General features: G+C 43.6%; 369 protein-coding genes, 9 tRNA genes, 1 other RNA gene and 5 pseudogenes (1 of these 384 running past the window's edge). 169 read left to right on the forward strand and 215 right to left on the reverse strand.

What is annotated here, in order from left to right:
• The 15 genes from IR173_RS00795 to IR173_RS00865 form a co-directional block, all read right to left on the reverse strand.
• Positions 1-765: the 5' portion of a DUF1015 domain-containing protein gene (locus IR173_RS00795; protein WP_237037801.1), read on the reverse strand. Its footprint begins 483 nt before the window's first position; the window shows 765 of its 1,248 coding nt (coding positions 1-765); the start codon lies at positions 763-765; its stop codon lies beyond the left edge, outside the window.
• Between the two features lie 30 nt (positions 766-795).
• Positions 796-1,716: an NAD(P)-dependent oxidoreductase gene (locus IR173_RS00800; RefSeq protein ID WP_237037802.1), complete on the reverse strand. Its 921-nt coding sequence runs from the start codon at positions 1,714-1,716 to the stop codon at positions 796-798.
• A gap of 62 nt (positions 1,717-1,778) precedes the next feature.
• Entirely contained in the window at positions 1,779-2,849 is a 1,071-nt protein-coding gene (serC, locus tag IR173_RS00805; RefSeq protein WP_237037803.1) for a 3-phosphoserine/phosphohydroxythreonine transaminase, read from the reverse strand.
• Positions 2,850-3,101: 252 nt separating this feature from the next.
• The gene (locus tag IR173_RS00810; protein WP_237037804.1) at positions 3,102-4,415 is read right to left on the reverse strand and encodes a DEAD/DEAH box helicase; all 1,314 of its coding nucleotides are present in this window, start codon (positions 4,413-4,415) and stop codon (positions 3,102-3,104) included.
• A 2-nt stretch (positions 4,416-4,417) separates the two neighbouring features.
• Positions 4,418-5,521 carry a BF3164 family lipoprotein gene (locus IR173_RS00815; RefSeq protein ID WP_237037805.1) on the reverse strand — a complete coding sequence of 368 codons (1,104 nt, stop codon included), beginning with the start codon at positions 5,519-5,521 and terminating at the stop codon, positions 4,418-4,420.
• A gap of 145 nt (positions 5,522-5,666) precedes the next feature.
• A complete protein-coding gene (locus IR173_RS00820) occupies positions 5,667-5,909 on the reverse strand; it encodes a hypothetical protein (RefSeq protein ID WP_237037806.1) in 243 nt (80 codons plus the stop codon).
• A gap of 253 nt (positions 5,910-6,162) precedes the next feature.
• The gene (nqrF, locus tag IR173_RS00825) at positions 6,163-7,437 is read right to left on the reverse strand and encodes an NADH:ubiquinone reductase (Na(+)-transporting) subunit F (protein WP_237037807.1); all 1,275 of its coding nucleotides are present in this window, start codon (positions 7,435-7,437) and stop codon (positions 6,163-6,165) included.
• Between the two features lie 18 nt (positions 7,438-7,455).
• Positions 7,456-8,052, reverse strand: a complete 597-nt coding sequence (gene nqrE, locus IR173_RS00830) for an NADH:ubiquinone reductase (Na(+)-transporting) subunit E (RefSeq protein WP_237037808.1) — start codon at positions 8,050-8,052, stop codon at positions 7,456-7,458.
• Between the two features lie 24 nt (positions 8,053-8,076).
• Entirely contained in the window at positions 8,077-8,715 is a 639-nt protein-coding gene (locus IR173_RS00835) for an NADH:ubiquinone reductase (Na(+)-transporting) subunit D (protein WP_237037809.1), read from the reverse strand.
• 18 nt (positions 8,716-8,733) lie between these two features.
• The gene (locus IR173_RS00840) at positions 8,734-9,408 is read right to left on the reverse strand and encodes a Na(+)-translocating NADH-quinone reductase subunit C (protein WP_237037810.1); all 675 of its coding nucleotides are present in this window, start codon (positions 9,406-9,408) and stop codon (positions 8,734-8,736) included.
• A 13-nt stretch (positions 9,409-9,421) separates the two neighbouring features.
• Positions 9,422-10,630 (reverse strand): NADH:ubiquinone reductase (Na(+)-transporting) subunit B, encoded by a 1,209-nt coding sequence (locus IR173_RS00845; protein ID WP_237037811.1) that lies wholly within the window; start codon positions 10,628-10,630, stop codon positions 9,422-9,424.
• Positions 10,631-10,658: 28 nt separating this feature from the next.
• On the reverse strand, positions 10,659-12,008 hold the full coding sequence (locus IR173_RS00850; protein WP_237037812.1) for a Na(+)-translocating NADH-quinone reductase subunit A: 1,350 nt from the start codon (positions 12,006-12,008) through the stop codon (positions 10,659-10,661).
• A gap of 598 nt (positions 12,009-12,606) precedes the next feature.
• On the reverse strand, positions 12,607-13,983 hold the full coding sequence (locus IR173_RS00855; RefSeq protein ID WP_237037813.1) for a C1 family peptidase: 1,377 nt from the start codon (positions 13,981-13,983) through the stop codon (positions 12,607-12,609).
• A gap of 245 nt (positions 13,984-14,228) precedes the next feature.
• Positions 14,229-15,158 (reverse strand): Abi family protein, encoded by a 930-nt coding sequence (locus IR173_RS00860; protein ID WP_237037814.1) that lies wholly within the window; start codon positions 15,156-15,158, stop codon positions 14,229-14,231.
• 263 nt (positions 15,159-15,421) lie between these two features.
• The gene (locus tag IR173_RS00865) at positions 15,422-16,861 is read right to left on the reverse strand and encodes a Na+/H+ antiporter NhaC family protein (RefSeq protein WP_237037815.1); all 1,440 of its coding nucleotides are present in this window, start codon (positions 16,859-16,861) and stop codon (positions 15,422-15,424) included.
• A gap of 194 nt (positions 16,862-17,055) precedes the next feature.
• On the opposite strand from IR173_RS00865, the gene IR173_RS00870 reads away from it, so the two are divergent.
• The 5 genes from IR173_RS00870 to IR173_RS00890 all read left to right on the forward strand — a co-directional run bounded on the left by IR173_RS00870 (position 17,056) and on the right by IR173_RS00890 (position 24,861).
• Positions 17,056-17,619, forward strand: coding sequence for an HdeD family acid-resistance protein (locus IR173_RS00870; RefSeq protein WP_237037816.1), 564 nt, complete (start codon positions 17,056-17,058; stop codon positions 17,617-17,619).
• 64 nt (positions 17,620-17,683) lie between these two features.
• Positions 17,684-22,186, forward strand: coding sequence for a translocation/assembly module TamB domain-containing protein (locus IR173_RS00875; RefSeq protein WP_237037817.1), 4,503 nt, complete (start codon positions 17,684-17,686; stop codon positions 22,184-22,186).
• 14 nt (positions 22,187-22,200) lie between these two features.
• Positions 22,201-23,232 carry an agmatine deiminase family protein gene (locus IR173_RS00880; RefSeq protein WP_237037818.1) on the forward strand — a complete coding sequence of 344 codons (1,032 nt, stop codon included), beginning with the start codon at positions 22,201-22,203 and terminating at the stop codon, positions 23,230-23,232.
• Between the two features lie 15 nt (positions 23,233-23,247).
• Entirely contained in the window at positions 23,248-24,135 is an 888-nt protein-coding gene (locus IR173_RS00885; protein ID WP_237037819.1) for a carbon-nitrogen hydrolase, read from the forward strand.
• Positions 24,136-24,270: 135 nt separating this feature from the next.
• On the forward strand, positions 24,271-24,861 hold the full coding sequence (locus tag IR173_RS00890; protein ID WP_237037820.1) for a DUF4251 domain-containing protein: 591 nt from the start codon (positions 24,271-24,273) through the stop codon (positions 24,859-24,861).
• Positions 24,862-24,933: 72 nt separating this feature from the next.
• Here the strand turns inward: IR173_RS00890 and aspS are convergent, their stop codons facing one another.
• The 3 genes from aspS to IR173_RS00905 form a co-directional block, all read right to left on the reverse strand.
• Positions 24,934-26,691: an aspartate--tRNA ligase gene (gene aspS, locus IR173_RS00895; RefSeq protein ID WP_237037821.1), complete on the reverse strand. Its 1,758-nt coding sequence runs from the start codon at positions 26,689-26,691 to the stop codon at positions 24,934-24,936.
• Positions 26,692-26,861: 170 nt separating this feature from the next.
• Positions 26,862-27,158: a thioredoxin family protein gene (locus IR173_RS00900; protein ID WP_237037822.1), complete on the reverse strand. Its 297-nt coding sequence runs from the start codon at positions 27,156-27,158 to the stop codon at positions 26,862-26,864.
• 35 nt (positions 27,159-27,193) lie between these two features.
• Positions 27,194-27,376, reverse strand: a complete 183-nt coding sequence (locus tag IR173_RS00905; RefSeq protein WP_237037823.1) for a hypothetical protein — start codon at positions 27,374-27,376, stop codon at positions 27,194-27,196.
• A gap of 324 nt (positions 27,377-27,700) precedes the next feature.
• Between IR173_RS00905 and IR173_RS00910 the strand changes: the two genes are divergently transcribed.
• From IR173_RS00910 to IR173_RS00945, 8 genes are all read left to right on the forward strand, one after another.
• Positions 27,701-27,775, forward strand: a tRNA-Pro gene (locus IR173_RS00910).
• 114 nt (positions 27,776-27,889) lie between these two features.
• Entirely contained in the window at positions 27,890-29,104 is a 1,215-nt protein-coding gene (locus IR173_RS00915) for a site-specific integrase (protein WP_237037824.1), read from the forward strand.
• Between the two features lie 562 nt (positions 29,105-29,666).
• Entirely contained in the window at positions 29,667-31,586 is a 1,920-nt protein-coding gene (locus IR173_RS00920) for a hypothetical protein (RefSeq protein ID WP_237037825.1), read from the forward strand.
• Positions 31,587-31,927: 341 nt separating this feature from the next.
• The gene (locus IR173_RS00925) at positions 31,928-32,947 is read left to right on the forward strand and encodes a DUF3871 family protein (RefSeq protein WP_237037826.1); all 1,020 of its coding nucleotides are present in this window, start codon (positions 31,928-31,930) and stop codon (positions 32,945-32,947) included.
• A gap of 87 nt (positions 32,948-33,034) precedes the next feature.
• A complete protein-coding gene (locus IR173_RS00930; RefSeq protein ID WP_237037827.1) occupies positions 33,035-33,307 on the forward strand; it encodes a hypothetical protein in 273 nt (90 codons plus the stop codon).
• 165 nt (positions 33,308-33,472) lie between these two features.
• Complete coding sequence (locus IR173_RS00935) at positions 33,473-34,060, forward strand: tyrosine-type recombinase/integrase (RefSeq protein ID WP_237037828.1); 588 nt, start codon at positions 33,473-33,475, stop codon at positions 34,058-34,060.
• Between the two features lie 599 nt (positions 34,061-34,659).
• On the forward strand, positions 34,660-35,316 hold the full coding sequence (locus IR173_RS00940; protein WP_237037829.1) for a hypothetical protein: 657 nt from the start codon (positions 34,660-34,662) through the stop codon (positions 35,314-35,316).
• Positions 35,317-35,327: 11 nt separating this feature from the next.
• A complete protein-coding gene (locus tag IR173_RS00945) occupies positions 35,328-36,545 on the forward strand; it encodes a hypothetical protein (RefSeq protein WP_237037830.1) in 1,218 nt (405 codons plus the stop codon).
• Positions 36,546-37,000: 455 nt separating this feature from the next.
• Here the strand turns inward: IR173_RS00945 and IR173_RS00950 are convergent, their stop codons facing one another.
• Positions 37,001-38,326, reverse strand: a complete 1,326-nt coding sequence (locus tag IR173_RS00950) for a sensor histidine kinase (RefSeq protein ID WP_237037831.1) — start codon at positions 38,324-38,326, stop codon at positions 37,001-37,003.
• Complete coding sequence (locus tag IR173_RS00955) at positions 38,323-39,690, reverse strand: sigma-54-dependent transcriptional regulator (RefSeq protein ID WP_237037832.1); 1,368 nt, start codon at positions 39,688-39,690, stop codon at positions 38,323-38,325. Before IR173_RS00955 ends, IR173_RS00950 begins: the two co-directional genes overlap by 4 nt.
• A gap of 208 nt (positions 39,691-39,898) precedes the next feature.
• Between IR173_RS00955 and IR173_RS00960 the strand changes: the two genes are divergently transcribed.
• The 10 genes from IR173_RS00960 (at position 39,899) to IR173_RS01005 (ending at position 58,751) form a co-directional block, all read left to right on the forward strand.
• Complete coding sequence (locus tag IR173_RS00960) at positions 39,899-41,374, forward strand: TolC family protein (protein WP_237037833.1); 1,476 nt, start codon at positions 39,899-39,901, stop codon at positions 41,372-41,374.
• Between the two features lie 5 nt (positions 41,375-41,379).
• Positions 41,380-42,630, forward strand: coding sequence for an efflux RND transporter periplasmic adaptor subunit (locus tag IR173_RS00965; protein WP_237037834.1), 1,251 nt, complete (start codon positions 41,380-41,382; stop codon positions 42,628-42,630).
• Positions 42,631-42,641: 11 nt separating this feature from the next.
• On the forward strand, positions 42,642-45,035 hold the full coding sequence (locus tag IR173_RS00970) for an ABC transporter permease (RefSeq protein WP_237037835.1): 2,394 nt from the start codon (positions 42,642-42,644) through the stop codon (positions 45,033-45,035).
• Between the two features lie 12 nt (positions 45,036-45,047).
• Positions 45,048-47,417, forward strand: coding sequence for an ABC transporter permease (locus IR173_RS00975; RefSeq protein WP_237037836.1), 2,370 nt, complete (start codon positions 45,048-45,050; stop codon positions 47,415-47,417).
• 19 nt (positions 47,418-47,436) lie between these two features.
• Complete coding sequence (locus IR173_RS00980) at positions 47,437-49,836, forward strand: ABC transporter permease (protein ID WP_237037837.1); 2,400 nt, start codon at positions 47,437-47,439, stop codon at positions 49,834-49,836.
• 15 nt (positions 49,837-49,851) lie between these two features.
• Positions 49,852-52,140 carry an ABC transporter permease gene (locus IR173_RS00985; protein ID WP_237037838.1) on the forward strand — a complete coding sequence of 763 codons (2,289 nt, stop codon included), beginning with the start codon at positions 49,852-49,854 and terminating at the stop codon, positions 52,138-52,140.
• A 158-nt stretch (positions 52,141-52,298) separates the two neighbouring features.
• On the forward strand, positions 52,299-54,509 hold the full coding sequence (locus IR173_RS00990; RefSeq protein ID WP_237037839.1) for an ABC transporter permease: 2,211 nt from the start codon (positions 52,299-52,301) through the stop codon (positions 54,507-54,509).
• Positions 54,510-54,537: 28 nt separating this feature from the next.
• Positions 54,538-55,212: an ABC transporter ATP-binding protein gene (locus tag IR173_RS00995; RefSeq protein ID WP_237037840.1), complete on the forward strand. Its 675-nt coding sequence runs from the start codon at positions 54,538-54,540 to the stop codon at positions 55,210-55,212.
• A 111-nt stretch (positions 55,213-55,323) separates the two neighbouring features.
• Positions 55,324-56,412, forward strand: coding sequence for a hypothetical protein (locus IR173_RS01000; RefSeq protein ID WP_237037841.1), 1,089 nt, complete (start codon positions 55,324-55,326; stop codon positions 56,410-56,412).
• Positions 56,409-58,751, forward strand: a complete 2,343-nt coding sequence (locus tag IR173_RS01005) for an ABC transporter permease (RefSeq protein WP_237037842.1) — start codon at positions 56,409-56,411, stop codon at positions 58,749-58,751. The genes IR173_RS01000 and IR173_RS01005 overlap by 4 nt, the downstream gene beginning before the upstream one ends.
• Positions 58,752-58,770: 19 nt before the next feature.
• Here the strand turns inward: IR173_RS01005 and IR173_RS01010 are convergent, their stop codons facing one another.
• Both IR173_RS01010 and spt read right to left on the reverse strand, forming a co-directional pair.
• Positions 58,771-59,658 carry a DMT family transporter gene (locus IR173_RS01010; protein ID WP_237037843.1) on the reverse strand — a complete coding sequence of 296 codons (888 nt, stop codon included), beginning with the start codon at positions 59,656-59,658 and terminating at the stop codon, positions 58,771-58,773.
• A gap of 314 nt (positions 59,659-59,972) precedes the next feature.
• Positions 59,973-61,160: a serine palmitoyltransferase gene (gene spt / locus IR173_RS01015; RefSeq protein ID WP_237037844.1), complete on the reverse strand. Its 1,188-nt coding sequence runs from the start codon at positions 61,158-61,160 to the stop codon at positions 59,973-59,975.
• 247 nt (positions 61,161-61,407) lie between these two features.
• On the opposite strand from spt, the gene IR173_RS01020 reads away from it, so the two are divergent.
• On the forward strand, positions 61,408-62,442 hold the full coding sequence (locus IR173_RS01020) for a diacylglycerol/lipid kinase family protein (RefSeq protein WP_237037845.1): 1,035 nt from the start codon (positions 61,408-61,410) through the stop codon (positions 62,440-62,442).
• A gap of 1 nt (position 62,443) precedes the next feature.
• Here IR173_RS01020 and IR173_RS01025 read toward each other — a convergent pair whose 3' ends face one another.
• The gene (locus IR173_RS01025; protein ID WP_237038405.1) at positions 62,444-63,148 is read right to left on the reverse strand and encodes a tRNA1(Val) (adenine(37)-N6)-methyltransferase; all 705 of its coding nucleotides are present in this window, start codon (positions 63,146-63,148) and stop codon (positions 62,444-62,446) included.
• Between the two features lie 187 nt (positions 63,149-63,335).
• On the opposite strand from IR173_RS01025, the gene lon reads away from it, so the two are divergent.
• From lon to IR173_RS01040, 3 genes are read left to right on the forward strand one after another with little or no spacing between them, the layout of a single operon-like run.
• On the forward strand, positions 63,336-65,816 hold the full coding sequence (gene lon, locus IR173_RS01030; protein ID WP_237037846.1) for an endopeptidase La: 2,481 nt from the start codon (positions 63,336-63,338) through the stop codon (positions 65,814-65,816).
• A gap of 2 nt (positions 65,817-65,818) precedes the next feature.
• Entirely contained in the window at positions 65,819-66,949 is a 1,131-nt protein-coding gene (tgt, locus tag IR173_RS01035; RefSeq protein ID WP_237037847.1) for a tRNA guanosine(34) transglycosylase Tgt, read from the forward strand.
• 10 nt (positions 66,950-66,959) lie between these two features.
• The gene (locus IR173_RS01040; RefSeq protein ID WP_237037848.1) at positions 66,960-68,129 is read left to right on the forward strand and encodes an LptF/LptG family permease; all 1,170 of its coding nucleotides are present in this window, start codon (positions 66,960-66,962) and stop codon (positions 68,127-68,129) included.
• On the opposite strand, the gene IR173_RS01045 is transcribed toward IR173_RS01040, so the two are convergent.
• On the reverse strand, positions 68,130-68,753 hold the full coding sequence (locus tag IR173_RS01045; RefSeq protein WP_237037849.1) for an HAD family hydrolase: 624 nt from the start codon (positions 68,751-68,753) through the stop codon (positions 68,130-68,132).
• A gap of 121 nt (positions 68,754-68,874) precedes the next feature.
• Between IR173_RS01045 and IR173_RS01050 the strand changes: the two genes are divergently transcribed.
• Positions 68,875-69,639, forward strand: coding sequence for a M15 family metallopeptidase (locus tag IR173_RS01050; RefSeq protein WP_237037850.1), 765 nt, complete (start codon positions 68,875-68,877; stop codon positions 69,637-69,639).
• 137 nt (positions 69,640-69,776) lie between these two features.
• Here IR173_RS01050 and IR173_RS01055 read toward each other — a convergent pair whose 3' ends face one another.
• Positions 69,777-70,271, reverse strand: coding sequence for a TlpA family protein disulfide reductase (locus IR173_RS01055; RefSeq protein WP_237037851.1), 495 nt, complete (start codon positions 70,269-70,271; stop codon positions 69,777-69,779).
• A gap of 273 nt (positions 70,272-70,544) precedes the next feature.
• Here IR173_RS01055 and serB point away from each other — a divergent pair, with 273 nt between their 5' ends.
• Together serB and IR173_RS01065 are read left to right on the forward strand one after the other, a co-directional pair.
• Positions 70,545-71,777 carry a phosphoserine phosphatase SerB gene (serB, locus tag IR173_RS01060; RefSeq protein ID WP_237037852.1) on the forward strand — a complete coding sequence of 411 codons (1,233 nt, stop codon included), beginning with the start codon at positions 70,545-70,547 and terminating at the stop codon, positions 71,775-71,777.
• A 23-nt stretch (positions 71,778-71,800) separates the two neighbouring features.
• Positions 71,801-73,063, forward strand: coding sequence for a DEAD/DEAH box helicase (locus IR173_RS01065; protein WP_237037853.1), 1,263 nt, complete (start codon positions 71,801-71,803; stop codon positions 73,061-73,063).
• 144 nt (positions 73,064-73,207) lie between these two features.
• Here the strand turns inward: IR173_RS01065 and IR173_RS01070 are convergent, their stop codons facing one another.
• Positions 73,208-73,996, reverse strand: coding sequence for a DUF4738 domain-containing protein (locus tag IR173_RS01070; protein ID WP_237037854.1), 789 nt, complete (start codon positions 73,994-73,996; stop codon positions 73,208-73,210).
• A gap of 11 nt (positions 73,997-74,007) precedes the next feature.
• On the reverse strand, positions 74,008-75,321 hold the full coding sequence (locus IR173_RS01075; RefSeq protein ID WP_237037855.1) for a UDP-glucose dehydrogenase family protein: 1,314 nt from the start codon (positions 75,319-75,321) through the stop codon (positions 74,008-74,010).
• Positions 75,322-75,440: 119 nt separating this feature from the next.
• On the opposite strand from IR173_RS01075, the gene IR173_RS01080 reads away from it, so the two are divergent.
• Genes IR173_RS01080 through cobC form a run of 6 tightly spaced genes read left to right on the forward strand, consistent with a single transcriptional unit; the run spans position 75,441 to position 79,967 of the window.
• On the forward strand, positions 75,441-76,595 hold the full coding sequence (locus IR173_RS01080) for an HU domain-containing protein (protein WP_237037856.1): 1,155 nt from the start codon (positions 75,441-75,443) through the stop codon (positions 76,593-76,595).
• A gap of 14 nt (positions 76,596-76,609) precedes the next feature.
• On the forward strand, positions 76,610-77,134 hold the full coding sequence (locus IR173_RS01085; RefSeq protein ID WP_237037857.1) for an FHA domain-containing protein: 525 nt from the start codon (positions 76,610-76,612) through the stop codon (positions 77,132-77,134).
• 5 nt (positions 77,135-77,139) lie between these two features.
• Positions 77,140-77,652, forward strand: coding sequence for a bifunctional adenosylcobinamide kinase/adenosylcobinamide-phosphate guanylyltransferase (cobU, locus tag IR173_RS01090; protein ID WP_237037858.1), 513 nt, complete (start codon positions 77,140-77,142; stop codon positions 77,650-77,652).
• A gap of 4 nt (positions 77,653-77,656) precedes the next feature.
• The gene (cobT, locus tag IR173_RS01095; RefSeq protein WP_237037859.1) at positions 77,657-78,694 is read left to right on the forward strand and encodes a nicotinate-nucleotide--dimethylbenzimidazole phosphoribosyltransferase; all 1,038 of its coding nucleotides are present in this window, start codon (positions 77,657-77,659) and stop codon (positions 78,692-78,694) included.
• 2 nt (positions 78,695-78,696) lie between these two features.
• Positions 78,697-79,446 (forward strand): adenosylcobinamide-GDP ribazoletransferase, encoded by a 750-nt coding sequence (cobS, locus tag IR173_RS01100; RefSeq protein WP_237037860.1) that lies wholly within the window; start codon positions 78,697-78,699, stop codon positions 79,444-79,446.
• On the forward strand, positions 79,440-79,967 hold the full coding sequence (cobC, locus tag IR173_RS01105; RefSeq protein ID WP_237037861.1) for an alpha-ribazole phosphatase: 528 nt from the start codon (positions 79,440-79,442) through the stop codon (positions 79,965-79,967). Before cobS ends, cobC begins: the two co-directional genes overlap by 7 nt.
• A gap of 20 nt (positions 79,968-79,987) precedes the next feature.
• Here cobC and cbiB read toward each other — a convergent pair whose 3' ends face one another.
• From cbiB to IR173_RS01125, 4 genes are read right to left on the reverse strand one after another with little or no spacing between them, the layout of a single operon-like run.
• A complete protein-coding gene (gene cbiB, locus IR173_RS01110; protein ID WP_237037862.1) occupies positions 79,988-80,935 on the reverse strand; it encodes an adenosylcobinamide-phosphate synthase CbiB in 948 nt (315 codons plus the stop codon).
• Positions 80,917-81,936 carry a threonine-phosphate decarboxylase gene (locus IR173_RS01115; RefSeq protein ID WP_237037863.1) on the reverse strand — a complete coding sequence of 340 codons (1,020 nt, stop codon included), beginning with the start codon at positions 81,934-81,936 and terminating at the stop codon, positions 80,917-80,919. Before IR173_RS01115 ends, cbiB begins: the two co-directional genes overlap by 19 nt.
• Positions 81,929-83,416 (reverse strand): cobyric acid synthase, encoded by a 1,488-nt coding sequence (locus tag IR173_RS01120; RefSeq protein WP_237037864.1) that lies wholly within the window; start codon positions 83,414-83,416, stop codon positions 81,929-81,931. Before IR173_RS01120 ends, IR173_RS01115 begins: the two co-directional genes overlap by 8 nt.
• Positions 83,413-84,741 (reverse strand): cobyrinate a,c-diamide synthase, encoded by a 1,329-nt coding sequence (locus tag IR173_RS01125; RefSeq protein ID WP_237037865.1) that lies wholly within the window; start codon positions 84,739-84,741, stop codon positions 83,413-83,415. The genes IR173_RS01120 and IR173_RS01125 overlap by 4 nt, the downstream gene beginning before the upstream one ends.
• A gap of 169 nt (positions 84,742-84,910) precedes the next feature.
• Here IR173_RS01125 and IR173_RS01130 point away from each other — a divergent pair, with 169 nt between their 5' ends.
• Positions 84,911-86,599 carry a putative transporter gene (locus tag IR173_RS01130; RefSeq protein ID WP_237037866.1) on the forward strand — a complete coding sequence of 563 codons (1,689 nt, stop codon included), beginning with the start codon at positions 84,911-84,913 and terminating at the stop codon, positions 86,597-86,599.
• A gap of 132 nt (positions 86,600-86,731) precedes the next feature.
• On the opposite strand, the gene IR173_RS01135 is transcribed toward IR173_RS01130, so the two are convergent.
• Positions 86,732-88,603 carry a heavy metal translocating P-type ATPase gene (locus IR173_RS01135; RefSeq protein ID WP_237037867.1) on the reverse strand — a complete coding sequence of 624 codons (1,872 nt, stop codon included), beginning with the start codon at positions 88,601-88,603 and terminating at the stop codon, positions 86,732-86,734.
• A 157-nt stretch (positions 88,604-88,760) separates the two neighbouring features.
• Between IR173_RS01135 and IR173_RS01140 the strand changes: the two genes are divergently transcribed.
• The 7 genes from IR173_RS01140 (at position 88,761) to IR173_RS01170 (ending at position 100,745) form a co-directional block, all read left to right on the forward strand.
• Positions 88,761-89,333, forward strand: coding sequence for a Crp/Fnr family transcriptional regulator (locus IR173_RS01140; RefSeq protein ID WP_237037868.1), 573 nt, complete (start codon positions 88,761-88,763; stop codon positions 89,331-89,333).
• A gap of 531 nt (positions 89,334-89,864) precedes the next feature.
• Positions 89,865-91,190 (forward strand): hypothetical protein, encoded by a 1,326-nt coding sequence (locus IR173_RS01145; RefSeq protein ID WP_237037869.1) that lies wholly within the window; start codon positions 89,865-89,867, stop codon positions 91,188-91,190.
• Between the two features lie 29 nt (positions 91,191-91,219).
• Positions 91,220-92,401 (forward strand): imelysin family protein, encoded by a 1,182-nt coding sequence (locus IR173_RS01150; protein ID WP_237037870.1) that lies wholly within the window; start codon positions 91,220-91,222, stop codon positions 92,399-92,401.
• 41 nt (positions 92,402-92,442) lie between these two features.
• On the forward strand, positions 92,443-94,029 hold the full coding sequence (locus IR173_RS01155; protein ID WP_237037871.1) for a di-heme oxidoredictase family protein: 1,587 nt from the start codon (positions 92,443-92,445) through the stop codon (positions 94,027-94,029).
• 98 nt (positions 94,030-94,127) lie between these two features.
• Positions 94,128-96,401 (forward strand): cytochrome c biogenesis protein CcsA, encoded by a 2,274-nt coding sequence (gene ccsA / locus IR173_RS01160; protein ID WP_237037872.1) that lies wholly within the window; start codon positions 94,128-94,130, stop codon positions 96,399-96,401.
• Positions 96,402-96,469: 68 nt separating this feature from the next.
• Positions 96,470-97,621, forward strand: coding sequence for a Rid family hydrolase (locus IR173_RS01165; RefSeq protein WP_394800627.1), 1,152 nt, complete (start codon positions 96,470-96,472; stop codon positions 97,619-97,621).
• A gap of 91 nt (positions 97,622-97,712) precedes the next feature.
• Positions 97,713-100,745 carry a glycoside hydrolase domain-containing protein gene (locus IR173_RS01170; protein ID WP_237037873.1) on the forward strand — a complete coding sequence of 1,011 codons (3,033 nt, stop codon included), beginning with the start codon at positions 97,713-97,715 and terminating at the stop codon, positions 100,743-100,745.
• Positions 100,746-100,857: 112 nt separating this feature from the next.
• Here IR173_RS01170 and pgl read toward each other — a convergent pair whose 3' ends face one another.
• Genes pgl through gnd form a run of 3 tightly spaced genes read right to left on the reverse strand, consistent with a single transcriptional unit; the run spans position 100,858 to position 104,528 of the window.
• On the reverse strand, positions 100,858-101,559 hold the full coding sequence (gene pgl, locus IR173_RS01175; RefSeq protein WP_237037874.1) for a 6-phosphogluconolactonase: 702 nt from the start codon (positions 101,557-101,559) through the stop codon (positions 100,858-100,860).
• Complete coding sequence (gene zwf / locus IR173_RS01180) at positions 101,556-103,064, reverse strand: glucose-6-phosphate dehydrogenase (protein ID WP_237037875.1); 1,509 nt, start codon at positions 103,062-103,064, stop codon at positions 101,556-101,558. Before zwf ends, pgl begins: the two co-directional genes overlap by 4 nt.
• Before the next feature lie 27 nt (positions 103,065-103,091).
• Positions 103,092-104,528, reverse strand: a complete 1,437-nt coding sequence (gene gnd / locus IR173_RS01185) for a decarboxylating NADP(+)-dependent phosphogluconate dehydrogenase (protein ID WP_237037876.1) — start codon at positions 104,526-104,528, stop codon at positions 103,092-103,094.
• Between the two features lie 84 nt (positions 104,529-104,612).
• Here gnd and IR173_RS01190 point away from each other — a divergent pair, with 84 nt between their 5' ends.
• The gene (locus IR173_RS01190; protein ID WP_237037877.1) at positions 104,613-105,773 is read left to right on the forward strand and encodes a dicarboxylate/amino acid:cation symporter; all 1,161 of its coding nucleotides are present in this window, start codon (positions 104,613-104,615) and stop codon (positions 105,771-105,773) included.
• 88 nt (positions 105,774-105,861) lie between these two features.
• Here IR173_RS01190 and IR173_RS01195 read toward each other — a convergent pair whose 3' ends face one another.
• From IR173_RS01195 to IR173_RS01205, 3 genes are all read right to left on the reverse strand, one after another.
• A complete protein-coding gene (locus IR173_RS01195; RefSeq protein ID WP_237037878.1) occupies positions 105,862-107,028 on the reverse strand; it encodes a porin in 1,167 nt (388 codons plus the stop codon).
• 111 nt (positions 107,029-107,139) lie between these two features.
• A complete protein-coding gene (ansB, locus tag IR173_RS01200; protein WP_237037879.1) occupies positions 107,140-108,198 on the reverse strand; it encodes an L-asparaginase 2 in 1,059 nt (352 codons plus the stop codon).
• Between the two features lie 35 nt (positions 108,199-108,233).
• Positions 108,234-109,532 (reverse strand): anaerobic C4-dicarboxylate transporter family protein, encoded by a 1,299-nt coding sequence (locus IR173_RS01205; protein WP_237037880.1) that lies wholly within the window; start codon positions 109,530-109,532, stop codon positions 108,234-108,236.
• A gap of 201 nt (positions 109,533-109,733) precedes the next feature.
• On the opposite strand from IR173_RS01205, the gene IR173_RS01210 reads away from it, so the two are divergent.
• On the forward strand, positions 109,734-110,687 hold the full coding sequence (locus IR173_RS01210) for an NAD(P)H-dependent flavin oxidoreductase (protein WP_237037881.1): 954 nt from the start codon (positions 109,734-109,736) through the stop codon (positions 110,685-110,687).
• 38 nt (positions 110,688-110,725) lie between these two features.
• On the opposite strand, the gene IR173_RS01215 is transcribed toward IR173_RS01210, so the two are convergent.
• A complete protein-coding gene (locus IR173_RS01215; protein ID WP_237037882.1) occupies positions 110,726-112,177 on the reverse strand; it encodes an ATP-binding cassette domain-containing protein in 1,452 nt (483 codons plus the stop codon).
• 157 nt (positions 112,178-112,334) lie between these two features.
• On the opposite strand from IR173_RS01215, the gene IR173_RS01220 reads away from it, so the two are divergent.
• The 3 genes from IR173_RS01220 to IR173_RS01230 are packed head-to-tail and all read left to right on the forward strand — an operon-like array spanning position 112,335 to position 117,774.
• On the forward strand, positions 112,335-113,558 hold the full coding sequence (locus IR173_RS01220) for a hypothetical protein (protein WP_237037883.1): 1,224 nt from the start codon (positions 112,335-112,337) through the stop codon (positions 113,556-113,558).
• Between the two features lie 3 nt (positions 113,559-113,561).
• Positions 113,562-114,143 (forward strand): condensin complex protein MksE, encoded by a 582-nt coding sequence (locus IR173_RS01225; protein ID WP_237037884.1) that lies wholly within the window; start codon positions 113,562-113,564, stop codon positions 114,141-114,143.
• Positions 114,127-117,774: an ATP-binding protein gene (locus IR173_RS01230; protein ID WP_237037885.1), complete on the forward strand. Its 3,648-nt coding sequence runs from the start codon at positions 114,127-114,129 to the stop codon at positions 117,772-117,774. The genes IR173_RS01225 and IR173_RS01230 overlap by 17 nt, the downstream gene beginning before the upstream one ends.
• A gap of 77 nt (positions 117,775-117,851) precedes the next feature.
• Here IR173_RS01230 and IR173_RS01235 read toward each other — a convergent pair whose 3' ends face one another.
• From IR173_RS01235 to IR173_RS01260, 6 genes and pseudogenes are all read right to left on the reverse strand, one after another.
• The gene (locus tag IR173_RS01235) at positions 117,852-118,907 is read right to left on the reverse strand and encodes a BF3164 family lipoprotein (RefSeq protein WP_237037886.1); all 1,056 of its coding nucleotides are present in this window, start codon (positions 118,905-118,907) and stop codon (positions 117,852-117,854) included.
• Positions 118,908-118,912: 5 nt separating this feature from the next.
• A complete protein-coding gene (locus IR173_RS01240; RefSeq protein WP_237037887.1) occupies positions 118,913-119,764 on the reverse strand; it encodes a GLPGLI family protein in 852 nt (283 codons plus the stop codon).
• An 18-nt stretch (positions 119,765-119,782) separates the two neighbouring features.
• Positions 119,783-122,428 carry a TonB-dependent receptor gene (locus IR173_RS01245; RefSeq protein WP_237037888.1) on the reverse strand — a complete coding sequence of 882 codons (2,646 nt, stop codon included), beginning with the start codon at positions 122,426-122,428 and terminating at the stop codon, positions 119,783-119,785.
• A gap of 85 nt (positions 122,429-122,513) precedes the next feature.
• Positions 122,514-122,690: pseudogene (locus IR173_RS01250) on the reverse strand (lipoprotein signal peptidase); the annotation flags it as partial.
• 32 nt (positions 122,691-122,722) lie between these two features.
• A complete protein-coding gene (corA, locus tag IR173_RS01255) occupies positions 122,723-123,760 on the reverse strand; it encodes a magnesium/cobalt transporter CorA (protein ID WP_237037889.1) in 1,038 nt (345 codons plus the stop codon).
• 141 nt (positions 123,761-123,901) lie between these two features.
• Positions 123,902-124,780, reverse strand: coding sequence for a hypothetical protein (locus IR173_RS01260; protein WP_237037890.1), 879 nt, complete (start codon positions 124,778-124,780; stop codon positions 123,902-123,904).
• A gap of 243 nt (positions 124,781-125,023) precedes the next feature.
• On the opposite strand from IR173_RS01260, the gene IR173_RS01265 reads away from it, so the two are divergent.
• The 3 genes from IR173_RS01265 to IR173_RS01275 are packed head-to-tail and all read left to right on the forward strand — an operon-like array spanning position 125,024 to position 128,281.
• Positions 125,024-126,376, forward strand: a complete 1,353-nt coding sequence (locus IR173_RS01265) for a DUF5690 family protein (protein WP_237037891.1) — start codon at positions 125,024-125,026, stop codon at positions 126,374-126,376.
• A gap of 21 nt (positions 126,377-126,397) precedes the next feature.
• Positions 126,398-127,186 carry a phosphonoacetaldehyde hydrolase gene (gene phnX, locus IR173_RS01270; RefSeq protein ID WP_237037892.1) on the forward strand — a complete coding sequence of 263 codons (789 nt, stop codon included), beginning with the start codon at positions 126,398-126,400 and terminating at the stop codon, positions 127,184-127,186.
• Between the two features lie 3 nt (positions 127,187-127,189).
• Positions 127,190-128,281, forward strand: coding sequence for a 2-aminoethylphosphonate--pyruvate transaminase (locus IR173_RS01275; RefSeq protein ID WP_237037893.1), 1,092 nt, complete (start codon positions 127,190-127,192; stop codon positions 128,279-128,281).
• 683 nt (positions 128,282-128,964) lie between these two features.
• Here IR173_RS01275 and IR173_RS01280 read toward each other — a convergent pair.
• The 19 genes from IR173_RS01280 to IR173_RS01370 all read right to left on the reverse strand — a co-directional run bounded on the left by IR173_RS01280 (position 128,965) and on the right by IR173_RS01370 (position 149,098).
• The gene (locus IR173_RS01280; protein WP_237038407.1) at positions 128,965-130,278 is read right to left on the reverse strand and encodes a vWA domain-containing protein; all 1,314 of its coding nucleotides are present in this window, start codon (positions 130,276-130,278) and stop codon (positions 128,965-128,967) included.
• On the reverse strand, positions 130,256-131,872 hold the full coding sequence (locus tag IR173_RS01285; protein WP_237037894.1) for an AAA family ATPase: 1,617 nt from the start codon (positions 131,870-131,872) through the stop codon (positions 130,256-130,258). Before IR173_RS01285 ends, IR173_RS01280 begins: the two co-directional genes overlap by 23 nt.
• Positions 131,873-131,943: 71 nt before the next feature.
• Positions 131,944-132,810: a F0F1 ATP synthase subunit gamma gene (locus IR173_RS01290; protein WP_237037895.1), complete on the reverse strand. Its 867-nt coding sequence runs from the start codon at positions 132,808-132,810 to the stop codon at positions 131,944-131,946.
• A gap of 5 nt (positions 132,811-132,815) precedes the next feature.
• Positions 132,816-134,405 carry a F0F1 ATP synthase subunit alpha gene (atpA, locus tag IR173_RS01295; protein WP_237037896.1) on the reverse strand — a complete coding sequence of 530 codons (1,590 nt, stop codon included), beginning with the start codon at positions 134,403-134,405 and terminating at the stop codon, positions 132,816-132,818.
• Between the two features lie 19 nt (positions 134,406-134,424).
• Positions 134,425-134,979: a F0F1 ATP synthase subunit delta gene (locus tag IR173_RS01300; protein ID WP_237037897.1), complete on the reverse strand. Its 555-nt coding sequence runs from the start codon at positions 134,977-134,979 to the stop codon at positions 134,425-134,427.
• 6 nt (positions 134,980-134,985) lie between these two features.
• Positions 134,986-135,486, reverse strand: coding sequence for a F0F1 ATP synthase subunit B (atpF, locus tag IR173_RS01305; RefSeq protein ID WP_237037898.1), 501 nt, complete (start codon positions 135,484-135,486; stop codon positions 134,986-134,988).
• 15 nt (positions 135,487-135,501) lie between these two features.
• Complete coding sequence (atpE, locus tag IR173_RS01310; protein WP_005937691.1) at positions 135,502-135,753, reverse strand: ATP synthase F0 subunit C; 252 nt, start codon at positions 135,751-135,753, stop codon at positions 135,502-135,504.
• 27 nt (positions 135,754-135,780) lie between these two features.
• Positions 135,781-136,869 carry a F0F1 ATP synthase subunit A gene (gene atpB, locus IR173_RS01315; protein WP_371315859.1) on the reverse strand — a complete coding sequence of 363 codons (1,089 nt, stop codon included), beginning with the start codon at positions 136,867-136,869 and terminating at the stop codon, positions 135,781-135,783.
• The gene (locus IR173_RS01320; protein ID WP_237037899.1) at positions 136,862-137,287 is read right to left on the reverse strand and encodes a hypothetical protein; all 426 of its coding nucleotides are present in this window, start codon (positions 137,285-137,287) and stop codon (positions 136,862-136,864) included. Before IR173_RS01320 ends, atpB begins: the two co-directional genes overlap by 8 nt.
• Before the next feature lie 19 nt (positions 137,288-137,306).
• On the reverse strand, positions 137,307-137,555 hold the full coding sequence (locus tag IR173_RS01325) for a F0F1 ATP synthase subunit epsilon (RefSeq protein WP_237037900.1): 249 nt from the start codon (positions 137,553-137,555) through the stop codon (positions 137,307-137,309).
• Between the two features lie 6 nt (positions 137,556-137,561).
• Positions 137,562-139,097, reverse strand: a complete 1,536-nt coding sequence (gene atpD, locus IR173_RS01330) for a F0F1 ATP synthase subunit beta (protein WP_237037901.1) — start codon at positions 139,095-139,097, stop codon at positions 137,562-137,564.
• Between the two features lie 378 nt (positions 139,098-139,475).
• Positions 139,476-141,023 carry a M28 family peptidase gene (locus IR173_RS01335; RefSeq protein ID WP_237038409.1) on the reverse strand — a complete coding sequence of 516 codons (1,548 nt, stop codon included), beginning with the start codon at positions 141,021-141,023 and terminating at the stop codon, positions 139,476-139,478.
• A gap of 406 nt (positions 141,024-141,429) precedes the next feature.
• Positions 141,430-141,867 carry a PepSY-like domain-containing protein gene (locus IR173_RS01340; RefSeq protein WP_237037902.1) on the reverse strand — a complete coding sequence of 146 codons (438 nt, stop codon included), beginning with the start codon at positions 141,865-141,867 and terminating at the stop codon, positions 141,430-141,432.
• A gap of 158 nt (positions 141,868-142,025) precedes the next feature.
• Positions 142,026-143,612 carry an ATP-binding protein gene (locus IR173_RS01345; RefSeq protein ID WP_237038410.1) on the reverse strand — a complete coding sequence of 529 codons (1,587 nt, stop codon included), beginning with the start codon at positions 143,610-143,612 and terminating at the stop codon, positions 142,026-142,028.
• Between the two features lie 88 nt (positions 143,613-143,700).
• Positions 143,701-144,972, reverse strand: a complete 1,272-nt coding sequence (locus IR173_RS01350) for a sensor histidine kinase (RefSeq protein WP_237037903.1) — start codon at positions 144,970-144,972, stop codon at positions 143,701-143,703.
• On the reverse strand, positions 144,972-145,649 hold the full coding sequence (locus IR173_RS01355) for a response regulator transcription factor (protein WP_237037904.1): 678 nt from the start codon (positions 145,647-145,649) through the stop codon (positions 144,972-144,974). The genes IR173_RS01350 and IR173_RS01355 overlap by 1 nt, the downstream gene beginning before the upstream one ends.
• A 189-nt stretch (positions 145,650-145,838) precedes the next feature.
• Positions 145,839-146,570, reverse strand: a complete 732-nt coding sequence (locus tag IR173_RS01360; RefSeq protein WP_237037905.1) for a NigD1/NigD2 family lipoprotein — start codon at positions 146,568-146,570, stop codon at positions 145,839-145,841.
• A 475-nt stretch (positions 146,571-147,045) separates the two neighbouring features.
• Entirely contained in the window at positions 147,046-147,648 is a 603-nt protein-coding gene (gene yihA, locus IR173_RS01365) for a ribosome biogenesis GTP-binding protein YihA/YsxC (protein ID WP_237037906.1), read from the reverse strand.
• Positions 147,614-149,098, reverse strand: coding sequence for a sodium:solute symporter (locus IR173_RS01370; protein ID WP_237037907.1), 1,485 nt, complete (start codon positions 149,096-149,098; stop codon positions 147,614-147,616). Before IR173_RS01370 ends, yihA begins: the two co-directional genes overlap by 35 nt.
• A 78-nt stretch (positions 149,099-149,176) precedes the next feature.
• Between IR173_RS01370 and recR the strand changes: the two genes are divergently transcribed.
• Genes recR through IR173_RS01385 form a run of 3 tightly spaced genes read left to right on the forward strand, consistent with a single transcriptional unit; the run spans position 149,177 to position 150,805 of the window.
• Positions 149,177-149,794: a recombination mediator RecR gene (gene recR / locus IR173_RS01375; RefSeq protein WP_237037908.1), complete on the forward strand. Its 618-nt coding sequence runs from the start codon at positions 149,177-149,179 to the stop codon at positions 149,792-149,794.
• Positions 149,795-149,816: 22 nt separating this feature from the next.
• Positions 149,817-150,281, forward strand: a complete 465-nt coding sequence (locus tag IR173_RS01380; RefSeq protein WP_237037909.1) for a hypothetical protein — start codon at positions 149,817-149,819, stop codon at positions 150,279-150,281.
• The gene (locus tag IR173_RS01385) at positions 150,281-150,805 is read left to right on the forward strand and encodes a GNAT family N-acetyltransferase (RefSeq protein WP_262914260.1); all 525 of its coding nucleotides are present in this window, start codon (positions 150,281-150,283) and stop codon (positions 150,803-150,805) included. The genes IR173_RS01380 and IR173_RS01385 overlap by 1 nt, the downstream gene beginning before the upstream one ends.
• Here IR173_RS01385 and IR173_RS01390 read toward each other — a convergent pair.
• The gene (locus tag IR173_RS01390) at positions 150,802-151,392 is read right to left on the reverse strand and encodes a YqgE/AlgH family protein (RefSeq protein ID WP_237037910.1); all 591 of its coding nucleotides are present in this window, start codon (positions 151,390-151,392) and stop codon (positions 150,802-150,804) included. The two genes, IR173_RS01385 and IR173_RS01390, sit on opposite strands and share 4 nt — an antisense overlap.
• Positions 151,393-151,636: 244 nt before the next feature.
• Between IR173_RS01390 and IR173_RS01395 the strand changes: the two genes are divergently transcribed.
• The 4 genes from IR173_RS01395 to IR173_RS01410 all read left to right on the forward strand — a co-directional run bounded on the left by IR173_RS01395 (position 151,637) and on the right by IR173_RS01410 (position 152,010).
• Positions 151,637-151,710, forward strand: a tRNA-Asp gene (locus IR173_RS01395).
• A 26-nt stretch (positions 151,711-151,736) separates the two neighbouring features.
• Positions 151,737-151,810, forward strand: a tRNA-Asp gene (locus tag IR173_RS01400).
• Between the two features lie 26 nt (positions 151,811-151,836).
• Positions 151,837-151,910, forward strand: a tRNA-Asp gene (locus tag IR173_RS01405).
• Between the two features lie 26 nt (positions 151,911-151,936).
• Positions 151,937-152,010 (forward strand) — tRNA-Asp (locus IR173_RS01410).
• Positions 152,011-152,480: 470 nt separating this feature from the next.
• Here the strand turns inward: IR173_RS01410 and IR173_RS01415 are convergent.
• Positions 152,481-152,672 carry a hypothetical protein gene (locus IR173_RS01415; RefSeq protein WP_237037911.1) on the reverse strand — a complete coding sequence of 64 codons (192 nt, stop codon included), beginning with the start codon at positions 152,670-152,672 and terminating at the stop codon, positions 152,481-152,483.
• 31 nt (positions 152,673-152,703) lie between these two features.
• On the opposite strand from IR173_RS01415, the gene IR173_RS01420 reads away from it, so the two are divergent.
• Positions 152,704-152,949: a hypothetical protein gene (locus IR173_RS01420; protein WP_237037912.1), complete on the forward strand. Its 246-nt coding sequence runs from the start codon at positions 152,704-152,706 to the stop codon at positions 152,947-152,949.
• Between the two features lie 181 nt (positions 152,950-153,130).
• Here the strand turns inward: IR173_RS01420 and IR173_RS01425 are convergent, their stop codons facing one another.
• Genes IR173_RS01425 through IR173_RS01435 form a run of 3 tightly spaced genes read right to left on the reverse strand, consistent with a single transcriptional unit; the run spans position 153,131 to position 156,055 of the window.
• Positions 153,131-154,033, reverse strand: coding sequence for an energy transducer TonB (locus tag IR173_RS01425; protein ID WP_237037913.1), 903 nt, complete (start codon positions 154,031-154,033; stop codon positions 153,131-153,133).
• A 10-nt stretch (positions 154,034-154,043) separates the two neighbouring features.
• A complete protein-coding gene (locus tag IR173_RS01430; protein ID WP_237037914.1) occupies positions 154,044-155,210 on the reverse strand; it encodes an immunoglobulin-like domain-containing protein in 1,167 nt (388 codons plus the stop codon).
• Positions 155,211-155,218: 8 nt separating this feature from the next.
• Positions 155,219-156,055 (reverse strand): energy transducer TonB, encoded by an 837-nt coding sequence (locus IR173_RS01435; RefSeq protein WP_237037915.1) that lies wholly within the window; start codon positions 156,053-156,055, stop codon positions 155,219-155,221.
• Between the two features lie 1,151 nt (positions 156,056-157,206).
• Here IR173_RS01435 and IR173_RS01440 point away from each other — a divergent pair.
• Positions 157,207-161,172, forward strand: a complete 3,966-nt coding sequence (locus IR173_RS01440) for a hybrid sensor histidine kinase/response regulator transcription factor (protein ID WP_237037916.1) — start codon at positions 157,207-157,209, stop codon at positions 161,170-161,172.
• 315 nt (positions 161,173-161,487) lie between these two features.
• Here the strand turns inward: IR173_RS01440 and IR173_RS01445 are convergent, their stop codons facing one another.
• The 6 genes from IR173_RS01445 to IR173_RS01470 form a co-directional block, all read right to left on the reverse strand.
• Positions 161,488-163,356: an ABC-F family ATP-binding cassette domain-containing protein gene (locus tag IR173_RS01445; RefSeq protein WP_237037917.1), complete on the reverse strand. Its 1,869-nt coding sequence runs from the start codon at positions 163,354-163,356 to the stop codon at positions 161,488-161,490.
• A gap of 6 nt (positions 163,357-163,362) precedes the next feature.
• The gene (locus IR173_RS01450) at positions 163,363-164,193 is read right to left on the reverse strand and encodes a DUF3805 domain-containing protein (RefSeq protein WP_237037918.1); all 831 of its coding nucleotides are present in this window, start codon (positions 164,191-164,193) and stop codon (positions 163,363-163,365) included.
• A 23-nt stretch (positions 164,194-164,216) separates the two neighbouring features.
• Entirely contained in the window at positions 164,217-164,594 is a 378-nt protein-coding gene (locus tag IR173_RS01455) for a VOC family protein (protein ID WP_237037919.1), read from the reverse strand.
• A 6-nt stretch (positions 164,595-164,600) separates the two neighbouring features.
• A complete protein-coding gene (locus IR173_RS01460; RefSeq protein WP_237037920.1) occupies positions 164,601-165,383 on the reverse strand; it encodes an MBL fold metallo-hydrolase in 783 nt (260 codons plus the stop codon).
• A 16-nt stretch (positions 165,384-165,399) separates the two neighbouring features.
• Positions 165,400-166,590: a hypothetical protein gene (locus tag IR173_RS01465; protein WP_237038412.1), complete on the reverse strand. Its 1,191-nt coding sequence runs from the start codon at positions 166,588-166,590 to the stop codon at positions 165,400-165,402.
• A gap of 181 nt (positions 166,591-166,771) precedes the next feature.
• On the reverse strand, positions 166,772-167,149 hold the full coding sequence (locus IR173_RS01470) for a RidA family protein (protein WP_237037921.1): 378 nt from the start codon (positions 167,147-167,149) through the stop codon (positions 166,772-166,774).
• A 414-nt stretch (positions 167,150-167,563) separates the two neighbouring features.
• On the opposite strand from IR173_RS01470, the gene rho reads away from it, so the two are divergent.
• Positions 167,564-169,564, forward strand: coding sequence for a transcription termination factor Rho (gene rho / locus IR173_RS01475; RefSeq protein WP_237037922.1), 2,001 nt, complete (start codon positions 167,564-167,566; stop codon positions 169,562-169,564).
• Positions 169,565-169,846: 282 nt separating this feature from the next.
• Here rho and IR173_RS01480 read toward each other — a convergent pair whose 3' ends face one another.
• The 3 genes and pseudogenes from IR173_RS01480 to IR173_RS01490 form a co-directional block, all read right to left on the reverse strand.
• Positions 169,847-170,134 carry an RpnC/YadD family protein gene (locus IR173_RS01480; protein ID WP_237037923.1) on the reverse strand — a complete coding sequence of 96 codons (288 nt, stop codon included), beginning with the start codon at positions 170,132-170,134 and terminating at the stop codon, positions 169,847-169,849.
• Positions 170,135-170,141: 7 nt separating this feature from the next.
• Positions 170,142-170,879 (reverse strand): annotated as a pseudogene (locus IR173_RS01485) (Rpn family recombination-promoting nuclease/putative transposase); the annotation flags it as partial.
• A gap of 2,095 nt (positions 170,880-172,974) precedes the next feature.
• Positions 172,975-173,352, reverse strand: coding sequence for a DUF3127 domain-containing protein (locus tag IR173_RS01490; RefSeq protein WP_237037924.1), 378 nt, complete (start codon positions 173,350-173,352; stop codon positions 172,975-172,977).
• 154 nt (positions 173,353-173,506) lie between these two features.
• Here IR173_RS01490 and dnaN point away from each other — a divergent pair, with 154 nt between their 5' ends.
• The 7 genes from dnaN (at position 173,507) to IR173_RS01525 (ending at position 183,432) form a co-directional block, all read left to right on the forward strand.
• Positions 173,507-174,631 carry a DNA polymerase III subunit beta gene (gene dnaN, locus IR173_RS01495; protein ID WP_237037925.1) on the forward strand — a complete coding sequence of 375 codons (1,125 nt, stop codon included), beginning with the start codon at positions 173,507-173,509 and terminating at the stop codon, positions 174,629-174,631.
• Positions 174,632-174,657: 26 nt separating this feature from the next.
• Positions 174,658-175,434: a 3'-5' exonuclease gene (locus IR173_RS01500; RefSeq protein WP_237037926.1), complete on the forward strand. Its 777-nt coding sequence runs from the start codon at positions 174,658-174,660 to the stop codon at positions 175,432-175,434.
• Positions 175,431-176,624, forward strand: a complete 1,194-nt coding sequence (gene coaBC / locus IR173_RS01505) for a bifunctional phosphopantothenoylcysteine decarboxylase/phosphopantothenate--cysteine ligase CoaBC (RefSeq protein ID WP_237037927.1) — start codon at positions 175,431-175,433, stop codon at positions 176,622-176,624. Before IR173_RS01500 ends, coaBC begins: the two co-directional genes overlap by 4 nt.
• Positions 176,625-176,631: 7 nt before the next feature.
• Positions 176,632-178,296, forward strand: a complete 1,665-nt coding sequence (gene recN / locus IR173_RS01510; RefSeq protein ID WP_237037928.1) for a DNA repair protein RecN — start codon at positions 176,632-176,634, stop codon at positions 178,294-178,296.
• Between the two features lie 5 nt (positions 178,297-178,301).
• Entirely contained in the window at positions 178,302-179,054 is a 753-nt protein-coding gene (gene rlmB, locus IR173_RS01515) for a 23S rRNA (guanosine(2251)-2'-O)-methyltransferase RlmB (protein WP_237037929.1), read from the forward strand.
• Positions 179,055-179,070: 16 nt separating this feature from the next.
• Complete coding sequence (locus tag IR173_RS01520; RefSeq protein WP_237037930.1) at positions 179,071-180,774, forward strand: serine protease; 1,704 nt, start codon at positions 179,071-179,073, stop codon at positions 180,772-180,774.
• Positions 180,775-181,110: 336 nt separating this feature from the next.
• Entirely contained in the window at positions 181,111-183,432 is a 2,322-nt protein-coding gene (locus IR173_RS01525) for a hypothetical protein (RefSeq protein WP_237037931.1), read from the forward strand.
• Between the two features lie 169 nt (positions 183,433-183,601).
• Here the strand turns inward: IR173_RS01525 and IR173_RS01530 are convergent, their stop codons facing one another.
• The 4 genes from IR173_RS01530 to feoB all read right to left on the reverse strand — a co-directional run bounded on the left by IR173_RS01530 (position 183,602) and on the right by feoB (position 187,803).
• Positions 183,602-183,913, reverse strand: a complete 312-nt coding sequence (locus IR173_RS01530; RefSeq protein ID WP_237037932.1) for a helix-turn-helix domain-containing protein — start codon at positions 183,911-183,913, stop codon at positions 183,602-183,604.
• Complete coding sequence (locus IR173_RS01535; protein ID WP_237037933.1) at positions 183,910-184,275, reverse strand: type II toxin-antitoxin system RelE/ParE family toxin; 366 nt, start codon at positions 184,273-184,275, stop codon at positions 183,910-183,912. The genes IR173_RS01530 and IR173_RS01535 overlap by 4 nt, the downstream gene beginning before the upstream one ends.
• Positions 184,276-184,947: 672 nt before the next feature.
• Positions 184,948-185,019, reverse strand: a tRNA-Cys gene (locus IR173_RS01540).
• 312 nt (positions 185,020-185,331) lie between these two features.
• A complete protein-coding gene (gene feoB, locus IR173_RS01545; RefSeq protein WP_237037934.1) occupies positions 185,332-187,803 on the reverse strand; it encodes a ferrous iron transport protein B in 2,472 nt (823 codons plus the stop codon).
• A gap of 173 nt (positions 187,804-187,976) precedes the next feature.
• Between feoB and tilS the strand changes: the two genes are divergently transcribed.
• Positions 187,977-189,284, forward strand: coding sequence for a tRNA lysidine(34) synthetase TilS (tilS, locus tag IR173_RS01550; protein ID WP_237038414.1), 1,308 nt, complete (start codon positions 187,977-187,979; stop codon positions 189,282-189,284).
• A gap of 136 nt (positions 189,285-189,420) precedes the next feature.
• On the opposite strand, the gene IR173_RS01555 is transcribed toward tilS, so the two are convergent.
• Complete coding sequence (locus IR173_RS01555) at positions 189,421-189,969, reverse strand: lipocalin-like domain-containing protein (RefSeq protein ID WP_237037935.1); 549 nt, start codon at positions 189,967-189,969, stop codon at positions 189,421-189,423.
• Between the two features lie 218 nt (positions 189,970-190,187).
• On the opposite strand from IR173_RS01555, the gene IR173_RS01560 reads away from it, so the two are divergent.
• The 3 genes from IR173_RS01560 (at position 190,188) to IR173_RS01570 (ending at position 191,876) form a co-directional block, all read left to right on the forward strand.
• Positions 190,188-191,282, forward strand: a complete 1,095-nt coding sequence (locus tag IR173_RS01560) for a glycosyltransferase family protein (protein ID WP_237037936.1) — start codon at positions 190,188-190,190, stop codon at positions 191,280-191,282.
• 143 nt (positions 191,283-191,425) lie between these two features.
• Positions 191,426-191,512 (forward strand) — tRNA-Ser (locus IR173_RS01565).
• A 291-nt stretch (positions 191,513-191,803) separates the two neighbouring features.
• Positions 191,804-191,876, forward strand: a tRNA-Glu gene (locus IR173_RS01570).
• A 535-nt stretch (positions 191,877-192,411) separates the two neighbouring features.
• Here the strand turns inward: IR173_RS01570 and IR173_RS01575 are convergent.
• Positions 192,412-193,128 carry a DUF3845 domain-containing protein gene (locus IR173_RS01575; RefSeq protein WP_237037937.1) on the reverse strand — a complete coding sequence of 239 codons (717 nt, stop codon included), beginning with the start codon at positions 193,126-193,128 and terminating at the stop codon, positions 192,412-192,414.
• A gap of 153 nt (positions 193,129-193,281) precedes the next feature.
• Between IR173_RS01575 and pflB the strand changes: the two genes are divergently transcribed.
• The 3 genes from pflB (at position 193,282) to IR173_RS01590 (ending at position 197,191) form a co-directional block, all read left to right on the forward strand.
• Positions 193,282-195,510, forward strand: a complete 2,229-nt coding sequence (pflB, locus tag IR173_RS01580) for a formate C-acetyltransferase (protein WP_237037938.1) — start codon at positions 193,282-193,284, stop codon at positions 195,508-195,510.
• A 73-nt stretch (positions 195,511-195,583) separates the two neighbouring features.
• Positions 195,584-196,312: a pyruvate formate-lyase-activating protein gene (gene pflA, locus IR173_RS01585; protein ID WP_237037939.1), complete on the forward strand. Its 729-nt coding sequence runs from the start codon at positions 195,584-195,586 to the stop codon at positions 196,310-196,312.
• A gap of 120 nt (positions 196,313-196,432) precedes the next feature.
• Positions 196,433-197,191 carry a hypothetical protein gene (locus IR173_RS01590; protein ID WP_237037940.1) on the forward strand — a complete coding sequence of 253 codons (759 nt, stop codon included), beginning with the start codon at positions 196,433-196,435 and terminating at the stop codon, positions 197,189-197,191.
• A gap of 116 nt (positions 197,192-197,307) precedes the next feature.
• Here the strand turns inward: IR173_RS01590 and IR173_RS01595 are convergent, their stop codons facing one another.
• From IR173_RS01595 to IR173_RS01665, 15 genes and pseudogenes are all read right to left on the reverse strand, one after another.
• Positions 197,308-197,895: a LutC/YkgG family protein gene (locus IR173_RS01595; RefSeq protein ID WP_237037941.1), complete on the reverse strand. Its 588-nt coding sequence runs from the start codon at positions 197,893-197,895 to the stop codon at positions 197,308-197,310.
• 6 nt (positions 197,896-197,901) lie between these two features.
• A complete protein-coding gene (locus IR173_RS01600; RefSeq protein WP_237037942.1) occupies positions 197,902-199,257 on the reverse strand; it encodes a lactate utilization protein B in 1,356 nt (451 codons plus the stop codon).
• On the reverse strand, positions 199,254-199,994 hold the full coding sequence (locus IR173_RS01605) for a (Fe-S)-binding protein (protein WP_237037943.1): 741 nt from the start codon (positions 199,992-199,994) through the stop codon (positions 199,254-199,256). The genes IR173_RS01600 and IR173_RS01605 overlap by 4 nt, the downstream gene beginning before the upstream one ends.
• A 254-nt stretch (positions 199,995-200,248) precedes the next feature.
• Entirely contained in the window at positions 200,249-201,238 is a 990-nt protein-coding gene (locus IR173_RS01610; protein WP_237037944.1) for a metallophosphoesterase family protein, read from the reverse strand.
• Positions 201,239-201,255: 17 nt separating this feature from the next.
• Positions 201,256-202,326 (reverse strand): metallophosphoesterase, encoded by a 1,071-nt coding sequence (locus tag IR173_RS01615; RefSeq protein WP_237037945.1) that lies wholly within the window; start codon positions 202,324-202,326, stop codon positions 201,256-201,258.
• A 12-nt stretch (positions 202,327-202,338) separates the two neighbouring features.
• Positions 202,339-203,856: a SusD/RagB family nutrient-binding outer membrane lipoprotein gene (locus IR173_RS01620; protein ID WP_237037946.1), complete on the reverse strand. Its 1,518-nt coding sequence runs from the start codon at positions 203,854-203,856 to the stop codon at positions 202,339-202,341.
• A 14-nt stretch (positions 203,857-203,870) separates the two neighbouring features.
• Positions 203,871-207,245, reverse strand: coding sequence for a SusC/RagA family TonB-linked outer membrane protein (locus tag IR173_RS01625; RefSeq protein WP_237037947.1), 3,375 nt, complete (start codon positions 207,243-207,245; stop codon positions 203,871-203,873).
• Between the two features lie 150 nt (positions 207,246-207,395).
• The gene (locus IR173_RS01630; RefSeq protein ID WP_237037948.1) at positions 207,396-208,364 is read right to left on the reverse strand and encodes a FecR family protein; all 969 of its coding nucleotides are present in this window, start codon (positions 208,362-208,364) and stop codon (positions 207,396-207,398) included.
• A 92-nt stretch (positions 208,365-208,456) separates the two neighbouring features.
• Positions 208,457-209,005, reverse strand: a complete 549-nt coding sequence (locus tag IR173_RS01635) for an RNA polymerase sigma-70 factor (RefSeq protein ID WP_237037949.1) — start codon at positions 209,003-209,005, stop codon at positions 208,457-208,459.
• Positions 209,006-209,324: 319 nt separating this feature from the next.
• On the reverse strand, positions 209,325-209,933 hold the full coding sequence (locus tag IR173_RS01640; RefSeq protein WP_237037950.1) for a response regulator transcription factor: 609 nt from the start codon (positions 209,931-209,933) through the stop codon (positions 209,325-209,327).
• Positions 209,930-210,625 carry a hemerythrin domain-containing protein gene (locus tag IR173_RS01645; RefSeq protein ID WP_237037951.1) on the reverse strand — a complete coding sequence of 232 codons (696 nt, stop codon included), beginning with the start codon at positions 210,623-210,625 and terminating at the stop codon, positions 209,930-209,932. Before IR173_RS01645 ends, IR173_RS01640 begins: the two co-directional genes overlap by 4 nt.
• A 584-nt stretch (positions 210,626-211,209) precedes the next feature.
• Positions 211,210-212,379 carry a formate-dependent phosphoribosylglycinamide formyltransferase gene (gene purT / locus IR173_RS01650; RefSeq protein WP_237037952.1) on the reverse strand — a complete coding sequence of 390 codons (1,170 nt, stop codon included), beginning with the start codon at positions 212,377-212,379 and terminating at the stop codon, positions 211,210-211,212.
• 311 nt (positions 212,380-212,690) lie between these two features.
• Positions 212,691-213,746: a PspC domain-containing protein gene (locus tag IR173_RS01655; protein WP_237037953.1), complete on the reverse strand. Its 1,056-nt coding sequence runs from the start codon at positions 213,744-213,746 to the stop codon at positions 212,691-212,693.
• 12 nt (positions 213,747-213,758) lie between these two features.
• Positions 213,759-213,986: pseudogene (locus IR173_RS01660) on the reverse strand (PadR family transcriptional regulator); the annotation flags it as partial.
• Positions 213,987-214,001: 15 nt separating this feature from the next.
• Positions 214,002-214,226 (reverse strand): annotated as a pseudogene (locus tag IR173_RS01665) (PadR family transcriptional regulator); the annotation flags it as partial.
• Positions 214,227-214,403: 177 nt separating this feature from the next.
• On the opposite strand from IR173_RS01665, the gene IR173_RS01670 reads away from it, so the two are divergent.
• A complete protein-coding gene (locus tag IR173_RS01670; RefSeq protein ID WP_237037954.1) occupies positions 214,404-214,901 on the forward strand; it encodes a GNAT family N-acetyltransferase in 498 nt (165 codons plus the stop codon).
• 5 nt (positions 214,902-214,906) lie between these two features.
• On the opposite strand, the gene IR173_RS01675 is transcribed toward IR173_RS01670, so the two are convergent.
• The 3 genes from IR173_RS01675 to IR173_RS01685 all read right to left on the reverse strand — a co-directional run bounded on the left by IR173_RS01675 (position 214,907) and on the right by IR173_RS01685 (position 218,588).
• Entirely contained in the window at positions 214,907-215,626 is a 720-nt protein-coding gene (locus IR173_RS01675) for a DNA alkylation repair protein (RefSeq protein WP_237037955.1), read from the reverse strand.
• A gap of 60 nt (positions 215,627-215,686) precedes the next feature.
• Positions 215,687-216,946, reverse strand: coding sequence for a PNGase F N-terminal domain-containing protein (locus IR173_RS01680; protein WP_394800630.1), 1,260 nt, complete (start codon positions 216,944-216,946; stop codon positions 215,687-215,689).
• A gap of 124 nt (positions 216,947-217,070) precedes the next feature.
• Entirely contained in the window at positions 217,071-218,588 is a 1,518-nt protein-coding gene (locus tag IR173_RS01685; RefSeq protein ID WP_237037956.1) for a DUF4301 family protein, read from the reverse strand.
• Positions 218,589-218,734: 146 nt separating this feature from the next.
• Here IR173_RS01685 and IR173_RS01690 point away from each other — a divergent pair, with 146 nt between their 5' ends.
• The 7 genes from IR173_RS01690 to IR173_RS01720 all read left to right on the forward strand — a co-directional run bounded on the left by IR173_RS01690 (position 218,735) and on the right by IR173_RS01720 (position 226,755).
• Positions 218,735-220,948 carry a RelA/SpoT family protein gene (locus IR173_RS01690; protein WP_237037957.1) on the forward strand — a complete coding sequence of 738 codons (2,214 nt, stop codon included), beginning with the start codon at positions 218,735-218,737 and terminating at the stop codon, positions 220,946-220,948.
• 29 nt (positions 220,949-220,977) lie between these two features.
• A complete protein-coding gene (locus IR173_RS01695; protein ID WP_237037958.1) occupies positions 220,978-221,331 on the forward strand; it encodes a diacylglycerol kinase family protein in 354 nt (117 codons plus the stop codon).
• Positions 221,332-221,421: 90 nt separating this feature from the next.
• Positions 221,422-221,823 carry a DUF1573 domain-containing protein gene (locus IR173_RS01700; protein ID WP_237037959.1) on the forward strand — a complete coding sequence of 134 codons (402 nt, stop codon included), beginning with the start codon at positions 221,422-221,424 and terminating at the stop codon, positions 221,821-221,823.
• Positions 221,824-221,990: 167 nt separating this feature from the next.
• Positions 221,991-222,800, forward strand: a complete 810-nt coding sequence (locus tag IR173_RS01705; protein WP_237037960.1) for a metallophosphoesterase family protein — start codon at positions 221,991-221,993, stop codon at positions 222,798-222,800.
• Positions 222,769-223,533, forward strand: a complete 765-nt coding sequence (locus tag IR173_RS01710; protein ID WP_237037961.1) for a hypothetical protein — start codon at positions 222,769-222,771, stop codon at positions 223,531-223,533. The genes IR173_RS01705 and IR173_RS01710 overlap by 32 nt, the downstream gene beginning before the upstream one ends.
• An 85-nt stretch (positions 223,534-223,618) precedes the next feature.
• Positions 223,619-225,607 carry an OPT family oligopeptide transporter gene (locus tag IR173_RS01715; protein WP_237037962.1) on the forward strand — a complete coding sequence of 663 codons (1,989 nt, stop codon included), beginning with the start codon at positions 223,619-223,621 and terminating at the stop codon, positions 225,605-225,607.
• Between the two features lie 299 nt (positions 225,608-225,906).
• The gene (locus IR173_RS01720; RefSeq protein ID WP_237037963.1) at positions 225,907-226,755 is read left to right on the forward strand and encodes an alpha/beta hydrolase; all 849 of its coding nucleotides are present in this window, start codon (positions 225,907-225,909) and stop codon (positions 226,753-226,755) included.
• 171 nt (positions 226,756-226,926) lie between these two features.
• Here IR173_RS01720 and IR173_RS01725 read toward each other — a convergent pair whose 3' ends face one another.
• Complete coding sequence (locus IR173_RS01725) at positions 226,927-227,409, reverse strand: ferritin (RefSeq protein ID WP_237037964.1); 483 nt, start codon at positions 227,407-227,409, stop codon at positions 226,927-226,929.
• Positions 227,410-227,628: 219 nt separating this feature from the next.
• Here IR173_RS01725 and IR173_RS01730 point away from each other — a divergent pair, with 219 nt between their 5' ends.
• Positions 227,629-228,174, forward strand: a complete 546-nt coding sequence (locus IR173_RS01730) for a 30S ribosomal protein S16 (protein ID WP_237037965.1) — start codon at positions 227,629-227,631, stop codon at positions 228,172-228,174.
• Positions 228,175-228,575: 401 nt separating this feature from the next.
• Positions 228,576-228,716 (forward strand): hypothetical protein, encoded by a 141-nt coding sequence (locus IR173_RS01735; RefSeq protein ID WP_237037966.1) that lies wholly within the window; start codon positions 228,576-228,578, stop codon positions 228,714-228,716.
• Positions 228,717-229,095: 379 nt separating this feature from the next.
• Here the strand turns inward: IR173_RS01735 and IR173_RS01740 are convergent, their stop codons facing one another.
• From IR173_RS01740 to IR173_RS01775, 8 genes are all read right to left on the reverse strand, one after another.
• A complete protein-coding gene (locus IR173_RS01740) occupies positions 229,096-230,487 on the reverse strand; it encodes an ExeM/NucH family extracellular endonuclease (protein ID WP_237037967.1) in 1,392 nt (463 codons plus the stop codon).
• Positions 230,488-230,631: 144 nt separating this feature from the next.
• Positions 230,632-232,515, reverse strand: a complete 1,884-nt coding sequence (locus IR173_RS01745; protein WP_237037968.1) for a choice-of-anchor J domain-containing protein — start codon at positions 232,513-232,515, stop codon at positions 230,632-230,634.
• Positions 232,516-232,534: 19 nt separating this feature from the next.
• A complete protein-coding gene (locus tag IR173_RS01750; RefSeq protein ID WP_237037969.1) occupies positions 232,535-235,264 on the reverse strand; it encodes a TonB-dependent receptor in 2,730 nt (909 codons plus the stop codon).
• Positions 235,265-235,725: 461 nt separating this feature from the next.
• The gene (locus IR173_RS01755) at positions 235,726-239,076 is read right to left on the reverse strand and encodes a TonB-dependent receptor (protein WP_237037970.1); all 3,351 of its coding nucleotides are present in this window, start codon (positions 239,074-239,076) and stop codon (positions 235,726-235,728) included.
• A 187-nt stretch (positions 239,077-239,263) separates the two neighbouring features.
• Complete coding sequence (ettA, locus tag IR173_RS01760) at positions 239,264-240,952, reverse strand: energy-dependent translational throttle protein EttA (protein ID WP_237037971.1); 1,689 nt, start codon at positions 240,950-240,952, stop codon at positions 239,264-239,266.
• Positions 240,953-240,970: 18 nt separating this feature from the next.
• Positions 240,971-242,140, reverse strand: coding sequence for an MFS transporter (locus IR173_RS01765; RefSeq protein ID WP_237037972.1), 1,170 nt, complete (start codon positions 242,138-242,140; stop codon positions 240,971-240,973).
• Between the two features lie 11 nt (positions 242,141-242,151).
• Complete coding sequence (gene panB / locus IR173_RS01770) at positions 242,152-242,973, reverse strand: 3-methyl-2-oxobutanoate hydroxymethyltransferase (protein WP_237037973.1); 822 nt, start codon at positions 242,971-242,973, stop codon at positions 242,152-242,154.
• Positions 242,974-243,025: 52 nt separating this feature from the next.
• Complete coding sequence (locus IR173_RS01775) at positions 243,026-243,676, reverse strand: HAD family hydrolase (protein WP_237037974.1); 651 nt, start codon at positions 243,674-243,676, stop codon at positions 243,026-243,028.
• A 143-nt stretch (positions 243,677-243,819) separates the two neighbouring features.
• Here IR173_RS01775 and IR173_RS01780 point away from each other — a divergent pair, with 143 nt between their 5' ends.
• Entirely contained in the window at positions 243,820-245,286 is a 1,467-nt protein-coding gene (locus IR173_RS01780; protein WP_237037975.1) for a potassium/proton antiporter, read from the forward strand.
• Positions 245,287-245,344: 58 nt separating this feature from the next.
• Here the strand turns inward: IR173_RS01780 and IR173_RS01785 are convergent, their stop codons facing one another.
• Positions 245,345-246,598 carry an Nramp family divalent metal transporter gene (locus IR173_RS01785; protein WP_237037976.1) on the reverse strand — a complete coding sequence of 418 codons (1,254 nt, stop codon included), beginning with the start codon at positions 246,596-246,598 and terminating at the stop codon, positions 245,345-245,347.
• Positions 246,599-246,700: 102 nt separating this feature from the next.
• On the opposite strand from IR173_RS01785, the gene IR173_RS01790 reads away from it, so the two are divergent.
• A complete protein-coding gene (locus IR173_RS01790; RefSeq protein ID WP_237037977.1) occupies positions 246,701-247,078 on the forward strand; it encodes a hypothetical protein in 378 nt (125 codons plus the stop codon).
• Between the two features lie 124 nt (positions 247,079-247,202).
• On the opposite strand, the gene IR173_RS01795 is transcribed toward IR173_RS01790, so the two are convergent.
• The 3 genes from IR173_RS01795 to IR173_RS01805 form a co-directional block, all read right to left on the reverse strand.
• A complete protein-coding gene (locus IR173_RS01795) occupies positions 247,203-247,607 on the reverse strand; it encodes a hypothetical protein (RefSeq protein WP_237037978.1) in 405 nt (134 codons plus the stop codon).
• Positions 247,608-247,780: 173 nt separating this feature from the next.
• Entirely contained in the window at positions 247,781-248,641 is an 861-nt protein-coding gene (locus IR173_RS01800; RefSeq protein ID WP_005937471.1) for a sigma-70 family RNA polymerase sigma factor, read from the reverse strand.
• A gap of 279 nt (positions 248,642-248,920) precedes the next feature.
• Positions 248,921-250,444 carry a trypsin-like peptidase domain-containing protein gene (locus IR173_RS01805; RefSeq protein WP_237037979.1) on the reverse strand — a complete coding sequence of 508 codons (1,524 nt, stop codon included), beginning with the start codon at positions 250,442-250,444 and terminating at the stop codon, positions 248,921-248,923.
• 295 nt (positions 250,445-250,739) lie between these two features.
• On the opposite strand from IR173_RS01805, the gene rnpB reads away from it, so the two are divergent.
• Positions 250,740-251,107, forward strand: an RNA gene (rnpB, locus tag IR173_RS01810) — RNase P RNA component class A.
• A 21-nt stretch (positions 251,108-251,128) separates the two neighbouring features.
• Positions 251,129-252,457, forward strand: a complete 1,329-nt coding sequence (locus IR173_RS01815) for a YihY/virulence factor BrkB family protein (protein ID WP_371315873.1) — start codon at positions 251,129-251,131, stop codon at positions 252,455-252,457.
• Here the strand turns inward: IR173_RS01815 and IR173_RS01820 are convergent.
• The gene (locus tag IR173_RS01820; protein ID WP_237037980.1) at positions 252,454-253,059 is read right to left on the reverse strand and encodes a riboflavin synthase; all 606 of its coding nucleotides are present in this window, start codon (positions 253,057-253,059) and stop codon (positions 252,454-252,456) included. The two genes, IR173_RS01815 and IR173_RS01820, sit on opposite strands and share 4 nt — an antisense overlap.
• A 114-nt stretch (positions 253,060-253,173) precedes the next feature.
• On the opposite strand from IR173_RS01820, the gene IR173_RS01825 reads away from it, so the two are divergent.
• A complete protein-coding gene (locus IR173_RS01825; RefSeq protein ID WP_237037981.1) occupies positions 253,174-253,749 on the forward strand; it encodes a helix-turn-helix domain-containing protein in 576 nt (191 codons plus the stop codon).
• A 12-nt stretch (positions 253,750-253,761) separates the two neighbouring features.
• Positions 253,762-255,414 (forward strand): AMP-binding protein, encoded by a 1,653-nt coding sequence (locus IR173_RS01830; RefSeq protein WP_237037982.1) that lies wholly within the window; start codon positions 253,762-253,764, stop codon positions 255,412-255,414.
• A 170-nt stretch (positions 255,415-255,584) separates the two neighbouring features.
• Here the strand turns inward: IR173_RS01830 and lacZ4 are convergent, their stop codons facing one another.
• The 4 genes from lacZ4 to IR173_RS01850 form a co-directional block, all read right to left on the reverse strand.
• Positions 255,585-257,621: a beta-glucuronidase LacZ4 gene (gene lacZ4 / locus IR173_RS01835; RefSeq protein ID WP_237037983.1), complete on the reverse strand. Its 2,037-nt coding sequence runs from the start codon at positions 257,619-257,621 to the stop codon at positions 255,585-255,587.
• A 375-nt stretch (positions 257,622-257,996) separates the two neighbouring features.
• Positions 257,997-259,142 carry a cytochrome d ubiquinol oxidase subunit II gene (cydB, locus tag IR173_RS01840; RefSeq protein WP_237037984.1) on the reverse strand — a complete coding sequence of 382 codons (1,146 nt, stop codon included), beginning with the start codon at positions 259,140-259,142 and terminating at the stop codon, positions 257,997-257,999.
• Between the two features lie 45 nt (positions 259,143-259,187).
• A complete protein-coding gene (locus IR173_RS01845; protein ID WP_237037985.1) occupies positions 259,188-260,693 on the reverse strand; it encodes a cytochrome ubiquinol oxidase subunit I in 1,506 nt (501 codons plus the stop codon).
• A 21-nt stretch (positions 260,694-260,714) separates the two neighbouring features.
• On the reverse strand, positions 260,715-260,933 hold the full coding sequence (locus IR173_RS01850) for a DUF4492 domain-containing protein (RefSeq protein ID WP_237037986.1): 219 nt from the start codon (positions 260,931-260,933) through the stop codon (positions 260,715-260,717).
• A 155-nt stretch (positions 260,934-261,088) separates the two neighbouring features.
• On the opposite strand from IR173_RS01850, the gene IR173_RS01855 reads away from it, so the two are divergent.
• From IR173_RS01855 to IR173_RS01880, 6 genes are all read left to right on the forward strand, one after another.
• Positions 261,089-262,432, forward strand: a complete 1,344-nt coding sequence (locus tag IR173_RS01855) for a TolC family protein (protein WP_237037987.1) — start codon at positions 261,089-261,091, stop codon at positions 262,430-262,432.
• Positions 262,433-262,466: 34 nt separating this feature from the next.
• The gene (locus IR173_RS01860) at positions 262,467-263,684 is read left to right on the forward strand and encodes an efflux RND transporter periplasmic adaptor subunit (RefSeq protein WP_237037988.1); all 1,218 of its coding nucleotides are present in this window, start codon (positions 262,467-262,469) and stop codon (positions 263,682-263,684) included.
• Positions 263,685-263,720: 36 nt separating this feature from the next.
• Positions 263,721-264,464 carry an ABC transporter ATP-binding protein gene (locus IR173_RS01865; protein ID WP_237037989.1) on the forward strand — a complete coding sequence of 248 codons (744 nt, stop codon included), beginning with the start codon at positions 263,721-263,723 and terminating at the stop codon, positions 264,462-264,464.
• Positions 264,465-264,505: 41 nt separating this feature from the next.
• Positions 264,506-265,726: an ABC transporter permease gene (locus IR173_RS01870; RefSeq protein WP_237037990.1), complete on the forward strand. Its 1,221-nt coding sequence runs from the start codon at positions 264,506-264,508 to the stop codon at positions 265,724-265,726.
• Between the two features lie 148 nt (positions 265,727-265,874).
• Positions 265,875-266,930 (forward strand): sensor histidine kinase, encoded by a 1,056-nt coding sequence (locus tag IR173_RS01875; protein ID WP_237037991.1) that lies wholly within the window; start codon positions 265,875-265,877, stop codon positions 266,928-266,930.
• On the forward strand, positions 266,927-267,652 hold the full coding sequence (locus tag IR173_RS01880) for a LytR/AlgR family response regulator transcription factor (protein WP_237037992.1): 726 nt from the start codon (positions 266,927-266,929) through the stop codon (positions 267,650-267,652). Before IR173_RS01875 ends, IR173_RS01880 begins: the two co-directional genes overlap by 4 nt.
• Positions 267,653-268,389: 737 nt before the next feature.
• Here IR173_RS01880 and IR173_RS01885 read toward each other — a convergent pair.
• From IR173_RS01885 to dnaB, 4 genes are all read right to left on the reverse strand, one after another.
• Positions 268,390-268,632, reverse strand: a complete 243-nt coding sequence (locus IR173_RS01885) for a TIGR03905 family TSCPD domain-containing protein (protein ID WP_237037993.1) — start codon at positions 268,630-268,632, stop codon at positions 268,390-268,392.
• 1 nt (position 268,633) lies between these two features.
• Positions 268,634-269,368, reverse strand: coding sequence for a YebC/PmpR family DNA-binding transcriptional regulator (locus IR173_RS01890; protein ID WP_237037994.1), 735 nt, complete (start codon positions 269,366-269,368; stop codon positions 268,634-268,636).
• Positions 269,369-269,590: 222 nt separating this feature from the next.
• Complete coding sequence (gene pheT / locus IR173_RS01895; RefSeq protein WP_237037995.1) at positions 269,591-272,053, reverse strand: phenylalanine--tRNA ligase subunit beta; 2,463 nt, start codon at positions 272,051-272,053, stop codon at positions 269,591-269,593.
• Positions 272,054-272,135: 82 nt separating this feature from the next.
• Positions 272,136-273,695 carry a replicative DNA helicase gene (gene dnaB, locus IR173_RS01900; RefSeq protein ID WP_237037996.1) on the reverse strand — a complete coding sequence of 520 codons (1,560 nt, stop codon included), beginning with the start codon at positions 273,693-273,695 and terminating at the stop codon, positions 272,136-272,138.
• Positions 273,696-273,927: 232 nt separating this feature from the next.
• On the opposite strand from dnaB, the gene ispE reads away from it, so the two are divergent.
• Positions 273,928-274,755 carry a 4-(cytidine 5'-diphospho)-2-C-methyl-D-erythritol kinase gene (ispE, locus tag IR173_RS01905; protein WP_237037997.1) on the forward strand — a complete coding sequence of 276 codons (828 nt, stop codon included), beginning with the start codon at positions 273,928-273,930 and terminating at the stop codon, positions 274,753-274,755.
• Between the two features lie 516 nt (positions 274,756-275,271).
• Here ispE and galE read toward each other — a convergent pair.
• From galE to IR173_RS01965, 12 genes and pseudogenes are all read right to left on the reverse strand, one after another.
• A complete protein-coding gene (gene galE / locus IR173_RS01910) occupies positions 275,272-276,306 on the reverse strand; it encodes a UDP-glucose 4-epimerase GalE (protein ID WP_237037998.1) in 1,035 nt (344 codons plus the stop codon).
• A gap of 33 nt (positions 276,307-276,339) precedes the next feature.
• Positions 276,340-277,236: a hypothetical protein gene (locus IR173_RS01915; protein WP_237037999.1), complete on the reverse strand. Its 897-nt coding sequence runs from the start codon at positions 277,234-277,236 to the stop codon at positions 276,340-276,342.
• Between the two features lie 139 nt (positions 277,237-277,375).
• A complete protein-coding gene (rsxA, locus tag IR173_RS01920) occupies positions 277,376-277,978 on the reverse strand; it encodes an electron transport complex subunit RsxA (protein ID WP_005841506.1) in 603 nt (200 codons plus the stop codon).
• An 18-nt stretch (positions 277,979-277,996) separates the two neighbouring features.
• Positions 277,997-278,581 (reverse strand): RnfABCDGE type electron transport complex subunit E, encoded by a 585-nt coding sequence (locus tag IR173_RS01925; protein WP_005841504.1) that lies wholly within the window; start codon positions 278,579-278,581, stop codon positions 277,997-277,999.
• Positions 278,582-278,595: 14 nt separating this feature from the next.
• Positions 278,596-279,447 carry an RnfABCDGE type electron transport complex subunit G gene (locus IR173_RS01930; RefSeq protein ID WP_237038000.1) on the reverse strand — a complete coding sequence of 284 codons (852 nt, stop codon included), beginning with the start codon at positions 279,445-279,447 and terminating at the stop codon, positions 278,596-278,598.
• On the reverse strand, positions 279,444-280,433 hold the full coding sequence (locus IR173_RS01935) for an RnfABCDGE type electron transport complex subunit D (protein WP_237038001.1): 990 nt from the start codon (positions 280,431-280,433) through the stop codon (positions 279,444-279,446). The genes IR173_RS01930 and IR173_RS01935 overlap by 4 nt, the downstream gene beginning before the upstream one ends.
• Before the next feature lie 14 nt (positions 280,434-280,447).
• Positions 280,448-281,785, reverse strand: coding sequence for an electron transport complex subunit RsxC (gene rsxC / locus IR173_RS01940; protein ID WP_237038002.1), 1,338 nt, complete (start codon positions 281,783-281,785; stop codon positions 280,448-280,450).
• A gap of 38 nt (positions 281,786-281,823) precedes the next feature.
• Positions 281,824-282,753, reverse strand: coding sequence for a Fe-S cluster domain-containing protein (locus tag IR173_RS01945; protein WP_237038003.1), 930 nt, complete (start codon positions 282,751-282,753; stop codon positions 281,824-281,826).
• 20 nt (positions 282,754-282,773) lie between these two features.
• The gene (locus IR173_RS01950; protein ID WP_237038004.1) at positions 282,774-283,202 is read right to left on the reverse strand and encodes a SoxR reducing system RseC family protein; all 429 of its coding nucleotides are present in this window, start codon (positions 283,200-283,202) and stop codon (positions 282,774-282,776) included.
• Positions 283,203-283,380: 178 nt separating this feature from the next.
• A complete protein-coding gene (locus IR173_RS01955) occupies positions 283,381-284,280 on the reverse strand; it encodes a DMT family transporter (RefSeq protein WP_237038005.1) in 900 nt (299 codons plus the stop codon).
• A 195-nt stretch (positions 284,281-284,475) separates the two neighbouring features.
• Positions 284,476-285,666: an MFS transporter gene (locus IR173_RS01960; protein WP_237038006.1), complete on the reverse strand. Its 1,191-nt coding sequence runs from the start codon at positions 285,664-285,666 to the stop codon at positions 284,476-284,478.
• 193 nt (positions 285,667-285,859) lie between these two features.
• Positions 285,860-285,994, reverse strand: a pseudogene (locus tag IR173_RS01965) (AAA family ATPase); the annotation flags it as partial.
• 241 nt (positions 285,995-286,235) lie between these two features.
• On the opposite strand from IR173_RS01965, the gene IR173_RS01970 reads away from it, so the two are divergent.
• The 4 genes from IR173_RS01970 to IR173_RS01985 all read left to right on the forward strand — a co-directional run bounded on the left by IR173_RS01970 (position 286,236) and on the right by IR173_RS01985 (position 291,049).
• Positions 286,236-287,684 (forward strand): glutamate decarboxylase, encoded by a 1,449-nt coding sequence (locus IR173_RS01970; protein ID WP_237038007.1) that lies wholly within the window; start codon positions 286,236-286,238, stop codon positions 287,682-287,684.
• A gap of 65 nt (positions 287,685-287,749) precedes the next feature.
• Complete coding sequence (gene glsA / locus IR173_RS01975; RefSeq protein WP_237038008.1) at positions 287,750-288,712, forward strand: glutaminase A; 963 nt, start codon at positions 287,750-287,752, stop codon at positions 288,710-288,712.
• 143 nt (positions 288,713-288,855) lie between these two features.
• Positions 288,856-290,178, forward strand: coding sequence for an alpha-L-fucosidase (locus IR173_RS01980; protein WP_237038009.1), 1,323 nt, complete (start codon positions 288,856-288,858; stop codon positions 290,176-290,178).
• 4 nt (positions 290,179-290,182) lie between these two features.
• Positions 290,183-291,049, forward strand: coding sequence for a copper homeostasis protein CutC (locus tag IR173_RS01985; RefSeq protein WP_237038010.1), 867 nt, complete (start codon positions 290,183-290,185; stop codon positions 291,047-291,049).
• A gap of 97 nt (positions 291,050-291,146) precedes the next feature.
• Here the strand turns inward: IR173_RS01985 and IR173_RS01990 are convergent, their stop codons facing one another.
• Both IR173_RS01990 and IR173_RS01995 read right to left on the reverse strand, forming a co-directional pair.
• Positions 291,147-293,813, reverse strand: a complete 2,667-nt coding sequence (locus IR173_RS01990; protein ID WP_237038011.1) for a transglutaminase domain-containing protein — start codon at positions 293,811-293,813, stop codon at positions 291,147-291,149.
• A gap of 95 nt (positions 293,814-293,908) precedes the next feature.
• Positions 293,909-294,664 carry a potassium channel family protein gene (locus IR173_RS01995; RefSeq protein WP_237038012.1) on the reverse strand — a complete coding sequence of 252 codons (756 nt, stop codon included), beginning with the start codon at positions 294,662-294,664 and terminating at the stop codon, positions 293,909-293,911.
• A 163-nt stretch (positions 294,665-294,827) separates the two neighbouring features.
• Here IR173_RS01995 and gadC point away from each other — a divergent pair, with 163 nt between their 5' ends.
• Together gadC and IR173_RS02005 are read left to right on the forward strand one after the other, a co-directional pair.
• A complete protein-coding gene (gene gadC / locus IR173_RS02000) occupies positions 294,828-296,321 on the forward strand; it encodes a putative glutamine/gamma-aminobutyrate antiporter GadC (protein WP_237038013.1) in 1,494 nt (497 codons plus the stop codon).
• 261 nt (positions 296,322-296,582) lie between these two features.
• Positions 296,583-298,829: a sensor histidine kinase gene (locus IR173_RS02005; RefSeq protein ID WP_237038417.1), complete on the forward strand. Its 2,247-nt coding sequence runs from the start codon at positions 296,583-296,585 to the stop codon at positions 298,827-298,829.
• Positions 298,830-298,856: 27 nt separating this feature from the next.
• On the opposite strand, the gene nhaA is transcribed toward IR173_RS02005, so the two are convergent.
• The 12 genes from nhaA to pstC all read right to left on the reverse strand — a co-directional run bounded on the left by nhaA (position 298,857) and on the right by pstC (position 313,300).
• Entirely contained in the window at positions 298,857-300,194 is a 1,338-nt protein-coding gene (nhaA, locus tag IR173_RS02010) for a Na+/H+ antiporter NhaA (RefSeq protein WP_237038014.1), read from the reverse strand.
• A 132-nt stretch (positions 300,195-300,326) separates the two neighbouring features.
• Complete coding sequence (locus IR173_RS02015; protein WP_237038015.1) at positions 300,327-301,505, reverse strand: cation:proton antiporter; 1,179 nt, start codon at positions 301,503-301,505, stop codon at positions 300,327-300,329.
• Between the two features lie 90 nt (positions 301,506-301,595).
• Positions 301,596-303,377: a translation elongation factor 4 gene (lepA, locus tag IR173_RS02020; protein WP_237038016.1), complete on the reverse strand. Its 1,782-nt coding sequence runs from the start codon at positions 303,375-303,377 to the stop codon at positions 301,596-301,598.
• A 99-nt stretch (positions 303,378-303,476) separates the two neighbouring features.
• Positions 303,477-303,680 carry a winged helix-turn-helix domain-containing protein gene (locus IR173_RS02025; protein WP_005937362.1) on the reverse strand — a complete coding sequence of 68 codons (204 nt, stop codon included), beginning with the start codon at positions 303,678-303,680 and terminating at the stop codon, positions 303,477-303,479.
• Positions 303,681-303,838: 158 nt separating this feature from the next.
• Positions 303,839-304,300: a C-GCAxxG-C-C family protein gene (locus IR173_RS02030; RefSeq protein ID WP_237038017.1), complete on the reverse strand. Its 462-nt coding sequence runs from the start codon at positions 304,298-304,300 to the stop codon at positions 303,839-303,841.
• Positions 304,297-305,253, reverse strand: a complete 957-nt coding sequence (locus IR173_RS02035; RefSeq protein ID WP_237038018.1) for a D-2-hydroxyacid dehydrogenase — start codon at positions 305,251-305,253, stop codon at positions 304,297-304,299. The genes IR173_RS02030 and IR173_RS02035 overlap by 4 nt, the downstream gene beginning before the upstream one ends.
• A 15-nt stretch (positions 305,254-305,268) precedes the next feature.
• The gene (locus IR173_RS02040; RefSeq protein ID WP_237038019.1) at positions 305,269-306,546 is read right to left on the reverse strand and encodes a replication-associated recombination protein A; all 1,278 of its coding nucleotides are present in this window, start codon (positions 306,544-306,546) and stop codon (positions 305,269-305,271) included.
• A 158-nt stretch (positions 306,547-306,704) separates the two neighbouring features.
• The gene (locus IR173_RS02045) at positions 306,705-309,281 is read right to left on the reverse strand and encodes a DUF5686 and carboxypeptidase-like regulatory domain-containing protein (protein WP_237038020.1); all 2,577 of its coding nucleotides are present in this window, start codon (positions 309,279-309,281) and stop codon (positions 306,705-306,707) included.
• Between the two features lie 405 nt (positions 309,282-309,686).
• Positions 309,687-310,388, reverse strand: coding sequence for a phosphate signaling complex protein PhoU (gene phoU / locus IR173_RS02050; RefSeq protein WP_237038021.1), 702 nt, complete (start codon positions 310,386-310,388; stop codon positions 309,687-309,689).
• Positions 310,389-310,431: 43 nt separating this feature from the next.
• Positions 310,432-311,184, reverse strand: coding sequence for a phosphate ABC transporter ATP-binding protein PstB (gene pstB / locus IR173_RS02055; RefSeq protein WP_237038022.1), 753 nt, complete (start codon positions 311,182-311,184; stop codon positions 310,432-310,434).
• Between the two features lie 10 nt (positions 311,185-311,194).
• Positions 311,195-312,082 carry a phosphate ABC transporter permease PstA gene (pstA, locus tag IR173_RS02060; RefSeq protein WP_237038023.1) on the reverse strand — a complete coding sequence of 296 codons (888 nt, stop codon included), beginning with the start codon at positions 312,080-312,082 and terminating at the stop codon, positions 311,195-311,197.
• A 12-nt stretch (positions 312,083-312,094) separates the two neighbouring features.
• Positions 312,095-313,300 carry a phosphate ABC transporter permease subunit PstC gene (pstC, locus tag IR173_RS02065; RefSeq protein ID WP_237038024.1) on the reverse strand — a complete coding sequence of 402 codons (1,206 nt, stop codon included), beginning with the start codon at positions 313,298-313,300 and terminating at the stop codon, positions 312,095-312,097.
• Between the two features lie 229 nt (positions 313,301-313,529).
• Between pstC and IR173_RS02070 the strand changes: the two genes are divergently transcribed.
• The 5 genes from IR173_RS02070 (at position 313,530) to tpx (ending at position 318,870) form a co-directional block, all read left to right on the forward strand.
• Complete coding sequence (locus IR173_RS02070; RefSeq protein ID WP_237038025.1) at positions 313,530-314,348, forward strand: PstS family phosphate ABC transporter substrate-binding protein; 819 nt, start codon at positions 313,530-313,532, stop codon at positions 314,346-314,348.
• Between the two features lie 58 nt (positions 314,349-314,406).
• Complete coding sequence (locus IR173_RS02075; RefSeq protein ID WP_237038026.1) at positions 314,407-316,146, forward strand: glutamine--tRNA ligase/YqeY domain fusion protein; 1,740 nt, start codon at positions 314,407-314,409, stop codon at positions 316,144-316,146.
• A gap of 10 nt (positions 316,147-316,156) precedes the next feature.
• On the forward strand, positions 316,157-317,668 hold the full coding sequence (locus IR173_RS02080; protein WP_237038027.1) for a tetratricopeptide repeat protein: 1,512 nt from the start codon (positions 316,157-316,159) through the stop codon (positions 317,666-317,668).
• 10 nt (positions 317,669-317,678) lie between these two features.
• Complete coding sequence (locus IR173_RS02085) at positions 317,679-318,305, forward strand: DedA family protein (RefSeq protein ID WP_237038028.1); 627 nt, start codon at positions 317,679-317,681, stop codon at positions 318,303-318,305.
• A gap of 61 nt (positions 318,306-318,366) precedes the next feature.
• Positions 318,367-318,870, forward strand: coding sequence for a thiol peroxidase (gene tpx, locus IR173_RS02090; protein ID WP_237038029.1), 504 nt, complete (start codon positions 318,367-318,369; stop codon positions 318,868-318,870).
• A 60-nt stretch (positions 318,871-318,930) separates the two neighbouring features.
• On the opposite strand, the gene IR173_RS02095 is transcribed toward tpx, so the two are convergent.
• Positions 318,931-319,548, reverse strand: a complete 618-nt coding sequence (locus IR173_RS02095) for an HU family DNA-binding protein (protein ID WP_237038030.1) — start codon at positions 319,546-319,548, stop codon at positions 318,931-318,933.
• Positions 319,549-319,841: 293 nt separating this feature from the next.
• Here IR173_RS02095 and IR173_RS02100 point away from each other — a divergent pair, with 293 nt between their 5' ends.
• On the forward strand, positions 319,842-321,059 hold the full coding sequence (locus IR173_RS02100) for a VapE domain-containing protein (protein WP_237038031.1): 1,218 nt from the start codon (positions 319,842-319,844) through the stop codon (positions 321,057-321,059).
• A gap of 101 nt (positions 321,060-321,160) precedes the next feature.
• On the opposite strand, the gene IR173_RS02105 is transcribed toward IR173_RS02100, so the two are convergent.
• The 14 genes from IR173_RS02105 to IR173_RS02170 form a co-directional block, all read right to left on the reverse strand.
• Positions 321,161-321,601 (reverse strand): hypothetical protein, encoded by a 441-nt coding sequence (locus IR173_RS02105; RefSeq protein WP_237038032.1) that lies wholly within the window; start codon positions 321,599-321,601, stop codon positions 321,161-321,163.
• Between the two features lie 75 nt (positions 321,602-321,676).
• A complete protein-coding gene (locus IR173_RS02110; RefSeq protein WP_237038033.1) occupies positions 321,677-322,447 on the reverse strand; it encodes a glycosyltransferase family 2 protein in 771 nt (256 codons plus the stop codon).
• A gap of 4 nt (positions 322,448-322,451) precedes the next feature.
• Entirely contained in the window at positions 322,452-323,159 is a 708-nt protein-coding gene (locus tag IR173_RS02115) for a glycosyltransferase family 2 protein (RefSeq protein WP_237038034.1), read from the reverse strand.
• A 7-nt stretch (positions 323,160-323,166) separates the two neighbouring features.
• A complete protein-coding gene (locus IR173_RS02120; protein WP_237038035.1) occupies positions 323,167-324,213 on the reverse strand; it encodes an EpsG family protein in 1,047 nt (348 codons plus the stop codon).
• A 29-nt stretch (positions 324,214-324,242) separates the two neighbouring features.
• Positions 324,243-325,334, reverse strand: a complete 1,092-nt coding sequence (locus IR173_RS02125) for a glycosyltransferase family 4 protein (protein ID WP_237038036.1) — start codon at positions 325,332-325,334, stop codon at positions 324,243-324,245.
• The gene (locus IR173_RS02130; RefSeq protein WP_237038037.1) at positions 325,325-326,023 is read right to left on the reverse strand and encodes a glycosyltransferase family 32 protein; all 699 of its coding nucleotides are present in this window, start codon (positions 326,021-326,023) and stop codon (positions 325,325-325,327) included. Before IR173_RS02130 ends, IR173_RS02125 begins: the two co-directional genes overlap by 10 nt.
• On the reverse strand, positions 326,020-326,931 hold the full coding sequence (locus tag IR173_RS02135; protein WP_237038038.1) for a glycosyltransferase family 8 protein: 912 nt from the start codon (positions 326,929-326,931) through the stop codon (positions 326,020-326,022). The genes IR173_RS02130 and IR173_RS02135 overlap by 4 nt, the downstream gene beginning before the upstream one ends.
• A gap of 38 nt (positions 326,932-326,969) precedes the next feature.
• Positions 326,970-327,917: a glycosyltransferase gene (locus tag IR173_RS02140; RefSeq protein WP_237038039.1), complete on the reverse strand. Its 948-nt coding sequence runs from the start codon at positions 327,915-327,917 to the stop codon at positions 326,970-326,972.
• A gap of 1 nt (position 327,918) precedes the next feature.
• Positions 327,919-329,349 carry a flippase gene (locus tag IR173_RS02145; protein WP_237038040.1) on the reverse strand — a complete coding sequence of 477 codons (1,431 nt, stop codon included), beginning with the start codon at positions 329,347-329,349 and terminating at the stop codon, positions 327,919-327,921.
• Between the two features lie 48 nt (positions 329,350-329,397).
• The gene (locus IR173_RS02150) at positions 329,398-330,513 is read right to left on the reverse strand and encodes an MraY family glycosyltransferase (RefSeq protein ID WP_237038418.1); all 1,116 of its coding nucleotides are present in this window, start codon (positions 330,511-330,513) and stop codon (positions 329,398-329,400) included.
• Between the two features lie 163 nt (positions 330,514-330,676).
• The gene (locus IR173_RS02155) at positions 330,677-331,243 is read right to left on the reverse strand and encodes a UpxY family transcription antiterminator (protein ID WP_237038041.1); all 567 of its coding nucleotides are present in this window, start codon (positions 331,241-331,243) and stop codon (positions 330,677-330,679) included.
• A 337-nt stretch (positions 331,244-331,580) separates the two neighbouring features.
• Positions 331,581-332,651: a GDP-L-fucose synthase family protein gene (locus IR173_RS02160; RefSeq protein ID WP_237038419.1), complete on the reverse strand. Its 1,071-nt coding sequence runs from the start codon at positions 332,649-332,651 to the stop codon at positions 331,581-331,583.
• Positions 332,651-333,733 carry a GDP-mannose 4,6-dehydratase gene (gmd, locus tag IR173_RS02165; protein WP_237038042.1) on the reverse strand — a complete coding sequence of 361 codons (1,083 nt, stop codon included), beginning with the start codon at positions 333,731-333,733 and terminating at the stop codon, positions 332,651-332,653. Before gmd ends, IR173_RS02160 begins: the two co-directional genes overlap by 1 nt.
• Positions 333,734-333,781: 48 nt before the next feature.
• On the reverse strand, positions 333,782-334,846 hold the full coding sequence (locus IR173_RS02170; RefSeq protein ID WP_237038043.1) for a mannose-1-phosphate guanylyltransferase: 1,065 nt from the start codon (positions 334,844-334,846) through the stop codon (positions 333,782-333,784).
• Between the two features lie 137 nt (positions 334,847-334,983).
• On the opposite strand from IR173_RS02170, the gene rfbA reads away from it, so the two are divergent.
• The gene (rfbA, locus tag IR173_RS02175; RefSeq protein ID WP_237038044.1) at positions 334,984-335,874 is read left to right on the forward strand and encodes a glucose-1-phosphate thymidylyltransferase RfbA; all 891 of its coding nucleotides are present in this window, start codon (positions 334,984-334,986) and stop codon (positions 335,872-335,874) included.
• Entirely contained in the window at positions 335,874-336,443 is a 570-nt protein-coding gene (gene rfbC, locus IR173_RS02180) for a dTDP-4-dehydrorhamnose 3,5-epimerase (protein ID WP_237038045.1), read from the forward strand. Before rfbA ends, rfbC begins: the two co-directional genes overlap by 1 nt.
• A gap of 222 nt (positions 336,444-336,665) precedes the next feature.
• On the opposite strand, the gene IR173_RS02185 is transcribed toward rfbC, so the two are convergent.
• Together IR173_RS02185 and IR173_RS02190 are read right to left on the reverse strand one after the other, a co-directional pair.
• Positions 336,666-337,766: a Wzz/FepE/Etk N-terminal domain-containing protein gene (locus IR173_RS02185; protein ID WP_237038046.1), complete on the reverse strand. Its 1,101-nt coding sequence runs from the start codon at positions 337,764-337,766 to the stop codon at positions 336,666-336,668.
• Between the two features lies 1 nt (position 337,767).
• On the reverse strand, positions 337,768-340,266 hold the full coding sequence (locus IR173_RS02190) for an SLBB domain-containing protein (protein ID WP_394800636.1): 2,499 nt from the start codon (positions 340,264-340,266) through the stop codon (positions 337,768-337,770).
• A 530-nt stretch (positions 340,267-340,796) separates the two neighbouring features.
• Here IR173_RS02190 and IR173_RS02195 point away from each other — a divergent pair.
• Genes IR173_RS02195 through IR173_RS02245 form a run of 11 tightly spaced genes read left to right on the forward strand, consistent with a single transcriptional unit; the run spans position 340,797 to position 352,403 of the window.
• The gene (locus IR173_RS02195) at positions 340,797-341,162 is read left to right on the forward strand and encodes a response regulator transcription factor (RefSeq protein WP_237038048.1); all 366 of its coding nucleotides are present in this window, start codon (positions 340,797-340,799) and stop codon (positions 341,160-341,162) included.
• A 3-nt stretch (positions 341,163-341,165) separates the two neighbouring features.
• Positions 341,166-342,332, forward strand: a complete 1,167-nt coding sequence (locus IR173_RS02200; protein ID WP_237038049.1) for a sugar transferase — start codon at positions 341,166-341,168, stop codon at positions 342,330-342,332.
• Positions 342,333-342,372: 40 nt separating this feature from the next.
• Positions 342,373-343,197, forward strand: coding sequence for a TolC family protein (locus IR173_RS02205; protein ID WP_237038050.1), 825 nt, complete (start codon positions 342,373-342,375; stop codon positions 343,195-343,197).
• Between the two features lies 1 nt (position 343,198).
• Positions 343,199-345,346 (forward strand): GumC family protein, encoded by a 2,148-nt coding sequence (locus IR173_RS02210; protein ID WP_237038051.1) that lies wholly within the window; start codon positions 343,199-343,201, stop codon positions 345,344-345,346.
• Positions 345,343-346,806, forward strand: a complete 1,464-nt coding sequence (locus tag IR173_RS02215; RefSeq protein WP_237038052.1) for an O-antigen ligase family protein — start codon at positions 345,343-345,345, stop codon at positions 346,804-346,806. The genes IR173_RS02210 and IR173_RS02215 overlap by 4 nt, the downstream gene beginning before the upstream one ends.
• Entirely contained in the window at positions 346,787-347,692 is a 906-nt protein-coding gene (locus IR173_RS02220; RefSeq protein WP_237038053.1) for a glycosyltransferase family 2 protein, read from the forward strand. Before IR173_RS02215 ends, IR173_RS02220 begins: the two co-directional genes overlap by 20 nt.
• Complete coding sequence (locus IR173_RS02225) at positions 347,689-348,816, forward strand: glycosyltransferase family 2 protein (protein WP_237038054.1); 1,128 nt, start codon at positions 347,689-347,691, stop codon at positions 348,814-348,816. Before IR173_RS02220 ends, IR173_RS02225 begins: the two co-directional genes overlap by 4 nt.
• Before the next feature lie 6 nt (positions 348,817-348,822).
• The gene (locus tag IR173_RS02230; protein ID WP_237038055.1) at positions 348,823-349,986 is read left to right on the forward strand and encodes a glycosyltransferase; all 1,164 of its coding nucleotides are present in this window, start codon (positions 348,823-348,825) and stop codon (positions 349,984-349,986) included.
• 2 nt (positions 349,987-349,988) lie between these two features.
• On the forward strand, positions 349,989-350,603 hold the full coding sequence (locus tag IR173_RS02235; RefSeq protein WP_237038056.1) for an acyltransferase: 615 nt from the start codon (positions 349,989-349,991) through the stop codon (positions 350,601-350,603).
• Positions 350,604-350,609: 6 nt separating this feature from the next.
• Positions 350,610-351,434, forward strand: a complete 825-nt coding sequence (locus IR173_RS02240) for a DUF4422 domain-containing protein (protein ID WP_237038057.1) — start codon at positions 350,610-350,612, stop codon at positions 351,432-351,434.
• Between the two features lie 3 nt (positions 351,435-351,437).
• Positions 351,438-352,403, forward strand: a complete 966-nt coding sequence (locus IR173_RS02245; protein ID WP_237038058.1) for a glycosyltransferase family 2 protein — start codon at positions 351,438-351,440, stop codon at positions 352,401-352,403.
• Here IR173_RS02245 and IR173_RS02250 read toward each other — a convergent pair.
• Genes IR173_RS02250 through IR173_RS02275 form a run of 6 tightly spaced genes read right to left on the reverse strand, consistent with a single transcriptional unit; the run spans position 352,385 to position 358,253 of the window.
• The gene (locus tag IR173_RS02250; protein WP_237038059.1) at positions 352,385-353,188 is read right to left on the reverse strand and encodes a glycosyltransferase family 2 protein; all 804 of its coding nucleotides are present in this window, start codon (positions 353,186-353,188) and stop codon (positions 352,385-352,387) included. The genes IR173_RS02245 and IR173_RS02250 overlap by 19 nt on opposite strands.
• Positions 353,185-354,018, reverse strand: coding sequence for a hypothetical protein (locus IR173_RS02255; RefSeq protein WP_237038060.1), 834 nt, complete (start codon positions 354,016-354,018; stop codon positions 353,185-353,187). The genes IR173_RS02250 and IR173_RS02255 overlap by 4 nt, the downstream gene beginning before the upstream one ends.
• A 4-nt stretch (positions 354,019-354,022) precedes the next feature.
• On the reverse strand, positions 354,023-355,300 hold the full coding sequence (locus IR173_RS02260; RefSeq protein ID WP_237038061.1) for an ABC transporter ATP-binding protein: 1,278 nt from the start codon (positions 355,298-355,300) through the stop codon (positions 354,023-354,025).
• A gap of 11 nt (positions 355,301-355,311) precedes the next feature.
• Positions 355,312-356,205, reverse strand: a complete 894-nt coding sequence (locus tag IR173_RS02265) for an ABC transporter permease (protein WP_394800631.1) — start codon at positions 356,203-356,205, stop codon at positions 355,312-355,314.
• Complete coding sequence (locus IR173_RS02270; RefSeq protein ID WP_237038062.1) at positions 356,181-357,350, reverse strand: glycosyltransferase; 1,170 nt, start codon at positions 357,348-357,350, stop codon at positions 356,181-356,183. The genes IR173_RS02265 and IR173_RS02270 overlap by 25 nt, the downstream gene beginning before the upstream one ends.
• 15 nt (positions 357,351-357,365) lie before the next feature.
• Positions 357,366-358,253, reverse strand: coding sequence for a DUF4422 domain-containing protein (locus IR173_RS02275; RefSeq protein WP_237038063.1), 888 nt, complete (start codon positions 358,251-358,253; stop codon positions 357,366-357,368).
• A gap of 132 nt (positions 358,254-358,385) precedes the next feature.
• Between IR173_RS02275 and IR173_RS02280 the strand changes: the two genes are divergently transcribed.
• The gene (locus IR173_RS02280) at positions 358,386-359,348 is read left to right on the forward strand and encodes an acyltransferase family protein (protein ID WP_237038064.1); all 963 of its coding nucleotides are present in this window, start codon (positions 358,386-358,388) and stop codon (positions 359,346-359,348) included.
• 293 nt (positions 359,349-359,641) lie between these two features.
• Here IR173_RS02280 and IR173_RS02285 read toward each other — a convergent pair whose 3' ends face one another.
• From IR173_RS02285 to IR173_RS02300, 4 genes are all read right to left on the reverse strand, one after another.
• A complete protein-coding gene (locus IR173_RS02285; protein ID WP_237038065.1) occupies positions 359,642-360,022 on the reverse strand; it encodes an HU family DNA-binding protein in 381 nt (126 codons plus the stop codon).
• A 34-nt stretch (positions 360,023-360,056) separates the two neighbouring features.
• The gene (locus tag IR173_RS02290) at positions 360,057-360,509 is read right to left on the reverse strand and encodes an N-acetylmuramoyl-L-alanine amidase (protein WP_237038066.1); all 453 of its coding nucleotides are present in this window, start codon (positions 360,507-360,509) and stop codon (positions 360,057-360,059) included.
• A 4-nt stretch (positions 360,510-360,513) separates the two neighbouring features.
• Positions 360,514-360,621 carry a smalltalk protein gene (locus IR173_RS02295; protein ID WP_237038067.1) on the reverse strand — a complete coding sequence of 36 codons (108 nt, stop codon included), beginning with the start codon at positions 360,619-360,621 and terminating at the stop codon, positions 360,514-360,516.
• A gap of 237 nt (positions 360,622-360,858) precedes the next feature.
• Positions 360,859-361,281: an HU family DNA-binding protein gene (locus tag IR173_RS02300; protein ID WP_237038068.1), complete on the reverse strand. Its 423-nt coding sequence runs from the start codon at positions 361,279-361,281 to the stop codon at positions 360,859-360,861.
• A gap of 278 nt (positions 361,282-361,559) precedes the next feature.
• On the opposite strand from IR173_RS02300, the gene IR173_RS02305 reads away from it, so the two are divergent.
• The gene (locus IR173_RS02305; protein WP_237038069.1) at positions 361,560-361,790 is read left to right on the forward strand and encodes a DUF4248 domain-containing protein; all 231 of its coding nucleotides are present in this window, start codon (positions 361,560-361,562) and stop codon (positions 361,788-361,790) included.
• Between the two features lie 28 nt (positions 361,791-361,818).
• Here IR173_RS02305 and IR173_RS02310 read toward each other — a convergent pair whose 3' ends face one another.
• A complete protein-coding gene (locus IR173_RS02310) occupies positions 361,819-362,253 on the reverse strand; it encodes a hypothetical protein (protein WP_237038070.1) in 435 nt (144 codons plus the stop codon).
• Between the two features lie 379 nt (positions 362,254-362,632).
• Between IR173_RS02310 and IR173_RS02315 the strand changes: the two genes are divergently transcribed.
• The 11 genes from IR173_RS02315 (at position 362,633) to IR173_RS02365 (ending at position 375,165) form a co-directional block, all read left to right on the forward strand.
• Positions 362,633-363,262 carry a helix-turn-helix domain-containing protein gene (locus IR173_RS02315; RefSeq protein ID WP_237038071.1) on the forward strand — a complete coding sequence of 210 codons (630 nt, stop codon included), beginning with the start codon at positions 362,633-362,635 and terminating at the stop codon, positions 363,260-363,262.
• 10 nt (positions 363,263-363,272) lie between these two features.
• A complete protein-coding gene (locus tag IR173_RS02320) occupies positions 363,273-364,973 on the forward strand; it encodes a replicative DNA helicase (RefSeq protein WP_237038072.1) in 1,701 nt (566 codons plus the stop codon).
• A 73-nt stretch (positions 364,974-365,046) separates the two neighbouring features.
• Positions 365,047-366,219, forward strand: coding sequence for a glycosyltransferase (locus IR173_RS02325; RefSeq protein ID WP_237038073.1), 1,173 nt, complete (start codon positions 365,047-365,049; stop codon positions 366,217-366,219).
• The gene (locus IR173_RS02330; protein WP_237038074.1) at positions 366,216-367,364 is read left to right on the forward strand and encodes a glycosyltransferase family 4 protein; all 1,149 of its coding nucleotides are present in this window, start codon (positions 366,216-366,218) and stop codon (positions 367,362-367,364) included. Before IR173_RS02325 ends, IR173_RS02330 begins: the two co-directional genes overlap by 4 nt.
• Positions 367,361-368,506 carry a glycosyltransferase family 4 protein gene (locus IR173_RS02335; protein WP_237038075.1) on the forward strand — a complete coding sequence of 382 codons (1,146 nt, stop codon included), beginning with the start codon at positions 367,361-367,363 and terminating at the stop codon, positions 368,504-368,506. Before IR173_RS02330 ends, IR173_RS02335 begins: the two co-directional genes overlap by 4 nt.
• A complete protein-coding gene (locus IR173_RS02340) occupies positions 368,503-369,654 on the forward strand; it encodes a glycosyltransferase family 4 protein (RefSeq protein WP_237038076.1) in 1,152 nt (383 codons plus the stop codon). The genes IR173_RS02335 and IR173_RS02340 overlap by 4 nt, the downstream gene beginning before the upstream one ends.
• Entirely contained in the window at positions 369,651-370,787 is a 1,137-nt protein-coding gene (locus IR173_RS02345) for a glycosyltransferase family protein (RefSeq protein ID WP_237038077.1), read from the forward strand. The genes IR173_RS02340 and IR173_RS02345 overlap by 4 nt, the downstream gene beginning before the upstream one ends.
• A 61-nt stretch (positions 370,788-370,848) precedes the next feature.
• Positions 370,849-372,000 (forward strand): glycosyltransferase family 4 protein, encoded by a 1,152-nt coding sequence (locus tag IR173_RS02350; protein ID WP_237038078.1) that lies wholly within the window; start codon positions 370,849-370,851, stop codon positions 371,998-372,000.
• A gap of 6 nt (positions 372,001-372,006) precedes the next feature.
• Positions 372,007-372,855: a glycosyltransferase family 2 protein gene (locus tag IR173_RS02355; protein ID WP_237038079.1), complete on the forward strand. Its 849-nt coding sequence runs from the start codon at positions 372,007-372,009 to the stop codon at positions 372,853-372,855.
• A gap of 7 nt (positions 372,856-372,862) precedes the next feature.
• Positions 372,863-373,984: a glycosyltransferase family 4 protein gene (locus IR173_RS02360; protein ID WP_237038080.1), complete on the forward strand. Its 1,122-nt coding sequence runs from the start codon at positions 372,863-372,865 to the stop codon at positions 373,982-373,984.
• A complete protein-coding gene (locus IR173_RS02365; protein WP_237038081.1) occupies positions 373,981-375,165 on the forward strand; it encodes a glycosyltransferase family 2 protein in 1,185 nt (394 codons plus the stop codon). The genes IR173_RS02360 and IR173_RS02365 overlap by 4 nt, the downstream gene beginning before the upstream one ends.
• Here the strand turns inward: IR173_RS02365 and IR173_RS02370 are convergent, their stop codons facing one another.
• Entirely contained in the window at positions 375,166-375,519 is a 354-nt protein-coding gene (locus tag IR173_RS02370; protein ID WP_237038082.1) for a response regulator, read from the reverse strand.
• Between the two features lie 131 nt (positions 375,520-375,650).
• On the opposite strand from IR173_RS02370, the gene IR173_RS02375 reads away from it, so the two are divergent.
• On the forward strand, positions 375,651-377,501 hold the full coding sequence (locus IR173_RS02375; RefSeq protein WP_237038083.1) for a PAS domain-containing hybrid sensor histidine kinase/response regulator: 1,851 nt from the start codon (positions 375,651-375,653) through the stop codon (positions 377,499-377,501).
• A gap of 3 nt (positions 377,502-377,504) precedes the next feature.
• The gene (locus IR173_RS02380; protein ID WP_237038084.1) at positions 377,505-378,566 is read left to right on the forward strand and encodes an endonuclease/exonuclease/phosphatase family protein; all 1,062 of its coding nucleotides are present in this window, start codon (positions 377,505-377,507) and stop codon (positions 378,564-378,566) included.
• A gap of 112 nt (positions 378,567-378,678) precedes the next feature.
• Here IR173_RS02380 and IR173_RS02385 read toward each other — a convergent pair whose 3' ends face one another.
• Both IR173_RS02385 and IR173_RS02390 read right to left on the reverse strand, forming a co-directional pair.
• Positions 378,679-379,818 (reverse strand): ATP-binding response regulator, encoded by a 1,140-nt coding sequence (locus IR173_RS02385; protein WP_237038085.1) that lies wholly within the window; start codon positions 379,816-379,818, stop codon positions 378,679-378,681.
• Positions 379,819-379,826: 8 nt separating this feature from the next.
• A complete protein-coding gene (locus IR173_RS02390) occupies positions 379,827-380,765 on the reverse strand; it encodes a UDP-glucuronic acid decarboxylase family protein (protein WP_237038086.1) in 939 nt (312 codons plus the stop codon).
• A 126-nt stretch (positions 380,766-380,891) separates the two neighbouring features.
• Here IR173_RS02390 and thiD point away from each other — a divergent pair, with 126 nt between their 5' ends.
• From thiD to IR173_RS02410, 4 genes are all read left to right on the forward strand, one after another.
• A complete protein-coding gene (gene thiD / locus IR173_RS02395; protein WP_237038087.1) occupies positions 380,892-381,719 on the forward strand; it encodes a bifunctional hydroxymethylpyrimidine kinase/phosphomethylpyrimidine kinase in 828 nt (275 codons plus the stop codon).
• Positions 381,720-381,780: 61 nt separating this feature from the next.
• Complete coding sequence (gene fabD / locus IR173_RS02400; RefSeq protein ID WP_237038088.1) at positions 381,781-382,668, forward strand: ACP S-malonyltransferase; 888 nt, start codon at positions 381,781-381,783, stop codon at positions 382,666-382,668.
• A gap of 268 nt (positions 382,669-382,936) precedes the next feature.
• Positions 382,937-383,722: a patatin-like phospholipase family protein gene (locus tag IR173_RS02405; protein ID WP_237038089.1), complete on the forward strand. Its 786-nt coding sequence runs from the start codon at positions 382,937-382,939 to the stop codon at positions 383,720-383,722.
• Positions 383,723-383,738: 16 nt separating this feature from the next.
• Entirely contained in the window at positions 383,739-385,436 is a 1,698-nt protein-coding gene (locus IR173_RS02410; RefSeq protein ID WP_237038090.1) for an alpha-amylase family protein, read from the forward strand.
• A gap of 321 nt (positions 385,437-385,757) precedes the next feature.
• On the opposite strand, the gene IR173_RS02415 is transcribed toward IR173_RS02410, so the two are convergent.
• Both IR173_RS02415 and IR173_RS02420 read right to left on the reverse strand, forming a co-directional pair.
• Positions 385,758-386,846, reverse strand: a complete 1,089-nt coding sequence (locus IR173_RS02415) for an HpaII family restriction endonuclease (protein ID WP_237038091.1) — start codon at positions 386,844-386,846, stop codon at positions 385,758-385,760.
• Between the two features lie 313 nt (positions 386,847-387,159).
• Positions 387,160-388,221 carry an MBL fold metallo-hydrolase gene (locus IR173_RS02420; protein ID WP_237038092.1) on the reverse strand — a complete coding sequence of 354 codons (1,062 nt, stop codon included), beginning with the start codon at positions 388,219-388,221 and terminating at the stop codon, positions 387,160-387,162.
• Between the two features lie 191 nt (positions 388,222-388,412).
• Here IR173_RS02420 and IR173_RS02425 point away from each other — a divergent pair, with 191 nt between their 5' ends.
• The 5 genes from IR173_RS02425 to IR173_RS02445 all read left to right on the forward strand — a co-directional run bounded on the left by IR173_RS02425 (position 388,413) and on the right by IR173_RS02445 (position 395,628).
• Complete coding sequence (locus IR173_RS02425) at positions 388,413-389,465, forward strand: linear amide C-N hydrolase (RefSeq protein ID WP_237038093.1); 1,053 nt, start codon at positions 388,413-388,415, stop codon at positions 389,463-389,465.
• Positions 389,466-389,633: 168 nt separating this feature from the next.
• Positions 389,634-390,182, forward strand: a complete 549-nt coding sequence (locus tag IR173_RS02430) for a GNAT family N-acetyltransferase (protein WP_237038094.1) — start codon at positions 389,634-389,636, stop codon at positions 390,180-390,182.
• A 77-nt stretch (positions 390,183-390,259) separates the two neighbouring features.
• Positions 390,260-390,763 carry an alanyl-tRNA editing protein gene (locus IR173_RS02435; RefSeq protein ID WP_237038095.1) on the forward strand — a complete coding sequence of 168 codons (504 nt, stop codon included), beginning with the start codon at positions 390,260-390,262 and terminating at the stop codon, positions 390,761-390,763.
• Positions 390,764-390,989: 226 nt separating this feature from the next.
• Entirely contained in the window at positions 390,990-391,433 is a 444-nt protein-coding gene (locus tag IR173_RS02440; protein WP_237038096.1) for an Hsp20/alpha crystallin family protein, read from the forward strand.
• 322 nt (positions 391,434-391,755) lie between these two features.
• Complete coding sequence (locus tag IR173_RS02445) at positions 391,756-395,628, forward strand: TIM-barrel domain-containing protein (RefSeq protein WP_237038097.1); 3,873 nt, start codon at positions 391,756-391,758, stop codon at positions 395,626-395,628.
• 718 nt (positions 395,629-396,346) lie between these two features.
• Here the strand turns inward: IR173_RS02445 and IR173_RS02450 are convergent.
• The 4 genes from IR173_RS02450 to IR173_RS02465 all read right to left on the reverse strand — a co-directional run bounded on the left by IR173_RS02450 (position 396,347) and on the right by IR173_RS02465 (position 405,331).
• Complete coding sequence (locus tag IR173_RS02450) at positions 396,347-398,692, reverse strand: PAS domain-containing protein (protein ID WP_237038098.1); 2,346 nt, start codon at positions 398,690-398,692, stop codon at positions 396,347-396,349.
• Positions 398,693-398,861: 169 nt separating this feature from the next.
• Positions 398,862-402,089 (reverse strand): carbamoyl-phosphate synthase (glutamine-hydrolyzing) large subunit, encoded by a 3,228-nt coding sequence (gene carB, locus IR173_RS02455; RefSeq protein WP_237038099.1) that lies wholly within the window; start codon positions 402,087-402,089, stop codon positions 398,862-398,864.
• 256 nt (positions 402,090-402,345) lie between these two features.
• On the reverse strand, positions 402,346-403,422 hold the full coding sequence (carA, locus tag IR173_RS02460) for a glutamine-hydrolyzing carbamoyl-phosphate synthase small subunit (RefSeq protein WP_237038100.1): 1,077 nt from the start codon (positions 403,420-403,422) through the stop codon (positions 402,346-402,348).
• 25 nt (positions 403,423-403,447) lie between these two features.
• Complete coding sequence (locus tag IR173_RS02465) at positions 403,448-405,331, reverse strand: amidophosphoribosyltransferase (RefSeq protein ID WP_237038101.1); 1,884 nt, start codon at positions 405,329-405,331, stop codon at positions 403,448-403,450.
• 1,009 nt (positions 405,332-406,340) lie between these two features.
• On the opposite strand from IR173_RS02465, the gene gltB reads away from it, so the two are divergent.
• The 4 genes from gltB to IR173_RS02485 all read left to right on the forward strand — a co-directional run bounded on the left by gltB (position 406,341) and on the right by IR173_RS02485 (position 414,226).
• Positions 406,341-410,819: a glutamate synthase large subunit gene (gltB, locus tag IR173_RS02470; RefSeq protein WP_237038102.1), complete on the forward strand. Its 4,479-nt coding sequence runs from the start codon at positions 406,341-406,343 to the stop codon at positions 410,817-410,819.
• A gap of 40 nt (positions 410,820-410,859) precedes the next feature.
• Entirely contained in the window at positions 410,860-412,200 is a 1,341-nt protein-coding gene (locus IR173_RS02475) for a glutamate synthase subunit beta (RefSeq protein ID WP_237038421.1), read from the forward strand.
• Between the two features lie 150 nt (positions 412,201-412,350).
• Positions 412,351-414,018, forward strand: coding sequence for an asparagine synthase B (gene asnB / locus IR173_RS02480; protein WP_237038103.1), 1,668 nt, complete (start codon positions 412,351-412,353; stop codon positions 414,016-414,018).
• Between the two features lie 135 nt (positions 414,019-414,153).
• Positions 414,154-414,226, forward strand: a tRNA-Thr gene (locus IR173_RS02485).
• A gap of 950 nt (positions 414,227-415,176) precedes the next feature.
• On the opposite strand, the gene IR173_RS02490 is transcribed toward IR173_RS02485, so the two are convergent.
• The 3 genes from IR173_RS02490 to IR173_RS02500 form a co-directional block, all read right to left on the reverse strand.
• A complete protein-coding gene (locus tag IR173_RS02490; RefSeq protein WP_177798027.1) occupies positions 415,177-415,419 on the reverse strand; it encodes a hypothetical protein in 243 nt (80 codons plus the stop codon).
• 136 nt (positions 415,420-415,555) lie between these two features.
• Positions 415,556-417,604 (reverse strand): sugar-binding protein, encoded by a 2,049-nt coding sequence (locus tag IR173_RS02495; protein WP_237038104.1) that lies wholly within the window; start codon positions 417,602-417,604, stop codon positions 415,556-415,558.
• Positions 417,605-417,624: 20 nt separating this feature from the next.
• Positions 417,625-418,974 carry an alpha-L-fucosidase gene (locus IR173_RS02500; RefSeq protein ID WP_237038105.1) on the reverse strand — a complete coding sequence of 450 codons (1,350 nt, stop codon included), beginning with the start codon at positions 418,972-418,974 and terminating at the stop codon, positions 417,625-417,627.
• Between the two features lie 153 nt (positions 418,975-419,127).
• Between IR173_RS02500 and IR173_RS02505 the strand changes: the two genes are divergently transcribed.
• Together IR173_RS02505 and mltG are read left to right on the forward strand one after the other, a co-directional pair.
• A complete protein-coding gene (locus IR173_RS02505) occupies positions 419,128-419,985 on the forward strand; it encodes a DNA/RNA non-specific endonuclease (protein WP_237038106.1) in 858 nt (285 codons plus the stop codon).
• 379 nt (positions 419,986-420,364) lie between these two features.
• Positions 420,365-421,399, forward strand: a complete 1,035-nt coding sequence (mltG, locus tag IR173_RS02510; RefSeq protein WP_237038107.1) for an endolytic transglycosylase MltG — start codon at positions 420,365-420,367, stop codon at positions 421,397-421,399.
• Positions 421,400-421,421: 22 nt separating this feature from the next.
• On the opposite strand, the gene IR173_RS02515 is transcribed toward mltG, so the two are convergent.
• From IR173_RS02515 to IR173_RS02590, 16 genes are all read right to left on the reverse strand, one after another.
• A complete protein-coding gene (locus IR173_RS02515) occupies positions 421,422-421,694 on the reverse strand; it encodes a hypothetical protein (RefSeq protein WP_237038108.1) in 273 nt (90 codons plus the stop codon).
• A 16-nt stretch (positions 421,695-421,710) separates the two neighbouring features.
• Complete coding sequence (locus IR173_RS02520; RefSeq protein ID WP_237038109.1) at positions 421,711-423,363, reverse strand: ABC transporter ATP-binding protein; 1,653 nt, start codon at positions 423,361-423,363, stop codon at positions 421,711-421,713.
• Position 423,364: 1 nt separating this feature from the next.
• Entirely contained in the window at positions 423,365-424,489 is a 1,125-nt protein-coding gene (locus IR173_RS02525) for a nucleotidyltransferase family protein (RefSeq protein WP_237038110.1), read from the reverse strand.
• Complete coding sequence (locus IR173_RS02530) at positions 424,486-424,752, reverse strand: PqqD family protein (protein WP_237038111.1); 267 nt, start codon at positions 424,750-424,752, stop codon at positions 424,486-424,488. Before IR173_RS02530 ends, IR173_RS02525 begins: the two co-directional genes overlap by 4 nt.
• The gene (locus IR173_RS02535; RefSeq protein ID WP_237038112.1) at positions 424,752-425,201 is read right to left on the reverse strand and encodes a S24/S26 family peptidase; all 450 of its coding nucleotides are present in this window, start codon (positions 425,199-425,201) and stop codon (positions 424,752-424,754) included. The genes IR173_RS02530 and IR173_RS02535 overlap by 1 nt, the downstream gene beginning before the upstream one ends.
• Positions 425,186-426,097, reverse strand: a complete 912-nt coding sequence (locus IR173_RS02540; RefSeq protein ID WP_237038113.1) for a hypothetical protein — start codon at positions 426,095-426,097, stop codon at positions 425,186-425,188. Before IR173_RS02540 ends, IR173_RS02535 begins: the two co-directional genes overlap by 16 nt.
• 137 nt (positions 426,098-426,234) lie before the next feature.
• Positions 426,235-427,002 carry an EFR1 family ferrodoxin gene (locus tag IR173_RS02545; RefSeq protein WP_237038114.1) on the reverse strand — a complete coding sequence of 256 codons (768 nt, stop codon included), beginning with the start codon at positions 427,000-427,002 and terminating at the stop codon, positions 426,235-426,237.
• Between the two features lie 514 nt (positions 427,003-427,516).
• Positions 427,517-427,867 (reverse strand): 50S ribosomal protein L20, encoded by a 351-nt coding sequence (rplT, locus tag IR173_RS02550; RefSeq protein WP_005937092.1) that lies wholly within the window; start codon positions 427,865-427,867, stop codon positions 427,517-427,519.
• Between the two features lie 108 nt (positions 427,868-427,975).
• Positions 427,976-428,173 (reverse strand): 50S ribosomal protein L35, encoded by a 198-nt coding sequence (rpmI, locus tag IR173_RS02555; protein ID WP_237038115.1) that lies wholly within the window; start codon positions 428,171-428,173, stop codon positions 427,976-427,978.
• Between the two features lie 73 nt (positions 428,174-428,246).
• Positions 428,247-428,822 carry a translation initiation factor IF-3 gene (infC, locus tag IR173_RS02560; RefSeq protein WP_237038116.1) on the reverse strand — a complete coding sequence of 192 codons (576 nt, stop codon included), beginning with the start codon at positions 428,820-428,822 and terminating at the stop codon, positions 428,247-428,249.
• A 116-nt stretch (positions 428,823-428,938) separates the two neighbouring features.
• Complete coding sequence (thrS, locus tag IR173_RS02565; RefSeq protein WP_237038117.1) at positions 428,939-430,879, reverse strand: threonine--tRNA ligase; 1,941 nt, start codon at positions 430,877-430,879, stop codon at positions 428,939-428,941.
• Positions 430,880-430,959: 80 nt separating this feature from the next.
• Entirely contained in the window at positions 430,960-432,969 is a 2,010-nt protein-coding gene (locus IR173_RS02570; RefSeq protein WP_237038118.1) for a tetratricopeptide repeat protein, read from the reverse strand.
• Position 432,970: 1 nt separating this feature from the next.
• Positions 432,971-433,525, reverse strand: a complete 555-nt coding sequence (def, locus tag IR173_RS02575; protein ID WP_237038119.1) for a peptide deformylase — start codon at positions 433,523-433,525, stop codon at positions 432,971-432,973.
• Positions 433,526-433,532: 7 nt separating this feature from the next.
• A complete protein-coding gene (gene ruvX / locus IR173_RS02580; RefSeq protein ID WP_237038120.1) occupies positions 433,533-433,955 on the reverse strand; it encodes a Holliday junction resolvase RuvX in 423 nt (140 codons plus the stop codon).
• Between the two features lie 71 nt (positions 433,956-434,026).
• Positions 434,027-434,986 carry a PCMD domain-containing protein gene (locus IR173_RS02585; RefSeq protein ID WP_237038121.1) on the reverse strand — a complete coding sequence of 320 codons (960 nt, stop codon included), beginning with the start codon at positions 434,984-434,986 and terminating at the stop codon, positions 434,027-434,029.
• A gap of 128 nt (positions 434,987-435,114) precedes the next feature.
• Positions 435,115-435,609, reverse strand: coding sequence for an SPOR domain-containing protein (locus IR173_RS02590; RefSeq protein WP_237038122.1), 495 nt, complete (start codon positions 435,607-435,609; stop codon positions 435,115-435,117).
• A gap of 212 nt (positions 435,610-435,821) precedes the next feature.
• On the opposite strand from IR173_RS02590, the gene IR173_RS02595 reads away from it, so the two are divergent.
• From IR173_RS02595 to IR173_RS02610, 4 genes are all read left to right on the forward strand, one after another.
• Entirely contained in the window at positions 435,822-436,019 is a 198-nt protein-coding gene (locus IR173_RS02595) for a YtxH domain-containing protein (protein ID WP_237038123.1), read from the forward strand.
• A 154-nt stretch (positions 436,020-436,173) separates the two neighbouring features.
• On the forward strand, positions 436,174-436,530 hold the full coding sequence (locus IR173_RS02600; RefSeq protein ID WP_237038124.1) for a phage holin family protein: 357 nt from the start codon (positions 436,174-436,176) through the stop codon (positions 436,528-436,530).
• 1 nt (position 436,531) lies between these two features.
• Positions 436,532-436,798 carry a hypothetical protein gene (locus tag IR173_RS02605; protein WP_237038125.1) on the forward strand — a complete coding sequence of 89 codons (267 nt, stop codon included), beginning with the start codon at positions 436,532-436,534 and terminating at the stop codon, positions 436,796-436,798.
• 37 nt (positions 436,799-436,835) lie between these two features.
• On the forward strand, positions 436,836-440,099 hold the full coding sequence (locus IR173_RS02610; protein WP_237038126.1) for a S41 family peptidase: 3,264 nt from the start codon (positions 436,836-436,838) through the stop codon (positions 440,097-440,099).
• A gap of 134 nt (positions 440,100-440,233) precedes the next feature.
• Here IR173_RS02610 and IR173_RS02615 read toward each other — a convergent pair whose 3' ends face one another.
• Complete coding sequence (locus IR173_RS02615) at positions 440,234-440,695, reverse strand: Lrp/AsnC family transcriptional regulator (protein ID WP_237038127.1); 462 nt, start codon at positions 440,693-440,695, stop codon at positions 440,234-440,236.
• A 176-nt stretch (positions 440,696-440,871) separates the two neighbouring features.
• Here IR173_RS02615 and IR173_RS02620 point away from each other — a divergent pair, with 176 nt between their 5' ends.
• The gene (locus tag IR173_RS02620; RefSeq protein ID WP_237038128.1) at positions 440,872-442,158 is read left to right on the forward strand and encodes an O-acetylhomoserine aminocarboxypropyltransferase/cysteine synthase family protein; all 1,287 of its coding nucleotides are present in this window, start codon (positions 440,872-440,874) and stop codon (positions 442,156-442,158) included.
• Positions 442,159-442,265: 107 nt separating this feature from the next.
• On the opposite strand, the gene IR173_RS02625 is transcribed toward IR173_RS02620, so the two are convergent.
• The 5 genes from IR173_RS02625 to IR173_RS02645 all read right to left on the reverse strand — a co-directional run bounded on the left by IR173_RS02625 (position 442,266) and on the right by IR173_RS02645 (position 450,656).
• Positions 442,266-443,969 (reverse strand): phosphoethanolamine transferase, encoded by a 1,704-nt coding sequence (locus IR173_RS02625; protein WP_237038129.1) that lies wholly within the window; start codon positions 443,967-443,969, stop codon positions 442,266-442,268.
• Complete coding sequence (locus tag IR173_RS02630) at positions 443,956-445,140, reverse strand: BamA/TamA family outer membrane protein (RefSeq protein ID WP_237038130.1); 1,185 nt, start codon at positions 445,138-445,140, stop codon at positions 443,956-443,958. Before IR173_RS02630 ends, IR173_RS02625 begins: the two co-directional genes overlap by 14 nt.
• A 102-nt stretch (positions 445,141-445,242) precedes the next feature.
• On the reverse strand, positions 445,243-446,535 hold the full coding sequence (locus IR173_RS02635) for a TolC family protein (protein WP_237038131.1): 1,293 nt from the start codon (positions 446,533-446,535) through the stop codon (positions 445,243-445,245).
• The gene (locus IR173_RS02640; RefSeq protein WP_237038132.1) at positions 446,535-449,582 is read right to left on the reverse strand and encodes an efflux RND transporter permease subunit; all 3,048 of its coding nucleotides are present in this window, start codon (positions 449,580-449,582) and stop codon (positions 446,535-446,537) included. The genes IR173_RS02635 and IR173_RS02640 overlap by 1 nt, the downstream gene beginning before the upstream one ends.
• An 18-nt stretch (positions 449,583-449,600) precedes the next feature.
• Positions 449,601-450,656, reverse strand: a complete 1,056-nt coding sequence (locus IR173_RS02645) for an efflux RND transporter periplasmic adaptor subunit (RefSeq protein WP_237038133.1) — start codon at positions 450,654-450,656, stop codon at positions 449,601-449,603.
• Between the two features lie 164 nt (positions 450,657-450,820).
• Between IR173_RS02645 and IR173_RS02650 the strand changes: the two genes are divergently transcribed.
• On the forward strand, positions 450,821-451,669 hold the full coding sequence (locus IR173_RS02650) for an AraC family transcriptional regulator (RefSeq protein WP_237038134.1): 849 nt from the start codon (positions 450,821-450,823) through the stop codon (positions 451,667-451,669).
• A gap of 200 nt (positions 451,670-451,869) precedes the next feature.
• Here the strand turns inward: IR173_RS02650 and IR173_RS02655 are convergent, their stop codons facing one another.
• From IR173_RS02655 to IR173_RS02665, 3 genes are all read right to left on the reverse strand, one after another.
• Positions 451,870-452,265, reverse strand: a complete 396-nt coding sequence (locus IR173_RS02655) for a DUF4891 domain-containing protein (protein ID WP_237038135.1) — start codon at positions 452,263-452,265, stop codon at positions 451,870-451,872.
• A 13-nt stretch (positions 452,266-452,278) separates the two neighbouring features.
• On the reverse strand, positions 452,279-452,839 hold the full coding sequence (locus IR173_RS02660) for an HdeD family acid-resistance protein (protein ID WP_237038136.1): 561 nt from the start codon (positions 452,837-452,839) through the stop codon (positions 452,279-452,281).
• A gap of 92 nt (positions 452,840-452,931) precedes the next feature.
• Positions 452,932-453,075 carry a hypothetical protein gene (locus IR173_RS02665; RefSeq protein WP_237038137.1) on the reverse strand — a complete coding sequence of 48 codons (144 nt, stop codon included), beginning with the start codon at positions 453,073-453,075 and terminating at the stop codon, positions 452,932-452,934.
• 95 nt (positions 453,076-453,170) lie between these two features.
• Here IR173_RS02665 and IR173_RS02670 point away from each other — a divergent pair, with 95 nt between their 5' ends.
• The 9 genes from IR173_RS02670 (at position 453,171) to IR173_RS02710 (ending at position 461,300) form a co-directional block, all read left to right on the forward strand.
• Entirely contained in the window at positions 453,171-453,431 is a 261-nt protein-coding gene (locus IR173_RS02670) for a YtxH domain-containing protein (RefSeq protein WP_289307892.1), read from the forward strand.
• A 255-nt stretch (positions 453,432-453,686) separates the two neighbouring features.
• The gene (gene trpB / locus IR173_RS02675) at positions 453,687-454,880 is read left to right on the forward strand and encodes a tryptophan synthase subunit beta (RefSeq protein ID WP_237038139.1); all 1,194 of its coding nucleotides are present in this window, start codon (positions 453,687-453,689) and stop codon (positions 454,878-454,880) included.
• The gene (locus IR173_RS02680) at positions 454,880-456,280 is read left to right on the forward strand and encodes an anthranilate synthase component I family protein (RefSeq protein ID WP_237038422.1); all 1,401 of its coding nucleotides are present in this window, start codon (positions 454,880-454,882) and stop codon (positions 456,278-456,280) included. Before trpB ends, IR173_RS02680 begins: the two co-directional genes overlap by 1 nt.
• 14 nt (positions 456,281-456,294) lie before the next feature.
• The gene (locus IR173_RS02685; RefSeq protein WP_237038140.1) at positions 456,295-456,858 is read left to right on the forward strand and encodes an anthranilate synthase component II; all 564 of its coding nucleotides are present in this window, start codon (positions 456,295-456,297) and stop codon (positions 456,856-456,858) included.
• A gap of 19 nt (positions 456,859-456,877) precedes the next feature.
• Positions 456,878-457,873, forward strand: coding sequence for an anthranilate phosphoribosyltransferase (gene trpD / locus IR173_RS02690; RefSeq protein ID WP_237038141.1), 996 nt, complete (start codon positions 456,878-456,880; stop codon positions 457,871-457,873).
• Between the two features lie 65 nt (positions 457,874-457,938).
• On the forward strand, positions 457,939-458,718 hold the full coding sequence (gene trpC / locus IR173_RS02695) for an indole-3-glycerol phosphate synthase TrpC (protein WP_237038142.1): 780 nt from the start codon (positions 457,939-457,941) through the stop codon (positions 458,716-458,718).
• A 14-nt stretch (positions 458,719-458,732) separates the two neighbouring features.
• The gene (locus IR173_RS02700; protein WP_237038143.1) at positions 458,733-459,350 is read left to right on the forward strand and encodes a phosphoribosylanthranilate isomerase; all 618 of its coding nucleotides are present in this window, start codon (positions 458,733-458,735) and stop codon (positions 459,348-459,350) included.
• The gene (gene trpA / locus IR173_RS02705) at positions 459,347-460,126 is read left to right on the forward strand and encodes a tryptophan synthase subunit alpha (protein ID WP_237038144.1); all 780 of its coding nucleotides are present in this window, start codon (positions 459,347-459,349) and stop codon (positions 460,124-460,126) included. The genes IR173_RS02700 and trpA overlap by 4 nt, the downstream gene beginning before the upstream one ends.
• Positions 460,127-460,250: 124 nt before the next feature.
• Positions 460,251-461,300 carry an asparaginase gene (locus tag IR173_RS02710; protein ID WP_237038145.1) on the forward strand — a complete coding sequence of 350 codons (1,050 nt, stop codon included), beginning with the start codon at positions 460,251-460,253 and terminating at the stop codon, positions 461,298-461,300.
• Positions 461,301-461,373 lie beyond the last annotated feature (73 nt).

Here is a 461,373-nt window from a genome sequence, read left to right on the forward strand (position 1 = left end):
ATCGATGATAGTCAACTGATTGGCCGGGAAACAAACAGCCATGAAATAATTATATTCTTCGTCACCCTTATGATTTGGATTCTGCTTCGCCTTTTCCGCTCCTACCAATGCCGCGGCAGCCGAGCGGTGATGTCCGTCAGCAATATATAGTGCAGGCATGGCAGCAAAAGCTTTAGTAATGGCTTCAATGTCACTATCTTGGTCTATCACCCAAAACGAATGGCCGAAGCCGTCACCCGGAGCGATGAAATCATATTCCGGTGCTTGAGAGGTATATTTCTTGACGATAGCATCCAGTTCTGCATGGTCGGGATAAGCAAAGAATACCGGTTCAATGTTGGCATTATTCACACGGACATGTTTCATCCGGTCTTCTTCCTTGTCACGGCGGGTCAATTCATGCTTCTTGATAATGCCGTTCATATAATCGGGAACGTATGCGCCTACTACCAGACCATACTGAGTCTTACCGTTCATGGTCTGTGCATACACATAATAGTTTTCTTTTTCGTCCTGCACCAACCAACCTTTATCCTGGAACATCCGGAAATTCTCAGCAGCTTTATCATACACCTTCGCATCATGCTCGTCTGTACCTGCCGGAAAATCTATTTCCGGTTTGATGATATGATAGAGTGACTTCTCATTCCCCTTTGCTTCTTCACGGGCTTCTTCCGAATTAAGCACATCATAAGGGCGGGAAGCAACTTGCTCCACTAATTCTTTCGGAGGGCGAATGCCTTTGAAGGGTTTTATTATAGCCATAAGAATATTAGATTTATGAGTTATAAATGCTTATTTGTTTACGCGGAACTTTTCGCAGCCATCTTTCAGGAAGCCCACAATCTGCTTGGCAGCCGCAATACCGGCATTTATATTGGCTTCGGCAGTTTGAGCACCCATTTTCTTCGGTGTAGAGAAGTAACGGCCCGGGAAATGGTCGGCAAACTCGGCATGATGTACAGGCATAATGTCAGTAACATACTCCAAATCGGGACGGTCATTCATCAGACGCAGCAAGTCGGCTTCATTAATAACCTCTTTACGTGCGGTATTGACCAACAGACCGTTTTTAGGCATTCTGTCTACCAAGTCATAATTGATAGAATTTTTTGTTTCAGGAGTAGCCGGAATATGTAAAGACACGATATTGCAAGTAGCATACAGTTCCTCGGTAGATGCAACCGCCTTCACTCCGTCTGCTTCAATGACCTCTTTCGGGCAATAGGCATCGTATGCATAGATATCCATTCCAAAGCCTTTGGCAATACGAGCCACATTCCGTCCCACGTTACCGTATGCATGGATACCCAGTTTCTTGCCTTTCAATTCAGTACCCGAAGCACCATTATACATATTGCGGATAGCCATTACCATCAGTCCGAAAGCCAGTTCAGCCACAGCATTGGAATTCTGTCCCGGAGTATTCATGACACATACATTGTGGGCCGTAGCAGCTTCCAAATCCACGTTGTCATAACCTGCACCGGCACGCACCACAATCTTCAGTTCTTTGGCAGCGTCCAATACTTCAGCATCGATTATATCACTACGGATAATAATGGCATCGGCATCTTTCACGGCTTCCAGCAAATTTGCCTTCTCGCCATATTTTTCCAATAATGCCAGTTCATAACCTGCTGCTTCTATCTCTTTGCGAATACCGTCTACTGCAATTTTAGCAAACGGTTTATCTGTTGCTACTAATACTTTCATGGTCTTATGTGTATTAATAAATAAGGACGTACTCACAGCACGCCCTTATTCTTATAAATCAATTAATGAAGTTTCTCGAATTCCTGCATGCAATCTATCAAAGCCTGAACACTTTCTTTCGGCATAGCATTATAACAAGATGCACGGAAACCGCCCACAGAACGGTGACCTTTAATACCTACCATACCTTTTTCGGTTGCAAACTTCAGGAAGTCTGCTTCCAAATCCTTGTATTCGTCGTTCATAACAAAGCAAATGTTCATGTAAGAGCGGTCTGCCTTATCCGTCACTGTACCACGGAACAACTTGTTACGGTCAATTTCCGCATAGAGCATTTCTGCTTTCTCTTTGGCGCGTTTCTGCATTTCCGCCACTCCACCGTTAGCCTTAATCCAGCGCAAAGTCTGCAATGCTGCATAAATAGGAAGAACAGGAGGTGTATTGAACATAGAACCTCCATCCACATGAGTCTGATAGTTCAGCATGGTAGGAATATAGCGTGACACCTTGCCCAAAGCATCATTCTTCACAATAACGAAAGTAACACCGGCAGGAGCCAGATTCTTTTGTGCACCACCGTAAATACAAATATATTTAGAAACATCAATCGGACGAGAGAAAATATCAGATGACATATCGGCAATCATAGGAACCGGAGAATCCAAATCTTCATGAAGCTCCGTACCATAAATTGTATTATTGGTTGTGATATGGAAGTAATCCGCATCAGCGGGAACAGTATAATCTTTCGGAATATATGTATAGGTTGCTTCGGCAGAAGAAGCCACTTCTACCACTTCACCAAACGCTTTCGCTTCCTTCATTGCTTTCTTTGCCCAAACACCGGTATTCAGATAAGCAGCTTTCTTTTCGAGGAAATTGAAAGGCACCATACAAAATTCCAAGCTGGCTCCACCACCCAAGAACAGTACCGAATACCCTTCAGGAATGTTTAACAGTTCCTTGAACAAAGCGACTGCTTCGTCCACCACAGGCTGAAAATCTTTAGCGCGATGGCTGATTTCCATTAAAGAAAGCCCGGAGCCATTAAAATCCAAAATAGCTTGAGCTGTTTTCTCTATAACCTCGCGAGGCAAGATAGATGGTCCCGCATTGAAATTATGCTTTTTCATTTGAAGTTTGTTTTGGTTATACAATTTGTTATGTCTTACATTTGCGAATTTACACATTATTTTCAGCTTTCCAAAAAAAACGCTAATAAAATTACGATTTTCCACATAATTTTCTTTCAAATTAGCTGAATCTATTTTTCAATGCTTTCATTTTGTAACCTATACCTCCACAAACAATGATTTAAAGCATATAAAAATAATCTTTTGGAATTATCCGTCCAGTATTAGAAGGAGTAAAATGACAGAATGACACTATTTAGCTTCTTCTATCAGTGTTTTCACACCCTTTATTTTCTCATTCTGTATCAAATTAAGTGTTTGTTTTATCTTTTTGCGAGATACAGCGGCAAATGAATAATGGTCTTTCACATCAATGCGCCCGATTTCATCTTTATTCAGATTACCTTTTTTAAAGAGAAACCCTACAATATCTATCTTATTGATTTTATCTTTTTTGCCTTTTCCTATATAGATAGTCACAAATTCGGGCAACGACGGTTTGGGGGTGACTTCGGGCAAGACAAACTCTTCCGGGGCTCCCTTCAGGTATTCAGGGAGCGTTTCTTCCTGATGAAGTATGATATAAGAATTTCCCTCCGCTTCCCAGCGGGCTGTTCGGCCGTTGCGATGAATGTATCCGTCTTCATTGGCCGGGAGATGATAATGAACCACATTTTCTATCTCGGGAATGTCCAGTCCGCGAGCGGCAAGATCGGTGGAAATCAAGACATGGCAACTGCCGTTACGGAATTTATACAATGAGCGTTCACGGTCGTCCTGTTCCATACCGCCATGAAAAATACCGCATTGGAACTTCTTGGATTGAAGATACTTCCCTACCCGCTCCACGCTTTCACGATGATTGCAAAACACTAATGTAGAGCGGCTGCCCAATGTGCACAGCAATTTATACAATGTTTCCAGTTTATCTTTTCCGGGAGACAGCACTTTATACAGATGCAGGCGCTGCACTGTTTGTTCTTCGGCATTCAAGAAATTCAGCTTAATCGTTTTATTCAGGCCCGTAAATTGAGGAATCTCCTCTGCATCGGTAGCCGAAAGCAAGAAACGTCGCTCCAAATGGGGCAACTGCCCGATAACGGTAGCCATTTCCTCTTGAAAGCCAAATTCCAGACATTTATCAAATTCATCAATGACTAATGTAGTTACTGTTTCCGCATCAATATTTTGCTTCGAAAGGTGGTCGTTCATACGTCCCGGAGTACCGATAATGACGGAAGGCTGTACTCCCTTGATAGTGCGGTGCTCTTCCATGGCAGGGCGTCCGCCATAGCAGCTCACAGCCTTAAAAGGGGTATTCATGGATTTGAACACCTGGTCTATCTGCAAAGCCAGTTCGCGGGAAGGGACAAGCACTATGGCCTGTACGCCTTTCACGTCAGGCTTCAAGCTCTGCAACAAGGGCAACAGATAGGCCAAAGTCTTGCCGGAGCCTGTAGGCGACAAGAGAATTAAATCTTTTCCTTCTTTCCAAGTATCTATAGCTGCCACCTGCATTGCATTAAGCTGCTCAATCTTTAAATTTGTCAGTATATTCTTAATCATAATTAATCCAATTGATAAACCACCAGCGGGTCGTCATTATAATAAGTAGACAGCACCAAACGGTTCGTTTTTTCATCAAGAACCGTATATACGCTAAAGTCATTCAACTTATACTTTTTGACAGGATTCCCATTCCAGTCGTATTTCTCAATGTACATATAATGCTTTCCTTTGTTGTTTTCTGCCGCCACTACATAAGGGGTTCTTCCCGAATATGTGATATATACATAGTCGCGAGTGGGAAGTACCTGCATATAATATGTTACATTAGCATCCAAACCATCAGTAATGTGCAGCGTTCCTTCGTCAAAACCGGATTGCTCAAAGTTGAGGGTACGCTCCGCATTACTGTCCAAGTCCATGAACTTTATAATCTTGGCATATTTATATGCATAAACCATTCGGTTACGCACCGGGTTAATGCCGAGGCAACCGGTGGCCGGCATCTTTTTTGCTTGTTTCAAGGTTATGTTCCTTATTTCTTCCGTTCTGACGGAATCGTCCTCTAAAGTAACCCGATATATTTTTCGTCCTTTAGGATAGACGAAGCTATTCTTGCCGGCAGCATAGATATGCTCAATATAGTCCCACATAGACTTTGAGTTATGTATCTTTTGTATCGGATGTATTTCCAACTTTTCGTCAAGTCCGTAAAGCATTCCTTTAGGCCGTTCGAACAAATAGCACAAATAGTCAGGATTGAGTGAAGCTATCACATAAGGTGCAATAAACTCATCCGGTCCGTTACCACTCCTTCCGACGGTTTTTATGTAAGTAAACTCAGGGTAACGGAATATATAGAACGGTGCATTCCGGCTTTGCATAATCATCAGACTGTCCTTTATCACCATATTTGGAGAAGTAGGTTTAAAAATAAACGTATCCGGTTCCACTATATGGGTTCCCTGCAGTTCCACCACTTCACCGAAAGGTTCCTTGTCTTTCAGAAAGACTTCGCCTTCTTCCAACGGAGGAAGTGCTACTATCTTTTCTTCCACAATACTGTCGGCAGCAGGTGTTTCCTGAGGTTCTGCCGCATTGTTCTTTTTTCCGCCGCAAGCTGCCAGGCTTAAACAAAGAATAGAACAGATAAATACTTGTTTCATAATATAATAGATATAGGGCTTGGAATGGGACTTACAGATTCTCCAGCCACTTCTTACCGGACTTAGTATAAAGCCATAGCAAAAAAACGACTCCAATAACACTCCCTATTATATAGGTCATAGCAAGCATATCCATAAAGACCTCCTATTTTAAAATTTTATTTCCAATCATGACAAATACTATAGTAAAAGCTACACCTCCGACAAAAACAGACCACGCTACATTATTGTTCACATTAGCCGATAAAGGTGTAATCCAACTGACAAAGAGACCTGCAAACGCCAGTTTTGCCAAATCAAAGAAAAACTTTCCGAGCGTTTCACGCCTTATTTTATCTTTTTCCTTGAATTCTCTCTTTATTTCTTGTTGTTCATTCCAATTGCCCATATTGTATTTTCCCTTCGTAAGGCAAAGATAAATATTTTATTTGTAATCACGGATATAATGCCGGATTTTATTCTTTCCCCTTCATCAGGCTCGTGATGATGATGCTCCGATGGATAAGAGTGACAGCGGAAGGATTCCGTATTGCATCCTGTAAGTGAACATTCATTATAAAAAAAATAGCAAGTCGCTATATATTAAGCAACTTGCTATCTCTTTTTAGATTATCTTTTTACTCCTTTACGGAGTCTGAACATTATCCTCCGAAATTGTCATACATGATGGAAGCAGGCTCAACACCCAGACTATCCAGCATCTTAACGACTGCGTTAGACATCGGGCCGGGACCACACATGTAGTATTCGATATCTTCAGGAGCTTCATGGTCCTTCAGGTAAGTTTCATACATCACATTGTGAACGAATCCCGGAGTATACTTCACGCCTGCTGCATCGGCTGCGGGATCCGGACGGTCCAAAGCCAGATGGAAGTGGAAGTTCGGGAAGTCTTTTTCCAACTGCTGGAAGTCCGGCAGATAGAACACTTCGTTCAGCGCACGTGCACCATAGAAATAGTGCAGTTCGCGGTCTGTAGTATGCAGTGTCTTGGTCATGTGCATAATCTGTGCACGCAACGGAGCCATACCTGCACCACCGCCGACCCAAATCATTTCCTTCTTCGAGTCGAAAATCGGATGGAAGTCTCCGTAAGGACCACTCATGATTACCTTGTCACCCGGTTTCAGCGTGAAAATGTAAGATGAAGCGATACCCGGATTTACATCCATGAAGCCGGGACCTTGATCTTTCGGCTTGAACGGAGGAGTAGCGATACGCACTGTCAGCATGATACGGTCACCCTCAGCAGGATAGTTGGCCATAGAGTAAGCACGGATAGTGTCTTCCGTATTCTTACATTTCAAGCCGAACAGACCGAATTTTTCCCACGCGGGCAGATATTCCGGACCGATAAGGTCTTTGTCGATATCCTTGTTATAGTCCATTTCAAATTTAGGAATCTTAATCTGAGCGTATGAACCCGGAACGAAGTCCATGTGTTCGCCCTTCGGCAGAGCTACGATGAACTCTTTGATGAAAGTAGCCACGTTCTTGTTGCTGATTACTTCACATTCCCATTCCTTCACACCCATTACAGACTCATCAATCTTGATGCCCAAGTCACCTTTCACTTTCACCTGGCAACCCAGACGCCAGTGGTCCTGTTGTTGTTTACGGCTGAAATGTCCCTTTTCAGAAGGAAGGATTTCGCCACCTCCTTCTACAACCTGACATTTACATTGACCGCAAGAACCCTTACCACCACAAGCCGATGACAGGTAAATGCCGTTAACAGACAGCGTGTTCAGCAAGGTCGAACCTTGTTCCACTTCCAGTTCTTTCTCTCCATTGATAGTCAGTTTCACCTTGCCGCTCGGAGTCAAATATCCTTTGGCAACAAGCAAAATCACAACAAGCAGAATAATAATTCCAAGGAATACTCCAATACTTGCTAATATTAAATTCATATCCATTGTCTTATTCCTTTCCTTTTAGATTTTCAAACCAGAGAAACACATAAATGCCATTGCCATCAAACCTACCGTGATAAAAGTGATACCCAAACCTTTCAGAGGAGCGGGAACATCAGAGTAAGCCATCTTTTCGCGAATAGCAGCCAGGCCGATGATAGCCAACGCCCAACCGATACCTGAGCCTAAAGCGTAAGTCGTAGCTTCACCCACATTGATGAAGTGACGTTGCTGCATAAACAAAGAGGCACCCATGATGGCACAGTTTACAGCAATCAACGGAAGGAAGATACCTAATGATGCATAAAGTGAGGGGCTGAAACGTTCTACAATCATTTCCACCAACTGTACGATAGCGGCAATAACGGCGATAAACAGGATAAAGCTCAAGAAACCGAGGTCTACTCCATCAATCAACGCATTGGGCGCCAATACATAGTTTTCCAGCAGATAGTTCACCGGCAAAGTTACAATCAACACGAAAGTAACGGCTGCACCCAGACCTACGGCTGTCTTTACGTTCTTCGATACTGCCAGGTAAGAACACATCCCCAGGAAGTATGCGAAAATCATATTGTCCACAAAGATGGACTTTACAAACAAACTTAAATATTCCATATTCTTTTCGTTTTATAACGGGGATTAATTATTACTTTCCTGCAATTCTTTGTGTTTTGCACGTTGGTACCAAATGATACAAGCACAGATAATCAACGCCATAGGAGGCATCAACATCAGACCGTTGTTCAAATAGCCCAAGTCATAAACAGCCTGCGGGATAACCTGGAAACCGAACAGTGTGCCTGCGCCCAGCAGTTCGCGGAAGAATGCCACGATAATCAGGATTTTGGCATAGCCCAATCCGTTACCGATACCATCCAGGAATGACTCCCAAGGACCGTTCATCATTGCAAATGCTTCCAAACGTCCCATCAGGATACAGTTTGTAATAATCAAACCTACATATACAGAAAGCTGTACACTTACATCGTATGCGAATGCTTTCAAAACTTCACTAACGATAGTTACCAATGCGGCAACCACTACCAACTGCACGATGATACGGATACGGTTAGGAATGGTGTTACGCAGCAAAGAGATAACAAAGTTTGAGAAGGCTGTAATAATGGTTACAGAAAGACCCATCACGATAGCCGGTTCCAACTGAGCCGTTACAGCCAGTGCAGAACAGATACCGAGCACCTGTACGGTTACAGGGTTGTTCAAACCCAGCGGAGTGAAAAGAACTTCTCTATTCTTTTTAGAAAATAATGCGCTCATATTCTATTTTTCCTCCTCTTATTTATTAGTTAAAAATGAATTGTACATGCTCAGGCAATCCTTAATCATCGCATCTACACCCTTAGAAGTGATAGTACCACCTGAGATACCGTCTACCTGATAGTCGGGTTTTGCCACCTTGCCGTGTTTTTCAACACCCAAAGCCACAGCACCGTTTTCCATTACGTGCTTGCCCAGGAACTGGTCCTGAAATTTAGTAGTGGTGATTTCTGCACCCAGACCCGGAGTTTCACCGGCATGTGAGAAGTAAACACCATACACAGTATCTTTATCTTGGTCTAATGCAATATATCCCCAGATAGGGCCCCAAAGTCCGGCACCGTAAATAGGAAGCACATATTTGGTCTGACCATCCACATCGCAAACAAACACATGAAGGCGTCCGTTAGCGATTTCACCTTTATAAGAAGTTTGAAAAGCAGCATCGTTCTTTACTAAAGAACCGTCGGCCTGCATCAAATCGTCTTCTTTCACATATTTATCATATTCCGCATTCACGTCTTTTACGTCATAAACGTTCAGAGCAGCCAGAATTTGTTTCTTTGTGTCCTGTTCTACATTCTGGTACTGTTTTTCCTTCAGCGAAGAAGAAACGAATGCCAGCAGGAATGCTACGACAACAACCATTATCGAAGCATAGATGATAGTATAACTATTACTATTGGTATTCATAATGTCCGATATTTTAGTTGTTAGTTGATTTTAATCTGTTTTCGCGGGCTGTAATGTTCTTCTGTACGATACAGTAGTCAATCAGCGGAGCGAAGATGTTCATCAGCAGGATGGCAAGCATCATACCTTCGGGGTAACCCGGATTCAATACACGGATAACGATAGCCATCACACCGATTAAGAAACCATAGATGAACTTACCTTTTTCCGTACGTGCAGAGGTTACAGGGTCGGTAGCCATAAACACAGCACCGAAGCAGAAACCGCCCAATACGATGTGTTCGTACCATGGCAACTGAGCCATCATGTTATCGGTAGAACCGAATACATTGAAAATCAGTCCCATCACGATACCACCGGCGAAGACTGAAAACATGGTCTTCCAACTTGCCACACCTGTCCACAACAGGATGATAGCACCCAGTGCGATAGCGATAACGCTGGTCTCGCCGATAGAACCCGGAATCAAACCTACAACCATATCCCACAGTGTAGCAGGACTGCCGTTTACATTAATCAGTTCGCTTGCACCCGGAGCGGCTGTAGCAGCCTGTCCCAGCATAGTGGCACCGGTAAAGCCGTCCACCACCTGTCCGCCGCCGATACCGAAAATGCTATTGGTGCTTACCCAAACGGCATCACCCGACATTTTGGCAGGATAAGCGAAGAACAAGAAAGCACGGGTAATCAATGCAGGATTGAAGATATTCATACCTGTACCGCCGAATACTTCTTTAGCGAAAACTACAGAAAATGCAGTGGCAACGGCCAGAATCCACAATGGACATTCCACCGGAACAATCATCGGAATCAAAAGACCTGAAACCAGGAAACCTTCCTGAATTTCTTCGTTCTTCCACTGTGCTATCATAAATTCGATACCCAGACCGACTACGTATGATACGATAATCTTTGGCAATACAGCCAAGAAACCATAAATGAATTTTTCAAAGAGACCTGCCTCCTGGCCCACTGCCAAGAAGTGCTGGTAACCTACGTTGTACATACCGAACAACAATGCCGGTATCAACGCAATAACCACAATCGACATGATACGCTTGCTGTCAATCGCATCATGGATGTGAACTCCTGTTTTCGAGGTGCTGTTGGGAACGAACAAGAATGTTTCGAAACCGTCGAACACCGAACGAAATGCGTGGAGTTTGCCGCCCTCTTCAAAGTTTGGCTTTATCTTGTCGAGATAATTTCTTAACGCTTTCATTAACTTTTTATTCTTAGTTTTTAATTACTTAGCACATTTCCTTGCGAAGCATGTCCAGACCTTGGCGCACAATACGTTGCAGCTCCAGTTTAGAAGAGTCTACAAACTCGCATACAGCAAAGTCTTCGGGAGCCACTTCGTAAATACCGAGTGCTTCCATACGGTCAATATCGCCGGCAATGATAGCCTTAATTAAATATTCGGGGAAAATACTCATCGGGAATACTTTGTCATACTCGCCAGACATAATCATGTGGCGTTCGCCGCCTTTGATACGGGCATCCAGCGTGTATTCCTTGTTGCCGCACAACCAGCTGAAATAACTGCGGTTTGCACTGAACTGGTTGGTACGAGGCATGATGAATCCCAGGAATTCATGCTGGTCATCACCTTCGGGAATTACAGTAAGACTTGTAGCACGTGCGCTCAAGTATCCGTTCGGTTTAACGAGTGTACCGGTCAGCACGTTTCCGTTAATGTAGCGTAAATTTGCACCTTCGGTTACGCGTCCTGCAAATATATCTGTCAGCAACGCTCCTACTTTCAACTTGCAGTAGGCCGGTTTCTTCACTTCCGAGCCGGTCAATGCAATGGTGCGGGTCAAGTCTACACGACCTGTATTGAACAAGCGTCCGATGAAGATAACCTCTTCTGCACGAAGCGTCCAAACGGTTTCGCCCTTGTTGATAGGGCTGATGTGGTTAATCTGAACGCCAACGTTTCCGGCAGGGTTAGGGCCGTCGAAAGCGGTTACAGTCACATTCTTTGCGTTTGTCAGTGCAGGGCTTTTCTGTTCTACGCTGATATTCAGATACGTCTTCGCCATTTTAGCCAAAGCATCGAGTCCTGTCTGGAAGTCTTTTTCCTGACCTTTCAGAACGAATTCGAAGTCGGCAGCCAACGGGTTAGTATCAAATGCAGAAACGAAGATACCTTTTGGCTTGGCATTCGGGTCAGCAACCACGACATACGGACGCTGAATGATGAATGAAAAGAGTCCGGCTTCGAGCAGGGCAGCCTTTACCTGTTCGCCTGTCATCGTCGAGACATCTTTTTTTCCAAACTCTTCGTAGTCCTGCTCCTTTGCTGCTGCAACGGAGATGCTAAGGACTTTACGGCGTTCGCCTCTCTCAATGCATGTCACGACACCGCTAACAGGAGAAACGAACTTTACTTCGGGGTGGTTCTTGTCTACAAACAATGTTCCCCCGGCCATCACATATTCCTGTTCTTTCACCACAACTTTAGGAGTCACGCCATGAAAATCATCGGGCACCAATGCATAGATGTCCGGCTGCTTCACGTCGAAAATCTCCTGAGCAGGTTTACCTTTCAGGTTGATGTTCAAGCCTTTGTGTAATTTAATCACATTTGCCATATTGGGTTATAAAAAATGGTTTTTAAATTTGAGCGCAAAAGTACAGAAAAAAAATGTGAAAAAAGAAAGAATTGGCGGTTATTATGGAAAAAAATCCGTAATAATATAAACCTGTGTAATTATTGGCGGCAAAGATGCAAAACACGAAGGCAGGCAGCATCGAAACACACGTACGTACGTGTAGCCTCATGCGTACGTACGTGTGGGCTTATGCGTATATACGTGTGAGCGCATGCATACGTACGTATCGGCCTTCACGTATATACGTGTTTCCACGTGCCTGCCCACGCTGCAAAAAAATCCCCCACCGTTTCCTTGCACAGTTTCTCCGGCGGTTTCTCTCACAGTTTCTCCGGCGGTTTCTCTCACAGTTTCTCCGGCGGTTTCTCCCGCAGAATCCTGCGCAGAATTTTCGCAGAATTCTGCTTTATATATTATATTAATTTATTATATATAATATATATTCTCCGAAGGAGATTCCCCCCGGAAGGGGGAAACCATCCGGATGGGTATACATTCGCGTTGCAAAATTTGCAACTGGAATTGCTGATTCAGCAACTGAATTTGCTGAATCGGCAACTGAATTTGCAGCTGTTTTTTATTCTTCGTTCGCAAACATCGGGTCCCATGCCGGCAGACGAATCGGTTTTTGCTTGAGAATATCCAGCACTTTGGCAGGGACATATTTCTTTTCCGCCACCACACGGAACATATATTCATCAAACCATTTATCCGTCATGATGAGATGGCCTTTGTATCCGTTGGTGCTCCCCCAACTGTTTTCCACCATCCATTTTTTCGGTTTCCCGGCTTTGTCCAAGTCCACTGCCATCAGCGTCATGGCATGGCTGCTGCCACTGGCAAATGTCTGGATACGTTGTTTCTTATCCATGCCGAAAGTCGTCCCCATCAATGACTCGTAATCATAATTGTCGGGGTCCAACAGTCCGCGTTTACTGTCCAAAAACTTACCCACATCGCAAGAGAAATACATCATCGTGCTGTCTTTGATGGAAGCGACAGCTATCTCTTTGATATCTTCTATGGGCAGATTGACATAGGTCCAGTTCTTTCCGTCATAGCGGTGGCGGTCATAGTCTATCTCGTAGCATTTGTAAAACTCACGGCTGGGGTCATTCATCAGCATCACGTAGTTGTCGGTCAGGTCATTGCCCAGAAATTCCTTGTAGAACGACAGCGGAGTATATTCTTTCGCTTCGCCTCCCTTCAAGCTCCAAGTGAATGTAGACACCGGTTCGCCGAGTGTCAGCACCAGCATGCGATAGACAGTAGCGAGCATTTCAGTTTTCTTCTTTTCCAGTTCGGCAGGCTTGGCTCCGGCAGCGGCAGCCTCACGGAGTTGTAAGCCGAATTCTTTCAGTTTCAGTCCTATCAGATTACTCATTTTCCCAGTGTTGTCACTGCTGAAAGTCTCTGTCATCACGCTCTTCGGCACAAGTCCATACTTACCTATAATATCCGATACACCAGTAAATTGTCCTCCATCGCTCAAGGGATTCTTGAAGAGCCATTCCACCATCTTGTCGCTCATCGGTTTTTCACGCGTATCAATGATTCCCTGTAAGAAAAGATTCGATTTTTCCAACTGGTCATAGAAGAAGCAGTAATTCTGCGAGAATTCCATTTCATCCAGTCCGTATTTGGCTATCATCTGACTGCGAAGTACATTCAGCCCCGTAAACAGCCAGCAACGTCCTGACGAGCGTTGATTGGTAATGCCTTTCGATAAGACTTTATGAGAGAAATGAGTGTCAAATCCTGCCTGGTTTTCCTGATTGAGCGCCAAGGTATTGATACTTGTTCCGCCTAAGGCATTGCGGATTGCCTTGTCTGCGGGAGTGGCCTGATAACTCTGTCTGATTTGATTCAGCATCTCGCTTGAAATGCCTCCTTGTTGTGCCTGCGCGGTCAATGCTGCCGCAAAAAGCAAGGCAAAAGTGATGTGTTTCTTCATATAGAACAATATGTTTTAATGTAATTCTCTGAATATAAAGTGAATATATAGAGCTTATAAGATGCAGGTAACGATTTGGCTATGGAAGTCCTGCTTCGGGTTACACTGCTTTGCATAGTCTCCAATAACTCATGTACAAAGGTAGGCAATATTGGGAATATAGCAAATATTTTCCCCAGTTTGTCAGGATTCAATCCAAGTTCGCAGGAATAAACTATTTTATAGCGTAAAAAACGCAAAGTTTGCTATTTTTCCCGCCAAATGGGAATCGATTGCCAATATTGGGGAAATCCCATATCTTTGAGTTCGAGCAAGCGGCAATCAGATTTGAGTAATTTCTTGATATTCTTTTTGAAGTCGCTTCCGGGACTAATAATGTCAAGAATATATGCAATACAAGAAAGTATGGCAAACAATTTGTTCGTGCGTATTTGTCCTATTGTAGTTCTATCCATAAATGGGTAAAGGGTATTGTACGGTAAGGTTACACTAACCATAAAACGGCGATTCCACACTCGGCTATGGTGGGCACAACAGTTGCGAAGGTTGGAAATAGCGTGTAGCCAATTTTCCAATATTGCCACTTTTTTCAACCCAAATTGTTCGGTAATGTATTCTTTATGGTTATCTAACTTTAAGGCTTGGAATAAACGGCTCAATGTAGCAAACGACACAACTTCGAGTGCCATCCAACTTGGCGGCATCAAAGGATTGTCGTATTTTGAATTGTAATGCTTGATAAAATCTTCGTTGCTACGTTTGACATCAGCATTAATATGTTCCATTAAGTCAGCATATCCGAAACGATATAAAGCTTCGTCATCGTACCAATGGCTGTTACCTGTGCTTTCGGCATAGACTTGTACAATCTTCGTGCGTACTGCAACTTCAATCTTTTCAATGGCATTGAAAACGAGAGAACGCAATCTGCGGTCGAAACAATAAAGGTCGATGATGTCTTTGAAGTGAATATCTTTACGAGTGAAGTTGTGATTGGAATCCTCACCGTTCTCTTGAAACGGATAAGTGTAAGCACGAAGTCGGTAGTAGCTGACATTAAACAAATAAGCGGTTGCTTCGCTTTCATCATCAAAAACAAGCCCCCGTTGTTTTAGCCGTGCAACTTGCTCGGCGAGGTTCAACGGCTTCTTTGTATAATCAATTTTATCAGTCAATTCTATTAGAAGCTACTATATAAAAACTCGAAGACCTCCCCGGGTGCGCTGTTCTACGGGAAGCGTGGGAGGTCATATCAATTGCAAAAGTAATACTTTTATTTGGTCCTGCAATGGCTGTGCAAAGAAAATATTTGTAGCGTTACATTTTTTCTCTAATAGACAACAACAATATACGCTTAAAAACACATGTGACGAACATAAAAATCCGTCTGAAACGGATTGAAATACATCTGTCGTTTCAATGCTGACGCAATGAGGTTTTAGCCGGCTATTTTCTTCTTTATCTTATAACCGGCAACTGCCACCGTGATGCTCATCAGCGGACTAATCAGATTGAAGAATGAATACGGAAGGTAGGTAAGTGTGGGCACACTCAGGATAGTTGCCTGAGTCATGCCACAAGTATTCCAAGGAATAAGTGGCGATGTGACTGTAACGGCATCTTCGGTGGTACGGCTCAGCAACCGGCTTTCGTACCCGTTTGCCGCATAAATATCCTTAAACATATTTCCGGTCAGAATAATGGAGATGTATTGGTCGGCAGTTGCCAAATTGAGGAACAATCCCGACGCAACGGTAGAAGATACCATTCCTACACGTCTCTTGGTGAAGCGGACAAATACAGAAGTGATACTGCCCAGCATGCCTCCTGCCGTCATAGCTCCTCCAAAGCACATGGCACAGACAATCAGCCAAATGGTGTTCATCATCCCCGACATTCCGCGGGTGGCTACCAGTTCGTTTATCTCCGCACTGCCTGTCTCCAGTTGGGTGCCGCCGAAGAGCATGCCCATGCCTCCTTTGAAAAGTGCAGTAAGTCCGGCCTGCCCCTGCCCTGCTATCTCGCGCAGCAAGTCCGGTTGGAAGATAAGTGCAAAGATGGCAGCCAATGTGGTGGAGATGAACAAAGTTATGACTGAAGGAACCTTGCGGGCAATCAGGACTCCCGTTACGATGGGGACAATCATCAGCCACCAGGAAATATTGAATTTGGAGTCGAGTGCCTGCATATATTCGGCAATATGGCCTGTGTCTGTCGCCTCATGGGACAGCCCGGCAACAGTGAAAATTATCAATGTGATGACCAATGACGGAATAGTGGTTATCATCAAATAGCGTATGTGTGTAAACAGCGGTGTGTCTGTCACGGAAGACGCCAAGATAGTGGTATCCGACAGCGGGGATACCTTGTCGCCGAAATAGGCACCCGAAATGATGGCGCCCGCTATCCAGCCTTCGCTGAAACCTTGTGCTTTGCCGATTCCCATCAGTGCAATGCCGATTGTGGCTATTGTGGTCCACGAGCTGCCGGTCATGACTGAGACAATGGCACAAATCACACAGGTAGACACGAGAAAAAAGTGGGGGTGTATCACCTGAATGCCATAGTAAATCAATGTGGGAACCACACCGCTAATCATCCATGCCCCCGACAAGGCACCGATAATCAGCAAAATAATCAGTGCCGTACTTACTCCGGCTATATTGTTTGTAATAGCCAGTTCAAAGTCTTTCCACGCCCTTCGATATCCGGCCATCCCGACCAATACGCAAACAGCCGTGGCCGTAAGGAGGCAAACCTGACTTCCGCCTGCCAATGCATCGCTGCCAAAGACACGGATGGTGGCAAACAATAATAGAATAAGCACAAATACAGGTAACAAAGAAATAAACGGAGAAGGAATTCTGTTATCTTTCATTCTTTTTTTATTCAGTTTTTATTCAAAAATGCTAATAAAGCAAACCTTTTTGCTTTCACCGTGCAAAGTTCGGAATATTTTTTGAGTTCTAAAAGTCAGGTGCAGCTATTTAAATACTTTTTTTGTATTTATGGGCAAACATTTTCGTATAGGGGGCGTTATTAGTTGAAATTATAACCTAAAACTTAACAAATATGAATGAATTAGTTGGTGGCTTGGGCTACGCCGTAAAGAACTGGTGGATGTCCCTATTGCTGGGACTGCTTTACATTGCAGTAGCATTATGCCTTTTGTTCGCTCCCGTGAGCAGTTATGTGGCACTGAGTGTCATTTTCAGTATTTCAATTCTGGTCAGCGGTATCCTCGAAATCTTCTTTGCCGTCGGCAACAAGAAGATTATCAACAGTTGGGGATGGTATCTGGCAGGCGGTATCATTGACTTGCTGATAGGTATCTACCTGGTATTCTATCCATTGGTAAGCATGGAACTGATTCCGTTTATCGTCGCATTTTGGCTCATGTTCAGAGGATTCACCCTTTGCGGTTACTCCACCGACCTGAAACGCTATGGCACCAAAGACTGGGGCTGGTATCTGGTCTTCGGCATTCTGGCCATTTTGTGTTCCATGGCTATCATTTGGCAACCGGGCCTCGGAGCTGTCACTGTGCTCTATATGCTGTCCATTACTTTCCTCATTATCGGTTGTTTCCGTGTCATTTTCTCGTTTGAGTTGAAAAGATTGCATAAAAACAAGTAAAAATCCAAGTTTATTTTGGGCTACTTCGGACGTATTTCGTACCTTTGTTAGCCCAAAATAAGCAATGATATCAAGTAAAAGTCTTAAATACACAGTCCGCATATTGCTAGGTATTCTCTTTGGGGTTTATCTGGGGATAATTGTGCTTCTGAACATTCCATACGTTCAGGGCAAACTGTCATTTATAGTGGGGAGAGAGTTGCGTAAGGTGCTCAATACGGAAGTTTCTGTGGGAAGAATCGACATGGGGCTGCTGAACCGTATCATTGTAGAAGATGTATTGCTGGAAGACCGCCAAGGCACGGAAATGCTGAAAGTGGCGCGTCTGTCCGCCAAATTTGAAATACTCCCCCTGCTGAAAGGGAAAATCACCATTACCAGCGTCCAGCTTTTCGGCTTCTCGGCCCACATGAAGCGGGAAACACCTCAGTCCCCCCCTAACTACCAATTTGTACTGGATGCCTTTGCTTCCAAAGACACGGTGAAGACACAGACGAATCTGGACTTGCGCATCAACTCTTTATTGATAAGGCGCGGACGTATCACGTATGATGTCTTGTCCGAACCCGAGACACCCGGACAGTTCAACACCAGTCACCTTGCCGTGAAGAATTTCGCAGCTACCGTTTCACTGAAAGCGCTTCGCAATGACTCGTTGAACGCCTCTATCCGTCGTCTGAGCTTTGAAGAACAATGCGGTTTCGCTCTACAGAAGTTCTCAATGAGAGTCACTGCCAACAATAAGCGACTGAATATAAAGGATTTCTCCCTCGAACTTTCGAATTCTGCTTTAAGCATTGACAGCCTTTCCATGCGTTACGACAGTTTGCCGAATCTTCCCAGACTGACAGCCAACGTGCAATATCAAGGGCGGGTCAACGCCTCTGTCGTGCTAAAAGATGTAGCCCCTTTTGTTCCGGCTTTGGCCAAATTCGAGACTCCGTTACATTTCAACATGGATTTCTCCGGCAAAGGGAAAAATATAGACTGCCCTACCCTGCGGCTGACCGACAACCACAGCCTGATGATTAACGGAGAAGCATCCGTAGCCGACTGGGATGCGGGAAGAAATATGTATATCATGGGCAAGCTGACAAACGTAAATCTGAATAAAGAAGGCATCAGCACCGTGATGAGCAATGTGGCAGGAAAAGTGCCCCCTCTGTTTCAGCAGTTGGAGTATGTACGTTTTAGCGGTGACGCCACCGGATACCTTCATGATTTGATTGTAACGGGACTTCTGCGTACAGGTGTAGGTACAGTGAAAGCCGATGTAATGATGAGCATCGACGAACAGCAAAACCGTACCTATTCGGGAAGCATCGCCAGCGCCGACCTGAATGTGGGTAAACTGCTTGACAACGAAAAGAAATTCGGTACAGCGGACTTCAACGTGGAACTGAAAGGATTCAATTACAAAAACCACTATCCCGAATCTTATATCAAAGGAACTATTTCTTCGTTCGAATACAGCCAATATAAATATGAGAATATAGCCCTGGACGGCGTGTATAAAGACGGAGGGTTCAATGGTAAGTTGGCAATGGATGATGACAACGGCTCCGTTCAGATAGACGGTAGCTTCAATGTGGCATGTGCCATTCCCGAATTCAACTTGAAGGCCGCCCTCAGAAACTTCAGGCCGAACAACCTTCATTTATCCGATAAATATAAAGATACGGACATTTCCCTGAACCTGACAGCAGACTTTACCGGAAAGTCCATCGACGATATGAACGGAAGAATCCGTTTGGACAGCTTGCTAATGAATGCTCCCGAAGGGAATAACTACTTCCTTGACAACCTTACCATTACAGCAGGACAGGTAGAAGGACAAAAGGAATTGCAAGTACTTTCCTCGTTCATGACGGCCGTCATACGCGGAGATTATTCTTATAACACAATTCCGGCCAGTATATTACAAACCGTTCAACGCTACATCCCTTCCCTGCTCACGCTGAACGAAAATATGCCGGTTCCTCACAATAACTTCAATTTCGACATCAGAGTAGACAATACGGAATTCTTTCAAAAGCTCTTTCAGATACCGTTGGAACTAGAATTCCCCGCCTCCGTCAGAGGATATTTCAACGACCGTGAAGAAAAGCTGCGCGTCGAAGGGCATTTCCCGGCTTTCAAATATAACGGCACCCATTATGACTCGGGGGTACTCATCTGCGAAAATCCGTCAGACTGGTTCAAATGTTCCCTCAGAACCGGTATGCTGATGAACAGTGGTGCAATGGTGAACCTTACCGTCGACACCCAAGCCAAAAACGACCGGCTGGAGACAACCGTCAATTGGGGAAATAACACAAACGTCACTTATGGAGGTAAATTCGCTGCAGTGACCCAATTCTATAAGACAGAAGGAAAACACCCCATCTTACAGGCTGACATCAATATCAAGCCCACAAAGGTAGTGTTGAACGATACGATTTGGAATATACATCCTTCGCATATCGCCGTAGACTCCGGACGTGTCTATATCGACAACTTTTTGTTTGAGCATAAAGACCAACATTTACGTATTGACGGCAAATTGACAAAGAGCAAGGAAGACTCCTGCCGTATCGATTTAAAGAATATCAATTTGGAATATGTACTGGATATAGTGCATTTTGACGATGTAGCATTCAACGGCCTGGTCACCGGAACGGTCAACCTGAAGGGGGTGATGAAAGAACCTGCCATGCACACCAGGCTCAATGTACATAATTTCTGCCTGAACAGCGCACTATTGGGTGAAGCCGATATCACAGGTGTATGGGATGCGGAGCTGGGCGGAGTGCGTCTTGATGCAAAGATTGCGGAAGAAGGCATCTCGGCTACCCATGTCACAGGATATGTATCTCCGAAAATGAAAGGGCTGGACTTGATGATTAAAGCGGACAGTACCAACATCGGACTCATCCAACCCTTTGTAGAAGGGATATTCAGCGATTTAACCGGACGTGTCAACGGTCATATCAGACTCTATGGAGACTTCAAGCATCTGGATTTGGAAGGAGAGGCACGTGCCAATATAGATACCAAGATTGATGTACTGAATACCTATTTCCAAATACGCAATGATTCGGTGCATATCTCCTCCGGGCAACTACTGTTTACCGACGTACACGTGTACGACCGTGAAGGAAACAGTGGAATAGTCAATGGCTATCTGCATCACACCAAACTAAAGAACCTGATGTATCATTTTAATATCAGCGGCAATAATCTGTTGATGTATGACACCCACGAAGCCGGCGATATGCCCTTCTACGGCAGAGTGTACGGTTCGGGAAGCGTCATATTGGACGGAGGAAACAACGCCATGACCGTAGATGCCTCACTGACAACAGGACGCAACACCTCTTTTACTTATATCACAGGTATCACGACAGAGGCTACCAATACCCAGTTCATCACCTTTGTGGACAAGACCCCCAAACGTATCCATGATAATGTGGAAACCAATCTGTATCATCACTCGAACGTGCAGAAAGAAAAAGAGGAAGAAGGCCCTCCCATGGATTTGCGCATCAATATGCTGATTAACGCTACTCCCAATGCTACCATGAAAATCGTGATGGACCCGGTGGCAGGAGACAATATTACAGCGACAGGCAACGGAAATCTGCAGGTGAACTACTTTAATAAAGGAGACTTTAAGATGTTCGGCAACTACATTATCGACCAGGGAATGTATAAGCTCAGCATGCAGGAAGTGATTCGCAAAGATTTTACATTGAAGTCTGGCGGCACAGTCACTTTCACGGGTGACCCCTATCAGGCCAATCTGGACCTCCAGGCAATCTATACAGTAAACTCCGCCTCATTGAGTGATTTAGGTATCGACACTTCTCTTTCACAGGGACAAAGCACCGTGAAAGTCAATTGCCTGATGAACCTGACCGGAAACTTATCCAGTCCCGATATTAAATTTGACTTGGACTTACCGACTGTCAAGGAAGAGGACCGTGATGTGGTGCGCAGCATCACCAGCACAGAAGAGCAAATGAATACACAAATCATTTATCTGTTGGGTATCGGTAAGTTCTACACCTACGATTATGCCAACAACGACCAGTCCTCCAATGCCACCAGTTCATTAGCTTTCAGCACATTATCCGGTCAGCTCAATAATATGCTCTCCCAATGGATGGACAATAAGAACTGGAATATCGGCGCCAACCTGAGCACAGGAGACAAAGGATGGACAGACGTAGAAGCTGAAGCTGTCCTTTCCGGCAGATTATTGAATAACCGACTGATTATCAACGGCAATTTTGGTTATAAGGACAATGCAATGGCAAACACCAACTTCGTGGGTGATTTTGAAGCCATTTGGCTGCTGACCAAAAACGGCGACTTCCGTTTACGAGGATACAATCAGACCAACGACCGCTATTTCACTAAATCAACCCTGACCACACAAGGTATCGGTATCATGTATAAAAAAGATTTCGATAAGTGGAATGACCTGTTCCGTTGGTTCTTGTGGAAAAGAGCCCATAAAAAAGAGGAAAAAGAAGACACCTCCTCTTCCTCCCCTGCTTCGCAAACAAAGCGAAACGACCACTAATTAAATTAAAGAATATGAAGAAAACTTATTTGCCGGCAGAATGGCACAAACAAAGCTTGATACAATTGACATGGCCCCATATAGACACTGATTGGGCCTATATGTTGGAAGAAGTAGATACTTGCTTCCTTAATATAGCTTACGAAATTTTGGAACGTCAGCCTTTGCTGGTAGTAGCCCCGGAGCCTCATCGAATCGGGGACAGAATCTATGAACACGGATGCAATGTGAAGAATCTCACCGTTTCGGCCGTGAAGACTAACGATACATGGGCACGCGACCACGCCTTTATTACCATGCTGAAAGAAAACGGAGAACCGCTCTTGTTGGATTTCTGCTTTAACGGTTGGGGAATGAAGTTTGCCGCCAATTATGATAATATGATAAACTCCAATCTATATTATCGCTGCAAGACATTGACCGGAGAATATGTCTACCAAAGAAATTTCATTTTAGAGGGAGGCTCGATAGAAAGTGATGGAAAGGGAACGCTCCTCACCACAGAGAAATGCTTGCTGTCTCCCAACCGAAACGAGAAAACAAAAGAAGAAACGGAACAATATCTGAAAGAAATATTCAACTTGAAACAGGTGTTATGGCTGAAGCACGGTTATCTGGCCGGAGACGATACAGACAGTCATATCGACACGCTGGCACGTTTCTGTCCCGACGATACCATCGTATATGTGCAATGCACAGACAAAAAAGACGAGCATTATGAAGAGCTGGCGGCAATGGAGGAAGAACTGAAAGCTTTCCGGACACCGGAGGGAAATCCCTACCGCTTACTCCCCCTCCCTATGGCCGATGCCATTTATGATATAAATGAAGAACGGCTGCCGGCAACCTATGCCAATTTCCTGATTATGAATGAAGCCGTTCTGCTTCCCACATACAATCAGCCCAAGAACGATACTCGTGCTAAAAAAGTGTTGGAAAAAGCTTTTCCCGGAAGAGAGATTGTCTGTGTGAATTGCACGGCACTGATTAAACAACATGGCTCACTTCATTGTGTCACCATGCAATATCCTGAAGGTGTATATTAATAAGATGTTTACAATATGAGAAGAACAATTAAAGTAGGACTCATTCAGCAGTGTTGTACAGGCAGCTCGGCTGAAAACATGAATAAACTGAGATGCAGTATAGAGGATGTAGCATCCAAGGGCGCAGAACTAGTGGTGTTGCAGGAATTGCACAACACGCTTTATTTCTGTCAGACAGAAGACACCTCCCTGTTTAATCTGGCAGAAACGATTCCCGGCCCTTCCACCGAATTCTACAGTGGGATTGCATCCGCCAACGGCATCGTACTAGTCACTTCTTTATTTGAGAAACGTGCTCCGGGAGTCTATCATAACACAGCCGTTGTATTTGATAAAGACGGCAGCATGGCCGGAAAGTACAGAAAAATGCATATCCCGGACGATCCTGCATATTATGAGAAATTCTATTTCACTCCGGGAGACTTGGGGTTCGAGCCTATCCAAACCTCAATAGGAAAATTGGGCGTACAAGTTTGTTGGGACCAATGGTATCCTGAAGGAGCACGTCTGATGGCTCTGAAAGGTGCTGAAATTCTAATCTATCCCACTGCCATCGGTTGGGAAAGTACAGATACCCCGGAAGAAAAGGCCCGCCAACTGGAGGCATGGGTCATTTCCCAACGAGGACATGCCATAGCCAACGGATTACCCGTAATAGCAGTCAATCGCGTAGGACATGAACCCGACCCCTCGAAACAGACAAATGGAATTCAGTTTTGGGGAAATAGCTTTGCAGCAGGCCCTCAAGGTGAAATTCTGGCACAGGCCGGCAACATGGAAGAGCAAAACATAGTAGTGGAAGTAGACATCACGCGAAGCGAAGAAGTTCGCCGTTGGTGGCCATTCTTCAGAGACCGCAGGATAGACGAATTTGACAAATTGACCAAACGATTTATTGACTAAAAGACGAATAAGTAGAAGAACGGTAGAAACGTTATCGTTATATAAATTCACATATTCGTTAAACAAATTGCGATTGAAGCTGTTTTGTTATCAGATTATCTAAAAGATATATTGATTAACAAAACAGCTTTAATTATGAAAAAAGTATTATTCTTAGCAGCATTGTTACTTGTTTGCTTCAGCGGAGTAACGAATGCACAAACCAGAAAACAAAGAGAAGATGCCAAACGCGAAGCATGGAAAAAAGAACGTCAGGAAAAGAAGGCTTTGGAAGCGCAACAGGATTCCGTGTCTTTCATGAAAGCTATCGATGCCTTGAAAAACGGTTCTTTTGTTTTGGAAGCCGACAACGTAGTATTCCGTAATGGTATCATGCGTTTCGTGTCCTCAAACACCAACTATGTGGAAGTAAACGACGGACAAGGAATTATTCAGACTGCCTTCACTAACTTTGTGTATAACTGGAGTCCGAACGGTCTGGGCGGTGTCACAGTACAGGGTAGCGTAAACGGTATAAGTATGCGCCAAGATAAGGATGGTAATGTGTATTACAACTACGGCATCAACGGCATTGCTGTATCAGCCACCGTCTCCATTGTATTGACCGGCGGTACTAATCAGGCCAGTGTAACCGTCAACCCGAATTTCTCCGGAAATACGTTGACCATGAACGGTTATTTGGTTCCTTACAATGAAAGCGACGTGTTCCAGGGAACAACCTGGTAATGCTTATCGAAAGACAATATAAAAAAACTCCTGAGAGCTATCTTTCAGGAGTTTTTTATGTATCTGTTACTTTTATTCTTTAATATCGACAACCAGATTCAACTCATCCAACTGTTTTTGGTCCAAAGCAGCAGGAGCATCCAACATCACATCACGTCCACTGTTATTCTTCGGGAATGCAATGCAGTCACGGATACTGTCAAGACCGGCAAACAACGATACCCAACGGTCGAGGCCGTATGCCAAACCACCATGAGGAGGAGCACCATATTTAAATGCATTCATCAGGAAGCCAAACTGCTCTTGTGCCTTTTCAGGAGTAAAGCCCAGAATCTCGAACATCTTGGCCTGCAGCTGAGAGTCATGGATACGGATAGATCCCCCTCCTACTTCTACACCATTTACAACCATATCGTATGCATCGGCACGAACAGCCGCCGGGTCTGTATCCAACAAGGGAATGTCTTCATCTTTCGGATGAGTAAACGGATGGTGCATTGCCATCAAGCGGTTTTCTTCTTCGCTCCACTCAAACATCGGGAAGTCAACAACCCACAGGCAAGCAAACTTATTCTTGTCACGCAAGCCCAATTGACGGCCCATCTCCAGACGAAGTTCACACAACTGCTTGCGAGTCTTCATGGCATCGTCACCACTCAGAATCAGAATCAAATCACCCGGTTTAGCACCAAAAGCTTCTTTCATCTGTTGCAGCACCTCTTGTGAGTAGAATTTATCTACGCTTGATTTTACATTTCCATCAGCTTCTACGCGAGCATACACCATACCCTTTGCACCAATCTGCGGTCTCTTAACGAAATCAGTCAACTGGTCAAGCTGCTTGCGGGTATAAACGGCAGCACCCTCTGCACAAATACCGCCAATATATGCAGCATCATCAAACACAGAGAAGCCGTGACCTTTCAGAATATCCATCAGTTCAACAAACTTCATTCCGAAACGCAAATCAGGTTTGTCGCTACCATAATATTTCATAGCATCCGCCCACGGCATACGAATGAACGGCTCAGTGAGTTCAACGCCACGCAATTCCTTGAACAAATGTTTGGCCATTCCTTCAAAGGTAGAAATGATATCTTCCTGCTCCACAAAGCTCATCTCACAGTCTATCTGAGTAAACTCAGGCTGGCGGTCAGCACGAAGGTCTTCATCACGAAAACATTTCACGATTTGGAAATAGCGATCCATGCCCGACACCATCAATAACTGTTTCAATGTTTGCGGTGACTGAGGCAATGCATAGAACTGTCCCGGATTCATGCGTGAAGGAACCACAAAGTCGCGGGCCCCTTCAGGAGTAGAACCGACCAACATAGGTGTTTCTATCTCGAGGAACCCTTTGCTGTCCAGATAACGACGTACTTCCATCGTCATTCTATGGCGTAATTCCAAATTCTGACGGACACAACCGCGTCGCAAATCCAAATAACGGTATTTCATGCGGATATCGTCACCGCCGTCACTATTGTCTTCAATAGTGAAAGGAGGAGTAAGTGCGCTGTTGAGGACATTCAGTTCCGATACGATAATTTCTATTTCACCGGTAGGAATATTCGTATTTTTATTTGAACGCTCATTCACTTCACCGGTCACCTGAATCACAAATTCACGTCCCAAATGATTAGCGCGTTCACAAAGTTCGGCATTCACTTCTGTATTGAATACCAGCTGAGTAATACCATAACGGTCGCGAAGGTCGACGAAGGTCATTCCTCCCATTTTACGTGCACGCTGTACCCAGCCGGCCAACGTTACACTTTTGCCTGCATCGGAGAGTCGCAACTCTCCGCAAGTATGACTTCTGAACATATATTCTTTAATTTTAATCAATTATCGTGCAAAGGTACGACATGTTTTTCATTTATGCAATTTTATTGATTGGCTTCTAATGTCAATAATTACATATTATTATTCATAAAAAAAGTCCCGTTACACGAATGGTTACGGAACTTCTTTCCTGATAAGCAAATTACCGGTTATCAACCTTTAAACATTTCTATTATCTCTTTCAACTCTCCGGGAAACACCTCCCCTGTCTTTTGCCAAAGAATGGAATTATTCTTCATGAGAATAAAACTTGGAACAGTATCGACGTCGAATTCCTTAGCTACCTTCTCGTCTCCTTCGGTATTAACACGAATGATATTTATAGGATTTTCAAATTCATGTATCACAGGGTCTATCCATTCATAATGTGGCGACCAGTCGGCATAAAAAATCAGCAATGTCAAGTTTCCCGATTGCCCGGCATCTTCTATTTGTTTTGCAAGATTCATATTTATTCAGCTTTTAAGTTTTTATACAATCATTGTTATCCCCTGCTCCCCAAACTATCCGTATCCGGATTCAGTTCTTTTACGGCAGCTTTCACTTGCTTTTTGGTAGGTTTACCGGTATTGGCCACTTGTTCCACCGGATATCTCTTTTCCTCTTTGAGCAAATTTACTTTTTGCTCTTCTTCTTGCTTTTTATTCTCTGTGATATGCATACTCATTATCTTTTTAGGATTCATGCTAATGGAACAATACAAATTAATAGATGGTTCATTATTCCCTTTAAAATTTGCTTCCACCTCCCCCCCTCCATTATTCTTTTTTCGGATAACACTGCAATGCGAAGTCTGTCGCCTCCACATTGTGGGCAGTAATATGGGAAAAGGAAGAAAAAAAGTTTTGCTTTTAACAATCTAATATTCAACCATATAAAAAGAAACAATGAAAATACAAGATAAAAAAGATGCGCAAAAGTTTGCAGATATAAAAATAACTCGTACCTTTGCATCGCTTTTGAAAAACAAAGCAACACTAAAATAAAGATTCGGGGTGTAGCGCAGTCCGGTTAGCGCACCTGCTTTGGGAGCAGGGGGTCGTGGGTTCGAATCCCGCTACCCCGACGACAGAGAATCAAGGAGTTACGATAAAGGTAGCTCCTTTTTTTATTGCTTGAATAGGGCGGTTTACCTTTGGTTTAACCGAGTGAGTTAAACCGAGAGTTAAACCAAAAAACGATGAATGCAACTGTAAATGTCGTATGCTACACATCTAAAATTTTATCTAATGGCGAACATCCGTTGATGCTTCGCATCTGTAAGGACGGTAAGAAGAAATACCAAAGCTTGGGAATATCGGTCAATCCGAAATATTGGGATTTTAAGAAGAACGTACCAAAGTCCAAATGTCCTAACTTGGAATATATCCAAAAGATTATTCTTGATAAGAAGCTGGAACTTCAAGAACGAGTGCTTGAAATGAAAGCCGACCAAAAGAACTATTCGGCTGAAACGCTTGTCGCGATGCAAGAGCAAACGACAAATCTAAAAACAGTCGGGTGCTTCTATCAAGAAATCATTGCCCAATGCAAAGCAGATAATAAATGTGGGAACAGGTTAGTTTATCTCAATTCTTACAATTCGCTGATGAGGTTTACAAAAGGGAAGCTGGAAATACCGTTTAACGTAATTAATGTGGCATGGCTTGAAAAATACGAGAAATGGCTTCGGACAAATGGAAATAAGGAAACTACAATCAGCTTGATGTTTCGCACTTTGCGGAGTACATATAATAAGGCTATCAATGCCAAGTGTGCCCGAAAGTCCGATTATCCATTTAATGAATATAAAATATCCAAGTTCGATGTCACCACTCAAAAACGAGCCATAGCTAAAACAGAAATGTTGAAATTCACGGAAACTTCTCAACCGATAGGACAGAAAAAATATGTGGAGTTAAGTAAGGACATCTTTATATTCAGCTATCTGTGTGGCGGCATCAATTTTACCGACATAGCTAATTTGACACGGGCGAACATAATAAATGGCAGATTACACTATATTCGTCAAAAAACGGGAAAGCCAATAAAGATTGGAATACCGAAGGAAGCTATGCTGATAATTGAGAAATACTCAAAAGAGAATAATGGGTACTTGTTCCCGATTTTGGATAACAAAGTACATAAAACAGCTTTGCAGAAACAGAATCGGATTCATAAAATACGTGGCAAGGTGAATGAAGTTCTAAAAATACTCGGTAAGCGATTGGGAATTGAAGCCAACATTACGACCTATGTTGCCCGCCATTCGTTCGCGAGTGTCCTTAAAAAGTCGGGAGTGAACATAGCATTGATAAGCGAAGCATTAGGACATTCAGATTTAGCGACCACTCAAATATATTTGGATAGCTTCGACAATGAACAAGTAGATGAAGCGATGAAGAATTTACTTTGAAACCATTGCAATATGAATGAAAAGTTATATCTTTGCATCAATTCTACAACAGTGGTAGAAGATACGGGCTAAGACTTAAATAAGCCCTGTTTTTACTAATGGTTCACGTGACAGTGCAGTTATCAAGTGAGATAATCAAGAAAGGTAACCATATAAGAAGCTTGTCAGCAATTAAATTCTACTGCATAAGTAGCGGCTTCTGTAACTAAGTTCTCGGAGCAATGACTTCCGAAATTTATTATTGGATGAATATTCATTCACGCTTTGTAAGGGTGAATTGTGTCCAATCGTAAGGCGAACTTGGTTGCAGGAGCTTTTTATTTACCCTTAGTCCAATTGTTAAATTTCTAAATTCATCAAATTATGCCAATGAATTTAAGAATCCGAACAATTGGATTGAGCCGCCAATCGGTGCTTGTCACTCCGACAAGTCTTTATCGGCTCACGAGTTTTACAACTTTATATGGGTCTGAACTCCATTTTTCGGATGGGGTAACAAAATCATCATGCCCATATAATAACAGGTTTTTCCAAGTTTCTTACCTCCTAAATACGATGCGTCATGAGTAACACTAAGCACAAGACATTGGAAGTGGAGGTACTGAACATCCACAAGGGAGAGTATCTGTCCGAAGCCTTAAAAAGACAAGGCTACCCCATGCTGCCGAGCAATGCCATTATTAATAAGGTAATGACAGGCACGGGGGCTACTTACATGGAACTGAATCCGAAATTAAGTCCGAGAAACTCTATCGTGATTGAGCCGTTCAAATCTGCGGTAGAGGACAAGGTGCAGGTGTTTAACAAAGCCCAGGGGGTGTTCAAGGAAGTAACTGTCAGACAACTGACCACCTACCTCAAGAACCCCAATATCAAGCACAAGAAAATCATCACCACCCCCGAAGGGTTTCAGAGCAAAGTCTTAACAGCAGCAAAGCAACTTGGGATGAACATTTATAAGGAATACTTCTGCCTGTTCGATGAATCCGAGCACATTACGGAAGATACAGGCTATCGCAGAAGCATATCCGCCCCAATGAGGGAGTTCTTCAAATTTGAGAGAAAGGCTCTCGTATCTGCCACTCCGTTAAAGCCGAGCAAGTACACCTTAACCTTGTTCCTACGCCACCAATTCAAGTGGGTAGAAATTAAGCCCGACTATGACTATCGGGAAGATATGACTTTAATAACGACCCGTAGCTTTTACAGGCGAGTGAAACAGGAGATGAAAAGACTGTTGGATAACGGCTCTCCCCATGTGTGCATCTTCTACAAGACAACAGAGGGAATCAATAACATCGTGGAATCATTGTTGCATGACGGAATAATAACAAAGGACGATTACAAGGTGTTCTGTTCAAAGAAAAGTGCCGATGAGCTAAAGAGCCGTTTCTTGGAACACAGCACGGACAAGTTGGAGCTTCCTCTAAAAAAGGTGAACCTGTTTACATCAAGATTCTTCCCGTCAATAGACATCAATCTGAAAGAACTTTGCGATGTGCTGATACTGTCGAACTACGACCATGTAAAGCACACCCTAATCAATCCGTTCACCGAAGCTATCCAATGTCAAGGCAGATTCAGACGCGTCTTCCCAAACGGTAAGAGATATAACTCGCTTACGGTTATAGCTTCAATTCCGAACGAGCTTGAAGTTAAATCCGATGCAGAAATACAGGCGGACATTAAAGCGAGGATTAAATGCTACCGCGCCATTCAAAAAGAAAGACTGAAAGCTGATGACTCCACATATTATGATAAGGAGCTAAAACGGTTACGACTGAATGAAGTCTTAAATCCCGAACGGAACGGATTTGACAGGTTCGCCATAGAGCAACTGTTACTTGACGAGCAGGTTAAGAGATACTACATCTCACCCAATGCACTTAGACGGGCATACGAGGACACGGGATATTTTAATGTGGACTTCCAGCCCGAAGATGAAGCAGTCGGTGAGGATGACATTTACAGAATCAAAGCCGCCAAGACCAAAGAAAAATGGCAATCCATTGTATCCGTTCTAAGCAATGTCAAGGAGGATGAAACTGCCGTGCAATTTCTCAAAGCCAAGTGTTTGGAGGAAGAATGGCTTATAAATGCTTTCTTCAAATTGGGGCAGGAAGTTATCGAACAACAGAAGTACAGCAAAACTGCAATCAAGAAGCTATTGCTACGAGCAGAACAAGTGGAAGCTGAACAGAAATTGAAAAGTCGGGAATTTCTCTTGGACATGAAAAGTGAATTTGAAACCGACACGGGTAACGATTCATATCTTCCCCTAAATGACGTGCTTGGCAGAATTTCATACCTTTTGGAGTGTCACGGGATAACTTACTCCCGATATGGGGATGGCAAAAAAGACACAATGTGCAAGTTGTCCGAAGCTCTTATCAAAGATTATTTCGATGTGAAGCGCAGTAATCGAGACGGTGCAAAAGTTAAATTAAATAGATTCAAAAATGAACTGTTAGACCAAGAGTAAACGAAGTGCGGAGGGCGCAGCCCTCCGGCACTTCGTGCCGTCAGACTGCACCCCTATTTTAGCCCCCTCTCACCAAATAAAAAGAAAATGAGAATTGGCAGACACCAGCCCCCCCCCCTCAACTATTATAAATTTTACTATTCACCTCACATCATTCATAGACTTCTTAAAGCGATACACAATATAGACATAATGGTAATATAGTCTAATTGCAATATCACTTAAAAGTAATTCAGCGAATTGTAGTAAAGTCAAAATCGTTATGGAGCAATCCAAAGCGATAGGAACTTTACCAATTCCAGAGTTAAATCAATCAATAATCATTTAAACAATTTATCATTATGAGAAATTTAGTTATCATGCCAGTTATGGCACAGAATCGTGAGAGAATGAATTTGGGTGAATATGCAGAGGAAGCAACAATCATCGTGGATGAACCTGTAAAACCTGCCAACCATTTTATTGAAGCCAACACACAGGAAGTAACTTTGCATCATTTAAAGCATGACTGCATTACCCCTGTGTTCTCTAAGGACAACGAACTGACCATTAACCATGCTGCATTTGTGAAAACCATACAGGATGCAGCCCAATCATTCTTTAGTGGTGAGAAAGTGGAACAGGCAGACATTCGTGTGAGCCATATTATCAAAGGCAGAATCCCAGCAGCCATTCACAAGCCAGCCAACCAATTGTTAGAATCTGACAAGACCATCTATTATGAGAGAGCAGCTTTCAGCATTGATGTTCCTACCATCTATGAAACGGTTGGTGGAAACAAGCTCAATCTTTCCATTGTAGGTGTGAGGGCTTATAATCAGATGAACTTATACAGCAAGAAAGTACCAGAGTTGTTTAGATTGGCTATTGGCTTCAAAAACCAAGTCTGTTGCAATATGTGTGTCTTTACAGATGGCTACAAGGATGATTTGAGAGTGAGCAATACAAGTGAACTCTATCGTGCAGCTTTGGAACTGTTCAACAACTACAATCCAGCCAAACATCTTTATCTGATGCAGCAGTTGGGCAACACTTCCATGAGTGAACATCAATTCGCACAGATTATAGGCAGGATGCGACTTTGCCAATGTTTGCCAACAGGCTATCAAAAGGCACTGCCAAGAATGTTGCTTACAGATACACAGATTAACTCTGTAGCCAAAGCATACATTCACGACAATAATTTTGGCGGCTTTGGAAGTGAACTTAGTATGTGGAAGTTCTACAACTTGCTTACAGGAGCGAATAAGAGTTCATATATTGACAGCTTCTTAGACCGTTCCTTAAATGCTACTGAAATGGCAACAGGAATCAATGCGGCTTTACATGGTGACGAGAAATATAAATGGTTCATTGATTAAATGGGCTTATTGATTGAGAGAGGAAAGGGCAGCTATTCAGTTAGTTGTCCTTTCTTTATATCTACCAACCTATTAAAAATTAGAATTATGAATAAACAATTAGATAGACTTATAGAACATATCAGAGAATTGGAAGCCCGTTTGGGAGAAGTGGATAACAACCTTAGATATATAAAGGTGGTACAAGCATTGAAACACTCTTTAGAGAATTTGGATAATATGCTGAAAGATAATGCTACATTACAAAGGGAATATCAAGCAATATATCTAAGCTACTTCTATACAGGTTGTGGATTTTCCTTTTATGACAGGGTGTGCAACTCTATTTTGGATTACCAATATGGGAACAGACCATTTTAAGGAATGCCATATATAATAAGGTGTGGAATGTCCTTGTAAGGCGTTCCCACCCTAAATACTTTCACTTTGGATAAAAATAAATGTTTCCTTAGTAATCAATGAGTTAGTAAATCCAACTCAGAATTAATATTCACTTATATTCATTTACTTATATAACAGAACATTATGTCACTTAAATATTCAAGCACAACCGCAGACTATCTTGTTTGGTCTGATGCAATGAACCTCATAAGAAAATTGACAAAGGACGAGAATTATAAAATCTCGCTCCTTATAGCTTTGGGATGCTTCACAGGATTAAGAATATCTGATATTCTATCTCTAAGGTGGAAGCAGATATTAGGTACTGACGAGTTTACAGTAATTGAGAAAAAGACAGGCAAGGTAAGGACTATCAGACTGAACCTTGGGTTACAACAACATATTAAGGAGTGCTACGAGCATATAAATCCAATTGGAATTAATGCACCTATCTTGGTAAGTCAGAAAGGCACTATCTTCACAGTCCAGAGAATTAACATCATTCTTAAAGAAGTGAAGAAGAACTACAGGTTAAAGATTAAGAACTTTAGTTGCCATTCTCTTAGAAAGACTTTTGGTAGGCAGGTCTATAACATGAACAGTGATAACGCAGAGTTGGCATTAGTAAAGCTGATGGAACTGTTCAACCATAGTTCTGTTGCCATTACTAAAAGATACTTGGGATTAAGTCAGGAGGAAATCTTACAGACTTATGACTGTTTGAGCTTCTAATGACAGGCAGGACAAATTTAGAGCAAGGTCAGTCTTGTACACCCCAATCTGAATTTGTCCTACCTTCAAATTTAGACGGAGAAATTAACTTTAGCTTTATAAATCCATGTGGGTAGCAATTTCTAAAATTCACTTCTTATAAGGGGAATTTTCATTTTGATACCCACATGGATTTAAAGAGCTTAGATGCAAATCTTATTAAATATCCCGTTCAGACTATGTTTGAGAGCAGGATATTTACTATTTATCCTCACTTCATGCTCATTAATTTAGAACCTTTCGTTATCTTTGCACCAATTCCAATGAACTAATGCGTTAGGGAGTTGGAAGGACATATTTAACGAAAGGTGTTATTGAAATTATCTTCCGTGGTAAATTCTCGCAAAATTTAACGGTACGAAGATGATAGCAGTAGCACCACATCATGGATATATACCTACCCAATCTTGGGTTTAGATATTGTCTTATGGTGTGGGCTATTGCTTTATCCGTACCGAGGCAATGCGAGAAGCCCACCACGAGATAAGGCAGTATGTTCCCACACCTCTTTTATTTTAACGGCTTATCCATAGGGAACAGGTAGGCATAATACCATTATCATGGAATTAGTCAATAGTTTAAGTGCCAAAAGTCCCCTATGCTATGATACAGGGTGTAGATTATATATGCCCTCATCATTCTTAGAGAAATCTTTTAAGTTGCCATATATCGAATACACTACTAAAGGCAGAATAAGTAAAAAAGAGCGAGACGAGCAATATATTCTGAAAGAATGGGATAAGCTAAGATTCTTATACAACTGCATGAATCAATGTACAGACTTTTACATATCTCAAAATGAAGTAGATTATTTATTATCTAATTCTTTCAAGTCTTTATGTAGCATATTTCAAAAAGCATACCCACCTGTTATTGATGACGATGGATGCTTGCTCATAAAATCTTTTGATGAGCCACCAAGAACCTATGTTCCTATAGCTAATCACATGGGAGAATATTGCAGATATAAAATAGAATATCTGCCAGAAGAGGGTGCATTATATGTTCAAACTACTAAGAAAGGAGACACTAAAAGTGAAATTAGAAATCTTAAAGTTGAATGCCCATTCGAGTTTTACAAATATCTACAAATATATTGGGGCATAGCATATATTGAGTACCTGTCTGATGGGTGTGAATATAATTGTTGCCCAAAATATGAGACACGCAGAATCCATGATGCTATAGATAGAGGAATGATTAGAGTAATGAAATAAATATAATAACAATGAAAACATTTAGATTATTAGCAACCTCATTATTAGTTGCATTAAGCATGGGATTTACGTCCTGTGGAGATGATGAATTAGAGGTAACTCCTCCTGAATATAATGTAAGTAGTCCTTTAATTGAGAGTTGTCTGGAATATGGAATTACAGACTATGAGAATATTGAACTATTAAACCTGTTTATACATGGAGATAACACTTTTATCAATTTAGGACAGGCTAACTTCTCTGGATTAAAGGATGATAAGCTATGGCTTGCATCATTCAATGTAGAGGACAAATCACCAATCATTAATTGGACTGACGAGTTGCCATTTAATAGAAATCGTAGAATTTACAAAGGTTATGGAGAATATGAAGATGTCACTATTCAACAAATAACCATGTTGCAGACCATGTACTTTAATCCAAGTGAATTTGTAGCATCATTAAGCTACTATTTTGGTAAAGATTATGATTACCGCGCCTTACTCTTTAGACATGATACACAAACTAAAGAAGTCCAAGTTAAGAATAGTGGAATATTTGCTGGATTTCAATATTCTATAATAAACAATGATTGTTGTTACTCATTGTCTGGCGATACTCTCTATATAGCAGAGAAAGGCTTTGGATATTCTAATGTAGGAACTCTCTATACTTCTGAATTTATATCTCATGAAGAAGCTATCTATAGCCACAAAGATAATAAAGGCTTCTTCGTTGGGAGAAGAAATTTTAAATTGGGAGAAGACTTGTGGCATATCCAAATTCCAGAACTTAGCAATGAACCTACTGATGCAAAGATTGAAGTCAGTGTAGAAGATAAGTCCAAGCAAGTTTGGAAGTACAATGTCAATATTATACATTACGATGGAACTAAGAAGAATGTAACATTTGAAGTAGATATTGATAATGGTACAATCAATGGACAGGATGATTATGCTTCTCTAATTATAGGCAAATGGAAAATGACAAGCGGTGATGCAGTTGCTACCCATGTTACTTACAAGAGTGATGGTACATTTGAATGCACAAGTACAGAAGATAACTCCTACAAAGAAGTAGGTAGGTACAAAATAGATGGCAACAAACTCTATGAAATGTACAGTGACGAAGATGAATGGGCTATTAGTGATATTCTGTTACTTAATTCTATGACCTTATCTGTGCAGGAATTGGAAGCAGACGGAGTAACGCCCAGTGGCAAGAAGTTTGCTTATCAAAGAGTGGAGTAAAGGACTTATTCCAACTTTACTAAGACAGAATAGAAGCAGCATTTGAGGGAACTCTTATGCTGTTTTTTATATGGGTACGAATATTGAAATTTTCTTCTTTATATGGAGAATTGGCAAATTCATACCCGAAGCATGAAAACAGCTATAATGTTGTTCACTTAGAGTGGAATTATTAAATTTGCAATGTGGTTCAAGCCACAAAGAGATTATTAATTTATTGTCAAACACTTCTTGTTCTACCTCTAAGTTAAACCAAGAGTTAAACCGACTTATTCTGATAAGAAAGCAGATGCAAGCTAATTGCTTTATGGATAACCTATTTAGCAATGGAAATAATAGCAATAGCGCACCTGCTTTGGGAGCAGGGGGTCGTGGGTTCGAATCCCGCTACCCCGACAGCAAGAAATCAAGGAGTTACGATAAAAAGTAGCTCCTTTTTTTGTTGCAAGAATCTATCATCGGCATAAAAACTTCAAAGAGAAACAACTACCCTTCCCTATTTCACTCGAAACAGAGATACTTCCTCCATGCAGATTCATTATTTGTTTGCATAAACTAAGCCCGATGCCGGAACCTGTCGGTTTGGTGGTAAAGAACGGAACAAATATCTTATCCAGTACATCGGGAAGAATACCACTGCCATTATCACTGACCGTAAGCATAAACACTTGCTTTTCTTTCTCATAATGAGTGGTAATTACCACCTCAGGGGCTTCCTGCTCCGCACAGGCTTCACCTGCATTTTTCAATAGGTTGATAAGCACTTGCTCTATTTGAGAACGATCCAACATCAATATCTTGTCTGCATCCTCTGTCTTATATATATAATGTATATCCCGACTGGGGAATAGTTTCTTTAAATCACCCAACAATTCTTCCATTCTGACCGGGGCAAGAACAGGCATCGACAGGCGGGACAATTTCCGATAGTTCTCTACAAAGCCGAGCAGCCCCTTACTTCTCCGATGAATAGTCTGCATCCCCTGCAGCATAATGCCGTAATCTTTCGCATTCATTCCATTCTGCACAGCCCGCTCACTCAATGTTTCACTCAATGAGATGATGGGGGCAATGGAGTTCATTATCTCGTGAGTCAAGACACGAATCAATTTCTGCCAAGCCTCTATCTCGTTTTCTTCGAGTACGGAATGAATGTTCTTCAGATTTATCAGACGTAAATCCACTCCTTGAGAAGAGTACCCGGTGACCGTCACTGCCAATTCCTGCATGACATCTCCACGGCAGATGCGAACCGCCTTTACTTCACCCGGTTGAAGCGATGTGACAATCACAGGAAAACTAGCGTTGAGGGAAGACAGTTCACTTAACGAATGAATGGGATAACCGCATAAATCATGAACTGCCGCACTGTTCATCCAATGCACAATTCCACTGCTGTCTGCTACCAACAAACTACTGTCTACCGTATTGAGCAGCGTTTCATAATATTGATAACGTTCTTCTTTTTCTGATAGCTTCGTCCTGAACTCGGACACCACCTTATTTATTTCTTCGGCAAGCAACTGCTCGGAACGCGACTTATGCCGGACTGAAAAACTTAAAGAAAAATCAGAATACCGAATTCCCTCTATCATGCGGGCTACCATAAGGGTGGTTTTCTGTTGCCATTGGCATAAATAAAAGATGATGCCTACCACAACCAATGATGAAAACAACAAACAAAAATAGAGTTCATGCCGGAAAAACAGATAAGCGGCAATGGACGCTACCGCCAATAACAGCATGAGCAACACGATGCGGAGTGTTTGAAATCGATTCATAACCCTAATTTTTCTAATTTACGATAAAGAGCATATCTCGTTATACCCAAATACTCGGCAGCACGGCTCAAATTGCCTTCACTGCGCTTCATGGCACGCTCTACGGCATGACGCTCCAATTGTTCCAGGTTCAGGATTTCATCAGTATCCACCTTCTTTTCGGGCTGTGGCTGCAGCATAAAATTAGACGGCTTCAACAATGGGGAATCCGACAAAATCACCGCACGTTCAATGGCATGCTGCAATTCGCGTACATTACCCGGCCAATGATAGCGCATCAGCTTTTGCTTCGCCTCACGGCTGAGTCCGTTTATCTCTTTCTTATACTTATGGATATAGCGTTGTAAAAAATAGTCTGCCAAAAGAAGGACATCCTCACCCCTGTCACGCAAAGGAGGAATATGGATTTCGATTGTATTGATACGATAGAGCAAGTCCTGGCGGAAATTTCCCTCTTCCACCATCCGGTGAATATTTACGTTGGTGGCACTAATCAGACGGACATCAATGGGAATCGTATTCGTTGCGCCCAAACGCGAAATCTGCCTCTTTTCTATCGCCGTCAACAGCTTGGACTGCATAGGCAGCGAAAGGTTTCCGATTTCATCCAAAAAGAGTGTTCCTCCCGAGGCTACTTCCATACGTCCGGCTTTTGCCTTGCGAGCATCTGTAAATGCCCCTTTCTCATAGCCGAAGAGTTCACTTTCAAAAAGGGTTTCGGGAATGCTCCCCAAGTCAATCGTAATAAACGGAGATTCCCTGCGGGGAGAATAATGGCGGAGCGAACGCGCCACCAAATCTTTTCCGGTTCCATTCTCTCCCAATATTAATATATTGGCGTCTGTATCCGACAGCTTTTGGATGGTATCAAACACACTTTGCATTGCTTCCGAACGACCAATCATGTTGGGAATCATTTCATCTTGCCCACTCAATGCCACCACCTGCTCCTTCAATTGCTTTATCTCTTTACGGGAATCCCGCAACTTGATGGCCGACGACAAAGTAGCCAGTAACTTTTCTTTCTCCCAGGGCTTGGGAATAAAATCAATCGCCCCCGCCTTAATAGCCCTCACTGCTTTGTCTGTATCTGCATAGGCCGTCATAAAGAGTACGACCGCTTGCGAATCCAACTTCAAAATCTGCTCCAGACAATCAAATCCCTCCTGTCCGCTGATGGCGTCACGGCGGAAGTTCATATCCAGAAGAATGACATCCGGCTGAAAAGTGGTCATGAAATATTCTATGCGCCCCGGTTGGGTAGTGACTTTCACCTTCTCCACATAAGGCTCCAACAAAAGATTTAGTGCGAAAAGCACATCTTCGTTATCGTCTATAATGAGTATTTTTCCTCTGTTTTCCATTATCTTAATTTTAGTATGCAGGAAATATCTTTTCCTGTGAGAGCAAAGATACGTTTTTTTAAGATGCGCTGTATGTGCGTATCCGCACTATTTTTGTGCGAATGCGCACGCAGTCTTCAGCGTTCGTCCATCGGCAAATTACTGAAACACAACACGATATAATTATGGCACGCATTTTGATAATTATGAAAGCATAAAACAAACAGTTATGAAACGATATTATATTTTAGCTTTTTATATTCTACTCGGTGTAGGAACAGCCACAGCACAAGAAGAAACAATCAGCCTCACGTTACAGCAGGCCATTGAAATTGCACAAGAACATTCGCCACAAGCCCAAGCTGCACGACACACTTATCGTGCAGCTTACTGGAACTACCGCTTCTTCCGTGCAAACTATTTGCCGTCTGTCACTTTGAGTTCATCTCCCAACCTCAACCGAGAAATCAATAAGATTACCCAGCCGGACGGCACAAACCTATTTATCAAACAAAACCAGCTAAGTACAGACCTGAGCTTGAAAATTAATCAGAATGTGTGGTTCACCGGCGGTAGTTTCTTTGTCAAGACCACCACCCAGCGCATTGATGAATTCGAGAATGATATCACGGCATACAATACCCAACCGGTGGTTGTCGGTTATGAGCAGTCTCTCTTCGGTTACAACTCCCTGAAATGGGACCGCCGCATAGAGCCTATCCGCTATCGTGAGGCACGCAAAGCATATTCCGAAGCCTTAGAACTGGTCGCCTCGCAAACCAGTAGCCTATTCTTCAACTTGGCAACAGCACAAACCAATCTGGATATAGCCACTTCCAACCATGCCTCGGCCGACACCCTGTATAGATACGCCGAAGGAAGATATAATATAGGTACTATCAATGAAAACGAAATGCTCCAACTCGAAATAAACAAACTTACGGAGGAAACCAATGTAATGAACGCCCGCATCGAGGTGGAAGATCAAACACAGACTTTACGCTCCTTTCTAGGGATAAACCGGGAAGTCAACTTGCGGGTCATCGCCGATGATGAAATTCCCAATTTCGAAATTCCCATGCAGGAAGCACTGCATCTGGCGTTCGAGAACAGCCCCGAACCTGATACCTACGAACGCCTGAGACTGGAAAGTCGCAGTGCACTGGCCTCAGCCAGAGCCAATGCCGGACTGAAAGCGGATTTATACGTTCAGTTCGGTTTGTCACAGACTGGCAATAAGCTTGCCGATTCTTACCGTGATCCGCTAAACCAACAATACGCCAGCATCGGTATCTCGCTCCCTATCTTGGACTGGGGACGAGGCAAAGGACGGGTACGGGTGGCACGCTCCAATGTAGACTTGGTAAACACACAAACAGAACAGAGAATGAAGGATTTCGAATTGAATGTTTGTAAAATGGTACGCCAATTCAATCTGCAAGCCTATCGGGTGGCCGTTGCTTTCAAAACAGACAAGACAGCCGAAAAACGGCATGAAGTGGCAAAGCGGTTGTATATTCTCGGAAAGTCTACCATATTGGACCTCAATGCTTCCATTACTGAAAAAGACAGGGCCAGGCGTGATTATATCACTGCCCTGAAAACATATTGGGGATTGTACTACGGAATAAGAAGTATGACCGGATATGATTTTCAGAACCGTTGCCCAATAGAGGAAAGAATCGGATACGAACAAAATAAATAAAAACTATGGATATTAAAATTGAAAAGAAACCGTGGTATATACGCCATCGTTATTACCTGCTGGGAGGTATCGTCTTTGTTATCTTCCTGATTTATGTTATCAGCCTTTCATTCGGTCCCCGTAAATTACGGATAGAAACCGATAACATACAGATTGCGGAAGTGAAGGATGACAAGTTTATGGAATATGTCGATGTGGAAGGATTAATTCAGCCTATTCTGACCATTAAGATAAATACCCGCGAAGCCGGAAGTGTAGAGCGCATCATCGGTGAGGAAGGAACGATGATGAAGAAAGGAGATTCTATCCTTGTGCTCAGTAATCCTGACCTGCTTCGCTCTATCGAAGACCAACGCGATGAATGGGAGAAACAGCGGATTACTTATAAAGAAAAGGAAATCGAGATGGAGCAAAAAAGCCTTACGCTGAAACAACAGACCCTGCAGACCCAATATGAAATGGACCGCTTGGCCAAAAGCTTCGGCCTGGATAAAGAGGAATATAAGATGGGGATTAAAAGTAAAGCCCAACTGGAAGTTTCGGAAGACGAATATAATTATAAGTTGCAGAACAGCGCCCTCCAGATGGAAAGCCTTCGCCATGATTCGGCTGTGACGATTATCCGGAAAGATTTATTGAAGAATGACCTCGAACGTGAACAAAAGAAATTTACGCGTTCACTGGAACGAATGAATAATCTGGTAGTCACGGCACCGGTTTCCGGCCAGCTCAGTTTCGTAAAAGTGACTCCGGGACAACAGGTAGCATCGGGTGAAAGCATAGCCGAAATCAAAGTCCTCGATCAATATAAGATTCATACCTCCCTCAGCGAATATTATATTGACCGAATCACGACCGGCTTGCCTGCCACCATAAACTACCAAGGGAAGCGTTATCCATTAAAGATTACAAAAGTAGTGCCCGAAGTTAAAGACCGCATGTTTGACGTCGACCTTGTCTTCACTGGAGATATGCCTGACAATGTGCGCGTTGGAAAGAGTTTCAGAGTACAGATTGAGCTGGGACAACCTGAACAGGCGATTGTCATTCCACGTGGAAATTTCTACCAATCCACCGGCGGACAATGGATTTATAAAGTCAATGCCTCAAAAACCAAAGCTATAAAAGTCCCCTTGACAATAGGACGCCAAAACCCGCAGCAGTACGAGATAACAGAAGGATTACAGCCCGGAGAATTGGTAGTTGTCACAGGATATGATACCTTTGGCGACGCGGAAGAACTGATATTAAAATAAAAGCGCACAGAATGAAAACACTGAAATACGCCGGACGCTTCCTGATGCGTTCAAAATCATATACAATTATCAATCTCTTGGGACTGGCGTTCAGCCTGGCCTGCTGCATCATCCTGATGCGGTATATTCATCGGGAACTGACCGTGGACTCGCATTGCATCGACCCGCAACACATCATCATCCCGTTGCGGGATATAGAAGGAAACATTCATCCCGGAAATCTGGAGCAAGGCTGGTCGGACACGGATTCAACCTACATTCCGGAAAGTCAAGTCGTGGAGCGATGCCGCCTGCAAATTCAGCAAAGGGACAATGTAAAGTATGAGAACAGCAATTATGCAATGAACATAATGGCTGTCGACTCTACATTCTTTCACTTTTTCCATTACCCCATATTGACGGGAGAGGCACGACTGACGGCTCCCGACGATGCTATTATCACCCGACAGTATGCCCACCGGCTATTTGGGAACGAGAATCCGGTAGGGAAAGTCGTGGAGTATTATGGAAAAGACGTTATTATACGAGGAATGATAGATGAACCGAGATGTAAGACCTTACTTCGGTTTGACATGCTCGTGTCACACAACCTGATAAAGCGGTGGCAGCAAATGGACATATCATTAGAGCGTGTGCTTCCCGGAGTAGACCTGGACGAGATAAACAAACTCAGCAATGTATTTAAGAAAGATAAAAGAGGAAACAGCATACGCTGGAAATTCATTCCTTGGAAAGACTTCTATTGGGAGAATGCCGTCGGACATAATGACGATTACGATTCTATGATGCAATTCGGAAACCGTATCCACCTGTATATTCTTTCGGGCGTAGCCATCTTATTACTGATGGTGGGAATATTGAACTTCATCAATATATATATGGTGTTCATGATGAAACGTTCCAAAGAATACGGAGTAAAAAAAGTATTCGGCCTGCAACGCTTGCCGCTATTTATGCAAATCTGGCTGGAAAACCAAATCTTGACCGTCGTCGCACTGCTGACGGCATGGCTGTTGGTGGAAGCCAGCCAAATTCCTGTCAGCCAACTGATGGGTGAGCGAATCGGTTACTCTGCATTCGACTGGCAGATATCATTGGGCTTCTTGGTTTTACTGCCTTTGGTTACGTCCGTCTACCCGTATATCAAATACAATTACCTGTCTCCCATTGCGTCTATCCGCTCGATTGCATCGAATCGCCACTCCATCACCATCCGCATGGCATTCCTGTTCTTGCAGTATAGCATCACCGTATTGCTGCTTGTCCTGTCGCTCTACTTTGGCAAACAGTTGAACTTTTTACTGTCTACTCCTCCCGGATACCGGACAGAAGGAATCCTCAGAGCCGAATTGTTCCATGAAAACAATAATTATCTGGTACACGATAAGGAGGAGGATCAGAACAAGCGTTCTGCCCGATATAGTTATATCAAACAGCAACTGAATGAATGTCCCTACATTGAAAGGTGGATGATTTCGCACCCTTCCATATTAAGAGGAAATGCTTTCAGCACTTTGCTGAATGATAAAGATACACACCTTAATATGCTCACTCTGTTTCCTTCGCCCAACTTTTTCCATATATATGGTTTGAAGGTGCTGGAGGGAGAAATTCCGCAAAAGTTCGAAAGCTGGAGTGACTATAAAATCATTCTGAATAAAGCGGCGATGAAAGCGATGGGGTATACCCGAATGGAGGATGCTTTTGTGCGGAGCGAATCGCCGCTCTGGGTAACAGTCAGAAATGGGAAAATGGAAGAGGGAGGAACCAAACTGATGCCCGTAGTAGCTGTGATAGACGACTATTATCCTGCACATATAACCCAAGGAGTAAAGCCGATGGCATTTGTTGTCGGAGAAGAAGGCGGTGACGGTGATTTCATAATAGCCACCAAGCCCGGTAAGGAGAAAGAAGTAATGGAGCTCCTTAAAAAGATAGAAAAAGAAATATACAATACGGAGGAGTTCAACCATTCCTGGCTTACGGATGAAGTTCACAACTTATATTCCGAAGATAGAGAAACGGCACATATTTACTCTGTTTTTGCCTTGATAGCCATAGCAATCTCTTGTCTCGGCCTGTTCGGATTATCCCTGTTCGACATCCGGCAGCGTTATCGCGAAATAGCCATCCGCAAAGTAAACGGTGCCGGCATAAAAGAGCTTTACTTGTTGCTTTTCCGTAAATACATCAAGGTGATAGGCGGTGCGTTTATAGTGGCAGTGCCTCTCTCCTATTATCTCATACATATTTATACGCGAGCATTCATCATGAAAGCCCCTATCGGCATCGGCATCTATTTCATTGCTTTATTGGTGATTCTCATCATTTCGTTGGGAACTCTGATATGGCAAATACACAAAGCCGCCAACATAGACCCTGCCCTAATTATAAAATCAGAATAAACTCATAAAAAAATGAAAACACTGAAATACGCCGGACGCTTCCTGATGCGTTCAAAATCATATACAATTATCAATCTCTTGGGACTGGCGTTCAGCCTGGCCTGCTGCATCATCCTGATGCGGTATATTTACCGGGAGCTGACTGTAGACACACACTGCATCGACCGTGAAAACATATATGGGGTACATGTCAATATGGAAGGCAGTGAATCATTGACCGGCATCAGGCAAATCAACTATGATACCGTCAACATAGACAAACAGTCCATTGGAGCGATAGCCACCTACATACCGCTGGAACAGGATTACATTCAATTGGAAACCAACCGCTATACAGCAAGATGCCTTGTAACGGACAGTGTGTTTTTCCAATTCTTCCACTATCCCGTGATACATGGAAACACATCGCTGAGAACTCCTCAGTCGGCATTATTGACAGAAGCTTTTGCACGCAAGATTTTTGGAAATGAAAACCCGATAGGTAAAGTTTTCCGCTACTCCAATGGCAAAAACATAACCGTGGAAGGCGTTATCGGAGAACCGAAGTGCAAAAGCAGTATCCGGTTTGACGTAGTGCTCTCATCCACTTTGTCCAACGATTGGGAACGTATGAATATCGAACTTTATCATTTCCTGCCCGGCACGGATATGGAAGCGATGAACAGACTGGGCAGCAAACCCAGATACTTAAATAATCCTCAATACGACTCACGGATGTACACGTTCTCGTTCATTCCCCTAAAGGATATTTACTGGAATGGTTCACTGACTGACGACCTCCCATCCATGTTTCTTTCGGGAAGCCGCCAACATATCACCATCCTATGCGGTGTATGTATATTACTGCTGCTCACGGGTATACTCAATTTTATTAATATCTATTTGGTAGCCATGCTCCGACGCGGAAAGGAATATGGTCTGAAAAAAGTATTCGGCGCACGCGGCAAAACCCTGTTCGCCCAAATATGGACAGAAAACTTTATGCTGGTGCTTGCTTCCCTTTTGGTGGCATGGTTCATCATTGAACTGACTTCGTTGCCTATAGAACACCTGTTCGGTTATCACAGTTCATATACACTGTTTGACGGTATTCTATCGGCAGGCATTCTACTGGTACTTCCGTTATTCACATCTATTTATCCTTACATAAAGTATAACTACGGTTCTCCCATTCAGTCTATTCGCTCCATCGGTTGGGGAAACCGTTCCGTACGCTCGCGGATGTTTTTCCTTTTCGTACAATACATTGTCACCTTCCTATTGGTGATACTCTCCCTTTATTTCAACCGCCAATTGGATGTACTGCTACATACCGAACCGGGATTCCGTACCAAGGATATTATGATAGCCAATTTAGTTTATGAATCGAAAGATTTCAGAAGTTATACTCCCGAAAGTATCATGCAACGACGTCAGCGTATCATGCAACTGGATAATGAACTGGCTTCCTGTCCATTCATCGAGCTCTTTGAACCTAGTCGCGAGGATATTCTCGCTCCCGCCTACAAGACGCATTTTATCAATAACAAAGGAGAAAAAAAACTGATTGCCGTCCGCTATGCCACTCCCACTTTCTTTAAGCTCTATGGCATAAAGATAATAGAAGGCGGACTGCCCGAAGCTGATTCTCAAGACCGGAGAACCTTTCTGGTAGCCAACCGCGCCGCCATGAAAGCATTGGGCTACACTTCATTGGAAGAAACCGGTGTGGTAGAAGAAAATCAAAAAAGAGCTAACGCCAATGCATCTTTGCGACCGATTGACGCCATTGTGGAAGATTATTTTGACGGACATCTCACATTAGGCACTCAACCGATTCTATACACTGTCAGTACGAGAAGCAACGGCGACCTTTACCAAATAGCATATACGCCGGGCAAAAAGAAAGAGCTGGTAGAATTTCTGCACCAGCTGGAGAACAAAGTATATGGCAGTGAAGACTTTACCTATACTTTACTGGAAGATGACGTGAAAGCCATGTATGCCGAAGATTACCAGACCGCAATGATTTATTCTATCTTCGCATCCATTGCCATCATTGTATCGGCACTCGGTTTGTTCGGCATTTCACTATTTGACATTCGCCAACGCTATCGTGAAATTGCCATCCGAAAAGTAAACGGTGCAAGTACGCGTGAACTTTATCTGCTGCTATTCCGTAAATATGCCTTATCATTGATGAGTGCTTTTGCCATAGCTATCCCCCTGTCCTGCTTCCTCATCTATAAGTACACACAGGATTTTGCCGTAAAAGCCCCTGTCAGTATCAGTATCTTTATAACCGCTTTATTGCTAGTGACAGTCATTTCGTTGGGAACCTTGATATGGCAGATACACAAAGCCGCAAATATCAGCCCTGCAAAAATTATGAAATCAGAATAATCAATCAAAAATTAAAACCATGCTTCAACACTATATAAAAACGGCCTTTCGCCATCTGCTAAAATATAAGACACAAAACCTGATATCCATTCTCGGATTGTCTGTAGGCATTTTATGCTTCAGTATCTGCCTCTATTGCAGCCGGTTCATCTACTCTGTCGACCAATGCTTCATCAACAAAGAACGCATTACCAATATAAATCTCTATACCCCGGACGGCGTCATATATTCGGGTATTCCTGCCAGGTTAATAGAGAGCCTGCGCCAAACACCGGTTGACGAAGCAGAAGATTACACTTTCGTCGCCTACCCCAATCAACGCAGTTACAATGTAGAAACAACCGAAGGGAAAGAAGTGCCCTATGAAGACTTATACACTATGGAAGTAGATTCTTCCTACTGCAACATATTCACGCCCCAAATAGTGCAAGGCTCATGGAAGACGGCTTCGCATACGCCCAACTCCGTGATACTGACCCGCTCACTGGCACGGAAAATATTCGGTGCGGACGAGAGCTCAATCGGAAAACGGATGATACTGGCACAACGATTATCCACCTCACCCGCCACCACCCCACGAACGGGAGGTATCGCCTATACCATACAAGCCGTGATAGAAGATATTCCACTCAATACCAGCTTGAGCTTTCTACAACAAGTTGATATGCTTGTCCTGAACGATAGTGAAGGTATATTACAGTTTGAACATAATAATAACATGACAGGCGGCTGGGGTTTCGCCCTTCTCCGTCCGGGTAAAACACCCACCCAACTGGAGGCACGTTTTCGGGCAATGAACCTGAAACATACAATGTTCAAACAAGAGAACGATGTGACAGCTTCACCTTTCGGGAAAGATTTCCGGGAAAAATCCATCGCCCCTTATTTTGCAGGAATCACATTCGTCATCGGTCTGCTGATTTTACTGACCGGCTTGCTCAACTTCTTCCAATTCCTGACAGGCAGTTACCTGAACCGTTCACATGAGTTCGGCATACGCAAAGCGACAGGAAGCGGGAACCGGCAATTATTCGGGTTGCTCTTTACTCAAGCTGTTCTAGTCTCATTGATTGCTTTCCTATTCACTTTCAGTCTGATAGAAATACTCAGTCCGTTTCTGTCTTTTTCGCTTTTCGACTTCACCTTGCTGGTGGAACGAAACTTGCTACTGACACAGACCACAGAATATATGGCAGGTATTCTTCTGCTATGTCTATTACTGTGTCTGATAACCGTATGGCGGATTAAATATATTTCCATACAGACAGGCATTCGCGGCAGCAACCCCAAACGAAGTCGCCACAGTGTACGTAATGTCCTTCTGGGTATTCAATTTTTTATCTGTTGGCTATTCGTCGTGTTTACGGCAGCTCTGTATCTGCAAGCCGACAAGACCGGAAGTACCCTATTCCATACGCTGACGGAAAAAGAAAAATCCGAAATCATCAGTATCCCATTGGATTGCCGTTTTATGAAGAACGACGAAAAACTTGCTTTGATAGAACATATCAGCCGCCATCCCTCCATTACAGACAAGTTGCCGGCAGACATAAATTATCTGAATGGTCTTTCGGGTACAGGCATGTATACAGAGAAAGGGAATCGAGACAGCTATATAGAAGTCAACATTATGAACATATCAAGCAACTTCTTCGAATTTATGAACATCCCCATCCTTAGCGGACATACTTTAAAAACAGATGAACAGATGGTGGCAGACCATAAACTGGTAGAACACATGGGAAAAGACCTATTAGGAATGACACTATACAACTATGAAGACGGATATACCGTATGCGGTATTTGTTCCGACTTCATTGCAGATACCTACAACCAGAGTCAGGGCTTCATCTTTTTGCCCTGCAAATTCAACGACTATGTAGGCCATTGCTATATGAAATGCAAACCGGGCCGTGTGGAAGAAGTAAAAAGCTTCATAGAAGCAACATTGAAAGAAAGTTTTCCTCCGAGCATACAACCCCGGATTTCTACTTTACTAGAGGATATACATCAGGCACAAGCCATTGAAAACAAAATGAAAGGCATTATTCTGTTCTTCTCCTTTGTCAGCCTGATTATCACTTTATTGGGTGTTTACTCGGCTATTACCCTGGACACGGAACGCAGACAAAAGGAAGTGGCTATCCGCAAAGTGAACGGTGCCGGACTAAAACAGATTATCTTGTTGTTTGCCCGCATGTACATTTACCTACTGGCATTTTCTGCCATCGTAGCCTTCCCTCTCTGCTATATCATATTGCAACTATGGAAAAAGATGTATATTGTGTTTTTCAATGACGGACCATTGTTTTGGATTGCAATTTTTATGGGAGTAGCCGCCATTACTATACTAACCATTATTTTCCGTATTCTGAAGATTGCAAAGAGCAATCCTGCTGAAGTAATTAAAAACGAATAAAAAACAAGCACAACAATGACAATACATTATTTAAAGGTAGCATTAAGAAATCTGCTGAAATATAAAGTTCACAGCTTTATATCGGTTATCTGTCTGGCAATAGGCATTACCTGTTTCTGCCTGATGAATTATTTTATTGACGGTGTGACCGCGCAGGCAGATCTGCCGGATTACGAGCATCGCATCAGGCTGGTCTGCTGTTCGGAAGATACCGCAGCCGATTTCTATTGGAAATTGGATGACATCCGTTATTTGGATGAACAATCCATAACAGGCATGGACAGCCTTGTAACAGCTTCCTACCCTCACGATACCGAAATCACAGTCATCGACAAAAACCAGCAGGAACTGCCTTTCCTCATCAAGTACCGATGTGTCTCATCCTCCTTATTCCCCTATAATGCCATTCGTCCGGTCAGTGGAAAAAGTAGACTCGATGCCCCCGATGAAGTCATTATCTCTCAGGAATTCGCCCACAAAGCGTTTGGAAAAGAAGACCCGACAGGCATGATTATCCACCTTGTACCGACCTATAAAGAATATCCCGAACAGATAAGGGATTACAAGATTGTCGGTGTAGTAACCAGCCAAGACACCGATTGCTACTTTCCCTTATCCATGGATCCGTATGCTTCATTCAGTGTCGGCACTTTCCTTACAGGAGAAACCACGCTGGAAACCTTGAACAAGCAACTGGAAAAAATAACCTGGCGACATGGGGAGTGGAATGTACATGCATACGCCAGCCTGACATCGGCACGCAACGATGATTTGCAAAGAAGCATCGCCATGCTGCTTTTCCGCTTTGTCGGTTCACTTATCCTGCTGTCGGGACTTATCAATTTCCTGAAATTCATTATCCAGATGTTTTATAACCGGCAACGTGAACTGGCTCTACGCAAATGCCTCGGATCAGACATCAAGGGACTATTCTCCCTGCTCTTTGCCGAAATATTCTGGATGATGTCCACTGCTTTCCTCCTCTCATTGGTCGTAACAGAGGTAGTGGTGTCTCTAGCGTATACTTATATCCCCCAAGAAGACATGATTCCCTTGTCTATGCCAAAGATATACGGCATGCAACTGGGCCTGTACATCGTATTGCTGCTGGTATGTATGTCCGTCATAATGTACCCCATTTACCGGTTGCGACAATTGAGCATCATTCACTATATCGTGCAAAAGCGGGAACGGCACGTATTCCGCAACATCATGATAAGTGTACAGCTGGCTATCTCCATTTTCTTTGTAGGCGGCGTGTTCGGAATCACACTCATCTTCAACCAAATGTTCGATAAAATGTACAGCCCGTTATCTTCCGAGGAAGAACAACAGATTGTATCCCTGTCGGTGAACAGTATCCGTATGCGGCAGAACATGGACGCCATCCTTTCAGACATCAGCCGTCTGCCTGATATCACAGACCGGATATCCCTTTCACGCTCCTTCGACATCCAATCATTCACCTATATGAATTACATCAAAAACGGGCGTCCTCAGGGACAAGTACTCATGACTACCGGAGATCCGCACTATTTCGAGTTCTTCAAGATTCCGATGGAAGGAAAGTTAGTGGACAGGAATGAGCAGGGAACAGTATACGTCAGCGAACAGTTTAAGGAACAATTACAAAAGGACAGCATAGAAGGCAGCGTCACACTGAGCGGCAATGACTATCGCATAGCCGGTACTTTTCGTGCATTATATAAGGAAGGCGGGCAAAGAAATCTGTCCGGTTCCGTGTTTTTAGTAAACCCCTATCCTTCCTCTTATTACTTCAAGACCTCCGGCTCCGACGCTACCTCAAACGTAATCAAAGCGATAACGGAAGTCTGCCGCCGCTATGTTCCTGCTACATTACCACTGGATATCCGCGATTTCAGTGACTCCAAACAAACCGTTATGGGCACTGTGAATCTGATGCGAAGTGTGTTCATGTTATTGGCTGTCGTCAGTCTGCTGCTGGTGGTGCTCAGTATTTATTCCGCCATCTCTATGGATACGGTCAGCCGACAGAAAGAAGTCGCCATCCGGAAAATAAACGGAGCTACCCCTAACGTCATCGCCCTGTTGTTTGCCAAGACTTACTTAATTATTTATATTCTCACCTTCTGTAGTGTCTATCCCATACTTAGACTGACTCTGATGGAGTTGACATCAGAAACTACTTTCGGGGATATTTACAGTTGGGATAAAGGAGCATTGCTATTCCTTGCCATCGCCCTGCTGATATTCTTAGTAACGGTTTACAAAATATATGAGATAATGCATCTGAACCCGGCCAATATCGTAAAAAAGGAATAATAGAAGCGTCCATCGTGCGCTATCGCACGCGAATAGTGCAAAAACGCACGATGGACATATACAGACAGGCCTATTATATCATTCATTATCAAGCAAATAACTCTCAGGCATAGTTATTGTATATTATCATAAAAGAACAAACACTTAAAAACCGCTTTATGATTAAACATCTCTTGACTGTTACCTTCCGTAACATGACAAAACAGAAAGGACGGAGCATCATATCTGTGCTTTGCATCACAGCAGGGCTGTTGTGTTTCAGCATCTGCCATTATTATAGCACCATTATGAGCCGAGGTAATAAACTCTTGGACACCTACGAACGTATGGCAGTCATTCGGGGCAAAAACAATCCCAACATGTACATGAGATTTAGTCTTGACAAAATAAAAGAATTGGGGAACGAAGAGATACTAGGCATAGCATTTTTCACTAATGGAACCACAAACTTTAAAACACAATCGGATGCTGTCTACCGTATATCTGCCACTTTCTGTAACCATGACTATTTTCTGGTTTTCCCTCCAAAACTCATTGAAGGAAGTCTGGAAGAGTTCGATAAACGACCGGAAATCATTGTCGTAACCAAAAACTTCATCCGGAAATACGCCGATGCCGGTACTACCATCGGTTCCTCCGTCACACTCAATAAAACAACTTATACCATAGGAGCCATCATAGAATCTTATCCGGCAGGAATGAACAACTATACCACTTCCTATGATTTGTTCATCCCATCCTCCGAATCATACGGCGATAAAGTCCTGCTACTTGGGAAGCCTTCGGATATAGAAATCATAAACAAACGTCTGGCATTACTTGATTGGGAGGGATACCAGACCACCCCCCAATGCTATTTGATGAGCCAGCTGCCTCAAACGTCAGGCCTGGAACTGTATATCAGTATCATCGGACTGATTATCCTGATTGTTGCATTGACTAATTATTTCTCATTCAGCATCAGCTCTTTTGTCAACCGCTCACGCGAATTGGCTCTCAGACAATGCCTGGGAGGAAAAAGCAGCAACATCTTTGGCTTGTTATTCATTGAGCAATTCATCATCCTGACGTTAAGTTGCATACTTACACTTGCCTTGTCTGAAAGCCTGCTGCCTGCTTTCATCGACAGTCTGAGCTATAATATCCGCCGGGAACTGGAAATCGACATTCCTTTCCTGTTAATAAGCGAAATAAAATATACCGTTCTCATTTGGGGAGCCTCATTCCTTTTATGCTATATCTCTGTCACCAGAATCATCCGCCACATGCACCGCAAAGGACTAAGCGGAAGAGCCGGAAAAGGAAAACATCTATTACGTAATATCTCGTTAGGATTGCAGTTTTTCTTTTCGTTCCTTTTCCTTTTCGGGATTGCAGGAATATATTTCCAAATGCAAAGTTACTCCAACAGCACTACCCCCCTACTGACAGATGAAGAAAAACAGAACCTTATTATCATTCCCACCTATTCGTATGATAATAAGTTAAATAAAGAATTAACAGAAGTCTGTGACTATTTCCGCTCTAAAAGTTGGTGCGAATCACTATCTTTATTCTGCTTTAACACTATGAATATAAAGAAAGAGTATGTCATAGTCAATCAAGTGACAGAAGAATTCCTAGACCAAATGAAAATAGAGAAATACCATAAACCGGGAGAAAAGTTCGCTTATATCACACCCACTATTGATACTGAAATAAGAAGTGACAGTAGCTTTCAAACCATCCGGTTCAGAAAGGAATTGGAATACCCCATCAAGGGACAATGCCATATATTCCCTCAACCCAAATATGGAACTTCTTATTTAACAGTGCTGCCGTTTGAGAATAAACACGAACCCGACAAAATCATCCTGCAACTGAAGCAAGGGGCAAACCGCAAGCAAGCCCTGCAGGAGATAAAGAAAAAAATAAATACTTATTACCCGGCAAATGCCACGTATGAAGCAACAACGCTTTACGATGAACAAGTAGGAGAATTGAATGTCTTGCGAAATCTTTTCATCGTCTGCGCCATCATATCACTACTCATTACCATTCTGGGAATCTATCACTCTATACAGATAGATACGGAGCGCCGACAAAAAGAAGTAGCTATCCGAAAAGTGAATGGAGCCCACATCAGCGATATCTATTGGTTGTTTGGCAAAAGCTATGTGACACTTTATCTGATAGCAATGATATTGGCCATACCAATCTGTCTCTTTCTGATGATTATGGCAGACAGTATGATAAAGTTCGACTATGGACATCCGATGTTATGGAGTATCCCAATGTTTGTTGCCGCTATGGTAATCATACTGACCATCAGTTGGCGCATTTATAGGATAGCCCGCATCAATCCGGCAGAGATTATCAAAAACGAATGATATAATAACATTTAAAAATAGAACAATTATGATTAAGACAGTAAACTTACAAAAAATCTTCAAGACAGAAGAAGTTGAAACATGGGCACTGAATAATGTCAGTCTGGAAATTAAAGAAGGTGAATTCGTAGCCATTATGGGCCCTTCAGGTTGTGGCAAATCTACCTTATTGAATATTCTCGGATTATTGGACAACCCCTCGGGAGGCGAATATTACCTGAACGGCACAGATGTGTCTAAATTTACCGAAGCACAACGTACCAACCTCCGCAAAGGTGTCATCGGTTTCGTTTTTCAAAGTTTCAACCTGATAGACGAATTAAACGTTTACGAAAATATTGAGCTACCCCTGCTTTACATGGGTATTCCGGCTTCCGAACGCAAACAAAGAGTAGAAGAAGCCATGAACCGTATGGCTATCGCCCACCGTGTAAAACATTTCCCACAACAACTCTCCGGAGGTCAGCAACAGCGTGTAGCCATTGCCCGCGCAGTAGTGGCAAATCCTAAATTGATTCTTGCCGATGAGCCTACCGGTAACTTGGATTCAAAAAACGGTAAAGAGGTTATGGAGCTTCTGACAGAACTGAACAAGGAAGGAACAACCATCGTCATGGTAACCCACTCCCAGCATGATTCAGGTTATGCGGGAAGAACAATCAACCTGTTTGACGGACAGGTGGTCAATGAAGTAAAAATCTAAGTTGTGTCTTTAAGGTACAGATAGCACGGAAATCACGGAATAAAAGAGTATTCATATTTCCGTGTAATTCTGTATCTAAAAAGAAACTCCTGACAGTTAAATTATCAGCCTATGAAAAAATATTATCTATTAATATTGCTCGGAATCTGTTTTATCAGTTGTAAAAATCAGAATCCATTGCCCGATATGCAATTAGGCGCTCTGACAGATTATGATATAGAGGCATTTGATACATCCCCAAGGTATTTTAAAGATTATCAGACTTACTATCTGGAAGGTACTGCAAATTTATCTTCTCGTGAGGCTGTCCGAGAATTAACTCGTCATCATGACCGTATCTATAGCCTGGCAGACGGACGACTATATGTCCATCACCATAAAACCGGAAAAAGACTGCATATATTCGACTCTGTCCCCACCTCTTTCCGTTCATTTGATATAGACACTATCCGGCAACGAATCTATGCTTTAGACCATAAACAGATTGTTTGCTATGACACTATTGGCAACAGACTTTCCACATTCTCCTTGAAAAACCATTCAAAGAACGAACGGCTGGCCGTCATCGGCAACGGTGGTCATCTTTTGCTCACCACCATGACATACCCACAGCCTGAAATATACCACATAGACTACGAGAACCGGAAACAAATTCCGCTACGCAGCCCCAATAAGAAAACAGAGATTTACACCGACACACTGGATGCTCCCCTCTCCATCATCGGACACAGCAAAAGAGGCACCTATTATAAATACATAAATAATGACACTTTGTTCCTCGTCACTCCTCAAGGGCTGATTCCCATGTATGACTGCCACATGAAGAAAGCATCAAAAAGCGATTTTAAAATGCGCTTGCTTTCTTTAGATGAAACAGATGAATACTGGATTCCCCGATATCGTACCTCAGTAATTGTGAAAGGAAAACATTATAGATGCACTGAGGCCGGATTTATCACCAAAAGCTTTCAACCTATAGAAATTCCTTATAACTTCGGTCATATCAATCCCGAGAAACGAGGTGCCACCTGCTGGATAGGCAAATATCCTTTCTTCATGAGCAAAGATTGCCGTGACATTCTGCAAATCAACTCTACTGAATTGGACAGCATCTACTTTTTGCCGGAGGAACTACAGACAAGAAAAGCCTCCAATGATTTAATCTTAAATGTTCTGAACCTAAAAGATAAAAAGAAATGAACACCATTGCCACATTTAAAATCATCTTCCGCAGTTGGTGGAGAAATAAACTGTTTATTCTCATCTCTCTCATCAGCCTGACAGTGGGGCTCGGATGTACCAACCTGCTTGTCACTTTCTTTATTCACGAGTATAACATCGAACAGCAGACACCCGACCGGCAGCTCATCTTCGCACTGCGGCAAGACTCTCCGATGGAAGAAGGTGTAAAGGTATCCTACGTCGATGCGAACACTGCCGAACAGATAAAGGAAAAGTATGCAGAAATAACAGATATACTCCGTCTGAACGGAATGAATGCGAATGTCTGTAAATACAATGAAATAAAATATGAACACCCGTTATTTATATGTGCAGACTCTACATTAAATAAGTTTTTTCATTACACCGCTTTGGAAGGCAATCTTAGCACAGTATTGACAACCCCGGACAAAATAGCCATCAGCGAGACCTTTGCCCATAAACTATTTCACGGTCATAGCGGCATAGGAGAAATGATTGAGATTATTGACGCGAATGGTGAGATACAGAAATATGAAGTAGGTGCTATTCTGAAAGAACGCCCACAATCATTCCTGCATTTCGACTTGTTAACCGGCATAACAGGAGAGTTTTGGGGAGGCCCAACTCTTCTAAAGCTACACCCCGGTGCTTCCGCATCGCTCTTACAAGAGAAAATAAGAGAGGATAAAATACCGACTCTCACTTCCGGAAACACACAGTATTACGTAGATGCTCTCAAAAGCCTGTATTTTAATACCAACAAAAACAGCAGGCAACAAGAGCTGTCCTATTTCCAGCAAAGCGATGTACCTTTACTCTACATCGGCCTGATATCAGCTCTGCTGGTACTTGCCATCGCCTGTTTCAACTATACCAACCTGAGCCTGTCACGCACCCTGCAACAGATAAAAATGATACATATCGAGAAACTGATGGGAGCTCAACTGAAAGAAATCCGCAAACAGTTATTCTACGATGCAACGCTCACCGTATTATTGGCATTTCTGTTTTCCTTGTTACTTATCAATGACTTACTACCGTGGTTCAATGAATTACTGTCGGCGCATCTGTCCCTTTCCTTCTTCTTCAGCTGGCAGGTCTTGCCATTGCTTTTAGCATTTGTTTCTGCCATGGCAGTGATACCCGGATTATATATCAGCCGGAAACTTTCCCGCCAAACCTTGAGTGAGTACAGCCACAATTACACCGGAAGAAAAAAGCAACAACAGATATGGATACTAGTCACCTTGCAGTTCATCTTTTCCATCGGATTAGTTTACGCCACAACAATGGCACAAGCCCAAATGGATTTGTTGAAGTCTCGTGCCCACCTCTATGAAAATACCATCGAACTAAATGGGAAAAGCCCCTTCTATAAGGAACTGAAAAAAATCAACGGAATAGAATCAATATCTTTATCCAGAAGCTCTTTACTGAATGCGTGGATGCGCGAACTTCCCATACAACAGCCGGATGGCAGCGTGAAACATTATTATATAATACAAATTCCAACGGACACAACATTCCTTTCAACCATGCACATACGCCAACTGGCGGGTGTGTCACCGGCTAAAGCATATCAGGAATACTCCCATCCGGTATTTATCAACGAGAGCTATGCCCGCATATTGAACATTGATGCTTCCAAAATAGGACATAACCTCCGTGAATTTGACGCATTTGCCGATAGCCTGAGCGTATTGGCCGGTATCATAGAAAGTTTCCCCTTCAATTCGCTGGAAGAAGAAATTGCAGGACAAGAAATATCTTTTGTACCCGAAAGCAGCCTGACCAGATACGGCATGTTTATACAGGCCAGACTACATCCTGAAACACGCCGGGAAACGCTGGCACAAATAAATAAGCTATGGGAGAAAATGTGCGACGGAAGAGAGTTTCAGTATATAGACATGCACCAAAAGTTCATGCAACGGAACAAGATGATTACAACGCTGTCCAAAATCCTGATAAGCTACTCACTCATAGCACTGGTGCTTACCTGCTTCGGGCTGTTCGGCATCTCATGGTATGCAGTCCGTCACCGCACCCGTGAAATAGCCATCCGCAAAGTGCATGGTGCCTTGAACCGACAGATAGTGTGGGCATTGAACCGTTCTTTTCTATGGCAGATTCTGATAGCATACGCCATCTCCATTCCCCTCGTGTGGTGGCTTATGGAGCATTGGTTGGAACAGTTTGCCTACCGGACTTCCGCTACGTGGTGGAGTTTTATCTTCCCGCTTATTCTGGTTATGGTTATCACAGGCATTACGGTGACCATACACAGTTATCGCGCTGCCCGCAGCAATCCTGTCGAAAGCCTCAAAACCGAATGATGCATCTATGGGTGTTGCATCAGGCCTGCTTCCGTTTCTCCTGAAAGACCACAAGAGACACGGAAGCAACCACCAGTGTAACACCCATCGCACTATAAACGGTAAATAATTCTTTAAATACAAACACACCTATCAGTACTGCCGTCAGCGGTTCCAATGCTCCCAAAAGAGAAGTAAGCGTAGGGCCGGCCAGTTTTATGGCCTTCACTAGTGTGATATTTGATATGGCTGTCGCCGGAAGTGCCAATCCTAGTATATAAAGCCAGGCAATCCCATCGGTTTCCAAGCGAATACCACCTTCCCGACAAAGACCTCCCAGAAAGAAAAACAAAGCCCCCAGTCCCATCACATAGCAAGTTAAGGCTGTGGAATCAATATGTACCGCACGGCTTTTCCTTACTCCTATGATATAGCCCGCATACGAAAATACAGAGACACAAGCGGCTATCAACCCTACCCCGGTATCTCCTCCACTAAACTCAATATCACCCGATGACAATAATGAGGCTCCTATCAATGAAAGCAATATGGCAGTAAATGTAACGACGGACTTCTTTTCTCCATAAAAAGTAATCATGACAATAGCCACGGCCAAGGGATACATGAAGTGGATAATAGATGCCACTCCGCTTGCTATATTCTGATAAGCAATGACCAGACTGAATGAGGTTATCGCCCTAAACAGACTCAATACGAAAACGGTCATAAAGTCCTTAGTGCCCAACCGGAAGTTACATCCCGAAAGCAATCCGAACAATACCAATACTACTGTAGCTACTCCCCAACGGTAAGTCAGCACCTCAAAAGAAGAAAAGCCGATAGCTAATAAACTAATAGAAAAAAAAGGCGCCAGCCCGAAAGTAGCCGACGACACTGCTGCATATATAATTCCTTTTAACTGATTCATTCTGTCACTGTCCATCTAAAAAACAGGCACAAAGATACGAAAAACAGTTCATGCACAAAACTCCGTGAGCGTAAATATTCACTCAGATGAACCCTGACACAATGACATATATACGTGTGGGCCTATGCGGACGTACGTGTGGACCTATGCGGACGTACGTGTGAGCCTACGCGGACGTACGTATCGGCTCATGCGTATATACGTGTGAACTGCCCCGGCCGATGCCCTTTAGAGATAACCGAACCGGCCATCTTCTAAAAAACAGATGCGGCTCAACAAAAGATTGTCAAGCCGCACCGTTGAAACAAATTCTTTTATTTCAATATGCCTAATTTCTTAAAGCATTGAGTCAGTTTGTCTACTGCATAGTCAACCTGCTCTTTGGTATGGGTAGCCATCAAAGCAACACGAACCAATGTATCTTGAGGTGCACATGCAGGAGGGATAACCGGATTGATAAAGATACCTTCATCAAACGCCAATTTGGTCACCTCGAATGTCTTATCGGTATCGCGCACATAAAGCGGGATGATAGGACTCTCTGTATCACCGATTTCAAAACCAGCCTGACGGAAACGGTCTAATGCATAATTGGTAATCGTCCACAAGTTTGCCTTGCGTTCGGGTTCTGTCTTCAAGATGTGAAGTGCTTCACGTGCGGCAGCGGTTGCAGCCGGAGTGTTACTTGCAGAGAAAATATAAGAACGCGAATTATGACGCAACCAATTGATAGTATCTTTGTCTGCTGCCACAAAACCACCGATGGAAGCAAGTGACTTAGAGAAAGTACCCATAATTACATCTACCTGGTCGGTCAAGCCGAAGTGGTCGCATACCCCGCGTCCCTGATGTCCGAATACTCCCAAACCGTGAGCTTCGTCTACCATGATGCTGGCATTGTATTTTTCTTTCAGGCGGACAATTTCGGGCAAATTTGCCAAGTCTCCTTCCATAGAGAATACTCCGTCAACCACAATCAGTTTCACTGATTCGGGCTTGCACTTCTGAAGTTCTTTTTCAAGAGCTTCCATATCATTGTGCTTGTACTTTAACTGAGTAGAAAAAGAAAGACGACGTCCGTCTACGATAGAAGCATGGTCGCGGTCATCGCAGATGATATAGTCATTACGGTCTGTCAGGCATGAAACCACACCTTCGTTTACCGTAAAACCGGTGGAATAAACCAACGCATCATCCTTACCTACGAATTCTGCCAATTCTTTTTCTAACTGAACATGAAGGTCGAGTGTACCATTCAAGAAGCGTGAACCTGCACAACCTGTACCATATTTACGGGTTGCAGCAATTGCTGCTTCAATAATTCTTTCATCGTAAGTCAGCCCCATATAAGAGTTAGAGCCAAACATCAGGACTTTTTTTCCGTCCATGATAACTTCCGTATCCTGATGGCTGTCTATCTCACGGAAATAAGGATAAACACCCTGCTCCATGTATAACTGAGGCAATCTGAATTTACTTAACTTGTCTTGTAATAATCCCATATTTTATTATATGTGGCGTAAACCTCATCGGTTTACATTAAAATAAATGTATATAAACTCACTAATACATTCTGCTTTTAGGGAGTTCCCGTCAAAACAGGCTGCAAAGATAGTAATTTCTGCAAAGCGTTGTTCTCTTTTTCAAAAAAAATATTTAGTAACATCAAAACTTTTATGATTTTCGATGGTTATAACTAAAATGTATTACTTTTGCATCTTGTTTGAAAGCTAAACGACCTAAAGAAGTATGACCGCAAAAAAAAGAATTGTATTTGTTGTAAATCCCATCTCAGGGACGCAGGGGAAGAAGGCCATATTGAAATGGATTGACGAGCGCATAGACCGTGCGCTTTTTGATTATTCTATTGTAAAAACGCAATACGCCGGTCATGCCGTCGAAATTGCGGCGACGGCTGCCAAAGAGAATGTAGACATCGTAGTGGCCATAGGCGGCGATGGTACGATTAACGAAATCGGTCGTTCGCTGGTACACACAAACACGGCACTAGGTATCATTCCTTGCGGTTCGGGCAATGGATTGGCACGCCATTTACGTATTCCGATGGACGCCAAAGCAGCTATTGACTTGCTGAATACCGGCGAATGTACTTGTGTGGACTACGGAAAGATAAACAATATGCCGTTTTTCTGCACATGCGGTGTAGGGTTTGATGCTTTTGTGAGTCTGAAATTTGCCGATTCAGGTAAAAGAGGCTTATTGACCTATCTGGAAAATACCTTACACGAAAGTCTGACGTACGAACCCGAAACCTATGAAATAGAGAATGAAGAGGGAACAATCAAATATAAAGCATTCCTGATTGCTTGCGCCAATGCATCGCAGTATGGCAACAATGCCTATATTGCTCCCCAGGCTTCCTTGACCGACGGACTGATGGATGTCACCATCCTGGAACCTTTCACCGTGCTTGATGTGCCGTCCTTGTCCTTCCAGTTATTCAATAAAACGATTGACCAAAACAGCCGCATTAAAACCATGCGTGCCAAAAAGATAAAGATACACCGCACCAAAGAAGGGGTAATGCACTATGACGGTGACCCGGTGATGGGAGGTAAAGATATCGAAGTGGAACTTATTCCTCATGGGCTGAATGTGATAATCTCCAATAAAAAAAAAGAGGAGGAACCTTTTAGCCTCCTGCAACAGATAGCAGAGTATTTTAGCGGTTTGAAGCCTAAACATGAAGAGATGATTAAACAGAAGTACAATCACCTTTTTGTATTGAACCGCCATTTACTCAGACGGTTATCCAAAAAATAGGTTACATTTTCAAATAGAATTCTTTGGTCAGCGCTATATATTCCTCACTATATATATGGCGGGAGAGCTCCACAACCAAACAACCCTCCACACATGCCACCGGTTGCTTCTTAAATTCCATCAATACCCGCTTGGGGGTGGCATCCGGCTTGGTTTTTATCCATGTACGGCGAGACAAATGCAACCCTTCCTCTGAGGCGATTTTCATAAACTCATCCATACCGTCTGTCGGAATAATGACAGAGAAACGCCCTGATGAAGAAAGTAATCTTCCACAACTATTTATCAGCGATTCAAAATTTAAACCGACTGTGTGACGGGCCATGTTTCTTTGTCCGTCAGGACATTTCAGCGAATTGACAAAATAAGGAGGATTTGACACGATTACATCATATCGGATATCTGAATCAAAATGGCAAATATCATGGTGCTCCACCTCTATCCTATCGGGCCACGGCGAGTTCTTTACATTCTCTTCGGCCTGCTTCACAGCATCTTCATCTATGTCGACAGCCATAATATGCGCTTCACTGCGCTGGGCAAGCATCAGGGATATCAGCCCTGTCCCGGTGCCGACATCCAAAATATCGCGTGCATCAGACACCTCTGTCCATGCTCCCAACAACACCCCATCCGTGCCTACTTTCATGGCACAACGGTCATGATAAACGGTAAATTGTTTGAATGAAAAATAAGGATTCGGCATAGTAGTCATATTATTTTTCGCCAAAAATAGTCAATTCAGTCCGAATACGCCAAATATTAGGAATTATTTGATTTTAAAAACTCATTTAGTACTCACGAATTTTCCTTATTCGCCAAGGAATGATTAACTTTGTCCCCGTTTTGGGCAATAGTCCAACATTAAAAAACAGAACTAGGAAGATAGAATTATGGTTAAAAGAAAAAAGACAGAGGATATTTTGATGAATACAGATGCTGATGACATCTCTATGCTGGCTGAAATCCAAACCGATTTGGAAGACATATCTGCAATCGAATTTGAAAAAGAGATTCCCATAATGCCTTTGCGCAATATGGTCATGTTTCCATCGGTAGTCATGCCTGTAACTATCGGACGTCCCAGTACGTTGAGACTGGTCAACGCTGCCTATAAGAAAAAACAACCCATAGCCGTTGTCTGCCAAATACAAGGAGATTTGGATGACCCGGGATTTGCCGACCTATACCATGTGGGAGTCATTGCAAAGATTCTCCGTGTTTTTGAAATGCCGGGCGGCAATACCACCGTTATCATGCAGTCCAATGGTCCCAAAATCCATCTGGACAACATAACCAGAGCTGTTCCTTATTTAAAAGGAACGGTTACAGCTATCCACGAGAATTATGAAGAGCAGGACAGCGACGAATTCAAAGCCCTGATAGATACCTGCAAAGACTTGACAGCCAAATTTATTGACGTTTCGGAAAAGCTCAGTCCTGATACGGTATTTGCTATAAAGAATCTGGACAACCCGGAAATTCTAGTTAACTTTATCAGTTCAAACTTCCCTTTTGCTGTTGAAGAAAAAATAGAATTGCTGAAATATGACGTATTGAAAGAGCGTATGTATCGCCTTATTCAGATATTGAACCGCGAAGTGCAGTTGGCCAATATCAAACAAAACATCCAGATACGTACCCGCGAGGATATCGACCGCCAACAACGCGAATACTTCCTGCAACAGCAAATAAAGAATATTCAGGATGAATTGGGAGGTGGACAAGAAGACGAGATTGATGAATTGCGTCAGAAAGGCCAGTCCAAGAGATGGGGAAAGGAAGTGGCAGAACTCTTTGAGAAAGAACTGTCCAAGCTGGAGCGTATCAACTCGCAATCTCCTGATTTTAATGTGCAGCTCACTTATTTGCAAACATTGCTGGCCTTGCCTTGGGAGTCATACACTACAGACAACCTGAATATCAATAATGCAGAAAAGACTTTGAACAAAGACCATTATGGATTGGAAAAGGTGAAAGAACGTATCTTGGAACATTTGGCTGTGCTGAAGTTGAGAGGCAATATGAAATCACCTATCATTTGTCTTTATGGCCCTCCGGGAGTAGGTAAAACATCTTTAGGACGTTCTATCGCATCTGCCTTGAAACGTAAATATGTGCGTATGTCATTAGGCGGCGTACATGATGAGGCTGAAATCAGAGGACACCGCAAAACTTACATCGGCGCTATGCCCGGCCGTATCATCAAAAGTTTGATTAAAGCCGAATCGTCCAATCCGGTGATTATTCTGGATGAGATAGACAAACTGGGCAGCGACCATCGCGGAGATCCCAGTTCGGCTATGCTGGAAGTACTTGACCCTGAACAAAACAACACGTTCCATGATAATTATCTGGACGTGGACTATGATTTATCCAAAGTCATGTTTATTGCCACTGCCAACAACCTCGGCACAATCCCTTCTCCATTGCTCGACCGTATGGAGTTGATTGAGGTGAGCGGATACATCACAGAGGAAAAAGTGGAAATCGCCCGCCGTCACCTCGTACCGAAAGAGCTGGAAGCCAACGGCATAAAGAAAGGATATGTAAAGTTCAGCAAACAGGCTTTGGAATATATCATCGAAAATTACACACGTGAAAGCGGTGTGCGCGAGCTCGAAAAAAAGATAAACAAAATCATGCGCAAGATTGCCTTGCAGTTTGCACGTGACGGCTTCGAGCTGGTGCATGAAATCAAGCCTGATGACGTAAGAGAATACTTAGGTACTCCCGAATACAGTCGCGACAAATATCAAGGCAATGACTATGCAGGTGTAGTAACCGGACTGGCATGGACAGCCGTAGGCGGAGAAATTTTATTCGTAGAGACCAGTTTGAGCAAAGGGAAAGGCGGAAAACTCACCTTGACCGGAAACTTAGGTGACGTGATGAAGGAGTCCGCTATGCTGGCCTTGGAATATATCAAGGCACACACACAGCTACTCAACCTGAGGGAAGATATCTTCGACAATTGGAACATACACGTCCACGTGCCCGAAGGAGCAATTCCCAAAGACGGGCCTTCTGCCGGCATTACCATGGTCACTTCATTAGCTTCCGCCCTTACCCAGCGCAAGGTGAAAGCCAATCTTGCCATGACAGGAGAAATCACGCTACGCGGAAAGGTATTGCCCGTAGGCGGTATCAAGGAAAAGATATTGGCAGCCAAGCGTGCCGGCATCAAGGATATCATTTTATGTGAAGAGAACCGCAAGAATATCGAAGAAATACAGGCGATATACTTGGAAGGAGTAACTTTCCATTATGTAAATGACATTAAAGAAGTATTGGAACTAGCTTTGACTGACGAGAAAGTAAACGGTGCCATAGACTTTAATACTACTCATCAAACAAACGAAGAAAAGAAATAAATATGACTTTTGACTTACAATATACAGACCCCAAATCTAATGCCCGTGCCGGGATTATCACCACAGACCACGGACAGATAGAAACTCCTATTTTCATGCCGGTAGGCACGTTGGGAACAGTTAAGGGCGTGCATTTACATGAGTTGAAAGACGATATTAAGGCACAGATTATATTAGGAAACACGTACCATTTATATCTGCGGCCGGGACTGGATATCATCGAACGTGCCGGTGGCCTGCATAAGTTTAACGGTTTCGACCGCCCTATGCTGACCGACAGTGGCGGCTTTCAGGTGTTCTCTTTGTCGGGCATCCGCAAGATGCGCGAGGAAGGTGTGGAATTTCGTTCACACATCGATGGTTCCAAGCACATGTTCACCCCTGAAAAGGTAATGGATATCGAACGTACCATCGGAGCGGATATTATGATGGCTTTTGACGAATGTACTCCGGGCACCGCCGATTACGAGTATGCAAAGAAATCGATGCAACTCACCCATCGCTGGCTGGACCGCTGCTTGAAACGTTTCAACGAAACAGAACCCAAATACGGATATAAGCAGTCATTGTTCCCTATCGTACAGGGTTGTGTATATCCCGACCTCCGCAAGCAATCGGCGGAATTTATAGCATCAAAAGGTGCTGACGGCAATGCTATCGGAGGATTGGCAGTGGGTGAACCGACCGAAAAGATGTACGAGATGATTGAGGTAGTCAACGAAATTCTGCCTAAAGACAAGCCTCGCTATCTGATGGGAGTCGGTACTCCAATAAATATATTGGAAGGAATAGAACGCGGTGTGGATATGTTTGACTGCGTGATGCCTACCCGTAACGGACGAAACGGAATGCTTTTTACCAAAGACGGAATCATGAATATGCGTAATAAGAAATGGGAAGATGATTATTCGCCCATCGAGGCCGACGGCGCATCGTATGTAGATACCATGTATAGCCGTGCTTATCTGCGCCACTTATTCCATGCACAAGAGTTGCTGGCCATGCAAATTGCTTCCATCCACAATTTGGCATTCTATCTGTGGCTGGCAGGTGAAGCACGCAAGCATATCATTGCCGGTGACTTCTCTACATGGAAACCAATGATGGTAAAGCGCTTATCCACAAGATTATAATTTATAGAAAATGAAGAATTGGTTCAAGAAGAGCACAGGTAAATTCACGAAAGATGAAGAGCAGTCGCAGACTGGCAACAAACACTTGCAAAGCAGATGGCTCAAGAGGCTGGATGTATATATCATCAAGAAGTTTCTCGGGACCTACTTCTTTGCCATTGCATTGATTATTTCCATTGCAGTAGTGTTTGACGTGAACGAGAATATCGACAGGTTTATCAATAATAAGGCACCGCTGAAAGCTATCGTCTTTGATTATTACATGAACTTTATTCCTTATTTCTCCAATCTGCTCAGCCCGCTTTTTGTCTTTATTGCCGTTATCTTCTTTACTTCCAAACTGGCGGAGAATTCAGAAATCATTGCCATGTTCTCTACAGGAATGAGTTTCAAGCGAATGATGCGGCCGTATATGATTTCAGCAGCCATTATCTCTGTAGTAGCTTATGGACTGGGTGCATACGTCATCCCCAAAGGAAATGTGACACGACTCGACTTTGAAGACCGCTATAAAAAGAAAAAGAAGGTGGAGTATGTACGCAATGTGCAGATGGAAGTCGACAGTGGTGTAATTGCTTACATTGAACGCTATGAAAATTATAACAAGACAGGCTACCGTTTCTCTTTGGACAAATTTAAGGATAAAAAATTGGTATCCCATCTCACCGCACGGAGCATTACCTATGATACAGCCAGTGTACACAAATGGATTATCAAGAACTACATGATTCGGGAAATGGACGGTATGCGTGAAAAAATCAGTAAAGGCGACCGGATGGACAGTATCATAAAAATGGAGCCGCAAGACTTCCTTATTATGAAAAATCAGCAGCAGACAATGACCAGTCCTGCCCTGAAGAGCTATATTGACAAGCAAAAGAAACGTGGTTTTGCCAATATCAAAGAGTTTGAAATTGAATACTACCAACGTATCGCCATGTCTTTTGCCGCCTTTATTCTGACTACCATCGGTGTTTCACTGTCATCCCGTAAGGTTAAAGGAGGAATGGGACTGAATTTGGGTGTAGGTTTGGCCTTAAGCTTCTCTTACATTCTATTCCAAACGGTTTCCGCAACTTTTGCCATCAATGGAAATACTCCCCCGATTGTGGCAGTATGGATACCTAATATACTCTATACATTAATAGCAATCTACTTATACAGAAAAGCTCCTAAATAATTATAGGAGCTTTTCCAGTTTTTCACGCCAGTCTTCACCATTCGCGGGTTGCAACGTGACAAAGCCAAGTTCTTTGCCTACGGCTATATTCGAAGCACCGTCATCCACAAAAACAGTTTCAGAAGGATTCAGCGCAGCATCCCTTACCATATATTCAAAGATTCCCCGATTGGGCTTTACACATTTCACTTCATAAGAAGCATATATCTTATCCACATAATCGTCCAGCGGACGGCCTGCAGGTGTAAATTCCTTGCTACGCGCCCATCCCATAATATATGGATTGGTATTGCTTAATATATAAACATTGTATTTACGTTGGCGAAGGGTATTCAAATAGTCCAATTTATACTGTTCCACAGCAGTAATAAATCCTCTCCATCCTAATTCCACCTCTTTGTATGTCAGTTCCTTGCCACAACTCTCACTCAGTTTCAGTCGAAAAGACTCAGCATCGATACGTCCGTCCTCCACTTCCAAAAAGATACCTTTCTGATGATACTTGTCAAGCAGATTATCCGCATCCCTCACTCCTATTTCAATAAACTTCTTCACTGCACGGTCACGGTCAATATCAATAATAACCCCGCCAAAATCAAACACAATATTCTTTATCTGTCTCATACATTTTTAATTAATTATTGCAAAGATAAGCATTTGAAAAAGAATAGAGAATGATGTAAATCAATAAAAAAGCAGTATTTTTACCTGCCAAACAGAATATCCATCCTTAAAGCAAAAACAAATGAAAATAAGAAACCTACTCACCCGAAGCCTGTTTTGCCTCTTAACCTTTATATCCAGCCCTTCCTCATCCGTCTGCCTATTCTCTCAAGGAGAGCAAAACGATAAGGAACAAACGATATTAAGAATATGGAAAGCCGGAGAAACGGTCAGTCAGAAGAGTATAGCACAGTTTGGAACAGCCAATTGTTTTAAGATACAGAAGATTGACGACGCCCTCTTCAAAAGAATCTATGGAAAGTCCTATAAAACAAACTGCACCATACCGAAGGAAGAATTACGTTATCTGAAGGTGCTCCATTATAACCTGAAAGGAGAAATATGCCTTGGTGAATTAGTCTGCAATAAAGCCATAAGCGATGATTTAATCGAAATATTCCGAGCCTTGTATAAAGCCCGATACCCCATTGAACGAATGGTATTAATTGATGAATATGACGCAGAAGACAATCGGTCCATGCAAGCCAACAATTCCTCTTGCTTCAATTTCCGTGTTGTGCCGGGCACCCGGAAACTGTCCAATCACAGCAAAGGGCTGGCAATAGATATCAACCCGCTTTATAATCCTTATGTCAGAACCAACAAGAACGGAAAGGTCATCATATCTCCCGAGAACGGGAAGAAATATGCAGACAGAGGCCTGTCCTTTCCCTACAAAATAGACAAGAACGATTTATGCTATAAGGAATTCATTAAACACGGTTTCATTTGGGGAGGTGCTTGGAAGAGCCTGAAAGACTACCAGCACTTCGAAAAAGTACGTTAGTAATCCTTTTCGGACCGGGCCACTAACAGACATAAGAATAGAAGGAAAAAAGCATAAAAAAAGCCATGTCCTCTGTAACAGAAGTCATGGCTATTATTTTTGTTGTATTTTTGTTTTTCCTTACGGAAACTCTCTTCTTAATTTAAATAAGAAGAAAGTTGGGATGGAGTGATGTCTTTCGCTACAATGACACCGTTTTCGTCCAAAAGAAAATTCTTAAACCCTTTATTCAAACGATAAGTTTTGAATAAATCGGAAGAATTACCTGCCAGTTCAACAAAACAATTAGATGTTGAAATCCGGTCTTTTTTAATGGTTTCGTTAAATATTGATTTAAATTCATCAAACGAAACAGAAACCATTTCCACGTTATCAGCCTGCTCTATTGCATGATTCAAGGTAGCATTCTGCACTCTTGAAGGAGCATCATAGCTGGCCCAAAAACTAAGCAACACGTATTTACCTCTCAAATCTTTTAAGTCAATCAGTTGCTTCTCGCCGCAGATGGTAAAAGTCGGAGCTTTATCTCCTATCGTCAGCCCTTCTGTCGGCGTGTCTTTCCCTACAAATGAGAACGAAATCAAGGAACTAATGATTAATACAACAAAAATCCACTTTACATTTTTAATCATGTAATTCGGTTTTGGTTAATACTATCCGGGACTGCCCTTAAACAGTGATTCCTCCCCGGAACATTGTCTTTTGGCCTGATAATCAAAGCCATTATATTTGGAAATCTGCGGCAAAGGTAAGGAGTTTTTATGCGAACTCCAAGAGTTTATATCAAAAAATATGTTATATAGCATAAAATCATCCATTCCATCGAGAAAAAAGAATCTCAAAAAGATAGCTTGAAAGGATTAAATTGCGTACTTTTGCAATCTGTAAATAGCAACATTTTATGTATGGATACAAGTACTGAACTTATTTTAATTCGTATCACCGGTTTGGACAGGCCGGGACTGACGGCTTCCATTACGGAAATACTTTCAAAATATGATGTTACCATTTTGGATATAGGACAAGCCGATATTCATAGCACTCTTTCATTGGGTATTTTATTCAAAAGCCGGGAAAAAGATTCGGGTAATATCATGAAAGATTTGCTATTTAATGCATCCGCTTTAGGAATTACCATCCGCTTCTACCCCATTACGGTGGAAGAATACGAGGAGTGGGTAGGAATGCAGGGAAAGAACCGCTATATCCTGACCTTGCTGGGACGTAAACTTTCTGCCAAACAGATTGCAGCCGTCACGCGCATCATTGCGGAACAAGGTTTGAACATAGATGCCATCAAACGTTTGACAGGTCGTGTTCCTTTGGACGAGCAAAAGGCAAATGTGCGTGCCTGCATTGAGTTCTCCGTTCGCGGCACTCCCCGAGACCGGGAAGAAATGCAGCGGGAACTGATGAAACTCAGCAGCGATTTGGAAATGGATTTCTCTCTCCAATTAGACAATATGTACCGACGTATGCGTCGCCTGATTTGTTTTGATATGGATTCTACACTTATCCAGACAGAATGTATCGACGAACTGGCGGAACGTGCCGGTGTGGGTGACAAAGTAAGAGAAATAACCGAACGGGCCATGCGTGGTGAAATAGACTTTATCGAAAGTTTCACCGAACGCGTAGCTTTGTTGAAAGGTCTGGATGAGAGTGTAATGCGTGAAATTGCCGAAACCCTGCCCATTACAGAAGGGGTGGAAAGACTCATGTTCGTATTAAAACGATATGGCTATAAAATAGCTATACTTTCGGGTGGATTCACCTATTTCGGCAACTACCTGAAACAAAAATACGGCATTGATTATGTTTACGCCAATGAACTGGAAATAGTAGACGGTAAATTAACCGGCCGCTATTTGGGGGACGTAGTAGACGGAAAGCGTAAAGCGGAATTATTAAAACTGATTGCACAAGTAGAAAAAGTAGATATCGCACAAACCATAGCCGTAGGTGACGGTGCCAATGATTTGCCCATGCTGTCTACTGCCGGGCTAGGCATTGCATTCCATGCAAAACCCAAAGTAGTGGCGAATGCCAAACAGTCCATTAATACCATCGGACTGGATGGAGTGCTTTATTTCCTTGGCTTTAAAGATTCTTATCTGGAAGAGCGCGGCAAACTGTAAGAAAGATAGTATAAAATATATATATGAAATTTTCAGAACTAAATTTAGAAGAGAGTGTGCTCCAGGCATTGGAAGCCATGAGATTTGAAGAGTGTACTCCCGTACAAGAACATACTATTCCTATCATCCTTGAAGGAAAGGACTTGATAGGAGTCGCACAAACAGGTACCGGTAAAACAGCAGCGTATCTCCTCCCCATCTTAAATCAATTAAGCAAGGGAGGTTATCCCGAAGATGCCATCAATTGTATCATCATGGCACCGACCCGCGAACTGGCACAGCAGATAGACCAGCAAATGGAAGGTTTCTCCTATTTTATGCCGGCATCCAGCGTAGCTGTATACGGTGGAAACGACGGAGTGCGTTTTGAACAAGAGAAAAAGGGACTGACCTTGGGAGCAGAAGTAGTCATTGCCACCCCCGGCCGCTTAATCAGCCATCTTAGTTTAGGATATGTAGACCTTTCCAAAGTGTCTTTTTTCATCTTGGATGAGGCAGATCGTATGTTGGATATGGGGTTTGCAGACGACATCATGCAAATAGTAAAATATCTCCCTAAGGAACGCCAAACAATCATGTTCTCTGCCACAATGCCTGCCAAGATACAGCAGTTGGCCAAAACTATCCTGAGAAATCCGGAAGAGATTAAATTGGCAGTATCCAAACCGGCTGAAAAGATTATCCAAACAGCCTATATCTGTTATGAAAATCAAAAGCTGGGCATTATACAGTCATTATTTCAAGACCAGACGCCTGAACGCGTGATTATCTTCGCATCATCCAAAATGAAAGTAAAAGAGGTTACTCAAGCTTTCCGTCGCATGAAACTTAACGTCGGCGAAATGCACTCTGACTTGGAACAGGCACAGCGCGACCAGATTATGCATGACTTCAAGAGTGGAAAGATAAATATCCTGATTGCAACCGATATTGTTTCACGAGGCATTGACATTGATGACATACGCCTGGTTATTAATTATGATGTGCCGCACGACAGTGAGGATTATGTGCACCGCATCGGCCGTACAGCCCGCGCAAACAACGATGGGTGCGCTATAACCTTTGTCAGCGAAAAAGAACAGACACAATTTAAGTCCATCGAAAACTTTATAGGTAAGGACATTTACAAAATACCTGTACCGGAGGAATTAGGCACAGCGCCCGAATACAATCCACGCAGTAATAATAATGGTGGAAAAAGAAAAGGAAACTTTAAAGGGAAAAGAAACAGTGCCACACGCAAACCCGGAAACGGCAATAACGGTAAAAAGCAGCAGAAATCATAAAACCTGTGAGTTTACAGCCTCTCCATATTATAGGAGATGTGTCAAAACTCCCCTTTTATCAAAATCACCCTCGCCACAGGTAGCTGTAGCGAGGGTGACTTTTAGTTTATGAGAGTTTCGACACACCCTCACTCTTTTCTTTATTCAACGAGCCAATTCATAGGATAGTTTACCATTCGTATCTATCGCAATATTGACCACATAACAAGAAGCACCGTCCGGTATGCAAACAGTGGCCTGATAATGATAGCCTTTTGCATCAACTCCCATAAAATCCATATCCGAAAGAATGGCCCACTGCAAGAAATCATCGGGTATGACATCCTTGAACATCTGCCTCGTAATATCCTTCGCAAACAGACTTCGTTTACCTTCGTATACACAAATATGGATGATATTGTCATAATATACATTATCCACACTCAAGCCCTCTTCCGAGACTCCCGGACGCATCACTTTTATTTTAGACGGATTGATATAGACATAACCACGATAACGCGTATTGTTATACATCACCACCGAATCTTTCTTGATAACTTCCGTATACACAGGAACTTCTTGCTCATGAACAAAAGATAAAGAATCAGCATCGTTCTCTGCCCTGTGCAAGCGAATGACATCCCCTACCAGTGAATGAAACCAAAAAATATATTCTCCCTGTTTCTCTATCTTATAATTATTGACCTGTGCTCCATAAGTAGTCAACGTATCGCCTGTAATTTTAAAGGCGACTGGAGCAACAGCAGCATCAGCATAATAAATAGTATCGCCTGCAACCTTTAGCACAGCGGTTTCCGTATTGTCGTCCAGCCAAATGCCTTGCAACTTTTCTTTCGCCTCTCTATCCTCTTCTTGCAAAGCCTCCTTTTTCAGATTAGCTCCGCAAGAAGAAAATATCGCAGCCAAAACGACAATCAAATATGATTTATACATCTTTAATGTGATTATTTGCCTATGCAGTGATAAACAAACCCTAAATCCTGAAGTTCTTTTGCGTCATAAATGTTACGCCCATCCAAGACTACAGCCTGTTTCATTGTTTTCTTAACAACTCCCCATGCCGGTAAACGGAATTCTTTCCATTCTGTCACCAACATCAATGCGTCAGCATCCAAAAGAGCATCATACATATCGCGAGCATAAAATATTGTATCTCCTATTCTTCTCTCTGATTCCTCCATCGCCGCAGGATCATAGGCACGGACTACACAACCGGCCTTTCTCAATTTCTCAATCAATACCAATGCAGGAGCTTCACGCATATCGTCCGTGCCGGGCTTGAATGCCAATCCCCACAGGGCTATGGTCTTACCTTCCAAATCACCATTGAACACCTTTTCCAATTTCTCAAAAAGAAGACTCTTCTGGGTTTCGTTCACGTCTTCCACAGCTTTCAAGACCCGCATCGGATATCCATTCTGTTCTGCCGTCTTGATTAACGCCTTTACGTCTTTTGGAAAACAGGAACCGCCATAGCCGCATCCCGGATAAAGAAACTTACGACCAATGCGACTGTCAGAACCGATACCGTCGCGTACCATATTTACATCAGCTCCTACCAACTCACAAAGATTGGCTATGTCATTCATAAAACTGATACGAGTAGCAAGCATTGAATTGGCAGCATACTTAGTCATCTCGGCAGAAGGAATATCCATAAAAATAACACGTGAATTCAGCATCATAAAAGGCTTGTATAATTTGGTCATCAGTTTCTTTGCCCGTTCAGACTCAACACCGACCACCACACGGTCGGGACTCATAAAGTCGTCAATGGCATTGCCCTCTTTCAGAAATTCAGGGTTCGAAGCCACATCAAACTCTATGGCCACCCCTCTCTTATCCAATTCTGCCTGAATAGTGTCTTTCACTTTATGTGCAGTTCCCACCGGCACGGTACTCTTTGTCACCACCAACGTGTATTTTTTCATATGCGCGCCAATGGTTTTGGCAACCGCCAATACGTAACTCAAATCGGCACTTCCGTCTTCATCAGGCGGTGTACCTACGGCACTGAACACGATATCTACATTATCAAGGCAATTCTCCAGTGAAGTCGTAAAATGAAGACGGCCGGCATTGACATTGCGTTGCACCATGCCCTCCAGTCCCGGTTCATAAATGGGAATAATACCTTTCTGCAGACTCTCTATCTTCTCGGCATTTACATCCACACAAGTTACATTCACGCCGGTTTCGGCAAAACATGTACCGGTTACTAGTCCAACGTATCCGGTTCCTACAATTGCTATATTCATTTTATTATTAGTTACTCTAACTTTTTATACGCTGCAAAATTACAATAAAAATATGTGGCAAGGACATTTTCCTTCATAAAAGTTGCGCTGAAATGGAATAAAAATGCTATTTTTGCAGTATGATTGAATTGGCTAGACATATAGAAATTCTGTTACTGGAAAATGATTGCGTCATTGTTCCTGAACTAGGTGGGTTTATAGCTCATTATCAACCAGCGTATTACGCTGAATCCGATAACCTCTATTTCCCTCCTATGCGTACCATTGGCTTCAATCCTCAGTTGACAATGAATGACGGACTGTTGGTACAGTCATACATGCAAGTCCATCATACAGACTTTCCGGATGCAACACGGATGATTGAAAAAGAGGTGGAAGAACTAAAAGATACTTTATATAAAGACGGATATGTCCAATTATATGGCATAGGTGATTTGCATTACACTATTCATAATTCTTACGAATTCCGCCCCAATGAAGAGGGTATCCTTTCTCCCCATTTATATGGTTTCAGTTCTTTATCTATCAGTCCCTTAGCCGAAAAAAGTTCAATTACTTCTTCAACCAAGGAGTTGGTATTAAAGCCCCAAAAGGAAAGAGCCGCCATCCGTTTCAACCGTCGCTGGTTGGGCAACGCAGTGGCAATTGCCGCAGCTGTTATCCTGTTCTTTTTCCTTTCGGTACCTGTAGAAAACACCTATGTGGATAAAGGCAATTACGCCTCTTTGGGAACAGACGGATTATTTGAGGCTATCCGTTCACAGTCGCTGGCAACCACTTTGGTTGTACCGCAGCAGCCACAGACAGTTCAGGCCAAGAAGACATCGGGTACTCCGCAACAGCAAGTGGGGCACAAAAGTCTAAAACCTGTAGTCGTCAAAGTGGAAAAGGTCGGTTCGCCAAAAACAGAGACTCCCAAACAAGATACAGGTAAAGAAGCCCCGAAAACGGAAAAGCCTGTTGCCGGCAAGACAACTCCTGCAACGGTAACTGCATCCCCCGCTTCTGCTCCGGCACAAAATAAAGCCGAAGCCGCTACAGCAAAACCAAAATACTTTATTATAGTATCCAGTCTGGCGACAGCCGCCGATGCACAGCAAACATTAAAGGAATATAAGCAAAAAGGCTTTAAGGAAGCGAACATCATCGAAGGAAGCGGACGTTACCGCCTTGCCCTCTGCGGGTTTGCCGACAAAAATACTGCTTATAAGAAAATGAATGAGTTAAAAAAAGACGAAGCATTCAAGAATGCATGGTTACTGAACTCTAAATAAACAGATTATCTCCCATGAAAAGAGTCTTGTGTCCTAAATGTGACAACTATATAACTTTTGACGAAACAAAATATACGGAAGGACAGTCTTTGGTCTTTATATGTGAACACTGCAAAAAGCAATTCAGTATCCGTATCGGAAAGTCAAAATTAAAAGCGACCCGCAAAGAAGAAGTTCTTGACGAACAAGCCAACAACGAAGACTTCGGAAGCATTGTGGTGGTGGAAAATGTATTTGGCTATAAACAGGTATTGCCTTTAAAAGAAGGAGACAACCTGATTGGACGTCGCAGTAAAGGTACCGATGTAGATATTTCCATTGAAACATCCGACCCAAGTATGGATCGTCGCCATTGCATAGTCAATGTAAAACGAAACAAACAGGGAGACCTCATATATACCCTGCGGGACAATCAGAGCATCACCGGAACATTTCTATTAAATGATATATTGGGAGACAAAGACCGGGTCAGAATAGAAGAAGGCGCCATCATCACTATAGGTGCCACCACTCTTATTCTGCGAGCAGCAGAAAAATAAAAGTTATGAAACGTGTTATACTCATCACAGGCGGCCAACGGTCGGGCAAAAGTTCTTATGCAGAAAAATTAGCCCTCAGTTTGTCGCCCAATCCTATTTATATGGCAACTTCCCGCATTTGGGATGAAGAGTTCCGCCAACGGGTCATCAAGCATCAGGAACGCCGGGGGCCGGAATGGACAAACATAGAAGAAGAAAAGAAATTGAGTCGTCATCAGGTAAACGGACGAGTGGTACTGATAGACTGCGTGACTTTATGGGCCACAAATTACTTTTTCGACCTGGATTCTGACGTGAATCTGTCATTGCAAGCTCTGAAACAAGAGTTCAATGCCTTCACTGCACAAGATGCCACTTTTATTTTTGTAACAAACGAAATAGGTTCAGGGGCTGTTTCCGACAATCCCATCCAACGCCGTTTTACGGATTTGCAAGGTTGGATGAATCAATATATTGCCTCCCAAGCCCATCAAGTATACTTAATGGTATCGGGTATTCCTGTATTAATAAAACAATAAGACCATGAAAACTTTCCATATCGAACTTCCTGACCGGCAAATACAGGAAGCACTGATAGACAAAATCAATAACCTGACCAAACCAAAAGGTTCTTTAGGCGTACTGGAAGAGCTGGCATTACAAATCGGGCTCATCCAACAGACGCTCTCTCCCACTCTATGCCATCCCCACAACATCCTGTTCGCTGCCGACCACGGCATCGTGGAAGAAGGAGTCAGCAAATCACCCAAAGAGATTACCTGGCAACAATTGAGTAACTTCCTCCATGGTGGTGCCGGAGTTAATTTTCTCTGCCGGCAACATGGGTTCAAACTTGTACTGGTAGATGCCGGGGTCGACTATAATCTTCCTTACGAAAAGGGAATTATCAACTGCAGTGTAGGCCGCGGTACCCGAAGTTTTCTCCATGGTCCGGCCATGAGTCATGAGGAGATGGAGCTATGCTTGGAACGTGGTGCACAGATGGTAGACAGCGTATATGCCGACGGTTGTAACGTAATCAGTTTCGGAGAAATGGGAATAGGCAATACATCTCCCTCTTCCATTTGGATGCATTTATTTACAGGCATCGCTTTAGAGCAATGCGTGGGAGCCGGTAGCGGTTTGGATTCGGAAGGTATCCGTCATAAATACAATGTATTGAAACAGGCAGTCGACAACTACCAAGGCGACGGATCGGCAAGAGACAAGATTGCCTGGTTTGGAGGTTACGAGATGGTAATGGCTATCGGCGGTATGCTGCGGGCTGCCGAACTGAAGATGCTGATATTGGTCGACGGCTTTATCATGACCAACTGCATCCTTGCCGCTTCCCGGCTCTACCCGGAAGTCTTGCCATACGCCATCTTCGGTCATCAAGGAGACGAAATAGGACACAAACTGGTACTTGACGCTCTAAACGCACGCCCCTTATTGAATTTGGGACTCCGGCTAGGCGAAGGAACCGGTGCTATCTGTGCCTATCCCATCATTGTCTCTGCCGTAACCATGATGAATGAGATGGATAACTTTGCCCATGCATCCATCACAAAATACTTTTAATAATGAAACTGCTTGCCGCACTCATATTCTTCACCCGGCTACCTTTTTGGAGAATAGCCGAAGTTCCCGCCGCTTATTTTAAGCGTGTAGTCGATTATTGGCCTTTTGTCGGTTGGCTCACCGGAGGAATAATGGCAGGTACACTATGGCTCTCCGCCCAATTTCTTCCCATGTCCATAGCCGTTATCCTTGCTTTACTGACACGGTTGCTCATCACTGGCGCACTGCACGAAGACGGTCTGGCAGACTTTTGCGACGGCTTTGGCGGCGGAACTTCACGCGAGAAGATTCTCTCGATTATGAAAGATTCCCATATAGGAACATACGGAGTGTTAGGACTTCTATTCTACTTCGGATTACTATGGAATCTGCTCTCCACTTTATCGCTCTCTTTGGCGTGTATGGCTGTAGCAAGCGGAGATGCATGGAGTAAGTTCTGTTCCGCACAGATAATCAACGTCTTGCCATACGCACGCAAAGAAGAAGAATCAAAAGCAAAAGTCATTTATGACCGCATGGACATCCCGACATGGATAGTGGCCTTTGTAGCCGGTGGACTTCCCATGTGTCTTTTCCTGAATATGTCCTATTGGTGGGCAGCCCTTGCACCCATTACCGTCGTTTTCCTGTTATTGCAATTGTTGCGCAAACGCTTGCAAGGATACACAGGAGACTGCTGCGGAGCCACCTTTCTGCTGTGTGAACTCTCTTTCTATTTAATAATAAACCTAATTTATACCAACTTATGGTAGTATATCTCATTCGCCACACTTCTGTAGACGTCCCTCAGGGAGTGTGCTACGGACAGACAGATGTCCCTTTGAAACCGACCTTTGAAGAAGAGGCTGCACAAACTTCCGCGCAACTCAAAGGTCTTCAGTTTGACAAAGTATATATGAGTCCGTTAACCCGCTGTGTACGCCTGGCCACGTTCTGCGGTTACCCGGATGCCGAGCGGGATGACCGCATCAAAGAAATCAACTTCGGTGATTGGGAGATGCAACGTTTTGAGGATATAACCGATAGCAACCTTCAGAAATGGTATGCCGATTATCGGAATGTGAGAGCTACCAATGGAGAGTCGTTTCAAGACCAATACCAACGTGTAGCCGACTTCCTGAATGAGCTTCGCCAAAAGCCATACAAACAAGTTGCCATATTTGCTCATGGAGGCGTATTGATTAATGCCCAGATTTATGCCGGAACAGTAAAGCCCGAAGAAGCATTCAGCGCATTGACCCCCTATGGAGGAATCATTAAGATTGAGATATAAATCTTCCCTGCAACTTATCTTTATAACGGAAGAAAAGGGTATGCTCCTATCAGACAGAGAATAACCCATATCACCATTATCCCCTCGGCAACCCGGTTTACTCGGACAGCGATACGCATATCAGACGAGTGAACCGGCCTTTCATTATTGCCTATAAATGGTTTGTAAACCATCTCACCGAAATAATGATGAGGACCACCGAAACGGCAATTCAAGATTCCGGCCAAAGCCGCCTCGGGATAACCGGAGTTAGGGCTTGCATGCTGATTGCCGTATTTTTTCACAAACTTCAATAAAGAAAGACGCCCGGTGGAAAGTATCATCAAAACAGCCGTCAAACGAGCCGGAACATAGTTGGCAATATCATCGATGCGGGCTGCCCACCTGCCAAACTGCAGATATCTTTCGTTCCTATATCCCACCATAGAATCCAATGTATTTATCATTTTATATGTCAACATACCGGGAACACCCAATAACAGATACCAGAACAAAGGAGCAATCACCCCATCACTCAGATTCTCTGCCAGCGTCTCTAACGCTGCCAACCTCACTTCCTGATTCGTCAGCTCGGAAGTATCCCGTCCCACAATGCGGGAAACCTGTTTTCTACCCTCTTCCAACGAACGGTCGGCAGCCATAAAAACCATGCGCACTTCATTGACCAGCGTAGTTCCTGCCAAGCAATAAAAGATAAGAACTGCCGAGGCCGCTACCCCTATCCAAAGATTCATGACATATAGTCCGTGTATCAATAATGCAGAAACTCCATAAATGAATACAATAAGCAGAATAGCCGTCCATGCCCCTTTCTCCACCCGGTGCTCTCCTTTGTTCCACCGCTTTTCACAAAAAGAGATGAGCTTGCCAAAACCTACTATGGGATGGGGAAGGCAGGAAGGGTCACCTATCAACTTATCCAACAGCCACCCTGCCAACAGCGGTAGCATCAATATAAGTATGTCCATTTCTTTATACCTTCTATCAGTTCATTGTTTTCTTCCGGAGTTTGTGTAGCAATGCGGAAGAAATGCTCGCTCAGGCCTTCAAAGTTGGACGCATCACGAATAAGGATGCCACACTCCTCTGCCAAGTATTCTTTTAAAGCTGCAGCCCGCCCCATCCGTAACTGTGCCAACATATAGTGTGTATCCGAAGGCCATACCTCCATTCCTCCTATTGCAAGCAACGCTTTAGCCAACCTGTCTTTTTCCTTTAGTAACAAGGACATATCTATATGATACTCCTCAGTATGCTGAAGTAAATAGTGCCCCGCTTCTATAGCAAGCTGATTGACAGACCAAGGCATGCGCTGCAAACGGATTTCGTGCAGCAAGACTTGATTGGCCGTCATAAATCCCAAGCGGAGTCCGGGAACAGCAAAGCGTTTGGTCATGGAATGAAGCAGAATTACATTAGGATATCCGGCAGCTTCCTTGGCTGTCAGCAACGGCTTCAGCGTAAAGAATTCATACGATTGGTCTATCACAAAATAACATTCCGTATGTTTCACTATGAGTGCTTTCAAAGCCTCTTTATCCAGTACATTTCCTGTAGGATTATTTGGATTGCATATCCATATCAGGTTTGTTCCCGACGGTATCGTATCCAATGTATAAATTGCCTGTATCTTGTGGTGATGCAGACGGCAGGCATCAGCATATTCACTGAAAGTAGGCACCAAAATGGCGGAGCTTTTTCCTTTAAAGGTCTGGGCTATCAAATAAATGGCCTCCGTAGCGCCATTAGTCACACAAACCTCTTTCTCTTCCGACAGATGGAGAGAATGTGCCAATGCCCGTTCCAAAGAGTAAGGCTCAGGTTCGGGATAACTTCGGATGCTTTCCATCCGATGATATAGATACTCATGCAAACCATTATGATTTACATGATTATATACATTTGAGCTAAAGTTTATCCTTATCTTTTGCCCATACTTATAGGCATCATCTCCGTGTCCGTCAATCATTGTCACGCATTATTTGATATAATAGCGGCAGATTCAAGTGCTTACGCACGTGTGCCGCCAACTTATCATATTGTTCTTCTTTATAAGCTTTATAATCCAGCGTCTGCCGGTTCAGCCTGCCGGCATAAGGCTCCAGCAGAAAGTCGATGAAGACCTGATTGTCAAGGATACCGTGAATATAGCTTCCCATACATTTCCTGTCGACAAAATAGCCGTCCGCCCTACCGTCCTCCAACCGATTCAATGGAGAAGCGGGGAAACCGGGCACAGGCTCCGTCTCTCCCATGTGAATCTCATATCCCCGGCAGGCTGTTTCATTACCTAGAAAATGGAAAGTCACCTGGCGAGTGACCTTCTCACCTTGCATGGTGGTTATCATGGGAAGCAATCCCAGCCCCGGCAACTGACGGATATCTCCCTCCACCCCATCAGGATCGCGGACTTCCAATCCCATCATCTGGTAACCGCCACAAATCCCCATGACCGAAGCCCCCTGGCGATGCGCACGCAGGATAGCCTGCGCCACACCGTTGCGGCGAAGTTCATACAGGTCATCCAATGTGCTTTTACTTCCGGGAAGCAATATAATATCCGCTTTTGCCAGTTCCTCTGTGTTATTCGTATAGTAAAGATGCACACGTTCATCACGTTCAAGCATATTGAAATCTGTGAAATTAGACAGATGACGAAGTAACACCACCGCCACATTTACCTTTCCTTCTATCGCCTGCATACGTTTATAATCCAGCACAACCGAATCTTCCTCCTCGATATGAATATCCTTATAATAAGGAATCACCCCCAAGACAGGAATACCACACAACTCTTCCATCATTTTTATACCCGATTCAAAGAGGCGTATGTCTCCCCTGAACTTATTGACAATGATGCCTTTTATACGCTGCCGGTCTTCGGGCGTTTGCAGCATGACCGAACCGTAAGCACTGGCAAACACCCCTCCACGGTCAATATCCGCCACCAGTATCACATCAGCATCAGCATAACAAGCCATCGGCATATTTACCAAGTCCGTATCCCGCAGATTTATTTCCGAAATGCTGCCGGCTCCCTCCATAACAATGGGATTATAACGGGCAGCCAAGCGGTCGAAAGCAGCATTGACTTCTTTTCTCAGTTCCTCGCGCCCCTCCTTGCGGAAGTATTCATACGCATCACGGTTGCCAATCGGCCTGCCGTTTAATACCACCTGCGAGGTGCAGTCCGAACTGGGTTTCAGCAAGAGTGGATTCATGTCTGTGTGACAAGGAACTCCGGCAGCCTCGGCTTGCACCGCCTGCGCCCGTCCTATCTCCAGTCCTTCGGGAGTGGCATAGGAATTCAATGCCATATTCTGCGCCTTGAAGGGAGCAGGCCGATAGCCGTCTTGTCTAAATATGCGGCACAGAGCGGCTGCAATGATACTTTTCCCGACATCACTGCCTGTTCCTGCCAACATGATAGGGTGTAAGTTCTTATTCATTCTTCCCAAAGCTTTAATATATCGGTTTCTCCCCAATAGAGATGGGTATATCCGGCTATTACATTCTTATATCTGTATAAAGGAGTATTTACTTCCACTCCTTTGACGGTGAACTGTTTTGCCACCGAAGGAAGTGTGTCGGGCTCTATGACACCGGAGTAATGGAACTCATGTCCCTTCAGTTCAAGTCCGCGATACTCCAACCGGCGATAACCCAAATGCAACTTTGCTCCCACCATCGTACAGTCCAACGGCAAGACACCTGCCATGGCATAGGCCGTTCCCCCCTGACGTGCCGTGAGCGAACGAGTCAGAAACATCATCCCGCCACATTCGGCCAATATCTTCCCTCCTTCCTCGGCAAAAGCCTTTATCGCTTCCATCAGTTTCTTGCGGCGGTGCAGTTGGCGGGCAAAGAGCTCCGGATACCCTCCGGGAAGATACAATAAATCCGCTTCCGGCAAATCGCTGCCATACACCGGACTGAAATAAGTAATGTTTCCAACTTCTTCCAACCGGGCGATGTTCTCGCGATAAATGAAATTGAATGCCGGATCGCGCGCCACTGCAATCTTCAGTTTCTTTGCGCGGGGAGTAAAACTCTCCACTCCCGCTTCGGAGCTATATGGCAACATATACCGACATGGGAAACCACGATGGCAAATATTCAGGAGTTTATCAATATCCACGTACTTCTCCACCAATGCCGCCGCCTGCTCTATCACTACGTCCATCGCACGTTTGGCCGTCAGCGTCAGCCCCAAATGGCGGGATGGAATCTTGAGCCCCTCGGTGAAAGGAAGATAACCCAAACACTCTACGCCGGCATCGACACACGCATCTTTCAGATAATTATAGTGGGGTAATGAAGATACCTGATTGAACACCACTCCGGCAATCTTCACACCCGGATGAAAATGCTTGAATCCATAAATCAGAGGAGCAACCGAATAGGCAGTCGCACGTGCACTGACAACCAATATTACCGGGATGCCCAGCAGTTGCCCTATCTCGGCACTGCTTCCTTCCATTTTGCTGTAACCGTCAAACAGTCCCATCACCCCTTCGGCAACACACGCATCGGCCCCCTCTCCATACTTATTATAAATATGCTGCACATGTGTCTTCGATGCCATCCAAGTATCCAGATTCACCGACTCGCGGTCTGCCGCCAAGGTGTGAAACTGAGTATCAATATAGTCAGGGCCACATTTGAAAGGCTGCACCTGCATGCCTCGTTTCTTCAACGCACGCAACAGTCCCATCGTGAAAGTCGTCTTCCCGCTTCCCGAAGTAGCGGCCCCTATAAGCAATTGTGGCTTCATACTTTTAATCTATATTTTAAATCGGGTGCAAATATAAAATAAATATCTAACTTTGTGCCCGATTTAAGCGATACAATCTCTTTCACAACTTTGTTTACCTTCCCGATACATGAAAAGCTCCGATAAGTATAAGTAATGATAGCATAATCATTTAATTAATTATAGAAGAATGGAACTTTTTAGAAATCTATTTGAAGGATACCCTAACCTGTGGGGTGGCGGAGTGGCACACTCCGTGTTGATTCTTTCGCTTGTCATCGCCTTCGGCATCATGCTGGGGAAGATAAAAGTGGCAGGCATTTCATTAGGTGTGACATGGATACTTTTTGTAGGAATCGTATTCGGACATTTCAATCTGAACCTGGATGAGCATCTGCTCCATTTCCTGAAGGAGTTCGGACTGATTCTGTTCGTCTATTCTGTCGGCCTGCAAGTAGGGCCGGGCTTCTTCTCGGCTTTCAAAAAGGGAGGGTTCACGCTGAATATGCTTGCCATGATGGTCGTATTCCTGGGAGTTATCATCACGGTGGCACTGCACTTCATCACCGGAGTGCCTATTACCACGATGGTGGGCATCCTCTCGGGAGCTGTCACCAATACACCCGGACTGGGAGCCGCACAGCAGGCCAACAGCGACCTGAACGGCATCGATGCGCCCGAAATCGCACTCGGTTATGCCGTTTCATACCCACTGGGTGTAGTAGGCTGCATCCTTTCGCTGCTCGCACTGAAATATTTATTGCAGATTAAGCCGAAGCAGGAAGAGGCGGAAGCAGAACGCGGCTTGGGACATTTACAGGAACTGACCGTGCGCCCCATCTCACTGGAAATCAGGAATGAGGCGGTAGACGGAAAAACGATTAAGGATATCAAGCCGCTGGTGAACCGTGACTTCGTTATCTCGCGCATCCGCCACTGCGACGGAGACAAGCAGATGGAACTTGTCAACTCGAATACAGTCTTTCATCTGAACGACGAAATTCTTATCATCGCCAATCCGATAGACGTAGAGGCAATCACCGTTTTCTTCGGCAAGCAGGTGAATGTGGAATGGGATTTCAAGAACAAGAACTTGATTTCACGAAAGATTCTGATTACCAAACCTGAGCTGAACGGAAAGACCTTGTCGCAACTCAAAATCCGCAATGATTTCGGGGTCAGCATTACGCGCGTAAACCGTTCGGGAGTAGACCTTGTCGCCACTCCCCACCTGCAACTGCAGATGGGTGACCGTGTAAAGATTGTCGGTCATGAGCTGGGAGTGGCACAAGCCGAAAAGATATTGGGCAACTCGATGAAACGGTTGAACCATCCCAATCTGATTCCTATCTTTCTGGGTATCGCACTGGGATGTATATTGGGCAGCACTCCGTTCATGTTCCCCGGCATCCCCCAGCCGGTCAAGTTGGGACTGGCAGGAGGACCGCTTATTGTCTCCATCCTGATAAGCCGTTTCGGACCGCAATACAAACTCATTACTTACACCACCATCAGTGCGAATCTGATGGTCCGCGAGATAGGCATCTCTCTGTTTCTTGCCTGTGTGGGCCTCGGTGCAGGTAAAGGATTTATTGAAACGATTATCAATGAAGGCGGGTATGTATGGATAGGCTATGGTGCCATCATTACCGTACTGCCACTGCTGATAGTAGGATTTATCGGGCGCTATGCCTTCAAGTTGAACTACTACACCCTTATCGGAGTGTTGTCGGGAGCCACCACCAACCCGCCCGCTCTGGCTTATTCCAATGACCTCACCTCATGTGACGCACCCGCGGTGGGTTATGCCACTGTGTATCCGCTCACGATGTTTCTTCGGGTACTCACGGCTCAATTACTGATTCTGTCACTCGGATAAGCCGATACAGCAACAGTCTATTCTTTCTGAGACACGGATTCCGCAGATTGGCTTCGGCTTCATTTATCTGCGAAATCCGTGTCGTTTTCTTCCCTTTCCTTTCCAGAGCCGAAATAAATGATTGAATCCGCCCTAAGGTAGTCTGTTAATGCGCATTGCATTGAAAATAGCCAGCAGAGCCACCCCCGAATCTGCAAAAACGGCTTCCCACAGTGTCGCCACTCCCGCGGTTCCCAATGCAAGGATGGCAAATTTCACCACAAAAGCCAATGTGACATTCTGCCAAATGATGCGGCGCGTGTATTTGCCTATCCTGACAGCCGTTACCAGCTTCGACAAGCTGTCGTCCTGGATAATCACATCTGCTGTCTCAATCGCGACATCACTTCCCAAGCCTCCCATCGCAATTCCCACATCGCTCAATGCCAACACCGGCGCATCATTGATTCCGTCTCCCACAAAAGCGACACTATGTTTCCCATCCTTCAGCTTCTGGAGCCGGGCCACCTTGTCGGCCGGCAATAAATCGCCGTAAGCATGGCGGATGTCCAGACGGCGTGCCATGTCTTGCACCAGTGCGGTCTTGTCACCCGACAGGATTTCAAAATGCCTGATACCTTGTTCCTTCAATCCTCGAACGGCTTCTACCGCATCCTCCTTCAGCTCATCCGCCAAAACAACCACACCTGCATAAACACCGTCGCACGCACACAGAATCAGACTTTCGGGCATTTCACGCAATCCTTCCGGATACGTCATTCCATACTTGTCCATCAGCCTGTAGCTGCCTGCCAGTATCTGCTTGCCGTCGATGCGTGCCTCCAGTCCGTAGCCGGCAATCTCCGTCACTGCCCCCACCGGATAAAGAGTTTCCTGTCGCTGCCTTGCATACTCCATCACGGCTTTTGCCATCGGGTGGCTGCTCTTGCTTTCTGCCGATGCGACATATTTCAGGACTTCCGCCTCCGGATATATTCCCGCAGTCTCTATCCGGCAAACACGGAAGTTGCCTGTAGTCAGCGTGCCTGTCTTGTCAAAGACAAACGTGTCTGCCTTCGTGATGGCGTCCAGGTAATTGCCGCCCTTGAAGAGAATGCCCTTGTGTGATGCCGCACCGATACCTCCGAAGTAACCCAGCGGGATACTCACCACCAAGGCACACGGACAAGATATCACGAGGAACACCAGAGAACGATACAGCCAGTCGCCAAACAGATAGGTAAAGGACGGCTGCACCAATGAATAAAGAAACGGAAGCGCCAGAATGAGGAACGCGACCCCGATGACTGCCGGAGTATAGTAGCGGGCAACCCTACGCATGAACAGTTCTGTCGGCGCCTTGCGTCCGGCAGCCTCCTCCACCATCTCCAGCATACGCGCCAGGGTGCTTTGGCTGTAAGGTTTCGTGACGGTCAGCCGAATGGTCTCATTTACCGGAATCATGCCTGCCAACACTTCACCGGACTGCCTCACCGAGCGCGGAAGGCTTTCGCCGGTCAATGCCGCCGTGTTGAACACTCCCGCCTCATTTTGCAACACACCGTCCAAAGGGACCTTCTCGCCCACCTTTACCTCGATGGTCTCTCCTATCTCCACCGCTTCGGGCGGAACAATCGAATATTGACCCTTGCGAAGGACGGAAGCTGTGCGCGGACGCATATCAAGCAGGGCGCGAATATTGTCGCGTGCCTTGTCTACGGCACTATCCTGCAACTGCTCGCCTACTGCATAAAACAACATCACTGCCACCCCTTCCGGGTATTCGCCAATGCAAAAGGCACCTATTGTAGCAATCGTCATCAGCATAAACTCATTAAAATACTCTTTCTTCATAAAATGCTCCCATGCTTCCGCCATGACAGGAAAGCCAACCGGAGCGACTGCCGCCAGATACCAGGCAAGACTGACATAAGGCAGTGCAAACCATGCCGTCTGTGCATATCCCAACAGAATTCCCGCCATCAACATCAGGAACGAAAAGATTTCATTACGATACTGTTTCATATTTATTTTCTTATTTTCTTCTGACGCAAAGGTAAACGAAAAGGCATGCAAGTAAGTTGCAAAAAAAGAAAAACAAAAAATATGTCCCGCCCTTTGCCGCTTTGTAATGGGAAATACATAACTTTGAACACTGAATATCAAACATAACGATACAATAATGGAAAATATAATAAAAAAGATAAAGCAGGACTATCCGGTCTCCGACCAAAGCATAGACTTGCTGGTCTCGTGCCTGAAGCCTCATCGCTTCCCCAAGAAGTACCAATTGATAAAAGAAGGCATCTATTGCAAGGTGGCCTACTTTATAGAAAAAGGGATGACGCGTTCCTATTGGCTGGTAGACGGAGAAGAAATCACGACGTCTTTTTCGTGCGAAGGCAATATCGTATTCAGCATGGACGAACTATATTACAACAAGCTGAGCGAAGAGTTTGTAGAGTCGCTGGAGGATATGGAGGTTTATGAAATTTCACTCAGCCATCTCACCCATCTGTTCCAGACCAATATCGAATGGGCAAACTGGGGCAGGGTTATCCATCAGGATGAATACAGACGCCTGCACCGCACTCACAAGGAACGGCTCACCCTGCCTGCCAAAGAACGGTATGAACAGATGAAAATACAATTTCCTGCCGTATGCGAACGTGCTAATTTAGGATATATCGCTTCTTATCTGGGCATCACTCTTCCCACGCTCAGCCGCATCAGAAGTAATGAAAAAGAGTTCTGAAAAGAGAAAAGCTCTAAAGTTACTGTTACATTATTACTGTAGAGGCAGATTCAATCCATCTAAAAACGACTTACAGTCTGTATTCAGGAAGATTGGATTCGCCTCTATAAGACCGGTTTTCAACCTCTGCATACGTTATGAGCTCCCTAAGTCGTTTCATTAGCCGGAGCAAGCGTTTTCGTCCTTTCGATTATGCCTTTCTGTCCGTCAGATTACTACAGTCTTCGGCAATGGACTGTATAGTCCGCTACCGAAGACCGTACAGTCCATTACAGTGGACTGTACAGTCCGCCGTCGGAGACTGTAATAATCTTCCGCTAAAAAAGGCTTGGCTGACCCTAAGAAACGGCTTACCCTTCCCTTCGTTGGTGATATGATATCTTAATCCCCAAGAAAACAAGGTGACCCATTATTACAATAATACCTACTTATTACCAGTCCTCCACTAAACATTACCCATTTTTAGGTATTGCCATACCCTTTAACTCCCTCTAACTTTGCGGCATCTTAAAATTATAAAACTTAAAGTAAATGAAAAGAAAGGTATTATTGTTTTCTATAGCCTTTGCAAGCTGTATGACAGGTACTTATGCTGAAAACAACATCAGAAGTGACAAGGAAAACAACCACACAGAAAAAACGACGGAAAAGGATGCTCCCAAGAAATCAAGGCTTACGTTGGGAGGCTATGGTGAAGCTGTAATGACGCGCAACTTCTACAGTGACAATATCAACCGCTACTCTAAAGCGGAGGATTATAAAGATGCCAAAAGTCATGGACAGTTCGATCTTCCTCATGTAGTTATCATGATAGGATATGATTTCGGCAAAGGCTGGACAATGGGAAGCGAAATTGAGTTCGAACACGGTGGAACAGAGTCTGCTGTAGAAATGGAACAGGAAGAAGTGGGCGAATGGGAAAAAGAGATAGAACGTGGCGGTGAAGTTGCCTTGGAACAGTTCTGGATACAGAAATCATTCTGTCCTGAGTTCAATATCCGTGCCGGACATATCATAGTTCCTGTGGGATATACCAATGCCCATCACCTTCCTAACGAGTTCTTTACTGTATACCGTCCTGAAGGAGAGAACACAATCATGCCATGCACATGGCACGAAACCGGTATAAGTCTTTGGGGACGCGCCGGTGACTGGAGATATGAAGCCATGCTGATTCCTGCCCTCAATTCAATGCATTTTTCAAAAGACCAATGGATAAAGAATGGTTCAGGTTCCGCATTTGAGTTCACTCCGGCCAATAATTATGCAGTGGCCATGCGTATAGACAACTATTCCGTTCCCGGCCTGCGCATGGGGCTAAGTGCCTATTATGGCCATAGTTTCAATAATACTCTTCAGGCAGACCAAGGCAAATACAAAGATACCAAAGGAGCTGTAAGCATTGCTGCATTCGACTTTGATTATAAGGGACATAACTGGATAGTACGCGGAAACATAGATTACGGGCACTTGGGAGATGCAGCGACCATATCAAAATATAACCGCGAACAGTCCAGCACATCACCCTATAAGCGCACTCATGTGGGAAAGAATGCAGTGGCAGGCGGCATTGAAGCCGGATATAACGTATTCTCCCAAATCAGAAAGTTACGCGAATCGGGAGACAAACTCTATGTGTTCGGACGCTATGAATATTATGATTCTTATGTACCGGTCAAAGGAGCGACGAAATATTCGTGGACAGACCGCCAACGTATGGCAATAGGTGTTAACTATTATCCGATAAAAGAAATAGTCGTGAAAGCAGAGTATTCACAACGCTTCCTGAAAAGTCAATATAATAATGAACCGTCCATTTCTTTAGGTATTGCTTATGCAGGCTATTTCATAAAATAACAATAATTTAATATTTAATTAAAAGAGGTATGAAAAAGTTTTTAAGATTTCCCCTGTATGCTGCCATGGCAGCGATGATGACATTCAATTTCAGTGCATGTAGCGATGACGACAAACCGGATGGCGGTGATACCGAATTATCTGAAAAAGATAAAAGATATCAGGCTATTGCAGACCAGTTTACCAAGAATACAGTAATTGTTACATACACTGGTCTGGCTGACCAAACAGAAGCTCTGGTTGAAAAGCTAAAGGCACTGAAAGCCGATAAAACAGATGATAATGTGAAATCCGTATGTGAGACATTCCTCAGCGCACGTGCATGGTGGGAAAAGAGTGAAGCGTTCCTGTTTGGAGCAGCTTCCGACTTTGGTATAGATCCGCACATCGATTCATGGCCGCTTGACTTGGATGGCCTGTTGGATGAAATGAAAAACACGTCTCACATTACAGCCATGGAAGCTGAAGATGCCGATGTATGGGCAGGTGTGAAACTCGGCCCGGAGTTGCTTGGATTCCACGGTATCGAATATATTATCTTTGAAGCCGGCAACCCTAAAGCTGTCTCGAAAATTGAAGATAAAGAGTTGACTTACGCCATTGCCGTGGCGGGCGACCTGCGCAACAAATGTTATCAATTGCAGATATCATGGGCCGGTGCAGACAATGTGGACGCAAGCCGTGTAACCAAAGTGGTAGACGAACTGGAATGGAATACGACTGTGGCAGGCGGTGAAAACTCGTATACACAGAACATGATGCTGGCCGGACAAGTGGGCAGTACTTATACCAGTTGGACAGGAGCTATGCAGGCCATCATCGACGGTTGCAAAACCATTGCCGACGAAGTAGGCACCTCTAAAATCGGAAAGCCTCACACCGGTGAAGACAAAAACTACATCGAATCTCCTTACAGCTACAACTCTATCACCGACTTTTATGACAACATCATCAGCATACAGAATGCCTATATGGGTGGTATAGAAGGACAGCGTGATGAAAGTAAATCATTGCACAACTATATGGCATCGGTAAACGCCGACCTGGATGCCAAAACGACCAATGCCATCACCAATGCATTGACCAAAATAAAGGCAATGAAAGCACCGTTTGTATTAAACTATACGGATGCCTCTTGCCAAGAGGCAATGGATGCCTGCAAAGCCTTGGACGATGTCTTAACGGAAGTAAAGGCTGAACTTGCCAAATAAAATGGCAGCAGCAATATATCTGAGAACAAACAAAGAAGAACATGAAAGGATTTTTTTATTCAAAATGTTTCCTAATGGGACTGGCGGTACTCTCGTTCGCCGCTTGCAGCGATGAAGATGATCCGCAGCAAACTAATCCGCCGGTAGAACCGGTTACGGATGAAGAATGGTATGCCGGAGGATTGCTGGGTACTACCTTCAACAGTTCGGCTTCGGCTTACGAAGACCCTACCCCTGCCGTCGAGAATGCCGGTATGACTGACAAGTTCAAGTATGGAGAATATTTCTTCGAGCGTACCTATACACAAAACACGAAGCCGTTCAACGGCCTCGGCCCGCTTTATGTACGCAACTCCTGTATGTCCTGTCATCCGGGATATGGGCATGGAAAACGCATGGAAAGGTATCGTGCCGATGATTGGGGAAACGGTTATCTGCTGGTAGTGACAGACAATACCGATACTTATCTTTCCTCACTGACCGGTATGCCGCAAACCAAAGCGATAGCTCCATTCAAGGCTCCCATTGATGAAGACAAAATCAATATAGAATGGCTCAATTACACGGATGAATGGGGTAATAAATTCCCTGACGGAGAGACCTACAGCCTGATTTATCCGGAAGTCACCATCCCTGAAGATGCCTATTATGTTCCATTGGAAGTGAATGGTAAAACGGTGGATTATGCCAATGTCAAGGTTCGTCTGGAGTCCACTATCGGCATTTATGGTACCGGATTGATAGATGCAATTCCCGACGATTCACTGAAAGCCGAGTATATCCGTCAGGAAAAAGCAGGTGTTTCACTGAATCCCAGCTTCTTTGCCAATGGCGAATGGGTGAAAACCTATGGTAGCACCACTCACCCGTTCCGTTATACTTATGCACTGAGCCGTGGTCCGCTGCAAGATGCGGCAGGAGCCAATGCCATTTGGAATATTACCAATGTAACACGCAGCAACCGCCGTTATCATTATATGACACAGACTTATGCCAATACAGCGGCAAATGATCCTGAAGTGCAAGACAAATTCTATGAATATTTTCCGGATTGGAACAAAACCGGAAATGTAAAGGAAGACATCGTAAACTATCTGATGAATCAAGAATTGCCGATTGAAATGACAGATGATGATTATGTGGATTTTATGATCTGGCACAGAGGGCTTGCAGTGCCTGCGGCACGTAATCTGGATAATCCCGACGTGCAAAAGGGGCGTTCGCTCTTCCGCGAAATCGGTTGTGCCAGCTGTCACCGCCCATCATGGAAAACCGGCAAGGATAACTTTACAGATCCAAGCGGATTCTTCAGTGACGGAGATGCACGCTTGCCCCGATATCCCGATCAGACCATTTGGCCGTATAGCGATTTAGTACAGCATCGTCTGTATATGGAGAACGATATCCGCACCGGCTGGTGCCGAACCACCCCGCTGTGGGGACGTGGCTTATCCACCATTTGCACCGGAGCCAGTGACCGTCTGCACGACTGTCGCGCACGCAATGTAATCGAAGCTATCATGTGGCATGGAAATGCACAAAGTGATGCCCGGTGGACAATTGAGAAGTTCCGTACGTTAAGCAAAGAAGACCGTGAAGCTGTCGTGAAATTCATTGAAGCGATCTAATTTTTTATCACAACAAGAGGCTGTTCCACAATCCGGTATGTAAGTAGACCGAATCGTAAGACAGCCTTTTATGATACATCATCAAAAACTGAAGCTACATGAAACTATTGAAAAGAATTGCTTTCTGCTTATTGGGTATCCTGCTTTTTGTTCTCACCATGGCTACAATATTGGAAAAAGTAAACGGTACGGAGTTTGTAAACAATCATATTTACAGTTCCGTACTCTTTGTCATACTGTGGGGAGGTACAGCCCTCGCTTCCTTACTCTATATGATAAAAAGAAAACTCTACCGTCAATGGACAACGTTCCTGCTCCACCTTTCTTTTATTTTTATATTGGTGGGAGCATTTGTCACATGGATAGATGGCGAACAAGGAACCTTACAGCTGAAACTTGGAGAGAAAACAATGTTCTTTATAAATAAAGGAGGAGAAAAACGAACTCTCCCTTTCAGCATCTCACTGGAAGATTTTGAAATAACTTATTATAAAGGAACGCGGGCACCTATGGATTATGTCAGCCGGATTACTGTTTCTGTCGAAAATAACAGTGAAAGTATAGAAGGAGAAATATCTATGAACAAAATATTTTCATTCATGAATTATCGCTTTTATCAATCCGGATATGATGCAAACGGACAAGGGACCGTTCTCAGCGTCTCTCATGACCCTTATGGGATAGGGATTACTTACACCGGATATGGCATACTGCTGGTTTCCATCATTCTATTCTTTTTTAATCCCCAAAGCACATTCCGCCAATTAATGAAAAGCTACCGCAACAATAGTCAGGGTATAAAAAGGGGATGCGGCATCTTCTTCCTGTTGTTTGTCTCAACCTTTCTGATGGTGAGCCGGACAATGGCTGCCGACCATCCCTTGCCGAAAACCCTCCCGCGCGAAACAGCCGAACGCTTCGGTGACCTTTATATCTTGTACAACGACCGTATCTGCCCCCTGCAAACCTTCGCAAGAGATTTTACAATCAAGTTATATGGTAAACCGACATATCGCGGGCTTACCTCGGAACAAGTTCTGACCGGTTGGCTATTCTATTATGACAGTTGGAAGAATGAACCTGTCATCCGCATCAAAAGCAATGAAGCCCGACGCTTATTAGGCATAAAGGGACAATATGCCTCAGTGAAAGATTTTGCCAGTAGCACTAATGAGTATAAATTGGAAGATGCAATGCGGCAAATCCATTTAGGCCGACAAATGGCAGACAAGAAAGGCATAGAAGAAGCCAATGAGAAATTCAATATCATCAGCATGGTATGTACCGGAGCGCTTATGAAAATATTTCCCTATCGGGATGCAAAAGGAAACACCCTGCAATGGTATGCGCAAAGTGACCAGCTTCCCCATGAAATGGAAAATGAACAATGGACTTTCACCCGTAAGGCAATGAATTATGTCAATGAGCAAATTGTCATGAAAAGATTTGATGAAGTAAACCGTTTACTAAATAAAATCAAACAATACCAACAGAAAGAATGTGGAGAAGCACTTCCTGCAGCAAGCAAGTTTAAAGCAGAAAAACTATATAACCAATTCGATTACAGTAAACCTATTGCCATACTCTGCCTTTGTATCGGTTTATTTGCTTTTATTTACTATTGCCGTTGCACGGTAACAGAGAAAAACATCTGTTGCGGTTTAGCATTTATCTTTAATCTGCTGCTCTGCTTCATCTTTATCTATTTATCCATGGCTATTGTTCTGCGCGGTTATGTAAGTAACCATCTTCCTCTGTCCAACGGTTTTGAAACAATGCAGTTCATGGCTTGGTGCACAGTCTTGCTCACTTTCTTTCTACAGCGTAAATTCACCCTGTCAGTACCATTTGGGTTCCTGTTGTGCGGACTTACATTATTAGTCTCCATGTTTGGCGAACAGAATCCTCAAATCACCCAATTAATGCCAGTCCTCCAATCTCCTCTACTCAGCATTCATGTAGTAGCAATTATGACAGCCTATTCATTACTGGCTTTTGTCATGCTGAACGGAATAACGGCAGTCATTCTACATTACTCAACAGGAAATTGTGCGACAGCAATAGAGTTTTTGCAAACAATCAGCCGGCTGATTCTCTACCCGGCTGTATTCCTACTCACCATAGGCATCTTTATCGGAGCTGTCTGGGCCAATGTATCATGGGGACGCTACTGGGGTTGGGACCCGAAAGAAGTGTGGGCACTTATCACCATGCTGGTTTACGCACTCGCACTGCACCCGGCTTCTCTAAAATGGTTCCGCTATCCGATGTTCTTCCATATATTTGGCATTGTGGCATTCCTCACAGTGTTAATCACCTACTTTGGAGTAAATTTTCTGCTCGGAGGCATGCACAGTTATGCCAATGGATAAAAAGAATGAAAAGAAGCATTGCCACAATGCCATAAAATTATAAATTTGCAACATTTAAAGCATCAACTATGATAAACTATAAAACCATAAATAAGAATGAGAACGTAATGGTCTGCTATTCTGAATTCACTCCCTCAAAAGGTGTTGTCGAATATCAGGTCATGATTCAACTGACGAAACCCAGGCAATCTTATGAAGAGCAACTGAAATTGCTGTTGGATACCTATTCAGATTTAAAAGAGAATGAATTAAAAAAGGGTACTACTATTTTCAAACGATACTTTCTGAGCGATGCTGTCAATCAGGCCGACCTGCTTTTAGCTGCGGAAACGGAACACTCGGATTGTGCCTTGTCTATCATAGAACAGCCACCCTGCAATGGTACCAAGATTGCACTATGGGCTTTTCTGCAAACGGAAGTAAGTACCAAGGTGCTTCCCGAAGGACTCTTCGAGGTGACACACAACGGCTACCGTCACCTTTGGAAAGGAAGAGACTTCAACCGTGCCTCTACTTCGGAGTACCAGACACGGCTGTTGCTGAATAACTATGTGATGCAACTCAATGAGCAGAATTGCAAGCTGGCGGATAACTGTATCCGCACATGGTTCTTCGTACAGAATATAGACGTCAATTATTCAGGTATGGTGAAAGCACGGAATGAAGTATTCCTCACACAAGACCTTACGGAAAAGACACACTACATAGCCAGCACCGGCATCGGCGGACGGCATCCCGACCCGCAAGTGACAGTACAGATGGATGCGTATGCCATCAACGGAATACAACCTGCCCAGATACAATTCCTGTATGCCACTACCCATCTGAATCCCACGTATGAATACGGAGTGAGTTTTGAACGCGGGACGTGTGTGAAATATGGCGACCGCAGACAGGTATTCATTTCGGGAACCGCCAGTATAAATAATAAAGGTGAAGTGGTGCACCCGGGTGATGTGCGCAAACAGACTCACCGCATGTGGGAAAATGTGGAAGCACTGCTTAAAGAAGCCGAATGCAGTTTCGACGATATATCACAGGCGATTGTCTATCTGCGCGACTCTTCGGATTATGCTATCGTCAAGGAACTGTTCGACAGCAAATTTCCTCATCTTCCCCACGTAATAGTGAATGCTCCCGTGTGCCGCCCCAAATGGCTGGTAGAGATGGAATGTATTGCTGTAAAATCCGATGAGAATGATGAATTTAAGGACTTCTGATGTATTAAAAGGAAACTTTTGTATGATACGGCAACTGTGTTAGAAAAAGATTTGAGCTATTTAGAAACAGGCTTTTAATAAAAAAACAAAAATGAAAAGACTCTTTTTATGGGCATTATCCGCCCTGTTATTAACCTTTCCGGCAACGGCTCAGGACTTTATTCCTGATGCTTCGTTCTACGGTGAAAACTACTGGACACCCGATACATTGGGCAATCACCGAGTGGTTATCTCAGTAAAAACTCCCGCCACCGTGACGGAAGCCTACATCCCCTGGCGCAGACGCGACAAAGACCCTCATCAGAAAGGGATTATCGTCATGAATGCCACAACTGGGAAAATAGTCGATAATGTGCTTCCAATGGAAATCAACCGCGAATACGGAATCATCCGCTTCGATGCCGAAGAAAATGCCGGAGAATATTATGTCTACTATCTTCCCTATCACACCTCAGGAGGCCCCTATCCCAAAGTTAACTATCCACAGCAGCCCGATAAAGCCGACCCGCAATGGAAAGCCGCGTGCAGCGCCATACCCGAAGGTAAAGCTCCCCGCGCCACACTGGTCCGCTTCGAATCATTAGGCAGTTTCAACAGTTTCTATCCGATGGAAATCATCGCCACGGAAAAGGAGAAGCAAGCATTGATGGATGCCAACAGCGATGCACCTTTCCTGTTGTTGCCCGAAGACCGTAAATATCCCATCCGAATGTTTGACGAACTCTCTTATCACCAGGTTGCAAAAGGTGCGACAGGGGAATTCTTCGGTGAAGCAGACCTGAACGAATACTATGTTCTGCAACTCGGCTTGTGGGCTTTCAAGCGTGCCGTAAACGGAGCCAAAGTCACCTTCACTGATTTGAAAGGAAAGGACGGAAGCATTATCCCCGCCTCTGCCATGACTTGCTTCAATACGGAAGGGGTGGACTGGCTGGGACGCCCCATGCATCCTATTGTAGACGTGAATAAAGGACGCATCCAGCCTCTCTGGATTGGCATTCAGATGCCCGAACATGCCGCTAAGGGACTTTACACCGGAACCATCACCGTCAGTGACCCGGTAGGCACTCAACAAGTGAAAATATCCATAAACCTCTCCGACAATGTTCTTGTGGATAAAGGTGACAGTGATTTATGGCGCTTGTCCCGCCTGCGCTGGTTGAACTCACAGTATGGCGTCAACGATGACTTGGTGAAGCCTTTCACCCCCATGACTGTCACCGGCCACACTATCGGAGTACTGGGCAGAAGTATAACGACCGACAATTTGGGTCTTCCCGCCTCCATCCGCAGCTATTTTACCGAAGAGATGACCTCATTGGGTAAAGATGCCAAAGAGATATTGGCACAGCCCATGCGCTTCGTTATCCGCCAGAATGGTAAGGAACTCCCCATTGTCATCACTTCTCCTTTCCGGTTCACCCGTCAAGAGAAAGGCATCGTCAGTTGGACTGCGTCCGGCAAAGCCGGCAACCTCAACGTTCTGGTAGATGCACACATGGAGTTTGACGGATTCATGAGCTATCAGATAACAGTGAAAGCCGAAGAAAATACCCAAGTGGACGATATCGCCCTGCTGACCCCAATGAATGCATCAACCGCCAAATATCGTCTGGGAATGGGATACGAAGGGTCGTTGCGCCCCAAAAGTGACAAGTGGAAATGGGACGTAGACCGAAATCAGGAAGGTTTCTGGTTCGGCGATGTAAACGCAGGGATGCAGTGCCTCTTCCGCGCAAAGAACTACCGCCGTCCGCTAAATACAAACTTCTACAAACAGCAACCGCTGAATATGCCATACTCGTGGTATAATGAAGGCAAAGGAGGCATTAACTACAAGGAGAGCGGGAAACAAGTGAATATTGAAACGTATAGCGGCAAGCGCAACATTCTGAAAGGCGAGGAACTGCATTTCAACTTCCTCGTGCTGGTGACTCCTTTCAAGCCCATCGACACGATGAAACAATGGACAGACCGCTACTACCACGGTTACCAGCCTGCCGAGAAATTGAAAGACAGCGATGCACACGCCTATCAAGCAGTCGATGTAGTGGGAGAAACAGGAGCCAATGTCATCAACCTGCATCACGGCAACGCCATCAACCCTCACATCAATTATCCGTTCTTCCGACCGGCTTTCATGAAAGAATATGTAGACCAGTCGCACGCCAAAGGATATAAAGTAAAGATTTACTATACAGTGCGCGAACTCACTAACCATGCTCCCGAACTCTTTGCCCTGAAGAGCCTCGGACACGAAATCTTCTCTCCGGGCAAAGGAGGAGGCTACACTTGGCTGCAGGAACATCTGGATGACGATTATATCGGCGCCTGGTTTGTAGACGCTTATAAAGACGCTGCCATCGTGAACACCGGCATTTCACGTTGGCACAACTTCTATGTGGAAGGGCTGAACTGGCTGACCAAGAATGTAGGCATCGACGGAGTATATATTGACGACCTTGCTTTTGACCGCAACACCATGAAACGCATCCGCAGGGTATTGGAAAACAATCGCCCCGACCCGCGTATTGACGTGCACTCTGCCAATCAGTTCAATCCCGCAGACGGGTTCATCAACAGTGCCTTCCTCTACATGGAACACATGCCTTATCTGGACCGTCTTTGGTTTGGCGAATACTTCAAATATGAAAAATCTCCCGCCTACTGGCTGACCGATGTCTCGGGTATTCCGTTCGGCATGATGAGCGAGATGCTGCAAGATGGAGGAAATCCGTATCGCGGCATGCTTTATGGCATGACAGCGCGTGAACCGATGGAATCTGTTCCCTCACAATTGTGGAAGGTATGGGATATGTTTGGCATAAAAGACAGCCGTATGATGGGATACTGGGTGTCTTACAATCCCATAAAGACCGGCCGAAACGACATCCTTGCCACCACCTTTGTCAAAGAAGGAAAAGTAATGATAGCCATTGCAAGTTGGGCTGACAAAGACAGTGACGTAACCCTGCAAATAGACTGGAGCAAATTAGGTATCGACCCCAGCCGCGCCAAACTGACCGCGCCTGCCATCAAAGGCTTCCAAGAGGGCTTTGTCCTCTCACCCAAAGACAAAATCAGAGTGCCTAAAGACAAAGGCTATCTCTTTATTTTGGAATAAAAACCTTTGATAGTTTGCTTTCTACGACGAAAAAAGAAAGCTTTATATAAAATTGAAATCACCCTCGCTACAACTATCTGTGGCGAGGGTGACTTATAGAAAAATACTTCTATCACAAGGAGGCATAAAGTTCCGGCATCCGGGCGTGATGCCATATATAAGAAGCGGGATAAATATCTTCTTGTTCTTTATTGAGTATTTTCTTCAGAATGTTACACTTACTCTCGCCCGTCACCAGGAAACAAGTATGTTTTGCCTCTATCATCGGCTTTCCGGTCATACAGATACGAACCGTTTTATTATAAGGATTGACTGACACTGCATAAGGTTCAGCCGCTGTCAACAAATCCTTCCGGTCAGGAAAAACAGAAGAAGTATGACCGTCCTCTCCCACTCCTAACAATACAAAGTCAAAGACCGGTACTTCATCTACAGTCGGCACGGTAGCCTTCACCAAAGAAGAATACAATATAGCTTCTTCAGCGGGAGCTCCCTCGCCCACTATCCGATAGTAATGCGAAGGAGGTAGTTTTATTTTACTAAACAAAAGACGATTGGCAAGACCAAAGTTGCTTTGCGCATGGGCAGGCGGCACGCAACGCTCGTCCACCCAGTAAAAATAAAGACGTGTCCACGGCGTGTATGCCGCAAACTCACTCTCCCACACCTCAAACAATACCGCCGGAGTCGTTCCACCGGAAAGGGCAATGGTAAAAGGACGCTCAGAATCCTTCTCCATAGCCTCCAATATACGAGTAATGAGGGTTTGTGATGCCTGCCGGGGCGATATATATAAATATTTATCGGGTATCATAACAAACAATATAGTTTAGAATGTGTCAGATTCTTACAAGGATTAGTCCATTCGGCATGGCTGCGCTCTATGAGTACGTCCGCCTCTTTCGGTCCCCATGTTCCGGCAGGATAACCATAAAGAGGAGTTTCCGGATATTTCTTCCAATATTCCAGAATCTTATCAAAATACGTCCAACTCTCTTCTACAGCATCCGAACGGGTAAACAAGGTAGGGTCGCCTGCCAAACTGTCTTCCAACAGACGGACATAGGCATCACCTGTCTCCTGTGCGTTTTGGTCATAACTATAATCCATCTCCATTGTTCCCATGTAGAATCCCGAGCCCGGCGCTTTCATGGCAATACGCTGCAAGATACCCTCATCAGGCTGGATGCGGAGAATCAGCTCTTCACCGCGATAGAGCCCCTCCTTCATCTGAAACATCTGCATGGGAGCAGGTTTGAAGTGGACAACAATCTCGGTCACTTTTGTCGGCATCTGCTTGCCGGTACGAATATAAAAAGGTACACCCTGCCAACGCCAATTGTCTATTTTAAGACACATGGCAACATAAGTATCCGTGCGCGAGTCGGGATTGACATTCTTTTCTTCCCGATAACCCACTTGTGTCTCACCGGCCATGTATTGTCCACGAACAACATTCTCGCGAATGTACTCATCAGTCAACGGATGAAGCGATTGATAAACCTTGATAACCTCATTTCGGAATCCGTTCTTATCAAACTTGGCAGGCGGTTCCATCGCAGTAATGGCAAGTAACTGCATCAGATGGTTCTGCACCATGTCGCGCAGTGCACCCGATCCGTCATAATACCCTCCACGAGTCCCGATACCCATATTCTCGACAGCGGTTATCTCAACATAATCAATATAGTTACGATTCCAAATAGGCTCGTAGATTGTACTTCCGAAACGTGTCACCATGATATTCTGCACCGTCTCTTTCCCAAGGAAATGATCGATGCGGTAGATATCCTCCTCCTTGAAGTAAGTGGAATAAATCTTATTCAGCTTACGTGCCGATGCAAGATCATAACCAAAAGGCTTCTCGACAATGATACGTTTCAGTCCGGGCTTTTTAAGGATACCGGCATCGTGAAGATATTTCGGAATCAGTTCGTAAAGCAACGGCGGAGTGGCCAGATAGAACAGATAATTCCCGTCATTCCCATATTGGGGAGACAGGGCTTTCAGCCGTTCGTTCAACAAGGAATAAGTCAAAGCATCGGCAGGATCCATCGACTGATAATAAACAGTGGCAAGAAAATCATCCACAGACGCTTTCTCCTTCTCGTCCAAAGAAGAAGATTTCATCAACTCCTCTTTCAGATAAGTACGATAGGTTTCATCCGAATAGGCAGTGCGGGCACACCCCACAATGGCAAAGTGTTCAGGGAAACGTCCCTCATTGTGAATCTTCACCAGGGCAGGCATCAGCTTACGCCGGGTGAGGTCACCCGACGCGCCGAATATAACTAAAAACAAACTATGTGGTAAACTCATAAATCAGTTCTTTTTTATCGGTTTATTTTATTTATCTTCTTGCCATTGTTCATGGAAGAACTCGCCTCTCGGACTATCCACTCTCTCGAATGTATGCGCTCCGAAATAATCACGCATCGCCTGAATCATATTGGCTTGCGAATGATTGGTGGTCAGCCCTAGAAAATAATTCAATGCTGCAGAGAGCACAGGTACAGCCAATCCTTCTTTCAGCATAACACCCACCGACTTCTTCCATATAGGAAGAGCTTCCGCCACTTCCATACCGAAATGTTCGTCAAGCAACAGGTGCGACAATCCCGGTACACGACGGTAAGCCTCGGCAATATCATTCAGAAAGGCAGAACGAATAATGCAGCCGGCACGCCACAGCAAGGCAATGGAGGAAAGGTTCAAATTCCATTTATAAGTGTCACTCGCCGTGCGCATCAATGCAAACCCTTGTGCATATCCTACCAGACGAGCCGCATAGAGAGTGCCCTCCAGTCCGGAAACAGTATCTTGATAATTATACACCGGATGATTCTCAATATGCATATAATGTTTGGCCATCAACACACGCAAACTCTTTTCAGCGGATAGGTTACGTGCAAAAACAGCCTCGGCAATTACATCAAGAGGAGTATTAAGTTGTAGCGAATTGATAACACTCCAACGCCCTGTCCCTTTCTGTCCGGCAGCATCCAGTATACTGTCTATCAGATAACCGCCTCCACATTCCTTATGACGGAGGATGGCTGCCGTTATCTCAATCAGATAACTCTTCAAACGACCCTGGTTCCAACGTTCGAAGATATCCGCCATCTGCTCATTTTTCAGTGCCAACAGATGCTTCAGTGCATAATAAGTTTCTGCTATCAATTCCATATCACCATATTCGATACCGTTGTGCACCATCTTCACATAGTGCCCGGCACCGCCCGGGCCTACCCATTCACAACATGGAGTACCATCCTCAGCACGAGCTGCAATACTCTTCAACATCGGTTGTATCACCGGCCATGCCTCCTGAGCTCCGCCCGGCATAACGGACGCACCATGCAATGCCCCCTCTTCGCCTCCTGAAATACCACAACCGACAAAATACATTCCTTTTTCATACAGTTCCTTCACCCGGCGCTCCGTATCCTCAAAATTAGAATTTCCGCCATCAATTATAATATCACCTTCATGTAACAAGGGAAGCAGATTGCCTGTCAGTTCATCTACCGCAGGGCCTGCCTGCACCATGAGAAAAACGACTTTCGGAGTCTTCAGTGCATCCACAAACTCTTCTAAAGTCTGAGTACCTACAATGTTTTTGCCTTGCGCACGCTTAGCTATGAAATTATCAACTATATGTTCTTCTTTACCGGGAACCGTGCGATTCCACACTGCTACTTTCCATCCTTTACCAGCCAGGTTCAGAGCCAGATTCTGCCCCATTACTCCCAGTCCAATCAATCCAATATCTGCCTTTTCCATAATTTAATCTTTTTATATTTAACAAATGGCAGATTTATTTGTTCAATAATTCTATCTTTGCGAACATATCAATCTTACACTATAATGAAAAAGATTAAAATAGGGTTGTTGCCCCGTATTATCCTTGCCATTGCACTAGGTATCGCATTCGGCAATATCCTCCCCGGAGGATTGGTAAGAATCTTTGTGACCTTCAACGGAATCTTCAGCGAGTTCCTGGGTTTTATCATCCCGCTGATTATCCTCGGACTGGTAACACCCGCCATTGCCGACATCGGCAAAGAAGCAGGGAAAATGCTGGTAGTTACCACGCTTGTAGCATACGGAGCAACGCTATTCTCAGGTTTCCTATCTTACTTTACAGGCATCACCTTCTTTCCGTCAATGATTACTCCCGGAGCTTCCATCGAACAAATAAGCGAAGCCCATGACATCGTTCCTTTTTTCACGGTAGCCATTCCGCCTGCCATGAATGTCATGACCTCACTCATCCTTGCTTTTACGCTGGGACTGGGCATCGCCCACTTGGACACCACAGCACTCAAGAATGTATGTAATGACTTTAAGGATATTATCATCAAAACCATTCAGGTCATCATCCTACCATTACTGCCTATCTATATCTTCGGCATCTTCTTGAATATGACACATTCAGGACAAGTCATGAGTGTATTGTCGGTCTTCATAAAGATTATCGGGGTTATCTTCCTATTGCATATTTTCCTTTTGGTATTTCAATATTCTATTGCAGCATTATTTGTCCGTCGTAACCCGTTCCGGCTGTTGGGCAGAATGCTTCCGGCATATTTTACGGCATTGGGTACACAATCATCGGCTGCCACTATTCCAGTGACTCTAAGGCAAAGCATCAAGAACGGTGTGAGCGAAGACATTGCCGGTTTTGTAATTCCGCTTTGTGCCACGATTCATTTATCGGGCAGCACCCTGAAGATAGTTGCATGCGCATTGGCGCTGATGATGATGCAGGGAATGCCTTTCGATTTTCCCATGTTTGCCGGATTTATCTTTATGCTCGGCATTACAATGGTAGCCGCACCGGGCGTTCCGGGTGGTGCGATTATGGCTGCACTGGGCATCCTCTCTTCTATGCTGGGTTTCGGTGAAAGCGAACAGGCGTTGATGATTGCGCTTTATATTGCAATGGATAGTTTCGGAACAGCTTGTAATGTGACGGGCGACGGAGCGATAGCACTGATTATCGATAAGTTCTTTGGGAAAAAATAACAAATGAAAGAGAGCATGCCAAAAGCAACGCAATGTAACAGTTACATCGGACTTCTGGCATGCTTTCTCCCTTTTGCAGCACAATGCTTTAGAATACCGGCATCTGCCAAATAAAGCCTACAGAAACCCGGTTAGTGGAATAATTGTCTTCTCCCAACGCTTTAGCCCGGTCAGTAAATCGATAAGAGCGACCGGTATAAGCCAGGAAGAAATGCAAATTGGTTTCCATCGGATAATATTCAATGCCACCGACGTACCCCCATGCCGTACGGTACTTCCCTTTTTCCACCTCATCACTGCTTTTGTAAACGGAAGCAGTCTCATACATACCCTTGGCAAACAGATTCCATTTCGGAGCAAAACGATAGTTGACATGGAGCACGTATGACATATATTCGGCATTAAACACGTTGTGGTTGAGGTCACCGCCCATCATTCTCGTAATAATACCTTTGCGGTCTACTCCTTCACGAGAATACATCCAGTCAAAATAAGCATGCCATTGAGGATTGAAATTGAACTCATTACCCAAAGCATAATAATACATTTTCTCGCCTTTTGTTTCGTTCATAATAGATGCAGACCACCGGGTTTTAAATACATCCATGAAATTACCATTCCAGTTCAAGGTGTAAACCAACGGAAGTTTTGTCCGTTCCAAGTCGCCATACATCTCTTTGGAAGGCCCGTTCAAACTGTTCAATACCTGAAACTGTATCTGCTGGTAAGGATTATAATTATAAGCTATATTCAAACCGGTCATGAAATTATTCATGTTCTCTATCATATCACTGTATTCGTAGATTTCAATGGGGTTTACATCAAACTCGATTCCTCCGTAAGCAGCGCATTGCTTGCCGGCAAAGAATGAAAACTTATCCAGTTTGACACCGATGCCTGCATAGTCGATACTGGTCGGAACATTGTCGATGTTTCCCGAACCGTCGTTGCCTCGGTTGAGTCGCTGGCGATAGCGATAACTGAGCCAGTCATTAATGTTGCCTTTCATTTCAATACGGAGTTGTTTCATCTCGAATGCACCTTGGTCAAAGCCGGATTCATTCCATTTCATGTTGAAATCACCATGCATATTGAGATACAGATTGAACTTGTCGGTCTTCTTTTTGATACCGGTCACCTCCTCAAAGAGGCTTTTATTATCCGACATGAAATCGCTTTTTGAAGATTGTGCATATAGCGAGTGTGGGCCTGACATGGCAATGGCCGTCAGGCATAATAACATTATCCTTTTCATAATTAAGTATGGTTTGGGGTTTGAAAATAAATGAGAACATCCACTGTAGGAGCAGAAGCATCCTGCCTCTACAGTGGAAAAAATATCGGGCATCTGCCCTATGTAAACCGATTAATACTCGTTGAAGTATTGCTGAATCTTCTTCCAGTCATTTGTCTTTGTCAATGCAAGCATCAACAATACACGTGCCTTCTGCGGATTTAGTTCTTGAGAAGCCACAAACTGATATTTATTGTCATCCACTTCTGCATCAAGAGTGGTAGGCCCTGTCGGAACACGGCTTGAACGAACGACTAAGATTCCTTGTTTACGCGCTTTTTCCAACATCGGGAACAGATTCTGATGAATGTTACCATTGCCTACACCGGCATGAACGATTCCCTGATAGCCATTATTGAGGAACGGAGTCATCACATCGGCATCCACATTAGAGTAACTATAAACAATACCCACTTTAGGCAATTTATCAAGATTTGTCACATCAAACTCCGACTTGGTAGTATGACGTTTCAAAGACTCCATATTATACGACACCTTTCCATTGAGAATGTATCCCAATGCACCCGAATTAGGAGACTGGAAAGTCTGCACATCTACCGTATTCATCTTAGTTGCTCCCTGAGCACCCAATATCAAGCCGTTCATTGCAATCACCACTCCTTTCCCTTTCGATTCTTTGGCTGCAGCAGCAACTACCGCATTATAGAGGTTCAAAGGACCGTCAGCACTCATTGCCGTAGAAGGACGCATAGCCCCGACCAATACCACCGGTTTATCGCTCTTCACAGTCAGATTCAGGAAAAATGCTGTTTCTTCCATTGTATCTGTCCCATGAGTAATCACGATACCATCCACATCGCCACGGCCGAGCAACTCATTGATACGTTTTGCCAATGTCAACCAAACGGCGTCATTCATATCCTGAGAACCAATTTTCACAATCTGCTCACCGGTCACATTGGCAATCTTATTCACTTCGGGCACAGCATCCAGCAGTGTACTGATAGCCACTTGTCCGGCTGTATAATTCGTATTAGTAGCCGAAGCACCGGTTCCGGCAATTGTTCCTCCTGTTGCCAAAATATGAATATTAGGCTTTTGGGCAACTGCTGCAAAGGCGCCGAACAACAACGTCACAGCCAGCAAACTGAGTTTTCTTAATCCATTCATAATCTTTTCTAGTTTAGGTAATTAATATATTGAGACTAAAATATTTGTATCAGTAACAGTCCGACAACAATCGATACAATCGTGGCTATAAGCCCCGGCATCATAAAAGAGTGGTTTAACACCCATTTACCGATTCCGGTAGTTCCTGTACGGTCAAAATTAATGGCGGCAATCACAGTCGGATAGTTGGGAATAAAGAAATAACCGTTTACTGCCGGAAACAGAGCTATCAGCATCATTGGCGAAATGCCCAAAGCAATTCCCAAAGGCACAATAGCACGTACAGTGGCCGCCTGACTGTAAAGCAAAATAGACATTACAAACAATGCCACACCGAAAAGCCACGGCATCTGGCGGACAATACCTTCAATAGAACCTGTCAGTTCTGTTATGTTACCATTAATAAAGGTATCTCCCATCCATGCGATACCGAAGATAGCAATCACTGCCTGCATCCCTGCCGGAAATACACTTCCCTGAGTTGCCTTGATACCGTCAGTACGCGAGATAATCAAAATTAGTGCGGCAGCCGACAACATCAAAATCTCAATCAGTGAAGGCATATCCAATACTTTTCCGTCAAACGAAGGCCGAAGGCTGGGAATAGAGCCGAACAATACAATCAACAAAGTGGCCACAATGAAGATAATCACAGAAAGGCGTGCCTGAAACATATTCTTCACGTCATTCAACTCCACGTGCTTATCCTCCAACAGTCCCTCCTCCACACGACGCAGATATTCAGGATCTTCCATCAACTCCTTACCTACCCTCATCGAAGCGAAAGCGCCTACCAGTACTCCTATCAAGGTAGCGGGAATGGTTATTTTCAATATATCGAACAAAGTGATATCAAAACCGGTAAGCAACCCAAGGAGTGCCACGGTAGCAGCGGAAATAGGACTCGCTGTAATAGCCTGTTGAGATGCGATTACCGCAATGCCCAAAGGACGTTCGGGACGGATTTTCGTCTCGGCAGCAACTTCGGCAATCACGGGAAGTACGGAATAAGCCACATGTCCTGTTCCCGCAACAAAAGTAAACAAGTAAGTTACCAATGGGCTCAGTATAGTAACATGTGCCGGATTACGACGCAGCAGACGTTCCGCCAATTTCACCATAAAGTCCAGTCCGCCCGCCGCCTGCATACAGGATGCGGCAGAGATAACGGCAGCAATCATCAACATCACATCAATAGGAGGCGCAGTAGGCTGAAGTCCGAAGACAAAAGTCAAAATAGCGAGGCCCACACCCCCCATCACTCCAAGTCCGATACCTCCTAAACGGGCACCCACAATAATAGCGGCAAGTACAAATAGTAGTTGTAATAACATGATTCGTTTTTATTGTTATAAAAATACAATTTTAATTCTCATAACAAAGATAGACCAATTCTGTTCTATAAACCGTAAAAAAGCGGAGAATTTTCTTTTTTTTCACTACCACACGAAGAAAAGGCGTGGTTTTACAAATAGTCACCCAAACATTTTTCCGATTCAATTGTTCAATATAAATAGTTATATAATGACAAGACAATGAACAAAATCTGTAACCTTTTTGGAATCAAATATCCTATTATCCAAGGTGGTATGGTGTGGTGTAGCGGATGGCGGTTGGCCTCTGCCGTAAGCAATGCAGGAGGACTCGGATTGATTGGTGCCGGCTCTATGCATCCTGAGACGCTCCGCGAACATATTCGGAAATGTAAAGCAGCCACCGAAAAACCTTTTGGGGTTAATATCCCGCTGATGTATCCCGAGATAGATGCAATCATCCAAATCGTAATCGATGAAGGCGTAAAGATTGTCTTTACTTCTGCCGGAAATCCGAAGACTTGGACCGAGCATCTTCATCAGCACGACATAGTGGTAGCACATGTCGTGGCAAGCAGTAAGTTTGCTGCCAAATGCGAAGAAGCAGGTGTAGATGCGATTGTTGCCGAAGGCTTTGAAGCTGGCGGTCACAACGGTCGCGAAGAGACCACGACCCTGTGTCTCCTTCCTGCTATAAAAAAGATTACAACCGTTCCGCTAATGGCAGCAGGAGGCATTGGCTCCGGTGAAAGTATTTTGGCCGCCATGACACTGGGAGCCGACGGAGTCCAAATAGGTACACGCTTTGCATTGACAGAAGAAAGTTCGGCACACTTCACATTCAAGGACCGTTGCCTCAGACTGAATGAAGGTGACACCCAGCTCACATTAAAACAGCTCTCACCGGTAAGACTCGTCAAGAATGAGTTCTTCAAGCAGGTGGAGAAAGCAGAGACACGCGGTGCATCTGTAGAAGAATTGAGGGAATTATTGGGCAGGGGGCGTGCCAAGAAAGGTATTTTTGAAGGAGATATTTACGAAGGTGAAGTAGAAATAGGACAAATAGCCTCTTCTGTACATAGTCTCCAAACAGCCGAAGAAGTAATCAAAGAACTGATAAATGACTTTAATACAGCATTAAAGCGGACAAAAGAGTTTTCCTCTTTTGTCCTATAAATCAATAGCTTGTATCGGTTAATCTTTTTCTTCAATAGTTATTCATTTCTTGTCAGATGCAATGAATTGGTAATACACATCGGCAACTCTTCCTGATAGTGTGTCACCATTATCATTGTTTTATCTTTTCGTTGGCAGAAAGTCTCAATAATATCTTTTACCAAACGACGGTTTATCAAATCGAGCCCATGCAACGGTTCATCCAGTATCAGTAATTCCGGGTCTTTAACAAATGCACGCGCCAATAACACCAGACGTTGTTCTCCACTAGAGAGCTGCAAGAAACTACGCTCTTTCAGATTGGCAATACCAAAAATATCCATCCACCACTCACAAACCTCCATCTGTTCAGGACGCGGACGCTTATAGAGTCCCACCGAGTCATGCAGTCCGCTTGCCACAATATCAATGGCCGGCAGATTCTTTAAATAAGCACGATGCATCTCCGGGCTGACATACCCGATGTGCTTCTTTATTTCCCAAATGCTCTCTCCCGATCCGCGCTTACGCCCGAACAATGTTATATCGCAGGCATAACTCTGCGGATTATCGGCACAGACCAAACTAAGCAATGTCGATTTTCCGGATCCATTGTCTCCGCTGAGCGCCCACTTCTCACCACATTTCACACTCCAATCCAACTCTTTCAGGATAGTCCGTTCACCATAACGAATACTTACCTTATTCAAGTCCACCACATGGTCGGTATGATAAAGGTCATCACTATAAGGAAGTGCCAAAATACGTTCTTCTTTTTCTTTCGAGAGCACACGCTCAGGTGCAGGCCTACAACCGGCAAGGTAAGTCTCCAACGTAATTTTATCACCGCATAAACGATCTTCCACCGGAATCACATGCGTAATAAAAGAAGGTATATCATCTGTTTTTGAAAGTATCAGAATCACTTGCAGAGCGGTCACGCGTGTGAGTTCACGAAGCAATGCATGGAGTTGGTCACGCGTCTTGGCATCGAGACCGATGAAAGGATTATCCATTATCAGCACACGCGGATTACTCAACAAGGTCTTAGTCAACTGAAATTTACGTAGTTCTCCACTCGACAGCAGAATAATGTGTTTGTCCAGCATCGTTTCCATACCGAACAAATCATACAAGGCTGTTTTCAGTTTGGCATTAGTAGCTTCCGGCAAAAGGTCGCGAACAATAGGAGTTTCATCCAAATCATGCGCATTCCAACGCTGCTGATAATAATAGTTCCCATCTGCATCACCATAAGAATCACGGAAGGCAATGTATTTTATATTGTCATACGCCATCTTTGAGGGCGAAGGCGAGAAATCATATTTCACTTCATTCATCAATAGTGGCCAACGTCCGGTCAGCGTATCTACCAATATACTTTTTCCCGCCCCATTCGGACCTACAATAGCAATGTGCTCACCTTCTGCAAGTGTCATGTTTATCGGCTCTTTCATCCGATAAAGCGGATGACGGGTAACCCCATTCTCAATAGCAATAATATTCTGCATTTCAGTATCTCATTTCAGTCTTAAACAGACTGCAAAGGTAGATAAAATTTAATAGAAAACATCCGCCCGGATGCAGGAAAATATGCTTTTTAGCATATAAAACTAGGTTTTTTCAACCTTTTGTCATAACTTCGTGCACTTTTTTGGAGAAAAACTTATGTATATATTCCGTTCCATTTACGAAATCATAAATACCGTTTCCACAGCAAAAACATTGCTAACGGAAATGTTCGAAAAGAGAAAAACCGTCAGTTTCAGATACATAGATGCCCTAGAATTATTAAAAGATGATGAAAATCGTCTCAAAATATTGATTGAGAAAGAAGTGATCCATCAAAATGGCAATTTCTTGGAGCTGGACGTGCGTTTTCTCGATTTCTTTGAAACGCTGCTTGAAGCTAATGAAGAAATTGATACCGCAACGATTGACGAAAACATCGAGTATTTGCATGAATTGATGGATTATTACTTGAAAGAAAAGATACAATCGCGCAAAGAGAGTTATGTAAGGAACATCAAACTGACGTTTCAGAAAATAGCCCGCGTAACGATACGCAATATCATGAATTTGCAGAACAGTATCGATAACACTTTCAAGCATGAACCGACGTACCAGATCAAAATCGCCAAGCTGAAAAACCTGGATAAGAAGCGCATCAACATACAAAGCCTGATTGACTCTACCGAGCGCCTGATTCTGCACGAAGAACGTCTTTTTTTCCAGCAGGCCACCGATGAGGAATTGGGACGCATCTTGCTGGAATTGCGTCAGGAGCTGCAATTGTCTGCCCATAGCCTTATACGGGCGCAACAGGACATTATCAACTATCTGAACCAAATAAAGAATCAAGTGATACTGGTGGAGAAGATTCGAAAAGTAAAATATCTGCAAGACCAGTTTGAACTGCGTGCCCGGAGCAATCTGGCGGAAGTGATGGAAAGTGAACACTCCATTTTATTGGAAGGCAGTACACAGACTTCATTCAAACTATCGCCCGAATATCTGGCAAGTGATGAAGCACGCCCCATTATCCTTAGAATCCTGAGCAACCAGAAGACCCGTGAGCGCATTCGCAAGAATGAAGCAGGGGCTTTTAGTGAGGAAGATATGGAGGCGCAAGCCATGTATGAGGAAGTGGTAAACTTGGAAGAAGTAGTTAAGAACTTTTTACAGGCTGGTGCAGAGGCGCGATGGAAAGAGGAGCAGCCGCAAGACTTATTTACCTTCTTGCTACACTATTCCTTTCAGCGTGAAGTAAACGAGAAAGAATGTACCACATTGTTCTGCCAAATAGTGTCGCTCTACGAAGACAAATTCGAAATAAGCGATGCTTTCGGACAATACAAACAATATGAATATGCTAAAATATATCCTTTATAGATTATGAATTTGAATATACAAATACCAGACAATACAGCATCAATATTCGAGTACATGCAGAAAGGGCAGTTTATCTGTTCCAACAGCACGGATATCGACCTGCGTGATATGTATAATACGATTGATGAAAACTACGAATCTTTGTACCAATACTTTTCACAAATAAACTATACATTAGAAAGGGGAAACGAGTATTTCTACTTCTCGCGCACGGAATCAAAAACCACATTGGAACAAAAGATACTCCGTGCCTACTATTGGATAGATGTACTCGATTTCTTTAAGACCTACGATGAAACATTCGGTGCAGGCTTCCGTTTCCAACCGGAACAGATCTTGGTAGAAGCCAACATCAATGTTTTGCTACAGAATAAGTTAGACGGCATTCGCAAACATTTCTCGGACAAAGATATCCGTAAGGACGTGCTCGATAATATGATACGCTTATTGGTAAAAGAGTCGTTCATCGAACTGGAAAATGAGAAGACCAACACTTATAAAGTGCTGACTTCATGGCATTATCTGGAAAAATTAGTCGATAGTATCAACATTTTTGAAGACATTGAAGATGAGAAACCTGAGTAGAATAATCTTTATCAACAGTGCGAATATTCCTTATTCGGACGACATATATCTGGATGGGAACATCCACTTTATCGGTACACAAGGGGTAGGAAAAAGTACCATTCTGCGTGCAGTCTTATTTTTCTACAATGCGGACACACAAAAACTGGGCATTCCGGTTGAAAAACAAAATTACACGGACTACTATTTCCCCTTTGCCAACTCATATATCATTTATGAAGTGGCAACAGAGCACGGGGCATTCTGCATCCTGAGCTTCAAAGCCATGAACCGGGTATGTTACCGTTTTATAGATTCGCCCTATCGCAAAGAATTCTTTATTGACGAGAACCGAACCGCTTACAGTGGCACAGACCGCATCCGTGCTGTGCTCGACCAATATGAAGTGGCGTATTCGCGCATCATTTATACTTACGATGAATATCGTAATATCCTGTATGGTAATGCAACGAGTACTGAGTTCCGCCGTTATTCACTGATGGAAAGCAAACAATATCAAAACATTCCGCGCACCATCCAGAATGTATTGCTGAACTCAAAACTTGATGCCGAATTTATCAAGAAAACCATTATCTCTTCTCTAAACGAAGAAGAAACCTCCATCGACCTGAACAGTTACAAAGAGCACCTGAAAGATTTTGAAACGCGTCTGAGGGACATTAGTGAATTTCAAAGGAAAGAGACACAGAAACAGGCAACGGAGATTACTCAACTATCACAACAAACGACCCGCCTGCAAAGTGATATCATGCAAAATTGCCGCGAACTGGTGATTGCCCGTCAGAAGGCATCCGAAGTGTTGCCCGAATGGAAAGAAAAGCGTGACAAAGCTACCAATGACATACAAATACAGGAAAAGCAAAAGGCGGAATTGCAAAACGAATCACGGCAACGTTGCGAAAAGATACAGGAAGAACTGACCATCGTCAGCAATGACTTGAAGAAAGCCGTTCTGAAGGAAAAGGAGTATGAAGAACATCATATACAAGAAGTGATGGAGCGTTCTGCCAAAGAAACGGAATGGAAAAACAAACGCCTCGGTTTGCAGGAAGAACAACGCATATTGACTTCGCAATATACGGAAATCTCTTCTAAATATAAATTGCTCATTCAAAATCTGGATAACCAGTGGAATAAAATACACGAAGAGAAAATTCATCAGCTAGATACATTAAATACTGTTTACAACGCTCGTTTGGAAGAAGCCCGCAAAGAAAACCAAAACCAGACGGAAGCTTTGTATCAGGAGTATGAAAACCTGTCACAAAAATTGCATCCGTTAAAAGCCGAAAAACAGACAAGGCTGGGCGAAATGGATTATCGTATTCGTTCGTGCCGCAAAGAAATCTTCTTCGAAAAGGAACAAGAGGAATTAAAGGTGCGCATTCAGTCGTACACCTCTACCCACTTGGAGCGAAAGACACGTATCAATGAGGCACAAATCACCATCAAAGACTTGATGATGAAATGGGAACACGAAGTTCAAAAGTTGGAAAAAGGAATAGATGATGAACTGTCCCAGTTGCAGATGGAATTGCAACAGTTGCACGTCCGCATAGAGGAATTGCAGCAGTTTCTTACCCATAGCAAGAGTACTTTGCAGGGTTGGTTGAAAGAAAACCATAAAGGATGGGAAGAAACAATCGGCAAACTCTGTGATGAAGCTATATTGTGGCAAACCAACCTCTCGCCGCAAAAAGCGGAAGGCAACTCTTTTTATGGCATCCAAATTGACTTGAATGTCATAGATCGTCATATCAAATCTATTGATGATTATAGTAGGGAAAAAGAAGAAAAAGAACAACGTTCGGCAGAGATCTCTATCCGCATGCAACGTTTGCAAGCCGAAAAAGCGGAGGGACAAGAGCAAATAAAGCGAAAATACCAACCGCTGATAAAAGAACAGAAAAATCGTATCAACCAGTTAGAATATGAATTGGAAAAACTGGAACGCCAATACCAGCAAGACATGCTCGACCTTGAGGACTGGAAGAAAAAGGCAGAGGTCGCCCGCAATGAAAAGTTAGCCCGGCTGGATGAAGAGAAAAGTAAAATTGCTTTAGAGCTGGCTGCCGTCAATGAAAAGCTGGATAACTTGGGGCAAGAGAAAACAAACAAGCTCAATGCCTTAAAAGAAGCATGGGCGCATTTGCAAAAACAACTCTTTGAAGAAAAAGATATCCAGCAAGACCATATACGCAAAGAAGAAAAAGAAGAACAAAAGCGCATCAATGCCAGCAAAGCGCAGCATGAAGCGGAAATGCAAAAAGAATTACATTCCCAAGGGGCCGATACCGAGCGTTTGCAAAACATTGCCAACCAACTGGAACAAATCGAGCAGGAGTTGTCTTTCATCAAAACGCACGCGGCACTGATTATCGAATACCAAAAGGACAAGCGTGATTTGATTGAACATATCCCTGCATGGAGGTATCAGGAAGAAGATCTGAGAAAGCAATTAAAGAAGGAACGGGATACCCTGAGAACGGAAGTCGATGCCTTGCAAAAAGAGATAGACAGAATAAAGAAGATTTTACAGGAAGCAGAAGAGAACATTCGTCATCTGCAACAGAATCTGGATGCCTATGCCAATATAGAAAGCTTTGACTGGTATAAATCCCATCAGGATATTTTCAGAAATGACCCTTCTATGGCAATCATTACACAAAAGAGTTGCATGGAATTGATAGACCTGTTGAATCAATGTTACATGCAATTCATACAGGTGCAAATCAAACTGCGTAAAGCCGTAAACTTATTTACAGGACACTTTGACGAGAACAATACTTTCAAGTTTAAAACTAAATTTAATGAAGACTGGGAGTATATACGCTTTGCCGACGAGCTGCACGATTTCATAGAGGAAAACAGAATTGACGAATATGTACGCCGTATCAATAATGAGCATTGGGATACATTTAAACGTATCAGTATGGACGTTACTTCACTCTCTTCTTCCGAAAAAGACATACAAAGCATCATCGGCAAAATAAATAAAGGATTTGCAACCTGCAATTTTGTTGGTGTCATTCAGCGCATCGAGATGAAAATGGAAGAAAGCAGTAACCGGGTGGTAAATGTGCTCCATGATATTCAGAAATATTACAAAGAATATGGTTATGACCTTACCCCTGAAACAAACTTGTTCTCTTCGGAAAAAGAACCTTTGATAAAAGAAGAAGCCATCAAACTGCTGCGCGACTTTATCAAAGAAATTCATGCCTACCGTTATGACAATATCCGACTGTATGACTCCTTCGAACTGCGTTTCCGCATTGTAGAGAATGGTAATGATACGGGATTTGTAGAGAAAGTTTCGAGTGTGGGTTCGGAAGGTACGGACATTCTGGTAAAGGCTATGATTAATATCATGTTAATCAATGTATTCAAAGAAGGCGCTTCGCGAAAGTTCAAAGATTTCAAGTTGCACTGCATGATGGATGAAATTGGGAAACTCCATCCGAACAATGTGGCGGGTATCTTGAAATTTGCCAACGACCGGAATATTATCCTCATCAACGGCTCTCCTACCGAGCTAAACCGGGAAGCATATAAGCATGTGTATTTATTAACAAAAGATTCGCAGAGCAAAACACGTATTGCACGGCTAATTTCAGACAGTAACATATAATGATACACCTGACGTCTTCACCCTCATAAAAAAGATATCCATATAGGGGCAGCCTTATCCGTCTGCCCCTCCCTATTTCATAGCGGATATTCATATTCAAAGATTTGGGAAGTTTTTGCATTGAATCGCTCTGCCAGATAAATTCTCCCATGTTCTTCATCCACACAAAAAGCATGACCGGCCTTGTCCAATTTCATTTTTTGAATAGGATTCCCTTCCCAGTCATACTGTTCCACATAAACCGGACTTCCCTTGTCCAACTGGTCATACAGACTACCTGCAGCTTGCAGCACATATATGTATTTCTCCCCAGCATAGCAACCCAAACAATAATTAGCGTTATAACGACCACAATCCGCCTTTTCCAATGTATTGAAATCAAACCCCTTTCCCTCTTGCCTGACTGTCTTCATCCCCCCCTTTTCCAAGTCTAAAATTCGGACGACAGGATAATAGTAGTAAGCGTATACTCCTCTTTTCCGGTCGGGACGCACGCTAAACGCTCCATGGTAAGGAACAAAGCTGTCCATAGCTTTTGTATCTAGATTCAGCGGAAAGTCCAACTCCTTCGTTTCCACCTTATTCTCTTCGTTACACGTCAGAAAAAGGTTCTTGCCATACCGTTTGGAATAACCTGCAAAGAGAATGCTGTTGCCCTTCATTTTTACAAAATCAGAAATGATTCTCTCCAAATTTCCACCAAATTCAAAATCATAAGAATAAGAACGCAGCCCGGTTTTCCGCACCACTCCCCGACGATTCACCTCATAGATAATACCTCCATCCTCAATATAACATAGCAGAGAGTCTTCTATAGGAGCAAAAAGACGAGGACTATAGAAGTCTACCTGCTCCCTGAGAGACCAGGTCCCCAGTTTGAAAACCAACTTCCTGCTCTTTACGTCAAAGACTTTTAGTTCCTCATTTTTATTTTTGAGTACAATTTTTCCATGACGAAAAAAAAGTTTTGTTTCCGGGTTATCATTAGTAGCCGTCCGACCCTTAAAATTCATCGGCTTACCTTTCAGCGACACAATACGATTAAAGGAAATAAGATTCATGCTTTTTTCTTGGGCAAAAGCATTCAGCAGAAACCCAGACAGCAAAATAAAGAAAAGGAATTGTTTTTTCATGGCAATCACAGATTAGTTGTTTTTTCAATAGGCTTATAAGGCATAGAAAACTTCACATTCTCGGAGTCTGTCCATCCTCTGCTTTTAGTTTTCATCCTGATTTTAATTCCTAACGAAGCTGCAAACTTGTAAGGAGCACTATATATCCGACTGACTGTCTCATCCACCTTTTTCCGAGAAGAATCCTGGTATTTCCCCTCATAACTCCGAATGGTTTCTCCTGATTTTGCTTTCTCTATCCGTCGACAGTCCCATTGAAAAATCTGTTCACTATCTTCCATTTTCAGTATCAGTCCGGGCAGTCCGTAAAATTTATACGGTCCTACGTTAAACGGCAATTCAGCAGAAAACCATGCCCGATAGTCCCTTCCCCTGAACTGGCACACCGCCAGCTGGCACAGATATCCTGCTACCGAGTCTGTCTCAGTCAGAATCTGCCAGTCTATACGCTCTGTCGGTTCGGTATATTTCAACACCATGTCATGCAGAAAAGGCCTGAACAGAAAAGTGGTCTCCTGCTTGTCAAAGTCCATCCGCGTTTCCACCGGCCAAACATATTGGTTGAGAGAGCGGCTTGACAGTCCCTGCTTCTCACATTCCGTGTAAAGCGAGTCGCCTTGATAGAGCAGATAGCTGTGACAACGAGTACACTTCTCCCCTATTTCCAACAAATGAACATCGTGTGCAATACCGTTTTCGTCTGTAGTGGGAGCCATACGGAACTCGTAATATACTTTATAGCGACATGTGTCTATGACGCTATATTTATCAAGGATACGTGTAAACGGACACAGTTGTGCCTGCATGCTGATGGCACACCAGCATAGAAGTACAAAAAAAAGTCTAAATCTGTTCATGACTATGAGTTTTAACTGTTATAGAACTTTAAATCTTACTTTGAATAGAATGGTTGAGGGACGTATCCTGTAACTGGAACAATAGCGGTCGAGGCCGCTCAAACGAAAATACGTATACGATTGCAAATCCAGAATATTGTCCCACTGCAGATAGAACCGTATGTTCTTCCAAGTATACTGTAAGCCGGCATTCAAGATTGAAAACGACTGCCCTCCCTCTCCGGCATCCGTGTAATAGTTATAATAAGACATACTGATTCCGATGTCTTGAGGCAGCATGAGGTCGATTCCTACCCGGTTGGACAAACTAGAGACAGCTGAAAACTTCTCGCCTCCCTTGATGCGGCTTTTCCCTGTCTCCCACATTCCTTCCCAGTCCAAATGTACAAAATCAAATGGTTCGGTGTGCAGGCTCCCCGATAAGGCGACCTCATGACTAAGGTTAGTTACCATCTCATCCTGACGGAGCCGCACAAAACTTCTCTTCTGCCACATTCCTTGCAGTTTCAGTACTGTCTTTTTCCAGTCCAGTCCTTTGCCGACATTTGTTTTGACCCGATAAATGTCTCCGTGATGGTGCACATGGCGGCTAATGGTACGCGACAACTCTCCGTCAAAACTCTGTCCATAAAGTATATCGCTTATTGAACGGATATAGAGCAAATTCACATCGGCAAACAACATGCTGAAGACGTCCTTGTATCCGATACTCAGGTTGGACAGATGCGTCCGACTGTTACTGATGTCGGGGCTGTAGCATTCGATATTACGGTAGTTACTCAATATATATCCACTATACAATTGCTGCATGTCAGGCACATCGCTGTATTGAGAATAGCCCAAACGGAACTTCCAGCGCATTTTATCCAAAGTCAGCGATGCAGAAGGTTCGAATACGATTCCGTTCTTGTCTATTGTTCCTCCTTCCATAGGCTGTTTCAACCTGTTGTTTCGGAAAGCCAACGGCAGATTGGCGTAAAACGAAAGGTTTTCCTTTGTGTAGTGGAACATCAACAATCCTCCAGCCTTCAGGTTCCGATAGTCTGCATCGTTCTCCATACCTGCCGCAGTCCTTTCATATCCCGAACCATCCAAGCCATAAAACCGGCTGGACAGATGCATAATCTTGATGTCCGTAAACAAAGAAGGAGTCACGGAGAAGCCTCCCCACTTCAAGGCAGACAAGCGGGAAAGGTTGTTCCGATTGCCGACAGTCGTCAACTCTACCTGCTGCCCCATACTTTCCAGGCCGTCCTTCTCCAAAATTTCTCCGAACAGACAAGGCTGTACCAACAGACTTTGAGGAGTATTTTGAATATTGAAAGATGAATTCACCTCCCATCCGCGATTTCGGTCATTCTTTGTAATCCAATTGATTTTTCCGGCAGCCTTCAGCCGTTTATTTGTGGCCCATTGGTCTATCATGTTACCATTAGACACCTTTCCCAATGTATGTCTCCATTCAGCCTCGCCTTCCACTGTCGCATTTAGATAAGTATCTTCACGGTTCATCATCATGTTACCGTTCACTGTCAGCCTGTCTTTGTCCATTCCGGCTGAAATGGCTTCCGTAATCACATTCTGCGTGCCATCCGGCAACAAGTAAGAAGTGACAGAATTCCCATACCGGTTATCGCAGTCATTAAGATAATATGCATCTACCGACCATTCCTGTTCCTTTTTATTCTTAAATCGGTTATTGGTGGTCAACAGATAAGTCTCGTTGTCGTGGTAGAGAGACTTGTCAATGGGTGGAGGTGACGGCCAAATCACATCGGTCCAAATGCTTTCGTCTTCGTTTCTATTCATGCCTTTTACTTCCGCTTCCAAGTCCTTTCCTGTATTGTTGGACTTTCCAACAGCCAAGTGCTGCCTTTTCCGAGTAAAATAAAAGCCCGTCAGTTCCCCTTCTCCTTTAACATGAGGCGCGAAATCCGCCCCAGCTCCCAACAGCGCCGACAAAGCCCATACTCCCTTAGCACCCTCTTTCATTTTCAAATTGATGGCAGCCTGGTCGGAGTGCCTCAACTCTTTCAGAGCCTTGATGGGCTGGTGTCGCTCCAATAACTGCACGGTGGCAATGTCATCGGGAGAAAGATTATTGGTAGCAATGCCATAGCGGTCCTTCATCAGGTCCATTCCCTCAATGTAGAACTTATTAATGGGCACTCCCATGTAAGAAATCCTGCCGACCTTGTCCACCTGAATACCCGGCATCTTCTTCAGCACATCACCGATACTGGTGTCATTCTTGTCCTTGAAGGAACTCACCAGATAATTGACCGTATCCTTTTGCTGCCAAATCTGCCGCCCCTTCACAATAACTTCCTTTATTTCTATAGGTTTTTCTTCTATTCTAAAGTCTTGTCGCCCGGAAACATTGGGTACTTTTCGATAGACGGTGGAAACATTAAACCCCCGGATGATGATGTTAAGGCTGTCTGCTGCCGAGCTTACCTTCAAAATATACTCCCCTTGTTTATTGCTCAGTGCATAGCCCATAAGTACGGGCCTGTCAAAGCTCTGCACTACTGTGATGTTTACATCAGAAACGCCATGCCCTTGTCTGTCAAGCACCTTTCCCGCTATCTCCACTTGGGCGTATAGTGGACTGCTGAAAGCAAGTAACAATAGACATATAATATGTAGAAACACTATTTTCATCCTCATTATGATTAGTGTTAAAACAAACGTAACCTATTAATCTCACTTTACCAAATAAAGAGCTGATTATTTTTAATAAAATCATCCCCCCAATAAACGGCATCCAAGCGGGCCAATTAAATTCAAAGAGAGGGAAATAGAACATATCGACAACTTTTCCGTATAACCAATCAGTGTATCCATGTCCTATTGGTACAAAAGTTGCCACTTCAGATAAGGTACTTTGACTGAATATGACTCCATAAAAAATACTATCAATAATATATGAAAACATCATCTTTACCTCCCCTCTGCTCAATACCATTTTTTGCGTTTAAAGAAAAAGTAAATGATAGTGACCAATGCCAGCATCAGTGCCCATGCAAAGATATAACCATATCTCCATCCCAGTTCAGGCATCCACTGGAAATTCATTCCCCAGATACCTGCCAAAAAAGTCAATGGAATAAAAATAGTAGAAACAACGGTCAACTGCTTCATAATGGCATTCATACGCTGGTCATTGTTAGAAAGGTAAAGGTCTACCAAAGCTGAAATCATGTCGCGGCAACCATCTAATGTTTGTAGTACAAACTGCAAATGGTCATTAACGTCACTAAAGAAAGGACGGTTCACTTTATGCAACAAATCATTGTCTGCATGCAGCAATTTACTAATCTCCTCTTTAAAAGGCAGGATACATTTTTTTATCATCCGAAATTTACGGCGGTATTGCTGTATATCCTCAATACCTGGAAGATTGTCTGCATGGGGTGAAAGCAATTGTTCTTCCAAATCCTCCAATTCATCTTCCAGTTCCGAAATGAGGGACATAAAACTTGCCATTACACTATTCAGCACCACGCTAAGCAAATAATCCGATTGCCGGTTTCTGATTTTCAATACATTCTTTTCTAAAGCCTGAGTGATATCGCCTAAGAAATTATTCTCTCCTTCCATAAAAGTCAACAGATAATCGTTGCCTTGAATAATAGCCATCTGCTGTGGTGCATAAGTACCGTCTGATGGAAAAAGTACTTTCAGAATCACAACATTGTAAGTATCATGTTCTTCTATCTTCACCGGATGGTCGGTATTCAGTATATCTTGCGTTGTCAGAAAATCCACATTAAAATAGCTGCAAATACGCCGGATGGCTTCCGTATTCCGAAGCCCGTGCACCTGTATCCAATGAATACTTTCTTTTTCTAAATAGGGTGTCAATTCGTCTATTTCTTTTCCCTCATACATAGAAACGCCTTCGGCATTGTAACTGCATAGGTGCAAGTGGGTAGGTGTATGACTATCGCCAACATAAGACAGCCGTTCGCTCAACAAATTATTCTTTACCATAATCTTGAGATTTGGATGATACAATTATATCTTTTTTTCACGAGCATCGCTCATTTATAGTCTCGTGTTTTTCGATGCGGATAAATCCTTTTCTATTAACAACAATTTTTAGGTCGGAAATGTTACCGTCTGATGATGATATTACAAGGCAAGAATCCTTTTTTCTATTTCCAAATCATCTTCATTCAGTTGAGGGGACGGTATCATGCAAGTACGGATACAGTCCCCCTCCCGACAAGTGTAATCATAATATTTCTTTTGCAGTTCCGTCAAGTCTTCAAGTGCCACAAGCTCCCCTTTCAATTCCAGGAACTCCTCCATGTCCGTACTGTCACTTTGCTTTACAAAGAGAATACGGCGTGCTATCGGATTCCTGTTATAATCCAAGCTGAGATATAACCCTTTCAGAAAAGGAGGAAAATCATACATGGGCAATTGCAGGTAAATGCTGAACAATGCCATTTGGGGAGTTTCCCGTTCGTTGAAGAAAATATATCCGTTCTGATGGTTATTGAACAACCCTACCCCCCGATGAGTCGTGTTATAAGCACTCATGTGAGTCACCTTCACATACGTGTTATCTTCGGAGGACTCTATCAGATAAGGTTCCACTTTCAGGCAGTTGCATGACGAAGAAAGACTGTAACTCAAATAACTGCCACTATAATTATATACCTCCTGAACGGAACGCTGCATCTCGGCAGTCATCATTTCCATAAACGGATTCGCCTTTGTCTCACCATTGGCTGGCTCCATACTGAAGAGTAGTTCCTTGATAGTTGATAAATTCCCCATCAAACGTTTCTTTGAAATGTTATTGACCTGTCCCAAAGCCAAATCTAATGAATTTTCTTCAGAATGTCCTTGTTTCAATGAGGTTACATAAGTGGGCAAAACACTGGAGTAAAGCGCAGACAACACACTGGGAGCCATATCGATAAAATCTGCTATCTCTTTCATCTTCAATCCGTTATTACGGAGATATTCTATTCTTCTATAAATTTCTATTAAATCATTCATGGATATTATCTTCTATATTGAACTTGCAAAATACAAGTTTCCGTGTGAACTTACAATGACATACACATTACATTAATATTACATCATCAGCCCCTCACTATATGAAAAATATTAATCATAAACATTCATTTTTTCTCCGGTCGGATAAGCATACTTTTGCTGCCGGAAATCATCGGGACGAGATACAAGACTCCACTTTTACGATGATAAAAACATAATTTGCAAAAACAAGTAGAAACAATAATGGAAGCAAAAAGCGAAACGAACAAACCAATATCCAATTTCCTGTTTATCCTATGGGCAGGGGGAACGGCCTTACTTTCTTATTCACTGGTATATGCACTGCGTAAACCTTTTACGGCTGCCACTTTCCACGGGATGGACTTCTTCGGAATGGATTACAAGGTAGCCACTACTATCATGCAAATCTTCGGTTACCTCATCTCCAAGTTTTTTGCCATCAAAATTGTCTCTGAGCTGAAGCGGGAGAACCGGTTGAAATTCATGATATTCTCCGTAGCTCTTGCCGAACTTGCATTGGTCTCTTTCGGATTACTCCCTACCCCTTTCAATGTATTTGCGTTGTTCTTTAACGGGCTGGCGTTGGGATGTATGTGGGGAGTCATTTTCAGTTTCATTGAGGGGCGCAAAGTGACCGACATATTGGCCAGCCTGTTGGGGGTAAGCATGGCAGTGAGTTCGGGAATGGCCAAATCATTGGGGTTATTTGTTGTCAGCACATTCGGTGTCACAGAGTTTTGGATGCCTGCCCTGATAGGTGGACTGGCTTTTCCGCTACTTGTCCTGATGGGTTGGTCGCTCAACAAGCTACCGCAACCCACCGATGAAGACCGTGCCCTTCGCTCGGAACGCGTAACGCTGAACGGAGAACAACGTCGGCAACTGTTCAAAAGCTATATGCCTCTGCTGGTTATGTTGTTTTTTGCCAATCTGTTCATCACCATCCTACGCGATATCAAGGAAGATTTTCTAGTCAACATTATTGACGTAAGCACTATCTCTTCATGGCTATTTGCGCAAGTAGACGGCATGGTAACGCTGATTATTCTGGGAATATTTGCCATGATGTCACTAATAAACAGCAATTACAGAGTGCTGTTGGTACTCCTTTCCATGGTGGTAGGCGGAGCCGTAACCATCAGCTATCTGGCATTCAATTATGACACACTGCAATTGCCCACCCTCTACTGGCTGTTTATACAAAGCTTAAGCCTGTACATCGTCTACCTTAGCTTCCAAACCCTATTTTTCGAACGGTTTATTGCCTGTTTCAAGATTAAAGGAAATGTCGGATTTTTTATCGCCACTATCGACTTTATCGGATATACAGGAACGGTTTGCGTACTTCTGTTCAAAGAATATTGCAGCCCGAATATCAACTGGATGCAATTCTACAACCAATTTTCGGGATGGGTGGGAATCGTTGCCGGCGTTGCATTCATCGGTTCGGCAATCTATCTGATACAACGATATAAAATGGAAAAACAGAACTTGGCCACGGAATGTTATCACCCGGCAGACAATGCCGCACCTACATTCCCGCAGATTCAATCCACTCCTACCGGAAATCAATAATCATAAATAACTAATAGCAAGATGAAAAAAATAGAATGTGTAATTATGGACTGGGCGGGAACGGCAGTCGATTACGGATGTTTTGCACCTGTTGCCGCTTTCTTGAAAGCCTTCGGCGAAGTAGGTATCACTGTCACCATGGAAGAAGCTCGCCGCCCTATGGGAATGGCAAAAATAGACCATATACGTGAACTGTTCAAACTGTCCGGAGTGACAGAACAATTCCAAAAACGATACAATAGACTTTGGACGGAAGAAGATGTGGTTGCCATGAACCGCGAATTTGAGAAATATCTCTTTGCCTCTCTGCAAGAATATACCACTCCCATCCCCGGAGTCATTGAGACTATCGGCGGACTGAAAAAGGCAGGTCTTAAAATCGGCTCCACCACAGGATATACCCGCGCCATGATGGAGGTGGTCCTGCCGGGAGCTGCCGCCCAAGGTTATACCACCGACAACTGTGTCACCCCCGACGGTCTTCCTGCCGGACGTCCTCAGCCTTTTATGATTTACAAAAACATGACAGATTTGAATGTACCTTCCGTGACAAGTGTCGTGAAATATGGGGATACCATTGCCGACATCAAAGAAGGAGTAAATGCAGGCGTATGGACTGTCGGTGTCATTTTGGGCAGCAACGAAATGGGGCTTACCCAAGAAGAAACTGAAAAGCTTTCCTCTGATGAACTGGGTAGACGCATGGCAGCCGTCAGGAAGCGTATGTATATGGCAGGCGCCCACTATGTGGTAAACAGCATTGCCGAACTCCCCGAAATTATTGAAATTATTAACTATAAAATGAACTAAAAAATGAGACCATACTTACTTTTGACCCCCGGCCCTTTAACAACATCCGAAACAGTAAAAACCGCCATGATGACCGACTGGTGCACATGGGATGAGGATTACAATGTGCATATCGTTGAAGAAATCCGCAAAGGGCTGGTGAAACTCGCCACTCATAAAACCGACGAATACACAGCCATTCTGCTACAGGGAAGCGGTACTTACTGCGTAGAAGCGACATTGGGAAGTGTCATCACTCCGAAACACAAATTACTCATCCTGAGCAACGGTGCATACGGTGACCGTATGGGAAACATTGCCGAATACCACGGCATGAACTATGATATGCTCGCTTTTGATGAAACCGAACAAGTATCGGTGGAATATGTAGACGATTATCTGGCACATAATGCAGAAATCACACACGTGGCAGTGGTGCATTGCGAGACAACGACCGGCATTCTGAACCCGTTGAAGGAGATTGCCCACGTAGTGAAGATGCACGGCAAGAAGTTGATTGTGGATGCAATGAGCAGCTTTGGAGGCGTACCTTTGGATGTAGAGGAACTGGGCATCGACTTTATGATTAGCAGCTCCAACAAGTGCATTCAGGGTGTACCGGGATTCGGGTTCATCATAGCCCGCAAATCCGAACTAGCACACTGCAAGGGCGTTTCACGCAGCCTCTCTCTTGACATTTACGACCAATGGGAAGCAATGGAGAAGGGACACGGCAAATGGCGCTTTACCTCTCCTACTCACGTGGTACGCGCTTTCAAGCAGGCCATGGACGAATTAGAGGCCGAAGGCGGCGTGAAGGCACGCCACGAACGCTACTGCCGCAATCACGAGGTATTAGTGGCAGGAATGCGCTCTTTGGGCTTCAAAACCTTATTGGATGACGCCATACAATCCCCCATTATCACCTCTTTCCTGTATCCGGACGCGGCCTTCGATTTCAAAGAATTCTATAAGCAACTGAAAACAAAGGGGTTCGTGATTTATCCGGGTAAAATTTCACAGGCAGATACATTCCGTATCGGAAATATCGGCGATGTATTTCCTGAAGATTTCAGCCGGCTGATTGATGCCATAAAAAGCACAATAAAGGCCTAAAATCTTCTCGCATAAAAGTGGTAATTGTTTCTCGCCATACCAAAAGAGCAAAACTGTTGATTATCAAAGAATTAATATTTTATTTAGGACCACAGGACCAGGGCTCACCTATATGATATTCTGGTCCTAATAGAAACCATTTACAAACTGATAATCAAACCAATAAAGCAGACAAGCCTATTAAATGAAATTCAGCACTGTAATCAATGAGATTATAAGTCATTCAAGAGCATATTCACGAAGCAATAAACTCATTGCCAACAGATATTCTCCATGTAATAATAATTCGTAATTCATAAAATCAGCTTGTCCGTTTTATAAATTAATAACGTACTGATATACAACAATATATATATTCATATCAGTATAAAGTTGGGACCAGAATCTCATATAGGTGAGCCCTGGTCCTGTGGTCCTAAAAAAAGAAGAAACATAACTGATAATCAACTACTTAACAACAGTCCACATCACAAATCCGCAGTCCATTCTATAAAGACATAAAAACGGAAAATAAAACATGAAAAAGTACTTCCGAAAAACTCCACTGTCTTTTGGTAAAACTCCACTGTCTTTCCGAAAAACTCCACTGTCTTTTTGCAAAACCTCTAAGTCTTTTTTTAAAAGCTGAAAGAGTTTTTTCAAGAACCTTGGAATTTTAAAATGCAGCGTCCTTTTCGTCTCCGTCACATCTCCCAATATCTATCGCAAAGATTCAGATATTCCATTTCGGGCTGATTGCCAAAAGAGAGTGCAAAAAAAGAAGTTTTCCGACGTTTTATCACCCTTATTTGTTCTTTTAAATCTTTAGATAGCGGAGGCATCTCAAAGTCTGAAATCAGGACAATATCCGACTCCCTGAAATCATTCCCATTAATGATATGCGCCGCTTCGCGAAGGGCAGGCTCGATATCCGTTCCCCCATCAAAAGACTTATTGAGGAACTCGGCCAGTTTGGGCATGTCACGCGACAAATCTTCGACCAACAGAGATACAGCCTCATCGGAAAAGTTGATGACATAGCATTTGCGATGAGTCTTTTCCGTCAACTGGGCAATGGCAAGGATAGCAGACTTGGACAGGATTTCCCGGTCGCCCTGCATAGAGCCGGACGTATCCACACAAATAATATAAGGCCCTTGTCCCGAAACTTTCTGCTTGTCATTCTTCACCGAATCTGTTTCTTTCGATTTATAATCAAACAGTTGCAACCGCTTCTCGGCATACCGCTCCATGAACACGGCACGCAGCGAATCGTCCGCCAGATAACAATATTCTATCGGCAACAGACTGTTCAGGTCATTGCCCAAAGTGACGCCCGTTATATCGCTGTGCGGAGAATGGCGAATCAACATCTTCTTATCCACTCCCGAAAGGGAATCATACTTCAGGGGTTCCCGATGCTTTCTCCCCAAAAGATGTGCCAGTTGCCGGATGGCTGGATTACGTTTCATCACTTGCTCAAAAGGAAGCATTTTGCGATACAAGTCCGGGTAGTTGTGAAGCAGCCACTCCATACGCGACCCGAGCAGGTGATTGCCCGACTGCTGTCCCTGTTTCTTTACCAACAGGTCGAAACTCTCGCAAAGGCTGTCAATATGCATATACTGATAGTCGTACTCCTTGCGGGTGAGCAACTGATGCCATTTATCCAGGAAAAACTCCTTTGTCTGCGCCGCTTCTCCCTTCAGCAGAGAGCAACCTTCCATGCATGAGATGTAGTAATCAATATTGAGTTCGGAAAGCTCATAACGCTTCTTAAACGCACCACGCATCTGTCTCAGAAATTGCAGGAATGCCAGGTCCGGCAAGTGTTCCGAGGAATAAAAAGCATCCCATTCGGGAGTGTAGCGCGAATAATATTCCTGTAGAGAGGGAGTCGTGCGACGATAGTAGGCAAGCACTTTTTCCTCCAGTTCGTGCCGGCGCACCACTCCGTTGCCGATATCTTCCTCGTAAGCTTTGAACGTCCTGTCCTTAAGCTCCTGTGAATAAATCATCTTCAGGTCTCTCAACCTTATATTCCTGGTTCTCTTTGCGGTACGCATCAGCCATTTCGTTCAATTCGTTCTTATATCTTTCTATATTGTTCTTTTGATGGGTAAGCATCCTCCGCATCAGGAGGCGTTGCTTTGCACTCAGGAAAAGATGGTTTTCGTAATACTCCGTTTCGGCAGCAAGCAACTCGTTCCAGTCTTTCTCCATTCTTCCCAAAGCTTCGGTCACCGAACGGTATTTCATCCCCAAGTCTTCCAGTTCCGGTTCGGGCGGCGGAGGCGGACAGTTTTCATAACACATCAGGTGATATTCATAATTATTTATATAAACGGAACGAGTCCCCCGCTTCAACGTATATATCTTGCTACGGGGAACTTTGGCATGAAGCACCGAATCATATTTTTTCAGAATGCAACAATTTGCCTTATATTTATCTTTATGCAGATAGAACAGCTTTCCTGTTTTGTCAAGATGCTGGTAGTCGGAAGCAAAAATCAACAAACGCTCTTTCATGCGGACACCCTCTATCTGATAATAATAAGTATCCACCACCTGAATACCGGGGTCGTTGAGTTCGCGCAGACTGTGTTCCGAAGACTGGCGGTCCTTTAGCTCTTCTATATCCTGTTCCAGACCCTTTATGTTGAGCAGATAACCCTCGGCACTCTTCTGTATGGCAGCAGCAACCATTTCCTCTATGGCTTCCATGTGCTCTGTTTCACTCCACAGACAATATGATAAAAGTGTACAGTCCGACAAGCGGATGGTATCCGATCCGTTCAGAAAGGCCGATGTCTTAAGCAACTTTACCATCTTCTTCCAGCGACGGTCGGACACATAGAGAGGAGCTGAAATGCCTCCCTCGTTCTGCACTTGCAAGTTATATTGTTCGATACCGTCTTTCAGGGCATGAATCACTTCAAAAATGGAATAATGAATCTTTACGGCAGCTATTTCTTTTTCCCAATGGGCATATTCTTCACCGGCTATTTGGAGCCGTTCGTCTATCACCGGTTCCGTTTCGTCGGTAGACGAAATCATACGGTCGAACTCACCCATATCTTCTATTCCTCCCACCAGACAGCGAATAAGGAAACGGTCCCAAAGGGCTTCAAGCCCCTGCCCTTGTGCCGGAAGCTCATTGGATGCCGCTATCAGACCTTTCAGGGGAACACGGATGGAAAACTGTCCGTTGCGATAAATCTTTTCATTGATAATGGTCAGCAAAGCATTCTGAATGGCAGGCCCTGCCTTCCATATTTCATCCAGAAAGGCAATGGTAGCCGAAGGCAGATAGCCATCGACAATACGTTCGTAGGTATCCGAATCCTTCAGTTTGGAGATAGACACCGGTCCGAATATTTCATCGGGCGTACTAAAGCGGGACATGAGGTACTCGAAAGCAGAGGCATCCCGAAAAGCCAGTTTCAGACGGCGCGCCACCATACTCTTGGCGACCCCCGGAGGGCCGAGCAAGAAGATGCTCTCTCCTGCCACTGCCGACAGCAGGGAAAGTGCCACCACATGCTCCTTCTCGAAAACACGTTCGTTAAGTTGTTGTAACAGGGATTCTATGCGGGTTTTTAAGTCGTTCATTTTACTTTCTACTTTAAACGCGGTTCGCTTATTTGTATGCCCTTCTCAGAGAAATCGCGCGACCAAGCACATTATGCCATCGAGCCGCCCACAATATCGAGTAACTCGTTAGTAATTGCCTGCTGACGGCTCTTGTTATACATTACCGTCAGTTCTTGCAACAACTCATTGGCATTGTCCGTCGCAATCTGCATGGCCATGGTTCGTGCCGCATGCTCGGCAGCATTTGAATCGAGCAACACAGTAAACATCTTCATGCGCAATACTTTGGGCAGCATATCCTGCATCAACTCTTCGGCAGAAGGCTCAAGAATATAATCAATCGTTTTTTCCTTTTCTTCCTTCTTTTCATTGTTTAAATCAATGGGAAGATAAGTCTCGCGAGTCAATATCTGCGAAGCAGTGGACTTGAAATGATTATAGAGCAGTTCCACCTTATCCACATCGCCATGCAGGAAGCGCTTCATCAAATCAGTAGCAAGGTCGGCCGCCTCCTGATAAGAAGGTTTGTCTGCCATGTGCTGGAAATCGCCTTCAATGCGAAACCCCAACTTCCTGATAGCATCCGCCACCTTCTTCCCTACCGGGAAAACCAGAATATTCTCCAATCCCAACGGCTTGTATTCCGCCAATAAATCGACCAAGTGCCTGATGACATTGGCATTGAAACCGCCGCATAGACTGGTATTGGAAGCAAACACCACAACGGCCACCCTTTTTACTTCACGTTTCACGATGAAAGGAGACGTCACCTCAGTACAGTTGCTCATAAAGTCGGTCAGTATGTGGTGCAGCCTGCGTTCGTAAGGAAGCATGCTTTCTATGGCGGCCTGAGCCTTATGCAGTTTGGCTGAAGCCACCATCTTCATAGCCGAAGTAATCTTTCGGGTATTGTTTACCGAGGCTATTCTTCCTTTTACTTCTTTCAGTGATGCCATGATAATTAGTTTTCTTTATAAGACTGGGCTGTCTCGGCAGCCACTTTTTCTATGATTCCGGTTACTTCCTCATTGATGACACCGCTTGCCAGCACATCAATAACATCCTGCTGATGGTTGGCGCGCATCGTTTCCAGGAACGTATTCTGGAAATCAATCACTTTATTCAAAGGCACATCATGCAACAAGCTATGTACCCCGCAATAAAGGATGGCAATCTGCTCGCCTACTGGCATCGGACTGTACTGGGGCTGAATCAATAACCGGTTGTTCTTACGTCCACGGTCGATGGCCATGGCGGTCACGGCATCCATATCACTACTGAACTTTGAGAATGCTTCCAGCTCACGATACTGTGCTTGGTCTATCTTCAACGTACCGGCTACTTTCTTCATACTCTTGATTTGCGCACTACCTCCTACACGGGATACAGAGATACCCACATTAATGGCAGGGCGGAATCCTTGGTTGAAGAGGTCGGTTTCGAGGAATATCTGACCATCGGTAATGGAAATTACATTGGTCGGGATGTAGGCCGAAACGTCGCCTGCCTGTGTCTCGATGATGGGAAGGGCTGTCAACGAACCGCCTCCTTTTACCTTTCCCTTCAGACTTGCCGGAAGGTCGTTCATCTGTTCTGCCACCTCCTGCTGGTTGATAATCTTCGCGGCACGCTCCAACAAACGGGAGTGCAAATAGAAGATATCTCCCGGATAAGCCTCACGGCCCGAAGGACGGCGGAGAATCAACGATACTTCACGATAGGCAACGGCCTGCTTGGACAAGTCATCGTAAACGACTAACGCATCCCGGCCGGTGTCACGGAAATACTCGCCGATGGCAGCTCCCGCAAACGGAGCAAAATATTGTAAGGCGGCAGGGTCGGCAGCAGTAGCGGCAACTACGATTGTGTAGTCCAATGCTCCGCGCTCTTTCAACACGTTCACGATATTGGCCACAGTAGAACCTTTCTGTCCCACAGCTACATAAATACAGTAAACAGGTTTCCCTGCTTCATAATTCGCTTTTTGGTTCAAGATGGTGTCGATGGCAATGGCGGTCTTTCCCGTCTGACGGTCGCCGATAATCAATTCACGCTGTCCACGACCGATAGGAATCATGGCATCGACAGACTTCAAACCGGTTTGCAACGGCTGATTGACGGGCTGACGGAAAATCACTCCCGGAGCCTTGCGCTCCAAAGGCATTTCGCAAAGCTCACCGCCTATCTGTCCGCGTCCGTCAAGCGGTTCGCCCAACGGATCAATGACGCGTCCCAACATACTTTCGCCCACCTTGATAGAGGCGATACGTTTGGTGCGCTTTACAATCATACCTTCCTTAATCTGGTCGGTAGGCCCTAACAACACGGCACCCACATTGTCCTCTTCCAAATTCATCACAATGGCTTTGATACCATTCTCAAACTCCAGCAACTCATTCGCCTCGGCATTGAGCAGGCCGTAGATACGAACCACGCCATCGCTCACCTGAAGCACCGTACCCACTTCGTCAAACTGAAGTGAGGTATCGATATCCTTGAGCTGCCGAAGCAATACTTCGGATACTTCGCTGGGTCTTATATTTTCAGACATAGTCTTTACGTTTCTTTTTTTATACTATTCTTCTGTTCTTCTCAATAAACTGCTGCTTCACTCGGCGTATCTGGCTGGCAATGCTTGCATCCAGACGGTAAGTACCGATTTCGAAAATGAAACCACCCTCTAATGAGGTATCTACCTTTGTAGCAAATTCAGCAGTTCCTTTCGTGCGGCTGACCACTATCCGGCGGATACGCTCCACTACTTCGGGAGCCACCGGATAAGCCGTAGTCAACTTGCCTATGCTGATATTTTTCTGTTTCCTGTACAGGTCGATATACGAATTAACCATGAACTGGAGAAACTTTTCACGCTTTTCCTTCAACACCAGTTGCACAAAGCGTTCCAGTTCCTTTGTCACTTTCCCTCCGGCAGCTTCCACTACCAGCTTCAGCTTTACATCGGGCGCCAGCACAGGATTGTCCATAGCCTGCCGCAACTCGGGAACTTGCGCATAGCTGTCTTTCAGCAGCAACGCTTCCCGGTAAACGGCATCTTCCACCTTCGCGTCATCGGCATACGCCAACAATGCTTTGGCATACCGCATAGAGACTACTCCTATATACATGGCAAATCAGTTTTTAGAAACAGTTAATTCGTCCAGCAGCCGGTCAATCATTTCCGTCTGCTTGTTCTCGTCGTCGAGGTTCTTACGCAACACTTTCTCGGCAATATCAACGGACAGAACCGCTACCTGACGGCGTATGTCGCGGATAGCATCTTCTTTTTCTGCCTGGATTTGGCGCTTCACCTCTTCCATCATTTTATCTCCTTCTATCCGTGCCTGTTCTTTGGCTTCCTTGATAATACGGTCTCGTGTCGCCGCTGCTTCGTTCAGTATGCGTGCCTGTTCCTCGTGAGCTTTAGCCATGATGGTTTCACCTTCAGCTTTCAGGTTAGCCAACTGTTCGTTTGCTTCTTTTGCCACCACCAACGAACGGTCAATGTACTCCTTACGCTCATTCACCATCTTGATAATGACGGGGAATCCATACTTGGCAAGCACAAAGAACACGATGCCGAAGGAAAGCAACATCCAAAACAACAAACCACTATCGGGCACTAATAATGACATAACTTCTTTTTATTTTTATAATGCAAGGAAACAAACAACAATGGCAAACAAGGCTACACCTTCTACCAAAGCGGCGATGATAATCATATTCATACGAATATCACCTGAAACTTCCGGCTGACGTGCAATAGCTTCCATAGCCGAACCACCAATCTTACCAATACCCAAACCTGCACCGATTACCGCTAAACCTGCGCCCAGTGCTGCACCTACTTTACTCAAGCCGACTCCGGCTGCTGCTTGTAATAATACTGTTGATAGTAACATAACTTTTCTATTTTTTAATGATTTATTTTATGCTTTTTCTTTCTCTGTTTCTTCTACACGAGACAGTCCGATAAAGACTGCCGACAACATGGTGAACACATACGCCTGAATAAAGGCTACCAGCAGTTCCACAAAGTTCATAAAGATGCAGAACAGGACGGATACCACTGTCATTGTGCCGTTTATAGCGGGCCCCATGCTCACTGTAACGAATATCAGGCTGGTGAGCGCCAAGATAACCGAGTGACCTGCCATGATATTGGCAAACAAACGTATCATCAAGGCAAAAGGCTTTGTGAAGATACCGAACAACTCTACTACCGGCATCAACGGGACGGGACACTTCAACCATGTGGGCACATCCGGCCAAAGTATTTCTTTCCAATAGGCCTTGTTTCCCCACACGTTGACAGCTATGAACGTACACAATGCCAATACCAGTGTAATGGCAATATTTCCCGTCACATTTGCCCCACCGGGAAAAATAGGAATCAATCCCATGAGGTTATTGATGAACACAAAGAAAAATGCCGTCAACAGAAAGTGGGAATAACGCTTGTAATCTTTTCCCACACAACTCTTGATTACGTCATCTTCTATCATCATCACAAACATTTCCATGAAACCTACAAAACCTTTCGGCGCAGGAGAATCGGGCGTGCGCTTCTTATACCAACGGGCAGTGCCCAAAATGATAGCAACCAGCAACACACTATTTATCAGCAGAGCAAGTACTGTTTTTGTAATAGAGATATCGAACGGACGCACCTCCTGCCCGGCAGCATTCACCTCTACAATCTTTCCCTTATGGTCTCCATCAGTGGCTATGCGCAGTCCTTCGTGCTCACTGCCTTCGTGGGCGATACGGGAAGAAAGAAAGGTATGCCATCCCGTCTCCTTACTATATACTATCACCGGAAGAGGAATCACAATGTCCTTGTCGCCCCACTTAGTGATATGCCATTCGTAAGAATCCTGAATATGGCCGAACACGATGTCCTTCGCATCCACATTTTCCTGCTGCTGGCTCACATTGATATCTTCGGCCTTCACCGTACCGACACCCATCATCAGCAAACAGAAAACAATACCTATCAAATACCTTGCCTTATCCATTTTTTTCTTTTTTGTCTTTTAGTTTAATCTTCAAATTATTCTCGAACAAGAAGAAGAATATACTTTCATACAGCATGCTGAAAAGGTAAAACAAAAAGAAGGTCAATACGAAATCTTCCTTATGCACTTTGACATGCAATACATAGAACAACAGGATTATCATCGAGAACACCATTTTCACAAACTTCATTCCCATATAGATGGAAAGCAATTTATGCGGCGTATACTTCCGACAGTAGTCGAACATAAAAATGTAATACCATCCGAAGATATAAAAATACAGAGGAATAAAGGGAAACCAGGCAAAATAATGCTCCGGCCAAAATAACTTGATTGCTCCTCCTACTACCAGTCCGGCGACCACTGTCATGATGGTCTTCCAGATTAAAAATCGCTTTTTCGTCAGTGTAAATCCCATAGTTTAGACTCTTTAAATGTTATTGTTCTACGCAAACTGATACTATATCCTGTTTCACCTCAACAAAACCACCCTTGATAGCGACTTCTTCCGGTTTCCCATCTTTCACATAAACGATTTTTCCCCCGGTCAGGGAAGAAATCAGAGCTGCGTGCAACGGCAGAAGAGTGAACGCACCCAACGTACCGGGAAACTCCGCACTCTCAACCTCTCCTTCAAAAACAACTCCTTCGGGAGTGGCGATTGTCATATTCAGAAACCGTTTCATAAAGCACTAATTCTTTTTATTGGCTGTTTCCAGCAATTTCTTACCTTTTTCTATTGCTTCTTCTATTGTTCCTACATTCAGGAATGCCTGTTCGGGCAAGTAATCCACCTCCCCATCCATAATCATATTGAATCCTTTGATGGTGTCTTCGATGGAAACCATCACACCCGGCACACCGGTAAACTGCTCGGCCACGGCAAAGGGCTGTGACAGGAAACGCTGTACACGACGTGCACGGTTTACGGTCTGGCGGTCTTCGTCCGAAAGTTCGTCCATACCCAGAATAGAGATGATATCCTGCAACTCTTTGTTGCGCTGAAGGATTTGTTTCACACGCTGTGCGGTGTCGTAATGTTCCTGTCCCACAACATTCGGGTCAAGAATACGCGAAGTGGATTCCAACGGATCTACCGCAGGATAAATACCCAACTCGGTAATCTTACGGCTCAATACCGTTGTAGCATCCAAGTGGCTGAATGTAGTGGCAGGCGCCGGGTCTGTCAAGTCATCGGCAGGCACATATACCGCCTGTACGGAAGTGATAGAACCATTCTTGGTAGAAGTGATTCGCTCCTGCATCTGTCCCATTTCGGTAGCCAATGTCGGCTGATAACCCACGGCGGACGGCATACGTCCCAACAAGGCAGATACTTCTGAACCGGCTTGTGTGAAACGGAAAATATTATCAATAAAGAAAAGAATATCACGCGGGCCATTGGCATCCCCACCTTTACGGTCGCGGAACGACTCGGCAACGGTCAATCCGGAAAGGGCAATGGAAGAACGTGCACCGGGAGGTTCATTCATCTGTCCGTACACCAAGGTGGCCTGTGATTTCTCTACTTCATTGTAGTCTACTTTAGAGAGATCCCAATTTCCCTCTTCCATGCTTTTCTTAAACTCTTCGCCATAACGGATAACGCCTGATTCAATCATTTCGCGCAACAGGTCATTACCTTCACGGGTACGTTCACCTACTCCCGCAAACACGGAGAAACCGTTGTGCTTCTTGGCAATGTTGTTAATCAACTCCATGATAAGCACAGTCTTTCCTACACCGGCACCACCGAACAAACCGATTTTACCACCTTTTGAATAAGGTTCCAACAGGTCGATTACCTTGATTCCGGTAAACAACACTTCCTGTGTGGTAGACAAGTCTTCAAACTTGGGAGGTTCACGATGAATGGGGTATGCACCCTCTTTACTCAACGGCTTCATTCCGTCTACGGCATCGCCCACTACGTTCATCAAACGACCTTTAATCTGGTCGCCCACAGGCATGGTGATAGGATGTCCTGTCGGTATTACTTCCATGCCGCGTTGCAGTCCGTCCGTGCTATCCATAGCTACGGTACGCACAGTGTCCTCGCCAATGTGTTGCTGAACTTCGACAACCAGCGTTCTGCCGTCCGGTCGTTTAATGGTTAAAGCGTCGTGAATACTTGGAAGAAGAAGGTCGGTATCGATATCTTTGCCTTCGAAATACACATCGACCACCGGTCCGATTACTTGTGATATATGTCCAACGATTTGTGACATAAGCTTCTGTTTAGTTTTATTTTATAATTTATCTTTGCTATATAAACAATCTTTTCGCCGAATTGTTTAGGTCGGTTATGCACTAACGTGCGCAGCAAAGGTAGAAATTATCTTCAGCCATTATTCCTCAACTAACATTTTTTACACCTAAAAACGACATTTATCCATTAAAAGGGGAGAAAAAGAACAATTTTGTTAGAAAGAGAAGAGAGTGTGCCGAATTTCTCATACCTAAAAGTCACCCTCGCCACAGATAGTTGTAGCGAGGGCGATTTCGAAAAAAGGGAAGTTTCGACACATCTCCCCCGAAGCGATGTGTAAGCAGCAGCCTGACACATCCCCCCCGGGGAGACTAAGAATTAAAAAGAAGTGTTAATATTATTCCTTATACATACCCTCTCTGGATAATTGCTTGTCCAGAGAGGCTACTCCAAGTGCCACTACCGCAGTCACAACAGCCGTGTGTTCCTGGTATTCGGGGATATTCTTTGTATAAAGGTCGCGCTCGGTATGCCAGATTTCTCCGTAAGAAAAATTATATCCTTTGATATCATCTGTTATGAAACCATAAGTAGGGACACCTTCCACGGCGAATACACTGGCATCGGTACCTCCTGTTGAAGTCGGGCGTTTACGAGGTTTGGCAACTTTCACCTCAAACGGAAAATCCGGATTGATATTCTTCACCGGCTTACAAATTTCTACAAAGTCATCGTACATGGCTTGCGGAACAGAAATACCGACCGGAGGAGTAGGCCCGCCATCCCGGTTAAACAGATTCGCTATCTTTCCCAACTCTTTCCGATGTTGATGTGCATAAGCTTTTGCACCCAGTAAACCAAATTCTTCTCCGGCAAAAGCTACAAATAGAATAGTACGTTTGGGCTGCGCTCCCGAAAGAGCGATAAGTCGCGCTGCTTCCATCATGGGACCGATGCCCGTACCGCAATCAATGCCTCCCGTTGCCACATCAAAAGCATCAAGATGTCCACTGATAATTACATATTCGTCCGGATATTTTGTTCCTTTTATGGAAGCTACCACATTGTGGTATTTCACAGGACCAAGCTTAAAATGATTACGGATATCAAACTCCAGCCAAAACTCCCGGCGTTCTTTTGCCATTTGCTCTATAACGGCATACTGATGCTCATCCAATTTGATATCACACACTTCAGGTAAATTATCAAAAGTAGTGTTCTTATCATTCACTAACGAACGATCATAGAGTGCACGTAAGGGCACGGAGGCAGACTGTATGAAACCGAGCACGCCAGCCTCACACATCTCTTTATAGAACAATCCCGGCATCCGACGCAAAGGAAGCATTTGATGATATGTACCCTTTGCCCAATTTTCCTCCATCAATGAATCATTCTTCTGTGCTATTTTCAGATTTTCCGCCTTTACCACACTACGCAGCGAATCTGCTTTAGCAGAATGGTCGATGGGCCAGCCTGCATTCTTTCCTGATATTAATACCCACGCACCTTTCAACTGATGTTTCATGCGCTTCAATTCAGCTTCCGTTGCGGGCTCAATCAACACATGACCACGTTGCAACCCTTTGGTTCCCGAAGTATAAGAAGGAGTGACAAAATGCAAGTTCATCGGTTGGTCACCACCGATAAGCCGCCCGAACCACGGCCCGCGATTAAAGCCGACAGGCAGCTCGCCGGCTTCTTCCAAATGTGCTTCGATACCCCAACTTCTAAATTCGCGAAGCATCCATTCGGCGGCATTATCATAAGCATCAGAACCAATGGGACGACCGCCAAAACGGTTAGTCAAAACATCCAGTTGATGCATTACACGATTATCGGTCGTTCCTATTTCTATAATTTTCTTGACGGCAGCAGGCTGGGCATATACATTTCCGGTATACAGGGAGGCCGCCAAAAGGGTGACGGCACAAAGGTTTTTCATCATAATAGTTTTGTTTTATTTGTAATTAATGACTGCAAATATAAAATCTTTTATGAAACCTTATCCCCTCGGGAGCTATAAATTTCTAATAACAACTTTATATTACGTTACAAAAAGACACGTCTGCATCACCACGCAGCCATGACTTTAAAAGAGAGTTCTATGAATTCATATAAAGAAATAACAGTTAAATGAATTCCTCCACAAGATACATTTCATTGGTCAGTGTTTGCAAGCAACCTGTAAAGAACTTCAGCAATGCCACATTCATGTTATCTTTTAAAACTATGCAAATATCCATGTTGTTCATTACAAGATGGTGTCAAGGAAGTTACTATATAGTTAAATTACACTTTTCCCTGTATGGAGACACAACATGTATGCTCAATACAGGGAAAAGCAATCATCAATTATCAATATCAATCACATTAAATTTTAAGTCGAACTTGATTTCCCACCCATTAGACAGCTTTATTTCATAATCCTTTTTGTCTTTTTCGATTTTCAAGACCTTAGCGTCAGGATAGTTGGTTGACACATACTTCTGAATTTGAGCAGGCATCACATTACCCGGAACGGAGCTGTATTTACAGTTCACTTCCGTCCATGCCCCCCGTTTATCAAACTCCAACTTATCACCGTTCGTAAAAATTACATCGTAACTTTTATCAAAGAGGTCAGTCTCCATTTTAGCCATAGCCACTTTAGCAGTCGGGAAATACTGTTTGATGAACGTTTGGGCCGGTTGCGGTAATTGGTTAACCTGTATAGGCTTGTCATCATCAGCCATTACTACAGTTTGCAACGTAAATAGACACACTAAAAATAAAAATACCTTTTTCATAATCTTGTTGTTTTATGAGTTATACATCATTGTCTTTTCTCTGATGCAAAGATTAGAAGAGATTCTGAAAAGAATTTGAAAAGAACATAGAAAACTTCCTTTTTACAAACTTTTCATGAATCTCATCCGCATAAAACAAATAGATAAACCTTCTCCTCTTAAATTGTTGACGTAGAACAGTGTTCCTTTCCGGTCTCTTCCACTATCCATTTTTCTATATTCCGAGTTTTTATGCTAAAGTTCACGCCTATCTTAAACAGTTTACGGCTATCTGCTTCAAAAGGCCGGGCATAATGCCTATCGTTGATTTGCTGCATAGCTTCTTCAGCCGTACCATCCAATTTAAATTCCATGACATAAATATAGCTATCGGTTTGCAGCACCAGGTCAATACGGCCTTCACTTGTGTGATACTCCACTTTCACATAAAATCCCATTAATTTGAAAACGATAAAAAGGACATTCTGATAATGTAACTCCAGGTCACGAACCATCTCATAAGGAGTATCTGCAAAAAAACCTTGCAGACGGCGGAAGAAAGAATCATAATCACCGGACTCAACTTCACGTACAAACTTTTGTATCTCAAACGGTGCCTCAACCTTAGTAGTCTTTGCATAAAAAGGAAGAAGAAAGCGCATAAAGCCTTCTTCCACTTCACGGTTTGGAAAACCTAAACGATAAATACCAAAACGGCGCTCATATCCTTTGATAGTAAGGTAACCACTTTGATAAATCACAGGAATCGGGTTGGTGGAGGAAGCATCGATACTATTGAGAACATCCGCATCTGTTTCAACATGAGCCATACGATGAAGGTCATAATGGTGCATTTGAAGCAGTTCTACCAAATAGGTGGGAGTCCCCGTTTCAAACCAATAGTTTCCGAACTTCATTTTAAAAAAAGTATTCAACAAACTGAATGGGTTATATATTCCAACAGAATCTTCCACAAAATGATATCCATCATAACACTCCCTTAATTCATTACAAACTTCATCATAAGTCATGTGTTGTTTATCGGCAAGGGCATACAATTCATCCTCAAAATCCCGATGAATCTCTTCCTCAGTTATGCCACACAATGCCGCATACCGCTCATCCATGGACACATCTATTAAATTATTCAAAGCACTGAATACACTTATTTTTCCAAATTTGGTAACCCCTGTGAGCATTCCAAATTTGATACAGGCATCTTTACTTTTCAGTGCGCCGTAGAATGCCTGCAGTGTTTCACGAAAACTTTTTTGGAGTGCTTCATTGCCAATGGCCTGCAACATAGGTTTATCATATTCATCAACGAGAATCACCACCCGTTGTCCGGTCTTCCGGTAAGCACGTTCGATAACTCCTTCAAAACGCATCGACAAAGACTTCTCTGCAGCACGAGTGCCATAAAGACTTTCCCAATCATCCAAAACTCCATTCAGTTTATTTTCCAAACTCTCGGGAGTATCGTATTTTTGAGTATTAAGGTCAATATGCAAAATAGGATATGTTATCCAGTCTTTCTCCAACTGCTCCATGGCGAGCCCTTCAAAAAGCTCTTTTTTACCCTGAAAATAAGCCTCAAGGGTGGATATCAGTAAACTCTTTCCGAAACGGCGAGGACGGCTCAAAAAGTAATAACTGCCTGTTTTGACAAGTTGATAAACCAATGCCGTCTTATCAACGTAAAAATAGCCATCCTTACGAATTTTCTCAAAATTCTGAATACCAATAGGATAAAGTTTATTGTTCATCATGCGTTGCTTTTTGAATGATAATGTACAAAGATACTTATTTACTTGTTATCCTCAACATTTTATTCCGAATAAATGTTCCGTTTCATCATACTCTTACTTCGAAACAATGCTTCCCTTCCCGATAATAATAATGTAAATACATGCCTTGCATTTTACAAATAGAATCGGCTAGAGCAAGCCCCAAGCCGGTAGAACCTTCCTTCTTTTCTCCTTGATAGAAACGTTCAAAAATATGACGACTATCCAGTGCTGTCTCCACCCCCCGATTGCAGAATATGATGCTGTGTGCTGTAATGACAATCCGAATATGTCCACCCTCTATGTTATGCACAAAAGCATTTTTCAGCAGATTGGTAAATAACACCACAGCCAACATTTCATTCATAATAACAGAAAACGTTCCTTCTTCTTCTACCTGTACTTCGATATGACGATAGGCATACACCTCTTTATAATCAGTCAGATATTGCTTAACCAAGTGATTAACCTCTACCTGAGAAGAGTCCGAAAACTGTCCATTCTCAATCTTGGAAAGTAGCAATAAAGTTTTATTCAATTTCGTGATATGTTCCAAGGTCTGATGAGTCTTCATCAGTTCCGTCAGTTGAATTTCAGAAAGAGCCTCATCCTCCATCAGCATTTCCAGACGATTGAGGCAAATGGAAAGTGGCGTTTGCATCTCATGAGAAGCGTTGCCAATAAATTGCTTTTGTTGCTCAAACAGCCTTTCGTTGCGCTCCGCATAACGAATAGCCGCTTCGTTCAACTTCTTAAACTCCGAAACATGAGTAGGATTCTGCAAAGGTTCATTCTTCGCTCCAATCTTATATTTATCCAACCAATGCAACAGCACATAAAGCGGACGCATATTACGATAAACCACCCACACGCTTATCACAATGATAATAAGCAACATAATGACATACAGAAATATAATCCACCCCGTAATGGCTTCTTTTAAGTCATCCTTTTCGATAGAAGGAGTTGCAACCGTCAATTCAAAAAAACGGTCTCCATCGTCTTTGAAAAGTGTAGTCAAGATACGTGCCGGTTCGGTTTCCCCTTTTTCAGGAATATATACCATCGAGTCTTTATAGAGTATATCTTCACGGCTGTCGGCATATTCTTCTGTCACTTCCTTCAAGAAGTATTGATTATTGGAAGCTGTATTCTTGGACGGCAACTCCTCCCCTGCCAACGCACGGATAATTATAGTTTCCGAATAGTCCTCGAGTGCATCATCCACCTCGTCATTGACTTCATCCATGACGGTGATATAAAAAAAGACAGCCCACCCGGTCAAGATGACAGTCAGGGCAAGCGAAATGCGAATCAGTATGTAATATATCAACTTCATCAGCTCATAACCATTTTATAACCCAGTCCGTATACGGCTTTCAGCTCAGGAGTCGCCCCGGCTTCCTTCAAACGTTTTCTTAGGTTCTTTATCTGAGCATAGATAAAATCAAAGTTATCCACTTGGTCTATATGGTCTCCCCAAACAGATTCAGCCATCGTATTCTTGTCAACCAAACGTCCCGGGCGATTCATGAAGTAGACTAAAATGTCATACTCTTTACGACTCAACTCCAGCTCTTCACCACCCACCTTCACACAGTATTTATCAGGAAAGACTTCTATATTTCCATATTTTATGGTGATTTCACCGTTCTGCTGATTCCGTCGGATTACACTTTTGATACGTGCATTAAGTTCTGCCAAATGAAAAGGTTTCGGCAAATAATCATCCGCCCCCAGCTCTAATCCCAAAACCTTATCTTCCAAAGAATCTTTTGCCGAAATAATAATCACATTCTCACGTTTACGCATCTCTTTGAGCTGCTCAAGCAAATCCAATCCATTACCATCGGGCAACATGATATCCAGCAGGATACAATCATAATTATAATCCTCTATTTTTTGGATACCTGTCCGAAAATCAGGAGCCACCTCTACTATATAGCGTTCTTGCTCTAATGAACGTTGAACAATTTCACGCAAATTGACATCATCTTCAACTAATAATATCTTCATAATCCTTGATATTTATGACAGGCAAAGAAACAAGATAATTCTGAAATAATACTGAAATGGAGAAAAAAGATTCAGTTAGAGTGTGTAGACAGCTTAAAAAAAAGTGTGCCAAGAGCTCGAAATATCCCTCGTATTCCAAAGTCATTTCGCTCTTGACACACGGTCACAAACTCTCTCTTTAAACCCTGATTATTTGATTTCCATTTTTGAAAAATCCATCTGCTTTGCTTCATTCGGAATCGGCTCATTCATTAGCTCGAAAGGAACTGTCACTTCACCGTTTACAGCCGAATTCAATTTTATCTTAATACCTTTCATCCCGGGAAGCGCCTCGATAGAATTGAGGTTAAATGAAACAGCTCCATTCCCGTAAAAGCCGGTCATATCATCGTATGTATTGTAGCGCAATTCCAATGTAAGATAGCCTTCGGAATCCAGAGCAAGAGGAGCTGTATGCACCAAGCTGATGCGGTGCTTTTCCCGTGCAGGCAGATTCTGTATAAAAACAATATTCATATACCCGCCGCCTATCCACATATTCTTCTTCTCAATATAAATAGGGTCATTCCCAAATTCCGCATCGTTTTCTTCTGTAAGCTCCTCGATATCTTTAGTCAGGATGGAGCGAATCCCCTCTATCTTGACAGCACAATCATATCCTTGAAAATCATCATACAACGGATTGAATACGACAACGACACGTTCTCCATCTTCCGGCGACCAAGGAAAAGCCGATGCAGCAGGCCACATAGTCCCCCACGTATCACCTGTCAGTGAATAAGTGTGACTGTCTTTAGCTTCCACTGTAGCCCAATCAACAGCAATATCACCGATTGAATATCCATCACTATCGTCACATGACTGAAACATAAAAGAAGTAACAGCCAGCATGATTCCACAAAAATAAGCTAACTTTTTCATAATATCCTCGTTTTTTTATATTCTATCCTTTAAAGAAAGAGAATGAGGAATTACTGCATATTCGCTTTTGTTATTTAACGTATTTTCAGTAAAAAGTTATAGATGAGGGTCTTCCCGGAAGTAAGAATTCCTATTGTGCAATTTTACCTTCATTGACAAGTTCCGACAAGGCTCTAGCCAATGAAGTACGAGTTACCCCAAGTTTTCTGGTCCACATCAGTAGAAGACGACTTGAAAAGAATCGGACTTTCTGAGAAATAAAGCCAACCTATGTTTCCATTTGCCACGAGGATGTGTCGAAACGTGGATAATGCTGTCGTTTAGTTCGTAGGGGCGAGATTCGCTCGCCCGAAAACAGTTTACTTTGTGTCTTCGGGCTGGCAAACCCTGCCCCTACAGCTGACGATGGGATAGGCCGGTTTAGTTTTGATACACTCCTATGGTGAATGGAGACTATAGTTCAAATAGAAAGACCCTACCCCTTCATACTCTGATTAATACTTTCTATATAATCCAGTATTTCTTTGCGTCCCAGTTTCTTTTCGGAAGAAGACAAGAAATAAGGAGGCAGTTCTTCCCATTGTTCACTCAGTTTCTTCAGATATTTGTTCACATTATCCTTCGCCTTTCCTCCCGTCAATTTATCTGCTTTAGTAAATATGATAGCAAAAGGAACTCCGTTTTCTCCCAACCATTCCATAAATTCCAAATCGATTTTCTGCGGTTCCAAACGACAGTCTATCAATACAAACAGATTTGTCATTTGCTCGCGTTCCAGAATATAATCTTCTATAATTTTCTGAATCTTATCTACCTGCCTCTTACCTCTTAAAGCAAATCCATAACCCGGTAAGTCCACCAAATACCATTCTTTATTCACCAAAAAGTGATTGATAAGCAACGTTTTTCCCGGAGTAGATGAAGTCATCGCCAGCTTGGGGCGTTTGGTCAGCATATTTATCAAACTAGACTTGCCCACATTGGAACGGCCTATAAAAGCATATTCCGGCAAATTGTCCTGCGGACACTTATCTACTTTTGTATTACTTATTACAAATTCTGCACTGAGTATTTCCATATCTTTTTTTGTTTTTAATACTTAAACAAGTCAGCCCCATAAAAGTCAAAAAGCCATTGAACATTAACATCTCGTAGCCAAACTGATAACCGGTGTAACAAAACACCACCCTGTCGATAATATAACATACCAGCGGAGATGCTATCGCCACATAAGGCACAAAGCGGTCACGCGGTTGCAACTTGGTAAACAGTCCGAACACAAACAGTCCCAGCAACGGCCCGTAAGTATAGGAGGCTATAACATATATCGCATCTATCACACTCTTATTATTCACCGCCTTAAATAGCAGAATGAACCCGATAAAAACTACTGAAATGCAGAAATGAGCTATCTTCCTGCGTTTTTCCGCTTCCGGTTCAGACAAATGACCGATACCCATAATATCGATGCAAAAGCTGGTGGTCAAAGCAGTCAATGCAGAATCAGCACTCGAAAAAGCCGCTGCAATAATCCCAATGGTAAAGAAAATCAGGACTGCATATCCCAAATGCCCCTCTGCTGCAAACAAAGGAAGAATATCGTCTCCTCCTGCCGGCAGCGCTATTCCCATCCGGTTTGCCAACAACAATAGCAAAACGCCCAATGACAAAAACAGGAGATTAACAGGCACAAAAGAAATGCCGTAGCAATACATATTCTTTTGCGCTTCACGCAAACTCTTGCATGACAGGTTCTTCTGCATCATATCCTGATCCAGTCCAGTCATGACAATCGTGATAAAGATGCCGCTAAAAAACTGTTTATAAAAGTTCTGCTTGGAGTGCCAATCATCGAAAACGAAGATACGGCTATGCTCATTGTCTTTAATAGCCTGTACCACTCCCGAAAAATCAAGATTGAGCTGCCCCGCCACATTATACAATATAAGCCCCAATGCCAGCAAAAGACATAGAGTTTGCAAACTGTCGGTCCATACAATCGTGCGTATACCACTTCTACGTGTATACAGCCAGATGAGTAGCACAATGCCTATCACCGTCACAGCAAATGGCACACCGAATGCCCCGAACACATAATGCTGAAGAATCAGACAAACCAAATAAAGACGTGCCGCCGCTCCTATTATCTTCGAAAGAAGAAAAAAAGAAGCGCCTGTCTTATAGGAATGTCTCCCAATCCTATCACCCAAATAAGAATAAATCGAGGTAAGATTTAGTTTATAATAAAGCGGCAACAATATATGGGCTATAATGAGATAACCGACAAAAAAGCCCATACAGGTCTGCATATAAGTCATATCAATGCCACGCACCATGCCCGGGACAGAGACAAAAGTAACTCCCGACAACGAAGCACCAATCATACCAAAAGAAACAATATACCAAGGAGAACGGCGGTTGCCACGGAAGAAAGCATCGTTATCGGAATCCTTGCCGGTGAGACGAGCCACAAGCAGTAACATTCCGAAATAAAGAAATATAGTCAGCAGAATATAAATTCCGTTCATGTTATTTTTTTGACTGCAAATGTACGCAAAATCACTTAAATTCCGTAAGTTTGCAGCCATTATATAGGAATTTAACCGATGAATCAACAATATCCTTCTATATTATTAGAAAAAGCAGTAGGAGAATTTGCCAAACTGCCGGGCGTGGGACGGAAAACGGCCATGCGCCTCGTCCTTCATCTTCTGCGGCAGGATACGGCTACTGTAGAAGCGTTTGGCAATGCCATCATTACCTTAAAACACGAGGTGAAATATTGCAAAGTCTGCCATAACATATCAGACACCGAGACATGCCGTATTTGTTCAAATCCGGTACGTGACGCCTCCACCATCTGTGTGGTTGAGACCATCCGTGACGTAATGGCTGTAGAGGCTACACAACAATACAAAGGACTGTATCATGTACTGGGCGGGGTAATCTCACCAATGGACGGCATAGGGCCTTCCGACTTACAAATAGAAAGTCTGGTGGAACGCGTCAAAAACACCGAAGTGAAAGAGGTGATTCTGGCACTTAGCTCCACCATGGAAGGAGACACAACCAACTTCTATATTTTCCGCAAATTAGCAGATACCAATGTCAAACTCAGCGTCATCGCACGTGGCATTTCCATTGGCGATGAGTTGGAATATACAGATGAGGTTACTTTGGGGCGTTCCATTGCAAACCGTACACTATTTACAGGAACAGTATAATTATTCAAATTAAAGAGACACAATGAAAGAAAGAATAAATAAAACAGTGAAATACCTTCAGGCAGAATATATCATGATGTGGATATTACCTGTAGTTTTAGTCATCCTCTACGAAACGGGCATAATGACGGAAGGAAATTATGCCGGAGATACCCGCATGGACTATATACTACAAACAATCGGTATCCTGCTGACTGTAGGATTAATCCCTTTATCACTTCGATTATTCAGTCTGTCGTTGGTAAAACGTGTCAAACAACTCTCACTACCCTATGCCCTGAGCAGCTATCGTCGCTGGAGTGAAATCAGATTAGGACTATTGGTAGTACCTGTATTGACAAACTTGTCGTTCTACTACCTCACACTCAATACCACCGGCCTTTTTTGTGCTGCCATGTCTCTCATAGCTTCCTTGTTCTGTGTTCCCACCCGCAAACGTGTATGGGATGAACTCGACTTATGGAAAGAGGAAAAGGAGGAAGAATAATGGCACAAAAATTAGAGCAAAACGGTGTTAAGCTCCGTGCTCCCGAGCCGGAAGACCTGGACTGTATGTTCCGTTTCGAAAACATAGTGGATTTATGGGATATCAGTAATACCACAGGGCCTTATTCCCGTTTTCATTTGAAACAATACATTGAGCAAACACAAAATGATTTGTTTACAGACCGTCAACTCCGACTGATGATTGAAAATCGTGACAGACAGGTGGTAGGAATTGTAGATATTTGCAATTTCGACCCACTGCACAGTCGTGCGGAAGTAGGCATCGTCATAGACGAAACACAACGAAGAAAAGGAATAGGCAGACAGGCACTATTTCTCCTTGAAGACCACTGTTTTCATTACTTAGGCATCCATCAGCTGTTTGCGTATGTAGAGAGTGCAAACACCCCCTGCCGCAAACTATTTACCACTTGCGGCTATCAGGAATGTGCACTATTAAAAGACTGGATGCATACCGGCAAAGGCTATCGCGATGTGATAATGTTCCAAAAACTAAACTCCTAATTAAGCATCGGGAATTGAGGATAACGTGCCCAAACAGCATATTTACCTCCCAATTTAGTAAGCATAGTATGCCATAAATCGCAGGAATCCAAGTCCAACAATACCTCCTTGCTACTGTCCACTATCAGCCATGATTTCTCCTCTATCTCCTGCATCAGTTGACCTTTCTCCCATCCGACATATCCCAAAAAGAACCGGAATACACCTTCTACCTGTTTACCTTCACGAATATATTTCTCCACTTTTTTAAAATTACCATTCACATACAGTCCATTAGACAAAGGAATCGCCCCCTTCAATTTTTCCAACGTATGCAGGAAAAAAATAGTATCTCTACTAACCAACCCTCCTTTATATATAGGCACAGGTTGTGCAAATTCCAGTGAAGGCAACAAGTCATTCAACGATAAAGGGTTACGAAAATTTTTATTCACCATTAATCCCATACTACCTTGCTCATTATGATCCAGCAGCAACACTACCGACCGAGTCAATTCATGGTCTTGAAAAAAAGGAGATGAAATCAGTATATCTCCTCTCTTCGGCAATACCCTACTAGACTCTATCTGAAAAACACGCATATCCATAGTAAACTTTTTCTCTTTTTTAAAATTGTAATACTAATATACGGAATAAAATCTAATAAAGAAGTATCTCCTCACTCTTTTTTTTGAAAAAATATTTTTCTTAAAATGTAAATGATTCACTATCAGGCCTAATCGAAAAAAGTTCAGAAAAAAAACATCCAAACATTTGCAGGTTTCAAATTATTGCGTACCTTTGCACCCGCAATCGAGAGAGAAAGCATTGAAAGAAACAGATTGAGAAATTGGTGCGTTAGTTCAGTTGGTTAGAATACATGCCTGTCACGCATGGGGTCACGGGTTCGAGTCCCGTACGCACCGCTTCTTTTTCAGTTATAAAACATATTGGTGCGTTAGTTCAGTTGGTTAGAATACATGCCTGTCACGCATGGGGTCACGGGTTCGAGTCCCGTACGCACCGCAACTTTTTCAGTCATAAAATATATTGGTGCGTTAGTTCAGTTGGTTAGAATACATGCCTGTCACGCATGGGGTCACGGGTTCGAGTCCCGTACGCACCGCAACTTTTTCAGTCATAAAATATATTGGTGCGTTAGTTCAGTTGGTTAGAATACATGCCTGTCACGCATGGGGTCACGGGTTCGAGTCCCGTACGCACCGCGAAAGCAAAGCTCTGAAATTATTGAATTTCAGAGCTTTTTCTTTTTCCCAGCTTCGGCAAAAAATAGCGGTTTCCGGCAGTTCTCACGTGGCTTATCCGTGGGACTTTTTGAGGTCAAATCAAAAAGTATGTGGGTATAATATTTGAGAAACATTGAAAGTCTGCAATGCTAAAAACATACATCCTTCCAAAGTATTATAAATCAAGCACATCAGACGAACACCTGATTGGACGTCAGCATTGTAACTCAGAGTATAAACCGCAAAACGAAATGAGATGCTTTTTCAAATCATTTTGCGATTGAAGTACAATTCTTAACACAAATCGAAAAGCGAAAATTACTTTTATTTTTAGTGATTTTCAAATAGTATTCAAATACGATTTGGGATAAGTTCCGGGGGAACTCGGAAATTGAATATTTTATAAACCATAAAACGAAATGAGGTACTTTTTCAAATCATTTTGCGGTTTATAGATGACGATTATCATGCCCAGCGGATTGGCCGTGAGGATGGCGTTGAACACCTGTTGAATGCCACTCCACACTTTGGTGGCCACACTTGCGGCTTATGCTTATCGCTTTTTCTGCTTTACCGGCAGATAGAGTGATAGCATCAAAAGATTTCTTCATCTTATCTAATTGTTTTGATATATTTTCCATATCTTTGTCGAAATATTAATCAGTAACCCTTATGCTAGAAAATTGGGATTTAATCATCACGTTTATTGTGGGCTTGTTCATCGTTTATCTTTTTGATAAACTGATACACTTTATGTATAGGAATGAAAATATCTCATACACAGAGTTTGAGCAAGAAGGCAAAAACCTTGAAAAAGAGCTCAAACGTTTAAAGAAAGAAATGGCCAAGCTCCAAAAGCAACTCAAAGAAGCCGAGAAAGAAGCTGAAAAAGAAGCCAATGCCGAAAAGAAGCAATAGCTCTTTACCCGTTTCAATAACAATGACTATGATGAAAAACGTTCAAATCAAAGATAATTCCGACCACTTGCAAGATGAGAATTTGGACGAAAAATAACTCCCTATCCCATTCGCCTCATCAATTCTTCAAATCTCTCTCTGGTGCTTGCTTCCGCTTCCGCCTTCCCGATGTTTTGCCCCCTTATTCTATCACGTTGTGAGGAGAATGGTGATTTTCGAAAATTACGGGAATAGCCCATATAGCATCTTTATATTTCCCTTTTCCGTAATGATGCATTGCTGGCGTCCATCTTGGCATGTTTCTGATAATTTGTATCACTTCTTCATCCCACTGTGGTATTCCGCAACTTCTTAGCGTTTTCGCTTCTTTTATCTCTCCGTATGAATCAATATGTATCTTATACACTCCTTTGGCTTTTTGCAGCTCACCTAATAAACTAGCATCATACGTGAGATTTTGGTAAATATAATTTTGAGCCGACCATCGTTTCCCATCTTGAAAGTTCGCTTGCTCTTCCCATTCCACAAAACAATGTTTTAACTCCTCTTCTGCTATGCTATCAGCTATCACCCTATCTCTATATTGTTGTGGTAAAAATGGAACATATACCGTATAAAGGCATTCTATTCGCTTACCGTTCTTATCTCGGCATGGCAAACAATGAGGAAGGTCTCGGATAAGTCTAATGACCTCCTTGTCGAAATCTTTATGAATGGTTGTTAAAATATTAATTCTACGTGGTAATCCTAATGTATCGATGGAGAACATTGCTACGGAATATCCTGCTTGGTTCTTCGCTAATAAATGCTTTGGATATTTCATTTGAGAAACAAAATACTCTTCCAAATTATAACTCCATTTTGCCCATTTGGGAGCTTCTATGGTTGACAGGTCTTTAATAGGCTCTCCTGTTATTTTTGCCACGCCAAGATTCCAAATGTTCTCTTTACGCCAAATACTGTCTAAATGCGCTTCCATATTCTCACATAAAAAAACACTATCTGCTTTATTATTTTGCCCTTTTAAAGTGACGGAAGGATAGAAGCAAAGCAGAAACAATATAAAAAACAGTGATGGTTTCATGTTATTATTTTTATTCAATTCTAAATTCTGCGCCCATATACCATTTTTGAGAAGAACCTTTGAAGCCTATTTCTTTGACTACTTTATAAGTCCCTGGCTTGTTGTCATTAACAATCGGACGAAGTCTTGCAGTAAACAGGTGTGCATCTCCTTGTCCTAAACCATAGCCAATGTCATTCCATGCACCGCCATCGTGAAGTAATATCCAACGGTTTCCTTCTTTACGTGCTACATTGTATTGTTCTCCAAAAAATAAGTCTTTTGAATTTCCATTGGCTAATTTCACTGATATGGTTTCAGTTCCCACAGGATAAACGGAATGCTCAGTTTGCATAGTTATCCGCATGGTATCAGAAGATGTCGGTTGAATAAAAGGTATGCCTTGCTGTATCTTACCATGACTGACTGCCGAATAGTTTACAACTCTTTTTCTGAACATTTCTTGATAATGCGGTGTGTTATTCATTAAGCCCACAAAAATAGTATCTCCATCATCATTTTGTATCCAAGTGGAATGGATGTTTCTTGCGGTTGTGTCATTGGTTATTTTTGTATTTTTACGACAATAATCATCAATCTGTTGGCGAAGTTTTTCTACCCCTTTTTTATCTACTAACTCAAATTCAGCATAAGCTACTTTGGTATCACCATTGAATGATTTGTAGATGCGATACCTGCCTGCGCGGTTTGGCGCTTCGGCTGTGTAAAGCTCGATGGTTTGTTCATGGGTGGAGTAGCCTGATGGGAATATCCATAGAATGCTATTGACTATAGGACTGGTCGGCAATATCTCCCACACTTTTTGTTTTTCATTGTAATAAGCAAGGCTGTAGCCTTCCCCACAACTATATTCATAGTGGGAGTGATTGGTGATAATTACCTTTACTTTCGTTGTGGATAATGGGTAATAGTCATATTCTGTCTTCATGGAAAGCGAATCGGAACTGATAGCTTCTCCTGTCGGAATATCACGGGGAACGGGTTGCAGTATGGGGATTGCTTTGGATGATTTCTCTTGTTTTTCTTCCAACGAAACAGGTTCGGTTTCAGATATACTGTCTGGACACAATTCTTCTTGCTGCGGAATGCTATCTGTTTCAAATTTTTGCCCTTTCTTTGAAGTAGCTGAATGGCAAGAACTTAGTAGTATTAATGATACGAGTAATAAATGTTTCATGATTGCTGTTATTTGAGTTTAAAAGCTACAGGAACTGTATATTTCACCTTTACCGCTTTCCCTTTTAGTGTGCCGGGTTTCCATTGAGGAAGCATTTTTATGATACGTAGTGCCTCTTTATCTAAAGAAGGCTCAACACTCCTCACAATGTTAGGTTCTATTATGTAACCGTTTTCATCTACAATAAACTGAACTGCAACCCTTCCTTGTATTCCGTCCGTTTGTGCTTTGGTTGGATATTTCATATTATCATTGATGAATTGCAACATTGCATCCATACCACCGGGAAATTCGGGCATTTGGTCGATTACATTATAGATTGGTGGGTAAACGGCTTCTTCCTCCGGGAGCAATAAAGTGTCATTCAATTGACTATAGGGATGTCTTTTGAATAGTTCAACCATATTATTTTGTAATTGAAATTCAGCCATTAAAGTGTATTCTTTACTATATCTTCTTACTGTAAGAAAAAAACGATAACTACCGGGAGTATGCCTGAATAATTCTGCATTGTAATAATATTTATCGCCTTGCATAAGTACATATTCTACGTCAAAAACGACAAGCTGCATAGGAACATCCCTCCATATTCCTTTTTCATCTTCATAAGTGTAGCTGTAGTATCCTCCAAAGCCAATATCAGTACCGCTATTGTTGTGCAATACGAAAGTGATTTGTTTCTGCTTCGTGGAATAGACTGTGTATTCGGGGTGTAAAGAAATTCCCAGTGTATCATTTATTCCGACTGTATTGTTTATAGGAGCTTGTGGAGCTTTTTCTTGTTTAGACTTGTTTGCACATCCTATCAGTAACAAACACAATAAGCATAAATTTATCGCTTTCATAGTTCGGACTATTTATAGAGTGAAACAATGCATCTACAAAAATAATAAAAGTGCAACTCATTAACAATCAGAATTGCACTTTTATTTCCGTAAATCATTCAGTCAAACCATTTTCTGATAGAGGCTTTCAAGTAGAAATGCTCTTATTGCAAAACATAGCTTGCACATTAGGGTGTTTCTACATTCCCAACCCCCTTCTTGGTTCTTCTTTTTGGGTGTTGCTTACACTCAGTTTTTCTTTGAGTTCTTGGAATTTCATCTCGAACCATTCAAGAAGTGGCATCCCGTCAATGTGCACGGAGCCTGACACTATGACATATATACGTGCAGGCTCATGCGTACGTACGTGTAGCCCGATGCGTACGTACGTGTAGGCTTACGCGTATATACGTGTAAGCTGATGCCACCGTATGTGTTGAAGTGTACGACTGATGCGTGCCTACGTGCACATAAAAAACAGGTTGAAGTGCACATAAAAAACAGGTAGCTCACACTGAATGCAGTAAAAAGACCTTGAACTTTTCAGAAAAGCTCGGCATCTTTTCAGAAAAGCTCGGCATCTTTTTAAAAAAGGTCGTTGTGTTTTCAGAAAAGCTCGGCATCTTTTTAATAAAGCTCGGCATCTTTTTCACGTAGGGGCAGATGGAATCATCCCCTCACTAAGCCGGTCATCCCTTCTTTTCCGGCCATCTTCTTTCCGTTCATCCTTACATTCCGTTCATCCTTACATTTTAATTAAAGCGCCCAGATTATCAATCGGTTAAGAATGACAGAGCACCCCCTCATCCTCGTTTCAGCCACGTTTACCAAGTTTCTCCAAATCTGCCTTCAGCATTCACACACTATCAAAAAAAGTCTTACAGATGAAAGGAGGCTGAAAAGACAACACGAGATGTCCATTCATTGCCGCAATGCCTACCAACAGGGCGTTTCAGCGGTAAATGAAAGGAAGAGACCGATTTTTGATTCCGGAGTGAAAAACCACACCCAATACTTGCCACAGACTTTTGTCGCTGATTCATAAAATGAGAAAATCAAAACAGTTTCTTAATTAGGAAACATTTTAGTTGTATCTTCTATTCTTTTTCTCTTACTTTGTAAACTAACACACCAGTATTGTTACGTTTATATATTTGAAAATCAAAATTAACATGAAAAGAAATATATTATTCATGTTCTTTTTACTGCCTTTTATCGCTATGGGTCAAACGTACAAGTACATAGGGATAGAAGACGGATTGAGCAACCGAAGAATATTCAATATTCAGAAAGACTCAAAAGGATATATGTGGTTTCTTACTAACGAGGGAATGGACCGCTATAATGGTAAAGAAATAAAGCACTATAAATTAGCTGACGAAGAAAATAAGGGAGATGCACAAATTCGTCTTGCATGGCTGTTCCGAGAGAAAGAAGACTTATGGATTGTAGGCAAAACCGGAAGAATATTTGAGTACCAACATCAATTTGACAGGTTTACACTCACTTATAAACCGGCCAACTTATCCCAATCTGTCCCATACAGCTATTTAGACAACCAAGGCAATGTATGGCTATGTGGCAAAGATTCCATTACATTATATAATACGCAGAATAATCAAGTCGCACGTATTTTCAACCCGCTGCGCAGCAACATTACCTCTATGGTGCAGTCGGACAATGCCCATTTCTTTATTGCGACAGAAAAGGGGCTACGCTATTGTAGTATGGATGACAATGGGCTACAGCCAATTCCCATCCTGCCATTGGATGAGATTAAAGGTCAAATCAGCAAGCTTTATTATCACAAAGCGTTGAAGCGGCTGTTTATCGGCACATTCGAGAATGGCATCTTTGCCTATGATTTGCCCACGCGCCAAATTCTTCATCCTGAAACAGATTTGAGCGATGTCAATATTACCCAAATCAGCCCCCTGAACGAAAATGAACTTTTAATCGCTACCGAAGGCATGGGTGTTTACAAGATTCAGGCCAACAGTGGTGTAATACAGCCTTATCTCACCGCCAACTATGAAAGTAACAACGAGATGATGGGAAACATTATCAATGATATCTATGTGGATGAGCAAAAGAGAATATGGCTTGCCAATTATCCTACGGGAATCACCATCGTGGACAGCCGCTATCAAAACTACCACTGGATAAAACATTCCATGGGCAATAGGCAATCTCTGATTAACGACCATGTGCATACTGTAATCGAAGATAGTGAAGGCGATTTATGGTTTGGCACCAGCAACGGCATCAGCCTTTACAACACCAAGACGCGCCAATGGCATTCATTCCTGAGTTCTTTTGACAAACAGCTCAAAGATAAAAACCATATATTCATTGCTTTGTGCGAAGTTACTCCCGGAGTGATTTGGGCAGGAGGATACACCTCCGGTATTTACAAAATCAACAAGAAAGCACTTTCCGTAGAGTACTTCTCCCCTTTTCTGCTAACCCCTTTCAATATGCGTCCCGACAAATACATCAGGGATATGATAAAAGATTCGGAAGGAAATATCTGGTCCGGAGGGTATTACAATCTAAAATGCTTTGACCTAAAAAACAACAAGGTACAATTATACCCCGGTGTAAATTCAATTACATCTATCAGAGAAAAAGACAATGACCACATGTGGATTGGTACTGCCACCGGCCTGTATCTGCTGAACAAAAACACAAGCCAATATAAATATATCGAAATTCCCGGGGAGTCCACTTACATCAATACTCTTTATCAGGCTTCCAACGGATTATTGTATATCGGCACCAATGGCTCCGGTGTAATAATTTATAATCCCGACAAAAATACCTCCCAACAATTCCATACAGGTAATTGCGCACTACTCACCAATAGCATCTTCACCATATTGCCCGAAGCAGACGGGAATATCATAATGAGTACGGAAAACGGTATCACCTGCTTTTCCACCAAAGACAAGTTATTCTACAATTGGACCAAAGAGCAAGGACTAATGTCTGCCAACTTCAATGCTTCTGCCGGTGTATTGCTCAAAGACAAAGGATTTATATTTGGCAGCATCGACGGTGCCATCGAGTTTCCCAAGGATATCAAATTTCCCCATTATCACTTTTCCAAAATCATTCTAAGTGATTTCCAATTGTCCTATCAGCCTGTCTTCCCCGGTGAAGAAAATTCTCCCTTAACAGAGGATATCGACGATACAAAAGTATTGCGTCTTACTCACAATCAAAATACTTTCTCACTGAAGGTGTCGACCATCAACTACGACTTTCCTTCCAATGTGCTCTACAGTTGGAAACTGGAAGGCTTCTATACTACATGGAGCCCCCCAAGGACAGAAAACATGATTCGTTTTACCAATCTGAAACCCGGAAAATACAAACTGCATATCCGTGCTGTGTCTAAAGAGGAACAGAATGTCATATTCGAAGAACGCACCATCGATGTCATCATCGCACATCCGGCATGGCTCAGCTTCTGGGCTATACTATGCTATATAGTGCTGGGAATACTCTTGCTTTTTATCATTACCAGGATTATCTATCTGAGAAAGCAGAAAAAGATTTCAGATGAAAGAACCCAATTCTTCATCAATACGGCACATGATTTGCGCACGCCGCTAACTCTGATTAAAGCCCCATTGGAAGAGCTGAGTGACAAAGAACAATTGACCCCAAGCGGACTCAACAGCATGAAGACTGCTCTGAAAAATGTGGACGCCCTACTACGTTTGACCACCAATCTAATCAATTTTGAACATACCGAAGTTTATTCCCCAAAGCTATACATAGCCGAGTTTGAACTGAATGCTTATATGCAAAACCTGTGCAATAGTTTCTATTCATATTCGGTCACAAAGAATATAGACTTTACTTACGAAAGCAATTTCAAGGAAATGAAAGTATGGTTTGATAAAGAAAAGATGGATTCCATTTTGAAGAATGTCATATCCAATGCCTTGAAATACACTCCCGATGACGGCCATGTAAGTGTCTGCGTCACCGATAACAAAGACACTTGGAAAGTCAAGGTTACAGATACGGGAATTGGCATTCCTACCGAAGAAAAAAAGAAAATATTCAAACTGCACTTCCGTGGCAGCAATGCTGTCAACTCCAAAATAACAGGCAGCGGAATCGGTCTGATGCTGGTATGGAAATTAGTCAAGCTTCATGGAGGGAAAATCAATATCGAAAGCACCGAGCACCAGGGAACAGTCATCAGGCTTATTTTCCATAAAGGTTACGAACATCTGCATCATTACAGCATCGTAGAGCCGAATCAGGAACTGCCGGTAAAAGAAGTTATCGAACAAGAGACAGCGGCAGAAACGCCCGAAGAGCTAGAGGAAATGATTGGAGTCGCACTATTGCAACGCGTGCTCATCGTAGAAGATAATGATGAATTGCGCAGCTATCTCACCACATCGCTTTCGGGAGCTTATACCGTGCAGGCTTGCAGCAACGGAAAAGAAGCGCTGATTATCATCAAAGAATTTTGGCCTGACTTGATTCTTTCTGACATTATGATGCCCGAAATGCGCGGAGACGAGTTATGCGCAGCCATTAAAACAAATATTGAGACATCACATATTCCTATCGTATTACTCACAGCATTGAATGATGAAAAGACTATTCTAGGCGGACTGGCAACCGGTGCAGACGCTTATATCACCAAACCATTCAGCATCAAAATGCTAAAGGCAAGACTGTCCAATATACTGTCAAACAGAGCATTGCTACAACAGAAATATGCGATGCCCACTAAACTCGGTGCTGAGAAACCCGAATTGCTGCCGGCCGGAGCCAACGCACTCGACTGGAAGTTCATCACCGACGTAAAGAACAATATTAAAAATAATATTGACAATACAGACTTCACCGTAGATGCTTTATGCTCATTACATAACATGAGCCGCACTAGTTTCTATAACAAACTGAAAGCATTGACCGGACAGCCTCCCGCCGACTATATCAAAGAGTTCCGCCTGAATATGGCTGCGCAATTATTACAGGAAAAAAAGTATTCGATTACGGAAGTAGCAGAAATGACAGGATTCTGCGACAGCAAATATTTCAGAGAAGTATTTAAGAAACGCTTCAATGTAAGTCCCAGCAAATATGGAAAAGAGGATAAAGAATAAACATGAGATAGGAATGAAAAGCAGGAATGGGAGTCTATATTATGAGAGTGTGTCGAAACTCTCATACCCCCCCGCCACAGTTCGTTGAAGCGAGGGTAATTCGATAAAAGGGAAGTTTCGGCACACCCTCACCAAACTTTAAAGAGCCGTATCAAACTCTGTCTCGAGTAATGATACGGCTCTTTCTCTTGCTTTTTAGGATGCTCAAGTTTCAGATTAAAAGTTCTTCTTTGGTTTAACTTAGTTTTGACACACCCTGGTCAGGCAATAGTATAAAGCTTTCCGAACAAGGACTGAGGTCTTAAAAAAGTCTCCTTAGCCTTCTTCTATTTCGCTCAGCTCCAACCAACGCATGGACTTTTCGTCAATCAAATCATTCAGTTCCGGCAACCGTTTCGATTTCTCAGTCAGTTCCTCCACACTCAAGGTTCCACTGCAAAGGGCAACTTCTATATCCGCTTTTTCCTGCTCCAGCTGGCCTATTTCCTTTTCCAACTGCTCGTACTCCTTCTTTTCCTTGAAAGTCATACGGCGTTTGTCATTCAACCGTACACGTGCCGTTTTTTCTTCTTTCGGCTTCTCGGCTTCCTTCTCACGTTGCTCTTTCACTTCGCGCCAGTCACGGTAATCAGAATAGTTGCCGGGAAAATCACGGATATCGCCTTGTCCCTTGAACACCAGTAAATGGTCTACCACCTTATCCATAAAGTAACGGTCATGACTCACCACAATCACACAGCCCTTAAAGTTCTGAAGATACTCTTCCAACACCTGCAAAGTAATAATATCCAAGTCATTGGTTGGCTCGTCCAGTACCAGAAAGTTAGGATTACGCATTAATACCGTACAGAGATAAAGCCGGCGCCGCTCTCCCCCACTCAACTTATACACATAGCTGTGCTGCGTTTCAGGTGTAAAAAGAAAATGCTGAAGAAACTGCGAAGCGGTAAGGCGCTTACCATTGCCCAGTTCAATTACTTCGGCAATATCCTGCACCACATCTATCACCTTCATCTGTTCATCAAATTGTAAGCCATCCTGCGAATAATATCCGAAACGCACCGTTTCGCCAATATCTATCGTGCCGCTGTCCGGTTTCTGCTCGCCCATCAGAATCTTGATAAAGGTAGATTTTCCCGTACCGTTATTTCCCACAATCCCCATCTTCTCGTATCGGGCAAAGATGTAAGAGAAATCGTCCAGAATCTTTAAATCACCAAAACTTTTGTAAAGATGATTGGCTTCAAAAATTTTCGACCCGATATAAGACGCCTTCATTTCCAGTTTCACATTACCGTCATTGAAGCGCTGTTTTGCCACCTTCTCCAGTTCATAGAAAGCCTCCTCGCGATAACGGGCTTTGTGTCCGCGTGCCTGTGGCATACGGCGCATCCATTCCAATTCCGTACGATATAAATTATTGGCACGGGCTATTTCGGCATTTGTCGCTTCAATGCGCTCTTGGCGTTTTTCCAGATAATAACTGTAGTTGCCTTTATAAGAATAGACCTGCTTATTGTCTATTTCGATAATTTCAGAGCAGACACGGTCAAGGAAATACCGGTCGTGAGTCACCATCAGAAGACTGATATTGCCACGTCTCAGAAAATCTTCCAACCACTCCGTCATATCAAGGTCAAGATGATTGGTAGGCTCATCCAAAATCAGGAAATCAGGCTCCGTGATAAGCACATTCGCCAACGCGACCCGTTTGAGCTGTCCTCCCGAGAGATGTTTCACCTGCTGATTGAAATCACGGATTTTCAGTTGCGAAAGAATCTGTTTGGCTTTTCGTTCATAATCCCATGCCTTTTCATGTTCCATGCGTGCCAACAGGTCCTCCAATCCCGGATTGCCTTCGGTCTCCATGCACCTTTCATATTCCTTGATAAGCTGCACGGTCGTGTTACCGTGATGGAAACACGCCTCAAGCACGGTCAGCTCTTCAGGGTAGTGAGGGTCCTGTTCCAAATAGCCCACACGCAGGTCGCGGCGAAACACAATACTGCCCTCATCATAACCTTCCTTTCCGGCTATAATATTCAACAATGTAGTCTTGCCGCTGCCGTTCTTGGCTATCAGCCCGATACGCTGTCCTTCAGCGACCCCCAAAGCGATTTGATTAAATAAGACTAAATCACCAAACGATTTTGTAAGTCCGTCTATCTGTAAATATGAAACCATTCTCTTTTAATTAATATCATCCAGCACAGCTTCCGCTTCGCGCTTAATTTTCTTAAATTCAGCCTTCAAATCACAAGGCAAGTTCTTCTTCGCTTTGTCCCACACCATAGCGGCAGGATTAATCAGCATATCGGAATTCATAAACTGTAGAGCCGGATATTCTTCCTTTCCATCTATCACAGTCACCCATTCCATGCCCTCCATCTCATTGACCAATATTGTGCCGAAAGCTACACCGAAGTTTTCCCAAGCCATACGCTGCTGAGGTTGGAAACGTCCGCTGTCCATTACCTCCTGAATCTTCTCGATATCTTCTTCCTGCGAAGAGAAGTCTTTTGTAAGCTGCTTCTTTATCGTATTTGAAGCCCATTCATAAGCACTGTTCACCTCGCCTATCTCAAGCACGCGGATAGGAATAACCTCTTTAGGATAAACCTTATTTTCACGGCGTACTTCTATGCTGCCGATTATATTATCGGCAACAGTCTTATCACCGCCCTTAGCCGTCGTAAAAGAACATTCCAGGCATATATCACGACAATCGATTACCCAAAAATGAGAAGTGTACCAAGCGCCTTCTTCCTGAAAGGTATCCACACTGTAAGACGCTTGCGCCCCTCTTATCAGGGTCAACTTGGCAGCCGGATTTTCTTTCAATTCATATCTGACACATTCTGTTCCATAGTTTGCGTCAGCACCTTTATAAGCCGAGATGCGGAAGTTACCACTCCACTTGTAGGGGTCGTAAAACAAAAAACTCTCTTCTGTATCTTCAAACTCGCGCCAGCCCGCAGGATATTCCAGCGAGAACCAGCCGCCGGGAGCAATGTATTTCATAGTCTCTATCTTTTTATATTCATTTATCTTACCGGTAATATTTCAATCCAATAATCATCCGGATCATTGATGAAGTATAGCCCCATCTCTGTATTTTCATAACATACGCACCCCATTTCTTTATGGAATTTACGCACTTCGTCATAATCTCCTTCTACACGCAGACAAAGGTGGCTTTCATTTTCGCCCAGTTCATAAGGCTGCGGATGGTCACGTAACCAGGTCAGCTCCAACAAGAAGTTGCTATGGTCATCAGCCATATACACCAGAATAAAAGAACCGTCGGCAGCTACTTTTCGGTTGGCTTCGTGTAGTCCCAATGCCGTTTCATAGAACCGGATGCTTTGTTCCAGATTCGTTACATCAATATTAAAATGGTCAAATCTTCCTTTTACTTTCATATTACTTTAAATTTTTATAATCTGTCCGGGATACTTTATTGCTATAAAATGCGTTCCGTGGGCTTCTGCCAAAGTGCGGAAAGCATTTGCCTTCTCATAGTCGGGCACAAAATGCATCGGTACAAAGATATTTGTTTTTATTTTCTTCACAAACTGTTCGGGGCCTCTCATATATTCACGTCCCAGACGCGGATCTACAGGAAACATTGCCACATCCAGTTCATGCGTATAATCATACAGATAATCCAGTTCATGAAGGAAATTCTTTTCATATCCCTTCCATTCCTGTTCCGCACTCTCTTCCATCCAATGCCAGTTGTTCAAGTCTCCGGCATGGAAAATTTTCTTCCCCTCCGTTTCTATCAGGAAAGACACTCCTACGTCTGTAGACCCGAAAGCCCTGACCGACAAAGTTTCATCAGCATACTCCTCTCCTTTTTTCAGCCAGACGGCGTCTTCTTTCTGCGCCCTTCTATGCTTCAGAATATCCTTCGAAAAGATATAGATGATGTCCGGTCGCTGTTTCTTCCATTCCAGCACTTCCTTATTGAAATGGTCAGGATGGAAATGGCTGGCCAACACATACAACTTTCCGGGACGGTGCAAGAGTTCATCATGCACCCTTCCCCGTTCGGGTGTCACCACAGGTTCTTCAGGCTGTTCATTCATCAACCTGCGCAGGGCAGCTTCCGCCTGCTTGTCCTCCGTGTCACGGTAATAATCCATGATAACGGTATAACCATCGCCCAACAGAGCAAATCCGCTATGATAAATATAAACTAGTTCCATACCTCTTACAACAAACTTACTTGCCAATAGGTTGTACCTGCGCACGCGTCTTCTTGTCTATCTCCAGAAACATATAATTCACTTTTCCCGAATGGATAAGCGAGTCATTTTCCCTATATTTCCTATTGGCATATTCCTTTGATTTCTCATAGGTCAGTTTCGACATTTGGTTCTGCGATTTCCCCACCATGGTAGAATCCAGTTTTTCATCGGGAAAGAAATCGTCCAAATTCACATCCCCAATCATCGTTGTCTCCAGAAAATTCATATCGGTGTGACTCTTGTCCGTATAATAGCCCACAAACATATGCCCGGGGATACGCACCAATATAGGATTGATGTTTATAGCCTTGAGTAATGAGGCAAACAACACGCTCCCGTCTACACAATTTATCTGCGAAGACTCCAGCGCATCGTCCAATGTGCGCACACGCTGGGTATAAACCACATTCGATGACAAACTGCTGTTGGTGGTGGAGCTGTATTTGAAGTTACGCTTCTGCAATACATTCCACAAGGCATAGACCTGTCTGTCTACATTCTCGGCTTGACTCGCATTTCCCTGATACCCCAGAAAGCGATTGACCAGACGCGTATCCAGTGCCTCACGCAAGAGTTTGTCTATCTGCGGATGCTCCTCGTTCACATAAGCAGCAAAGAACTCGCCTGTATCGTGAAATTTCATTCTATCGTCTACATAGCCAAGCGGACACTCGTTGATACTCCGCATGGAAATGGTTTTCAATCGTTGGGGCAATTTCTTTCCGTTGAGTTCCGCCTTTACAGATATGCTAACGGGCACTGCCTGATTATTGTCACGCAAAGCCTGATAGTTCCAGATGATGTCGGGAAAAACAAGATATTCCTTGCCGGACTTGGGCAAGATAAATTCGGAAACAGATTCAGAAAAGAAAGGAGTCTCAGCCACTTCTATGCGCAATTTGCTGTTGGCATAGCTGTTTTTTATACGAATGGCGATACCCGACTTCGGATTGCCGATATAGTCGGAATCAGCAGGAACAATCAGGTTTCCATCCGTGGTAGCCGTAGAAAGTATAGTAGCCGGAAACACATTGCCGCCTAATTGGTCTGTTATCTCAAAACCGCTCCGAAACGGCTCATAGTGATAGACAAATACAGAAAAAGACATCACCAGAATGACGGATAGCACAATGGTCGACCACTGCCACCTATCGAGTTTTTTCAGATTTACTTTCCTCATATTCATTAATCAATTTAATTCCGGCACGAAACCGAATGCCATAACCGTCATCAGGCTAAAACTTACACCTGTCATAGGGGAGAAACATCCCTCCCCTATGACAGGCAGAATGACAGTTGTACGTTAGAGAGCCGACATCTTTTCGAAAGGCATATCCGCCCGCTTTTTATCTTGCAGCGATGCTTTCAATTTCCACCAATGCACCTTTCGGCAATGCCTTAACCGCTACTGCAGAACGAGCAGGAAAATCACCTTCAAAATAGTTGGCGTAAACAGCATTCATTTCTGCAAATAAAGACATATCCGCCAGAAAGACAGTCGTCTTTACAATATTTGCAGTAGTCAAACCGGCTGCAGCCAACACATTCTTGATATTTTCAAAAGCCTGGGCAGTCTGTTCGGCAACTCCTCCCGGAACAAACTCACCGGTAGCAGGGTCTACAGGCAACTGACCTGATAGAAATACCATACCATTAGCCTCAATTGCCTGGCTATAAGGTCCTATAGCAGCAGGAGCTTTCTCAGTAAAAATCACTTTTTTCATGTTTATCAATGTTTTAATAATTAAAATCAAATTTTGACGGGCTAAATTAGCACTTTTTTTGCTATAAAGTGCAGATATGACTAAACAATCTGACTTTTTTTTACGTTCATTTAACATCGGCACCGATAGAAACAAAAGTAGATTTTTTGGAGCTTCGTTTTTTTATTAATTTAAAAAAAACGGCATTTTTTTCTCCCTTTTGAGGAGTTTTTCAAAAAAAACAACTACATTTGCATCGGTAAACGCAGAACTTACCAATCTGGCAAGTCTCGTTTACATTCCGATATAATATCTATAACATATTAAATCCCGTAATCATAAATGATGAGCTGCGATTTCAAGGCATTTCATGTGTCGGTTGCGTGCCCTGATTACATAATAAAAAAGAAACATTTTACTAATAACATATACTATATGTATAACATCATTCAATTAAACGACAAAGACTTGTCAGAATTACAATCAATCGCCAAAGAGTTGGGTATCACCAAAACAGAGTCTCTGAAGAAAGAAGAACTCGTTTACAAGATTCTGGACGAGCAAGCAATAGTCGGAGCAACTAAAAAAGTAGCGGCGGCCAAAGCTACCGAAGACCGCAAAGACAGCCAGCCTAAAAAAAGATCTCGCATCAGCGTCAAAAAAGAAGGTGACAAAGTGTATACTGCCACCAAGGATAAAGCGCAAAAGCTGGAAGCAAACACTGCACCGACAACGGCTGCACCCATCGCAGAAGAAGCTGATAAAGGAGTAGCTCCCGCAGTTGAAACAGTTCAGCCCATTCAGGAAAAAACAGTAACGGAAGCAGTCGAAAAGTCTGAACCGAAGAAAAGAGGCCGCAAGCCGGGTACAAAAAATAAAACTACTGCCAAAACGGAAAAACAACCTGACGCAGTAGCAGAAGAAACTGACGGCACCACCTCTCAGAAAGCTCCGGCAGCCGCTGCTCCGAAAGAAAAAGAAGTAATTCTTCCCGAATTGGATTTCGACAGTGATGCAGACGACTTCATTCCCATCGAGGACCTTCCCTCGGAAAAGGTTGAACTTCCTACCGAATTACTCGGAAAGTTTGAAGCAACCAAAAATGAGACACCTGTTCCCGCTGCCACTCCAGCCCCGAAATTCCAGCCGCGTCAACCGCGTGAGCAAAACCCGAGATACAACAATCCGAATCAGCGCAACAACAATAATAATTACAGCAACCAACGTCCGGCCAACAATAACAACGCAGAAGGTCCGGAGGCTCCACAACAGCAACAGGCCCCCGAACGCAAGCCGGTAGAAAAGCCTTACGAATTTGAAGGCATCCTGACCGGAACCGGTGTTCTGGAAATTATGCCTGACGGTTATGGTTTCCTCCGTTCGTCAGATTACAACTACCTCTCTTCGCCGGATGATATTTACGTGTCCCAGTCGCAAATCAAACTGTTTGGTCTGAAGACAGGTGATGTAGTCGAAGGCTCTATCCGTCCGCCCAAAGAAGGAGAAAAATACTTCCCGTTGGTGAAAGTAGAAAAGATTAATGGTCTGGACCCCGGACTCGTGCGCGACCGCGTTCCCTTCGACCACCTCACTCCATTGTTCCCCGACGAAAAGTTCAAACTTTGCAAAGGTGGTTACAGCGACAACCTTTCTGCGCGTGTAGTAGATATGTTCGCCCCCATCGGTAAAGGACAACGTGCACTGATTGTGGCTCAGCCCAAAACCGGTAAGACCATCCTGATGAAAGACATTGCCAATGCTATTGCTGCCAATCACCCCGAAGTCTACATGATTATGTTGCTTATTGACGAACGTCCTGAAGAAGTAACCGACATGGCGCGCAGCGTTAATGCCGAAGTTATCGCTTCTACATTCGACGAACCGGCAGAACGCCACGTGAAGATTGCAGGTATCGTGCTCGAAAAGGCAAAACGCATGGTAGAATGCGGTCACGATGTCGTGATTTTCCTCGACTCTATCACCCGGTTGGCCCGTGCATACAATACCGTTTCTCCCGCATCGGGTAAAGTATTGTCAGGTGGTGTGGATGCCAATGCCTTGCACAAGCCCAAACGTTTCTTCGGAGCCGCACGTAACATCGAAGGCGGCGGTTCACTCACCATTATCGCTACCGCATTGATTGATACCGGTTCTAAGATGGATGAAGTAATCTTCGAAGAATTCAAGGGTACAGGTAACATGGAGTTGCAGCTCGACCGCAACCTCAGCAACAAGCGTATCTTCCCTGCCGTCAACATCGTTGCATCCAGCACCCGCCGCGACGACCTGTTGCTCGACAAGACTACCCTCGACCGTATGTGGATTCTGCGTAAGTATCTGGCAGATATGAACCCTATCGAAGCAATGGATTTTGTAAAGAGCCGTCTGGAAAATACGCGTGACAATGAAGAATTCCTGATGAGCATGAATTCATAAACAGCAGGCGAAAGCCTCTTACATACGTTATAAAAAAAGGCCGCGTGCATCCCCCAACGGAGCACGCGGCCTTTTCAGTTTGTTCGCGTCATAATGACAAGGGGTAAATTATTTTCCACAAAAGGGATATAATTATAAAACTTGGGCATTCGTACTGTCGGTCACTTTTCCCTTTCGGTTATCTACAACAAGTTCCAACCACTCATACAGTTCTTCCCCAAGCCTTGCTTCTGATAAGATATATAACATCGCCCCTGTATGTATTCATTCCTTCATTTATAGTTATAGAGCATCAATCACATCCACAGGCAAGCCTGTGATTCGGGAAATGACAGCACTATCCAGCCCTTCTTCCTTCATTTTGCGTACATTGGACAAACGCTCCAGTTCACGACCTTTCTGCAATCCTTCCTGCAATCCTTCCTCATGCCCTTTCCACTTTGCCGTATCAATCACATTGGTCAAGTCGCGATAAACCTTCAAACTCTCTTCATATTCCATCCGTTTCTGAGGAGTAAACCTCGCTATCTCGGCAGCCTCAAAAAGACGGGTAAACACACGTTCCTGCAAGGCNATGCCCTTTCCACTTTGCCGTATCAATCACATTGGTCAAGTCGCGATAAACCTTCAAACTCTCTTCATATTCCATCCGTTTCTGAGGAGTAAACCTCGCTATCTCGGCAGCCTCAAAAAGACGGGTAAACACACGTTCCTGCAAGGCAGCAGGGCGTTCCAGCAAACGAGACAGATTGTGCAAAACAAACATCCACTTGTCAAACGGTGTAACCAGTTCGTCCTCACTCTTATGGAATTTGGGCATTTCCAAGTAGACAAAGGTCAGCTTGTCATAAAACACTTCCTTGCGATGGATATCCATCAGTTTCACTTCATGGTGGAAATAATTCTCATCATCACGGTCTTCATCAAACACAAAGTTCAGAATACCGACAGTGTATACAGCCTTCAATTCATAGTTCCAGTCGCCGCGTTTGGCCTGCTCACGAATAGGAAAAGAAGCATAAAACACGCTGCGGTCCTTGAAAAACTTCTGACCCGCCTTCTGCATCTCAACGATGAATTTCTCACCTACCGTATTTTCGCAATAAACGTCAAAGACTGCTTTTCGGTCCAACTCCGCCATGCCCAAATGCTCGGCATTCAGATAGGTAACATCCGTTATCTCGTGCTCCAAATGAAGCAAAGAGTTAAGAAAATCTATCAGCAGGTCTTTGTTCATTGGGGTGCCGAAAAGGAGTTTGAATCCGAAATCGGTATAGGGGTTGACATATCTTTCGGGAAATTCATCTGTAAGCATGGCCATTGAAGTTTGATTATTAATTGCAAAGATAACAAATTAAACGACTATATTCTCATCGTGAAGGACGTTTTTTTATCACTACATCAATCTTCATATCCGAAACAAGTTGCCCCGGTGCCATGTCCGTCTTCGCTCATGCGGGCAAGATAGAGGTAATTCCATCACCACATTCCACCACTCGCGCTTCACTGCCGCTATCACTTCATCCAAACCACAANTTTTATCACTACATCAATCTTCATATCCGAAACAAGTTGCCCCGGTGCCATGTCCGTCTTCGCTCATGCGGGCAAGATAGAGGTAATTCCATCACCACATTCCACCACTCGCGCTTCACTGCCGCTATCACTTCATCCAAACCACAACCTTCACACTCCATGATGACATAGTGGATGACGGTAGCATAAAAATCTAAATCGTCTGCTCGCCATTAATCACCTTATAAAAATAAGATTCACTCATGTGAAGCCCTTTTATCAACAGACTATGTTTGATATGGGCGGCTTTTACCAAAGCTTTCACGCTTTCAGCCAGTTTTTTCGTGTTAAAGTTTCTATCTTTCGTATTTATTTTGATTAAATATTGCAAACTATATCAATAATATGTGAATTATCTTTCCACAGTGGACAGACGCGTTATTTTTATCCTTTGTAACTTGCCGCCATATTTACGAAACAAACTTATAAACAAAATTCGTTATGGCTAAAAAAGCATTGAAACAAAACATTTCCATCTGTGAAATACAGAAAATGATTCACCAATGGAAGGTATGGGGAATCAGCGACTCTGCCTGTCTGAAACTGCTGGATATCTATCTGGGTATGCCCAACTTCATGAACGAAGAGGGAATGTACCCCATCAACAACCTCTATCAGATTTGTCTNTGTGAAATACAGAAAATGATTCACCAATGGAAGGTATGGGGAATCAGCGACTCTGCCTGTCTGAAACTGCTGGATATCTATCTGGGTATGCCCAACTTCATGAACGAAGAGGGAATGTACCCCATCAACAACCTCTATCAGATTTGTCTGGCCCTAAAAACCATACATACCTCGGACATATTGGAATACATCAAAAAATGCAAATCATTCGAACTGGTATGGAATGAAAACCAAACCGAAATTCTTGCATTCTTCACCCCCTTATGGCATCACCAATCGCCGAAGTCTATTTCTGCTCCGGTTTCTCCCGCAGTTTCTCCGGCGGTTTCTCCCGCAGAAACAAATTCAAAAACGAATAATAATATATTATATAATATAAATAATAATATATCTCCTTCGGAGAATTCTTTGGAAAATCCTTCGGAGAATCTTTCAGAGATTCCTTCGGAGAATCGTGACGGAACGCCGCACGGCTATGAAGCTCCAAAAGCTTCTTCATCCGCCAAAGAATTCTTCCACAGAATCAACGCCAATCCCAAAGAGAAGCAGGCGATACTGGTACCGATTATCGACCGCATCGCCACCGACCGCCACTACACCCGCCGGCGGGCACTGGATGCACTGGTCATTCTGGTGAACGAGTTCCTCATTCCCCACTTCGACGCCCAGTCCACGTTCGCAAAAACATCGCACAACGGACGCATCATCTGGTTGCAGAACCTTATCAAGACCCGGTATGGAGAGAAACTGATACANAAAAACTCCGCGAATTCCGCCCCGTCTCGCCATTCGAATGGAAAGATGCCGACAAGGACATCCGATACTATGACGACCCCATAGACGGGAAAGTGGAGATTCCTGCGGATGCACCGCCACGACCCTGCGATAGCGCCATCTGGAACATCCTGTCCAAAGAATGGATGAACACCGGTGGCCAGTGCTCCGAACCGTGACTTCACACGGACGTAAGCATCGCCTCACGCGGACGTACGTGTGAGGCTACACGTATATACGTGTTAGCCTATGCATATATACGTATCCAACGGACGGCGAAGCGGCCTGAATATGTTGAAAGATTTATTTCATAATTCAGGCATTAACGGTAATCTTAACCGGAAAAGAAGCTGTTGACATGCCAAAACAAAAAACCGGTCAATTCTCCATAGAATTAACCGGCTCTGTATTTATTAATATTTTCAGCGGAATGCTTAAAAGGGTAAATCGTCCTTTTCGTCTGTTGAAGCGAAATCTACCGGAGCTGCCGGAGCCGCATTCATCGGCGGGAATGGAGCATCGGGAGCTGCAGGAGCCTGAGCGCTCACACGGTCCACTTTCCAAGCACGGATACTGTTGAACCAACGTCCGTTCCACTCACGTGCATCAACATCGAAATATACATTCAGCTCTTCGCCCACCTGAATATTAAACTGAGCTATTTTGTCTGCACCAAATACATCAAAACACATCTTACGCGGATACTGGTCGTGTGTTTCAATCACGTATTCCTGCACTTTCCATTCATTTCCTGTTTTTGAGACTCCGCCTCTCGGTTCGAGAACCGCTATAACTTTTCCTGCTAATTCCATTATGATAAAATTTAATTTCCGGCACGAAATTACGCTTTTCCTAGCGAGTAAACTAATTTTTTCGCCATTTTTTGCGTGCAAACCATAATCTTTTCGTAACTTTGGCAGTTAAATGAGATATATACAAAGAATATAATTATAATAATATAAGACTATGAAGTTCATCGTTTCAAGTACTGGATTATTCAGTCATTTACAGGCTATTAGCCGCGTTATCAATTCTAAGAACTCGTTGCCCATCCTTGATTGTTTCCTGATGGAGCTGACAGACGGAACACTATTCTTAACAGCATCCGACAGTGAAACAACCCTGTCCACCTCTCTGGAAGTGATTGAAAATGACGGTGACGGACGCTTTGCCGTTTCTTCTAAAACCATACTCGAAGCCCTGAAAGAAATCCCGGAACAACCACTGACCTTTGAGGTGAATACAGACAATCTGGAAATCACCGTACAATATCAGAACGGTAAATACAGCCTCATGGGACAAAATGCAGATGAATATCCGCAGGCTCCCGCACTGGGCGCCAATGCAGTTCATGTGACGATAGGGGCACCCGTAATGCTGGGAGGCATCAACCGCGCTCTTTTTGCAACAGCCGACGACGAGCTTCGTCCCGTGATGAACGGTATTTATTTCGATATCACCACCGAAGATATCACTTTCGTTGCTTCCGATGGCCATAAGCTGGTGCGCAACAAGACTTTTGTGGCTCACGGTGATGAAAAGGCCGCTTTTATCCTGCCCAAAAAACCGGCGACCCTGCTGAAGAACCTTCTGCCGAAAGAACAAGGCGATGTGCAAATCGATTTCGATGACCGTAACGCCGTATTCACTTTGGAGAATTACAGAATGGTATGCCGCTTGATTGAAGGACGCTACCCGAACTACAATTCCGTCATCCCGCAAGATAACCCGCATAAAGTGACTATTGACAGGCAGATGCTTATCAGCGCTTTGCGCCGCGTATCTGTTTTCTCTTCGCAGGCAAGCAGTTTGATTAAGTTACGCCTCAGCGAAAACCAGATACAGATTTCGGCACAGGATATTGACTTCTCTACATCGGCAGAAGAAACACTGATTTGCCAATATGCAGGAAACGCCATGAGCATCGGTTTCAAATCGACTTTCCTGATTGACATTCTGAACAATCTGACTGCCCAAGAGGTAATTGTAGAATTGGCAGACCCATCACGCGCAGGTGTCATCGTTCCTGCCGAACAGGAAGAGAATGAAGACGTGCTGATGCTGCTGATGCCTATGATGCTGAATGACTAAATATAATAATAACAACTCGAAACAGAATGAAATTGAATTTGAGAAACCCGATTGTCTTCTTTGACTTAGAGACAACCGGGACTAATATAAACGCTGACAGAATAGTGGAAATATGCTATCTGAAAGTATCTCCAAACGGCAATGAAGAAGCCAAAACCATGCGTATCAATCCCGAAATGCATATCCCCGAACAGTCATCGGCTATACATGGCATCTATGATGAGGATGTGGCCGACTGTCCGACTTTCAAGGAAGTGGCCAAAGAGATTGCACGCGATATCGAGGGTTGCGACTTGGCAGGATTCAACTCCAACCGCTTCGATATACCAGTCCTGGCAGAAGAGTTCCTTCGCGCCGGAGTGGATATCGACATGATGAAACGCAAGTTCATCGATGTGCAGGTGATTTATCACAAGCTGGAACAACGGACTTTATCGGCTGCCTATAAGTTTTATTGCCAAAAGAATCTGGAAGACGCCCACACTGCTGAGGCAGATACCCGCGCTACTTACGAAGTGCTGAAAGCGCAACTGGACCGCTATCCCGAGGACTTGCAGAATGATATGGCATTCCTGGCAGAATACTCCAGTTTCAACAAAAATGTAGATTTTGCCGGACGTATCGTATATGACGAGAAAGGTGTGGAAGTATTCAATTTCGGCAAATACAAAGGAATGTCGGTCAGCGAAGTGCTGCAAAAAGACCCCGGTTACTATAGCTGGATTCTAAACGGCGACTTCACGCTGAACACCAAAAACGTATTGACTAAAATCAGACTACGCGAATCCGGACTGACTAAATGAACATGAAAGGAAAGAAAATCGTACTAGGTATAACCGGAAGTATAGCCGCCTACAAAGCGGCTATACTCATTCGAGGCCTTATCAAAAAGGGAGCGGAAGTGCAAGTAGTAATCACGCCGGCAGGAAAAGAGTTCATCACTCCCATCACCTTGTCGGCACTGACAAGCAAACCTGTCATCAGCGAGTTCTTCGCACAACGGGACGGCACCTGGAACAGCCATGTGGACTTGGGCTTATGGGCTGATGCCATGGTGATAGCTCCCGCAACAGCATCCACCATCGGAAAGATGGCAAACGGAATAGCCGACAATATGCTGATTACAACCTACCTGTCAATGAAAGCGCCTGTCTTTGTAGCACCGGCCATGGACTTGGATATGTTTGCGCACCCTTCCACCCAACGGAATCTGGACACATTGCACTCGTATGGGAATCATATCATCGAACCGGGAGAAGGGGAGCTGGCAAGCCACTTGGTAGGCAAAGGAAGAATGGAGGAACCGGAAAAAATCATAGGGGAACTGGAAAAATTCTTTGAACAGCAACAGGATTTGGCCGGAAAGAAAATCGTTATCACTGCCGGTCCCACATACGAAAAAATAGATCCGGTGCGATTCATCGGCAACTATTCTTCGGGGAAAATGGGATTTGCATTGGCAGAGGAATGTGCTGCACGCGGAGCCAATGTAATTCTGGTGAGCGGCCCTGTCATGCTGAATGCAAAGCATCCCCGCATTCGCCGTATCGATGTGGAAAGCGCCGGCGAAATGTATGAAGCTGCCAGCCGTGAATTTGCCGATGCGGATGCCGGAATTTTATGTGCTGCCGTAGCCGACTTCACACCGGAACATATAGCCGACCATAAAATTAAAAGAGAAAAGGACAACTTGGTGCTGCAACTGAAACCGACACAGGACATCGCTGCTTCATTGGGAAAACAGAAAAAACCGGGACAAAAGCTGGTGGGTTTCGCACTGGAGACAAATGACGAACGGCAGAATGCACAAGGAAAGCTGGAACGCAAGAACTTTGATTTCATTGTACTTAATTCGCTGAACGACAAAGGAGCCGGATTTCGTTGTGATACGAACAAGATAACAATCATCGACCGCCAAGGAGCCACTGACTATCCCCTGAAAAGCAAACGGGAAGTGGCATGTGACATTATAGATAAACTGGTAAGGAACTAAAAAAGATATGCTGCAATCTATCTATATACAGAATTATGCATTAATTGATACGCTCGATATCAGTTTTACCCCCGGCTTTTCGGTCATCACCGGAGAAACAGGTGCGGGTAAATCTATTATTCTGGGTGCTATCGGCCTGTTGCTCGGACAAAGGGCCGATATCAAAGCAATCAAAAAAGGCGCCAATAAGTGTATCGTAGAAGCCCGCTTCAGTATTTCGGCCTATCAGATGGAGCCCTTCTTTATCGAAAACGATATGGAATATGATTCCGATGAGTGTATCATACGGCGCGAACTTTATGCTTCGGGAAAAAGCCGTGCCTTTATCAACGACACACCGGCCTCACTGGTACAGATGAAAGAACTGGGAGAAAAACTAATAGACGTGCACAGTCAGCACCAGAACTTGCTGTTGAACCACGAAGAGTTCCAAATGAACGTGCTCGACATACTGGCACATGACGAACAAGAGCTCCTCTCCTATAAAAATCTCTATGCAGAGTATAAAAACACCTGCAGACAATTGGCGGACTTTATCGCTCAAGCTGAAAAAAGCCGTCAGGACGAAGATTATATCCGCTTCCAACTGGAACAACTGGACGAAGCGGAACTGCGGGAAGGCGAACAAACGGAACTGGAACAGGAAGCTGAAACATTAAGCCATGCCGAGGATATAAAAGCAGGACTGTATAAGGTAGACCAAATCATGTCTTCGGATGAAGGAAGTCTGCTTTCCGCCACCAAAGAGTGCATGCAAACCCTGCAAAGTATTGCGAAAGTATATGCTCCGGCACAAGAATGGATGAACAGACTGGACAGTTGCTATATAGAGCTGAAAGACTTATCGCACGACATTGCCGGCGCGCAAGAAGAAATAGAGTTTAACCCTAACCGCCTCGATTTTGTAAACGAACGGCTGAACCTTATTTATTCTTTGCAACAAAAACATCACGTGCAAACCATCGAAGAATTAATTGCCCTGACAGATGATTATCGGGAACGACTCAATGCCATCACCTCTTTTGATGACCGTATAGCACAGCTGACAGCACAAAAGGACACTTTATACAATAAGGTGTTGGAACAGGCCAAGATATTGACCGAACGACGTACGCAGGCCGGTAAGGATATAGAAAAACAAATGCAATCACTGCTGGTGCCTCTAGGCATGCCCAACGTGCGTTTCATGGTAGAACTTACCCCTCGGAAAGAGCCGGACTCCAAAGGAATGGACAGCGTCACTTTCTTGTTTTCAGCCAACAAAAACGGAACATTGCAAAATGTGGCTTCCGTTGCTTCCGGTGGTGAAATCGCGCGTGTCATGCTATCTCTGAAAGCAATGATAGCCGGAGCCGTAAAACTCCCCACCATCATCTTCGATGAAATAGACACCGGAGTATCAGGCTCCATCGCCGAAAAGATGGCACTCATCATGGAAGAAATGGGAAATCAAAACCGACAGGTAATCAGCATTACCCATCTGCCGCAAATAGCAGCCAGAGGCATCACACATTATAAAGTATACAAAGAAGATACCGACACCGGCACCAACAGCCATATACGCCGATTGACTGACGAAGAACGAGTGAAAGAAATAGCAAACATGTTGAGTGGAGCCACCCTGACGGATGCTGCGCTGAACAACGCAAAAGTTTTATTAGGATATAAATAAAGAATATGACAGAGAAAAATGAAATGATTTTCGGTGTACGTGCCGTTATCGAGGCCATTCAAGCCGGAAAAGAGATAGACAAAATATTAGTAAAAAGAGACATACAAAGCGAACTCTCCAAAGAATTGTTTGCCGAGTTGAAAGGTAAAATGATTCCTGTACAGCGCGTACCGGTGGAACGCATCAACCGTATCACCCGCAAAAACCATCAGGGTGTTGTGGCTTTTATTTCCGCCATAACTTACCAGAAAACAGAAGATGTCGTTCCTTTTCTTTTTGAACAAGGAAAAAATCCGTTGCTCATCATGCTGGACGGCATTACCGACGTGCGCAACTTCGGCGCGATTGCCCGCACGTGCGAATGTGCCGGAGTGGATGCAATTATCATTCCTGCCAAGAACAGTGTCAGTGTCAATGCAGATGCCATGAAGACCTCTGCCGGAGCCTTGCATACGTTGCCTGTCTGCCGCGAACAAAGCCTGACCGAAACCATCAAATTTCTGAAGAACAGTGGTTTCAAGATTGTTGCAGCCACCGAAAAGGGTGACTATGACTATACCAAAGCCAACTATAAAGACCCTGTTTGTATCATTATGGGAGCGGAAGATACAGGTGTACCTTACGAGCATTTGTCATTGTGTGACGAATGGATTAAAATTCCGTTGTTGGGTAAGATTGAATCATTAAACGTATCTGTTGCCGCAGGTATCCTGATTTATGAAGCAGTGAAGCAACGTGGTTTTTCTACAGAAGAATAACAATAAAAACTATATCATGAAGAAAGTACTTTTGATTCTGATGTGTTGCATGGCCATCCAATTGGTCCATGCCCAAGACACTCCAAAATGGGCCGACAAAGCCAAGAAAGCTGTTTTCTCTATCGTGACTTACGATAAAGACAATAAAATTAAAAATACCGGTAATGGTTTTTATATCAACAACAACGGTACGGCCCTGTCTGATTACTCCTTATTCGAAGGAGCAGAACGCGCTGTCATCATCAATGCTGACGGCAAAGAACTGCCTGTGACACGCATTGCCGGTGCTAATTCAATGTATGATGTCATTAAATTCCGCACAGAGGCCGACAAAAAAACAATTGCCTTGAAAGTAGCGGAACAGCCTGCCACAGTAGGAGAAACTGTTTATCTACTCCCCTACTCCACACAGAAAGCTGCTACCTGCCAAACCGGTAAAGTGGCCAAAGTAGATACCATTGCCGACAAAGCTTACTATTACACACTGACAATGACCACGAGTGACAAAACTGTAAGCTGCCCCATCATGAATGCGAATGGTGAAGTACTGGGACTGATTCAGAAAAGTGCATCCGAGGAAGATAAAGAAAGCTATGCCATCGGTGCGTCATACGGTGAATCATTAAGCATTTCCGCCTTATCCGCCAATGACATCAACCTGAACAAGATAGGTATCGCAAAGGCGTTGCCCGAAACAGAAGACCAAGCCTTGGTATATCTTTATATGTCTTTATCACGAATGGATGCCAAAGACTATCTGGCAACTCTAAATGACTTTTTACAAGCATATCCCAACAGCACCGAAGGGTATACACGCCGAGCAAGCTATTATATGAATATCGGAGATGATGAACACAACGCATTGGCCGAAGCCGACTTGAAAAAGGCTATAGACGTATCAGACAATAAAACAGAAGGACAATATAATGTAGCTAAGATGATTTACTCTTACTGCATCAACCTTGAAGAAGGCAAAAAAGCATACGGAGACTGGAGTTACGACAAAGCACTGAATATCATCCGCGAAGCTATCGCAACAGATGCACAGCCAGTTTACAGTCAGCTAGAGGGTGATATTTTATTTGCAATGCGCAACTATCCAGACGCATACAAGAGCTATGAGAAAGTAAATCAGACTCCCTTGGCATCTGCCGCCACCTTCTATTCGGCTGCCAAAACCAAACAATTGATAGAAGGAACTGACATGAATGAAGTGATTGCTCTAATGGATAGCGCCATTGTCCGTTTCACTCCCCCTTATACTTCCGAAGCCGCGCCGTATTTTTACGAACGCGCTGAGATGAAAGCACAAATGGGCAAATATCGTGAAGCAGTGGTCGACTATGACGAGTTCTACGATGCCATAGGCGGTCGTGTTACCGCAGCTTTCTTCTTACAACGCGAGCAAGCCGAAATTCAATGTAAAATGTATCAACAAGCTATCAATGACATCAATAAAGCAGTAGAAATGTCTCCTGAGGATGTAGAGATGTGGATAGAAAAGGGCTCCGTTCATCTGCGTGTAGGACAGTTTAATGAAGCGGTAGAAGCATTGAAGAAAGCAATTTCCCTTGATTCTAAAGCAGCCGCAGCATATCGTATGCTGGGCTACTGTCAGGTGCAGCAGAAAAACAGTAAAGAGGCTTGTACAAACTTTGCCAAAGCAAAAGAATTAGGAGACACTGTAGTGGATGGCCTGATTCAGAAATACTGCAAATAAAAAGAAAAGAAACTCCCCGCATCTATGTCTGTGCAATTTGCGCCACATAGACAGAGTCCTTCTTGAAAGCATAAATGTGTCTAAACTCTCATAACCTAAAAATTGGGAGTGTGTCAAAACTAAACCAGCCTATCCAATCGTCAGCTGTAGGGGCAGGGGTTGCCTGCCCGAAGACACAAAGAAAACTGTTTTCGGGCGAGCGAACCTCGCCCCTACGAACGAAACGACAGCATTATCCACGTTTTGACACAACCCCACTTCAATAAAAGGGGAGTTTTGACACATTTACTTTTTTCTTTATATGCCGTATTTTACATAACAAAGAAGGAATAATTTATGAAATATAGTTTAATCTTATCCGTTTTAGGCGTACTATTTAGCTTAAAGTCATTTGCACAAACCAATATAGATAGTCTGTTAGCCTATTCCTCGAAACAATGGGCAAGTTTTCCTATGGAGATACTTTATCTTCAAACCAGCAAAAGTACTTATGAGACAGGAGAAGACCTATGGTTCAAAGGCTATCAACTGGATGCACAAAGTTTTGCGCTATCGGATAAAAGTAAGACACTCTATTTGCAAATGATAAATCCTGCCGATAGTGTAGTATGGCAAGAGAAGTATCCGATTGAAAACGGTATTGTGTCCGGTCATGTGTACATAGATGAAAAATTGCTTGAAGGCGATTACCTGCTACAAGGCTACACAAAGCATTCTTTCTACAAGAATGATACTACCGGTATTATTCCTACCCGAAAAGTAAAGATAATGAAGAACATCTCCCATTCTGCAGTGGCAGAAACTCCTCAAGACACCACTTTCCGCTTTAAAATGTTTCCTGAAGGAGGAAATTTGGTTTCCGGCATTCCATCCATATTAGCTTTCAAGGCTACTGATGGCAAAGGAAATCCTGTGTTTGTAGAAGGAGCTGTTTATCAGGATAATGAACCACTAATTGAAGTAAAAAGCATTCATTATGGGATGGGAACTGTCCTATTCACTCCACTTCAAGACAAAACATACAGGATTGAATTGAAGAATGGCAAGAGTTATCCGTTACCTACCATTCACTCACAAGGCATGGTTTTACGACTTATCAAACAGGATAAGAAAGAACTTAACTTTATGGTTTCTCAAAGCAACAGCCTGCCCAACCAACAAATTTATTTAATCGGGCAAATGCGTGGTATGGTTTGCTGTATGGCTAAAGGGGTATTAAAAGATAATCTCAATATCTCTATATCTTTGGACAACTTCCTGTATCAGGGGATAGCGGAGTTTACCCTATTTGACAGTCAGATGCAGCCCATTGCAGAAAGACTAGTGTATATCCACCCCGAAAAGAAATTACACATTACCGCAGAACCGGATAAGGAACGTTATACCCTTCGAGAAAAAGGAACAATTAAAATCAAAATTACGAATGAAGAAGGAAATCCCGTGAGAGCCAATATCGGCGTCAGCGTGTACGACCAAGCCTACAATAATCCTGCTGATCCGGTGAATATACTGTCTTATTACTATCTATCCTCGCAAATACGTGGTAAGATTTACAATCCTGCCTATTATTTCGATGAAAGGAATAATGGACAAACAGAAGGTATGGAGCTATTGCTACTGACACAAGGTTGGCGGCGGTATGTATGGAATACAATCAGTTCATTTTATGAAGGACAACCTTTTCTGACCGATGAAATTAACGGTACTCAAACTTTAAAGAAGAACACGAAAGAGAAGCAAAGCCAAGATTCGGAGCAACTTATCAAAGTTTCAGGGCCGACAGGAAACACTCTCTTTGTTTGGGCAGATTCCCTTGGACAGTTTACAGTCAGTACGGATATGATGAAAGGACTCCGGGGTGGATATATCTACCTTAAACCGATGTTGTCGGAAAAGTTTAAACCGGAGTTGGCCATAACGGATTATTTTTCAGTGATTGACAGTCTGAGAAAAAACAGGTCGAATTATTATCCAGTGATGAATTTATTGCCAATTGTCAGGAAACAGGAATTCGACTTTCCAATAGCAAGCCAAGACAGTACCATTCTATTGGAGGAAGTGGTAGTCGTGGGGAAAGGTCGAAAACCATTCCGAGATAAGTTTATGGGACGACTAGACAGTTTGGCACAAAAAGACTTAGGACCATGGGTATGTAAGCACGGCTGGCTAGAGAATTACAAAGAAGGCTATACTCATCATCATGATTCCCGGTATTGCCCTTGTGTAGTAGATGATGGAGAACCAAGAACTGTTCCAATTATTGGGCATAGATATCATATACAGAAGAATGAATATTTTCAATGCAATGCTAAAGGAAGTTGGTGTTTCAAACCCATAGATAGTCAGTGGATTATTTATGAGGGAGCCAACTATTCAGAGGAAGAACTTCTCCGCATGAACAACCTCTGGCGTACCAAAGGCTATTACTCTACTCGTGAATTCTATCAGCCTGATGAAGTAGACCTACAGTTGTCCACTCCCGATGCCCGGAACACCCTGCTTTGGGAACCATCAGTCATTACCGATGAAAAGGGAGAAGCCACCGTTTCGTTCTATTGTTCCGATATCAATACCCGATTCATTGGAGTGGTAGAAGGGGCAGATGGTACTGGTCTATTAGGCACCAGCAAATTTGAATTCAATGTAATAAGAAAATAGAACAGTAACATGTTGATATGTTTGGTGGATATAATTTTCTCAGAATATTATGCCCACACACTTTTTTGACTTGATTCCTTAGATTTAACATACCCAGAGGGTTTTCGGATTGACCCTTTATAGTTCCGCTACTTAAAACAAATATTCTGTTTAAATCGTTTATTAATAGTCATAAAAATGTAGGAGTAAACTCAATACCCAAAGCACGAGCAATACGAAAGAAGCTCGAAATCTGTATATCAGTCTCTCCTTTTTCCACACGAGCAATATAACTTCTTGCTGTGCCAACCTTTTCGGCTAACTCTTGCTGGGTTATCTTTAGTTCTTTCCGGCGGTCACGCAATATCTCGCCATAATACCACGCTATTGACTTCTCATGGAAAGCAGTACGAGAGTCAGTACCCACCTCTCCATATTTATTGTCCAGTAGCTCACCCGCTGTATGCAACTTATCTAACTTATGTTCATCTAACTTTCTCATAACTCAAAGTCTTTTAATATCCGTTCTGCAATCTTTATTTGTTTACTATAGTCTTTTGTGGATTTCTTCAGAAAACCATTCAAGAGTAGTATCTTCTTTGAAAGAATGATGTTCTCATTATCAACAGCAAAAAGAATCGTTCTATATTCATTCGTACTAACAGAAACCCTCATTTCATACAAGTCCGTATGCTCCAAGTGTTTCACGAACTTCGTACTAAGTACATACTCTGTTCTGATAATATCCATAGTATGTTCAAACTTAGCTTTTACTTTATCTTGCAACATACCGTAGAACTCTACAAACTCATGTGAGAAATACAGTTCACGTATATCATTATCCTTTTCATCTGTTGCTTTCATGACGCAAATGTAACTAATCAGATACATTTAAGCAAATATAATATAGACTCTTTAAAGTATTTAACACAAATCACTTCAGGTTCTTATACTTATCCTTTAGAAATTAAATATCTACTAAAAGCATTAATTCTCACCTAGTAACGTCGATTCCAATAATGCTTCCACTTTAAACAGATTATCATAATGTAGCAGTAGGATATTATTCGATTTCAGCAATCTTCTTCTTTGTTCATAGGTCCCTCTAGAAAGAGGATGAAGCAAGTATCTTGGGAGACATGATTGACTAAATCAAAATAATCGAGTATGCCTGCAGGGAGGAACATGGATAAAATCTCTATCGGAGTAAGCGTTTTTTTACGGGTCTGTTTCATGAGGCAAAGATAAGGGGTCAATCTGAAAACCCTGTGGGTGATAAGCATGAACTCTGAATTACAATGCTGACGTCCAATCAAGTGCTCGTCTGATGTACTTGATTTATAATACTTTGGAAGGATGTATGTTTTTAGCATTGCAAACTTTAAATGTTTCTCAAATATTATATCCACATACTTTTTGACTTGACCCAAGATAAGCATTTTAACTAAATCCCCCAAGTTTTCAAACTGAGCCAAACCAATTCCCGGAAATAGAAAAAGGACTAGAAATCTCTTTCTAATCCTTTCCTGTTTTTTGAGGTTCCTGGCGGATTCGAACCGCCGTACACGGTTTTGCAGACCGCTGACTAAGCCACTCATCCAAGGAACCCTTTTCCTTTGCAACTGTTGTTTCTCGATTGCGGTTGCAAAGGTACGACTTTTTTTTGAACCTACAACTATTTTGATGTTTTTTTCTTCATTTACCTGCATTTTTTTTGCAATTGTACTTCTGATTAGTGCGAAGGGACTTAATGGAACAGTCCGAACCACACCCTGCACAAGGGTTCTCATTATTTCTTATTTTCCTAAAATACAGGAAGATACGTGCACCAACCCATACCACACACAAGAAAACAATGACTAAAACTATAATTTGTTGTAATTCCATGCTTTAAAAACAATAAGAATAAAAATGAGTTCACTAAAGAATTAAATTTCCCAGTTGATAAACAACAAAAGCAATACCCCACGCTAAAACCGTAGTATAACCCGCAGCAAATAATGCCCACTTCCAACTGCCTGACTCTTGTTTTATAGCAGCCAAAGTAGCTATACACGGAAAATATATCAGCACAAAAAGCATATAAGCCAAAGCAGCAAGCGGTGTGATAGGAATACGATCAGAAAGATTCACATTCTCCACATCCTCTTCATTCGTATAAAGAACCCCCAATGTGCTAACGACCAGTTCTTTCGCTCCGACTCCCGAAATGAGCCCGATACCAAGCTTCCAATCAAATCCCAAAGGTTCAATTACCGGCTCTACAGCTTTACCTATCTGACCGATATATGAATTTTCCTGCTGTTCCGCCACTGTGTCATAAGCATCATGGTGAGGATAATATCCCAAGAACCAGATAATGATAGAAGCAATCATAATAATGCCACCCATTTTCTTCAGGTATTGAGCTCCCTTTTCCCAGGTATGCCGCAAAATACTTTTCGTTGTCGGCATACGATAAGGAGGAAGTTCCATCACAAAAGGTGCATCGTCACCTTTCACCAAAAACTTACTGAAAAGACGTGCCATAAGAACTGCCAATATAATTCCTGTAGCATAAATGCACAACAATACAAAACTGGCTTGATTGGGGAAGAAAGCTCCCACCATTACTAAATAAATAGGCAAACGCGCACTACATGACATTAGCGGATTGACCAGCATCGTAATAAGCCTGCACTTACGGTCTTCGATGGTACGTGATGCCATAATAGCCGGCACATTGCATCCGAATCCCATAATAAGAGGTATAAACGACTTTCCATGCAACCCCATGCGGTGCATTATCTTATCCATAATAAATGCAGCACGTGCCATATATCCGGAATCCTCCATAACGGATATGAAGAAATATAGAATCAGAATATTGGGCAAGAATACAATAACTCCCCCTACTCCACCGATGATGCCGTCTACCAGCATGTCCTTCAGTGGTCCTTCAGCCATATTGTTACGTATCAGGTTTCCCAATTGGTCTACCAACCATTCAATTCCCTGCATGGGGTAATCTCCCAATACAAATGTTCCTTCGAACATAATATAAAGGAAAAGAAAAAAGATAGGATAGCCCCAAATACGATGAGTCACAATGCTATCAATCACACGAGTGGTCTGCTCCTTCTCCATGTGATTGTCTGTAAATGTCTCTTTCAACGCTCCGGTTATGAAACCATACTTGGCATCAGTGATGGCTTGCTCGCTATCTTCATTCATCACGTTATAAATACGCTGCGCTTCTTTGTCACGCAAAGCCAAAATTTCATTTCCATTGGGAAGAGTCTCCACAAAAAGTTCTATATCCTTATCGTTCTCCAACAATTTAATGGCCAGAAAACGAGTAGAATACTTGTGCCGGATTTGCTCGTTGACACTAATCATTTTTTTCACAGCCTGAATACTGCGTTCCAGTTCCGGCCCATGATTGATATGAATATGGCGGAAAAGTCCCCGCGGCCTAATATGTTCTTCTTCACTATGACTACCAAATTTATGGTCGGGAACATAAGTTTCATGCCAATCCCGCAAATCCTCCAAAACCTCCGTACGGATTTCCTCCTTCTTTTGAGTCAGAAAATCACTACCCTCGTAAATACCGATAATCACATGAAAAAGTTTATCGATGCCTTCTCCTTTACGACAAACAGTAGGCACCATTGGCACACCAAACAACTGGCTCAGCTTAAGATAATCCAACTTATTGCCACTTGCCTCGAGTTCATCATACATGTTCAGAGCGATAACCATCCGCACATTCATATCGATAAGCTGAGTGGTGAGATAAAAATTACGCTCCAAATTCGAAGCGTCTGCCACGTTGATTATTACATCGGGAGTTTCATCAATGATGTGCTTACGTACATATATTTCTTCAGGAGTATAGGCTGACAAAGAATAAGTACCGGGTAAATCTACAATACGGAAATGGTATCCTTGAAAATCAAAAAAACCTTCTTTAGCATCTACAGTGACACCACTATAATTTCCTACGTGCTCGTGAGCACCGGATGCAATATTAAACAACGACGTCTTTCCACAATTAGGATTCCCTACCAGTGCCACATTTATGGTTCGTCGTTTTCCTTTGGCCAGTGCCACCATTTCGGCTTCGGGCACTGTTATTTCTTCTGTTATGGAACCATGGTAAGGATTTTGAGTGGTGCGTGCTTCTTGTTCGCTCACCACTTCTATCATCTCGGCTTCTTGCCGGCGAAGAGAAATCTCGTAACCTAATAATCTGTATTTTATAGGGTCTTTCAGGGGGGCATTTAGGATTACTTCCACGGTTTTGCCTTTTATAAAGCCCATCTCTACGATACGCTTACGAAAGCCTCCGTGACCTAACACTTTGACTATTACGCCTTTCTCACCTGTCTTCAATTCAGATAAACGCATGCTCTTTAAAATTTTCTGCAAATATAGTTCATTACTTAGATGTATGCAAGTTGTTTAGACCGTTTTTAAATAAAGAAATCCATTATAAACAAAAACAACAGTATACAGGCTACCAAATGAAAGAAAACAGGCATTCGCTTTCTATAATTTCAGAGAAGCATTATCTTTGTGATATGTTTCATTTGGACGTCAATAGATTTATAGAAGAAAAATCTTTATTTTCTCTGAAAGATAAGATTTTAGTGGCACTAAGCGGCGGCGCTGACTCTGTCGCACTATTACGCGTGCTATTAGCTTTGGGATATACTTGTGAAGCTGCCCATTGCAATTTTCACTTGCGTGGAGAAGAGTCAGACCGAGACGAAAATTTTGTATGCCACTTGTGCAATGAACGAAATGTTTTGTTACACGTTGTACATTTTGACACTCGAGCCTATGCTGCAGAGCATCGTATTTCCATCGAAATGGCTGCCCGGGAAATGCGATATGAGTGGTTTGAAAAGTTAAGGCAGGAACGCGGCGCTTCCGTTATTGCTGTAGCCCACCATAGAGATGACAGTGTAGAAACATTTTTATTAAATCTGATTCGGGGAACAGGCATCAACGGGCTGAAAGGAATAGCCCCGCTAAACGGCTATATTGCTCGTCCGCTACTAAACACGAGCCGACAGGATATTCTGAAATATCTCGAATTCTTAAATCAGGATTACGTGACAGACAGCACGAATCTGCAAGATGAATACATGCGAAACAAAATCCGCCTGAACATTCTTCCAATACTGGGAGAATTGAATCCATCTGTCAGTGAGAGCATTGCAGAGACGGCAAACCGATTGTCCGAGACCTCTCTCATTTACAACAAAGAAATGGCCGAAGCCAAGAATAGAGTTATTGAAAAAAATGATAACAGCCTAAAAGCTATCCATGTCGAGCACCTGTTAGCCGAAGTTGCCCCCGCATCATTACTTTTTGAGATATTGCATCCGCTAGGATTTAATTCTGTACAAATAAAGGATATTTTCCGCAGTTTATCAGGACAGCCGGGAAAAAGATTTCTTTCTCCCGAGTGGGAGGCCGTGCGAGACAGAGAATACCTATTACTTCAAACCAGGACCATAGAAGATACAACCGGCCAAGCGCCACAGCTTTTTATCGAGACACTGCATTTATCCGACAATTTCGTTATTCCTAAAGAAAAAGATGTAGCTTGCCTGGATGCGGACAAGGTAATGAAACCTTTTATTATTCGTAAATGGCAAAAAGGAGACAAATTTGTTCCTTTTGGCATGACAGGGAAAAAGAACATAAGTGATTATCTCACCGACCGCAAATTCTCTTTATTTGAAAAAGAAAATCAATATGTTGTATGTTCTTCAGACGACAAGATTATCTGGCTGATAGGAGAAAGAAGTGACAATCGTTTCAGAATAACAAATACCACCAAGCGGGTGATGGTTATTCGCTTAAAGAAAGAGCAATGAACATCCTGCCCAACCACCTAAAGACTCATAAATATTCTATTTAAGTGCAGATTATACAGAACATACGGTTTTTAATTTATCACAATGTCTGTATAATCCGCACCCGGGAATTCCATCGGAATACAATGACTATAAATTATTCCTGAACTCTGTGGTAACGCATTATCATTCCCCCATTATCCAAAATCAATGAATCTTTATTAAGTTTCAAAACACTCATCGTATCAGTAGAAGCAATCGTCTGACCATTACCTATACTTTCGATACCCATAATCACTTTATCTCCTTCACGTTTCCAACTCTTATACACTAGTGTCGCAGAATTAATTGAGGCGGCTTTTCCATCTGCACCCAACAAAAAGCCATCTTCTCCATCCATACCATTAATAGGCTTAGTCCATGCACCAACCATCAAATCTGCAACAACAGGTTTTACCTGCCAACTTTCTGCTACGTTAATACCATCCATCACCTTATAATCAACAATCAACGTATCATTCAAAGCAAAGCTTTCTCCCGTATAACCGGCATCTTTCGCATCCAACGTACTTACAAAAACGGTATCATTATCTGCCGTAACCACAGCCACTCCATTCATGGTGGCATCACAAACGATACCGCTTACAGATTTTGTCCCAGTTTGATTACATGAGGTCATTAGCCCCATCATGGTCAATATTACCACAAAAATCTTCTTCATTTTATTATTTTTTTATCATAAAACCGTTAATAGTCACTCGTATCCGCCGTAAAGATATGAACTATTTCCACAAAAGGCGAATAACATAAGCAATCTTTTCATTTTACAAGAACTAAAAGTCTTATACTTTTGTTTATAAAAGAAGCGATTGAATAAGATAAGCCACCGGATAATATACACAAACTGATAAAAATGACGGCTGTATGAAGATATTATTAATAGGAGAATACTATACTGTACATTGGACGCTGGCACAAGCCTTAAGAGACTTGGGCCACAACGTAAATGTATTGTCGAACGATAACCTATGGCCTAGCACGACCGATTATCTTTCAATAATGAATAATCCCACTCAAGGGGGAATATTCAAATACACATTCAATTTACTCAAAATACTTCCCCAACTCAGAGGTTACGATGTGGTTCAACTTATCAACCCATATTTTCTTGAACTAAAAGCAGAATTACTTTTATATATATACCAATACCTCAAAAAATATAATAAAAAGATTTTTTTAGGCGGATTTGGAAATGACTATTATTGGACAGTCAACAGCCTAAGCAATGCCTCCATGCGTTATTCAGAGTATTATGTAAACGGAAAATACCGTGATACAATTGACAACAGAATGAATATTCTGAATTGGATGCATGGCTACAAAGGTAAGTTGAACCGTATCATTGCAAATAATTGCAACGGAATCATTACCGGTATGTATGAATCGTATATTTCCTATAAAGAGGAGTTTCTCAATAAAACCATTTATATTCCCTACCCCATCCAGCCGGTTCTTCACCCGCAATCTCCGACCGAAAACTTAGATAAGATTAAATTCTATATCACAATGGTTCACCACCATGAAGAGCTAAAGGGAAAAGACAAACTCTACAGTGCCTTATACCGGCTGCAATATAAATACTCTTCTGAATGCGAAATCGTCAAAACCACTTCCACACTTCATGAAGAATACGACAATCTAATGGATGGTTGTGATGTTATGCTCGACCAATTATACTCTTATTCTCCCGGCCATAGTGCATTGACAGCCATGAGCAAAGGTATCGTAGTGGTAAGCGGCGCTGAAGAAGAACACTATAAACTTTTAGGAGAACCGGAGCTTCGACCTATCATCAATGTTCGCCCTGAGAATAATGATATATATGAGAAACTAGAGCATTTATTAGAAAATAAAAAACAAATAGCACAATTATCTGCAGATAGTGTACGCTACATCAAGAAGCATCATGCCCCTATAAAGGTAGCCATGCAATGTTTAGAGTTTTGGGAGAAAAAATAATTCCAAATGTTAAATGCTCACTATCAATGCTTTATTATACTCACGGAAAAATATATCTAAAAAAAAGCGCAAAAGGTTTGCACATCTCGATTTATCCGCTTATCTTTGCACCGCGTTTGAGAGATAACGCCTCTGAAAAGGAAGGAAGTTTGGGTGAGTGGCTGAAACCACCAGTTTGCTAAACTGACGTACGGGTAACCGTACCGGGGGTTCGAATCCCCCAGCTTCCGCAGAAAAACGTCCACTAAACATTGTTTGGTGGACGTTTTCTTTTCTCCTTTAAGGCATTATAATTAAGTATATCAGGCGACCACTTGATTTGGTACCAACATTGCAACTCATGGTTCACGCTTATCACCCACAGAATTTTCGAATTGCTCCGTTTAAACTGCTCCAAAATGGAGTAGTTAAGACTCATTTAAAGAATCAGAAACAAAAAAAGCTATTTTTATTTTGTAGTTTCAAAACAATCTTCTAAATTTGCACCGTCTTAAAGAAAAAGATAATAGGTCTGAAAAAATGGCGGTATCGTCTAGTGGCCTAGGACGCGGCCCTCTCACGGCTGAAACTCGGGTTCGAGTCCCGGTTCCGCTACTAAAGAAGCTAATTAGTTAATAAAAACTAGTTAGCTTCATTTTTTTACCGAAGTTAAAATCGAACAGGATGGGACAACGATTGACACCCGCATATCTGAGAAATTAGCCCATATTCGCTCTCGTTTTGCCGCAAAACGAACCAGTCCTCGTCAATCATCTAAGTAATGATTATCCTTATAGAGCAAATGTACAGCGTGAGACAACTTATTGCGATTGCTTAACCACCACCGTGAGCAGACTTAACCACGGTGGTGGTTAAAGTTAGTCACAGTGGTGGTTAGAGTTAACCACGGCCGTGGTTAATATACATTTTACTTTCATAAACAAAAGAAGAAAAGGATGCATAAACATATTCATAGAGCCCCTGTGTGAAAGCGGCCTTCACACCAAAATACCGATGAACAAAGCTTTCTAATAGGCGCAATGCGTGAAAGCAACTTTTTATCAACTTTCTTTGGGGTAAAACAAGCAAAGTCATTCACATGGAAAATCCACTGACACGGCTTCCGTTCCGGATGCTTACTCTTCAAGGCTCAATTAACCTCGTATATCTCGAAGAATGACTCCTTGTCGATGCGCAAAGAAACTTTCTCCGACTCCTTCTGTCCGATAAGATTCACAAAGATATTGAAATACAATTCGCTGAAGGACAAATTCCAACGATCGTATTGCACATCAAAGGTATACAAACGCTCGGCTGTATTCAAATCAGCAAAAGCCTCATTACTTTTACACAAAAACACGTCATCCGAAACAGCAGGAGGATAAGGAAGAAAAGACGTGGAAAGCATCATATAAATATAGTCTGTATACCAATGCTCCGTGTAATACCTAAACTCGCCTTTCAATCTGAATCTTACCCTGTACTTCTTATCCTGACTACCATCCGTAAAGATAGGACGGTGATATTCTTCGGGAAAATTACCATCATAATAAGAATTACTCATTCCCATCTCCGAGTTGCCTTTTCCCCTAAAACCATCTACGGTAACATCCGATACGGTATTCTTCGGGTCGAACTTAAAGGTCAGTTTACCAATTGTCTTGTCATAAGGATACATGGCAAGTGTATCCAGCACATACGATTCTAAATTATGACTCTCCGCAATCAGCATCGCATTGCCGGTAGGTTCTTCGCTACCACCTTTAATTATATCAACATTATCTAACGGATAATAGATGGAATCTTCCTCTTCGTTACAACTGCAAAAAGACAATGCACACAACAAAAATACAATGAACTTATTCATGATTTATTATTTTAATATGGCAAAGATACTAAAAATACATCACTTCATACTTAAAAATCCACAAGTTCATGCATTATACCTATTAATAGTGATGTTTACTTCACAAAAAAGTACTACCTTTGCAGCCCTAAATCTTTTAATGGATATAACAGTATGGAAATGAACAAAGTTTTTAAGGATGGATTGTGGAGTAAGGAAATCAACGTTTCGGACTTCGTACATACCAACATTACCCCTTACGAGGGCGATGCCTCATTTTTGGCTGGCCCTACAGAGAGAACAAAGAAAGTGTGGAACGAGTGTCTTAAAGCATTGGAAGAAGAGCGTGCCAACAATGGTGTCCGTTCTCTTGACAATGTGACAGTTTCTACCATCACTTCTCATAAAGCAGGATATATAGACCGTGAAAATGAACTGATTGTCGGACTTCAAACTGATGAACTGCTGCGCCGTGCCATCAAACCCTTCGGTGGTATCAAAGTAGTAGAGAAGGCCTGTCGTGAAAACGGTGTGGAAGTAGATGAGAAGGTGAAAGATATCTTCTATCATTACCGCAAGACTCACAACGACGGTGTATTCGATGCATATACTGAAGAAATCCGTTCGTTCCGTTCACTCGGCTTCTTGACCGGGCTGCCTGACAACTACGCACGTGGACGTATCATCGGTGACTATCGCCGTTTGGCTCTTTATGGCATTGACCGCCTGATTGAAGCCAAGCAAGAAGACCTGCACAATATCGGCAGTCCGATGACTGACGCCCGTATCCGCCTGCGCGAAGAAGTGGCAGAGCAAATCAAAGCGCTGAAGGAAATCAAAATAATGGGAGAATATTACGGACTGGATTTGAGCCGTCCCGCAACAAACGCACAAGAAGCTGTCCAGTGGGTATATATGGCGTATCTGGCTGCTGTAAAAGAGCAAGATGGCGCAGCTATGTCATTGGGTAACGTATCCTCATTCCTCGATATCTACATTCAATATGATCTTGACAAAGGCAATATCGACGAGACTTATGCACAGGAACTGATTGACCAATTCGTCATCAAACTGCGCATGGTGCGTCATTTGCGTATGCAATCATATAATGATATCTTTGCCGGAGACCCGACATGGGTGACCGAATCCATCGGTGGACGTTTCAATGACGGACGTACTAAAGTTACCAAGACTTCTTTCCGTTTCTTACAGACATTATATAATCTCGGCCCTTCTCCCGAACCTAACATGACCGTTCTGTGGAGTCCCGAATTGCCGGAAGGATTCAAAGAATTCTGTGCACAGGTTTCCATTGATACTTCTTCCATCCAGTATGAGAACGATACACTGATGCGCGAAGTCCGCAATTGTGATGATTATGGTATCGCCTGCTGTGTGTCTTACCAAGCTATCGGCAAGCAGATTCAATTCTTCGGTGCGCGTTGCAACTTAGCCAAGGCACTGTTGCTGGCCATCAACGGAGGACGTTGTGAGAACACCGGTACAGTCATGGTAAAAGACATTCCTGTCCTGACAGGAGATTTGCTGAACTTTGAAGAAGTATGGTCTAACTACAAGAAAGTATTGATGCAAGTTGCACGTGTGTATAATGATGCCATGAACATCATCCATTATATGCATGACAAGTATTACTACGAGAAAGCTCAAATGGCGTTTATCGATACCGACCCGCGCATTAATCTGGCATACGGTGTAGCCGGTTTGTCTATTGCCATCGACTCACTGTCGGCCATCAAGTACGGCCGTGTACATGCCAAACGCAATGATATCGGTCTGACCGAAGGTTTTGAGATTGAAGGTGAATTCCCGTGCTTCGGTAACGATGACGACCGCGTAGACCACTTAGGCGTAGACTTGGTTTACTTCTTCAGTGAAGAATTGAAGAAACATCCGGTGTACAAGAACGCCCGTCCTACCTTGTCATTGTTGACTATCACGTCCAATGTGATGTATGGCAAGAAAACCGGCGCCACTCCCGACGGACGTGCCAAAGGTGTTGCCTTCGCTCCGGGTGCCAACCCCATGCACGGACGTGACAAGAATGGTGCCATTGCCTCTCTGAGCTCTGTAGCAAAACTCCGCTACCGCGATGCTCAAGATGGTATCAGCAACACATTCTCTATCGTTCCGAAGTCACTCGGGGTAGATATGGAAACCCGCATTGAGAACCTGGTGACCATGATGGACGGTTATTTCACCAAAGGTGCACATCACCTGAATGTAAACGTTCTGAACCGCGAAATGCTGGAAGATGCAATGGAGCATCCCGAAAAGTATCCGCAACTTACCATCCGTGTGTCAGGCTATGCTGTCAATTTTATCAAACTGAGCCGTGAACACCAGTTGGAAGTTATCAGCCGTTCTTTCCACGAGAGAATGTAACATCCATATTATAATACATTTATCCTAGGGGCGGGCTTTAAACCTGCCCCTATAAGCTTAAAGACAAACCATTATGATTAGAGTACATTCCTATGAGTCAATGGGCACATTTGACGGCCCCGGTTTGCGTTTAGTCGTTTTCCTGCAAGGATGCAACTTCCGTTGCCTGTATTGTGCCAATCCCGATACCATAGATGTAAAAGGTGAAAGTACTGAAACACCGGCAGACAAAATTGTCCGTATGGCTGTCAGTCAAAAAGCATTCTTCGGGAAAAAAGGCGGAATCACCTTTAGCGGTGGCGAACCGACCTTGCAGGCAAAAGCACTGATTCCCCTCTTCAGGCAATTAAAGGAGCAAGGCATTCACATTTGCGTGGATACTAACGGAAGCATTTGGAACGAAGATGTGGAAGAACTGCTGAAATTGACAGATTTGGTATTGCTGGATATAAAAGAATTCAATCATACCCGCCATTTGCAGCTGACAGAACGCAGCAACGAGCAGACTCTACGCACCGCTCAATGGCTGGAACAGAGTGGAAAACCATTTTGGCTACGCTATGTACTGGTACCCGGATACAGTGCTTTCGAGGAAGATATCCGTGCATTGGGCAACCATCTTAAAGATTACCGAATGATTCAAAGAGTCGAGATATTGCCCTATCACACTCTAGGGGTACATAAATATGAAGCTATGGGGAAAGAGTACCTGCTCAAGGGGGTAAAAGAGAATACTCCCCAACAGTTGGATACAGCCAAAGCTTTATTTGAAGAGTATTTCAAAAAAGTATATCTAAACTAAGCCCTGATAAAACAATAAGAATTAGCATTATTTTTCAAAACAAGTTCTATATGTTCCTTTTTTTGTCTATTTTTGCAGAGCTAAAAACATTTTTTATTAATAACCACTAAATAGCACAAAATGAAAAAACTATTATTATTCTGCTTTCTACTATTCATCGGTGCAGAAAGCATGCAGACAGTAGCTCAGGAAAGTAAGGAAACTAAAAAAGAACAAGGGGTATTCAATTCTATTGCTATAGGCTTAGGTGTAGGTACTACGGGTATCAACATCGATGTAGCAAGCCCGATAGGAAACCATTTTGCCCTGCGGGGAGAGGTGAACATCATGCCCGGATTCAGCTACAGCGACGATGTCGATGTCAGTGTACTTAACTCAGTCACCGAGCAAGTCTACGCCCCCATCAATGTGGAAGGTAGCTTGGCACGTACGACAGGAGCCTTACTGCTCAATGTCTATCCGTTTAAATCTTCCAGCTTCTTTGTATGCGGCGGTGCTTACTTTGGCGGTGCAAAATTCATAAAGATAGAAGGACACAGCGATGAACTTCAACAACTGGTCACTGAAGGTAAAGAAGCAGGTATCGAAATCGGTGATTATTTTATCCCTGTAGACAAGAACGGAAATGTAAACGGAGGATTAAAAGTAAATTCATTCCGTCCTTATTTGGGTCTTGGATTTGGTCGTGCAGTACCCAAAAAGCGCATCGGCTTCATGTTCGAATTGGGCGTACAGTTCCACGGTACTCCTAAAGTTTATGCAGACAATGCCGATCTCACCGCCATTAATGCAGTGGCAGACAATGAATTCTCGGATATTATCGACAAACTGACTGTATATCCGGTACTTAAATTCCGTTTGAGTGGAAGAATCTTCTAAAAGCTGAAGAATCTATTTACCCATAAAAGAGGTGCACCTGAAGTTATCGGCTTTTCAAGCAAACTTTCGGTGCACCTCTTCCTTTATTCCATACTCTTTCCCCACAGTATCCAATCTTATTTGATTATCACCATCACATCTCGTGCACCGTGAGCTCCCATGACCAGTGCCTGCTCAATATCAGCGGTCTTCGACGGACCGGATATATAAGTGCCAAAACCATATTCTCCGGTATGTATGCACTTATATGCTTCGTGCATATTATTCACAATTCTCCCTTTATCAAGCAGAATCACCAGCTTCTCAGCAATGAAATAAACAGCACGTTGCTTGACATCCTGTTCTATCCAAACGGCACCATTCTCCGCCACCCCAATCTTTCCGTCCACAATCGCCAAATCCGTGCCGTTCAGTTCGGCAGGGTCTTCCATATTATCAGGATTGAAAGTAGCACATGTAATACCATCCAGATTGGAAGCAATACGTTTGGCATCGGGATAAGACTTCCTAATCAGTTCGTTTATATCCTGTCCTTCCTCTAAAAAAACAGCCTCTCCCCCCACCTGTTTCATTATAAAATAAAACTGCTCTACCACATTAGGATAAGTCAATGCATGCTCTTCCAATGGCTTCAAATCAGGCTTCTCATATTTCACATGTGTAGCACGACGGATGCTCTGCAATATATCTTCTCTACTACTCATAATATTCTATTTTACTTTACCTTTCTTCCACATCTCGTTAAAATTCTCCTTGGCGAATTTAGGCAAGTCACGTCCCTTTCCCCAAGTCACCCCCATCATTCTAAGCATTTCGCCACCGGCCGGAGCCAAATCCATTGCCGTATTGAAAGCCCAAGGACGGTTCATTGCAAACTCCATGCCACCGGACATCATCTTTTTCATGGTATCCGCTTTACCCAACTTATCCAAATCCTGACGCCACAGATATATCTGTTCTGCCAAATCCACCTTTACGGGGCAAACATCCGAACAAGAATAACAAAGCGAACAAGCCGATACGTTATCATAATAATGCAATGGAGCCTTCAGCATACCTAGATTAATGCCAATAGGACCCGGAATAAAATAAGTATAAGAATAACCACCACTGCGGCGATACACCGGACAAGTATTCATGCAGGCACCGCAACGAATACAATTCAATGTCTTTATATGCTTCTGATCAGCCAATATTTTACTACGGCCATTATCTACTATAATAATATGGAATTCCCCTCCTTCACGCGGTTTGCGGAAATGAGAAGTATAGGTGGTGACAGGCTGTCCGGTGGCCGAACGCGCCAACAGACGTGTAAACACCGCAAGCGATTCGCGGTCAGGCACAATCTTCTCCATGCCAAAAGCGGCTATCTGCAACTTAGGTTGCGATACCCCCATATCAGCATTTCCTTCATTGGTGCAAACGACTATCTCACCGGTAGAAGCTACCACAAAGTTGGCTCCGGTCATGGCAGCTTCAGCATGAAGAAACTTTTCACGCAGATTCTTACGAGCGGCATGGGTCAGATAAGTAGGATCAGAATTTCCCTTCTCTGTTCCCAATTCTTTCTCAAACAATTCCCCCACCTGCTCACGCTTTATGTGAATGGCCGGCAGCACGATATGGCTTGGCTTGAGATGCATCAGCTGCAAGATACGCTCACCCAAATCACTTTCCACCACTTCAATGCCTTTACGCTCAAGAAACGGATTTAACTCACATTCCTCTGCCAGCATCGATTTGCTTTTTATAAAATGCTTCACACCGTGTTGGTGCAAAATATTGTATACAATATTACAATATTCGTCGGCATCCTTCGCCCAATATACATGAGCGCCATTGGCACGGGCATTCGTTTCAAACTCTACCAGCAATTCATCTAAATGACTGTTGCTATATAGCTTGGTTTCACATGCCATTTCGCGCAATTCCTCCCACTCGGGCACCTCCTTGCTCTGTTTGTCACGCTTAGCCCTTACCAACCAAAGGGTTTCGTCATACCACGCAGCCTGCTCCTTATTTTCCAGAAACCGGGCTGCTGCTTTTGCATGTTTCGTACTCATAATCCTGCTGCTAATATTTCAACAATATGTAATGTCTTTATCGGAAGTTTCTCTCGGTCAATGATTCCATTCTGATGCATCAGGCAGGAACTGTCGGCCCCCACAATATATTCGGCACCTGTTGCCATATGACGGTGCACCTTGTCATGCCCCATCTGGACAGATACAGCTGTCTCCTCCACAGAGAACATTCCACCGAAACCACAACATTCATCGGGGCGCTCGGGCTCCATAATCTCTATGCCTTCTACCAGCGAAAGTAAGTCGCGCAGTTTATTAAAGTAAGGGATATTGAGTTCACTCGGTGAAGAAAGTCCCATTAAACGCACTCCGTGGCAACTGTTTTGAAGAGAAACTTTATGTGGAAACTTAGCTTGCAGTGAAGTGGGTTTTATGACATCGTGGATAAACTCGCACAAATCATATATCTTCTCTTCACTGGCGCAATGATGTTTTTCCGCCTTCAACAAACGTCCGTAATTATCGCGCACAAAGACTACACAACTGGCCGATGGGCCTACTATGTAATCATAATCTTTAAACTTTTCGTCAAAATGGCGAGCCATTTCCACAGACTCGCCCTCAAAGCCGGCATTTGCCATTGGCTGGCCGCAGCAAGTCTGATTTAGCGGATAATCCACGTCTACCCCCAAACTTTTCAGGAGTTTATACGAAGCTACCCCCACCTGCGGATAAACCGCATTAATATAACAGGGAATAAATAAACCTACTTTCATTGTTATCAGTTAATATGTGTCCTATAAGGATAACAAATTTAGAAGAAAATTGTTAAGGAGGCAATCGGTTTTCTTTTTTATATTCCTATCCTTTGTCGTGTGGAACGCTATCCGCATCGAGAAACACCACCCTGTTTATAAAAACAAAAACAGAATGAACAAGCCCAATCACGAGCCTATCCATTCTGTTTTACCGATAGTTACCTTTCTACAAAGAAGCGGTAAATATCATGGAACAATTACACATGATAATATCATTTTCTCGGTTTCAAGAAACTTTCCGGGAATTTCACCTCCTGTTCGATATGATTATCTTTCAGACGAATCCACGAACGGAAGCCTTTTTCTCCTTCTGTCAATTCAATGACACGTGCACCATTAGGCAAATTATTATATACGGTATCACCACCCGTATAACGTCCGTATGCCAACAATACACCATGCCACATCACGGCATAATCATCATCATGGTCGTGTCCCACAAAAACTCCTTCCACATCACCCATCTCCTTCATTGCCGTGAAAAGGCCTGAATTGAGACGAGGTGCGCAGGCTCTTTCTTTACGAACACCAAACAACACGGCTGTTTCATCCGATGCAGCCTGGTTGTATTCGGGCAAAGCAATATGGAAGAAAGCCAATGACGGAACAGGATTGCCACCATTTGCTTTTGTATATTTCCGGCTGTTTTCACGATACCACTGAATTTGGTCGAAGTCTATATAATCATATCCGCCTATCCCCTTTATCTGTGAGTAAGAATGCGAATCAAATACATAAAGAATCTCAGCATCCTTACTTCCGTCTGACGATTTTAAAGGAAGGATAAAATTGGTCACTCCCGAAATACCTTCGGTTGTAGCAGTCAGATTGTGAGGAATACTTTGAATGATTTTAAACAGCTCTTCACGAGTCAAACCTTGTTCATTATCATGATTACCAAACGTAACCGCAAAGGGAATCTCACGTTTGGAAACCAAATTCAATACCGTACGCATTCCTTCTTCGGCAGGCTTTCCATAAATCACATCACCCGTAAAAATCACCAAATCAGGTTTTTCTGCATCAAGCACTTCATTAATCCGTTCGATAGAGACCTCAGAACGAGGATCATTATAGATGTAGTGTACATCTGTGAACTGCACGATTTTGAACTTCCCATTGGCATTGAACTTCAATGTCTGGGCATTGCCGGCACATACAAGTCCCAGCAGCAAGCATAAGGTTAGAAATAGTTTTTTCATGGTTTTTATTTTAATGTTTACTCAATAGTTATCTTGAATTGGTCATAGGGGGCCGTCCGCCACGCCTTATCGAAAGTAGCAGGCGACAAGGCAAACAAGGGTGAGAAAGTGCGCACCGAAATCGTTTTCCCATCCGGCAGGAATTCCATCAGCCGCAACCAGCAATCGCCTCCGTTGCCATGCCATTGTCCATCGGCAGTCTGGGCATTAAACATCATCTGGGGAATCTGTTTCCCCAATTTATTCCTGTCCGTGCGGAAAGACACCTGTCCTTCATAGTCCACAATCTCACATTCGTGACCACATATCACCATACAGATATTCTGAGAAGGATAAACCAGTTTGTCCCAAATAGCTTGTCCATAATTAGCCGGAGAGACCTTATAATCTTCCTTGACATGACGCACCGCCTCAGGCGACATATAAGAATGGGTAAGCAAAATAACTTTATGATTTTTATATTGGGGCTTCTCGGTCAGTTGGCGGGCCCACTCTATTGCTTCATCACGTGGCGCAAACTCCAGTGAAACGACCAGCAACTTTCCCCATGTGTCCGTTTCAAATTCATAAGCAGCATTTTCCAAGGTCGGTATTCCTTGATAGTTATGTCCTACAGACACCAAAGATTCGCGCCAACAGGCATTACGCTCGGACGGAAAGTAATCGGGGAAATGACACAAACGGTTTTCCGCTTTCTCATAACCATAGTCATGATTGCCTGTACAAATCACATAAGGAACTTTACCGTCCAAACGCTCAAAGGCACGTGAAGCCGCCTTCCACTGTTCTTCACTCGTCTGATTTCCGTTCACTCCGTCGGGGATACGGATTTCATTTTGCTCCACCAAGTCACCGGTGCAAAGCACTCCTTTGATGTTCAACGACTTCAAGCTATTGGCAATCCATGCTGTCTGCAACTCAAAGAGAGGTTGATTGGCATCGAACTTCACATAGCTCTGAGGATCGGGAACCAATATCATGGAAAACGAACGTTCATCACTCAATTTCGGGCGCAAGGGATAAACTTGCGCCGAAATTAATTGGGAAAGGCATAATAATGTGCCAAGTAGAATAGAGTGTTTTTTCATATATTTATATTATTATTGAAGTATCCACATCTTCTTGTTGCGGTCATCAGAGCCATTGAACTGGCGTTCCAAAGCTTCCTGCAGATTGGCTTTATTATATTGTGACTCACTTTCGGGGTACATCCAACGTTGAGGAAGTTCGGTTTTCACCTCATTCAATGATGTTTCCGGATTTATGGGAAGCTTGGGATAACCGGTACGGCGATATTCATAATAACTATTCCAAGGAGAGTGAAGGAACCAGGCAAGATAGCGTTGGGTAAGAATCATTTCAAGCCCATCAGCCTCTCCGTTTGTCAACTGTATAGCAGGATTTTGCAAAAAATCTGCTATCACTTCATCAGTAAGCACACGTCCGTGAGCATAATTTTCAGGCGTATGATCTGCTATAAAACGCATACTTGCTTCTATACCTTTCTTATAATAGGTATCTGCCGAGCCCGAAATCCATCCACGTACCGCAGCTTCAGCCAAAATAAAGCATTGATCGGCATATCCCACTGTAATGAAAGGCTCGCCGGCTGCATTATTTTTATAACGAAGGTTCAGATTACAGAAATTATCGGAGCTATACATTTCCGAAATCTCATGGAAAGGCAATGAAGGATTTACTCCTATATAGGCATCCCAACTGCTTGCATCTATTCCCGCTTTCACCTTAGCATCAGACGGTTCGGCAATATAAAACAAACGGTAATCTTGATTTTGCTTCATCACATCCACAATCGTGGTCGACAACATAGGATACATATTATAGTTGAAGTCATCCTTGTACATAGGATAACGCTGGCCTTTCTTTTCAGAGAAAACCAATTGGTAGTTATCGTCATTCGACTCCATCAATTTCTTATTCGAAACAATGGTGGCAAATCTTTCTTTTACCTTTAAATCTGCATCATCCGCTACTCGTGAGAGGTTCATCAAGACTTTCAGTTCGAATGAAGCCACTGTTTTCTGCCATTTGTTGACATCACCTCCAAACACCGGATCACCATCAAATTTCTTAGCTTGTCCAAACAAAGTATATGCTTCTTCCAAATCGTCTAGAATCTGAAGCATTACGTCTTTCTGAGAATCATACTTAGGTGTGATATTACCTGTTTCTCCCTGCAAGGCATCACTATAAGGCACATCGCCCATCTCTATTGAAATATAGAAAACGGTAAATGCTTTCACAAATTTATTCAATGCCTGAAACGCGTTAGGGTTATTATCGTCGGCAAGTTCGACCATCTTCACTCCATTGACCAAACTTGTATATCCTCCGAAACCGGAACGCCCCATTTTATTATACTGGTAATCCACCGAACCTTCTCCCCATGCCAATTGCTTCATCAAAAAATTACTATTGAAAAAAGCTTTGGAAGTAGAAGGCTTTGTTGTACCAAGAATTAACTTGGTAGCCAACATCTCAGGAGTTACCGTAGTAGGTGAATCCGGGTTGGTATTCAGATCATCAAAGTTACTACAAGAGCACAACATGCCGGTGGCAACCAATGCTCCTATCAGGTAATTATATATCTTTTTCATCGTTATAATAGCTTTTAGAAATTCAACTTAACATTAAATCCGACGTAACGTATAGACGGTGAGTTCAAATCTTCTTGTGCCGAGTCAGGATCGGAGAATTTGAAATCTTTTGTCCAAATCAATAGATTCTGACCGACCAGCCCCACCTGCATGCTGTTCATCTTAAACTTTTCACAAATGCTTTTCGGCATATCATAAGTAATGGACAAATCGCGCAATTTAAAGAATGTTTCGTCCTGAATACATTGACTGACCGCACTATAAGCATTCGGATAATAATTACGAACATAATTCTCATAAGATACAGGTACATCATTAGGAGCAAATACACGTGTGTCATTAGTGATGTTTCCATCCACATCATATTCCACAGAGCCGGAAACGACTTTCACACCATTACCGATATAGTTCGTCTTTCCATTGACAACTTCATCATAACGCCATTGGTTATCACTATCGGGATGAGCTCCTGTATTCCACAAAGCCTGTTCCATCTTATTAAAAGCAACACCTCCCACACGACCGTCTATCGTGAAGTTTAACGTAAAGTTTTTATATCTGAATGTGTTTGTGATACCCCATACCCAATCAGGGAATTCATATCCCGCAACTGATTGATATTCGCTTTGTTTGGGTAATCCGTTTTCATGTATAATATTTCCTTGCGAATCGCGTTCCCAGTCATATTGTCCCAACCAGTCCCAACGTTCGCCGGCAGCAACCCATGGCTTTTGGGTAGAATACTTATCATCTACTCTTGAATAATAGTAACGGTCGCGAGCCCAGTTAAGCACTGCATTCCACTCAAAGTCACGAGTCTTGATGATGTCTCCTGAAATAGTAAGCTCCACACCACGACGTTCCTGCTCTTCATCATAATTAATCAATGTACTTTCAAAGCCGGATGCATTACTTACCGTTGCCTTACGGGTCAGATTATATTTTAAAGTATTGTAATAAGCAAAGTCTACACGCAAACGATTATTAAAGAAGTTCACAGCTGTACCAATTTCCCATGAACGGGTAGCAGTAGGCTGAATTAATGCTCCACGGATAGAAGTGGGATAAGAAGCAGAAGGCAGATTGTCCCATGCATCAGTGGAAATATTATATACATTGTTAATGGAATATACATCTACATCTTTCTTGGTTTGCGTCCATGAACCGCGCACTTTCCAGAAAGACATCCATTCGGGCAAGTCTATTAATTCGGAAAGAATAGCACTACCTGATACAGACGGATAAAAATAAGAACGGGTTTCGGACGGTAATGTAGACGACCAGTCGTTACGTGCTGTCACATCTAAGTAGAACGCTCCTCTCCATGAAGCGGAAAGTCTTCCATAGATACTGTTGACTTGTTTCCGTTTATACGAACTGGATGTAGTTGCCTTGTCTACCGAAGCTTTTAAAGAATAATATCCCGGAATAGTCAATCCACCTTCAGTATTGCCCTGCAAAGTATCATCCTGATAGTAATAAAGGGTTCCACCCACAATACCTTCCAGATTAAAATCGCCAAATTTGTGATTCGCGCTCAACATCAAATCGTGATTCATACTGAAGCCGCCATCGCGCTCAATCTCAAAATAACCATTCTTGTCCCAGCCTGAGTTAGCGGACTTCGGATTACGCCATGTCTTACGATTGCTGTAAATATCTATACCGGAACGAAGATTGGCTTTCAGCCATGGAGTAAATTCATAACCCATATTCATATATCCATTCGTAATGGTATAGTCACTGGAGCGGAGCACTTCATTGGCTACAAAATACGGATTATCATACCAGCCGGAATACATCCAATTCTGTTGCTCGTCCTTTTTCACCCAATAATCTTTAAACTCACGAATATCATAGTCAGGTCCGGTCCATACCAACAGGTTATAAAGATAACCTCCCTTTCCATAACCGGTTCCATAATTCTGCGGATAAAAACGTTTATTAAAGCTGGCTCCTCCATCAAAAGAGAATTTCTTCCATTTCATTTCTCCCGATACTGAATAAGTGATTTTATTCAATTTGGTATTGGGATATTGCCCCTTGTTGTACACATGAGACAATGAGGCTCTCACACTTCCATACTTACCCTTCTGACTGATACTTACATTATTATTAGTCACGAAACTTGTTTCGAGGAAGTTTTTGAAGTTATCTTTTCCTTTCGATAATAACGGCATCATCTCAAACTGATGAGTGACCGGATTCCATTGTTCCGCCTCACGACCGATATCCAGTTTATCACCCCACACAAAATCATTGTGGTTATATCGTCCTCCTTCACCGGAACTGTAACCGGACTGGACATTCGGCAATTTCAGATAACCTGCCTGAAACATCGTACTACTGTTTACACTGACGTGCAACCCTTCTTCTTTACTTTTCTTAGTGGTAACCATTACAACACCCACACCACCACGTTCACCATACAGAGCCGCTGCCGTAGCACCTTTCAGGACGTCAACAGATTCTATATCATCGGCAGGAATATCACGCAGCGTCATATTGCCGTAAGGCACACCGTCAATCACCAACAACGGAGTTTCACCACGTAACAATAAAGAGGGAGCATCATTGAATTCTGTACTATTCTGTACATTCAACCCGGCAATTTTACCGGTCAAGGAGGTAGCCACATCTACCGTCTTTACTGTAGCCAATTTTTCACCGCCCAGTTTCTGAACCGCATATCCCAATGCCTTTTCTTCACGTTTAATACCCAGTGCAGTCACCACTACTTCACTCAACATTTCCGTATCTTCAGCCATCTTTATATTGAAGACTGTCTTTCCGTTTACCTTTACTTCTTGGTTTTTATAACCAATATAACTTACTAATAAAGTAGCGTTAGGAGCCACCACCAGTTCAAAACGACCTTCCATATCCGTAATCGTTCCAATGGAAGAGTTGCCCTTTACAGAAACATTGGCACCTATCACCGGTTCTCCCTGTAAATCTACAACCTTACCTGCTATCTTTACAGTCTTATTTGACTGTTGAGCAGACTTTACAGCAAGTGCGTCCGACTTATGTAAGGATATATAATTATCGGAGAAGCTGGATGTGATACCATTGGTTGCCAAAATCTCTAATAAATCGGCCACCTTCTGTTTGCCCTGTTTAATATTAATTTTCTTATTAATATTTACTTCCGTATCACTGTATACAAACAAATACTCAGTTTGCTGTTCTACCTGCGCCATTAATTCCTTTAGCGTCGTCTGACCCGTTTTCAGGGTCACTTGGGCATTCTGAGACTTGATTGTGCCCGCGTGTGCCTGAATAATCAGCAAGAACAAAAACAAAAAAGCGAATTTCATAATACGAAATAATTGATTGGTTTTACATTGTTTTAATGCATTAGCTAGTAGCAATAAGTTTTTTTTCATACCTTTGCAATTAAGGTTCATTACTTTAATTTATTTCCCATAGAGTAAGGTGCTGTGACCTTGTCTTGAGAGGAAACGGTGTTGCAGCACTGCTTCCTCTTTTTGTTTTCTTCTTTTATTTTTCCATAAGCGATAGTATATTTTTAAAGGTTAACGATAAATGGTAACATGTTTTTCATCTATGATTTTGTAACGAAAATCAGCAATCGATTGCAAAACGCGCAAAATACTTTCCAAAGAATCGCTTTGCCTGAACTTCCCGGTCACAGACTTTTGGATATCCACCTCCTTTTCCACAGTAAATTTCACTCCTTGCCACAAAGCGACATTATCCAAAATCTCTCCAAACGGACGGCTCTTGAAACTTACAATGCCATTTTTCAAGTATTCTTCGTTATCAAACTCCGAAACCTGCCTACACAAACGATTATTGCAAAGTATAGCCTGTTCGTGAGAGCGAAGCACCAATCGGTCGGTAGGATCATTTGTATTGTCTACCTGCACACTACCTTCCACCAAATCAATTTCGAAACGCTTACTTTCGGGATAAGCCATTACATTGAAACGAGTTCCGAGAACAGTAATCTGATAAGTGCCCGTTGAAATACGGAAAGGTTTGTCAGCATTATGAGCCACATCGAAAAACGTTGCCCCTTGCAATTCCACTTCCCTATCCTTATTATTAAAGGAAGCCGCGTAACGTAAAGTACTGCAAGGACTCAGCCATGCCACCGTCCCGTCAGGAAGGTTTACTTTCACACGCTGTCCGCTGGGAGCGGATACTTCGGTGTAATGCTCTCCAAATTCTTCTATCAACTGATAACGAGTCAGAAAATAAGCACTTACGGCAACCAGACAAACCAATGCAGCATATTTGCAGCTATGCAACATCCATTTCCCTAACCGATACTTAAACAATCGTCCACTGAATTTTTTATATCCTACTTCACTGATATCCGTATCTTTCTCTCCTTCCAAGCATCCGGTGACAGCTATCGCATTTTGCAGAGCATAAAATTCTTCCCGCAAAGCCATATCTGTATCCATAGCCTGAAACAGAAGCTTCTTTTCATGAGCTGTAATTTCTCCGGTGAAGTATTTAGTAAGTAATTCGTCCATTTTCTATTGTTTTTCATTAGTAAGTCGGACGATACTATAAAAAGTACCAAAAGAAAATGGATTTTTTTTAATTTTATTTTAGAGGCAAACGTTTACCCCAACAAAAATATCAACAGAGGAAGGTAATCTTTCAAATCCTCGCGTAATTTCCTAACAGCTATCATCACCTGATTCTTAACTGTTTGCAAGGATATCCCCATTTCATCGGCTATATCCTGATACCTTTTATTATTCAACTTGCTTTCAATGAAAATACAACGGCATTTTTCAGGTAAACGGCTAATTGCTTCATGCAAAATACGTTCAACATCCTCATCCGAGAATTTAGCTTCATCAAATGCTTCCAAAGAATAAAGTTTGTATTGGATTTCGCGATTCTCTACTTCTTCCAAACTACCTCTTTGTTCGACAGCTGATAATTTCTTGCGCAAGAAATCAATGCTGCGCCGCTTAACTAAAGTAAAAAGAAAAGCTTGAGGATAACGAAGGCCATCCAATAAAGAGCGATGCTCCCATAAGTAGATAAAAATATCCTGCACTACATTTTCCGCCTCTTCTTTATCAATAACATAAGTACAGGCAAAACGCAACATTCGTGGAAAATAAACAGCATAGATCTCTGAAAAATCAAGCCTTTCCATTCGATTTATTTCCTTTGTTGCAATAGTCATTAATAGATCAGGTTATAATTGTTTCACAAAAGTATAAAAAAACAATTATCTAATAGAAGATTTTCAATAGTTATTATAAATTCAGTTCGCCAATACCGATAGTCTATAAAAAAGCACTCCCCGCGAATCACTTCGCAAGGAGTACTTTTCAACTAATAACTAACTTGTGGTTTACGTAATTTCTATATGACTAACTTATGATGCAAAGATAAGTGTTCCGGCCAATCCCTGCAATCGCTTCATTTAGGTATTCTGTAACCGTTCACTCCCTATTAGTAGGTATCATTCATCATAAGTTCATCTTTACTTCGCTTAGTTCCACCAGCTTATTCACGATAGCATAAATAGTCAGACCGGCAGGAGAATGTATTTGTAGCTTGCGCGCTATGTTGCGGCGATGGGTGATGACCGTATGAATAGACAGAAACAATTTCTCTGCCGTCTCCTTATTCGTCATGCCACGCACTACACAACAAATTATTTCTTTTTCCCTCTGGCTCAATGTTTCCTGTTCATTTTCATCTTCTGCCCCCATGTGCATCAATTCAACCAGTTTCTTATTTAATGTTCCGATATCATCATATAATCCAACCGTTTCATCATATCCTTTCAACAAATTATTATCCGTCACCGAACAAAGCAATGATACGCATTTAATAACCGTCTGAGGATATGCAGCTTTAAATTCATCGACATTGAACCATCCTCCGAATGCCGGATTCACAATCAACACTTCAGGCTGATGCCCTTGCATACAATTGTGCAACCCTTCCATCGAAGTGATTTCTACAGGCTGAACCGGAATATCAGGCAGGCGCTTCAAGACTGATATCAGTCCGCTACGCACGATGACCGAAGTCTCGGCCACTGCCACATGTATAAGGTCTGTCCGTTTCATTTTGCCTCCTTTTCTAACCGAAGAACGGCGGGTACAAACAGATAATCTTCCACACGGCAATGTGACGCCAAGTCCTGCTCACAGCTAAAGATGTCAAACAATGCTGCATTCAGTAAATAATCATTCCCACCGGCGGGATAATACTTGATAATGATATTTTTTAATTCTGTCAGTTTAGCGTCTATCTGATCGTGCCGACGTGCAAATTGCGAGATACGGAAACTGCTCTCTCTATTACCTGCAACCAGATTCTCCACATAAGTAAACACATTCATATCTTCATAATCCATGTGCTTGCGTACTTCTGCCACATACGCATCAAAGAATTTCAAGATAAGGAAAGCAACCTCATTTTGCGCCGAACAATCAATAGCCTCTATCAGTTTACGGCGTATGGTGGGCAATTGAAAATCAAGGAAATAGTGATGTGCCTGCTTTAAGTAGCTCATCAAAGCATGGATAGAAAGATCTTGCACTTCGTCAGCCATACGGTTATTCTCTTCTGTGATAAAATTCACCACAGCCAGAAATGTCTTGCAATCCACTCCGTTTGCCTGGCATACTTCCTGCACAGTCCGGTCGCCAAAGCCTAATGAGAGGTCGAAACGGCTCATCACCTGTAACAAGGTATAGTTACCGCATATCAGGTCACTCATTTTATCCGTTGGCACATAATTATTTGTTTTATACATAGTTATCTGTATTTGTTTCTCTTAACGGCTGCAAATTTACGGAAAAGAACAAAAGATTACAATCCCCATTATTAGGTATTTTATACGGAGAACAGCAGCCTCATCTCATAAACAAATTCTCCGCTTAAATGGTTCTATATTCCGGGCCAGTCATTATTCTTGGGGGTTTAATATATCATATCACCAACAAAGGGAAGAGTAGGCCGTTTCTTAAGGTCATCCAAGGCTTTTTAAACGGAAGATTATTACAGTCTCCGGCAGCGGACTGTACAGTCTACTGCAATGGACTGTACAGTTCACCGTAACAGACTATACAGTCCATTGCCGGAGTCTGTAGTAATTCGACCTATAGACAGGCATAATCGAAAGGACGAAAACGCTTAGTCCGACTAATGAATCGAAAGAACGAAAACGCTTAGTCTGACTGATGAAACGACTTAGGGAGTTCAAAACGTATGCAGAGTTAAAAAAATGGAGGAGACAACATCCGGTGACAAGTGTTCCTTATTAGTGCTTCTAAAAACAAAAAAAAGAGCTGCTCCAGCATAGCTGAAACAACTCTTCACTATATAATAAGATATCAATTAATATACCTCAACTTTAGCAGCAATAGCTTTACATTTGTCACGAAGCGCATCCAAGTCACTTCCATTCGGAGCATAGCATACCACAACTCCCATACGGCGATTAATCTTCGTATAAGGTTTACCGAAAATACGCAAATAAGTATTGGTTTCCTTGCACACTTCCTCTTCGCCACGATAACGCGGTTGCTCTTTGCTGGCAATCGGTGACAAAATAACCGCACTGGCCCCTATACGCTCTTGAGTAATTTCAGGAATAGGCAGTCCAAGAACAGCCCGTAAATGAAGTTCAAATTCATTCAGATTCTGAGTTCCCGCCAATGTTACCATACCTGTATCATGCGGGCGTGGAGATAATTCAGAGAAATATACGCCATTGTCGTGGCTCAAAAAGAATTCAACTCCCCATATTCCGGCACCCGTCAATGCCTCAGTGACTTTAGCAGCCATACGCTGTGCTTCTTTCAGATGCTCAGGGTCAATATGTGCGGGCTGGAAACTTTCACGATAATCACCGCCTTTCTGCACATGACCGATAGGAGGACAGAACAATGTGGGACCGTTTTTCTGAGTAACAGTCAACAAAGTGATTTCACTGTCAAATTTGATAAATTCTTCGATAATCAGTTCCTTAATGTCTCCACGGCTGCCTTCACAACCATAGTGCCATGCCTGTTCCAACTCTTCCGCACCCTTCACCAATGACTGTCCTTTGCCCGATGAAGACATCAACGGTTTGACCACACAAGGGAAGCCTATCTCTTCGGCAGCTTTTTTCAACTCTTCCAAAGACTTGGCATAGAAATACTTGGCAGTCTTTAATCCCAGTTCCTTAGCGGCTAAATCACGTATGGCCTTACGATTCATGGTATAGTTCACCGCTTTTGCACTAGGTACTACCTGGATGCCTTCCTTCTCCAAATGATAAAGCCTTTCAGTACGAATCGCCTCTATCTCAGGAACGATAATATCAGGCTTATGCTTAGCCACAACTGCATCCAGCGCATCACCGTCCAGCATACTGAATACTTCAAATTCGTCTGCTACTTGCATTGCCGGTGCCCCTGCATAGGAATCACAAGCTATTACATACTGTCCTTTACGTTTCGCTGCAATAACGAATTCTTTTCCCAGTTCGCCGGAGCCTAGCAATAAAATCTTCTTTGTCATAACTATCTATCTCTTTATTTTTGAATTTCCCATAAACTGAAAGCGGAGAGGAGTGTATCAAAACTAAACCGGCCTATCCAATCGTCAGCTGTAGGGGCAGGATTTGCCTGCCCGAAGACACAAAGCAAACTGTTTTCGGGCGAGCGAACCTCGCCCCTACGAACTAAACGANTTTGCCTGCCCGAAGACACAAAGCAAACTGTTTTCGGGCGAGCGAACCTCGCCCCTACGAACTAAACGATAGCATTATCCACGTTTTGACACAATCCTTTCCGCTTGCAAAGATAATGTATTTTTAAACTACTAATATATCAAACTGCCAATAAATGGTGTATTTGGAAGAAAAAGCCAAAGCCGACAGACAAAGCTATAAACCACAGCACGATAAAGATAATTCGAGTGGCAGCAGACATGGGTTGCCAACCACCGAAATGACGCATCAGGATATGTATCAATCCAATGACAGGAATACCAATAACCAATATGCCGGATATAGCCAAGCCGATAGTAGCTGTAGGAGATGCTCCGGCAGCATTCCAATCTACAGCCGGCACTACTTCATAAAGGATAGCCGGTGTAGCTGCAATCAGTCCGGTTGCCACCATTAACATAGCAAAGCATACCACAAATATCACAAATACTATCGGAGCGCAACAGATAGCCAGAACAATCAATATAAATTTGATTAATGCTCCTGCCACACCAACAATCCCCTCACCTATTCGCTGCAACACACTATGGGGCTTGCCCGAATGGACGTATTCATTTACTTTCTCAAAGTTATCCGTAACCGTCCGTCCTATATTCTCCACATTAATTTTCGCTCCGCGCATCGCCAGTTTCTCAGGTACGGTTCGAGCTAGAGGAATGACAATCCAAGCTATGATATATGCTATAATAAAGCTGTGAAGGAAAATTCCCAATATCAAAAAGACAATTCGCACCCATGTGGGATCCCAACCAAAGTAAGCAGCCAAACCGGAGGCCACGCCTCCCAATACTTTATTATCCGAATCACGAAACAACCGGCGAGGGCCTTTTGCTGTTTGTGAATAAGTGTTTCCGGTCTTTGTGCCTTTCGAAGATTCCTCACCACTACCGGCCTCATCACCAAGGTCTTCGGGTTTACCCACCTGAGCAATAATTTCCTCTACATCCTCTATCGTAATAACCTGTTTGCCACCGTTTAAACGGTCTGTAAACAGTTCTGAAATACGTAGCTCCATATCATGCACAATTTCTTCCGCTCCTTCTTCACGGCGAAAATGTATCCGCAAGTTACTTAAGTAAGTATCCAACAACTTATACGCATCTTCATCTATATGATAAACGGTGCCACCTAAATTTACAGTCAGCGTCTTTTTCATTGTATTCTGTTTTTAATTGTTTCTTAAATGATTTACTGTATCCGAAAGTTCATCCCATGCATTTTCTAATCCGCTAAGAAAAATTTCTCCTTGAGGCGTCAGCCGATAATATTTACGGGGAGGACCCTGAGTAGATTCTACCCATTCGTAAGAGAGCAGGTCGTCGTTTTTCAACCGGGTAAGCAGTGGATAAAGCGTTCCCTCTACCACGATGAGCCGTGCTTCCTTCAATTTTAAAATAANCCGATAATATTTACGGGGAGGACCCTGAGTAGATTCTACCCATTCGTAAGAGAGCAGGTCGTCGTTTTTCAACCGGGTAAGCAGTGGATAAAGCGTTCCCTCTACCACGATGAGCCGTGCTTCCTTCAATTTTAAAATAATATCCGAAGCATAAAAGGGCTCTTTGTGCAGCAACAATAAAATGCAATATTCAAGCATTCCTTTGCGCATCTGAGATTTTACATTATCAACGTTCATATTCAATAGTACTTTGTTTGACACAAATATATGCATTATATTAGTACTTTGTATTGCATAGTACTTTTATTTTGTGTATTTTAACTATAAGACAAAAGAAAGGGAAAGAGAGAAAACAATATTAGGAAGGAAAAACTTATATTTGTCCCCCATTAAACCCATAAAAGCACAAAGAGTATGTTTACAATACGAAAAGCGACAACAGAAGATATTCCATTGATTCACACTATGGCAAAGGAAGTATTTCCTGCTACCTACGCAGACATCCTTTCTCCTGAACAGCTCGATTACATGATGGAGTGGATGTATTCCATTACAAATCTGCGCAAACAAATGGAAGAAGAAGGCCATATTTACTATATTGCTTTTAAAGAAGATGCACCTGCCGGTTATGTCTCCATCCAACCCGAAGGGGAAGATTTGTTTCATTTACAGAAAATTTATGTCCTCCCCTCCTTCCAAGGACAACATTTGGGAAGGCTGTTGTTCGGACAAGCCATAAAAGCAATAAAAGAAATCCATCCCGCGCCTTGCAAGATGCACCTGAATGTAAACCGCAATAATAAAGCACTCCGATTTTATGAATATATGGGAATGGAGAAAGTAGACGAAGGGGATTTTGCTATCGGCAACGGATATTATATGAATGATTATATCATGGGACTCACTATCTGAGTCCCTCATTTTACTGCCTTACGTTTCATGCCACGGATTATATCTTTATCGTCCGGACTGACCCGAAAGGATTCTGTTATCTTTTGGAGTGCTTTGTTGTAAGTAAAGTCATCCAAATGATTTTTCTCCAACAACAGCATCGTTTCTTTTGGAAATTTCACATAGCAGACAGAAAGCGCCCAAGCCACTGCCATCCTTACATAATAACCTTCGTGGTTGATACGGTCCATCCATTGCAATACCTTCTGTATGTAATCTGCATCAATATAATGCGCCATTGCCATAACCACTCCAAAACGAATTTCATATTCCTTATCCGATTCCATCCATCCTTCCAGAAATTGCCATATACGTTCCTTATTCCTGTCAACAAAGCGTTGCTTACCTGCAAAATCGAAAGTATCACATACAGACCAGCTATTAATGAGCGGTACAAACGTTGATACTAATGAAAGATACTCTTCCACATCCTTTATTTTCACACATCCTATCACCATGCCTTGAAGCATGCGTTCTTCCATATAATAGATGTCGGCCGATTGCAAATAAGCCTGCCAATCATCTTTGGCTATTTGAGCCGCCAATTGCCGGAGAGCCGGAACACGAACGCCCAACACATTTTCAATACCCGGATGGAGAGCCTCAGTAAACTTTTTATTACCCTCTCCAGCCAATTGCAACAAATTTTCCTTTATGGTTAACCCATTGATGCGATATTCATTCATCGTAATAGATTCGTTTAGATTATAACAAGCTTCCTTCCAACCTCAATAAAAAATACAAAATTATTCATCCCAAACCAGATAAGCCGAAACCAACCAATGGTTCAATTTATCACCATCTACTTCCTGAGCGTCAGGAATACTAACCTTAAAAGTATGTTTACCGGCTTTCAAATCGCCAAGCATTACTTCCTCGGGTAACACATCCGAGCCCGGACACCAATTGGAGCGTGATAAATCCGATGAGCCTAATGGTTCTTCAATTTCTTTTTCTTCATAACCGTTTTCACCGATATAAGAAGAAAGCCGCTTAATCAGCCACACTCCTGTCCCCGGATTGAAACGACGGAAAGAGGCACAGTCATCCCGCCATGGAATAAAATCCAGCACTTTCTCGCCATCAACCGAAACAATATTGCGTTTCTTCACAAATTCATCTCCACCGCTATGACCGCCATGCCCGGTAACAATATACTTCAAGCGGACATTTTTTGCATTACGAGGCAGTTCAAAATCCATCGCCACATCTTTACGGGCAAATATATCGGGGTAAGTCTGACCAATATAGTAAACGGTATTCATCAAAGGCTGTACATGACGTTTGGGCAACGCATCACAACTTATCTTACTCTCTTTTATCTCAATGTCCAGACTGACAACATAGCCTTCGGCCGTCCACGTATCAATAAAAACACCTACATAGGCTTCCTTTTCCAATGCAGAATAAAGATTGGTAATATCTTGTTCCCAAACTACATTCTCTGCCCATTCAGGAATATAAACCGGCTTGCGCTTAGCTCCTATTTCATTCTCTTTTTTGCTATAAAAGCCTACTCCAAACGGAGTCATAAAGCGCATCAGTTCTAATGTAGGCACATAATCCTTACCCGGAACAATACCAATCATATTTTCATATTTCAGACTGTCCACCGATGGAAAAGCCGCCTTTCCTTCTGCAATACTCATCAAATTGACAAACGACTCTTTGGGCAATGCAAAACAAGAGCCCGACTTATCCCAACGATCACCATCAGAAGCCAATGTCAAGCGAAGCTTCACACGTACATTCCGTTTATAATCAGGTAAAGATATCTTTTTAAGAATAATGCGTCCATTCACCAAACGAATAACGCCGTCTGCATTGGCCGGAGTATAATTGGGAAAGGAATCGGGACGGAAGCAAATGTTCGTATTGCTAAAAATTTGAATTTGAGTATCTCCCAATGCAGGCAGCTCTTTATGTTTGGCTGCATTTATCGGCATAATAAAAGTTACCGCCAAAGCAAAAGGTACAATAAAGGCCAACAGGCTATTTCTTCTCATACAGCTATATCAAGTTTATTAATATTATCCATTCCAAATAAAGCGAAGAGTCTATATATGAGGCTCCCCGCTTTACTAACTATGTATCAATTATATCAGAATCTCACTCTGAGTTATCAATGATTTATTGATGTTGCTCACGCAACAAGTCATTTACTGTCTTCACCGGATTAAAAGTGCCCAACGGTACCTCTACAAAAACAGTACTCCAATCACTCATAGCTCCATTCCAAAGTCCCGGAAGTTCCAATGCTTTCAAGTCTTTGCCATTTTTTGACTTATACGAAATGAATCCGGTAGCTTTATCTACATAATTCACCAAATCAAATTTACGGCCTTTATAGTCACGTACAGCACAAACCAAATCTACCGGATTAAAGTGAGTACCCTTTTCAAACATGGCTTTCTTTTCAGCATCATTCATATCAATCTGAGAACTTTCCAAAATCTGCAAAGACACTGTTCCGTCAGGATTATATGCAAGGAATGGGCCACCACCAGGTTCTCCCACATTTTTCACCATACCGCAAACTCGCATCGGCCTATTTAGTTTCTTGCGTAAATAGATAACCAGTTCCGCATCCTCCAAATCTTTAATCCCATTATTGCGACAACATAACTTCTGCTGAACAAAACGAATGATTTCTTCCAATTGTTCATGATTATATTTACCGCTATCCAACAATTCCAAATACTCGAACGCTTGTTTCTGAAGGGTGACCAAGACACCGGCTATCAATTTCTTATAAGTAACGGTTTCGTCCTTCAAACGGTCGGGCACCACATTATCAATATTCTTAATGAATACAATATCCGCATCCAAATCATTCAAGTTTTCAATCAAAGCACCGTGACCACCGGGGCGGAACAATAATTTGCCGTTATCACGGAATGGATTATTCTCCATATCAGCCGCTACCGTATCGGTACTTGGTTTCTGTTCCGAGAACGAAACATTAAATTCCACTCCATATTTTTTAGCATAAACCGCTACCTTCTCATCCACCAGCTGTTTAAACAACTCACGATGCTCGGTAGAAACAGTAAAGTGCACGTTTACTTTTCCGGTTTTTCCGGCTGCATATAGGGCTCCTTCCACCAAATGTTCTTCTAGTGGAGTACGCACGCCATCAGCATAACGATGGAATTTCAACAAACCTTTTGGCAAAGCACCATAATTTAGCCCAACAGCTTCCAGCAAATTTGCCACCACCGGTTTATAGTTCTTTTCAGCAATCAATGCATCAATATTCTTTCCGGTATTATCCAAACAAGCGGCATTCAAATCATTGTAAAAAGCAAAACTATGGATATGGTCGAAAAACTTCTTTTCAAAATCTGTTTTGGGAGCCTCATAATCCGCGCCCAAGAATTCAAATAAATTCTTAAACATACGACTTGCCGCCCCAGACGCCGGTACAAACTTCACAATTGTCTTGTCACCTTGTTTATATGTATCCCATGCTTCCAGATATTCTTTCAATTCACTCTCTGCAGGAGCTATAATCCCCTTATCAATGGAAGCGGCTGCATCCAGTTCCAAGAAAGGGAAACCTTTTTCAAAGCAAGCCAATTGTTCAGCTATCTGCTGCTCTGAAATACCTTTTTTAACTAATAAATCTTTGTCTTCAGGTGTTAACATAAGTATATGAATTTAAATGGTTTAAATTATCCGTTATCTATTTTGATTATTCATCAATGCCCAAAAATACAAAAAAATGCCATAAAGCCATCTAAAAAAGAAAGAAAAAAACTACCTTTACGCCGAAAGAAAAGATTTCACGTGTTATGGAAGAAAAAACATTTTTCACAGCCAAAGAGCGTGAACAACTGTTCACCCTTTATAAACGGTTACTCCGTCTATCGGGGGATACCTTGCAAAAAGACGACTGTCACAAGCTCAAAACGCATCTTATCAAGGCGGTTGCCGAAGGCAATATGCCACGAAATAACTTTGGGATGAACCTCATTATCAAAGATATGCAGACTGCTGTCATTGTCGCCGAAGAAATCGGCATGAAGCGGGCTTCTATCTTGGGAATTATGTTACATGAATCAGTAAAAAACCATTTATGCAGTTTGGCATCGGTACAAGCTGAATATGGAGAAGACGTGGCAGGAATCATTCGCGGACTGGTTAAAATCAATGAATTATATGCCAAAAGTCCGACCATCGAATCAGAAAATTTCCGCAATCTGCTTCTTTCTTTTGCTGAAGATATGCGTGTCATCCTGATTATGATTGCCGATCGTGTCAACCTGATGCGTCAAATCAAGGACTCAGAGAATGAGGAAGCCCGCCAACAAGTATCCAATGAAGCAGCCTACCTTTATGCACCACTTGCACACAAGCTGGGATTATACAAATTAAAGTCCGAATTGGAAGACTTGTCACTGAAATACACCGAACATGATGTTTATTATCATATAAAAGATAAGCTGAATGCCACGAAAGCATCACGCGACAAATATATAGCCGCCTTTATCGAGCCGATTCAGAAGAAACTAGAGCAGGCCGGACTAAAGTTTCACATGAAAGGACGCACCAAGTCTATCCACTCCATCTATCAAAAGATGAAGAAGCAGAAATGTCCGTTCGAAGGGGTATATGATTTATTTGCCATCCGCATCATCATCGACTCTCCTATTGAGAAAGAAAAACAGGAATGCTGGCAAGTGTATTCTATCGTAACCGACATGTATATGCCCAACCCTAAACGGTTGCGCGACTGGCTTTCCGTTCCCAAAAGTAACGGATACGAGTCTTTGCACACCACAGTTATGGGACCTGAAGGAAAGTGGGTAGAGGTACAGATACGAACAGAACGTATGGACGATATTGCCGAAAGAGGACTTGCGGCTCATTGGCGCTACAAGGGAGTAAAAGGCGAAACAGGACTGGACGAATGGCTGACCACTATCCGTGAAACACTGGAAAACGCAGACAGCGACCTGGACGTGATGGATCAGTTCAAACTCGAGCTGTATGAAGATGAAGTATTTGTCTTTACTCCGAAAGGTGACCTTTATAAACTAGCAAAGGGAGCTACCGTACTCGACTTTGCCTTTACCATCCATAGTAAATTGGGATGCAAATGCATCGGTGCCAAAGTGAACGGTAAGAATGCCCAACTACGACAAATCCTGAATAGCGGAGATCAGGTGGAAATCATGACATCCAATACCCAGACCCCCAAACGTGACTGGCTGAATATCGTGACCACTTCAAAAGCACGCACCAAGATACGTCAGGCATTAAAGGAAATTGAGGCACGGCAAGTGCAGTTTGCCAAGGAGACCATTGAACGCAAGTTTAAAAACCGCAAACTGGAATATGATGAAGCGACCATGATGCGTCTCATCAAGAAACTGAGCTATAAAACAGTTACAGAATTCTATCAGGATATTGCCGACGAAAAGCTGGATGCCAACAGCATACTGGATAAGTATGTGGAAATGAAAAAGAAAGAGACGGAAGCACAGCAGGATATCACCTATCGCAGCGCCGAAACCTATAGCATCCAAGCTCCTGCCGATGACAAAACGTTCAAAGATGATGTACTGGTAATAGACCAGAACTTAAAAGGACTGGATTTTAAATTGGCCAAATGTTGTAATCCGATTTACGGAGATGATGTTTTTGGTTTCGTTACTATCAACGGAGGTATTAAAATTCACCGTACCGATTGCCCCAATGCCAAAGAAATGAGAGCACGTTTTGCTTATCGTATAGTAAAAGCACGTTGGGCCGGCAAAAGTCAGGGTAAACAATATCCGATAACCCTGCGCATCGTCGGTCACGATGATATAGGTATTGTAACCAATATCACCTCCATTATTAATAAGGAGAGCAGCATCACTTTACGTTCTATCAGTATTGACTCGCACGACGGATTATTTTCAGGTATGATGACAGTGATGGTAGACGATACCTCCAAATTGGAATTGCTGGTAAAGAAAATAAAAACTGTAAAAGGAGTCAAACAAGTCAATCGAGGCTGACCAGACGTGTATATAACAAAACCAAAACGATGAACGAATTACAGAAAAGAATAAAAAGCTTTGCCTATGCCATTACAGGTATAGGCAGTTTTTTGCGTAAAGAGCATAATGCCTGGATTCATTGCATAGCCATTATAGTAGTGACCATAGCCGGATTCATCCTTGGTATCAGCCGGATGGAATGGGTTGCAATACTCCTGTGTTTTGGCCTGGTATTAGCCGCAGAAGCCTTTAATACAGCCATCGAGCGATTGGTTAATCTTGTATCTCCCGACTATCATCCCATAGCCGGAGATGTAAAAGATATAGCTGCCGGAGCCGTTTTGATATGCGCTGTTACAGCTGCCATTGTGGGGGTAATAATCTTCATCCCCTATTTTTAAAGGTGTTAATTAAACATTTATTTCACTAACTTTTTCTACCCTTTATATAGAAATCGCTAAATTAGCAGCGATTATTTTAATATGAAAATTATGAAGAAGATTTTAGTTTCAACTCTATTGTTGATTATCAGTTTAGTTTCTTATGCAGCAATACAAGGTGGAGAGGCAGAAATTACTTTTGAAAACACATCACATAATTTCGGTACATTCTCAGAATCAAGCCCGAAAGTAACATGTACATTCAAATTTAAAAATACAGGAGACGGTCCATTGGTTATCCATCAGGCAATTGCATCATGCGGATGTACTGTTCCCCAGTATCCCAAGGAACCCATTAAACCGGGAGAAAGCGGGCAGATTACAGTCATTTACAATGGTGCCGGCAAGTTTCCGGGACACTTTAAGAAATCCATCACTATCCGTAGTAATGGAAAGAATGAAATGACTCGTCTGTATATAGAAGGTGACATGCTTCCCAAAGATACAAAATAATAAAAGATTTCTCTTCCAGAAACTCCCTAAATAGCTTTTAAAAGTTGTTTGGGGAGTTCTTTTTTACCACTGTATCTTGTAATATAAGAAAAAAAGAACATTTTTCCTAAATAATAAGCCACTCTTTATTCCCCAAAAATGACGTACTTTGCAACAAATTCGAAAAAATGAGAAAAGGAAACTTATTATTGCTACTCTTAACAGTGTGCTTTACTTCATGCGAGATGCTTGAATCACACCCTTATGATGCACACATTACAGGCGAACGAGATATAAATGCCAAAAACTGTGAACGTATAGAAGAAGCCATGAAAGGCAAGAAAACCTTTCGCTTTGCTATGATTAGCGATACCCAGCGATGGTATGATGAGACAGAAGAAGTAGTGGAGAAAATCAATGAACGTGGAGATATTGATTTTGTTCTTCATGGCGGAGACCAATCGGACTTCGGTGCAACAAAAGAATTTCTCTGGATGCGCGATATTATGAAAGGATTCCAAATGCCTTTCGTCTGTGTTTTGGGAAACCACGATTGCCTCGGCACAGGAGAAGATGTATATAAAGCAATCTATGGCAATCCAAACTTTGCTTTTACAGCCGGGAATGTTCGTTTCATTTGTCTCAACACCAATGCCATGGAATATGACTATTCACAGCCCGTACCCGATTTCGGATTCATGGAAGACGAATTGACCAACCTCCCCGAAGGCATTGAGAAAACAGTTTTCCTGATGCACGTAAAGCCGTATGAGTTTATTTTCAATAATAACGTAGCCAAAGTATTTCAGGAATATGTAAAACAGTTTCCAAACGTACAGTTTTGCCTTTATGGACACGAACACCAACTGACAGTAGACGATTTATTTGAAGACGGAATCCTCTATTATCAGTGTCCGAACATCGGGAAACGAACATATTTGGTATTTACTATTAAAGAGGGAACTCATGAATATGATTATGAAGCTGTTGAATTTTAAGATTATCCTATTATTCCTAACAATATACGCCTGCCCCTACCGGGCACTTGGGCAACAAGATACATTATTATACAGAACATTAGTTCAAGATAGTATTCTTATTCCACAAAAAAGCCAGACAGCAATAGAGGAGAAAGAAGGTATCTTTACGGAAGTTCCCAAACATTACCGCAAATACGATAAACGTATCCACCGCTATCGCAGTGCATGGGAAGCCTTGATTCCCACACACACCAAAATACAATACGCCGGAGGTATGGGATTGCTTTCATGGGGTATCGGTTGGGATTATGGGAAACGCGGACAATGGGAAACCGACCTTTTATTGGGCTTTATTCCTCGCTACTCTTCCCGTCATTTCAAAATGACAATGACATTAAAACAGAATTTTATCCCTTGGAGCGTCTATTTAGGAAAAGACTTTTCATTGGAACCGTTGACTTGCGGTCTTTATTTTAATACCGTATTCAGCGATGACTTTTGGACAGAAGAACCCGAACGCTACCCACATGGGTATTATGGCTTTTCCACCCGTATCCGTACCCATATATTCTTAGGACAACGCATTCGTTTTGATGTACCCGATAAATACCGGAAATTCTCAAAAAGCATTACTGCTTTCTATGAAATCAGCTCATGCGATTTCTATTTGGTCAGTGCTTTTACCAATAGTTATCTTACCCCTTTAGATTACCTTCGGTTATCATTCGGATTGAAATTTCAGATATTCTAATGAGATTATAGGTATGTTTCTCTAATTTTTCATTATTTTTGGGCATTTATTGTGATAAATTTCAAAAATAATAAAATAGAGAAACATGAAACAAGAACAAGAAAAGCCGGTCGGATTGCCCGAAAACGCCTTCCGTCCATTGAAACCGGGAGAAAAGTATCACCCTATCATGTCACCCGACAGACAGTATCCGGAAGTGAATGCGTGGTCTGTAGTTTGGGGTATATTAATGGCTATATTATTCTCAGCTGCAGCAGCTTACCTGGGTTTAAAAGTCGGTCAGGTATTTGAAGCAGCCATACCTATTGCCATTATCGCCGTCGGTGTGTCAGGTGCAGCCAAACGAAAAAATGCATTGGGTGAAAACGTAATTATCCAATCTATCGGTGCCTGCTCAGGAGTTATTGTGGCCGGTGCTATCTTTACTCTTCCCGCCCTTTATATCTTGCAAGACAAATATCCCGAAATGACAGTCAATTTCTTCCAAATGTTTGTCAGCTCACTGTTAGGAGGTATCTTGGGTATTTTGTTCCTGATTCCTTTCCGCAAATATTTTGTGAGTGACAAACATGGCGAATATCCTTTCCCCGAAGCAACGGCCAGCACTCAGGTGCTTGTCTCGGGCGAGAAAGGCGGCAGTCAGGCCAAACCACTTTTATTTGCCGGTCTGATTGGTGGTCTTTATGATTTCATCGTAGCTACCTTTGGCTGGTGGAACGAGAATTTCACAACCCGCATTTGTGGTTGGGGTGAAATGATGGCAGACAAAGCGAAAGTTGTACTCAAAATCAATACTGGTGCAGCCGTTCTCGGTTTGGGTTATATCGTCGGTCTAAAATATGCCGCCATCATCTGTGCCGGTTCATTAGTCGTATGGCTGGTTATCGTCCCTGGAATGTCGATATTGTTCGGCGATCAGGTTCTGAATGCCTGGAATCCGGCTTTAACACAAACCATCAGTGAAATGTCTCCCGAACTTATCTTCAAAGAATATGCCAAGAGTATCGGCATCGGTGGTATTGCCATGGCAGGTGTCATCGGCATCGTGCGCTCATGGGGTATCATCAAGAGTGCTGTGGGATTAGCGTCCAAAGAAATGGGAGGCAAGAAAGTAGAGACCAATGTCATCCGCACACAAAAGGATCTTTCAATGAAGATTATCGCTTTCGGGTCTATCTTTACGATTCTGCTTATTTCCGTCTTTTTCTTTTTCGATGTAATGCACGGAAACGTACTGCATAGCATTGTAGCCATTTTGTTGGTTGCAGGCATTGCTTTCCTATTTACTACCGTCGCTGCCAATGCAATCGCCATTGTCGGAACCAATCCCGTATCGGGAATGACGCTGATGACTTTGATTCTGGCATCTGTCGTCATGGTGGCAGTCGGTCTGAAAGGTGCAACCGGTATGGTAGCCGCCTTGGTTATGGGAGGTGTTGTTTGTACCGCACTGTCTATGGCAGGAGGTTTTATTACCGACCTGAAAATTGGTTATTGGCTGGGAAGTACTCCTGCCAAACAGGAAACATGGAAGTTCCTCGGAACTTTGGTTTCTGCCGCTACCGTAGGTGGAGTAATCATGATTCTGAATAAAACTTATGGTTTTTCAAGCGGTGCTTTAGCAGCTCCCCAAGCTAACGCTATGGCAGCCGTCATCGACCCCCTCATGAATGGAGTAGGTGCACCCTGGTTACTCTATGGTGTCGGTGCAGTGCTGGCACTTGTACTTACTTACTTCAAAGTACCCGCACTTGCTTTTGCACTGGGTATGTTCATTCCTTTGGAACTCAACTTGCCATTGCTGGTGGGTGGAGCTGTCAACTGGTATGTGACTTCCCGCAGCAAAGACGAAGCTGTCAATACAGAACGGGGCGAAAAAGGCACATTATTGGCATCAGGTTTCATTGCGGGCGGTGCATTGATGGGAGTAGTCAGCGCAGCAATGCGTTTTGGCGGCATCAATCTGGTCAACGAGGAATGGTTGAACAATTCATGGAGCGAAGTGGCTTCATTAGGTGCCTACATACTACTGATTATCTGGCTGGTAAAGGCAAGTATGCATATCAAGAAATAAAACAACAGGCATATACTTAAGCCAGCATGAGAGAGCAAAACTTCCCTTATATCGAAATTGTGGGTGTGTCAAAACGTGGATAATGTTGTCGTTTCGTTCGTAGGGGCGAGGTTCGCTCGCCCGAAAACAGTTTGCTTTGTGTCTTCGGGCAGGCAAACCCTGCCCCTACAGCTGACGATGGGATAGGTCGGCTTAGTTTTGACACACTCCCGACTTTTAGTTTATGAGAGTTTCGACACACCCTCCTCATCAAATAATTGCCCCCCAAAAAACTGATAAACATGAAAAACTCAAATATAATGAAACGACTATTCATGATGAGCTTACTCGCAATATCCACCGCTCTGTCGGCACAACAACCAATAGTATTGAAACTGTGGCCCAATGGCGCTCCCAATACAAACGGCATCACCACCGAAGAGCAGGAATTGGAAAAGAACCGCATCTCAAATGTCACAGTCCCTACCCTCACCATCTACCCGGCTGCCCGGCCAAACGGCCTTGCAATCATCATGTGTCCCGGTGGCGGATATGCTCGTCTGGCAATGGATCATGAAGGGCATGACATGGCACAATGGTTCAACACACAAGGCATTACCTATGCAGTATTAAAATATCGCATGCCCAATGGACATAGTGACATCCCTTTAAGTGATGCCCACCAAGCAATCCGTCTGATGCGCGAACATGCCAAGGTATGGAACTTCACCAAACTGGGAATCATGGGAGCATCTGCCGGCGGGCATTTGGCAAGCACCGCCGCCACACACTATACCCCCGATACACGTCCTGATTTTCAGATTCTTCTCTACCCTGTGGTCAGTATGAATCCCGTCCTTACTCATAAAGGCTCACATGACAATCTATTAGGTAAAAATCCGTCTAAAGAATCGGAAACACTCTACTCCAACGAACTGCAAGTAAAGTCGGACACTCCCCCTGCTTTCATCTTACACAGCAGCAATGATGGAGCCGTAGCGGTGGCCAACAGTATAAACTATTATATGGAACTAGTCAAGAATAAGGTTCCCGCCTCACTTCACACCTATCCCATCGGCGGACATGGTTGGGGATTCCGTGACAGTTTTCCATACAAACGCCAATGGACTGAGGAATTGGAACAGTGGCTAAGAAAAGAAATTCAATAAAAACGAAGGTGTGTCTAAACGCTCATACACTAAAAATCACGGAGATGTGTCAAAACTCCCTTTTTATCGAAATCACCCTCGCTACAACTACCTGTGGCGAGGGTGACTTTTAGTTTACGAGAGTTTGACACATTTACATTTGCAGACCTTCAAACATAAATATCATATTTCTTATTTTCTTGCTCCCAACTGTGCATCCAGATAGAACAAACCGGCTTCACCACCCAATTTGATTTTATCAACAATACCTTGCGCTGTAGCTTCTTCTTCCACTTGTTCGCGAACAAATCCCCACAAGAAGTCCTGAGAAGCCTTGTCTTTCTCACCGGCGGCAACATCCACCAACTTGTCAATCAGTTCAGAAACATGACACTCATGCTTGTAAACATGTTCAAATACAGCCAATGGTGACTCCCATTCTTGCGGAACGGAATCAATAGCACCCACTTTTGCCACACCGCCACGTTTCAAGACATACTGAGCCAACATATCAGCATGTTCATTTTCTTCACGAGATTGAGCTTTCATCCATGCAGCAAAGCCCTCATATCCTTTGGCCGCAAAGAAATAAGACATAGAAAGATAAAGGTTGGCTGACCACATCTCAGCCACAATCTGCGCATTAATAGCGTCTTGTAATTTCTGCGAAATCATAATTTTAGCTTTTTTAGTTAGTCACTTATCATAAATTATAATGGCAAATATAAAATTAAATTCAATACTTTACATCACTACAAGAGCTTTTTTTCTTGTTTTTTTGAATAACACCACTTAAAGCTTTGTCATTCAAAAGAAAAGGTTTATCTTTGCACCCGCTAATACGAGATATTAGCATAAATTCAAATCATTAATTATAAAAACGTTATTTAGAAAATGGCAACTAAAATCAGATTGCAAAGAAACGGACGCAAAAGTTATGCGTTTTACTCAATCGTTATCGCTGACGTAAGAGCTCCACGTGATGGTAAATTTACTGAAAAAATCGGTACTTACAACCCTAATACCGACCCTGCCACAGTAGATTTGAATTTCGAACGCGCCCTTCATTGGGTAATGTGCGGTGCACAGCCTACTGACACTGTACGCAACATCCTTTCTAAAGAAGGTGTTTACATGAAGAAACACTTACTGGGTGGTGTTGCTAAAGGCGCATTCACCGAAGCAGAAGCAGAAGCTAAATTCGAAGCTTGGAAAAACAACAAACAGTCAGGTTTGGCTGCTTTGAAAGCTAAGCAAGAAGAAGCTAAGAAGGCTGAAGCTAAAGCTCGTTTGGAAGCTGAAAAGAAAGTAAATGAAGAAATTGCAAAGAAAGTAGCTGAAAAGAAAGCTGCTGAGGCTGCTGCTAAGGCTGAAGCTGAAGCTGCTGCTACTGAAGAAGCTCCCGCTGCTGAAGCAACTGAAGCTCCTGCTGAAGCATAATCCGCTCCTTTACTTCAAAAGAGTTAACTCCTCCGATTTATTCGGGGGAGTTTTTTTGTATGTATAAGTCCCATCTTATGGCTCAGTGCTAATTACAAGAGAGATAGCTTTCACACAGAATCTCCATAAACAGGAGGTTTCAACACTCATTATGTGTGAAAGAGGATTATATCAATTTTCCTGACGGACGGGATTCCCCTCACCGGCATCATTTCATCTTGCCTTCAAAAACTCTTGCTCGCTTCGGAAAACTCCAAGGTCTTTTTTGAAAAGTACATTTTATATCAGACGATTGCTTGATTTGATACCGGCATTGTAACTCATAGTTCACACTTATCACCCACAGAATTTCCGGATTAATCCGATGTTGTCTCCTCCGGTTTTCAAACACTGCACACATCATGAACTCCCTAAGTCATTTCATTAGTCGGACTAAGCGTTTTCGTCCTTTCGATTATGCCTGTCTGTCCGTCGGATTACTACAGACTCCGGCAATGGACTGTACGGTCTACCGTAGCAGACTATACAGTCCATTGCAGTAGACTGTACAGTCCGCTGCCGGAGACTGTAATAATCTTCCGTTTAAAAGGCCTTGGCTGACAGCAAGAAACGGCTTACTCTTCCCTTTGTGGGGGATACGTTATAAGGAGATAAAACAATGATTTAAATCCCCAAGAAAACAATGTGACCCATTACAAGGAAGAGATAGCTTTCACGCAGAATCCCCATGAACTGGAGGTTTCAGCACTCATTATGTGTGAAAGAAGATTATATCAACTTTCCTGACGGACAGGATTCCTTTCACCGGCATCATTCCATCTTCTCATCAAAAGCCCTTGTCCGTTTCGAACAACTTCAAGGTCTTTTTTGAAACTTCAAAGCCTTTCTTGAAAACCTCCGGTTCTTTTTGAAAAGCACATTTTATTCAGTCAGTTTTAGACCTGTGATAATAGGATTATGGTCTGAATAACGATAAGGATTGGATTGATAAAAGGACGTATATTGATATTCAAAATAGACCGGTTCACTCGCATTAATATCCCAAGGTGCAGCACCGGTCACCTGCCCAGTCAATGTGGAGGAACTAAGAGAATGATCCAAGTAACCTACCTCACCCTGATAAACATAACTCCATCTGTCAGGAGCATACTTTTGCAATTCGTTAGTATAACCGGCCTCCGTAAATATGCGTACCGGATCTTCATTGGAATAACTGTTCAAATCTCCTACCACCAACACATCAGTGTCGCCGTAATAATTCTTCAGATTTTCATACGTAGCCAAGCAATCCTTAGCCTCTTGCACCCGTCGAAAATTGAACTGAGACTGACCATCCTGCTGATCTTTATCACCTCCGGTAGCATTATTGCCTGACTTGGATTTAAAATGGTTCATGGCCAGAATCACTCTGCTGCCATTCTCTTTCAACTCGAAGCATTGAGCCACATGACGAAGGGGCAGATATGTGCCTCCATAAGTTTTAAACTCCATGTAAGGAGATACCTTTTCTGTATTGTAAATAAAAGCATTCTTTGTATAACTCGTTATTTTCTTGTCGCCGCTGTCAATACCTCTGTATTTACCGGTTACGCCACACTCCTCATTCAATGCCTGTACTAATTCATTGACCGAATAATCTCCCTCTTCTATTTCACAAACAGCATACACATCAGCATCCATTTCTTTCATCGCCGCCAATATTTTCTTCCGTTGCCTCTGAAAAGCGGCTTCATTTTTGGCCCCATTGCTATGTCCCCACATGGAAGGACTCGCCATATAATATTCAAGATTCATGCTGGCTACTTTCATATTATATTTTCCCACCTCAGGCATTTGCGGGCGGTCATTCTTTTTTATAACCGGGCGGTCAGTAATAGTCAAAGCATAGTGATTCCCCGAAACAGACACCTTTCCTTTCAGATTCTCCAGCCTGGTTCCCACACGCAATGTATGGTTCTCGTCTGTCAATACAATGTCACCCGGAATTAGCAACAACTTATTTCTCATATTCTCTTCCAAAGCTTTTTTATAGTCTGAGCTACCCGGTGTCACTTTATCAGTAGGAGTCCGTAAAATTTGAGAAGAAAGAGTTATATTGCCTGTTGCCGACACTTTATAGGTAGCAGTAACAAACATTGCATTTTTTAGCGTTACTTCCTTCCCGAGCAATTCATCTGTAAAATCTTCGGGAAATATATAAGCCTTTGTGACGGGTGCAGGTTCTGGTTCTAAAGCATCCTTTCCCTTACTACAAGATACCGCCAACAGGATTCCTGCTGTCCATATTATATTCTTAACGTTTAAAATCTTCATATACATCTCCTTTCAATAAAAAAAGGGATGTGTCAAAACTTCCCTTTTATCGAAATCACCCTCGCTACAACAGCCTGTGGCGAGGGTGATTTTTAGTTTATGAGAGTTTCGACGCACCCTCTACTTTTTCATTTCAACTCTTTATTATTCAACCTTTTTCATTGAATCTTCCACATACTCAAACTTACCATTACCAATCACTTTATAAACGGCTGTCCAATTAATGTTGGAACTACCGTCATAAATTACAAAGTTTACAGTATAGGTAACATCAATACCGTCTACAGGAACAGCATCTGCATGCATTTTCTCCAAAGCGGGGATAAATGCTTTCGGCAAACGAGCCATCACAGTTTCCGTAATCTTGGCGTCATCCATTCCTTCATAACCTTTGGCATACTGTTCGCGGAATTTGGCAGGACGCAAATCTATATTGTTCTGATATGCAGTAGCTCCGAAATAATATTCACTTCCGGTCGGAGAAGCATAGGTAGTGGTATATCCATCACCTTTCTTGGAAATACCAAGTTCTTTTTGGTCGACATTTTCCCACACCCAATCTACTATAGCCTGATAATATGCAGATATATCAGCTTGGTCTCTACCATTCGGCAGGTTTACCACAACACTAGGATCGTAGTTCCATTTACCATTACTTTTTACATATTGTTCTGTTTTGGTTGTCATATAAGTATTCTTTCCCCAACGGGCATCGGCAGCAGAATAAATATATGAATCACTATAAGCCTTAACAGAACCGCTATAGTACTTATACACGATAATCTTTTCATCATCATTCAAAGGATAAGCCACCTTCTTCGCCAGATAAGCAGGTAAATAGTCCTCAGCCAAAACACTAGAGCTGAAGTTAAAGTTCTTGCCCGGTTCGCCCATTGCTGTATAATCATCCGGTGTGAGTACAAATACATCCTCATCACTTACCACATCCCAACCTTTTGCCGATTTTTCATAGAAAGCATATTGAGGTTCAGACTTAACCAGAACCGGAATGTCATTTCCTACGATAATATTATCGAGCTGGTAAGTAGTTGATTTCTTATCCTCCCCATTACCTACATACTTAAATGCTACACAAACACTTTTGCCTTCATAGTCCTTCAGTTCAACAGTTCCTGCCGGAGCCATCGTACCATATCCTTTTACCGGTTCTTGAGGAAGAGTAAACTCTGCTGTAATATCAGTCCATGTAGCCTTTGATACATCTTTTCCATCAAAATCTGTCGAAATAAGAACTGACAAACAGTCCGCATTCCAATAGCCGACACAAACATCGAAAGCCAGTTTCTTCTTCGCATCGTCAATTTTAATAGACGGAGTCACCAGCCATGCTTCACAGGCTCCCTTTCCGTTTGCCGAATAACTGATATACTGATTATCACTATAATTTTTCACAGACCATTTAGCCCCTCCTGTCGCATTGACATACCACTTACTGATAGAAGTCACATCACCACCTTTCAATGATTCAAAATCATACGAAAAGACAGGGTCATCCATTTTCTGCGGCACAGCATTCGCATTATAATTATATTCTGCAAACACATGGCTTCCTTCTTTTGCATCAGGAAAAGCGTTATTCAAAACCTTATATAATTTTGAAGTCGTCGACTTATTAAGATATGCTCCATAATATCCGGCCCCATGAACAATCTTATAATCATCATTCTTCAACTTATAATAATCAATCTTATAAAACTTATCATGTTTCACCGACTTGTCTTCTTTATAATCGAATGTGATTTTAAAGCTGGAACCATCATCGGCTGAAGGATATTGCTTGGACAACCAATCAGGCAAATAATTCTGAGCTTCATCTGCAGCAGAAAAATACTGATTAGTCTTCGGGTTACCTTTCAAAGAAGCCCAATCTGTAAATGTAATAGCTCCCTTCTTTACATCAGTTGGCTTGCCAAAATCATCGAAGCCATCAAAGTTATCTTCATTATAGTCACAACCCACTAGAGCCAAGGCTATAAATGCACTATATAATAATGTATACTTTTTCATTATTTATCGCTTTTAGAATTTAGAAATTAATCTTCAATCGCAATGAGTATGTACGTCCAAAAGCATAGAATACACCATAAGCATTCTGCCATGTACCGTCTGCATCTGTTGCATTTACAATATATTCCTGATTGAACAAGTTATTAATGTTGCCATACAGTGTAGCCTTACAACTACCGATATTAAAACGATAGCTTGCATTAAAGTCAAACTGGCCTCCTGAAGGTATCTTCCAAGGATCTTTAAACGTCTTTACTCCACCTACAACCAAACTACTTCCACTCAATGCAAAGTCTGCATAGTTGTTTGCATAGAAGTTATAATCCAAGCCTGCCCGGAAACCATCAAGGAACTTCACTGTAGCCCCCAATGCACCAGTCAATTGCGCAGAGTCGCCTACCTTCACTCCCTTCAACTGAACTTCAGACTTAGCATGATCAGGCGCATATATATCAGAAGCAATCGTACCCTTCAAATCAGCCAAAGGCTGTCCTTGTCCATTATAATAATATCCGGTAGCATTACTATCCCACTGCCAATCACCTACAGAAAGCATACCATTAATAGTCAACCAACGAGTCGGCTCTGCAACGAAATCAAGTTCTACACCCATGTGGCGTGCATCAACACCTTGCATATTAATGCTATAACGATCTACCGGGTTACTATTTTCATCCAAAATATCGCCACCCTTTGTCATCGTCTTATCCATCCAACGGGTATAATATGCATTCAAATTGACATTCAACCAAGAAGAACGATATCCATAACCTAATTCTGCAGAGAATACTTTCTCATTCACGGCATTGGGATTGGTGGCATTACTTACTGCTGCCGACAAGAAAGCGCCATACGAGAAGAATGGAGCACGGCTGATATAACCGACATTAGCAAACACATTATGGTGATCAGTAATATTAAAGTTTGCACCACCCTTGGCCGTCCAACCAATGAAGTTTACAGTTTCCGATTCAGCATGCTGCTTGTCATAATAAAGACGGTCATAACGCCAATAACCGGTATTGGAAATAGAACCTGCCAAGAAAGCACTTAATTTATCTTTATTGTATTCTGCTTGTGCAAATACTCCTTCCTGCATAACATATCCATCATAGTCACGGTAAACCACATCACCTACGGTCAATTTCTCATACTTCCAGTTAGGATCTGCAGCCGCTGCATTATTGACAGCTTTTACATTTTTACGTGAATCATAATCTACATAATATTCACCACCATAAAGATCATTCAACTCATTGGTATGAGTACCTTTATAATAACGGAAGTCTACTCCGCCATAAAAATCAATATTCTCGTTTAACTTCGTAGTGAAAGTCGACAATAAACCGTACCAGTTATGGTAGTTTTTAGACTTCGACATAGCCAACATAGAACCGTTTTCACTCTGCTCATTGAGTTCCTGAATCTTATCATACGCAAATGTACCATCTGCATTGCGGAATTTTGTAGTCAGCTTACCATAAGAAGCGCCACGCCAATCTGTATAAGAATAACCAAACTCAGAGTTTCCTTGTCCGTTATAACCATTACCGCGGCCAATAGAAACATAAGCGACAGTACTCAAAGTAGATTTGTCATTTATCTGCCATTGATGGTTTAATGAAATCTGAGGCTTGTGGTATTCATTATAATTGGAAGATTTGCGTTCGCCGTTCTTTCCGAAACCATAAGATGGATTATAACGATATTCACTTTTGCCTTTCATATATTTCTTCACTTCCTGCCAACCCTGAATAGTCAAGCCGTCATAACTGCTACTACGCTGATAGTGGCTTTGAGGTGCACCAAAGGCAGTAAATGACAATTGATGAGCATCATTTAATTTCTTAGAGATATTAAGAAAATAGTTATAACCTTCAAAGTCTGTACCTTGGATATAACCATCGCCCCATTTCTTTCCTCCTAGTAAACTGATGGCCCATCCTCCTTTCATCATACCTGTAGAAACAGAGAACAAAATGCTGTTCATGCCATCGTTACCCATACCATAAGAAATAGAACCGCCTTTTTTAGCGTCTGTAGAGCGAGTTACAATATTTAAAGAACCACCGACAGAAGGAACTGATACCTTAGAAGCTCCCAATCCACGCTGCACCTGTGTGCTGCGAGTGACATCACTCAAACCAGCCCAATTACTAAAGTAAACGCCACCCCATTCCATATCGTTTACAGGAACACCGTTTACCATAACTGCAATATTTTCTGTTTTGAAACCACGCAAGTTAATATCCGAATCACCGTAACCACCACCTTGTTTTGTGGCATATACTCCTGGAGTTGATTTTAATATCTCAGGAAATTCCATAGTACCGAGCTTCTCTTCGATGAATTCCGGTGCTACGGTAGATACAGCCACCGGAGTTTTACGAGCTACGGCAATGGATGAAGTCACCACAACATCCCCCAAAGTATGAGTATCCAAATCCATTTTGACTACTCCCAAATTTACTTCACCCCGCTGAGTTAGTTTAACAGACTTATCCAAGTAACCTAAATACTTAAATTCAATTGTTGCTTTAGCTGAAGTCACTTTCAATGTGAAGTTACCTTCATAGTCTGTAACAGTACCCAAGCCAGTACCGCCTACCGTAACAGTTGCACCAATCAATGGCTCATTGTTTTCGGCATCTACCACTGTTCCTTTTACCGTTGCCTGCGCACCAGCAGTAGCAGCAAAACACAATGTTAAGACTGCTAACATGAGGAAATGCTTTAGATGATTTCTCATAATTTTGTTTTTGATTAATAGTTAATAGTTAGTTAGAAACACTAAATAGATAACAAAGGTAGAAATTATATTCATATTAATTGCATTAATATTGCAATAATTAAAGGAGGTATGCGGATTTTCCCAAGGAGTATTAAGATTGTATTACATTTGCTAATGACCACAACTAATACTTCTTTTACTGTATAGTGACCCACACACTTGAAAAAGCACTTCCGTTTATGCGGTTGAATGTCTTCTATCCGCTCTTCCGACATGGTTATCCCACAAAAAAAGGGAGGTGTGTCAAAACTAAAATGCCTATCCAATCGTCAGCTGTAGGGGCAGGGTTTGCCTGCCCGAAGACACAAAGTAAACTGTTTTCGGGCGAGCGAACCTCGCCCCTACGAACAAAACGACAGTATTATTCACATTTTGACACAACCCCCTTTTTAGGAGTCCATCAATACGATGGAAGCAAATTAATTAAAAAGATAACGGACGCTGAACTGCACTGAATAAGTAGAATTTAAACTCATATAATCAGAATGTACAGAAGTCAGACGCTTACCATTGTTCTGCTGGAACTGATAAGCTCCGTTTTTATAGCTTAACAAAGCATCATTATTAATCTTTTTATAAGTTCCCCATTTACTGTTCAGGAGATTCAAGAAATTCTTAATATCAACTCCAACTTGCAACGTATTGCGTTTTCCGCCGATATTCATATAGAAGTCTTGCATAAACTTCAAATCCAGCTGATGATGCCAAGGCATTACTGCACCGCCACGCTCGGTATATTTACCTTTGCGTCCTTTCAGATAACTGTCATTATTAATATAGTTCCAGAAATCATCTCTTTGCATATCTGCTGTATAAGCCATCTTCTTGCCATTATCATCTTTAACTTCTGTTGCTTCGAAATTCCATGAATCCAATTCGTTGCGAGAAGCCGGAATGTAAAGCAAACTGTTGGCTTTGTCACCTAACACATTGCTTGAGAAGGTATAAGTATGACGAGCGCCACCATATCCCCAGCCATCATAACCGGTATTCATTCCTTCGTAAATCAAAGAAATGGCAGAAGCAAAATGCTTGGCATATTCCTTACGGTATCCCACAGAAGCAATTATACGATGAGGAGAAACGTAATTTCCGAAGCCTAATTCGTGAGCATTAATCGGGTCAATAGAATACATATTGTTTTTATATGCAGAACTGACTTGGTCGCCCACACCATCTCCATACGACTTAGCACAAGCATGAGTGTAAGCCACTGACATATTCAAACCAAAATCAAATCGCTTTGCCAACTGTGCTGTAATAGAATAATAATATGCACCATGAGGGCCGTTCTCCAGCAGATAAGCGTCTTGTACACCGGGGTACTGACCTAGTTTATGACGCACATCATTATCGTTTAAGGCAACGGTTTCATCACTTACATAATAGTGAGGATTGGAAACCACCACCGTTTGCAGGTCTTTATTAAAGATACCTTCTAACGTGAAATCAATGTCACCCGGCAGTTTGGCATCAAAAGCCAAAGACGTTTTCCAAGTTGTGGGCATTGTCAAGTCTTTATCCAGAATGGTTGACTGATTGGAAGCCTTTAACTCTTTCGGCTTAAAGTTTCCTCCGTAAAGCTCTTGAAGCAAAGCTTTTCTATCCGAACCATGGAAGCTGGGAATAACTCCTGTAGCTTCTTCTCTCTTATTGAAGAAATAGCTGGTTTGTCCCACATTTGAATTTCCTACTGTCGAAACCAACCATACAAAAGGCATACGTCCGACATATATACCGGTACCGCCACGAAGCACATATTTGCGTTCTCCGGTCATATCCCAGTTAAAACCTACACGTGGAGATACGGTAATTTTTGCATCAGGAAGCTGATCGGTCGAATAATGGATTCCATTATAACTTTGCTCTGCAAAGTCCTTATTATAATTATCTTTTAAAGAAGGATAAACAGGCAACTCAAAACGGATACCGGCGGTCAGCTTAAAGTTATCGCTGATATTCATCTGATCCTGCAAATATAATGAATGTTGCATGGTAGTCATTTTAGCCATAAACTGAGATAAATCTTCAGAGTTGGAATGCATCATACCAAATGCAGCCGGCTGACGATTGTTTACAAAATCATCCCATGATGAATATACATAATATCCATTACCTGCCTGCTGAAATCCATTGACGGCTTTGTTGTGTTCAAACTGATAACCTAAAACGAAGTTGTGGATACCCATATTATAAGAAGCTTCGTCCGTTACTACCCATGTCTTGGCCTGTCCCAAGTTACCTACCGTAAATACATCCGGACCGAAAGTAGCATATAAAGCACCATTTTCGAGAATATCCACAGTCGGGAAGTTGAGGTCGCCTTCGTAACTGCGAGGCTCATCCTGGAAAGAGTATGTGGCACGTAATACATTATTCAATCTTCCTTCCAACCACTTAGAGTTCCATTCGGCAGCATACGAAGTAAAGTTGTACTCCTTAAAATAACGGGCACTTTCAAAATACAAAGACCCTGCTTTGCCACGACCTGAACCTTTTGAAATACCATCTCCACCGGGATAAATATCATTGGCGTAAAGAGGAGAAGTAGATGAAGAAGGACCTGAGTTGTCTTTAGAATGAGCACGGGTGAAACGGACATTCAATTTATGGTTATCATTAATATTCCAATCCACACGGGCTACTACTTTATAAGCCGGAGTCTTGATAGAGTAATTTTGATAACGACCCGGATTATAATTATATTTCTCCATTAAATAACTGCTCATATTATCCATACCTATCCAAGTGCGTCCACTTGCATCGGTTGTAGTGGTAGCAAAAGGACGATGAACAACATCATCAAAGTTAACCTGAGAAGCATCGGTACGTGCAATAGCTGTCGGACCGGCACTCACGTTGTCCTCATATTCCCCATTCACAAAGAAAAACAATTTATTCTTAATGATAGCGCCACCAAGACTTGCACCATAAGTGTAATATTGAGATTTCTCCACATTTAAATTGGTATCTCCGATATGGTCTCCTTTCAGACTTTCATTAGACAAATAAGTATAAACTGTTCCCTTGAAGTCGTTTGTACCACTCTTGGTTACGGCGTTGATGGCACCTCCCGTAAATCCGCTTTGGCGCACATCATATGGAGTAACCGAAATGGAAACCTGTTCCAGCGCATCCAAAGAGATAGGAGAACCACCTCCCGGCAAATTCGAACCGATACCAAATGCATTGCTGAATGCCGCACCGTCGACTGTTACATACGATTGACGATAGTTACCACCGCCCACAGCAAAACCCGATCCGGTGGTATTGGCTCCCTGAGGAGTAAGACGCATCACATCATTCAGACTACGACTCACGGTCGGCACCAAAGACATACGTTCACTTCCAATATTGGTTACGGCTCCGGCACGGTCGGACTTCATGTTGCTGCTTTTGGATGCTGTTACTACAACTTCATCCAGCAATTCTGAAGACTCTTTCAGTTGTGCGTCCAAGACATAGTTATCTCCCAACTGAAGATTGATGTCTTTAAAAATAAGTGTTTGATAACCGATGTACGAAATCTCTACTTTGTAAGGACCGCCGGCACGCATGCCTTGAATAGAGTAACGTCCATCAAAATTAGTAATTGCGCCATAGTGTGTTCCCGAAGGCTCATGAATAGCCTGAACAGTAGCACCGATAATGACCTCATTGTTTGTGTCAACCAATTTACCACTCATAGAAGAAGTAGTAACTTGTGCATTGACCGTAGCAGCAATCACTAGCATGACTGCTGATAAAAAAGATCGCATTCTTTTTACCATAAAACCTACTGAATTAATTAATATTATAATTAATGTCTTAAAAGACGTTGCAAAGATAGCAAATAAGAATGGGATATATACTACATTCTAATTACAAAATGGGGGTTATAACAGAATAATGAATAAAAAACCCCTTAAAAGACAAAATCTCTTAAGGGGGAATCCGGCATGAAATATCAAATGCTCATCAATCTTCCATCAATTTGCGATAACGAACCCGCTTAGGCTCTTCATTGCCTAAACGCTTCATCTTATTTTCTTCATATTCTGAATAAGAGCCCTCGAAGAAGAACACTTCACTGTTTCCTTCAAAGGCAAGGATATGAGTGCAGATACGATCCAGGAACCAACGGTCATGGCTGATAACCACAGCACATCCGGCAAAGTCGTCCAACCCCTCTTCCAATGCACGAAGAGTATTTACATCGATATCATTGGTAGGCTCATCGAGCAGTAACACGTTGCCTTCTTCTTTTAATGCCATTGCCAAATGTAAACGATTCCGTTCACCACCCGAAAGCATTCCACAAAGTTTCTCCTGATCGGCTCCCGAGAAATTAAAACGGCTCAGATAAGCACGCGCATTAATGTCACGTCCTCCCATTCGAATAAGTTCGTTACCTCCACTGATTACCTGATACACACTTTTATTAGCGTCAATATCTTTATGTTGCTGATCCACGTAAGCCAGCTTCACTGTTTCACCTACTTCAAAAGTACCTTTATCTACTGTCTCCAGTCCCATTATCAAACGGAACAAAGTCGTTTTACCGGCACCATTCGGTCCAATCACGCCCACAATGCCATTAGGAGGCAACATAAAGTTCAGATTGTCAAACAACAGTTTATCGCCATACGCCTTTGCCACTCCTTTGGCTTCAATCACTTTATTTCCCAAACGAGGACCATTCGGAATAAAAATCTCCAGCTTTTCTTCTTTCTCTTTCTGGTCTTCATTCAATAGTTTATCATACGAGTTCAAACGAGCTTTACCTTTCGCTTGACGGGCCTTCGGCGCCATACGCACCCAGTCCAACTCGCGCTCCAACGTTTTACGACGTTTGCTGGCCGTCTTCTCTTCCATCTCCATACGTTTGGTCTTCTGCTCCAACCAACTGGAATAATTACCCTTCCAAGGAATACCTTCACCGCGGTCGAGCTCAAGAATCCATCCAGCCACATGGTCAAGGAAATAACGGTCGTGAGTGATACAGATAACCGTTCCTTCATATTGTTGCAAATGCTGTTCCAACCAATCGATACTTTCGGCATCCAAATGATTGGTCGGCTCATCCAACAATAAGATATCCGGTTTTTGCAACAACAAACGGCACAATGCCACACGACGGCGCTCACCTCCCGAAAGATTCTTCACCGGCTGGTCTTCGGGCGGACAACGCAAAGCGTCCATCGCACGTTCCAGTTTACTATCCAAATTCCATGCATCCGTCGAATCGATAATGTCTTGCAACTCTGCTTGACGAGCAAAAAGTGCATCCATCTTTTCGGGGTCTTCATAATACTCGGGAAGACCGAACTTATTGTTTATTTCTTCGTATTCGGCAAGCGTATCAACTATATTCTGCACGCCTTCCATTACGACTTCTTTTACTGTCTTATCATTATCCAAATGCGGTTCCTGTGCCAGATAGCCTACTGAATAACCCGGAGAAAAGACTACCTCACCCTGATAACTCTTCTCTAAGCCGGCTATAATCTTAAGCAATGTAGACTTACCCGAACCGTTCAAACCGATAATACCAATCTTGGCACCATAAAAAAAGGATAGGTAGATGTCTTTTAATACCTGTTTATTCGCCTGGAAAGCTTTACTCACGCCCACCATCGAAAAGATGATTTTCTTGTCGTCTGCCATATCTTTATATCTTAAATTTTATAACTGTTTTTCTTCCATTCTCTTATAATACCAACAGTGTGTCACCGTTTCATAAAGAACCAATGAAACCACACAGATGCCCAAACATATCCAATATATTGTGTCAGGATAGCTTTCTGTCCATATATTCTCGAAAAACAAACCTCCCAACAAACCTACTTCCCATAACAACTGATAAGTGTTATTTCCTGTACCTCTCTCACAATGCAACGGCAAGCTTATCATTATTACAAAAAAGCGGGATGCAGTGATTCCAATGCCGACACCCAACAAAAGGGCCGCGATATAACTGCTCACTAAACTGTTTGAAAATGCCATCAACAATATTCCTGCAACTAAAGCCGCTTGTCCGAACTCCATCTCTGCACGACACGAAGTATGCGAAAGGGCATACTTGGAAACAAGCAGTGAAACTGCAAAACCTATCAGAATGCAAATATAGAATATTTCATTATAAATATGTGCAATAACGACTCCAAATATAAAAGAGACCAACAACATGTTTATTCCGGGAAGAAGCGTGCGAGGCAATAAAAAACGGTCTAAAGAGAAAAGAGGAGGACATAAAGGTGCACGAAAAGGAATATGAAGCAACGGAATCAATAATAATGCACCTATTCCAAATGCCGCACACACATAAACCACACAGGTAAAGCTCCAATAAGGATATATATAAACACCTAACGCCAGTCCCAATGCCATTCCAAACCTTCCGAACCAAGTAAAAGCGACGTTAGCATCTGTACGTCGGCGTGAAGCTGTAACATCAATTACCAAAGTGCTTCCGGTAGTCATTGTCACCACACTGAACAATGCCCCTTGCGCCATACGCAGTAAAGCTACCATCCCAACGGTGGCGACATAGGGATATAATAAACTTACTCCGGCCAGTAACGCCAGAGTAATGATACATACACTTTTCCGTTTGAAGGTGTCTATTATATAGCTGTTACAAGGACCGGGCAGAAACATTGTCAATCCAAAGACGGCAACGGCTCCCCCTGCTTCCGCATAGCTGCAATACCAATGTTGCACTATCCACAAAGGAAGTACGGGCAACATGATATAGAGCGAAATATAAAGGAAAAAGTTTGAAAGAGACAGGATTATCATATCTCTTGTCCATAATTTCGCCTTTTCATACGGAAAGAAGAAGTCATCAAACATATCGGAACCTTTTAATATTGTTCGTTCTCGTTAGGGAAATCTCCGCTTTTCACATCCTCTACATATTGACCGATTGCACCTTTCATTACTGTGTGTAAGTCTGCATAACGACGAAGGAAACGCGGACGAAAGCCGTCAGTCATTCCAAGCATATCGGCTACGACAAGTACCTGACCGTCGACATTACCACCGGCACCAATGCCGATTACGGGTATAGTCAGCTCTTTTGCCACTCTTTCGGCCAATGCAGCCGGAATTTTTTCAAGCACGAGTCCAAAGCATCCGGCTTCTTCCAGCAAATGAGCATCACGAATCAACTTTTCCGCCTCTGCATCATCCTTTGCACGTACTGTGTAAGTTCCATATTTATTAATGGATTGAGGCATCAAACCCAAATGTCCCATAATTGGAATACCTGCCGAAATAATCTTCTTTACTGCATCGATAATCTCTTCTCCGCCTTCCAGTTTTAATGCATCGGCATGAGTTATCTTCATTATTTTAATTGCATTGGTCACGGCTTCGTACTCAGATGTTTGATAAGTACCAAAAGGCATATCAACCACCACTAAAGCACGTTTCACTCCGCGCACCACCGATTTACCGTGATAAATCATCTGGTCGAGTGTTATTGGGAGCGTAGTTACATTTCCCGCCATTACATTAGAAGCGGAGTCACCCACTAGAATAACATCAATACCAGCTTCATCCACAATCTGTGCAGTGGTATAGTCATAAGAGGTCAGCATCGAAATTCTTTCACCTCTCTGTTTCATTTCCACCAAACGATGGGTGGTCACCTTGCGTGTATCACCAGAAATATATCCTGCCATATTTACTTTAAATTTTATAAAACGGCTGCAAAGGTAGATGTTTTATATGACATTACCTCATTATCTCTTTCATTTTTTCGAAACTAAACTCTTTAAAGTCCTGAATAACAAGATTCGCCTTATCGCGTATTGCCTCCTCGGGATTGGTCGTTGCCAGTCCCACTACCGTCATTTTCGCACGGTTTCCGGCTTCCAGCCCATGAAATGAATCTTCAAAAACAACACAGTTTTCAGGCACTGTATCACAGACCTTAGCTCCTAACAAAAAACATTCGGGGTCGGGTTTTGAATGGGTAAACTTTTCTGCTGTAAGGATAAAATCTACATTTGCTTTCAACTCAGGATGCACACGATAGGCGTTACTCATCTTTTGCTCATTCGAACTTGTTACTATAGCTATCTTTATTCCATTGGCACGTAATTCTTTCATAAAATTCTCTACGCCGGGTATATATTCATACAACATACTTTTCTCAAAGTTGTTCAAGCCATCTGTTATTTTTTTCTGAGCATCGTCCATTCCGGCAAAATATTTATCATAAATCTGCGTAAGGGTCTGGCCTTTAATCACACGTCCAAAATCTTTTATTTCAGGATGATATTGGCGTCCCTGCTCATCCCAAAAAACGCTATATTGAGTTTCTGTGTCCATCACCACACCGTCAAAGTCAAATAAAGCTGCAATATTTTTTGTTGTATCCATATATAAATTTAGATTGATTTAACGTGGCAAAGGTCTGAATAATCCATCACATTCTTAACTTTGCATTGCTTAAAAATCATAAAATAAGTATGAACCTTAGAAATGATTCTATTGTTATAATCTAATAATGTAAAAAACGAGATATGTTATTCAACGCAGAAAATATCCTATTAATTGGGTCGGTATTACTTTTTGTAAGTATTGTAGTTAGTAAAACAGGCTATCGTTTCGGTGTACCTACATTGCTGGTATTTTTATTAGTCGGAATGTTTTTTGGCAGTGACGGATTGGGGCTGCAGTTCCACAATGCCGATGAAGCACAATTCATTGGTATGGTAGCATTGAGCATTATTCTATTCTCAGGTGGTATGGATACCAAATTTTCAGAGATTCGTCCAGTGCTGTCACAAGGGATACTGCTCTCCACGGTGGGGGTATTACTGACTACACTTTTTACCGGTCTCTTTATATATTGGATTTCAGGTTTTGAGCATGTGAGTATCACCATGTCACTCATTACGGCCATGCTACTGGCAGCCACTATGTCTTCCACAGATTCAGCCTCCGTTTTCAATATTCTCCGCTCGCAAAGCATGAATTTAAAGCATAATCTACGCCCTATGCTCGAACTGGAAAGTGGCAGCAATGACCCGATGGCATATATGCTGACTATTGTTTTAATTCAGTTTATAAACTCTTCGGGTATGGGAATGATGGATATTCTAGGCTCATTCTGCATTCAGTTTATAGTAGGTGGAGCTTCGGGGTTCTTATTGGGCAGGTTAGCCATCCTCATCTTGAATAAGATAAACCTTAACAACCAATCCCTCTATCCCATTCTATTATTAAGTTTTATATTCTTCACTTTCACGGTCACTGATTTGTGTAAAGGGAACGGCTATCTGGCTGTTTACATTGCCGGTATCATGGTAGGAAACAACCGCATAACGAACCGGAAAGAAATTTCAACCTTCATGAATGGTATGACATGGTTATTCCAAATCATTATGTTCCTGACGTTGGGACTGTTGGTTAACCCCCATGAAATGCTGAACATTGCTGTTCCTGCCCTCCTTATCGGTGTATTCATGATTGTTTTTGCACGCCCTCTGAGTGTCCTGATTTGCCTGCTACCATTTAAGAAGATGAATTTTAACTCACGCATATTCGTATCATGGGTAGGCTTGAGAGGAGCAGTACCTATCATATTTGCCACCTATCCTGTGGTAGCCAATATACCGGATTCCAATCAAATATTTAATATCGTGTTCTTTATCACTATCTTATCTTTAGTGGTTCAGGGAACAACAATTTCATGGATAGCTAAATTACTCCATTTGGCCACTCCTCTCGAAAAGACCGGAAATGACTTCGGCGTAGAAATTCCCGATGAAATTAATACCGATTTAAGAGATATCATCCTGACTGAAGAAATGCTGGCCAAGGGCAACCGCCTGATGGACATGAACCTACCTAAAGGTACATTGGTGATGTTGGTAAAACGAGGAAACGAATTTATGATTCCCAATGGTTCACTGCAATTACACGCAGGAGATAAATTGCTGATTATTTCAGAAAATAAAGAAAGTACACCTGCCACTCCTCAATAAGGAAAGGGGCAAGTGTATCGAATAACAGGCCCTTCAGTTTAAAAACGCCCTCTTCTATTCAACTGAACAACAACATGATGTTGAGTATTGAAACAATAATAGCAATGGTATAGAGCACAAAACTGCTCCAACGGGAATTGACATACTTGCCCATCACTCTTTTAGAAGAGGTAAGCCCTACCTGCAAAAATACAGTAAACGGAAGCTGAATACTTAGAATCATCTGAGAAATAATCAATCCATAAAACGGATTGTCAATGAAAAATATAATCACTAAAGCCACCCCCAATGATAAAAGCACACCTATACGTGAGTGAATGTCCTTTATATGATATGATTCTCCAAAGATACCGGCAAAAATAGAACCGGCTGCCATACCGCTGGTTATCGTAGACGAAATACCCGCCATCAGCAAAGCCAATGCAAAAATCACTCCGGCATTATTCCCTAATAGCGGGTCAAGCAACGACTTCGCTTGTTGCAATTCCTCCACCGGCGTACTTGTTTTAAAAAAAGTGGCGGCAGCCAGCAATATCATTGCGCTATTTATCGCCCATCCCACAATCATGGAAAACAGCGTATCATAAAACTCGTATTTCAAGACTTTACGAATCGAACCCTCATCCTGCTTGTTATATTCATGACTCTGTATCACCTCCGAATGCAAAAATAAATTATGGGGCATCACTACTGCACCGAGAACACTCATTATAATAAGCATACTGCCCTGCGGAATACTCGGCACAACCCATGCACGTGCTGCCACCGGCCAGTCTATATCCACCAAAAAGAGTTCATATAGAAATGACAACCCGATAACAGAGACAAACGCAATAATAGCTCGCTCTATCTTTTTATATGAATTGGAGAACAGCATGATAACCACAAAGAGAGTGGTCAATATAGAACCCCACACAATAGGAATATCCAACAACATCTGCAGCGCAATAGCGCCTCCCAGAATCTCTGCCAGAGAAGTAGATATAGATGCCAAAACCGCACTCCCCAAGACTGGACGTGCTATCCATTTGGGACAATATTGTGTAGCTGCTTCGCTCAAACAAAGACCGGTAACAATGCCCAAGTGCGCAACATTGTGTTGCAAAACAATCAACATCACCGTGGAAAGTGTAACGACCCATAATAAAGCGTAGCCAAACTCCGAACCGGCTGCGAAGTTGGACGCCCAGTTCCCCGGATCGATAAATCCAACTGTAACCAATAACCCCGGACCAATATATTTAAAGAAATCAAGACCACCTAAATAGCGTTTATGGTCTTTCCGTTTTAGTTCATCTATGAAATTAGACATGTCTTACTTTTTTTGTTTGCACAAACATACGAATAAAAAACAAATAAACACTTGCTTTGTTTACATATATATTCTATTTTCGCCCTAAAATACCCAACAATAATGAAAAAAAAAATCGTATTATCCGCCTTGCTCATAGCTGCATTGACTGCTTGTACCAGCAAAGGACCGGCCCGCAAATTTAAAGAGACCGCCGAAAAACTAAATAAAACCTACCCTATCCGTTTGAATGAAACCGTTACCATTGACAGTACTCATTATGACGAACAGAACAATACTGTGAGTTACTATTATACTGTAACAGGAGAGCTGGACAGCCCACAGTTCATGAACAGTAATTATGCCACTTATAAAAAAGCTTTGCAAGAAGCTATTGATAACTCAGTGGAAATGGAGGAATATCGGAAATTTGGAAGTAAAATCAAATACATTTATTACTCGGGGAGCAATAAGAAGAAACTGGCGGAGTTCGCTTTCTAGTCAGCTTCGGCCTACCCATTCCACACGTACGTACGTGTAGCCTCATGCGTACGTACGTGTGGGCTTATGCGTATATACGTGTGAGCTCATGCATACGTACGTGCAAACCCACGCGTACTAACGTTTATTCTTCCTCCGGTTTTGTAAAGCGAAACAGGGTCGGGTCTACCGGACGAATCAACACATTGTGTCCTTTTTGAAACTTAGATTTCAGTTTGGCAACCGTCTTTTCCAATTTCGATTTATTAGTATCAAAATACACAAAGCAAGTACGGTTCACCAGCCCTTCCTGGCCTTCCAAATAACTTTTCAACTGATAACTATAATGAGAACGTTGCGGCAACAATTTATTATTATCCAGTTTCACACTATCCAACAACTGGATATCTGTAAAATAAATCAATGAATCTGTAAACGAAGCAGACACACCTACTATATATACAGCCTTGGTTTTATTTCCTTTTAAAGAAAATGCCGAGCACAACATCAGCACGACAAATAAAGAGCAGAAAATCTTGATGAATTTCATAATTTGTTTTTTATTATTTTATTGAGGACAAAAGTAGTTATTTACCGCTAAATATAAAAAGGTAATAGATAAATTAACATTATTCCTCTATAAACGAACAAAAGCACAAGATGAAAGCTCAAACTTTCAACTCATGCTTTGTTTTCTTTTTGTTTTGGAAACCGAATTTGGTCTTATCCCAAATAGGCCTTGAGCAGCTTGCTACGTGAATTTGCTCTTAATCTTCTAATGGCTTTCTCTTTAATCTGACGTACGCGCTCACGAGTGAGTCCGAATTTATCGCCGATTTCTTCCAACGTCATTTCCTGCGTGTTAATACCGAAAAACATCTGGATAATATCCTTTTCTCTTTCGGTTAACGTAGAGAGTGCTCTATCGATTTCCTTCGAAAGTGACTCATTAACCAAGGAACGGTCTGCCATAGGCGAGTCGTCATTTACCAGCACATCCAACAAGCTGTTGTCTTCTCCTTCCACAAAAGGAGCATCTACAGAAATGTGACGGCCTGAAACTTTCAACGTGTCCGAAATCTTGTCTACCGGAATTTCCAATTCATCGGCTAATTCTTCCGGAGAAGGACGACGCTCGTTTTCCTGTTCGAACTTGGAAAAAGCTTTGCTGATTTTATTCAGCGAACCTACCTGGTTCAACGGCAAACGAACAATACGTGACTGTTCTGCCAATGCTTGAAGGATAGACTGACGAATCCACCATACAGCGTAACTGATAAATTTAAAGCCTCGGGTTTCATCAAACTTTTCGGCTGCCTTAATCAGTCCCAGGTTTCCCTCATTAATCAAGTCAGGAAGACTTAACCCCTGATTTTGATACTGCTTGGCAACAGATACAACGAAACGCAAGTTTGCACGTGTCAGTTTTTCTAATGCCACCCGGTCGCCTTTACGGATACGTTGAGCGAGCTCTACCTCTTCTTCTACAGTAATCAAGTCTTCGCGCCCAATTTCCTGTAGATACTTATCAAGAGATGCGCTCTCTCGGTTAGTGATACTTTTAGTAATCTTTAATTGTCTCATTCTCTATAAAACAAATTTGGGATGCAAATTTACAACATTAAAATGGAATAACATCCATTTTGTTTGGAATATTTTTGCCAATAAATCAAAAAAGGACTTTTATCAGGGTAGTTCTTAAAATTATTAGGTTATTCCAATGCATATAGTCCTATTATTTTCATTAAGGACACTCCTTTAAATATAATAGGATGCACGACTAGTATAATACTGCCGTGCATCCACCAAACACACACCTATTGAAAAAATCTTATTACCTTATGTCTTTTTATCCTTTATGAATTATTCTTGAGTCAAGTCTACAGCGTAATTGGCGCGTTTACCTGACGGAAACATACCGCTTAAGAACAATACCTGATCGGGTGACTGAGTTGCAGCCTTCAGCACATTCTCCAAATCATTCACCGTTCTAATGACCTGTCCATTAGCTTTCAGAATAATGAATCCCTTACGGACACCGGCAGCTTTCATCTTGCCTTCCGTCACACCTGTTACTTCAATACCCGAACCGAGATTCAGTTGTTTCTTCAGCTCTTGAGGAACTTCGCGGAACGCAGCACCCAATATTTCCATGCCTGCATTCTTCACTACCTTCGTAGTCCCCTGTTCGTTCTTTAAAGTCAATTCAATATCTTTTTCTTTCTTGTCACGTAAAACTTTTACTGTAACCTTGTCACCCGGACGATGCTTAGCCAAACCTTCCTGCAGTTCTGCAAAGTTCTTCACTCTCTTGCTATCTATTCCAATGATAACATCATTCTCCTGCAACTTACCTGCAGCAGAACCTCCTTCGATGATTTCACGAACCCATACGCCATCTACTGCGCCCAAGTCTTTCACTTGTTTCTTCATTGCATCATCCATTAACTGCTGGTCATCATTAATCGGTGTGCCCTTAATACCTAGAATAGCACGCTGCACAGTCCCATACTCTTTCAAGTCTGATACAACTTTCTTCATAATGCTGGTCGGGATAGCAAAACCATATCCTGAATAAGCCCCTGTCGGTGAATACAGTACAGAGTTGATACCAACCAATTCACCTCCCGCATTAACCAGTGCCCCACCACTATTACCTTGATTAATGGCAGCATCCGTTTGGATGAATGATTCTACACCTTGATTATATACACCCAATGTACGAGCTTTTGCACTGACAATACCGGCAGTTACAGTAGACGTCATGTTGAATGGATTACCTACCGCCAACACCCACTCTCCTACCTTCAATGCATCCGAGTCACCTATAGGTACTGTCGGAAGGTCATCAGCTTCAATTTTAACTAAAGCTAAATCCGTACTGGGGTCTGCACCTATCACGCGTCCTTTAAATTCACGTCCGTCGTTCAGCTTGACACTGATTACATCTGCATTATCAATCACATGGTTATTAGTAACAATATAGCCATCCTTTGATATAATCACACCTGAACCAAAGCCTACCCTTTCCGGAGTTTGTACCTGGCGTTGCTGGCCTCCGCCTCTACCGTTTCCAAAGATATCACCAAAGAAATCGGAGAATGGGTCACGAACTGTTACAGTCTGAGTCTTAGATTCTTGGGTAGACTTTATATGGACAACTGCATGTACAGAGTTCTCGGCCGCCTGAGTCAGATCGACCGGTTGCATATTTATTGCATCCAGAGCTGCCAATCTTGTATTCTGGTTTTGTTGGAATACATCATTAAAAGCCAAACTCTTATTCTGTTCAGGCTTCAACATAGTATAAGTCGTTACTCCTGCCACACCTGCGCTAACAGCTACAATCGCCGTTGCTCCTAGTACCATTTTAGTTGCTTGTTTCATAACTTAATATCTATTAATTTGTTAATTTCATTTTTAGTTTAACTTTTATACCGCTAAAGTAATGACAAAATATGTACGGTTGTATGCATTGTCAGGTAAATTTTCCCTCTTTTAACAGAGACATACAGACACTTAACAGGGGTTAACCGCAATATCTGCCAAATTTGCATTCGTTATCAATAGCTGACAGCACATCTGTCAGAGGCATAAATTCAACATTTTACATTCATTTCAATACTTTTTCTCATCCTTTTGCTGCACTTCGGGCTAAAAGCATTATCTTTGTCCGCTCAAAGCAGTCGGCCGGTCTGTCGCTGATGCCACAAGGCAGAAGAGGAAAGTCCGGGCAACATAGAGCATCCTACTTCCTAACAGAAAGCTATCTGCGAAGGTAGAGTAATGCAGAAGAAAAGAACCGCCCTGTTCTTTCGGGGACAAGGTAAGGGTGAGAAGGCGGGGTAAGAGCCCACCAGCCGCATGGTGACATGTCGGGCTGTGTATCTTAGGAGTTGTAAGGTCATGTAAACCGGCATTATGAGGGTTGCTCGCCCCACGTCGGAGGGTAGACCGCTAGAGCCTGTTGGTGACAACAGGCGTAGATAAATGACAGACGCTTTGCCGCAAGGCAAGGAACAGAACCCGGCTTATAGGCCGACTGCTTTTTTTTATATATAAAGAGCCTAAATGAGTACCATGAACAAGGAAAAGCTGAAAGGCCTGCAATCGTTTCTCAAAGATGATATATGGCGAGTGACGGAAGACGAGGTTAGCAAATCTCGTGGAATACTTTATAATGCAATAAAGATAGCAACCCTCTCCATCCGTGAATTTACCCAAGGACGTATTATCAACAAAGCTTCTGCGCTGACATACAGCACATTGCTTTCCAGTATCCCTATATTGGCCATATTATTTGCCATTGCACGCGGCTTTGGTTTCTCCAATTTACTGGAAACCCAGTTTCGCAGTGGACTGGAAGGTCAGAGTGCAGCCGCAGAGACGGTTCTCGGATTGATTGACTCTTATCTGATTCACGCCAAAAGCGGCGTATTTATCGGTGTCGGTTTAATCATGCTGTTTTGGACTATCCTCAGCCTGACATACAACATAGAACGTACTTTCAATTACATTTGGCAGGTGAAGAAGCCACGCACGCTTTACCGTAAAATGACAGACTACTTTTCCATCCTTTTACTTCTTCCGTTATTAATTGTATTGTCAAGCGGTATTTCAATCTTCATGACGACAATGCTGAAGAATATGGAGGATTTTGTGTTGTTGGCACCGCTAATGAAATTTATGGTCAGGCTTATTCCTTTCATACTCACGTGGGGAATGTTCACAGGGCTATATGTGTTTATGCCCAATACAAAGGTAAAAATCAAATATGCTATCATACCCGGTATCATAGCCGGTACTGCTTTTCAGGCATTCCAATATTTATATATCGGAAGCCAGATATGGGTTTCGCGCTACAATGCCATTTACGGTAGTTTCGCCGCTATCCCGATGTTCCTGTTGTGGACACAAATATCGTGGAGTATCTGTCTTTATGGTGCGGAACTGTGCTATGTGGCCCAAAATCTGAAGAATTACAGTTTCAGCAAAGAGACAGCACATATCAGCCGCCGATATCATGACTTCCTTTGTATCCTCATCATGTCACTCATCTGTAAACGTTTTGAAACGGAAGAACCTCCTTATACTGCCGTTACATTGAGTGATGAGCATAAGATTCCCATCCGGCTTACCAAAAATATATTATACGAACTGCAAGACATGCACATGATTTATGAAACCCCGGTAGACGATGACGATGAATCTTTTGCATACCTTCCGTCTGTAGATATAAACCGGATGAATGTAGCAATGCTCCTGAACAGACTGGATGTAGCCGGTTCAGAAGCATTCAAGATTGACCGCGAGCGATACAGTGCTCCGTGGGAGGCACTGATGCAGGCCCGCGAAGAATATTATCAAAGCACCAGCAAGATACTGCTGAAAGACCTTTAGTTATTGAACTGCATCATGCGGCTCAAATATTTGCCGATGATATCGAACTCTATATTTACGATACTTCCCGGTTGGAAAGTGTGGAAATTGGTATGTTCGTAGGTGTAAGGAATAATAGCAACCTGAAAAGTGTCATCTGTCGGGTTGCATACGGTCAGACTAACCCCATTTACGGTAACCGAACCTTTATCCACTGTAATATAACCACGTTTTGCCATTTCCTTGTCAAATTTATATTTGAAAGTATAATAACGACTGCCGTCCACGTCTTGAATACCGACACATTCCGCAGTCTGGTCTACATGCCCCTGCACAATATGTCCGTCCAAACGTCCGTTCATCATCATACTGCGCTCCACATTCACTTTATCCCCTACCTTCAACAGTCCGAGGTTGGAACGTTCCAACGTTTCTTCAATAGCAGTCACTGTATATGTACCATCCTGAATGCTTACCACTGTCAGGCAAACACCATTGTGAGCAATGCTCTGGTCTATCTTCAGTTCGTCTACAAACGAACATTTCAATGTAAGGTGTAAATTAGTTCGTTCTTTTTCCGAACGTACTACTTCTGCATATTCTTCTACAATTCCTGAGAACATAATTCATTAATTTAATAGTTGAAGTGCAAAGATAAAGAGAAAAAGCCGTCTTAAATAAAAGATTTATGTATTTTTGCACAAATTACATTGCAAACATTACTAATACTAACAAATATGGATAGCACAAGAATCGTTGGCGAAAAGATTAAATCGCTGCGTGAAACAAAAGAAATCAGTGTAGCAGAACTAGCAGAACGTTCGGGGCTTGCCGAGGAACAAATCAACCGCATAGAAAATAATGTAGATCTTCCTTCCTTAGCTCCTCTCATCAAAATAGCACGTGCACTGGGTGTACGCTTGGGCACTTTCTTGGATGACCAAGAAGAACAGGGGGCAGTAGTTTGTCGCAAAGAGACTGCTGAAGATACAATCAGTTTTTCAAATAATGCAATGGACTTACGCACTCACATGCGCTACCATTCTCTTTCAAAATCGAAAGCCGACCGTCACATGGAACCCTTCATTGTTGATGTAGCTCCGAATGAGAATGTTGAGTTTACTCTTTCATCACATGAAGGAGAAGAGTTCATTTATGTCATGGAAGGCGCCATTGAGGTATGCCACGGCAAGAAATGTTATGTAATAGAAGCCGGCGACAGCATTTATTATGACTCTATTGTTCCTCATCATGTACATGGACTTTGCGGACAGGCAGCCAAGATATTGGCAGTAATTTACACACCCATCTAAACCGGATTTGACATGGAATTATATACCCGAACTCTTGGGGACTGGCTCGAACATTGGGCTGAAACCACTCCGGATAAAGAATATATCGTTTATTCAGACCGCAACCTGCGTTTTACCTGGAGACAATTCAATGAACGTGTGGATAATATGGCAAAAGGGTTGCTTGCCATCGGTGTCAAACGAGGCACTCATGTAGGAATCTGGGCAGGTAATGTACCCGACTGGCTCACTTTCCTCTATGCCTGTGCCAAAATCGGTGCCGTAGCTGTAACTGTAAATACAAACTACAAACAGGCCGAACTGGAATATCTTTGCCAGAATTCAGATATGCATACATTATGTATCGTCAATGGCGATCGCGGCTCAGACGATTATGTCAACATGGTTTATGCTATGCTGCCCGAGCTGAAAAGTTCGCAACGCGGATATTTAAAAAGCAAACGTTTTCCATGCATGAAGAATGTCATCTACATTGGCCAGGAAAAATACAGAGGAATGTATAATACCTCCGAAATTCTTCTATTGGGAAGCAATGTAGAGGATGACGAACTCACCGAAGCCAAAAAACAAGTAGACTGCCATGATACGGTGAATATGCAGTACACTTCCGGTACGACAGGATTCCCAAAGGGAGTCATGCTTACACATTATAATATAAGCAACAATGGCTTCCTCACCGGAGAGCACATGAAGTTTACTTCGAATGACAAGCTATGTGTTTGCGTTCCTCTTTTCCATTGTTTCGGTGTAGTACTTGCCACCATGAACTGCCTGACACATGGATGTACACAAGTAATGGTCGAACGTTTTGATCCGTTGCTAGTACTCGCATCTATTCATAAAGAACGGTGTACAGCTCTTTACGGAGTGCCGACAATGTTCATCGCCGAACTGAATCATCCGATGTTTGACATGTTTGACTTGTCAAGCCTTCGTACAGGCATTATGGCAGGCTCTCTCTGTCCGGTAGAACTGATGAAAAAAGTGGAAGAAAAGATGTTTATGAAAGTGACCAGTGTATACGGACTGACAGAAGCCGCTCCCGGCATGACGGCCACTCGCCTGGACGACCCATTCGATGTGCGTTGCAACACGGTAGGCCACGATTTTGAGTTTACAGAAGTCCGGGTCATCGACCCCGAAACAGGCGAAGAATGTCCGATAGGCGTACAAGGAGAAATGTGCAACCGCGGATACAACACCATGAAAGGCTATTATAAGAACCCGGAAGCCACGGCCGAAGTGATAGACCAAAACGGTTTCCTACATTCGGGAGATTTGGGAATTAAAGACGAAGATGGAAATTACCGAATCACAGGACGTATCAAAGATATGATTATCCGTGGTGGGGAGAATATCTATCCGCGTGAAATAGAGGAATTTCTCTATCAGATGGAAGGAATCAAAGACGTACAAGTAGCCGGCATCCCATCGAAAAAGTATGGTGAGGCAGTAGGTGCCTTCATTATCCTGCACAAAGGAGTAGAAATGAATGAATTTGATGTTCGCGAATTCTGCACAGGCAAAATTGCACGATACAAGATTCCCAAATATATCTTCTTTGTAGATGAATTTCCAATGACCGGTAGCGGAAAGATTCAGAAATTCAAGTTAAAAGATGTAGGACTGGAGCTATGCCAAAAACATGGAATAGAAATTATTTAATATATGTTCATGAGGTCAAAACAGGGATAATGCTGTCGTTTAATTCGTAGGGGCGAGGTTCGCTCGCCCGAAAACAGTTTACTTTGTGTCTTCGGGCAGGCAAACCCTGCCCCTACAGCTGACGATGGGATAGGCCGATTTAAATTCGACACACCCTCACGTTTTCCTTGTTATAAGACCCAACAACAAGCATCAGTTACTACTTTCTTACCATTCTTCGCCGATACTTCTATCATGTTCTTTCCTTTGTTCAGCCGGATATCTTTAAAGACGCATACTTTCACGCCATCCGGTTGCATTTTTCCTGCCAATTGATTATTTACCTTCAGAGTTACCTCAGCACAATTAGAAAATACCTGAACCTCTGTCACCGGTTTTACGCGATTCACGCTACGACGCCCGGCAATATACACCATCGGTTCAGGGTTCCAGTTGGCCTTATAGAAATAGAATGCATCCTTTTTAACTTTACGGTTGTGTGTTACCAACCCTTTATCATTGATACCCGGACGATCACCTTCCGTACGATGAGCAGCTCCGAAGTCAAACATATTCCAAACAAAGCTTCCCCAAACGTATGGACGTTCACTGATAATCTTCCAGTTCTGAATATGGTATTCCGTCTGCCAATTTTCCGGATGCCACCAACTTCCCGGACTGGTCTGCACCAATGAATCCTGTTGATGGTAAATACTTGCTCCTGCCCCATACTCACTGATAGCAATCTTTATTTGGGGATGTGACTGATGTGTCTTGTCCAACCACGAAGCCAATGTCGCCGGAGTTGCTCCATACCAACCGTCATATCTGTTCCAGGCAATATTATCTGTTATGAAATTAATAGCACCGCCCTGGTTACTGGCTGATGTAGTGGGACGTGTCGGGTCTTCCTGATGTGCCAGCACATTCAGTTCTTTGATGTACTCCAACGGATTGTCTCCATTTTCTTTCAGTTCATTAAACAACCCCCAAAAGCATATACTAGGATGATTAAAATGCTGGCGGACCATCTCCTTCAACTGTTCTTTACCATTCTCACGAAAAGAAGGCTGGTCGACAAAACCTTTGTCTGCATAACCTCCCGGGCCCACAAACGGTATCTCCGCCCACGTCACTATTCCATTCCTATCCATCAAATCATACATATAAGCAGCTTGTGGATAATGGGCCAGCCGAATGGCATTCACCCCCATCTCAAGCATCAACCGGGTATCTTCTTCATGGTGCATAGGATGGAGTGCATTTCCCACCTCCGCCCATTCCTGATGGCGGCATACCCCATGCAGAGGCAAATGTTTCCCATTAAGAAAGAAACCCTGATTGGCATCTGTCGTATAATAACGAAGTCCCAATGGTTGTTCCACTTTATCTATCTCTTTTCCATCCTTCATGAGGGTTATCACGGTCTGATACATAAAAGGATCTTCAGTACCATTCCATAAATGGGGATTTGGCAAGGTAAAGCTCATTTCTTCAGATTGCACCTTGGTATGGGGTGCAACAGTCACATTCTTATCTGCCTGATAAATCACTTTATCGCCCTCTTTCACTTGGAGCTTAAGAGTTGCCTGCCGGGGGTGTTCCGTTCCGTTCGACAGGTTGATACGGGCCAAAATGCCGGCTTGCTTCTTATCCACCTGCTGCTGAACAAGATATACTCCCGGAGAAGCATAATCTAAAGGAGAGATGCAAATATCTTCTGTAACAAGTAAATGCACATCCCTATAGATACCCCCATAGAAATTAAAGTCACCTACCAAGGGCATGACATCAAGCTGTTCACCATTGTTCACACGAACCAGCACAGTATTATCTTTCCCATAATTCACCTTATCAGTGATTTCAAAAATAAATGCCCCATAACCACCCCGATGCTCTCCTATCTGTTTGCCGTTGATGAAAACATTACTTACACAGTTCGCCCCTTCAAAACGGAGAAACAGTCGCTTGCCTTTCCACTCGGAACGAATAAATAGTTTCTTGTCATAATTACCGATACCGCGTTTATAGTCGGGCTTGCCACTCAAAGCATCTTGTGCATTCCAAGTATGGGGTAAATCTACCCGGCGACTTGAATTCTTATCCACTTGATGGGAGAACCGGAAGTTCCAATCTTGATTGATGAGTATATTCTCTCTTTGTGCAAGAGTCTGCATACTTACCGCCATGGCAAATAATGCAGAGAAAGTCAGTCGAAGGTGTTTCATGTTCTTATCTTTTAGCATCCATGCAATTTAAGTTTAACAATATCATTACCTCTACAGAGGGTTTATTGTACAAAGATAGAGCAGTATCGCTACCACCAACTATAACTTTTGTCGATTTCATCTCATAAATTTGTCCAAATAAGGGAAGAACGGAGTATATGGGCATAAAAAAAGGAGCAACGCCTTGCTCCAACCTTTGTTAACCTTAAATCTAATACTATGAAAAACACAGTGCAAATGTACGGACTTTTGGGAATCCTGCAATAGTTTGTCCGTCTTTTATGCATCAAAACAATGTTATTTAACATAAATCGGCATCCCATTTACAGCTGTTAGCTAAACTGGGATACCGATTTTAATTTCATTAAAGCTTGATTAATAAGTATGGCTGTCTTTTCCCAATTCTTTTGCTGTAATAGGCTTTCGGTCTATTGCACGCCAAGCATAAACAATGTATGCCAAAACAAAAGGTACTAAAATAGATACATAAGCCATGACGCGCAAAGTAAACTCACTGGAACAACTGTTGGCCAGTGTCAATGAACTTTGCAAGTCAGCAGTAGAGGGATAATATGCTGTATTATTATAACCCACACAAAGCAACAGTGACAAAACTGTCAGCACAGTACCGATACCCGCAAACCAGATACCGTTGGTAGATGTCTTACTGAAAATAGATTTGCCGATGCCGAATAGCACACCGACCACTCCTATCAGGAATAAAACCAAGAGGATAGGCATATCAATGAAATTCATAAAATACTTGTAAGGTTCCATATATACTTCCTGTGTATCGGGACTGACAGCAAAGCCATCACTCAATAATGTACGTATCACAAATGCCAGAAAAAGAATAAGAAAAGGAATCGTATCCGTAATCAATTGGCGGCGGCAGTGAGGAATTAACTCTTCATCGCGGATATTATTGATAAAATATAAATTACCCAAGATACGTGCCAAGAACAAGACAGCAAAACCCAAAACAAGATTCCACGGATTAGTCAGTGCATCCAACCCATGCCATCCATTAGCCCAACTACTGATGACAGGCATCAGTTCATTACCCATATTTCCTTTATTTACCAAGAAATTAGAACCGGTAAAGAATGTAGCCACTGCCCCACCCAGTAATAACGGTCCTACCACTCCGTTAATTACCAAAAACCATTGATAGGTGCGTTTACCTAAAATATTACCCAGTTTAGACTGAAACTCATAAGACACAGCCTGCAACACGAAAGTGAACAAAATAATCATCCACAACCAATACGCACCACCGAAACTGGTGCTATAAAACAAAGGAAAGGAAGCGAAGAAAGCTCCTCCGAAAGTAACCAACGTAGTAAAAGTAAACTCCCACTTACGCCCGGTGGAATTCACCAGCATGGTACGCTCTTCGTGAGTACGGCCCAAAGTGAACAATAAAGAATTGCCGCCCTGCACAAAAAGCAGGAACACCAACAGGGCACCCAGCAATGAAACCAGGAACCACCAATAGTTTTGTAGAAATATATAGTCCATAGAATTTTATTTAAATGATAAATGATGGAATTACAGCAAGCAAGGTTATTCACCCTTTATTGCCTCCGGCCCTTTCTTTATGGCCTTAACCATAATATTGATTTCGGCAATCAGCATGACGGTAAACAGAATCAGGAAGATAAAGAAAGTTATCTGCACAGAGCTCGTCTGCAACTTGGATATAGCGGCTCCCACCGGCAACATATCCTGAATAGCCCACGGCTGACGACCGACCTCGGCTACCACCCAACCGGCTTGTCCGGCAATGTATCCCAACGGAATAGTCCAAAGTGCAAGTTTCTGCAACCACCTTGCATCTTTCAACTTGTCTTTCTGCGACAGGACAAGTACTACAATAAAGAATAAGATGAAATATCCTCCCAGCCCTACCATGATGCGGAACGACCAGAAAGTCAGCCCGACAGGAGGAACTAAATGAGTAGGATCTTTGATATATCCATAGCCGAAATAAGCCACATTCTCGTCCAATGTTCGGCGCGCTACACTTGCAGCCTCTTTATTACCTTCTTTCTGGGCTTTACGGAAAGCGTCCAAGGCAGCAATCGCCTTCTGACCACGCTCTATCTTCTCTTGTGCAGAAAGAGCGATGGTTCCCTCCGGAGTTTGATAACCGCCTTCCAGTAAATTGTTGATGCCCGGCACATACCCATCTATGTCATGAGTAGCCAGAATAGAAAGCATTTTTGGAATCTTAATATCTCCTATCACAGTAAACGGCACTCCGTTGCCGCCATCTCGAAGTCCTTCGGCCGCTGCCATTTTCATTGGCTGCACTTTCGCCACCTGCACACCGGAGATATCTCCGGTCCATGCTACTATCAACGAAGCTACCAAACCAAAAGCGGCAGCTACCTTAATGCTTGCTTTTGCAAATTCAGTCTCGCGCTTGCGAAGCAGATACCAACAACTGATACCCACCACAAACACAGCACCGAGTACCCAGCCACTCAGTACGGTATGGAAAAACTTAGCCACTGCCATTGGTGAGAGTGCCACCGCCGCAAAGTCCACCATCTCATTACGCACCGTCTCAGGATTGAATGCCATACCCACCGGATACTGCATCCAAGCGTTGGCTACCAAAATCCACCATGCGGAAAGCGTTGCACCGATACCTGTCAGCCATGTAGATGCCAAGTGAAAGCGTTTACTTACCTTGTTCCAGCCGAAAAACATGACGGCAATAAACGTCGCTTCCATAAAGAAAGCCAAAATACCTTCAATTGCCAACGGAGCACCAAAGATATCACCCACAAACCATGAGTAATTACTCCAGTTCGTACCGAACTCAAACTCGAGGATTAACCCTGTTGCAATACCTACAGCGAAGTTAATACCGAAAAGTTTCATCCAGAACTTTGCCGTGCGTTTCCAGAATTCCTTACCTGTGGCTACATAAAAAGTCTCCATGAGCCCCATAATCATAGCCAGTCCCAATGTTAGAGGAACAAAAAGCCAGTGATACATGGCCGTCAGTGCAAATTGCGCCCGCGACCAGTCAATTAGCGAAGTGTCAATGTTTTCAAACATACCGTTTTGATATTAAAATGTTTATGGATTTGCACGTTTAATCAACTCTTCCCCCACATATTGCTGCTTCTCTTGAGGGGTCTTCTCCTTTAAAAAAGAAGGAAAGAAAAAAAGCTTCAAAATAAAAAACATAATAAACAGTTTGATAAGGATAATGGCCCAAAGCGTCCGGCCAAGGGTCATTTCACGGAAACCGTCCCGATAGAACGTCCATATACGGGCTAACAAAGTATTACTCATAGAAACTTATCTTAAACTTGTAATTATTACAAAGGAAAACACTTTATCGGTAAAAAGCAAGTTTTTGTCCATAGAAATATGCCGATAATCTATATTTATTGCCGATAAAAGCAATGCTCCCTACATTTGCAATAACAAATTAAACCCCAAAAAGGATGAGACAACGAGTAGTATATTTAGCAATTAGCTTATTAGCGGCCTCTTCATTAACCGCCCAGGAAGCAAAGAAATGGACTTTGAACGACTGCATTGAATATGCCTTGGAGAAGAATATCCAGTTACAGCAGGACAAAATCTCATTGGAAGAAAGTGATGTGGATGTAAAGACTGCGAAAGCAGCCCTCTTCCCCAGCCTATCGTTCAGCACCGGACACAATGTTACAAACCGTCCGTATCAGGAAAACAGCAGCACCGTCAGCGGTACTGAAATCATCAGCAGTAACAACAAGACCACTTATAGCGGCAACTACGGACTGAATGCCCAATGGACGGTTTGGAATGGGAACAAACGCATGAATACAATCAAGCAAAGAAAAATGAACCGCGAAATAGCGGGACTCACCGTAGCCGAAACAGAAAACTCATTGCAAGAACAGATTGCACAGGTGTTTATCCAAATTCTATATGCCGACGAATCGGTGAAAATTAATGAGAATACCTTGCAAGTGAGCCGCGCCACTTACGAACGTGGCGTGGAACTCTTCAACGAAGGAAGTATCTCCAAAGCCGACCTTGCACAGTTGGAAGCTCAGGTTAGTAATGACCAATACCAATTGGTCACAGCCCAAAGTTCACTTCGGGATTATAAATTGCAACTCAAACAACTGCTCGAGCTGGACGGAACGGAGGAAATGAATCTTGTTCTCCCCGAATTGACAGACGAACACGTGCTACAGCCCTTGCCCAGCCAGACAGATGTATATCAGCAGGCATTGGCTTCACGTCCCGAAATACAAAGCAGCAAACTTAATATCGAAAGTTCAAAGTTGGACATTTCCGTTGCCAAAGCCGGCTACTACCCCACCATCAGTTTAAGTGCCTCTACAGGCAGTACCACCAACAGTGCCAGCGAAAACGCTTGGGGGAAACAGATGAAATATGGTTGGAACAACATGATAGGAATTAATCTCAGCATCCCTATCTTCGATAACCGCCAAAACAAAAGTGCTGTTCAGAAAGCACGTCTGCAATACAGCAGCAGTCAGCTCGATTTGATTAATAAACAAAAGGAGCTATACAAAAATATAGAAAGCCTTTGGCTGGATGCCACAAATGCCCGGCAGCAATATAATGCTGCCGAAAGCAAACTGAAAAGCAGCCGGACCAGTTTTGATATGGTAAGCGAACAATTCAATCTGGGCATGAAGAATACGGTGGAACTCCTGACCGAAAAAAACAACCTGCTCAGTGCACAGCAACAACGCATTCAAGCCAAATATATGGCTATCCTGGACCGCACGTTGCTGAACTTCTATGCAGGACAAGAAATAAAGTTATAATACCGAAAATATAAACGTCATACATAAATATAATATGGAAAAGAAAAAAACTATCCTCCTCAGTGCCGCAGTTGTAATGGTTGCAGCCGGCGCTTTGTGGATGCTCGGAGGCTCTGAAGCAAAAAGTACAGTAGGCTTTGCAACAGAAAAGGTGAAGAAAGGTAATATCAGCAACTCAATCACAGCTACAGGAACAATCGAACCTGTGACGGAAGTCGAAGTCGGTACTCAAGTATCCGGCATCATCGACAAGATTTATGTAGACTATAATTCCGTAGTAACCAAAGGCGAACTGATAGCCGAAATGGATAAAATCACACTCCAAAGCGAACTTCAATCTGCCCGGGCTACCTACGATGGCAGCAAAGCGGAATACGACTATCAAAAAAAGCTGTATGAACGCAACAAGAAATTGCACGACAAACAGCTCATCAGTGATACCGATTACGAACAGTATGTATATAACTACGAACGTGCCAAAAGCTCATTCGATGCCAGCAAAGCCGCCCTTGCCAAAGCCGAGCGCAACCTCTCGTATGCGACCATCACCTCCCCCATTGACGGAGTGGTAACCAGCCGTGATGTAGAAGAAGGACAGACTGTCGCTTCCGGTTTCGAAACCCCGACTCTCTTTACCATTGCTGCTGACCTGACCAAAATGCAGGTAGTGGCAGACGTGGATGAGGCCGATATCGCCGGAGTGGAAGACAGCGCCCGCGTCACCTTCACTGTCGATGCCTATCCCGACGATGTATTCGAAGGTTATGTAAGACAGATACGTTTGGGAAGTACGAACAGCAGTAGCAGCAGTTCCACTACCAGCAGTACCACAGTTGTCACATACGAAGTAGTCATTACTGCCGACAATCCCGACTTGAAACTGAAACCCCGCCTCACAGCCAATGCCACTATCTATACATTAAACAAAAACAATGTATTGACTGTACCTAGCAAAGCACTGCGGTTCACACCGAATAAAGACATAGCCAAAGGATATAAAATCAACGACTGCCAAGGAGAGCACAAAGTGTGGACACTGGAAGGCAATACGTTCACCGCACATCCGGTTAAAATCGGCATATCAAACGGTACACAGACCGAGGTTCTAAGCGGCATCACCGAAAATATGCCTGTCGTTACCGAAACGGTAGTCAACAGCAATACTCCCCAAATGGAGGAATCGGCCGAAGGTGGAGAAAGAAGTCCGTTTATGCCCGGCCCTCCGGGAAGCAAGAAAAAAAACAATAAATAAACTTGCGCAGTCAGAACCTATTTATTCCCAAAACAGATGAAAAAGATTATCGAACTTCAAAATATCAAACGAAACTTTCAAGTGGGTGAAGAAACCGTACACGCTTTGCGCGGCATCTCCTTCACCATCTACGAAGGAGAGTTTGTCACCATCATGGGCACCTCAGGTTCGGGTAAATCCACCCTGCTGAATACATTGGGTTGCCTTGATACTCCCACCAGCGGAGAATACCTGCTGGACGGCGTATCTGTCCGTACCATGAGCAAGCCACAGCGTGCCATACTGCGCAACCGCAAAATCGGTTTCGTATTCCAGAACTACAACCTGCTGCCCAAAACCACAGCAGTGGAAAATGTGGAACTCCCGCTGATGTACAACTCTTCTGTCTCGGCAGCCGAAAGACGAAAAAGAGCGGTTGACTCACTGATGTCTGTCGGTCTGGGCGACCGCCTGGAACACAAGTCCAACCAAATGTCGGGAGGACAGATGCAACGCGTCGCCATTGCCCGCGCTTTGGTCAACAATCCGGCAGTAATCCTTGCCGACGAAGCTACCGGTAACCTTGACACCCGCACTTCCTTCGAAATCCTTGTACTCTTCCAAAAGTTACATGCCGAAGGACGTACCATTATCTTCGTTACCCACAACCCCGAACTGGCACAATACAGCAGCCGAAACATCCGCCTGCGCGACGGTCATGTGATAGAAGACACTGTCAATACCCATATCCTGTCTGCCTCCGAAGCACTGGCTGCCCTGCCCAAAAATGATGAAGACTAATCTTCATCAGCAACAAGAAATAAATTAAACAATACCCAATTATGAACGGAACAAACCTATTCAAAATAGCTCTTCGGGCTCTAGCCAACAACAAGCTGCGTGCCTTCCTCACCATGCTGGGAATCATCATCGGTGTGGCATCCGTTATCGCCATGCTTGCCATCGGCCAAGGCTCAAAGAAAAGTATCCAGCAACAAATCTCGGAGATGGGTTCGAACATGATTATGATTCATCCGGGAGCCGAGATGCGCGGCGGGGTTCGCCAAGACCCTTCGGCCATGCAGACATTGAAACTGGATAATTATGAGAAACTCAGTGAAGAGTGCACTTACCTTTCGGGCATTAGCCCCAATGTATCTTCCTCCGGACAACTGGTGGCAGGCTCGAACAACTACCCTTCTTCCGTCAGTGGAGTCAGCATTGATTACCTCAACATCCGCCAGCTCAGTGTGGAACAAGGCGAAATGTTTACCGAAAACGATATCCGCACCGCAGCCAAAGTCTGTGTCATCGGCAAGACCATTGTCGACAATCTGTTCCCCGACGGTTCCGACCCCATCGGAAAAGTCATCCGCTGCAACCAAATTCCCATGCGTGTAGTGGGTGTACTGAAATCAAAAGGCTACAACTCCATGGGGCAAGACCAGGATGATGTGGTACTTGCTCCTTACAGTACCGTCATGAAGCGATTACTCGCACAGACCTATCTGGGTGGCATTTTTGCCTCTGCCCTGACAGAAGACATGACTGAAGAGGCTGTGGAAGAAATCACCTCCATCCTGCGTCGGGAACATAAGTTGAAAGCCACCGATGATGACGATTTCACCATTCGCACCCAGCAAGAGCTAAGCAGTATGCTGAATACCACCACCGACCTGATGACTACCTTGCTGGCTTGCATTGCCGGCATCTCGCTCGTAGTCGGGGGCATCGGAATTATGAATATCATGTATGTTTCCGTTACCGAACGTACACGCGAAATCGGCCTGCGGATGTCAGTCGGGGCACGTGGCGTCGATATCCTTTCACAGTTCCTCATCGAAGCCATTCTTATCAGTATCACCGGCGGTTTGATAGGCGTGATTATCGGTTGCGGTGCCAGCTTTATGATTAAGGCAATAGCGCATTGGCCCGTGTTCATCCAACCTTGGAGTGTCCTGCTTTCCTTCGCCGTCTGTACGGTTACGGGAGTTTTCTTCGGATGGTATCCGGCCAAGAAAGCGGCAGACCTCGACCCGATTGATGCCATACGTTATGAATAAAAAGGTTTGGCACCGGCCATTCTTCTCGTTTCATGCCTGTGAGATACTTCTCCACAGACAAGGAACGAGAAATTTATCGGTACGATAAGATAAATTTAATACCTTCAGAATCCTATTTTAACCCTGAACTTTTTTATCTTTGCCTATTATGAAACAAATATTATCTCAACGTCGTCCGCTGGAACTGACCATACATATTGTCAGTTGGCTGCTGATATTCGGCTTCCCACTTGTTTTTGTAGACAGAGGAAGCGGCATGAACTGGCATCAGTTCCTACGCCACAGTTGTGTCCCCCTCTGCTATTTCCTGATATTCTATATCAACTACTTATGGTTGGTGCCGCGTTATCTCTTCAATGATGAGATACGAAAATATATTATCGGCAATACTATCCTGATTCTTCTCTCTTCATTGCTACTCCACCTGTTGCTGGAGAAATTCAGCACTCCTCCACCCGAGGAATTTGTACGCCGCATGCCTCCACGCTGGATATTCTACATACGCGATGTCGTATCAATGATTTTCGTTGCCGGACTGGGAGCTGCCATCCGCACCAGTCTGCGATGGAGGCAAGCACAGGAGATGCTTCTGGAAGCCGAACGACAGAAAACGGAAGCGGAACTGAAGAATCTAAAGAACCAATTGAACCCGCATTTCCTGCTCAACACGCTGAACAATATCTATGCCCTGATAGCATTCAACAGTGACAAGGCGCAAGAAGCAGTTCAAGAGCTGAGCAAATTGCTCCGACACGTGCTTTACGACAATCAGCAGACCTTTGTTCCGTTAGAGAAAGAACTTGACTTCATCCGCAATTACGTGGCACTAATGCGCATCCGCCTATCTCCACAAGTGAAAGTAAGCCTGCATCTGGCAACAGATTCAGGCAACTCGTTGCTCATTGCTCCTCTGCTCTTTATTTCTTTGATAGAAAATGCCTTTAAACATGGCATCAGTCCCACTGCCCACAGCTTTATCAGCATCGCCATCACCGGAAACGCCGATGGTACAGTGCGTTGCGAGATACTGAACAGCAACCATCCCAAGACCGAGCAGGACAAAAGCGGCAGCGGCATCGGACTGGAGCAGGTGAGCAAACGACTGGAGCTGATTTATCCCCGACATTATGAATGGGAAAAAGGCATCAGTGCCAACGGTCAGGTCTATTCTTCTATACTAACCATTCAAACCAAGAAACTATGATACTGAATTGTGCAATAGTAGATGACGAGCCTTTGGCTTTGGAGTTATTACAAAGCTATGTGGAAAAGACTGCTTTCCTACGGCTGGTAGGCAAATACTCCAGTGCCGTGCAAGCCATGAATGAGATTCCCGCACACGAAGAAGTGCACATACTTTTTCTCGACATACAGATGCCGGAACTGAACGGATTGGAATTTTCGCACATGGTAAGCTCTGAAACACGTATCATCTTCACCACCGCTTTCGGGCAATACGCATTAGACAGCTACAAGGTCAATGCGCTGGACTACCTGCTAAAACCAATAAGTTATGCCGACTTCCTGCAGTCGGTAAACAAAGCGGTGCAATGGTTCGAACTGAAACAAAAAGCCGGAAACGCACCGGAGGAAGAAGCAAGTCACGAATACATTTATGTTAAAAGCGATTACAAACTGGTACAGATAGCCCTCGACAAGATTCTATACATCGAAGGCCTGAAGGATTACATAAAAATACATCTGGAAAACGAACCGAAAGCCATCTTGTCGCTTATCAGCATGAAAGCCATGGAAGAAAAACTTCCATCAAGCCGTTTTATACGCATACATCGCTCATTTATAGTGCAAAAGAGCAAAATAAAGATAATTGACCGGGGACGCATTGTTTTCGGCAAGGAATACATTCCCATTTCTGACAGTTACAAGCAAGAGATACAAACTTATTTGAATAGCCATTCTGTATAAAAAATCTTATTATTAATAGGATAATAAATCAAATTCGTCGATATCTTTTTGCTAAAAACAAATAAATAACGTATATTTGCAACATAGACAAGGGAAGTTGTGAAACTTCTTAATAGAATAGTTTAGTTAAGTCTAGTTTAGTTTTTGTGTTGTAAGTGCTCCCTCCATTAGAGAATGGTTAGGGAGCACATTTTTTTTCTTGGGTCAGCCTTTATTCCGGGGGAGTTTCACATATCATATCACAACAAAGGGAAGAGTAAGCCGTTTCATAGGGTCAGTCAAGGCTTTTTAAACGGAAGATTATTACAGTCTCCGGTAGCAGACTGTACAGTCCACTGCTGCAGACTGTACAGTCCATTACTGGAGACTGTACGGTCCACTGCCGGAGACTGTAGTAATTCGACTGATAGACAGGCATAATCGAAAGGACAAAAACGCTTAGTCTGGCTAATGAAACGACTTGGGGAATTTAAAACGTATGCAGAGGTTGAAAACCGGAGGAGGCAACATCCGGTGACAGGATATAGAGATGTCTTTATTTAATTTTAACGAATTTATTTCAGTGGGAGGGTGAACTAAATGAATGAATGGCGCGTTATATATTTGTGTTTTTCATAGTAATAGATTTAAGATTAATAGTTAGTATTTGCTTGTGAAAGTCAGTACACTTACAGATAAAAGCGTTTATCTGAAAAGAAAAAAGAGGTCACTCAGCAATGGGTAACCTCTTTCTTCTTTTATTTCATCTCACGCAATGCCTTGCATAGTTGGTCGGGACAGGAAGTGGAACGATTTCCACACTTCACTCCTTCCAATTTATCGAGCACATCTTCAACTTTCATTCCTTTTATCAGCCGACTAATCCCTTGCAGATTTCCATTACATCCGCCCCAAAAGAAGACCTGTTGAATGACGCCGTTCTCTACTTCCACCTCAATGTGGCTACTGCAAGTACCCTGCGTCTTATAAGTAATCTTCATTTTACTCTTCTTCAGCTGGTTTCATGTTTGTATAAACGGTCTGAACATCATCAAACTCTTCCAGACGGTCCACCATCTTATCAATTGTTTCGCGCTGTTCGGGAGTTACATCCTTCAGGTCGTTAGGAATATAAGTAAAGTCACCACCTACTTCCTCGAAACCACATTCTTCCAAGTGCTTCTGAATAGCGGCATAGCTCTTCGGGTCACCATAGATAGTGATTGTTCCTTCTTCTTCATCAATATCGAATTCATCTTCTACACCGTAATCAATCAAATCAAGAATCAGTTCTTCCATGTCAAGACCTTCTTTCTGCTTGAAAGTAAAGACACATTTATGATCGAACAAGAAAGCCAATGAACCGGTAGTTCCCATGTTGCCGCCGAATTTATTGAATACAGAACGAACGTCTGCCACGGTACGAGTGGTATTATCGGTCAAAGTATCAACGAATACTGCCACCCCGTGAGGGCCGTATCCTTCGTAAGTCATACCTTTGTAGTCGCTGGTATCCTTACCCATTGCATTTTTAATAGCACGCTCGATGTTATCCTTCGGCATGTTTTCGCGCTTACAAGTAGCGATAACACCACGCAAAGTGGGGTTATTTTCCGGTTCCGGTCCGCCTGCCTTTACAGCAATAGCGATTTGTTTACCCAGTCTTGTAAATGTCTTGGCCATGTGGCCCCATCTTTTCAGCTTTGTAGCTTTTCTATATTCAAATGCTCTTCCCATTGGATTATATTTTTATAAATGGTTATTTTATTATTTACTTTTCTTCGCTGAACATAAGACTCCCAAGCCTAATATAGCAGTCAATATATTTAAGGAAGGCGAAATCAGCCCCCTATCCCATCCGTCTGCCGAATACCTATAAATCCAAAGACCCACAGCACTTATCAGCAAAATAATGAAAAGGGCAATCAATGCATATTTCTTTTAGGAGTCATTATATCCTTATCTTAGTTTCGCATTCAATTTGTTTTCCAGATTGGCAATCAGCTTAGACATAATCTTGTCGATTTGCTTGTCGTTCAGTGTTGCATTTTCATCCTGCAACAAGAAGCTGACAGCATAGCTCTTCTTACCCGGTTCCAAATTCTTGCCTTCGTATACATCAAACAGTTCTACTTCTTTCAGCAGTTTCTTTTCTGTCTCGTAAGCTATCTTTTCGATTTCGGCAAATTGTATGTTCTTGTCAAGCAACAGCGCCAAGTCACGTCTTACAGCTGGGAACTTAGAAAGTTCCTTAAAGTTGACCTTCGAAGTCTTGATAGCTTTCATCAGCTCATTCCAATTGATTTCGGCATAATATACCTCATTGTCAATATCGAATGTTTTTTGAATCTTCTTGCTGACGATACCAAACGTAGCCAGCAACTTACCGCCGCGCGTGTGTACGCTGACAGCTACAGAATAGATATCATTACTCAAATTACCGAATACCACGTTACCGAAGTTCAAGCCCAAACGAGTGAATATATTCATCACGTATGCTTTCAGTTCATAAACGCTGGTGTTTTCATCGGGATGTGCCCATGAGTTGCTCACGCGCTTACCTGTCACCCATAATCCCAAATGATATTCTTCTTTGTATGCAGCCAAAACCTTTTCGGGGTTCTTCTTTTCTGCATTAAAGAAATAGCAGTTGCCGAACTCAAAGAACTTCAAATCGGCATTCTTACGGTTGGCATTGTGCTGGATGCTTTCCAAACCGCCGAACAACAGAGTCTGACGCATTACGTTCAGGTCATTGCTTAACGGGTTCATCAAATTGACAAGGTTTTCGGGCTTATAAGTATCCAAACCTTCATAATATCCGGCAGCAGTCAGTGAGTTATTCAGGATTTCATTGAATCCGCAACCAATCAGCTGTTCGGATATCAAGTTCTGAAGCTGTTGGGATTTATCTACTTCCCCCTTCGTAGTCAGGCTTGACTTTAATGTTGTGGGAATTTCCACATTATTATATCCATAGATACGAAGAATGTCTTCTACCACATCACAGTCACGCTGAACGTCTACACGATAAGCAGGAACTTGTAAAGTCAGTCCTTCGGGAGTCTCGTCTACAATCTTCATCTCAAGGCTGGTAACGATACTCTTTATCGTCTCCACCGGAATGACTTTTCCAATCAGTGAATGAGCCTTCTCATAGTTTAGCTCTACCATGAAATCAGCAACCGGATGAGGATAATTGTCTTTAATTTCAGAAGCGATGGTTCCGCCTGCCAGCTCTTTCACCAGCAGAGCAGCTTCTTTCAACGCATAGATAGTTCCGTTAGGATCAATACCACGCTCGAAACGGAAAGAAGAATCGGTACTTAATCCGTGACGGCGTGCTGTTTTACGCACCCAAGTCGGATTGAAATATGCACTTTCGAGGAACACATCCACGGTTTGTTCCGTAGTACCTGAATCCAAGCCACCAAATACACCGGCAATACACATCGGTTCTTCAGTATTACATATCATCAAATCTCTATCAGACAAGGTACGTTCCACTTCATCCAAAGTGATAAACTTAGTGCCTTCGGCAACGGTCTTTACAACAATCTTACCACCTTTAATTTTATCGGCATCAAAGCAATGCAACGGTTGACCATAAGCGTGAAGAATGTAGTTGGTGATATCCACAATATTATTGATTGGACGAAGACCTATCAAACGCAGTTTGTTTTGTAGCCATTCGGGGCTTTCTTTTACAGTAACTCCCTTAATGGAAACTCCGGCATAACGGGGGCATGCTTCGGTGTTTTCCACTTCGATGGCAATATCCATATCATGGTTGTCCACCTTAAAGCCTTCCACTGAAGGACGGCTCAACGTAGCCTGTTTGCCGTTCTGAATCAAATAAGCATACAAGTCACGGGCCACACCATAGTGAGAGCAAGCATCTGCCCGATTCGGAGTAATGTCCACTTCAAGCACATAATCGCTCTTGATGTTATAATAATCTTTGGCAGGAGTTCCGGGCACAGCATCTGCCGGCAAAACAATGATACCGTCATGACTGGTTCCGATGCCAATCTCATCTTCGGCACAAATCATACCGATGGACTCAACACCGCGAAGTTTTGATTTTTTGATGGTAAAGCATTCTTCACCGTCATATAGTTTAGTACCCAGAGTGGCAACCACTACTTTTTGTCCGGCAGCTACATTAGGAGCGCCGCAAACAATCTGCACAGGTTCTCCCTGTCCCAAGTTAACCGTAGTCACATGCATGTGGTCAGAGTTGGGATGAGGTTCGCAAGTCAGCACTTCGCCGATAACAATACCTTCCAGACCACCTTTAATTGTTTGGACTTCTTCTACGCCTCCTGTTTCCAGACCGATAGAAGTCAGCGCTGCTGCCACTTCCTCAGGGGTCAAATCGAAGTTGACGTATTCTTTCAGCCAATTATAAGAGATATTCATATATGATATATTTTATGTATTTCAAAATGACCTGCAAATTTAATAGTTTTTTTTGGGATAAGCTTTGTTTTTATGAAAAATGTCAGAAAGGCAAAGGCCCTTCGGGAATCGGCGCACCAAAAGGATTATTCTCTGCCGGAGCCGCATCTGCCGGAGGAGGAGGAATACTGCCCCCGCCCTTGCCATTCATTTTGGAGCGGATAATACCCGGTTCTTCTCCCGGCAACGGTATAATCATCTCATCATCCGGATTCTGGAAACGGGCGAATTCACCGCGGAAGCGCAACAATACATCACCTACAGCACCGTTACGATGCTTGGCAATAATGATTTCCGCCATACCATGCAGGTCGTTTCCTTTTTCATCCTGAAATATCTTGTAATATTCGGGACGATGGATGAAGCACACCATGTCGGCATCCTGCTCGATGGCTCCGGATTCGCGTAGGTCACTCAACTGAGGACGCTTTCCGTCAATACCTTCACGGCTTTCCACACCACGGTTCAACTGACTCAGAGCAATAATCGGAATGTTCAACTCCTTTGCCAATCCTTTCAATGAACGCGAAATGGTACTAACCTCTTCCTGACGGCTGCCAAACGACATACCGCTCGCATTCATCAACTGCAAGTAGTCAATGATAATTATTTTCACTCCATGTTCACGTACCAAACGCCTTGCCTTTGTTCTCAATTCGAAAACCGAAAGAGAAGGAGTATCGTCGACAAACAAAGGAGCGTCATACAACTCCTTAATCTTATAGTCTAACTGGCCCCATTCGTATGGAGCCAACTGCCCACTCTTAATTTTCTCACCCGGTATCTCACACACATTGACAATCAAACGATTTACCAACTGTACATTCGCCATTTCAAGCGAAAACAAAGCTACCGGAATCTTTGCATTGACTGCCATATTCTTAGCCATTGAAAGCACAAACGCAGTTTTACCCATGGCCGGACGAGCAGCAATAATAACAAGATCGGAGTTCTGCCAGCCCGAAGTCATTTTGTCCAACGCATGGAAACCACTTTCCAAACCACTCAAACCATCTGTACGCGCCGCCGCTTTCTGAAGCATCTCATACGCCTCCTGAATAACCGGATTGATTTGCGTATAATCCTTCTTCATATTCTGCTGCGAGATTTCGAACAGCTTCCCTTCAGCCTCTTGCATCAAGTCATCCACATCCTGTGTCTCATCGAAGGCTTTTGTCTGAATATTACTGGTAAAAGAAATCAGTTCGCGTGCCAAAAACTTTTGGGCTATAATTCGTGCATGATATTCAATATGGGCGGACGATGCTACCTTACCACTCAACTGAGTGATATAAAAAGGGCCTCCCACCTCATCCAAATCACCGGTGCTACGCAACTGTTCGGCAACGGTCAGAATATCCACCGGCTGTTGGCGTAATGCCAAAGCTGTGATAGCCTGATATATCAACTGATGACGATGTTCGTAAAAAGATTCGGGGCGAAGAATCTCACTCACCAGTGAATATGCGTCTTTTTCTATCATTAACGCTCCTAATACTGCCTCTTCCAATTCGGGCGCCTGTGGCTGCAAATGCCCATATTCATCAACGGGTTTTGCCTTTACAGTTTTAGGAGTACGTGTCGTTTTTCTTACTTCTGCCATTTCCATTCGTTTAAAGTAGGGCAAAGATAGAACTTTTTGACGAGTTGAACATCCAGCTGGGAGCAAAAATAACAAAAGAAATACGAAGGCTTTTTTCTATAAAATATGAACAATCCATACACAAAATGGTTTTTTATATGGTTAAATGAAAAGTTTACCTTATATTTGAGCCGTGTCACGTGCTCAGAAGCCATAATAAAGACACACTAGAAATTAATCTAAATAAAAGAATATGATAACATTTCCGAATGCCAAAATCAATCTGGGTCTGAATATTATAGAAAAACGCCCAGATGGTTACCACAACCTAGAAACAATTTTTTATCCTATCAACCTTCAAGATGCGCTGGAAGTCACACGTTCTACAAGCAGTGATAAAGAGTACAATCTTCATGTAAGCGGTACAACCTTAGACGGCGAACCGGAAGATAATCTGGTAGTCAAGGCTTATAAGTTGCTGAAACAGGATTTTCCACAAATGGATGCCATCGAAATTCACATGTACAAGCATATTCCTGCAGGAGCAGGATTGGGTGGCGGCTCGTCAGATGCGGCACACATGATTAAACTATTAAATGAAAAGTTTGCCCTGAACATCAGTCGTGAGAAAATGGAAGAATACGCAGCACGCCTCGGTGCCGACTGTGCATTTTTCATTCAAAACAAACCGGTATTTGCAACGGGTATCGGCAATATCTTCGAACCGGTTGATTTGTCTTTGAAAGGATATCACATCGTATTGGCTAAGCCGGATATTTTTGTTTCTACCCGCGATGCTTTCGCTGCCATAAAGCCACAGCGTCCTGCTGTTTCCTTAAAAGAAGTAATCAAGCAGCCGATAGAGACATGGAAAGACAACATGAGAAATGATTTTGAAGACAGTGTATTCTTAAAATTCCCCGAAATAGCTGCCATCAAAGATGAATTATATGATTTGGGAGCCGTATACGCTTCTATGAGTGGCTCTGGTTCATGCGTATATGGTATATTCAAAGAACCTATAAAGAATGTAGAAAACAAGTTCTGTCAATGCTTCTGCAGACAGCGTGAATTGGAATAAGAGCAATAGACCGTTCTTCCCATTTATCCGAGAAACTCTTTAAACAGCATGAACCGGCTGTTTGAAGAGTTTTTTTATTCAGTTTGAGAACTTGGTTAACATAAAGAGACTCTAAAAGTTTCATAAGGCTATACAACTTATGGCATCGTATGTGTAGTCCGACACCTGCGTATGTGTAACCTCGCACGTTTTGCATCATTCTTTCGTGAAGGCATTCTTTGAAACAACACAAAGAACGGAGAATGGACGCCTGATTTTTATGGAGTCAAATATAGAACTACCAAACATAAAAAAAACTGTCCCCCGACTCACGTCGAGGAACAGCCACAACACAAACACAAAATAAAACACGACAAAACTACTATGCAATTTTTTAGCCTGCTCTATGTTTGAGTAACATAACTTACCGCCGGTCAGGTATTCACATATCCAAGAGGGGTTTCAGGTTATTTGCACTATAAAAACGCCACACTAGCGTCCTTTGTTCATCGGTCTTTCTAAAAATATCTTAATTCTTTATTGAATTCCTCTTTCTCTTAACTTAACCTGCCAATTCCATGCAGATTTCAGTGTTTCTTCGATAGTAGCCTTTGCCTGCCATCCCAACTCTTCGTTAGCGAAAGTCGGATCAGCCCATACCTTAACGATATCTCCCTGACGACGGCCTACAATCTTATAGTTCACCTTCACGCCTGTAGCAGCTTCAAATTTATTCAGCAATTCCAATACAGACAGACCACGGCCTGTACCGATATTGAATACTTCCACACTTTCTTTCTGTTTGTCATTCAGGATACGATCCATAGCAATTACGTGAGCCTTAGCCAAATCCACTACATAGATGTAGTCACGGATGCAAGAACCGTCAGGAGTGTCATAATCATCGCCAAATACACTCAATTGTTCCCGGATGCCCATTGCAGTCTGAGTGACATACGGCAACAAGTTTTGAGGTACACCATTAGGCAACTCACCAATCAATGCAGACGGATGTGCGCCAATCGGGTTGAAATAACGCAACATGATAGCGTGAACAGGAGAACCTGATGCTACCGTATCGCGGATAATTTCTTCATTGATTTGTTTTGTATTACCGTATGGTGATTCCGCCTTCTTGATAGGAGCAGCTTCGGTTACAGGCAACACATCAGGCTGACCATATACTGTACATGATGAAGAGAAGATAATACCTTTTACATTATGCTTAGGCATCAACTCCAACAAGTTAATCAATGAAACCAAGTTGTTACGGTAGTACAACAACGGTTTTTGGCAAGATTCACCGACTGCCTTGCTGGCTGCAAAGTGAATGATACCTTCGATACCGGCATATTTAGTAAACAGTTTGTCCATACCTTCATAATCCAGACAGTCCAACTTCTCAAATGCCGGACGGATACCTGTTACTTTTTCAATATTGTCAACTACATCGGCGTTAGAGTTTGAGAGATTATCTACAATCACTACGTCGTAACCGCTTTGTTGCAGTTCAACTACGGTATGAGAACCAATATATCCGGTTCCTCCTGTTACTAAAATTCTCTTTTTCATAAGACTTATTATTCTGTCGTTTTTTTAATAGGTTCAAAACAACTTGGAAGGATAGATGCCCTTACGAATCATGTCATTGATACGAAGAACCACCTGAATCTTATCATCGTGCGAAACCAACCCCATCCATCGGGCAGGCGTTTCAATCACTTTCACTCTGACTCCTTCTCTTATCCGTTCATTCATAAAAGCAGGTATGGAATAATGAGCTTTCAAATCCATTCCGTTTTCATCAATAAACTTATCGAATGCAGCTTGCATCTCATTAAATATATCCGGTCTAAAACCCCACATATTCATCGAAACCAAGCTATTATCATCCAGCGCCACCCATTTATGCACCTCGTTAGGATACATAGGATTACCACTGATACGTTCTACTCCTGTACGGTCTGTCACAGAAATCAAATATCCGTTTTCATCCACTTCACAAATACCCCGGGTTACTCCCCCACTCTCCGCTAAAACGTTTTTCAATCTATAGCAAACATTGAAACTATGGTAACCGGCATCTTTCAATGCCACTAAATTATTATACAATAATTCAAAACTCTCACGCTGATAGAAATTAACCGCATTAATCACTCCAAACGGGGCATCTATTAACTTTTCGCCCATCAATACAGCTCTTACCGAACCATAGAGTGCTGTTCGCTTCGGATTACGTTTCTCTTCGGGAATGGTTTCTACATCCTGATAAACATATTCCACATCCACCACGTGCTCGTATTTGCCTGAAACCAGTTTCTTGAACTCTTGTTCAAAATGTCTGCTTATGACAAATACTATTTTATCAAATCCCACTCTTACGGCATCATATACGGAAAAATCTAATATCGTCTCGCCATTGGGTCCAATTCCCTCCAGCTGTTTTAATCCGCCATACTTATTCCCCATAGTGGCCGCAAGTACAATCAATGTCATAGCCATTTGGTCTCTCTATTAATTCTATTGCAAAAATAAGCATAATAATTGAATTAAACAGTACGAAAGACGAAATTCTTTGTACAAAAAAGTCCGAAGCAGTGCTCCGGACTTCTGAATCGGTCTATTTGGACGATGAATTAGATTATTCTATACCAAACAACACTCCCAAACCTTTGTCTACACCAGAGAATCCCATGAACGCCATGGCCAACAGACCGGCAGTAACCAGCGCGATAGCCATTCCCTGCATTCCTTTCGGAATATTCACCAGACTCAACTGTTCGCGGATACCGGCAAACAACACCATAGCCAAAGCAAAACCAAGAGCTGTCGAGAAGGCGTAAACCACACCGGTCAACAAATCAAAGTCTTTCTGGATGACCAGGATAGCCACACCCAGAATACAGCAGTTCGTGGTAATCAGCGGAAGGAATACTCCCAATGCCTGATAAAGGGCGGGAGAAACTTTCTTTAAAATGATTTCCACCATCTGTACCAATGCCGCAATGACAAGGATAAAGGCAATGGTCTGCAAATATTCCAGCCCGAAAGCATCGAGCACGAACTTTTGGATAAGGTAGGTGACAATAGTAGCAATGGTAAGCACGAATGCAACGGCTGCACCCATACCCGTAGCTGTCTCAACTTTTTTGGATACACCGAGGAACGGGCAGATACCCAGGAATTGTGACAACACAATGTTGTTCACAAATATAGCGGTGATAAATATCAATATATATTCCATATTCTTACTTTTTACGGGTTATGCTTTCTTCAGTTTATTCACAATCGCAATAAGGTAACCTAATGCGATGAAGGCTCCCGGTGCGAGAACGAAAATCAACATTCCGTATTGCTCAGGCATAATAGCGATATCAAACAGCTTACCTGTGCCAAGGAACTCACGTACGCCACCGAGGATAGTCAATGCAAGAGTAAATCCGAGTCCCATACCCAGTCCGTCGAAGAATGAAGGTACAGGGCCATTCTTTGCAGCAAAGGCTTCGGCACGTCCCAGCAAGATACAGTTTACTACAATCAGCGGAATAAACAAGCCCAATGTAGCATAAAGTGCCGGCACGTATGCTTGCATAATCATCTGCAACAAAGTCACGAATGATGCAATAACCACAATGAACGCAGGAATACGCACCATATCAGGAATCAGATTCTTGATAGATGAGATTACCACATTCGAACAAATCAACACAAACATGGTTGCCAGTCCCATACCCATACCGTTGATGGCCGAGGAAGTGGTTCCCAATGTAGGACACATACCCAAAAGGAGTACAAACGTAGGATTCTCTTTTACAATCCCGTTCATCAATACTTTAAAATTATTCATAGTCTGCTCCTTCCTTATTTTTTGTTTTTACAATCTTGCTTGGGGCATTCTGCTTTTTTACAGTTAGCCTTGTCACAGTTCGCATTCTTGCAAGTCTCTTTGTCACAGTTAGCTTTCTTGCAATTTGCCTTGTCACACTTGGCAGAATCACATTTATCACCGCAAGCCGCTTTACATGCAGTGGAATCACAAGCCTGTTTACAGGCCCCGTCTCCCTTGCATTGAGCATCACAAGCGGCAGCACTTTCGGCAACAGCCTCAGACACCTGCTGAGTTGCGCCACTAGCTCCGTCTACATTCTGACCGCTATATGCTGCATAAGCATTATTCACAGCTTTCAAGAAAGCACGAGAAGTGATAGTAGAAGCGGTGATGGCATCTATCTGCCCGCCATCCTTACTTACTGTCAATGCTTTTGCGCCCGGATTCATTCCGGTAATATCGCCTTTGCCGCCTTTCTTAAACCAGTCGGCTGCTTTTGATCCTAATCCCGGAGTTTCGGCATGACTCAACAAAGAGTAATCAATAATATTACCCTCCTTATCGAAACCTACCAATACATTCAGCGCGCCGCCAAAGCCATTTGCTGAAGATTCTACAGCCGCACCGATAAATTCTCCGCCTTTGGTTGCTTTATATATCTTATAGGTAGCACCTTCCAGTTCGATTGTTTCAGGAGCTTCAGCAGGATTATTGTCGAATCCCGGAACAACGATAGCGATGGCATCACTCAAAGCCTTGGCATTAGCCTGTGCAATAGGTTCTTTCGTCAACTCATTTACATAGCCTAATAATGCTCCGGCCACCACGGTTACGCCTGTCAGCACGATAACCATGTTCTTCAAAGATGATTCTAGCTTTTTCATTTCTTCACTACCTCCCCGAATCTTTTAGGTTTACAATAAGTATTGATCAACGGAGTGAATGCGTTCATGATGAATATAGCGAAAGACATACCTTCGGGATACGCACCGAACAAACGGATAACCACGGTCAGGAAACCAATAGCCACACCGTAAATAATCATACCTTTATGAGTCATAGGCGAAGTAACATAGTCAGTTGCCATAAAAATAGCACCCAACATCAAACCACCTGTAAACAGGTGAACCAATGGAGATGCATAAGCAACCGGATCAACCAGATGCATCAGTCCCGCACATACAAATACAGTCACCAGGATAGAAACAGGAATATGCCAGGAAATAATCTTCTTCCACAACATATAACCCAAGCCGAGCAACAAAGCCAAAGCACTCACCTCACCCAATGAACCCGGATTATTACCCAGGAACAGGCTTAATGTATCGGGCAACTGTCCCAACGCATTCACATCACCTTTTACAGCCATCTTCATCAATGCCAACGGAGTAGCACCGGTTTCGGCATCTGTATAACTGGCCCATTGCTGAACATTAGGCCATGAAGTCATCTGCACGGGGAAAGAAATCAGCAGGAAGATACGACCTACCAACGCAGGATTGAAAGGATTGCATCCCAATCCGCCGAAAGTCATCTTACCCACACCGATAGCCACCAATGCACCGATAATAATAATCCAAAGAGGCAAGTTGGAAGGCAGATTGAATGCCAGCAACACGCCGGTTATGATAGCCGAACCATCACAGATGGTAGAGCGTTCTCTCTTCAAAATAAACTTGGTAATCGCCCATTCGAAGAATACACAGGCAGCAACCGAGGTCAGGGTTACCACCACGGCGCCCAGTCCGAACATATAGAATGACACCAGCAACGCAGGTATCAGAGCGATGAGCACACCATACATATTCTTCTGTACGCTGTCACCGCTATGGACGTGGGGCGATAATGATACTATTAATTTATTAGCCATACTATTTTGTCGAATTATTTTTTAGCATTACGTGCACGGATAATACCGCCTACTGTGCCCTTACCCAAACGGATATAGTCCAGCAAATAACGATGAGACGGACATGTGAACTGACACGAACCGCACTCGATGCACGACATTACATCTTCTTTTTCTACTCTCTCCCAATCCTTGTGAGCCGAAAGTGTCGCCAATAAGAAGGGTTCCAGTCCCATGGGGCACACACTGACACACTTGGCACAGCGGATACACGGCTGGGCTTCTGCACGGGCAGCCTCCTTATCGTTCATAATCAGCACACCCGAACTACCTTTACAGATAGGAACTTCGGTATTTACCAGTGCCTTACCCATCATCGGGCCACCACCAATCACCTTTCCGGTATCTTCGGGCAAACCGCCTGCCGCATCAATCAGCTGGCTCATCGGAGTCCCCATACGGGTGAGGAAGTTGGACGGATTCTTGACAGACTTACCGGTAACAGTTACGATACGTTCAAACAAAGGTTTGTTTTTCTGAACAGCTTCATAAACGGCAAATGCAGTACCTACATTCTGAACCACCGCACCTACATTGATAGGAATAGCGGGAGGAGCAGGAACCTGACGGCTGATTACAGCATCTATCAACTGCTTCTCACCACCTTGCGGATATTTCACTTGCAAAGGAACCACTTCGATGCCGGGATATTGAGCAGCCTTTTCAGTCATCAACTTAATAGCATCCGGTTTATTGTTTTCAATACCGATGTATCCTTTAGTCACTTTCGCAGCTTTCATCAAGATGCTTACACCAACTAATACTTCATCAGCCTTTTCCAACATCAGACGATGGTCGGCTGTGAGATAAGGTTCACACTCTACGGCATTGATAATTACACATTCGGCCTTGCAGCCCGGAGGAGGAGAAAGCTTCACATGGGTGGGGAAACAAGCACCTCCCATACCTACTACACCTGCATTTTTTACTTTAGCAACGATTTCTTCGGGCGTTAACGTACACTCTTTTACTAATGTTGAACTGCGGTCGATTGATTCTTCCCACTCGTCACCCTCCACATCGATAAAGATGGCCGGCTTGCGATAACCGCTTGCATCGATTACGGCGTCCACCTTGTTCACTTTACCGGATACAGACGAGAAGATGGCTGCAGAAACAAAGCCTCCCGCCTCAGCAATCTTCGTACCTACCTTCACTACATCGCCTTTTTTCACGATGGCAGTAGCAGGAGCACCGATATGCTGCGACAAAGGGAATACCGCTTGCTTAGGAAGTGCAAGGGGTTCGATAGCTTTGCCTGCCGACAATTTATTTTCTGCTGGATGTACTCCACCAATTCTAAATGTCTTCACTGTTATATCTTTTTAATTTTTACTTACTTTGAATTTGATTATGCTTCCGCCTTAGGAGCTTCAGGTGCTTTCGGAGCTTCTACCTTTGCAGCAACGGGTTTAGCAGTCGCTTCACCGGCCGGGGCTTCCACCTTCGGCTTACGCGGCGGGAAATTGATGGCTTGGATAGCACCCTTCGGACATTCTGATTCACACTTGCGGCAAGACTTACACTTAGCCGGGTCAATGTATGCCAGATTGTTTTCCAACGTAATCGCCTCGAACGGACAAACTTTCACGCACTTGCCGCAACCGATACAACTTGCCTTGCAAGCTTTGTTAGCCACAGCACCTTTGTCTTTGTTCACACACATCACCACTACGCGGCGATTATTCTTACCCTTCGGACGGATTTCGATAATCTTGCGCGGACAAGCCTTGCTACAAGCTCCACAAGCCGTACATTTTTCTTCGTCCACTTCCGGAAGGCCGGTTTCGGGGTTCATGTGAATAGCGTCAAACTGACATACTTCCACACAATCACCACAACCCAGACAGCCAAATGTACAACCGGTCTCACCACCCGAAGTGGCATGAGCAATGGCACATGACTTGGCTCCGTCATACAGAGCAGTACGAGGACGATTTTCACAACTACCGTTACATCTTACCACCGCAACTTTCGGTTCGGCAGCAACGGCTTCCAATCCTAAAATGGCAGCAACTTTCTCCATAACAGGAGCACCGCCGACCGGACATAATTTACCCTCCAGCGAACCGGCATCTGCCGCCTTCACACAGGCACCTGCAAAACCAGAGCAACCGGGATAACCACATCCACCGCAATTTGCCTGAGGAAGCACTTCGCTAACTTGGGCAATCCGCGGATCTTCATACACAGCAAACTTCTTAGAAGCGGCATACAAGATAACCGCGGCAATCAAGCCAATCGCTCCCAACGAAATTACTGCAACCAGAATTAAATCCATAAGTTTTAGTTAGTTATTTATTAATTATTTTTTATAGGTTCAAGCGTAAAAGAGAACTTCTTGCTCAACTTCCCTCTATACATATATATAATAAGGTAATATGGAGCTAAAGCCAATAAAGAAATAATGGCCGACTTCAGTTCATCTCCCCCGGTGAGGTGCATCGTGATGAATAAAGCAGCCAACAATATCAAGAAAGGGACGCCAAAAGCCAAAAATACGGCCTGCATCCCCATAGAAGTCGTTCCATAAAGCATCACCTCCTCACCCACTCGGTAAGAAGAAGCTTTCGTGTCGAAAACATCAACCAGTTTTTCTTTGCTCTCGGATGCGTTGCAGTGTCCTTTTACGCTGCAAGCAGAACAGGCAGAAGTTTGAACGATTCTCACTCGAATATGAGAACCGTTTATGCTTTCCACAATACCACGATGTTTGATTATATCGGTCATTTTTGCAAACTCTACATTACAAAACTGTGGCAAAAGTAATACTTTAATTGCAATCTATGAAGGATAAAATGATATTTTCGTTATAAAAATCGTTTTTTTATCGGGAGATATTGAAAGAACAAGCAAAAAAGGTATATCAAAAGCCCCCAGACACTCTTTTGATATACCTTTTTTCTTTTTAAACCTTATTCTTACTTTCTGCTACTTCCACCAGATAGACACTGATGCAAATCATAACAATCGCTCCCAGTTGCGTCCATGAAAAGCGGTCTTGCCCCAGCAGGAATGAAGTAACGGTTGCCACTATCAATATCAGATATCCATAAATAGCCACTAATGTCGTTTTCAAGTATTTCAGTCCGATGGGAAGAAGCAGGTAACTGATGGTTGTCGGAAATATGAGTACAAAAAGCAATACCAACATCGGAGTAGAAAAGAGCGACATACTCATTATAGGTGCTTCAAATCCATAGATTGAGTTGACAATCAGTGACATTACTGCCGCTCCCAGGAATGTATATTTCAGCAAGGTCATATCTCCCACCCCCTTGAGAAACCGATTGCTGACAACTAAATATATGGCATAAACTACCGAACTGACAAAGCATATCAGATTTCCGGCCATGGCATTGGATGCCAAATCGTCACTGGGCTGTGTAGCGATGCAAAGAATTGCTCCTCCCAGTCCCAAACCGATACCAACAAGTTTCATCCATGTTACTTTCTCTTTATAAAACAAGACAGCGATAACAAACACCCAAATGGGTTCCAGACTGACAAATATGGAACTGGACACCGGCGTAGTCATACTGATACCTAAAAGGTAAAAAATCATATATCCGTACATTCCAAATGCTCCCAGCAAAAAGAGTTGCCATTTCTGGCGGGTAGTAGAATCTTCAGGTTTACAAAAAATATCGATAAGCCAAAATGCTGCCGCTCCGAATACCAGACGGAATGTAACCCCTGTAACCGGAGCTATCCACAAAGGTAAAAGATATTTTAACGCGTTCATATTAAAGCCTCCCAGTGCTTTGGAGACTATCATGCTAAGGTTTGCTTCAACTTGTTTGTTCATAATGAGCTTTTTTTACATGGATATATAACCGTAAAAACAGCCTTTTGGTTCAAAGCAACCAAAGTTCTGTATACCGATAGGATAATATCCTTTGATGTGCCGCCTGTTTACACTACCTTTCCCATGCCTAACATGAAGTATTTCCCTCCCTAAGACTAAAAGAAAGGGAGGGGGGCTGCCTTCCCCTATAAACACTCAGAATTCCAGCTTTTCCTGTTTCATCACAATAAACATGGCCATTAACGCAATCATCAGGTTTAACCAGAAAGCAAAGGTCTGCGAATGGGAATGAAACAGATTTTGAGCTATATTCACAATAAACGGACAGAGAAGAATGGCCACATAATTCATCGCCATTACAAAAGCGAGTGCTAATGTCACCTTATGGGGTACGGCCACATCAGAAGTCTTATCATAAATCAACGGTTGAATAATGCCATAGGCCAATCCGTTCAAAATACACCCCAAAGCAATCAGTATCTCGGAACGGCTTACCAAGATAATTCCCATACCGCAAGCTATCAACAACAAGCAAATCATATAGATACGCCGCCCTAATGCTTGCACAATCTTATTTAATACAAAGCCCGGCGCCATGATAGCAAGGAAAAATAACGAAATCAGGATACCTGCCCGCCCACTGGACAATCCATATTCTTCCATCAAAAAAGGAAGATTAAAACTGATGATTATCACCAAATAAGTAGCCAGCCCGTAAAATGCCATAAGTTTAATCAATGCCTTTACATCAATGCCTCGCTTCCCCATCTCTTTAGAGGTAGCGGCAGGCGCGTCGTCTTTGGGATGATAGCCGGACAAATCTTTCTTTAAATAATAAGTAAGAAAGATGGATATAAACGGAAAAAGATAAACCAGAAACGGCAGGTGCCAGTTCACTTCTGCCAGATAACCGGTCAGTGTAGTGGCAAGTACTAACGTAATATTGGTGATAGCGGAACTGTAACCAAACTGTTTGGTACGGTAATTCCCCACAAAATAACGAGATATCAATCCTGTAGAAAGCGGAACAATCAAACCCGAACCTATACCGAGCATTGCGCTGATGACAATCAACTGCCACATCTTATTAGAAAGCAGATAAAGTATGCCACTCACTCCGAAAATAGTCAAGCCAACTTGCAGCAACAATAGATTATTCACTTTCTCGGTCAACTTTCCCGATAGCAGAATAAAAGGGATAATAAGAAGTGAAGGTAACGAGGAAAGCATCTGAATTTCCAAATCCGTGGCCGACGGAAAGATTTTGTTCAAATCCCCCAAGATGGGAGAAACTGCCAATCCCGGCAATGCATTTAATGCCGAGATAGAAAATATACCTATTAATGTAATGAGGGGAATAGTCCCCTGCCCTGTCTGTACTTTCATACTTGTAGTAATTTATTGTATGAGATACACAACAAGGCAAAAGACGTTTGGTTCAATACAACATATCGTTTATCCCTCTACTTTCCATTCATAAAGAATATCGGCAAGAAAGCTTTGCAAGCGGCGGAAAAAAGAATCATAATCACCTGCACGAAGTTCACGAGTAATCACTCCGTTTTAATAACTCAACCAAATAGGTCGGTGTTGTAAAAATCAACAAGCTTTTTCCAAAACGGCGGGAACGGTTCAAAAAATAATACGCCCCTGAAGTCACTATCTGATAAACCAATGCCGTTTTATCAATGTAAAGGTAATCTCCTAAACGCAGTTCATCAAATTACATGCTCCTAAAATATCGATTACAGGCATCCAATGATTTTATATATAAACAAAGGTATCTTTTTTTCGTTCATAGTCCAATGATGATTCCCATCGTTTTTTTGTATTTCCCGATGCAACATTAAAAAACATAAAATCAAGGAACTTTTCACCAACCCCTATGTTGAGGGAGAAAAACGCGGGAAACTCCCACGTTCTTCATTATATTACTAACCTAAACTTTAAGTAAAATGAAAGATTGTAATTGTGATTTGAGAGAAGGTGATGCAAAGACATCTGTGTTTGGCTCAAACGAAATGCTACAACCCTCACCGGTAGACACTATTCCGATGAACCCTACTACCCCGCAGATTGCCTATCAAATGGTAAAAGACGAAACATTTGCTCAGACCCAGCCACGTCTTAATCTGGCTACTTTCGTTACGACCTATATGGATGACTATGCCACCAAATTGATGAACGAAGCTATCAACATCAATTACATTGATGAGACTGAGTACCCGCGTATCGCTGTAATGAATGCCAAATGTATCAATATCATGGCCAACCTGTGGAATTCCCCCGAACAGGCAAAATGGAAATCAGGAGCATTGGCCATCGGTTCCAGTGAAGCTTGCATGCTGGGTGGCGTAGCTGCCTGGTTGCGCTGGAGAGACAGACGTAAGGCCCAGGGCAAACCGACCGACAAACCTAACTTCGTCATCTCAAGCGGTTTTCAGGTGGTATGGGAGAAATTCGCCCAACTTTGGCAGATTGAGATGCGCCAAGTACCTCTTACTCTGGACAAGACCACCCTGGACCCCGAAGAAGCATTAAAGATGTGTGACGAGAACACCATCTGCATTGTTCCTATCCAAGGTGTGACATGGACAGGTCTGAACGATGACGTGGAAGCACTGGACAAAGCGCTGGACGCATACAATGCCAAGACCGGTTATGAAATTCCTATCCACGTAGATGCTGCAACCGGCGGTTTCATCCTGCCGTTCCTCAGCCCCGAAACAAAGTGGGACTTCCGTTTAAAATGGGTTCTCTCTATCAGTACCTCCGGCCACAAGTTCGGACTGGTTTATCCGGGTCTGGGATGGGTAGTATGGAAAGACAAGAAATACCTTCCTGATGCCATGTCATTCAGCGTCAATTATTTGGGTGCAAACATCACACAGGTTGGTTTGAACTTCAGCCGTCCCGCTGCACAGATTTTGGGACAGTACTATCAGTTTATCCGTCTGGGATTCGAAGGATACAAAGCCATTCAATACAATTCCATGGAAATCACCAAGTATATTCACAGCGAAATAGCCAAGATGACTCCATTCGTAAACTACAGCGACAATGTAGTGAATCCTTTGTTCATCTGGTACATGAAACCCGAATATGCAAAGAACGCCAAATGGACTCTTTACGATTTGCAGGCTAAATTACAGCAAAGCGGCTGGATGGTTCCTGCCTATACTTTGCCGGAGAACATTCAGAATTATGTGGTTATGCGTGTTGTGGTACGTCAGGGATTCAGCCGTGATATGGCGGATATGTTGTTGAATGATATCAAGAATGCTATCACCGAATTCGAGAAACTGGAGTATCCTACTCAGACCCGCATCGCCCAAGACAAGAACATTCCTGTAAAGGGCACTGTGTTCACTCACAACGCACATAGCAATGCCGCTAAAAAATAAGCGTAGATAATAATAATGTAACTATCCGCCTTTATGGTGGATGGTTACTTCAATCAAATTAATTTATGGAAAGAACTATAACTATCCAACAGATAAAAGATGTCGCACAAGAGGCTTACAATCTGTATAAAGACAATACAGAAGGTAAAAATGCCGATTACATTCCTTATTTGGCTAATATCAATCCGAAACTATTCGGTATCAGTATTTGCCTGATGAATGGAGAAAAGATTCAACTGGGTGACTATCAATACCAATTCGGCATTGAATCTGTGTCTAAGGTATTGACAGCCATACTGATTCTTCGTCAATATGGTGCACAGAAAGTACTCGAAATGATTGGTGCAGATGCAACCGGACTGCCGTTTAACTCCATCATGGCTATCTTGCTGGAGAATGACCATCCCTCTACCCCATTGGTAAACGCAGGCGCCATCAGTGCAGACAGTATGGTGCAACCCATTGGCAACAGTGATGCCAAATGGAAAGCCATTGTCGACAATATGACAGAACTCTGTGGCAGTGCTCCCCAACTGATTGACGAACTTTATAAATCGGAATCGGCTACTAACTTCAATAACCGTTCTATTGCCTGGTTATTGAAAAACTACAACCGTATCTATGATGACCCTGATATGTCACTCGACCTCTATACCCGTCAGTGCTCCATGGGCATCACAGCCGAACAATTGTCAGTCTGCGCAGCTACAATCGCCAATGACGGCCTCAACCCTGGCACCCAAAAACAAGTATTCGATAAAGAGCTTGCTCCGAAAATCACTTCTCTGATAGCCACCGTAGGCTTCTACCAGCACACAGGTGACTGGCTTTACACTTCCGGTATTCCTGCCAAGACAGGAGTAGGCGGCGGAGTATTGGGAGTGATGCCCGGAATAATGGGCATTGCGGCTTTCGCACCTCCTTTGGACGATGCGGGGAACTCTGTAAAAGCACAACTTGCCATTAAATATATCATGAATAAACTAGGTATGAATATCTTTAACGGACATCGCATCAGCATCAGTTAAACCTGCCCCATTCTTAATCAAAAGCCGGTCTTCTCCCTACCCATTCAGGAAAAGACCGGCTTTTCCTTTTAAAATATTTTCCTCAAAACATTTTTAGCATTCTGACATTATATCTATCTTTGCAAAGATAATTATTCAATATTATGAAAAGCAAGTTTATACAGAAAATCAGTCTAGGCGCTGCACTACTGCTATTTACAAGCAATGCCGCCTTCGCACAAACTCCCGAGCAAAGTTATACACCGACTCCCGAGAATATAAAAGCACGTCAGGAATTCCAAGATAACAAATTTGGAATATTCCTTCATTGGGGCATTTACAGCATGACCGCACAAGGTGAATGGTATATGACCACCCACAACATCCACCGCGATGAATATGCCAAACTAGCTTCGGGATTTTATCCTTCACGCTTCAATGCCGCCGAATGGGTATCGGCCATCAAAGCATCAGGTGCCAAATATATCTGTATTACCAGCCGCCACCACGACAGTTTCTCAATGTTCGATACCAAAGAATCGGATTTTAATATTGTAGACGCTACTCCGTTCAAACGGGATGTGCTGAAAGAATTGGCAGACGAATGCCACAAACAAGGCATCAAGCTCCATTTCTATTATTCACACTTAGACTGGCGCCGCGATGATTATCCCGAAGGAGGAGGCACCGGCCGCGAAACAGGACGTCCGAAAGGACATGGGGACTGGAAGAGCTACTATACCTTCATGAACAACCAGTTGACCGAACTATTGACCAATTATGGACCGATTGGCGCTATCTGGTTTGACGGCATTTGGGATCAGCCCAAAGATTTCGATTGGCAACTGGAAGAACAATACGCATTAATTCATAAGCTGCAGCCCGCCTGTCTGGTAGGTAACAACCACCACCGCATTCCGTATGCCGGTGAAGACTTCCAAATGTTCGAACGTGACCTGCCCGGTGAAAACAAAGCCGGACTTTCAGGACAGAGCGTCAGCTCACTTCCTTTGGAAACTTGTGAAACCATGAATGGGATGTGGGGATATAAAATTGAAGACCAAAATTACAAGTCACCGAAAGCGTTAATACACTATTTGGTTAAAGCAGCCGGAAAGAATGCAAACCTGTTAATGAATATCGGCCCGCAACCCAATGGAGAACTTCCTGCCACAGCTGTAGACCGCTTGAAAAAAGTGGGCGAATGGATGAACCAATATGGAGAAACAATTTATGGAACCCGTGGCGGAGATGTAGCTCCCCATTCATGGGGCGTATCAACCCGCAAAGGCGACCGTTTGTTTATCCACGTATTGGATTTGCAGGACAATACGCTTTATATACCTCTGAAGGCGAAAGTTAAAAAAGCAATGCAATTCACTGATAAGGCTTCTCTTTCCTTCAAACAAGACAAAGACGGTATATTGTTAAAGTTACCGAAAGTGCCCGACGAGATTGATTACGTGATAGAATTAATTATTAAATAACTTTATGAGCAACAAATCAAAAATTGAAATCTGCGCCAATTCCGTTGAAAGTGCAGTAAAAGCACAGCAGGGCGGAGCTTATCGTGTGGAATTATGCGCAGGTATTCCCGAAGGAGGTACCACTCCGTCATTTGGCGAAATACGCATGGCACGCCAACTCTTACAACAAACTAAATTGCACATTATCATCCGTCCTCGCGGCGGAGATTTCCTATATTCTCCATTGGAACAAGAAATCATGTTGCATGATATCAAAGTAGCCCGCCAATTGGGAGCAGACGGAGTAGTATTCGGTTGTCTGACAGCCGATGGCAAAGTAGATATGGAAGCCATGGAAAAATTGATGAATGCCGTAGGCGACATGAGTGTCACTTTCCATCGCGCTTTTGATATGTGCCGTAATCCGCAAGAAGCATTAGAACAAATTATTGAACTCGGCTGCCACCGTATCCTTACTTCAGGACAGGAAGCCACTGCCGAAAAGGGTATTCCTCTTTTAAAAGAGTTGGTAGAACTGGCCGGCGAACGCATTATCATCATGCCGGGATGTGGAATAAATCCTAAAAACATTCGTAAAATAGCTGAAGAAACCGGTGCTTGCGAGTTCCATTTCTCAGGACGTACCACCTGCGAAAGCGATATGTTATACCGCAACCCCAAAGTTTCAATGGGTGGCACGGTGAAAATCGAAGAATATAAAAAGGATGTAACCGACCCGGATATCGTTAAAGCCGCTTGTATAGAACTAACCTTGAAGGACGATAATGATAAGGCTTTGGAAAAGAAAGCCAAAGAATCCAAAAAATCAAAGAGAGCTAAAAAGGATGATGATTGGGATGATGAAGATGATGACTTGGAAGATGATAAATAAATTCAGATGAGAGTCACTCGAATCAATCATTAAAAGAAACGAGGCTGTCCGGAATATTCGGAACAGCCTCATTTCTTTTATACCAGCCTATAAGATTCTAAAGCTTATGGATTACTTTCATCAGTTGCTCACCTAAACCGATGGTATAACCTTGTGAGACAAATACCACACGGTTAAAGGTATCGCCAATAATAAACATAGGCAGAATAGTCTTGTTAGGCAGCTTCATACCTTCAGCAATCTGTTTCTGGATAGCACCGTCTGCATCTATACCATAAGTAATAGTGGAAGGCAATCCCGGAAATTCTTCAGGTCGGAACTTTTTGAACTGTTCTTCATTGGGAAATAACAATACGATACTTCTACCCCACTGCTCAAAATCTTTGCTCAATGCTGCAATATCACGCAATGCATGGTTGGTGGGTTCCTGACCGGCTCCCAATACTGCCACGATATAATAACCGCGTCCGGTGGTAGAAAGGATGGATTTCAACTCATTGCTATCAATCGGCTTATAAAGAGACTCGGAATTGAAATTACCAATTACCTGAACATCATCCTTGCTTTCGCGCATCACCAAATCAACAGTCATTGTTTCTCCCGGCTTGATGGTAAAGAAAGTGATATCAGAAAGCACACCACCGTTTGCCAGACGAGTTCCCGTCACCATCATATAATTACCTTCATCAAGTGCCGTCCCGTTTTTCAGCAAATTGCTCCAGGTAGCACCACCTCCCATGTCGATATCACCTTCGTCATAATTCAATAATTGCAAGGTTCCTTCGGGAGTCACCTTTGAGATAGTGAAATGAGAATAGTATTTGGGATCTTCCAATGATTTGATGGGTGTATATTTTGCAATCAGTTTGCCTGTTTGTGCGGCAGACGGAGAAACAGCCTCAAAGTCTACATCAACCGGTCTGTCATCGCCTATAATTAGTTGTACTTTACCCGTCACCTCATCAATACGTGCCGGAATCCCCATACTGCGTGCCATCGATACAAAGAAAATATCACGGCTATGCGCATCAGCCACACGAGCACGCCATACTCCGGCAGGAGAAATCGGCGCACCACCCAAATTACAGTTTTTGTCCACCTGAATACTGTCGGCCACCCAAGTAGCCAGCTTCATCGGGTCGGCACGGAACGCTTCCATTTCTTGTTTTGAAATAACCTTACCGAAGAAAGACTTATACGGAGTCAGCATTTCATTACTTACACGTGGATTGCGGACAAAACGACGGAAATACTCTGCATTTTCACAAAGACGGGACTGCATGTGGTCTACCAACACTTCAAGACTGACATCACGCAAGTCTTTAGATGAAATTCTCTGCAGAAGGTCTATCCCACCCTTTTTGGATTTGTCGGAACGCAAACGGGCAAGGAAATCACGGATTACCAGATGATTACCACGTGACGCAACCAAAATCTTAGCCACGGCCTCTTCATCCAACTTATATTCCTTCGCAAAGTTACGGGCCGATTCATCACTCATAAACGTAGCGACATACGCATTGCGGATAGAATCTTCCTGTGCCATCCGGCGATTATTTTCCGCACGCTGTTCGGGAGTAACCTCAGGCATATTGGCACCTTCGGCAGGAGGTACAATATCCACTTCCATCCTATAATTATCTCCTGCTGTTTTATCCAGCTTCACGGTCAGATTATTATCTTTTCCAAACGAGAGTTTGGAATATCCAAACTTACCGTCCTTAGAGGCCCACACCAGCATATCACCTTTACCGGCAGTAAGGAACGTTTTTCCCTGAGCATCTGTCTGTTTATGGGCTACAGTATAAAATTCAGCATAATTATATACTTTGAATTCCACCTTTGCGTCAGTCACCGGATTGCCCTCGGCATCCACTACGGTCACCTCGGCTTTAGCTGTCGGCGCATAATTATCTATTACATTGATTTCTGTATAATTGGGCGTTTCATACATTACTTCTTCCGGTCCATTGTATCGACCGAACACTTTTGTATGCATCAACATCCCACGTGAAGCCGGTGCGTTAAACCAGCCTAAATCCAAAACCGGTTCGGGCTCACACGCACCAAAGAAATGCCATTTTCCATCTACCCAAGCTTCCACCCAGGCATGATTATCATCTGTATGTGCCCAACGGGGCGTATAAACCTGACGGGCCGGAATACCTACCGAACGGAGTGCAGCTACCGTGAAAGTCGATTCCTCACCGCAACGCCCGTAGGCCGTCTTTACAGAAGCGAGTGGAGAACTGGTACGTGCATCGGATGGCGTGTAGACTACTTTTTCATGACACCAGTGGTTTACCTCCAGCACGGCATCATGTAATGAAAGTCCCTTTACCCGATTCTTTAACTCTTCATAGAACACCTTACGGCTATCGTCCAAGTTTTCATTATTCACCCGGACTGGCAGAACGAAATGACGGAACTCACGCTCCGGAATTGTTTTTCCCCATGGCATCTCCTCACGAGCCTTCAATGAGTAATCAATATTTTCCAGATAATACTCACCGGAATAGTCCGTAATGTCTCCTAATGGCATATAGGCATATAGGAAGGTCATAGCTTCCCGCTGTTCATCACTCATCGGTTGTTCGAACACCTGAAACAGGTCTCCGTGCGACAACTTTGAACGCCGGGTTTCAAAGTCTTGCTGAACGGCATCCCGTTCGGCAGCATCACTTATCAAATGTTTGTTGTTGGTGCACGAGGTAAAACTCAGCATTAAACTAAGCCCTGTGGCACATAGAGCCAATAACTTCATGTTGTTAATTAATTAAGTTAGCAATTATTATTGGCTACAAAGATAAAACTTTTTAGCAGGAATGCGAAAATAAATATTTTTAAGTGTCCTAAAAGCTATTTATCTGCAGAAACATTATGCTGAGGAGTATCGCCATCCACCGTTTGCTTTTCATAATATTCTTGTTTCCGCTTATTTGCCTGCTGCACCAGGCTGGTGACATACACAGTAAAGATAGGAAACATCATCATTCCAAGCGCAGCCAGCACCACCGAAAGTATCTTACCGGTCGGAGTCACGGCATAAATATTGCTACCCACTGTGGTCACGTCCATAAATGCCCACCACAATGCACTCCAATAATCGGTCACCATCGGGTTCACCTTATGCTCCAGCACAAAAAATATCAGACTGGCAAAATAAACTGTTGCCATCAACATAGTGATATAGGAAGTGAACAAACCCGAAGCTTTGCTCCCCGAGAGCCACCCCACCACAATGGCCAACGCATACCCTCCTCTTAAGAGAGGTATAAAACGAAGGAAATAACTTATCTCCGGAGAAAAAGTGATGTGATAATAATCAATGATATTCAGATATGGAATAGAAACCAGCAAGAAGATAAAGTGACTGCTCAGGTATCTCCACTTATCGGGTGCCAGAAAGAATTCAAGCAGAAAATCAAAAAGGAAAAACATACATATCCAAAACTGTATCCTGAGATAACTCCCCTGATTAAGAAAAGGAATGTTGTGAAAAGTATCTATCGAAATACTTATAATTAAAAAAAGAGACAGACAGAGGATTAAGACATGCAAAATCCCATAAATTCCTTTTCGGGAATAGATAAAAGAAGAAAATGCTGTTTTCATAAACTATACCAATTTATTATTGTTTCCCCTAAAACACTCCGGAATAGCGCTTTGTTTACTCGGCAAAACCGGGGGTTAATAAACCTAAACGGATAAACATCAATTCAGGGAGGTTGTTATAGACACGTAACAAAAACAAATATATTTTTTAAACCTAAACTTTATGGCAAACATTAGCAAATCAGTCAAGCTCGGGGTGTTTACCCTCGCAATTATGAATGTGACTGCGGTTGTTTCCCTTCGCGGGCTACCTGCAGAAGCCGAATATGGACTGAGTTCGGCATTTTATTATCTTTTTGCAGCCATCGTCTTCCTGATACCTACTTCATTGGTAGCGGCAGAGCTGGCAGCAATGTTTCAGGACAAACAAGGTGGTGTATTCCGCTGGGTTGGTGAGGCATACGGAAAGAAGTGGGGCTTCCTGGCTATATTCCTTCAATGGGTGGAAAGTACAATCTGGTATCCTACGGTATTAACTTTCGGAGCGGTGGCTTTGGCTTTTATCGGCACAAACGATGCCCACGATATGTCACTGGCCTCCAACCGCTATTACTCATTGGCGGTAGTGCTTATCATTTACTGGCTTGCCACTTTCATTTCACTGAAAGGAATGGGCTGGGTAGGAAAAGTGGCCAAAGTGGGCGGTATGGTGGGTACCATCATTCCGGCAGGCCTATTAATGGTACTGGCGGTTATTTATCTGGCATCGGGCGGACAAAGCCAAATGAACTTTGACGGCAACTTCTTCCCCGATTTCAGTAATTTCGACAATCTGGTACTTGCATCCAGTATTTTCCTTTTCTATGCCGGTATGGAAATGGGCGGTATCCATGTAAAAGATATGGAGAACCCGGCCAAGAATTATCCGAAGGCTGTATTTATCGGTGCTGCCATCACAGTTGCCATCTTCGTACTGGGTACTTTCGCATTGGGTATCATTATCCCGGAAAAGGATATCAACCTGACTCAGAGTTTGCTGGTCGGCTTCGACAACTACTTTAAGTATGTACATGCTTCCTGGTTGTCTCCTATCATTGCCGTTGCATTGGCATTCGGTGTGTTGGCAGGTGTACTGACTTGGGTAGCCGGTCCGTCCAAAGGTATCTTTGCCGTAGGTAAAGCAGGTTATTTACCTCCGTTCTTCCAGAAAACCAATAACAACGGCGTGCAGAAGAATATCTTGTTAATCCAAGGTTTGGCTGTAACATTACTCAGTTTGTTATTCGTAGTCATGCCTTCCGTACAGAGCTTCTATCAGATTCTGTCTCAGCTCACCGTATTATTGTACCTCATCATGTACCTGTTGATGTTTAGCGGTGCCATTTATCTGCGCTATAACATGAAAAAGGCTCCACGTCCTTTCCGCATCGGCAGTAAAGGCAACGGTTTGATGTGGTTCATTGCCGGACTCGGTTTCTGCGGTTCCTTACTGGCATTCGTGCTCAGTTTCATTCCGCCCAGCCAGATTTCAATCGGCAGTAACACCGTATGGTTTGCCGTACTGATTATAGGATGTATCGTTGTTGTTTCTGCTCCGTTCATTATCTATGCATCCCGTAAACCGTCATGGGTAGACAAGAACACACAGTTTGAGCCCTTCCACTGGGAAGAACAAGCTGCTCCTGCAGACACCAAGACAACCGGAGAAACAAAATAAGTTATCTCCCATGCTTCTACTTTGGGAAGAAGATGAATGTCAAAACTTCCCTTTTATCGAAATCACCCTCGCTACAACTGTCTGTGGCGAGGGTGATTTTTAGTTTATGAGCGTTTCGACACACTCTCTTTTTCTCTTTCGGCCTACATTTATTTCCCTCCCATTCTTCCTATTCAAGAAAACATTCCTATATTTGCGGAGTAATTATCTTCAATATTACTCTTTAATGATATGAAAATGTTGGGTTATGGATTTATTGTGATGCTGCTATTGGTATGCCTTCCCGGGTGTACTTATTCCCCTCGTTCGTCCCAATATAAAATAGCGCTTATCCATTCTTACCAGAAAGGTTACAGCAATGCCGAACGGATTAACAGACTCTTTGTCGATGAATTAAAGAGAAACGGATTGCAATGTAAAATTAAAAGTTATTATCTCAACTGCGAAAAATACAACAGCATAGATGAAGAACGTCGCATCTCCAGATTCATTGACGATTCAAGTGTATGGGGGGCCGATTTAATAGCAGTCCTTGACGACCAAGCCACTTACTCACTGATGGCGTGCAATCATCCGAAAGTCAGAGAAATACCTGTCGTCTTCAGCGGAGTGAACTATCCCAATATGGAGCTGCTGCAACAATACCCCAATGTAACCGGATACATTGACAAGCCCGATTACCTTAAGACTTGCCAAATGATTGAACGAATCATGGGAAAAGTATGTATCCATGTCATTAAAGGAGGTACTTTTCTGGATCGAATTATATGGCAAGACTTGGAAGAACAATGCGGAGGGCACAATATCAACATACGAGACAGGGTAAACGAACAGACATTACATATATCACCGGATTCATTAGAGAATAAAAAGTTCTCTCCTTTTGATTCGGAAAAGCCGGCAGAACTTTCCTATCTCGATACGACTATGATTGCCAAACTGGTCAGCGACTCCGTCCCCGCACGCCGGTTGCTGTGGATGGCTAGCGGAGTCTTCGATTATTCCTTGTTTCTATATACCAAACGTGATTTCACCACTTTACGCATCGGCAGTTTGTTCGACAATCCCGGGTTTGAGACTATAAACGAAGGGTTCGGAGCAAATGATTATATGCTCGGAGGCTATTTTGCACCTATCGAAACTCAAATAAAAGATATGGCGGCAGGAATAAGAGAGAGACTGGACAAGAAGATGCCTGGTCAGCAATTGCAGCAATGTGCCAAACAGTATGTTGTCAATTGGGGAACTTTGGAAAAGTTTAAAATAGCAGAAGAAAGGATTCCCAAGGAGTATATCATCATGTACAAACCTTTCAGCAAAGAATATTCCAGTCTTATCCTGAGCATTAGAATTGCTGTCGGCATCCTCCTGTTGATATTCGTGAGTTACCTTATTTATATATATGGACGGGAGAAAAAACGAAAACAAGATGCTTTGCGCAACTTAAAATATGAGCATGAGTTACTGAGTCTGGCCATGGAAAGCGGAAACACGTATGCATGGCGGTTTGATGGAGAGAAAGCTGTTTTCGATTCACAGTTTTGCGAACTGATTCATCATGACTCTACACAAATGAGCATCGAAGAAATGACCAACTTCATTCATCCCGACGAGCGGAGGAAATTCCTGCATCAGGTAGCCCACCTGTCAGACTATCCCAAACGGACAGCACAATACCGCTGTAAGTTTGCAGATGAATATCAATGGTGGGAATTTCGCTACAAACAGATTTATCACAATGACAAGACTCACCTCATCACCGGCCTACTGCAAAATATTCAGGAGGTAAAAGATAAGGAGGAAGAGTTGATTCAGGCCCGCAAGATTGCAGAGCAGGCAGAGTTAAAGCAATCTTTTCTAGATAATATGAGCCACGAGATACGCACTCCTCTCAATGCCATCACCGGGTTCTCCAATCTGCTGACTACGGAAAAAGACCTTTCGGAAGAAGAGAGACAGGAATTTGTCTCCATCATCAATGACAATACCGATTTATTGTTGAAACTGGTTAATGATGTACTGGAATTATCACGCATCGAATCCGGCAATATGTCATTCAGTTACCGGGAAGAAAGTGTCCGTTCCTTGCTCAACAGCATTTACAGCACTCATCAACTGATGATTTTGCCACCCTTGGAATTTATCAAAGAGTTTCCCGAAGAAGATGTACTTGTACGCATAGACAATATGCGCATGACACAGGTCATCACTAATTTCCTCAACAACGCCAGGAAATTCACGAAGAACGGATTTATCACCTTAGGATACCGCCATCAACCGGCTACCCATGAAGTACATATCTTTGTAGAGGATACCGGAGCCGGTATTCCGAAAGAAGAACAGCAAATCATATTCGACCGGTTCTATAAACATAATGAGTTCTCACAAGGAGTGGGGCTCGGCCTGTCCATCTGTAAAGTGATTGTTGAAAAGATGCAGGGACGCATCGAGGTTACTTCCGAAGTAGACAAGGGCAGCCGTTTTACCATCGTACTGCCCTGTCTGTAAATAAGTTATTCCAAATATCGCTCCACGTTAAGACAACGTCTTTTTCGGCAGCGTAAAATGCAAAACGATATAGCCCAACATACCGGCTATGATTGTACCGCCCAAAACACCTAATTTTGCCTGACTCAAAAGAATCGGAGACGTTTCGAATGATAAATTGGCGATAAACAGGGAAACAGTAAAACCGATACCTCCCAACAAGCAGATACCCGACAGGTTCACCCAGTTCATGCCTCTAGCCATGCTAGCCAATCCACTTCTGACAATAAGCCATGTAAAAGAGTAAATGCCGATAAATTTACCGACTACCAATCCCACCATGACCGCCCATGTGGGGGTTCCCACTTCTATTCCCCCATGACCGGCCGTCAGCACCACACCGGCATTGGCAAAGGCAAACAAAGGAATAATCACATAATTCACTAATCCATGCAAACTGTCTTCCAATGACTGCAAAGGAGAAATCACCCTGTCGGAAGCCGATTCAATGCTCTTCAATACATTTATTTGCAACTTGCTCAGAATAATGCCTTCCTTGTCCGTGCTCGGAAATATCTCTATGTTCTCCTTTATGCGGTTGATGTACCTACCTATCTTATAATGTGGCGTAGCCGGAATCGTAAACGCTACTATCACCCCTGCAATAGTGGCATGAATGCCGCTTTGTAAGAACAGGTACCACATCACCAGCCCCAGCAGAAGATAGAACCAACGATTGTGTATATGCAAATGATTGCCGGCACAAAGCACAAAAAGCACTCCAAAAGAATACAACAAGAAATTCACATCCAGATGGGAGGAATAAAACAAGGCTATTACCAGAATGCCGCCAATATCATCTACCACGGCAAAAGCGGTCAGAAATATCTTCAGACTGATAGGTACCCGGTTGCCGAATAAACTCAGCACCCCCAGAGAAAAAGCAATATCCGTAGCCATCGGAATAGCCAGACCGCTCTCGGCATCTGTACCCGATGTCATATAATAATAGATAATAACCGGAACAATCATACCTCCGCAAGCCGCCACTATCGGCAGCAAAGCCTGTCGAAAGCTGGACAACTCACCCACCAATGTTTCACGCTTAATCTCCAGTCCCACACTAAAGAAGAAAATAGTCATCAAGGCATCATTGATAAAATTCATCAAGGTCATGTGGCTCCCGTTATGACTGAATAAATTGAATTCCCCTATCTGAAGATGCACCTCTTTATTCCAAAAGGCCGCATAAGCATCTCCCCAGGGCGAATTGGCTATAATCATCGCCAGAAGTACGATAACCATCAATAGAATTCCCCCATTAATGTGATACCGAGTAGCACTTAGAAACGAAACATTCATGTTTCCGATTTTGAGTTTTTCCATGTCTTTCTCTGTTATAATATTAGATTCGTGATAAATTCTTATAAAACACGAACCTTCCTGTTATCTTTGAATTCAATAACAGAAAGGAACGCTTTATTGTTTGTATAAAATACTCTTCTTACAAAGTATATGTCAGCCGTTATAACTTCGCAATGCAAGGTTTTTCACCCACAGTACAAATATACTAGTTAAAATTAAATTTAGCACAAGAGTTAACACAGAAATTACCAGTGCAGGGCCGCCTAAATTATATCCCAATGCAATAAAGATGATTCCCGCTCCCACTTCTCCACGGGTAAACATACCGATAGATAAAGCAAGGCGCTCGCTCAACTTACGGTCTCTATAGAACAGCACCGGAAACAGTTTTCCGATATTCGACAACAAAGACACGATTACCACATGATAAATAATCATTCCCCAGGACATCATCTCTTGTGAGCCGGTAATGGAATGAGTACCGCTATGCGCCTCCGAAAAATCCACTCCGATAAAGAGAGGCATACTCATACCCACCAGAAACATGAACAAGAAAGAGACGCCGGTAGACACTTTATGCTCCAAAGGAGTATCTATCTCCTTATGTTTCATAATCATACCCAGAACGAAAGCCGGCAACAACACCTCAATATGGATACTTCCTTCGTCTCCATAAAAGTGCTTGCTCACCATATACACCAACTGTGTAACGGCGAAAACCATGACCGAGTAAAAGAAAATGGCTTTCCAGTCTTGCCTCCAATTGTATTTCCCCAACTGTTTCCAACCGATAGAAAGCAATATGAACACTACTAAAACAATGATAATCAACTGCCAGCGCAGTCCCACCATCATTATTTGCAACGGAATCATCAGCAAGATAGTATCCAGGTCATCAAAGATGGCCAATACCTGAATCTTTTTATAAATCCAACTTGATTTTAATCCGAGAGCCGCCAACATGGTAAACAGGATACCGGCAGAAGTGGGAGCCGCAAAACGGCTTAACAGAAGATTCTCTTTCCATGCTTCCCAACTATGCCAATATTCGGGCGGTAACAAAACAAATACATAATAAACGGCTATCAAAATCCAAGGCATCGCTGCCGTAGCCATTGCAATAAAATAATCCTCAGCATAACTCTTCCATCTCGTCTTATCCATGACAAACTCACGACCGACATTAATCATGATAAAACTCAAGCAGATGTAGAGCAACACATCAGACACACTCTTTATGGTGGTGTACCCCTCGCCTACCGCACCCGGCAAGACTTGAGACACCAAAAGACCCATCATCAGAAAGGCCGAAAAAGACAGAACTTTTCTCATTTATATTTATTTAAAGATTATATAATAAATGGAATGATTGCCTTGAAAGTTCTGCTGACAGCGACAATCATTCCGGGTATTTTACTTTTTTTAATCCAGCTTCAATACAGCAAGGAACGCTTTCTGCGGTACTTCCACATTACCAATCTGCTTCATGCGCTTTTTACCCTTCTTTTGCTTTTCAAGCAATTTACGTTTACGGCTCACGTCACCACCGTAACATTTTGCCGTTACATCTTTACGGACAGCCTTTATCGTCTCACGCGAGATAATCTTTGCACCGATAGCCGCCTGAATAGCAATATCAAACTGTTGGCGCGGAATCAGCTCCTTCAGTTTCTCACACATCCGCTTACCCAAGTCGTAAGCATTGTCGACATGTGTCAATGTAGAAAGAGCATCCACCGACTCACCGTTCAACAGGATATCCAGTTTCACCAGTTTAGAAGGGCGGAAACCGGACTGATGATAGTCAAATGAAGCATACCCCTTGGAAATACTCTTCAACTTATCATAAAAATCAATCACAATCTCTCCCAACGGCATTCTGTAATGTATCTCCACACGGTTGCCCGATACATAATTTTGACGCACCAGTTCTCCGCGCTTGCCCAGACACAAAGTCATAATAGGGCCGATATAATCGGTCGCAGTTATCACGGTAGCATCAATATAAGGCTCCTCGATATGGTCAATCAGAGTCGGGTCCGGCATACCTCCGGGGTTATGCACCTCATTGGCATGTCCCTGCTTGTCATATATCATATACGATACATTCGGAACAGTAGTAATCACATTCATATCGAACTCACGGTCCAAACGCTCCTGTACAATCTCCATGTGCAGCAATCCCAAGAAACCGCAACGGAACCCAAAACCCAAAGCCAATGAAGACTCAGGCTGGAACGTCAATGAAGCATCATTCAACTGGAGTTTCTCAAGCGAAGCACGAAGATTTTCATAATCTTCCGCTTCAATCGGATAAACTCCCGCAAACACCATCGGCTTCACTTCCTCAAATCCGGCAATCGCCTTCTCGCAAGGACGGGCAATATGGGTAATGGTATCTCCCACCTTCACTTCACGTGATGTCTTGATACCCGAAATGATATATCCCACATCGCCGGTGCGCAACTCGTTACGAGGCACCATATCCATTTTCAGAACTCCGATTTCATCAGCATCATATTCCTTACCCGTATTGAAGAACTTCACTTTGTCTCCCTTACGTATCACTCCGTTCTCTATCTTGAAATAGGCTATGATACCACGGAACGAATTGAATACAGAGTCGAAAATCAAGGCTTGGAGCGGAGCTTCGTCATCGCCCACCGGATGCGGTACGCGTTCGATTACAGCGGCCAGAATATCTTCAACTCCCATACCGGTCTTGCCTGATGCACGAATGATATCTTCACGTTTGCAGCCCAGCAGGTCGATTATCTCATCTTCCACTTCTTCGGGCATTGCACTTGCCATATCACACTTGTTCATCACGGGAATAATTTCGAGGTCGTGCTCCAATGCCATATAAAGGTTGGAAATAGTCTGTGCCTGTACTCCCTGCGAAGCATCCACTACCAGCAAAGCCCCTTCGCAGGCAGCAATCGAACGCGAGACCTCATAAGAGAAGTCCACGTGCCCCGGAGTGTCAATCAGGTTGAGAATATATTTTTCTCCCTTATAGGTATACTCCATCTGGATGGCATGACTCTTAATGGTAATGCCTCGTTCTTTCTCCAAATCCATATCATCCAACATCTGCCCTTCAGTCACTTGAATGGTATTGGTGAACTCCAGCAGACGGTCGGCCAAGGTTGATTTTCCATGGTCGATATGTGCAATAATACAAAAGTTACGGATATTCTTCATCTTCGTCGTTTAAATTTCGCGCAAATATACAAAAAAATGCGTTGGCTACATATAAAAACGATGTGCCAACGCATTTTTTTATGAGTTTCTTTTTCTTGTTTACACCAATTTTACAAAGACTTCACCTTCTACTTCAGAAGTTTCCACTTTGTCTTCTCTTAACAACCAACCCAAACCAAGATAAAAATCCTTATCAGCTTTCAATTTCGCAGCCTTTTTGATTTGTTTTTGTGTTAAACCTTCGGTTCCGTTCAGTGCTTCCCAGATCTGTCCGGCAAGAGCACCAGCTTTTTCTTTCAACATTTTCGATTTACTTTTAGTTAAACGTTAATCCGCATCCGCTTTTAATGTTGGCGAATGTTTGTGTTTCTTATCGGTTGCAAAGATACACAAAATTATGTTGTTCAACACGTTTGATTCAAAAAAGTTTTGTTTTCTATAAGAAAAAGCGATTTTCGCAGCTATTTTTTATGGTTTTCGAGATATTCACTCCAAATTTTAGCGGCTTCTTCTACCATCTTTACACACGGACGCTTGGCATAATACTGCTCCGTGCGGGCTTCGGGAGTAGAAACAACCGGTTCTTTTTTACTTAATCCCAACAAATCGGAACATCTCAAGGCACCGTTTCTGCGTTTGAACTCTTCCGCCAATTCCTGCACCAGCGCATAATTGGCAGCCTTTCCCGCACGGTCACTGCCTTCTGTAGCGCCGGTTTCGAGTCCGGCAAGCAGAAACATACCGCAAGCGGCCCCACATGTTTCACGCATACGTCCTATGCCGCCTCCGAATGAAGCAGCCATCCGCAACGCCTGTTCGCGCGTAAAACCGTACTCGTCGGCAAAGGCGGCGACAACGGATTGTGAACAATTATATCCTTCTTTAAACAAAGCCACTGCTTTTGCCACTCTATCTTCTTTCATTTCGCTACGTTGTTTACTATTTCATGATTCATATATCCTTTCAGGTTCTCCACCGCAATGTCCATCAGGCGCATGCGGGCTTCTTTGGTTGCCCAGGCGATGTGAGGAGTGACAAAACAGTTTCTGGCCGTCAGCAACGGGTTGTCGTGTTCGGGCGGTTCGGAGCAGAGCACATCCAGACCGGCAGCAGCAATCACTCCCTTATTCAGCGCATCCGCCAAGTCTCTTTCATTCACCAGCGGACCGCGACCGGTATTGACCAGTATGGCAGTGGGCTTCATAACCGCAAGACGAGCCGCATTGACCAATTCTTTGGTTTCTGCGGTCAGCGGACAGTGCAGGCTCACCACATCACACTCACGAAACAGCTCGTCCAATTCCATTTTTTGTATTCCTTCAGGCAACTGAGACTGTGCTTTCGAAGTGTATGCACACACCTTCATCCCAAAAGCGGAAGCGATGCGCGCTGTCGCCTTTCCCGTATTTCCCAATCCGACAATACCGATTTTCTTTCCGTCCAACTCCGTCAGTCCGGTGTCCCAATAGCAGAAATCGGGATTGTCTGCCCAACGCCCCCGACGATTGTCATGAGCATAATGTCCCACACGCTGGGTAATGTTCAGAAGATGGGCAAATACCATCTGCGCCACAGAAGCGGTACTGTAGGCAGGTATATTTGTCACAATGATGCCACGTTCCCTGGCAGCCGCCACATCCACTATATTATATCCGGTAGCCAAGACACCGATATATTTCAATGCAGGCAATGCCGCCATATTTTCTGCAGTAATCACCGTCTTATTGGTGATAAGCACTTCCGCTCCGGCAGAGCGTTCCATCAACTCATCGGGAGCAGTACGGTCGTAAACCGTCAGTTCACCCAATGCCTCCATCCCCTTCCATGATAAATCGCCGGGATTTAACCCATAACCATCCAAAACTACTATTTTCATATCTTTTTATTATAATTATTCTTTAAACTTATCTCCCCAGAGCCCTTGCATCCGTTCTTTCAGCTTTACTTCCTGAGCATTATTCTGCGGATGCCAAATCCGGCTGTCTTTTATCTCATCAGGCAAAAACTGCTGGTTCACGAAGTTTCCCTGATAGGCATGCGCATATTTATAATCCTTTCCATACCCCAATTGTTTCATCAACTTGGTAGGAGCATTGCGCAAATGCAACGGCACAGGCAGGTTTCCAGTCGAGCGCACCAACTCCAATGCACTGTTGATTCCCTCATAAGCAGAATTGCTCTTCGGACTGGTAGCCAGATATACGGTCGCCTCTGCCAAGGGAATACGTCCTTCGGGCCAACCTATCTTCATCACTGCATCAAAAGCCGTATTTGCCAGCAGCAATGCATTCGGATTGGCAAGTCCGATATCTTCCGCCGCCGATATCACCAACCTTCGGGCAATGAAAGCCGGATCTTCCCCGCCTTCCACCATCCTCGCCAGCCAGTAAAGCGCACCGTCGGGGTCACTGCCCCGGATAGACTTAATGAAAGCGGATATAATATCATAATGCATCTCACCATCCTTATCATAAGCCAATGGATTCTGCTGCAAGCGTTCTGTCACCTTTTCATCGGTTATCACTATCGCCTCGCTGTCGGTATCAGCCTCAACCACCAGCTCCAGTATATTCAGAAGCTTACGGGCATCTCCGCCCGAAAAGCGCAGCATCGCGTCCGTTTCCTTCAGCTCGATATTCTTCTCTTTCAGAATAGCGTCCTTGGTAATGGCAATATGCAGGAGCTCCAGCAAATCATCTTTCTCCAATGACTTCAGCACATATAATTGACAGCGGGACAGTAACGGACGAATCACTTCGAAAGAGGGATTCTCGGTAGTAGCTCCAATCAATGTCACCACTCCGGTCTCTACTGCTCCCAGCAACGAATCCTGCTGTGATTTGCTGAAACGGTGAATTTCATCTATAAACAAGATAGGACTGGCCTGCGAGAAGAAGCGGTTGCTTTTTGCCTTCTCTATCACATCGCGCACATCCTTCACACCCGAAGTGACGGCACTCAACGTATAGAAAGGCGTTTCCAACTTATTGGCGATAATTTGTGCCAATGTGGTCTTTCCCACCCCCGGAGGGCCCCAAAGTATGAAAGAGGAAATGCGCCCTGCATCAATCATCTTTCTCAGAATAGCCCCCTGTCCTACCAGGTGCTTCTGTCCTATATAATCATCCAGCGTCTTCGGACGCAGGCGTTCTGCTAACGGTTGTGCCATAGTTGTATCTAGTTATACTGATGTTGCAAAGTTAATAAAATAATGCCTTCAACCGACCCACTGACATAAAAAAGTGCCCCTGCATTTTATTCAAACGACAGGGGCATTTCAAGAATATAACAGAAATGGTTTTCCGGATAACCGGAACAACAGTCTGATTAGAAGGTCATCATCACCATTAATCGGATACCCCATTTATTGGCACCCGGATTGTCCAGATAGTTGAGACGGCGTACATAGTCGATATGTAATATCTTGAAGATATTATGAATACCTACCGAGCATTCCATATAAGGCGTTTTGGGATTCATCACAAAACTGGTGGGATGACCGTCGCGCGTCGGGAACAGGAACAGTTCGCTGTCACCCGGATTCTTCAACGGATTATTCTTGTCCGTCAAATGACCGTACAGCATCTTGAAACCGATAGCCTCACGCCATTTCAACTTCTTCAGCAACGGAATCCGATTGAATATCTTACCATTCAAATCCCATGAGATATCAAACGAAGCATAACGGTCATTCAAGAATTCCATGTTATTGACCAGGTTGAAAGTCTCACGCTGAAGAATATATGACAAGTTGGCCGCCGGCATAATCAGCAATGGGAACGGCACCTTATTCCACTGTGCCCCTCCCTTCAGGAACATATCTATCTTGCCCCATGAAGAGAACCAGAAACGCTTGTACAAACCCACCTCAGTCAGATTATAATTATACTCGCCTCCAAAGACACCCTTAAAACCGGTCGTATGCGACAGTGTGAACACCGGCGCATCAAAAGACACCGGCAAACGACGTTGCTTGGTATTGATGTAAGTCTCTCCCGGCGCATAACGGAAAGCCAACGAAGCCTCCATCGTCTGTATTTCAGGTATCAGCGTTTTCTTATCATCATTGGTTATGTAAGCCAATCCTCCGGTAGGCTCATCCTTACTGTGCTTCACCTCTACGGTAGTCTTCAATCCGTATTGGGTTTCATTCTCATATTTCAATGCAATATTGCGCACATAAGACATCTGGTCTACCGTAGACGTCTTGAATGACACAAACACATTGTCCTTATCCGTTTTCAGGAACTTGTCTGTCGGCGACATCACATCATACTGATAACTCAGGGTGATGGAGTTTTTCGGGAACTCGCGCGGCAGATACTCCTTCTTATTGAAAGAATATTCCATTTCGGCCATATACTTGGAGCGGTGGTCCTTGAAACCGTATGCATAATAGCCCTTAAAGAATAAATGCGGATTCAGGTTTGCCGTGGTCTGCGCACTCATACGCAGGCGGAGACCGTCTATATAGTTATTCGAAATCATGGTATTCACCGGACCTATATCCACCTTGCTCGGGTGGTCTTTCGTTCCGGTTTCCACAAAGTTCTCAATAAACGCCTTCAATACAAATATCACATATTTAAAGCCGGGCATCTGCTCCAAGCGCTTGACCAGCATGTCCATCGAACTTTCCGTCTCTGTCAGCGGCACCTGCCGGTACTGGTTCCAGAAGTCCTCTCCCCGCATCATGGCATCCGCCTCCTTTATTTCGGACCCCTTCCTCTTGAACAACTGTTGCGGCAGTTCATCAAAGGCATAGTCCGAATAGCGCGTCGTTCTCCGGATTTGAAATCCCTGCATGATTTTCATCAGTGTCAGCTCCACAATCATATCATCCGTTTTCAGCACCCATTCGCCATTCGGCAGTTGCTCAAATTCCTGAATGATATCCATGTTGTCGACAAAGTTCACACCTGATTTCTTAGGCAAGTTCATGGTACACTTCTTCACCGTGTAACTAGAGTCGGCCAATACATACAAGTGTCCGGTAAAGCCAAAATCCTGTGAGTTATTGGGAACAAACGTCAAATGGAAACAACGATCCTTGTCCACATACGTCGTGTCCATGATATAATACTTATAGAAAGAAATGGCATCACTGGAAGAAATAGGACTGATAAACGGATATTGCAACAAGCGGATATCGTCATCATATATGTTCACATCCGTAAATACGTCTTTCAATACCGTGCTCAGCATATCCCCCGTGGCAAACAGTTCGTTCACCCCCGATGAGCTCATACCTTTAATGATATTCTTCTCACTCTTCGGATGCTTACGATAGATTTTCTGCGAGGCCGTTTCGTCCACAGAGATGGGAAGAATAAACTTGCTTGTTTCCTCGCACAGTTCAATCTGGTCTTTCAAAAAAGGCATCTTCTTATACATCCCTTTTTCCAACATTTCGGGAGTAACATCATTGAGAGCCATCGTAATCTTCTGATACTTATTGTATTGATAGTAATCATTTTCGTCCAGCTTGTTGTTTCGCTTATGGGCAATGACCTTCTTCATCATCTCCACGGCCGGATTATTCTTACGGGAATACTTTTCGCGTTTAGGCTTCACGATTACCTCCTGCAACTCGATATCATCCGGACGCAACTTTACATTCATCGTCTTGGTCACTCCGGGAATGATGGTCACCACCTTGTTGACATACCCCACCGACGAGAACGTCAGTTTGTTCCATCCCTGGCGTGTTTCCACACTATAACGCCCGTCGGCGTCCGTTATTCCACCCACTCCTTTACCATCATAATACACAGAAGCATAAGGGATTGGTTCATTGGTTAATGAGTCAGTTACAACGCCTTGTATTTTTTGGGCAGATGCGGTAAGCGTACCAATCATCAACACCCAAATCAATAAAAATGACTTTATATATTTATTCTCCATTCTTTTTACCGGTATCTTATATATATGAGAGTGCAAATTTAATCATTAACTTAAAAAGAAGTTGCTAATATAAGCTAATAAAAACAGAAATCTTACGTTTTGACCAATATTTAGGTGAAATATAACAAATACTCCCCTCAGACAGAGAGTAATAAAAAAGGGGTCTTTTCACAAAGCCCCCTTTTTAAGTTTTCAATAGGTATTAGTTTTTTTTAAGGTAAAAAGATTGTTTTCAGGATAACGTTGCAAATATCGAGCCTTTTTTTAAACCAGCCAAATAAAAAACTATGCCATACAACATGTTTTTAGACTTTTCTGTCTTTTTTGGCTATTTACGAACTGAAAGCCCTTTATCTGCCCTGTTATGTTGACAAAGATAACAAAAATTTGGCGAATGAACACATTTTATTGTTTTTTTTCTTTCCCCATGAAATGTTCATCCACTTTTCCGCTATGCTTTAAGACTTTTGCGTCTATAAAAAAAACAATCTCTTCAGCAATATTCGTTATATGGTCTCCTGCCCTTTCGAGTTTGCGAATCACAGTTCCCAGTTCCAGGCAGGTTAAAAAACAATCGGGGTGCTTTTCAAGATATGCAGTCAGCACACCCGGAGCATCCGCATTAATCTGATCCAGCAAATTGTCTTTGCTGAAGACGGTCAACGCCAAATCCAAATTTTCTTCATTCAGTGCTGTCTTGGTCATTTCGAGCATACCGAGCACTTGTCTTTGCATCTCCTCTATCCGCAGTTCGCGGAGTAATTCTCCGTCGAGGGCCGTTTCATCGCTTCTCACCACAAAGCGGGCAATGCCCTCGGCAAAGTCTCCCAATCGTTCCAGGTCGTTGTTTATCTTGAACATGGCTAATACAAAGCGCAAATCTATCGCCACCGGATTATAAAGGGCAATGGTATCTTCCACATCACTGTCTATCTTCAGTTCGAAAGCATTGACCCGCTTTTCGCGGACAATCACTTGTTGCGCCAAATCACGGTTGAATGTCAGTACCGATTCTCCGGCCCTGTCCAATTGGTTATACACCAGTGTCCACATCTCGTTCACCTCTTTTTTCAGTGAGGTTAGTTCTGATTCTATAAATTTCACCATAATATCATCTTTCTTTTATATTCTGTTCCTGATGGTACCCCCATCATCCGAAGCGCCCCGTAATGTAGTTCTGGGTAGCCTCTTTGCTTGGGTTTGTAAAAATCTTCTTCGTATCGTCATATTCCACCATCGAGCCCATGTAGAAGAAAGCGGTCTTATCACTGACACGCGCCGCCTGCTGCATATTATGGGTGACAATAACGATGGTATATTCCTTCTTCAGTTCATGAATCAGTTCTTCCACCTTGGCAGTGGAAATGGGGTCGAGTGCCGACGCAGGTTCGTCCATGAGCAGGACAGAAGGCGATACAGCCATGGCACGCGCTATGCACAAACGCTGCTGCTGCCCGCCCGAAAGGGCAAAGGCCGACTCTTTCAACTTATTCTTCACCTCATCCCACAGGGCAGCCCCCTTTAATGTTTCCTCCACCCGGTGACGGATAAACTCATTGTCCTTCACCCCATTCACCCGCAGCCCATAGGCCACGTTTTCGAAAATACTTTTCGGAAAAGGATTGGGACGCTGAAACACCATCCCCACATTCTTTCGGAGTTCGTCCACTTGCACGGATTTATCATAGATGTCCATGCCGTCTATCCGTATCTCCCCTTCCAGGCGTGCACCGGGAATCAAATCGTTCATACGGTTGAAGAGGCGGAGAAAGGTAGATTTTCCACATCCCGACGGACCGATAAAAGCCACTACCGCTTTCTCTTCAATCGTCATACTGATATCTTTCAATGCCTGAAAATCTCCATAGAAGAAATTCACATGTCGCGCATCTATCTTATTCATATATTATAGATTAATTCGTTTTTAGTTTATTTGAGAAATACCTGCGAAGTCCGTTTGCCAGTAAGTTGATGACCAGAATAATGAAAATAAGCACCAAAGCGGTTCCGTAAGCAATGGGCAATTGCGACTCCATGTCGGTTCCACTGGTCGATATGACATAAAGGTGATAAGGAAGGGCCATACACTGGTCTAATATGCTATGCGGCAACTGCGGCAGGAAGTAAGCGGCACAAGTGAACAGGATGGGTGCGGTTTCACCCGATACCCTTCCCATTGCAAGGATAAGTCCCGTGATGATATTGGGCATTCCCATCGGAAGAATCACATGCCAGATGGTTTGCAGTTTGGTAGCCCCCAACGCCAGACTGCCTTCGCGGTAACTGTCCGGAATGGCTTTCAGAGCCTCCTCGGTGGTGCGAATGACCAACGGCACACAAAGCAAGCCCAACGTGAGTGAACCCGCCAGAATACTGTCGCCGAAGCCCAGATATTTCACAAACAGTGCCATACCGAACAAGCCGAAGACAATGGACGGAATGCCACTCAGGTTGTTTGTCATCACCCGTATGAAACGGACTAACTTGCCTTTCGGAGCATATTCGTTCATATAAATACCGCTCATCACGCCCACAGGAAAAGCAAACAAAGCACTGCCTGCCATCAGATAAAAAGTACCCACAATAGCCGGCCAGATACCTCCTCCCGTCATTCCGTCGCTGGGAGGCGAAGTGAGGAATTTCCAGTTGATGACTCCTATACCTTTATATATGATAAAGCCCAAGATACTGAACAGAATCAGCACAATGCTGTAACTCAGCAGTTTGAACACTCCGAACGCCATCCACTGCGAACGTCTCTTGCGCACCCCTTGGCGGGCATTAAATATACTTTCTTTCATATTCCTATCGTATTATGACTTCCTTCCGGAACTTGCTCCGGTTTTGGATGATATATATTCTACACTGAAATTGATAATCATGGTAATCAGGAACAGCACCACCCCCAACAGGAACAGGGCCTCATAATGCGCACCGCCGGCAGGGGCTTCTCCCAGTTCGGCGGCAATCGTTGCCGGAATCGTGCGTAGCGGTTCCAGAATCGTAGTCGGTATCACAGCCGCATTGCCGGTCACCATCAGCACAGCCATCGTCTCGCCAATGGCACGTCCGATGCCCAGTACCACTCCCGATGTGATGCCGGAAATGGAAAACGGAATCACCACTTTACAGATGGTCTGCCAGTGTGTGGCTCCCAAGGCCAGACTCGCTTCGCGCATGGCACGCGGACAATTGCGCATGGCATCCTCGCTCACCGTGATAATAGTGGGCAAAGCCATGATAGCCAGCACGACGCTTCCCGCCAGGCCGGTTTCTCCCACCGGCAGGTCAAACACCTTCTGGATGAGGGGCACAATGACTATCAGTCCGAAAAACCCATATACCACCGACGGTATGCCACTCAGCAATTCGATAACCGGCTTCAGAAATCCGCGTGTACGGCTGCTTGCCACTTCCGACATATATACAGCTACAGACAGGCCGAACGGCAGGGCAAGGAGAATAGCGAAGAAACTCACCCAAAGCGTTCCCATAACCAAAGGGACAAAGCCGAACTGCGGAGCCGGAGTTGCCGTCGGAAACCATTCTTTTCCGGCAAACACTTCCGAAAATGAAATATGTCCGTCTTCCAGCAAATGTCCCGGGAAGTCCTTTTCTATAAATTTAGCCGGAACAAAAGCAATGATGCCCGGATTGTCTGCCACTATCTTACTGATACATGCTTCCGCCTTGTCGTATTCCGCGCCCAACTCTTCTTCCGAAAAGTAGGAAGTGATATCTTCCAGTCGGAACACCTTGATACCGGTATCGAAACCGCCGACTTCGCTCCAATTGGTTATCTCTTCGTCAAACACATCTTTAATTTGCACCGCACTCAGTTTCCTGACCGGATTTTCCTTGTTGACAGCCAGCACATACCCTTCTTCTATCACCTTGTTTCCAAAGAGTCCGAATGCCTCTGTAAACAGAAAAACGACAATCAGCACTATAGCGATGCTTGTGATAAAGCCGCTGCAAGTCAATATTCCTTCGATAATCTTTTCCCAAACTCGTTTCATACAGTTTTAGTCTTCTATTAATAACCGAATGCAAAAAAAGCTCCTTTATATTAAGACGGTATGAAAGAAGCTTGAAGCATTTGCTACAATTGTGTTACAAAGATGTTACAAACAAAAAAAAGGCGGACACTGTACCGTCACTTTTCACTCGTAACAGAATCGTAACACACAAGTAAAACAAATGACATCTCAAAACGTTTTCTTTGCAAATAAATTAATATAAGAGCTTATGAGCCCATTCAAGACATTGTTTTTCTTACTATCGTTACTGACCTGTTTCCATGTTTCCGCACAGCGTATCAAAGGCAGCGACACCGTACTACCCGTCTCACAAGAGACTGCAGAAATATTTATGAATGCCTATCCCGAACAGCGGGTGACCGTCACCGGCGGCGGAACCGGAGTAGGCATATCCGCCCTCATGGATTATACCACCGATATCGCCATGGCCTCACGCCCCATCAAGTTCAGCGAGAAAATGAAACTGAAAGCGGCCAAACAGGAAGTGGAGGAAGTGATTATCGCCTACGATGCCCTTGCTGTCATTGTCCATCCGGACAACCCCGTCAGCCGCCTTACACGGCAGCAGCTGGAGGACATCTTCCGCGGCAAGATTGTGAACTGGAAACAAGTGGGAGGCCCCGATATGAAAATCATTGTCTACTCTCGCGAGACCTCTTCGGGAACATACGAATTCTTTAAAGAAAGCGTCCTGAAGAACAAGAACTACATGAGCGGCAGCCTCTCCATGCCGGCAACCGGCGCCGTCATCCAGTCTGTCAGCCAAACCAAGGGAGCCATCGGATATGTAGGCCTCGCCTATCTGTCGGACCGTGTCAAGCCGATAGCCGTTTCGTATGACGGAGGAAAACACTATGTACTGCCCACCCTGGAAAACGGAACCAAAAGACAATACCCCATAGTGCGCCCGCTCTACTATTATTATAATGTGTCCGACAAAGCGAAAGTCAGCCCTTTCATCGAGTATATACTTTCCCCCGAGGGGCAAAATATTATAAAAAAGGGAGGATATATTCCCGTGAAATAACGCATATCCCAAAAAGAATACGTATTTTTGCACCCTAAAGTGTAAAATTAATATCACTATGACTGAAATGAACGCTACAGAAGCTACAGAAAAGAGAAGTCTGAACTTCATCGAACAGGCAGTAGAGAACGACCTGAAGGAAGGTAAAAACGGAGGAAAGGTCCAAACTCGTTTCCCGCCGGAACCCAACGGTTATCTCCACATCGGTCATGCCAAGGCCATTTGCCTGGATTTTGGGATAGCCGCACGCTATGGTGGAGTATGTAACCTGCGTTTCGACGACACCAACCCGACCAAAGAAGATATGGAATATGTGGAAGCCATCAAGGAAGATATCCAGTGGCTCGGATTCCAATGGGGAAATGAATATTATGCATCCGACTACTTCCAACAATTGTGGGACTTCGCCATTCGTCTCATCAAGGAAGGAAAAGCTTATATAGACGAACAGAGCTCCGAAGTGATTGCCGCACAGAAAGGCACACCCACCCAGCCGGGTGTGGAAAGCCCTTACCGCAACCGCCCGATAGAGGAGACACTCGAACTGTTCCAAAAGATGAACACCGGAGAAATAGAGGAAGGAAAGATGGTGCTGCGTGCCAAGATAGATATGGCAAGCCCCAATATGCACTTCCGTGACCCTATCATCTACCGTGTGGTGAAAACACCCCATCACCGTACAGGCGAAACATGGAAGGCATACCCGATGTATGACTTCGCCCACGGACAGAGTGACTTTTTCGAAGGTGTGACCCACTCTTTGTGTACACTGGAATTTGTCCCCCACCGTCCGCTTTACGACTTGTTTGTGGATTGGGTAAAAGAAGGGAAAGACCTGAACAACAACCGCCCCCATCAGTACGAGTTCAATAAACTGAACCTGAACTACACACTGATGAGCAAGCGTAACCTGCTGATTCTGGTTAAGGAACACTTGGTGAACGGTTGGGACGACCCCCGTATGCCGACCCTCTGCGGTTTCCGCCGCCGTGGTTATTCTCCCGAGTCTATCCGCAACTTCGTTGACAAAATCGGTTACACCACATACGATGCCTTAAACGACTTCGCCCTGCTGGAGAGCGCGGTACGCGAAGACTTGAACACCCGCGCCACCCGTGTATCCGCCGTAGTCAATCCGGTGAAGCTTATCATCACCAACTATCCGGAAGGCCAAGTGGAAGAGATGGAAGCCATCAACAACCCCGAAGACCCGACAGCCGGCACACATACCATCGAATTCAGCCGTGAACTTTGGATGGAACGCGAAGACTTCATGGAAGACGCTCCGAAGAAATATTTCCGTATGACTCCGGGACAGGAAGTCCGCCTGAAAAACGCATACATCGTAAAGTGCACCGGTTGCAAGAAAGACGAAGAAGGCAACGTGGTGGAGGTATATGCCGAATACGACCCCGACACCAAGACCGGTATGCCCGGCAGCAGCCGCAAGGTAAAAGGCACACTGCACTGGGTGAGCTGTGCCCACTGTCTGAAAGCGGAAGTACGCCTGTATGACCGCTTATGGAAGGTAGAGAATCCGCGTGACGAAATGGCCGCCATCCGCGAAGCCAAAAACTGCGACGCACTGGAAGCCATGAAAGAAATGATTAACCCGGATTCATTACATATCCTGAGCGAATGCTATGTAGAGAAATACCTCGCAGATGCCAAACCACTGGATTACTTACAGTTCCAGCGCATCGGTTATTTCAATGTAGACAAAGACTCCACGCCCGAACACCTGGTGTTCAACCGCACCGTATCTTTAAAAGATACCTGGAGTAAAATCAATAAATAAAAAACTGCTTATGAACAATGACCTGTCTTCCTATTTTGAAGACCCGGAATTTAAAGAAGCATTAGAAAAATACGAGGGTATGGTAGAAAACCATACCCCCGCTTATTTTGATGCTGACGAACTGACAGACATCGCTGAATATTATGCTTCAAAAGGAAGACAAACAGAAGCAGAAGCTGCAATAGATTTTGCTTTACAATTGCATCCCAATGATACGGATGCCTTGATTTTCCGTGCCCGGTCCCTAGCCATGAAAGGCAGGCTGGACGAAGCGTATTTGGTAATGGAATTGATTGAAGACCAATCAGACCGCGAAGTGAAATTCCTGAAAGCCGACTTGCTAATGGAAGAAAGACGTCTGAAAGAGGCCGACCATGTATTCGAAGAACTGGCTGCCGACGAGGATGGAAAGCTCGAAACCCTTATCGATATTATCCTTGCCTATATAGACGCCAATCAGGAAGCACTGGCAAAGAAATGGATTAAACGCGTCAGCGACACCTACGACCTTGACTCCCTTCCCAAAAAAAGTCAGAAATTCAGAGACCTGTTGTGTGACTTCTATATCACTTTCAACCATCCCGAAGAGGCCATCCCTCTCCTGCAGACCACACTCGACCGCTACCCCTACTCCATCAACCATTGGAACAGTCTGGGCAAATGCTACCTGAGTACCAATGATTTCGGAGAGGCACACGAGGCAATAGACTTTGCACTGGCCATCGACGACGGCAATACAGAGGCACTGACACTTAAAGCTTTCTGCTACCAGCAAAGCGGTGAATTGCAAAAAGCCTGCGATTACTATCTCCGCCTGGCAGACCGACAGGAGAATAAAGCACGCGCTTATCTGGCATTGGCAAAGACCTATTTCGAAATGCAGGATTATACTTCCTCCATCTATTATATAGAGGAACTGCTAGACAATAAAGATGTACTAAATACATACGAACTGTCCGAACTGTATGGCGACATTGCCTTATGCCATGCTGCTTTAGGGCACAGCGGTGTGGGGCAGGCATTCATCCGGCGCTCCTTGGAACTGAACGAAAACGACCCCGACACACTCGTCGTTGCAGGACGGTTCTTCCTGATGGAAGCCAAGGAATGTAATGACCAGGCCGCCAAAGAAGAAAACCAAGCCAGAGGAGAACTGCACTTCCGGCAGGCATTGACCCTAATCATGGAAGATGAACGACTGGAGTTTCTGTTCACCATCGGTGCCGCCTGTTTCGACACACAGAATTTCAAACTCGCCGCACAATACTACGAACAGATAAACCGCGAATTTCCCGATAATGCACCGGCCACCTATTTCTTTCTGGCCTACTGCTATTTCTATCTGGAAGAAGCCATCTCCTGTATGCATTACATCGCAAAGATGAAACATGAGTTGCCCGACGCATACAGCAACCTGGGTACAAGCGACTCCGTACTGAGCGACACACGCTTTAACGAGTTAATGCGTAACCTGAAAGACAGTGTCAATAATGGAAAAGTAGACTTAGACAATTTCTTATAATTAATTAATCATGGAATCAGTTGCATTTATCCAATGGTGCTTAGACCACCTTAATTATTGGACTATTACGTTATTAATGGCCATTGAAAGCTCTTTTATCCCCTTCCCGTCGGAAGTGGTGGTTCCCCCGGCCGCTTATAAAGCAGCAGGAGGAAATAGTGACCTGAATGTATTTCTGGTAGTTATTTTCGCCACCATAGGAGCCAACATCGGTGCCATCATCAATTATTACATTGCTTACTTTGTCGGCCGACCCTTGGTATACAAATTTGCCAACAGCCGCTTCGGTCACATGTGTCTGATAGACGAAGCAAAAGTACAGAACGCCGAGCGTTACTTCGACAAGCACGGTGCGCTCTCCACTTTTATCGGCCGCCTCATTCCGGCAGTACGCCAGTTGATTTCAATCCCTGCCGGCCTAGCCAAAATGAAGCTATCCACTTTCCTGCTTTACACCACATTAGGTGCAGGCATCTGGAACTGTATCTTGGCATCAATCGGCTATTACCTGCAATCAGTAGTGCCCGAAGAACAACTTCTGAGCACAGTGACCGAGTACAGCCACGAGCTGGGCTACTGCTTCATCGCCATCGGTGTATTGATAGTATGCTTCCTGGTTTACAAAGGACGAAAGTAAGTGAACCTTTTTCCACCTGCATTTGTTATAATTACAATATCAAAACTAAAATAATAAAATTATGGCAAAAACAGCATTCAAAGGCACGCCGGTGACACTGGCCGGCGAGTTTGTAAAAGCAGGAACTCCTGCACCCGAATTTACATTGGTAAAAGGTGACTTAAGCAATTATACATTGAAAGACGGAAAAGGCAAGTATCTAGTACTCAACATCTTCCCAAGTCTGGACACCGGCGTATGCGCCACCTCTGTACGCAAATTCAATCAATTGGCAGCCAACCGCCCGAACGTGACGGTACTGGCCATCTCAAAAGATTTGCCTTTCGCACAGGGACGTTTCTGCACCACAGAAGGCATCGCCAATGTCGTCCCCTTGTCCGACTATCGCTATACATCCGATTTCGCACAGAAATATGGTGTACTGATGACAGACGGCCCCTTGGCAGGACTTCTGGCCCGCTCGGTAGTGGTAATCAACCCGGAAGGCAAAGTGGTATATACTGAACTGGTACCCGAAATTACGCAGGAACCCAATTACGAAGCAGCCTTAAAAGCTGTAGAGTAAAACAATTCATAAAGGTGCTTTCACACCTAACCTCACGTTAATCCACTTATAATAAGCGGGTTAACGTGAAACCCTAAAAGCTCCCGGCACCGGACGGTAAGCATCAATACCGGAAACTTTCTCCAACATATTCCTCGCTATCCAAGACTTTATCCGACGATAAGCCGTGCTGCGTGTCATACCGCATACACGCTCCAATTCAAGGCGGGTGATGTAACTGTTGTATTGAAAATAGTCACTCAATATTCCCATCAGTTCAATGTCCGAATAATTCAGCGTATGCTCCCCTCTTTCGGAACGGACAAACTTCAGTCCCTCCAGTTTACCACATATAGCCTTCTCCGGCTTGTACACCACCGACTTAAAACGGATAGACTCCGCCCGCACCTCTCCTTCCTTTTCCACATCGGCCGGACACGACAACGTCATCTGAAAATATCCAATGCCGTCGATATGCACACAATTTCCTTTTTGCAGTTCCTCCACAAAACGGTCACTCATTTCGCACAACACAGCCCTCAAATCACTCTTAGTCAAACTGGTCGCCTTCTGTATATCGTCTCCCAGACTCCAGATACTAACCGTTTTCGACCTGGCTACACGAGCATGCAGATGCGCCACCTCCTTCCCGTCCACTTCGCGGGGAGGGCTCTTATACAAATCATATTCCACCTTCATAATCTTCCCTTTTTAGCGATTATTCCATACGTTTTCTCCTCATCGTCTCAGCCGGGTGAAACGAGAATTCCACCCGGCTGACATGCTCGTTCCACCCGAGTGGAACGGTCGTGCCAGCCAAGTGGAACGATGCCATTTACAGCATAAAGGTAACAAAAAAAAGGCAGACTGACACCATATCAGGCATTTATTTCCAATAAGCGGAAAAATATTTGCTGAGGCGGAAAAATATTTGCAAACCCCTCTCCCGATGTCGTAACTTAGCTGCATAGAAACCAAAAAACAAAAGAAAAATGAGCAAAAGGAACTTGAAAAATCTGAGAAAAGAGAATGAATCCTTAATAGAAATGTGTGCCCGAAAAACAACTCCGTCCACCGACCCTGCATTGGATGCCATTTTGCAAATGGAATCATACTTGAAACGCCACTATGATTTCCGCTTTAACCTGATAAATGAAATAACCGAATACCGCCTGCACGGTACTTTGCCTTTCGCCCCCCTGAGCCAGCGTGACTTAAACTCCATCTGCATTGCAGTCCGCAAGGCAGGGATAAACTGTTGGGATAAAGACGTCAACCGTTTTATTTACTCCACACAAACCGGCAGCTATCATCCCTTCCGGCTCTATATGCAGGAACTTCCGTTGTGGGACGGCACAGACCGGCTGACCGACTTGGCACAGCGTGTTTCTGCCCACGATTACTGGGTGCGCAGTTTCCACCGATGGATGTTGGCAATGGTAGCCCAATGGATGGGCCTGGACGACACCCATGCCAATAGCGTGGCCCCCATCCTGGTCAGTCAGAGACAAGGGAAACAAAAATCCACGTATATAAAAATGTTGATACCGCCCGAATTGCAAAACTATTATACCGATGATTTCAACCTGAACGCTAAGGGACAGGCCACCCGCAAATTATCGGAATACGGGCTGGTATGTATGGATGAATTTGACAAAGAAACAACCAAGAAGATGCCTTTATTAAAGAATCTGATGCAGATGGCAAGCCTGAGTTTCATCAAATCATATCAAAAGAGTTTCTCCAAACTGCCTCGAATCGCTTCATTCGCAGGCACATCCAACCGTAAAGATATCTTAACTGACCCTTCGGGAAGCCGCCGTTTTATCTGCATCGAAGTAGAAGAGAAAATCAACACGGAAGATATCATACATTCACAAATCTATGCCCAGCTGAAAACAGAACTGTTACGTGGTGAACGCTATTGGTTTGACAGTGACGAAGAAGCGGAAATCAATCTCCATAACCGGGAATTTTACAGACAATCAACAGAAGAGAGCATATTTAATTGTTGTTTCCGGGCGGCACAACCTGATGAAACGTATATGGAACTGTCGGCAGCAGAAATCTTCCTATCCATCAAGAAACGCTATCCCCATGCATTAAAGCAGGCATCTCCGGCTAGTTTCAGCAAAGTATTGATGTCACTTGGGGTAGAAAGGATACATACGCGCACCGGCAATCTTTATCGCGTGATAGAAATGAAATAACTCCTTTCACAGAAATGCGCTATAGATCAGACACTTACAGCGCATTTTGTGTGAAAGGAGTTTTCCTAAACTTTTCTCTCCGTACTATTTTTGTTTTATTCTTAATTGACAAAGCTCAAGTCACATACCGGTATTCCGACCTGATACTTTTTCAAAGTATTCTCACTCATTTTCCGTTTTACCTTAGAAACAGGCACCAGATAATAGAGCATCGGATTATTCGGCCTCTGTCCGTACCCTATTAATACAAAGTCGACTTTCTTCCTTCTCCGGTCAATCAGTTCTTTCCGTGAGAATTTATAACCGTCACTTTCTGCAAAGGGATACCAAGTGCACATCACATTCACCAGCTTGTCTGCCCTGTTCATCAGAGTAAGAAAATTACCCTCATTCACCATACGGCACTCTACCAAGCCCCTCTCATTAATGAACTTGCAAATGAAGGAAGCAAAGGTGTTATTATTGGCATTCTTTACCTGTGCCAATGATATTGTCGGTAAGAGAAAGCATAAAAATATGCTCAGCTTAAAATATTTACTCATTGTTGGACTACTGTTTATAAATTAAATTGGTAGTCTTAACAATGGGGAGAAGAGATTTGTTCTAGTAAGAAAATGTTAATGAAAAAATGAAAATCCCGATTCCCCTATTTTATATATATAACGTAAAGATAACAAAAACACATTGGTATAAACGCCATTCTCTCGGAAAGCACGTAAATGTTCTTTCATGATTCTCTTATGTGATCCCATTCCTGAAGTACTTGCCCCTCCTATACGCATTGTCACCATATCCATTGGTATATACTCTATTTTAATATTCCCATTAAAGATAATTCGCAATAAAAATTCGAAATCTGCAGCAATCTTATAATCTGTCTTATATAATCCAAATTCATCAAAACATCTTTTTCTCATATAAAATGATGGATGCGCAGGCATAAAGCCAAACCTCATTAGTTTCCGCCTAAATATTTTTGAAGAATAATAGCGAACACATTTATTTAGATTATTCGATTTAACAAAATGCACATCACCGTAAACAGCATCAAATGTCTCATTATTGTCGAATCTTTCCGCTACTTTCTTCAAGACATCGCCATGAGTAAAAAAATCATCAGAATTTAAAATACCTATAATGTCTCCTGTAGCCATTTTTATCCCTTTATTCATAGCATCATATATACCACAATCAGGTTCACTAAGATAACGTAATCTCCCATCAAATTTTATTTGATATTCTTTAATTACATCTAATGTTCCATCTGTAGAAGCCCCATCAATTATAATTGATTCAAAATCTCTGTATGATTGATTGAGGATACTATCAAGAGTATCTCCAACTGTTGACAAACTATTATAAGTTGTAGTAATAATACTGATTTTCATATCATTAATAAAAAAAACGTTTACTCAAATGATATAATAAATAAGACCTATAAGCTATTTTAAAGAAGAGGGTGGTACCATCAGAAAATCCACCAGCAGATGTATTATCAGTATGTCTCCTATATCTTATAAGTTTCTCATGCGAGATTTTCACCTTGTAAAAAGATTGGGCCACTAAAAATATCCAATTATCATGCGTACAATATAAATGGTTTTTAGGAAAAGGAAGAGCCTTCTTAAGTACATTCATTTTAAAGGCCATACAACAACCTAGAAATCCAAATTTAAGGATATTTCCTAACCAAGAATAATAGACATTCCTTTTGTGAAAGAAAGAATCTGCAATTTTTTCACCTTTACTATTTACAAGGATTGCATCAGACACAACTAAGTCATACTCTTCTAATTCTGCAATACAATAATCCACCTTATTACTCATCCAAATATCATCTTGATCAGACAGAAGAATATAATCTCCCGTTGCATACGACAAGGCATTCTCAAAATTAGAAGTATAACCTTTCTCTCTATTATTTATGACTATTTTTATCCTATTATCATTTAATTCTTTAATTATTTCTAGCGTATTATCTGTGGAATGGTCATCTGAAATAATAACTTCATCCTTTTTTCCTAATTGTGGTAAAATGGAGAGTAGTTGTTCTTTTATATACTTTTCTCCATTATAAGTAGCGATACATACCGAAATCATAATTAGTTTAGAAATATATTAGATGTTTATATAATATGTTTATTGAAAACAAGAGTAAAAAATAGCATCCTACACAAATTGCTTTCATTTTTTCTCCTTTAAATAAAATAAATAAATATGGGAATAACAATATCTCAATACAAGCAAATAAATCCGAAGCTCTATACCCTAAAATCGGTGTAACAGCTCCTAAAACGGGAAACACAAATAAAGAAATACCAAATATTTTCAGATACAAAGTAAAATTTTCATTCTCATTTTTTAGAAATGAATAATATCGAAGTAAAAAATAATAAATAAATAATTTAAACAAAAAATAAGGATTAAAGAGATTTATATCAGCAAATCCTTCGCTACCCATTTCTTGCAAAGACCTATACATCAATAATTTATTTCTAATAGGTGTAATAGGTATGTTTTCAATTAGACTTTGATTCAAAAGAAAATAAAAAGTATATCCTATAATAGGCAAGAAAATCCAAAAAAGAAAAGTTTTAGAAGTCAATTCTTTTTTTCTGAGAAATAAAAGAATAAAATACAGTAAACTGGAAAAATGAAATAGGCTCGCTAACAGTATAATAAAAACATATTTTTTTATTTTTCTTTGAGCTAAATAAGGCACGGCTATGAGAAACAATGCTGTTGCAACTCCAGCTCTAATTTGATTAATGTCTTGCAATAAAGCAATATTAGATATATAAATTATTACTGCTACACAAGGCAAAGAAGAATTATGATATATAGCACGCATTTTATATGAAACCCCAATAGACGCATAAAAAACAAATAGAATAAAAGTGGGTAAACCTAAAAGCTGTATTAATGAAGATATAATAATAAAAGTTGGCTCACTTATAGTCAAATAGTTACCAATAGAAGCAACATAAGTAGTATAATCATTATCTACTCCTGGCCCTCTCAACCCAATAGATAAGACCAATACTATTGTAAGACAGATAAACTCTTTTTTGCTAAGGGTTTCATAAATACCATTATTATATATCTTAAAAAAAACATATAAAAATACTAGTAATAAAATGATTATTAAATGCATTGATGAAAGATTATGAAAATATATGCAACTTAAAATAGAGGGTTATCAATAGCCTCCTTTAACTTCTTATATGCGTTATCCCAAGTATATTCTTTTATTAAATTTAGACCATTATACGCCAATTTATATCTTAAATCATCATCCTCAATTAATCGGATAATATTTTCAGCTAATTTATTATAATCTCCAACTTTTGCCAATAATGCGGTTTGTCCTTCCTTGGCTACAACTGTATATCCACCTATATCAGTGCAAACAATTGCACATCCACACAGCATCGCTTCAGGAGGAGTTAAACAAAATCCTTCTTTAGAACTAGGACCTAAGAAAATAGAAGAGGAATTATAGATTTCTAGATGTTCTTGTGGAGAAGGAGTTTGAGTATATTCAATCCATTCCGGCAAATCTTTAGGTTTATCGGGAACCCCAAAAAAACGAGCTCTAAATTGTGGATATTTCTTCTTAACTATATTCAAAGCTTTCAATCCTACATTACATGATTTTAACGGATGATCATGCCAAAGCATAGTAACAGCGTATTTATTTTTTTTCTCTATAGGAATAGTCAAATAAAATTTTTTTTGATCGAAACCATTTTCAATCAAAAAAGACTTTTCATTAAGATTATCCGCTATCTCTTGTAACCACGGTGCAATTACAATTTTATTCATCTGCATCTTCCATGTACTAATAACAAAATCTTTATCCCCATTCCAATCTTCAAAAGATTGTAACAAATAATATTTTTGATTTGAGGGTATCTCATTATATAGATCAACCCAATAAGCTGTAGACCAAGATGTAGCAAATAGATAAGTTGTATTTGGTATTGATGCTTTATTAAGCCTATATCGTAATAAATGATTTATTCTATTATCTGTAACAAACCAACTATCTGGCTTATAAGAACAAAACAATTTATACTTCAGCCACCTAAACCATCTACAAAAATAATATCCATAGCGTATGACCCAATTAGAGACAGGACGAGAAGTTATTCCATATACAATATTTATGTGATATCCATCTCTTGCTAGGCGATTCGCATATTCATAGACAACTTTAAAACCTCCAATAGGTTCTTCACCTGTTCTTGGTAATATAAATGTAATTACAGCCATTTTAAAGATTTTCTTTGTTTTATAATCCAATCAATAATCTTTTCACCTATAATTGGTTTTAATATTAAAGCAATCTTGCGTGACTTAGGAACCCAAGAACCTGCAAAATGATGAATTGTATATGTATCCCGAGTAGCATAAATTTTTCCTGTTGCAGAAGATTTTGCTGTCAAGAAAACAGGTTCAAAAATACTTAAAGTTCCATTTTTAATATAACGATTATATAATATATCGTACATAATAAGTGGAAGAGGTTTTATATCAAAAGAGCCATCAGGTCGCATAAAACAACGATTTTCATAATAGCTCAAACATTCCTTTATCCAAACAGCATTTTTTTCTGCACCAAACACTCCTGCTTCAATAGCATTACTACCTTCTTTGCCCAAAATACATGAATTGTTCAAGAGAGAATTAAAACTTTTAACAACCTCCACATCCATATCCATATAAATACCGCCATAATGGTATACAGCAAATAATCTAATATAATCAGCAGCAAATGCATATTTTTTAGCTTCAAACGCTTGTTTTACCCAAATAGATGAATTAATATCAAAACGCTCAAAATTCCATAAGATAAATTCATAATCAGGTAGTTGTTTTTTCCAACTTTCCATATATTCCTGTAATTTAGAAGGAATAGGATTATTACTTAACCAACAGTAATGTATAATTTTAGGAATCATAATTTATAATATATAGGAGTTTTTAATCCAAAACGTACCATTATCTTATATATGGATTTTAAAAGATTCAAAGGTTTCTTTTCAGATATCGTATAATCTTTCCACTCTGTCCGTTCTAAATAAATATAATACATATTTCTTAAAGGATGTTCACAGCCAGCTTCCCATGGTTTAGGTTTCCAAGTATAATGTAATATAACAGGATTTTTTATAGCATTCAACAATTCTTCACTATAATTGTTTTTTACAATTGTAGAATTATGAAAAAAGGCCTCTTCCACATTCCATTTACAATCTAAATGCAGATACTTATCATGAAACAAAGCATTCAAAACATCCTGATCATGAGCTTTTAATTTACTTGAATTTACAGCAATAAAGTCCGCTATCCGTTCTACTACTTTATTTTTTCTCCAATAATCTACATTTATTAATAAAACACCTGCATTAAAGTAACCATATTTAGATTCATATTCCAATCTTTCATATGCGTCATTTAATGAACATCCATGTTCCTCCACTGCCCCCAAAGCCCAATCAGATATATCTATCTCCCAAAGTTCTTTTAATGAAGAGTTAATGATTATATCACAATCTAAATACAACACTTTAGTTATATTTAGAGGCAATATTTGCGGTATTAATAGTCTATAATATGTTACAATGGTCAGATGATCAGTTTCTCTTATCGGGCACTTTTCTAACAATTTATCATCAATAGTCAAACAATAATATTCGCCATTATATTTGTCAACTATTGCTTTTAAAGAATTAGAATTCCTCACACTTAACCCACTTGTCAAAACATATACAAAAATCTGTTCTTCCTTATTATTCTCAAATAAAGATGTTAACATTGTTCCACAATGTTGAACATACATATCATCAGTCGAACATACTATAACCATAACATTATTTTATATTAAATTATTACCAACGACTTTCTTTATCTGATTCTTTTACGCCAAAATTGTCTATTTCTAAAAAACCAAACTAATGAAAAGTATTTTATAAAAAAAGTTCTACGATCAATGACTTTAAAAGATATTGCCTCTTTAAAAGCAGCATATAAATGTCCATGAAATAAATACTGAATCATATAACGCCATCTTTTCGCATTTTGCAATTCTTTCAAAGATAAATCTCCACTTCCATATTTTCCTATAATATAACTTGTTATATCATCAATACTCTCGTTGAACTCTTGAGATTTCCTAATATCATTGCTATTACTTATGGAAGTGGATAAACATCTATATCCAGCTGTATAATCTGTTAAATATATAATATCAGAATGTGCACTTATTGATAACCATACTGGATAATCAAATGTTTTAAACTTAAATTTTATGTAATCATCAATATTACAATATTTATTAAATAGCTGCCGAGAAAATAATACAGTCACAGCTGCCATAAAGTTAGCTTTTAGAAGTTCCGAATAATTATTATTCAATGGAACTTTAGACTCTTCTATTTTTTTTGATTTCTCATCAATCACATACCAATTAGAACATACCAAACCCACATTTTTGTTCTTTTCAAAAATATCAACTTGCTTCTGCAATTTTAAACAATCAAGCCACACATCATCACTTTCTAATATTGCTATATATTTACCTTTAGCGTGTTCTAATAAATACTTATAATTTTGCATCAATCCCCTATTCTCATTATAGTGAAAATAATGAATTTTACTAGGATACTGCTCTGCAAAACTTAAAGCAATAGACGAGGTTTGATCTGTAGAGCAATCATCACCTATTAAAAGTTCAATATCAAATTTTACTTCCTGCCGAAGAAAGCTTTTTATAGACTCTGCTATAAAATTTTCATGATTATAAGTCGGCATTAATACACTCACAACCACCATATCACTACTATTATTACACATATTATTTAATTCCTAATTTTGAGATTGCAGCTATAATAAATTCATTTTTAATACAATATATTTGTATTATCAAGCTGTAAATACACACAATACCCGCACCTATAAAAAGTGATAACAATAAAGATTTAATATAAAAATTGCAGATTATAACAAATACCACCAATGGTAGCATGTAAGCAATGTTTTTTATCAAATTCTTAAATGGAAATGACAAAAACAGATATTTTTTAACAAAAAATTGAGCAGAACAAAGTACAGCAATTTCAGATAATAACCATACTATAGAAGAACCAATACTTCCCCAATAAGGCACTAAAAGAATATTTAATAATATTCCAACAGATGCACCTATAATAGAATTTATCAGAATAGCTTTATCTTTTTTCAAAGGCATCAATATATGGCAAATTAAAATTTGCTCATACCCAATAAACAAAACTAACGGTAAAACGATTCTCATAGGTAAAATAGCACCTTCATATCCTTTTCCCGATATTAACATAATAATTTGAGGAGCAAAAATTGAAGTATATATTATTAACGGTATAGAAAAACTAAATAAGATATCACTTGATTTTCTAGATATCCTTTTAAATTCTTCCATTTTTTTTTCTGCGACAAGGCTACTCATTCTAGGAATCATTACTCCTGTAAAAGCTGTAAATAATGCCAAGAATATAGTATATAACTTAGTAGCAGTTGTATAATATCCAACTTCGATTTCCCCAGAAACAAATCCTAAATACGCAATATTAAAAGATGTATACATCGACGTTAATAATGCATAGATACCTAAAATGCAAAATGGCTTTATATAAAACAAAAAAGAAATACCTTTAATTTTAATATCTACAAAATGCCTACAATACATTATATTAATTAAAGCTGTAAAAACTACCATTAAAACACTCAAAAGATAGTAGACTTGATAATCTGAAGAATCACGTATGAAAATAAAAACAAGTAAAACATATAACGCTTTTATCATAACTCCTCTCAGCGTCACATACTTAAAGTTCTCAATTCCCTGAAAGAACCAATCTATCTGTAAAAAATTAAACACTAATTTCAACAATCCTATGAACATTAATGATCTATATTCATATAATTGTGGTATAAAGAAAATCGAAAAACACAAAGCTATTAATGATAAAATAGTAAATATGGCATTTAATGATAACAAGTCAGAAAAGACCCTAGAAACCTTTTGCGGACTTCCATTTACTTTAGCAATTTCTCTTACCCCCAATACACTAATTCCTAACATTGAAAAAAGTACAAAATAATTAATAATGCTATCAACAAAATTACATATACCAATGTTATTAACTCCTAATACCCGCGATACATAGGGATAAGTAATAAATGGAAAAATATATCCACTAACCGTTAATGCCGAACTATATAAGAAATTTTTTTTAATTGAAGCCATCAATATATCATATCAGGGGTTATTGATTTCTATATTTTGTTTTAAATATTACTCTGCTCTATGCAATGTCTTACGTTTCTCAATCACTTTATCCATATACATATGCATCCCTGTCCAGGCTGCTACATCCACAATAAACAACAATGTATTATCAACATAGCTAACCAAAAGGATATTACTTAAACTGAACAAAAAAGAAATGAACAAAATAGTAATCATTGCGTTTCTGACAGTAAATCCCATGGCAAGAAACTTATGATGGATATGCGTTTTGTCCGGCAAAAAAGGACTTTTGCCATTACGAACCCGACGGATGACAACGCGAATGACATCCAGACACGGGACTAGTAGTACACTGAATGCAACCAATATAGCACCATTGTAATTGAAATTCATCACTACATATTGGTTCATTATATATTTGATGGTTAGAAAACTGAGAATAAAACCTAAAGTCAAGCTACCGGTGTCTCCCATGAATATCTTTTTCCCACGCTCTGCCTGACCAAATACATTGTAATAAAAGAAAGGAAGTAATACACCAATGGTAGTAAAGGCTAAAAGGCTGTAAAGCCATAAGCCATTATAAATAAACAGATTACCGTATACAAACAGGGCAACAATACTCAGTCCGGAAGCCAAACCATCTATACCGTCAATCAAATTGACGGCATTTGTGATAAATACAACCAGCAAAATAGAAAATGGCATCCCAATGTATGCAGGAATGGAATAAATGCCAAACATTCCATAAAAATCATTTACATACAGACCTGCCAACGGGAACATGACTGCCGCAAAAATCTGTACCACAAACTTCTGACGCCAGCGCACTCCGACTAAATCATCGGCAATACCGACAATGAAAAGTAGAGTCAGACCGCTACATAGCAATAAAAGTTCCGGGAATTGGGTCGCGCTATCCGTCCAAAAGAACCATCCTGCCTTCTCACACAATGCTACCAAAAACGTAATGGCAAAAAGTATGGTGGGGAAAAAACAAACGCCTCCCAAACGTGAAATCGGACGTATATGAACTTTTCTGCCATCAGGAAGATCAAACAGCCCTTTTCTTCTTGAAATGATGATGATATTGGGAATAATGATACGTGCCAGACTGATAGCCAGCACGAAGCCTATTAAGATAATTATCAAATGCTCCATCATAATTTAAATTATAAAGCCAAAGAATAAGTTTTCTCACAATGGGGGTAATCATAATTTAAATGACAGATATGATAATGTTCACCATTACCCAGAGATAATAGGGCAACAGTAATCGTTTTCTTTTTTTGCAAAATTACATCCATTCCTTTAGTTTTTGTGTCTAGTTATTAAGTCTTTCTATATATCCTATGGGCATCTCTACACAAGCAAAACCCAATGCTGCAATACGAACGGCAACCTTGGTTTTCCCGTCTACAGTGACCAACTCTCCCTCCAGTCCTGATAAAGGTCCCTTGATTACCCGTACTTTTTCACCGGGTATCAGGGAAGAATCATTAAGCGAAACAGCACTGTCCGAATAATCGAGCATAAACCGAAACCGCTCCATTTGTTCGTCGGGTATGACCAATGGCACACTTTCGCCACGATTCACCATATACCGATTCACCGAATATAATTCAAGCACTTTCTTCCGTTCCAAAGCATCTACGTGAACAAATACAATCATAGGAAGCAATACTCTGGATATTTTTTTCCGGCGATCACTCCATTGATGAATTTCTTCTTGTATCGGAAGAAAGTTTTCAATCCCTATAGCGTTTAGGCGAGCACTTGTTTTCTTCTCGTGATAAAGGCGAACGTACACAGCCAACCACTGCTTTGGGTAGGCTTCGCCGTTACCTGTCACAATAGCAGATAAATCAAGCGCTTCTTTTTCTGAATCCATAAAACTCATAATTAGCATTTTAGCATATATCTATTATTCACATATTTAATAATAGATACACCTATCATACTAAGATAATGCAAATATAATGGAATACTGCGTAATAAAACAGCTTTTTTGAATTATTTATCCAATTATTCCGCACATCAGCAATTATATTCAAAAAAATATTTTGCAAACGAATTAACATTATCTAGTTAGACAGATACTTATGTTTAACAGAATTAGATGTAAATTGTTTCGGCTGTATCCTATTATCGCTGTTATCCCTTCGGATTATATCAAAAAAAGAAGACCAACTAACTCATTTTAAGTTAATTGGTCGTTCCATTATATTTTAGGATAAATACCATTGATACATTTTATGAACCCCTTCATCAATATCAATCCGATGATGCCACCCCAATGCATGCAGTTTGCTCACATCGGTCAGTTTCCTCATAGTACCATCCGGTTTGGTTGAATCAAAAATCACCTGACCCTGATACTTCGTTTCCTTCACTATCAAATTGGCTAGGTCGGCAATGGTTATTTCTTTGCCCGTACCGATATTAATATGGCAATTCCGAATATCCTTTGTACCTTTCTGATAAGTGTCTTCAAAATTGACATGCTCCATTATGTAAATGCTGGCATCAGCCATCTCTTCGCTCCACAAAAACTCGCGAAGCGGTTTACCGGTTCCCCACAGCACTACCGATTGTCCGGTGATGCCGTATTTATGTAAAACAGACAGGATTTCGTCTTCACTACCGGCTCCGCTCACTCCCTCTATCGGACGGAGATTCAGGTCCTTACGTATAGATTCCCAATCAGACTCATTCAAGCATTTCGCCAAATGAATCTTACGAATCATGGCAGGCATGACATGGCTGTTTTCAAGATGGAAGTTGTCATTCGGCCCATATAAATTAGTAGGCATCACTGCGATATAGTTTGTACCATATTGCAGGTTAAAACTTTCACACATCTTCAGCCCGGCTATCTTGGCTATCGCATACGGCTCATTGGTATATTCCAACGGAGAGGTCAGCAGCGCATCTTCTTTCATGGGCTGTTGCGCATCGCGGGGATAAATGCAGGTACTGCCCAAAAAGAGCAATTTCTTCACTCCATGACGAAAACTCTCCCCAATCACATTTTGCTGAATTTGCAGATTCTGGTAGATAAAATCAGCCCGATAGAGACTGTTTGCCATAATGCCTCCCACATGAGCTGCCGCCAAAATAACATATTCGGGCTGTTCTTCATCAAAGAAAGTCCTCACAGCAACTCCATCAAGCAAATCCAATTCTTTATGAGAACGGCCTACTAAGTTAGTATATCCTTTCTTCTGTAAATTGTTCCATATAGCGGAGCCCACCAATCCATGATGGCCTGCCACATATATCTTGGCCGTTTTTTCCATCATTCCCCGATTTGCTCCTTCAAATACAATTTCTTCACAAATTTCATATCATGCCGCACCATAATCTTCACCAGCTCCGGGAAAGAAGTTTTACGTGGATTCCACCCCAGCACTGTTTTCGCTTTGGTAGGATCGCCCAACAACTGTTCTACTTCAGCCGGACGGAAATACTTGGGATCAACAGCCACCAGTTCTCTGCCTGTGTTAATATCGATTCCTTTTTCCTCTACTCCTTTTCCTTCCCAACGCAGTTCGATACCAACTTCCTTGAATGCCAATGTACAGAATTCACGTACCGTATGGTATTCGCCGGTTGCAATCACAAAGTCTTCCGGTGTCTCGTGCTGAAGTATCAGCCACATACATTCCACATAATCTTTGGCATATCCCCAGTCGCGCAATGAGTCAAGATTTCCCAAATACAATTTATCTTGAAAGCCTTGGGCAATACGAGAGGCCGCCAACGTTATTTTACGTGTCACGAAATTCTCTCCACGCCGTTCGCTTTCATGGTTAAACAGAATGCCGTTCACAGCAAACATTCCGTAACTTTCACGATAGTTCTTTGTAATCCAAAAACCATACTGCTTGGCTACTCCATACGGAGAACGCGGATAAAACGGAGTCGTCTCTTTCTGAGGAACCTCCTGCACCAGTCCGAATAATTCGGAGGTGGAAGCCTGATATATCTTGGTCTTTTTTTCCAATCCCAAGATGCGAACTGCCTCCAGCATACGCAATGTGCCTATCGCGTCAGCTTCAGCAGTGTATTCGGGAACGTCGAAACTTACTTTTACATGGCTTTGCGCTGCCAGATTATATATTTCATCCGGCTGGACAGCCTGAATGATGCGAATCAAAGAACTGCTGTCCGTCATATCTCCCCAATGTAAATTTATCAGACGGCTTTTCTTCATATCGCGCACCCACTCATCAAGATAAAGATGCTCAATACGCCCCGTATTAAACGAGGAAGAACGGCGCAAAATGCCGTGGACTTCATACCCTTTGTCAATTAAAAACTCTGCCAGGAACGAACCGTCCTGTCCTGTAATACCTGAAATCAATGCTACCTTTTTCATTCTTATAAAAATTTATTTAGCTTCTTTTCTCTGAAAAGAATAGTCTGGTCATTCGACCGAAAATTCCTTGATACGCTGCTCCTCACTCAGTCTGCAAATAAGAAGAGTGTTGTCTTTTTCTGCTACGATATATCCGTCAAGCCCCTGCACCACCACTTTTTTCTCTTGCGTGGTGTGAATGACACAATTCCGTGTCTCATACAATTTTATATTCTGCCCTATCTGAGTGTTATTATGGGCATCTTTAGGCAGGTTTCCGTGCAAGGAACCCCATGTACCCAAGTCACTCCATCCAAAGTTGGAGGGGAAAACAAATATCTCATCCGCCTTTTCCATAATGGCATAATCGACAGAAATGTTTTCACATAACGGAAAATTTTGATTTATCATTTCCTGCTCCCGCTCCGTGTAATAGTAAGGCAGCAATCGCTCGAAGATTTTCGAAATGGCCGGTTGATACACCCGCAGCGCATTTACAACCGTACTCACATTCCATACAAAAATGCCGGCATTCCAAAAGAAATTATTTTTCTTGATATATCTTTCGGCTGTCTCCAAATTAGGCTTTTCTTTAAACGAATACACCCGATACACCTCTTTGTTTGAGGTGGAAGGTACAGTCAAATCCGCTTCTATATATCCATATCCTGTTTCGGGACGGGTAGGTTTCATCCCCAAAGTCAGGATTGCATCCGAATCGGCAGTAAACTTCATGGCGGAGTTTATCACCCGCTGAAATTCTATTACATCCATCACAATATGGTCACTAGGTGTTACCACCATATTGGCTTTGGGATTACGCGCCTTGATTTTCCAACTGACATAAGCGATGCAGGGAGCCGTGTTGCGACGGCAAGGTTCGCGCAAAATATGATCATCAGCTATTTCGGGCAATTGCTCCTTTACCGTTTCTGCATATTTTTCAGAAGTAACCACCCAAACATTTTCAGGCGGACAAATACCTTTAAAACGGTCTGCCGTTAATTGAATTAATGTACGTCCACAACCTAATACATCTATAAACTGTTTAGGATAATCGGGGGTGCTCATCGGCCAAAACCGGCTACCTACGCCACCCGCCATAATAACGAGGTGATTATTCTTAATATTCATACATTTTCATTTTACATTGTATAAGTGCAAAGATAACTATTATTTTCAGAAAAAGGCATTGTATATTAATTTATATACTCTATATTTGCATGAAATCAACAAGTTTCCGTCTACGGACAATTATAAAATTTACTATAATGAAAGGAATTGTATTGGCTGGCGGTTCAGGCACACGTCTTTACCCCATAACGAAAGGAGTTTCCAAACAACTGCTCCCTGTATTTGACAAACCGATGATATATTATCCCATATCTGTATTAATGTTGGCAGGAATCAGGGAGATATTAATCATCTCAACCCCATACGACTTGCCCAGTTTCCAACGGCTGTTAGGTGACGGAAGTGATTTTGGAGTACATTTTGAATATGCGGAACAACCGTCTCCCGATGGCTTGGCGCAGGCTTTTATCATCGGTGAGAAATTCATCGGAGAGGATTCTGTCTGCCTTGTCTTAGGAGATAATATATTCCATGGGAACGGACTTTCTGCTTTGCTGAGAGAAGCCGTACATGCTGCCGAATGTGATAAAAAAGCAACAGTATTCGGATATTGGGTAAGTGACCCTGAAAGATATGGAGTGGCAGAGTTCGACAAAGAGGGAAACTGCCTGTCCATTGAGGAAAAACCGGCTCAACCCAAATCCAATTATGCCGTAGTGGGGCTGTATTTCTACCCCAATAAAGTAGTGGAAATTGCCAAGAACATCAAGCCATCGGCACGCGGAGAGCTGGAAATCACGACGGTAAACCAATGTTTTCTGCAGGAGAAGGAATTAAAGGTACAGACATTGGGACGCGGATTTGCATGGTTGGACACAGGTACACACGATTCTTTGGCAGAAGCAAGTACTTACATAGAAGTCATCGAAAAACGCCAGGGTTTAAAAGTAGCCTGTCTGGAAGGTATAGCATTAAGAAAAGGTTGGATTTCGACAGAAAAGATGCGCGAACTGGCTCAACCGATGTTTAAGAACCAATATGGACAATATTTACTTAAAGTAATTAAAGAATTAGGATTAGATAAATAATGGAAGTTATTAAAACGGCAATAGACGGGGTTCTTATTTTAGAGCCCCGTATTTTTAAGGATGCAAGAGGTTACTTTTTTGAAAGTTTCTCTTCCCGCGAATTTGAAGAAAAGGTATGTAAAACCACTTTCGTGCAAGACAATGAGAGTTTCTCCAGCTATGGTGTCGTGCGAGGGTTACATTTTCAGAAACCTCCTTATACGCAAAGTAAAATAGTACGCGTCATTAAAGGCGCCGTGCTGGACGTGGCAGTGGATATCCGTAAAGGTTCTCCAACCTTCGGACAGCATGTGGCAGTAGAACTTACCGGAGAAAATCATCGACAATTATTTATACCAAGAGGGTTTGCTCATGGCTTTGCCGTGCTCAGTGATGAAGTCTTGTTCCAGTATAAATGTGACAACTTTTATGCTCCGCAAAGCGAAGGAGGCATTGCATGGAATGACCCTGATTTGAATATCGACTGGCGTATTCCGGAAGATAAAATCATTTTATCGGAAAAAGATAAGGTGCACCCTACTCTAAAAGAACACGAAATAGTTTTTAATTACAATCAGAAACTATATTAAAACAAATAGAGGGTGTGTAGAAACTCTCATAAACTAAAAGTTACCCTCGCCACAGGTAGTTGTAGCGAGGGTGATTTTGATAAAAGAGGAGCTTTGCCACACCTCCTTATTCATTACAATACGAGACAAGACAAATGAGTTTTTCCTCTCAAAGCTTCAATCATAAGATTGTCAACGTACAAGTTCTATTTTGAAACGGTCTTGCCAATATATCAATATCTATTATTCATTGCCGGAAGAAGACAATCCTTTCTTCAAGCCAGCCAATAAATCACGGCCAAACAAAATCCAAGCCGAAGTCCCTATTACTGCAAGAAAAACAAAACCGATTAGAATCATTTTCTTGCTTGTTCCTGATGGATGTAAAGGTACACTTGCCGGCTCAACCACTGCAAAAACAGGTTTTGCTTCCTGAACCTTGGCACGAGCCACCTGTAACTGGGTAGCCACCTGACTATATACTTGATATGCCAAACTCATTTCATTTTGCAAACGTTCACCTTCTGTCAAAACAGTTTGTAAAATAACATTTTTATTCGCATCCATGTAATTTGCATAACTTTGTTGAGCTACATAATATTCATGTTGTCTCTCTTTATACAACTGCTCCAAATAGTTACAATCCTGTTGGGCTTTTGACACCCTATATGATGTGATGTATTTTTGCAACTTAGCAACCACAGAGTCGGCTACCATTGCTGTAACTAAAGGGTCTTGTAACACGACTCCTACTGTGGTCATCCCACTTTTCTTATCTACATCGGCTGTTATTGCTTTACGCAATCCTGCAACTATAGACATTTGCTCACGAGTTAACTGAAAAGGGTCCAAATTCTTCATCTCTTCCTTCTCATTAGAAGATGAAGAGAAAAGATTTCGGATTTTTCCGGGAAGTTCCACTATTATTCCCCACCACGGAGCCTTCTTATGTTCAAAATAACCCACTAAAGTCGTGTCTACATCACCATGCAATGTTTTTACATGTATATCAAATAATTCCAAAATAAACGGAGTAGATTCCACTATATCCGGGAAAAGGGACACTGTTAATGCATCTGCGTCCATTCCCCCATTCATGCCGCCAAGTCCCAACATTGATGCCATACCAGACAACTCATTTCCACCGCCCTTTCCTGACTCCGGTGCCAAAGTTACCTCAACTTTATACAAAGGAGGAAGACTAAAAGCTATTATTAAGCCTAATATAGCACCAACTCCGGCTGCTTTCATCAATTGTTTTCGGGCAAGCCACAACTTCCTGACATACGCCATCAAATCTATTTCCGGCGCTTTGGACACTGTATCTTTCTTTTCTTCACTCATCTTATTTCAATATATTAGCAATAGACGCCGCAGTTAATCCCAATGAGCCTAAAGACGAAGCGATTCCCAGAATGGTTTGGAAATTCATTCTTCCATTCCTGTCTTTTACCGGCACAACAATCTCGCACCCCGGCTCAATCATATTTCGTCCCGAACCTTTGACTTTGGCCACCTGACCATTCATATAAATGATAAATGCCCTGCTCTTACGAGCATTGTTTGCAAATCCACCGGCCTGACTAATATAGTATTTCACTGACTTATTATCCCTATAGGCTACAGTATTGGGTAACATCACCGCACCATTTATCCTTACAGTATTACTCAATTCGGGAACAACCAATTTATCACCGGCACGAAGCACCACGTCTGCACTGGAACCCGGATTCTTCATCGCCATTTCCAAATCAATACCCACAGAATAAACACTGTCCAAGTCCAACTTCAATGAATCCATATTGGCTTGCCCCATTTCACGACGCATCATTTTGAACACATCTTCCATACGCTTCAGCTCCTCGTCATTCGCCTGACGAATCAGCTTGGCGCCTTTCACATAAGCAAACGGAGTCACACCACCGGCCTTTTTCACCAAATCAGAAAGACGCTCACTCTTATTGGTCAGTGAGTAAGTACCGTCATAAAGCACCTCACCTGTAATATCTACATTGGCCTGTTCCTGATAACCGGGGCTTCTTCTGACATACACCTGGTCGTAGGGCTGCAACACGAAGCCGGGTTCGCCGTCAATCACAAATCCATCCTTCAAAGAAAAAGAATACATTTTACCAATAGTAGAAGAAACATCCGTACTCTTACTGTCCTTGATACGCCGCGAAACGTCCACACGCACTGTAGATGCCGATTCCTTCAATCCTCCTGCCTGAATAATAATATCTTCCAGCGTCGTATTGTCGGCATACGGCAACTCCCCGGGACGGGCCACCTCACCAAACACTGTAATTACACCCATATCCTGCAAATCATGGATGCTGGGAATATAAAGAACATCATTCTTCTGTAAAGGGATATCGGGAATAGTGCCGTCAAGCACTTTCTTAATGTCAATAGGAATCACCTCACGAGTCAAATTATTACGCTCGCGATACAGCACGGCACGGGCAGTAAACGCATCCCCCATCAAACCGTCCGCTTTTTCCACCAACTGCCGGACCGTATTCAATGAGCCTCCAAACTGATAGATGCCCGGACGGTAAACCGCACCCTTAATCTCCAGTTTGTTTTCAAAACGATTCAAGATAGCCTCGGCAGTCACCTTGTCGCCATCTTTCACCGGAAAAACGGAGTAATCAATATCATCAATCGTATAGACCTGATATTCTTTCCCATTCTGGCGAATCATGCGCAGGGCACGGGTGTATGCATCTCCCGAAAAACCACCGGCATACTTAAGCAAAGTCTTTACATTCTCGCCATTCTTCATTTCGTATTTCATGGGGCGTTTTACGTTCCCTTCAATCTTCACCAATGCTTCATAAGGAGGCACAATGACAACATCCCCCTCCTGCAAACGAATGTCATCGGTGGTCTTGCCGCGCATGATAAAATCGTACACGTCGACCGTGGCGATAGGCTTGCCGCCGCGAACCAACTGAATGGCACGCAAACTACCGATATCATTTACTCCGCCCGCACGGTAAAGAGCATGGAAAACTGTGGAGAAAGAAGAAAGCGCATAAGTACCGGGAGTCAGTACCTCTCCCATCACGTTCACCTGAATGGTACGGCTGTCTCCCAACGTCACCTTTATTTGTGAAACAGGATTTTCGCTGTCTATACCGGCATAAATCCGGTTCAACTCCTTGCGTAAATAGTCCGTTGCCTCGCTCACCGTCATGCCGTTCAGATACACCAAACCGATATCTTCTATATTAATGTATCCGTCGGGCGAAATATTATCGCGTATGGTAGCCTGATTGGTTCCCCAAATGTCTATAATCACTTCATCTCCGGGCCCCAAACGATAATCCACCGGAGTAGCCAGATTCACACTGGGCTCGAATGTCAGATTCTTGGTGTTGAAAATATCACGTCCGAAAACCTTTTCCTCCTTCTTTTCATCCTCCTGCAAATAAAGAACCGTGTTATTGTCATATACAATATTACCATTCTTATCAATGGTATAGGTACCCATCTCTCTGGGCTCCAAAGGTTCGGTTGTTACATATTTATAAACAGGAACTTCTTTTTTCTCCGAGGATTCGTCAAAATTAAAATTCTTATCGATGTAATCATTGCCATTCTTTCCGTCTTCTTTTTCACCGGCTCCATTCTTCGTACGACCGCGTCCCTTTGTGTTGTCTAAAGTAGAAGACGATGAGTTTTTCCCATTCTTCTTTTGCTGTTCGTACAATAATTTGACACGTTCCGCCTGTTCCTTGGTCACCCCCCGACGAGCAAGCTCTGTGCTGATTTGCTGCTGGCTTTTGCCTTGTGCCAATCCTGACTGCACATATTCCACCACTTGCTTATCGGTCATACCACCTCCTGTCTGCGCAACAGAAGTAACAGACAGGCAAATTAATAGCAATGCAAATGTTACTATTTTTCTCATCATAAATCCTTCAATAGTTCTTTTAATTTATTTTTTCGACTAGTTTAGTATAAACTCCGCAAAAGTACGCAATCTTTTTGATATAAGCATTAAAATATTGCTAATAAAAGAGTATGTATCATACTTCATTATAAAATCGTTATCTTCATTTATTATATCAAAAAACCTCAAGAGGGCTTGACGAAACAATCAAGACAGTTTTCATAAACAATGGTGACTATCTTTGAAAACAATGGAGACATCTTTTTGTTCTTCCAGGCAATCCAATTAGTCATCGCTTTCCTCATTTGATAAAAACCTTGTTTCCGATGAAAAATGAATGATTTATTTCCCGGCAACACCCTCATCGACAATAATATCGACAAAAAAGCGGTATATACTCCTAAATTTAATCGATTTATATTGTTTTATACCAATATTTTTCCTTATTTTTGCCAAACATAATAAAGAATGATATGAGAAAGAGAATATTGATTCTAGACGACAAAGAAACAATAGCAAAAGTACTGTCTATTTATTTGATGGCTGACTATGACTGCATTTGGTTGCAGGATGGAGTTCAAGGAATGAAATGGTTACAGGAAGGAAACCTGCCGGACTTGATAATTTCAGACATACGCATGCCGGAAATGAGAGGAGACGATTTCCTGGAATGGATTAAGGCAAATGAACTGTTCAAGCATATCCCTGTCATTATGTTGAGCAGCGAAGACAGCACCACCGAACGAATAAGACTACTCGAAATAGGCGCGGAAGACTATATCGTAAAGCCCTTTAACCCGATGGAACTCAAAATCAGAGTAAAGAAGATAATCGAATAGGTTATGGCAACTAATCTGCTTTATATAGGAAAAAGCAAATCTTTCCTGACTCAATTCGGGAAGTTGGAAGATGTGCAGTTAATTTATGCCAAAGACCATAAAGACGCCATTACCATTTGTATCAACCTTAAAGCGAGAGAGAATATTATCATTCTCTATGAACAGGGAAACTTGAAGGAGGATGTGGAAAACATCACTCTTTTTAGGAAAAAATTCTATCAGGGATATGTGGTGCTGGTCACCGGCGGTTTGAAGAAAGAAGAAAGCGCGGCGTATCTGAAAAGCGGTATCAATGACACAATCAGCCCCGACATTTCAAAAGAAGAGCTGATTCAGAAAATTGACCTGATTAACAAAAGACAAGAACTGCTCTACATCAGCAACAGAAAGAAAAAAGTGGTAAAGCGTTTCATACTGCCTCGGTGGAAACGCTTTTTTGACATCACTTTTGCCAGTATAGCACTTATCGTCCTGTCGCCCGTCTTCCTTATTATAGCATTGGCGATTCGGCTGGAAAGCAAAGGGCCGATTATTTATAAAGCAAAAAGAGTAGGCACGAACTACAATATCTTTGACTTTCTGAAGTTTCGCTCCATGTACAATGATGCGGACAAGCATCTGAAAGAACTGTCGGACTTAAACCAATATAAATCTGAAAACGACACTGCAGCCGAGCCAAAAGGATTCGCCGATGATGACTTGGGTGGCTTTCTGATTGGAGACGACGGCGTGATACTGGTTTCTGACGACTTCATCATTCCGGAAGAAGTATTCGCATCCAAAAAAAACAGTGAACAAGAGGAACCTTTTGTAAAAATAGAGAAAGACCCTCGTGTCACGAAAGTAGGACGTTTCTTACGTAAATACAGCTTGGACGAACTGCCGCAGCTTATCAATATATTAAAAGGAGATATGTCTGTGGTGGGCAACCGGCCCCTCCCGCTCTACGAAGCCGAGCGCCTGACGAACGATGACAGTATAGACCGGTTCATGGCTCCTGCGGGACTGACGGGCTTGTGGCAAGTGGAGAAACGGGGAGACTCGGGACGGCTATCTGCCAAAGAACGAAAAGAACTGGATTTAAGATACGGCAGAGAATTCTCGTTTGGAATGGACATGAAAATTCTACTGAAAACATTTACCGCTTTCGTCCAAAAGGGAGATGTATAAACAATAATAAACAATGATTTAAAGGGGAAAAAGACATTCTATGAAACAACTATATGCTATAAGCATTCTCATATTTCTGTTTACAGGCTATGCCAAAGCTCAGGAAACACACGGAATACAGCAACCTGTCACAACACAGGATGAAGTAAATTCGAGTCTAAATATAGATATAGCCAAAATCAAACTACCTCCGCTGAGTGTGTTGTACGAGAATGCACGCAGCACTCCGAGTATCGAGATTCTGGAGAAAGAGAAGCAACTGCAGAAAAAAATATTGGCAAAAGAAAAAAGAAGCTGGATGAGCCTTTTTAATGCCTTCGGAAATATTTCGCACGGCATTGCCGATAACATCGGTTCGTCCACCGACCCGACCACTCCTTTAATCTATCGTTATACGGGAACGGAACAGACCTCGTGGAGTGTGGGCGGCTCCGTGTCAGTGCCGCTCGAAACGCTATTCGATTTACCGGGCAGAGTGAAGCGGCAACGCATTCAGGTGGATATTGCAGAATTGAAAAAGCAACAGGCATACGAGGAACTGAAAATACAGATAGCCCATTTGTATGTCCAGATTTTGTCGAATATCGAAACCTTGCAGCGCTCGGCAGAACATCTTGCTTTATATAAAGGTGCATCTGCCATTGCCGAACAGGAATACAGAAACAGGCGCACGACAATAGAAGCGGTAGCTCAAACAAAAGAGAAGGAATTCGGCGCCAATCAGGGATTCGCGGCCTTGCGTTCAACCATCAATGACCAATTGCTGATGCTCGAAATTATTTCTCATACACCGATTCTTACCATTCAGGAAGAGTTAAGTGCTACCGACGGAATGGACAAGAGTGAAAATACTGAACTGAAATAATATGGAATTATTCAAATATATAGTAAGATTTTTCTATCGCATCCGCTGGTGGATGGTTATCTTTCCATGTATTGCCGGTGTCATAGCATGGTTTATGACCCGAGACCTTGAAAAGACATACGATGTAAAAACAACTATTTTTACAGGTATTATTTCAGGATACAATGTAGATGCCACCGACTCCCGAAATGCGGGAGTGCATCTGAGCAATCTGATGAACATCATCACGACCGAACGTACCTTGAAGATTGTCTCTCTCAAGTTGCTTGCCCGTTGCCTGGTGTATGGAGATGCCGAGAAGAATACAAGCTACATTTCGGCAGAGCACTATCAGCAGTTGGTGGGTGGTGTGCCCAGAGAGATGAAAGCACTCATCGACAAGCAGAATGAGGAAAAGACGTACAATAATCTGGTTGCCTTTGAGAGACCGTCTGTTAATAATTTTATTTACAGGCTGCTCAATTATACGCATCCATACTTTAGTATACCGCTCCTTTCTCAGAATATCAAAGTGGCCAGACTGGGCAACAGTGACATGATAGAAATAGCGTATAGTTCCAATGACCCCGGAATTGCTTACAACACACTTGATATATTGAATGAAGAATTTGTCAAACAATATCATGAGCTGCGATACGGTGAGACGGATAATGTCATCAAGTTTTTTCAAGAAGAGCTAGCCCGACTGGGCAAAATGCTGACCTCTGCCGAAGATTCGTTGATAGAATACAACATTGAGCACCGTATCATCAACTACGGCGAGCAAACCAAACAAGTGGCGGGGATGGATGCCAGTTATCAGATGATGGACAATGACTTGCTCATCACTTACTCCACCAGTAAAGCGTTAATTGATTTTTATGAATATAAATTGGGAGACATCGCCAAAGCAATCCGCACCAACAACCAGTTCTTAAACAAGCTGCAACAAATATCACAATTAAATACAAAAATATCTACCATGGAGATTACTCCCGACCAGAAAAACCAACAAGTGCTGGAGAATGAGAAGGGAGTGCTCAGTGATGCGGAGAAAAGTATTAGTGACATTGCCATGCAGTTGAGTGCCGAATCAGCTTCGACCAACAACGTGCCCTACGAAACCTTGATAAGCCAGTGGCTGGAGCAGGTCGTATTGATGGAAAAGACAAAAGCGCAGATGGATACCCGCGATATCATGAGAGAGAAGATAGACCGGGACTTCTTGTACTTCTCTCCTATCGGCGCCACACTCGGACGTAAAGAGCGACACATCGGTTTCGTAGAAAGTAATTATATGTCAACAATGGGGGCATTGAATGCCGCCATCTTGCGACAAAAGAATCTGGAGATGACTTCGGCCTCCCTCAAAATCATGAATCCGCCGTTGTTCCCTCTTACTTCCTCCCCCACCAATGCACGGATGATTATACTTTCATCCATATTGGGTACCTTATTGTTTATTATCGGCTATTTCCTAATCATCGAAATCTTAGACCGCACCCTCAGAGACAAGATACGCACACAACGCATCACCGGAGGTACCGTCATCGGAGCGTATCCCAAAGACAGTGCCCTGCGATACAGAAGGTATAATAAGGCAATAGACGAAATGGCCATCAAGCAGTTGAGTACCAGCCTGCTGCCTCTTTTAAGTGTAAACAAACAGCGAATCATCAACTTGCTGAGTACGGAGGAGAAAGACGGCAAGACGCACATAGCACTGGCTTTGGAACAATATTGGACAAGCATCGGACTGGATGTGAGACGCATCACGTATGACGAAGATTTCTTAAGCGAAGACAGCCAGTACGTTCAGGCCAACAGCATAAAAGACTTGTGCCCCGACCTCGGGAAAGACGAAATTCTTTTAATAGAATATCCGGTGCTAAAGGGTAATCCGATTCCTCCCACGCTACTGAATGAGGCTTCTGTCAACCTGATGGTCGTACGTGCCAACAGAACATGGAAAGACATTGACCAACTGATGTACAAGCGTTTATTGCAGGCTAAGGACGAGCAGGTGCCCTTGTTCTTCTACTTGACGCAGGCCGGAAGAAACACGGTTGAAGAATTCACCGGACAGCTTCCTCCATATACGAGGTTTAAGAATATAGAATACAGACTCTTCCAACTGGGCTTGACCGCTGTGGAGTATAACAAAAAATGATAGTTAAGGAATATAACATCTTTGAAAAAGGAATCAATGCAATTGTCGCGATTGTCGGATTATTGCTTTGCATCTGGACCGCCACTACCATGAAAGCGACAGTGGCGACCGCAATCGGTCTGATTCCTTTCCTGCTCACTTTCATTTTTATCTGCATCAACCGGCCGGCCATTATTCTATGTATCACCTTTATCATCAATTATATTATAATGGGAGTCAACCGGTATTATCCGATTCCGATTCCCATCACCAATATCTTCGATTTGCTGTTCGGCATCATGCTGACACTCATCGTACTCAAGCAAGTATATACGGATGACGACAACAGAAAGAACGCAATGAATGCGTACACATTCATCTTGTCAGGATGGCTGTTATACTGCATCATCAATGTAGGAAACGGCATCACCGGAGAGCTATACCCCGAGGCATGGCTCAGAATACTGAGACCTTGGGCCATATACCCGTTGCTCACCTGCATCATTCTATCCATACATTGCAACCGCTATGCCTTTCTGCATTATTTCCTGATTCTATGGGGAATATTCACCTTGCTGGCTGCCGCAAAAGGGTATTGGCAAAAGAATAAAGGATTTGACAGTACCGAACTGGCATGGCTGTGGGCATACGGCGCACGCACCCACTTCATACATTCGGGCATCCGCTATTTCTCGTTTTTCACAGATGCCGCCATCTTCGGAGCCACGATGGGACTGTCGTGCACCACCTTTTTCTTGTCAGCGCTATATTCCAAAAACCGATACCTCAAGCTATTCTATTTTGTAGTCAGCATGGCAGGATTCTATGGTCTGCTCATTGCCGGAACACGAGCCGCCATTGCCATACCGATAGCAGGACTGGGTGTTTTTCTCTTCCTATCAAAGAACTGGAAAATCGGTGTATTGTCATTCTTTTTGCTTGTCGGCGGAGTGGGAATGTTGAAATACACAAAGATTGGAGAAGACAACCGGTTGATACGCCGTATGCGCACCGTCTTCGACTCGAATGACCAGTCGCTGCTCGTACGTTTTGAGAATCAGAAAGCACTCAAAGCCTATATGTCGGAGATGCCTTTCGGCATAGGAATGGGCGTGCAAAACGGAGTCATTTCCCCCCAAAACAAATACTATTTCGTCTCCATCTGTCCTGCCGACTCAAGCCTTGTAGACGTATGGATACAGATGGGCGTAGTGGGATTAACCGTCTTTCTGGGCATGCACGCCGCATTATTCATACTGGGAGCATACATCATACTGTTCCGAATCAGCAATCCCGAAATAAGAGGACCGCTGACAGGTATGTTATGCGGATGTGCAGGCATGCTTGTCGCCTCGTATGCCAACATGGTTTATTTTCAGTTTCCTAACGGAATCCTGATATATTCTTGTTTTACGTTTATCTTTCTAGGCCCGCATTTAGACAGATTATATACCAAAGAACATGAACAGCGCACAACCTGACATATCAGTTATAACTGTCAATTACAACGGTTATCATGACACTTGTGAATTCATTGATTCATGGGTGAACACCGTCACGTCTGTCTGTTATGAAATCATTGTCGTAGACAATGGCTCAACCGCCAACGAAGGGCTCCTTCTGCAACAGAAATACCCTTCCGTCCATGTCATACGAAGCGAACAAAATCTGGGCTTTGCAGGCGGCAATAATCTGGGTATAAGAAGTGCCCAAGGAAACTATCTTTTCTTATTGAACAATGACACCCTTATTGTAAAAGATACTGTAGACCTGTTAATCAAACGCCTGCGCTCGTCAGAAGATATTGCGGGTGTTTCCCCGTTAATACTTAATTACACAGAGCCACACACCATCCAGTTTGCAGGATACACCCCCCTATCCTCCATCACCCTCCGAAACCGTACGACAGGCAGAGGAAGCCGGGACAAAAGCCGCTATCCGGCCAAGAGGACACCCTACCTGCATGGTGCTGCCATGCTTCTCAAAAAGCAGGTTATAGACCAGATAGGGGGTATGCCGGAAGAGTACTTCTTGTATTATGAGGAATTGGACTGGTGCACCCGCATCACTGCAGAAGGATATGAGCTTTGGTACGATCCGGCCTTTGAAATATGGCACAAAGACGGCAGTTCCAGCGGAAAAGGCAGCCCCCTGCAATGTTATTATTTGAGCAGAAACAGATTATTATACGCTCAGCGCAATCTCTCCGGTTGGAGGCGGTGCCTTGCCTTGCTCTACCAACTGACCATTGTATGTCCCAAAAACATCGTCACGGCATGGAGCAAAGGGCAAACAGAAGCAGCCAAAGCACACCGGGAAGGGACAAAAGCATTTTTCAAACTTAGAAATAAAGACAAACAGCTATGATATTTATTGGATATTTAGATTTAGTATTATTCGCATTATGCGCCTTCACTGTTGTCTATATGCTGATATACGCCATAGCAGCAACAGTCAGACGTACAGACAAATATTCCGAATCGAGGATAAAACATCGGTTCGCCATCCTCATCCCTGCCTACAAGGATGACGAATACGTCTTTTATGCCATCCGGTCTTTTCTACAGCAAGACTACCCCATCGACTGTTTTGACATCATCGTCATTTCCGACCACTTGAAGTCGGAAACCAACCAACAATTGGCCCAACTGCCTATCATATTATTAAAAGCCAACTTTAAGAAAAGCTCCAAGACCAAATCCATCAAAGCAGCCCTGTCACAACTCGCAGACGGCCAATACGACATTGCCCTGCTGATGAATGCCGACAATGTGGTGGAGAAAAACTTCCTGAACGAAATAAACAATACGTATGCAAGCGGTTCCAATGCCATCCAAAGTCACCGGATACGCAAAGACAGGCCCAACAATGTCATTGTCCTAGACGCCGTGACAGATGAAATCAACAACTCCATCCTGCGGGCCGGCCATGTCAGCTTCGGGCTATCCGCCTCACTCAACGGATCGGGCACAGCCATCGACTTCAACTGGCTCAAAGAAAACATCAGGAAACTGAGCGACGATGAGGATGAAAAGACCATTGAATCATTGCTGCTGAGGGAACGAATCTATGTGGAATACCTGAACCAGACCCACGTATATGCCCTCAAAGACGGTGGAAAGAAACGGTTCTACGCCCAACGCAACAGTTGGATAAAAGCACAATACTATTCCCTGTTTACCAACATCGGCAACCTGCCCCATGCCATTTTCAGCGGGAATTTCGACTATGCCGACCGCATCCTGCAATGGCTCATTTTCCCGCGCACCATCTTGCTGGGACTCATCCTGCTCTTTGGCACCATAATGATATTTTTTGACTGGGCAGCCTGTGTCAAATGGTGGATATTGCTCTTCTGCCTCTTATTCACAATGGCTCTGGCAATCCCCAACTACCTGGTAGACGACAAGTTCAACAAAGCGATGAAAGCCATTCCGGTCATGGCTGCAGGGATGGCCGTCAACTTCCTTTTCGGGAAAAAGAAAAAGTAAATTAATATGCTGTCGGGAACGATACATATCATTGAATTTGTACTATATATCTACTTCGCCGTCTGTGTGGGATATATAGTTATCTTCGCTGTTGCATCTTGTTTCTTCAAGCCACAACAATACCCCGAAAGCCATGAATTCAAACGCTTTGCCATACTCATACCCGCCTATAAGGAAGACAATGTAATCCTTGACTGCATCCATTCCGTATTACAGCAAACGTATCCTGAAGAGCACTATGACGTCATTGTCATCTCCGACAGAATGAGCGACACCACCAACCGTCTGCTGAGTGACGAACCACGTATCACCTTACTGAAAATACAAGAACCGGAAAGTTCCAAAGCCAAAGCTTTGCGTCTGGCAACAGCACACATCTCCCGCCTCCAATATGATTATGTCATTATATTAGATGCCGACAACCTCATATCCACCGGTTATTTATATGAACTAAACAAAGCAGTATTCCAAGGTGCAAAAGCGATACAGACACACCGAAAAGCCAAAAACCTGAACTCGGATACAGCCATACTGGATGCAGTCATAGAAGAAATGAACAATGCCATATTCAGAAAAGGACACATCCGACTAGGATTCTCCTCAGCACTCATCGGCTCGGGAATGGCCTTTGACTTCCAATGGTTTAAGCAAAATATCATACATACACACACCGCCGGAGAGGACAAAGAATTAGAAGAACTGTTACTCGGCCAAGGCATCCACATAGCATATGCCGATGCGATAGAAACGCTGGACGAAAAGGTACAAAAAGCAGACACCATGCGCCACCAGCGCCGCCGCTGGATAGCCACCCAACTATTCCTTGCCCTCAAAATGGGAAGCAACCTGCCTTCAGCCCTCCTGCATGGGAACCGGGATTATCTATTAAAAACAATTCAGACATTTATCCTTCCGCGCAGCATCCTCATGGCAGTACTGGGCGTCATTTCGCTCATTTATTGTACCGTCTCCCCACTTTCGTCTGTAAAATGGTGGATTTTGTTTATATTGCTGACCCTATCACTATACATCGCCATCCCTCCCGACATGAGACATAAATATGCAAGCAAAATCATAAGGCAAGTTCCTTATTTTGCAATCATAATGACACTTAATTTGTTTCATTTAAAAGGAATGGCAAATAAATTTACCCATACACAACATGGATAGCTATGAATCTAAAGAATTATCTACATAGAAATCCCAAGTTAAAGAAACGGATTCACCGATTCATCATGCATCCGGTGAAAACACGTCCCTATTGGTGGGTACGGATACTGCAACCATTCTATATCAAAAAAGGAAAAGGAGCAGTCATCTATCGCAGCGTCCGGAAAGACCTGCCCCCCTTCCACCAATTCCGGTTAGGCCAATATTCTGTCATTGAAGATTACTCCTGCCTGAACAATGCCGTAGGAGATATCATTATCGGCGATTATTGCCGAATCGGACTGAGCAACACGGTTATCGGCCCCATCCAAATAGACAACGGAGTCAATATTTCTCAAAATGTAGTCCTCATCGGCTTGAACCATAACTATCGCGACATCACCAAAGGTATCATCGAACAAGGCATCACCACCTCCCCCATCCATATCGGAGAGCATACCATTATCGGGGCCAACGTGATTGTACTGCCCGGTGTAAACATTGGGAAACACTGCTTTATCGGTGCCGGCTGTGTGGTGACTAAAGACATTCCTGATTACTGCGTCACGGTGGGCAACCCGGCACGTATCATCAAGCGGTTTAATCCACAAACACAAATGTGGGAAAAAGTCAACTGAACAACTATGGAAAAAGAAATTAAAATATTAGTCTGTGCACACCGGGAAGCAGCCCTCCCGCCCCATAAATACTTCTACCCCATCCAGGTAGGAGCCGCCCTCACCAACACCCGGTTCTACCATGCGCAAGACAATACCGGTGACAACATTTCTGACAAGAATCCCCATTTTTGTGAGTTGACAGCACATTACTGGGCTTGGAAAAACATAAGATGCGACATCATCGGACTGAACCATTACAGGCGTTTCTTTGATTTCTACCGACCGTTCGCCTCCTTTTCGCCCGACAGAAGTTTTGTAGACCGTGACACATTTCTGAAAAAGAAATATTGCTTTCCCGATGTAGAGAAGTTATTGAATGATTATGACATCATACTCCCGTCCAAACGTCATTATCCTTACAATGTGGGCACGCAGTATGCCGTTTTCCACATTGTAAACGACCTCCATATATTAAAAGAAGTGATTCATGATATCAGCCCCGAATACTCCACCGCCTTCGACACACTGATGTATCACAGCAATGCCTATTCCGGTTATAATATGTTCATCACCCGATGGAAACATTTTGACGGATACTCCGAATGGCTATTCAAGGTTTTATTCGAACTGGAAAAACGTATAAAGCTCTCCGGTTACCCCGACCAAGCCCGGCTGTTCGGCTATTTATCCGAACGGCTCATCAACATATATTGCATCCGAAACCGGTTGAAGGTGAAGTACATTCCTGTCATCATGCCCCTGAATGAAGCATTCCGAAATCCCGGCAACCTCCGTTACACCCTGCGCCGCTTAAAAAACGACTTGATATATAAACTTACAAAACTATAAAGTATGCCACTCGTATCCGTCATCATCCCAATCTATAACACCGAACGATTCCTGCCCAAATGCATAGAAAGCGTTCTGGCACAAACCTTGTCGGACATCGAGATAATCCTGATTGACGATGGAAGTACAGACAACAGCGGGAAGATATGCGACAGCTATGCCTGTAAAGACAAAAGAATACATGTGACACACACTCCCAATCACGGAGTCAGTCATGCACGGAATAAAGGAATAGAACTGAGCCAAGGAAAGTACATCCATTTCACCGACAGTGACGACCGGATGGAGCCCGAAATGTTATCGGAACTCTATCGTCTCATCCTCCGATATAATGCAAATATGTCTACATGCGGTTACTTGATTGAAGACGAAAACGAAAATATCATTTACCAAATAAAAGAAAAGCAGACCTACGTCATGAATAAGCGGGAAGGCATATCTTCTTTATTTCATGACTCTTATTACAGATATAAAGGCAATTTATGGGACAAGCTATACGATAAAAAGATTATTGACAAGCATCAACTGACATTCAACGAAAACATAGACTACAATGAAGACCGGCTCTTCATCTTCCAATACATGATGCACTGCACATCAATAGCCTGCACCACCCTTCCCTATTATCACTATATCATCAGAAATGCAAGTGCCATGCACACATTCGGAAATTCATATCGCGCCAACATGTGTACATTTATGGATGCTTTTGATATTATGGCCACCCTCTCCGCCTCCTTTCCCGAGTCTGTCGGGCGAGCCTTGTCACAAGATTACATCCACAGCTCGATTTCGTTCTTCAAAAAATATGCCACTCAAATGCCCATGCATGAAATACAAAACCGGATTCGCACTATCAAAAGAAACCACTATCCCTGTCTCTCCGTATGTGAGAAAATAAAGTACACACTATCCTTTGTCCGCATACTGGTTCTTAAAAAAATCCATCGTCAGCCCATCCAACGATAGCAGCGCAGCAAAAACTTCACCAGCCTATAAACCATCCGATGAAATCCGGCCGTCCTGTTCAATTCAGGAATCAATTCCAACAAAGGAGAATCTGCATATTTATATTTTTCATAATCCTTCAACACCCTTTCAGGAAAAAATGCCTCCAGCACACACTGCCTCTCCTCACCTAGCAAACCAGTCTGCGTAGTACTTAATCCCGACATATCATAATCTGAAATGATTTTATCCAGCCTGCGATAAGAAGCGTGCTGAAAAATCAACCTGTCCACAAAAAAAGACCAATCCGCAACCAATACCAAAGACTCGTCAAACCCTCCCTTTTCAAACAGCATCCTCCTGATAAAAGCAGCCTGATGAGGAGGATGATTTCTAAACAAATCCATCATAGACAAATCATCACAGGGAGGCACTTTAAGCCTTCCGGTCCCCCCACACACCACCGTTCCAATAGCAATATCCACATCAAGCTTCTGCGCCGCCACCCATTCCAAAACAGAAGAGTCGTGAAAACAGTCTCCCGAGTTCATAAACACCAGATATTCGCCATGAGCCTGTGCAATCCCTTTGTTCATCGCATGATAGATACCCTTGTCGGACTCGGACACCCAATAACCCAGCCGCGCAGCACACTGTTCAATCACCTCTGCACTGCCATCCGTAGAACCACCGTCAATAATAATGTATTCGTAATCTCCAAAAGACTGACCAAACACACTCTTCATCGTCTTCTGCAGACCAACTTTATTATTATAATTTATCGTTATAATGGTAAATTTATTCATTGCTTTATCCAATCAAAAAAACGAAGCACAGTGCCAACTGCCATGCCAGCCATGCCCAACACCAAACGTACTCCCACCGACGGCTTATTGCAGGGATGACACCCATTGTATTCCGTCATACAGTCCAACATCCTCTTGAAATAAGCCAACTTCAAACTTGTATAATTTCCTTCCCAATACTCCCTACCATTGGTGCCTGATATTCCACGCCACAAAGGACGTATTAAGAAAGGATAAAAGACAAAATCTTTTTGTTCATCAATGCTCGTAAAAAGAATATGCTCAAAGTTACACCCCCTGCTGTCGTCTATCCCCTCCTTACGCGCCAAAAACGAATGCTGCAAGAAATCTTTACCGGTAATAAACATTCTGCTGTCCGAATACCTCTCCCTCCTATCCATCTCACTCTGAATATCACAGCGAGGAAGGATATACCGATGAAACCCTATCATGCTATTTACATTCAATAATTTTAACCGTCCTGTTATCTTCACCAAAAAATCACACTGACGGACAAACAAAGAATGCTCTAATGCATACTCCAAGATGAGTGCCTCTCCATATCCTTTTCCTTTTTTCCTGTCGAACTCCTCATTTCCTTGAAATGTAAGAAATTCCAAACGTCCACAATCTACAAACTTCCGAAAATCCCCACTGATATCAGTCCCCGAATTCTCAACAAAAACAATCGGATAATCCGTCTGTAAAAGATAAAACTCCAGTGCGTCCTCATACTGCCTCCTCCGTATATCCACATCCGTCAGAGAAGTATGAATCATCTTCCCCGGATTGATACAGGCAGTGAGCACAATGACATATTTATTTCCCATACCGCTATTCTTCCACTTTTCGCAAATAGTCCAGCCAATCCTCTCTGAACAGCGAACTCTTGATATTAAGATGTTCGCAAAAACGATTTCCGAAGAAAGAAGTACCGGGAAGAACGGTAAAGTACAAATTAGACTTCTCTGTGGTATAGCGTTTTACATTCCGCTCAGCAATATCAAAAGCGATATGATAACTTCCATCAGACAATGTATAAGGAAGAATGACAAACTTAAGTTCATAAATACCGGGAGAAAGCGTCGTCATAATCCGCGAATCATTATAATCCGTCCGTGCCAAAGGATAGCCCCAAGAACTGTATAAATTAAATCCAATCACCAGCGACGGTATCTGCCTGGCCACCTTCACTTTCATGTACACCCTTATTTCGGAATCGTTATAAAATATACCGTCGTGATTCGAATCCATCGAAGCAGACAACAGCTGAAGCACGTCGGGGTCACCATCCGCGCTTGTAAATACCCGCTGCACAGTAATACCTTTTTGATAAGCATTTATTACCTCACCTATGCTATCCGACATCGCAACACTGCCATTCTCCAGCAAAATACCTTTACGACACAACTGCTGCATACTTCCCATATTGTGACTCACAAACAGCACCGTTCTTCCTTCTCCTTTCGCCACATCCTGCATCTTGCCGATTGCTTTGCGTTGAAACTCCGCATCGCCCACCGCCAAGACCTCATCCACCACCAGAATCTCCGGTTCCAAATGAGCGGCCACGGCAAAGCCCAGTCTCACCGTCATCCCCGAAGAATAACGCTTGACCGGCGTATCAATATATTTCTCCACACCGGCAAAGTCGACAATTTCACTCAGCTTACGGGTGATTTCGTGCCTCGTCATGCCCATAATGGCACCATTCATGTAAACATTCTCGCGTCCAGTCAGGTCGGGATGAAAGCCTGTGCCCACCTCCAACAACGAAGCGATACGCCCCCTCACCCTAACGCATCCCATCGTGGGAGAAGTGACACGAGACAATATTTTCAGCAAAGTAGACTTGCCCGCCCCATTCTTGCCAATGATGCCCAACACCTCTCCCTGCTCCACCTTAAAGTCAATATCTTTCAAAGCCCACACAAAGTTTCCCATCGCTTTCCGCGAACGGTCATTCACTTCGCCGATACGCAAATAAGGGTCTTCCTTTCCGCGTATCCGTGCCCACCAGCGATTCAGGTCACGGCTCAATGTGCCTGTACCGATAGAGCCCAGAGCGTATTGTTTACTTACATTATCAAATTCAATTGCTATATTGCCCATACTACATATTGTCAAATTACATCCATAAAACTACGTTGCACTTTATTGAAAGTGACCATTCCCCACACCATAATCAGAACCGTGAAAAGGAAACTGTATCCCAAATACCACCAACTGAAAACTCCTTCACCCAAGAATCCATATTTAAACGTTTCGATAATGGAAGTCAACGGATTAGCCACTATCAGCCACATATATTCTTCATGATTTTGCTGCATCACCGACAGGGGATAAATGACCGGAGTGGCATACATCCACAACTGCACCCCAAAAGTAACCAAGAACCTCAAATCACGGTATTTGGTGGTAAGCGAAGAAATCAGCAGACCGAAACCAAGCCCCAACCCGGCCAGCATCAGCACCAACAAAGGGAAGAGAAAAGCATACTCATTCATCGAAAAATCATATCTGTTCCACACAGCATCGTCAGACACACAATACAGACAAATGAAAAGAAACAGCATAAACTGGATACCCATTTTCACCAGACAGGACACCACGATAGACAACGGAACAATCAGCCGCGGAAAGTAAACTTTTCCGAAAACATTTTGATTGGCATTAAACGTATCCGAACAACGGTTCATGCAGTCGGAAAAATAATTCCAGCACAGCAGTCCCGCCATATAGAACAACGGCTGGGGAAGCCCATCTGTAGAGATACCGGCTATGCCGCCAAAGACGAACATAAACATCAGAACCGTGAACAACGGCTGCAACACAAACCACAGCGGACCCAATATTGTTTGTTTATAAAAAGTCACAATGTCACGATGGATATACATCACCAGCAAATCACGATAACGCCACAACTCCCGCAAGTCCAACTTGAAAAGTCCCGTTTTCGGCACAATCACCAGTGACCATTTTTCCTCTTCCATCATCTGATTATCTTTTGCTTCCATTCTTCTATGACTTTATCCATACTAAACTCGCGTGCACAATCCACAGCAGCCCTGCCCCTTTCGGCCAAATCCGCACTTGCAGCCATGTCGAACATCCGGTCTGCCAACTCCGCTATATTTCCGTTTTCAAAAAGCATCGCCGCACGGCTTTCTCCCAGCAGTTCCTCTACGACAGGCAGGTTTGAAGCAATGACCGGCAAACCGTGCGCCAGTGCCTCCATCAGCACCAACGGCATTCCCTCCCATCTCGACGCCAAAACATAAACTCCGGCGCGGAGGTAATAAGAATGTACATCATCGGTAAACGAATCTATCCTCACCCTGTCCTTCAACCCATGTTTCGCTATCAAAGAACGATACAAAGCCTCTTCGGGCCCCTCGCCCACAATAACAAGATTCCATTGCACATTCCGCTTGGCGAACAAGGCAAATGCCTCTATCAACAAATCAAAACCTTTATGATTCTTAGAGAAGCGTCCCACCGATAAAAAAGATTTATTGCCGGGCTGAGTACACTCCTTCACTTCCATGGTCAGCGGATTGTATATCACCCTCGTTTCCAGTCCCAGCTCCTTCATATATCTCTGTTGGTCCCTCCGGCTCAGGACAATAGTCCGCTCAATGTCAACCATCCGATTGCAGAAAAACGACTTCAACCGAGGAAGATACGGATGCTTCTTTTCAAAAAGCGCTTCATAAGAATTGTGCATCCAAGCCGCCGTTCGCTGCACATTCAACTCGAACCGGACAATAGCCAAATGAAGAGAACAATAAGCATGCACGCCAATCGCCACGTTATAGTTTCCGTCATTTATTTTCTCTACCAGTTCTTCCTGATAAGGCAATAAGAAAAAGCTCCGTGCATACATAGAGCAAGTCCATTCATTCTTCGGAAGTAAATATTTAAATACAAAACTGCAGCACTTCTGTCGCAAACGCCGCCAGATACTGACCGGAGCATAGGTGAGGGACACAAACCTGACCGAAGACCTATCGTAACCATACCGGTGGGTCTGTCTAATGTCATCCGTGGTCAATATCGTGACCTCATATTCCTCCGAAAGCCGCTTCGCCACTTCCGCCAGTACGCGTTGCACTCCGCCAACGCCGAAAACCGTATCACAATAAAAAAGAATTTTCTTCATCACTCATCCGTTTCATTAAATGACAATTCCCTCCGAAAGGAGGATTTCAGGATATCTCTCAGAATAAAGTTCCGTTATCCGATAAGTATTCATTTTAAACCGCACCCTGTCAACAACCTCACACACCGTTCTTTTCAATTTATTCGGATTATACCCACACCCTATTCCCAATATCCGCCGCTGATAAATGCGGAGACGGTTGTGATAGCAAAACAAGGGTAATAATATTTCTCCCATAAATCCAAAGACACGCTGCGCGTAGTGATAAGGAGACAAACGAAGGTGTTTCTCCACCTCGAACAATATGGAGAACAGCCATTCGGCATAACGGTGAAATAATTCCTTTTTCATAACAAACATATTCCGCTGGGGAATATGGTTCTTCTTATAAAACACATCCAGCACACTGTCTCTGTAATCAGGATACAGCTTCAGAATGACCTTCTCCAATATCATATAATCAATGAAACCGGAGTTAAAAATATGTTCATCCACAACAGACCTGTCCAGCACACGGGCAGTAGGCAATATGACATCATATCGAGCAAAGACACCGGCAAAATCAAGGGTAGAAGGAGTCTTTACAAAACGCTCCCACGTAATACTGTCCGACTCAATATGTTTGAAAAGATATTTCTTCGGCGAGAGGTCAAAATAACGCCGGTAATGACACAAGCCTATATAATCGGCCTCTTTCAGATTCTTCCAAGCCCAGTACAAACCGGTCAGCTCACAATAAGTCTTGTTCTTACCGCTTATATTATCCCCCGCATCATCTCCCTGACAGCCCAAATCAATGGCGGAAGCCGATTTGCCTACCTGGACAGGCATATAAATATCGTCATCTCTTACACGGCCTTCCTTATGGGTACAGACCAAGATTCTTACATTATGTTTTTCCATCCTCATTTCTTATTATTGTCGTGCGCAGCACATATACAAAGATAGTCTTTTTTTTAGAAATCCGACTATTTAAGCATGATGTTTAAAAAATATTCCTACTTTTACGCCGATATTCCCTGACACAGAAAAATAATGAAGGCAGAACAGTCGAAACAAATCCTTTCGCCGATGCGTTTCCTTGCAGTAATATTAATTACCAATTCGCACATCGGCCCCTTATACCCTCCCCAGCTACAGTTCCTATCCACCGGAGGGGCATTGGGCAACTCCTTGTTCTTTTTTTGTTCAGGATTTGCACTGTATCTGAGCAACCGCAACGCCGGGGGTGTTCCGTGGGTCATAAGGCGGTTTACCAGAATCTACCCCAGCCTATGGATATTCATGGCAGTATGTGTCCTTGGAGGGATACAGTCTTTCCGGTTGCCAGACATTTTCATCCCCACCTTCTGGTTCCTGCAAGCCATCCTGGTGTTCTATGTTCTCTTCTTTTACTCCGTCAAGTTCTTTAAGAGGCAGTTATGGAAAGTCTGTACCGTCTTTGTCCTTCCGTTGCTCGCCACTTACTTCTGTGTGCCACATCAGGGATGGATTATCGAAAATACCGAGCACAACCACTTCCTACATTGGTATTTTTATTATATCATCATGCTACTGGGAGCCATTGCCGCCCAACGACAGACAAATACGGAAATCCCCTCTTCCATCGCCCGAACGCTGTCGGCTGTACTTTTCATTGCAGCCGTCTATTACTGTTTAAAAATATATATACTTCACACAGTCCGTCCCCTCTATGACGTCCAGCTCTGCATCCCCATATTGTTGGCACTCTTCAGCATTTACACGTTCCAACTTTCTAAAAGTCTCTCCGAAAGGCTGTCCCGACCCGGATGCGGGAAAGCGGCATCGGTTGTAAACTATATCGCAAGTCTTACGCTGGATATTTACATCGTGCAATTCGTCATTATGGGATACTTCACCCGATACGCTTTTCCTTTCGGCTACTTCGGTTCCATTGTCGCAATCCTGCTGGCCGCCGGCATTCTGAATCGCATTTCGAAGTATGTGACTTCCTTCTTAAGAGCCCGCCTGTCATGATGCGCCACCCCTCCCCCCCCAAAAAAAGAAGTGTCAGAACTCCCCTTTAATCGAAGAGAGTGTCAAAATTAAGCTAAACCAAAGAAGAACTCTTAATCTGAAACTTGAGCATCCTCAAAAGCAAGAGAAAGAGCCGTATCATTACTCTAAGCAGAGATTAGATACAGCTCTTTTAAGTTTGGCAGTTACAATCTGTAACTTTTCGGAAGGGTCATTTTTGTTTTGACCCCTCTCGTAGTTTATGAAAATTTTGATACATTCCTCTTATCCATCCACCACCTTATCCACACCTTTCATTTCAGTGCCACCCTTCTGTATTCCACCCCTTTGAGCATCTGTTTCAGCCCTTTGCCCGGGCGAAACTGAATCTTGGCGGGCTTCATGTGCTTGCACGCATAAAAACAGTCGGTCGTCTCCGCACCGGTGCTGCTGCACAACACCTGAAACCGGCCCACATTGCCCAGCTCCACAATCCTGCCTTCTGCCAGCTCTTCCTCCATCGCTTCTGCAAATGCCATGGCTGACGCCAGCAGCATCGGCTCTTTCAGGCGGCAGCGCTGCGTGATGCGCTTGCACAACTCCTTCAAATCCACCACTCCCGCACTGCGCGTATTCGCGTAATAAAGACCGTCGCCATTTGCGCCTTTCTTTGACAAACTATATCTTATTGCCATCACTCGTACTCCTTCTTTTTTATTTACACATACTTTACAAATCCGCATACTCTTCCGCCGCATCAAAGCAGGGGCACTCCTTGGTGCGCTCCCACTTGTCCACACGGCCGTTGCCGTTCACGTCCGGACTCAAATCACGGTGTCCCACAATCCGCGCCCCGGGATAATCAGCCCGCAAGGAACGGAGCAGCGCTACCAGCGTACGTTTTTGCGCAGCTGTGCGGGTATCGGCCGGACGCCCGTTCACGTCCAGTCCGCCCTCATAGCACAGTCCGATGCTGTCACGGTTATGACCGTAGGCATGGGCACCCGGCTCGCTTTCGTCACGCATTTTCTCTATCGAACCGTCCTTGCGGACATAGTAATGATAGCCCCAACTGCTGAAGCCGCATACCCGGTGAAAGCTGTCGATGTCGCGTGCCGTTATGTCTCTGTCCACCCGGGTGGCGGAACAGTGAACGACAATTAAATTTACTTCTCTTTCCATTTTCTCAGCCTCCTATGCATGAAGTGATTCCGATAACACCGGCAACCGAAGTCGCAACTGCAATAATGAGCTTGAGGAGGATTCCCCAAGCTGTTTTGTTCATTTTACTCATTTTGTTTTGTTGTTTAGTTCGTTTCATTTTTAATAAAAATCTGTTTTTCGATACGATTCGATACATTCCGTTTTCCTTTGAAGAAAAGTCTGTTCACAATTCGATACATTCCGTTTTCCTTTGAAGAAAAGTCTGTTCACGATTCGATACATTCCGTTTTCCTTTTAAGAAAAGTCTGTTCCCGATTCGATACGTTTCGTTTTCCTTCTAAGAAAAGTACGTTCCCGATTCGATACGTTACTCCTCTACCACTTTCTTGGACTTCACCGGACGCTTCTCCACCTTCACATAAACGAGGTGCATCAGAGCGCGGCGCGTATTGGCGCTGGGCGTGAACACCACGCGTGCCTGCTTGATGAGAGAAGAATCAAACTTGTCCTCCGAGTCGGCCCCGCGACTGCGCAAGGACAGGCGGGCATAGCCCAAATCACCGATGCGCACAATCTGTCCATTACACAACTGGTCACGCATCACCTCGTCCATGGCATGGAGTACCGCCATAATATCGGTAGAAGTCAGCGTACAGTTTTTCTCAATCACCTTACTCATGTCTTCGAGCGACTGCACCCCCGCGCTCTGTGCACAGGCATAGAATTTGGCACCGGCTTCCGGCTCCACAGGATTCTTTTTGGCCACAACTGAAAATTTCACATTTGCCATAATCTTACTTTTTTATCAGGTTAATAATCCGTTTCTCTCGTCCCCACACGCTGCCTTTACACAGCTTCGGGAGAGGCCCTCCCCCGCTTGGAACACCACAAAGATACGGCAGCGCGGCGACGCCGGGTTTACAAACCGAACGTAAGTGATAAATTAAGATATAAACAATATACAAACGAAAATATAAGATGAGAAAAGGAAATAAATAATCAAAAATTATTGCATAAACCACTAATAATGAGTACCTTTACTTATTACTTAAAAAAATGAAGAAGTATATGAAAGAAATTGAAAAACAAATCGAAATCAAAAGCTACGGAAAGGCGGAAATAGCCCATCTCTACAATCCCACAATGAGTTACGTCAGCGCCCTGCGCACCCTGCGCAAGTGGATAGAACGAAATAAAGTGCTGGAAAAGGCATTGAACCAAAGCGGATACATCCCTTCCCAGCACTCCTTCACCCCCAAACAAGTGGAACTAATCTTCAATTATCTGGGGATGCCCTAAAAAGTTTAAATAAAATTAGAAAATAATTTTATTTGTCTTTTTTTGCTGCTTTCTTCATCACATCAAGCTCGGAAAGCGTGGGAAGCTCACCGTCGGCCAAACGGGACATCAAAGAAGCTACCTGCTTGATACGCTTGGCGTTATTACCCAAAAAGGCAGCAAAAATACGCGCCATCATTTCATTGCGGCAGAGATGGGAAGAGAGCTTGCGGGGAAGCCCCGGCATAATCTCTTCCTCCAGCCCCGGAAACAGCCCGCGGGCGATTCTTACCATCACTTCCAACTTGGGGTGGTGATTGTCTTTCAAGTTGTTTTCCAACGTGTTATAAGACATCTTCATATCCGCTTTCGCCGAAGTGAACTTGTAGGAAATCAAATCGGCATAAGCCCGAAGTACGCTCATAACCGAGCTTTCAATATGATACGCAATTCGCAAAATCTCATCGTCTTGTTTTTTAAGCATGATGTTACATTTTTTTAAATGAATAATAATTAATAAAAATGGGCGCAAAAGTACAAAAATAAAATGATTTTTCAACTTCTTGAAACATTAGTTTTTTCAGTCTTATACTTTTGTCGTCGAAAAAGCCGGGGACAGTACCCCCAAACAATGGAGACACTTTCCGAAAACAATGGAGACATTCTTCCCAAACAATGGTAAGACTTTCCCAAAGCCCTCAAGAGAGTTTTCTTTGTTTCTTTTTTTAATTCTAAATACAATAAGGAAAGGCTGTCCGGGTCACCGTCCGGAAGGGTCACGGAGCCTACCCCTTATGTAATTATAAACCAATGGATTAAGTGTCCGGAAATGTAACGGATGCATGTCCACAAAAACATTTGACATGGAAAAAGATTTATTAGATTCAATTTTGAATTTCAACGAGAACGGTTACATGGCGTTGCCACGCAAGTTGGCTGAACTGATTATCAATCAAATACCGATTCGAAGTGCAGGAACGTTGTATTTCTACATGCTGGTTTACGCCAACTTTGGCGACGGCAAAACCAACCAGGGCGTCAAGCTGATAAGAGGCAGCATTTATCTCACCCCCGGCGACATCATGAAACTGACCGGATGGAGCAGAAGCACGGCGCACGAAAAAATCAAACTGCTGGAAATGAGCGGTCTGATTGAAAGATGCACAGAGATTTCCAAAAACCTCTTCTGGCTGCCCCACTACGAAGAGCATTGCGGAAAAAGCGTGCGTCTGCAGGAGCAGAAAACGAAGCGGGACATCGAGCTGGGAAGTGAGACGGAGAAGAAGTTTCAGGAGTTCTTCAAGTACTACAGCTTCATGCTTGAAGTTCAGCCTGCGGAACAGGAAAAGGCACGCCGCGAATGGCGAAAACTGAGTCTGGAAGAGCGCGAGGAGGCGATTCGAAATGTGCAGTTGTATAAAGACACCATCCGAAAGAAGGAGCATACCAAACTGGCATGCAATTACCTGAAGGACAAGAGTTTCAAGTTCTAGAAGCAAAAAAATGGAAGAAAACAAACAAGATGCGGGAGACCGAAAAGAAAATTCGGACTCCCAAAAGGAGAATTCAGATTCTCAGAAGCAGAATTCAGATTCCCAAATACAGAATTCAGAAAGTCAGAAACAGAATTCAGATTTCCGAAAACAGAATTCAGAAAGTCAGAAGCAGAATTCAGGCAACAAAAGAGACGTAAAAATAGTACAGAAAATCTTTATGGGCAGCACCGGCGTCATGCCCCACGCCGCCCCCGAACTGGAGGTGGCAGTGCTCGGCGCCATCCTGATAGAGGGACAGGCGGCGCGAAGATACATCCCGCTCATCCACCCCGACTACTTTTACGAACCGGCCCACAAACTGATATTCAACGCCTGCCTCGCGCTACAGAAAAAAGACCTGCAGATAGACATCCTCACCGTCGCACAGCAGTTGCGCGAAGAAGGAATGCTGGACACCGTGGGCGGAGCATACCGCATCGCCGAAATCAGCGGCAGGGTGGCAAGCTCGGCACACCTCGAACAACACATCGACATCCTGTCGCAGTTCTACATGCGCCGACGGCTGCGCGAAATCCTGCTGTCGGGCGACAACCGCGCCGCCGACGAAACCATCGACATCGAAGAGACGCTGGTGGAGGTGCTGCGGCAGGTGAACGACCTGAGCAACCACCTGCCCGCCATCAACGAGCTGCGCGAAATGCCCGAAGTGATGGAGCGCGTCATGGAACGGCTGGAGCAACGCATGAACCGCGCGGAGGGCGAACTGCCGGGCATCGACACCGGTTTCGCACCACTGAACGAGATGCTGCAGGGATGGCCCGGCGGCACGCTCAACGTCATCGGCGGACGCCCCAACGAGGGCAAGACCGCCATCCTGATGTACACCCTCCTCACCGCCGTGCGCCAAGGGGTCCCCGTGTGTCTCATCAGTATGGAGTCGTCGGCCGACAAGCTGGTGGAACGCTGGATTCTGAGCCTGACGGACATCAAGCCCGACGACTGGAACAGGGGGCGGCTCACCGATGCCGAACTGACACTGGTGCGCGAAATGAGGAAAACAATGGAACAGATGGATATCCGTTTTTTTGACCGCGGAAACATCACCATGGAGGAAGTGGCGGTGGTGGTGAAAGCACTCCATGCCGAAGGAAAATGCAGACTGCTGGGCGTGGATTACCTCCAACTTTTCGCCACCACACGCACCACCGGCACCCGCGAACAGGACGTAGCCGCCAACAGCCGACTGCTCAAACTGCTGTCCATGCAACTGGACATCCCCGTCATCGCCCTGAGCCAGCTGAACCGCGAGGTGATGAGCAATTTTGACAAAATGCCACACCTCGAAAATATCCGCGAGAGCGGAAGCATCGAACAGGATGCCGACACGGTGAGCTTCATTTTCCACCCCCACAAGGCGGGAATGCGTGTGGTGCCCGACAGCCAGTACCCCGTCACCCCGGACATGATGCTGCTCATCGTGGCGAAAAACCGCAACGGCGCCTGCGGCACGATTTATCTCTCGCACAACCCCAGCATGACCAAATTTGCCGAATACGCCCCTTCCGCGGAGTGGCTCCAAAGGGCTTCTCACAGTGCCTCCGAAGGACCGGCAGCAGAAAACGACTGGCGCACACACGACCGGGCTTTTCAAGCTTTTCTCCGCGCAGAGGAAGAGAAAACGAAAAATAATGGAAAATTACCGTTTTAACGGTAACTTCCATTACGTTTTTATTTGGATGTCTGTCGGGAAAAGCTTATTTTTGTAGAAAATAATATGAAGGATGAAAATAGTATATGTCTATGACGCCATCGCGCGGATTGGAGGCGTAGAAAAGATTTTGACAGACAAAATGAATTATTTTGCCGATGTATGCGCTTATGATGTTTATCTCATTACTGCCGCACAGGGAGAGCATCCCTTCTCATTCCCCATCTCCGCACGGGTGAAGCACGTCGACCTCAACGTCCGCTTCCATCTGCAATATCGGCATAAAGCTCCGTTGCGATGGTGGATGAAGTGGCGGATGGACTGCGACTTTGAAAAGAAAATAAAGAAACAAATCGCACAGATAGACCCCGACATCATCATCGCCACCACCTATTATAAGGCAGACGTGGTGTGCCGGTTGGAGTGCCGTGCAAAAAAAATAGTCGAATCGCATTGCGTAAAGTCGCGCACCGGCATCAATGACGGAATAAAGCGCAGCAAGCCCATCCAGCTTTTACACGAACGGATGCTCCGGAAGAGCTTCCTCACCATCGAGGAGAAGTGTGACGCCATCGTGTCGCTCACCGACGGAGACAGCAAGGAATGGAACACAGACAGCAAGCGGAAATTTGTCATTCCAAATTCCATACCCGACCTTCCGCCCGCTACCAGCCCCCTCACGGTGAAACGCGCCATAAGCGCCGGCCGGCTCACCAAAGAAAAGGCTTTCCACCGGATAATTGCCACATGGCTGAAGGTGTACCGCATACATCCCGGTTGGCGGCTGGACATTTACGGAGAGGGCGAAGAAAAGAAATCTTTATTACACATGATTGAAAGACTGGGACTGGAGGAGGTGGTGAAAATCCATCCTTTCAGCGACGACCTTGAACAAGAATTTCTTGACAGTTCCATGTTTCTGATGTCCTCGTTGTATGAGGGTTTCGGGCTGGTGCTAATCGAGGCGATGTCGTGCGGACTGCCCTGCATCGCACTCAATTGTCCATATGGTCCGGGCGAAATCATACATCACGACGAAGACGGAATACTGTTGCCTTATTTTGAAAGGATGTCGCCCGACGGACACGAACTGTGGGACATGGCGACGGCCATCCACAGACTGATTATAAACCATCCACTGAGAAGACAACTGGGCAAGGAGGCAAAAGAAAATTCCAAACGTTTCCTGGCTGATAAAGTGATGATAAAATGGATTGATTTGTTTAATCGGCTCACGGCACAATGAAAATAATATATATACACGAAAGCATCGCCTATAAGGGAGGACTGGAACGGATATTTGTCGAGAAAATGAATTATCTGGCAGACAAGTTTCAGTATGAGGTATATTTACTTACCACCTCACAGGGAGACGTTCCCTTCAGCTTTCCACTGTCGCCCCAGGTGAGGCACATCGACCTGGGAGTCCGTTTTCATTCGCAGTACCGATACCGGTATTTCAAGCGTCTGCGCGAAGCGAAAAGATTGGACAACCTGTTCAGAGAACGCGCTCAGGCGGTGATAGACGACATCTGTCCCGACTTCATTATCTGCACCACGGCCTGGAAGCCCGGAGTAATCGGGCGGTTGAAAGGAAAAGCGAAAAAGATAATGGAATCGCATTGCGCCAAGGAGTATATGGCAATACCCGACAATTTCAGCCGGGGCTGCATCCGCGATTGGTTCGACCGCTATGAGGCATACAAAAAGTGTCGTGCCGTGCAGAAATATTGTGACGTGCTGGTGACGCTGACCGTAAGCGATGCCCGGTCGTGGGCAAAGGGATTCAGGCGGCCGATACGTGTCCTCCCCAATTTCACATGGTTCGTTTCTCTGGAAGGTTATCTCGATTACAACGCCACGCGCGCCATCGCCGTGGGACGGCTCACGTATCAAAAAGGATTTGACCAGCTGATTAAAGCGTGGGCGGAAGTACACAAGGTATATCCCGAGTGGAAGCTGGACATCTTTGGCGAAGGGGTGCTGAAGGATGAGCTGAACGCGCAAATAAAAACTTACGGACTGGAGGGAACGGTGACAATCCGTCCCTTTACGGACTACATAGTGGAAGAGTATTACAAGAGTGCCTTCTTTGTGCTCAGTTCCAATTACGAAGGCTTCGGACTGGTGCTCATCGAGGCAATGGCATGCGGGCTGCCCTGTGTGGCATACGACTGTCCGCACGGACCCGCCGACATCATCTACAACGAAGAAGACGGCATTCTGGTGGAGAAAGGTAATTTAAAAGACTTTACAGATAGCTTGCTAAAGATGATTCTGCGCGATGAAGACAGAAAGCGGATGGGGCACAATGCCAAAATCGACATGGAGCGTTATTCGCCGGAGAACATCATGGCAAAATGGGATACATTGTTCAAAAAAATGATATGAGAATTATATATGTATATGACACGATAGCCGTTGTGGGCGGGATAGAACGGATATTCGTCGACAAAATGAATTACTTGGCCGACCGCCTGCACCATGAGGTGTATCTGGTCACTTCGTCGCAGGGAGACCATCCGGTCAGCTTCCCTCTGTCGCCCAATGTGCATCATGTCGACCTCGACATACGCCATCATGTGTGCTACCGGTATATGTTGCCCCGACGCGTATGGATGAGGTTCAGACTGCAGCGGTTGGGCAAAAGGCGTCTGAAAGAGATAATAAGAAAAATAGACCCTGACATTATCATTTGCACTACAACTTATATGGCGGGCGAGATATGCCGGCTGAAGTGCCGCGCCAAGAAGGTCATCGAGTCACACGGCGCGAGGGAGTTTATCCATCTGACGGATGATTTCAGGCTGGGATTCTTTAAAGATTTGAGAAATAAATGGAACACCCGCAGACGTTTCCGGCTGATAGAAAAGTACAGCGATGTGGTGGTGACGCTCACGCAGGCGGATGCGAAAGCATGGAGCAAGGCACCGCACGTGTGTGTCATTCCCAATTTCACGAAATTCATCCCTCCCCAAAGCAGTCCGTGTGAGGCACACCGCGTGATAGCGGTCGGGCGGCTCACGTATCAGAAAGGATTTGACAGACTGATTGATGCCTGGAGCATCGTCAACAAGCAGCATCCTTCCTGGCGGCTGGACATCTTCGGCGAAGGTATCCGCCGGGAGGCATTGAACGGACAAATCCGCCGCAACGGTTTGGCAAAGTCGGTCACCATCCATCCTTTCACGAAGAATATAGCACAAGAATATCTTAACAGTTCCATCTTCGCCCTGAGTTCCAATTACGAAGGCTTCGTCTTGGTGTTGCTGGAGGCTATGGGTTGCGGACTGCCGTGTGTCGCCTTCGACTGTCCCAACGGACCGGCAGAGACTATCCGTGACGGAGAGGATGGTTTCTTGGTGGAAAACGGTGATATTAAGGCATTTGCCGAAGCATTGTGTTACTTCATAGAGTATAAGGAAGAACGAAAAGCATTCGGCCGTCAGGCACGGGAAAACATTGAGCGCTACTCACCGGAGGCTATCATGCCGATGTGGGAAAAGCTTTTCAACGAACTGAAGGAGAAATGAAAATTGTATATCTATATACGGCCTTGACCACCGTGGGCGGTGCCGACAGAATCATCATTCAGAAGGCAAACTATCTGGCCGACGTGATGGGGCATGAGGTATATATAGTCACTGATTCACAGGCAGGAAGGGCGGTCGTCTTTCCGCTCTCGTCCAAGGTGAGGCATATTGACTTGGGCATCAACTTCGACCGACAATACCGTCATGGTTTGCTGCTCAGAAGTCTTTACTACTTCACACTCATGTTTGTTTACAGAAGAAAACTCGGCAGACTGCTGGAACGCCTGAAAGCGGACATCGTTATCAGCACGCTGGGACGTGACCTCGACTTCCTCACCCAACTAAAAGACGGAAGCAGGAAGGTGGGAGAAGCTCACACCACCCGGATGAACCTGCGCAAGACACAAGACTTGCTGGAAGGCGGATTCGTACATCGGATGGCAGGGAAATGGCTAAGAAGAAAGATAGATGCTACGGTAAAGCAATTGGACACCTTCGTTGTGCTCAACGAACACGAGAAAAAAGAATGGGCAGCCGTCAGACCCACCGTCATCATTCCTAATTCATTGCCCTTCTACCCCACCGTTCCAAGTACATTGTCAGCCCCCAGAGCCATCTGTGTGGGCAGGCTGGAATGGGAAAAAGGAATAGACAGGCTGATTGAGGTCTGGCGGTCGGTGCACGACACACACCCCGACTGGGTGTTGGACATTTACGGACAAGGAATGCTTCAGCACGAACTACAACAAAAAATTCTAGCCGAAAATGCAGAAACTTATATACACCTAAAAGGAAGCAGTCCCGATATTATGTATGAATATCTCAACTGTTCCCTATTGGTGTTGACATCCAGGTATGAGGGATTCCCCATGGCACTGCTCGAAGCGATGGCCTGCGGAGTGCCCTGCGTAACATACGATTGCCCTTTCGGACCGCGAAGCATGATTGAGAATATGAACAACGGCATTCTTGTAAAGGAAGGGGATAAAAAGGAGATGGTAAATCAGATAAATCACCTGATTGAAAATAAAGAAAGCAGAATGAGAATGGGAACTGCCGCACGAACGTATGTGTTACCGTATTCGCAAAAGAACATAATGGACAAATGGGATGTCCTTTTTAAGAACTGCCTAAGGATTGAATCATGAGAATCATTTTTTTATTATATCACGGTTTCTCCGAGAGCAGCGGCATAAGTAAGAAGATTCTATGTCAGATAAAGGCGTTGCGCGAGCTGGGTCACACGGTGGACGTCTGCACGTATGGCATAAATAAAAACAGACACCGGGTGCGTATGATGAACGAAGAGGTCATAGAAGATTATGGTATGGGGAAGTGGGCGGCGGTCAGGAAAAGGATTTCATACGGCAGCATTTACCGCTATGCCGTCAGTCAGGGGGTTGACATGATTTATGTACGTTCGTTTCACAATGCAAACCCGTTTACGGTTCGCCTGTTCCACCGGTTGCAGAAAGCCGGAATAAAGATTGCAATGGAAATCCCCACTTATCCATACGATTCGGAGTACAAAGGTTTTCCATTCATTACCCGGTGCGGACTGCAAATAGACAGGCTGTTCCGCAGGGCGTTGGCAAAGCGGGTCAATGCCATTGTCACGTTTTCAGACGAAGCAAGGATATTCGGCCAACGCACCATCAGGATATCCAACGGAGTGGATTTCGACGCTGTCCCGCTCAGAAAGACGAGCGGTCTTGATTCGTCCTCTGCCATCCATCTGATAGGGGTTGCGGAGGTTCACTACTGGCACGGATACGACCGACTGATACACGGACTGGGAGAATATTACCGGCAACCTCACGACAGGGAAATTTACTTCCATATCGTAGGCGGAGTATGGAAATCAGAAATGTATGATTCGCAACATGCTCCGGGTTTCCACGAACTCATCACCCGCTATCACATCAGGAAGCAAGTCATTTTTCACGGACAGATGATGGGAAAAGAACTGGATGAACTGTTCGACCGGGCAGACTTTGCCATCGGCAGCCTGGCACGCCACCGCAGCCACATCGACAAAATAAAAACACTCAAAAACAGGGAGTATGCAGCTCGCGGCATACCGTTCATTTATTCGGAAACGGATGAGGATTTTGACCGTATGCCCTACATTCTCAAAGCACCTGCCGACGAAAGCGCCATCGATATCAATGAGATTGTCCGGTTTTATTCGGCACTCGATATTCCGCCGGAACAAATAAGAAACTCCATCGGCCGGCTGTCTTGGAAAAATCAAATGAAAAAGGTGATAAAAGAGTTATAAATATTTTAATATCAAAGATAAAAGACTTACATTTGTCAAACAACATACAAGAAGGGGCAGGATGGATAGAAAACCGGTAATCGTTTATTGCACACCGTCTCTTTATATTCCCGGAGGAGTAGAAAGAGTTTTAACAACAAAGGCTAATTATCTGGCAGATGTGGCGGGATATACAGTCTACATCATTTTGACAGACGGCCAAAATAAACCGCCTTATTATCCGTTGTCTTCTCGCATACGGCTCATCCGGCTGGACATTGACTTTGAAGAGCTGTGGGGCTTGCCTCTGTACAAAAAAATAATCGTATACCTCCAAAAGCAACGCATATATAAACGTAAGCTGAGAGAGACCTTGTTCAGCATTAAGCCCGACATTACAGTCTCTTTGATGCGAAGGGAAATAAATTTCATTACTTCCATAAAGGATGGCAGCAAGAAGGTGGGCGAACTGCATGTCAATAAAAAGCATTATCGCAACTTCAAAACAGAGACCAACAGCCTCTTCAAAAGAATACTCTCTACGCTTTGGAGTAAACAATTAATTCATAAATTACAAAAACTCGACCAATTCATTGTTCTTACACAAAAAGATAAAGAGAATTGGAAAAAAGTGAAAAGAATCAGTGTCATCCCCAATCCTTTACCCTTTTATCCGGAATCCTTTTCACAATGTACACAGAAAAATGTTATTGCAGTTGGTCGGTTCTCTCATGAAAAAGGGTTTGACCTGTTGGCACAAGCCTGGGAAATCGTCTGCCGGAAACACAAAGACTGGCAGCTACAATTATACGGAGAAGGAAACAAGACTTCCTTACACGAACTGATATCACAACTAAATATTACCGACAGCTTTCAAATAAACGGAGCAACTCCCGATATCATTGACAAATATCGAGAAAGCTCTATTTTTGTATTAAGTTCCAGATATGAAGGCTTTGGCATGGTAGTGGCAGAAGCGATGGCGTGTGGTGTTCCCCCTGTTTCTTTCGCTTGTCCGTGCGGGCCCGGAGATATTATCCGGGATGGCGAAGACGGCATCTTGGTGGAAAACGGAAATGTGGAGCAATTAGCCGAAAAAATATGCTATCTGATTGAGAACGAAGACATAAGGAAAGAAATGGGACGCAAAGCATGCATCAATGTAAGAAGATTTGAAGTGGAACAGATTATGTCTCAGTGGATAAAACTATTTGAAGAATTATTAAAATTGTAGAGAATTATGAAATGGTACACCGATTACTTATCCACGTATGAAAAGCCATACAGTGAGCTGCCCCCCCGACTCACCGACAGGGTCAAAAAAAGAATTAAACAATTACAAGCCGGGAATCCTTTGGTTTCGGTAGTGGTCATCGCTCATAATGAAGAAAGCAGAATTTTCCCTTGCCTATGGTCGATAAGCGAAAACCAATGTCTCTTCTGCATAGAAATCATAGTTGTCAACAATCATTCTACAGATAATACGGAAAATATTTTAAAGGAACTGGGGGTGAGGTATTATAATGAGGAAAAGAAGGGGCCGGGATTTGCCCGCCAATGCGGACTGAATTATGCTAAAGGAAAGTATTGTCTTTGCATGGATTCGGACACGATATATCCGCCTTTCTATATCGCAACCATGACAGACGCATTGAGACAAGATGGAGTCGTGGCGGCGTATGCCCTTTGGAGCTTCCTCCCTAATAAGGATTATTCACCGATGGGGCTTTTTCTATATGAAGCGATGCGTGACATTTATTTTAACATTCAGCATATACAAAGACCTGAACTCAATGTGCGCGGAATGGTCTTTGGATTTCGGACAAACACGGCACGCCAAGTAGGTTTCAGGACCGACATCATCCGCGGCGAGGATGGGTCGCTGGCATTGGAACTGAAAGAATACGGACGTATAAAATTTGTCAGAAACCGTAAGGCGCGGGCTATCACCGGCTATGGCACTATCTCTGCCGACGGCTCGCTGTTCAACAGTTTTCGGAAGAGGGCGGCCAAAGGATTCAAAAATCTTACTTCTTTATTTCACAGCAAAGAAAAATATGAAGACGAGGATTCAAACTTGATAAAATAATCAGTACATGAAAATAGCAATAGAGGCTCAAAGAATATTTAGAAAAGAAAAGCACGGCATGGACTATGTAGCCCTTGAAACCATAAGGGAGATACAGAAAATGGACTGCCAAAATGAATACTTCATCTTGGTGGGTGCGGGAGAGGACAGGTGTCTGCAGGAATCGGATAATATGCATATTGTACAGATAGATTACCCCTCCTACCCTTTGTGGGAGCAAATAGGATTGCCGTCGGCCCTGAAAAAGATAGAGCCCGACTTGCTGCACTGCACCGGCAACACGGCTCCGTTGTGGTGTCACACTCCGCTGATACTGACCTTGCATGACATTATTTTTCTTGAGCCCAAGCAAGGCAGAAACCAATCTTTATATCAGAATTTAGGACGCTGTTACAGAAGGTTTATAGTCCCCCGAATATTGAACAAATGTAGAAAGATTATTACTGTATCCAATTTTGAGAGGGAGCATATCTGTCAATTTCTGCAATTGGGGACAGAGCGGGTGACCACCGTGTACAATGGTTATTCTTCACATTTCAAGCCCATGACGGAGTATCTACCCATAACACGGAAATACATCGGAACGGAGCATTATTTCTTCTTCCTAGGCAATACCGACCCTAAAAAGAATACGGCAAGAACATTACAAGCCTATTGCCACTATCTGAATGCTTCGTCTCATCCTCTCCCGCTTCTCATCGCCGACTTGAAAGAAGAGACTATTAATAATTACTTACGTGAATATGGTTTGACGGATATCAAATCCATGCTTTATTACCCAGGCTATATCCCCAACAAGGATTTGCCTGCCTTGTATAGCGGGGCTACCGCATTCATTTACACTTCGTTGCGCGAGAGTTTCGGCATCCCTATCTTGGAAGCGATGGCGTGTGGCACGCCTGTCATTACTTCACAAACCTCTGCCATGCCCGAAATAGCTGGAAAGGATGCTATCTTGGTAAATCCTTACAAGCCTGAAGAGATTGCCGGGACTATGCTTCGGCTGGAGGAAGACTCCGAATACCGTCAGTCACAGTCAGCATACGGACTGGGAAGGGTACAGCAATTTTCATGGAAAGAAACTGCGCTCAAGACATTAGAATTATACAATGAAATAATACGACAATGAATACAATTGAAATCATATTCTTTATCCTTCTGTCCCTCGTTTTCTATACCTATCTCGGATACGGAATCATACTGTGGGCACTGGTCGGAATCAAGCGGATTTTTGTAAAAGAAAAGAGTGAGCCTATCCCCGAAGAGCTCCCTGAAGTCACTCTCTTCATCACAGCCTACAATGAAGAACAGGTGGTGGACGAGAAGATGCAGAACTGCCGCGAACTGGATTATCCGAAAGAGAAATTCAAAATAGTATGGGTGACGGACGGAAGTTGCGATGCCACCAACGAAAAGCTGAAGGCATATCCCGATGCAACTGTGTACTATTCTGCCGAGCGCAAAGGGAAAACCGCAGCCATGAATCGCGGAATAAAATTTGTCACCACTCCGATTGTTATTTTCACGGATGCCAATACGTTCATCCATCCACAAGCTGTCCGCGAAATGGTACGTTGCTTCAATAATCCGAAGGTGGGGTGTGTGGCAGGCGAGAAACGCATCCACATGCACACCAAGGACGGAGCAGCGACGGGAGGTGAAGGAATGTACTGGAAATATGAATCTTTTTTAAAGAAACTGGACGCACAACTCTATTCTGCCGTAGGCGCCGCAGGAGAATTGTTCGCTATTCGTACTGCTTTGTACGAACAGATGCCCAATGATACGCTGTTGGACGACTTTGTCCTTTCCTTAAGAATAGCCATGAAAAAATATATTATCGCATATTGCGACAAAGCATACGCCATGGAAAACGGTTCGGCAAGTATGAAAGAGGAAGAAAAGAGAAAGGTACGCATCGCAGCAGGAGGACTCCAGGCCATTTATCGGCTACGAGGCCTGCTCAATCCATTCCGATATGGAATACTCAGCTTTCAATACGTGTCCCATCGTGTGCTGAGGTGGTCTGTCACACCGATAGCCCTGTTCTCGCTCGTACCGCTAAATGTGCTGCTGATTGTCGGCAACAAGCATCCCCACCTCTATATCATACTCTTGGCACTGCAATTATTGTTTTATGCAGGCGGAGGGTATGGATATTATTTATCCACAAAATCAGTAAAAAACAAACTGCTCTATGTCCCTTACTACTTCTTGTTCATGAATATAAATGTCATTAAAGGCTTCTCCTATCTCAAAAGGAAAAGCAAAAATGACGGCACTTGGGAAAAAGCACGCAGAGCCGTATGATTATCCCAAATATGAATGTATCATTTCACGCAGCTTGTTTGCCATGACGGGCTTTGCCATATAATTATTACAACCGGCAAGGTATGCCTTTTCACGGTCGCTGTCGTATGCATTGGCAGTAAGAGCTACAATAACGATATCCTTATTGAATGTGCGGATGTTTTTAGTAGCCTCCAAACCATCCATTACAGGCATTTTTATATCCATAAGTATCAGGTCAGGTTGGTCTACACGGCATATTTCAACTGCCTCTTCCCCATTATAAGCACGGAGTATTTCATAATCCCTCCGCAAGATGATAGACAGTAAAAGGAAATTACTTTCTGTATCTTCTGCAACTAATATTTTTTTCATCTCTCTATTTTGCTTGTTTCTCCGTGCAAAATTACGATATAAAATGATATAAGCAATATTTTTTTCGTATATTTGCTGAGATTAATAAAAACACTACGTCTTAATATTAAGTTAAGTACCGTAAGATTGATATGAAGGCTTCTAACAAAATATTGCATGAAAAGCAGTATGCCGAAAGAATCTTAGAGATTACCGGCGATACAATGTTCTTTGTATACAAGGATGGAACCTGTCTTGACTTTAAGCCTAACCGACCGGATTTCTATATCAAGGAGGAGGAAGTGATAGGCAAGAACATTTTCTCATACTTCCCTTTGGAGACGGCCCGCGAAATGCACAAGGAATTTAAAAAGGTCATCGACGGGAAGGTATCGTCCTCTGCACAAAACTATAAGCTCATTTTGGGCGAAGAGGTGAAATACTACAAATGTATTATTTCGAAATTCAATGAAGACCATCTGATATTCCAATATCGTGACATCACGGGGCGCAGCGTCGTGAGGCTGAACTTGGAAAAGAAGATAAAGGACTTGCGTGAGGTGGAAAAGGCGGCTCATATCGGGCTGTGGACTTTCGACTCACTCACCCGGATTTTCACTTATTCGGGATACACTCAGGTGTTTTCTGACAATGAAGAAGAAAAGACAATTACTCTGGACGAATATATCGCCTACATCCATCCCGAAGATAAGACAAGAGTAGAAAATTGGGTAGAGAATTATTTACATGGCAAAGAAAGCAGCGACACCATTTCGTATAAACTGCTGATGAATGGCAAAACAGTGGATATGCGACTGAAAATCTATAACCGGGAAGTGTATACCAACCGCATCTTGCTGGAAGGATATATACAAAACACCTCAGAGATAGTGTGGAAAGCCGAACGGTCCAATCAACTGAAATCTGCGTTTCTTGCCAATATGAGCCATGAAATACGCACTCCGCTCAATGCTATTCTAGGCTTTTCGCGCATTATTGCCGAGACTGACAACTCCGAAGAAAGATTACAATATTATGATATTGTGGAGAAAAACAATATGCGCCTGCAAGAGCTGATTAACGAAATTCTGGATTTATCGAAGATAGAATCCGGAATGATGGAGTTCAACTATGCGCCTGTCAATCTCTATACATTGTGTGATGATGTAAAGAACACTTATCGTTTCCGTTGTCAGAGCGGAGTAGAGCTGATTTTCGAGAAATCAGACCGTTCTCTTTACATATCTACCGACAGAAACCGACTTTTCCAGATATTCTCCAACTTGATAGGCAATGCCACTAAATTTACTCAGAAAGGGTATATCAGTTTCGGATATAAAAAGGTGGACGACCAGATTCTTTTTCATGTGACCGACACCGGTACCGGTATCCCGGCCGAAAAGCTCCCCAAGATATTCGACCGCTTTATAATGGCCAATGAGAGTATAGCCGGCACAGGACTGGGGCTGTCCATCAGTAAAATAATTGCCGAGAAACTAGGAGGAAAAATTTGGGTAAACTCCGAACCGGGAAAAGGAACCACATTTACATTCACCATCCCCTATATATCTGTCAATGGCGAAGTAAAACGAGAGAAGCATACTTTTACCCGACACACAGACAACAAAGAATCTATACAGAAAGAAATTGTTATACTAGTAGCGGAAGACAATCAAAGTAATTATGACTTAATAGAAGCCATGATTGGCAAGACCTATAAACTGGTACATGCCCTTGACGGTATGGAGGCCATCCAATACTACGAGAAATATAGTCCCGACCTGATTCTTATGGACATAAAAATGCCCAATCTCGACGGTCTGGACGCCACACGAATCATCAGAGAAGTATCTCCCGAGATACCCGTCATTGCCGTCAGCGCCTACGCTTACGAAAAAGATAAGGCTGCTGCAATAGAAAGTGGATGCAATGAGTTTTTGATTAAACCCATATCTCCCGATTTACTAAAAGATACCATCAACAAATATTTAAAAAACACATAAATTATGGGAAGACTAGCTGTATACAAATTTGCATACCTTTTATCCATCATATTCACCTTTCTGATTTTAGGATTATCCGTTTTCGCCTATTTTGCGGGAAGAATAGATCCGGAAAGTAATATGTTTGCAGCCTATATCGCATTGGGGAAACCTATACTGGTCATTATCAATGCCTTGCTGCTGCTTTACTGGCTCATCCGGTTCAGGTATTGGGCATGGGTTCCGCTACTGGGGCTATTGATAAACTACGGATATATTGCGTCTATGTATCAGGTTTACAATTCGACCAAATATGCCAATGATACCCAACTTAAAGTCGTGACTTATAACGTACATTCATTCGGAGGAGAAATCACCGGTTTCTCGGCGAAAGAATTTGCCGACATCCTGAACAAAGAAGGAGTAGACGTACTGTGTTTCCAAGAGTACAGAGGCAACGGAGACTTCACCACCAAAGACTTATACAATACTTATTCCAAGAATTTTCCTTACTCATACATCCCGGAAGGACGTGCACAAGCCATTTATAGCCGCTACCCCATCAAACAGTCTCAGATTATCGAATTTCCGAATACCAACAACGGAGCTATCTGGACCGATTTGGATGTCAAGGGTATGACAATCAGAGTAATTAACGTACACATGCAGACCACCAGCTTTGACCGGATGCGTTCGAAAGCCGCACAAGCCAGAGGCGCCGGAGATGAAGAAAAAGAAAATCAAATTTATACACAGTTCACCGACAACATGGAGGCCAATATCATCCAACGTGCAGAACAGGCCAAAGACATCGCCTCGCTGGTGAATGCCACTGAGACCCCCATTATCTTATGCGGTGACTTCAATGACACTCCGGGAACATTTACTTACGAAACACTGAAGGGGAATCTGCAAGACGGTTTTCTTTCTGCCGGAGAAGGATATGGAGCCACTTATCGCGGACTGCATAATCTGCTCAGAATTGATTATCTGTTTCACTCCCCTTCTTTATTGGGCCTCAAATATGGCACAATGCCTTATGACATGAGTGACCATAACCCCGTTTATCTGGAAGTAGGACTCTAGCAAACGTATGAAAATCCCCCTATTTCAGCCTTAAGTCATTATATACAAGGCCAAAACAGAGGGATTTTCCTGTTCTCCATACGATGCTCAAGTTCTATCTTGAGACCACTGTTTATTTCTTCAACGGAACCGAGAAATAGAAGGTAGAACCTTTCCCCTCCTCCGATTCAAACCAAAGACGCCCTCCATTCTTAACGGCAAAATCAAGGCACAACAACAGTCCCAAACCGGAACCCTCTTCATTATTCGTGCCATATTTACTAAAGTGAGTCTCCGTATTCAGCAACTTCCGCTGGTCCTCTTCACTCATCCCCTTTCCACTATCCCTGACACTGACCACCACACTGTCGTCCACTATCCGGGCACCGACCACGATTTCGGAATCATTATAACTGAACTTAATCGCATTGCTCAATAAGTTACGCATAATCGTCTTCATCATATCGATATCAGCATGAACCTCTATCTTATCATCCCCCTGATAACGCAATTTGATATTCTTCATGCCTGCCACCAGATTAAAAATCTCAATGACCGATGCAATATTCTCAACGATATTGAAATCCTGATACACCACATTCAGTTTACCAATCTGACTCTTTGTCCACTTCAAAAGATTGTCCAACAAAGCGAACACATCCTCAGTGCTCTGATTGGCCATGCTCAACATCTGATACATTTCGTCCCCAATCTGAGAAGGAGGCAGACTTAATATCAACATATTGAGCACCATCTTGATAGACCCCATAGGAGAACGCAGGTCATGCGCAATCACAGAATAAAGCTTGTCACGCCCCATGATTGTTTTACGCAACTCCTCCGTTTGACGAAGAATAATCCTTTTTGCCGCCACCAGCGAAATCTGGTGAGTCACACGAATCACCAATTCCTCCTTATTGAAAGGCTTTGAGATAAAATCATTCGCCCCCACCTTGAACCCCTTCACAATATCGGAAGTCGTGTTCAAGGCAGTCAGGAAGATAATAGGAATATTTTGGGTAACAGGGTCTGCCTTCAGCTTTTCCGACACCTCAAAACCATTCATTTCCGGCATCATCACATCCAACAGAATCAAATCCGGTTGCTTTTCGGCTGCCTGCACCAACGCGTCCTTACCATTATTTGCGGTAATGACCTTAAACTTCTCGTTCGTAAGCAGTACTTTTAATAGCAACACATTAGAAACCACATCATCCACTACCAAGATGGTGTATTCCGAATGATCTATCACCACATTTACATCAGCTGTCATATTCGCCACTATTTAGAGAGAACTTTTTTAAAATAACTAATCACTTCTATCAATCCTTCTTCCAACTGCACCGTCGGTTTCCAGTTCAATTTTTCCTTAGCCAGCGTGATATCGGGCCGACGCTGGCGCGGATCGTCATAAGGAAGAGGCTGATAGACTATTTTTGACTCCGAGCCCGTCAGTCCCAGCACCAGTTGTGCCAGTTCCAGCATCGAGAACTCACGCGGATTGCCGATATTCACCGGCCCCGTGAAGTCATCCTCCGTAGCCATCATACGCACCATTGCCTCAATCAAATCATCCACATATTGGAAACTGCGCGTCTGCTTTCCGTCACCGTAAATCGTGATATCCTTATTCTGCAAGGCCTGTACCACGAAGTTGGAAATGACACGCCCGTCGTCGGGCAACATGTGGGGACCGTAGGTATTGAATATCCGCACTATCTTTATCTTCACCCGATGCTGGCGGTAATAATCCATACACAATGTCTCGGCACACCGCTTCCCTTCATCATAGCAAGAACGGTAACCGATAGGATTCACATTCCCCCAGTCAGACTCCTGCTGCGGATGTGAAATCGGGTCACCATACACTTCGCTTGTCGATGCCTGAAGCATGCGCGCATTGTTTTTCTTTGCCAATCCCAACATATTAAAAGTTCCGAAAACAGCCGTCTTAGCCGTTTTTATCGCATCATATTGATAATGAATGGGGGAAGCGGGGCATGCCAAATTATATATTTCATCCACCTCCGCACAATACGGATTCACCACATCATGCTCCACCAACTCGAAACATGGATGGCCTATCAGGTGCTTTATATTATCTTTGCTACCGGTAAAAAAGTTATCAAGACAGATAACCCGGTTACCCTCGTTTATCAGACGCGTACAAAGATGCGAACCTATAAAGCCCGCACCGCCACTTACCAGGGCTTTCTTCATCCTTCTATCATTTATATTATATTTCCTTTCGTAAAGCAAAAATAAGCGATTAGTTCCATTCCTGCAAACTTTAAATACAATATTATTACTTATATTTGCAAGCATGATAATTAATCCGACAAATAAATGAAAAAATATCCAGCCATTATGAGCATAGCCGGCTCCGATTGCAGCGGAGGCGCCGGCATTCAGGCCGACCTGAAAACCATCTCGGCACTGGGGGCCTATGCCGCCACCGCCATCACCGCCATCACGGTTCAAAACACCACCGGCGTGCGTGCCATCCATCCCGTCCCCCCTGTTTTTGTGCGCGGGCAGATAGAGGCCGTCATGGACGACATACGTCCCGATGCCATCAAAATAGGGATGATAAATGACATTGAGATTGTAAAGGTCATCTCCGCCTGTCTGCGCAAGTACCGGCCCGCGCATGTGGTTTTCGACCCCGTCATGGTATCTACCAGCGGACACAAACTGATAGAAGATGATGCCATCGCAGCCCTCACCGACGAGTTGATGCCCCTCTCCTCCCTCATCACGCCCAACCTGAGAGAAGCAGAAGTATTGACAGCACATCCTATTAATAATGTAGAGGAGATGAAATCCGCCGCCCTCGAACTGTTGAAATTCGGTAGCAAGGCCGTCCTCCTGAAAGGCGGCCACCTGGAAGGCGGACTGATGTGCGACGTGCTGCAGATAGCCGGAGAAAACGCCCCTCACCTGTTCACCTCCGCCAAAATAGAGAGCCGGAACACCCACGGAACCGGTTGCACCCTCTCTTCCGCCATCGCCACATACCTGGCCCTGGGAGATGAGATGCCGCAAGCAGTGGAACGTGCCAAACAGTATGTGACCCTCGGCATAGAGGCCGGAAAAGACGTCCGCACCGGCGAAGGACACGGCCCGCTAAACCACTTTTATCAGCCTGTCTCCATGAATATTAAGGAAGAATAGCACCTAGTTTCCAAAGAAATAATTACCTTTGCAACGTTTTTAAACCAAAAAAGGAAAAAATATGAAAGCATTTGTATTCCCCGGACAGGGAGCACAGTTTGTAGGTATGGGAAAAGACCTGTACGAAAACTCGGCTTTGGCCAAAGAATTATTTGAAAAAGCGAATGACATTTTAGGATACCGCATCACAGACATCATGTTTGAAGGTACGGACGAAGACCTTCGCCAGACCAAGGTCACTCAGCCTGCCGTGTTCCTCCACTCGGTTATTTCGGCCCTCTGCATGGGTGACGATTTCAAACCCGAAATGACAGCCGGACACTCACTGGGCGAGTTCTCTGCCTTGGTTGCCGCCGGAGCTCTGTCGTTCGAAGACGGACTGAAACTGGTGTATGCACGCGCCATGGCTATGCAGAAAGCCTGTGAAGCACAACCCTCGACCATGGCTGCCATCATCGCATTGCCCGACGAAAAAGTGGAAGAAGTGTGCGAAGCCATCTCCAAAGAAGGCGAAGTGGTGGTTGCCGCCAATTACAACTGCCCGGGACAAATCGTTATCTCCGGTTCCATCGAAGGCATCAACAAGGCTTGCGAACAGCTGAAAGCAGCCGGTGCCAAACGTGCCTTGCCTCTGAAAGTGGGCGGTGCTTTCCACTCTCCGCTGATGAATCCGGCCAAAATAGAACTTGAAGCGGCTATCAACGCGACTGAAATCCATACACCGAAGTGTCCTGTTTATCAGAACGTAGACGCTTTGCCCCACACCGACCCTGCCGAAATCAAGGCGAATCTGGTGGCTCAGCTGACTGCTTCTGTCCGCTGGACTCAGACGGTAAAGAACATGATTGCCGACGGAGCCGACGAGTTTACAGAATGTGGCCCGGGTGCTGTATTGCAAGGCTTGATTAAGAAAATAGACAAGGACGCAAACGCTCACGGAATAGCATAAGAAAACACACCGCCATTCTCCCTCCAAACCCTCGAGAGAGTTTCCTTAAACAATGGAGACAGTTTCGACAAACAATGGAGAGAGTTTCCTCAAACAATGGAGACATCTTCAGGTAGGAATGGCGGCATCCCCCCATATCCACCGCAGGAATGCAGACAAGGCATTTCATGCGGTGGAAAAGTTATACCTGCCCCATTTTTATCCCATCTTTTTTCCATATCTCGTTAAAAATGATTATGTTTGCCCATGTAACAAACGAGATAGGTTAATGAGTACATTCAAATACAACATAGGCTATGCCCTGAGCGGAGGGTTCATCAAAGGCTTCGCTCACTTGGGAATCATGCAGGCGCTACACGAACACGGCATAACGCCCGACATACTTTCAGGGGTGAGTGCCGGCGCACTGGCCGCCGTATTCTACGCCGATGGCAGAGAGCCCTATCACGTCATCGAACTATTTGAACACCACTCGTTTACAGAACTCACTACCTTCTCCATCAACAAACAGGGACTGCTGAAACTCGACAGTTTCATTGATTTTCTGGAAAGCAACTTGCGAACAAAACTGATAGAAGAGCTTTCCATCCCCACCATCATCTCGGCCACCGACTTAGACCACGGAAAAATAGTGTCCTTCCGCAAGGGGAAAATAGCCGAGCGAGTGGCCGCCTCGTGCTGTATGCCGGTGTTGTTTGCACCACAGAAAATCAACAATACTTATTATGTGGACGGAGGAATACTGATGAATCTACCGGTGACCCCCATCCGCGAAATGTGTGAAAAAGTGATAGCATTCAACGTCAGTCCGCTGGTGGCAGACGAATATAAAAAGAATGTGGTGACAATTGCTTTAAGGGCCTATCATTTTATCTTTCAGGCGAACACTCTGCCGCAAAAGCCGCTGAGCGATTTGCTGATTGAGCCCTACGGACTGGAAGGCTACAGCAACCGGGAGCTGGAGAAAGCCGAAGAAATATTTGAACAAGGATATACGACGGCGAACGAAATTATAGACCGTTTGTTGCGCGAGAAAGGAAGTATATGGAAATAAATAAAAAAACAATATAATGAAAACACAAGAAAAAATTATCATCTATCAGGTGTTTACCCGTTTGTTTGGAAACGGAAACCCACGTTGTAAGACCAATGGCTCGCTGGACGAAAACGGCTGTGGAAAAATGGCTGACTTTACGGCTAAGGCATTGGGAGAAATCAAGCGTCTGGGAGCCACACATATTTGGTATACAGGCATCATAGAACACGCCACCCAAACCAATCACAGTCGTTACGGCATACGCCCGGACCACCCTGCCGTGGTGAAGGGAAAGGCCGGCTCGCCATACGCCATCAAGGATTATTATGATGTAGACCCCGATTTGGCAAACAGTATCCCCGACCGGATGAAAGAATTTGAAAACCTGGTCAAACGGTCGCACAAGGCGGAGCTGAAAGTAATCATTGATTTTGTCCCCAACCACGTTGCCCGCCAGTATGGTTCGGATTCCAAACCGGCAGGAGTGGCCGACCTGGGCGAACAGGATGATGTAAACCAGGCTTTCAGTCCGAATAATAATTTTTATTACATTCCCGGCACCAAGCTGGAAGGCAATATCGACCTTCACCGCGGCGCTCCCGAACCCTACGTGGAGTTTCCTGCCAAAGCCACCGGCAACGACCGTTTTGACGCATGGCCCGGCATCAACGACTGGTATGAGACGGTGAAGTTGAACTATGGTGTGGATTACATGAACGGACGAAGCACCCATTTCGACCCCATCCCCGACACGTGGACTAAAATGCTCGACATATTGCTGTTTTGGGCATCAAAAAACATTGACGGATTCCGTTGTGACATGGCAGAAATGGTTCCTGTCGAATTTTGGGGATGGGTGATTCCGCAGGTCAAAGCGCAATATCCCGACTTGATATTCATAGCCGAAGTTTATAATCCGGCAGAATACCGCAACTATCTTTTCAATGGCAAATTCGACTATTTATATGACAAAGTGGGCTTGTATGACACGCTGAGAGCCATCACTTCGGGTTGGGAATCGGCCACCGCCATCCCCCATCGCTGGCAAAGCCTGAATGGAATAGAGCACCGTATGCTCAACTTCCTTGAGAATCATGACGAACAACGCATTGCTTCCGATTTCTTTGCCGGAAACGGTGCCCGCGCCATCCCTGCCATGATTGTTTCTGCCTGCATGAACGACAATCCGGTCATGATTTATTTCGGACAGGAAATAGGCGAACAAGGTATGGATACCGAAGGGTTCAGCGGACGGGACGGACGGACAACCATCTTCGATTATTGGAGTGTGGACAGTATCCGCCGTTGGCGCAATAACGGCAAGTTCGACGATAAGCTATTGAATGAGGAAGAAAAGAAGCTGCGTGCTTTCTACACTCGTCTGTTGAATTTATGCAACACGGAGAAGGCGATACGCGAAGGGGCATTCTTTGATTTGACATACGCTAACCTGGCAGGATGGGTGTTCAACGAGCATAAGCAATATGCTTTTCTGCGCAAGCAGGATGACGAGCTGTTACTGGTGATGGTCAACTTTGACAGCATACCGGCACGGGCAGCGGTGAACATTCCGCAGCACGCTTTTGATTTTTTGGGAATACCTTACAATCTGGAATATGATGCGGTGGAACTGCTGACAGGAAATACGGAGAAGCTGGTATTGTCGCCCGATAAGACGACTCCTGTTTTATTGGATGCCATGAATGGAAAAATCCTGAAATTCAAGCTATAAAGAGGCAAGTCAAAAAGGGTGTTGGCATCATATTTTGAGAAAATTCCAATATTACAATGTAAGAATACAGATTCTTTTAAGATATTATGAACTAAGTATATCAGGCGACCATTTGATTTGGTACCAGCATTGTAACTCATAGTTCATGCTTATCACCCACAGGATTTTCGAATTGATTCATTATAAAGACAAAACCTGACAATGAATGGCAGGGGAATGGGTGACAGTGCAGCCTTTCCTCTGTCTGATATTATTATCATTCTTCATTAGCATTTAGGATGACAGGACTGCCAGGCTTCGGAGGCAGCCTTCTGTATTATCTTACCGTTTCAACAAGCCGATTTTTGCGTTCAACTTAAAATAATAGACTCCGTTTTCACGTTCCAAATAGCCATATTTATCTTTCTCAGTAGAGCCTTTTTCGAAGCGGGAGTTATAGAACAGGAAATCGGCAAAAGTCTGACGGTCAGCTTTTTGATAGCACAATATTTCACCGCTACCGTCCACCAATAAAAAGCCGGACACTGCCGAATCGACTCCCGTAAAGAGCTTTGCCGGACGCATTCCCAAGGCAAGCGCCAGCAGGAATTGCTTCATCTTATATTCGTAATAATGATGTTTGCCAATCAGTTCCTCTTTAATCTTCAACGGATTGACTTGCTTCATCACCTCCGTCAGCTCGCTCACTCTGGTGATGCCGTCCAGATGCATGATGCGCAGCATTTCGCCCAACATGCGGGGAAAGTGCAGGTCTATCATACTCAAATTGCTACGGAACACTTTGTCGGCCACATCGCTATACTTCAAGACACCTCCCAGACGTTCTATCATCAACATACGTCCCGCCACATCGTCTTCCTCACCAAAAGCATTAATCTTATTGACCGTGGGCGTGGCAAACTTGATGCCGGTCTGCTCAAACTTCAGATTGGCAGTTCGTCCGCCGTCCAGCAATGGAAACATGGAGCTGAGACGAGAACGGACACAGAAGCCTGTCAAAGGGGCATCCACGCTGTAAAAAGCAACATGAAAATCGGTACGGTCATCCGTTTTCGCTTCCAGGTCAAAGATAGCCACCTCATCCAAGAACTCCTCCACCCCATCGGGTGACATGACCTCGTTTCCGCGACTTTCTTTCACAGCCGATAAAATCAGCTCCGCCACAGCCGCAAAGTCCTCACGCGCCACCAGCTTGTCAATTTTTTCTCCACAGATGTGTATATTCTCTTCATCTTCAATGATATACCGGCGGGTTCCGTCGTGTTCCTCCCGCTGAATCATGGCAACGGGCCATCGTTGCGCCTCATTTTTCTTCACTTCAGGAGTTCCTGCATACACATATCCGTCCGCCAGCAAGCGGAAAAAGGCGTAAAGTTCGCCCCACTCTCTCTTTGTTGCTTCAAATGCCATATCGATTACTGTTTAATGGGTGCAAAGATAAGTAAAAGAAGTATTAAAAGAAGCCTTTTTGGGAAAAGCAAATCTTAAACAATGTTATGCAGCATATTTTTTAGCTCCAATTATTTGCTATTATCCGAAAAGTCCGTACCTTTGCAATGTGTTTTTCATAGTATTAGATTTAAGGTTAACAAAAGGTTGGAGCAAGGCGTTGCTCCTTTTTTCATTTTATAGAGTGGCATACGCCCTTTAACATACCCACAGGGTTTTCGGATTGCCCCCCCTTAATGCCAAATAAAGGACATACCCAGCCCCCCTATTTCTTTCAGTCACCCCATTTCACCACCTCCCCTATATGAGGAATCAATACGTTCAGCGAATCTTTTTCCGCCAGACGGTGCGCATTGGCCAAAGGCTCGTCCCATCTGTGTTTTGCCAATGCATATTTAGAGTGATGCACGGTCAGAACCTTCTTTGCTTTCAGGTCTTTGGCCGTCTGAGCCATGTAGCCGGGCATCAGATGGATATAGCGCCAGTCCTCATTATACTGGCCGTTTTCGAGTATCGCCAAATCGATGAAAGGAAAACGCTTTCCGATGGCGGCAAAGTGAGGACCGTATCCGCCATCTCCCGCCATATAAATCTGTCGGGAGGGGCTCTCCATCAAAAAGGAAGCCCATAGCGTCTGATTGGCATTCAGTCCGCGACCCGAGAAATGTCGGGCAGGAAGACAATGTACGGTAAATCCATCACCGAGCGAGGCATCTTCGTTCCAGTCCAGCTCCACGATGCGATTTTTGTCAAATCCCCAATACTCCAGATGCTCACCTACCCCCAATGCGCAGATTACCTTCCCTGTCCGCTCTCTGAGTTCGGTCACTGTCCGATAGTCCAGATGATCCCAATGGTCGTGGGTGATAATCAGAAAATCAATGTCGGGCATATCTTCGGGACGATAAATATCGGTTCCCTTAAAAGCACGGTTCACAAACGCAACCGGAGAGGCATCGTAAAAGACCGGATCTACCAGCAAGCGTTTCCCTTCCATCTGTATATAATAAGACGAGTGTCCGAACCATATCAGGATATCCTCACCGGGAGACAGTTCTTTCAGGTTTGTCTTTATAACGGGCAGCACTGTTTCGGGACGTAATCCTTCAGGCTTCCGGAAAAGAAAATCAATCATCCCTGATATCCTACTTTTACCGGAAGTCATCAACGGCACTTCAGGCTCATTGCGGAAAGCTCCGTCGCGGTAGTGGGGCGAATTCAAGATTCGTTCCAAACGCGTTCCGCGCGGAAGCCGGCCGAAACTTGGCGAGTGAAGAAAGGCATACACTGCGGCTCCTGCCAGCACTATCACTATCAACAGACTATAAAGTATCATACTTATCTTTTTACGGTTCTTTTTATTCATAAACAGAGCAAAGTTATTGAGACGGAACAAAGATATGAGAATTATCACACCCGACAGGTATATGAATTACTGATTTTTATACCTGAATCACCGCTCCCGCCTAAACAAGCCGCATCCGGTATCTGTTTTATAGATAAACAATAATCTTTTAAGATAAAAAAATGAGAACAAAAAACATTGCGCTAATCGCATTAGCCATTATGCTGTCCATTCGCATGCCGCGAGTGGAAGCTTGCACCCGGGCTGTATACATCGGGCCCGACAATCTGATTGTCACCGGACGCACCATGGACTGGAAAGAAGATATCATGAGTAATTTGTATGTCTTTCCGAGGGGTATCCAACGAGCAGGATACAACAAGGGAGAGACGGTGACATGGACTTCGAAATACGGCAGTGTCATCGCTACAGGATATGATATCGGCACATGTGACGGAATGAACGAGAAGGGGTTGGTAGCCAGCCTTTTATTCCTGCCCGAATCCGTGTACGAGCGTCCCGGAGACACACGTCCGGTGATGGGGATCAGCATTTGGACACAATATGTACTCGACAATTTCGCCACTGTGCGCGAGGCGGTGGATGAGCTGAAAAAAGAGACATTCCGAATTGACGCACCTCAAATGCCCAACGGCTCGGCCTCCACTTTACATCTGGCCATCACCGACGATACAGGAAATACGGCTGTGCTGGAATATCTGGACGGAAAGCTGGAAATACACGAGGGAAAGGAGTATCAGGTAATGACAAACTCACCCAAATATTCGTCACAACTGGCTATCAACGATTACTGGAAAGAGGTGGGAGGATTGCAAATGTTGCCGGGCACGAACCGTTCGAGCGACCGCTTTGTGCGTGCCTCATTCTATGTCCACGCCATCCCGCAGACTCCCGATGCACGCATTGCCGTCCCAAGTGTATTGAGCGTGATGAGAAACGTATCCGTTCCCTTCGGCATCACCACTCCCGACAAGCCCCACATCTCTTCCACCCGTTGGCGCTCGGTGTGCGACCAGAAGAACAAAGTGTACTATTTTGACAATGTATTAACCCCCAATCTGTTTTGGCTCGACTTGAAAGAGATAGATTTCAGTCCGAAGGCAGGGATAAAGAAATTATCTTTGACACAGGGCGAGATATATGCCGGAGATGCCGTCAAGGACTTGAAAGACAGTAAATCTTTCGTATTCCTGTTTCAGACACCCGCTCTGTAAAAACAAGAGAAGACAGCCCATCCTCCGGACACGGATTTCACGCTCTTTCTCCTCCCGAACGCGTGAAATCCGCGTCGCTTCCGTCTGTACTCCCAAAGAAAACACGCTGTTTATTCCTCTTCACCCAAAAAAAAGATTTACCTTTGGCGAATCAAATTCATATTCGCCATGAAAACTAAGATTACTGATAACATAACTATTCGGGAAGTACGCATAAGCGATTCACAAAAAATATACAATGCCATTCATTTGCACCGCGAGTATTTGCAGCAATGGCTCCCATTCGTCACCTTTCTGACCGCGGAAGAAGAAAAGGCCTTTCTAGCATCCGTACTCAAAGTGCCTCGGGCCCGCCGGGACTTCATCTATATCATCGAAGAAAAAAGAGAAGTGTGCGGACTGGTCGGTTTCCATTTTTCTGATGCCGCCAACCTGCGCACGGAGATTGGTTACTGGCTCCTGCCCGAGTACCAACACCGGGGAATCATGACCAAATGTGTGCGGCATCTCTGCCGGATTGCCATCGAAGAGCGAGGCATGAACCGCATCCAAATCCGTTGCGCCGAAGGCAATGCTCCCAGCAATGCCATTCCGCAAAGGCTCGGCTTCCACCTGGAAGGGACTGAACGCGACGGCGAGCTGATGTATACAAGAAAGTTTGTCAACCTCAATGTCTACAGCATCTTAAAGAGAGAGATAAAGCAATGGAAGGATTGACTGAAAACAACAGACAGAAATATCCGGTAAAGGCGCATATAACCTTTCATGTCCAAACACAATAAAATAAATCTATTATGGAAATAAACCAAGCAGCTCCCAAGTTTCAGGATGCGTCCATCGCTCCGATGCACACCACAGAGCATATCGTAAACAGAACAATGGTAAACCTTTTTGGCTGCGGGCGTGCAGTTTCGGCACATATCGAACGCAAGAAAAGTAAATTGGATTTCGTCCTACCCGCCTGCCCCTCCGAAGAGGAGATAAGCCACATAGAAAAGACCGTAAACGAGACATTGAAAAGAAACCTGCCAATCACCACAGAATTCATCACACAAGAGGAAGCCGTGGGGCGATTCGACCTGAAACGTCTGCCCGACCATGCCTCCGAAACCGTGAGAGTGGTGCACGTGGGCGATTACGATGAATGCCTCTGCATCGGTCTGCACGTGGAAAACACATCGCAGATAGGTACATTCAAAATCATCAGCCATGATTATAAAGAAGGCATTTTCCGCATGAGGTTCAAACTTACAGAAGCCGGTCCGTCTGCCAATTCGTCTTCAAAAATTACATTTTGACAGCAGTCGGTCTGTGTCAACGTTTAAATAGTTTTATCCTCTCTTAAAGTCTTGCCGCCTATCTTTAAGAAAGGTTTTATAGACTTAAAAGAGTGGAATATGGAGCATAGGAAATCGAACTAAAGTATGGTATTTGCATTATGGATAGTGGATGACGGAATCGAAAGAAGACGAAATTCAAAAGTAAACAAAATGTTTAACCATAAACCAAAAGGAGATTAAGATTATGATGCCAGTAAGAAGAGCCAACCAAACTTGGTTGCCAAGTATTTTCAACGATTTTTTGAACAATGACTGGATGGTAAAAGCCAACCCGACAGCACCGGCCATCAATGTCATCGAGACAGAAAAAGAGTATAAAGTGGAAGTTGCCGCTCCGGGAATGAAAAAAGACGATTTCCAAATCCATATCAATGAAGACAATGATTTGGTCATCTCTATGGAAAAGAAAACAGAAACAACGGAAGGCGACAAAGAAGGCAAGGAAGAAAGCCGTTATCTGCGTCGCGAATTCTCTTACTCCAAGTTCCAGCAAACCCTGATTCTGCCGGATGATGTAGACAAGGATAAAATAGACGCCAAAGTAAACGACGGTGTCCTGACTATCGAATTGCCGAAACGAACTCCCGAAGAAAAGGAAAAAGCAACGAAAGTGATTGAAGTCAAATAAACGATAAGACCGGATATCTCCCGAAACGCAGCCACAATGCCATTCGGGAGATAATAAAGAGGTGTCAAAACTCCAAAGCAACTGCCGCATTGTTGCTGTAAGAGCATTTTTGACACCTTGCTTATTTATATCAACCTAAAAAGCCTGTAATACATCCTTTATACAGACAAGCCCACGCTGAATACGACCTTTTCGGGCCCCCGAATACAAAAGTTTAAAGGATATGCTTAATTTTTTCTTAAAAATCTGCCTGTTTATCAATATTACGCTTTATCTTTACCGAATAAATCAAAACTATATTCTAATTTAATCATAGTTTATTATGAAAAATACCCCTAATCAACACCGCAAAGGAAAAAAAGCGGCACTACTTGCCCTGGCATTCCCGCTTGTTCTGGCAGGTGCACCCGTGCAGGCTGCCCAGTCGATGCATGCCGCAAGTGAGACAACGCTCCCAAGCCCTCAAATTGTGAGTATCAAAAGACTCAACCCGACAGCTGTCGAAGTTTTGTTTGCCAACAACCAGCGTATGACACTTGATTTTTACGGCGATAACATCTTCAGAGTCTTTCAAGATAATGCCGGTGGAATCATCCGGAATCCGGAAGCCAAACCCGAAGCACAGATATTGGTGGACAACCCCAGACTGCCATTGTCAAAGTTGGACATTGACGACAACGGAAACACAATCTGTATCACGACCGGACGTATCAACATACAGATTGACAAGGCCAGTTCATTACTGAAAATCACGAACCTCGAAACAAACAAGGTAGCGGTGGAACAACTTGCTCCCGTCTCATTCGAGAAAGATAAAGTGACCATCACCCTGAAAGAAAATCCGAAAGAATACTTCTACGGAGGTGGTGTGCAGAACGGAAGATTCTCACACAAAGGAAAAGCAATCGCCATCGAAAACCAGAACAGCTGGACTGACGGAGGCGTGGCCTCTCCCACTCCTTTCTATTGGTCTACCAACGGATATGGCGTGATGTGGCACACCTTCAAGAAAGGTAAATACGACTTCGGTGCAGAAGAAAAAGGAAAAGTAAAACTATCGCACGAAACGGATTATCTGGATGTCTTTTATATGGTGGGCGACGGTGTCGTTGCTTTGTTGAACGACTTCTATCAACTCACCGGTAATCCGGTATTATTGCCCAAGTTCGGCTTCTATCAGGGACACCTGAACGCTTACAACCGCGACTACTGGAAAGAAGACGAAAAGGGAATCTTGTTTGAAGACGGAAAACGCTATAAAGAAAGCCAAAAGGACAATGGCGGCATCAAGGAATCTTTGAACGGCGAAAAGAACAATTACCAATTCTCGGCACGCGCTGTGATAGACCGTTACAAGAACCATGACATGCCTTTGGGCTGGCTGCTCCCCAACGACGGTTACGGAGCCGGATACGGACAGACCGAAACATTGGACGGCAATATCCAGAACCTGAAAGAACTGGGCGACTATGCCCGTAAGAACGGAGTGGAAATCGGGCTTTGGACACAATCCGACCTCCATCCCAAAGAAGGAGTCAGCGCACTGCTTCAGCGTGATATCGTGAAAGAAGTGAGAGACGCCGGTGTACGTGTTCTTAAAACAGACGTTGCATGGGTGGGCGCAGGCTATTCATTCGGTTTGAACGGTGTGGCCGATGTGGGCACGATTATGCCTTATTATGGCAATAACGCACGCCCGTTTATCATCTCATTGGACGGATGGGCAGGCACCCAGCGCTATGCAGGAGTATGGTCGGGCGACCAGACCGGCGGCGAATGGGAATATATCCGCTTCCATATCCCGACTTATATCGGTTCGGGCCTTTCGGGACAGCCTAATATCACCTCCGATATGGACGGTATCTTCGGCGGAAAGAACCTGGCCATGAATACCCGCGACTTCCAGTGGAAGACATGGACACCGATGGAACTCAACATGGACGGCTGGGGCAGCAACGAAAAGTATCCTCATGCTCTGGGCGAACCTGCCACTTCTATCAACCGTATGTATCTGAAGCTGAAATCAGAACTGATGCCATACGCTTACAGCTTTGCCAAAGAAGCGGTAGACGGAATGCCTATCATCAGAGCCATGTTCCTCGAATTCCCGAATGACTACACAATGGGCAGCGCCACTAAATACCAATATATGTATGGTACCGACTTCCTGGTGGCACCTATCTATCAGAACACCAAGGCAGATGCCGAAGGCAATGACATCCGCAACGGTATCTATCTGCCCGAAGGTGAATGGATTGATTACTTCACCGGCGAGAAATATGAAGGCGGACGCGTTATCAACAACTTTGCCGCTCCTCTGTGGAAGCTCCCCGTATTTGTCAAGAACGGAGCCATCATCCCGATGACCAACCCGAACAATAACGTGAGTGAAATCAACAAGGGTCTGCGCATCTATGAAATGTATCCGCATAAGCACACCATGACCGTGGAATATGACGATGACGGTATCACCGAAGCATACAAGGACGGTAAGGGTGTAACTACTTTCGTCGAATCGAATGTCACTCCCAAAAATGAAGTGCTTATCACCGTACACCGCACTCAGGGTGACTTTGACGGCTTCGTGAAAGAGAAAGCCACTGAGTTCAGAATCAATGTAACCGAAAAGCCCAAAGCTATCTCTGCCAAAGTAGGAAAGAGCAAGATTAAGCTGACCGAGGTTACCTCTCTGGAACAATTCCAAAACGGACAGAACGTATACTTCTACGATGCTGCTCCCAATCTGAACAAGTTTGCCACTCCGGGAAGTGAATTTGAAAAGGTGACTATCGTCAAGAACCCCCAACTTCTCGTCAAGCTGGCTCCGATGGATATCACCACTAATCAGATTAATATGACTGTCAGCGGATTCCGCTATGCACCGGCCGATACTCACCGCGTCACTTCGGGCTCATTGACAGCTCCGAAAGCCGAAGTAACTGCCGAAAACACTGAAGCCTATACACTGAAACCGACATGGGCTCCGGTAGCCAATGCTGACTATTATGAAATCGAATTGAACGGCATTCTGTATAGTACTATCAAAGATACAGAACTGTTGTTTGAAGGACTGGAAGCCGAAACAACTTATGACTTCAAGATTCGCGCCGTAAACAAGGACGGTCAGTCAGACTGGGCAAACTTTACAACCAAGACCAAATCCAACCCGCTGGAATTTGCAATCCGAGGCATCAAGGGTGAAGTAACAGCCAAGGCACAAGAAGGATTTGAAATCGACCGTCTCTTCGACTTTGCCGAAATGGGTGATATGTGGCACACCAAGTACAGAGCTAACGCTTTGCCGTTCGACATGATTATCGACTTGAGAAGTGTCAACCAATTGGATAAATTCCATTACCTGAGCCGTAAGGACGGAGGCAACGGAACATTGTTGAAAGGAACCGTTTCATATAGTATGGACAAAGAACACTGGACAGAAGCCGGTGCATTTGAATGGAACCGCAAGGATGAAGTGAAAGTATTCACATTCACAGAACGTCCGACTGCACGTTACATCAAACTTTCTGTAACAGAAGGTGTTGGCAATTATGGTTCCGGCCGTGAACTGTATGTATTCAAAGTTCCCGGAACTGAAAGTTACTTGCCGGGCGACATCAACAATGACGGTAAGATTGACAACAACGATTTGACTTCTTATACCAACTACACCGGTCTGCGCAAAGGCGACGGTGACTTTGAAGGTTACATCAGCAATGGTGATATCAACAAGAATGATTTGATTGACGCTTATGACATCTCGGTAGTAGCCACTCAGTTGGAAGACGGTGTAGACGAAAGCGACGAAACTGAAAAAGTAAGCGGAAGCATCGAAATGAGCACTGCCAAACGCAGTTATAACAAAGATGAAATCATTGAAGTAGTAGTGAAAGGTATAGACCTGAAGTCTGTCAATGCACTGAGCTTCGCTTTGCCATACGACCAGCAGAAGTTTGAATTTGTCGGTGTACAACCGGTTAGCATGAAAGAGATGGAAAACTTTACTTATGACCGCCTTCACACCAATGGCACAAAAGCATTGTATCCTACTTTCGTCAATATCGGCAACAAACCTTCACTCGAAGGAACCAATGACTTGTTTATCTTGAAACTGAAAGCTAAACAAAGAGTAAGCTTCAATCTGAAAATGATTGATGGATTATTGGTTGACAAGAAGCTGAATGTTTGTAAGTTCTAAGAGACTTCACTACCCTCAGCGGTAACCCCAAAGGGAGCTGTGTCAAAACGTGGATAATGCTGTCGTTTCGTTCGTAGGGGCGAGGTTCGCTCGCCCGAAAACAGTTTGTTTTGTGTCTTCGGGCAGGCAAACCCTGCCCCTACAGCTGACGATGGGATAGACCGGTTTAGTTTTGACACACTCCCTTTTATCGAAATCACCCTCGCCACAGGTAGTAGCGAGGGTGATTTTTGGTTTATGAGCGTTTCGGCGCACCCTCTTTTTTTACGAATCAAGTCAATAAGTGTGTGGGCATCCTATTTTAAGAAAATTCCAATATTACAATGTAAGCATACAGATTTCTTTCAAGGCATTATAAATGAAGTATAGCAGACGACCACTCGATTTGATACCGGCATTGTAACTCATAGTTTACGCTTATATCACCCACAGGACTTTCGGATTGACCCAAAAAGGGGTTGCGTCAAAACGTGAATAATGCTGTCGTTTCGTTCGTAGGGGCGAGATTCGCTCGCCCGAAAACAGTTTACTTTGTGTCTTCGGGCAGGCAAACCCTGCCCCTACAGCTGACGATGGGATAGGTCGGTTTAGTTTTGACACACTCCCCATCATTTGGGCACAGCCCTCGAATACCACAATGTGGCAGTAACTTCAGAGCCCTGACAGCCTCCTTATTATTCACCGGAGTTCATCATCGCGCCCCTTTTCCGGAAACAGTTTATAATGAATACTTTTCCAATATCCTCTCTATAGCCTCCTGCGATACGGGCTTCGTTAAATAATCATTGCATCCCGCCTCTATTGCCCTTTCCCTGTCCGACTCGAAAGCAAAAGCAGTCAATGCAATAATAGGAACATCCTTCGAATAGCCACGAATCAGGCGGGTTGCTTCCAATCCATCCATATAAGGCATCTTTATATCCATAAAGATTAAATCGGGATGATGCTCCTTATACATATTGACAGCCTCACGACCATCCCGGGCACGTATCAGTTTATACCTCTTGCCCAGAACAGTATTCATAAGCAAGAAATTACTATCCACATCTTCCGCCACCAACAGGGTGCGCAATTGCAATGACTTTATGGCTACTTTCAAGTGTTGTTGCCTTTCCGCATTTCTTTTAAACTCCTCCCGCTTGTTATGCATATCATACGGAATAGTAAAACGGAACGTAGAACCTTCATGGAGTTCAGACTCCACCGTGATAGCGCCGCCCATCTTTTCTACAATCATCTGGCAAATGGCAAGGCCCAACCCGGTGCCCTGAACAAAAGAATTCAGCTTGACGAAACGGCCAAAGATGTGGGATAATTTTTCTTCGGAGATACCTATACCGGTGTCCTTCACATAGAAATCTACATAATCCTTCTTCAACTCGAAACCAAAATGAATCTCACCCTCATAAGTGAACTTAATCGCATTGGTTATCAAATTGGTAATGAGTTGCAAAATGCGGTTCTTATCTTCGTTAATCACCAAGCTGTCATCCTCATTATCCAAAATCAGCGTCACCCCTTCCTGTACACGCCCTTTATGAATTTCATACACATTACGGCACATCTCACCTAAATCCATAGGCTGCTTGACGTATTCAAACGTCCCTGCCTCTATTTTAGACAAATCAAGAATGTCATTAATCAGTTGCAACAATACATCCGAATTCTGATTGATGATTTCGGAATAAAGCTTTTCGTCTTCCCGATTGTCTGTGGTAGTCATCAACCTTGAGAAACCCACAATCGCATTTAGTGGAGTGCGTATCTCATGGCTCATATTAGCCAGAAAAGCACTCTTCAACCGGTCGGACTGCTCCGCCTTGATACGTGCCTGAATCAACTCCTGCTCTATGTTCTGCATATTCGTAACGTCCCACGAAATGCCGATAATAAGAGGAGCACGCCCTTCGAGAGGCACCAATGTCTTCAATGTCTGAACAATACGCGTCTCGCCGGTGGCAGTCACATACGTCTCCTGCATCTCCAGACGTTCCCTGGTACGCATCAGTTCCAAATCATCCTGATGAAACTTCTCTGCATCCGTCCTTTCGGGAAATATCTCGAAATCAGTATGGCCCAACGCACGCGAAGCCGGAATCTTGGAATGATTGGCAAAAGCCTTGTTCCAATACAAATACCTGAAATCATCTTCCGGGTCTTTTACAAACATATATACAGGAATATTATTCAGAATGGCATCCATCAGATAATTCAGTTCACGCAACTCATCCCTGTTTCGAATCACATCCGTGATGTCTTGAGTAAAGAACCATACCACCTCTTCCTGTCCGTCCTCTATTATAAAGGCAGACACCTGATGCACACGTTCTTTTACTTCGCCCACACGGGTATATCGGGCATGATATCCCATGCTGCCTCCGTTATCACGTATTTCCTGCACCCGTTTTTCGAATATCTCTTTTGTATGAAGTGAAACCGGCAAATCATATACCTTCTGTACACCCAGTTCGCCTTTCACACCATATTCTTCAATGAATTGCTTATTGGCATACACCAAAGTGCCATCGGTAGAAGCAGCCAGAATGCTGTCGCTCACTTTATCAAGAACGCGTTTAAACACCTCCAGATTCTTTTGTGTAGCCACCCGCTCGCTGATATCACGACACATAATCAACACATACTCTCCGTCTAACGGAAAGATACGGTTTTCATAATAATGATGTGCACCATTGAAATCCAGTTCGTGATGGGCCGTAGAACCTTTGCCCGTCGCTATCACTTTCTGAAGATTATTATAAACATTGTGATACGCCTCCTCCGGAATCATGTCGCGCATGTGCATACCGGCAAAAGCACTATTAGGGACTCCTACATGATTGGTCTCTTCACTAGACACCACTCCTATACCTGTTCCTTCATGATTAAAGACCGTGAGCATATCCGGTAAAGACTCCAGAATCCTCACTGCATACTTCTCCTTGAAACTCTTGTCCGTTTCTTTTTCTTTCAGAGAGGTCAGTTCCTCTTTGAGCCGACGATTTTCATGTTGTAATCTTTCAAGCTCTTGCTCCAATAATTCCCTTGTTTTCTCTTGCCCCGACATATCAAGTAAGTTTATAATTACTTATGGGTCAAATATAACCACTTTCCATGAACAAAAGAAGGAATCACCGCAATATTTACCGTTAAATTTAATTTTAACAAATATCCACCGCAGCGGCAAGCTTGATTAACTGCCTCTACGGTGGATAAATAATGGGCGCGAAAGTTGATTACTTGTATTCTTCCCAGCTCTTGATGGCAATGTCGTCTATGGTCATGGTGCAGAATGCATGGATAAATGCACTTGCCAGACGAGCATTGGTAATCAAGGGAATATTCAGGTCGATGGCGGCACGACGGATTTTATAACCATTGTCCAACTCGCCTGCAGTCAGGTTCTTGGGAATGTTGACTACCATATCTATCTCTTTCTTATGAAGCATATCGAGGGCTTGGGGGTGTCCTTCTTCGCTGGGCCAGTACACGCGGGTATTCTCTACTCCGTTCTCGGTCAGGAACTTGGAAGAGCCGCCGGTGGCATAAAGTTTATACCCTTTCTTCTGCAACATACGGGCTGCATTCAGCGTATCGGCTTTCTGCTTGGCATTACCGGTAGACAGCAACACACCTTTTTCGGGAATGCGGTAGCCCACAGAAAGCATAGCTTTCAGAACGGCACACGAAGTGTCGGAACCGATACAGCCCACCTCACCGGTAGAGGCCATATCCACGCCCAACACCGGGTCGGCCTTTTGCAAACGGTTGAATGAGAACTGACTTGCTTTGATTCCGACATAATCCAATTCAAAAAGGTTCTTGTTCGGCTTCTCTACCGGAAGGCCGAGCATGACTTTTGTTGCCAGCTCGATGAAGTTTATCTTCAACACTTTACTCACAAAGGGGAAACTTCGCGAGGCACGGAGGTTGCATTCTATTACTTTGATATCGTTATCCTTTGCCAAATATTGGATATTGAACGGCCCGGAGATATTCAGTTCTTTAGCTATCTGACGCGAAATGCGCTTTATGCGGCGAACGGTCTCCACATATAGTTTCTGCGGAGGGAACTGAATGGTGGCGTCGCCCGAGTGCACGCCGGCATATTCGATATGCTCACTGATGGCGTATGCCACGATTTCACCATTCTGTGCCACAGCATCCATTTCCACTTCCTTGGCGTGCTCGATGAACTGGCTCACCACCACCGGATGCTTTTTCGATACATTGGCAGCCAGTTTCAGGAAACGTTCCAACTCTTCCTGATTGGAACATACATTCATGGCTGCCCCGCTCAGCACATACGAAGGACGAACCAATACCGGGAAGCCCACCTTGCCGATAAAGGCATTGATATCTTCCATAGAAGTCAGTGCACTCCATTCGGGCTGGTCTACCCCGATACGGTCGAGCATGGCCGAGAATTTGTCGCGGTCTTCGGCATTGTCAATGCTCTTGGCACTTGTTCCGAGGATGTTGACACCTTGTCCGTCCAGGCGGAGAGCGAGGTTATTCGGTATCTGGCCGCCGGTGGAGACGATGACTCCATGCGGGTTTTCCAGTTCGAGGATATCCATGACACGCTCGAAAGTCAACTCGTCAAAGTAGAGGCGGTCACACATATCGTAATCGGTAGATACCGTTTCGGGATTGTAATTAATCATCACACTGCGGTAGCCTTCCTTGCGGATGGTCTGCAATGCCTGTACGCCACACCAGTCGAATTCCACCGACGAACCGATGCGATAGGCTCCCGAACCGAGTACGACGATGGATTGACGGTCGCCCAGATATTTCACGTCATTGGCCACACCGCTATAAGTAAGATACAGATAATTGGTCTGTGCCGGATATTCGGCAGCCAGCGTGTCAATTTGCTTCACCACCGGAAGGATGCCCGCCTGCTTGCGGTGAGTGCGGACATACAGGCTACCCTCTTCCATGTCGCCTTCAAACCCGATGGCACGGGCAATCTGGAAATCAGTAAAGCCCTGCACCTTTGCCTTGCGAAGCAAATCGACAGGCATATCGGCTATCTGCTTATGGTTGTTTCCCCATTCGTGCAATTCTTTGGAGGTATTCATAATGTTCTGCAATTTTTGCAGGAACCATTTGTCTATCTTGGTCAGCTCATGGATTTGGTCTACGGTATAGCCCGCACGCATGGCTTTGCTGATGACGAAGATGCGCTTGTCGGTCGGCTCGCGCAAGGCCTTGTCCACATCGGCTATCACCAATTCCTTATTCTCTACAAAGCCGTGCATCCCCTGACCAATCATGCGCAGCCCTTTCTGAATAGCTTCTTCAAAAGTACGTCCGATAGCCATTACTTCTCCCACAGATTTCATGGACGAACCCAGTTCGCGGTCTACACCGTGGAACTTGCCCAAGTCCCAACGCGGAATTTTACATACCACATAGTCCAGAGCCGGCTCGAAGAATGCGCTGGTAGTCTTCGTCACAGAATTCTTCAAATCAAACAGACCGTAGCCCAGACCGAGTTTGGCGGCAACAAAAGCAAGCGGGTAGCCTGTGGCCTTGGAAGCTAATGCGGACGAACGCGAAAGACGGGCATTGACCTCGATGACACGGTAGTCTTCCGATTCGGGGTCGAACGCATATTGCACGTTACATTCGCCCACGATACCAATGTGACGGATGATGCGGATGGCCAGCTCGCGAAGTTTATGATATTCTGCATTGGTAAGGGTCTGAGAAGGAGCGATAACGATGGACTCTCCGGTATGGATACCCAGCGGGTCGAAATTCTCCATGTTACAAACGGTGATGCAGTTATCGTAACGGTCACGGACTACCTCATACTCCACTTCCTTCCAGCCTTTCAAACTCTTTTCAACCAGCACTTGCGGCGAGAAAGAGAAGGCTTTTTCGGCCAGGACGTTCAGTTCTTCTTCATTATCGCAGAAACCTGACCCCAAACCGCCCAAAGCGTATGCAGCGCGGATAATCACCGGATATCCCAGTTCACGGGCCGCACGACGGGCATCTTCAATCGTTTCCACCGCCTCGCTTTTAATGGTCTTGACATCTATTTCATTCAGCTTCTGTACGAACAGTTCGCGGTCTTCGGTATCCATGATGGCTTGCACCGGAGTACCCAGCACGCGGGTGTTATATTTTTCGAAGACACCGGCTTTGTATAGAGACACACCGCAATTCAAGGCGGTCTGTCCGCCAAAAGAAAGGAGCACGCCGTCGGGACGTTCCTTTTCAATCACCTTCTCTACAAAGTAAGGAGTGACAGGAAGGAAATAAATCTGATCGGCCACCCCTTCGCTGGTCTGCACCGTTGCAATGTTGGGATTAATCAGAATGGTTTCGATACCTTCCTCCTTCAACGCTTTCAGAGCCTGCGAACCTGAATAGTCGAACTCTCCGGCTTCACCAATCTTCAGTGCACCGGAACCTAATAATAATACTTTCTTTATATCGTCTTTCATATTTGTTCTTTTTTTTATCGTTTCGGGAGTGTGTCAAAACTAAACCGGCCTATCCAATCGTCAGCTGTAGGGGCAGGGTTTGCCTGCCCGAAGACACAAAACAAACTGCTTTCGGGCGAGCGAACCTCGCCCCTACGAACGAAACGACAGCATTATCCACGTTTTGACACACCCCCCATATTTGCGGTTGTATTCGGGCGGACACACGGGGCCGCCCCTACAGCCGTCATCGGGGGACTGATGACGGCTGTAGGCTTTATAATAGCTTCACGAATTCATCAAACAGAAATTCGGTATCTGTAGGCCCTGACGCAGCTTCGGGATGGAACTGTGCCGAGAACCAAGGTTTGGATTTGTGTCTGATACCTTCATTCGAACCATCATTCATATTGATAAACAGCGGTTCCCAATCAGTTCCCAACGTATTATTATCGACCGCATAACCGTGATTCTGACTGGTGATGAAGCAACGCTCCGTCCCCACCATGCGCACCGGTTGGTTGTGGCTGCGGTGTCCGTATTTCAGTTTGTAGATGGTAGCGCCCCCCGCTTTGGAAAGCAACTGGTTACCCATACAGATGCCGAAAATGGGCTTGTCGCTCAGCCCCATCGCCTTACGAATATTCTGTACAGCCTCATCACACGTATCAGGGTCACCCGGCCCGTTCGAGATGAACAATCCATCATATTCCATTCCGGTGAAATCATAATTCCAGGGTACGCGAATCACCTCCACATCACGTTTCAGCAGGCATCGGATAATATTAGTCTTTACCCCACAATCCACCAAAACCACTTTCTTTTTGCCTGCTCCCTCATTGTAGCGAATCACTTCTTTGCACGAAACCTTATCCACGTAATTGATGCCTTCATAGCGGGCTTCGGGCTGATTGTCGGGTTCATCATCAAACACGATTTTTCCCATCATCACCCCATGTTCGCGAAGCACCTTGGTCAGTTCGCGCGTATCGATGCCGGTAATGCCGGGCACTTGTTCGCGCTTCAACCAGTCGGCAAGGCTTTCTTTTGCATTCCAATGGCTGAACTCTTCACTATAATCGCTGACAATAATAGCCTCGGCATGGATGCGCTCACTTTCCATAAAGGTGGCAAGCCCGCCAGACCCGATGCTAAAGGGAGGCACGCCGTAGTTACCCACCAACGGATAAGTCAAGGTCATCAACTGCCCTGCGTATGAAGGGTCTGTCAAGCTCTCAGGATAACCGGTCATAGCGGTATTGAATACAACTTCACCGGCTACCGGTTTCTCATAACCGAACGACTTGCCCGAGAAACGGCTCCCGTCGTCAAGAATCAATGTTACATTTCTCATTTAATCTATCTTGAATTTTGTTCTTTTAGAATTGGTATACCTTTTCTATATAGTCTATAAATGCTTGATTTACCAGCTTCACACCGCCCGGTGTGGGATAATCGCCACTGAAGTACCAGTCTCCGGTGTGCGACGGACAGGCTTCGCGCAATCCTTCCAAGGTCTGGTAAACAATCTCCACCTTTGCCCGCGTTCCCTTCGGAGTGAGCAGCTCCACCATCTTGGCGGCAATCTCCTCATTGGTAAACGGTGCATAAATCTCTTTCACATAGTTCACCATCTGCTCTTTGGGCATCCCTGCCTGATTTTTCGACTTATGATAAGCACGCGCAATGACATCTTTCATATCGCGCTCTTTCAGGAGTTCGATGGCGGCCTTGAATGCGATAAACTGATCCATGCTCGCCATATCGATGCCGTAGTAGTCGGGATAACGTACCTGCGGAGAAGAAGAGACAATCACAATCTTCTTGGGATTCAGACGGTCAAGGATACCGATGATGCTCTGTTTCAGCGTTGTTCCCCGCACAATGCTGTCGTCTATAATCACCAGATTGTCTACGTGAGGCACCAAACTTCCATACGTAACGTCGTACACATGAGCCGCCAGGTCATTACGGCTGTTGCCTTCGGCAATAAACGTACGCAGCTTGATGTCCTTTATCGCCACTTTCTCACTGCGGATGCGCCAAGAAAGGATTCTCTCCAGTTCATCGTGACTGGGGTTGTGTCCCAGCTCCTCTATCTTTCTCACCTTCAATTCATTAAGGTAGTTATCGAATCCTTCGAGCATACCATAAAACGCCACCTCCGCTGTGTTCGGTATAAAGGAGAACACGGTGTGCTCCACATCATAATCTATCGCTTTCAGGATAGGGTTCACCAACTTCTCACCCAGCAGTTTTCTTTCCTTATAAATATCCACATCACTGCCCCGGCTGAAATAGATACGTTCAAAAGAGCATGCCTTCTTTTCCTTTGCCCGGTTGATTTGTGCCAGGCGCATCTTTCCGGCTTTATTCAGAAAGATAGCCTGTCCCGGCTGCAACTCGTTGATGCTTTCGACAGGCACATTGAGTGCCGTCTGAATGACCGGACGTTCTGAAGCCAGTACCATGATTTCGTCATCCATATACCAGAATGCAGGACGAATGCCCCACGGATCGCGTACGGCAAAAGACTCACCGCTTCCTGTCATTCCGCAGATGACGTAACCTCCGTCCCACTCCCTGCTCGATGTCTTCAGCACATTGCCCAAGTCAATACGCTCCTCGATGGCATGAGTGATGTCCATGCCCTTTAATCCTTCGGCTTCGCACTGCACATAGAGACGCTCCACTTCACGGTCGAGGCGGTGTCCCACCTGTTCGAGCATAATGTAAGTGTCGGCATACTTGCGCGGATGCTGTCCGTCAGCCGTGATGCGTGCAAAAATCTCATCCACATTGGTCATATTGAAATTACCGCACAATGCCAGGTTCTTGGCACGCCAGTTATTGCGGCGCAAGAAAGGATGCACATACGATATCCCACTCTTTCCGGTAGTGGAATAACGCAGATGCCCCATATACACTTCCCCCGCAAAAGGCAGGTATTTCTTGGCATATTCGGCATCATTCAATTGCTCGGGAGTCAAGTCCTTGAAATTAGCCTGCACATTGCCGAATATCTCTGTTATCGCTCCCGACCCCAACGCCCTTTCGCGAAACATATATTCTTCACCGGGATTGGCTTCCAGCTTCACACAAGCCAGTCCCGCCCCCTCCTGTCCGCGGTTGTGTTGTTTCTCCATCAGCAGATACAGCTTGTTCAAGCCATACATCCAGGTTCCATACTTTTCCCGGTAATACTCCAGCGGTTTAAGCAATCGTATCATTGCCACGCCACATTCATGCTTTAACGGTTCCATTTTCTCTCCTTTAACCTCATTATTTTATACTAAAAAAACTCTCGTTACTCTTTTCCGAAGATGTCTCCATTGTTTTGGCAGAATGTTTCCATTGTTTGCCAAAGATGTCTCCATTGTTTGCCCTTGCCCTCCTTGCCTGTCCCGGCACACGGCCGGCAGGTTTTGATGTATCAACGGTGCGGACAAGCGAATGTTTTCCGCTGTCTCGGTACAATTAAAAACAAAAAATAAGTCTAAGTAATGGGAAATCCGGAAATATTCAAATAGTAGAATCAAAAAGGCGGTATCGGAACTACGGCTGAAGATTAATCCCTGTTGCTGAAGTGTCTGTTGGCGGGATGCGTAGTTTGGTGTATTGGGTGTAATACTTAACCTCCTTCCTATGTCAATCAATGCGATGCCTGCACTGCCATAGCCCCGATGTTCCCACCGTTTCGGGCTTTTTATGAAGGCAGGGTAAACATCTCGTTTCTCAATGCAGCCTACTGTTCCACACATAATCTACTAAATACTATGTTCTGATTCGGCTGCAAAGATACAAATATCGATTAACATAAATGCAATAAAAACCATAAATAATTGACGAAAGTAACAAAAAAAGTAGAAATGAAAATCTAAAAGAAATGTTTTGTTCCTTTTCTTAATAAATATGAATACTTACATTCTTATATCACTTCCGCCCTCTTCCATTATGATTTAAAAGTTAGTTGCATATCGGAACCGGCAATGTGAAAGTTGCAAGGAGAACCGGAGGGATACAGACACCGACCATCATCTATAGAGAAATGAAACGACTAAACTTATAATTTGAAAGCATTTCAGGTGAATTACATTTCAAACAGAAAGCAAAAACAGCACATACCCAACAGAGTATAAGGCAGACCGAAGAGTGACTATCTTTTTATCAATATAAACCCGCCAGACAGAAAGCAAAAAGAAATAAAACACTTACATTTGCAGAACAAATTGAAATACAAATCAACATTATCACAAACTAAAGACAGTTATAATGGTAAAAAGAAAGCAAAACGGTCTTTATGACGCAACCAACGAACATGATGCCTGCGGAGTAGGTATGGTAGTCAACATTCATGGCAATAAATCGCATGAGCTGGTAGATTCCGCATTAAAGGTTCTGGAAAATATGCGCCATCGCGGTGCGGAAGGAGCTGATAACAAGACCGGCGACGGCGCGGGAATCATGCTACAAATTCCCCACGAATTCATCCTCTTGCAAGGTATACCGGTACCCGAAAAAGGAAAGTACGGAACCGGACTGGTGTTTCTGCCTAAAGATGAAAAAGAGCAGGCCGGCATCCTAAGTATTATGATTGAAGAAATAGAACGTGAAGGGCTGACACTGATGCACCTGCGCAATGTGCCCACCAATCCCGATTGCTTGGGAAATGACGCACGAACCACCGAACCGGATATCAAACAGGTGTTTATCACCGGAGTGACTGATGTGGAAAACTTGGAGCGTACCCTCTATGTCATCCGTAAAAAGATTGAAAAACGCGTCCGGCATAAAGATTTCTATATCGTTTCCCTATCGGGCAAAAACATTATATATAAAGGGATGCTTTCGTCCATGCAGGTGCGCGAGTACTTCCCGGACCTGACACAACCTTACTTCACCAGCGGACTGGCATTGGTGCACTCCCGCTTCAGCACCAACACATTCCCTACATGGAGTTTGGCACAGCCTTTCCGCCTGTTGGCGCATAATGGTGAAATCAATACCATCCGCGGCAACCGAGGATGGATGGAGGCACGCGAAAGTGTTCTTTCCTCTCCGGCATTGGGAGACATCAAAGCCATCCGCCCCATTATTCAGCCGGGTATGAGCGACAGTGCCTCACTAGACAATGTGCTCGAATTTTTTGTGATGTCGGGATTGAGTCTGCCTCATGCCATGGCGATGCTGGTTCCCGAATCATTCAATGACAAAAATCCTATCAGTGAAGAATTGAAAGCGTTTTACGAATACCATTCTATTCTGATGGAGCCCTGGGACGGGCCTGCCGCCCTATTGTTCAGTGACGGACGGTTTGCCGGAGGTATGCTTGACCGCAACGGCCTGCGCCCTGCCCGTTATCTCATTACCAACAATGATATGATGGTAGTGGCCAGCGAAGTAGGTGTGATGGATTTCGAACCGGGAGAGATTAAAGAAAAAGGACGTCTGCAACCGGGAAAAATACTGATGATTGATACTGAACAGGGTAAAATATATTATGACGGCGAACTGAAAGAACAATTGGCATCGGCCCGCCCCTACCGCGCCTGGCTGTCTACCAACCGCATCGAACTCGATACCTTGAAAAGCGGACGCAAGATAGACAACCGGATAGCCGATTACGACCGTATGTTACGCACGTTCGGTTTTTCGCGCGAGGACATAGAACGCACCCTCATACCGATGTGCGACACAGGGGCCGAGCCTGTCGCCTCCATGGGGAACGACACGCCTCTGGCTGTCCTCTCGGACAAGCCGCAATTATTGTTCAACTACTTCCGCCAACAGTTTGCACAGGTCACCAATCCGGCTATCGACCCTATCCGCGAAGAATTAGTGATGTCGCTCACCGAGTACATCGGCGCCGTAGGAATGAACATCCTGATACCCAGCGAAAGCCATTGCAAAATGGTACGTCTGCCCCATCCCGTACTGAACAATACCCAACTGGACATTCTCTGCAATATCCGGTATAAAGGATTCAACACCGTGAAACTCCCCATCCTATTCGAGGTGAGCAAAGGAAAAGCCGGACTGCAGGAAGCACTGAGTGCCTTGTGCAAGCAGGCTGAGCAATCCGTGACCGACGGAGTAAACTATATCATTCTGAGTGACCGTTCCGTTGATGCGGCTCATGCCGCCATCCCGTCACTGCTGGCGGTAAGTGCCGTCCATCATCACCTCATCTCGGTTCAGAAACGCGTACAAACCGCATTGATTGTAGAAAGCGGCGAGATTCGCGAGGTGATGCACGCCGCCCTGTTACTGGGGTATGGGGCCAGCGCCATCAATCCATACATGGCCTTTGCCGCACTGGATGAACTGGTGAGGAAAGGCGATGTGCAGATGAACTACGAAACGGCCGAAAAGAATTATATCAAAGCCATCTGCAAGGGCTTGTTAAAAATTATGAGCAAGATGGGTATTTCTACAATCCGCTCTTATCGGGGCGCGAAGATTTTTGAAGCCGTAGGAGTCAGTGAAGAATTATTAAGAGATTATTTCGGCACACAGACATCAAGCATCGGGGGTATCCGCCTGGAAGAAGTCGCCAAAGATGCCATCGCCTTGCACGATGCCGGATTCTCTCCGAAAGAAGTGAACGACATTTTACCACACAACGGACTGTTCTCTTTCCGCAAAGACGGAGAACGGCATGCTTGGAATCCGGAAACCATCTCCACCCTGCAACTGGCCACCCGACTGGGCAGCTATAAAAAGTTCAAGGAATTCACCTCTATGGTAGATGGAAAAGACTCTCCCCTCTTCCTGCGCGACTTCTTCGGACACAAACGAAACCCTATTGATATTGAAAAGGTGGAGCCGGTAGAAAACATCGTGAAACATTTCGTGACAGGAGCCATGTCCTTCGGTGCTATCAGCAAGGAAGCACATGAAGCACTGGCACTGGCCATGAACAAACTGGGTGCACGCAGCAATACAGGTGAAGGGGGTGAAGACAGCGACCGTATTACTGGCACTTACGAAGGTATCTCACTATGCAGCAAGACCAAGCAGATAGCGTCGGGACGTTTCGGCGTCACTGCCGAATACCTGGTCTGTGCCGAAGAAATCCAGATAAAGGTGGCCCAAGGCGCCAAGCCGGGAGAAGGAGGACAATTACCGGGATTCAAGGTAGATGAGGTGATTGCCAAAACCCGCCACTCCATTCCGGGCATCTCGCTGATTTCGCCTCCGCCCCACCATGATATTTATTCCATCGAAGATTTGGCCCAGTTGATATTCGACCTGAAAAACGTAAACCCACAGGCACGAATCAGTGTGAAACTGGTGGCCGAAAGCGGAGTGGGAACCATTGCCACCGGAGTGGCCAAAGCGAAAGCCGACCTGATTGTCATCTCGGGAGCCGAAGGAGGAACCGGCGCGTCACCTGCCTCAAGTATGCGGTATGCAGGTATCTCGCCCGAAATAGGGCTGAGTGAAACGCAACAGACCTTGGTACTGAACGGACTCCGCGGACAAGTAAAACTGCAAGTGGACGGACAGTTGAAAACCGGACGGGACATTATCAATATGGCTTTGCTAGGTGCGGAAGAATTCGGTTTCGGCACCACCGCATTGATTGTGCTGGGATGCGTCATGATGCGCAAGTGCCACACCAACACCTGTCCCGTGGGCGTGGCCACCCAAGACCCCGAACTGCGCAAACATTTCCGCGGGCATTATGAATATGTAGTGAATTATTTCACTTTTCTGGCACAGGAAGTACGCGAATATCTGGCCGAAATGGGATTCGCCCGACTGGAAGATATCATCGGACGTACGGATTTAATTGAAATACAACAAATGCCCGGTGAGAAGAAATCCTCACTGCTGGACTTCGGCAAACTATTGCACAGAGTGGACAACGGAGCCGCCATACACCATGTCATAGAACAGAAGCACGATATCGCCCATGTAAAGGACGTAACCATTCTGACTGCCGCCCGGGATGCCATAGAAAACGGAAAAGAGATTTCCTTGGAATACACCATCGCCAACACAGACCGTTCGGTAGGAGCCATGCTCGCAGGGGCAGTTGCCAAGAAATACGGACAGGCAGGGCTTCCGGAACAGACCATCCACATCAAATTCAAAGGCTCGGCAGGACAAAGTTTCGGTGCATTCCTGACTCACGGCATCAGTTTCAAGCTGGAAGGTGAAGCGAATGACTACTTGGGAAAAGGACTGAGTGGCGGACGCATTGCAGTACTGCCCCCCGTGCGCAGCAATTTCGATGCGGAAAAGAATACCATCGCCGGAAACACCCTGCTGTATGGTGCTACCGATGGCGAGGTGTATATCAACGGACGAGTGGGTGAACGCTTCGCCGTCCGCAATTCCGGTGCGACCGCCGTGGTAGAAGGTGTAGGCGACCACTGTTGCGAATATATGACCGGAGGACGAGTCGTGGTACTGGGGGAAACCGGACGTAATTTTGCTGCCGGAATGAGCGGCGGGGTGGCTTACGTATGGGACAAACACCATCACTTCGATTATTTTTGCAACATGGAGATGGTGGAGCTTTCTCTTATTGAGGAAGCGTCTTACCGGAAAGAACTGCATGAACTGATTCGCCAGCATTACCTTTATACCGGCTCCAAACTGGCACGAACCATGTTGGATGACTGGAATCGATATGTGGACGAATTTATCCAAGTAGTACCTATCGAATATAAACGAGTATTGCAAGAAGAACAAATGCGCAAGCTACAGCAAAAAATAGCTGATGTACAAAGAGATTATTAATACATCACACAAATTATCAACAAAGAAATACAACAAAGAGATGGGAAATCCAAAAGCATTTTTAACCATTCCGCGTCAGGAGGCGGGCTACCGTCCCATTCACGACCGGATATCAGACTATAGCGAAGTGGAACAGACTTTGAACAGCCGTGACCGTAAACTTCAAGCTTCACGCTGCATGGACTGCGGTGTTCCTTTCTGCCACTGGGCCTGTCCGCTGGGCAACAAGCAGCCCGAATTTCAAGATGCCCTCTACAAAGGCAAATGGGAGGAAGCCTACAAGATATTGAACGAGACCAACGACTTTCCTGAGTTCACAGGCCGCATTTGCCCCGCCCTCTGCGAAAAAAGTTGCGTGCTGAAACTAAGCATGGACTCCCCCGTCACCATCCGCGAGAATGAAGCGGCCATTGCCGAAGCAGCCTTCCGCGAAGGTTATATCAAACCCCGACACATCGAACGCAACGGGCGGAAAGTAGCCGTTATCGGTGCCGGGCCTGCAGGACTGGCTGCTGCCAACCAACTCAACGGAAAAGGTTACACTGTGACCGTCTTTGACAAAAACGAGGCTCCCGGCGGCCTGCTGCGTTACGGTATCCCCAACTTCAAGCTGCACAAACCCATCATCGACCGCCGTATCCGGGTGATGGAAGAAGAGGGCATTCTCTTCAAAATGAACAGCGACATGGATGTGCGGCAACTCCCCGAAGGTTTTGACGCTTACTGCATCTGTACCGGAGCTCCGACCGCGCGCGACCTCTCCGTTCCCGGACGCGAACTGAAAGGTATCCATCCGGCACTGGATATGCTGGCTCAACAAAACCGTATCCTTGCCGGCATGACGTTCACGAAAGAACAATTGGTTACTGCCAAAGGTAAGAAAGTAGTAGTCATCGGCGGAGGTGACACCGGTAGCGACTGCATCGGAACCAGCAACCGGCAAGGTGCTGCAAGCGTCACCCAAATCGAAATCATGCCTCAACCGCCCGTAGGACAGAACCCTGCCACTCCGTGGCCCCAATTCCCCATTGTGCTGAAAACCACCTCTTCTCACGAAGAAGGGTGTAGCCGCCGGTGGTCCCTTGCCACTCATAAGTTTCTCGGCAAAAACGGTAAAGTCTGCGGTGTGGAAGTGGAACAGGTGGAATGGATTCCCAATCCCGACGGTGGCCGCCCTATCATGAGACCCACCGGAAAGGTGGAAGTGATTGAAGCCGACCTGGTTCTTCTGGCAATGGGATTCTTAAAGCCCGAACAACCTGAATTTCCCGAAAATGTCTTTGTGGCGGGAGATGCCGCAAGCGGAGCCAGCCTGGTGGTACGCGCCATTGCCGACGGACGGAAAGCGGCAACGGATATAAACAGTTATCTCACTAAATAAGGAAAATATATTCGCATTCATTGACCGTCCACTCTTTCCATACAAGTGTTTCAGCACTTTTAAGAGAGGCATCATCCACCGTAGGGGCAGACCCATGTGTCCGCCCCCCAAAAATACAACTAATATTAACTACCAAAAACAAATACAACCATGTGTGGAATCATCGGAATATTCAACATCAAGCAACAAACGCAGGAACTGCGCCGGAAAGCCTTGAAAATGTCTCAAAAACTCCGTCACCGCGGACCGGACTGGAGTGGAATCTATGTGGGCGGCTCTACCATCCTGGCTCATGAACGCCTCTCCATCGTAGACCCTCAAAGCGGAGGCCAACCTCTATACAGTCCCGACCGGAAACAAATCCTTGCCGTAAACGGAGAAATCTACAACCATCGGGATATACGTGCAAAATACGCCGGAAAGTATGCATTCCAAACCGGAAGCGACTGCGAAGTCATCCTTGCCCTATACAAAGACAAAGGCATCCGCTTTTTGGAAGATTTGAACGGCATCTTCGCCTTTGCCCTCTATGATGAAGAGAAAGACGATTTTCTCATTGCCCGCGACCCCATCGGCGTCATACCTTTATATATAGGTAAGGACAAAGAAGGAAAAATATATTGTGCCAGCGAACTGAAAGCTCTTGAAGGGTTCTGCGATGAATACGAACCTTTTCTTCCCGGTCATTACTATTGGGGGAAAGAGGGCAAGATGACCCGTTGGTATGTCCGTGACTGGTTTGACTACGAAGCCGTGAAAAACAACAGTGTTCATTCTCAGGACATACACGACGGACTGGAAGAGGCGGTTAAATGCCAACTGATGAGTGATGTGCCCTACGGCGTACTTCTTTCCGGCGGTCTGGACAGTTCCGTCATCTCTGCCATTGCCAAAAAATATTCCAAGAAGCGTGTCGAGACTGATGACAAGAAAGATGCCTGGTGGCCTCAACTCCATTCATTTGCCATCGGTCTGGAAGGTGCGCCCGACCTGATAAAAGCCCGCGAAGTGGCCGATTTTATCGGAACTGTCCACCATGAAATCCATTATACCCTTCAAGAAGGTCTGGATGCGCTTCGCGATGTCATTTACTACATTGAGACGTATGATGTCACCACCGTCCGCGCGTCTACCCCAATGTATTTGCTGGCACGCGTCATTAAAAGCATGGGAATCAAAATGGTACTGAGTGGTGAGGGAGCTGACGAAGTGTTTGGCGGCTATCTATATTTCCACAAAGCTCCTACCGCCCAAGCTTTTCACGAAGAGACCGTCCGCAAACTGAGTAAACTCCATTTATACGACTGTCTCCGCGCCAATAAATCACTGGCCGCATGGGGAGTGGAAGGACGTGTGCCTTTCCTGGACAAAGAATTTCTGGATACAGCCATGCGTCTGAATCCCAAAGCCAAGATGTGTTTTGGAAACACCATCGAAAAGAAAATAGTCCGCGAAGCCTTTGCCGATATGTTGCCCGAAAGCGTGGTATGGCGTCAAAAGGAACAATTCAGTGACGGTGTGGGCTATAGCTGGATTGATACGCTGAAAGCCGTGACAGCCGAGGCCGTCACGGACGAACAAATGGCACATGCTGCCGAGCGTTTCCCCATCAATACTCCGATGAACAAGGAAGAATACTATTACCGAAGCATCTTTGAAGAACATTTCCCCAGCGAAAGTGCGGCGAAATGTGTGCCGAGCGTTCCCAGTGTTGCCTGTTCTACGGCTGAAGCTCTTGCGTGGGACACCGCCTTCAAGAACATGAACGACCCCAGTGGCCGTGCTGTAAAGGGAGTGCATGAAGAAGCCTACCAATAAATCCGGCATCAATTGACACAACAAAAGCGGATAACTGAAAAAATTATCCGCTTTTAGTTTCTCCGTTTCAAAAGAAAGATATATATTTGCAACGCTTTTTCAGAAAAGCATCTGCAATTGCAGAAAAAAACAGTTGCCGAAATAGCTCAGTTGGTAGAGCAATTCATTCGTAATGAATAGGTCCCGGGTTCGAGTCCCGGTTTCGGCTCATCAAATAGGCTGCATCACAATGATGGCAGCCTATTATTTTTTCCGAGGCAGTGAAATTTAATGGGAACTGAGCAGACGAGATGTTACGGTGCAGTAGATATGATGGTCGGAAATGATTGTCGCAAACATTAAAGTTTATGGCAACTATTTATCTATCAGTCTTAAAAAACAATACAAACCAGCAAAAGGAACTTATATTAAATATTAAGCTGAATCCTTGATATTCTGAAACAGAATAGCTATTTTTGTCAAAATGATATAATAATGGGAAATTGGAGTGACCAGCAATAAATAAAAAAAGAAGGGAAGGAAAAGGATAAAACAAGACGAGAAAAACTCGCAGGGTATTTCTTCGACCTGTCTAAACTTTCTTTTGCAGGGTTGGTTATAAGTATTATATTACCGCTGTTCTCTAATGTTGAAAATACAATATTATGGCTTGCGGCATTATTCGGAACAGTATTAACAATTTCGTCAGCTATGCTGGCGAATAAAATATTAAAGTAGATATGGAAGCATTAGTCGCAGTTTTTGCATTAGGATGTGTAATAGTCGGAGGTATATATCTGTGGACTTTTACACAAAACGGTAAAAAATGGTTGAAAAACCTATAGAAACAATATAATTATCAACTTACCAAATCACTAAAAACAATCGTATGACTGTCGGTTTGATTGTCGCAACATAAGATTTTGCAAGTCTAAAGAATTTAAAACCAATAATTACCTATCATTTTTTGATTCATTCGTAATGAATAGGTCCCGGTTTCGGCTCATCAAAGGGGTTGTGTCAAAACGTGGATAATGCTGTCGTTTCGTTCGTAGGGGCGAGATTCGCTCGCCCAAAAACAGTTTACTTTGTGTCTTCGGGCAGGCAAACCCTGCCCCTACAGCTGACGATGGGATAGGCTGGTTTAGTTTTGACACACTCCCTTACCCCCCCTCTTCCTTAATTAATCTCTTCCTTGTATTTTATCACCGCCCTATAATGCAGTTTATGTGCCAATGTTATAAACTCATCATTTAATCTTTGAGGCACGCACGGCTCACCGGTTATATAATCTATGCTGTCACAATAAATACTGACTCGCCCCGCCAAATACATAAAGTGCTTCACATCTATATCCTCACTACCCAGCGTTCTGACAAAGAACTCACTTGAGTAGTACTCGGGGTCTTCCATTCCTTCCATATTCTCTTTTTTATATTATATGCAACAAAGGTCGACATTTAATCGGAATAAACAAATAAAAACTCCGATACAATTTCCCTTTATCAGAAAATTATATCGGAGCTTCACCCCACTACTCCATAAGAATAATGCAGGTTTACTTCACTATAAAGCCTCTTTTATCCAAATAAGCTTTAAAACGGTGCAGATATTCTTCGCTGGGGCCGGCAAAAAAAGAAACGCCCGAAGCTCCATTGTCATAGGCTTCGTCCAACGCTTTCTCAAAATCATCTTTGATATCGCCAAACATTAACCCTGCATATACCTTTGCCCGCCCATTGACGGTTTGCACGCTTTCCTGCACCGAACGGCCAATCCATTCGGCACCTTCGTAATAAAATTTATTATAAATCATCGGGAAATAAGCATCCAGCGACCAGTTGCCCCAATCCTGACGAACCATCTTCCGCGCCATGGAAGGCCCGGGGAATACGGCTGCCGAAATAAACTTATGGTCGGCTTTTACAGCTTTCGTAATGGCCTCTACCACATGAGTGACCGCATCCAAACGGAAGTTTATCCAACTCTGATTCTCCATCGGATACTTCAGTTCCAAAGGGTCTTGACCAGTCTGCGCCTTGAACAGTGCCCGACAAGTGTCACAATAACAATAGTCGTATTCAGGCAATTCCTCTTTCTGCTCGATGCCATAGTTTTTCCACAGACTGACCGGCAGCACGACATCCGGCATACGGACGTAATCCAGATGAACTCCGTCTACATAGGGCTTATGAGCCTCTTTCACATAATCTTCTGCCAAATACTGAGCCACTCCCGAATGATTGGGACAAAGGAAACGGTAATAATCCACATAAGCAGGCTTGTCGTGACTCGACTCTCCCTTACGGTTGACAGCATACCAGTCAGGATGCTTGTCCAGCAATTCCGCACGGTTCATCGTCCACTTCCAATAGTGGGCTTCCAGACCGGCTTCCTTGCACATGCGGTAAATGTCCTCATCATAACCTTCAAAAAGCACTCCCGAAATGCCACATTCTTTCAACAACTTGAACCACTTCTGCCAGTCTGCCGCCGAACGGTCTTTAGGAACACCTGTCCACACCCAGTTCTTCACTTGGCGCGAAGCTATTTTCTCTATATGGAAACGTCCTTCATTATTAATGACATAGCGCACTCGCTCTGCCGGATTCGATATAGCAATGCGATACGTGTTCCGGGTAGCCTCCACCGTAATCTCGGCACCGGCAGGAAGATTCTTCAGTTCCTTTTCCGTAAGGAAGAAGCTGTCTTTGGTACGCAGATAGTTATGCTCTTTTCCGTAATATTCCTGCTGGGCATAGAACATAGCCCACAGCAGTTTATACATGGGCTGATTGTAAGGATAGACAAATCCGGCCTTGCCCGTCCCTACCTTATCATCGGAAAAATAAAGATAGCCCCAACGGTCGGGCATGTGCATATCAATCTTTCCGGTAGCACTCCACACCCAGTTTTCTTCAGGACCGTTCGGCTTCAACCACTGCACGCGCGAGAAATTGATGCGCCACGTATTTCCCGCCTTCAGGGGATTATTGAAATTCATGGTCAACGCCTGATGGGGAATGGCCATCTCCACACTCCAATATCTGTCTTTATCCTTCGGTTTATTCAACGTTCCCTCGCAATGAACGGCCATCTTCATTCCCGGACAGTCCCACTGCACCATGAAGTTACCGCCGGAGCGATAAGGCTTGTCCAGCATCAAATCGAAGATGACTCCCCGGGCATTGGTCTCGATTTCAAAGTAATTATGTCCGTCACTGTCCGGGTCAATAAATACCTCGAAGTCATTATCATAGTAAATAATGGTATCGCGGCGAGTCAGACGCGCCTTTATATCCTCTTCTTCAAGGACGGCGCCAATATACAGATAATTGTCGTCCCAAAGCATTTTGGCCGTTGTCTCATATTTGGGAGCAGGAAATCCCTCTCCGCTGATGTCGACAAAAGGAGCCGTAGCTTCGGCCTTCTGCCACGAACTTTCGTTCAACTTACCGTCTATCTTCAGTTTTCCGTCTGCACGATAGCAAACATACGTGCGGGGGTCTGTCAGGAAACGTTCATATTTCTCATACAGACTCTGGGCTCCGGCAGGGAGACAAGACAACAACAGCAGGAGCGAGTAAAAGTATTTCAGTTTTTTCATGATTGTTCCAAAGCTTCAGATTAATTACTTTCAATCACACGGCCTACACCTCTATATAGTTTGACCGGACCGTCTAAAAGAACTGCCAATACTGTGATTTGGCTGTCTTGCACTTGTTCGGGCACATCAATATACAGATTGCCGGGCACGTCACTCCAGTAGTTTTTATTATAGACTTTGTAACTGAGCATAGCTCCGTTGCCTACCACCCATACACGGTTCACTTTATTGACCAAGCCTTTCACTTCCACCACTCCGTTAGGCTTATAAGGCAGATACAGATAAAGAATATCCCCTGCTTTATTCAGCGTCGTGTAGCCTTGGAAATGTTCGGCCGGAATACCCGCACGGGTATCATAAACCGCTTCTTTGTGCTTCTTTGTCCAACGGCCGAATTCTTTCAGAATAGCCACTTGCTCTTCGGGAATAGTTCCGTCTTCTTTCGGACCGATATCCAGCAAGAGGTTGCCGCCATTGCTCAGGCAATCGACAAAGGTGCGAAGCAAAATATAAGGTGATTTATAATTGCTGTCGGTATGCTGATATCCCCATGAGTCGTTCATGGTCATACAAAGCTCCCAATATTTGTCTTCGGGACGAACCACCGGCACACCTTGTTCGGGAGTGGCATAGTCACCGTATCCCTGGATGCGGGAGTTAATAATCACATTCTTATTGTCCGAACGGAGCAACTCCACAATACCTTTCGAATTCCATGTTTCGGCACTCTGTTCCCAGTCACCGTCAAACCAATAAAGGTCGGGCTTCCAGGTCTTGTTCAGCTCAGCCAACTGGCCGAAATTGAACTTATTGAACTTTGCCCAACGTGCGGGGTCGTCCTTGTAACGCACCTCGGTGCGCGTCTTATTAGGATAATCGGGATGCGACCAATCCAACAAAGAATAATAGAAACCAAGATGCAAGCCCTGCTTACGCACCTCTTTCACAAACGGCGCTATCAGGTCACGCTTGGCAGGAGTGCTCTTTACGGTGCTCAAGTCTCCCACTTTGGTGTCCCACAAAGCCACACCGTCATGGTGCTTGGTTGTGATAACCGTATACTGCGCTCCACTCTCCTTTATCAAATCCACCCATGCCTTCGGGTCGTATTTGGAAGCGGTAAATCCGCCCGCCTGATTCATATACTCATCGTATGGCAGATAATTATTAAAGAATGACCAGCTTTCGGAAACTCCTTTGACGGCATAGATTCCCCAATGAATAAAGATTCCCAGCTTTGCCTGTGAGAACCATTCCATACGTTTGTCTTTTTGTTCGGGTGTTTCTTGTTTGGCAATCTCCTGTGCACGCAATGGAGACAATGCGATGAGCAAACCAAGAAACGTCAGTGATAATCGGTTATTTTTCATATACATAATAGGTTTGATTAATATCGGTTAGCTCGATAATTAGTATAATCTGTAACTTTCTGAACAAAGATAACGCATTTTACCCTTTCAGACTTAAAGTTTACCTACTTTTTCTTTTAAATTTCTATCTTTGCAGTCCTATAATCAAAACTTATGAGAACAAAAAAGAAAAAACAGTCTTCCGGCAAAGCACTGCCTCTACTCATTATCGCAGCACTGATAGTACTAATGGCCTACAAATACCGGCTGTTGGACGAAAAGTTCTTTAAGGGACTTCCCGATTTGATTTCTACGGAACAAACCTCCCCCCTTCCGCCCTCCGCCTCTACCGATGCTTTGGAGATTCCGGTCATGCAGTCGCGCACCGGAGGCCAGCTTATCAAGAGAAAAGGATATACGCTGTCATACAATGCCGACTATAAAACGCCGCAATGGGTAGCCTGGGAACTCACCAAGAAAGAGACAAAAGGAAAAGAGGAAAGAACGGACAAATTCTTGCCCGACCCTGATGTGCGCGGAGCGAAAGCATATACCGGCGACTATACCAAATCCGGCTACGACCGCGGACACATGGCACCGGCCGCCGACATGAAATGGAGCAAACAGGCGATGGCGGAATCTTTCTACATGAGCAATATCTGTCCGCAGAACCCCAACCTGAATCGCGGAGACTGGAATGACTTGGAAGAGAAGTCGCGCCAATGGGCTAAAAAATATGGAGCTGTCTACATCACTTGCGGACCTGTATATGACCACAGCAAGCCACAAAGAATAGGAAACAATAAGGTTGCCGTTCCCGATGCCTTTTATAAAGTAATTCTCATCAATGATTCGAAGGCCCCCAAAGCCATCGGCTTCCTATTTCCCAACAAAGCGGGACATAAGCCATTGAAGAAGTACATCGTCACGGTAGACAGCGTGGAGAAAAGAACAGGCATTGACTTTTTCCCCGCATTGCCGGATGACGTAGAAAACAGGATTGAAGCGGAACTGGCAAAAGAACTTCCTTAAATACGTCTGCTCCACCCGAAGGAGGGGGCGTTGCTGATGACAGTGACTGACATTTCAGCTTAATACCCCAAACGAATCAATAGATATTTCATCCGGCAGGCTGATATATTCTTCACAGCAATCCGTTGTATTCATTAATCATCGTCACCGACCTAATAAACAGCGGCACCGATTCGCGAATTTCTGCCATCGGTTAATAAATCAGTGGCGGAAATTCACGAATGCATCAAGAGCCGATTGGCTTTATGTATGGAGTCTAATGGTTTTTCAAAGGTAAAGATGACAGCGTATCATCTGACGACCGGACTTTTTTCTATAAGCTCTTATACCGAACTCACGTATATTTATCTATCTTTGCACCGAAAACAAATTGATAACAATGGATAAAAAGAAACGCAATCTTTTAGTAATAGTTATATTGATAATTATTCTTGCCGGAGCAGGAAGTGCCGGAACGGTTTACTATTATTTCTTCTCCCGACCGTTCAACTTATCAAAAACGACTTATATCTATATCGACAGAGATGATAATTTAGATTCCATTTATAGCAAAATCGAGTTGGCCGGGAATCCTAAAAGCATGTATGGCTTCAAATTTCAGGCAGAAAGAGGAAATTACGGAGAGAATATACGCACTGGACGGTATGCCATCCGCCCGGAAGACAATATGCGCTATCTTTACCGCCGCCTTTCGATGGGATATCAGACTCCGGTCAATCTCACCATCCCCGGCGTGCGTACGCTGGACAGACTGGCACGCACTGTCGCCCGCCAGCTCATGATTGATTCTGTGGAAATAGCCCGATTGCTGGCCGACAGCAGTTATTATACTCCAATGGGGTATACCCGAGAGACCCTCCCCGCCCTTTTCATTCCCAATACATACGAAGTGTATTGGAACATGAGCGCTGACGCTTTTATGAAGCGTATGCAGAAAGAGCATGCAGCCTTCTGGAACGAGGAAAGACGGAGAAAAGCGGCAAGCATCGGTCTCGCGCCCGAAGAGGTGGCGACACTTGCCTCTATAGTGGAAGAGGAAACGGCCAACAGCGCGGAAAAGCCGATGGTGGCCGGACTTTACATCAACCGCTTGAACAAGGGCATGTTGCTGCAGGCAGACCCCACCGTGAAGTTCGGGCTGCAGGAGTTCGGACTGAAACGTATCCTCAACAAGCATCTGGCTGTCGATTCTCCTTATAATACTTACAAATACGCCGGCCTCCCTCCCGGTCCGATACGCATACCTTCTATTCAGGGACTGGAAAGTGTGTTGAACTATGCACATCATAATTTTATCTATATGTGTGCCAAAGAGGACTTTTCGGGTACTCACAATTTTGCCGCCACCCTGTCACAGCACATGGCAAATGCCCGCCGATACCAACAGGCATTGAATCGGCGGAACATCAGATAAGGAGAAGGGGGATTAAAAAAGCTTATTTATAATCCCCCATATATGGGCGGGTATTATGGGCAGGCATAGAACTCTTGACATTGTTGCCATTGTTATATCCTTTGTCGTTTGCTATACCATTGCCATTCGCCTCACTGTTAATGTTGCCGTCTCCTTTGCTGCCATTATTACCATTGCCATTGCCTTTATTGCTCGAATGTGCCATCAAAGCCGTTTCCGGTTCCATTTCATAGACTTGCATAGAAGGCTTTTCATAAGCCTCCACTACCTTCATTTCATCTGAACTTGTCTTCATAACACTGGTTTTTAAGTTAATAATATAATTGGTTCGATATCTTTTTCAATCTCAAAACGTGTGTACACCATTGGAGAACTGTTTCCCTATGAGTCACAATAATAAACGTTTTATCACATACACTTGTCATCAGCCGCTCCAGCAACAGTTTTTCTGTTGCTTCATCAAGTGAGGAGGTAGGCTCATCCAAGAGCAGCAAACCGCCCGGACGAAGTAACCCGCGTGCAATAGCTATGCGCTGGGCCTGCCCCTCGCTTAAACCGGCCCCTTGCTCCCCACACAGAGTATCCAGGCCATCGGATAGTCCGAACACAAAATCGGCGGCAGCCGTATGAAGCGCCCGGCCCATTTCTTCTTCGGTGGCATCCGGCTTTCCCATCAACAAGTTATCACGCACTGTCCCGCTCAGCAATGTATTGCCCTGGGGGACGTATACCATATTGCAGCGGGTATCGACAGATACCCTCACTTCCCGTTTTTCATTATAAATCCCGATTGTTCCTTTATCCGGTTGTAACAAGGCCAACATCAGACGGATTAACGTACTCTTTCCCACTCCGGTCTCACCCATAAGGGCAGTCCTGCTTCCCGGAAGGAAATCAAAAGAAAATTCATTCAATATTTTATGACTTCCCTCAGGATAGGTAAAATCAACATCATTCAAACGAATGCCCACCGGTCCCTGCAAACGAACTGATTTCGCCTCCTGCTCCATAGGTACTGCTTCCAGTTCGGCAATACGCTCCATGGAAGTCAGTGCGCGGACAAAGGCGGGAATCTGTCTGCTCAAGCTCACAATGGGACTCTGCACCATTGCTACCAACTGTAGAAAGGCGGTCATCATTCCAAACGTAACTTCGCCGCTCGTCAAACCTCTGATTCCCCACAAGAAAGCAACTACATAACTCACATCAAACCCTGTTTGCACCATGCCGCGTGAAAACAAACCGAAATCAGTCCGCCTCCTCACTTGGTCATACAGTTGTTTTTGCAGATTTCCCATCCGCAGCACAGTCTCCGGTGTATATTCCAAAGTGCGTATCAGAGTGCGGTGCAGCAAACTTTCCTGAATATGCTCTTGCAACCGACTGTCCGTCTTGCGTATTTCTTTATTAAGAGTACGCATACGGTGCATATACAATTTACTGGTCAGAACAGCTACCGGCATCACAAAGACCAATATCCAGGCCAGACCAACGTCCATCGTACAAAGATAGATAAAGGCAAAGACCAATTGGAACAAAGTAATGATAACTGCCGGCACCGTATAAGAGATGATACCCGACACTTGACCGACATCCGAGTCCAGTCTGCTTATCATATCTCCTGAATGAAATTTTTCTTTTCCATACCAGCGGCTTACCATCAAACGATTGAAAAGCTGATAACGCAATTTATTGTCCAGTTGCAGCCCATACTGGGTTTCCAGCCAGCTGTCTACCGTCCATATCAATAACTGAAGTGCCATACAGCCTATCATTAAGGCTACGCTTTCCATGATACTTCCCTCCACCGTTCCCGTTGCAATATCCACCAGTCGTTTGGTGATATATACAAAGAACAAAGAAGCGCATACCGACACCATGCCTGTCACGGTCATCTGTATGATGCGGAAACGAAAGCCTTCGGATGCCCTCCATAGCCGTTGTATATATTCAATCACAGTCATATCATTCTTTTCCCCAATACCTTAACATACGATAAGAGCCAACCGTCAGGAAACCGACGAGATATACAGCCATATTGAATGTACCTTCATATTGTCTGATTATTTTCCATCTTCCAAACACCGTTGAGAATGCTTTCATTTTTCTCTCCACATAGCCGGAAGGTATTTGCTGCGTGTGTTCCTGTCCATAACTCTCGGTCAATATCTGTTGCAATGCCCTCTTTGCCCGCGTCTTTGCACTCTCATCATAAAACGGCAGCTCGGAAGGAGGCAAACCTAAATAGTTGACAGCTATATAGCCAAATAATTTCCACCCTTCCTTCAGGCCCAACTTCCTTACATCTTTCTCTAGTGCAAGAATGTCTATCTTATCGTGACAATGATGCAGACACATTGCCCAATCACAAATCTGTCTTAACCCCACGCCGCCCAGAAACACAAAATGATGCCACGCATGCTCTAATATAAAGACCACATCAAATTGACAGGGAGGCAAGAGGACCGTCTGTACGCCCTCCAATGCCATGGAACGGCAAGCTGTGTCCTGCAGATATTTCCGTTCCAACCGCCTCATATACTTATTGCGCCACGGAATATAGTTCAGTTCCACCATCCGATGCAGTTCCACACTTACCTGCCGATATTCAAACTCATAATGTTTGGCGATAAGCATAGTGCCGCTATTCACATCCTTGCATTGTGCGGCCAGCTGCACCCCTTTTTCAAAATTATCCTCTCCGATATACAAATCAATATCACCGCAATGGCGCAGTGTTGGTTCAGGATAATTCAGGCTCATCCCCTGTCCTTTCAATAAAACGGGATTGATTCCATAGTCAGTAAACTGACGTATTATTTCGCCCAAGACAGCGTTGTGCCTTGCATGGCACATCCTGTTACGCGCTATATAAAATGCCAACTCACGCATCACCGGCTGTAAAGGACGGTATGTGTCGGGCAATTTATTGACAGCATCAGCAACAATTCCTTTTACCGTTTGGTGCGCAGCAAGCCTAAAAATCCCTGTCCAGTCAATATTCCCTTCAAAAAGAGCCGTATCAACTGAGGAATCCCATAAGCCGGCACGCAATAAAGCTAAAAATAGTTGTTGCTTCAGTTCCATCATTCTATTATCTTCACTTGCAGCCAATCTCGTATAATGTCTTCAGCATCATTCAATGCCATGGAAAACTCAATTCCATAGCGCTCCACCAACAGCGAAGCCAACATATCCGGGGTGAAATCTTTTCCTTCTATCCGCTGCCACAAATAAGCGGCAGAATGATTCAGAGCAATCAACTTGTTAAAGTCAACTTGCCCCAGCCCTTCACCTACTATAATATATTCACTGCCCATTTTGCGCAGCCGGAATCCTTCTACTGTTCTCATTATTTCAGTATTAAACGACGATAAATTGCTAATAAATATCTTCTGACCGGAAGCAATACATACCACAACGCAGCTTTCCTGCGCTGCAACGGTGTACGGCAATCCATGCTTTTCCCGGCTTTCATTATTTTTACAACCACTCCCAGCACATTTTCCGGACAACAGGCTTCTGTTGCACTCAGATTTCCATCGCCCATCAAGATAATCTGCCCTCCTCTACAATCCACTATACGATGAATCACATAGCTATCGGGAGCTATCTGAGCCAAAACAATTTCTCCCTTCTGCAAAGGAGCTGAAGGCTTCTGCAGCACCACACTCTCCCGCCCTCCTATAATAAAAGGCAACATACTGTTTCCTGTCACGGGCAAGGTTACTGTCAGTCCTTCCGACAATATTTTCTTCACTTCCGGCAAGAGAAGCGCGTTGGCCACTATCCGTTTCTGCATATCTGTGCTTCCTTTCTTACAGTGTCGGCACACAAACAGGCAGCCGCTTTATCAGGCAGACATTCCAACAACCAACAAGATATTTTTTGCACCAAATATTGAATAATACAATCCTTGGCATCTGCATGGTCCTCATTCCACGTCATGGCTGCACTGCCGGCCGACAAAGAAGCATAAGCTTCCAATGGAACAAGCCGACAAATATGATTCCGATGGGACTGGCGCAAACGAATGAAACCGTTGACAGGAACCGACCAGTTGCGATAACACGCTGTTTTCCCACTCCACGGAGAACCATATACCATCGGAACATCTCCAACAATACGCACTACAGGATGATCATCATTCAGACAGTCGCTTCCCGGAACATATCTTTTCCATAAATTACAATGCGTACTTTTTCCCGTTCCGCTCTTTCCCAGTAACAGATATCCTTTTCCGTCGTTTACCACGACAGAAGCATGCATGACAACAGTGTCAAGGCAAATAGTATTCAATATGTACATCAGCATCATTCCATAGTCTGTCATCAACCGACGCCTGACCGGATTGGTACATGCATAAAGAACAGCTGACTTCATCTCTCTATTTACACGCAACACCCCATTCAATTCTCCTGCGGGAGAAAAATCTTCAAACCAATGATATCCGGCTGATTGATAATAACGAAAAAGATTACCGTCAACGCCTGTTTGCTCTAAAAGAAACGGTTCTGCAGGATGCTGTGTCAGAGAAGTTAAATCATATACCGTTAAGATAAAAAGAGGGATTAAAGAGTCCGAAATCTTTATGCGGAAAGGAGCATAGGCCGTCGCCAAAGAAAACCACAACGGCTCATCTTCTGTCATTCTCAGACAAAAAGTATGTTCCGCTACTGTGTAATATTGTTCTTTCATACTCCCTGCTCCACAATTATTCGACAGTTTTCATAGTATTCCTACCACTCTCGTAAAAATATCATTCAACCGTCATTCCTTTCATATCATTATATCACAAAGGTAGGAAATTATTTTATATGTCGGAACTATCAGACCTATAAATCTTTCAAAGAATTTCCCCTATATTGTCCTTTCTTACAAGTCATTTTGCCATACTCTATCGCATGAACCGGACAAATATGATAACATCCCAGACATTGAGTGCAGTTATTGCCCCATTGAGGTTTATCGGTTACTGTTATATTATGTACGGGGCATACCTTTTCACACTTCTTACAGGCAATGCAGGCGTCCGTTGCATGAAAAGGTTTGGGAGACATTAAAAAGGTATTGAAAAGCGGCCCAAGTATATATGTCTTGGTAAACGGCCACGCCCCTTTATGACAATTGAAATGCTTCATCTGTATCCTGCCGGTCAGTTCGCCATTGATAAAGTCAAGACGTGCCGCTGCATTCTGCACTTTCCGTTCTTCCACATCTTCTGCATCCACATCAAACCCCGGTAAGGCGACATAGGTGTTGGGCATCGTAACAGAGTAGCCTGCCATGCAGTGCCATCCTTTTTTCCGAATAGCTGACGAGAAAATCTGAGCAGTACGCCCCGTGTCATCCCCACAGGTACAAACAAAAAAAAGATACTCCGGCCTATTCATCTTCAACCGGCGGATAAAGCGAAGTACTATTTTAGGAGGGCCCCATGCATACACAGGGAAAACAAAGCCGACTTTCTCACCGTCTTTTAATATATACTCTTTATTTTCATTCATTTCCTCAGCAATGGACAATAATTCTTCATGCTGAGCTTTTGCAATCTGCCGGGCAACCCAGGCTGAATTTCCTGTACCGGAAAAATAGAATATCATAAGCGCCTACATTAATCTTTCAAACCATTTGTTTTTATAAAAAAGAAGCGATGCTAATCTTTTGAATTAGCATCGCCTTATAATGAAGCCGCACCAGTGATGCGATGAAACTCCGAATGACAGGTTTTGAGTGCTCTCTCCCTTTGTAATCCACCGGCATAAATGCTACCCGAAGGCGTGGCCCGCCATTGGAAGATGAAGCTTTGTCTCGGTTTTCAGATTAGTTTGATGAGTTTCCCAATCCAACTAATGCGGCTCGCTTTTCATCTCTTTCTGTATGACAAATATACAGCCTTTTTATGATATAACCAAGAGCAAGAAGAATTTTCTTTGTTAAAAATCACAAGGAATATACTAACTGTCTGTCATTCCGATTATTTGCCTATCCTACCTCTATCTTATCACAGACGGAACTGATTTGCCCTTTTACAAAGAAGAACATAAAAAAAGAGTCACCCCTCACGAGATGACTCTTTTATTATGTCTTTTAATAACAATTTTACCAACACTTATATTAAGCAGCTTTTGCCTTAGCAACAACAGCCTTAAATGCTTCCGGGTGATTCATAGCTAAATCAGCTAACACCTTACGGTTGATTTCAATACCTGCTTTATGCAATGCACCCATCAATTTAGAATAAGACATTCCTTCCAGACGAGCAGCAGCGTTAATACGCTGAATCCACAAAGCACGGAAATTGCGTTTCTTGTTCTTACGGTCACGGTATGCGTAGGTCAAACCCTTTTCCCAAGTGTTTTTTGCTACTGTCCATACATTCTTTCTTGCACCAAAATAACCTTTGGTAAGACCTAAAATTTTCTTTCTTCTTGCTTTTGAAGCAACATGATTTACTGATCTTGGCATAGTTTTAATTCTTTTTGAATGTTAGCGCCCCTGTTTCACACAGTGAACTTAAAGCTAAAGACATTCGGTTAATACTTAAAATAATACGATTACGCTTTTTCTCTTAAATTACTTCATGCAAAGAAGTTCTTTCACTTGATCCATGTTTGCGCTAGCAACTAAACCAGAGTGAACAAGGTTTCTTTTTTGCTTTTTAGTTTTCTTAGTCAAAATGTGACTGTGAAAAGCGTGCTTTCTTTTGATTTTACCTGTTCCGGTAAGAGCGAATCTTTTTTTAGAACCGGAGTTAGTCTTGATCTTTGGCATCTTGTTTTAATTTTAAATAATTATTATTCAAATAAGGTGGTAACGCACTATACCGGCGCGTTACGCACTCTTTTTATTCTTGTGTTCCTTCCGCTTTCTTCGGAGCATCAGCCTTTTTAGGAGCGCTTGCTTTTTTCGGAGCCAGAGAAATGGTCATTCTCTTACCTTCCAATAACGGCATCTGCTCTACTTTGGCATATTCTTCCAGGTCGTTGGCAAAACGAAGCAACAATACTTCTCCTTGTTCCTTAAAAAGGATGGAACGACCTTTAAAGAATACATAAGCTTTAACTTTATCTCCGTCCTGCAGAAAACCGATGGCATGTTTCAACTTAAAGTTATAGTCATGGTCATCTGTCTGAGGCCCGAAACGGATTTCTTTTACGTTTACTTTTACTTGTTTAGCCTTTTGTTCCTTTTGACGTTTCTTTAATTGATAAAGAAATTTAGAATAATCAATAATTCTACAAACCGGAGGAACAGCATTGGGTGAAATTTCAACTAAATCGGCTTCATGCTCTTCAGCCATCTTTAATGCCTGAGCTATCGGATATACTGCCGGTTCTACATCATCGCCCACTATGCGGACTTCTTTGGCACGAATCTGTTCATTGATTCTGTGTTGCCCTTTTAAACTGTCATTCTTCATTAAAAAACTATTAGTTCCTGTTTGTTTCTTCTTATTTAAATTAGTTATTTCTTTATCTTAACGCAAAAGTCCATACAAAGGTTTAACGATGTATTCTTTTGCAAACGGCTGCAAAGTTACCATTTATTTATCATATTAGAAACTTCTTCAGCAATATTTTTCCCAAATTCTTCAATTTTCATGGTTCCTTTATCGCCTTCGCCCTGTCTGCGAACTGAAACTTCGCCGTTAGCCGCCTCTTTTTCACCTACAATAAGCAGGTAAGGGATACGTTTCATTTCATTGTCACGAATCTTACGGCCTATCTTTTCATTACGACCATCCACAATAGCACGGATATCATATTTTCTCAACTCGGCTTTCACCTGCTCGGCATAGTCATTGAACTTATCTGCTATAGGCAGGATAACGACTTGTTCGGGAGTCAACCACAATGGGAATTTTCCGGCTGTATGCTCAATCAATACCGCAACAAAACGTTCCATTGAACCGAAAGGTGCACGGTGAATCATTACCGGACGATGCTTTTGGTTATCAGAGCCCATGTATTCCAATTGGAAACGTTCCGGCAAATTATAGTCCACCTGAATAGTACCCAACTGCCAACGACGACCGATAGCGTCTTTCACCATGAAGTCCAACTTAGGACCATAGAATGCGGCTTCACCATATTCAACCTTTGCAGTCAGTCCTTTTTCCTCACAAGCCTCAATAATAGCCTGTTCAGCCTTTTCCCAGTTTTCATCACTACCGATATACTTTTCGCGGTTCACTTTGTCACGCAGAGAGATTTGAGCTTCTACATTTTCAAAGTTCATGGACTTGAACACAATATTGATGATATCCATTACACGGAGGAATTCTTCCTTCACCTGGTCGGGACGGCAGAACAAGTGGGCATCATCTTGTGTAAAGCTGCGCACACGAGTCAAGCCGTGCAATTCACCACTCTGCTCGTAACGGCATACAGTTCCGAATTCTGCAATACGCAAAGGCAAGTCCTTATAAGAACGCGGAGAGTTCTTATATATCATACAGTGATGAGGACAGTTCATCGGTTTCAAGAAGTATTCTTCTCCTTCTTCCGGTGTATGAATAGGCTGGAACGAGTCCTTACCATATTTGGCATAGTGACCGGAAGTGATATACAGGTTCTTGTTTCCGATAGGCGGACACATTACTTCCTGATAGTCGTAACGAGCCTGGATGCGACGCAGGAAGTCCTGTAAGCGGATGCGCAGTGCAGTACCCTTCGGCAACCACATGGGAAGTCCCTTACCCACCATATCTGTAAACATGAACAAATCCATTTCCTTGCCAATCTTACGATGGTCGCGTTTTTTGGCTTCTTCCAACATTTCCAGATATTCATCCAGCATCTTTTTCTTAGGGAAAGTGATACCATAAATACGTGTCATCTGTTTGCGGTCTTCCTGACCTCTCCAATAAGCACCGGCTACCGAAAGCAACTTAATGGCCTTGATAGGTGCAGTAGATGCCAAATGAGGGCCACGACAAAGGTCGGTAAACGCACCTTGTGTATAAGTAGTAATGTGACCGTCTTCCAGTTCAGAAATCAACTCACATTTATATGTTTCACCTCTTTCTCCGAATTTCTTCAAAGCGTCTTCCTTGGCAATGCTTTCGCGCACCAAAGTTTCTTTCTTGGCTGCCAATTCTGCCATTTTTGCTTCGATAACAGGCAAATCCGAGTCCTTAATGGTAGCTTCTCCCGGATCTACGTCATAATAGAAACCGTTTTCGATAGCCGGACCAATACCAAACTGAATACCCGGATAAAGTTCCTGCAATGCTTCTGCCAGCAAGTGAGCACTTGTGTGCCAAAAAGCATGTTTACCTTGTTCATCTTCCCATTTATAAAGAACGAAGTTTGCATCTTCATTGATAGGACGTGATAAGTCAATCGTCTCGCCATTCACACCGCAAGCCAAAACATCTTGCGCCAGGCGTGAACTGATACTTTCTGCAATCTGCAGACCTGTAACTCCTTCGTTGTATTCACGAACAGAGCCGTCGGGGAATGTTATCTTTATCATAATTATTACGTTTAATTCTTTCTTGAGGATGCAAAAATAACGAATTCTTTTTGACTTCCTCTCTTTTTTGCAAAAAAATGTTATTCTTTTCTCTCTGTGAAGCGTTTTATGATATTGTACGCAGAGAATAAGCCTAACTCACCTGCCTTACTCAAATCTTGAATACCTTGACGGTTATTACCCAAATAGATATGGGTTAAACCGCGATTATAATATGCTTCGGCAAATCTGGGGTCCAGTTCTATCGCCTTGTCATAGTCGACAATGGCAGCACGGTAATCTTTCAGTGACGAAAGCACATTACCTCTATTATAGTAACCGTAGACAAAATCGGGAGCCAACTCAACCACTTTATCCAAATCGCGTTTCACCATTTCATAATCACCGGTTTTTGCCTTCTGTTCTTCTGCATTCTTGTCATTGTATTCTTTCGCCACCTTTTGATACTCCAACTGTTTGAAACGAATCAAAGCACGGTTGAAGTAAGCCGGGAAGAATTTGCTTTCGCACATAATAGCCTGATTCAAGTCTTCAATGGCATTGGCAAAGTCTTGCACAAGATAGAAGTCCAAAGAGCGTGCAAAGCGTTTCGTCACATCATTCGGACTAGCTACAATAGCGGCCGACTGTTCATCTATAGATGCAAAATGCTTTTTCACTTGCTCCTCCGTCAGCGGCGCTTCCTCATTTGTGATAAGCAAACGTTCAGGCAGCACCTTGTTTGAGTTCAGTTCTTCTATATATTTATGATAGTTAACCTGACGCTTCACATCATTATGCTTTTCATAATAAGTAAGCACAAACATGGGTTGCGGAACAATGGTCACGTTCTTGTCTTGCACGCGGCCACGGTATTCACTCTTATACTTTTCTTCACCTTCTTCATTATCGGCCACTACTATCTTTCGATAGTTATTCATATTCTTATCAGACTTCTTACGTGTACGGTTCCCGCTCTCCGAGTTATCCGCTGTCTGATTATTCTGGTTTACGCCGTTTTGCTTATCCAACTGAGCTTTGAGAACTTTAAATTCATCAGCGTCAGCCCCTTTTATATCTCCCACCTTCTTACGTGCTTGAGCTCTGTACTGATAGCCAATCAGGAAGTTAGGATACTCGTTTATCACTGTAGAATAATCCTTAATCGCCCCTTTATAATCACCCGTCTGGTCACGAAGCAAACCGCGATTGAAGATGGCCATCATATTGTCAGGTTCCATATTGATAACAAAATCAAAGTCCTCGATAGCACGGTTGTCATCGCCTACCTGAGCACGCAGTAAGCCTCGGTTATAATGACCGATAAAGTTATTCGGATCTATTTCAAGAGCAATATCATAGTCACTCATTGCCCCTCTCAGATTTTTCTGATGGTAACGAGCCAATGCACGATTGATATATACACCTGCATTACGTGTTGAAAGATGAATAGCATGGTCAAAGTCGGCTTCAGCATCTTTATATTTCTGTTGCTGAAGTCTGAGAATCGCGCGACTCGCCCATGTGTCCGGGTCATAGCGGTCTATCTCGATGGCACGCCCGAAATCCTTCTCGGCGGTAATCGTATCATTTTGTTTCAAACCGACTTCCCCACGCATCAAATACGCCTTTGTGTAACGCGGAGAGATAGTGATTAATCGGTCTAAGTCATTCTTTGCACCCGAATAATCTCCCTGCTTTATCTTACACAAAGCCATATTGTGCCATGCACCTATGTTTTCGGGCTCAAACTCCAGCGCTTTCATATAATCTTCAATGGCACCGGCATAGTTATCCTGGCGGATACGTGCTAATCCCCGCACCTGATAAGCGCTGACTACAAACGGATTCCTTTCTATAGCCTCCGAGCAGTCGCTTTCCGCACCTTGAAAGTCATCAAGGTTTATCTTAGCCAACCCCCGATAAAAGTAAGGATCGGCCAAGTAAGGCTTCGCATTGACTACCTGATTAAAATACTGAATGGAAAGGACATAATCCTCAAAATAAAGAGCATTGCGTCCGATTGCCATTACACGGTCTGTATTAATCTGGGCAAATGCCAGACCGGGACACATTATTAATATATATAGGTATAGAATCCGTTTTATCATCTCATTTCAAAGTTTTCACCTTATAAGAGCAACGCGCCTTGCCTTTCAGCATAGCACCCAACTTACCTTTAATCATCTGCTTGCGCAGCGTAGAAAGGTGGTCGATAAACATTTTGCCATCCAAATGGTCGAACTCATGTTGCATCACACGTGCCGGATAACCTTCCACCCACTCGTCATGTTCTTTCAAATCTTCATCCAGATAAGTGACATGGATACGGTTCGGACGCTTCACTGCTTCATGGATACCGGGAAGACTCAAACATCCTTCCTCCATCGAAACTTCTTCTTCGCCCACCTCTATGATATGCGGATTGATGTATGCATGACGGAAGCCTTTCAGTTCAGGATATTCATCCGACATTACATCAAGGTCTATCGTAACCACACGAATGGGAAGCCCCACTTGAGGAGCTGCAAGCCCCACTCCGTCTGCACGATCCATTGTCTCAAACATATTTTCGATTAACTCTTTCAAATTAGGATAATCCGGTGTAATATCTTCCGCTTCTTTGCGCAATACCGGTTGTCCATAAACATAAATTGGTAATATCATTTCTCTTTTATTTTATATATTTCTTTGATTCCAAATAAGATTGTAGAATAATGGTAGCACTGATTTCATCAACCAAAGCTTTGTTCTGTCTGTCTTTTTTCTTGAGTCCGCCATCCAGCATGGCCTGATGCGCTAAAACGGAGGTGAACCGTTCATCCACCAGTTCGACAGGTATATTGGGAAGTTTTTTCTTTAACTGATTAATGAACGGAACAATATTACGCATGTTTTCAGATTCCTGATTATTCATTTGTTTAGGATGCCCTACGATAATTCTTTCTACCGGTTCGCGCTCCACATATTTCAGAATAAAGTCCATTAATTGATGAGTGGGAACAGTAGTCAGACCGTTCGCAATAATCTGCAAAATGTCCGTAACTGCCACTCCCGTGCGCTTTTTACCATAATCTATAGCTAATATTCTACTCATATTGAGCACAAAAATACAAATTTATTCCATACCAGTCCGATATATAAAGATAAATTATAGAAAAAGCCTTATCAATAAACCAGTTTCACATTGTCCACCCAGAAAGTATTGCCGGGAGAACCCACGTAGGCCCCACCATGGCTTGAAGAAAACTGCAACAACATGTGTGTAGGCTTTTCATCAGGCGAAGCCCATCCTGTTTCATTTATGAGGACACTCTCCCCTTTGCTGTTACGGGCATAGTCAGTCGACCTCAATCCCATGAACTCAGGATCATATTGGGGATCTTTGGTAATATCGCCATATAGGATTTCATAAGTGGCGTCATTTTCCCAGCCATCCGAATCCTTGTCATATTTCACCACCATCGTTCCCACTCTTTTGGCAGTGATATTGCCTTGGGCATCCTCTGTGCGTTTTTGAAGATAAAACACAGTGATAGCACAGTCCTGCCCTTTCACCACTCCTTTTTTGCTAAAGCCGGTCAAACGGATACGGTCTTTCTCGCCCGACATTTTAACTTTATAATCATAACGAACCGCCTTGGGTTTTTCTGTAAACGGTATACCCCAGTTCATGTTCTTTACTCCTTCTTTTGTACTCGTGATAGGCTCTTTCATATCCCCCAAATAAATGGAACCGGCAGCCAGAACGGTTATATTGACCAGTCCCAGCACTTTCATACTCTCGATATGTGTCTCCATGCGGGCGCAATAACCATGATAACGCTTTTCCTTATATACCGTGTTATTCGTTTTGACAACCCCCATCACCTTCGCCATCACATTGGATGTTCCCCACGGAGAGCCTCCCATGTTTTCATAAGCCACATTGCCGTCAACCTCCTGAGTTGGCGCTATTTCATAAAGCAGTTTGGTATTTCCACCTATAATTGACGATTCATGAATCTTGCGCGTCACCCATTGATCCATATCACCATATTTAATAGGAACTTCTCTTTCTTGAGCAGAACCATAAAACGGAATGACGGCCAACAAAGCGAGCAATGATATTCTACTGTAATACTTCATATCCAACTGGTTTTTATTGTTGTTTTAGAACTAACAAAATTATAAAAAAAAGCGGCAACTTCGCAGTTGCCACTTTTAATAAAGAAGAATAGACTATATTTTCTTCTTAATTTACCAAAAAGAAATTATTAATATACTCTATAAAGTAACCATGCCTTCTGGAAGTCGTCACGGTTAGGATATTTCGCTTTAAATTCTTCTTTAGCTTGTGTAGCTTGTACGCGGTCATCAAAAGAAGCTGCAATTACGCGATACATATTTCTTTCGGGATTATAAACCACTTTAGCACTATAACCTTGTCCGTCCAAATATTGTTTCAGACCTTCAGCATTTGCCTTTACGCCAAAGCTTCCACAAACAACGCTATAAGCCTTCAAGCCATCACCCGAAACCAGTTCCACTTTTTCTTCACGAACCGGACCAGCCACCGGAGCAGGCGCAGTTGCTACAGGAGCAGCTACCACAGGAGCAGCTTCCACCTCTTCGGCTGCAGCAGGAGCCTCGGCCAATTCCTGTTGTTTTGCCTTTTCATAGGCTTTTTTGTAAGCGCTTTCGCTTGATTTACAAGAGGAAAATGCCAAAGCTACGCACAATCCCATACCCAACACAACTAATTTTTTCATGATTATTCCATCTTTATAAATTAATACTCTAGTTCAATTCCATAATAATTGTTGCAAAAGTAGCAATATATCAACAGCATTAGCATCTATGATGCAGTTAAATTAAGTTAATCAGCATATAATTGTCAATTTCTTGCTAATAAACACCTCCAGATAACAACAACATTCAATTTTATTTGTTAGTTTTGTAATGTTCAAAAATTAATAAGACTATGAAAAGTTTAAGTATTTTAGCTGCATTCCTGGGCGGAGCCGTTGTAGGTGCAGCAGCCGGAGTTTTATTTGCTCCTGAAAAAGGAGAAGATACTCGTAACAAAATTGTTGATGCACTGCGTAAAAGAGGCATCAAACTGAGCCGCACCGAAATGGAAGACTTGGTAGACGAAATTGCTGCTGAAGTAAAAGAATAATAAGGTATCATACAGTTTACCTTGTCATTCCAAACGGAATTGAAGAATCTATATACATATATTATATGTCTATGGATTCTTCATTTTACCTCTTTACCGATTGACTCTGCCATCATACATAAATGGCTATATTTAATGTAAAAACTAACAGCGAATGTTTGCAAACGATAAGAATATAGACAATCTGCAACAACTCTTCGTAGAACTGAAAAAATATGCAGAGTTGCAAAAAGATTATGTGAAACTGCATTTAGTAGAAAAGCTGACCATATTGATTTCCTCCCTGATTCTGGTATTGGTATTGGTTATTCTAGGTATCATTGCCCTCTTCTACCTTTCTTTTACATTAGCTTATGTATTGGCTCCCCATGTAGGCGGATTGATGGTTAGTTACGGCATCATCACCGGATGTATCATCCTGCTGATTATACTAATCATACTCTTCCGTAAGCGCTTGATTATGCAACCTATGGTTAACTTTCTCGCCAATCTGCTTTTAAACGATGACTGATATGAACAACAACGATTCTAAACATACACCGATTATCACCCTGGAAGAAATAGCCCGGCGGAAAGCCGAGAAACGGGAGGAAGTGCTCAAAGCAAAGGCGCAAATGACCCAAACTTTACACGAATTGTTTGTACCCGAAGAAAATAAAGGTGGTATAGAAGGGATTATGCAACATGTAAATACCGGAATAGCCGTTTATGACGGAGTCATGACCGGCATCAAAATAATGCGGAAAGTAAGAAGCTATTTTGCAAAAAAGAAGAAATAGAAAATCTATAAATTAACACACCTATTAAACAAATCAAATGAAAAGACAACTACTGGGAGTGGCAACTTTTATGTTGGCATTATCCGCACATGCACAAGACAATCCGTTGTGGATGCGTTATTGTGCCATTTCACCTGATGGAACTTCCATCGCATTTACTTATAAAGGAGACATTTACACAGTTCCTGCCAACGGAGGTAAAGCTGCACAGATTACAACCAACGCGGCACACGACACCCACCCCGTGTGGAGTCCTGACGGAAAACAAATTGCGTTTGCTTCCGACCGTATGGGCAGCATGGATATATTCGTGGTAGATAAAGAGGGGGGCATCCCAAAAAGACTGACCACTCACTCTGGAAACGAAACACCCGTGGCGTTCAAGGATGCCGACCATCTCCTGTTTCTGGCAAACGTAATGCCGTCAGCCGAAGATGCCCAATTCCCGTCCGGACAATTCCAACAAGTATATGAAGTTAGTACCACAGGCGGCCGCCCGATTCTGTTCTCCTCCATGCCTATGGAAGATATCAGCATCAACCAAGCCGGCAATGCTTTGCTCTATCATGACAAGAAAGGCTACGAAGATCCTTGGCGTAAGCATCATACTTCTTCTATCACACGCGACATCTGGCTGTGTTCATTGGATGGAGAACGCAGCTATCGCAAGCTAACCGCTTTCAACGGTGAAGACCGCACCCCCGTATGGGCTTCGGACGGAAAGTCATTCTATTATCTGAGTGAAGAAAAAGGTTCATTCAATGTATTCAAACGTGCTGTAGACGGAACAAATTCCACTCAGCTCACTCACCATACCAAGCATCCCGTCCGTTTCCTTACTGCTGCAAACAATGGTACACTTTGCTACGGATACGATGGGGAAATCTATACCATGAAAGAAGGAGCAGAACCTCAAAAGGTACAAATATCCATCTTAACGGACAAGAACGACAAAGATTTGATTCGCCAAATCAGACAGAACGGTGCAACAGAAATAGCCTTGTCGCCCGATGCTAAAGAAGTGGCGTTCATTTTACGCGGTGACGTTTATGTCACTTCTGTGGAATATAAGACTACAAAACAAATCACCAATACTCCGGAACAAGAACGCGACATCAACTTTGCTCCCGATGGAAGAAGTATCGTGTATGCTTCGGAAAGAAACGGTCTGTGGCAAATCTATCAGGCAAGTCTGAGCAACAAAGAAGAGAAACAATTCACCTATGCTACAGACATTAAAGAAGAGAAACTGACCAATTCCGCCATTGCTTCTTTCCAGCCCCAATACAGTCCTGACGGTAAAGAAATAGCATTTTTGGAAGACCGTACCACGATTCGTGTACTTAACTTGAAAAGTAAAGATGTCCGCACTGTAATGGACGGTAAGTTTGAGTATTCATACAGTGACGGTGACCAATGGTATCAATGGAGCCCGGACAGTAAATGGATTCTCACCAACTATATCGGTATAGGCGGATGGAACAATCAGGATGTAGCTTTGGTTAATGCATCAGGCAACGGAGAAATCCATAACCTGACCGAAAGCGGCTATACAGACACCAATGCCAAATGGGTACTCGACGGAAAAGCGATGATGTGGTATAGCGACCGTGCCGGATATCGCAGCCACGGCAGTTGGGGGGCTGAAGCGGATGTTTATATCATGTTCTTTGACCTTGACGCATACGAACGTTTCCGTATGAATAAAGAAGAGCTTGCCCTTATCGACGAAAACAAGAAAAAAGAGGATGACAAAGAGAAAAAAGAAGATAAGGACGACAAGAAGAAAGAGGATAAAAAGGGAGCAAAGAAAGATAAAAAGAAAGAAGAAGAAGTCAAACCTCTGACTTTCGACCTCGAAAACTGTCGAGACCGAATTGTCCGCCTGACTGTCAATTCTTCTCATTTGGGAGATGCGGTTCTCACACCGAAAGGGGATAAACTATATTATCAAGCTGCTTTTGAAGGAGGATATGATTTATGGGAACATGACCTGAAAGAGAATAAGACGAAGATTGTGATGAAGTCTGTAGGTGGTGGTGCCATGTATCCTGATAAAAAGGGTGAAAACGTATTCTTATGCACAGGTGGAGGCATCAAAAAAGTCAGCGTAAGTACCGGAGAGCCGAAAACAGTCGCATTTGAAGCTTTCTTCGATTATCAACCATACGGTGAACGTGAATATATCTTCAACCACGTATGGCAACAAGTGGAAGATAAATTCTATGTGAAAGACCTGCATGGAGTAGATTGGAAAGGCTATCGTGAAGCCTATTCACGTTTCTTGCCTTACATCAACAACAACTATGACTTCCAGGAAATGTTAAGTGAACTGTTGGGCGAACTGAACGGCTCTCATACCGGTGCCCGTTATTATGGTTCGGGAGCCTCTCTTTCCACAGCCGCTTTAGGGGTATTCTATGACGAGACCTACGATGGAGACGGTTTGAAAATAAAAGAGGTATTGGCCAAAGGGCCCTTCGCCATTAAGAAAACTGACGTTACTCCGGGATGTATCATCGAAAAGATAGACGGCAAACCGATTTTAAAAGGCCAGGATTATTTCCCGCTACTGGAAGGCAAAGCCGGTCGAAAGGTATTGCTTGCCATGTATAATCCCGCCAATGGCAAACGATTTGACGTGACCATCAAAGCCATCAGCAGTGGCGAACAGAGCAATCTGCTTTACAAACGTTGGGTGGAACGTTGCCGCAAGAGCGTGGACAAGCTGTCGGGCGGTCGTGTAGGCTATGTGCATGTCAGAGGTATGGACAGCCAGAGTTTCCGCGAAGTATACAGTGAATTGCTCGGACGCTGCCGCAATAAAGAAGCCGTCATTGTAGACACACGCCACAATGGAGGCGGTTGGCTGCACGACGACTTGGCTACCTTGCTGAGCGGTAAAGAGTATCAGCGTTTTGTTCCACGCGGACAATATATCGGTAGTGACCCGTTCAATAAATGGCTCAAGCCTTCCTGCGTATTGGTTTGCGAGGATAATTATAGTAATGCACACGGTTTCCCATGGGTATATAAAGAACTGAAGATTGGTAAACTGATTGGTGCGCCCGTTCCGGGAACTATGACTGCCGTGTGGTGGGAAACACAGATTGACCCGACTATCGTATTCGGCATTCCACAGGTAGGCTGTATGGATATGCGCGGACAATATGCCGAGAACCAGTTGCTTACACCTCACATCGAAGTGTATAATGCCCCCGAAAAGGCACTGACAGGAGAAGACCAACAGTTGGAAGCCGCCGTACAGGAAATGCTGAAAACCGTAGGTGAAAAGAAGTAAAAAAGCAACTTTTTACACGTTAGTACGTGTGGCCTTATGCATACGTATGTATAGCCCCACACGTACTAACGTATCGGCTTATGCATACTAACGTGTGAGCCCACACATACTAACGTGTTTTTTAAAACGCTTTTTTATATATGTATTCCATACTCATGCTTCACTTCATCCATCACAAATGTGCTCTCCAGCGAGCCCAGACTATCGATGGTTCCCAACACATTTAATATAAACTCTTGATAATATTTCATATTGGGAGCATGTATCTTGAGCAGATAATCATAACTTCCCGAAATATTATAGCATTCCGTCACTTCGGGAATATCTTGTATCATGCGGGTAAATTCAGCTGCAATATCCCGATTAAGCCTCCTGAGCTTCACACTGCAAAATACCACAAACCCCTGATTCAGTTTCTCGGCATCAAGCACTGCTATATATTTTTTAATGTATCCCCCACTTTCAAGGCGCTTGAGGCGTTCAAATACCGGAGTGGAAGACAAACTGACGCGTGCCGCCAGTTCTTTTGTGGTAAGCCGTGCATTTTCTTGTAATGTACGAAGTATCTGCAAATCTGTTTTATCTAATGTATCCATAGTGAAATATTCTTTTAAAGTATGCCATTCGAAAGCAGAACTATGAGCTTTTTCTTTATACAATAGCAAATATAGATATATTTTCCGTATTTCTTCAATATCTTGTTTGATATTACTGCCAATCATAACTTTGCATAAAATAAATCAATAATCAGTTTTACTAAAAGAATACAACTATGGCAACCAGGAAATTACATTTCGAGACATTACAACTCCATGTAGGACAAGAACAACCCGATGTAGCAACAGATGCGCGTGCAGTTCCCATTTACCAAACCACTTCTTATGTGTTCCATGACTCTGCCCATGCAGCCGCACGTTTCGGTTTGCAAGACCCAGGCAATATCTATGGCCGACTGACCAACTCCACCCAAGGTGTCTTTGAACAGCGCGTAGCAGCATTGGAAGGAGGAGTAGCCGGACTTGCAGTAGCTTCGGGTGCAGCTGCCATTACATACGCACTCCAGAACATCACCCGTGCCGGCGACCATATTGTTGCGGCCAAAACAATTTATGGAGGAAGTTATAATCTGTTGGCACACACCCTGCCCGAGTATGGTATAACCACCACTTTTGTCGACCCAAATGACTTATCCAATTTTGAAAATGCAATTCAGGAAAATACCAAGGCTTTGTTTATCGAGAGTCTGGGTAATCCCCATTCCAATATTATCGATATAGAAGCGGTAGCAGATATCGCACACCGTCATCAGATTCCTCTGATTGTAGACAATACTTTCGGAACTCCTTACCTCATCCGCCCCATAGAACATGGAGCAGACATCGTGGTACATTCGGCAACTAAATTTATCGGCGGACACGGTACTTCTTTGGGAGGCGTCATTGTAGATTCCGGCAGATTTGACTGGGCAGCCTCAGGCAAATTTCCCCAACTGACCGACGCTGATGCCAGTTATCATGGAATCCGTTTTATCGATGCGGCAGGAGCAGCGGCTTATGCTACCCGTATCCGTGCCATTTTGCTACGCGATACAGGAGCAGCTATCAGCCCGTTCAATGCCTTTATCCTACTGCAAGGGCTGGAAACTCTTTCTTTGCGTGTGGAGCGTCATGTAGAGAATGCACTGAAAGTGGTGGAATTCTTAAATCAACACCCCAAAGTGGAAAAAGTAAATCACCCGTCATTGCCCGGACATCCCGACCATGCCTTATACAACCGCTACTTTCCTCATGGGGCCAGCTCTATCTTTACAATCGAAGTGAAAGGAGGGCAGGCAGAAGCCCATAGATTCATCGACAGCCTCGAAATATTCTCTTTGCTGGCTAATGTAGCGGATGTAAAATCACTGGTTATCCATCCGGCAAGTACAACTCATTCACAGCTAAATGAGCAAGAACTCAAGGAGCAGGAAATCTATCCGGGAACTGTACGGCTATCTATCGGAACAGAGCATATTGATGACCTGTTGGCCGATTTGGAACAGGCACTTGATAAAATTTAAAAGTGCAAAAACAAACTTGTACATGAGGATATGTCAAAATAAAAGCGGTCTGCCCTATTGTCAACAACAATGTGACAGAAGCGTTCAGATTTTGACACATCCATCTGTCATGGATACATCATGTTTCTTTTTTCAAGCTGTGTAATGTCTTTCTTCTCCAACCCGATTTTATCTAAGGGTTTAGGAAGATTATGGTCATTCAAGTAATAACGGGGACGAACGACATATCGCTCACTGGCAACAGACAAACTATCTTCTTTATAGCTAGTCTGTATGCCACCCAAAGACAGCATGGAATGGAAGACAGATGCATTACCCGCCACCGGCTTTTCACGATTCATGCACACTGCCTCATATTGAACAGGATTTCCTTCACGATATGCCTCAGACATCCAAATCAGGAACGGGACATGCAACTGATAGTATGACGGTACCGGAGACGCGTGCAAAAACAGCTTTCGGCTATCATCAAAAATATCCTCTCCATGGTCGGAAGTATAAAGCATAGCCGATGAAGCATTCGTGCGTTGCAACATTTCAATCAATGACGCCAAGAAACTGTCCGTATAACGAATTGTGTTATCATACGCATTCAATAAATACTCACGGTTCTCATATTTCGCATCGGTCAAGCTATCCGGTCTAAACACAGCCATGTCTGAAGGATAGCGTTCTTTGTAATTAAAATGAGAGCCATACATGTGCAACACGATAAACAACTTCCGGTGTCCGTCATTCAGCTGCTTATCCACCAACGTCAATAGTTCATCATCTGAAATGTTCGCCTCCTCAGATACATCTTCTTTTATAAATTTCCATTCATCCGCCTCCATTCCGAAGAAATCGATAAAAGAATGATTAGGCCGCTGATTGGAAAAGAATGCAGTGTGAAACCCTGCTTCTTTAAAAGCGGTAATGATACCTTTCTCCCGATATATACGGTCATAATTTTCGGCAGAAGCTCCCGACAGAAGCATCGGCACACTTTTATGCGTTGTATTTGATTGGGTAAGTACATCTGTAAATGCAACGAGGCCTTCCGTTTTATCCAGTAGCGGAGTGGTATTCCGTTCATATCCATACAGTCCGAAATTGCAAGCCCTTGCAGTCTCCCCCACTACCAATACATATATTTCCGCCTCATCCTTATCATGCGTAGCTTGTGCACCAAACGTAAAGTCCTTCGAACTCTCTTGATAACCGGCCGTTTCACCGGCACGCTCTATCGCCAAAGTCAGATTATAACACACATTGACCGGATACATATCGAGCTTCATTTCATAATCTTCATTGTCCACATAACATAATGCAGTCAGAATCACTCCCACTCCCATTACCATCCGGGCATATCTCCTCTGCCGGTATAGAAAACATGAATCCAACTTCTTGTCTCCCGTTATCGAAACAATGCCCAAAGCCAAAGTAGGCAAATAGACCACAAACACACCGATTACAGCAGGCAACAGATTGTCCAGCAGCTCCATTGCCTCACCTGAATTGGTTGTCAGCAAATTCAGAAACATATCGACTGCTATAATAGACTGTCCGAAAAGGTAAAGCAAAACCAACTGAAAAGCGGCAAAAAAGACAAAGGGGAACAATATCCATATCATCTTTCCCGGCTTCCGGCTCAGCGTCATCACCATCCAATATACCGATACCGGCAAAACTATATTGCATATACGTGCCAATAAAGGCATTTGCTCTGTGAAAAACAATGCCACATTAGGAATAGCCAATACAATTATAAACAGAAAGAATAATTGTTCCGGCTCACAACACCATTGATAAATCTCTTTAAAACGCTTCATTTATATTAAATAAAAATCCTGATTGTCCGTTCTTTCCAAATCCATAATCAAGACGGACATTCACATTCTTCTTAAATTCCCAACGGTATCCGATGCCATAATTGGGCAAGACATGATTGGCACGCAGTGCACTGAACTTATTAAATACCGTTCCCGCACCAATCCATGCCACTATACCATTACGCTTCCAAATATGCTGGCGCAATTCTATCTGCCCTTCCATTTTATGTTTATCACGGTAACGGCCTTCATAATAGCCACGCATAGAGTAAGAGTTTCCCAGCAAAGCCATCATTGACCAAGAGGGATTGCCGAAATTAAACACACCTCTAAACTCTCCGGCAAGCAAACCGCCTTTCCAAACAGGATGATAGTAACTGGTTCGCAAATCAGTGGTACTGAAAGCATAATCATTCCCCATAAACTTGGGACGGAAACATTGCGATAAGTTCAAGTAATATCCTTTATGCGGATTGGTCAACACATCACGCGAATCGTACACCAAGGAAAAGCCGGCCCCATAATTGGTGGTAGTCAAATCCATCCCTTCCATCAATTCGGGACGTTCCAAATTCTTTCCACGCACATAATCGTAAGCCACCATCGGTCCCAAATATAAATTATCCGTCAACTTAAACAAGAAGCTGGCCTTTATCTGTGCCTGCCAACGGTCCATATCCGTTTCGTTGGCATCCACATTTCCCATGTCATATCCCATTCCCCAGAATTTAGAAGGGAAAGAATAGAAGTATAAAGTATAATCCAAACGGTATTTATCTTGCGGAAAGATATGGGTGCCACGAATTCCCAGTAGATAAAAACCTACCGTAGACACATCGCCGAATAAAGAAACATTGGAAGGAGGAAGGATAGTATCATTCCTGTCCGAGCGGTAAAGCCCGGCAGCCACCAGTCCAAGTCCCAACTTGGTATCCGTACTATAATGAGGCCCGCCGATAATACTGAAGTCAAACTTTTTATGCTTCTTGTTTTTGTTCGCATCATTAAAGTAGTCAAGAAACTTATTGAAGAAGCTTCTTTTCTGTACCGTGCTGTCTTTGTGTTGTATCGTATCTGTTGGCAACTCAAACAACTCACTATGTCCGGGAGTTGCATAAGCCATGCCTGCCATACATACGAATATCCATGTCAAAAGTAACAATTTCTTCATAATGTATTCATATATAAGAAAAAAAGCAGATTTGGATGCAAAGATAATCCAAACCTGCTTTAAAGTGGCATTTTAAATTATAAGATTTTGGTCTGAAATTACTTATTTCTGTCCTAAATACCTTATACCGGTGGCTTTCCTATAATCTGCCAATGCTATTTTCTGCTCATAATAAGACTGGATGAGGTTTGTATATGCCTGTACCCAAGTCAACTGTGCAGAAAGTACATCCAGAATAGTCAGCTTACCTTCTGTATAACTAAATGTATTCAAATCCAAATTCTCTTCTGCTAACTTGCAGTTTTCTTTAGCAATGTCTATCTGACGGGTATTTTCAGTCAGACTAGTCCATGCTTTAGCTACTTCTTTCGTGATTTGGTCTTGTTTATCTTGCAAAGCATACTGCTTGCCAAGTAAAATCGCTTTTTGTGCAGCCGTCGACTTAAATCGTGCTCCCCAATGGAACAGTGGCAACTTGACAGAGGCATACACATTACTATTAAACATTGTTTCGCCCGAAATGTTCAACATTTGTGTGCCCCAAGTCTCTTTAAAGCCAATAGATAAAGACGGATTATACTTTGCAGCAGCCAGGCTGACCTGTCTTTTTTGATAATCCACATCCAACTGAGAAATGGCGTAATCAGGGCGGACATTCAGCGCAGCATCGGCACCGATATAAGCAGGCAGAGGCAACTCGACGAAAATGGAATCAAGCAGACCGACTTCGTTATCCGGTTCCAAGCCCATCAGCACATTCATGTTCTGCAAAGCTATCTGATAAGACTGATAACTGCTGGAACGTTGCAACTCAGCCTCTTTCAGGCGAGTCTGCATTTGTATCAAATCTGTTTTACTGATATAGCCGTCGTCATACTTATCTTGTAACACTTTAGTCAACTGACCGATAATTTCTACATACTGACACATCGTTTGATACATCTCCTTCTGAGCCGCAGTTCCCCAATAACTGGCTTCTGCGGCGTAGATAAGATTATCGGTGGTCAAATCTACCGATTTATCAGCTATCCGAGACTGGATTTGTGATGCCTTGTAAGTATGATAAATACTTCCTCCTGCATAAATAGGTTGGGCAACTCCCACTTCGGCACTGTAAGAATCATGCCCCATAGGAACAGCCATTCCGCCAAAATCCATATCATATTTATTGATGCGATACTGATAACTTCCCGTTGCATCTACTGCGGGGAAGAAAGCGGTTTTCGCGGCTTTCATTGCTTTCTGCATAGCAGTACGTTGTGCTACACTCTGCTTTAAAGTCTGGCTATAATCCAACACCTTCTGTTCGAACTCCGTATAATTTACGGTAGTCTGAGCCGAAACCGTACCGGACAAGCACACCATTCCAAGTATATATATAAAGTTTGTTTTCATTATCTGTCTGCTCTGATTTTAAAGAATATACAATAAGTCACCGGAAGCACGAAGATGGTGAGAATGGTCGATACAAACAGACCACCCATAATGGTAGCCGCCATACCAGCAAACATCGCATCACCCAGCAAAGGAAGCATACCTAAAATGGTAGTTCCCGATGCCATAGTTACCGGAACAATACGTGTCTTGGTAGCCTCAACCACAGCAGGAACTGCCCCTTTGCCGTCTTTCAGTTGAAGGCCGATTTCGTCTACCAGTACAATCGCATTCTTGATATTCATACCAATCAAGCCCAATAAGCCCAAAATGGCAAAAAAGTCAAGCGATTTACCGAACAGCAACAGTCCCCATACCACACCGATGAACACCAACGGCAGCATCAGCATAATCAATACCGGCTTGCGATAGTTGCTCGGGAAAAGGAACAACAAAACAACATAAATCAACAAGAATGTCACCGGAATATTTTTTGCCAAAGCTGCATTACTTACATCTTGTGTCTCCTGTTCACCAAAGTATTTCATCTTATAGCCTTCGGGCAACTGCATCTGTTCCTGTACGGCTGCCAACACCTGCTTAAAGGCAGCCATCGTATTGGCACCGCGTTTCGGTTCACACTGCATCATCATGCAACGTTCACGGTTGAAACGACGCACTACATTATAATCATACCCCAACGAAAAATTGTCAATCACTTGCTCCACCTTCACTGAGTTTCCTTTCGTACTGAATACCGGAACACTCTTCACATCATTCAGGTTCATACTTTCCGCATCTTCATCCTTCAACAGGATAGGAAGTGAAATATCTCCCTCACGATATTCGCCCAACGGCAGACCATTGGTAGCCGTACGGAATGAATTGGCAACCTGTTGGCGGGTAATGCCAAGGCGCAATCCTTTCTGTTGTGAAAACATCGGTTTCCATACCGGCACCTTATCGCCCCAGTTAGAGCGTATATCCGTCACCATATCACATTCGTGTGCAATCTTCTTTGCACGCTCCACCAAGGCGGTCAGCGTATCCGGATTCTCACCGATAAATCCGATTTCAATGGCAGCTTCGGGCACCGGTGACAACGCAAACAATGCCGAACGGGTAATGATATTCGGGAAATTCTGAGTCATGTGTTCATAGAACTGCTGCTCCACTTCGGCTGCATCCTCAGGATTCTTTGTCTCCACCATTACATTGGCATAGTTGGACTTCGGACCGAAAGAAGAACTTGCCAGGTAGTAACGCAGCGGGGTGCCGCCTAAAGTTACAGAATAAGACTTCACTTTCTCATTCTTCTTCAGATAATCTTCCACTTTCATCACATCTTCGTCTACCGCATGAATGCTGAAACCTTCCGGAAATACCAAGTCGGCACGGAAATAAGGTTTGTTCATCTTCGGGAAGAAACTCTGAGGCATGACTGCCATGATGACCAGCGAAAGCACCAAAGTAACAAACACAGTAGTCAGTGTTATAAAACGGCGCTTAATCAGCAAAGTCAGAAGTTTCTCAAACTTATGATAGATTTTGGTATCGTACGGGTCTTTGCCTTCACTGCCGGGAGTAGCCTCTTTCAAGATAAAGTTTCCGAAAGTCGTAGTCTGGCATAAAGCCAAAATCCAACTTAAGCCCAGCGAAACAGCCAACACGATAAATAGCGGTTTTACAATTTCAGCCACCGATGCAGGAGCCAGATACAACGGCAGGAACGAACAAATGGCAATAAAAGTCGCTCCCAGCAATGCCCATTGCGGCTTGATGGCGCCTTCTATCAGAGAGAGATAGCGAGACTTTCCGCGCTTGATACCGATTTGGGCATTATCCGTCACCACAATGGCATTATCCACCAGCATACCCATGGCAATGATAAATGCAGCCAAAGAAGTACGGTTCAAGCCCACTCCCCACATCAACATGATAAGCAAGGTACCTCCTACAGAGAACAACAGCGAACTACCAATCAGCATACCGGCACGCGAGCCCATCACTACAAAGATAATCAGAATCACAATAACCAACGACTCTATCAAATTGAGAATAAATCCGTTATTGGCTTCATCCGCAATTTTATCTTCAGGATAAAGAGAAGACAACTCAATACCGATAGGCAACAATTGTTCTATCTCCGACAAACTTTTATCCACCGCTTTACCAACAGCCACCACATTATCCTTTGCGCCACTGGCTACGCCGATACCGATGGCACGTTTGCCATTGACACGCATCAGTGTTGAAGGCGGGTCATAATAGCCGCGTTCCACCGTTGCAATATCTCCTAAACGCACTTCACGTCCATCTTTGCTGACAATCAGTTGGTTCTCAATATCTTCAAGGCTGGTATAAGTACCTTCTGTGCGCAAGCGCAACTGGTAAATATCAGTAGCGATATCTCCCGTATTGACTTGTACATTCTGTTTTTGCAGAATCCCCATAATAGAAGTCGGGTCAATGCCCAAAGACGACAACTTGGAAGTAGATATCTTCACATTAATTACTTCCGTCTGCTCACCATAGAGCATCACCTTCTGCACACCCTCAATCGGGGTAAGCTGCGTACGGATACGCTGTGCCCAGTCACGCAGGTCCTTGTATGAAAAGCCCTCGTCGGCTGTCAGTGCATAATAAATACCATACACATCGCCAAAGTCATCGTTCACCGTGATAGTAGATGCACCGCCAGGCAATTTCGGCTGGATGTTTGCCACCTTACGACGCAGCTCATCCCACTTCACCGGCATATAATCAGGGTCGATAGTAGGTTGCAACTCTATAGAAATCTTAGACAATCCGAAGTAAGATTCCGATTTAATCTGATATACATCAGTCATTGACTGAATCTCACGTTCAATCGGTTCGGTTATCAATTTCTCCACTTCATGCGGATTCGCACCCGGATATTGGGTAACAAGAACCGCCGTCTTTATCACGAAAGGCGCATCCTCTTTCTTCGGCAACTTAAAGAAGGAGATAACTCCACCTATCAATAAGATAGCCAGAAAAAAGTAGATAACCTTCCGGTTCTCCAGAGAATATTTTGGAATATTCATGATTCGTCCTCTCCTCTTTTATTCGGTTAATATTTTAACTTGCTGGCCGTCTACGAGATAAGAAGCTCCCGCGGCCACCACTTGCTCACCGGCCTTCACCTCTCCGCTCACAATTAAATCATTACGTCCCACAATGGTTCCTTCGTCATAAATCTTACGTTTCTCTACTTTCTGAGTAGACGGATTATAAATGAATACAATCTTATTATTCAGAGTATTATCAAATACTACGGCAGACAACGGAACCGTGATTCCTTCTTTTACCGTTTCATTTTCAATATTAACTACCACACGGCACGAAAAGCCCACCGACACCTGGTATTTCTTCAAATCAAATTCAGGGTCGTCAATATAGAGGAACACAGGAACTCCGGCACCGTCTTGCGATGCTTCCACATACTCTTTCACCTTTGCTTGAAACAGCTTGCCTTTATAAGCATCAAATTCCACAAAAATACTTCCGTGAGAAGTGACGTAAGCAATATTTGTTTCAGGGATGGTAAATTCCACTTGCAATTTAGTGGGGTTAACCAGACAAACCACACCTTGTCCCGGTTGTACACGCTGGTAGTTTTCCACATATTTCTTTTGGATAAATCCATCAAACGGTGCACGCAACTTTGTATCGTTCAATGTATTCTGTGCATTTTCGAATGCAGACTTCGCATTGGTGTAAGATGCCTGAGTCGTTTCAAACTCCTGCATGGATATGGCATTTTTCATCAACAGCTTTTCTGCACGTTGCATCTGCGATGCCGCTTTCTGGAACGAAGCTCTCTTTGCATCATAGTCCAACTTATAGTCTGTCGGGTCAATTTCAGCCACTACATCTCCCTTTTTCACTCTCTGCCCTTCGAGTACATTCATAGCCACCAGCGGGCCGGACATCTTAAACGCAAGGTCACTGAATTGGTCGGGCGACACTACGCCTGAATAGGATTTCTCAATCTTGTTTAACAACGCCACTTCCGCCAACTTCACCGGGCGGGGTCCTCGTTCTTGAGCAGGTTGCTGTCCACATGAACAGAACAACACCACACTCACTGCCACAATAGACAATTTTCTACATTTCATACTGTTAATCTTCACATTAGTTTTCGGATGCAAAGTTCTCACATTTATTAAATGTGCACAAGTGCTAACAGTAAGATATATTAGTCTATTTTTAAGCATTTTCTTTGTAATCTGCTTAAACTGCCCTATATTTGTGGTGTATAACCAAAATCTTCTTTATTTTTATGAAGTACACAGACGACATTAACATCTTTAAACCGAACAAAGATTTCATAGCAGAAATTGACATAACCGGTGCTTTCGGACGTATCTACCACTACCCACAGCGTATGAATGGTTGTCTGTTTATTCTTTGCCTGCGTGGTGAGTGTGACATGACTATCCACTTGTCCGAACACAAAATAAAGGAGAATGATATTGTCACTATCCTGCCCGACACCTTTGTACATGTCATCCGGCAGAGTCATGACTGTCGGTTATTTCTGGCAGGATTCAATAAAGAACTATTGAATGGCGCCAACTTTTTCAACTCTACCATGAATTATCTCTCGGCTCTGATTGAAATGCCGGTCATCTCATTGCAACCCCGGATAACGGAGTTGTTTCAGGATTATTTTATGCTATTGATAAAAATGGAACGAGTCGACGAGCAACCCACCAAAGAGTTAGTCAGTACCATGTTGCTGACCATTCTGCACGGGGTAGGCAGCATCCATCAAAACACAGAAACAGACAAACGCTCTTTCAACCGGGGGGAAGAGATTGTGAAACGGCTTGTACAATATATCATCAAGCACTATATCAACGAACGAAGTGTTTCTTTTTATGCAGATTTGTTGCACGTTTCTCCCCAACACCTCAGTACCACTGTAAATAAGGTGACAGGCAAAACGGTGACGGACATTATAGCCAAACTGGTTATTACCGATGCACAAGCCAAACTAAAGTCGACAGATATGACCATTCAGGAAATAGCTTACTCACTCAATTTCCCCGACATTTCTTTCTTTGGAAAGTATTTCAAACGATATACGGGGATGTCGCCGAAGCAATACAGGGAGAGTATAGAATAAAGTAATGCATAGCTTGGAAAAGCCTATTGCGATAGCTTAACCACGGCCGTGGTTAAGCCTGCTCACCACCGTGGTTAGACTTAGTCACAGTCGTGGTTAAAGTTAACCACGGCCGTGGTTCATGTATATTTTCCTTTCATTAATAAAAGAGGAAACGGAAGCATTGTACGCTGACAGAGTACGTCATGAATGGTTATTTACTACTTCATCCAGGAAGGAATATACCGTAACTGCAAATATTGCTCGCCGGCCTGAATATAATTCCCTTCAAATGCCCAGTCCCGGATTCGGTAAACTTTCAATCTCTTCAGCAAGTAGTCTTCCACTCTGAAAGACTGTTTCTTACAGAAAGAAAGCACTTTTACACTGCCATCGGCAAACACTTTGGCACGCACCTTTACTGTTTTGATAGCAACTCCGCGAGGGATAGGACGCCCCTTTTTATAATCCACCCACAAAATAGCTTTTGCCTTTTCTCCTTCACAGCCTCCGGCGCCTTCATCTTTGCCTGAGTCTGCGGTAACAGCTCCATTTTTACATGCAGAAGCAATCAATAAGCATAATACAATCAATAAGTAGTTCAGTCGTTTTTTCATAAATATATTAAGTTTAAATCTCTTCAATAGGGGTCACATCCTCTATCACAGGGGTGTGGATGTCTTTCTTCTGACGAAAACGAATAATGTTCACCAAGTCCGAAAGTCCATAAACAATGCTGCTGACTCCCAATATGATGAAAGGCACAGTGGCAGCCGTAAACGGATTAAACAGAACAACAATGCCCGCAATAAGTACCAATACGGGAACAATAAAGAAACCTCCCGGCACAACCGTCCAACTGCGGGCGGCAGACAAGTTTACAATCTGGCTGACACCTGCCAACACAAGAACAGCTCCCAACACATACATCAGGATACCGACAAAGAATGCCGGCATAATCATCAGCCAAAGGCCGAACAGCAGACTACCCAGTCCGGCTATGGGAAAAGACATCCCATTCTGCTTGCCATGGGTGAGATAACCAAAGACAGAAAATAAGCCGGGCACCAGAAACAAAACTCCGATGGTAATTACCAGATACAGAATGGCAGCTTCGGGCCATGCTACCAATAATACGCCCAACACCAATGCACAGATGCATCGGATTATAGAATAATTCATTGTTTTCATTGTTATTACTTTTTATACTATTACGCTTTTACAGAAAATCAACAGGCGAATATACAGAATATTTCCGAAAAAGAACAGGAAAAGGCAGGGAATTAATCCACTGCCTCTATTTGTTCTGTTTCCGGTAAGCCCTGCTCGTTCTCATCCTCGTCAATCAATATAGCCCAAAAGAGCCACCACAACAATAACGCAGCCAATACCACCGCTCCTATTCTTATCCAAAGTTTACGTTTCATCTTATTTCCTTTTTAATGATTTATTAACTGATGCATTAAAAACCATTCACACAGCCGAAATGTTCATAGATAAAACCAATTAAATGAATAAGATTATGAGTAATGGAAAATTTTTCGTCGGACTGGCGCTGGGTGCGTTGGTCGGCAGTGCATTGAGTTGTTTTGCCCACAGCAATAGAGGACGCAAACTGAGAAGAGACCTTTATGATACTATTCAGGACTTGGAAGAAGACGCGTATGATTTCGCACACCGAGCCAAGCATAAAGCAGAAAGAGTAGGTGGCGAAGTGATGGAAAAAATGAACCAACAGGCCGAAGTGGTTAAAGGCAAATTGAACGAAGTTACCAATAAATAGAAAAAAAAGTAAGTTTTTCTTTGGAGATAAAATCAAAACGATTACATTTGCATCGAATTAGAAACAGAAAAAATGAAAAGAATATTAGTAAATACATATTGGTGGCGTCCCTTGCAACTGAATAAGTCGTAAGAGAACCAGACCGTGTGTATATACTTAGCATTCTAAAAGGATATTCAGATGAAGGCCTGTCGTACTTACGACAGGCCTTTTTTCGTTTATGCAAATTACAAGAAATTAAATACATCAATCACAATGAAAACTTATCAAGTAAACAATGAAGGTTATTACGGCGAGTTCGGAGGAGCCTATATCCCCGAGATTCTTCACCGCTGCGTAGAGGAACTGAGAAACGCCTATTTAAATGTATTGGATAGTGAAGACTTCAAACAAGAATTCAATGATTTGTTGCGCCACTATGTGGGACGCCCTTCCCCGCTCTATCTTGCCCGTCGGCTAAGCGAAAAGTACGGCTGTAAAATATATCTGAAACGTGAAGACCTGAATCATACAGGAGCACACAAAATAAATAATGCCATCGGGCAAGTATTACTTGCCAAGCGTATGGGGAAAAGCCGCATCATCGCCGAGACCGGAGCCGGTCAGCACGGAGTGGCAACCGCAACCGTTTGTGCACTGATGAATATGCAATGCATTGTTTATATGGGTAAAACCGATGTAGAACGCCAACATGTCAATGTAGAGAAAATGAAAATGCTGGGAGCTGAGGTCCGCCCTGTCACATCGGGCAACATGACACTGAAGGACGCCACCAATGAAGCGATTCGAGACTGGTGTTGTCACCCCGCCGATACATATTATGTAATCGGCTCTACGGTAGGGCCTCATCCTTATCCCGACATGGTGGCAAGACTGCAATCTGTCATTAGTGCAGAAATCAGGAAACAACTGAAAGAGCACGAAGGTCGTGACTATCCCGATTATCTGATGGCCTGCGTGGGTGGAGGAAGCAATGCTGCCGGTACTATTTTTCACTATATCGATGACGAACGTGTGCAAATCGTATTGGCCGAAGCCGGCGGGAAAGGCATAGAGACAGGGATGTCGGCAGCTACTATCCAACTGGGAAAGATGGGAATCATACACGGAGCAAAAACATTGGTCATCCAGAACGAGGACGGACAGATAGAAGAACCTTATTCTATCTCTGCGGGACTGGATTATCCGGGTATAGGCCCCATGCATGCCAACCTTGCCCAACAGAAGCGGGCTATGGTTCTGGCTATCAATGATGATGAGGCCATACGAGCCGCATTTGAACTGACCCGCCTGGAAGGTATCATTCCGGCGTTGGAATCGGCTCATGCACTGGGTGCACTCGACAAGATGCACTTCCGCCCCGAAGATGTAGTGGTACTTACCGTTTCGGGACGGGGAGACAAGGATACAGAAACTTATTTGAATAACAAACCGGAAGAAGCAAGATGATGAAAACATTTACTTATACTACTAAGCACAAGACGATGTTGGGTGACCTTCATACTCCGGTAAGCACTTACCTGAAAGTACGCGACATCTTCCCACAAAGTGCACTGATGGAGAGCTCCGACTATCACGGAAGCGAAAATAACCGTTCCTTTATCGGACTGAACCCCATTGCCAGCATCGGCATCAACCATGGAGTCGCCACCACCACTTACCCCGACGGCAGCACAGAAGAGCATACCATTACCGACGGCTACAAGGTAGATTATGCCATAACCGATTTTCTGAACCATTTTAAAGTAAGCGGAGAATACAATCATTATTGCGGTCTGTATGGCTACACCACTTTCAATGCAGTGCGCTATTTTGAGCATATTGATGTAAAAGACAGTCGCGACCCCAAAAACGACGCTCCCGAAATGCTCTATATCTTATATAAGTATCTGATTGTCTTTAATGATTTCCGCAATGAAATGCTTCTGCTTGAAATGCTTCAGGACCATGAGGAGACCCATCTCGACTATATAGAAAAAGCCATCCATAACCGCAACTATACGACCTACGATTTCCACGCCATAGGCGAAACGACCAGCACGCTGACCGATGAGGAGCATAAGGCAAATATCCGGAAAGGCATAAGCCACTGCATGCGTGGTGATGTGTTCCAAATCGTTCTCTCGCGCCGGTTCATCCAGCGTTATGAAGGTGATGACTTCAAACTCTATCGCGCATTGCGGAGTATCAATCCTTCACCTTATTTGTTTTATTTCGACTTTGGCGGATTCCGTATCTTCGGTTCATCTCCCGAAACACATTGCAAAATAGAAGGAGGTCGTGCCACCATCGACCCCATTGCAGGAACAACCCGCCGCAGCGGAGACAAGCAAACAGATGCCGAACTCACGGCTGCCTTACTTGCCGACCCGAAAGAAAATGCCGAACACGTGATGCTGGTAGATTTGGCACGCAACGACCTGAGCCGTAACTGTAAAGATGTGCAAGTAGAATTCTATAAAGAACCTCAGTATTACAGTCATGTCATTCATCTGGTGAGCCGTGTCAGCGGTGAACTGAATCAAAATGCCAATCCCATCAAAACATTCATCGACACGTTTCCGGCCGGTACCCTGAGTGGAGCCCCTAAAGTAAAGGCGATGCAACTCATCAGCCAATATGAGCCGCACAGCCGTGGAGCCTACGGTGGCTGTATCGGGTTCATCGGACTAAACGGTACACTGAATCAGGCAATCACTATCCGCACCTTCGTCAGCCGGAACAATGAACTTTGGTTTCAAGCCGGAGGCGGAATTGTTGCAAAAAGCAACGAAGAATATGAACTGCAAGAAGTAAACAATAAACTGGGAGCACTTAAAAAAGCAATTCTCCTGGCAGAACAAATGTAAAAAGACACTCTAGTATGAAAATAGTAATTATAGACAACTACGACTCATTCACCTACAACTTAAGTCACTTGGTAAAAGAGCTCGGTGCGGAAGTCACCGTCGTGCGCAATGATGCCTTCCTACCAAAAGAGTTGGAGGTATTTGATAAAATAATTCTTTCACCGGGGCCGGGAATCCCCTCCGAAGCCGGACTGCTGCCGAATGTCATCCGGACTTATGCAGGAAAGAAGCCGATTCTCGGCGTATGTTTGGGAGAACAGGCCATCGGAGAAGTATTCGGAGCCAAACTGACCAACCTGAGTGAAGTCTTTCACGGAGTACAAACACCGATAACCATAGAAAAAGACGATTATATATTCAGAGGACTGCCACAGGAAGTGCCCGTCGGAAGATATCACTCATGGGTGGTAGACACAAACGGATTCCCCGACTGTCTGGAAGTAACGGCTGTGAGCCGGGAAGGATATATCATGGCACTCAAACATAAAGAATATGATGTACATGGAATCCAATTCCATCCCGAATCTGTACTGACCCCGGATGGAAAAACAATAATCGCTAATTTCCTAAATGCATAAAAGTAATCATTCAAACGATATGAAAGCTATATTATCACGCCTCTTCAACCATGAGGAACTGACCCGCGAAGAAGCGAAAAACTTACTGCTCAATATCACCAAAGGCAGATATAATGACTCACAGATAGCCGCCCTGCTCACTGTATTCCAGATGCGCGGCATCAAGGTAGAAGAACTCATCGGTTTTCGTGAAGCGCTGCTTACAACCCGAGTACCCATAGACTTTTCTGCCTACAAGCCTATCGACATTGTAGGTACGGGGGGAGACGGAAAGAATACGTTCAATATCTCTACCTGCGCTTGCTTTATTGTTGCCGGTGCCGGATACCATGTAGCAAAACATGGAAATTACGGTGCAACCTCCATAAGCGGAGCAAGTAACGTAATGGAGCAACATGGGGTTAAATTTACCAATGACCCATCAATACTTACCCGCAGTATGGAAGAATGTGGCATGGTGTATATGCACGCCCAACTGTTCAATCCCGCCATGAAAAGCGTCGGGCCGGTACGCAAAGCCCTACAAGTGCGGACTATCTTCAATCTTCTCGGGCCATTGGTCAATCCTTGCCTGCCCTCTTACCAATTGCTGGGTGTGGCAGACCTTCCCCAAATGCGCCTTTACACCAACGTATTTCAAAAGCTCGGTATCGGTTTTGCCGTAGTCAATAACCTGGACGGATATGACGAAATCTCCCTCACAGATGAGTTTAAAGTAATGACCAATCGTTATGAAACCATTTACAAGCCATCGGAACTCGGTTTTTCTCTCGCCCGCCAAGAGGAACTCTATGGCGGTACAACTCCCCGGGAAGCTGCCTGTATCTTCGATAATGTATTGCAGAACCATGCCACCAAAGCACAGACCGACTGTGTACTGATTAATGCCTCTTTCGCTATCCAAGCCATGGAACCGGCCAAACCGATAGAAGAATGTGTTGCCATTGCCCGTGAATCACTTGAAAGCGGCAAAGCACTGAAAACATTAAAACAGTTTATCGAATTAAACAGTTGACCATCCGGCGCAAGAAATACAAGATACAAATCAATCACATATATATATATTATAAGGTAAAAGCTATGACAGATATATTAGACGAAATTATTGCCCATAAACAGTTTGAAATCGAACAGCAAAAAGCAGCCATCCATCAAGAACTGCTGATAAACAACTGCAATGCCCCCATGCCACGAATAAGTATGCGTGCCTGCCTTTCGGCATCCCCTTCCGGCATCATTGCCGAGTTTAAACGCCGTTCACCCTCCAAGGGCTGGATAAAAGAAAACGCACAAGCTGATATCATTCCTCCCGCCTATGAAGCGGCAGGGGCATCCGCCCTCTCTATCCTGACAGATGAAAAGTTTTTTGGCGGTAATCTGAAAGACATCCGTACTGTGCGCTCCAAAGTGCAGCTTCCCATTCTGCGTAAAGATTTCATTATAGACGAATACCAGCTCTATCAAGCCCGCATCGTAGGGGCGGATGCAATATTGCTCATTGCTGCCGCACTCCGGAAAGAGCAATGCAGAATGTTGGCCGCCAAAGCACACGAACTGGGATTGGAAGTTTTACTCGAAATTCATAGTGAACAAGAATTGGAATACATAGAAGACAACATCGATATGGTGGGAGTGAACAACCGCAATCTGGGAACTTTCCATACAGACGTGGAAAACTCCTTCCGACTGGCAGAGAAATTACCTAAAGAAATGTTACTTGTTTCCGAAAGCGGCATTTCCAGCCCACAGACCGTCCGGCAATTACGTGCAGCCGGTTTTCGCGGCTTCTTGATTGGAGAGAATTTCATGAAGGCCCCTCAACCGGGAGATGCATTGAAAGAGTTTATCAGTCTGTTATAAAAACACATCAGAAAATGATTGTAAAAGTATGTGGTATGCGTGAGCCCGACAATATTCGCCGGGTAGAACAGGCCGGTCCGGACTGGATGGGGTTTATCTTTTTCCCCCATTCGAGCCGTTATGTCTCCTGCCGTCCGGCTTACCTGCCGGAACAATGTAAACGCGTAGGCGTATTTGTCAACGAAAAGACACCCATCATATTGCAAAAAGCAAATGAATTCGGTCTTCATTACATCCAATTACACGGAAGAGAAACTCCCGAACAATGCCTCAACCTGAAACGTGCCGGACTAGGTGTTATCAAAGTTTTCTCCATTGCCGGAACGAGTGATTTGAAACCTACCGCCTGCTATGAAAGTGTTTGCGACTACTTCCTGTTCGACACAGCCTGTACCGGCTTTGGCGGTTCGGGAAAAACATTCGACTGGCAAATGCTTTCGGCGTATCACGGTTCCACCCCCTTTCTGCTGAGCGGCGGACTAAAGCCCGACAGCCTGCATGCTCTGAAAGAGTTCCGCCACCCTGCATGGGCAGGCATCGATCTCAATAGCGGATTCGAAATTTCTCCGGGCAAAAAAGATGCAGAGTTATTAAACACATTTATTGAACAAATCAAATCTAACATAGAATGAACAGAATTAATAATTTATTCAGCACAAAGCAAAAGGATATCTTATCCATCTATTTTTGCGCCGGTTATCCTACCTCTGATGGTACTGCAAACGTGATTAAAACGCTGGCAGGCAAGGGAGTCGATATGATTGAAATAGGCATTCCTTTCAGCGACCCGATGGCAGACGGCCCCGTTATCCAGCATGCCGCAACGCAGGCATTGAAAAACGGTATGACCCTACAGCTCCTTTTCAACCAACTGAGAGACATTCGCCACGAAGTACAAATCCCTCTTGTTTTAATGGGATATTTAAACCCCATCATGCAATTCGGCTTCGAGAACTTCTGCCTCACCTGCAAAGAGATTGGCATCGACGGAGTAATCATTCCCGATCTTCCCTTTAAAGATTACATGAATGAGTTTCGACCCATTGCAGAGAAATATGATATAAAAGTCATTATGCTGATTACACCCGAAACGAGCGAGGAACGCATTCGGCTGATTGACGAACATACAGACGGATTTATCTATATGGTATCCTCGGCAGCCATTACCGGTGCACAGAAAGATTTCGGTGCACAAAAGCAAACATATTTTCAACGTATTGCAGCCATGAATTTGCGTAACCCACGAATGATAGGTTTCGGAATATCAAATAAACAGACGTTCGAAACAGCCTCCGCCAATGCAGCAGGAGCAATCATCGGAAGCAAGTTCGTCACACTGTTAGGCGATGAAAAAGGAGATGCAGAAAAAGCAACCGACAAGCTGCTCAAAGCATTAAACGATGAGTAAGAAAGGCACCACTTAAATGAATGCATGGAGAAACAGCAAAAACATTTTGTTATTTCTCCATCTTACTTTTGCCATATTTCCACATATTCACTATCTTTGTGCCATAATTCAATAAGACATACTTATGATAAAGAGTGAATATCCTTCCGTTTTGCTAATATACACCGGTGGTACAATCGGTATGATTGAGAACCCTGAAACAGGTGCTTTAGAAGCCTTCAATTTCGACCAACTTCAAGAGAATGTCCCGGAGTTAAAGCGTTTCAATTACCGCATCTCTTCCTATCAGTTCAATCCTCCCATCGATTCTTCCGACATGGAACCTTCTTTATGGGCAAAACTGGTAAAAATCATCACTTACAATTATGATAACTTTGACGGTTTTGTCATTCTTCACGGAACAGACACCATGGCATACACCGCTTCCGCCCTTAGTTTCATGTTAGAGAACCTAAGCAAACCGGTCATCCTGACAGGCAGCCAGCTCCCCATTGGCATGTTGCGTACCGACGGTAAGGAGAATCTTATCACTTCCATCGAAATTGCCGCCGCCAAACATCCCGATGGTACGGCCATCGTTCCCGAAGTATGTATCTTCTTTGAAAACCATCTGCTTCGCGGCAACCGGACAACAAAAATTAATGCGGAAAACTTCAATGCTTTCCGTTCATATAATTATCCGTCACTTGCCACAGCCGGTATTCATATTAAGTATGAGTATGACCGCATTCATAAAGCCAATCCCAATGTGCCCCTGAAACCCCATTATCTGTATGACACCAATGTCATCATCCTGACACTTTTCCCCGGCATTCAGGAAAATATGATACGGAACATCCTTCATACTCCCGGGTTGCGGGCTGTGGTACTTAAAACATACGGTTCGGGCAATGCCCCACAAAAGCCTTGGTTCATCGACTTACTGAAAGAAGCTACCGACCGTGGCATCGTCATTATCAATATTTCCCAATGTTCTACGGGAAGCGTGGAGATGGGAAGATATGAAACAGGACTTCACCTGCTCGATGCCGGAGTAATCAGCGGGTATGACAGCACAGTAGAGTCCGTCCTTACAAAACTGATGTTTCTTTTAGGTCATGGCAAGAGCGAAAGTGAAATACGGCATCAAATGAGTGTTCCGGTTGCCGGTGAGTTTACCATACCTACAATGTAACAGATTTGTAATATTTGTTTCATTAAATAGTAATAAAAACGCTCCATCTTTGCAATGCGAAACAAGAAAAGAT

The sequence above is a fragment of the Phocaeicola faecalis genome (assembly GCF_021730445.1).
Classification (GTDB): Bacteria; Bacteroidota; Bacteroidia; order Bacteroidales; family Bacteroidaceae; genus Phocaeicola; species Phocaeicola faecalis.

What these genes read in the sequence shown, in the direction of transcription:
- IR173_RS00800 (WP_237037802.1), bottom strand. Translation starts at nt 1,716, where the DNA reads ATGAAAGTATTAGTAGCAACAGATAAACCGTTTGCTAAAATTGCAGTA.
- serC (WP_237037803.1), bottom strand. Translation starts at nt 2,849, where the DNA reads ATGAAAAAGCATAATTTCAATGCGGGACCATCTATCTTGCCTCGCGAG.
- IR173_RS00810 (WP_237037804.1), bottom strand. Translation starts at nt 4,415, where the DNA reads ATGATTAAGAATATACTGACAAATTTAAAGATTGAGCAGCTTAATGCA.
- IR173_RS00815 (WP_237037805.1), bottom strand. Translation starts at nt 5,521, where the DNA reads ATGAAACAAGTATTTATCTGTTCTATTCTTTGTTTAAGCCTGGCAGCT.
- IR173_RS00820 (WP_237037806.1), bottom strand. Translation starts at nt 5,909, where the DNA reads ATGGGCAATTGGAATGAACAACAAGAAATAAAGAGAGAATTCAAGGAA.
- nqrF (WP_237037807.1), bottom strand. Translation starts at nt 7,437, where the DNA reads ATGGATATGAATTTAATATTAGCAAGTATTGGAGTATTCCTTGGAATT.
- nqrE (WP_237037808.1), bottom strand. Translation starts at nt 8,052, where the DNA reads ATGGAATATTTAAGTTTGTTTGTAAAGTCCATCTTTGTGGACAATATG.
- IR173_RS00835 (WP_237037809.1), bottom strand. Translation starts at nt 8,715, where the DNA reads ATGAGCGCATTATTTTCTAAAAAGAATAGAGAAGTTCTTTTCACTCCG.
- IR173_RS00840 (WP_237037810.1), bottom strand. Translation starts at nt 9,408, where the DNA reads ATGAATACCAATAGTAATAGTTATACTATCATCTATGCTTCGATAATG.
- IR173_RS00845 (WP_237037811.1), bottom strand. Translation starts at nt 10,630, where the DNA reads ATGAAAGCGTTAAGAAATTATCTCGACAAGATAAAGCCAAACTTTGAA.
- IR173_RS00850 (WP_237037812.1), bottom strand. Translation starts at nt 12,008, where the DNA reads ATGGCAAATGTGATTAAATTACACAAAGGCTTGAACATCAACCTGAAA.
- IR173_RS00855 (WP_237037813.1), bottom strand. Translation starts at nt 13,983, where the DNA reads ATGAAGAAACACATCACTTTTGCCTTGCTTTTTGCGGCAGCATTGACC.
- IR173_RS00865 (WP_237037815.1), bottom strand. Translation starts at nt 16,861, where the DNA reads ATGAAAGATAACAGAATTCCTTCTCCGTTTATTTCTTTGTTACCTGTA.
- IR173_RS00870 (WP_237037816.1), top strand. Translation starts at nt 17,056, where the DNA reads ATGAATGAATTAGTTGGTGGCTTGGGCTACGCCGTAAAGAACTGGTGG.
- IR173_RS00875 (WP_237037817.1), top strand. Translation starts at nt 17,684, where the DNA reads ATGATATCAAGTAAAAGTCTTAAATACACAGTCCGCATATTGCTAGGT.
- IR173_RS00880 (WP_237037818.1), top strand. Translation starts at nt 22,201, where the DNA reads ATGAAGAAAACTTATTTGCCGGCAGAATGGCACAAACAAAGCTTGATA.
- IR173_RS00885 (WP_237037819.1), top strand. Translation starts at nt 23,248, where the DNA reads ATGAGAAGAACAATTAAAGTAGGACTCATTCAGCAGTGTTGTACAGGC.
- IR173_RS00890 (WP_237037820.1), top strand. Translation starts at nt 24,271, where the DNA reads ATGAAAAAAGTATTATTCTTAGCAGCATTGTTACTTGTTTGCTTCAGC.
- aspS (WP_237037821.1), bottom strand. Translation starts at nt 26,691, where the DNA reads ATGTTCAGAAGTCATACTTGCGGAGAGTTGCGACTCTCCGATGCAGGC.
- IR173_RS00900 (WP_237037822.1), bottom strand. Translation starts at nt 27,158, where the DNA reads ATGAATCTTGCAAAACAAATAGAAGATGCCGGGCAATCGGGAAACTTG.
- IR173_RS00905 (WP_237037823.1), bottom strand. Translation starts at nt 27,376, where the DNA reads ATGAGTATGCATATCACAGAGAATAAAAAGCAAGAAGAAGAGCAAAAA.
- IR173_RS00915 (WP_237037824.1), top strand. Translation starts at nt 27,890, where the DNA reads ATGAATGCAACTGTAAATGTCGTATGCTACACATCTAAAATTTTATCT.
- IR173_RS00920 (WP_237037825.1), top strand. Translation starts at nt 29,667, where the DNA reads ATGAGTAACACTAAGCACAAGACATTGGAAGTGGAGGTACTGAACATC.
- IR173_RS00925 (WP_237037826.1), top strand. Translation starts at nt 31,928, where the DNA reads ATGAGAAATTTAGTTATCATGCCAGTTATGGCACAGAATCGTGAGAGA.
- IR173_RS00930 (WP_237037827.1), top strand. Translation starts at nt 33,035, where the DNA reads ATGAATAAACAATTAGATAGACTTATAGAACATATCAGAGAATTGGAA.
- IR173_RS00935 (WP_237037828.1), top strand. Translation starts at nt 33,473, where the DNA reads ATGTCACTTAAATATTCAAGCACAACCGCAGACTATCTTGTTTGGTCT.
- IR173_RS00940 (WP_237037829.1), top strand. Translation starts at nt 34,660, where the DNA reads ATGGAATTAGTCAATAGTTTAAGTGCCAAAAGTCCCCTATGCTATGAT.
- IR173_RS00945 (WP_237037830.1), top strand. Translation starts at nt 35,328, where the DNA reads ATGAAAACATTTAGATTATTAGCAACCTCATTATTAGTTGCATTAAGC.
- IR173_RS00950 (WP_237037831.1), bottom strand. Translation starts at nt 38,326, where the DNA reads ATGAATCGATTTCAAACACTCCGCATCGTGTTGCTCATGCTGTTATTG.
- IR173_RS00955 (WP_237037832.1), bottom strand. Translation starts at nt 39,690, where the DNA reads ATGGAAAACAGAGGAAAAATACTCATTATAGACGATAACGAAGATGTG.
- IR173_RS00960 (WP_237037833.1), top strand. Translation starts at nt 39,899, where the DNA reads ATGAAACGATATTATATTTTAGCTTTTTATATTCTACTCGGTGTAGGA.
- IR173_RS00965 (WP_237037834.1), top strand. Translation starts at nt 41,380, where the DNA reads ATGGATATTAAAATTGAAAAGAAACCGTGGTATATACGCCATCGTTAT.
- IR173_RS00970 (WP_237037835.1), top strand. Translation starts at nt 42,642, where the DNA reads ATGAAAACACTGAAATACGCCGGACGCTTCCTGATGCGTTCAAAATCA.
- IR173_RS00975 (WP_237037836.1), top strand. Translation starts at nt 45,048, where the DNA reads ATGAAAACACTGAAATACGCCGGACGCTTCCTGATGCGTTCAAAATCA.
- IR173_RS00980 (WP_237037837.1), top strand. Translation starts at nt 47,437, where the DNA reads ATGCTTCAACACTATATAAAAACGGCCTTTCGCCATCTGCTAAAATAT.
- IR173_RS00985 (WP_237037838.1), top strand. Translation starts at nt 49,852, where the DNA reads ATGACAATACATTATTTAAAGGTAGCATTAAGAAATCTGCTGAAATAT.
- IR173_RS00990 (WP_237037839.1), top strand. Translation starts at nt 52,299, where the DNA reads ATGATTAAACATCTCTTGACTGTTACCTTCCGTAACATGACAAAACAG.
- IR173_RS00995 (WP_237037840.1), top strand. Translation starts at nt 54,538, where the DNA reads ATGATTAAGACAGTAAACTTACAAAAAATCTTCAAGACAGAAGAAGTT.
- IR173_RS01000 (WP_237037841.1), top strand. Translation starts at nt 55,324, where the DNA reads ATGAAAAAATATTATCTATTAATATTGCTCGGAATCTGTTTTATCAGT.
- IR173_RS01005 (WP_237037842.1), top strand. Translation starts at nt 56,409, where the DNA reads ATGAACACCATTGCCACATTTAAAATCATCTTCCGCAGTTGGTGGAGA.
- IR173_RS01010 (WP_237037843.1), bottom strand. Translation starts at nt 59,658, where the DNA reads ATGAATCAGTTAAAAGGAATTATATATGCAGCAGTGTCGTCGGCTACT.
- spt (WP_237037844.1), bottom strand. Translation starts at nt 61,160, where the DNA reads ATGGGATTATTACAAGACAAGTTAAGTAAATTCAGATTGCCTCAGTTA.
- IR173_RS01020 (WP_237037845.1), top strand. Translation starts at nt 61,408, where the DNA reads ATGACCGCAAAAAAAAGAATTGTATTTGTTGTAAATCCCATCTCAGGG.
- IR173_RS01025 (WP_237038405.1), bottom strand. Translation starts at nt 63,148, where the DNA reads ATGCCGAATCCTTATTTTTCATTCAAACAATTTACCGTTTATCATGAC.
- lon (WP_237037846.1), top strand. Translation starts at nt 63,336, where the DNA reads ATGGTTAAAAGAAAAAAGACAGAGGATATTTTGATGAATACAGATGCT.
- tgt (WP_237037847.1), top strand. Translation starts at nt 65,819, where the DNA reads ATGACTTTTGACTTACAATATACAGACCCCAAATCTAATGCCCGTGCC.
- IR173_RS01040 (WP_237037848.1), top strand. Translation starts at nt 66,960, where the DNA reads ATGAAGAATTGGTTCAAGAAGAGCACAGGTAAATTCACGAAAGATGAA.
- IR173_RS01045 (WP_237037849.1), bottom strand. Translation starts at nt 68,753, where the DNA reads ATGAGACAGATAAAGAATATTGTGTTTGATTTTGGCGGGGTTATTATT.
- IR173_RS01050 (WP_237037850.1), top strand. Translation starts at nt 68,875, where the DNA reads ATGAAAATAAGAAACCTACTCACCCGAAGCCTGTTTTGCCTCTTAACC.
- IR173_RS01055 (WP_237037851.1), bottom strand. Translation starts at nt 70,271, where the DNA reads ATGATTAAAAATGTAAAGTGGATTTTTGTTGTATTAATCATTAGTTCC.
- serB (WP_237037852.1), top strand. Translation starts at nt 70,545, where the DNA reads ATGGATACAAGTACTGAACTTATTTTAATTCGTATCACCGGTTTGGAC.
- IR173_RS01065 (WP_237037853.1), top strand. Translation starts at nt 71,801, where the DNA reads ATGAAATTTTCAGAACTAAATTTAGAAGAGAGTGTGCTCCAGGCATTG.
- IR173_RS01070 (WP_237037854.1), bottom strand. Translation starts at nt 73,996, where the DNA reads ATGTATAAATCATATTTGATTGTCGTTTTGGCTGCGATATTTTCTTCT.
- IR173_RS01075 (WP_237037855.1), bottom strand. Translation starts at nt 75,321, where the DNA reads ATGAATATAGCAATTGTAGGAACCGGATACGTTGGACTAGTAACCGGT.
- IR173_RS01080 (WP_237037856.1), top strand. Translation starts at nt 75,441, where the DNA reads ATGATTGAATTGGCTAGACATATAGAAATTCTGTTACTGGAAAATGAT.
- IR173_RS01085 (WP_237037857.1), top strand. Translation starts at nt 76,610, where the DNA reads ATGAAAAGAGTCTTGTGTCCTAAATGTGACAACTATATAACTTTTGAC.
- cobU (WP_237037858.1), top strand. Translation starts at nt 77,140, where the DNA reads ATGAAACGTGTTATACTCATCACAGGCGGCCAACGGTCGGGCAAAAGT.
- cobT (WP_237037859.1), top strand. Translation starts at nt 77,657, where the DNA reads ATGAAAACTTTCCATATCGAACTTCCTGACCGGCAAATACAGGAAGCA.
- cobS (WP_237037860.1), top strand. Translation starts at nt 78,697, where the DNA reads ATGAAACTGCTTGCCGCACTCATATTCTTCACCCGGCTACCTTTTTGG.
- cobC (WP_237037861.1), top strand. Translation starts at nt 79,440, where the DNA reads ATGGTAGTATATCTCATTCGCCACACTTCTGTAGACGTCCCTCAGGGA.
- cbiB (WP_237037862.1), bottom strand. Translation starts at nt 80,935, where the DNA reads ATGGACATACTTATATTGATGCTACCGCTGTTGGCAGGGTGGCTGTTG.
- IR173_RS01115 (WP_237037863.1), bottom strand. Translation starts at nt 81,936, where the DNA reads ATGATTGACGGACACGGAGATGATGCCTATAAGTATGGGCAAAAGATA.
- IR173_RS01120 (WP_237037864.1), bottom strand. Translation starts at nt 83,416, where the DNA reads ATGAATAAGAACTTACACCCTATCATGTTGGCAGGAACAGGCAGTGAT.
- IR173_RS01125 (WP_237037865.1), bottom strand. Translation starts at nt 84,741, where the DNA reads ATGAAGCCACAATTGCTTATAGGGGCCGCTACTTCGGGAAGCGGGAAG.
- IR173_RS01130 (WP_237037866.1), top strand. Translation starts at nt 84,911, where the DNA reads ATGGAACTTTTTAGAAATCTATTTGAAGGATACCCTAACCTGTGGGGT.
- IR173_RS01135 (WP_237037867.1), bottom strand. Translation starts at nt 88,603, where the DNA reads ATGAAACAGTATCGTAATGAAATCTTTTCGTTCCTGATGTTGATGGCG.
- IR173_RS01140 (WP_237037868.1), top strand. Translation starts at nt 88,761, where the DNA reads ATGGAAAATATAATAAAAAAGATAAAGCAGGACTATCCGGTCTCCGAC.
- IR173_RS01145 (WP_237037869.1), top strand. Translation starts at nt 89,865, where the DNA reads ATGAAAAGAAAGGTATTATTGTTTTCTATAGCCTTTGCAAGCTGTATG.
- IR173_RS01150 (WP_237037870.1), top strand. Translation starts at nt 91,220, where the DNA reads ATGAAAAAGTTTTTAAGATTTCCCCTGTATGCTGCCATGGCAGCGATG.
- IR173_RS01155 (WP_237037871.1), top strand. Translation starts at nt 92,443, where the DNA reads ATGAAAGGATTTTTTTATTCAAAATGTTTCCTAATGGGACTGGCGGTA.
- ccsA (WP_237037872.1), top strand. Translation starts at nt 94,128, where the DNA reads ATGAAACTATTGAAAAGAATTGCTTTCTGCTTATTGGGTATCCTGCTT.
- IR173_RS01165 (WP_394800627.1), top strand. Translation starts at nt 96,470, where the DNA reads ATGATAAACTATAAAACCATAAATAAGAATGAGAACGTAATGGTCTGC.
- IR173_RS01170 (WP_237037873.1), top strand. Translation starts at nt 97,713, where the DNA reads ATGAAAAGACTCTTTTTATGGGCATTATCCGCCCTGTTATTAACCTTT.
- pgl (WP_237037874.1), bottom strand. Translation starts at nt 101,559, where the DNA reads ATGATACCCGATAAATATTTATATATATCGCCCCGGCAGGCATCACAA.
- zwf (WP_237037875.1), bottom strand. Translation starts at nt 103,064, where the DNA reads ATGAGTTTACCACATAGTTTGTTTTTAGTTATATTCGGCGCGTCGGGT.
- gnd (WP_237037876.1), bottom strand. Translation starts at nt 104,528, where the DNA reads ATGGAAAAGGCAGATATTGGATTGATTGGACTGGGAGTAATGGGGCAG.
- IR173_RS01190 (WP_237037877.1), top strand. Translation starts at nt 104,613, where the DNA reads ATGAAAAAGATTAAAATAGGGTTGTTGCCCCGTATTATCCTTGCCATT.
- IR173_RS01195 (WP_237037878.1), bottom strand. Translation starts at nt 107,028, where the DNA reads ATGAAAAGGATAATGTTATTATGCCTGACGGCCATTGCCATGTCAGGC.
- ansB (WP_237037879.1), bottom strand. Translation starts at nt 108,198, where the DNA reads ATGAATGGATTAAGAAAACTCAGTTTGCTGGCTGTGACGTTGTTGTTC.
- IR173_RS01205 (WP_237037880.1), bottom strand. Translation starts at nt 109,532, where the DNA reads ATGTTATTACAACTACTATTTGTACTTGCCGCTATTATTGTGGGTGCC.
- IR173_RS01210 (WP_237037881.1), top strand. Translation starts at nt 109,734, where the DNA reads ATGAACAAAATCTGTAACCTTTTTGGAATCAAATATCCTATTATCCAA.
- IR173_RS01215 (WP_237037882.1), bottom strand. Translation starts at nt 112,177, where the DNA reads ATGCAGAATATTATTGCTATTGAGAATGGGGTTACCCGTCATCCGCTT.
- IR173_RS01220 (WP_237037883.1), top strand. Translation starts at nt 112,335, where the DNA reads ATGTATATATTCCGTTCCATTTACGAAATCATAAATACCGTTTCCACA.
- IR173_RS01225 (WP_237037884.1), top strand. Translation starts at nt 113,562, where the DNA reads ATGAATTTGAATATACAAATACCAGACAATACAGCATCAATATTCGAG.
- IR173_RS01230 (WP_237037885.1), top strand. Translation starts at nt 114,127, where the DNA reads ATGAGAAACCTGAGTAGAATAATCTTTATCAACAGTGCGAATATTCCT.
- IR173_RS01235 (WP_237037886.1), bottom strand. Translation starts at nt 118,907, where the DNA reads ATGAAAAAACAATTCCTTTTCTTTATTTTGCTGTCTGGGTTTCTGCTG.
- IR173_RS01240 (WP_237037887.1), bottom strand. Translation starts at nt 119,764, where the DNA reads ATGAACAGATTTAGACTTTTTTTTGTACTTCTATGCTGGTGTGCCATC.
- IR173_RS01245 (WP_237037888.1), bottom strand. Translation starts at nt 122,428, where the DNA reads ATGAAAATAGTGTTTCTACATATTATATGTCTATTGTTACTTGCTTTC.
- corA (WP_237037889.1), bottom strand. Translation starts at nt 123,760, where the DNA reads ATGGTAAAGAATAATTTGTTGAGCGAACGGCTGTCTTATGTTGGCGAT.
- IR173_RS01260 (WP_237037890.1), bottom strand. Translation starts at nt 124,780, where the DNA reads ATGAATGATTTAATAGAAATTTATAGAAGAATAGAATATCTCCGTAAT.
- IR173_RS01265 (WP_237037891.1), top strand. Translation starts at nt 125,024, where the DNA reads ATGGAAGCAAAAAGCGAAACGAACAAACCAATATCCAATTTCCTGTTT.
- phnX (WP_237037892.1), top strand. Translation starts at nt 126,398, where the DNA reads ATGAAAAAAATAGAATGTGTAATTATGGACTGGGCGGGAACGGCAGTC.
- IR173_RS01275 (WP_237037893.1), top strand. Translation starts at nt 127,190, where the DNA reads ATGAGACCATACTTACTTTTGACCCCCGGCCCTTTAACAACATCCGAA.
- IR173_RS01280 (WP_237038407.1), bottom strand. Translation starts at nt 130,278, where the DNA reads ATGATTTATTCACAGGAGCTTAAGGACAGGACGTTCAAAGCTTACGAG.
- IR173_RS01285 (WP_237037894.1), bottom strand. Translation starts at nt 131,872, where the DNA reads ATGAACGACTTAAAAACCCGCATAGAATCCCTGTTACAACAACTTAAC.
- IR173_RS01290 (WP_237037895.1), bottom strand. Translation starts at nt 132,810, where the DNA reads ATGGCATCACTGAAAGAAGTAAAAGGAAGAATAGCCTCGGTAAACAAT.
- atpA (WP_237037896.1), bottom strand. Translation starts at nt 134,405, where the DNA reads ATGTCTGAAAATATAAGACCCAGCGAAGTATCCGAAGTATTGCTTCGG.
- IR173_RS01300 (WP_237037897.1), bottom strand. Translation starts at nt 134,979, where the DNA reads ATGTATATAGGAGTAGTCTCTATGCGGTATGCCAAAGCATTGTTGGCG.
- atpF (WP_237037898.1), bottom strand. Translation starts at nt 135,486, where the DNA reads ATGTCATTATTAGTGCCCGATAGTGGTTTGTTGTTTTGGATGTTGCTT.
- atpE (WP_005937691.1), bottom strand. Translation starts at nt 135,753, where the DNA reads ATGTTACTATCAACAGTATTATTACAAGCAGCAGCCGGAGTCGGCTTG.
- atpB (WP_371315859.1), bottom strand. Translation starts at nt 136,869, where the DNA reads ATGGATAAGGCAAGGTATTTGATAGGTATTGTTTTCTGTTTGCTGATG.
- IR173_RS01320 (WP_237037899.1), bottom strand. Translation starts at nt 137,287, where the DNA reads ATGGGATTTACACTGACGAAAAAGCGATTTTTAATCTGGAAGACCATC.
- IR173_RS01325 (WP_237037900.1), bottom strand. Translation starts at nt 137,555, where the DNA reads ATGAAACGGTTTCTGAATATGACAATCGCCACTCCCGAAGGAGTTGTT.
- atpD (WP_237037901.1), bottom strand. Translation starts at nt 139,097, where the DNA reads ATGTCACAAATCGTTGGACATATATCACAAGTAATCGGACCGGTGGTC.
- IR173_RS01335 (WP_237038409.1), bottom strand. Translation starts at nt 141,023, where the DNA reads ATGAAAAACCTTTGTGCCGTCACCCTTTTGGCGGCCTCCCTGTATACC.
- IR173_RS01340 (WP_237037902.1), bottom strand. Translation starts at nt 141,867, where the DNA reads ATGAAAAAGGTATTTTTATTTTTAGTGTGTCTATTTACGTTGCAAACT.
- IR173_RS01345 (WP_237038410.1), bottom strand. Translation starts at nt 143,612, where the DNA reads ATGAACAATAAACTTTATCCTATTGGTATTCAGAATTTTGAGAAAATT.
- IR173_RS01350 (WP_237037903.1), bottom strand. Translation starts at nt 144,972, where the DNA reads ATGAAGTTGATATATTACATACTGATTCGCATTTCGCTTGCCCTGACT.
- IR173_RS01355 (WP_237037904.1), bottom strand. Translation starts at nt 145,649, where the DNA reads ATGAAGATATTATTAGTTGAAGATGATGTCAATTTGCGTGAAATTGTT.
- IR173_RS01360 (WP_237037905.1), bottom strand. Translation starts at nt 146,570, where the DNA reads ATGAAAAAGTTAGCTTATTTTTGTGGAATCATGCTGGCTGTTACTTCT.
- yihA (WP_237037906.1), bottom strand. Translation starts at nt 147,648, where the DNA reads ATGGAAATACTCAGTGCAGAATTTGTAATAAGTAATACAAAAGTAGAT.
- IR173_RS01370 (WP_237037907.1), bottom strand. Translation starts at nt 149,098, where the DNA reads ATGAACGGAATTTATATTCTGCTGACTATATTTCTTTATTTCGGAATG.
- recR (WP_237037908.1), top strand. Translation starts at nt 149,177, where the DNA reads ATGAATCAACAATATCCTTCTATATTATTAGAAAAAGCAGTAGGAGAA.
- IR173_RS01380 (WP_237037909.1), top strand. Translation starts at nt 149,817, where the DNA reads ATGAAAGAAAGAATAAATAAAACAGTGAAATACCTTCAGGCAGAATAT.
- IR173_RS01385 (WP_262914260.1), top strand. Translation starts at nt 150,281, where the DNA reads ATGGCACAAAAATTAGAGCAAAACGGTGTTAAGCTCCGTGCTCCCGAG.
- IR173_RS01390 (WP_237037910.1), bottom strand. Translation starts at nt 151,392, where the DNA reads ATGGATATGCGTGTTTTTCAGATAGAGTCTAGTAGGGTATTGCCGAAG.
- IR173_RS01415 (WP_237037911.1), bottom strand. Translation starts at nt 152,672, where the DNA reads ATGGAAAATATATCAAAACAATTAGATAAGATGAAGAAATCTTTTGAT.
- IR173_RS01420 (WP_237037912.1), top strand. Translation starts at nt 152,704, where the DNA reads ATGCTAGAAAATTGGGATTTAATCATCACGTTTATTGTGGGCTTGTTC.
- IR173_RS01425 (WP_237037913.1), bottom strand. Translation starts at nt 154,033, where the DNA reads ATGAAACCATCACTGTTTTTTATATTGTTTCTGCTTTGCTTCTATCCT.
- IR173_RS01430 (WP_237037914.1), bottom strand. Translation starts at nt 155,210, where the DNA reads ATGAAACATTTATTACTCGTATCATTAATACTACTAAGTTCTTGCCAT.
- IR173_RS01435 (WP_237037915.1), bottom strand. Translation starts at nt 156,055, where the DNA reads ATGAAAGCGATAAATTTATGCTTATTGTGTTTGTTACTGATAGGATGT.
- IR173_RS01440 (WP_237037916.1), top strand. Translation starts at nt 157,207, where the DNA reads ATGAAAAGAAATATATTATTCATGTTCTTTTTACTGCCTTTTATCGCT.
- IR173_RS01445 (WP_237037917.1), bottom strand. Translation starts at nt 163,356, where the DNA reads ATGGTTTCATATTTACAGATAGACGGACTTACAAAATCGTTTGGTGAT.
- IR173_RS01450 (WP_237037918.1), bottom strand. Translation starts at nt 164,193, where the DNA reads ATGAAATACATTGCTCCCGGCGGCTGGTTCTCGCTGGAATATCCTGCG.
- IR173_RS01455 (WP_237037919.1), bottom strand. Translation starts at nt 164,594, where the DNA reads ATGAAAGTAAAAGGAAGATTTGACCATTTTAATATTGATGTAACGAAT.
- IR173_RS01460 (WP_237037920.1), bottom strand. Translation starts at nt 165,383, where the DNA reads ATGGAACTAGTTTATATTTATCATAGCGGATTTGCTCTGTTGGGCGAT.
- IR173_RS01470 (WP_237037921.1), bottom strand. Translation starts at nt 167,149, where the DNA reads ATGAAAAAAGTGATTTTTACTGAGAAAGCTCCTGCTGCTATAGGACCT.
- rho (WP_237037922.1), top strand. Translation starts at nt 167,564, where the DNA reads ATGTATAACATCATTCAATTAAACGACAAAGACTTGTCAGAATTACAA.
- IR173_RS01490 (WP_237037924.1), bottom strand. Translation starts at nt 173,352, where the DNA reads ATGGAATTAGCAGGAAAAGTTATAGCGGTTCTCGAACCGAGAGGCGGA.
- dnaN (WP_237037925.1), top strand. Translation starts at nt 173,507, where the DNA reads ATGAAGTTCATCGTTTCAAGTACTGGATTATTCAGTCATTTACAGGCT.
- IR173_RS01500 (WP_237037926.1), top strand. Translation starts at nt 174,658, where the DNA reads ATGAAATTGAATTTGAGAAACCCGATTGTCTTCTTTGACTTAGAGACA.
- coaBC (WP_237037927.1), top strand. Translation starts at nt 175,431, where the DNA reads ATGAACATGAAAGGAAAGAAAATCGTACTAGGTATAACCGGAAGTATA.
- recN (WP_237037928.1), top strand. Translation starts at nt 176,632, where the DNA reads ATGCTGCAATCTATCTATATACAGAATTATGCATTAATTGATACGCTC.
- rlmB (WP_237037929.1), top strand. Translation starts at nt 178,302, where the DNA reads ATGACAGAGAAAAATGAAATGATTTTCGGTGTACGTGCCGTTATCGAG.
- IR173_RS01520 (WP_237037930.1), top strand. Translation starts at nt 179,071, where the DNA reads ATGAAGAAAGTACTTTTGATTCTGATGTGTTGCATGGCCATCCAATTG.
- IR173_RS01525 (WP_237037931.1), top strand. Translation starts at nt 181,111, where the DNA reads ATGAAATATAGTTTAATCTTATCCGTTTTAGGCGTACTATTTAGCTTA.
- IR173_RS01530 (WP_237037932.1), bottom strand. Translation starts at nt 183,913, where the DNA reads ATGAGAAAGTTAGATGAACATAAGTTAGATAAGTTGCATACAGCGGGT.
- IR173_RS01535 (WP_237037933.1), bottom strand. Translation starts at nt 184,275, where the DNA reads ATGAAAGCAACAGATGAAAAGGATAATGATATACGTGAACTGTATTTC.
- feoB (WP_237037934.1), bottom strand. Translation starts at nt 187,803, where the DNA reads ATGCGTTTATCTGAATTGAAGACAGGTGAGAAAGGCGTAATAGTCAAA.
- tilS (WP_237038414.1), top strand. Translation starts at nt 187,977, where the DNA reads ATGTTTCATTTGGACGTCAATAGATTTATAGAAGAAAAATCTTTATTT.
- IR173_RS01560 (WP_237037936.1), top strand. Translation starts at nt 190,188, where the DNA reads ATGAAGATATTATTAATAGGAGAATACTATACTGTACATTGGACGCTG.
- IR173_RS01575 (WP_237037937.1), bottom strand. Translation starts at nt 193,128, where the DNA reads ATGAATAAGTTCATTGTATTTTTGTTGTGTGCATTGTCTTTTTGCAGT.
- pflB (WP_237037938.1), top strand. Translation starts at nt 193,282, where the DNA reads ATGGAAATGAACAAAGTTTTTAAGGATGGATTGTGGAGTAAGGAAATC.
- pflA (WP_237037939.1), top strand. Translation starts at nt 195,584, where the DNA reads ATGATTAGAGTACATTCCTATGAGTCAATGGGCACATTTGACGGCCCC.
- IR173_RS01590 (WP_237037940.1), top strand. Translation starts at nt 196,433, where the DNA reads ATGAAAAAACTATTATTATTCTGCTTTCTACTATTCATCGGTGCAGAA.
- IR173_RS01595 (WP_237037941.1), bottom strand. Translation starts at nt 197,895, where the DNA reads ATGAGTAGTAGAGAAGATATATTGCAGAGCATCCGTCGTGCTACACAT.
- IR173_RS01600 (WP_237037942.1), bottom strand. Translation starts at nt 199,257, where the DNA reads ATGAGTACGAAACATGCAAAAGCAGCAGCCCGGTTTCTGGAAAATAAG.
- IR173_RS01605 (WP_237037943.1), bottom strand. Translation starts at nt 199,994, where the DNA reads ATGAAAGTAGGTTTATTTATTCCCTGTTATATTAATGCGGTTTATCCG.
- IR173_RS01610 (WP_237037944.1), bottom strand. Translation starts at nt 201,238, where the DNA reads ATGAAAAAACTATTTCTAACCTTATGCTTGCTGCTGGGACTTGTATGT.
- IR173_RS01615 (WP_237037945.1), bottom strand. Translation starts at nt 202,326, where the DNA reads ATGAAAAAACACTCTATTCTACTTGGCACATTATTATGCCTTTCCCAA.
- IR173_RS01620 (WP_237037946.1), bottom strand. Translation starts at nt 203,856, where the DNA reads ATGAAAAAGATATATAATTACCTGATAGGAGCATTGGTTGCCACCGGC.
- IR173_RS01625 (WP_237037947.1), bottom strand. Translation starts at nt 207,245, where the DNA reads ATGAAAAAAAACTTATTGCTACTAGCTAATGCATTAAAACAATGTAAA.
- IR173_RS01630 (WP_237037948.1), bottom strand. Translation starts at nt 208,364, where the DNA reads ATGGACGAATTACTTACTAAATACTTCACCGGAGAAATTACAGCTCAT.
- IR173_RS01635 (WP_237037949.1), bottom strand. Translation starts at nt 209,005, where the DNA reads ATGGAAAGGCTTGATTTTTCAGAGATCTATGCTGTTTATTTTCCACGA.
- IR173_RS01640 (WP_237037950.1), bottom strand. Translation starts at nt 209,933, where the DNA reads ATGAAACGGACAGACCTTATACATGTGGCAGTGGCCGAGACTTCGGTC.
- IR173_RS01645 (WP_237037951.1), bottom strand. Translation starts at nt 210,625, where the DNA reads ATGTATAAAACAAATAATTATGTGCCAACGGATAAAATGAGTGACCTG.
- purT (WP_237037952.1), bottom strand. Translation starts at nt 212,379, where the DNA reads ATGACAAAGAAGATTTTATTGCTAGGCTCCGGCGAACTGGGAAAAGAA.
- IR173_RS01655 (WP_237037953.1), bottom strand. Translation starts at nt 213,746, where the DNA reads ATGAAAAAGACGCTGACTGTAAATTTAGGTGGCACCGTTTATCATATA.
- IR173_RS01670 (WP_237037954.1), top strand. Translation starts at nt 214,404, where the DNA reads ATGTTTACAATACGAAAAGCGACAACAGAAGATATTCCATTGATTCAC.
- IR173_RS01675 (WP_237037955.1), bottom strand. Translation starts at nt 215,626, where the DNA reads ATGAATGAATATCGCATCAATGGGTTAACCATAAAGGAAAATTTGTTG.
- IR173_RS01680 (WP_394800630.1), bottom strand. Translation starts at nt 216,946, where the DNA reads ATGAGAAGAAATAGCCTGTTGGCCTTTATTGTACCTTTTGCTTTGGCG.
- IR173_RS01685 (WP_237037956.1), bottom strand. Translation starts at nt 218,588, where the DNA reads ATGTTAACACCTGAAGACAAAGATTTATTAGTTAAAAAAGGTATTTCA.
- IR173_RS01690 (WP_237037957.1), top strand. Translation starts at nt 218,735, where the DNA reads ATGGAAGAAAAAACATTTTTCACAGCCAAAGAGCGTGAACAACTGTTC.
- IR173_RS01695 (WP_237037958.1), top strand. Translation starts at nt 220,978, where the DNA reads ATGAACGAATTACAGAAAAGAATAAAAAGCTTTGCCTATGCCATTACA.
- IR173_RS01700 (WP_237037959.1), top strand. Translation starts at nt 221,422, where the DNA reads ATGAAGAAGATTTTAGTTTCAACTCTATTGTTGATTATCAGTTTAGTT.
- IR173_RS01705 (WP_237037960.1), top strand. Translation starts at nt 221,991, where the DNA reads ATGAGAAAAGGAAACTTATTATTGCTACTCTTAACAGTGTGCTTTACT.
- IR173_RS01710 (WP_237037961.1), top strand. Translation starts at nt 222,769, where the DNA reads ATGAATATGATTATGAAGCTGTTGAATTTTAAGATTATCCTATTATTC.
- IR173_RS01715 (WP_237037962.1), top strand. Translation starts at nt 223,619, where the DNA reads ATGAAACAAGAACAAGAAAAGCCGGTCGGATTGCCCGAAAACGCCTTC.
- IR173_RS01720 (WP_237037963.1), top strand. Translation starts at nt 225,907, where the DNA reads ATGAAACGACTATTCATGATGAGCTTACTCGCAATATCCACCGCTCTG.
- IR173_RS01725 (WP_237037964.1), bottom strand. Translation starts at nt 227,409, where the DNA reads ATGATTTCGCAGAAATTACAAGACGCTATTAATGCGCAGATTGTGGCT.
- IR173_RS01730 (WP_237037965.1), top strand. Translation starts at nt 227,629, where the DNA reads ATGGCAACTAAAATCAGATTGCAAAGAAACGGACGCAAAAGTTATGCG.
- IR173_RS01735 (WP_237037966.1), top strand. Translation starts at nt 228,576, where the DNA reads ATGAACTCCCTAAGTCATTTCATTAGTCGGACTAAGCGTTTTCGTCCT.
- IR173_RS01740 (WP_237037967.1), bottom strand. Translation starts at nt 230,487, where the DNA reads ATGAAGATTTTAAACGTTAAGAATATAATATGGACAGCAGGAATCCTG.
- IR173_RS01745 (WP_237037968.1), bottom strand. Translation starts at nt 232,515, where the DNA reads ATGAAAAAGTATACATTATTATATAGTGCATTTATAGCCTTGGCTCTA.
- IR173_RS01750 (WP_237037969.1), bottom strand. Translation starts at nt 235,264, where the DNA reads ATGAGAAATCATCTAAAGCATTTCCTCATGTTAGCAGTCTTAACATTG.
- IR173_RS01755 (WP_237037970.1), bottom strand. Translation starts at nt 239,076, where the DNA reads ATGGTAAAAAGAATGCGATCTTTTTTATCAGCAGTCATGCTAGTGATT.
- ettA (WP_237037971.1), bottom strand. Translation starts at nt 240,952, where the DNA reads ATGGCAGACGACAAGAAAATCATCTTTTCGATGGTGGGCGTGAGTAAA.
- IR173_RS01765 (WP_237037972.1), bottom strand. Translation starts at nt 242,140, where the DNA reads ATGTTTGATGACTTCTTCTTTCCGTATGAAAAGGCGAAATTATGGACA.
- panB (WP_237037973.1), bottom strand. Translation starts at nt 242,973, where the DNA reads ATGGCAGGATATATTTCTGGTGATACACGCAAGGTGACCACCCATCGT.
- IR173_RS01775 (WP_237037974.1), bottom strand. Translation starts at nt 243,676, where the DNA reads ATGGATACAACAAAAAATATTGCAGCTTTATTTGACTTTGACGGTGTG.
- IR173_RS01780 (WP_237037975.1), top strand. Translation starts at nt 243,820, where the DNA reads ATGTTATTCAACGCAGAAAATATCCTATTAATTGGGTCGGTATTACTT.
- IR173_RS01785 (WP_237037976.1), bottom strand. Translation starts at nt 246,598, where the DNA reads ATGTCTAATTTCATAGATGAACTAAAACGGAAAGACCATAAACGCTAT.
- IR173_RS01790 (WP_237037977.1), top strand. Translation starts at nt 246,701, where the DNA reads ATGAAAAAAAAAATCGTATTATCCGCCTTGCTCATAGCTGCATTGACT.
- IR173_RS01795 (WP_237037978.1), bottom strand. Translation starts at nt 247,607, where the DNA reads ATGAAATTCATCAAGATTTTCTGCTCTTTATTTGTCGTGCTGATGTTG.
- IR173_RS01800 (WP_005937471.1), bottom strand. Translation starts at nt 248,641, where the DNA reads ATGAGACAATTAAAGATTACTAAAAGTATCACTAACCGAGAGAGCGCA.
- IR173_RS01805 (WP_237037979.1), bottom strand. Translation starts at nt 250,444, where the DNA reads ATGAAACAAGCAACTAAAATGGTACTAGGAGCAACGGCGATTGTAGCT.
- IR173_RS01815 (WP_371315873.1), top strand. Translation starts at nt 251,129, where the DNA reads ATGAGTACCATGAACAAGGAAAAGCTGAAAGGCCTGCAATCGTTTCTC.
- IR173_RS01820 (WP_237037980.1), bottom strand. Translation starts at nt 253,059, where the DNA reads ATGTTCTCAGGAATTGTAGAAGAATATGCAGAAGTAGTACGTTCGGAA.
- IR173_RS01825 (WP_237037981.1), top strand. Translation starts at nt 253,174, where the DNA reads ATGGATAGCACAAGAATCGTTGGCGAAAAGATTAAATCGCTGCGTGAA.
- IR173_RS01830 (WP_237037982.1), top strand. Translation starts at nt 253,762, where the DNA reads ATGGAATTATATACCCGAACTCTTGGGGACTGGCTCGAACATTGGGCT.
- lacZ4 (WP_237037983.1), bottom strand. Translation starts at nt 257,621, where the DNA reads ATGAAACACCTTCGACTGACTTTCTCTGCATTATTTGCCATGGCGGTA.
- cydB (WP_237037984.1), bottom strand. Translation starts at nt 259,142, where the DNA reads ATGGACTATATATTTCTACAAAACTATTGGTGGTTCCTGGTTTCATTG.
- IR173_RS01845 (WP_237037985.1), bottom strand. Translation starts at nt 260,693, where the DNA reads ATGTTTGAAAACATTGACACTTCGCTAATTGACTGGTCGCGGGCGCAA.
- IR173_RS01850 (WP_237037986.1), bottom strand. Translation starts at nt 260,933, where the DNA reads ATGAGTAATACTTTGTTAGCCCGTATATGGACGTTCTATCGGGACGGT.
- IR173_RS01855 (WP_237037987.1), top strand. Translation starts at nt 261,089, where the DNA reads ATGAGACAACGAGTAGTATATTTAGCAATTAGCTTATTAGCGGCCTCT.
- IR173_RS01860 (WP_237037988.1), top strand. Translation starts at nt 262,467, where the DNA reads ATGGAAAAGAAAAAAACTATCCTCCTCAGTGCCGCAGTTGTAATGGTT.
- IR173_RS01865 (WP_237037989.1), top strand. Translation starts at nt 263,721, where the DNA reads ATGAAAAAGATTATCGAACTTCAAAATATCAAACGAAACTTTCAAGTG.
- IR173_RS01870 (WP_237037990.1), top strand. Translation starts at nt 264,506, where the DNA reads ATGAACGGAACAAACCTATTCAAAATAGCTCTTCGGGCTCTAGCCAAC.
- IR173_RS01875 (WP_237037991.1), top strand. Translation starts at nt 265,875, where the DNA reads ATGAAACAAATATTATCTCAACGTCGTCCGCTGGAACTGACCATACAT.
- IR173_RS01880 (WP_237037992.1), top strand. Translation starts at nt 266,927, where the DNA reads ATGATACTGAATTGTGCAATAGTAGATGACGAGCCTTTGGCTTTGGAG.
- IR173_RS01885 (WP_237037993.1), bottom strand. Translation starts at nt 268,632, where the DNA reads ATGAAGATTACTTATAAGACGCAGGGTACTTGCAGTAGCCACATTGAG.
- IR173_RS01890 (WP_237037994.1), bottom strand. Translation starts at nt 269,368, where the DNA reads ATGGGAAGAGCATTTGAATATAGAAAAGCTACAAAGCTGAAAAGATGG.
- pheT (WP_237037995.1), bottom strand. Translation starts at nt 272,053, where the DNA reads ATGAATATCTCTTATAATTGGCTGAAAGAATACGTCAACTTCGATTTG.
- dnaB (WP_237037996.1), bottom strand. Translation starts at nt 273,695, where the DNA reads ATGGCAGAAGTAAGAAAAACGACACGTACTCCTAAAACTGTAAAGGCA.
- ispE (WP_237037997.1), top strand. Translation starts at nt 273,928, where the DNA reads ATGATAACATTTCCGAATGCCAAAATCAATCTGGGTCTGAATATTATA.
- galE (WP_237037998.1), bottom strand. Translation starts at nt 276,306, where the DNA reads ATGAAAAAGAGAATTTTAGTAACAGGAGGAACCGGATATATTGGTTCT.
- IR173_RS01915 (WP_237037999.1), bottom strand. Translation starts at nt 277,236, where the DNA reads ATGGCTATGACATTGATTGTACTTGCGGCCACTATGGGGAATAAGTAT.
- rsxA (WP_005841506.1), bottom strand. Translation starts at nt 277,978, where the DNA reads ATGGAATATATATTGATATTTATCACCGCTATATTTGTGAACAACATT.
- IR173_RS01925 (WP_005841504.1), bottom strand. Translation starts at nt 278,581, where the DNA reads ATGAATAATTTTAAAGTATTGATGAACGGGATTGTAAAAGAGAATCCT.
- IR173_RS01930 (WP_237038000.1), bottom strand. Translation starts at nt 279,447, where the DNA reads ATGAAAAAGCTAGAATCATCTTTGAAGAACATGGTTATCGTGCTGACA.
- IR173_RS01935 (WP_237038001.1), bottom strand. Translation starts at nt 280,433, where the DNA reads ATGGCTAATAAATTAATAGTATCATTATCGCCCCACGTCCATAGCGGT.
- IR173_RS01945 (WP_237038003.1), bottom strand. Translation starts at nt 282,753, where the DNA reads ATGGATTTAATTCTGGTTGCAGTAATTTCGTTGGGAGCGATTGGCTTG.
- IR173_RS01950 (WP_237038004.1), bottom strand. Translation starts at nt 283,202, where the DNA reads ATGACCGATATAATCAAACATCGTGGTATTGTGGAAAGCATAAACGGT.
- IR173_RS01955 (WP_237038005.1), bottom strand. Translation starts at nt 284,280, where the DNA reads ATGAACAAACAAGTTGAAGCAAACCTTAGCATGATAGTCTCCAAAGCA.
- IR173_RS01960 (WP_237038006.1), bottom strand. Translation starts at nt 285,666, where the DNA reads ATGAAAGTACAGACAGGGCAGGGGACTATTCCCCTCATTACATTAATA.
- IR173_RS01970 (WP_237038007.1), top strand. Translation starts at nt 286,236, where the DNA reads ATGAAAGATTGTAATTGTGATTTGAGAGAAGGTGATGCAAAGACATCT.
- glsA (WP_237038008.1), top strand. Translation starts at nt 287,750, where the DNA reads ATGGAAAGAACTATAACTATCCAACAGATAAAAGATGTCGCACAAGAG.
- IR173_RS01980 (WP_237038009.1), top strand. Translation starts at nt 288,856, where the DNA reads ATGAAAAGCAAGTTTATACAGAAAATCAGTCTAGGCGCTGCACTACTG.
- IR173_RS01985 (WP_237038010.1), top strand. Translation starts at nt 290,183, where the DNA reads ATGAGCAACAAATCAAAAATTGAAATCTGCGCCAATTCCGTTGAAAGT.
- IR173_RS01990 (WP_237038011.1), bottom strand. Translation starts at nt 293,813, where the DNA reads ATGAAGTTATTGGCTCTATGTGCCACAGGGCTTAGTTTAATGCTGAGT.
- IR173_RS01995 (WP_237038012.1), bottom strand. Translation starts at nt 294,664, where the DNA reads ATGAAAACAGCATTTTCTTCTTTTATCTATTCCCGAAAAGGAATTTAT.
- gadC (WP_237038013.1), top strand. Translation starts at nt 294,828, where the DNA reads ATGGCAAACATTAGCAAATCAGTCAAGCTCGGGGTGTTTACCCTCGCA.
- IR173_RS02005 (WP_237038417.1), top strand. Translation starts at nt 296,583, where the DNA reads ATGCTGCTATTGGTATGCCTTCCCGGGTGTACTTATTCCCCTCGTTCG.
- nhaA (WP_237038014.1), bottom strand. Translation starts at nt 300,194, where the DNA reads ATGGAAAAACTCAAAATCGGAAACATGAATGTTTCGTTTCTAAGTGCT.
- IR173_RS02015 (WP_237038015.1), bottom strand. Translation starts at nt 301,505, where the DNA reads ATGAGAAAAGTTCTGTCTTTTTCGGCCTTTCTGATGATGGGTCTTTTG.
- lepA (WP_237038016.1), bottom strand. Translation starts at nt 303,377, where the DNA reads ATGAAGAATATCCGTAACTTTTGTATTATTGCACATATCGACCATGGA.
- IR173_RS02025 (WP_005937362.1), bottom strand. Translation starts at nt 303,680, where the DNA reads ATGTTGAAAGAAAAAGCTGGTGCTCTTGCCGGACAGATCTGGGAAGCA.
- IR173_RS02030 (WP_237038017.1), bottom strand. Translation starts at nt 304,300, where the DNA reads ATGAAAGAAGATAGAGTGGCAAAAGCAGTGGCTTTGTTTAAAGAAGGA.
- IR173_RS02035 (WP_237038018.1), bottom strand. Translation starts at nt 305,253, where the DNA reads ATGAAAATAGTAGTTTTGGATGGTTATGGGTTAAATCCCGGCGATTTA.
- IR173_RS02040 (WP_237038019.1), bottom strand. Translation starts at nt 306,546, where the DNA reads ATGGCACAACCGTTAGCAGAACGCCTGCGTCCGAAGACGCTGGATGAT.
- IR173_RS02045 (WP_237038020.1), bottom strand. Translation starts at nt 309,281, where the DNA reads ATGGAGAATAAATATATAAAGTCATTTTTATTGATTTGGGTGTTGATG.
- phoU (WP_237038021.1), bottom strand. Translation starts at nt 310,388, where the DNA reads ATGGTGAAATTTATAGAATCAGAACTAACCTCACTGAAAAAAGAGGTG.
- pstB (WP_237038022.1), bottom strand. Translation starts at nt 311,184, where the DNA reads ATGAATAAGATAGATGCGCGACATGTGAATTTCTTCTATGGAGATTTT.
- pstA (WP_237038023.1), bottom strand. Translation starts at nt 312,082, where the DNA reads ATGAAAGAAAGTATATTTAATGCCCGCCAAGGGGTGCGCAAGAGACGT.
- pstC (WP_237038024.1), bottom strand. Translation starts at nt 313,300, where the DNA reads ATGAAACGAGTTTGGGAAAAGATTATCGAAGGAATATTGACTTGCAGC.
- IR173_RS02070 (WP_237038025.1), top strand. Translation starts at nt 313,530, where the DNA reads ATGAGCCCATTCAAGACATTGTTTTTCTTACTATCGTTACTGACCTGT.
- IR173_RS02075 (WP_237038026.1), top strand. Translation starts at nt 314,407, where the DNA reads ATGACTGAAATGAACGCTACAGAAGCTACAGAAAAGAGAAGTCTGAAC.
- IR173_RS02080 (WP_237038027.1), top strand. Translation starts at nt 316,157, where the DNA reads ATGAACAATGACCTGTCTTCCTATTTTGAAGACCCGGAATTTAAAGAA.
- IR173_RS02085 (WP_237038028.1), top strand. Translation starts at nt 317,679, where the DNA reads ATGGAATCAGTTGCATTTATCCAATGGTGCTTAGACCACCTTAATTAT.
- tpx (WP_237038029.1), top strand. Translation starts at nt 318,367, where the DNA reads ATGGCAAAAACAGCATTCAAAGGCACGCCGGTGACACTGGCCGGCGAG.
- IR173_RS02095 (WP_237038030.1), bottom strand. Translation starts at nt 319,548, where the DNA reads ATGAAGGTGGAATATGATTTGTATAAGAGCCCTCCCCGCGAAGTGGAC.
- IR173_RS02100 (WP_237038031.1), top strand. Translation starts at nt 319,842, where the DNA reads ATGAGCAAAAGGAACTTGAAAAATCTGAGAAAAGAGAATGAATCCTTA.
- IR173_RS02105 (WP_237038032.1), bottom strand. Translation starts at nt 321,601, where the DNA reads ATGAGTAAATATTTTAAGCTGAGCATATTTTTATGCTTTCTCTTACCG.
- IR173_RS02110 (WP_237038033.1), bottom strand. Translation starts at nt 322,447, where the DNA reads ATGAAAATCAGTATTATTACTACAACTTATAATAGTTTGTCAACAGTT.
- IR173_RS02115 (WP_237038034.1), bottom strand. Translation starts at nt 323,159, where the DNA reads ATGATTTCGGTATGTATCGCTACTTATAATGGAGAAAAGTATATAAAA.
- IR173_RS02120 (WP_237038035.1), bottom strand. Translation starts at nt 324,213, where the DNA reads ATGCATTTAATAATCATTTTATTACTAGTATTTTTATATGTTTTTTTT.
- IR173_RS02125 (WP_237038036.1), bottom strand. Translation starts at nt 325,334, where the DNA reads ATGGCTGTAATTACATTTATATTACCAAGAACAGGTGAAGAACCTATT.
- IR173_RS02130 (WP_237038037.1), bottom strand. Translation starts at nt 326,023, where the DNA reads ATGATTCCTAAAATTATACATTACTGTTGGTTAAGTAATAATCCTATT.
- IR173_RS02135 (WP_237038038.1), bottom strand. Translation starts at nt 326,931, where the DNA reads ATGGTTATAGTATGTTCGACTGATGATATGTATGTTCAACATTGTGGA.
- IR173_RS02140 (WP_237038039.1), bottom strand. Translation starts at nt 327,917, where the DNA reads ATGTGTAATAATAGTAGTGATATGGTGGTTGTGAGTGTATTAATGCCG.
- IR173_RS02145 (WP_237038040.1), bottom strand. Translation starts at nt 329,349, where the DNA reads ATGGCTTCAATTAAAAAAAATTTCTTATATAGTTCGGCATTAACGGTT.
- IR173_RS02150 (WP_237038418.1), bottom strand. Translation starts at nt 330,513, where the DNA reads ATGGAGCATTTGATAATTATCTTAATAGGCTTCGTGCTGGCTATCAGT.
- IR173_RS02155 (WP_237038041.1), bottom strand. Translation starts at nt 331,243, where the DNA reads ATGGATTCAGAAAAAGAAGCGCTTGATTTATCTGCTATTGTGACAGGT.
- IR173_RS02160 (WP_237038419.1), bottom strand. Translation starts at nt 332,651, where the DNA reads ATGGAAAAAACGGCCAAGATATATGTGGCAGGCCATCATGGATTGGTG.
- gmd (WP_237038042.1), bottom strand. Translation starts at nt 333,733, where the DNA reads ATGAAAAAGGTAGCATTGATTTCAGGTATTACAGGACAGGACGGTTCG.
- IR173_RS02170 (WP_237038043.1), bottom strand. Translation starts at nt 334,846, where the DNA reads ATGAATATTAAGAATAATCACCTCGTTATTATGGCGGGTGGCGTAGGT.
- rfbA (WP_237038044.1), top strand. Translation starts at nt 334,984, where the DNA reads ATGAAAGGAATTGTATTGGCTGGCGGTTCAGGCACACGTCTTTACCCC.
- rfbC (WP_237038045.1), top strand. Translation starts at nt 335,874, where the DNA reads ATGGAAGTTATTAAAACGGCAATAGACGGGGTTCTTATTTTAGAGCCC.
- IR173_RS02185 (WP_237038046.1), bottom strand. Translation starts at nt 337,766, where the DNA reads ATGAGTGAAGAAAAGAAAGATACAGTGTCCAAAGCGCCGGAAATAGAT.
- IR173_RS02190 (WP_394800636.1), bottom strand. Translation starts at nt 340,266, where the DNA reads ATGACCGATAAGCAAGTGGTGGAATATGTGCAGTCAGGATTGGCACAA.
- IR173_RS02195 (WP_237038048.1), top strand. Translation starts at nt 340,797, where the DNA reads ATGAGAAAGAGAATATTGATTCTAGACGACAAAGAAACAATAGCAAAA.
- IR173_RS02200 (WP_237038049.1), top strand. Translation starts at nt 341,166, where the DNA reads ATGGCAACTAATCTGCTTTATATAGGAAAAAGCAAATCTTTCCTGACT.
- IR173_RS02205 (WP_237038050.1), top strand. Translation starts at nt 342,373, where the DNA reads ATGAAACAACTATATGCTATAAGCATTCTCATATTTCTGTTTACAGGC.
- IR173_RS02210 (WP_237038051.1), top strand. Translation starts at nt 343,199, where the DNA reads ATGGAATTATTCAAATATATAGTAAGATTTTTCTATCGCATCCGCTGG.
- IR173_RS02215 (WP_237038052.1), top strand. Translation starts at nt 345,343, where the DNA reads ATGATAGTTAAGGAATATAACATCTTTGAAAAAGGAATCAATGCAATT.
- IR173_RS02220 (WP_237038053.1), top strand. Translation starts at nt 346,787, where the DNA reads ATGAACAGCGCACAACCTGACATATCAGTTATAACTGTCAATTACAAC.
- IR173_RS02225 (WP_237038054.1), top strand. Translation starts at nt 347,689, where the DNA reads ATGATATTTATTGGATATTTAGATTTAGTATTATTCGCATTATGCGCC.
- IR173_RS02230 (WP_237038055.1), top strand. Translation starts at nt 348,823, where the DNA reads ATGCTGTCGGGAACGATACATATCATTGAATTTGTACTATATATCTAC.
- IR173_RS02235 (WP_237038056.1), top strand. Translation starts at nt 349,989, where the DNA reads ATGAATCTAAAGAATTATCTACATAGAAATCCCAAGTTAAAGAAACGG.
- IR173_RS02240 (WP_237038057.1), top strand. Translation starts at nt 350,610, where the DNA reads ATGGAAAAAGAAATTAAAATATTAGTCTGTGCACACCGGGAAGCAGCC.
- IR173_RS02245 (WP_237038058.1), top strand. Translation starts at nt 351,438, where the DNA reads ATGCCACTCGTATCCGTCATCATCCCAATCTATAACACCGAACGATTC.
- IR173_RS02250 (WP_237038059.1), bottom strand. Translation starts at nt 353,188, where the DNA reads ATGAATAAATTTACCATTATAACGATAAATTATAATAATAAAGTTGGT.
- IR173_RS02255 (WP_237038060.1), bottom strand. Translation starts at nt 354,018, where the DNA reads ATGGGAAATAAATATGTCATTGTGCTCACTGCCTGTATCAATCCGGGG.
- IR173_RS02260 (WP_237038061.1), bottom strand. Translation starts at nt 355,300, where the DNA reads ATGGGCAATATAGCAATTGAATTTGATAATGTAAGTAAACAATACGCT.
- IR173_RS02265 (WP_394800631.1), bottom strand. Translation starts at nt 356,205, where the DNA reads ATGGAAGCAAAAGATAATCAGATGATGGAAGAGGAAAAATGGTCACTG.
- IR173_RS02270 (WP_237038062.1), bottom strand. Translation starts at nt 357,350, where the DNA reads ATGAAGAAAATTCTTTTTTATTGTGATACGGTTTTCGGCGTTGGCGGA.
- IR173_RS02275 (WP_237038063.1), bottom strand. Translation starts at nt 358,253, where the DNA reads ATGGAAAAACATAATGTAAGAATCTTGGTCTGTACCCATAAGGAAGGC.
- IR173_RS02280 (WP_237038064.1), top strand. Translation starts at nt 358,386, where the DNA reads ATGAAGGCAGAACAGTCGAAACAAATCCTTTCGCCGATGCGTTTCCTT.
- IR173_RS02285 (WP_237038065.1), bottom strand. Translation starts at nt 360,022, where the DNA reads ATGGCAATAAGATATAGTTTGTCAAAGAAAGGCGCAAATGGCGACGGT.
- IR173_RS02290 (WP_237038066.1), bottom strand. Translation starts at nt 360,509, where the DNA reads ATGGAAAGAGAAGTAAATTTAATTGTCGTTCACTGTTCCGCCACCCGG.
- IR173_RS02295 (WP_237038067.1), bottom strand. Translation starts at nt 360,621, where the DNA reads ATGAGTAAAATGAACAAAACAGCTTGGGGAATCCTCCTCAAGCTCATT.
- IR173_RS02300 (WP_237038068.1), bottom strand. Translation starts at nt 361,281, where the DNA reads ATGGCAAATGTGAAATTTTCAGTTGTGGCCAAAAAGAATCCTGTGGAG.
- IR173_RS02305 (WP_237038069.1), top strand. Translation starts at nt 361,560, where the DNA reads ATGAAAGAAATTGAAAAACAAATCGAAATCAAAAGCTACGGAAAGGCG.
- IR173_RS02310 (WP_237038070.1), bottom strand. Translation starts at nt 362,253, where the DNA reads ATGCTTAAAAAACAAGACGATGAGATTTTGCGAATTGCGTATCATATT.
- IR173_RS02315 (WP_237038071.1), top strand. Translation starts at nt 362,633, where the DNA reads ATGGAAAAAGATTTATTAGATTCAATTTTGAATTTCAACGAGAACGGT.
- IR173_RS02320 (WP_237038072.1), top strand. Translation starts at nt 363,273, where the DNA reads ATGGAAGAAAACAAACAAGATGCGGGAGACCGAAAAGAAAATTCGGAC.
- IR173_RS02325 (WP_237038073.1), top strand. Translation starts at nt 365,047, where the DNA reads ATGAAAATAGTATATGTCTATGACGCCATCGCGCGGATTGGAGGCGTA.
- IR173_RS02330 (WP_237038074.1), top strand. Translation starts at nt 366,216, where the DNA reads ATGAAAATAATATATATACACGAAAGCATCGCCTATAAGGGAGGACTG.
- IR173_RS02335 (WP_237038075.1), top strand. Translation starts at nt 367,361, where the DNA reads ATGAGAATTATATATGTATATGACACGATAGCCGTTGTGGGCGGGATA.
- IR173_RS02340 (WP_237038076.1), top strand. Translation starts at nt 368,503, where the DNA reads ATGAAAATTGTATATCTATATACGGCCTTGACCACCGTGGGCGGTGCC.
- IR173_RS02345 (WP_237038077.1), top strand. Translation starts at nt 369,651, where the DNA reads ATGAGAATCATTTTTTTATTATATCACGGTTTCTCCGAGAGCAGCGGC.
- IR173_RS02350 (WP_237038078.1), top strand. Translation starts at nt 370,849, where the DNA reads ATGGATAGAAAACCGGTAATCGTTTATTGCACACCGTCTCTTTATATT.
- IR173_RS02355 (WP_237038079.1), top strand. Translation starts at nt 372,007, where the DNA reads ATGAAATGGTACACCGATTACTTATCCACGTATGAAAAGCCATACAGT.
- IR173_RS02360 (WP_237038080.1), top strand. Translation starts at nt 372,863, where the DNA reads ATGAAAATAGCAATAGAGGCTCAAAGAATATTTAGAAAAGAAAAGCAC.
- IR173_RS02365 (WP_237038081.1), top strand. Translation starts at nt 373,981, where the DNA reads ATGAATACAATTGAAATCATATTCTTTATCCTTCTGTCCCTCGTTTTC.
- IR173_RS02370 (WP_237038082.1), bottom strand. Translation starts at nt 375,519, where the DNA reads ATGAAAAAAATATTAGTTGCAGAAGATACAGAAAGTAATTTCCTTTTA.
- IR173_RS02375 (WP_237038083.1), top strand. Translation starts at nt 375,651, where the DNA reads ATGAAGGCTTCTAACAAAATATTGCATGAAAAGCAGTATGCCGAAAGA.
- IR173_RS02380 (WP_237038084.1), top strand. Translation starts at nt 377,505, where the DNA reads ATGGGAAGACTAGCTGTATACAAATTTGCATACCTTTTATCCATCATA.
- IR173_RS02385 (WP_237038085.1), bottom strand. Translation starts at nt 379,818, where the DNA reads ATGACAGCTGATGTAAATGTGGTGATAGATCATTCGGAATACACCATC.
- IR173_RS02390 (WP_237038086.1), bottom strand. Translation starts at nt 380,765, where the DNA reads ATGAAGAAAGCCCTGGTAAGTGGCGGTGCGGGCTTTATAGGTTCGCAT.
- thiD (WP_237038087.1), top strand. Translation starts at nt 380,892, where the DNA reads ATGAAAAAATATCCAGCCATTATGAGCATAGCCGGCTCCGATTGCAGC.
- fabD (WP_237038088.1), top strand. Translation starts at nt 381,781, where the DNA reads ATGAAAGCATTTGTATTCCCCGGACAGGGAGCACAGTTTGTAGGTATG.
- IR173_RS02405 (WP_237038089.1), top strand. Translation starts at nt 382,937, where the DNA reads ATGAGTACATTCAAATACAACATAGGCTATGCCCTGAGCGGAGGGTTC.
- IR173_RS02410 (WP_237038090.1), top strand. Translation starts at nt 383,739, where the DNA reads ATGAAAACACAAGAAAAAATTATCATCTATCAGGTGTTTACCCGTTTG.
- IR173_RS02415 (WP_237038091.1), bottom strand. Translation starts at nt 386,846, where the DNA reads ATGGCATTTGAAGCAACAAAGAGAGAGTGGGGCGAACTTTACGCCTTT.
- IR173_RS02420 (WP_237038092.1), bottom strand. Translation starts at nt 388,221, where the DNA reads ATGATACTTTATAGTCTGTTGATAGTGATAGTGCTGGCAGGAGCCGCA.
- IR173_RS02425 (WP_237038093.1), top strand. Translation starts at nt 388,413, where the DNA reads ATGAGAACAAAAAACATTGCGCTAATCGCATTAGCCATTATGCTGTCC.
- IR173_RS02430 (WP_237038094.1), top strand. Translation starts at nt 389,634, where the DNA reads ATGAAAACTAAGATTACTGATAACATAACTATTCGGGAAGTACGCATA.
- IR173_RS02435 (WP_237038095.1), top strand. Translation starts at nt 390,260, where the DNA reads ATGGAAATAAACCAAGCAGCTCCCAAGTTTCAGGATGCGTCCATCGCT.
- IR173_RS02440 (WP_237038096.1), top strand. Translation starts at nt 390,990, where the DNA reads ATGATGCCAGTAAGAAGAGCCAACCAAACTTGGTTGCCAAGTATTTTC.
- IR173_RS02445 (WP_237038097.1), top strand. Translation starts at nt 391,756, where the DNA reads ATGAAAAATACCCCTAATCAACACCGCAAAGGAAAAAAAGCGGCACTA.
- IR173_RS02450 (WP_237038098.1), bottom strand. Translation starts at nt 398,692, where the DNA reads ATGTCGGGGCAAGAGAAAACAAGGGAATTATTGGAGCAAGAGCTTGAA.
- carB (WP_237038099.1), bottom strand. Translation starts at nt 402,089, where the DNA reads ATGAAAGACGATATAAAGAAAGTATTATTATTAGGTTCCGGTGCACTG.
- carA (WP_237038100.1), bottom strand. Translation starts at nt 403,422, where the DNA reads ATGAGAAATGTAACATTGATTCTTGACGACGGGAGCCGTTTCTCGGGC.
- IR173_RS02465 (WP_237038101.1), bottom strand. Translation starts at nt 405,331, where the DNA reads ATGGAACCGTTAAAGCATGAATGTGGCGTGGCAATGATACGATTGCTT.
- gltB (WP_237038102.1), top strand. Translation starts at nt 406,341, where the DNA reads ATGGTAAAAAGAAAGCAAAACGGTCTTTATGACGCAACCAACGAACAT.
- IR173_RS02475 (WP_237038421.1), top strand. Translation starts at nt 410,860, where the DNA reads ATGGGAAATCCAAAAGCATTTTTAACCATTCCGCGTCAGGAGGCGGGC.
- asnB (WP_237038103.1), top strand. Translation starts at nt 412,351, where the DNA reads ATGTGTGGAATCATCGGAATATTCAACATCAAGCAACAAACGCAGGAA.
- IR173_RS02490 (WP_177798027.1), bottom strand. Translation starts at nt 415,419, where the DNA reads ATGGAAGGAATGGAAGACCCCGAGTACTACTCAAGTGAGTTCTTTGTC.
- IR173_RS02495 (WP_237038104.1), bottom strand. Translation starts at nt 417,604, where the DNA reads ATGAAAAAACTGAAATACTTTTACTCGCTCCTGCTGTTGTTGTCTTGT.
- IR173_RS02500 (WP_237038105.1), bottom strand. Translation starts at nt 418,974, where the DNA reads ATGAAAAATAACCGATTATCACTGACGTTTCTTGGTTTGCTCATCGCA.
- IR173_RS02505 (WP_237038106.1), top strand. Translation starts at nt 419,128, where the DNA reads ATGAGAACAAAAAAGAAAAAACAGTCTTCCGGCAAAGCACTGCCTCTA.
- mltG (WP_237038107.1), top strand. Translation starts at nt 420,365, where the DNA reads ATGGATAAAAAGAAACGCAATCTTTTAGTAATAGTTATATTGATAATT.
- IR173_RS02515 (WP_237038108.1), bottom strand. Translation starts at nt 421,694, where the DNA reads ATGAAGACAAGTTCAGATGAAATGAAGGTAGTGGAGGCTTATGAAAAG.
- IR173_RS02520 (WP_237038109.1), bottom strand. Translation starts at nt 423,363, where the DNA reads ATGACTGTGATTGAATATATACAACGGCTATGGAGGGCATCCGAAGGC.
- IR173_RS02525 (WP_237038110.1), bottom strand. Translation starts at nt 424,489, where the DNA reads ATGATGGAACTGAAGCAACAACTATTTTTAGCTTTATTGCGTGCCGGC.
- IR173_RS02530 (WP_237038111.1), bottom strand. Translation starts at nt 424,752, where the DNA reads ATGAGAACAGTAGAAGGATTCCGGCTGCGCAAAATGGGCAGTGAATAT.
- IR173_RS02535 (WP_237038112.1), bottom strand. Translation starts at nt 425,201, where the DNA reads ATGCAGAAACGGATAGTGGCCAACGCGCTTCTCTTGCCGGAAGTGAAG.
- IR173_RS02540 (WP_237038113.1), bottom strand. Translation starts at nt 426,097, where the DNA reads ATGAAAGAACAATATTACACAGTAGCGGAACATACTTTTTGTCTGAGA.
- IR173_RS02545 (WP_237038114.1), bottom strand. Translation starts at nt 427,002, where the DNA reads ATGATATTCTATTTTTCCGGTACAGGAAATTCAGCCTGGGTTGCCCGG.
- rplT (WP_005937092.1), bottom strand. Translation starts at nt 427,867, where the DNA reads ATGCCAAGATCAGTAAATCATGTTGCTTCAAAAGCAAGAAGAAAGAAA.
- rpmI (WP_237038115.1), bottom strand. Translation starts at nt 428,173, where the DNA reads ATGCCAAAGATCAAGACTAACTCCGGTTCTAAAAAAAGATTCGCTCTT.
- infC (WP_237038116.1), bottom strand. Translation starts at nt 428,822, where the DNA reads ATGAAGAATGACAGTTTAAAAGGGCAACACAGAATCAATGAACAGATT.
- thrS (WP_237038117.1), bottom strand. Translation starts at nt 430,879, where the DNA reads ATGATAAAGATAACATTCCCCGACGGCTCTGTTCGTGAATACAACGAA.
- IR173_RS02570 (WP_237038118.1), bottom strand. Translation starts at nt 432,969, where the DNA reads ATGATAAAACGGATTCTATACCTATATATATTAATAATGTGTCCCGGT.
- def (WP_237038119.1), bottom strand. Translation starts at nt 433,525, where the DNA reads ATGATATTACCAATTTATGTTTATGGACAACCGGTATTGCGCAAAGAA.
- ruvX (WP_237038120.1), bottom strand. Translation starts at nt 433,955, where the DNA reads ATGAGTAGAATATTAGCTATAGATTATGGTAAAAAGCGCACGGGAGTG.
- IR173_RS02585 (WP_237038121.1), bottom strand. Translation starts at nt 434,986, where the DNA reads ATGAAGTATTACAGTAGAATATCATTGCTCGCTTTGTTGGCCGTCATT.
- IR173_RS02590 (WP_237038122.1), bottom strand. Translation starts at nt 435,609, where the DNA reads ATGAAAAAATTAGTTGTGTTGGGTATGGGATTGTGCGTAGCTTTGGCA.
- IR173_RS02595 (WP_237038123.1), top strand. Translation starts at nt 435,822, where the DNA reads ATGAAAAGTTTAAGTATTTTAGCTGCATTCCTGGGCGGAGCCGTTGTA.
- IR173_RS02600 (WP_237038124.1), top strand. Translation starts at nt 436,174, where the DNA reads ATGTTTGCAAACGATAAGAATATAGACAATCTGCAACAACTCTTCGTA.
- IR173_RS02605 (WP_237038125.1), top strand. Translation starts at nt 436,532, where the DNA reads ATGAACAACAACGATTCTAAACATACACCGATTATCACCCTGGAAGAA.
- IR173_RS02610 (WP_237038126.1), top strand. Translation starts at nt 436,836, where the DNA reads ATGAAAAGACAACTACTGGGAGTGGCAACTTTTATGTTGGCATTATCC.
- IR173_RS02615 (WP_237038127.1), bottom strand. Translation starts at nt 440,695, where the DNA reads ATGGATACATTAGATAAAACAGATTTGCAGATACTTCGTACATTACAA.
- IR173_RS02620 (WP_237038128.1), top strand. Translation starts at nt 440,872, where the DNA reads ATGGCAACCAGGAAATTACATTTCGAGACATTACAACTCCATGTAGGA.
- IR173_RS02625 (WP_237038129.1), bottom strand. Translation starts at nt 443,969, where the DNA reads ATGAAGCGTTTTAAAGAGATTTATCAATGGTGTTGTGAGCCGGAACAA.
- IR173_RS02630 (WP_237038130.1), bottom strand. Translation starts at nt 445,140, where the DNA reads ATGAAGAAATTGTTACTTTTGACATGGATATTCGTATGTATGGCAGGC.
- IR173_RS02635 (WP_237038131.1), bottom strand. Translation starts at nt 446,535, where the DNA reads ATGAAAACAAACTTTATATATATACTTGGAATGGTGTGCTTGTCCGGT.
- IR173_RS02640 (WP_237038132.1), bottom strand. Translation starts at nt 449,582, where the DNA reads ATGAATATTCCAAAATATTCTCTGGAGAACCGGAAGGTTATCTACTTT.
- IR173_RS02645 (WP_237038133.1), bottom strand. Translation starts at nt 450,656, where the DNA reads ATGAAATGTAGAAAATTGTCTATTGTGGCAGTGAGTGTGGTGTTGTTC.
- IR173_RS02650 (WP_237038134.1), top strand. Translation starts at nt 450,821, where the DNA reads ATGAAGTACACAGACGACATTAACATCTTTAAACCGAACAAAGATTTC.
- IR173_RS02655 (WP_237038135.1), bottom strand. Translation starts at nt 452,265, where the DNA reads ATGAAAAAACGACTGAACTACTTATTGATTGTATTATGCTTATTGATT.
- IR173_RS02660 (WP_237038136.1), bottom strand. Translation starts at nt 452,839, where the DNA reads ATGAAAACAATGAATTATTCTATAATCCGATGCATCTGTGCATTGGTG.
- IR173_RS02665 (WP_237038137.1), bottom strand. Translation starts at nt 453,075, where the DNA reads ATGAAACGTAAACTTTGGATAAGAATAGGAGCGGTGGTATTGGCTGCG.
- IR173_RS02670 (WP_289307892.1), top strand. Translation starts at nt 453,171, where the DNA reads ATGAGTAATGGAAAATTTTTCGTCGGACTGGCGCTGGGTGCGTTGGTC.
- trpB (WP_237038139.1), top strand. Translation starts at nt 453,687, where the DNA reads ATGAAAACTTATCAAGTAAACAATGAAGGTTATTACGGCGAGTTCGGA.
- IR173_RS02680 (WP_237038422.1), top strand. Translation starts at nt 454,880, where the DNA reads ATGAAAACATTTACTTATACTACTAAGCACAAGACGATGTTGGGTGAC.
- IR173_RS02685 (WP_237038140.1), top strand. Translation starts at nt 456,295, where the DNA reads ATGAAAATAGTAATTATAGACAACTACGACTCATTCACCTACAACTTA.
- trpD (WP_237038141.1), top strand. Translation starts at nt 456,878, where the DNA reads ATGAAAGCTATATTATCACGCCTCTTCAACCATGAGGAACTGACCCGC.
- trpC (WP_237038142.1), top strand. Translation starts at nt 457,939, where the DNA reads ATGACAGATATATTAGACGAAATTATTGCCCATAAACAGTTTGAAATC.
- IR173_RS02700 (WP_237038143.1), top strand. Translation starts at nt 458,733, where the DNA reads ATGATTGTAAAAGTATGTGGTATGCGTGAGCCCGACAATATTCGCCGG.
- trpA (WP_237038144.1), top strand. Translation starts at nt 459,347, where the DNA reads ATGAACAGAATTAATAATTTATTCAGCACAAAGCAAAAGGATATCTTA.
- IR173_RS02710 (WP_237038145.1), top strand. Translation starts at nt 460,251, where the DNA reads ATGATAAAGAGTGAATATCCTTCCGTTTTGCTAATATACACCGGTGGT.